414 protein-coding genes, 24 tRNA genes, 4 rRNA genes, 2 other RNA genes, 12 pseudogenes, 5 riboswitches and 3 other annotated features (1 of these 464 only partly in view) are annotated in these 461373 nt (G+C 47.8%); of the genes and pseudogenes, 366 read left to right on the top strand and 90 right to left on the bottom strand.

Going from position 1 to position 461373, the window contains the following annotated elements:
* From BN7444_RS02255 to BN7444_RS09035, 35 genes and pseudogenes are all read left to right on the top strand, one after another.
* Positions 1–130: the 3' portion of a hypothetical protein gene (locus BN7444_RS02255; RefSeq protein WP_068455189.1), read on the top strand. Its footprint begins 119 nt before the window's first position; 130 of the gene's 249 nt are visible here — the last part of the coding sequence; its start codon lies beyond the left edge, outside the window; its stop codon occupies positions 128–130.
* Positions 114–1019: a hypothetical protein gene (locus tag BN7444_RS09315; protein WP_068455186.1), complete on the top strand. Its 906-nt coding sequence runs from the start codon at positions 114–116 to the stop codon at positions 1017–1019. The genes BN7444_RS02255 and BN7444_RS09315 overlap by 17 nt, the downstream gene beginning before the upstream one ends.
* Positions 1009–1740 carry a DUF4366 domain-containing protein gene (locus BN7444_RS02245; RefSeq protein WP_068455176.1) on the top strand — a complete coding sequence of 244 codons (732 nt, stop codon included), beginning with the start codon at positions 1009–1011 and terminating at the stop codon, positions 1738–1740. Before BN7444_RS09315 ends, BN7444_RS02245 begins: the two co-directional genes overlap by 11 nt.
* 11 nt (positions 1741–1751) lie before the next feature.
* The gene (locus tag BN7444_RS02240) at positions 1752–3770 is read left to right on the top strand and encodes a type IA DNA topoisomerase (protein WP_068455173.1); all 2019 of its coding nucleotides are present in this window, start codon (positions 1752–1754) and stop codon (positions 3768–3770) included.
* Positions 3771–3786: 16 nt separating this feature from the next.
* Entirely contained in the window at positions 3787–4473 is a 687-nt protein-coding gene (locus tag BN7444_RS02235; protein WP_068455170.1) for a single-stranded DNA-binding protein, read from the top strand.
* A gap of 9 nt (positions 4474–4482) precedes the next feature.
* A complete protein-coding gene (locus tag BN7444_RS02230; RefSeq protein ID WP_068455166.1) occupies positions 4483–4863 on the top strand; it encodes a hypothetical protein in 381 nt (126 codons plus the stop codon).
* 109 nt (positions 4864–4972) lie between these two features.
* Positions 4973–13525 carry an SNF2-related protein gene (locus tag BN7444_RS02225; protein ID WP_068455158.1) on the top strand — a complete coding sequence of 2851 codons (8553 nt, stop codon included), beginning with the start codon at positions 4973–4975 and terminating at the stop codon, positions 13523–13525.
* On the top strand, positions 13494–14459 hold the full coding sequence (locus tag BN7444_RS02220; protein ID WP_068455155.1) for a hypothetical protein: 966 nt from the start codon (positions 13494–13496) through the stop codon (positions 14457–14459). Before BN7444_RS02225 ends, BN7444_RS02220 begins: the two co-directional genes overlap by 32 nt.
* A gap of 402 nt (positions 14460–14861) precedes the next feature.
* A complete protein-coding gene (locus BN7444_RS02215) occupies positions 14862–15653 on the top strand; it encodes a copper amine oxidase N-terminal domain-containing protein (protein WP_068367206.1) in 792 nt (263 codons plus the stop codon).
* A 421-nt stretch (positions 15654–16074) separates the two neighbouring features.
* A complete protein-coding gene (locus BN7444_RS02210) occupies positions 16075–17649 on the top strand; it encodes a CAP domain-containing protein (RefSeq protein WP_068455153.1) in 1575 nt (524 codons plus the stop codon).
* Between the two features lie 118 nt (positions 17650–17767).
* Complete coding sequence (locus tag BN7444_RS02205; RefSeq protein WP_068455151.1) at positions 17768–18736, top strand: ParB/RepB/Spo0J family partition protein; 969 nt, start codon at positions 17768–17770, stop codon at positions 18734–18736.
* Between the two features lies 1 nt (position 18737).
* Positions 18738–18941, top strand: coding sequence for a hypothetical protein (locus BN7444_RS02200; RefSeq protein WP_068367200.1), 204 nt, complete (start codon positions 18738–18740; stop codon positions 18939–18941).
* A 295-nt stretch (positions 18942–19236) separates the two neighbouring features.
* Positions 19237–19296 (top strand): annotated as a pseudogene (locus BN7444_RS09545) (hypothetical protein); the annotation flags it as partial.
* Positions 19297–19311: 15 nt separating this feature from the next.
* Positions 19312–19542, top strand: a complete 231-nt coding sequence (locus BN7444_RS02195; protein WP_068455150.1) for a hypothetical protein — start codon at positions 19312–19314, stop codon at positions 19540–19542.
* A gap of 41 nt (positions 19543–19583) precedes the next feature.
* Positions 19584–19835 (top strand): IS3 family transposase, encoded by a 252-nt coding sequence (locus BN7444_RS02190; protein WP_068455148.1) that lies wholly within the window; start codon positions 19584–19586, stop codon positions 19833–19835.
* A gap of 647 nt (positions 19836–20482) precedes the next feature.
* Positions 20483–21436 (top strand): copper amine oxidase N-terminal domain-containing protein, encoded by a 954-nt coding sequence (locus BN7444_RS02185; protein ID WP_068455145.1) that lies wholly within the window; start codon positions 20483–20485, stop codon positions 21434–21436.
* A gap of 484 nt (positions 21437–21920) precedes the next feature.
* Positions 21921–22691, top strand: a pseudogene (locus tag BN7444_RS02180) (VirD4-like conjugal transfer protein, CD1115 family); the annotation flags it as partial.
* A 103-nt stretch (positions 22692–22794) separates the two neighbouring features.
* Positions 22795–23760, top strand: a complete 966-nt coding sequence (locus BN7444_RS02175) for an AAA family ATPase (RefSeq protein ID WP_068455143.1) — start codon at positions 22795–22797, stop codon at positions 23758–23760.
* Positions 23757–26306, top strand: a complete 2550-nt coding sequence (locus BN7444_RS02170; RefSeq protein ID WP_068455140.1) for a S8 family peptidase — start codon at positions 23757–23759, stop codon at positions 26304–26306. Before BN7444_RS02175 ends, BN7444_RS02170 begins: the two co-directional genes overlap by 4 nt.
* A 167-nt stretch (positions 26307–26473) precedes the next feature.
* Entirely contained in the window at positions 26474–27124 is a 651-nt protein-coding gene (locus BN7444_RS02165) for a response regulator transcription factor (RefSeq protein WP_068455135.1), read from the top strand.
* Entirely contained in the window at positions 27125–27985 is an 861-nt protein-coding gene (locus BN7444_RS02160; RefSeq protein WP_068455132.1) for a sensor histidine kinase, read from the top strand.
* 52 nt (positions 27986–28037) lie between these two features.
* Positions 28038–28301, top strand: a pseudogene (locus BN7444_RS02155) (ATP-binding cassette domain-containing protein); the annotation flags it as partial.
* Positions 28302–28352: 51 nt separating this feature from the next.
* On the top strand, positions 28353–29213 hold the full coding sequence (locus BN7444_RS02150; protein WP_068455132.1) for a sensor histidine kinase: 861 nt from the start codon (positions 28353–28355) through the stop codon (positions 29211–29213).
* A 52-nt stretch (positions 29214–29265) separates the two neighbouring features.
* Positions 29266–29946 (top strand): ABC transporter ATP-binding protein, encoded by a 681-nt coding sequence (locus tag BN7444_RS02145; RefSeq protein ID WP_068455128.1) that lies wholly within the window; start codon positions 29266–29268, stop codon positions 29944–29946.
* Positions 29939–32374 (top strand): FtsX-like permease family protein, encoded by a 2436-nt coding sequence (locus tag BN7444_RS02140; RefSeq protein ID WP_068455125.1) that lies wholly within the window; start codon positions 29939–29941, stop codon positions 32372–32374. The genes BN7444_RS02145 and BN7444_RS02140 overlap by 8 nt, the downstream gene beginning before the upstream one ends.
* A 20-nt stretch (positions 32375–32394) precedes the next feature.
* Positions 32395–32652, top strand: coding sequence for a hypothetical protein (locus BN7444_RS02135; protein ID WP_068455122.1), 258 nt, complete (start codon positions 32395–32397; stop codon positions 32650–32652).
* A gap of 211 nt (positions 32653–32863) precedes the next feature.
* Positions 32864–33136: a GNAT family N-acetyltransferase gene (locus BN7444_RS09415; protein WP_218016002.1), complete on the top strand. Its 273-nt coding sequence runs from the start codon at positions 32864–32866 to the stop codon at positions 33134–33136.
* A 114-nt stretch (positions 33137–33250) separates the two neighbouring features.
* Positions 33251–33379 carry a hypothetical protein gene (locus tag BN7444_RS09540; RefSeq protein ID WP_281189418.1) on the top strand — a complete coding sequence of 43 codons (129 nt, stop codon included), beginning with the start codon at positions 33251–33253 and terminating at the stop codon, positions 33377–33379.
* Positions 33376–33993 carry a DNA alkylation repair protein gene (locus tag BN7444_RS02125; protein ID WP_068455119.1) on the top strand — a complete coding sequence of 206 codons (618 nt, stop codon included), beginning with the start codon at positions 33376–33378 and terminating at the stop codon, positions 33991–33993. The genes BN7444_RS09540 and BN7444_RS02125 overlap by 4 nt, the downstream gene beginning before the upstream one ends.
* A gap of 174 nt (positions 33994–34167) precedes the next feature.
* Positions 34168–34374 carry a helix-turn-helix domain-containing protein gene (locus BN7444_RS09595; RefSeq protein ID WP_082941215.1) on the top strand — a complete coding sequence of 69 codons (207 nt, stop codon included), beginning with the start codon at positions 34168–34170 and terminating at the stop codon, positions 34372–34374.
* A 45-nt stretch (positions 34375–34419) separates the two neighbouring features.
* Positions 34420–34914, top strand: coding sequence for a GNAT family N-acetyltransferase (locus tag BN7444_RS02120; protein WP_068455116.1), 495 nt, complete (start codon positions 34420–34422; stop codon positions 34912–34914).
* Between the two features lie 275 nt (positions 34915–35189).
* Positions 35190–35609: a nuclear transport factor 2 family protein gene (locus tag BN7444_RS02115; RefSeq protein WP_019133561.1), complete on the top strand. Its 420-nt coding sequence runs from the start codon at positions 35190–35192 to the stop codon at positions 35607–35609.
* Positions 35610–36037: 428 nt separating this feature from the next.
* Positions 36038–36229, top strand: coding sequence for a hypothetical protein (locus BN7444_RS02110; RefSeq protein WP_068455113.1), 192 nt, complete (start codon positions 36038–36040; stop codon positions 36227–36229).
* A gap of 231 nt (positions 36230–36460) precedes the next feature.
* Positions 36461–37327, top strand: a complete 867-nt coding sequence (locus BN7444_RS02105; protein ID WP_068455108.1) for an AraC family transcriptional regulator — start codon at positions 36461–36463, stop codon at positions 37325–37327.
* 94 nt (positions 37328–37421) lie between these two features.
* The gene (locus BN7444_RS09035; protein WP_167627189.1) at positions 37422–37664 is read left to right on the top strand and encodes an IS3 family transposase; all 243 of its coding nucleotides are present in this window, start codon (positions 37422–37424) and stop codon (positions 37662–37664) included.
* Between the two features lie 148 nt (positions 37665–37812).
* Here the strand turns inward: BN7444_RS09035 and BN7444_RS09625 are convergent.
* The 6 genes and pseudogenes from BN7444_RS09625 to BN7444_RS02080 form a co-directional block, all read right to left on the bottom strand.
* Positions 37813–38025: pseudogene (locus tag BN7444_RS09625) on the bottom strand (transposase); the annotation flags it as partial.
* Between the two features lie 131 nt (positions 38026–38156).
* On the bottom strand, positions 38157–39860 hold the full coding sequence (locus tag BN7444_RS02100) for a relaxase/mobilization nuclease domain-containing protein (protein ID WP_068455106.1): 1704 nt from the start codon (positions 39858–39860) through the stop codon (positions 38157–38159).
* 3 nt (positions 39861–39863) lie between these two features.
* Positions 39864–40223 carry a plasmid mobilization relaxosome protein MobC gene (gene mobC, locus BN7444_RS02095; RefSeq protein WP_068455103.1) on the bottom strand — a complete coding sequence of 120 codons (360 nt, stop codon included), beginning with the start codon at positions 40221–40223 and terminating at the stop codon, positions 39864–39866.
* Positions 40224–40487: 264 nt separating this feature from the next.
* A complete protein-coding gene (locus BN7444_RS02090; RefSeq protein WP_068455095.1) occupies positions 40488–40682 on the bottom strand; it encodes a hypothetical protein in 195 nt (64 codons plus the stop codon).
* Between the two features lie 5 nt (positions 40683–40687).
* Positions 40688–41725: pseudogene (locus BN7444_RS02085) on the bottom strand (relaxase/mobilization nuclease domain-containing protein); the annotation flags it as partial.
* A 2-nt stretch (positions 41726–41727) separates the two neighbouring features.
* The gene (locus BN7444_RS02080) at positions 41728–42084 is read right to left on the bottom strand and encodes a plasmid mobilization protein (protein ID WP_068455092.1); all 357 of its coding nucleotides are present in this window, start codon (positions 42082–42084) and stop codon (positions 41728–41730) included.
* Positions 42085–42378: 294 nt separating this feature from the next.
* Here BN7444_RS02080 and BN7444_RS02075 point away from each other — a divergent pair, with 294 nt between their 5' ends.
* From BN7444_RS02075 to BN7444_RS02040, 8 genes are all read left to right on the top strand, one after another.
* Positions 42379–42990 carry a TetR/AcrR family transcriptional regulator gene (locus tag BN7444_RS02075; RefSeq protein WP_174532087.1) on the top strand — a complete coding sequence of 204 codons (612 nt, stop codon included), beginning with the start codon at positions 42379–42381 and terminating at the stop codon, positions 42988–42990.
* A 123-nt stretch (positions 42991–43113) separates the two neighbouring features.
* Positions 43114–43707: an MptD family putative ECF transporter S component gene (locus BN7444_RS02070; RefSeq protein WP_001005732.1), complete on the top strand. Its 594-nt coding sequence runs from the start codon at positions 43114–43116 to the stop codon at positions 43705–43707.
* On the top strand, positions 43708–44394 hold the full coding sequence (locus BN7444_RS02065) for an energy-coupling factor transporter transmembrane component T family protein (RefSeq protein ID WP_068455090.1): 687 nt from the start codon (positions 43708–43710) through the stop codon (positions 44392–44394). It abuts the gene before it with no gap.
* Between the two features lie 12 nt (positions 44395–44406).
* Positions 44407–45822 carry an ABC transporter ATP-binding protein gene (locus BN7444_RS02060; protein ID WP_068455087.1) on the top strand — a complete coding sequence of 472 codons (1416 nt, stop codon included), beginning with the start codon at positions 44407–44409 and terminating at the stop codon, positions 45820–45822.
* Between the two features lie 3 nt (positions 45823–45825).
* A complete protein-coding gene (locus tag BN7444_RS02055; protein WP_050198508.1) occupies positions 45826–47538 on the top strand; it encodes an ABC transporter ATP-binding protein in 1713 nt (570 codons plus the stop codon).
* Position 47539: 1 nt separating this feature from the next.
* A complete protein-coding gene (locus BN7444_RS02050; protein ID WP_068455085.1) occupies positions 47540–49282 on the top strand; it encodes an ABC transporter ATP-binding protein in 1743 nt (580 codons plus the stop codon).
* The gene (locus BN7444_RS02045; RefSeq protein WP_082941213.1) at positions 49270–49539 is read left to right on the top strand and encodes an AAA family ATPase; all 270 of its coding nucleotides are present in this window, start codon (positions 49270–49272) and stop codon (positions 49537–49539) included. The genes BN7444_RS02050 and BN7444_RS02045 overlap by 13 nt, the downstream gene beginning before the upstream one ends.
* Before the next feature lie 41 nt (positions 49540–49580).
* Entirely contained in the window at positions 49581–50933 is a 1353-nt protein-coding gene (locus BN7444_RS02040; RefSeq protein WP_068455079.1) for an MATE family efflux transporter, read from the top strand.
* A 493-nt stretch (positions 50934–51426) separates the two neighbouring features.
* Here the strand turns inward: BN7444_RS02040 and BN7444_RS02035 are convergent, their stop codons facing one another.
* The 3 genes from BN7444_RS02035 to BN7444_RS02025 all read right to left on the bottom strand — a co-directional run bounded on the left by BN7444_RS02035 (position 51427) and on the right by BN7444_RS02025 (position 54315).
* The gene (locus tag BN7444_RS02035) at positions 51427–52152 is read right to left on the bottom strand and encodes a Fic family protein (protein ID WP_068455078.1); all 726 of its coding nucleotides are present in this window, start codon (positions 52150–52152) and stop codon (positions 51427–51429) included.
* Between the two features lie 59 nt (positions 52153–52211).
* The gene (locus tag BN7444_RS02030; protein WP_068455076.1) at positions 52212–52976 is read right to left on the bottom strand and encodes a Fic family protein; all 765 of its coding nucleotides are present in this window, start codon (positions 52974–52976) and stop codon (positions 52212–52214) included.
* 481 nt (positions 52977–53457) lie between these two features.
* A complete protein-coding gene (locus BN7444_RS02025) occupies positions 53458–54315 on the bottom strand; it encodes a LysR family transcriptional regulator (protein ID WP_068455071.1) in 858 nt (285 codons plus the stop codon).
* Between the two features lie 275 nt (positions 54316–54590).
* On the opposite strand from BN7444_RS02025, the gene ilvD reads away from it, so the two are divergent.
* The 4 genes from ilvD to BN7444_RS02005 all read left to right on the top strand — a co-directional run bounded on the left by ilvD (position 54591) and on the right by BN7444_RS02005 (position 59536).
* Positions 54591–56270: a dihydroxy-acid dehydratase gene (gene ilvD, locus BN7444_RS02020; protein ID WP_068455069.1), complete on the top strand. Its 1680-nt coding sequence runs from the start codon at positions 54591–54593 to the stop codon at positions 56268–56270.
* A gap of 60 nt (positions 56271–56330) precedes the next feature.
* Positions 56331–56558, top strand: a complete 228-nt coding sequence (locus BN7444_RS02015) for a tautomerase family protein (protein ID WP_068455066.1) — start codon at positions 56331–56333, stop codon at positions 56556–56558.
* Positions 56559–56677: 119 nt separating this feature from the next.
* Positions 56678–57658 (top strand): ornithine cyclodeaminase family protein, encoded by a 981-nt coding sequence (locus BN7444_RS02010; protein WP_068455064.1) that lies wholly within the window; start codon positions 56678–56680, stop codon positions 57656–57658.
* A gap of 654 nt (positions 57659–58312) precedes the next feature.
* Positions 58313–59536 (top strand): Fic family protein, encoded by a 1224-nt coding sequence (locus BN7444_RS02005; RefSeq protein ID WP_068455053.1) that lies wholly within the window; start codon positions 58313–58315, stop codon positions 59534–59536.
* A gap of 101 nt (positions 59537–59637) precedes the next feature.
* Here the strand turns inward: BN7444_RS02005 and BN7444_RS02000 are convergent, their stop codons facing one another.
* Positions 59638–63819 (bottom strand): S-layer homology domain-containing protein, encoded by a 4182-nt coding sequence (locus BN7444_RS02000; RefSeq protein WP_068455050.1) that lies wholly within the window; start codon positions 63817–63819, stop codon positions 59638–59640.
* Positions 63820–64098: 279 nt separating this feature from the next.
* Between BN7444_RS02000 and serC the strand changes: the two genes are divergently transcribed.
* Genes serC through BN7444_RS01985 form a run of 3 tightly spaced genes read left to right on the top strand, consistent with a single transcriptional unit; the run spans position 64099 to position 67594 of the window.
* Positions 64099–65184 carry a 3-phosphoserine/phosphohydroxythreonine transaminase gene (gene serC / locus BN7444_RS01995; protein ID WP_068455048.1) on the top strand — a complete coding sequence of 362 codons (1086 nt, stop codon included), beginning with the start codon at positions 64099–64101 and terminating at the stop codon, positions 65182–65184.
* Positions 65177–66355: a phosphoglycerate dehydrogenase gene (locus tag BN7444_RS01990; RefSeq protein WP_068455045.1), complete on the top strand. Its 1179-nt coding sequence runs from the start codon at positions 65177–65179 to the stop codon at positions 66353–66355. The genes serC and BN7444_RS01990 overlap by 8 nt, the downstream gene beginning before the upstream one ends.
* Positions 66356–66364: 9 nt before the next feature.
* On the top strand, positions 66365–67594 hold the full coding sequence (locus tag BN7444_RS01985) for a DUF1015 domain-containing protein (RefSeq protein ID WP_068455041.1): 1230 nt from the start codon (positions 66365–66367) through the stop codon (positions 67592–67594).
* Between the two features lie 77 nt (positions 67595–67671).
* Here the strand turns inward: BN7444_RS01985 and BN7444_RS01980 are convergent, their stop codons facing one another.
* From BN7444_RS01980 to BN7444_RS01950, 7 genes are all read right to left on the bottom strand, one after another.
* Complete coding sequence (locus BN7444_RS01980; protein ID WP_068455039.1) at positions 67672–68424, bottom strand: SH3 domain-containing protein; 753 nt, start codon at positions 68422–68424, stop codon at positions 67672–67674.
* A 15-nt stretch (positions 68425–68439) separates the two neighbouring features.
* Positions 68440–69528, bottom strand: coding sequence for an AI-2E family transporter (locus BN7444_RS01975; RefSeq protein ID WP_068455037.1), 1089 nt, complete (start codon positions 69526–69528; stop codon positions 68440–68442).
* Positions 69515–70357 (bottom strand): hydrolase, encoded by an 843-nt coding sequence (locus BN7444_RS01970; protein WP_068455034.1) that lies wholly within the window; start codon positions 70355–70357, stop codon positions 69515–69517. Before BN7444_RS01970 ends, BN7444_RS01975 begins: the two co-directional genes overlap by 14 nt.
* 121 nt (positions 70358–70478) lie before the next feature.
* Positions 70479–71357, bottom strand: coding sequence for a MetQ/NlpA family ABC transporter substrate-binding protein (locus BN7444_RS01965; RefSeq protein WP_068455029.1), 879 nt, complete (start codon positions 71355–71357; stop codon positions 70479–70481).
* A 161-nt stretch (positions 71358–71518) separates the two neighbouring features.
* Entirely contained in the window at positions 71519–72439 is a 921-nt protein-coding gene (locus BN7444_RS01960) for a MetQ/NlpA family ABC transporter substrate-binding protein (RefSeq protein WP_068455026.1), read from the bottom strand.
* A gap of 28 nt (positions 72440–72467) precedes the next feature.
* Positions 72468–73133: a methionine ABC transporter permease gene (locus BN7444_RS01955; RefSeq protein WP_068455023.1), complete on the bottom strand. Its 666-nt coding sequence runs from the start codon at positions 73131–73133 to the stop codon at positions 72468–72470.
* Positions 73130–74173: a methionine ABC transporter ATP-binding protein gene (locus tag BN7444_RS01950; RefSeq protein WP_068455017.1), complete on the bottom strand. Its 1044-nt coding sequence runs from the start codon at positions 74171–74173 to the stop codon at positions 73130–73132. Before BN7444_RS01950 ends, BN7444_RS01955 begins: the two co-directional genes overlap by 4 nt.
* 54 nt (positions 74174–74227) lie before the next feature.
* Positions 74228–74459: a binding site (T-box leader), on the bottom strand.
* A 110-nt stretch (positions 74460–74569) separates the two neighbouring features.
* Here BN7444_RS01950 and murB point away from each other — a divergent pair.
* The 14 genes from murB (at position 74570) to BN7444_RS01880 (ending at position 90778) form a co-directional block, all read left to right on the top strand.
* A complete protein-coding gene (gene murB / locus BN7444_RS01945) occupies positions 74570–75457 on the top strand; it encodes a UDP-N-acetylmuramate dehydrogenase (RefSeq protein WP_068455015.1) in 888 nt (295 codons plus the stop codon).
* Complete coding sequence (gene rapZ, locus BN7444_RS01940) at positions 75454–76290, top strand: RNase adapter RapZ (protein WP_068455012.1); 837 nt, start codon at positions 75454–75456, stop codon at positions 76288–76290. Before murB ends, rapZ begins: the two co-directional genes overlap by 4 nt.
* 1 nt (position 76291) lies before the next feature.
* Positions 76292–77287, top strand: coding sequence for a gluconeogenesis factor YvcK family protein (locus tag BN7444_RS01935; protein WP_068455008.1), 996 nt, complete (start codon positions 76292–76294; stop codon positions 77285–77287).
* A 42-nt stretch (positions 77288–77329) separates the two neighbouring features.
* Positions 77330–78274: a DNA-binding protein WhiA gene (gene whiA, locus BN7444_RS01930; RefSeq protein WP_068455005.1), complete on the top strand. Its 945-nt coding sequence runs from the start codon at positions 77330–77332 to the stop codon at positions 78272–78274.
* A gap of 1 nt (position 78275) precedes the next feature.
* Complete coding sequence (locus BN7444_RS01925; protein ID WP_082941211.1) at positions 78276–78548, top strand: HPr family phosphocarrier protein; 273 nt, start codon at positions 78276–78278, stop codon at positions 78546–78548.
* A 34-nt stretch (positions 78549–78582) separates the two neighbouring features.
* Positions 78583–82017: a DNA polymerase III subunit alpha gene (locus BN7444_RS01920; protein ID WP_068455002.1), complete on the top strand. Its 3435-nt coding sequence runs from the start codon at positions 78583–78585 to the stop codon at positions 82015–82017.
* A 3-nt stretch (positions 82018–82020) separates the two neighbouring features.
* Entirely contained in the window at positions 82021–82980 is a 960-nt protein-coding gene (locus tag BN7444_RS01915) for an ATP-dependent 6-phosphofructokinase (protein WP_135122002.1), read from the top strand.
* Between the two features lie 8 nt (positions 82981–82988).
* Positions 82989–84734, top strand: coding sequence for a pyruvate kinase (pyk, locus tag BN7444_RS01910; RefSeq protein ID WP_068454996.1), 1746 nt, complete (start codon positions 82989–82991; stop codon positions 84732–84734).
* Between the two features lie 45 nt (positions 84735–84779).
* Positions 84780–84875: riboswitch (THF riboswitch) on the top strand.
* Between the two features lie 28 nt (positions 84876–84903).
* A complete protein-coding gene (locus tag BN7444_RS01905) occupies positions 84904–85416 on the top strand; it encodes a folate family ECF transporter S component (RefSeq protein WP_068454993.1) in 513 nt (170 codons plus the stop codon).
* Positions 85417–85533: 117 nt separating this feature from the next.
* Positions 85534–86328: a zinc transporter ZupT gene (gene zupT, locus BN7444_RS01900; protein ID WP_068454990.1), complete on the top strand. Its 795-nt coding sequence runs from the start codon at positions 85534–85536 to the stop codon at positions 86326–86328.
* A 64-nt stretch (positions 86329–86392) separates the two neighbouring features.
* Positions 86393–86564, top strand: a riboswitch (Lysine riboswitch).
* A gap of 90 nt (positions 86565–86654) precedes the next feature.
* Positions 86655–88268, top strand: a complete 1614-nt coding sequence (locus BN7444_RS01895) for a Na+/H+ antiporter NhaC family protein (RefSeq protein WP_068454987.1) — start codon at positions 86655–86657, stop codon at positions 88266–88268.
* A gap of 131 nt (positions 88269–88399) precedes the next feature.
* Positions 88400–88765 carry a metallopeptidase family protein gene (locus BN7444_RS01890; RefSeq protein WP_068454985.1) on the top strand — a complete coding sequence of 122 codons (366 nt, stop codon included), beginning with the start codon at positions 88400–88402 and terminating at the stop codon, positions 88763–88765.
* The gene (locus BN7444_RS01885; protein WP_068454980.1) at positions 88758–89546 is read left to right on the top strand and encodes a J domain-containing protein; all 789 of its coding nucleotides are present in this window, start codon (positions 88758–88760) and stop codon (positions 89544–89546) included. The genes BN7444_RS01890 and BN7444_RS01885 overlap by 8 nt, the downstream gene beginning before the upstream one ends.
* An 8-nt stretch (positions 89547–89554) precedes the next feature.
* Positions 89555–90778, top strand: a complete 1224-nt coding sequence (locus tag BN7444_RS01880) for a glycosyltransferase family 4 protein (protein WP_068454977.1) — start codon at positions 89555–89557, stop codon at positions 90776–90778.
* Positions 90779–90832: 54 nt separating this feature from the next.
* On the opposite strand, the gene BN7444_RS01875 is transcribed toward BN7444_RS01880, so the two are convergent.
* Positions 90833–91633 carry an NAD(+)/NADH kinase gene (locus BN7444_RS01875; protein WP_068454975.1) on the bottom strand — a complete coding sequence of 267 codons (801 nt, stop codon included), beginning with the start codon at positions 91631–91633 and terminating at the stop codon, positions 90833–90835.
* 57 nt (positions 91634–91690) lie between these two features.
* Here BN7444_RS01875 and BN7444_RS01870 point away from each other — a divergent pair, with 57 nt between their 5' ends.
* The 7 genes from BN7444_RS01870 (at position 91691) to ssrS (ending at position 98266) form a co-directional block, all read left to right on the top strand.
* Positions 91691–92548, top strand: a complete 858-nt coding sequence (locus BN7444_RS01870) for an RluA family pseudouridine synthase (protein WP_068454972.1) — start codon at positions 91691–91693, stop codon at positions 92546–92548.
* A 255-nt stretch (positions 92549–92803) separates the two neighbouring features.
* Positions 92804–93931 carry an acyl-CoA dehydrogenase family protein gene (locus BN7444_RS01865; RefSeq protein WP_068454969.1) on the top strand — a complete coding sequence of 376 codons (1128 nt, stop codon included), beginning with the start codon at positions 92804–92806 and terminating at the stop codon, positions 93929–93931.
* Between the two features lie 325 nt (positions 93932–94256).
* Positions 94257–95384 carry an acyl-CoA dehydrogenase family protein gene (locus BN7444_RS01860; protein ID WP_068454966.1) on the top strand — a complete coding sequence of 376 codons (1128 nt, stop codon included), beginning with the start codon at positions 94257–94259 and terminating at the stop codon, positions 95382–95384.
* 66 nt (positions 95385–95450) lie between these two features.
* Complete coding sequence (locus BN7444_RS01855) at positions 95451–96269, top strand: phosphate/phosphite/phosphonate ABC transporter substrate-binding protein (protein WP_068454963.1); 819 nt, start codon at positions 95451–95453, stop codon at positions 96267–96269.
* A 92-nt stretch (positions 96270–96361) separates the two neighbouring features.
* Positions 96362–97525: a cobalamin-independent methionine synthase II family protein gene (locus tag BN7444_RS01850; RefSeq protein WP_068454960.1), complete on the top strand. Its 1164-nt coding sequence runs from the start codon at positions 96362–96364 to the stop codon at positions 97523–97525.
* Positions 97518–98030, top strand: coding sequence for an OsmC family protein (locus BN7444_RS01845; protein ID WP_068454953.1), 513 nt, complete (start codon positions 97518–97520; stop codon positions 98028–98030). The genes BN7444_RS01850 and BN7444_RS01845 overlap by 8 nt, the downstream gene beginning before the upstream one ends.
* Before the next feature lie 56 nt (positions 98031–98086).
* Positions 98087–98266: non-coding RNA, 6S RNA (ssrS, locus tag BN7444_RS01840), on the top strand.
* A 155-nt stretch (positions 98267–98421) separates the two neighbouring features.
* On the opposite strand, the gene BN7444_RS01835 is transcribed toward ssrS, so the two are convergent.
* The 7 genes from BN7444_RS01835 to BN7444_RS01805 form a co-directional block, all read right to left on the bottom strand.
* Positions 98422–99819: an ABC transporter ATP-binding protein gene (locus BN7444_RS01835; protein ID WP_068454950.1), complete on the bottom strand. Its 1398-nt coding sequence runs from the start codon at positions 99817–99819 to the stop codon at positions 98422–98424.
* Positions 99807–100496: an energy-coupling factor transporter transmembrane component T gene (locus BN7444_RS01830; protein WP_068454947.1), complete on the bottom strand. Its 690-nt coding sequence runs from the start codon at positions 100494–100496 to the stop codon at positions 99807–99809. Before BN7444_RS01830 ends, BN7444_RS01835 begins: the two co-directional genes overlap by 13 nt.
* Complete coding sequence (locus BN7444_RS01825; RefSeq protein ID WP_068454944.1) at positions 100496–101077, bottom strand: MptD family putative ECF transporter S component; 582 nt, start codon at positions 101075–101077, stop codon at positions 100496–100498. Before BN7444_RS01825 ends, BN7444_RS01830 begins: the two co-directional genes overlap by 1 nt.
* Positions 101078–101085: 8 nt before the next feature.
* Positions 101086–102804, bottom strand: a complete 1719-nt coding sequence (locus tag BN7444_RS01820; RefSeq protein WP_068454941.1) for an ABC transporter ATP-binding protein — start codon at positions 102802–102804, stop codon at positions 101086–101088.
* On the bottom strand, positions 102788–104545 hold the full coding sequence (locus BN7444_RS01815; protein WP_068454938.1) for an ABC transporter ATP-binding protein: 1758 nt from the start codon (positions 104543–104545) through the stop codon (positions 102788–102790). The genes BN7444_RS01820 and BN7444_RS01815 overlap by 17 nt, the downstream gene beginning before the upstream one ends.
* A 60-nt stretch (positions 104546–104605) precedes the next feature.
* Positions 104606–105190 (bottom strand): TetR/AcrR family transcriptional regulator, encoded by a 585-nt coding sequence (locus tag BN7444_RS01810; protein WP_068454935.1) that lies wholly within the window; start codon positions 105188–105190, stop codon positions 104606–104608.
* 235 nt (positions 105191–105425) lie between these two features.
* Positions 105426–106454 carry an endonuclease/exonuclease/phosphatase family protein gene (locus tag BN7444_RS01805; protein ID WP_068454931.1) on the bottom strand — a complete coding sequence of 343 codons (1029 nt, stop codon included), beginning with the start codon at positions 106452–106454 and terminating at the stop codon, positions 105426–105428.
* A gap of 270 nt (positions 106455–106724) precedes the next feature.
* Between BN7444_RS01805 and BN7444_RS01800 the strand changes: the two genes are divergently transcribed.
* The 18 genes from BN7444_RS01800 to BN7444_RS01715 all read left to right on the top strand — a co-directional run bounded on the left by BN7444_RS01800 (position 106725) and on the right by BN7444_RS01715 (position 123845).
* Positions 106725–107384, top strand: coding sequence for a hypothetical protein (locus BN7444_RS01800; RefSeq protein ID WP_068454928.1), 660 nt, complete (start codon positions 106725–106727; stop codon positions 107382–107384).
* Positions 107385–107605: 221 nt separating this feature from the next.
* Positions 107606–108526 carry an aspartate carbamoyltransferase gene (gene pyrB / locus BN7444_RS01795; RefSeq protein ID WP_068454925.1) on the top strand — a complete coding sequence of 307 codons (921 nt, stop codon included), beginning with the start codon at positions 107606–107608 and terminating at the stop codon, positions 108524–108526.
* Positions 108510–109187, top strand: a complete 678-nt coding sequence (locus BN7444_RS01790) for an iron-sulfur cluster-binding protein (protein ID WP_068454922.1) — start codon at positions 108510–108512, stop codon at positions 109185–109187. The genes pyrB and BN7444_RS01790 overlap by 17 nt, the downstream gene beginning before the upstream one ends.
* Positions 109180–110076 (top strand): dihydroorotate dehydrogenase, encoded by an 897-nt coding sequence (locus BN7444_RS01785; RefSeq protein ID WP_068454919.1) that lies wholly within the window; start codon positions 109180–109182, stop codon positions 110074–110076. The genes BN7444_RS01790 and BN7444_RS01785 overlap by 8 nt, the downstream gene beginning before the upstream one ends.
* A 10-nt stretch (positions 110077–110086) precedes the next feature.
* On the top strand, positions 110087–111127 hold the full coding sequence (locus tag BN7444_RS01780) for a carbamoyl phosphate synthase small subunit (protein WP_068454916.1): 1041 nt from the start codon (positions 110087–110089) through the stop codon (positions 111125–111127).
* Between the two features lie 8 nt (positions 111128–111135).
* A complete protein-coding gene (gene carB, locus BN7444_RS01775; protein ID WP_068454913.1) occupies positions 111136–114357 on the top strand; it encodes a carbamoyl-phosphate synthase large subunit in 3222 nt (1073 codons plus the stop codon).
* A 43-nt stretch (positions 114358–114400) separates the two neighbouring features.
* Positions 114401–115738 (top strand): D-alanine--D-alanine ligase family protein, encoded by a 1338-nt coding sequence (locus BN7444_RS01770; RefSeq protein ID WP_068454910.1) that lies wholly within the window; start codon positions 114401–114403, stop codon positions 115736–115738.
* A 54-nt stretch (positions 115739–115792) separates the two neighbouring features.
* Positions 115793–116029 (top strand): glutaredoxin domain-containing protein, encoded by a 237-nt coding sequence (locus BN7444_RS01765; protein WP_068454906.1) that lies wholly within the window; start codon positions 115793–115795, stop codon positions 116027–116029.
* Positions 116030–116104: 75 nt separating this feature from the next.
* Positions 116105–116333: a binding site (T-box leader), on the top strand.
* Between the two features lie 40 nt (positions 116334–116373).
* Positions 116374–116880 (top strand): tryptophan transporter, encoded by a 507-nt coding sequence (locus BN7444_RS01760; protein WP_068454903.1) that lies wholly within the window; start codon positions 116374–116376, stop codon positions 116878–116880.
* A gap of 100 nt (positions 116881–116980) precedes the next feature.
* Positions 116981–117814: an energy-coupling factor transporter ATPase gene (locus BN7444_RS01755; RefSeq protein WP_068454901.1), complete on the top strand. Its 834-nt coding sequence runs from the start codon at positions 116981–116983 to the stop codon at positions 117812–117814.
* A complete protein-coding gene (locus BN7444_RS01750; protein WP_068454898.1) occupies positions 117787–118647 on the top strand; it encodes an energy-coupling factor transporter ATPase in 861 nt (286 codons plus the stop codon). The genes BN7444_RS01755 and BN7444_RS01750 overlap by 28 nt, the downstream gene beginning before the upstream one ends.
* On the top strand, positions 118640–119452 hold the full coding sequence (locus tag BN7444_RS01745) for an energy-coupling factor transporter transmembrane component T family protein (protein ID WP_068454895.1): 813 nt from the start codon (positions 118640–118642) through the stop codon (positions 119450–119452). Before BN7444_RS01750 ends, BN7444_RS01745 begins: the two co-directional genes overlap by 8 nt.
* A complete protein-coding gene (gene truA, locus BN7444_RS01740; RefSeq protein ID WP_068454892.1) occupies positions 119449–120192 on the top strand; it encodes a tRNA pseudouridine(38-40) synthase TruA in 744 nt (247 codons plus the stop codon). Before BN7444_RS01745 ends, truA begins: the two co-directional genes overlap by 4 nt.
* Before the next feature lie 80 nt (positions 120193–120272).
* A complete protein-coding gene (rarD, locus tag BN7444_RS01735; protein ID WP_068454889.1) occupies positions 120273–121148 on the top strand; it encodes an EamA family transporter RarD in 876 nt (291 codons plus the stop codon).
* 314 nt (positions 121149–121462) lie between these two features.
* The gene (locus BN7444_RS01730; protein WP_068454886.1) at positions 121463–121855 is read left to right on the top strand and encodes a hypothetical protein; all 393 of its coding nucleotides are present in this window, start codon (positions 121463–121465) and stop codon (positions 121853–121855) included.
* Between the two features lie 106 nt (positions 121856–121961).
* The gene (locus tag BN7444_RS01725) at positions 121962–122336 is read left to right on the top strand and encodes a GntR family transcriptional regulator (RefSeq protein ID WP_068454882.1); all 375 of its coding nucleotides are present in this window, start codon (positions 121962–121964) and stop codon (positions 122334–122336) included.
* Positions 122336–123190 (top strand): ABC transporter ATP-binding protein, encoded by an 855-nt coding sequence (locus BN7444_RS01720; RefSeq protein ID WP_082941209.1) that lies wholly within the window; start codon positions 122336–122338, stop codon positions 123188–123190. The genes BN7444_RS01725 and BN7444_RS01720 overlap by 1 nt, the downstream gene beginning before the upstream one ends.
* Positions 123183–123845 carry an ABC-2 transporter permease gene (locus BN7444_RS01715; RefSeq protein ID WP_068454877.1) on the top strand — a complete coding sequence of 221 codons (663 nt, stop codon included), beginning with the start codon at positions 123183–123185 and terminating at the stop codon, positions 123843–123845. The genes BN7444_RS01720 and BN7444_RS01715 overlap by 8 nt, the downstream gene beginning before the upstream one ends.
* Before the next feature lie 45 nt (positions 123846–123890).
* Here BN7444_RS01715 and BN7444_RS01710 read toward each other — a convergent pair.
* Positions 123891–123966 (bottom strand) — tRNA-Thr (locus tag BN7444_RS01710).
* 167 nt (positions 123967–124133) lie between these two features.
* Between BN7444_RS01710 and BN7444_RS01705 the strand changes: the two genes are divergently transcribed.
* From BN7444_RS01705 to BN7444_RS01620, 19 genes and pseudogenes are all read left to right on the top strand, one after another.
* Positions 124134–124952 carry a tRNA 2-thiocytidine biosynthesis TtcA family protein gene (locus tag BN7444_RS01705; protein ID WP_068458376.1) on the top strand — a complete coding sequence of 273 codons (819 nt, stop codon included), beginning with the start codon at positions 124134–124136 and terminating at the stop codon, positions 124950–124952.
* 1 nt (position 124953) lies between these two features.
* Positions 124954–125709 (top strand): exodeoxyribonuclease III, encoded by a 756-nt coding sequence (locus BN7444_RS01700; RefSeq protein ID WP_068454874.1) that lies wholly within the window; start codon positions 124954–124956, stop codon positions 125707–125709.
* Positions 125710–125789: 80 nt separating this feature from the next.
* A complete protein-coding gene (locus BN7444_RS01695) occupies positions 125790–126998 on the top strand; it encodes an FprA family A-type flavoprotein (RefSeq protein ID WP_068454871.1) in 1209 nt (402 codons plus the stop codon).
* Positions 126999–127247: 249 nt separating this feature from the next.
* Entirely contained in the window at positions 127248–128030 is a 783-nt protein-coding gene (locus tag BN7444_RS01690) for a copper amine oxidase N-terminal domain-containing protein (protein WP_068454868.1), read from the top strand.
* A 211-nt stretch (positions 128031–128241) separates the two neighbouring features.
* A complete protein-coding gene (locus BN7444_RS01685) occupies positions 128242–129132 on the top strand; it encodes a zinc-ribbon domain-containing protein (protein ID WP_068454866.1) in 891 nt (296 codons plus the stop codon).
* 15 nt (positions 129133–129147) lie between these two features.
* On the top strand, positions 129148–129429 hold the full coding sequence (locus BN7444_RS01680; RefSeq protein WP_068454862.1) for a hypothetical protein: 282 nt from the start codon (positions 129148–129150) through the stop codon (positions 129427–129429).
* Positions 129380–129859 (top strand): annotated as a pseudogene (gene metG / locus BN7444_RS01675) (methionine--tRNA ligase subunit beta); the annotation flags it as partial. The gene BN7444_RS01680 and the pseudogene metG (BN7444_RS01675), both read left to right, overlap by 50 nt.
* A 63-nt stretch (positions 129860–129922) precedes the next feature.
* On the top strand, positions 129923–130204 hold the full coding sequence (locus tag BN7444_RS09030) for a CD1845 family protein (RefSeq protein WP_082941207.1): 282 nt from the start codon (positions 129923–129925) through the stop codon (positions 130202–130204).
* An 82-nt stretch (positions 130205–130286) separates the two neighbouring features.
* Positions 130287–130391 (top strand): annotated as a pseudogene (locus BN7444_RS01670) (replication initiator protein A); the annotation flags it as partial.
* A 295-nt stretch (positions 130392–130686) separates the two neighbouring features.
* Entirely contained in the window at positions 130687–131082 is a 396-nt protein-coding gene (locus BN7444_RS01665; RefSeq protein WP_068454853.1) for a DUF4418 family protein, read from the top strand.
* Positions 131082–131759, top strand: coding sequence for an ABC transporter ATP-binding protein (locus BN7444_RS01660; protein WP_068454850.1), 678 nt, complete (start codon positions 131082–131084; stop codon positions 131757–131759). Before BN7444_RS01665 ends, BN7444_RS01660 begins: the two co-directional genes overlap by 1 nt.
* Positions 131760–131761: 2 nt before the next feature.
* Positions 131762–133099 carry an FTR1 family iron permease gene (locus tag BN7444_RS01655; protein WP_068454847.1) on the top strand — a complete coding sequence of 446 codons (1338 nt, stop codon included), beginning with the start codon at positions 131762–131764 and terminating at the stop codon, positions 133097–133099.
* 142 nt (positions 133100–133241) lie between these two features.
* A complete protein-coding gene (locus BN7444_RS01650; RefSeq protein WP_068454844.1) occupies positions 133242–133907 on the top strand; it encodes an iron transporter in 666 nt (221 codons plus the stop codon).
* A gap of 97 nt (positions 133908–134004) precedes the next feature.
* On the top strand, positions 134005–135228 hold the full coding sequence (locus BN7444_RS01645) for a Fe-S-containing protein (protein WP_068458374.1): 1224 nt from the start codon (positions 134005–134007) through the stop codon (positions 135226–135228).
* Positions 135229–135236: 8 nt separating this feature from the next.
* Positions 135237–136520: an ABC transporter permease gene (locus BN7444_RS01640; RefSeq protein ID WP_068454842.1), complete on the top strand. Its 1284-nt coding sequence runs from the start codon at positions 135237–135239 to the stop codon at positions 136518–136520.
* On the top strand, positions 136510–137658 hold the full coding sequence (locus tag BN7444_RS01635) for an ABC transporter permease (RefSeq protein WP_068454839.1): 1149 nt from the start codon (positions 136510–136512) through the stop codon (positions 137656–137658). Before BN7444_RS01640 ends, BN7444_RS01635 begins: the two co-directional genes overlap by 11 nt.
* 11 nt (positions 137659–137669) lie before the next feature.
* Positions 137670–138389 (top strand): ABC transporter ATP-binding protein, encoded by a 720-nt coding sequence (locus BN7444_RS01630; protein WP_002840489.1) that lies wholly within the window; start codon positions 137670–137672, stop codon positions 138387–138389.
* Positions 138386–138811 carry an FMN-binding protein gene (locus tag BN7444_RS01625; RefSeq protein WP_068454837.1) on the top strand — a complete coding sequence of 142 codons (426 nt, stop codon included), beginning with the start codon at positions 138386–138388 and terminating at the stop codon, positions 138809–138811. Before BN7444_RS01630 ends, BN7444_RS01625 begins: the two co-directional genes overlap by 4 nt.
* Positions 138811–140013, top strand: a complete 1203-nt coding sequence (locus BN7444_RS01620) for an ABC transporter permease (protein WP_068454834.1) — start codon at positions 138811–138813, stop codon at positions 140011–140013. The genes BN7444_RS01625 and BN7444_RS01620 overlap by 1 nt, the downstream gene beginning before the upstream one ends.
* Before the next feature lie 181 nt (positions 140014–140194).
* On the opposite strand, the gene BN7444_RS09025 is transcribed toward BN7444_RS01620, so the two are convergent.
* Positions 140195–140686: a lantibiotic immunity ABC transporter MutE/EpiE family permease subunit gene (locus tag BN7444_RS09025; protein ID WP_245654218.1), complete on the bottom strand. Its 492-nt coding sequence runs from the start codon at positions 140684–140686 to the stop codon at positions 140195–140197.
* Between BN7444_RS09025 and BN7444_RS09225 the strand changes: the two genes are divergently transcribed.
* A complete protein-coding gene (locus BN7444_RS09225; RefSeq protein WP_068454832.1) occupies positions 140622–140819 on the top strand; it encodes a zinc-ribbon domain-containing protein in 198 nt (65 codons plus the stop codon). The genes BN7444_RS09025 and BN7444_RS09225 overlap by 65 nt on opposite strands.
* Before the next feature lie 62 nt (positions 140820–140881).
* On the opposite strand, the gene BN7444_RS09620 is transcribed toward BN7444_RS09225, so the two are convergent.
* A complete protein-coding gene (locus BN7444_RS09620; RefSeq protein ID WP_417875227.1) occupies positions 140882–140968 on the bottom strand; it encodes a hypothetical protein in 87 nt (28 codons plus the stop codon).
* Between the two features lie 236 nt (positions 140969–141204).
* Between BN7444_RS09620 and BN7444_RS01610 the strand changes: the two genes are divergently transcribed.
* Positions 141205–142095, top strand: coding sequence for a zinc-ribbon domain-containing protein (locus tag BN7444_RS01610; RefSeq protein ID WP_068454830.1), 891 nt, complete (start codon positions 141205–141207; stop codon positions 142093–142095).
* A gap of 15 nt (positions 142096–142110) precedes the next feature.
* A complete protein-coding gene (locus BN7444_RS01605) occupies positions 142111–145245 on the top strand; it encodes a zinc ribbon domain-containing protein (protein WP_068454828.1) in 3135 nt (1044 codons plus the stop codon).
* Positions 145246–145309: 64 nt separating this feature from the next.
* On the opposite strand, the pseudogene BN7444_RS09615 reads toward BN7444_RS01605, so the two are convergent.
* A pseudogene (locus tag BN7444_RS09615) lies at positions 145310–145396 on the bottom strand (hypothetical protein); the annotation flags it as partial.
* 116 nt (positions 145397–145512) lie between these two features.
* Here BN7444_RS09615 and BN7444_RS01600 point away from each other — a divergent pair.
* From BN7444_RS01600 to BN7444_RS01580, 5 genes are read left to right on the top strand one after another with little or no spacing between them, the layout of a single operon-like run.
* The gene (locus tag BN7444_RS01600; protein WP_068454826.1) at positions 145513–146085 is read left to right on the top strand and encodes a hypothetical protein; all 573 of its coding nucleotides are present in this window, start codon (positions 145513–145515) and stop codon (positions 146083–146085) included.
* Positions 146086–146143: 58 nt separating this feature from the next.
* Complete coding sequence (locus tag BN7444_RS01595; protein WP_068454823.1) at positions 146144–146920, top strand: hypothetical protein; 777 nt, start codon at positions 146144–146146, stop codon at positions 146918–146920.
* Complete coding sequence (locus BN7444_RS01590; protein ID WP_068454820.1) at positions 146904–147617, top strand: hypothetical protein; 714 nt, start codon at positions 146904–146906, stop codon at positions 147615–147617. Before BN7444_RS01595 ends, BN7444_RS01590 begins: the two co-directional genes overlap by 17 nt.
* Before the next feature lie 9 nt (positions 147618–147626).
* Entirely contained in the window at positions 147627–148265 is a 639-nt protein-coding gene (locus tag BN7444_RS01585; RefSeq protein WP_068454817.1) for an ATP-binding cassette domain-containing protein, read from the top strand.
* Positions 148249–148794, top strand: a complete 546-nt coding sequence (locus BN7444_RS01580; protein ID WP_068454814.1) for a hypothetical protein — start codon at positions 148249–148251, stop codon at positions 148792–148794. Before BN7444_RS01585 ends, BN7444_RS01580 begins: the two co-directional genes overlap by 17 nt.
* 49 nt (positions 148795–148843) lie before the next feature.
* Here the strand turns inward: BN7444_RS01580 and gorA are convergent, their stop codons facing one another.
* Both gorA and BN7444_RS01570 read right to left on the bottom strand, forming a co-directional pair.
* Positions 148844–150193 (bottom strand): glutathione-disulfide reductase, encoded by a 1350-nt coding sequence (gorA, locus tag BN7444_RS01575; protein WP_068454811.1) that lies wholly within the window; start codon positions 150191–150193, stop codon positions 148844–148846.
* A 74-nt stretch (positions 150194–150267) separates the two neighbouring features.
* Positions 150268–151281, bottom strand: a complete 1014-nt coding sequence (locus BN7444_RS01570; protein WP_082941206.1) for a YeiH family protein — start codon at positions 151279–151281, stop codon at positions 150268–150270.
* Positions 151282–151381: 100 nt separating this feature from the next.
* Between BN7444_RS01570 and BN7444_RS01565 the strand changes: the two genes are divergently transcribed.
* On the top strand, positions 151382–152242 hold the full coding sequence (locus BN7444_RS01565) for a LysR family transcriptional regulator (RefSeq protein WP_068454808.1): 861 nt from the start codon (positions 151382–151384) through the stop codon (positions 152240–152242).
* 130 nt (positions 152243–152372) lie between these two features.
* Here the strand turns inward: BN7444_RS01565 and BN7444_RS01560 are convergent, their stop codons facing one another.
* A complete protein-coding gene (locus tag BN7444_RS01560) occupies positions 152373–153755 on the bottom strand; it encodes an alanine/glycine:cation symporter family protein (protein WP_068454805.1) in 1383 nt (460 codons plus the stop codon).
* 489 nt (positions 153756–154244) lie between these two features.
* Between BN7444_RS01560 and thiS the strand changes: the two genes are divergently transcribed.
* From thiS to BN7444_RS01500, 12 genes are all read left to right on the top strand, one after another.
* Complete coding sequence (gene thiS, locus BN7444_RS09310) at positions 154245–154439, top strand: sulfur carrier protein ThiS (protein WP_068454802.1); 195 nt, start codon at positions 154245–154247, stop codon at positions 154437–154439.
* Positions 154429–155028: a sulfur carrier protein ThiS adenylyltransferase ThiF gene (gene thiF / locus BN7444_RS01550; RefSeq protein WP_167627188.1), complete on the top strand. Its 600-nt coding sequence runs from the start codon at positions 154429–154431 to the stop codon at positions 155026–155028. Before thiS ends, thiF begins: the two co-directional genes overlap by 11 nt.
* Entirely contained in the window at positions 155019–155789 is a 771-nt protein-coding gene (locus BN7444_RS01545; RefSeq protein ID WP_082941343.1) for a thiazole synthase, read from the top strand. Before thiF ends, BN7444_RS01545 begins: the two co-directional genes overlap by 10 nt.
* Positions 155790–155799: 10 nt before the next feature.
* The gene (gene thiH, locus BN7444_RS01540) at positions 155800–156957 is read left to right on the top strand and encodes a 2-iminoacetate synthase ThiH (RefSeq protein ID WP_068454793.1); all 1158 of its coding nucleotides are present in this window, start codon (positions 155800–155802) and stop codon (positions 156955–156957) included.
* Positions 156954–157568: a thiamine phosphate synthase gene (thiE, locus tag BN7444_RS01535; RefSeq protein WP_068454790.1), complete on the top strand. Its 615-nt coding sequence runs from the start codon at positions 156954–156956 to the stop codon at positions 157566–157568. Before thiH ends, thiE begins: the two co-directional genes overlap by 4 nt.
* 30 nt (positions 157569–157598) lie before the next feature.
* Entirely contained in the window at positions 157599–158357 is a 759-nt protein-coding gene (locus BN7444_RS01530) for an EFR1 family ferrodoxin (RefSeq protein ID WP_068454788.1), read from the top strand.
* A complete protein-coding gene (locus BN7444_RS01525) occupies positions 158341–158820 on the top strand; it encodes a pyridoxamine 5'-phosphate oxidase family protein (protein WP_068454785.1) in 480 nt (159 codons plus the stop codon). Before BN7444_RS01530 ends, BN7444_RS01525 begins: the two co-directional genes overlap by 17 nt.
* Before the next feature lie 144 nt (positions 158821–158964).
* Positions 158965–159060, top strand: a riboswitch (TPP riboswitch).
* A 64-nt stretch (positions 159061–159124) separates the two neighbouring features.
* The gene (gene thiM, locus BN7444_RS01520; protein WP_068454783.1) at positions 159125–159940 is read left to right on the top strand and encodes a hydroxyethylthiazole kinase; all 816 of its coding nucleotides are present in this window, start codon (positions 159125–159127) and stop codon (positions 159938–159940) included.
* Positions 159941–160627 (top strand): thiamine phosphate synthase, encoded by a 687-nt coding sequence (locus tag BN7444_RS01515; RefSeq protein WP_068454780.1) that lies wholly within the window; start codon positions 159941–159943, stop codon positions 160625–160627.
* Positions 160624–161403, top strand: a complete 780-nt coding sequence (thiD, locus tag BN7444_RS01510; RefSeq protein ID WP_068454777.1) for a bifunctional hydroxymethylpyrimidine kinase/phosphomethylpyrimidine kinase — start codon at positions 160624–160626, stop codon at positions 161401–161403. Before BN7444_RS01515 ends, thiD begins: the two co-directional genes overlap by 4 nt.
* On the top strand, positions 161403–162704 hold the full coding sequence (gene thiC, locus BN7444_RS01505; protein ID WP_068454774.1) for a phosphomethylpyrimidine synthase ThiC: 1302 nt from the start codon (positions 161403–161405) through the stop codon (positions 162702–162704). The genes thiD and thiC overlap by 1 nt, the downstream gene beginning before the upstream one ends.
* Positions 162705–162766: 62 nt before the next feature.
* The gene (locus tag BN7444_RS01500) at positions 162767–163501 is read left to right on the top strand and encodes a cyclase family protein (RefSeq protein WP_068454771.1); all 735 of its coding nucleotides are present in this window, start codon (positions 162767–162769) and stop codon (positions 163499–163501) included.
* A 61-nt stretch (positions 163502–163562) separates the two neighbouring features.
* Here BN7444_RS01500 and BN7444_RS01495 read toward each other — a convergent pair whose 3' ends face one another.
* On the bottom strand, positions 163563–165959 hold the full coding sequence (locus tag BN7444_RS01495; protein WP_068454768.1) for a transglycosylase domain-containing protein: 2397 nt from the start codon (positions 165957–165959) through the stop codon (positions 163563–163565).
* Positions 165960–166127: 168 nt separating this feature from the next.
* Between BN7444_RS01495 and BN7444_RS01490 the strand changes: the two genes are divergently transcribed.
* From BN7444_RS01490 to BN7444_RS01435, 12 genes are all read left to right on the top strand, one after another.
* Entirely contained in the window at positions 166128–167045 is a 918-nt protein-coding gene (locus BN7444_RS01490) for a P1 family peptidase (RefSeq protein ID WP_068454765.1), read from the top strand.
* 52 nt (positions 167046–167097) lie between these two features.
* Positions 167098–167859, top strand: a complete 762-nt coding sequence (locus BN7444_RS01485) for an ECF transporter S component (RefSeq protein ID WP_068454763.1) — start codon at positions 167098–167100, stop codon at positions 167857–167859.
* Between the two features lie 17 nt (positions 167860–167876).
* Positions 167877–168650 carry a type III pantothenate kinase gene (locus BN7444_RS01480; RefSeq protein ID WP_068454759.1) on the top strand — a complete coding sequence of 258 codons (774 nt, stop codon included), beginning with the start codon at positions 167877–167879 and terminating at the stop codon, positions 168648–168650.
* Positions 168650–169594 (top strand): tRNA dihydrouridine synthase DusB, encoded by a 945-nt coding sequence (gene dusB / locus BN7444_RS01475; RefSeq protein WP_068454756.1) that lies wholly within the window; start codon positions 168650–168652, stop codon positions 169592–169594. The genes BN7444_RS01480 and dusB overlap by 1 nt, the downstream gene beginning before the upstream one ends.
* Positions 169595–169699: 105 nt before the next feature.
* The gene (greA, locus tag BN7444_RS01470; protein ID WP_068454753.1) at positions 169700–170179 is read left to right on the top strand and encodes a transcription elongation factor GreA; all 480 of its coding nucleotides are present in this window, start codon (positions 169700–169702) and stop codon (positions 170177–170179) included.
* Positions 170180–170191: 12 nt separating this feature from the next.
* On the top strand, positions 170192–171697 hold the full coding sequence (gene lysS / locus BN7444_RS01465; RefSeq protein ID WP_068454750.1) for a lysine--tRNA ligase: 1506 nt from the start codon (positions 170192–170194) through the stop codon (positions 171695–171697).
* Between the two features lie 253 nt (positions 171698–171950).
* Entirely contained in the window at positions 171951–174293 is a 2343-nt protein-coding gene (locus tag BN7444_RS01460; protein WP_068454747.1) for an S-layer homology domain-containing protein, read from the top strand.
* 169 nt (positions 174294–174462) lie between these two features.
* Positions 174463–175803, top strand: a complete 1341-nt coding sequence (locus BN7444_RS01455; protein ID WP_068454744.1) for a butyryl-CoA:acetate CoA-transferase — start codon at positions 174463–174465, stop codon at positions 175801–175803.
* Between the two features lie 42 nt (positions 175804–175845).
* On the top strand, positions 175846–177159 hold the full coding sequence (locus tag BN7444_RS01450) for an acetyl-CoA hydrolase/transferase family protein (protein WP_068454741.1): 1314 nt from the start codon (positions 175846–175848) through the stop codon (positions 177157–177159).
* 49 nt (positions 177160–177208) lie between these two features.
* Positions 177209–177306: riboswitch (SAM riboswitch) on the top strand.
* A 51-nt stretch (positions 177307–177357) separates the two neighbouring features.
* Complete coding sequence (gene metK / locus BN7444_RS01445) at positions 177358–178542, top strand: methionine adenosyltransferase (protein ID WP_068454738.1); 1185 nt, start codon at positions 177358–177360, stop codon at positions 178540–178542.
* Between the two features lie 7 nt (positions 178543–178549).
* A complete protein-coding gene (recD2, locus tag BN7444_RS01440; protein ID WP_068454735.1) occupies positions 178550–180736 on the top strand; it encodes an SF1B family DNA helicase RecD2 in 2187 nt (728 codons plus the stop codon).
* A complete protein-coding gene (locus BN7444_RS01435) occupies positions 180730–181359 on the top strand; it encodes a ComF family protein (protein ID WP_068454730.1) in 630 nt (209 codons plus the stop codon). The genes recD2 and BN7444_RS01435 overlap by 7 nt, the downstream gene beginning before the upstream one ends.
* A 162-nt stretch (positions 181360–181521) precedes the next feature.
* Here BN7444_RS01435 and tnpA (BN7444_RS01430) read toward each other — a convergent pair.
* From tnpA (BN7444_RS01430) to BN7444_RS01420, 3 genes and pseudogenes are all read right to left on the bottom strand, one after another.
* Positions 181522–181983 (bottom strand): annotated as a pseudogene (gene tnpA / locus BN7444_RS01430) (IS200/IS605 family transposase).
* Between the two features lie 178 nt (positions 181984–182161).
* The gene (locus BN7444_RS01425) at positions 182162–182938 is read right to left on the bottom strand and encodes a PhzF family phenazine biosynthesis protein (RefSeq protein ID WP_068454727.1); all 777 of its coding nucleotides are present in this window, start codon (positions 182936–182938) and stop codon (positions 182162–182164) included.
* A gap of 20 nt (positions 182939–182958) precedes the next feature.
* Positions 182959–183891, bottom strand: coding sequence for a YihY/virulence factor BrkB family protein (locus BN7444_RS01420; RefSeq protein ID WP_068454724.1), 933 nt, complete (start codon positions 183889–183891; stop codon positions 182959–182961).
* 72 nt (positions 183892–183963) lie between these two features.
* On the opposite strand from BN7444_RS01420, the gene BN7444_RS01415 reads away from it, so the two are divergent.
* Positions 183964–184659, top strand: coding sequence for a response regulator transcription factor (locus BN7444_RS01415; protein ID WP_068454721.1), 696 nt, complete (start codon positions 183964–183966; stop codon positions 184657–184659).
* Complete coding sequence (locus BN7444_RS01410; RefSeq protein ID WP_068454719.1) at positions 184659–185930, top strand: sensor histidine kinase; 1272 nt, start codon at positions 184659–184661, stop codon at positions 185928–185930. Before BN7444_RS01415 ends, BN7444_RS01410 begins: the two co-directional genes overlap by 1 nt.
* A gap of 90 nt (positions 185931–186020) precedes the next feature.
* Here BN7444_RS01410 and BN7444_RS09005 read toward each other — a convergent pair.
* Both BN7444_RS09005 and hpf read right to left on the bottom strand, forming a co-directional pair.
* Positions 186021–187447, bottom strand: a protein-coding gene (locus tag BN7444_RS09005; RefSeq protein ID WP_417875312.1) for an IS3 family transposase whose coding sequence is annotated in 2 segments (ribosomal slippage) — positions 186021–186877 and positions 186877–187447 — 1428 coding nt in all. Because the reading frame shifts where the segments join, the coding sequence is not laid out codon by codon here.
* 84 nt (positions 187448–187531) lie between these two features.
* Positions 187532–188071, bottom strand: a complete 540-nt coding sequence (gene hpf, locus BN7444_RS01395) for a ribosome hibernation-promoting factor, HPF/YfiA family (RefSeq protein ID WP_068454710.1) — start codon at positions 188069–188071, stop codon at positions 187532–187534.
* 128 nt (positions 188072–188199) lie between these two features.
* Here hpf and BN7444_RS01390 point away from each other — a divergent pair, with 128 nt between their 5' ends.
* The 8 genes from BN7444_RS01390 (at position 188200) to serS (ending at position 199051) form a co-directional block, all read left to right on the top strand.
* Entirely contained in the window at positions 188200–189120 is a 921-nt protein-coding gene (locus BN7444_RS01390) for an FUSC family protein (protein ID WP_068454707.1), read from the top strand.
* A complete protein-coding gene (locus BN7444_RS01385) occupies positions 189113–190783 on the top strand; it encodes a hypothetical protein (RefSeq protein ID WP_068454705.1) in 1671 nt (556 codons plus the stop codon). The genes BN7444_RS01390 and BN7444_RS01385 overlap by 8 nt, the downstream gene beginning before the upstream one ends.
* Before the next feature lie 71 nt (positions 190784–190854).
* Positions 190855–192249: a hypothetical protein gene (locus BN7444_RS01380; protein ID WP_068454701.1), complete on the top strand. Its 1395-nt coding sequence runs from the start codon at positions 190855–190857 to the stop codon at positions 192247–192249.
* A 9-nt stretch (positions 192250–192258) separates the two neighbouring features.
* Positions 192259–193275 carry a polysaccharide deacetylase family protein gene (locus BN7444_RS01375; RefSeq protein WP_068454698.1) on the top strand — a complete coding sequence of 339 codons (1017 nt, stop codon included), beginning with the start codon at positions 192259–192261 and terminating at the stop codon, positions 193273–193275.
* A 6-nt stretch (positions 193276–193281) separates the two neighbouring features.
* Positions 193282–194799: a murein biosynthesis integral membrane protein MurJ gene (gene murJ / locus BN7444_RS01370; RefSeq protein WP_068454696.1), complete on the top strand. Its 1518-nt coding sequence runs from the start codon at positions 193282–193284 to the stop codon at positions 194797–194799.
* A gap of 63 nt (positions 194800–194862) precedes the next feature.
* Positions 194863–195771 carry an AAA family ATPase gene (locus BN7444_RS01365; protein ID WP_068458370.1) on the top strand — a complete coding sequence of 303 codons (909 nt, stop codon included), beginning with the start codon at positions 194863–194865 and terminating at the stop codon, positions 195769–195771.
* Positions 195768–197498 (top strand): vWA domain-containing protein, encoded by a 1731-nt coding sequence (locus BN7444_RS01360; RefSeq protein WP_068454694.1) that lies wholly within the window; start codon positions 195768–195770, stop codon positions 197496–197498. The genes BN7444_RS01365 and BN7444_RS01360 overlap by 4 nt, the downstream gene beginning before the upstream one ends.
* 263 nt (positions 197499–197761) lie before the next feature.
* On the top strand, positions 197762–199051 hold the full coding sequence (serS, locus tag BN7444_RS01355; RefSeq protein ID WP_068454691.1) for a serine--tRNA ligase: 1290 nt from the start codon (positions 197762–197764) through the stop codon (positions 199049–199051).
* 158 nt (positions 199052–199209) lie between these two features.
* Here serS and BN7444_RS01350 read toward each other — a convergent pair whose 3' ends face one another.
* Positions 199210–200343 (bottom strand): stalk domain-containing protein, encoded by a 1134-nt coding sequence (locus tag BN7444_RS01350; RefSeq protein WP_068454689.1) that lies wholly within the window; start codon positions 200341–200343, stop codon positions 199210–199212.
* A gap of 332 nt (positions 200344–200675) precedes the next feature.
* Here BN7444_RS01350 and BN7444_RS01345 point away from each other — a divergent pair, with 332 nt between their 5' ends.
* The 8 genes from BN7444_RS01345 to BN7444_RS09460 all read left to right on the top strand — a co-directional run bounded on the left by BN7444_RS01345 (position 200676) and on the right by BN7444_RS09460 (position 210067).
* Positions 200676–203396 carry a cation-translocating P-type ATPase gene (locus BN7444_RS01345; RefSeq protein WP_068454686.1) on the top strand — a complete coding sequence of 907 codons (2721 nt, stop codon included), beginning with the start codon at positions 200676–200678 and terminating at the stop codon, positions 203394–203396.
* Between the two features lie 363 nt (positions 203397–203759).
* Positions 203760–204095, top strand: a complete 336-nt coding sequence (locus BN7444_RS09410; protein ID WP_218016018.1) for a type I restriction-modification system subunit M N-terminal domain-containing protein — start codon at positions 203760–203762, stop codon at positions 204093–204095.
* A gap of 27 nt (positions 204096–204122) precedes the next feature.
* A complete protein-coding gene (locus BN7444_RS09405; protein ID WP_068454683.1) occupies positions 204123–204413 on the top strand; it encodes an N-6 DNA methylase in 291 nt (96 codons plus the stop codon).
* 269 nt (positions 204414–204682) lie between these two features.
* A complete protein-coding gene (locus tag BN7444_RS01335) occupies positions 204683–205276 on the top strand; it encodes a TetR/AcrR family transcriptional regulator (RefSeq protein ID WP_019133556.1) in 594 nt (197 codons plus the stop codon).
* 73 nt (positions 205277–205349) lie between these two features.
* Entirely contained in the window at positions 205350–207068 is a 1719-nt protein-coding gene (locus BN7444_RS01330) for an ABC transporter ATP-binding protein (RefSeq protein ID WP_068454679.1), read from the top strand.
* Positions 207061–208797, top strand: a complete 1737-nt coding sequence (locus tag BN7444_RS01325) for an ABC transporter ATP-binding protein (RefSeq protein WP_068454676.1) — start codon at positions 207061–207063, stop codon at positions 208795–208797. Before BN7444_RS01330 ends, BN7444_RS01325 begins: the two co-directional genes overlap by 8 nt.
* A 65-nt stretch (positions 208798–208862) precedes the next feature.
* Positions 208863–209471: an MptD family putative ECF transporter S component gene (locus BN7444_RS01320; protein ID WP_068454673.1), complete on the top strand. Its 609-nt coding sequence runs from the start codon at positions 208863–208865 to the stop codon at positions 209469–209471.
* 413 nt (positions 209472–209884) lie between these two features.
* Entirely contained in the window at positions 209885–210067 is a 183-nt protein-coding gene (locus BN7444_RS09460) for a hypothetical protein (protein ID WP_245654175.1), read from the top strand.
* A 74-nt stretch (positions 210068–210141) separates the two neighbouring features.
* Here the strand turns inward: BN7444_RS09460 and BN7444_RS01310 are convergent, their stop codons facing one another.
* Positions 210142–210408 carry a type II toxin-antitoxin system RelE/ParE family toxin gene (locus BN7444_RS01310; RefSeq protein ID WP_068454671.1) on the bottom strand — a complete coding sequence of 89 codons (267 nt, stop codon included), beginning with the start codon at positions 210406–210408 and terminating at the stop codon, positions 210142–210144.
* Positions 210408–210665, bottom strand: a complete 258-nt coding sequence (locus tag BN7444_RS01305) for an AbrB/MazE/SpoVT family DNA-binding domain-containing protein (protein ID WP_068454668.1) — start codon at positions 210663–210665, stop codon at positions 210408–210410. Before BN7444_RS01305 ends, BN7444_RS01310 begins: the two co-directional genes overlap by 1 nt.
* A 323-nt stretch (positions 210666–210988) precedes the next feature.
* Here BN7444_RS01305 and BN7444_RS01300 point away from each other — a divergent pair, with 323 nt between their 5' ends.
* From BN7444_RS01300 to trxB, 4 genes are all read left to right on the top strand, one after another.
* Positions 210989–211306 carry a DUF6442 family protein gene (locus BN7444_RS01300; protein WP_068454665.1) on the top strand — a complete coding sequence of 106 codons (318 nt, stop codon included), beginning with the start codon at positions 210989–210991 and terminating at the stop codon, positions 211304–211306.
* 9 nt (positions 211307–211315) lie between these two features.
* Complete coding sequence (locus tag BN7444_RS01295) at positions 211316–211522, top strand: helix-turn-helix transcriptional regulator (RefSeq protein ID WP_068454662.1); 207 nt, start codon at positions 211316–211318, stop codon at positions 211520–211522.
* A 184-nt stretch (positions 211523–211706) separates the two neighbouring features.
* Entirely contained in the window at positions 211707–212723 is a 1017-nt protein-coding gene (gene fni, locus BN7444_RS01290) for a type 2 isopentenyl-diphosphate Delta-isomerase (RefSeq protein WP_068454659.1), read from the top strand.
* 9 nt (positions 212724–212732) lie between these two features.
* Positions 212733–213656 carry a thioredoxin-disulfide reductase gene (trxB, locus tag BN7444_RS01285; protein WP_068454656.1) on the top strand — a complete coding sequence of 308 codons (924 nt, stop codon included), beginning with the start codon at positions 212733–212735 and terminating at the stop codon, positions 213654–213656.
* A gap of 57 nt (positions 213657–213713) precedes the next feature.
* Here the strand turns inward: trxB and BN7444_RS01280 are convergent, their stop codons facing one another.
* Complete coding sequence (locus tag BN7444_RS01280; protein WP_068454653.1) at positions 213714–214409, bottom strand: endolytic transglycosylase MltG; 696 nt, start codon at positions 214407–214409, stop codon at positions 213714–213716.
* An 83-nt stretch (positions 214410–214492) separates the two neighbouring features.
* Here BN7444_RS01280 and BN7444_RS01275 point away from each other — a divergent pair, with 83 nt between their 5' ends.
* The 12 genes from BN7444_RS01275 to yihA all read left to right on the top strand — a co-directional run bounded on the left by BN7444_RS01275 (position 214493) and on the right by yihA (position 231201).
* Entirely contained in the window at positions 214493–215428 is a 936-nt protein-coding gene (locus BN7444_RS01275; RefSeq protein ID WP_082941202.1) for an RluA family pseudouridine synthase, read from the top strand.
* Between the two features lie 40 nt (positions 215429–215468).
* Positions 215469–217910 (top strand): PD-(D/E)XK nuclease family protein, encoded by a 2442-nt coding sequence (locus BN7444_RS01270; RefSeq protein WP_068454650.1) that lies wholly within the window; start codon positions 215469–215471, stop codon positions 217908–217910.
* Complete coding sequence (locus tag BN7444_RS01265) at positions 217897–220713, top strand: UvrD-helicase domain-containing protein (protein ID WP_068454647.1); 2817 nt, start codon at positions 217897–217899, stop codon at positions 220711–220713. Before BN7444_RS01270 ends, BN7444_RS01265 begins: the two co-directional genes overlap by 14 nt.
* Before the next feature lie 65 nt (positions 220714–220778).
* Entirely contained in the window at positions 220779–223349 is a 2571-nt protein-coding gene (locus tag BN7444_RS01260) for a heavy metal translocating P-type ATPase (protein WP_068454645.1), read from the top strand.
* A 40-nt stretch (positions 223350–223389) separates the two neighbouring features.
* The gene (locus BN7444_RS01255) at positions 223390–223599 is read left to right on the top strand and encodes a YdbC family protein (RefSeq protein ID WP_068454642.1); all 210 of its coding nucleotides are present in this window, start codon (positions 223390–223392) and stop codon (positions 223597–223599) included.
* 11 nt (positions 223600–223610) lie between these two features.
* On the top strand, positions 223611–224525 hold the full coding sequence (locus tag BN7444_RS01250; RefSeq protein WP_068454639.1) for a lactate/malate family dehydrogenase: 915 nt from the start codon (positions 223611–223613) through the stop codon (positions 224523–224525).
* Entirely contained in the window at positions 224522–224914 is a 393-nt protein-coding gene (locus BN7444_RS01245; RefSeq protein WP_068454638.1) for a hypothetical protein, read from the top strand. Before BN7444_RS01250 ends, BN7444_RS01245 begins: the two co-directional genes overlap by 4 nt.
* 110 nt (positions 224915–225024) lie before the next feature.
* On the top strand, positions 225025–226356 hold the full coding sequence (tig, locus tag BN7444_RS01240) for a trigger factor (protein ID WP_068454634.1): 1332 nt from the start codon (positions 225025–225027) through the stop codon (positions 226354–226356).
* A 34-nt stretch (positions 226357–226390) separates the two neighbouring features.
* On the top strand, positions 226391–226975 hold the full coding sequence (gene clpP / locus BN7444_RS01235) for an ATP-dependent Clp endopeptidase proteolytic subunit ClpP (protein WP_068454631.1): 585 nt from the start codon (positions 226391–226393) through the stop codon (positions 226973–226975).
* Between the two features lie 11 nt (positions 226976–226986).
* The gene (gene clpX / locus BN7444_RS01230) at positions 226987–228243 is read left to right on the top strand and encodes an ATP-dependent Clp protease ATP-binding subunit ClpX (RefSeq protein ID WP_068454628.1); all 1257 of its coding nucleotides are present in this window, start codon (positions 226987–226989) and stop codon (positions 228241–228243) included.
* 44 nt (positions 228244–228287) lie between these two features.
* Positions 228288–230618, top strand: coding sequence for an endopeptidase La (gene lon / locus BN7444_RS01225; protein WP_068454625.1), 2331 nt, complete (start codon positions 228288–228290; stop codon positions 230616–230618).
* Positions 230599–231201, top strand: coding sequence for a ribosome biogenesis GTP-binding protein YihA/YsxC (gene yihA, locus BN7444_RS01220; protein WP_068454622.1), 603 nt, complete (start codon positions 230599–230601; stop codon positions 231199–231201). The genes lon and yihA overlap by 20 nt, the downstream gene beginning before the upstream one ends.
* A gap of 91 nt (positions 231202–231292) precedes the next feature.
* Here the strand turns inward: yihA and rd are convergent, their stop codons facing one another.
* Positions 231293–231457 (bottom strand): rubredoxin, encoded by a 165-nt coding sequence (gene rd / locus BN7444_RS01215; protein WP_068454619.1) that lies wholly within the window; start codon positions 231455–231457, stop codon positions 231293–231295.
* A 198-nt stretch (positions 231458–231655) separates the two neighbouring features.
* Here rd and BN7444_RS01210 point away from each other — a divergent pair, with 198 nt between their 5' ends.
* The 18 genes and pseudogenes from BN7444_RS01210 to BN7444_RS01130 form a co-directional block, all read left to right on the top strand.
* Positions 231656–232054, top strand: a complete 399-nt coding sequence (locus BN7444_RS01210; protein ID WP_068454616.1) for an ATP-binding protein — start codon at positions 231656–231658, stop codon at positions 232052–232054.
* 106 nt (positions 232055–232160) lie between these two features.
* A complete protein-coding gene (typA, locus tag BN7444_RS01205) occupies positions 232161–233981 on the top strand; it encodes a translational GTPase TypA (RefSeq protein ID WP_068454613.1) in 1821 nt (606 codons plus the stop codon).
* 13 nt (positions 233982–233994) lie between these two features.
* The gene (locus BN7444_RS01200) at positions 233995–234459 is read left to right on the top strand and encodes a YbaK/EbsC family protein (protein WP_068454610.1); all 465 of its coding nucleotides are present in this window, start codon (positions 233995–233997) and stop codon (positions 234457–234459) included.
* 70 nt (positions 234460–234529) lie between these two features.
* Positions 234530–234811, top strand: coding sequence for a hypothetical protein (locus BN7444_RS01195; RefSeq protein WP_068454607.1), 282 nt, complete (start codon positions 234530–234532; stop codon positions 234809–234811).
* Positions 234812–234892: 81 nt separating this feature from the next.
* Positions 234893–235465 (top strand): hypothetical protein, encoded by a 573-nt coding sequence (locus BN7444_RS01190; protein WP_068454604.1) that lies wholly within the window; start codon positions 234893–234895, stop codon positions 235463–235465.
* Positions 235462–236268 (top strand): CvfB family protein, encoded by an 807-nt coding sequence (locus tag BN7444_RS01185; RefSeq protein WP_068454601.1) that lies wholly within the window; start codon positions 235462–235464, stop codon positions 236266–236268. Before BN7444_RS01190 ends, BN7444_RS01185 begins: the two co-directional genes overlap by 4 nt.
* Positions 236268–237818, top strand: coding sequence for a 23S rRNA (uracil(1939)-C(5))-methyltransferase RlmD (gene rlmD / locus BN7444_RS01180; RefSeq protein ID WP_068454598.1), 1551 nt, complete (start codon positions 236268–236270; stop codon positions 237816–237818). The genes BN7444_RS01185 and rlmD overlap by 1 nt, the downstream gene beginning before the upstream one ends.
* 357 nt (positions 237819–238175) lie before the next feature.
* Positions 238176–239123, top strand: a pseudogene (locus BN7444_RS09455) (IS3 family transposase); the annotation flags it as partial.
* Positions 239124–239521: 398 nt separating this feature from the next.
* Entirely contained in the window at positions 239522–240001 is a 480-nt protein-coding gene (locus tag BN7444_RS01175) for a Csac_0668 family 2Fe-2S cluster-binding (seleno)protein (protein ID WP_000700631.1), read from the top strand.
* Between the two features lie 63 nt (positions 240002–240064).
* Positions 240065–240259, top strand: a pseudogene (locus tag BN7444_RS09590) (23S rRNA (uracil(1939)-C(5))-methyltransferase RlmD); the annotation flags it as partial.
* Positions 240260–240538: 279 nt separating this feature from the next.
* Complete coding sequence (locus BN7444_RS01165) at positions 240539–240766, top strand: helix-turn-helix transcriptional regulator (protein WP_068454591.1); 228 nt, start codon at positions 240539–240541, stop codon at positions 240764–240766.
* Positions 240767–240771: 5 nt separating this feature from the next.
* Entirely contained in the window at positions 240772–241749 is a 978-nt protein-coding gene (locus BN7444_RS01160; protein ID WP_068454588.1) for a helix-turn-helix domain-containing protein, read from the top strand.
* 66 nt (positions 241750–241815) lie between these two features.
* Positions 241816–242409, top strand: coding sequence for an MptD family putative ECF transporter S component (locus BN7444_RS01155; RefSeq protein ID WP_068454585.1), 594 nt, complete (start codon positions 241816–241818; stop codon positions 242407–242409).
* Positions 242409–243083 (top strand): energy-coupling factor transporter transmembrane component T, encoded by a 675-nt coding sequence (locus BN7444_RS01150; protein ID WP_068454582.1) that lies wholly within the window; start codon positions 242409–242411, stop codon positions 243081–243083. Before BN7444_RS01155 ends, BN7444_RS01150 begins: the two co-directional genes overlap by 1 nt.
* Positions 243080–244534, top strand: coding sequence for an ABC transporter ATP-binding protein (locus tag BN7444_RS01145; protein WP_068454579.1), 1455 nt, complete (start codon positions 243080–243082; stop codon positions 244532–244534). Before BN7444_RS01150 ends, BN7444_RS01145 begins: the two co-directional genes overlap by 4 nt.
* Entirely contained in the window at positions 244527–246266 is a 1740-nt protein-coding gene (locus tag BN7444_RS01140; RefSeq protein ID WP_068454576.1) for an ABC transporter ATP-binding protein, read from the top strand. Before BN7444_RS01145 ends, BN7444_RS01140 begins: the two co-directional genes overlap by 8 nt.
* Before the next feature lies 1 nt (position 246267).
* Positions 246268–247989 carry an ABC transporter ATP-binding protein gene (locus tag BN7444_RS01135; protein ID WP_068454573.1) on the top strand — a complete coding sequence of 574 codons (1722 nt, stop codon included), beginning with the start codon at positions 246268–246270 and terminating at the stop codon, positions 247987–247989.
* A 79-nt stretch (positions 247990–248068) separates the two neighbouring features.
* Positions 248069–249328, top strand: a pseudogene (locus BN7444_RS01130) (recombinase family protein); the annotation flags it as partial.
* A gap of 148 nt (positions 249329–249476) precedes the next feature.
* Here the strand turns inward: BN7444_RS01130 and BN7444_RS01125 are convergent.
* From BN7444_RS01125 to nadA, 6 genes are all read right to left on the bottom strand, one after another.
* The gene (locus tag BN7444_RS01125; RefSeq protein WP_068454570.1) at positions 249477–251084 is read right to left on the bottom strand and encodes a BspA family leucine-rich repeat surface protein; all 1608 of its coding nucleotides are present in this window, start codon (positions 251082–251084) and stop codon (positions 249477–249479) included.
* Between the two features lie 230 nt (positions 251085–251314).
* A complete protein-coding gene (gene ymfI, locus BN7444_RS01120; protein ID WP_068454567.1) occupies positions 251315–252043 on the bottom strand; it encodes an elongation factor P 5-aminopentanone reductase in 729 nt (242 codons plus the stop codon).
* A gap of 66 nt (positions 252044–252109) precedes the next feature.
* Positions 252110–252913 carry an aspartate dehydrogenase domain-containing protein gene (locus BN7444_RS01115; protein WP_068454564.1) on the bottom strand — a complete coding sequence of 268 codons (804 nt, stop codon included), beginning with the start codon at positions 252911–252913 and terminating at the stop codon, positions 252110–252112.
* Positions 252910–253446: a transcription repressor NadR gene (locus tag BN7444_RS01110; RefSeq protein ID WP_068454561.1), complete on the bottom strand. Its 537-nt coding sequence runs from the start codon at positions 253444–253446 to the stop codon at positions 252910–252912. The genes BN7444_RS01115 and BN7444_RS01110 overlap by 4 nt, the downstream gene beginning before the upstream one ends.
* The gene (gene nadC, locus BN7444_RS01105) at positions 253433–254296 is read right to left on the bottom strand and encodes a carboxylating nicotinate-nucleotide diphosphorylase (protein ID WP_068454558.1); all 864 of its coding nucleotides are present in this window, start codon (positions 254294–254296) and stop codon (positions 253433–253435) included. Before nadC ends, BN7444_RS01110 begins: the two co-directional genes overlap by 14 nt.
* A gap of 13 nt (positions 254297–254309) precedes the next feature.
* Positions 254310–255209 carry a quinolinate synthase NadA gene (gene nadA / locus BN7444_RS01100; protein WP_245654172.1) on the bottom strand — a complete coding sequence of 300 codons (900 nt, stop codon included), beginning with the start codon at positions 255207–255209 and terminating at the stop codon, positions 254310–254312.
* Positions 255210–255361: 152 nt separating this feature from the next.
* On the opposite strand from nadA, the gene BN7444_RS01095 reads away from it, so the two are divergent.
* From BN7444_RS01095 to BN7444_RS01070, 6 genes are all read left to right on the top strand, one after another.
* Positions 255362–255682 carry a rhodanese-like domain-containing protein gene (locus tag BN7444_RS01095; protein WP_068454539.1) on the top strand — a complete coding sequence of 107 codons (321 nt, stop codon included), beginning with the start codon at positions 255362–255364 and terminating at the stop codon, positions 255680–255682.
* A 15-nt stretch (positions 255683–255697) separates the two neighbouring features.
* A complete protein-coding gene (locus tag BN7444_RS01090) occupies positions 255698–256657 on the top strand; it encodes an NADH:flavin oxidoreductase (RefSeq protein ID WP_068454536.1) in 960 nt (319 codons plus the stop codon).
* A 109-nt stretch (positions 256658–256766) separates the two neighbouring features.
* Positions 256767–257036: an ACT domain-containing protein gene (locus BN7444_RS01085; RefSeq protein ID WP_068454534.1), complete on the top strand. Its 270-nt coding sequence runs from the start codon at positions 256767–256769 to the stop codon at positions 257034–257036.
* Between the two features lie 14 nt (positions 257037–257050).
* Entirely contained in the window at positions 257051–258406 is a 1356-nt protein-coding gene (locus BN7444_RS01080) for a PFL family protein (protein ID WP_068454531.1), read from the top strand.
* A 14-nt stretch (positions 258407–258420) separates the two neighbouring features.
* Positions 258421–259473 carry an inorganic phosphate transporter gene (locus tag BN7444_RS01075; RefSeq protein ID WP_068454528.1) on the top strand — a complete coding sequence of 351 codons (1053 nt, stop codon included), beginning with the start codon at positions 258421–258423 and terminating at the stop codon, positions 259471–259473.
* A gap of 8 nt (positions 259474–259481) precedes the next feature.
* Positions 259482–260108 carry a DUF47 domain-containing protein gene (locus tag BN7444_RS01070; protein WP_068454525.1) on the top strand — a complete coding sequence of 209 codons (627 nt, stop codon included), beginning with the start codon at positions 259482–259484 and terminating at the stop codon, positions 260106–260108.
* A gap of 457 nt (positions 260109–260565) precedes the next feature.
* Here the strand turns inward: BN7444_RS01070 and BN7444_RS01060 are convergent, their stop codons facing one another.
* Entirely contained in the window at positions 260566–262428 is a 1863-nt protein-coding gene (locus BN7444_RS01060) for an ATP-dependent helicase (RefSeq protein ID WP_068454518.1), read from the bottom strand.
* Between the two features lie 104 nt (positions 262429–262532).
* Here BN7444_RS01060 and BN7444_RS01055 point away from each other — a divergent pair, with 104 nt between their 5' ends.
* From BN7444_RS01055 to BN7444_RS00915, 29 genes are all read left to right on the top strand, one after another.
* Positions 262533–263072, top strand: a complete 540-nt coding sequence (locus BN7444_RS01055) for a phosphatase PAP2 family protein (protein ID WP_068454515.1) — start codon at positions 262533–262535, stop codon at positions 263070–263072.
* An 18-nt stretch (positions 263073–263090) separates the two neighbouring features.
* The gene (locus BN7444_RS01050) at positions 263091–263894 is read left to right on the top strand and encodes a nitroreductase family protein (protein ID WP_068454512.1); all 804 of its coding nucleotides are present in this window, start codon (positions 263091–263093) and stop codon (positions 263892–263894) included.
* A 115-nt stretch (positions 263895–264009) separates the two neighbouring features.
* The gene (locus BN7444_RS01045) at positions 264010–266070 is read left to right on the top strand and encodes a heavy metal translocating P-type ATPase (RefSeq protein ID WP_068454509.1); all 2061 of its coding nucleotides are present in this window, start codon (positions 264010–264012) and stop codon (positions 266068–266070) included.
* Positions 266071–266099: 29 nt separating this feature from the next.
* Positions 266100–266993 carry a tetratricopeptide repeat protein gene (locus BN7444_RS01040; protein WP_068454506.1) on the top strand — a complete coding sequence of 298 codons (894 nt, stop codon included), beginning with the start codon at positions 266100–266102 and terminating at the stop codon, positions 266991–266993.
* On the top strand, positions 266990–267742 hold the full coding sequence (map, locus tag BN7444_RS01035) for a type I methionyl aminopeptidase (protein ID WP_068454503.1): 753 nt from the start codon (positions 266990–266992) through the stop codon (positions 267740–267742). Before BN7444_RS01040 ends, map begins: the two co-directional genes overlap by 4 nt.
* Before the next feature lies 1 nt (position 267743).
* On the top strand, positions 267744–268346 hold the full coding sequence (locus tag BN7444_RS01030; RefSeq protein ID WP_068454501.1) for a peptidylprolyl isomerase: 603 nt from the start codon (positions 267744–267746) through the stop codon (positions 268344–268346).
* Positions 268347–268553: 207 nt separating this feature from the next.
* On the top strand, positions 268554–269594 hold the full coding sequence (locus BN7444_RS01025) for an LCP family protein (protein ID WP_068454498.1): 1041 nt from the start codon (positions 268554–268556) through the stop codon (positions 269592–269594).
* Positions 269595–269679: 85 nt separating this feature from the next.
* On the top strand, positions 269680–269949 hold the full coding sequence (locus tag BN7444_RS01020) for a GNAT family N-acetyltransferase (protein WP_068454495.1): 270 nt from the start codon (positions 269680–269682) through the stop codon (positions 269947–269949).
* A gap of 376 nt (positions 269950–270325) precedes the next feature.
* Positions 270326–271853 (top strand): 16S ribosomal RNA (locus BN7444_RS01015).
* A 72-nt stretch (positions 271854–271925) separates the two neighbouring features.
* Positions 271926–272002, top strand: a tRNA-Ile gene (locus BN7444_RS01010).
* Between the two features lie 124 nt (positions 272003–272126).
* Positions 272127–274985, top strand: a 23S ribosomal RNA gene (locus BN7444_RS01005).
* A gap of 27 nt (positions 274986–275012) precedes the next feature.
* A 5S ribosomal RNA gene (rrf, locus tag BN7444_RS01000) occupies positions 275013–275129 on the top strand.
* Together the 16S, 23S and 5S rRNA genes with 18 tRNA genes alongside form the textbook arrangement of a ribosomal RNA operon.
* A gap of 81 nt (positions 275130–275210) precedes the next feature.
* Positions 275211–275285: transfer RNA gene (locus BN7444_RS00995), tRNA-Asn, on the top strand.
* Positions 275286–275288: 3 nt separating this feature from the next.
* Positions 275289–275376 (top strand) — tRNA-Leu (locus BN7444_RS00990).
* A gap of 32 nt (positions 275377–275408) precedes the next feature.
* A tRNA-Met gene (locus BN7444_RS00985) sits at positions 275409–275485 on the top strand.
* 3 nt (positions 275486–275488) lie between these two features.
* Positions 275489–275563: transfer RNA gene (locus BN7444_RS00980), tRNA-Glu, on the top strand.
* Between the two features lie 5 nt (positions 275564–275568).
* Positions 275569–275644: transfer RNA gene (locus BN7444_RS00975), tRNA-Val, on the top strand.
* A gap of 4 nt (positions 275645–275648) precedes the next feature.
* Positions 275649–275725: transfer RNA gene (locus tag BN7444_RS00970), tRNA-Asp, on the top strand.
* Between the two features lie 58 nt (positions 275726–275783).
* Positions 275784–275859 (top strand) — tRNA-Thr (locus BN7444_RS00965).
* A 17-nt stretch (positions 275860–275876) separates the two neighbouring features.
* Positions 275877–275962, top strand: a tRNA-Tyr gene (locus BN7444_RS00960).
* Between the two features lie 87 nt (positions 275963–276049).
* Positions 276050–276123, top strand: a tRNA-Gly gene (locus BN7444_RS00955).
* Positions 276124–276126: 3 nt separating this feature from the next.
* Positions 276127–276203, top strand: a tRNA-Arg gene (locus BN7444_RS00950).
* A 12-nt stretch (positions 276204–276215) separates the two neighbouring features.
* Positions 276216–276292: transfer RNA gene (locus BN7444_RS00945), tRNA-Gln, on the top strand.
* Between the two features lie 4 nt (positions 276293–276296).
* Positions 276297–276372 (top strand) — tRNA-Lys (locus BN7444_RS00940).
* Positions 276373–276379: 7 nt separating this feature from the next.
* Positions 276380–276468: transfer RNA gene (locus BN7444_RS00935), tRNA-Ser, on the top strand.
* A 4-nt stretch (positions 276469–276472) separates the two neighbouring features.
* Positions 276473–276563: transfer RNA gene (locus tag BN7444_RS00930), tRNA-Ser, on the top strand.
* Positions 276564–276571: 8 nt separating this feature from the next.
* Positions 276572–276648: transfer RNA gene (locus BN7444_RS00925), tRNA-Ile, on the top strand.
* A gap of 4 nt (positions 276649–276652) precedes the next feature.
* Positions 276653–276728, top strand: a tRNA-Phe gene (locus BN7444_RS00920).
* Between the two features lie 125 nt (positions 276729–276853).
* Positions 276854–276928: transfer RNA gene (locus tag BN7444_RS00915), tRNA-Trp, on the top strand.
* 77 nt (positions 276929–277005) lie between these two features.
* Here the strand turns inward: BN7444_RS00915 and BN7444_RS00910 are convergent.
* Positions 277006–277809 carry a hypothetical protein gene (locus BN7444_RS00910; RefSeq protein ID WP_068454492.1) on the bottom strand — a complete coding sequence of 268 codons (804 nt, stop codon included), beginning with the start codon at positions 277807–277809 and terminating at the stop codon, positions 277006–277008.
* Positions 277810–277853: 44 nt separating this feature from the next.
* Between BN7444_RS00910 and BN7444_RS00905 the strand changes: the two genes are divergently transcribed.
* The 13 genes from BN7444_RS00905 (at position 277854) to BN7444_RS00845 (ending at position 291358) form a co-directional block, all read left to right on the top strand.
* Positions 277854–278975, top strand: coding sequence for a cysteine desulfurase family protein (locus BN7444_RS00905; protein ID WP_068454489.1), 1122 nt, complete (start codon positions 277854–277856; stop codon positions 278973–278975).
* A gap of 1 nt (position 278976) precedes the next feature.
* Positions 278977–280164, top strand: a complete 1188-nt coding sequence (gene thiI, locus BN7444_RS00900; RefSeq protein WP_068454486.1) for a tRNA uracil 4-sulfurtransferase ThiI — start codon at positions 278977–278979, stop codon at positions 280162–280164.
* A complete protein-coding gene (locus BN7444_RS00895) occupies positions 280161–280712 on the top strand; it encodes a LemA family protein (RefSeq protein WP_068454483.1) in 552 nt (183 codons plus the stop codon). Before thiI ends, BN7444_RS00895 begins: the two co-directional genes overlap by 4 nt.
* A 9-nt stretch (positions 280713–280721) precedes the next feature.
* Complete coding sequence (locus BN7444_RS00890; protein WP_068454480.1) at positions 280722–281501, top strand: TPM domain-containing protein; 780 nt, start codon at positions 280722–280724, stop codon at positions 281499–281501.
* A 279-nt stretch (positions 281502–281780) separates the two neighbouring features.
* Positions 281781–282950, top strand: coding sequence for an FAD:protein FMN transferase (locus BN7444_RS00885; RefSeq protein WP_068458365.1), 1170 nt, complete (start codon positions 281781–281783; stop codon positions 282948–282950).
* Positions 282940–283431 (top strand): hypothetical protein, encoded by a 492-nt coding sequence (locus BN7444_RS00880; protein ID WP_068454477.1) that lies wholly within the window; start codon positions 282940–282942, stop codon positions 283429–283431. Before BN7444_RS00885 ends, BN7444_RS00880 begins: the two co-directional genes overlap by 11 nt.
* 19 nt (positions 283432–283450) lie before the next feature.
* Positions 283451–283966: a phosphatidylglycerophosphatase A family protein gene (locus BN7444_RS00875; RefSeq protein ID WP_068454474.1), complete on the top strand. Its 516-nt coding sequence runs from the start codon at positions 283451–283453 to the stop codon at positions 283964–283966.
* Positions 283956–284453, top strand: coding sequence for a QueT transporter family protein (locus BN7444_RS00870; RefSeq protein ID WP_068454471.1), 498 nt, complete (start codon positions 283956–283958; stop codon positions 284451–284453). The genes BN7444_RS00875 and BN7444_RS00870 overlap by 11 nt, the downstream gene beginning before the upstream one ends.
* A gap of 19 nt (positions 284454–284472) precedes the next feature.
* Complete coding sequence (locus BN7444_RS00865; RefSeq protein ID WP_068454468.1) at positions 284473–284736, top strand: (2Fe-2S) ferredoxin domain-containing protein; 264 nt, start codon at positions 284473–284475, stop codon at positions 284734–284736.
* 11 nt (positions 284737–284747) lie between these two features.
* Positions 284748–286259: a 4Fe-4S dicluster domain-containing protein gene (locus BN7444_RS00860; protein ID WP_068454465.1), complete on the top strand. Its 1512-nt coding sequence runs from the start codon at positions 284748–284750 to the stop codon at positions 286257–286259.
* 148 nt (positions 286260–286407) lie between these two features.
* Complete coding sequence (locus BN7444_RS00855; RefSeq protein WP_068454462.1) at positions 286408–287127, top strand: alpha/beta fold hydrolase; 720 nt, start codon at positions 286408–286410, stop codon at positions 287125–287127.
* Positions 287124–289652 carry a bifunctional lysylphosphatidylglycerol flippase/synthetase MprF gene (mprF, locus tag BN7444_RS00850; protein ID WP_068454459.1) on the top strand — a complete coding sequence of 843 codons (2529 nt, stop codon included), beginning with the start codon at positions 287124–287126 and terminating at the stop codon, positions 289650–289652. The genes BN7444_RS00855 and mprF overlap by 4 nt, the downstream gene beginning before the upstream one ends.
* 140 nt (positions 289653–289792) lie before the next feature.
* Positions 289793–291358, top strand: a complete 1566-nt coding sequence (locus tag BN7444_RS00845) for an AlbA family DNA-binding domain-containing protein (protein ID WP_068454457.1) — start codon at positions 289793–289795, stop codon at positions 291356–291358.
* Between the two features lie 108 nt (positions 291359–291466).
* On the opposite strand, the gene BN7444_RS00840 is transcribed toward BN7444_RS00845, so the two are convergent.
* Together BN7444_RS00840 and BN7444_RS00835 are read right to left on the bottom strand one after the other, a co-directional pair.
* Positions 291467–291724, bottom strand: a complete 258-nt coding sequence (locus BN7444_RS00840) for a DUF4177 domain-containing protein (protein ID WP_068454454.1) — start codon at positions 291722–291724, stop codon at positions 291467–291469.
* A 107-nt stretch (positions 291725–291831) separates the two neighbouring features.
* Complete coding sequence (locus tag BN7444_RS00835; protein ID WP_068454451.1) at positions 291832–292761, bottom strand: hypothetical protein; 930 nt, start codon at positions 292759–292761, stop codon at positions 291832–291834.
* A 183-nt stretch (positions 292762–292944) separates the two neighbouring features.
* Here BN7444_RS00835 and rplM point away from each other — a divergent pair, with 183 nt between their 5' ends.
* Both rplM and rpsI read left to right on the top strand, forming a co-directional pair.
* On the top strand, positions 292945–293373 hold the full coding sequence (gene rplM, locus BN7444_RS00830; RefSeq protein ID WP_068454448.1) for a 50S ribosomal protein L13: 429 nt from the start codon (positions 292945–292947) through the stop codon (positions 293371–293373).
* A gap of 15 nt (positions 293374–293388) precedes the next feature.
* Positions 293389–293778, top strand: a complete 390-nt coding sequence (gene rpsI, locus BN7444_RS00825) for a 30S ribosomal protein S9 (RefSeq protein WP_068454444.1) — start codon at positions 293389–293391, stop codon at positions 293776–293778.
* Positions 293779–293860: 82 nt separating this feature from the next.
* On the opposite strand, the gene BN7444_RS00820 is transcribed toward rpsI, so the two are convergent.
* Together BN7444_RS00820 and BN7444_RS00815 are read right to left on the bottom strand one after the other, a co-directional pair.
* Positions 293861–294697 (bottom strand): hypothetical protein, encoded by an 837-nt coding sequence (locus BN7444_RS00820; RefSeq protein ID WP_068454441.1) that lies wholly within the window; start codon positions 294695–294697, stop codon positions 293861–293863.
* Positions 294690–295229: an RNA polymerase sigma factor gene (locus BN7444_RS00815; RefSeq protein WP_068454438.1), complete on the bottom strand. Its 540-nt coding sequence runs from the start codon at positions 295227–295229 to the stop codon at positions 294690–294692. The genes BN7444_RS00820 and BN7444_RS00815 overlap by 8 nt, the downstream gene beginning before the upstream one ends.
* A 186-nt stretch (positions 295230–295415) precedes the next feature.
* Positions 295416–295529, top strand: a riboswitch (FMN riboswitch).
* 73 nt (positions 295530–295602) lie between these two features.
* Between BN7444_RS00815 and ribD the strand changes: the two genes are divergently transcribed.
* The 6 genes from ribD to BN7444_RS00785 all read left to right on the top strand — a co-directional run bounded on the left by ribD (position 295603) and on the right by BN7444_RS00785 (position 302836).
* Entirely contained in the window at positions 295603–296688 is a 1086-nt protein-coding gene (gene ribD, locus BN7444_RS00810) for a bifunctional diaminohydroxyphosphoribosylaminopyrimidine deaminase/5-amino-6-(5-phosphoribosylamino)uracil reductase RibD (protein ID WP_082941196.1), read from the top strand.
* On the top strand, positions 296670–297308 hold the full coding sequence (locus tag BN7444_RS00805; RefSeq protein WP_068454435.1) for a riboflavin synthase: 639 nt from the start codon (positions 296670–296672) through the stop codon (positions 297306–297308). Before ribD ends, BN7444_RS00805 begins: the two co-directional genes overlap by 19 nt.
* A 9-nt stretch (positions 297309–297317) precedes the next feature.
* Positions 297318–298565 carry a bifunctional 3,4-dihydroxy-2-butanone-4-phosphate synthase/GTP cyclohydrolase II gene (locus tag BN7444_RS00800; protein ID WP_068454432.1) on the top strand — a complete coding sequence of 416 codons (1248 nt, stop codon included), beginning with the start codon at positions 297318–297320 and terminating at the stop codon, positions 298563–298565.
* Positions 298562–299023 carry a 6,7-dimethyl-8-ribityllumazine synthase gene (gene ribH, locus BN7444_RS00795; protein ID WP_068454429.1) on the top strand — a complete coding sequence of 154 codons (462 nt, stop codon included), beginning with the start codon at positions 298562–298564 and terminating at the stop codon, positions 299021–299023. The genes BN7444_RS00800 and ribH overlap by 4 nt, the downstream gene beginning before the upstream one ends.
* 173 nt (positions 299024–299196) lie before the next feature.
* Positions 299197–299622 (top strand): hypothetical protein, encoded by a 426-nt coding sequence (locus BN7444_RS00790; protein ID WP_245654171.1) that lies wholly within the window; start codon positions 299197–299199, stop codon positions 299620–299622.
* Between the two features lie 154 nt (positions 299623–299776).
* Positions 299777–302836, top strand: coding sequence for an S-layer homology domain-containing protein (locus BN7444_RS00785; RefSeq protein ID WP_068454427.1), 3060 nt, complete (start codon positions 299777–299779; stop codon positions 302834–302836).
* A gap of 139 nt (positions 302837–302975) precedes the next feature.
* Here the strand turns inward: BN7444_RS00785 and nifJ are convergent, their stop codons facing one another.
* On the bottom strand, positions 302976–306497 hold the full coding sequence (gene nifJ / locus BN7444_RS00780; protein WP_068454424.1) for a pyruvate:ferredoxin (flavodoxin) oxidoreductase: 3522 nt from the start codon (positions 306495–306497) through the stop codon (positions 302976–302978).
* A 972-nt stretch (positions 306498–307469) separates the two neighbouring features.
* On the opposite strand from nifJ, the gene BN7444_RS00775 reads away from it, so the two are divergent.
* The 15 genes from BN7444_RS00775 (at position 307470) to BN7444_RS00705 (ending at position 326261) form a co-directional block, all read left to right on the top strand.
* Complete coding sequence (locus BN7444_RS00775) at positions 307470–308636, top strand: CD0519/CD1768 family membrane protein (RefSeq protein WP_068454421.1); 1167 nt, start codon at positions 307470–307472, stop codon at positions 308634–308636.
* 236 nt (positions 308637–308872) lie between these two features.
* Positions 308873–311419 carry a YhgE/Pip domain-containing protein gene (locus tag BN7444_RS00770; protein ID WP_068454419.1) on the top strand — a complete coding sequence of 849 codons (2547 nt, stop codon included), beginning with the start codon at positions 308873–308875 and terminating at the stop codon, positions 311417–311419.
* Complete coding sequence (locus BN7444_RS00765) at positions 311394–313574, top strand: YhgE/Pip domain-containing protein (protein WP_068454416.1); 2181 nt, start codon at positions 311394–311396, stop codon at positions 313572–313574. The genes BN7444_RS00770 and BN7444_RS00765 overlap by 26 nt, the downstream gene beginning before the upstream one ends.
* Before the next feature lie 183 nt (positions 313575–313757).
* Complete coding sequence (locus BN7444_RS00760) at positions 313758–315104, top strand: DUF3798 domain-containing protein (protein WP_068454414.1); 1347 nt, start codon at positions 313758–313760, stop codon at positions 315102–315104.
* Positions 315105–315175: 71 nt separating this feature from the next.
* Positions 315176–316771 (top strand): sugar ABC transporter ATP-binding protein, encoded by a 1596-nt coding sequence (locus tag BN7444_RS00755; protein ID WP_218016001.1) that lies wholly within the window; start codon positions 315176–315178, stop codon positions 316769–316771.
* Positions 316764–317834 (top strand): ABC transporter permease subunit, encoded by a 1071-nt coding sequence (locus BN7444_RS00750; RefSeq protein ID WP_068454412.1) that lies wholly within the window; start codon positions 316764–316766, stop codon positions 317832–317834. Before BN7444_RS00755 ends, BN7444_RS00750 begins: the two co-directional genes overlap by 8 nt.
* Positions 317827–318978: an ABC transporter permease subunit gene (locus BN7444_RS00745; protein WP_068454409.1), complete on the top strand. Its 1152-nt coding sequence runs from the start codon at positions 317827–317829 to the stop codon at positions 318976–318978. The genes BN7444_RS00750 and BN7444_RS00745 overlap by 8 nt, the downstream gene beginning before the upstream one ends.
* Positions 318979–319104: 126 nt before the next feature.
* Positions 319105–319860, top strand: coding sequence for a formate/nitrite transporter family protein (locus tag BN7444_RS00740; RefSeq protein WP_068454406.1), 756 nt, complete (start codon positions 319105–319107; stop codon positions 319858–319860).
* A 174-nt stretch (positions 319861–320034) separates the two neighbouring features.
* Entirely contained in the window at positions 320035–320688 is a 654-nt protein-coding gene (locus tag BN7444_RS00735; protein ID WP_068454403.1) for a response regulator transcription factor, read from the top strand.
* Positions 320676–321281, top strand: coding sequence for a sensor histidine kinase (locus BN7444_RS00730; protein ID WP_245654170.1), 606 nt, complete (start codon positions 320676–320678; stop codon positions 321279–321281). Before BN7444_RS00735 ends, BN7444_RS00730 begins: the two co-directional genes overlap by 13 nt.
* Before the next feature lie 249 nt (positions 321282–321530).
* Positions 321531–322430 (top strand): ABC transporter ATP-binding protein, encoded by a 900-nt coding sequence (locus BN7444_RS00725; protein ID WP_068454401.1) that lies wholly within the window; start codon positions 321531–321533, stop codon positions 322428–322430.
* A 98-nt stretch (positions 322431–322528) separates the two neighbouring features.
* On the top strand, positions 322529–323269 hold the full coding sequence (locus tag BN7444_RS00720) for an ABC transporter permease (RefSeq protein ID WP_245654169.1): 741 nt from the start codon (positions 322529–322531) through the stop codon (positions 323267–323269).
* A gap of 137 nt (positions 323270–323406) precedes the next feature.
* The gene (locus BN7444_RS09585; RefSeq protein WP_068454395.1) at positions 323407–323826 is read left to right on the top strand and encodes an FtsX-like permease family protein; all 420 of its coding nucleotides are present in this window, start codon (positions 323407–323409) and stop codon (positions 323824–323826) included.
* Between the two features lie 204 nt (positions 323827–324030).
* Complete coding sequence (locus BN7444_RS00710; RefSeq protein ID WP_068454392.1) at positions 324031–324909, top strand: radical SAM protein; 879 nt, start codon at positions 324031–324033, stop codon at positions 324907–324909.
* Positions 324909–326261, top strand: a complete 1353-nt coding sequence (locus tag BN7444_RS00705; RefSeq protein WP_068454390.1) for an aminotransferase class I/II-fold pyridoxal phosphate-dependent enzyme — start codon at positions 324909–324911, stop codon at positions 326259–326261. Before BN7444_RS00710 ends, BN7444_RS00705 begins: the two co-directional genes overlap by 1 nt.
* A gap of 172 nt (positions 326262–326433) precedes the next feature.
* Here the strand turns inward: BN7444_RS00705 and BN7444_RS00700 are convergent, their stop codons facing one another.
* From BN7444_RS00700 to murI, 6 genes are all read right to left on the bottom strand, one after another.
* Positions 326434–327480, bottom strand: a complete 1047-nt coding sequence (locus tag BN7444_RS00700) for a DUF4179 domain-containing protein (protein WP_068454387.1) — start codon at positions 327478–327480, stop codon at positions 326434–326436.
* The gene (locus BN7444_RS00695; RefSeq protein ID WP_068454385.1) at positions 327477–327992 is read right to left on the bottom strand and encodes a sigma-70 family RNA polymerase sigma factor; all 516 of its coding nucleotides are present in this window, start codon (positions 327990–327992) and stop codon (positions 327477–327479) included. Before BN7444_RS00695 ends, BN7444_RS00700 begins: the two co-directional genes overlap by 4 nt.
* A 291-nt stretch (positions 327993–328283) precedes the next feature.
* Positions 328284–330653, bottom strand: coding sequence for a homocysteine S-methyltransferase family protein (locus tag BN7444_RS00690; protein ID WP_068454383.1), 2370 nt, complete (start codon positions 330651–330653; stop codon positions 328284–328286).
* Entirely contained in the window at positions 330637–331338 is a 702-nt protein-coding gene (locus tag BN7444_RS00685) for a hypothetical protein (RefSeq protein ID WP_135121990.1), read from the bottom strand. The genes BN7444_RS00690 and BN7444_RS00685 overlap by 17 nt, the downstream gene beginning before the upstream one ends.
* A 70-nt stretch (positions 331339–331408) precedes the next feature.
* Positions 331409–332494 (bottom strand): bifunctional glycosyltransferase family 2/GtrA family protein, encoded by a 1086-nt coding sequence (locus BN7444_RS00680; protein WP_068454377.1) that lies wholly within the window; start codon positions 332492–332494, stop codon positions 331409–331411.
* Entirely contained in the window at positions 332487–333281 is a 795-nt protein-coding gene (gene murI, locus BN7444_RS00675; protein ID WP_068454374.1) for a glutamate racemase, read from the bottom strand. Before murI ends, BN7444_RS00680 begins: the two co-directional genes overlap by 8 nt.
* 261 nt (positions 333282–333542) lie before the next feature.
* Here murI and BN7444_RS00670 point away from each other — a divergent pair, with 261 nt between their 5' ends.
* The 7 genes from BN7444_RS00670 to BN7444_RS00640 all read left to right on the top strand — a co-directional run bounded on the left by BN7444_RS00670 (position 333543) and on the right by BN7444_RS00640 (position 341524).
* Positions 333543–333875, top strand: a complete 333-nt coding sequence (locus BN7444_RS00670) for a hypothetical protein (RefSeq protein WP_068454371.1) — start codon at positions 333543–333545, stop codon at positions 333873–333875.
* Positions 333876–334125: 250 nt separating this feature from the next.
* On the top strand, positions 334126–334716 hold the full coding sequence (locus BN7444_RS00665) for an MptD family putative ECF transporter S component (RefSeq protein ID WP_068454368.1): 591 nt from the start codon (positions 334126–334128) through the stop codon (positions 334714–334716).
* A gap of 6 nt (positions 334717–334722) precedes the next feature.
* Positions 334723–335451 (top strand): energy-coupling factor transporter transmembrane component T, encoded by a 729-nt coding sequence (locus BN7444_RS00660; RefSeq protein WP_068454365.1) that lies wholly within the window; start codon positions 334723–334725, stop codon positions 335449–335451.
* Positions 335448–336917, top strand: coding sequence for an ABC transporter ATP-binding protein (locus BN7444_RS00655; RefSeq protein ID WP_068454362.1), 1470 nt, complete (start codon positions 335448–335450; stop codon positions 336915–336917). The genes BN7444_RS00660 and BN7444_RS00655 overlap by 4 nt, the downstream gene beginning before the upstream one ends.
* Positions 336914–337876, top strand: a complete 963-nt coding sequence (locus BN7444_RS00650; RefSeq protein WP_068454360.1) for a helix-turn-helix domain-containing protein — start codon at positions 336914–336916, stop codon at positions 337874–337876. The genes BN7444_RS00655 and BN7444_RS00650 overlap by 4 nt, the downstream gene beginning before the upstream one ends.
* Before the next feature lie 111 nt (positions 337877–337987).
* Complete coding sequence (locus BN7444_RS00645) at positions 337988–339775, top strand: ABC transporter ATP-binding protein (protein WP_068454358.1); 1788 nt, start codon at positions 337988–337990, stop codon at positions 339773–339775.
* Entirely contained in the window at positions 339776–341524 is a 1749-nt protein-coding gene (locus BN7444_RS00640; RefSeq protein ID WP_068454356.1) for an ABC transporter ATP-binding protein, read from the top strand.
* A gap of 254 nt (positions 341525–341778) precedes the next feature.
* Here BN7444_RS00640 and BN7444_RS00635 read toward each other — a convergent pair.
* Positions 341779–341854, bottom strand: a tRNA-Ala gene (locus BN7444_RS00635).
* A gap of 54 nt (positions 341855–341908) precedes the next feature.
* Positions 341909–342634, bottom strand: coding sequence for a purine nucleoside phosphorylase YfiH/LACC1 family protein (locus BN7444_RS00630; protein ID WP_068454354.1), 726 nt, complete (start codon positions 342632–342634; stop codon positions 341909–341911).
* 57 nt (positions 342635–342691) lie between these two features.
* On the opposite strand from BN7444_RS00630, the gene BN7444_RS00625 reads away from it, so the two are divergent.
* The 9 genes from BN7444_RS00625 to BN7444_RS00585 all read left to right on the top strand — a co-directional run bounded on the left by BN7444_RS00625 (position 342692) and on the right by BN7444_RS00585 (position 353319).
* A complete protein-coding gene (locus BN7444_RS00625; protein ID WP_068454353.1) occupies positions 342692–343762 on the top strand; it encodes a hypothetical protein in 1071 nt (356 codons plus the stop codon).
* Between the two features lie 16 nt (positions 343763–343778).
* Entirely contained in the window at positions 343779–344618 is an 840-nt protein-coding gene (locus tag BN7444_RS00620; RefSeq protein WP_068454350.1) for a mechanosensitive ion channel family protein, read from the top strand.
* Positions 344615–344866, top strand: coding sequence for a DUF951 domain-containing protein (locus BN7444_RS00615; RefSeq protein ID WP_068454347.1), 252 nt, complete (start codon positions 344615–344617; stop codon positions 344864–344866). Before BN7444_RS00620 ends, BN7444_RS00615 begins: the two co-directional genes overlap by 4 nt.
* 79 nt (positions 344867–344945) lie before the next feature.
* Positions 344946–347684 carry a preprotein translocase subunit SecA gene (gene secA, locus BN7444_RS00610; protein WP_068454344.1) on the top strand — a complete coding sequence of 913 codons (2739 nt, stop codon included), beginning with the start codon at positions 344946–344948 and terminating at the stop codon, positions 347682–347684.
* A gap of 17 nt (positions 347685–347701) precedes the next feature.
* Positions 347702–348811 (top strand): peptide chain release factor 2, encoded by a 1110-nt coding sequence (gene prfB / locus BN7444_RS00605; RefSeq protein ID WP_068454341.1) that lies wholly within the window; start codon positions 347702–347704, stop codon positions 348809–348811.
* Between the two features lie 61 nt (positions 348812–348872).
* Complete coding sequence (locus BN7444_RS00600) at positions 348873–350936, top strand: helix-hairpin-helix domain-containing protein (RefSeq protein WP_068454338.1); 2064 nt, start codon at positions 348873–348875, stop codon at positions 350934–350936.
* A 90-nt stretch (positions 350937–351026) separates the two neighbouring features.
* Positions 351027–351275 (top strand): putative Se/S carrier-like protein, encoded by a 249-nt coding sequence (locus BN7444_RS00595; protein ID WP_068454335.1) that lies wholly within the window; start codon positions 351027–351029, stop codon positions 351273–351275.
* Positions 351272–352378, top strand: a complete 1107-nt coding sequence (locus tag BN7444_RS00590; RefSeq protein WP_068454332.1) for an aminotransferase class V-fold PLP-dependent enzyme — start codon at positions 351272–351274, stop codon at positions 352376–352378. Before BN7444_RS00595 ends, BN7444_RS00590 begins: the two co-directional genes overlap by 4 nt.
* Before the next feature lie 284 nt (positions 352379–352662).
* Complete coding sequence (locus tag BN7444_RS00585; protein ID WP_068454329.1) at positions 352663–353319, top strand: YitT family protein; 657 nt, start codon at positions 352663–352665, stop codon at positions 353317–353319.
* 55 nt (positions 353320–353374) lie between these two features.
* Here BN7444_RS00585 and BN7444_RS00580 read toward each other — a convergent pair whose 3' ends face one another.
* Positions 353375–353983 carry a pentapeptide repeat-containing protein gene (locus BN7444_RS00580; RefSeq protein WP_218016000.1) on the bottom strand — a complete coding sequence of 203 codons (609 nt, stop codon included), beginning with the start codon at positions 353981–353983 and terminating at the stop codon, positions 353375–353377.
* 498 nt (positions 353984–354481) lie between these two features.
* Between BN7444_RS00580 and BN7444_RS00575 the strand changes: the two genes are divergently transcribed.
* The 8 genes from BN7444_RS00575 (at position 354482) to BN7444_RS00540 (ending at position 361030) form a co-directional block, all read left to right on the top strand.
* Positions 354482–354913: a hypothetical protein gene (locus BN7444_RS00575; RefSeq protein ID WP_068454323.1), complete on the top strand. Its 432-nt coding sequence runs from the start codon at positions 354482–354484 to the stop codon at positions 354911–354913.
* A gap of 325 nt (positions 354914–355238) precedes the next feature.
* On the top strand, positions 355239–357209 hold the full coding sequence (gene metG, locus BN7444_RS00570; protein WP_068454320.1) for a methionine--tRNA ligase: 1971 nt from the start codon (positions 355239–355241) through the stop codon (positions 357207–357209).
* Positions 357210–357217: 8 nt separating this feature from the next.
* A complete protein-coding gene (locus BN7444_RS00565; RefSeq protein ID WP_068454317.1) occupies positions 357218–357991 on the top strand; it encodes a TatD family hydrolase in 774 nt (257 codons plus the stop codon).
* Positions 357979–358527: a ribonuclease M5 gene (rnmV, locus tag BN7444_RS00560; RefSeq protein WP_245654168.1), complete on the top strand. Its 549-nt coding sequence runs from the start codon at positions 357979–357981 to the stop codon at positions 358525–358527. Before BN7444_RS00565 ends, rnmV begins: the two co-directional genes overlap by 13 nt.
* The gene (rsmA, locus tag BN7444_RS00555) at positions 358520–359392 is read left to right on the top strand and encodes a 16S rRNA (adenine(1518)-N(6)/adenine(1519)-N(6))-dimethyltransferase RsmA (RefSeq protein WP_068454314.1); all 873 of its coding nucleotides are present in this window, start codon (positions 358520–358522) and stop codon (positions 359390–359392) included. The genes rnmV and rsmA overlap by 8 nt, the downstream gene beginning before the upstream one ends.
* 1 nt (position 359393) lies before the next feature.
* Entirely contained in the window at positions 359394–359720 is a 327-nt protein-coding gene (locus tag BN7444_RS00550; RefSeq protein WP_068454311.1) for an ArsR/SmtB family transcription factor, read from the top strand.
* 62 nt (positions 359721–359782) lie between these two features.
* Positions 359783–360013, top strand: coding sequence for a glutaredoxin family protein (locus tag BN7444_RS00545; RefSeq protein ID WP_068454308.1), 231 nt, complete (start codon positions 359783–359785; stop codon positions 360011–360013).
* Between the two features lie 144 nt (positions 360014–360157).
* Complete coding sequence (locus tag BN7444_RS00540) at positions 360158–361030, top strand: DUF1002 domain-containing protein (protein WP_068454305.1); 873 nt, start codon at positions 360158–360160, stop codon at positions 361028–361030.
* Between the two features lie 60 nt (positions 361031–361090).
* Here the strand turns inward: BN7444_RS00540 and BN7444_RS00535 are convergent, their stop codons facing one another.
* The gene (locus BN7444_RS00535; protein ID WP_068454301.1) at positions 361091–361285 is read right to left on the bottom strand and encodes a DUF1858 domain-containing protein; all 195 of its coding nucleotides are present in this window, start codon (positions 361283–361285) and stop codon (positions 361091–361093) included.
* A 62-nt stretch (positions 361286–361347) separates the two neighbouring features.
* Positions 361348–361584, bottom strand: a complete 237-nt coding sequence (locus BN7444_RS00530; RefSeq protein ID WP_068454298.1) for a glutaredoxin family protein — start codon at positions 361582–361584, stop codon at positions 361348–361350.
* Between the two features lie 144 nt (positions 361585–361728).
* Here BN7444_RS00530 and BN7444_RS00525 point away from each other — a divergent pair, with 144 nt between their 5' ends.
* The 12 genes from BN7444_RS00525 to BN7444_RS00470 all read left to right on the top strand — a co-directional run bounded on the left by BN7444_RS00525 (position 361729) and on the right by BN7444_RS00470 (position 374404).
* The gene (locus tag BN7444_RS00525; RefSeq protein WP_068454295.1) at positions 361729–362235 is read left to right on the top strand and encodes a zinc ribbon domain-containing protein; all 507 of its coding nucleotides are present in this window, start codon (positions 361729–361731) and stop codon (positions 362233–362235) included.
* A 9-nt stretch (positions 362236–362244) separates the two neighbouring features.
* Positions 362245–362679, top strand: a complete 435-nt coding sequence (gene msrB / locus BN7444_RS00520; protein WP_218015999.1) for a peptide-methionine (R)-S-oxide reductase MsrB — start codon at positions 362245–362247, stop codon at positions 362677–362679.
* A gap of 70 nt (positions 362680–362749) precedes the next feature.
* On the top strand, positions 362750–364984 hold the full coding sequence (locus tag BN7444_RS00515) for a 5'-nucleotidase C-terminal domain-containing protein (protein WP_068454293.1): 2235 nt from the start codon (positions 362750–362752) through the stop codon (positions 364982–364984).
* A 216-nt stretch (positions 364985–365200) separates the two neighbouring features.
* Entirely contained in the window at positions 365201–365467 is a 267-nt protein-coding gene (locus BN7444_RS00510; RefSeq protein WP_068454290.1) for a Veg family protein, read from the top strand.
* A 40-nt stretch (positions 365468–365507) separates the two neighbouring features.
* Positions 365508–366356, top strand: a complete 849-nt coding sequence (ispE, locus tag BN7444_RS00505; RefSeq protein ID WP_068454287.1) for a 4-(cytidine 5'-diphospho)-2-C-methyl-D-erythritol kinase — start codon at positions 365508–365510, stop codon at positions 366354–366356.
* Positions 366325–366972 carry a hypothetical protein gene (locus tag BN7444_RS00500; RefSeq protein WP_068454284.1) on the top strand — a complete coding sequence of 216 codons (648 nt, stop codon included), beginning with the start codon at positions 366325–366327 and terminating at the stop codon, positions 366970–366972. The genes ispE and BN7444_RS00500 overlap by 32 nt, the downstream gene beginning before the upstream one ends.
* A gap of 496 nt (positions 366973–367468) precedes the next feature.
* A complete protein-coding gene (locus BN7444_RS00495; protein ID WP_068454281.1) occupies positions 367469–368083 on the top strand; it encodes a TetR/AcrR family transcriptional regulator in 615 nt (204 codons plus the stop codon).
* Between the two features lie 107 nt (positions 368084–368190).
* Positions 368191–369960 carry an ABC transporter ATP-binding protein gene (locus BN7444_RS00490; protein ID WP_068454278.1) on the top strand — a complete coding sequence of 590 codons (1770 nt, stop codon included), beginning with the start codon at positions 368191–368193 and terminating at the stop codon, positions 369958–369960.
* A complete protein-coding gene (locus BN7444_RS00485) occupies positions 369957–371681 on the top strand; it encodes an ABC transporter ATP-binding protein (RefSeq protein WP_068454275.1) in 1725 nt (574 codons plus the stop codon). The genes BN7444_RS00490 and BN7444_RS00485 overlap by 4 nt, the downstream gene beginning before the upstream one ends.
* A 25-nt stretch (positions 371682–371706) precedes the next feature.
* Positions 371707–372297 carry an MptD family putative ECF transporter S component gene (locus BN7444_RS00480; RefSeq protein ID WP_068454272.1) on the top strand — a complete coding sequence of 197 codons (591 nt, stop codon included), beginning with the start codon at positions 371707–371709 and terminating at the stop codon, positions 372295–372297.
* Complete coding sequence (locus BN7444_RS00475; protein WP_068454269.1) at positions 372297–373025, top strand: energy-coupling factor transporter transmembrane component T; 729 nt, start codon at positions 372297–372299, stop codon at positions 373023–373025. Before BN7444_RS00480 ends, BN7444_RS00475 begins: the two co-directional genes overlap by 1 nt.
* Complete coding sequence (locus BN7444_RS00470; protein ID WP_068454266.1) at positions 373022–374404, top strand: ABC transporter ATP-binding protein; 1383 nt, start codon at positions 373022–373024, stop codon at positions 374402–374404. Before BN7444_RS00475 ends, BN7444_RS00470 begins: the two co-directional genes overlap by 4 nt.
* Here the strand turns inward: BN7444_RS00470 and BN7444_RS09610 are convergent.
* The 6 genes from BN7444_RS09610 to BN7444_RS00445 form a co-directional block, all read right to left on the bottom strand.
* The gene (locus BN7444_RS09610; RefSeq protein WP_167627187.1) at positions 374301–374636 is read right to left on the bottom strand and encodes a transposase family protein; all 336 of its coding nucleotides are present in this window, start codon (positions 374634–374636) and stop codon (positions 374301–374303) included. The genes BN7444_RS00470 and BN7444_RS09610 overlap by 104 nt on opposite strands.
* 183 nt (positions 374637–374819) lie before the next feature.
* Positions 374820–375084: signal recognition particle sRNA large type (ffs, locus tag BN7444_RS00465), an RNA gene on the bottom strand.
* Between the two features lie 11 nt (positions 375085–375095).
* Positions 375096–375187: transfer RNA gene (locus BN7444_RS00460), tRNA-Ser, on the bottom strand.
* Between the two features lie 70 nt (positions 375188–375257).
* Entirely contained in the window at positions 375258–376208 is a 951-nt protein-coding gene (locus tag BN7444_RS00455) for a biotin--[acetyl-CoA-carboxylase] ligase (protein ID WP_068454263.1), read from the bottom strand.
* Positions 376208–376675 carry a tRNA (cytidine(34)-2'-O)-methyltransferase gene (locus BN7444_RS00450; protein ID WP_068454260.1) on the bottom strand — a complete coding sequence of 156 codons (468 nt, stop codon included), beginning with the start codon at positions 376673–376675 and terminating at the stop codon, positions 376208–376210. Before BN7444_RS00450 ends, BN7444_RS00455 begins: the two co-directional genes overlap by 1 nt.
* A gap of 2 nt (positions 376676–376677) precedes the next feature.
* Positions 376678–378960, bottom strand: a complete 2283-nt coding sequence (locus BN7444_RS00445; RefSeq protein WP_068454256.1) for a helicase C-terminal domain-containing protein — start codon at positions 378958–378960, stop codon at positions 376678–376680.
* 78 nt (positions 378961–379038) lie between these two features.
* Between BN7444_RS00445 and BN7444_RS00440 the strand changes: the two genes are divergently transcribed.
* From BN7444_RS00440 to BN7444_RS00405, 8 genes are all read left to right on the top strand, one after another.
* On the top strand, positions 379039–379692 hold the full coding sequence (locus tag BN7444_RS00440; protein WP_068454253.1) for a class II aldolase/adducin family protein: 654 nt from the start codon (positions 379039–379041) through the stop codon (positions 379690–379692).
* A 165-nt stretch (positions 379693–379857) separates the two neighbouring features.
* Positions 379858–380319 carry an IS200/IS605 family transposase gene (tnpA, locus tag BN7444_RS00435; protein ID WP_068454118.1) on the top strand — a complete coding sequence of 154 codons (462 nt, stop codon included), beginning with the start codon at positions 379858–379860 and terminating at the stop codon, positions 380317–380319.
* 551 nt (positions 380320–380870) lie between these two features.
* Positions 380871–381170 carry a DUF6110 family protein gene (locus BN7444_RS00430; RefSeq protein WP_068454250.1) on the top strand — a complete coding sequence of 100 codons (300 nt, stop codon included), beginning with the start codon at positions 380871–380873 and terminating at the stop codon, positions 381168–381170.
* A gap of 1 nt (position 381171) precedes the next feature.
* Complete coding sequence (locus tag BN7444_RS00425) at positions 381172–383250, top strand: heavy metal translocating P-type ATPase (protein WP_068454247.1); 2079 nt, start codon at positions 381172–381174, stop codon at positions 383248–383250.
* Positions 383251–383413: 163 nt separating this feature from the next.
* Complete coding sequence (locus BN7444_RS00420; RefSeq protein WP_068454244.1) at positions 383414–384538, top strand: ABC transporter ATP-binding protein; 1125 nt, start codon at positions 383414–383416, stop codon at positions 384536–384538.
* Positions 384531–385160 (top strand): ABC transporter permease, encoded by a 630-nt coding sequence (locus BN7444_RS00415; RefSeq protein ID WP_068454241.1) that lies wholly within the window; start codon positions 384531–384533, stop codon positions 385158–385160. The genes BN7444_RS00420 and BN7444_RS00415 overlap by 8 nt, the downstream gene beginning before the upstream one ends.
* A complete protein-coding gene (locus BN7444_RS00410; RefSeq protein WP_218015998.1) occupies positions 385153–386124 on the top strand; it encodes an osmoprotectant ABC transporter substrate-binding protein in 972 nt (323 codons plus the stop codon). Before BN7444_RS00415 ends, BN7444_RS00410 begins: the two co-directional genes overlap by 8 nt.
* Positions 386114–386761, top strand: a complete 648-nt coding sequence (locus BN7444_RS00405; protein ID WP_068454235.1) for an ABC transporter permease — start codon at positions 386114–386116, stop codon at positions 386759–386761. Before BN7444_RS00410 ends, BN7444_RS00405 begins: the two co-directional genes overlap by 11 nt.
* A 158-nt stretch (positions 386762–386919) precedes the next feature.
* On the opposite strand, the gene BN7444_RS00400 is transcribed toward BN7444_RS00405, so the two are convergent.
* Positions 386920–387276: a desulfoferrodoxin family protein gene (locus BN7444_RS00400; RefSeq protein WP_068454232.1), complete on the bottom strand. Its 357-nt coding sequence runs from the start codon at positions 387274–387276 to the stop codon at positions 386920–386922.
* Between the two features lie 158 nt (positions 387277–387434).
* On the opposite strand from BN7444_RS00400, the gene BN7444_RS00395 reads away from it, so the two are divergent.
* From BN7444_RS00395 to BN7444_RS00380, 4 genes are all read left to right on the top strand, one after another.
* Positions 387435–388553 (top strand): THUMP domain-containing class I SAM-dependent RNA methyltransferase, encoded by a 1119-nt coding sequence (locus BN7444_RS00395; RefSeq protein WP_068454230.1) that lies wholly within the window; start codon positions 387435–387437, stop codon positions 388551–388553.
* A 19-nt stretch (positions 388554–388572) separates the two neighbouring features.
* Complete coding sequence (locus tag BN7444_RS00390; RefSeq protein WP_068454227.1) at positions 388573–389664, top strand: SpoIIE family protein phosphatase; 1092 nt, start codon at positions 388573–388575, stop codon at positions 389662–389664.
* Positions 389665–389837: 173 nt separating this feature from the next.
* Positions 389838–390350, top strand: coding sequence for a CarD family transcriptional regulator (locus BN7444_RS00385; protein ID WP_068454223.1), 513 nt, complete (start codon positions 389838–389840; stop codon positions 390348–390350).
* 8 nt (positions 390351–390358) lie between these two features.
* Entirely contained in the window at positions 390359–391465 is a 1107-nt protein-coding gene (locus BN7444_RS00380) for a PIN/TRAM domain-containing protein (RefSeq protein ID WP_082941190.1), read from the top strand.
* A gap of 57 nt (positions 391466–391522) precedes the next feature.
* On the opposite strand, the gene tyrS is transcribed toward BN7444_RS00380, so the two are convergent.
* A complete protein-coding gene (gene tyrS, locus BN7444_RS00375) occupies positions 391523–392749 on the bottom strand; it encodes a tyrosine--tRNA ligase (protein WP_068454220.1) in 1227 nt (408 codons plus the stop codon).
* 241 nt (positions 392750–392990) lie between these two features.
* Between tyrS and BN7444_RS00370 the strand changes: the two genes are divergently transcribed.
* The 11 genes from BN7444_RS00370 (at position 392991) to BN7444_RS00320 (ending at position 402828) form a co-directional block, all read left to right on the top strand.
* Positions 392991–394154 (top strand): NAD(P)H-hydrate dehydratase, encoded by a 1164-nt coding sequence (locus BN7444_RS00370; RefSeq protein WP_068454218.1) that lies wholly within the window; start codon positions 392991–392993, stop codon positions 394152–394154.
* Between the two features lie 14 nt (positions 394155–394168).
* Entirely contained in the window at positions 394169–394510 is a 342-nt protein-coding gene (locus BN7444_RS00365) for a type II toxin-antitoxin system PemK/MazF family toxin (RefSeq protein WP_068454215.1), read from the top strand.
* Between the two features lie 111 nt (positions 394511–394621).
* Positions 394622–395086 (top strand): hypothetical protein, encoded by a 465-nt coding sequence (locus tag BN7444_RS00360; RefSeq protein ID WP_135121983.1) that lies wholly within the window; start codon positions 394622–394624, stop codon positions 395084–395086.
* A gap of 12 nt (positions 395087–395098) precedes the next feature.
* Complete coding sequence (locus tag BN7444_RS00355; RefSeq protein ID WP_068454209.1) at positions 395099–396226, top strand: glycosyltransferase; 1128 nt, start codon at positions 395099–395101, stop codon at positions 396224–396226.
* Positions 396216–396698 carry a DUF4330 domain-containing protein gene (locus BN7444_RS00350; protein WP_167627186.1) on the top strand — a complete coding sequence of 161 codons (483 nt, stop codon included), beginning with the start codon at positions 396216–396218 and terminating at the stop codon, positions 396696–396698. Before BN7444_RS00355 ends, BN7444_RS00350 begins: the two co-directional genes overlap by 11 nt.
* A 3-nt stretch (positions 396699–396701) precedes the next feature.
* On the top strand, positions 396702–397262 hold the full coding sequence (locus BN7444_RS00345) for a hypothetical protein (protein ID WP_068454203.1): 561 nt from the start codon (positions 396702–396704) through the stop codon (positions 397260–397262).
* Positions 397247–398617, top strand: a complete 1371-nt coding sequence (locus tag BN7444_RS00340; protein WP_068454200.1) for an O-antigen ligase family protein — start codon at positions 397247–397249, stop codon at positions 398615–398617. The genes BN7444_RS00345 and BN7444_RS00340 overlap by 16 nt, the downstream gene beginning before the upstream one ends.
* Positions 398595–399695, top strand: a complete 1101-nt coding sequence (gene csaB, locus BN7444_RS00335; RefSeq protein ID WP_068454197.1) for a polysaccharide pyruvyl transferase CsaB — start codon at positions 398595–398597, stop codon at positions 399693–399695. The genes BN7444_RS00340 and csaB overlap by 23 nt, the downstream gene beginning before the upstream one ends.
* Positions 399670–400485: a WecB/TagA/CpsF family glycosyltransferase gene (locus BN7444_RS00330; protein WP_068454195.1), complete on the top strand. Its 816-nt coding sequence runs from the start codon at positions 399670–399672 to the stop codon at positions 400483–400485. Before csaB ends, BN7444_RS00330 begins: the two co-directional genes overlap by 26 nt.
* Positions 400475–402466: a transketolase gene (gene tkt, locus BN7444_RS00325; protein WP_068454192.1), complete on the top strand. Its 1992-nt coding sequence runs from the start codon at positions 400475–400477 to the stop codon at positions 402464–402466. Before BN7444_RS00330 ends, tkt begins: the two co-directional genes overlap by 11 nt.
* A complete protein-coding gene (locus BN7444_RS00320; RefSeq protein WP_068454189.1) occupies positions 402466–402828 on the top strand; it encodes an FMN-binding protein in 363 nt (120 codons plus the stop codon). The genes tkt and BN7444_RS00320 overlap by 1 nt, the downstream gene beginning before the upstream one ends.
* A 47-nt stretch (positions 402829–402875) precedes the next feature.
* Here the strand turns inward: BN7444_RS00320 and BN7444_RS00315 are convergent, their stop codons facing one another.
* The 10 genes from BN7444_RS00315 to BN7444_RS00270 form a co-directional block, all read right to left on the bottom strand.
* Positions 402876–403265, bottom strand: coding sequence for a C-GCAxxG-C-C family protein (locus tag BN7444_RS00315; protein WP_068454187.1), 390 nt, complete (start codon positions 403263–403265; stop codon positions 402876–402878).
* On the bottom strand, positions 403255–404199 hold the full coding sequence (locus BN7444_RS00310; protein WP_068454185.1) for a 4Fe-4S binding protein: 945 nt from the start codon (positions 404197–404199) through the stop codon (positions 403255–403257). Before BN7444_RS00310 ends, BN7444_RS00315 begins: the two co-directional genes overlap by 11 nt.
* Before the next feature lie 11 nt (positions 404200–404210).
* Positions 404211–404858: a TIGR04283 family arsenosugar biosynthesis glycosyltransferase gene (locus tag BN7444_RS00305; RefSeq protein WP_068454182.1), complete on the bottom strand. Its 648-nt coding sequence runs from the start codon at positions 404856–404858 to the stop codon at positions 404211–404213.
* Positions 404851–405531: a TVP38/TMEM64 family protein gene (locus BN7444_RS00300; RefSeq protein ID WP_082941187.1), complete on the bottom strand. Its 681-nt coding sequence runs from the start codon at positions 405529–405531 to the stop codon at positions 404851–404853. The genes BN7444_RS00305 and BN7444_RS00300 overlap by 8 nt, the downstream gene beginning before the upstream one ends.
* Positions 405500–406192: a TVP38/TMEM64 family protein gene (locus BN7444_RS00295; RefSeq protein WP_068454177.1), complete on the bottom strand. Its 693-nt coding sequence runs from the start codon at positions 406190–406192 to the stop codon at positions 405500–405502. The genes BN7444_RS00300 and BN7444_RS00295 overlap by 32 nt, the downstream gene beginning before the upstream one ends.
* Positions 406189–406920 carry a TIGR04282 family arsenosugar biosynthesis glycosyltransferase gene (locus tag BN7444_RS00290; RefSeq protein WP_068454175.1) on the bottom strand — a complete coding sequence of 244 codons (732 nt, stop codon included), beginning with the start codon at positions 406918–406920 and terminating at the stop codon, positions 406189–406191. The genes BN7444_RS00295 and BN7444_RS00290 overlap by 4 nt, the downstream gene beginning before the upstream one ends.
* 53 nt (positions 406921–406973) lie before the next feature.
* A complete protein-coding gene (locus BN7444_RS00285; RefSeq protein WP_068454173.1) occupies positions 406974–407756 on the bottom strand; it encodes a rhodanese-like domain-containing protein in 783 nt (260 codons plus the stop codon).
* Between the two features lie 164 nt (positions 407757–407920).
* Positions 407921–409213: an ABC transporter permease gene (locus tag BN7444_RS00280; protein ID WP_068454171.1), complete on the bottom strand. Its 1293-nt coding sequence runs from the start codon at positions 409211–409213 to the stop codon at positions 407921–407923.
* Positions 409213–410757 (bottom strand): COG1361 S-layer family protein, encoded by a 1545-nt coding sequence (locus BN7444_RS00275; protein WP_068454169.1) that lies wholly within the window; start codon positions 410755–410757, stop codon positions 409213–409215. The genes BN7444_RS00280 and BN7444_RS00275 overlap by 1 nt, the downstream gene beginning before the upstream one ends.
* On the bottom strand, positions 410754–411461 hold the full coding sequence (locus BN7444_RS00270; protein ID WP_068458350.1) for an ABC transporter ATP-binding protein: 708 nt from the start codon (positions 411459–411461) through the stop codon (positions 410754–410756). The genes BN7444_RS00275 and BN7444_RS00270 overlap by 4 nt, the downstream gene beginning before the upstream one ends.
* Positions 411462–411604: 143 nt before the next feature.
* Here BN7444_RS00270 and larB point away from each other — a divergent pair, with 143 nt between their 5' ends.
* On the top strand, positions 411605–412276 hold the full coding sequence (larB, locus tag BN7444_RS00265; RefSeq protein WP_135121980.1) for a nickel pincer cofactor biosynthesis protein LarB: 672 nt from the start codon (positions 411605–411607) through the stop codon (positions 412274–412276).
* Here the strand turns inward: larB and BN7444_RS00260 are convergent.
* Positions 412261–412818 (bottom strand): 5-formyltetrahydrofolate cyclo-ligase, encoded by a 558-nt coding sequence (locus BN7444_RS00260; protein WP_068454166.1) that lies wholly within the window; start codon positions 412816–412818, stop codon positions 412261–412263. The genes larB and BN7444_RS00260 overlap by 16 nt on opposite strands.
* An 81-nt stretch (positions 412819–412899) precedes the next feature.
* Between BN7444_RS00260 and ftsE the strand changes: the two genes are divergently transcribed.
* The 10 genes from ftsE (at position 412900) to srtB (ending at position 425438) form a co-directional block, all read left to right on the top strand.
* Positions 412900–413586 carry a cell division ATP-binding protein FtsE gene (ftsE, locus tag BN7444_RS00255; protein ID WP_068458348.1) on the top strand — a complete coding sequence of 229 codons (687 nt, stop codon included), beginning with the start codon at positions 412900–412902 and terminating at the stop codon, positions 413584–413586.
* Positions 413573–414478 carry a permease-like cell division protein FtsX gene (gene ftsX, locus BN7444_RS00250; RefSeq protein WP_068454163.1) on the top strand — a complete coding sequence of 302 codons (906 nt, stop codon included), beginning with the start codon at positions 413573–413575 and terminating at the stop codon, positions 414476–414478. The genes ftsE and ftsX overlap by 14 nt, the downstream gene beginning before the upstream one ends.
* A 22-nt stretch (positions 414479–414500) precedes the next feature.
* The gene (locus tag BN7444_RS00245) at positions 414501–415823 is read left to right on the top strand and encodes a murein hydrolase activator EnvC family protein (protein ID WP_068454160.1); all 1323 of its coding nucleotides are present in this window, start codon (positions 414501–414503) and stop codon (positions 415821–415823) included.
* A 62-nt stretch (positions 415824–415885) separates the two neighbouring features.
* The gene (locus BN7444_RS00240; protein WP_068454158.1) at positions 415886–417049 is read left to right on the top strand and encodes a S41 family peptidase; all 1164 of its coding nucleotides are present in this window, start codon (positions 415886–415888) and stop codon (positions 417047–417049) included.
* 24 nt (positions 417050–417073) lie between these two features.
* Positions 417074–419044 (top strand): excinuclease ABC subunit UvrB, encoded by a 1971-nt coding sequence (gene uvrB, locus BN7444_RS00235; protein ID WP_068454155.1) that lies wholly within the window; start codon positions 417074–417076, stop codon positions 419042–419044.
* Between the two features lie 19 nt (positions 419045–419063).
* The gene (gene uvrA, locus BN7444_RS00230) at positions 419064–421892 is read left to right on the top strand and encodes an excinuclease ABC subunit UvrA (protein WP_218015997.1); all 2829 of its coding nucleotides are present in this window, start codon (positions 419064–419066) and stop codon (positions 421890–421892) included.
* 253 nt (positions 421893–422145) lie between these two features.
* Positions 422146–423099, top strand: a complete 954-nt coding sequence (locus tag BN7444_RS00225) for a transporter substrate-binding domain-containing protein (protein WP_068454152.1) — start codon at positions 422146–422148, stop codon at positions 423097–423099.
* Between the two features lie 66 nt (positions 423100–423165).
* Positions 423166–423855 (top strand): amino acid ABC transporter permease, encoded by a 690-nt coding sequence (locus tag BN7444_RS00220; protein ID WP_068454149.1) that lies wholly within the window; start codon positions 423166–423168, stop codon positions 423853–423855.
* Complete coding sequence (locus BN7444_RS00215) at positions 423839–424561, top strand: amino acid ABC transporter ATP-binding protein (protein ID WP_068454146.1); 723 nt, start codon at positions 423839–423841, stop codon at positions 424559–424561. Before BN7444_RS00220 ends, BN7444_RS00215 begins: the two co-directional genes overlap by 17 nt.
* A gap of 145 nt (positions 424562–424706) precedes the next feature.
* Positions 424707–425438, top strand: coding sequence for a class B sortase (gene srtB, locus BN7444_RS00210; protein WP_068454143.1), 732 nt, complete (start codon positions 424707–424709; stop codon positions 425436–425438).
* A gap of 44 nt (positions 425439–425482) precedes the next feature.
* Here the strand turns inward: srtB and murC are convergent, their stop codons facing one another.
* Positions 425483–426880: a UDP-N-acetylmuramate--L-alanine ligase gene (gene murC, locus BN7444_RS00205; protein ID WP_068454140.1), complete on the bottom strand. Its 1398-nt coding sequence runs from the start codon at positions 426878–426880 to the stop codon at positions 425483–425485.
* 68 nt (positions 426881–426948) lie between these two features.
* On the bottom strand, positions 426949–427542 hold the full coding sequence (rpsD, locus tag BN7444_RS00200) for a 30S ribosomal protein S4 (protein WP_068454137.1): 594 nt from the start codon (positions 427540–427542) through the stop codon (positions 426949–426951).
* Between the two features lie 149 nt (positions 427543–427691).
* On the opposite strand from rpsD, the gene BN7444_RS00195 reads away from it, so the two are divergent.
* The 11 genes from BN7444_RS00195 (at position 427692) to BN7444_RS00145 (ending at position 437477) form a co-directional block, all read left to right on the top strand.
* Positions 427692–429008 (top strand): amidohydrolase, encoded by a 1317-nt coding sequence (locus tag BN7444_RS00195; RefSeq protein ID WP_068454134.1) that lies wholly within the window; start codon positions 427692–427694, stop codon positions 429006–429008.
* 21 nt (positions 429009–429029) lie between these two features.
* Positions 429030–430019 carry a tryptophan--tRNA ligase gene (gene trpS, locus BN7444_RS00190; RefSeq protein WP_068454131.1) on the top strand — a complete coding sequence of 330 codons (990 nt, stop codon included), beginning with the start codon at positions 429030–429032 and terminating at the stop codon, positions 430017–430019.
* A 48-nt stretch (positions 430020–430067) separates the two neighbouring features.
* Positions 430068–430255, top strand: a binding site (T-box leader).
* A 31-nt stretch (positions 430256–430286) separates the two neighbouring features.
* Entirely contained in the window at positions 430287–432950 is a 2664-nt protein-coding gene (locus tag BN7444_RS00185; RefSeq protein ID WP_068454128.1) for a valine--tRNA ligase, read from the top strand.
* Positions 432951–433064: 114 nt separating this feature from the next.
* Positions 433065–433625 (top strand): alkaline shock response membrane anchor protein AmaP, encoded by a 561-nt coding sequence (gene amaP, locus BN7444_RS00180; RefSeq protein ID WP_068454125.1) that lies wholly within the window; start codon positions 433065–433067, stop codon positions 433623–433625.
* A 4-nt stretch (positions 433626–433629) separates the two neighbouring features.
* On the top strand, positions 433630–433950 hold the full coding sequence (locus tag BN7444_RS00175) for a DUF2273 domain-containing protein (protein ID WP_068454121.1): 321 nt from the start codon (positions 433630–433632) through the stop codon (positions 433948–433950).
* A gap of 16 nt (positions 433951–433966) precedes the next feature.
* Positions 433967–434476 carry an Asp23/Gls24 family envelope stress response protein gene (locus BN7444_RS00170; RefSeq protein ID WP_082941184.1) on the top strand — a complete coding sequence of 170 codons (510 nt, stop codon included), beginning with the start codon at positions 433967–433969 and terminating at the stop codon, positions 434474–434476.
* 192 nt (positions 434477–434668) lie between these two features.
* Positions 434669–435130, top strand: coding sequence for an IS200/IS605 family transposase (gene tnpA / locus BN7444_RS00165; RefSeq protein ID WP_068454118.1), 462 nt, complete (start codon positions 434669–434671; stop codon positions 435128–435130).
* Between the two features lie 253 nt (positions 435131–435383).
* On the top strand, positions 435384–435842 hold the full coding sequence (gene tnpA / locus BN7444_RS00160) for an IS200/IS605 family transposase (RefSeq protein WP_068454115.1): 459 nt from the start codon (positions 435384–435386) through the stop codon (positions 435840–435842).
* A 408-nt stretch (positions 435843–436250) separates the two neighbouring features.
* Positions 436251–436541 (top strand): methyltransferase family protein, encoded by a 291-nt coding sequence (locus BN7444_RS09440; RefSeq protein ID WP_245654167.1) that lies wholly within the window; start codon positions 436251–436253, stop codon positions 436539–436541.
* 307 nt (positions 436542–436848) lie between these two features.
* The gene (locus tag BN7444_RS00150; RefSeq protein WP_068454112.1) at positions 436849–437052 is read left to right on the top strand and encodes a helix-turn-helix transcriptional regulator; all 204 of its coding nucleotides are present in this window, start codon (positions 436849–436851) and stop codon (positions 437050–437052) included.
* 8 nt (positions 437053–437060) lie between these two features.
* Positions 437061–437477: a hypothetical protein gene (locus BN7444_RS00145; RefSeq protein ID WP_068454109.1), complete on the top strand. Its 417-nt coding sequence runs from the start codon at positions 437061–437063 to the stop codon at positions 437475–437477.
* A gap of 135 nt (positions 437478–437612) precedes the next feature.
* On the opposite strand, the gene BN7444_RS00140 is transcribed toward BN7444_RS00145, so the two are convergent.
* Positions 437613–438065 carry a DUF4364 family protein gene (locus BN7444_RS00140; RefSeq protein WP_068454106.1) on the bottom strand — a complete coding sequence of 151 codons (453 nt, stop codon included), beginning with the start codon at positions 438063–438065 and terminating at the stop codon, positions 437613–437615.
* Positions 438066–438152: 87 nt separating this feature from the next.
* Here BN7444_RS00140 and hpt point away from each other — a divergent pair, with 87 nt between their 5' ends.
* The 12 genes from hpt (at position 438153) to BN7444_RS00080 (ending at position 445961) form a co-directional block, all read left to right on the top strand.
* The gene (hpt, locus tag BN7444_RS00135; RefSeq protein ID WP_068454103.1) at positions 438153–438674 is read left to right on the top strand and encodes a hypoxanthine phosphoribosyltransferase; all 522 of its coding nucleotides are present in this window, start codon (positions 438153–438155) and stop codon (positions 438672–438674) included.
* The gene (locus tag BN7444_RS00130) at positions 438625–439500 is read left to right on the top strand and encodes a CPBP family intramembrane glutamic endopeptidase (protein WP_082941183.1); all 876 of its coding nucleotides are present in this window, start codon (positions 438625–438627) and stop codon (positions 439498–439500) included. The genes hpt and BN7444_RS00130 overlap by 50 nt, the downstream gene beginning before the upstream one ends.
* Positions 439501–439510: 10 nt before the next feature.
* Positions 439511–440242, top strand: coding sequence for an SIR2 family NAD-dependent protein deacylase (locus tag BN7444_RS00125; protein WP_068454097.1), 732 nt, complete (start codon positions 439511–439513; stop codon positions 440240–440242).
* Positions 440235–440963 (top strand): class I SAM-dependent DNA methyltransferase, encoded by a 729-nt coding sequence (locus BN7444_RS00120; protein WP_068454094.1) that lies wholly within the window; start codon positions 440235–440237, stop codon positions 440961–440963. Before BN7444_RS00125 ends, BN7444_RS00120 begins: the two co-directional genes overlap by 8 nt.
* Before the next feature lie 9 nt (positions 440964–440972).
* Positions 440973–441863, top strand: coding sequence for an Hsp33 family molecular chaperone HslO (hslO, locus tag BN7444_RS00115; RefSeq protein WP_068454091.1), 891 nt, complete (start codon positions 440973–440975; stop codon positions 441861–441863).
* An 87-nt stretch (positions 441864–441950) separates the two neighbouring features.
* Positions 441951–442026: transfer RNA gene (locus BN7444_RS00110), tRNA-Phe, on the top strand.
* A gap of 3 nt (positions 442027–442029) precedes the next feature.
* Positions 442030–442104 (top strand) — tRNA-Gly (locus BN7444_RS00105).
* Positions 442105–442160: 56 nt separating this feature from the next.
* Entirely contained in the window at positions 442161–442424 is a 264-nt protein-coding gene (locus BN7444_RS00100; protein WP_068454088.1) for a glycine zipper domain-containing protein, read from the top strand.
* Between the two features lie 151 nt (positions 442425–442575).
* Positions 442576–443655, top strand: coding sequence for a glycosyltransferase (locus BN7444_RS00095; RefSeq protein WP_068454085.1), 1080 nt, complete (start codon positions 442576–442578; stop codon positions 443653–443655).
* On the top strand, positions 443636–444109 hold the full coding sequence (locus tag BN7444_RS00090) for a DUF4330 family protein (protein WP_068454082.1): 474 nt from the start codon (positions 443636–443638) through the stop codon (positions 444107–444109). Before BN7444_RS00095 ends, BN7444_RS00090 begins: the two co-directional genes overlap by 20 nt.
* Positions 444099–444575: a DUF4330 family protein gene (locus BN7444_RS00085; protein ID WP_068454079.1), complete on the top strand. Its 477-nt coding sequence runs from the start codon at positions 444099–444101 to the stop codon at positions 444573–444575. Before BN7444_RS00090 ends, BN7444_RS00085 begins: the two co-directional genes overlap by 11 nt.
* A gap of 60 nt (positions 444576–444635) precedes the next feature.
* Entirely contained in the window at positions 444636–445961 is a 1326-nt protein-coding gene (locus BN7444_RS00080; protein ID WP_068454076.1) for an O-antigen ligase family protein, read from the top strand.
* 126 nt (positions 445962–446087) lie between these two features.
* Here BN7444_RS00080 and BN7444_RS00075 read toward each other — a convergent pair.
* Positions 446088–446161 (bottom strand) — tRNA-Cys (locus BN7444_RS00075).
* Between the two features lie 150 nt (positions 446162–446311).
* Between BN7444_RS00075 and pheS the strand changes: the two genes are divergently transcribed.
* The 9 genes from pheS (at position 446312) to BN7444_RS00030 (ending at position 461341) form a co-directional block, all read left to right on the top strand.
* The gene (pheS, locus tag BN7444_RS00070; RefSeq protein ID WP_068454073.1) at positions 446312–447334 is read left to right on the top strand and encodes a phenylalanine--tRNA ligase subunit alpha; all 1023 of its coding nucleotides are present in this window, start codon (positions 446312–446314) and stop codon (positions 447332–447334) included.
* Positions 447335–447347: 13 nt separating this feature from the next.
* Complete coding sequence (gene pheT / locus BN7444_RS00065; RefSeq protein ID WP_068454070.1) at positions 447348–449741, top strand: phenylalanine--tRNA ligase subunit beta; 2394 nt, start codon at positions 447348–447350, stop codon at positions 449739–449741.
* A gap of 13 nt (positions 449742–449754) precedes the next feature.
* Positions 449755–450312, top strand: coding sequence for a hypothetical protein (locus BN7444_RS00060; RefSeq protein WP_068454067.1), 558 nt, complete (start codon positions 449755–449757; stop codon positions 450310–450312).
* Positions 450299–452569 carry a peptidase U32 family protein gene (locus BN7444_RS00055; RefSeq protein ID WP_082941179.1) on the top strand — a complete coding sequence of 757 codons (2271 nt, stop codon included), beginning with the start codon at positions 450299–450301 and terminating at the stop codon, positions 452567–452569. The genes BN7444_RS00060 and BN7444_RS00055 overlap by 14 nt, the downstream gene beginning before the upstream one ends.
* A gap of 13 nt (positions 452570–452582) precedes the next feature.
* Positions 452583–454958, top strand: coding sequence for an endonuclease MutS2 (locus tag BN7444_RS00050; protein ID WP_068454061.1), 2376 nt, complete (start codon positions 452583–452585; stop codon positions 454956–454958).
* A gap of 8 nt (positions 454959–454966) precedes the next feature.
* Positions 454967–456676: an arginine--tRNA ligase gene (gene argS / locus BN7444_RS00045; RefSeq protein ID WP_068454058.1), complete on the top strand. Its 1710-nt coding sequence runs from the start codon at positions 454967–454969 to the stop codon at positions 456674–456676.
* Between the two features lie 36 nt (positions 456677–456712).
* The gene (locus BN7444_RS00040; RefSeq protein ID WP_068454055.1) at positions 456713–458368 is read left to right on the top strand and encodes a B12-binding domain-containing radical SAM protein; all 1656 of its coding nucleotides are present in this window, start codon (positions 456713–456715) and stop codon (positions 458366–458368) included.
* The gene (locus BN7444_RS00035) at positions 458358–459452 is read left to right on the top strand and encodes a tetratricopeptide repeat protein (RefSeq protein ID WP_068454052.1); all 1095 of its coding nucleotides are present in this window, start codon (positions 458358–458360) and stop codon (positions 459450–459452) included. Before BN7444_RS00040 ends, BN7444_RS00035 begins: the two co-directional genes overlap by 11 nt.
* Before the next feature lie 361 nt (positions 459453–459813).
* Positions 459814–461341, top strand: a 16S ribosomal RNA gene (locus BN7444_RS00030).
* Positions 461342–461373 lie beyond the last annotated feature (32 nt).

The raw sequence follows: 461373 nt of genomic DNA, 5'->3' as shown, positions 1-461373 counted from the left end.
AGAAGTAGAAGAAATATTTGTTGAAAAGGAACTAGATCTTAAAGATTTAGTTCCTTTATTAAATATGATGGAATCTTCCGAGGAAGTTCCTGACAAAGAAGAAGGAGGAGAAGATGAAATCGCACATTAAAAAAGGGCTTATCCTTTGTTTAGGTATGTTACTAATTGCACAGCCTATTTATGCGAGCAATCAGGAGATAGCCAACAAATTAAAGTTATACAACAATCCGTCACAGAATCGATATATAGAAAGTAAGTTAAAGCCAGAGTCTAAAAAACAGCCGTCTCAGCCGAAAAAAACACAGGCAGCAAAACCGGCAGTAAGACGAAATCCAATTCCTAAAAAAGCAGTTACACCAACGTCACCGGCACAAAAGTCAACGGTACAAACTGCTCCGTCTGCTCCAAAAGCTGTAGTTGAGCCTAAACAAAAAACGGAATCGGAAACAGTGCCTGAAAAAGCTACTACGCCGACAATGGCAAAGCCGGAAGAAAAGAAGCCTGATGTACAGCAATTTATAAAATTCCGAGCTGAAAATGGGAAGCTATACTATCTCGTGACAACTAGAAATCCTGACACAGGAGAGATTATTGACTCGGAACTATTCAGTGAACTTTCCGAAGACCGCTTGAAGGTAATGAGTGGTGAAGATTTAGATCAACAGGAAAAAGAACGTGAAGAAGAAGAAAAACGTCGGCAAGAAGAACTTGAACGACAACGTCTTGAAGATCAAAAACAAAACAAAGAAGAAGTGCCTGAGAAAAAAGGAAATGGTGGAACAATCTTCTTGATGATTTTAGTCGTTGTCGGTGTTATCGTCGCAAAACGATTTAAAGATCAAAAGAAAACACATGAAGAGTTTGACGACGATGAACTTGACGATGATGATGACGATGAATTTTACGAGGACTACGAGGCAGATTATGACGAAAATGGTGATACAGAGTTATATGAAATCGATCAGAGCCTCTTTGATGAAGATGATGAAGACGAAAGAGAGGATCAAGATGAAGAATAAGCTAAAAATAGTGGCAATGGCTTTGTGTTTTTTAAGCATTTCTTCACAAGCCTTTGCTACAGGAAAATCAAATATAAATGAATATGGGACTGACGTAAAAGAAGAAACAATCGTTAGCTCAGATACGCCTCAGTATCAAGATAGTCAGGAACAGAATAAAAAGATTGTACCTTTTGATCCTTCGAAGAAAAATGATATTCATGAGTCGAGAGGTCGAATCATCATGAATGTCGATCAGAAAGGGAACGACTTTAACTCCAGAGGTAATAAGTTTGATTTAATTCCCTTTACGACGGCGAATGGTACGACTTTAAAGCTATTAGTAAATTACGACGAATACAGTGAAGATGTAGTATTACTGGGTACGACAGACGAACAAGAACTCGCAAGTATGACCAAGAACTTGACGGAAGAAACTCGTGAGAGAGAAAAAGAAAGAGAAGAGTTCCAGCAAGAAAGTAGGAAGCTTCGAGAAGAAAATAGAGAAAAGCTCCAGGAAGAAAAGAGGCTTGAAAAAGAGAAGAAAAAACAAATTCAGCGAATGCTAATGTTACCCATTATTCTAGGCGGAGTTGCAGTAGCTTTAGTCTTAAAGTATTTAAAGAAAAAGAAAGAAGCAAATGAAGAAGGCTTAGAAGATGAAGGCGATGTACTTGCGGAGGACATGGAAGACGAGTTTATAGAAGCAGAAGACGAATTTGACGATGACGACGAAGAATAAGGAGGGAGCTTGTGAAATTAATTGTTGCAGAAAAACCCTCTGTCGCAAAAACAATTGCAAAAGTGATTGGCAATAGTCATAGCCGTAATGGCTATTTTGAGTGTGGAAACTATATTGTTACTTGGTGTGTCGGGCATTTAGTGTCATTGGCAGTACCGGAAGATTATACCGATTCATGGGCAAACTGGGATTTGCAAGTTTTGCCCATGATCCCGGTTCAATGGAAATTCAATGTAGTGCAATCTACACAGAATCAGTTTAAAGTAGTAAAAGCACTCATGAATCAAAAAGAAGTAAGTGAAATCATCTGTGCAGCAGATGCCGGTCGAGAAGGCGAGCTTATTTTCAGACTTGTTTATGCTAAGACAAACTGCTCTAAGCCCATAAAAAGGCTATGGGTATCTTCACTTGAAGATAAAGCGATAAGAGAGGGTTTAGATAAGTTAAGAGATGGAAGTGAGTTCGACTCGCTTTATCAATCGGCACTGGCAAGAGCAAAAGCCGATTGGTTGGTAGGAATGAATTATACACGCCTATACACTGTAGGTTATTCTGAAAAACTAACAATTGGTAGAGTACAAACACCTACGGTCGCCATGGTAGTTGAACGAGATAATGCTATTAAAAACTTTGTGAAATCCAAATACTATGAACTAGAAGTACAGGCGATCAAGGACAATCAAAAGATCCTCTTTAGATCTATTAATCAATGGGAAAAGAAAGAAGATGTTCCCGGTGATCTGGGAAGACATATTATAATTACTAGCTATGTTGAAGATCAAAAGAAAACTTCCGCTCCTCGTCTTTACGATTTAACGAGTTTACAAAAAACAGCCAATCAAGTGTATGGTTTCACAGCCCAGCAGACTTTAGATTATGCACAGAGTCTATACGAAAAGAAGCTTATAACCTATCCAAGAACGGATTCACGTTATCTCACTGAAGGTATGAAAAGTACAACGGAAGAACTAATTCATCATTGTCCGTTATACGAAATGAACGACAAAAAGAGCAATCACGATCGATTGTTTGATGATAGTAAAGTTTCTGATCACCATGCACTGTTGCCGACACTAGAATCTTTAGATGAAGATCTTCATAATGTGCCAAGTTCAGAAATTAAAATTTATGAACTCATTTACTATAGGCTATTAGAATCGGTTTCGGGAGATCACATCATCAGGCAACAAAAAGCAGAGGCTATCTTTAAAGAGCGTCCTGAAGTTAAACTTCAAGCAGTTGGCAAAATTATTGAAGAAGAAGGCTTTAAGTCGGTCGAGAAGTTATACAGAGAAATCAGCCTTGAGAACATTCCAATTTTCAGAATTGAAGAAAATGAGCTTCTGTCAATTGAAAATATCTCTATCGTTGAAAAAACGAAAAGTCCGCCAAAACCCTATAATGAGTCAACACTTTTAGGAGCTATGGAAACGGCGGGAACTGAAGATCTAGATACGAGTTTAGAGATAGAGCGAAAAGGCTTAGGTACTGCTGCTACAAGGGCTTCTATTATTGAAAAGTTGATCCAGTCCGAATATCTAGTGAGAGATAAAAAGAATCTCAGGTCTACAGAGAAGGCACAAAGACTCATCACCGTAGTTGATAGTCGAATTAAAGATCCTAAGACAACAGCTCAGTGGGAAAATTTACTATCTTTAATTTCCACCGGCGACTATCAAGCTGAGAATTTTTTAAAGAAGATTATTAAGGAAATTACAGAGCATTGTTCAGATTTTGAACCTGATTCAAGTTTAATTCGCAGCAATCAAATTGGATCTTGTCCTATTTGTGGTAATGCAATAATTAAGACGAAGAAGGTTTATTTTTGTACGAATAAGGAATGTAATTTTCATATTTTCACGGAAATGTGTAGAAAATCCATTAATGAATCAGAAGTTGCAGAACTTCTGGAAAATGGAGAGACAAAACTTATAAAAGGCTTTGTTTCCAAGAAAGGCAATAAGTTTAATGCAAAATTAAAATTGAATTCAGATCATGAAGTGATTTTTGATTTTGAAAACAAGAAATAGTTTAGGAGAGAGAACAATGACTCAAAATAAAGACAAAAAAAGAATTGTACAAGAAGGATATATTGCAGAAGATATCAAGATTGAAGCTGCAATATCTAAAGAAGGTAAGCCCTTTTCCGTTGCCAATTTTTCAATCGTATTTGAAAATGAGGGTGGAGAAAGAGAATACCGCCCTGTAAGTGCCTATAAACATAATATAGATAAAGTCATGGATCTCAAAAAAGGAGATCTAATACGAGTGTATGGAACAGAGCAAGAATACTCTAAAAAGTCCGGAGAGAAGGCTGTCTCAATCAATTTAAATGATTGTGATCTTCTTGAAGGTGTAAAGAGGCAAGACATTGTTTCTTTAAGAGGTAATCTGACACAAGATGTAAGCCTTACCGATATAACGACTCGTGAAGGTGAAAAAATTCAAGTAGCTAACTTCTTTATTGTTTATAAAGATGAAAATGGAGAAAAAGCCTCTCGATCGATCAGTGCTTATGGAAAGAATGCGTTAAAGGTCGCCGACTTGAAACAAGGAGATTTTGTCCATGTTCAAGGTGCGGAAAAGCACTATAAAAATAAAGAAGGAAAAGATCGGACGTCCGTTCATCTTTATAGTTTTAAGATGCTAAAAGCTAAAGAAGATAGACAAAAAAATAAGGAAGTCGATCGGGAAGATAAGAAAATGAAAAATCAAGATGAAAGAGAAATCTAGGAGGATATTATGAATCATTGCATGTTTTCAGGAAAAGTAGTTTCAAAGGAAGCTGTTGAACAATTTACGGGCAAAGATGGCAGAACCTTTGATTCGATGAATTTTCAATTAGAAGTAGAAAATCAGAAAGAAAAAATGTTAGTACCCTGTCGCTATATTTCGTCTGCTGATACAGACAATAATTTAATGACGACGCTAGGAAATCTCGAAGACGGTCAAGACGTTATTCTCATGGGCAAGCTCAATATTCGTTCTATTAATTTTGGATTGACCACTATAACTGAGTCGTCTATTTATGTTCGATCGATTGAGATTCTGAAAAGCAAATACAACATTGTAGATGAAGACGACAATTATATGATCATAGATAAAATGGAAACACCGTTTTAGAATTCAGGTCTATAAACATTAAGAAGGAAAGGGGTAGCAAAATTTTGTTACCTCTTTTTTTATTTATCATTGACATATATTCCATGGAATAGTAATGTGGAGGTAGAAGATGAACGCTAATAAACATGATGAAATTTACGATAATATTTATAATATGATTGGGGGGTTGCTTGAAGCTGAACAATGGAAAGGATTTATGCAATCTGCTGCCTATAACTATAAATATGATTTTATGAGACAGGTTGCTATATACAGCCAAAGACCTGACGCAAAAGCTTGCGCGCCTTATGATTTTTGGACACGAGTAGGACGATATGTCAAACGTGGAAGTGCCGGAATTGCAGTACCTGACGAAACCACGCAAAAGATGAACTATCTTTTCGATATCTCTGATACAGGAACCAAGGTAAATTACAATGACCAGGTCTTTATCTGGCAAATAAATAGGGAGGCGTTTAGTGAAAAATATGGCGCCAATTGGTATCAGGCTCTTAGCGATGAGATAAAACAAACCGTAACATCACGGAATATAATTAATGAATTATCAGATGACCAGAAGGATATATTATTTCACTCCGTTCTGTATCAAACACTCTATCGTATAGGTGTACCTGAAGAACAATTGAGAGAAATGGACTTTACTAATTTGCAAAACTTGTCATTTAGCGAGTTTTTAGTCGTTGCCAGACTTGCAAATGAACAAACGAAAGAAAGCATTAATCAACTACGCTACGAATTTAAGGATTATATAGAAAGAGAGGCTCAAAATGACAGTCAAAGTTATGGACAACAAACAGTATCAAAAGATCAACGGATATTGGATTCCGGAGACAAAAATCGAGAGCGAGCAAAGACCGATCAGGAAATACGGACACATGAGATGGAAGTATCTCAGAGAGAGCGAGAAGCTCTCGGACATGGAACTGTTGAGCGAACTCGAGATAACAGGACAACTAATGAACTATCTGGCGGATATAGAAGAGGAGGCGGAGAAGATCAAAGACTCTCGTTCAGCGATGATGAAAGAACGGAAGATCGACTCCAGTCTCCAGAAGAGCAATTATCAAGCCTATCTGCAAGGGGTTCTACAGATCGAGATGGAATTAGAAGAAGTCATTCTAAACACCATAGTTTACGCATAGAAGATATAACTCAAGAGATATCGAATAGATTCGCCATGTTTCCACCTGAGGAAGCGATACAAAAAGAAGCCATTCAGCAAGATATGGCTTCTTTTTTAAATGAGCAAAACAATAAAACCGCTCTGGATATGGATATGGACAACGATGGCGTTATCGATCGATATGACGCTGATTTTCGAGATTCTACAGTACAGAGTATTGGGCAGCTTGATGAAAGGGAAGAGGATCGAAACAAGCAAGATCATAATGAAGATTATGAACTAGGCTATTTTAGCCTGGGGAATGGATATGTAGTTTCAGATCAAAATATAGACGACTCAGAAACAAATGATTTTTTGTACCTAGCTCATATAAACACTGATCGAACGATCGATTTTTATAATGAGACATTAAGCAGCCATTATTCTCCAGAAATAGTGGATAAGATTATAGGCGAGGTTTGCTTGCAAGCGATGATCTTAGATGGGAATATCTCTTTTACTCAAAATCTAAAAATTTTAAACGAGCTGTCTCCATTACTTAAAATAGAGGAGTTATCTAATGGAGAGATAGAAAACTTAAAGACTCTACTCACAAAAATAGATTTTAACAGTTACATCGAAGCGGAAAAACTTAATCCTCAAGTTTTATCAACTGAGGAAAGAGTTAGAGAGATTAGTCAATTAGCACTCGATGTAAACAAAAATAAGGCAAAAGATCAAGTAGAACAGTCATTACCCGAATCCAACGCTTTAAGTCAACAATTGAAATTTAACTTTCCGCCCACTCCTATTACTCAGGAAGTTATAGATACTATATTAGTTCATGGTGGGAATGTTGATGGAGGAAGACTTGCTATTGTTGCAGAGTTTTCAAAAGATAAAAGCATAGAAGAATTAGGCGATTTTTTAAAGCAGTCATTTAAAGGTGGCAACGGTTTTTATATCGATGACAATCAAATCGCAGCATATTATACAGACGAAGGTCTTCAAATAGCACATGGTACATCTGCTAAGGAAAGCTATACAACGATTTCGTGGGAAGAAGTAGCGAAAAGAACTGACGAACTCCTCCAAACCGGCGATTTCGCTACGAAGGAAGAATTAGAAAATGCACTCACTTTCGAGAGGGAGAAAATTGCAGAATCGCTATGGTATTTAATACACGATCTAAATGCGGAAAGCACAGGAAGCTATTTCAAAACACTAAAGAACGAACGAAGAGGCTTCTCAGAAGATACCAAGGATATTGCGGCATTGCTATCAAATCCCGTTTCTCTCCAAGGCATCAAAGAGGAATATAGCGACTTCTTAGAAGCATATAAAGATGACAAAGATCTTCTGCGATTTAACTTTCATAAGGTAGATGATCTTTATCAAAAATTAAGTGAACTCGAATTAAAACGTCGTGCATACAAGACAAACCTAACAGAAAACAAAGGAGTGAAGTCATTTATTACAGAAGATGAAATATATGACTTCTTTCATAGCGGAAGTGGAATGTCAGGAGGAAAAGAACGAATTTATCGTTTTTTCACGGAAGATCACGGTTTAACGGAAAAGGCAGAATTTTTAAGAGATGAGTACGGCACGGGTGGTCGTATGCCGGTCTTTCCGGGTTCCAGTAGCAGTCAAGAAGAACATGATTCAAGAGGAGTTAAATTAGAAAAGGAAAACTGTTCTGAAGTTTTTCTTACCTGGTCAAATGCGGCTAAGTATGTTGATGACTTAATTCTTCAAGGTCTATACCTCGATAAGCAAGAAACGAACCTAGAAAAAGACTCAGAAGACAAGAGCAATAACTATTGGATTGTTGAATTTAATGAAAATGATCCTCTAATTCCTGATTATTCGGGCCAATTAGTAACACAGGAACTAATCAACGATATCAAAGAAAAAGATCAGTTGGTATTCAATCACAACAGAAACGTTGGAATCGACGCAAATAATGAAATGACAGACGATTATATGGGCTATTTCAAGTTTTATTTTGACCATTATGTCGATGGCGAAAGAATCGAGCATCGTCGAATTGATATTGGAGATGGAGAAGAAGCTAATGCACAAGAGTTTGCATATCTCGAAGATCAATTACTCAGAATTAAAGAAGAGCCGATTAAGCAGCAAGTCGTTTCCACGCTAGAGAAAGAGAATTTTGAAAAAATTGAGGGAATTGAAGGGAACTTCTATTTACTCAATCGAAAACAAATACCGAAAGGTGTATTGAAAGAGCCGAGCCTTATTAAAGATAGTGTAAATGGTCGTTTGGGATATGAGGCAGATCTTCTCCTAGACTTAAATGAACAAAAACTAAAATCGGTTTTTTTGTATAATGGTTATTGGATTAATAATAACGATTTTGATTATGAAAGTTATGCTGATATTGAAGCTGCCCTCGTAGATTTAACCGATCGAAGCTATACAGGAAATATCCTAGATGAGTTTACTGAAGCCAGTGCTGAAAAATATGAACTCAATGTACGTGAAGTACAAAATGTTTCTGTAAAAGATGAGAAACAAAGCTTCGATTTAGTTAAGGATTTTGATCCGCCTTCTGTCCGACTGGAAAATAATATTAAAGCGTTAGAAGTCCTCAAACGTTGTGAGAACGAAAATCGATATGCTACAAGTGACGAGCGAAGAATTTTAGGAAGCTATGTCGGTTGGGGCGGTCTTGCAGACGTTTTTAATGAAACAAAAGGTGGACAATGGGAGCGTTCAAGAGAAATAATTAAACAATATTTATCGGAAGAGGAATATGAATCCGCTAAAGAGTCCACGTTAACATCGTTTTATACGTCGAATGGGATTATCGATGGAATCTACAGTGCTTTAGAGAACATGGGATTTAAAGGCGGGAATATTTTAGAGCCAAGTGCAGGTATAGGAAACTTTATAGGCAATTTACCAAAGAGCTTAGAACCGTCGTCCTTTCATGCAGTAGAGCAAGATACGCTAAGCGGTCGCATAGCAAAACAGCTTTATCCGGAAGCTACTATTGAAGTTTCGGGATTTGAAGATGTGAAACTAGAAGATGACCACTATGATATTGCAATTGGCAATGTTCCATTCGGAAATTACAAGCTGTACGATGAAGCTTATAGTAAGCAGAATTTTTTGATTCATGATTACTTTTTTGCGAAGTCTTTGGATAAAGTCCATGATGGTGGCATTGTTGCTTTTATAACATCAAAAGGAACAATGGATAAGACAAATAGTGAGTTCTTAAACTACATGGCAGATCGAGCAAAACTGGTAGGGGCTATAAGATTACCAGAAGAAGCTTTTAAGCAGACAGGAACGTCTGTCACTTCCGATATTTTATTTTTCCAAAAGGGAGAAAACAGTGATCGCTCATGGACTGAATTGGCAAGAGATGAAAATGGAATATCTCTAAACCGATATTTCGTGGAACATCCTGAAATGATAATGGGAACAATGGTAGAGCGTTCTGGACCTTTTGGAAAGGTGGCTACTTGCCAACTAGACGATAAAGATTTTTCAGCACTCTTTGAAGAGGCAATAAAAACACTCCCTAAAGATATATACCAAGAGCCAATTGAACGATCGATCGAACCTAAAAAAGAAGAAAATCAGATTGCGGCGGAACTGCCTGATCTATCTGATATAGAGGACTACACCTACTGTAAAGTAGGAGATAAAATATACTACAAGAATGAAAATATCGTCGAAGAGGTATCGCAAGGGGTCGAGTTGCTTAGCGGTATGATCGAACTACGTGATACAGTCAAACAACTTTATTACTATGAATATAATAATTTCGATGGTCAAACAATCGATAAGCAAATGGGAAAGCTCAATAGTGTATATGATGAATTTGTCGAAAAGCACGGTCGCATTAATGAACCTTCGAAGATTAAAGCTTTCAGAGGAGACGACTCCATTGCCATTCTTCTAGCATTAGAAGAATTAGATAATGACGGTAAGTTTGAACAGAAGGCTGATGTCTTCAGAGAACGTGTTATCAAGGGAGTAGAACTTCCTGAGCATACAGAAGACTTAGTAGACGCTGTCATTCTTTCTGTGAATCACAAAGGTAGAATTGATCTAAATTTCATAGCTGAAATCATGGGAAGAGATTCCATAGAAATTAAAAACGATCTTTTAGAAAAAAAGCTGGCATTTAAAAGTGAAAAAGGTACAGGTGAATTAGTATACCGTGAAGACTTTTTATCCGGTGATATTCGCAAAAAAATAGAAACGTTCCAAGCAAATATCGACTCTTTTACAGTAGAGGAAAGAAAATCGATGATAGAAGCCCTCGAATCAGCAATACCTGAAGCCATTAAGGCAAAAGACATAAGCTTTAGGCTAGGCTCTACATGGATTCCTGAGAGGTATATTTCTGATTTCTGTAGAGAAGTGTTGGGTGGAAGTAAGCGGATTGAATTTTCGGAAGCCACGTCGAAGTGGTATGTTCCCGATAAAGGGAATGACTGGAGCGTTTATAGTACGACAAAATTTGGCACTAGTCGCATGAACTCGTGGCATATTCTGGAAAAAACGCTAAACCAGAATGAACGATTAAAAGTTGAGGACACCATGTATGTCGATGGCAAGGAACAAAAGGTGCTAAATAAAAAAGAAACGATTTTGGTACAACAAAAGCAAGAATACATGAAGCAAGAATTTGCGAATTGGCTTTTCAGTGATCCTCAAAGGACAAGTGAATTAGAAAAGATCTATAATGAGCGATTTAACAATATAGTTATTCGAAAGTATACAGGAGAAAATCTTCCGTTTAGCGGCATGAATCCGCTTATTAGCTTGCGTCCACATCAAAAAGACGTAGTAGCAAAATCAATATTCAATGGAAATACATTGGCTGCTCATACAGTAGGAGCAGGCAAAACTTTTTCTGCAATTGCAGCCATAATGGAATCGAAACGCTTAGGTCTATCATCTAAGGCTATGATCGCCGTACCCAATCACTTAACGGAGCAGTGGGGTAGAGACTTCTTAAAATTATATCCAGACGCAAAGGTCCTTGTGGCGACAAAAAAGGATTTTGAAAAAAAGAATAGGCATAAATTAATGGCGAAAATCGCCAGTGGAAATTATGATGCCGTTATTGTAGGACACAGTCAGTTCGGTATGATTCCCGTGTCGCAAGAATATGAAAAAAGATTCCTACAAGAACAATTGAAAGAACTCGATCTAAAACTAAATTCTTGCAATAAATACACACAAGGGTTTTCCGTCAAGCAATTACAGCAAAAGAAGAAAAAACTAGAGTCGAAAATAAAGGCGTTAATGAAAGAAAAACGCCGTGATGATATTGTCAACTTTGAGGAAATGGGAATTGACAAGCTAGTTGTGGACGAAGCTCACGAATTCAAGAATTTACAAATTCCCACGAGTTTAACAGGAGTAAGTGGAATTAGCAATAGTGCGTCTCAAAAGGCATATGACCTCTATATGAAAACTAAATATTTAGATGAGAAGACCGGTCGTAAAGGTCTTCTTTTTTTAACCGGGACACCTGTTTCAAATTCTATGTGCGAACTTTTTGTTATGCAAAAGTATTTGAACAATGAAGATCTCGCTCGAACCAGATTATTGGATTTTGACGCTTGGGCTTCCACCTTTGGAGAGATTAAAAATGTGCTTGAACTATCGGTCGATGGCACAAATTATAAAATGAAAACAAAATTTAATCGATTCAATAATATGCCTGAATTGAAAAAACAGTTTTTGAATTTTGCGGATATAAAAATGCCAGAAAGCTTAAATTTGCCGGTTCCTGATCTAAAGTCTGAAGTAGTAAAGGTAAAGCCTAGCGAATTACAAAAAGAGATTATCGAAGATCTCTCTTCCAGAGCTGACAAGGTAAAATCCGGGATTGATCCTAGAATTGACAATATGCTAAAGATCACGAACGACGGGCGTAAACTGGCACTTGATCAAAGGGTATTTGACCCGATGCTGCCAGATGAAGACAACAGTAAAGTGAATGCTTGCGTCGATAAGATTGTAGAAATCTATAATCAAACTATGGATAGTAAATCCACACAAATTGTATTTTCTGATTTATCTGTTCCGAATAAAGATGAATTTAATGTTCATCATGATCTTAAGGAAAAACTCATTAAAAAAGGTCTCAAAAGCCAAGAAATTGCCTTTATACATGATGCCAATACTCCTGCAGAAAAAGAAAAGCTATTTGCGAAGGTTCGTTCAGGCGATGTTAGAGTCATCATCGGTACTACTCAAAAAATGGGAACCGGTACGAATATGCAAGACAGGGCTATCGCCTTACACCATTTAGATTGCCCGTGGAGACCGGCAGATAGAGAACAACGGCTTGGTCGCATGGTAAGACAAGGAAATGAAAATAAGGAAGTATTCGAATACACTTATATTACCGAAGGAACATTCGATGCCTATATGTATCAAATTCTAGAGAACAAGCAACGATTTATCAGTCAATTAATGACAGAAGAATCGGCTCTTCGATCCATTGAAGACGTAGATGAAATCACCTTAAACTATGCGGAGATAAAAGCTTTATGTGCTAACAATCCTTTGATTAAAGAAAAGATGGAACTAGAAAATGATGTTAATCGATTGAGCATTGAAAAAGCTGGTTATTTGCAGAATATAAATCAACTTAAAAATCAAATAGCAAATGTATATCCTGAAACCATGAAAAAACTTGAAAATAACATGAATGTTATAAATAAGGATTTAGAAAGAGCTCGTAGAAGCGAGAATAAGCCTTTTGAAATTAAAATTAATGGAAATGTATATAAAGATGAAAAAGAGGCTGCAAAAGCCTTTATAGAGTCTTATCAGGGAAGTATTAAGAAAACAACACCATTTGCAGAGTATGAAGGATTTAAAATCTTCATAGATTACAGTTCTATCGACAAGCAATATATTTTAAATATCGCAGGAGAGGAACGTAACTATAAAGAACTCGCTTCGAAGGCGGGGCACTGGAATATCACAAGGATAAAAAATATGACATCTCCGGAATATTTCGAGGAATTGATTACGAGTACTGACGAACGATTAAAAGAACAACAAAGAAACTTGGAGACTGCCAAAGAAGAAGTGTTAAAACCATTTATAAATGAGGAGGAATATGTAGAGAAAATGAATAGGCTTACGGAAATTAATCTGAAATTCAATGATGGAGATATTTCATTCGATCAGTCTCTGGAAGAAGCTAAAGAGAAATTATCAGATTTTTGTATTGCCTCTCAGGGTTATTCAGATATTGATTTTACCGACCTAGGAGATGTACATCTCATGACCAAAAAGATTGATGGTCAACGGAAAATAGATATATCTTGTAATTTACTCGATCAACCCGAGCTAATTACAAAGTTAAATGGTGAGATCATAGATATAAGAAGAGAACAGTCATTAGAAGACTTTATAAAACTTAATATCACTTCACTAGATCTTTCTCAACACATCCACAAACTTAAAGAAACAGGGAAGCTTGAACTTTCTGAGAAAACAAATAAAGAGGTGACCAAGCATGACAGATTCGAAGATAGAGATGATCGCTAGAGAGATAGGTGAAGATACCGAGTCCTATTTAAAGGCTTTTTTTCAATATTTTCTATTTATAGAAGATGAAACGATTTTAAACGATCTATATTCAGCCTTCATGGAGTCAAGCTATTCACTTTTTAGCGATGAGATTGTCAATTTTGAAGAAGAAATTAATGCCATAAGATATGAAGCAATAAATGACTTTATTTCTAGGGTGAATGATGTAATAGGTCAAAAGATAGATCTAAAAGCTTTTGAGACAGAATTAGAACAAAAAGATATCATCGATGCCTATGAAATAAATCTCATGGGGAAACTAACGAGAATTATAATAGTCTTTAAAAATGAAGAAGGAATAGTTCTAGGTATAAGCGAAAAAATGATATTAGAGCTAGTAACGCCCCTAGAGTTGGTCTATGAAACAAAGATTCAGCGATCACTTACAGAAACTGAAAGCAGATCTAATATAATTCAAATTTATTTTCAAGCTCAAAAGTTAGGAACATTATATTGGCATAGACCAATAAACTTGAAAATTAAATATGGGCTTATTTCAGATTATCTGGACGAAGAGTTCTATACTCTGAAAGAAGAAAAAGAAAAGATGGAGAAAGAGTTTAGAGACTTTTATCTAGATACGATTAATAGTTTGACGTACTTTAAAATTCCTAAATCAATTAATTTAGAAGAAATTTTCCATTTTGAAAATATCGATAGAGACTATAAAGTTATTCTCTATATGAAGAAGCTATATAAGGAGATCCTACAAGGAAAAAAGTCTAGAATGCCTGATTTTAAAAATATTATTGAGATGGAAAGCTTCATTGGGCAAGCTAACGTTTATCAGCCTTTGTTTTTGGAAAAGCTAAGTAAAGTAGACAAGACAAAACTTAGCTATGAGCAGGCAAAGAAAATAGCATTAAAGAAAATTGAAAATCAAAAGATATAAGAAGAGCTGTTAAGATAAAGAGCGTTTTGTGAATTGGTAAGTCATTAATATGACAGAAAGTAGATGAAAAGGTCTATTTCTAGAGATTTCCTATAGCATTGACAGGAAAAAGACATTGCGGGGCGTGGTAAAAGATTGTATAATCAAACAAGAGGAAAACCTTTTAGTGCTTTAGCATTAAGAATTTTAATAGGGGGTGATTTTAATCTGTATTGTTGGAGTAGTGTGTAATTCTGTTGTTTTGTAAAATTTTTCTATTAGAATCGAGTATCCCATACAGTACGTTCAAAATCGGAAGTAGAGAGTCAGTATAAAGCTATTCGGTATAATGGCATATGATCCATAGATAGCTTAACGTATAGATAGATGAATGCATAGATGAATGAGTGTAGGAGGCCTTTAATGAAAAAGATGGCAGTATTGTTATCATGTTTATTGCTTCTCCCTTCAGTAGCCTTGGCGAAGGGACCTTCTCCTGTTGGACGTTACGTTGGAGTTTACGTTAATGGGCGGGAACCCTTAGAAGAAGATGTGATGCCCGTTATCCGTCACAATCGAACGTTTCTTCCTTTGCGTGCGGTCACTGAAGAATTAGGCTATGTCGTGTCGTGGAATCAAGATAAAAAGGAAGCAACTTTAACGAAAGGTAAAGAAAAAGTCGTGATGACGATCGGAATAAAATCTTATCGTCAAAACGGAAAAGATGTGGCGATGGATGTCGCGCCATATCTAGAAAAAAATCGCACATTTATTCCGGCGCGTTACTTAGGGGAGGCGACGGGGCTTTCAGTCCAATGGATGCCAAACGAGCGCATCGTCACCGTCGGAAGCTATCCTCAAAAGGATATTCCTGGAGCGAAACGGATCTACATCAAGGAAATAGATATGTCCTTTATTTTACCGAAAGATGCAAATATTGATTACAAGCTCGAAAACGACGAGCTTTGTTTCTATGAAAAGTCGAATGAACAAATAGGTGGCGATGGTTTTCTCTTTCGCCTTTCAAAAGTCAAAAATCCGAGGACTGATTGGTGTAATGGTCCTGTGATCCTTGCTCATAAAGATGGCATCTACTACGGTGCAGATTTCCGAGGAGATCCAGCGGAAATTCAAGATAAGGCACTAAGGGAAAACTTCGAAAAAGCTTACGACTATATTGATGATATTCTGATGACAGTTCGAGTAGGAAAGTAAGAGGAAATTCTATATTAAATAGTGTTAATAGTGTTGGTGGAAACACCGGCACTATTTTTTTATTATAATTCTGGTCAGACTCAATTTAAAATAAACTTCGAAAAGTTTATCAAACCATAAGTAACGGATATCAAAGAATTGTTTGATTTTAATTTATAGACCAATTCATGTAGGTTCAAGATAGAACCTAAATATTTAGTAATTTACTCCCTTTTAGTGTAATAAAGAAAATGATTAATGACTCTTTTATCCATTCACTTTTGAAGAGATAGCTTTACGAACGAAGCTTGAATCGTTTTTATTACACTAAGATTAAAAACATAATCTGAAGAATTTACAAAATCTTAGTTGATATGTGCAATCGCACATGATATCATCTAACCAAGATATAACTCAATCACATTTCGTATGGAGGTTTAAAATGAAAAAGAAAATGTTAGTCAAAAGTGTATTGTCCGTAACATTAGCTACAACTATGCTCTCTTCAGCAGGGGTAGCGTATGCCAACCATGCTCCTGTGAATGCGAATGACAAGAAGATTCAAATTAATGGAATTAAGTATTTGAAAATTGCAGACTTAGAAAAAATGGGATTTAAAGTAATTGTTAAAGATGGCGTCCTAATTCTTGAAAAGGATGGAAAAATTATTCACTTAAAGTTAAATCAGAAGACTGCTTTAGTTAATGGCTTAGAAATTTCTTTATCTAACGTAATTTACTCTAACGAAGGAGTAAATGAACAAGCTCTAAAGAATCTATTAGAAGCATATGACTCCGGCAGAACCTATTATGTTCGTAATATCTTAACGAAAGACGAAGACACAGTTAAAGATTCGAAAGCTGTAGAAGAACCTGGAACAAGACCTGAAGAACCCAAGAAAAAAGAAGAAGGCACTTTAGATCTCCTGGACATTCTGAAAGATGAAGAATCGAATAAGAAGATTTATGATGATCTAAGCAAAGATAACGAAGTATTTGATAAACTGTTTGATTTCAGTGTAGAAACCCCTGGAACAGAAGAACCTGGAACAAGACCTGAAGAACCCAAGGAAAAAGAAGAAGGCACTTTAGATCTCCTGGACATTCTGAAAGATGAAGAATCTAACAAAAAGATCTATGACGATCTAAGCAAAGACAACGAAGCTTTTGATAAGCTCTTCAATTCAAAAGGTGAGAACTCTGATAAAAAAGAACAAGATGAAAGCCCAGAACAAACGCCTGAAATCGTATATGAAGAGATAACCGTCAAATTAAAAGATGGAAAAACCGCTACTGTTAAAGTTCGATATGATGAGGCTATGGCTCAAAAACATCTCGATCTTTTGAATAACTACAGAAAAGAAAACGGGCTTCCTAAAGTCAAAGACAATAAAGAACTAGTCAAAATTGCAAAAGAACGTGTTGCTGAAATTGTATATGAAAAAATGACGACCGGAACCATTAGCCATACTCGAACGAATGGCGATGCAATTAAGAAAATGAACGACTTTGCCGGTGAAAATATTCAGAATATACGTGGGACTTTATCTGAATCAGAAATGAAACGTGCTTTGGATAACTTTATTAATTCTCCTGTACACAATGAGGTTATGAAGCATAATGAGTATGACAGGAACGTAGGCGTAGGAGTAGGCAACTACGAAGATAGCGGTGTATCTCGAGTCGTTGTTGTACAACTATACGGAAAAGATTTAAAAGGTAAGGAAAAATATACTTTTGACGAAACAGAAAAACAAAAAATAGCTGAGGAACGAAAGGATGAAGAAGAAAAGAAACTGATTGACGATGTAAAAGGTCAAATCACCGATGAAATCAATGGAGAATCTGAATCCGTAGTACAATCTGAAGCCAAGGAAACTTCCTTCACTAAGGAAGAGAAGGCTTTAGTTGCAGAAGTTAAAACAAAGATCGAAGAAGAAATAAACAAAGACGGAAACACAAACGAAATCGTCGCTTCTCCTGAAGAAGCAGCACCGACTGATAGTAGTGAACAATAAAACAAGAGCCTTGCGTTAAGCGAGGCTCATATAACTATAAGTTCTCTCTCATAGATAGGTGTCATTGCACATTTATCTGATATAATTACAGTAATAATAAACGGAGAAGGAACTTAACATGAATGAAACAAATAATATTATTCTTTTAGATCCCGAGGATCTTCTAATCGATCCAGAGAATCTAATTTATGAAAGGGATCCGGAGGATGATGAAAAACTTAGAGAAAGTATAGATCAATATGGAATCCAAAAACCTTTATTAGTATATGAGAATCCTAGTGGCAAATATACAATTATTGATGGACATCGCAGAGCAAAAATAGCAATACATGGTGACGCAATGGTACCTTGTATTCTGTTCCTGATTGAAAATTCCCTAGATCTCATAAAAGCTAAAATAGCCGTTGTGCAATCAAACCATGATGAAAATAATCGATCTGTACAAGATAAATACCGTGAAATAGTTTTTCTAGAAAAGTATATTAAGGAATTAAAAAAGCTAGACCCATCGGTAAAGGGACTTACTAGAAAGCTTATTGCTGAAAATATAGGATTAAAAGAACGTCAAGTAGCTGACTATACAAAAATAAAAAACAATTTAAGAGAAGACGATATGAAGTCTTTTTTATCAGGAAAAATTAATGTTAAAGAAGCTCTTAGTATAATAGATAATTACAAAGAGTTTATACCTGACGCAGTAAGCGAGTTATTTATTAATGATGAAAATAATCCTAAAAAAAACAATCGTTTTTCCGGGAAAAGTATAGACGAAATAGAAACCGTTATTTTCGATATGGTACACAATGAATCGACTTTAAACGGTTATAAAATTGAGCCACAATCGAAGAAAAAAATAAGGCTAACTGATTTAAATACAAATCAAAGTCAAATATTCAAGATTAGAAATATTGCAATAAATATACACGACTACAACGAAAGATATAACGAGCGAGCAGGAGAGGAAGCAAATCCGAAAGTTCAATCTATCTATGATCTAACAATGAACTTAAATAAAGAAAATTTGAATCCTATTGATCGTAGAATCCTATCAGACGTAATAGAAAAATTGCACGGCAAGGGAGTTTAGGATGGAAAAGAAAACATCTAAAAGCCAAATGCGTGCAACGAAAAAATGGAAGCAAAAAAATAAAGAAAGAAACCGTTTTTTATCCTATCGATCGACTGCCTTTCTTTTTGCTAAATCTTATGCAACAAAGGAAGACATAGAGGAGTTAATAAACGTCTTTCAATCCGAGAATCCCAATGCGAGAGAAGAAGAGGTGGAGAAATGAAACTGTTAATCAATGTTATCTCTATTTTAGGAAAAATCTTGTTTAAATTAATTGCGATAGCCTGTCATCTATTAATTGCATTCGTTCTGCTTGCATTCTCGGTGTTATCTCTTGTGATAGGCTGTCAATTTTCCAGACGATAAAATATTTCTTTTATACTAGCATAGTCTGGAAGGGTCGGAGCTTTGCGCTTCGATCCTTTTTTATTCATGTTAAAGCGCACAAAACAAAATCGAGCAAGCATTTCGCTTGCTCGATTAAGTCCAACTTTATGGGGTCACTCTAGAATCCATCCATGATCGCCAACTGGCGAAAGCAGTACCGAGAGAAGGGTCTTGAGGGGCTGCGACCACATAAGCGAGGAAGACCTGTGACAAAGAAAAACGACCGCTATCAAACACCAAAGACGTCAAAGAAAAACGAGCTCCTTGATGCTTCCACACGTGAGGCATTGGAAAACCGCATCAAAGAATTAGAAACGGAGAATGAAAAGCTCACCATTCAAAAGATGTTCTGGGAACAGTTAAGGAGTTTGGAGAGGGAAGAAGCAATGAACAAAAGGCGAGGATCGTCGCCAAGCTCCGAGAACAATTCCAACTAACCAAGATACTCGCTGCTATCAACTTTCCCAAATCCACCTTTATGTACTGGCAGAAAAAGTGGACCGAAGAAGACAAAGACCAAGCCTTGAAAGATGAAATTCTCTTCATTCGGCACGAATACAAAGACTACGGCTACCGCAGAATCCATCTGGAGCTGAAGAACCGGGGAGGGGTGGTGAGCAAAAAGAAAATTCAACGACTGGTTCAGGTCATGGACCTGTATAATCTTGAAATCATCAGCTACGTCCTCTCCAACCATTGTGAGTGTGTGTCGTTGTTGACAAGGGACTAAAAGGGGAATAGTTGAAAAAATGCGATAAAAATTAGGAGAGATTAAAAATATAATATTAAGGAATAAGTCCATAGGTAGTTAGTGAATATAATTTTATTGAGGTGATTTCTATTAAGTATGTAGTCAATAATATTGTATCTTTCGTCAATAGAGGCTTCGCCTTTTGTATTAAATCTGTTCTCAATTTAACAACCCTGGTTTAGCTTACCGAGAAAAGGTACGTTTAAATTATTTAAGGAAACCACCTAAAAAGTGAAATGAGGAACATTGAATAGATACATTTCGATTCTCTAACAAGTCTCTAACAAGCGTCCTCTAAATGCGTGCTGTTGATGTAAAAAAACGATAGGTTATAAAAGTATAACAAAGGTAAGATTTTAATTTTTTAAGTAAATTTAAGTAAATTAAGGAAGACATATTTTATATTAAAAGATATATTAGAAATATTTCAACACAATAAATTAGAATTCTACTACCACAAAGATTAGAAAATATGAAAAAGAGGAAGTTATCAAAAAGAAAAGAGAACTTTAATACAGTGCAGAAATACTTGACAAAACAACATGTGGATGTTATCCTGGCTTTAGGAAGCCTTATGCAAACTACGATTCAACAGTGCCATCAAAGATCTAAGAAAGGATGAGAAAATGATGAAAAAAACTCGTATTATATTTCTTTTATTAATAGTGTTATTCGTTTTGCCATTCAGCTTAGGAATGAAGACTGCAAATAATCTAAAAAAGGATACCAAGAAAGAGCAACAAACGGATGATAATGTTATAAATACTATGCTATCAAGTAAACCAGGAGCAGATCCCTTAACTCTTGTCGCTGGTTCGGATGATTATTTGATCCTAGAACACTATTGTGGTTTATTGATTTTAGATCGCAATTTTTTGGAACCTTTTGCTGAAATTCCAGCAAAAGATATCGAATTAAAGACACAAGGAGATGAAGCTTTTTCTTATAGCTTAGATGGAAATACACTATATTTAAAGAGAATGGGAAGTGGAAAATCTTTTACCTTTAACATCGCAGATAAAGTTCTACAAGTGGAGCAAAACAAGGACCAAATGAATAGAATGGATTCATTTAAGTCTCTCTCTAAGGATAGATTGGAAGAGGTTTTAGGAAGAAAGTGTAATGCTCAGGGGATTCAAGGGGATAACTGGATATTTATCCTTATACCTGACCCAAATAAATTAGGAAATAGTCAGTTAATGATTGTTGATCAAGATACGGGTAGTAAACGCACAAAAAATCTCCGTGATTTAGTCGAAACAAAACACAACGTATCTATATTCTTAGATGAAAAAACTTTGAACTCAAAAGGTTTTGTGGAAAAAGGAAGAGCTTACCTTCCTTTGCGATCGATCTTAGAGGGGCAAGATTATGAGGTAAATTGGAACCAAAAGGACTCTAGTATTGTAATTAAAAATAAGAATCAAAAGATTCTCATGGTTCCAGATGGTCAACGTTATTGCTTAATTAAAGAGGGGAAGAAGCGGAGTTATGATTTTTATGTAAGAGAAAATCGAACTTATTTAAGTCAGAAATTTTTTAAAGAGATAGCGGGGTTGAACCTTTCGGTTAATAAATAAAAAGATAAATCTTAATTTTTTATCAAAATGATAAGGTTCTAAGTTCAATGTTTATTAGGGAGATTTGTTTTTGCAAATCTCCCTTTTTATGCAATGCTTTCATAAAGTTATAAAGAGAATAAAGACTTTGAAAAAAAGATTATGTGTTATACAATAGAAAATAATTGACCTATTCCCACATACGAGGCTTTTGAGTAATATTAAATTTTATCCATACTGACCACTCAAGCCATGTGGAGACCATAGCGTTGATACAAAAGATGTAAATTTAAAAATCCTGCATTTTAAGCAGTTTTATAAACATTTTGTATTTAAAAAAAGACGAAGAAGGATATGTCAAAAAGACTCAAAAAAACTACATAGACGTAAGAGTAGTTTTGCAACTGGTATGAGGAAACACAAAAAATATAATTAACTCATTCTGTACTTTCTACAAGAGTAGCTTAAAAGGCTGCTCTTTTTTGAAAGGAGTAAGGATTCGTGGCTGGCTCCATTTGATATTCAAGAGCTACGGGATTTAATGAAAGAGGATGAACTGGAACTTAATCCACTATGAAGATAGAAAGACAGCGCTCTTTGTTATTATTTCAGACACAGATGATACTTTTAAGTCTGTTGTTTCGATTATATATTCTCAATTATTTAACCTGCTTTGCGATAAGGAGGATGATGTGTATGGAGGTAGACTTCCTATTCAGGTAAGATTTCTACTTTATGAATTTGCAAATATTGGTTAATACTAAAATTTGAAAAGCTCATAGCCACCATCAGAAGTAGGGAAATCTCAGCTTGTATTGTACTTCAAGCCCAATCTCAGCTTAAAGCGAATTATAGAGACCACGCGGATACCATATCAGGTAATTGCGATTCCACCTTATTTCTTGGAGGAAAAGAAAAGACTACCTTAAAGGAACTCTCCGAAACCCTAGGAAAAGAAACCATAGACCTATATAACACATCAGAAACAAGATCTAATCAAAACTCCTATGGTTTAAACTATCAAAAGACAGGCAAAGACTTGATGAGCCAAGATGAGATAACCGTAATGGATGGCGGGAAATGTATCTTACAATTAAGGGGAGTAAGGCCTTTTTTATCAGATAAGTATGACATTACAAAACATAAAAATTATAAGCTTCTTGAAGACCATGACAAAAGAAATGCCTTTGACGTAGAAAAGTATCTTAAAAGAAAGGATGACGTAAAACTTAAAAGCGATATGGTAGTTCAGACTTATAAAATGCAGATAAATTGACAAGAGCTAATACAAGAAAATTATCAATTGTCAAAACATATTTCATCTTTTGCTTATGGGTGTTATAATAAATAAAAATATACGGATTAAAAGGAGGGAGAGAATGGCAACAATAAATCAAGTAAAAGAGCTGCTTAAAGCTCATTTTGGTGGAGATAGCGATAAATTTAAAGTGATAGCTTTACAAATAGCAGCTCATGAAGCGAAAGTAGGCCATACAAATAGTGCTAGAGAAATAAAGGCATTAGTAGAAAACTCTCCATCAACGAAAAACAATGTAATAAAATTTAATAATAGTAATAAATCTTTGGAATTAAAATATTCCGATACAGGAATTGAACAGCTTGTAGTTAGCAATTCACTAAAAAGCAAGATTGATAGAATAATTTCAGAATATAAGAAAAGAGATGTTTTGCTAAAAAACGGTTTAAAAAATAGGTCTAAATTATTGTTAGAAGGAAATCCTGGGACAGGAAAGACAATGACAGCATCAGTAATTGCATATGAATTAGGATTACCTTTATATTCCATACAAATTCACCACCTAATTTCTAAGTATATGGGAGAAACAAGTGTGAAGCTAAAAAAGATTTTTGAACAGATAAGAGAATATAGAGGGGTATATTTATTTGATGAATTCGATGCTATTGGTTCTGATAGAAGTTTTGATAATGACGTTGGGGAAATGAGAAGAATACTAAACTCATTTCTTCAATATATAGAAGAAGATGATTCAGCTAGTATAATAATTTGCGCAACTAACAATCCAAATATGTTAGACAAAGCATTATTCAGAAGATTTGATGATGTTTTTGAATATAAACTTCCAGATAAAGAACAAATAGTAAGATTAATACAAATTAATCTGTATAGACTTGATTTAAAAAATATTATTACAGAAAAAGTAATTAAAAACTCACTTGGACTTAGTCATGCAGATATAGTTACTGCGTGTAAAGAGGCTAAAAAATATGTATTATTAAACGATAAAAAGATAGATGAAGCTATTTTATTGGATTTTATAAAAGAAAGAAAACAGTTTTTGCAATACAAAGAGGTTAGGCAATGACCAAAGAATTAAAAAAACATATCAAAATAGTAGAAGGGAAAGAGTCAATTCCATTTTCACCAATCAACCGTAGAGGAGAGACAAATATTCCAAAAAGAAATAGAAAAAGTCATGCTGACTTCCTTGAAAGTCAGTTTAACAAGATATGGGACAAAGAAGTGTCAGATAGTCAAAGAGTAAGCTCCATTTCAAGAAGAGATGGGGTTTATTTGCAATTTAAAGGGAAAGAAAACTATAAATTGATTTCTAAAAGCTTAGAAGATGCTCGTCAACAAGTTAGGCTATGTAATGTTAAAGAAGAAGACGGGATACAATATGCTACAGTATTCCTTCCATTTAAAAAGAAAGACTTTTTCTTAAAGAAAATAAATAAATTTAAAGATAATGATAAAGGCATGGATGTTGTTGCATCTATTGAGTCGATTAATGAAGCCATGGTAAATGAGTTATGGACAGATAATAGAGAGATTCCGATTAAGAATAAAGAAGCTTGTGAGGTTTGGCTTTCTGTTTATAGTAATACTACAATAGAAAAAGTGGTTGAAGATTTTTTTGACTTATGCAATAAACTTGAAGTTAAATATTACAAAAATTTTGTAGAATTTCCTGAACGTGTTGTAGTATCTATAATGGCAGATATTGAAATTTTAAAAACTATCTTAATGCATAGTAATCATATTGCGGAATTTAGAAAAAATACTACTCCTGCGAGTTTTTTTATAAAAGAAAATACTATACAAGAACAAAAAGAATGGGCAGAAGAACTTCTAGAGAGGACCAGTTTCAATGACTCTGACTTGTCTATCTGCATATTAGATAAAGGAGTTAATAATGGACATCCTTTAATAAGCCCAGTTTTAGATGATGAGGATATGCACACAACTTTTGAGGATCGTATCGTACAAGATAATAGCTCAAATGGTCATGGTACAGGAATGGCTGGAATAGCAACATATTTTAATTTAGAAGGAGCTTTAGAAAGTAATAATAGTATAGAAATAAATCATAAATTAGAATCAGTTAGGTTTGTAGATGAACAAATAGAAAATGATGTCGATTTATATGCAGATGTAACATCTAGAGCTATTTCTCTGGCTGAAATAAATAGACCTAATAATAAAAGAGTATTTGCTATGCCTGTTACTGCGGGTTTTGATTTTAATACTGATAAGAAAGACAAAAGATATTTTAGAGGAGATGGAAAACCTACTTCTTGGTCAGCAGGAATAGATAACTTAGCATTGGGAAATTATGGTGCTGAAGATACTGATTCAAGATTAATTATTATCTCAGCTGGAAATACAAAGTGTTATGAAATTGAAAAAGTTGATGATTACAAAGTAGCTGTAGCAACACATCCTGTAGAAGATCCTGCCCAATCATGGAATGCTTTAACTGTAGGTGCATTTACAGACAAATATAGAATGAGTGAGGATCCTTCGTATAAATCTTTTTTACCTTTAGTTGAAAAAGGAAGCTATTCTCCTGTTACCACCTCTTCATTGATGTGGGAACACAAATGGCCAATTAAGCCTGAGATTGTATTAGAAGGTGGAAATGTAGGTTATAATAAAGACTCTAAAGACATCAAATATGATAATTTCGAACATTTAGAACTTCTTACAACTAACAAAAATTATTATTATGGCAAGTTGTTTACAACTATGAATGGAACGAGCTCAGCCACAGCTCAAGCAGCTAACTTAGCAATAAGAATAATGGATGAATACCCTAATATTTGGCCACAAACTGTAAAAGCAATTATGGTGCATTCATCTAGCTGGACAGATGCAATGATAAGACAATCCTATGGAGACAAAGAAATTAATAAACTTACAAAGACAGAATTAAGACAGTTGCTTCGAATTGTAGGATATGGTAAGCCGGATTTAAATAAAGCTTTATTTAGCTTTAACAATTCAGTTAACTTAATCGTAGAAGACGAAATTCAGCCCTTTAAAAAAGAGAAAGGTAGAGTAAAAATAAATGAAATGAGTTTACATGAAATTCCTTGGCCTAGTGAAGTTTTAATAGCTTTAGGGGAAACTCCTATTAAAATGAAAGTCACTTTATCATATTTTGTAGATCCATCTCCAGGAGAGATTGGCTGGGAAGACAAATATAGATATCCAGGGTGTAGATTATCTTTTGATGTTAATAATACAAATGAGGATAAAGAACGTTTTTTATATAGAATCAATAAAAACATCCAAAATGAAGAAAAAAGCAAAGGGACAACATATGATAGTTTAAATGATAGTAATAGATGGTTACTAGGGACTAATAATAGGAATGTTGGATCAATACATTCAGATATTTGGGAAGATACCGCAGCAAATCTTGCTGAAAACAGATATATAGCTGTATATCCAGGAGGAGGATGGTGGAAAGAAAGAAGGTATTTAAATAAATATGATTCAAAAATTAGATATTCACTAGTTGTAAGTATTTCTACGCCTGAAGAAACTATAGACCTATATTCATCTATAGAAAATAAAATAAATATCTCCAATAAACTTAAAGTAGAAACACCTATTAATTTTTAAAAACATATCTTTAACTAGCAGATCCGTAAAGGGTCTGTTTTTAATTTAAGTGATAATGGTATACTATAAGTGTAATTATTGGTTAGTAGCATTAAATTGCTTATAGACAAATGATACAGAACAGAATAACTTAATAGATTTCAAAGTTGATACATGAGAGGGTTAAAATGAAGAGCATTTTGATTATAGAGGATAATAAAGAAATTGCTTTACAAATGGAAAAGTATTTAGTTAATAAGGGTTATGAGGTAAAGCTTGCATCATCTTTTTACGAAGCAAACTATAAGATGAATCTAGACATGGATGTGGCACTACTTGATATAAATCTACCAGATAAAGATGGCCAACATTTGATAGAAAAATTAAAAGATAAGGACATAAGAGTTATTGTAACAACAGTAAAAAATGATGAAGATTTTATAATTGATGCCCTAGATCAAGGCGCAGACGACTATTTAACTAAACCATTTTCCCTTGCAATATTAAGGGCAAGGATTGATGCGGTTTTAAGGACAATACCTCTAAGTCAAGACAAAAAAATTACTTACAAGGATATCAAAATAGATTTAAATGATTCAAAAGTTTATTTTAAGGCTAATCAAATAGACCTAACTCCTCTTGAATATGAAATCCTAGTCTTATTTATTAAAAATCCTCACCGAGTTTATACTAGAGGCCAGCTGTTAGAAATGTTTTGGGAAGATAGGGATAAGTTTGTAAATGACAATACTCTCACATCAACTATTAAGAGAATCAGAGAAAAACTTGATAAGGAAGTAATTTCTACTGTTAGAGGAATTGGATATAGGATGGATTAAATGATATATGTATTTTGGATAATAAGTCTTTTACTTCTGTATTATTTTTTAGAAAAAAGAAAGAAAAATAGAATAAATGAACTTATAGATCTGATAGAAAATATGAAAAATCAAAATTACAAAATCCCTATGAAGCAAGATGATTTTTCAATTTTGGAAGATAAATTTTACAAGCTTTTTATAGAAATAGTCGAAGCAAAAGAGACAAGTACTAAAAATAGCGAAAAACAAATTGAATACCTAGAAGACATCGCCCATCAAATCAAAACTCCTATTACATCTATGCTTTTTTCCATAGAAAATTTGGAGATAAACTATCCGGATAATGAAGAGATAGAGATTTTAAAAAGGCAAACTATCAGATTAAACTCTCTATCAGATATTTTGCTCAAACTATCAAGCCTTGATGCCAACAAAGATCTTATGAAAAAAGAAGAAATTCGTTTAGATGAATTAGTGGCTTATGCTTTAGATAGTTTAGATTTAAGGAGATCTGCTAATGTAGAAGTAGCAGAAAGTTTAAAGAAAAATAGTATTTATGGTGATTTTTATTGGCTAGCAGAAGCTCTCATTAATATTATAAAGAATGCTGATAATAGACCGTCTTGTGATAAAATCGTGGTTTCATCATACAAAAATCCCCTCTATACAAGCTTAATCATTGAAGACAATGGCGGAGGAATTGCAAAAGATAATATCAAAAAAATCTTTAAACGCTTTTATAAAACGCCTGACTCAAATGGTTTTGGCATAGGACTTGCTATGGCAAAGACAATTGTCGAAAAAAACAACGGGGAAATCTCTGTTTCAAATATTGATGGTGGAGCAAGATTTGAAATTAAATTTTACAATGTCACCTAAAAGTCACTTTACTTTCATATGCTTACCTTGACACAAGAAAAAGGAGGCAAGTATGGAAATATTAAAAGTAGAAAACCTAAGAAAAGAATATGGCGAGGGTAATTCTAAGGTCATTGCCTTAGACGGTGTTAACCTTGAAATTGAAAGAGGTGAATTTGTTGCTATTGTTGGACCAAGTGGATCTGGTAAATCAACCCTCCTACATATCATAGGAGGAGTAGATAGCCCAGATGATGGTAAGGTTTATATAGATGGTAACGACATCTCAAAGTATTCTACAAAAGAATTGGCATACTTTAGAAGAAGAAAAGTTGGACTNAAGGAAGTAATTTCTACTGTTAGAGGAATTGGATATAGGATGGATTAAATGATATATGTATTTTGGATAATAAGTCTTTTACTTCTGTATTATTTTTTAGAAAAAAGAAAGAAAAATAGAATAAATGAACTTATAGATCTGATAGAAAATATGAAAAATCAAAATTACAAAATCCCTATGAAGCAAGATGATTTTTCAATTTTGGAAGATAAATTTTACAAGCTTTTTATAGAAATAGTCGAAGCAAAAGAGACAAGTACTAAAAATAGCGAAAAACAAATTGAATACCTAGAAGACATCGCCCATCAAATCAAAACTCCTATTACATCTATGCTTTTTTCCATAGAAAATTTGGAGATAAACTATCCGGATAATGAAGAGATAGAGATTTTAAAAAGGCAAACTATCAGATTAAACTCTCTATCAGATATTTTGCTCAAACTATCAAGCCTTGATGCCAACAAAGATCTTATGAAAAAAGAAGAAATTCGTTTAGATGAATTAGTGGCTTATGCTTTAGATAGTTTAGATTTAAGGAGATCTGCTAATGTAGAAGTAGCAGAAAGTTTAAAGAAAAATAGTATTTATGGTGATTTTTATTGGCTAGCAGAAGCTCTCATTAATATTATAAAGAATGCTGATAATAGACCGTCTTGTGATAAAATCGTGGTTTCATCATACAAAAATCCCCTCTATACAAGCTTAATCATTGAAGACAATGGCGGAGGAATTGCAAAAGATAATATCAAAAAAATCTTTAAACGCTTTTATAAAACGCCTGACTCAAATGGTTTTGGCATAGGACTTGCTATGGCAAAGACAATTGTCGAAAAAAACAACGGGGAAATCTCTGTTTCAAATATTGATGGTGGAGCAAGATTTGAAATTAAATTTTACAATGTCACCTAAAAGTCACTTTACTTTCATATGCTTACCTTGACACAAGAAAAAGGAGGCAAGTATGGAAATATTAAAAGTAGAAAACCTAAGAAAAGAATATGGCGAGGGTAATTCTAAGGTCATTGCCTTAGACGGTGTTAACCTTGAAATTGAAAGAGGTGAATTTGTTGCTATTGTTGGACCAAGTGGATCTGGTAAATCAACCCTCCTACATATCATAGGAGGAGTAGATAGCCCAGATGATGGTAAGGTTTATATAGATGGTAACGACATCTCAAAGTATTCTACAAAAGAATTGGCATACTTTAGAAGAAGAAAAGTTGGATTAATTTATCAATTTTATAATTTAATCCCCAACTTAACAGTTAGGCATAACATTGAGTTGCCCCTAAAGCTTGATAAGAGAAAAATAAATAAAGATGAATTTTCAGATATAGTAAAAAAACTTGGTATAGAAAGTAAACTTGACTCTTTTCCAAGTGAACTTTCAGGAGGCCAGCAACAAAGAGTTGCCATAGCCAGAAGTCTTATCTACAATCCATCTATCATACTAGCAGATGAACCAACAGGTAATTTAGACAGAAAAAATTCTAAGGAAATTATAGAAATCTTTAAATATTTCAATAGAACCTTAAAACAGACGATTATCCTAATCACCCATGATGAAGAAATAGCCTTACAAACAAATCGTATTATTACAATAGTCGATGGAAAAATTGTAGGAGATGAAAGAAATGAATAAGAAGAATTTTCCTATTTTTATCTCCTTATTTATTGTAAGTTTGTTTTTTACTGTGGTTTTTTATTATGGTTATACAATTGTTAAATATAATAATGAAAGTTTCATGACCGTAAATTTTTATGATGCAGAACTTGAAGGGAACTTAACAAGTAATGATATTGAAAAAATAAAAGATATTAATAATATAGAATTTGTAGGTGAAATGTCCATAAACCCTGAATCGGCAAAGTACAAGAATGATTTGATTGCCGTAAATTATCAAGATAATGATATAAATAAAATGAGAGAGCATTCAGATTTACTTGAAGGACGATTTGCTAGAAATGATGGAGAAATAGTTTTATCTAAAAGTCTAGTCGAAAAAAATAAGCTAAAATTAGGAGATAAAATACAGCTTGATTTTGGGCATAGACTAATAGAGGGTAAAGAGATAGATGCCATAAGTACTTTTACTGATAAGGAGTTTTATAATCTTAGTTTTAGTAAAGACTTTGAGGTAGTTGGAATTTATGAAGATGTCTATAATAAATACAGTAGAGTTAATTATGCTTTAGCACTGAAAAATGAAGATGATTCAGGCAAAGTAGTATTAAAGTTTAATTCGTTTGAAAAGGCTTATGATAACAAAGTAAATCTACAAAATGAAATCAATAAAAAATTAGGTGGAGATGTTCCCTTAACTTTCAATTCTAATTTAATAGATTACTACGGTGTTGAGTATGACTTTCCCCATAATATTTTAACTGAATTAGGAACCATTCTTTCTGTAATAGGGGCTATATTACTATTTGTATTTTTTGTAAAAAATATATTCAAGGTGTGGGCTTTTAGGAAAATCAAGGAACTTTCTGTATATAAGTCTATAGGCACTACGGATTTTCAGATATACTTGTTACTATTAAAAGAAGGTATTTTCCTATCTGTTCTACCTATATTAATTGGTCATATCTTTGGATACTGTCTTATCTTAAAATTGTTTAGGCATCTTGAGATTGATCAAGGGGTCGAAAACTTGGTATCTAGTTATTTCAGTCCTTTACTTAGCCTAGCGATTGTTACAGTAGCTCTTTTAGTAGTAGTATTTTCTATTATTCAACCAGCAAAGAAAGTTTCAAAAATATCTATTATTGAAGGTATAAAGGGAAATTTAGACTTTGATAGCTTTAAGAAAAAAAGATCTAGGAATTTATGGAAAGAATTAAAATCAAATAACCTTGATAGTATTAAATCACAGCGTTATGTTTCTGCTATCGGTGTCATTATAATTTCTGTTTTAGTTATTATTGTGGCAGTAACTAAATATAACAGAGATTTTTCTTACTATGATGCAGGCTACAATGTAATAGCTAGTTATTATAGTGAAAATAAGAAAGTTCCTAAAGTCTTTAAAGAAATTCAGCGAGAAATTCCAAATAATAAGTCCTATGTTTCAAAAGAAAGTTATATTCAGGTAGATAATGATTTAGATTTGTCCAAAGAATCTATTAGTAAGTCTTTGGATCAAAAGTTAGAGTATGATTTGAAAAAGAGTCATTCAAGCCAGTTGAATGGGATGCTTATAGCTTTAGAAGATGAAGACTTTAGTAAATTGGGAGCAAGTAAGGGTGATTTTATTCTTTATAATATGGTACAAGAAGACCCAAACACTCCAGTAGCTAAAGCAAATAAAATACCATATTTTAATAATCCGAAAGATATAAACTTACAGATAGGGGAAAATTTTCGAAAAAGTATAAAAATTTCTAAAACTATAGATGATTTAGGAAACTATGATTCAATAACTTTACCATTTTATGTAAAAATCTACACAGATTTCGATACCTTCTTCCAACTTATGGATGAGTCAAAAGATGAAGAATTTATTAATGCTCCGTATGTATTAAATATGAATGTAAAAGACTCGGATATGAGAAATGTAAAGGATTATTTGGATAATAAGATAAGAGAATCGATAATGCCAAATGAAAAGTACGATATAAACACAAAAGCAGATATTGAAATGAATCGAAAAAGTGATCTAGAATCTTTAAAGAAAGTCGCATTTGCGATGGCTTTCATTATTTTTATTCTTAATGTGACAAATGGTTATTCATCCATTAATTTAAGTCTCATGAGTAGAAAGAAGGAAATTGGCAGCCTTTATTCATGCGGTATGGACGTAGAAGAGTTAAAGAATATTTATCGAAAAGAGTTTATAGAAGAGCAAATAAAATCATTTATTGTTGCCGGAATAACCACATTAGTAGTCATGTTTGTAATATCTCGTATAGCTCCTAATTTAAGTCTTAATTTATTAATAAGATATTATGACTATAAATTGTTTCTTGGATTTTCTATTGTGGTATACGCAATCAACTTACTAATCTATAATTTTTCTTTAAAGAGAATTTTAGACAGACCAACGATAGATTTAATTCGAACAATATAATTTCAAAGGAAGAGAATAGTATGAAGAAAAATATCAGTAAAAAATTTTTTTTACTTGGACTCGTAATATTTCTGATTTCCTACCTACTGCCAATAGACATCTTTGAAAGCTATACCAGTCTAAGACCAACTGGACTCACATCAATGTTTGTCTGCCCAATTATTGGACTAATAGGTTTAATATTTGGGGTAAAGGAAAAGGATAAGTTGTTTATGGCGTTAAATGTCCTTTTAATCTTATTACTGCCTATAGCAATGTTTGTAGGTCATCTAATATAAGTAATGCGATTAAAACAAGAAAATAATAATCTAAACAGCTCTTTTGAGGGCTGTTTTTTCTTTGCTCCAGAATGATATAATGTATTATAAGATACGTATTGATTAATATATTCCCACATACAAGGCTTTTTAAAAAAATTTAATTTTATCCATACTGACCACTCAAGCCATTTGGAAAGCGTTGTGCGTCTTGAAAAGATGCAGGGACCGCATGATTACCGAACGATTAAAGATAAGAAAATTTACTAATAATGATCTAACGGAATTATATAATCTACTTTCAGATGAAGCTGTCATGGAATTTATAGAACCGCCTTTTTCATGGGAAAAAATAGCGAATTTTCTAAATAGTGTCGCACTGATTGACCCTCCTTTGATTTATGCGGTGGAAGATTTTAGTCAGAAGTTTATCGGATATGCAATATTTCATGAGTATGACAATGACTCCTTCGAACTGGGTTGGATACTCAATAAGAGATACTGAGGGAAAGGATATGCCAATGAATTAACAAAAGCCTTTATAAACCGTAGTTCAGAGATAGGGAAAAACTTGATTATTGAGTGTGCCCCGAACCAGGAAAATTCCAAACGAATTGCGATGAAAAATGATTTTGAATTTATTGGAGAAAGTGATGGCTGCAGTGTATTCAAAAGAAAGCCGATTAATAAGATTGGAAAAGGTGGCAAAGCGAGAAATTGGAAGTTAGGAGGAGATGAAGCTGCATGAAAGAATATATCGTGAGTTTAGAAAAAGAATTTTCGTTGATAGAAAATGGCTTCAAAGAGGAGGAAAAAAGAGCCTTTGCAGATTACAAATCTAATGATAATGAATATATAAGAAAATTAGCATTTTTAGCATATAAATCTGATGCCTATCAAGTTAGAATGTATGGTGTATTTCTTTTTGGATACTTATCAGAGCAAGATGATATTTTAGCATTTATGAGGGATGAAGTTTCCAAAGATGATAATTGGAGAGTTCAGGAAGTATTGGCGAAGGCATTTGATGAATTTTGCAAAAAAATAGGATATGAAAAAGCACTTCCAATAATTGATGAATGGTTAAAAAACAATAATCCTAATACAAGGAGAGCAGTTACAGAGGGACTTAGAATATGGACAAGTAGACCATATTTCAAAGATAATCCGAATGAAGCTATTAGACGAATTGCCAACTTAAAAGAAGATACGAGTGAATATGTTAGAAAATCGGTAGGGAATGCTTTAAGAGATATTAGTAAAAAATTTCCAGAGTTAATTAAAGCTGAACTCAATAATTGGAAGTTAGAAAGCAAAGAAATAAATCAAGTGTACAAGTTGGCGAGTAAATTTATTAGCTGACAATTCCCGGCTTGCGGTGGACTTAGACACGCACCCTCCCACAAGATTACCTTTGTTAACTTCCATCCTGCAACGAGCGTGCAGACCTATTTCTTAATGTAGGGTTATCATCAGGGTAGTCTTGATGTCAAGAGTGAAGGACTAAAAGCGCATAAAATACCTTGAAATCAAGGGATTCCGAAGAAAAGCCCGGACATAAAAATAAAATGTATTGAAGCCGGAATCACCCAGGCAAGGCTGGCAAAGGAAATCGAAACATCCGCTCCCAATGTAAACCGGGTGATCCGCAGCAAGGAAACCATCGTCAACAACACGCTTGTCAAGTTGATGGAAGCTCTGGGGTACGATATCGAGTTAAGGTATGTGAAGCGAGAAGAATGATTTTTATGGAAATTGTATTAGTGAGCTGTAGGGAGAGTGTAACAAATGGAAATCAGATATATAACACATTCAGATGATAGATTGGCTATCAGCAAAATTTACGAAGATAGTTGGAAACATGCCTACAAAGGGATAATTCCACAAGAATATCTTAATTCAATTCCTGAGGGAAGATGGTCAAAAAACTTTGATATACCTGGATGGAAGACACTTGTTTGTATTGACGATGGAAAGTATATCGGCACAAGCAGCTTTTGCAGGTCCCGTTTTGAGAAGTTTTCTGAGTGTGGTGAAATCATTTCAATATATTTTCTTCCAGAATATATGGGAAAGGGCTACGGGAAAAAGCTTCTTGAAGCAACTATTTTAGAACTTAACAAGCTTGGTTTTGATGAACTGTTCCTATGGGTGCTTGATGACAATATTGCGGCTAAAAATTTCTATGAGCATTTTGGGTTTCTCCAAACAGAGGATTATCTGGTTGATACTATTGGGGGCAAAGAGCTTCGTGAAGTAAGATTTATTTATAGAAATAAATAACAAATTTACATTGGAATGTTTGAACGGAGGAACTCGGTCGAAATCAACTTAATTCTTGGACTTTAGTTGGAAAGGAAATAAAGCAGGTAAGTTAATTGAACAATAGATTATTACTGCGGCGGTAGCAGTTTATGCCACAAATGAATATAGGCGGTAAATTCAGTTTTGGGAAATCTCTTATAAGTGAAAATAGACGGTTGCTGGAAGAATCCATGAAGCACGAGTTTGAGATTTATGTATTTTAATGAAAAGAACATTTAACTTATGAGGTTTTTATGAGAGAAAAAGAAGAAATAATACGTTTGTGGTTTGAGATGTGGATAATTCAACGAGATTTAGGTATGGATCATATTTTTTCAGAAAATGTGGTTTACACAGAAAGCTGGGGACCACAATATTATGATCTGCAAACAGTAAAACACTGGTTTAAAGAGTGGAATACGAGAGGGAAAGTTTTGGTATGGGAAATTAAGCAATTTTTTCATAAAGAAAATCAGACGATCGTTGAATGGTATTTCAAAAATGAAATGCATACAGGTAAAACAGAAGAATTTGACGGAATTTCTTTGATTGAATGGACGGCTGATAATAAGATAAAATTTTTAAAAGAATATGGGTGCAATCGAAGTAACTACAACCCTTATCAGCAAAGCAGCGATCCTGAATTTAGAGATGAAAGAGTAAATTGGTTTTGATGTCGTCAACGAGCAAATCCTAAGTGATATGAATAATTATGCTAATTAATCAGCCTTCGATTCGCACCCTTCAACGACATTCCTTTTGCCAGCTTCCCTCATGCAACGAGCGTTAAGAGTCACTTCTTGATGTATGGTTATCATCAGGGAAGTCTTGATACATGTGGAAGCTATGGCGTTGATGACAAGAGAAATGGACTAATAAGAATCTGATAGGCTTGAAATCAATAGTTTTATAAATTTTGAACTAGATAAATATATGATTAGGTTTCAGAATCAGTATTTAATAATATATTTCAAATACTCACTTGTAGCAACACTATAAATATAAGGAAAAGGTCGTAGCAACACTTTAGATATTTTGATAGTTTGTGTCAACGGCATAGATGGGGAAAAATTAGATAAATTAAAATTTGTGGAGATAATAAATGGACACAGCTTATGTATTGAGAGGTGCTTTATTTTTAGATTTTGTAGTAGGAGTGTTAAATTCTTCAAGGGACAAAGAACAGATAAATAAGATGCAAACTCAAATAAATGAACTGTGTAGAGCAATAGGACATGAAGAGTTGGTGTCAACTTATATTTCGGAGGAAGAAAAAGAACTAGTTTTGCATTAAAAAACACTGGAAAAGAAATTGAAGCAATAAAGAAGAGTAGTGATATCACTTGTTTAGATATAAAAGAAGCTAAGAAATATTTTGACAGCATTTAAATAAACCACGGTTTATTGAGCTTGCAAACTATAAGCTTCTAAGAGATAAAACCTATAAAACTTGTACGGATATTGTAGAGTAGGAAAAGAAATCTTCCTCTATACTAAAATAAACCGAAAGAAAGGGGGAATCGAAATGAATATTATCAAGTCGTTTAATAATACGATTGATTATCTTGAAACAGTTCTTGATGATGAAATCAGCAAAGAGAAAGTAACTCAATTATCCGGATACTCTTATTCTATGTTCAGTCGCTTGTTTTCTATATTAACTGAAACAACACTTTCAGAGTATTTAAGAAGTAGAAGATTAACTGAAGCGGCCATTATATTAAGAGATACAGATGAAAAAATTATTGATGTTGCCTTAAGATTTGGATATGAGTCACCGGATTCATTCGGGACAGCTTTTAAGAATTTTCATGGATTCACTCCTTCTGAGGTAAGAAATGGGAAACCATTCAAATTAGTTTCTAGGGTGCAATTAACACTAAGTATTAAGGGAGGAAGAAGTATGAATATTACAATTCAAAAGAAGAAAGCATTTACGGTTGCAGGTGTAAATGAACAAAACATCAATTCATCATTATGTTCAAGTATATGGGGAAAATTATTTTCTAAGGTTAGCCATGAAGAGATGTCAAAATTAGGGACAGGAGAATCTGTTGGGGTTTGCCACGATATATTAAACTTTGATAACCAGGATGCTTTAGAAGTTAATACAATTAACTATATGGCCGGCTATATTGTTAATGATGTAGACGAAGCAAAAAGTATGGGCTTAGAAATTTTGGAAGTGGAAGAAGCGGAATATGCTGTTGTAGAATTAATAGGATCTGTTCCGGATTGTATTCATAACGGATGGAAATATGCGATGGAAGTTTTCTTCCCTGAGCATGGTTATGTCCATTCAGGAAAACCTGACTTTGAATATTATTATGAAGGTGATATGAATAGCAAAGACTATAAAATGGAACTTTGGATTCCGATAACTAAAGCTTAAAAACACCAGTTAATCTGTCTGAAACCTTTTAACGATAGTTTCTACCTATCGTTAAAAGGTTTATGGATATGTTTCTACAAACAGATAGGTTGACTTGATAGACTTAGTGTTCACTCGCTTCATGTCGAGAAAAGGCAACTGCTACGACAACGCACCCATGGAAAACTTCTTTAGCGTACTGAAAAGAGAAATCTTTGCAGGCTACGTTTACCGAAGTAGGAAAGATCTTGTCCGGGCTATTAAAAACTTTATCCACTACTACAACAACGATCGAATCAAAGAAAAGCTAGGAGGCTTGAGTCCAAAGCAATACCGTGAACGAATGAACGCAGCATAGAACGAATATTATGTAAAACAAAATCGAGCAAGCGAAATGCTTACTCGATTAAGTCCAACTTTATGGGGTGACTCTATAGTGCTCCGACCTTTTTTCTACAGGTAATTAAAGCTGCTGGTAATCTCGCTGAACTAGTTTTTCTAAGCGCTTAAGCAGTATCGCCACTTTTTTTGACCGCTTTTTTAGCTTCTTCCATCCACTGTGTTAGAGTTGTCATAGCAGAGATTTTTTGATGAGATAGAACTGTAAAGCCTTCTTTTAAAATATAAGCGGTACGAATAGCATCGTTCGTTTTAAACAAGATGGCGACAACGAACTTTTCGTCTTCTGTTAAGTTCTTTGTCGGTTTCTTTAAAAGACTGTGGCTCTTGTTAAACTACTTTCTCTCCGTTACCGTCATTAGTTTTTGCTGCGGGTTCGTCACATTTTCAAACACCCAATGGATACTTTATAACCCATAATGCTCCGACATTTTATATCTTAGAGAATCATTTAACGGCTAGGCGTACCTATATCTAGTCTTTCTTTTGATCGATCATTAAGTTCCAAATATCGTGAGTAGTTATCATGAATTTTATGAAGATTTGCCACAGAAGCCTTTAAACGACGATTATCGTTATAGAGGTCCGTTAGTTCAGACTTTAATTTTGAATCCGTTAAATAGCCTCCTGTAAGCTCTTTTATCTCTTTAATTCGATCGTTGTTTTTCTTCTGAATGTTGTTGTAGAAATTAATTACTTCTGTAATTTCTGAGAAGCTATTGATTCCATGTTTTTTCAAGAGCAGATAGTTCTCGTTCATCATCGTCATATTTCTCGTTAAGATCTCATTCTGATTAAGACCTTTTTCAAAACGGATTATTCGTACATCTTCTTGACCGATCGTTTTATGCATAATGTTAAAACTGATCATTTCTTTGATATAGTCCGTTCCAAAAGTGGTGGGGTGTACAAGCGTAAATTCTTCATCACTTGAATATTTCAAGTAAAGTTCTCCACGGTACTCCTTAAAATCATATTGTTTCTTTCTCATCTCGTTTAAAAATTCGTCGTAAGATGAAGCATATTTTATAGCTGACTCCATAGCATATTTTGTTCGATTGATGACTTTATAATTGATAAATTGCTGCTTATAAATATCGATGTCGGCTTCACGATATGCAGCTTGTATTTGCTCCATATGATATTTTTTACTGAGTCTAGCTTCCGGACAAGTAACAGAGCGACGATTATCTTCAAACATATAGACTTTTCCATCAGGATCATAACTGTAACCTAGAGAGGAAAAATGCTCCATAAAATCACGGAAGGTCTTTTCTTCGCCGAGAATAGTATGAAGATCGTTCTGAATTTTTTGCTTTGTTTGTTTTATAAAATTGGGATCTTGCATATACATCTTCGGCTTGTTTTCAATTTGATTTTTAATTTCTATTTCTTGTTCGATTCGATTTTGAATAGCTCCACGTGTATAGTCTTTCCCAAGTGTTTGTTCTTTACACCTTGTAAACTTTTGTTGTTCCGGGAATTTAATTTTTAGATACTTTCCGTTGTCATCATAAATAAGCCCAATGTCTTCGACCAATAAAAGAAAATCCTCATAGCTTGTTGCTTGCTCAATACATAAGTCGATCCCGGATTGAATTTTTGCTTTCCAGGACAGCCCTTTTTTCAAACACATATCCTCATAATATGACCTCGTGTTTCGATAATGGTCGTTTAAAAATTCTTTTTCCATGTTGGGATCAATAATGGATAGTCCGTGTTCTTTACAAATGTCATCATTAATTTGCCTAATAACAGGAATATCTTTTGTAATTTTATAGGCTTTAAAATCCGTCATTCGTATGTTATTAAAAAGAATGTGATTATGAATACAGTTTGTATCAACGTGTGTTCCCACCACGTATTGATACTCACCTTTTAAAAAACGCTCACAAAATTCCAAGGCAATTTCGTGTGCTTCTTCAGGAGATACTTCTCCTGGAGCGAAAGACTGTTTAAGGTGTCTTGCTAATACTTTCTTTTGTTGATTTGTATTAGTATTCCAAACCTCAAAAAAATCTCTCTCTCCATAATCAATGCTTGTGCCATGCGTTGAAACTAATATTTTGTTTTCTGTTTTATAAGCGTCTGCAACATAATTAATTGCCTTCTGCAACGTGGACTTAATTGGCTTACCTTTTACAATAACAGCCATAACTTATGCCCTCTGAACACTAAAAGTCTTGCATAGCATGTGAAGATTAGTACGAATATCTTCCAGTTGGTTTTTAATTTCTAAAATATCATTAATGTCTTCTTGGTAAATTGAATTGGTAGAATTTATTCTTCGAGCAATTTGATTTATATTATTTCCAATCTGGGAGAGAGAAACGTGCATAGCATTTAGCTGACCGTCATTTAGTCGGACGTTAATTATTTTACGATGGCGGAGTAGGTGGATAATAAAATCATTGCGATTAGTAAATCGACTTTTTTCAAAAAGGGTTTCGAAGAATTCTTTTTCTTCAGAAGTAAATCTTAAAAGCATCTGCTGATCTCGGTATCTTTTTTCACTCATAGCTTAAATTCCTTTCATAAAAATAGTTTAATAAGGGTTTGGGATTATCCCGTAAATTTTGAAAATCCAAAATTTATTTCGAGGGTTTGGGGAACTCCTCAACAAGCCTTGGAGATTTATTTTTTCAAAATGGATATCCAAGGTACTCGCTTGCTATGACAGAAAAAAGGTGAATTTAGATACTTCTATTATATCAAATGAAAAATAATAGTCATTGCCTTAACGAAAACATATCGCTGACAATGACTATTATTAGTCTAAGAATTAAAGATTTAAAATATCCGGGCATATAACTTTTGTTAATTCTTTAGGTTCTATTTTCCTTAATCCTCCTCCATAAATTCGTCCTTCATCTTCAATATTAGTACCGTCAATATTTTTTAAGATATCCCAAATTTTAAATGTGATCTCGTTATCTTTTTCTATTTGTTTTTGTAGTTCTTCTTTAGGATATAGCATTAAATATGAACTTGCTCCATAGTGGTGGAAAGCTTCTGCATTTCCTTATCAATAGTTTTGATTTTCTCTTGTATATTTTGCCTTTCATCGGCTGCTTTTTGAATATACTCGTCAAGCTGTTTAACGGATTTAATGCCATGTTCTCTGATATAAATAACAGAGTCAGCCATTGTATGAAGGTTATGTTTGGTTGCCCAATATTCGTAGCCTTTGCTTTCCTTTACCTTTGCATTGGTGTTCATGTCAATAACATTGCCGATGCGTTTTTTGACGGCAGGAGTCTTGATAAACTCTCTTTCTGCAATTCGTTCTTTTAATCTTTCTTCGGTATAATCTTCTCCGATTGTTTTAGCCCTTGTAAATCTCGACTTATCTTTTGGCTTAAAAGCAATGTGCTTACCGTATTTGATTTCATAGCCAAGATCCGCCATCTTCTTTAAAAATTCGTCCCAGTCCTTTGACTGTTTTATTATTCTATCAATGTCAAATTGAAGTCTACTTTTCCAAGAAGTACCACGCTTTGCCTGTTCATTCTCATACCAAGATTTACCGTTAATCTTATATTTTTTCTTATAGCTTTCGTAAAACTCGTCAATGACAGATAGGCTATTTTCTTTGCTGAGTTTATCACTCTGATAACGGATTTGGTGGTAGCTTTTCTTGTTAGACTGGTAGCACCTACCTGTTACCATATTTACATTATTGAAGATGATGTGATTGTGGATATGCCCCTTATCTACGTGAGTAGATAAGACAAATTCGTGCTCATCTTTGAGTATCTTTTTACACAGCTCCATACCAATCTGGTGAGCCAATTCAGGGCTTGTTTCTCCCGGTAAAAATGATTGAATGAGATGTCTTGCAAGAACGGTTCCTTTTGTTCCTGCGTCATTTCGTGTCCTTAAAAACTGAGTGTGAGCAGTTGCTTCGTGGCATTTATGAGTGCTTACTAAAAGCTGCTCGTCTGTTTTATCTCCATTTACAAAGTAGTCAATAGCAAGATTAAGAGTCGATTTAATTGGGTGTATTTTTGTAATAGCCATTATTATTCACCTTCCGTTTCAGATGTTCTTGTCAGAAGTAGTGAATGAATTTGCCACAGCTCTTTTGAGAAATGTTCAATCTCTTTTTTTATATCATCGATGTCCTCTTTGTAGATTACACCTGTCGAATTTACTCGCTTTGCAATCTGATTGATGTTGTTTGTTGCATTAGAAAGTAAGCCTTGTAAATCTCTGAAAGGCTCTAAATCCACTTGATAAATTTCCTTTTCCAAAATGCATTTGCGGATGAAATGGCTCATGCTTCTACACTTCGCAAGTCTTTTTTTCTCTTTAAAAAGAGCCTTTTCTTCTTCAGTTAGTTTAATTTCAAGCCTTTCGTTTCTTATTCTATTTGCCATAGTTAGTTCCTCCTTTGAGTGTATTTCGGGGTCTTAGGGTTCTCCCTAACAAGCTAAAAATTGATAAAAAAAAGAAGCAGATCCCAAGGGGCTGCTTCGTCAATTTTCCGTAAGTGTCCGTACACTTACTGTGCTTGCTACAAAAGAATGATTAGGGCAGCAAGCATTAAGCAAATTTTAAATTTATAATTAGATTGTACCATACTTGATGGGACAAGTCACTTAAACTTGACTTTTCGGTTAGAGTATGCTAACTTATAGTAAACGGTGTTATCTTAAATGGAGCGTGTATTTGTGAGAAATAAAGAAGTTACAATTAAAAGAATATTGCAAAGTGCGAGTAACGAATTTAAAGAGCATGGCTTTGAGCGGGCTTCTGTGCGAGTTATTGCTAAAAATGCAGGAGTTACTCCTGGTGCAATATATAAACATTTTAAATCTAAAGAGGATATTTTTAGGGCTATTGTGATTCCCACATTAGATCACCTGTACAAAAGAAATAAAGAGTTAACCAATCAAGCTATAGAGGAAATAAAGTTAAATGGAAGAGAATGCTTTGAAAAGAAATCTGATAATAGCAATGAAGAATTGTTAAGGTTTATTTACAAAAATGGTTCTGTGTTTAATCTTCTATTTAATTGCTCTCAAGGCACAGAATTTGAATCAATTCGTCATGATTTAGTGAATCTTGAAGTTCAAGGCGCAAAGAAATTGATAGTAGCTCTTAAAGAGAAAAAGATTCCAGTAAATGATTTAGGCGATAATGAACTACATATACTTTATACAATGGCTTGTACTCCGTTATTTGAGATAATCACGCACCAGTATTCTTATCATAATGCTTTGAATCTTATTGATATGATGGAAGCTGCAATGAATTTTGGATGGGAGAGGATTATGAGATGAAAACATAAAAAGAAAATAATTAAATATAAATTATGAAAATCGGGTTAATCCCGATTTTCTGTGTTTTTAAGGAAAGTAAACAAAGTTAAAAAATTTTCACTAAAGAAAAATGGAGGTATTCAAATGAATGAAAGAAAATTAAAAACAAAAGATTTAGTTAACATCGGTATTTTTTCGGTGATATACATGGCGTTATCAATGGCGGTAATGTTTATTCCTGTGTTTTCTCCGATACTTTGGTTATTATGGCCAGCAATGACAGGCATAATATGTAATTTTATTTACATGTTATTGGTCTCTAAGGTGCCAAAACCAGGAACGGCTTTACTTTTGATAGCAATTACAGGGATTATATATTTTGCTATAGGAGAATGCACTTTTACAATTGTCATAACTTGCGTTATTGCAGGAGTTTTAGCAGAAATTACTAGAAAAATTTTGGGATATAAAAGTCAAAAAAGCGTAATAGTATCTTCAGGATTGATTTGCATTGGGTTGATTGGCTCACCATTGCCTATGTGGTTGTTCCAAGAATCTTATATGAAATCTATTATTAAAATGGGAATGAGTCCAGAATATGTAAATAAATTACAAACTTTAATTTCAATTCCAACACTTATCGGGATGATCATTACTGCATTTATTGGAGGAGTCATTGGTGCATATATAGGTAAAGCAATGTTCAAAAAACGTTTTGAGAAAGCTGGAATTATGTAAATGGAGGGTATTGTAAGAGGCATTATAAAGCTAAATCCACTAACTGAAATCATTTTTTTGATTTCAGTTAGTATTATTAGCTTTGCAAATAATAGCTTAAAATTAGATGTTTTTATTCTTTTAATGGTTGCTATTATAGCGTTATTTATGGGACTTGTTAAAATATCTTTAAAGGCATTATCTATATTTGTATTATTACAGGGATTGAAATATTTTGTTTTGCCGATTCTACCAGATGTCATCTCAGCACATTTTGGATTATTGGTGATTCATGCTCCTAAGTTAATACCGATTTTTTTAGTTGGTCAAATTCTTATAAAAACTAATCCTATACGAAATATTATGTATGCCCTAAAAATGATGCATTTTCCAAAAAGCCTGATTATTTCTTTGGCAATAAGCATCAGATATTTTCCATCTTTAAGAGAAGAAAAAATATTAATCTCAGATGCAATAAAAATAAGAGGTGTGACTGGATTTAAAAAGATACAATTAGGACTAATATCATTAATAGTTACAGCTTCTAATACCGCAGATGAATTAGCTCAGGCTATTACAGTAAGAGGGATAGAAAATCCTGCAAGAAAGACTTTTATGGATGATGCAGGATTTAATATTTGGGATATAGTAATTATTCTATTATGCATTCTGATGTTCTTTAATGTAAAGTTCAAGTTATTTTTATAAGAGGTACAAAACATGATTAGTATAAATGAAGCTTCATATTCCTATAAGAGGAGCTTAGAAGATCAGTTAAAGAAAATTTCAATAAAGATTAATCAAGGAGAAGTTATCTTATTATGCGGGAAATCTGGTTCTGGGAAAACAACTATAACAAAATTAATCAATGGATTGATTCCTCATTTTTTAGAGGGAAATTTATTAGGAAATATTTTTATAAATGGGATAAACACAAAACAAATGAAGATATATGAAATTTCTGAAAAAGTGGGAACAATTTTTCAAAACCCCAAAACACAGTTTTTTAATTTAGATTCAGATAGTGAACTAACATTTGGATTAGAAAATTTAGGTGAAAACCCTGATAAAATAAAAAGACAAGTTTTTAAAGTGGTACGTGATTTGGGAATTGAAAGATTAAAAAACAGAAATGTTTTTATGATGTCAGGTGGAGAAAAGCAATTACTTGCTATTGCATCTATTTATGCTACCAATCCAGATGTATATGTGTTTGATGAACCCTCTGCAAACATTGATGAGTATGGCATTGAAAGAATAAGAGAGATGCTTATAAATCTTAAAGCTCAGGGTAAGACAATTATTATTTCTGAACATAGACTCTATTATTTAATGGATTTAATTGATAGAGCTATTTATTTACAAGACGGAAAAATAAAATATGTTTTTTCAAATGTGGAATTTTCTTCGATTAGTAACGAATCACGAAAGAAACTAGGGCTTAGAACTTTTGTAAGAAAGAAAAATGATGATTTTGCAAATCCTGTCACATTTTGTGAATCTGATGACTTTGTAGTTTCAAATTTAGAATATGAAAATAAGAAACAAAAAATTTTAGATAAGATAAATATTTCTGGAAACAAGGGAGATATTATTGCAATAACAGGTAAAAATGGTCAAGGGAAAACAACATTAATGAGAATTTTATGTGGACTGTTGAAAGAAAACGAAGGGGAAATAAGCTATAAAGGAAGTCCCATAAAATATAAAAAACGAAGAAAACTTTGTTATATGGTTATGCAAGATGTAATTCATCAGTTTTTTTCTGAATCTGTAAGAGATGAATTTAGTTTATTTGATTCTAAAATAGATGAAAAGCAAATAGATAATATTCTAGAAAAATTAGATCTTAAAAAATTAGATAATCGTCATCCTATGTGCTTATCAGGAGGTCAAATGCAGAGACTTTCTGTAGCATTGGGGATGTTAATGGATAGAGAAATTATTATTTTGGACGAACCAACGAGTGGACTTGATTATACAAATATGCTCGAAATAAGCAAAGTCATTAAAGAATTTTCAAATAATAAAATTATATTTATTGTTACGCATGATAATGAATTGATTGATAGTACATGTAATAAATTATTGGAGATTTGCGATGGCAGAATAAAAAGATTTTATGAAAGAAGGTAAAAGATGGATATCTTAAAGGGACATAAAAGCAAGATTTTCGCAGCTGTATTCATTGCGATAATAGGAGTAGGATTTGGTGTAATACCTTATTTTTCTGTAGCAGCCATTATTAATAACTTGGTTGCAAAAAATACAAATTTAAATAATTATTATCCATATATTTTTGCTGTATTTTTGGGATTTTTGGCAAGTATATTATTTCATGAAATATCTACTATTATTTCTCATAATCTTGCCTACAGGATTATTGAAGATAAAAGAAAGTTATTAGCTGACAAATTAAGTAAAATTTCTATGGGAGAAGTTGAAAGAAAAAGCAGCGGACAGTGGTCTCAATTTATGGTGGAAACACTTGATAAAATGGAAAAACCGATTGCTCATGTGATTCCAGAAGTTATTGCTAATATATTCATTCCTATAGTATTGATCATAACAATTTTTATAATGGACTGGAGAATAGGAATTGCAAATTTACTTACAATTCCATTGGGATTATTGTTCTCAATGTTAATGATGCGAGGTTATGAAGAAAAATCTAAAAGATACCAAGAAGCAGCTAAAGCTATGAATACGACAATGGTTGAATATGTAAATGGTATTAAAGTTATAAAAGCATTTAATAAATCAGCATCATCATTTGGGAAATTTAGAAAGACTGTTGAAGAGAATAAGAACGCAATGCTTGATTGGTATTTGAGTGTTTGTTTTTCAATGACAGCAACTATGGAAACTATCCCGTCAACTATGGTATTCGTTTTACCAGCTTCCTTGTATTTCTTTATGAAGGGTAGTGTTGAAGTAGGGACTCTTATCACGTGTATATTGCTATCATATGCTTCATATAAACCATTAATAAAAGCTATGAGTCATATGGAAACAATAGCAAATATAAAAGTTGTATTTGAAGAAATAAAAAAAATAATGGAAATTCCTAACTTAAAAAGAGGAGAAGAAGTAAGAGATATAAAATCTTATGATGTAGAGTTTAAAGATGTTACATTTGCATATGAAGAGTCAAAGAATGTATTAAATAATATTTCGTTTAAAGCAAATGAAAATGAGTTAACTGCAATCGTTGGAAATTCAGGTAGTGGAAAGTCTACTATTACAAAACTAATCGCAGGATTTTGGAATGTTTCTAATGGAGAAATTTTAATTGGAAAAACAAATTTGAACGAATTGCCTTTAAAACAGAATATGGAGCTTGTTAGCTATGTGTCGCAAGAAAACTTTCTTTTTAATAAAACAATATTAGAAAATTTAAAGATGGCGAAGGAAGATGCGAGTATGGATGAAATTAAAGAGGCTTGTGAAAAAGCGAGTTGCTATAATTTTATAAAGAGCCTACCAAATGGATATGAAACTATTGTAGGAAAGGGAGGAGCAAATCTTTCTGGAGGAGAAAAGCAAAGAATTGCAATAGCTAGGTGTTTTTTAAAGAATAGTCCTATTGTACTACTTGATGAAGCAACAGCATATTCTGATCCTGACAATGAATCAGTTATTCAACAGTCTATTGATAAGTTAATTAAAGATAAAACAGTGATTATGGTAGCTCACAGGTTATCTACAATTGTAAATGCAAATAAAATAATTGTGGTGGATAATGGAGAAGTAATTGAAGAAGGCACTCATAAACAATTACTAGAGTTAAATGGGAGATACAAAAAAATGTGGGATGTATATACAGAATCTAAAGAAATCGAGGTGATATAAAGTGAGAGAATTGATAAAAACTTTATATGAGGTGTCAGGGTCATATTCAAATAAAATAACAAAAATGCTTATTTTTGATGTATTTAAGGGAGTATTTGAAGGAGTTTCTTTAGGTGCAATTCTATTATGTTTGACCAAAATTTGTGAAAATATATTCACGAACCAAAGCATTTTAATGAAAGATGTGTATATTGTTTTTATTATTGCAGCTATAAGTGTGGTGGGAAAAATTATATTTGGATATCTGGCTGATAAAAACAAATATATTGCTTCGTACAATTTAGGAGCAGAAAATAGATTATATATTGGTGATCGTTTAAAAAATGTAAACATGGGATATTTCAGCACAAATTCTTTAGGGAATATAGCAGGAGCATTGTCAACTGTTATAGGTGAACTTGAAACAATAGGAGTTTTTATTATTGAGCAAATGCTTGTAGGTACAATACAGACACTAATTATGGTTATTTTCATACTACCTTATGATTTTGCAACAGCTATAATTATATTGTTGACTTTGATTGTTGGAACCTTAGTAAACTTATTCACACAAAAAAGCACAGATCAACTAACAGAGAGATTGTTAGGACTTAAATTGGATTTAAGTGAAAAAATGCTTGAGTATGTAAATGGGATAGGAATAACTAAAGCATTTGGAAAAGATAAAAATACAGTTAAGGAACTAAACGAAAGTATTACAAAAAGTCGCAAAGGCTTCCTTGCTGTAGAAAAAATTTTAGTTCCAACACAGTTTTTATTCTTGTTAGTATTTAAACTTGGTATTTGTGTGATAATTTTTAGTTCTATCATAAGATATTTATCAGGGGATATTGAAGTTACTAAAGCTATTATATTAATTGTTATGAGTTTTGTTGTTTTTTCTGGATTTGAATTAGCAGGAAGTATGCAGAGTATTAAGGGTGTTGCTGTACGAAATCTTAATACTGTTATAAATTTAAGAAATTTACCTGTAATTGAAGAAGGTGAAATGACAGAAGTAGATAAAGCAGAAATATCAATGAACAATATTTCATTTTCTTATGGAAAAGAACATCTTTTTAATAATCTAAGTATGCTTGTTCCAGATGGAAAAACAACTGCTCTTGTTGGATTTTCAGGAAGTGGTAAAACAACACTTTGCAATTTAATGGCGAGGTTTTGGGATGTAAATTCTGGCGAAGTAAAAGTTGGAAATCTAAATATTAAACAGTACAAGTATGATGAATTGCTTTCAAATTTTAGCTTTGTTTTTCAAGACGTGTATCTTTTTGATGATACCATAAAAAACAATATTAAGTTTGGTAATCCAAATGCAACAGATGAAGAAATGATAGATATTGCCAAAAAAGCTCAGTGCCATGATTTTATTATGAAATTGCCACAAGCTTATGATACTGTTTTGCAAGAAGGGGGTTCAAACCTATCTGGAGGTGAACGCCAGAGAATATCTATTGCGAGAGCTATGTTAAAGCCAAGTAAATTTGTAATTCTTGATGAGGCAACTTCAAGCGTAGATCCAGAAAATGAAAAACAATTATTAATTGCTTTGAAAAACTTATTAAAAGGCAAAACTGTTATTGTAATTGCACACAAGCTTTCTACTGTAAAAAATGCTGATCAGATAGTTGTTTTAAAAGATGGTGTTATAAAACAAGTAGGAACACATAGTGAACTTGCATCTAAACATGGAATATATAAGGATTTTATTGAAATCAGAAAACAATCTGAAAAGTGGAAGATTTAAATTTGAGTAATCGATCAATCTTAATTTTGGACGAGCCTACAAGTGGTTTGGATTTTAGAAATATGAAAGAAGTCTCTAATGAAATGATGAGGCTTAAAGAGGACGGAAAAACTATTTTTATTATTACACATGATCCGGAATTAGTAGAATGCTGTTGTAATTATTTTATGTTTATGGAGAATGGAAAAGTCAAATGGCATGGTATTAAAGATGAAAAGAATATGGAAAAAATTAGGGAATTCTTCGATCAAACTTAAAATTTGGCTGAAAAATATGGATGAAAAAAGGAGGTAATTTTATGAAACAAGATATGAAAGAACAATTATTAACAAAAAGACCCATAGATTTACTTTTTCAATTATCTATTCCTGCTGTAATAGGAATGATAGTAATAGGTCTTTATCCACTAATGGATGGAATTTTTGCAGGAAATATTATAGGACAAACTGCAATGACAGCTTGTGGTGTAGCTATGCCACTTACCTTTTTCAATAGTGGAGTATCTACACTCATAGGTGTAGGTTCTGCATCTGTTTTATCACGAGCGATTGGTAAAGGAGATCAGAAAACCGTAGATAAAATCATGGGCAACCTGATTTTCTGGGTGATTTTGTTTTCGACGATCATAACAGTTGGTGGAATACTACTTGCACCACATTTTTTAGATATGGTCGGAGCAACAGGTGAGATTAAAGCTTATGGTATCAGATACCTAAGAGTAATCTTTATCGGTTCCATCTTTGTAAATTTTACACAGTCCGCAAACATGGTTATGCGTGGCGAAGGTCTAATGAAAAAAGCCATGATGATAATGGGACTTGGAGCTTTACTGAATATCATTCTTGATCCGATTTTAATGACAGTTATGGGTGAATACGCCATTGAAGGTGCTGCCCTTGCAACGATTACAGCACAGTTTGTTCAGGCGGTTGTAACGCTGCACTACTTCCTGAAAAAGAGTAAAGTCGTTAAAATTCATAAGATTAAGTCCGATGAAGAAATAAAAAAAGAAATGTTTGGAGTAGGCTCATCAGCTATGATGATGCAGCTTCTGTTCATGATTCAACAGACTATGCTTTATAAAATGGCATTTAAGTATGGCGGAGATCCAAACGGAATTTTGATGGCAGCATCGCTTCGTGTATATGCCTTTTCGTTCATTCCACTTTGGGGAATGAGTCAAGGATTGCAGCCTGTTGTCGGAACAAACTTCGGAGCAAAGCAATATGACAGAGTAAGGCAAGCAATGAAGATATTTTCTATCGGAGGACTTATTCTTGCAGCAGTCTTTTGGATTCCATCATTGCTGTTATCAAGTCAGATACTTTCCTTATTTGGAGTAGAAACAAGTATCATAACACAGGGAGTTGGGAATTTCAGACTGTTCTATTCCGTATTTATTTTATATGGAGTAATGGTCATGAGCATTACATTTTTCCAATCTATTGGAAACGGAAAGAAAGCGGGGATTATTGTTATGCTTAGACAGCTGTTCCTGTTTGTCCCTGCAATGATTCTTTTGCCAATGGTATTTGGAGTAAAAGCTGTTTGGTTCACACAGCCCCTTGTTGATTTCATTATGATTGTTGTTGGAATCTTCATGATGCTTGGAGAACTAAATAAGATGAGCAAAGAAAAAGTACAAGCATGAAAATTCTTATTATGTGCGTGGACACCTGAAATAGTAGAAGGGCTTAATTTATGAGGAATAGTTAGTTGTAAAATGGAGCTGCACCCATACCCATTGAATTGCACCTACGCACCCTCATTTGCACCCATAGGTATCGATTTGCACCCATAGGCTGAAATTCTATCAATATATGATTTCCTTTCCATTCCATTTCAAAGGGTTTCAAATAATCTTGAAACCGCTTATTTAAGCCATTTGTTATTTTTGAAATAGCAAATGGCTTTCACTTTGTCTCCAATAATCTCGAACGGTTGCACACTTCGTCGCACGCTGAAGGCATAATCTTTGTGTAAAATGAGAATAATGATTCATCATCCCCCCCGGTTGATTGGTTTTCGTCGACATAATTTTACCGGAAAACGGTGAATCATTTTTCGTCGCACTTAGATTGTAAATTCAAGACCAAAAAAGCCACCATACTCGATGGAACATCGATAAGACAGTGGCTTTAAAGCTATCTTTCTAAATCACTATGTTTCAATGACGAGTCGGGCTTAGAAAGATTCATTCTCTTAGTTGCTTGATCTTTTAACTCGACACCGGAAATTCCTTTTTTGTAAATCATTTTTACTAGATCGGTTTTTTCATCTGTAGAGTAATAATGGCTGAGCAAGGTATTGAACTCTAGAATATCTTTTTCCCTGATTGTTAGAATACCCTTACCGTGGCTTATAAGATCTTTATTAGCAATAAGTGAAGCAGTTCGTTTATTTCCGTCCCAAAAAAGTTGAGCTTTCATCATCCACAGCATTCGTTCAATCGCTCTTTCCGTTGCATTATTTATTTTTTCGAATGCTAAAAGTTTTGTTTTTACTTCGCCTTCTTCAGGTATTGGTGGTATATAATCTGTTCCACCAATACCAACACGACCCGTCCTCAACTCTCCCCAGGCAAGCGCTTCATCTTTCGCAATTTCATAATGCAGGTTTTTTATGAAATCAAGAGTAATGGGTTCTTCGATGTTCTTTAAAAGAAATTGCCAAGCATGCTTTAAATTTAAAATCGTACTGACGGCAGAAATATCTACATTCTGCATCTTCGCTTTTTCAAGAATAGTATAAGTTTCAGGGAAGGTAACATTTAATCCTTCCAACTTGGCACTATTATAAATGCTGTCTACTAAATTACGTTTTGCGTAAGCAATATTTTGTGAAAGCGTCATATTATACTTATTGTTCATTCATAACCTCCGAAACAAACAGAGAAAAGCTTATATAGTCTAAAGTAATTTCAGTACAATCATCTTTCAAAGGAACGAGATTTTTCTACCTGTAATTCAATCTCATAATCCTTAATTGCTTTTTCTTCTTCTTCACAAATCAAAAATAAAAACTTTTCAAGGTTCTGATCTTTAGCGTACTGATCGAGGCTTTCGTAATATTCAGCCCGATTCTCTGTAGAAATGTTAATTGGCAAGAAATCATCGGCCATTAAGATATAATTCATAAGCAATCGTGCTGTCCTACCATTGCCATCGGCAAAAGGATGAATTTTGACAAACTCTGCATGCACCCATGCAGCTAGTTCTAATGTTGATGAATCCTTCTTTCGGATTGTATATTGTTCTATGAAATATGACATCTCATTTCTAACCTCTGTCCAATCGATAGGAATAAAGGAAGCACCCGAGATCCGTACATTAGTTTGACGATAGACACCTCCGGGAAAAATATTTTCCGTGATAATCTGGTGGAGGTCTTTGATTAAGTCTTCTGTGAATTCTCTGTTTTCTAAAATCGCTTTTTTTACATACTCAAAGGCTTTCTGATGATTAATCACTTCATAGAGTTCTCTTAATTTTTTTCCTCCTACTGTAATTCGATCCACTAGAAGAGTTTTTACTTCAAAAATTGAAAGAGTGTTTCCTTCCATCTTTGTAGATTCATGAGCGAATCGAATAGCGAAATCTTCCTCGTAACTGGTTAAAAAATGTTGTGAAATGGTTTGTATCTTTTGATTCAAATGTCTTTTTCTAGTTTCTAATTCTTGAAGTTTATTCTTCATTTACTCTCACTCCTGACATTTTATGCTCTTTATATTCTGCTATAATATCATTCTAAATTCTATCACAAACATTGAATATCTGAATGAAATTGAGTAGCAATCAATTGAAAAAATCCAGAAAGCCTTTCGTTTCTAATTTAAAGTTTTCTTTAGTTTGAAAACAGAACACTACACTGACTATTTATCGTTACACACTGGTTGCACACTATTTATTCCAAACGGGTTTATCATGCGATTTATAAGCCTATATCCTAGACCCCCGCCGTCTCCACCATAAAAGCCGGACTTATAATGCAGTCCGGCTATTTTTATGCCCTTTAATTAAAAAAGATTCTATGTCAATCATTGGGGAATCCGGTGTAAACCTGGCTTCTTTTATTCATGCTAAAGCGCACAAAAATATCCATTGAGGAGAATGCTCCCCAATGGATGTGATAGAGCCTAAATCCTTGCTATATCAATCGAAAATTGCTTCTGCTTCTTAATGCTGAGTCGAAATGAAAGTTATAAACCGTTCTAAAGCAGGAGAAGCTTCAACTGTCGAAGAACGTGCCACTACAAGCTTACGTTTATAATGTTCCGTAAATGAGCGTACGCACACGTCAAACGGGATATTGTAGAGCAACAAATTAGGAAGAATGGCTATTCCAAATCCCTGCTCCACCATTTTAATGACAGTGTAGTCTTCATTGATGTAAAACTGAACATTTGGTTCCATTCTATACATACGGAAAAGTTCCCCGGTTTCATAGTCAGTATCATCTGCAGACATAATAAAATCCTGTCCCATCACATCCGAAAAGGAAATCATAAGTTTCTTAGATAACGGGTGATGCTTGGGCATGACAAGCATCAATTCATCTTCACCAAGTGTTGTGTTGGGTAGGTCTTGTGCAGCGTATTCTGAAGTAAAGATGCAGTCTAATTCTCCTTCTTGAAGTTTATAATTTAATTCTTGGAAACTACTAACGTAGAGCTGAAAGGTAATTTTAGGATATAGAGCCGTGAATTTTTTCAAAATTCCAGGTAGCCAGTGGTAAGCAATACTCTGAATCGTGCCAATTCGTATAAGCCCTACTTCCAACCCACTAATCTTAGCAGCAAATTGCTCGATGTGTGCCCGAGACGATTGTATGTTTTTTAACTCCTCAAAAATTTTCTCCGTTCCGGGGAGAGGTGTCATACCTGCTTTTGAGCGCTTAAAGAGTGCGATACCAATTTCTTTTTCATAGTTGCTAATGGCTTGACTGACAGCAGATTGAGTATAATTTAATCTAGTAGCTGTCTTAGAAATACTATGTGTCTCGTAGACATCCAAGATGAAATCGATTTTTGACATGTATAATAACCTCCGATTGAGTTAATAAACACCTCTCGTTTGTTGTATTTTAGTAGAAAAAACAAATTTCTGCAATGCAGATGAAATTTAACGTCGTTAATTATACTAATAATACCGTTCACTAAATGTGAATTTACAACCGATAATCAGACAAAAAACCGTCCTTAAGAAAATGTTAAGTTTGACATTAATCTTTCACTCTTCAATTTGATATAAAAATCGCATATGATGAAGTTGTTCAAAAGAACATGAAATAGCAGAAAGGAGATTATAGGATGGGTTGTAGTTATTGGAACGGAGCTGAGGCGGCACATAGACGTGTCATGATGAAAGCTGCCGGTTATTCGGATGAAGATATTCGCAAGAAACCACATATCGGCATACCAAATTCCTACATGGCAGGTTCCCCCGGAACGGCACACCTTCGTCAAGTGACAGAAGCGGTGAAAGAAGGAATCTGGGCCGCAGGCGGAATCCCTGTAGAATTCGGAATTCCAGCAACTTGTGGTAATGTGGCAAATGGCGCCGATGAAATGAAATACGAGCAAGTAGGGCGAGATATTGTCGCCATGTCCATTGAATTTGTATCCAGAGTACATAACTTTGATGCAATCTGTTGTGTAGCCACTTGCGATCTGATTATTGCAGGATGCTATCTGGCGGCTTGTCGGCTGGATATCCCGGCCATGGTTGTAACCGGCGGATCTATGCAAGCAGGCAACTATCGTGGGGAGACAGTAGTAGAAGCCGACTTGGATACGGCGAGATTTTCAGGCGCATCAGAGGCAGAATTATTCGATATGGAAGAGTGCGTGTGTCCTTCCTTTGGTGCCTGTCCATCGATGGGAACAGCGAACACGATGCAAATGTTAGGCGAGGTATTAAATCTTGTCATGCCCGGAACATCAACAATTCCTGCCTCTGATAATGCACGTATTAGAGCTGCAAGAACAGCGGGCAAATATATGGTTGAACTTGCGAAGTCGGGGCGTACTCCAAAAGATTTAATCACAAGGGACGTTTTGGAAAACGCCATTATGTTTGACATGGCAGTAGCGGGATCCACGAATGCTGTGCTCCATATTTTGGCATATGCTTATGAACTGGGAATCAAACTTACTTTAGATGATTTTGAAAAATATGCAAACGAAATCTATTGCATCAATGCGGTTATACCAAGTGGTCCCTATACCGTAGTTGACTTTCACTATGCAGGCGGCGTGAAGAGCGTCATGAAGCAATTGGAAAGTAAATTGCACACCGATGCCCCCACAATCTATGGAAATACTTGGGCAGATATTCTAGAAACTGTAAAAGATGTGCCCAATGAAGTAATTCATTCACTTGAAAATCCGGTTTCAAAAGAACCCGGACTTAAAGTACTTCGTGGAAACATTTCGCCGGTAGGGTCCATTGTGCGACCTACAGCTGTATATGAAGAAGTGCGCTATATCAAGGGTAAAGCAAAAGTTTATGACTGCGATCAAGATGCCTATCAAGCAATCATGAATGGAGATATTGTTGCAGGTGATATTCTGGTTATTCGCTATGAGGGATGCAAGGGTGCCCCGGGAATGAAAGAGTTAATGCTAAGCATCGATGCTTTGATCGGCTTGGGACTTGACAAAAAAGTTGGATTGATTACGGATGCACGTTTTTCCGGCTTTAACTATGGAGCCATTGTCGGCCACGTTTCACCGGAGGCATATGATGGTGGTGTCATCGCGTTAATTGAAAATGGTGATGAAATAGAAATGGATATTGCCGGCGGATCAGTCAATCTTTTGATTTCAGATGAAGTGCTAGAGGAAAGAAGAAAATCTTGGGTTCGTCCGGCATTGAAACAAGAAAAGGGCGTACTGAACATCTATGCGCAAAATTGCAGACCTGCTGAAGAAGGAGGCGCAATGCAACCTTGGCCATTAGATGCTGATTACAACTACCATCACGAATAAAGTTAAATAGACTGATCAGAAAATTATATTATTCTGCCATTGCAGGAAAGGAGAAGAAACATGCCGCATATCAATATTAAGTTATATCCCGGAAAAGAAGATGATATGAAGAAAAAGCTTGCTGAATCCGTTAGGACGGCACTTGCAGAAACTTCCGGAACTTGGAAGGAAGGTGATATCTCCGTATCGGTAGAAGAGATTGCTCCTGAAGCTTTTGAGGCAAAAACAAAATCAAGTTTTTCTAAAGAAGAATTGTTACTTGATTCCGATTATATCAATTTTAAATAGAACACATTGAAAGCTATGATCAGGCTCATTACTAGAGGCTCTGAATTTTGATGCGCCTACATTGTGATTGGTCAACATAGCATTCGAAAAATATAGTTTACCTGATTTGGAGGAAAGATATGCTATTACTTTCAAGAGAAGATATTAAAAGCGTTGTAACAATGAGAGACATGATTGAAGCAAATAAAAAAGCTTTCAAAATGACAGTCGATCAAACAATTGACGCACCACTGCGCACAGTCATAAACGGAAAAGATAACGATACCTTCATATTTATGCCTTCCTACGCACCTGATTTAGATGTAGCAGGTATAAAGGTTATCGACATTTTCCCCAATAATATTGATCAAGGACTTATGACCTCCCCGGCTCAAGTTCTCCTGATTGACGGAACCAATGGATATGTCATTGCGTTAATGGACGGAACCTATGTTACGCAACTTCGCACGGGAGCATCTTCAGGTGCCGCATTCGATCTACTTGCTAAGCAAGAATGTAAAAAAGGCGCCATGATAGGAACCGGCGGTCAAGCAGCGACACAACTCGAAGCGATGCTTACAGCGAGAAAATTGGAAACGGTCAAAATTTTTGACTTAAATGAAGAACGGTGCAAAGCATTTGCAAAAGAAATGCAAGAGGAATTAGCAGATTATGGTGCAGAAATTGTACCGGCAAAAAGTTCGGACGATTGCATTGAAGATGCTGATTTAATCATCACGGTCACTCCTTCGTCGAAACCGGTATTTGATGGCACAAAAGTAAAAGCCGGCGCAACCCTTAGCTGTGTAGGCACATATGAACCTCATAAGCACGAGATGGATCCGGAAATCTTAAAGAGAGCTTCAAAGATAATATGCGATTCTAAAGAGGCAGCTCTTGCAGAGACGGGTGATCTTTTGATTCCGATCAGTGATGGAATTATTACTGAAAATGACATACAAGGAAGTCTTGGCGATGTTATTAATGGAACCATCAAAGGAAGAGAAAATGACGATGAAATTATAGTCTATGAAACGGTTGGTGTTGCAGCTCAAGATTTAGTAGCGTCTAAAATAATCTATGATAAAGCAAAAAAAGCCGGAATAGGGATGAACTGGTAAAATAGGGGCTGTTGTAGAATAGGATGGCTTATTTTGCAACTGCCCTTTAAAATTGGGATAAAACGCTATAAAGGAAAAATTCACAATGGTTTTTCGATCATTATTTAAATAGTTTAGCAGAGTTCTTCATTCACAACCACATGAAGTTATAATCTAATGGCACGACGATGGTAGGGCATTCAGTACAAGAGAACCGATGATGTTTGTAACTGTAACCATGCTTTGTATTTATATTAAATTAAGGCACCCGTTCGAAATTAATGATCGATAGATTGAATTATTTTTTGCCTGATTTATCTATTTTTCATGATCCATAGCACACTGGTTGCACAATATGATAGAAAAAGAACTATTTCATGCGATTTACAAACCTATATGCTTGATCCCTGCTGGCTCCACTAAAAAGTCGGATTGTAAATGTAGTCCGGCTTTTTCTATGCCCTGAAAAAATATGGCGGTCCTTAAATTAAAAAAGCGGGATAATCGAAAAATAGGAACGAGATTTCGAATCGTAATTTGCGAAAAGGGCCGTTTTCGAAAATAAGAGATGCAGAACGCGACTCCTTTTTTCAAAAAAGCGGCGTTTTTTGATTTTACGGTGGTATAATAAAAGGGATTCGTAAGAAAATTTCAGTTGCGTCCGGGGGTGATTTCATGATGTATCTGCATAAGGTTTTTTACGCCGACAAAAAGAACTTTGAATCGACTTATAAGAGTCGTCTGAATTTCGAAGAGACATTGAGAACCAAGCTATATATCACGCCCTATGGTCACGACGAATCTTATGAGCTTTATTACGTCTATAATCGCGACACCGCAAGGCACATCGATCGCATCCGACAAAACGACACTGTATTAAACGACTTGCAAAGTCAACTGCCCGTCGTCGCGCAAAGGGCATTTTTGATCGAGCTTATTTCCGGCGAACTCCAAAGCACAAACGAGCTCGAAGGCGTGCAGTCCGTCAAAGACGAGATCGCGGAAACCACGCGAAAGATCGTCACATCGGGCCGTGGAGGAAATGACCGCTTCTCGAGCATGATCAACTCCTATCTTTTGTTGAAGGACTCTTTGAAAACGCCGAAAGATCTCGACGATATTCGAAAGATTTACGATGAAGTCACGTCGGGAGAAATAGAAGACTCGGACAGGCCGGACGGAAAATACTTTAGAAAAGAAGTGGTCTATGTCCAAAAATTCAACGCCGTGGACGGCGAGATTATTCACCGGGGCATCCTCGGTGAAAGGGAGATCGAAAGGGAAGTGCACCATCTTCTCGATTTCATGTCCGACGATACCGTGGATCTGCTTCTGAGAATCGCCGTCGGTCACTATTACTTCGGCTACATTCACCCCTTTTATGACGGAAACGGCCGTCTCAGTCGCTTTATCGGCAGCCTCTATTTAGTCGAAAAGTATAATTATTTTACCGCCATGTCCCTGGCTCGTGGATCGTGGATTAAAAAGACGGATTACTACAAAGCGTTCAGCAAGACGAATCTGCCTCAAAGCCGAGGAGAAATGAATTTCTTCATCGATGCCTTTTTCAAACTGCTCATTGCGGGACAGGAAGATATCATCGACTACCTGAACAGAAATCTGGAAAAATTAAACCGCGCGGAAAGGTGCATCGAAGAAGATGCCGAGCTGGACACGCAATTTAAGAGGAGCACGATGTTTTTCCTGGCTCAAAATTACCACTTCGATTACAATTCCGGCATGGAACGAAGAGAGCTCTTGGATTTTTTCAATGAAGACATCAGCAAGTACAAGGCGTCCCGGGAATTTGAGGAACTGGAAAAAAGCGGCTATATAAAGAGGACAAAGGACCGGCCCATCACCTATGTTTTAAACGAGTCCTTTATTCGTAAACTGTAAATAACTTTTTAACCACCTTCGGGTGGTTTTTTGTTAATTGAATGGACTGTTTCATTGCAAGAAAAAAGGGAGTACATGATGTACTCCCTAAAAAACAGTTTTTATTTGTTGCTTACAGCCGTGAGGATGTCGTTGTATGCCCAGTGATCGGAGGTAATGTCCGTAAAGGGATTTTCGACGACGGTTTTTTGTAAGCGGAAGGTACGGTTTGCCATGGCGACAGCTTCGGCGCGGCTGACAAGTGCGTCGGGGCGGAAGGTGTTGTCGCCGTAACCTTTAATAATGCCTTGTGCGTAGGCTTTGTCGATGGCATCCTTTGCCCAGTGGCCGGCCGTGTCTTTAAAGGGGCTGGGGGTGGTTTCGTCTTTTAAGACGTGGGAGAGGATGACGGCAAATTCCGCGCGGGTAATGGGTTGATCGGGCTTAAAGGATCCGTCGGGATAGCCTTTCATATAACCGGCCTTGACCACGTCGTTGATAGCGGCGTTGTACCAGCCGTCGGCGTCCTTAAAGTCGGGCTTGGTGCTGTCTCCACCGGTGAGCTTGCAAAGTCTTGCCAAGATGGCGGCGGCTTCGGCACGGTTCATGGACTTGGCCGGGCGGAAGGTGTGATCCGGGTAACCGGCGATGTAGCCCTTTGTGGGAGCCGGTTTTTCTTCCGGTTTCGCTACTTCTTTCGTCGGTGTCGAGGGAAGAATGAAATAGCCGCTGCCGGATCCCGTGTTCGAAGGAGAATCGGGCTTGCTCGGCGTCGAGGGGTTCGACGGGTTCGAGGGGTTGGAAGGATCGGAGGGGGTGGAAGGATCCACCGGCTTTTCTGCCTTTCCGTAAACCAATACGATTTCGCCCTTCTTGTTTTTCAGTTGTTCAACGGTTTTGCCGTCGTAGTAGGCGGGGCCGTAGTGGTTGGGTCCGGTCTTGCCTTTGACGATTTCATCGGTGTCGGGAACCTTGTAGCCTTCGAAATCTTTTCTAAAGCCGTCCTTGTCTCTTAAGGGCAAGAGCTTTTGAAGGTCACAGGGATGCAGATGATTGTAGGCTTTAACCGTTTCAGGTTTGATGATGTTATTGCCGTCTTTGTCCACGTGGCGGACGATAACCTCGGTGAGTTCCTTATCGATATTTTTCTTGGAGTCTTCGTGGTCGAAGCGAACGGTGGCGGTGACGGTGACTTCGCTGTCGAAGTTCACGCCGTCGGGGGCGACTTCGTATTTAAAGGTGGTGCCTTCTTCATAGCCCGGCCATTTGTCCGGTTGATAGCCCCGGGGCAAGATAACTTCCATAAGCATATTGTTGCCCTTGCCCGTCATGCCCGGGGTACCGCCGTGGATGCCGTCCAGCATGGTCATGAGGATGCGGGTGCCGCTGTCTTGAGTGGCGTCGTAAATCGGGGACCAGTAGACGCCGTTTTTGTCGATGAGGCGCAGGCGGGTGTGGTCGGCATTTAAATTGGCGCCGTAGATCCAGACCAAGGTCTTCTTGGATTCTTGTCCCGTGGGCAAATTGGTGTGGGTAATATCGCCGTCGTCCGCATTGCCGTAGGATTGAATTTGCATAAAGTCGATTTGCGGCGCGTCGGCTTCTGCGTCTTTCGGCAGAACCGAAACCACCATGCGGCGGAAGCGGTTTTGCATGTTGGAAACTTCCGACGAGTATTGTACGCCGTCGGTGGAAACGAGGACGCTGTAGCTTTGTACGCGATCCGTCGTGTTGGCCGGGGCGGTAAAGGTAATGGTTCTTTCGTTGGGGCTGCCTGTAATTTCGGGGGTCACCTTGAGGTCTGTCTTTTCCTTGTTGTTTTCAAGAATCTTTACCTTCAAATCCTCGGGGAGATTGTAGCCTTTCAGCTTCAGGACGACTTTTCCGCCTTCGGATTCAAGCTTGTAACCTTGTTCAAATTCGGCGTCTTCGATATAAGGTGTATCTCTTGTGATGGTTTGTTCGAAGGCTTTGTTTTCCGTATCACTTTTCAGTTTAAAGGCACGGGCGTCGACGACCAGCTTATAGGTTTTCTTATCCTTAAAGATCGGATCCTTAAAGTCGATGCGCAAGGTGTTGCCGTCAAAGGTGACCTTGTCGTCTGCGCTTAAATTGATGGTGTCGCTTCCCGCGAGGATATGCACATTCTTTATAATGGCATTGGCGCGGGCTTCTTCCACCGGTTCGTGGAAATCGACGACGAGAGAATGGTCGCTAATGGTAAAGACTTTTTTAGGGACGAGAGATTCCGTTTCGCGATTGGATCCTTCCGATGTTTGATAAATGGCTTTTTCGACGAAGTTGGTGCCGTCCACGGAAGCTTTAAAGACGAATTTCGTGTCCTTGTTCACTTCCGGGAAGGTGAAGGAAGCGGATTTTACTGTGTCGCGTCCAATGAAGCTGCCCTTCATGTAGTTGCCGAGCGTCACTTCCGTTTCTGTGCCGTTTTCTACTTTAAAAAGCTTCGTCACGAGCTCTGCCTTGTCCAGATCCGTGCCTTTAATCGTAACGGTGGTATCTCCGCCTGCCAGGGGCAGCTGGTCATTGGTGGCGGAAATGCTGCTGATGCTTGCATTAACGGCTTCTCCGGCGGCTTGGGTAAAGGTGGCTACCGGATCATCTTGGAAGACGGTGTCATTTCCCGTGGCGTTAAAGGTAACTTTGTAAACGACGGGGGAAGTTTTTTTGTTTTCGGGGAAGTTGATGGTGACGGATTTTCTCGCCTTATCTCCCGTGACCGTATAGGGAAGGGTTACATCCTTTCCGTTTGCCGTGATGTGCAGTTTCACATTATTGGCATCGGTGGGTGGTGTGGCGATCACATTGAATGTCTTTTCAGAAGCGGCGGCGTCAATTTGTTCATTGACTTCGGCCATCATAATAATCTCTGAAGTTGGAGTAACCGGGGGTGTCGCTTCTTTCTTTGCCACGGTGATGGTGGCCTTTTGCGCTTGAGTATCCTTTTCCGCCTTGGCTTCCACGGTGTAGGTGATGTCATTGTCCATGTCGTTTTTCGGCAGGGCGAGGGTGAAGTTACGGTCGTCTTTTGCGACGGGCGTAAGGTCAGGTACAGGTGTACCGTCTTTTTTCACCGTCCATTGAATATCGCCTGCCTTGGCATTTTCCGCTATGACGTTTAAGGCGACATTTCCGCCCGCTGTCGGTAGGCTTGTGGGATCTGCAATTAAGCCTTTGACTGTCGGTACGGCAGGTGCGACCGGTCCTTCTTTTGTCGTAACGACGATGTTTTCTTTAACAGGCTTACTCGTGCCATTATTCAAAATAAATTTTATCAAGTACTTTTGTTCGACACCCGAAGTATTTTTTGGAATTGTCAAAGTGCCTTTCAAGCCACCTGAAACTTCAGTCCATGTAATGGGGAACTCTTTTGGACCTTCGCCTATGAGATAGATGGAAGGCGTAATATCCGTCGGCTCTAAGTTCTCGCCTTGTAGCGTTATTTCCACATCACCGCCGGTTTTAGGAAGACTTTTAGGGTCGATGGTGATGCCCGTCAAGGTCTTTTCGGTGGATGCTGCGCCAGATTTTGCCTTGACCGTAATTTTCACGGTTCGACTCGAGCCGTTTGCCGTAGAGAAAGTGGTGGTGTAGACGATGTCCTTATCTTCCGGCGCGGCCGGCATCTCCGCCGACGCCATCAATCCCTTGAATGGAATAAAGTTCCAGTTAATTTCATCGGTGTCTACGCCGTCTTTCTTGGTGACAGCTTTAACGCTATCTTTCGACAGATTGTCCCCGGTAAGGGTTACGGAGACATAACGGGAATCAGCATCCGGCGCCACAACAAACTCGGAGGCCTTGATTCCCGTAATCTTAGGTTCAGCCGTATTCTTCGCCTTTACCGTAATGGTAATGACGTTCTTTTCGTCATATTTTGTGTCTGCTTTTTCCTTAATATAGAATTTGTAGACCACATCCTTGGGCGTTTTGTTTTCCGGCAGGTGACCGGAATATTCCACCCCGTTCATGTTTTGACCGTCATGGGCGACGATTAAGTCAAATTTAAAATCAGTTAACGGCTTGTCATCTTTTACGACAGCGCATTCCATGGCATCAGGTTTTACATTTACCGAGTCGTAGCGGAATTTAATGGCGCCGCCATTTGCAGGCAACGTGCCTTCTTTGCCGCCGGTAATATCCGGGTTCGGTGTTTCCAAAATAGTTTTAAATCTTGCCTTTCCACCCGTTTCCGGCATTTCGCCTTGGGCAAAGACTTTTGCCGTAGGCGCGGTGCTCGTCAGAAAGAGCAGTAGGGCCATCAATAGGGCCAGTGTTCGTTTCATATATCCTCCTTTTCATTGGCCGAAGTGTCGGCGAGTTATTTTTCCCAGAATCTATTATACGGATTGCAAAGCATTGTTTTATCGTATTTCCACTCTATAGAAAAATATTTTTCGTTCGGGGGGGTGTATCGAAAAATTCGATTGTTGAAGGGCCGTCGCCGTCCATATACTTTATTATTTCTCGCCGCCATATTGTTTCTTTCTCTCTAAAGGCGTATAATAAGGCAATATTCAAAAAGCTTTAGTGCTTTACAGTGATTACTGAGTAGGAGGTATCTTATGGAAAGAGTATTTAATTTTTCCGCCGGCCCCGCCACTTTACCGGTGGAGGTTTTGGAGCAGGCGTCGAAGGATATGCTGAACTACAAGGGCTGCGGCATGTCGGTGATGGAAATGAGTCACCGCTCAAGCGAGTACGGCGCCATTCATGCAGCAGCCAAGGAATCTCTTCGATCTCTCCTCTCTCTGGACGATGATCACGAGGTGCTCTTTTTGCAAGGGGGCGCGTCCCTGCAATTTACCATGATCCCCATGAATCTTTTGTCCGAAGACGAAACGGCTTCCTACGTGATCTCCGGCTCTTGGGCGAAGAAGGCTTATAAGGAAGCGGCCATGCTTTATCCCGTGAAGGCCATCGCCTCTTCCGAGGAAGATAATTTTTCCTACTATCCCGCCGTCGATCAATCCGTGGCGGATGCGGGCAGCGTCTATACTTACGTCTGTGTCAACAATACGATTTACGGCACCCGCCTCGCCCCGGATCGCCTGGCGGCCTTAGAGGGCACGGTGGTGGCGGATATGTCGTCCAATATTTTAAGCGAGGTCTACGACGTGAATCGCTGCGGCCTGGTTTTTGCCGGTGCGCAAAAGAATCTGGGGCCCAGCGGCGTCACCGTGGTCATCGTGAAGAAGGATCTCTTGAAAAAGGAAAAGGGCGCGCTGCCCACCATGTTGGATTACAAGACTCATTTGGACAAAGATTCCATGTTCAACACCCCGCCTTGCTACAGCATTTATATTTGCGGACTGGTGTTGGATTGGGTGAAGAAAATGGGCGGCGTAAAGGCCATGGAAGCCCGGAACAGGGAAAAGGCGGCGCTTTTATATGACACCATCGACAACAGCGCTCTCTTTAAAAATAATATTCCCGCCAAGGATCGCTCCCTGACCAATGCGGTCTTCGTGACCGGGGACAAGGATCTGGATGCCGATTTCGTCGCCGGGGCCAAGGCCAAGGGCCTGTTTAATGTCAAGGGCCACCGCAGCGTCGGCGGCATGCGGGCGAGCCTGTATAACGCCATGGAAATCGACGGCGTGAAGGCTCTGGTTGATTACATGAAAGAATTTGAGGTGCAACGTGGCTAATGACGAACGACGGGTCTATAAGATTAAGACTTTAAACAATATTTCCAAGGAAGGGCTGAAACTTTTGCCGGCAAATTTTATCGCCTCGCCGGATGTGGAAGATCCCGACGCCATTTTGGTGCGCAGTGCCGATCTTCACGATTACGAATTCGGCCCCAATGTGCGCTTTATCGGCCGTGCCGGCGCCGGCGTGAACAATATTCCCATCGACCGCTGCTCGGAAAAGGGCATCGTGGTCACCAAGGCGCCGGGGGCCAATGCCAACGGCGTGAAGGAGCTGGTGCTTTTGGCTCTGCTCTTGTCGTCCCGTGACGTTCTCGGCGGCATCGACTGGGTGAGAAATTACAAGGGCGATGCCATCGGCAAGGATGTGGAATCGGCAAAGAAGCGCTTCGCCGGGCCCGAGCTTATGGGCAAGACCCTGGGCGTCATCGGCCTGGGAGCCACGGGCCGCCGTGTGGCGAAAATGGGCATCGACATGGGCATGAATGTCGTGGGCTACGACCCCTTCCTCTCCATCGGCAACGCCTTGAACTTAGACACTCGCGTGGACGTGGTGGAAGATCCGAAAATTCTCTTTAACAAGGCGGATTACGTCACCCTCCACATTCCCTACACGGCGGATACGAAAAATTTCGTCGGCGAAGAGCTGCTCTCCATTGCCAAGCCGGGGATGCGCCTCATCAATATCGCCCGGGGCGGCTTGGTGGATGTAAAGGCCCTGAAGAAATTTATGGACGCCGGCGTCGTGGTGAACTACGTCGTGGACTTCCCCGATCCGGAAACCGTGAAGCTTCCCCACACCATTAACATTCCCCACTTAGGCGCCTCCACGCCGGAAAGCGAAGAAAATTCCGCCATGATGGTGGTGCGCCAATTGGTGGATTATTTGGATCACGGCAACATTCGCCACTCGGTGAACTTCCCCGATTCCAATATGGGGGTCTGCAACAGCATGGGCAGGCTCACGGTAAATCACCGCAACATTCCCAATATGCTGGGGCAAATCACCAAGGTCTTGGCCGACGAGGAAATTAACATCGCCAATCTCTTGAACCGCCACCGGGTGGACTGGGCCTATACCATGATCGACATCGACTCGCCCGTTCACGAAGGCCTGCGTGAAAAGATTTTAAACATCGACGGCGTGGTTCGCGTGCGGTTTTTCTAGGAGCTTCCCATGGTTACCATTAAAGACTTTAAGGCCCTGCGCCCGAAAAAAGACCTGGCCCACGAGGTAGCGGCCCTGCCTTACGACGTGTACTCCGTAAAGGAAGCGGCGGAGGAGATCAAAAAGCATCCCTGCTCCTTTTTGCAGGTGGATCTGCCTGCGGCCACGGTGGATACCTACGACGGGCCCATTAACGAGGTGGCGGTGAAAAATTTCGAAGCCATGAAGGCCGAGGGGATTTTTGAGCGGGACGATGAGCGGAATATGTACGTCTACGAGCTGGACGACGGCAAGGTGCGCCAGCGGGGGCTTATGTGCCTCGCATCCGTGGACGACTACGTGGAAGACCGCATTAAGAAGCACGAAAAGACCCGCCGGGAAAAGGAAGAAGACCGGGTGGATCACATCGACCGCCTGAATGCGCAAACGGGCCCCATCTTTCTGACGTATCGCAATAAACCCGCCATCGCCGATCTCATCGCAAAGGGCACGGCGAATGCGCCGGAGATTGAATTTACCACCGACGACGGCATTACCCACCGGGTGTGGACCCTGGCGGATCGAGCCGTGGTGGATGGGCTGATGGCCGCCTTTAAAGAGCAGGAGGCCCTCTACATCGCCGACGGCCATCACCGCTCCGCATCGGCGGTGCGCGTGGCGAAGAAGCGCCGGGAACAATTCGGCCCGGGGGACGAGGCCACGGAGTACAATTACTTTATGGCCATTCTCTATCCCGCCGATCAGCTCCACGTCTACGACTACAATCGGGTGGTAGCGGATTTAAATGGATTGAGCGAGGCGGAATTTCTCGAAAAGCTCGAGGAAAAATTTGCCGTCGAAGAAAAGAATGAGGCCGTGCGTCCCGACGAGAAGGGCGTCTTCGGCATGTATCTGAAGGACCGCTGGTACCGACTGGAATTTAAGGGCCACGTGCCCGACGATGTCATCGAGGCGCTGGACGTATCCATCTTACAGAACAATCTCCTCGCCCCCGTCTTGGGCATCGAGGATCCCAGGAGCGATGAGCGCATCGACTTCGTCGGCGGCGTCCGCGGCTTAAAGGAATTGGAGCGGCGGGTGCACGAAGACATGGCCGTGGCCTTTTCCATGTATCCCACGGCCCTCGACGAGCTCATGGCCGTGGCCGATGCGGGAAAAGTCATGCCGCCGAAATCCACTTGGTTTGAGCCAAAGCCGAGAAGCGGACTCTTTATCCACGAGCTGGACGAAATAGAATAAAAGGAATCGGGTAAGCACCGCGCTTGCCCGATTTTTTTGCGCAAGAAAAAAGCCCTCGTCGTAGCGAGGGCGAAGGATCAATATTTCAGATCGCCGTTAAAGTTTTTGTGTGAGGTCCAGCCGTCGCCGGTGTCGAGCCAAATAATATTGCCTTCGATGACTGTGTCGTAGACGTGGATGGTGGAGCCTTTTTCCAAGGCGTAGGCGATGGGGGCGTTGATGGAGGGATCCGTGCGCACATTGGCGTGGAGGGCCGTGGAGATTATGTCTTTGCCCTTAAGATTGGCCGCCACCTTGCTCAAGGAGCTGCCGTTGGAGGAAGCCTGCTTCGGCGGGGTCTCTTCTTTTTTCGGCTCGGGCTTTTTCTCCGGCTTCGGCGCGGGCTTTGCCGCTTTTTCTTTCGGCGGCTCTTTCTGCGTTGCCGGCTGTTGGGGTGCGGAATCTTCGCCTTCACCCGCCGCAAACAGTCGCGCCTCGTCCCGAAGCTGGGTGGAGCGTTCCAAATACTGCCTGTCGCCGGTTAAATTGTAGAGCTCTCTTGCGACGAAGAGGGCTCGGTCGTAGTCGCCTTCGAAGGCGGCATCGTTCATGTCCTGAGTCATTCGGCTGACCTGCAGCGTCTTTTTTACCATGGAGCCGAGAAAGACGGCGAGGATGAGCAGCAGGGTGCAGGTCACGACGATGACCGCCGTCTTCTTGCCGGATCGAGGCGGCTTATAGGGCGGGACGGCCGCCGGCCTTTCGTAGCGGATCGGCGTCATGGGCGCGCCGCAAGCGTTGCAAAAGGAAGCGCCGGGTTTTTGCTTTGCGCCGCAACGGGGACAGTTCATCAAATCACCTTCCTTTTACGATTCGGGCTCTTCTTCCGGGATGGCGCATTGGTTTTTATTGTCGTAGCGTTCGTTGCGAATGCCTTTGATGATGATTTTCAAACACATATACAGGGGCGATGCGATGAGGGCGCCTAAGACGCCGAAGAGATTGGCACAGATCATGACGGCCACGATGACCACGAAGGGGTGGATGTCCAATTTGTTGCCCATAATGTTGGGGGTGATGACATTGCCTTCCAGCTGTTGCACCAGAATGCTCACCACGATGACTTTTATCACCATGCCGCCGCCCATGGTGAGCCCCACGAGAACCGCCGGGGCGGCGCCGAGGAAGGGGCCGATGAAGGGAATGAAGTTAAAGACCAGGGCGATGGCGGCGAGGGAGAGCTTGTACTTCAAGCCGATAATGGTGTAGCCGATAAACATGAGCACGCCCAAGATGCAGGCGACGAGGATTTGTCCGGAAATATAGGTTTCCAAGGTCTTGTGAATTTGACCCAAGACGTCCATAATGCGGTCGTAATACTTGCCCCGGGCCAAATAGTGAATGGCCTTGACGGCGTCGTCTTCGTCTTTTAAGAGATAGAAGAGGCCCAGGATCATCAAGAGGAGCAAACTGCCTACGGCGCCGATATTGGACAGGCCGCTGGCTAAGAGTCGGGGCACGTCGCCGGCAAAGCCCTGGAGCCAGCCTTCGAATTTTTCCACGTAATTGTCCAAGGGCACGTACTCGTTGATCTGCTTGTACATATCCGTATGGGTGTAGTGTACCAGAGCGTTTAAATCGAAATCCTTAAAGAAACTCGTGGCCTGTTCGTAAATCATGGTGAAGGTGATGTAGAACAGCCCCACGGTAATGGCGATAAACAGGATAAAAGTGAGCACGGCGGAAAGGCCGGGCTTTTTCGTCCATTGGGTGAGCTTGTCGCGAATGGGCCTGAAGGCGTAGAAAATATAAATCGCCAGAATCAGGGGCACGATCAGAGACATGATCACGCTGTAAAGAGGGTTTAAAAATTCTCGCGTCACGCTGAAAAGCAGAATGATGAGAAAAATTAATGCGATGGTGATAAGGGATTCGATGAGTTTACTTCTTTTCATCGTTATACTCCGGTTTGATCAATTCGATGGAATCGGCGGGGAAGACCAAGTCGCGTTGGAATTCTTCCACGTGGAGCGTCGTCGGGTCGTTCTTCCCGGTCTTGGAAGCTACGCTCTTTTCCCTGTAATCTTCCATCATGGATTTAAACAGCTGCGAGGAAGAGGGCGGCGTGTAGGTAATGGCGTTGGCTCCCGCATCGGTGGTGGCGCGAATACTGTCTTCGCTTGCACCGCCGGTGGCGATAATGGGAAATTCGTTGCCGATAATGCTGCGCACATAGGCCACGAGCTCCGACGTTTTCTTTCCGCCGGAAATATTTAAAATCCGGGCGCCGGCGTTGATCTTGCCGACGAAGTCGTCGTGCTTGGAAACCACCGTGGCGATAATGGGAATGTCCAAGACCTCATACATGTCCCGAATCACCTCGTTTTTCATCGGCGAGTTGACCACCACGCCATAGGCACCTAAAAGCTCACATTCCAAAGCGATGGACACGCTGCGGGCACCGGATGTGGTGCCGCCGCCGACGCCGGCGAAGACGGGAATGGACGAGCCCTGAATAATGGACTGGACGATGGCCAGCTGCGGCGTAAAGGGATAGACGGCAAAGACCGCCTGAGCGTTTGAATTGCGAATCACGGCGATGTCCGTGGAAAAGATCAACGATTTGATCCGCGTCCCCTGAATGCGAATGCCGCTGGCATTGTAAATGGCATTGGGCATGAGCACCGGCTTCTTGCGAAGGGAGGATTCGATTTCGGGAATGTATTTGTCTTTAATAATGCGAAACTCTCCCTTGGGGAGTTTGGATTTTTTAGAAATACTCAATAGGCACCTCTTTCTAAATTTCAGTGCGGTGTACTGAAGCCATTATATCATCGAGGGGGGCTCTTCACCATGATGGGCGCAAAAAAAGCCCCGAAGGGCTTTTTCAAGGAGGATGTGAAATTTATTTGCCCGGGCGATAGTTGGGATCGGCGGTGTTGCCCGCATCGGGGATGTCCAAATCCCATGCCATGACTTGGGTCTTTTCGTACAATTCGTCGTTTAATGCCTTCACTTCCGGGGTGCGGTAGTAGGCGGCGACTTTCTTGTAAAGCTCGTTGTCTTTATCTTCCGCCCGCGCCACCACGTAGTTAATATAGGGGGCGGAGTTGTCGTTCAGCGGTTCCATAAAGATGGCATCGTCTTTCGGCGAAAGGCCGGCGTCGATGGCGAGATTGGTGTTGATCACCGCGGCATCCACATCGGGAAGGGTGCGGGCCACTTGGGCGGCGTCCAATTCGTCGATGGTGATGTTCTTCGGATTTTCGACGATGTCGTCCTTGGTGGGGCTCACGCCGACGTCGTCTTTCAGCTTAATGAGTCCCGCCGCTTCCAAGAGGAAGAGGGAGCGCCCGCCGTTGGTGGTGTCGTTGGGAATGGAGACCTTGCCGTTTTGAGGCACGTCTTTTAAATCCTTGATCTTATCGGAATAGGCGCCGATAGGGGAGATAAAGGTGCGCCCGATGGGCACGAGATCGGTGTTTTTCGACGCGTTGTAGGCGTCTAAGAAGGCCTTGTGTTGGAAGGCGTTGAGGTCGATGTCGCCGTTTAGGAGGGCGTCGTTGGGGGTGTTGTAGTCGGAGAAGTGGACGAGCTCGATTTTAATGCCGTCTTTTGCGGCGAGTTCCGCGGCCTTTTCCCAGAGCCTTTGATCGTCGCCGACCACGCCCAGTTTGACTGTTTCTTTAATATTGGCGTCCTCTTTCTTTCCGCAGGCGGTGGCGGTTAAAAGTAAACCGGCACATAAGAGGACGACGGTAAGGGATTTTAAAATGTGTTTCATGTTTTTGTTTCCTTTTCTAATGATGTCTCGATTGATTCCGGGTTTTCAAAGTTTTTCCGTCCACGCCCGGGATCCCTCGTTAGAGGCGATCCCCTCGTAAGCGGCTGGACGGATAGAGCATTCGTGCCTTCCGTTTCATATTCGGCCCTTCTTTCTTTAACTTATTTCGCTTCTTCGGTTTGACCTAAGTTGTCCAGATCCAATTTCCAGGCGGCGTATTGGCTGCCCTTGTAGAGTTCTTGCAGCAGTTCGTCGACATTGTCTTGTTGGTAGTAGCCCACGACTTTTTTGTAGAGTTCGTTGTCTTTGTCTTCTTCACGAGCCACGACGTAGTTAATATAGGGTGCGATGCTTTCGCCCATTTCTTCGACGAAGATCGGGTCTTCTCTCGGATCCAAACCGGCGTCGACAGCCATGTTGCCGTTGATGACGGCGGCGTCCACATCGCGGAGGGAGCGTGCCACTTGGGCGGCATCTAATTCGTCGATTTGTACGTTCTTCGGATTGTCTTTAATGTCTTTCACCGTGGGGGTGAGGCCGGCATCGTCCTTTAAGGTGATGACGCCTGCTTGTTCCAGCACGATGAGGGCACGTCCGCCGTTGGTGGCGTCGTTGGGGATGGCGATCTTTGCGCCGTCGGTGAGTTCCTTTAAGTCTTTCACTTTATTGGAATAGACGCCGATGGGGGAGAGGTAGGTCATGCCGATGGGCACGAGGTTTTGATTTTTCGCTTCGTTGTAATCGTCCAGGAAGGCCTTGTGTTGGAAGGCGTTCAGGTCGATGTCGCCGTTGGCCAGGGCGTCGTTGGGGGTGTTGTAGTCGTTAAAGACCACGATGTCCAAGGTGACGCCGTCTTTTTCGGCGTTTTCTTTTGCCTTTTCCCAGAGGCGTTGGTCGTCGCCGACGACGCCGATTTTAACGACTTGGCCGTCGGTTTTTTCGTCGGCCTTAGCCGCTTGGGCGTTGTTGTTTTTCGCCGCGTCGTTGTTATTTTTTGCTGCGTTGTTTGCGCCGCCGCAACCGGTGAGGACCAGTGCCGACAGGAGGGCGATAGAGGTGACTTTCTTCAATACTTGCTTCATGATAAGCTCCTTTCGTTTTGCTATGTGCTTAGTGTTGTACTTTCTTTACCCACAGGTTAAAGAGGCCTTGGGTAATAAATACCAAAATTAAAATGAGGACGGTGGATACGATGATCACGTCATTTTGATAGCGGTTGTAGCCGCGGGTAATGGCGAGGTTGCCCAGGCCGCCGGCGCCCACGGCACCTGCCATGGCGGTGAGGCCGATGAGGCTGATAATGGTCATGGCGCTTGCCCGCAGGATGGCGGGAAGGCCTTCTTTTAGATAGACGCCGAAGACGATGTTCGACGGGGAATCCCCCATGGACTTCGCCGCTTCGATGATGCCGCCGTCCACTTCGGCCAGGGCGTTTTCAATTTGCCGCGCGTAAAAGGGGGCGCTCCCCACGACCAAGGGGACGATGGCTGCGGTGTTGCCGATGGTGGTCTTGACGATGGCGCGGGTCACCGGGGAGATCAGGGCCAGTAAGATAATGAAGGGAATGGAGCGGAAGATGTTGACCACTTTATCCAAAACCCAGTAGACCTTTTGATTTTCCCACAGGCCGCCTTCCTGCGTCAGGGTCAGGGCCAGGCCGCCCAGCATGCCGAGGATGCCGGCGATAATGGAGGTGACCACCACCATGTAAATCGTGGCACCGGTCTCCGTTATAAAATCTTGCTTTGATGCGATGACATTGGCAAAAAAGTTCATCCGATCACCTCCTTATCCACGACGCTGAGATCCACGTCGCGGTCGATCATGTATTGCTTCGCCTGTTCGATGGACTCCGGCGTGCCTTCAAAGAGCACCACCAGATTGCCGAAGGGCACGTCTTCCAAAAATTCGATGGAGCCGGATAAAATATTGGTCTTCACACCGAATTTCGTGAACACGTCGTTTAAGACGGGGTTGGTAGCCGATGCGCCGATGTAGCGCAGGTGGATGAGCTCGCTTGTGGGATCTTCGGCGTCGAAGTAGCCGTGGTCCTTGAGCTTGTCGATGGTTTCGTCCCAGTGGCTCGCCGTGTTCACAAATTGTTGTGTAATTTCCTCTTGGGGATTGGCGAAAATGTCGATGAGGGAACCGGCTTCCACCACGCGGCCCGATTCCATGACGGCCACCTTGTTGCAGATTTCTTTCACCGCCTGCATTTCATGGGTGATGAGGACGATGGTCAGGTTCATTTCTTTATTGAGCCGTTTTAAGAGATGCAGGATGGAGGTGGTGGTCCTTGGGTCCAGCGCCGATGTGGCCTCGTCGCAGAGGAGGATCTTCGGATCGTTGGCCAAAGCTCTTGCGATGGCCACCCGCTGCTTCTGTCCGCCGGAGAGCTCCCGGGGGTAGCTGTCCGCCTTATCTTCGATGCCCACCAGATGCAGAAGGTCCATGGCCTTTTTCTTTTTCTCCTCGTCGGAAAGGGGGCTGTCCTTTAATGGATAGAGCACATTGCCCAAAATGGTGCGGGCATTCATGAGATTGAAGTGCTGAAAAATCATGCCGATTTTTTTGCGCCGCGCCCGCAGCTCCTTGACGGGAAGCTTGGTTAAGTCTTCGCCGTTTACGATGACTTCCCCCGCCGTCGGGGGCTGCAACAGATTAATGGTGCGGACCAGGGTGGATTTTCCCGCCCCGGAGTAGCCGACGATGCCGAAGACGTCGCCGGGGTTCACTTGGATGGATACGTCGTCCACCGCCGTAAACCGATGGTGATCTTTTTCAAAGACCACGGAGATATTCTTTAAGTCGATCACAATGAACCTCCTCGTTCAAAATGAAATAAAAAAACGTCCTTCTTCCCAATAGGGAAAAAGGACGATTGAAATCGTGTTACCACCTTAATTTATGTAAACCTCACGATTTACACCTCAGCGAGTACCATCATACTCCGGCGCTGTAACAGGCGCACCTGTAAGAATCTAGTATCGACCCTTAAAGTCAGAGGCCATGTTCTCCCGAAAACCAAAACGCTTCTCTCACCAAATGAAGCTTCTCTGTAGTTCGATCCCTTCGAGATACTCTCCTCGTCAAACTCGATGAAGCAATTCTAACAGGGAGCTGTGAGAAATGTCAAGCCCTTTTTTTGAACTTTCTTTGAATTTCTTTGGTACAATAGATTCAACGATATGAAAATAAAGGAGATTAGATATATGGACGGATGGATTAAGGACCACGTGATCGAAGATCACCCGATGAAAGAGGTGACCAGCTTTCAAATCGGCGGGCCGGTGGATTACTTTATCGAGCCGCGGAGCGAAGAGGAACTCAGAGACGTCATCGTATCCGTGGAGAGGGACGAGATGCCCTGGATGATTATGGGCAAGGGCACCAATATGGTAGTGTCGGACAAAGGCATTCGCGGCGCGGTGATTCGCCTGGAAAATTATTTTTCCGACGTTCGCGTCGATGGCATGCGCGTCATCGCCCAAAGCGGCGCTTCCATGAAGAAGGTGGCCGAGGCGGCTTGCGAGGCTTCCCTTACGGGCCTGGAATTTGCCCACGGCATTCCCGGCGCCGTGGGAGGTGCCATGACCATGAACGCCGGTGCCTATGGCGGCGAGATGAAGGACGTGGTGGAATCGGTGAAGGTCATGTACCACGACGGCACCACGGAGGTAATCCCCGGGGATCAAATGGATTTTCGCTACAGAAACAGCCGGGTCTACGATGAAAAGCTTGTGGTCTTGGAAGCCACCTTCCTCCTTCAACGGGGAGAGCAGACCGAGATTCAAAACCAAATGGACGAGCTGTGGAATCGCCGCGTGTCCAAACAGCCCTTGGAATATCCTTCCGCCGGCAGCACCTTTAAGCGACCGGTGGGCTATTATGCGGGCCAGCTTATCGATCAGGCGGGGCTGAGAGGGCTGAAACACGGCGGCGCCCAAGTGTCTCAAAAGCACTGCGGCTTCGTCATCAACTGCGGCGATGCCACTTGCAAAGACGTGGTGGAACTGATCCGCACCGTACAGGAAGCGGTGTACGAAAAACACGGCGTGGAACTGGAGACGGAAGTCAAGGTATTGGGAGAGACGGAATGAAGCTTTTAGTTTTAACGGGGCTTTCTGGCGCCGGCAAGAGCCAGGCGCTGAAGGCGGCGGAAGATTTGGGCTACTACTGCGTGGACAATTTGCCGCCGGCCCTGTTCCCGAAATTTATCGATATGGTGGAAGAGGCGAACATGCCCTTAGTGGCACTGGTCTTGGACATTCGAAGCGGCCTGTTTTTTAAGGAACTGGATGTGGCCATTCACACCCTGGACGAGCGGGTGGACGATGTGACGGTGATCTATTTGGAAGCGGATCCCCACGTGCTCATCCAGCGCTTTAAGGCCCTGCGCCGGCCCCATCCCCTGAGCTCCTCCATCGCCCGAGGCATCGAGGAAGAAAAGCGGCGCATGGAGCCCTTGCGAGAGCGGGCGGATCATATTATCGACACGTCGAAAATGACCAATTACAATTTGCGAATCCGCCTGAAAAGCATTTTGATTGAGGAGCGGGGCAAACTCGGTGTCTCCGTTATCTCATTCGGCTACAAGAACGGTATTTTGGAAGAGGCGGATCTGGTTTTCGACATGCGCTTTCTTCCCAATCCCTATTACGTCAGCGAGCTGAAAAGGAAAAACGGATTGAATCCCGAGACTCGGGACTACGTCTTCGGAAACGAGAAGGCGGAGGCCTTCGTCAATTACTTGGTGAATTACCTAAAGACCTTCGGCGAGGACTACGTGGCCGAGGGGAAGGAGCATCTGACCATCGGCATCGGCTGCACCGGCGGCTTTCATCGTTCCGTGGCCATGGCGGAGCGGCTGAACGAGGCATTAAAGGAAGCGGGCTATTCCGTTATTCTCGGGCACAGGGATTTAGGCGAGTAATATGAGCGATCCGAAATTTGTCGTCATCGGCGGCGGCACGGGAATATCCGCCCTCCTGCGGGGCTTAAAGCGCTTCAGCGAAGACATTACCGCCATCGTCACCATGGCCGACGACGGCGGCAACAGCGGCATGCTCAGAAGAGAATACGGCATGCTCCCTCCGGGGGATGTGCGCAACTGCTTGGTGGCTCTCGCCAATGCGGAGCCTTCTCTGAAAAATCTCCTCCAGTATCGATTTAAAGAAGGGGAGCTCAAGGGCCAGAACATGGGCAATTTAATTATCACCGCCCTAACCGACGTCTACGGCGGCTTTGCCGAAGGGGTGCGGGAAGCGGCGGAGGTGTTGAAGATTACGGGGCGCGTGCTTCCCGTGACGGAAGAATCCATCGCCCTCATCGCCCACTACGCCGACGGAAGCAGCATCCGCGGCGAGTCGGCCATCCCCGAGTATGCCTACGAAAATGACGTGGCCATTACCTCCATGGAGCTGGATCCCCGGGCGCCGAAAGCTAACGGTGACTGCATCGACGAAATTTTGGCGGCGGATCTTTTGGTCATCGGCCCGGGAAGTTTATATACATCTCTGATCCCCAATCTCCTCGTACCGGAAGTGGCCCGGGCATTAAACGAATCCCGCGCCCCCTTGGTCTATGTGGCCAATATTATGGAGCAGCGAGGGGAGACCGAGGGCATGAGCCTCACCGATCATCTCGAGGCCATGAGAGCCCACGGCCTGAAGCGGCCCGTGCGCTCCATTATCGTCAACGACGGGCAAATGGACGAGGCCCTCTTGGAAAGATACGCCGAGGAAGAAGGAGTGCGGCCCATTTATTTGCGCGCAGATGAAGAGGCGGCACTGAAAGCCAAAGGCATCGATCTGGAGACCGGGGCCTTTATGGCGGAGAAAGACGGACTCATTCGCCACGACGGCCTGAGCGTGGCTCAACGGCTTTTAAGCTTGTGCGATCGTTATCGGGAAATCCATTGCAAGGGATGAAGAACTGCTCTATAATAGAGAGGGAGTAGAATCGAGGACGCTGTGAGTTTTTCAAAAGATGTAAAAAATGAATTGGCCCGCGTGCCCATGGAGGACGTGGCGATTCTTCACGCGGAGCTGGCGGCGTACGTGCGCACTTGCGGCGTGATTCGCCTGAGGGAAGGGCTTAAAATAGACCTTTCATTCCACACGGAGAATGCCTCCGTGGCCCGGCGGATTCTGTCGGCCATTAAGCGCCTCATCGGCAGCGATGTGGAAGTGGCGGCGACGCAGAACATGTATCTGAAGAAGAACAAGCAGTACCGAATCCGCATGACCGACGAAGGAGCGGTGCGCTCTCTCTTATTGGACAGCGATTTCCTTCGTCCCGACAATGTCTTTCAAATGCACTACGCCGTGGACCCGTCCCTCTTGCGGGATCCGGAGTCCATTCGCGCCTACATCCGCGCCTCCTTTTTAGGGGCGGGATCCGTGACCAGTCCGTCGAAGAGATACCATCTGGAGATGATCTCCCACGACAAGACCCACGGCGAGGACATCATTAAGTGGCTGAAGCGCGCGGGCTTTTCGGCCAAGGGCGTTTACAGAAAAGACGATTACATTATTTATTTAAAAGAGGCGGAAAAAATTTCCGATCTCTTGGCATTTATGGGAGCGAATCGCTCCGTCTTGGAATTTGAATCCACCCGCGTGGTGAAAGATGTTCGAAACAATGTGAACCGTCTGGTGAATTGCGAGACGGCGAATCTGTCCAAGACCGTGAACGCGGCGGCGAGGCAGCTCCGGGATTTGGAGCTCATCGAAAAGACCGTGGGTTTTTCGGCATTGGACGAGGAACTGCTGCCCGTGGCCCGTGCCCGCATGAACCACCCCGAGGCGAGTTTGGCGGAAATCGGCGAGATGATGGAGCCGAAAATGTCCCGAAGCGGCGTCAATCATCGGCTGAAGAAAATACACGAGCTGGCGGAAAAGCTGAGAGGAGTTTGAATTGAAAGAGTCCAAGGTAATTATTAATAACGAGGAAGGTCTGCACGCCAGACCGGCGGCTATGTTTGTCAGAGCGGCCAATCAGTACTTATCGGACATCACCATCCTTCGCGACGGCGAAGAAGTCAACGGCAAGAGCATTATCGGCATTATGAGCCTGGGCATTTTCTCCGGTCAAGAGATTACCTTACAGGCCGAAGGCAGCGACGAGGAAAAAGCCATCGAAGGCTTGGTGGAATTTATCGAAAACGAATTAAGTAAAGAGCCGGCCTAATCGACGGCTCTTTTTTTATTTAGAGAGGACGACTATGGGATCTTTCGTACATTTGCATTTACACTCGGAGTATTCCCTTCTCGACGGCTTTACGAAAGTCGCCGACCTCCCCGAGCGGGTGAAGGCCATGGGGATGGACGCCGTGGCCTTGACGGATCACGGAAATATGTACGGCATGGTGGCTTTTTACAAGGCGGCGACGGCGGCGGGCGTGAAGCCCATTTTAGGCTGCGAGGTTTACGTCACGAAACAGGATAAATCGGTGACGGACAAGAGCAACCGGCGCTACCACTTGATTCTCCTCGCGGAAAATCAGGCGGGCTGGGAAAATTTAATGTCCATCGTCTCCATCGGCTACGTGGACGGCTTTTACTACAAGCCGCGGGTGGACATGGAGGACTTGAGAAAGCACAGCCAGGGCATTATCGCCACCTCCGCCTGTTTAGGCGGCGAGGTGCAGCAGGAGCTCTTGCAGGGCAACGACGAGGGGGCGAAGGAAGCGGCCCTGCGCTACCGGGAAATTTTCGGCAAAGACAATTTCTTTTTGGAGCTTCAGGACCACGGCATGCGGGAGCAGAAGGAAGTGAATCGAAAGCTTCTGCGCCTGTCGGAGGAGACGGGGATCGAGCTTATCGCCACCAACGACTGCCACTACTTAAATAAAGAGGACGCCGACGCCCACGACGCCCTTCTGTGCATTCAAACGGGATCGATTTTGGAAGAGGAGAGCCGCATGCGCTTCCCCTCCGACGAATTTTACGTCAAGAGCCCGGAGGAAATGGCGGAACTTTTCCCCTACGCCCCCGAGGCCTTGGAGAACACGGCGAAAATCGCCGCCCGCTGTCATGTGGAGCTGGAGTTTCACCACCTTCACCTGCCCCATTTCGAACTGCCCGAAGGCTATACCAACGAAGCCTATCTCCGGGAGCTGGTGGAGAAGGGTCTCGTGAAGCGCTACGGCGAGGTGAGTGACGCCGTGCGCAGCCGCGTGGAATTTGAGCTGAACACGATTTTTTCCATGGGCTATACGGATTACTTTCTCATCGTTTGGGACTTCATTCGCTTCGCCCGCTCCGCCGGCATCGAAGTGGGCCCGGGGCGGGGCTCGGCGGCGGGGAGCGTGGTCTCCTACGCTCTCGAGATCATCGACGTGGATCCCTTAAAGTTTGGTTTGCTCTTCGAGCGTTTTTTAAATCCCGAGCGGGTGAGCATGCCGGATATCGACGTGGATTTTTGCTACGAGCGTAGAGAAGAAGTCATCGGCTACGTCATCGACAAGTACGGGGAAGATCACGTGGCGCAAATCGTCACCTTCGGAACCCTGGGCGCCCGTGCCGCGATTCGGGACGTGGGCCGTGTCATGGATCTGCCCTACGGACGGGTGGATTTCGTGGCGAAACAGGTGCCCAATGAATTAAACATCACCCTGAATCGGGCCCTGGAGATTTCTCCTACCTTAAAAAAATCTTACGAGGAAGAAGAGGACGTGCACCGGCTCTTGGATTTGGCCCGCCGCTTGGAAGGGGTGCCGCGGCATACCTCCACCCACGCCGCCGGCGTGGTCATCAGCCAAAATCCCATGACGGACTACGTGCCTCTCACGCGAAACGGCGAGATCATCTCCACCCAATTTAATATGATCGAGCTGGAAGAGCTGGGCCTGTTGAAAATGGACTTTTTGGGCCTCAGGACCCTCACGGTGATTCGCGACGCCCTGCGCTTCATCGAGCGGGATTATGGCAAGACCATCGACTTCGACAGCATGGACTACGAGGATCCCGAGGTGCTGGAAATGTTTCAGCGTGCGGAAACCTTAGGCGTGTTTCAATTTGAAAGCGGCGGCATGCGGGCCTTCTTAAAGGACCTAAAGCCCACGAAATTTGCGGACCTCGCCGCCGCAAACGCCCTCTTCCGACCGGGGCCCATGAATCAAATTCCGAAATTCGTGGAATCGAAGCACGATCCCTCGAAGATCAGCTATCCCCACGAGGCATTGAAGGATATTTTGGAAGAGACCTACGGCTGCATCGTGTATCAGGAACAGGTCATGGAAATCGTGCGCCGGGTCGGGGGCTACTCCCTGGGCCGTGCGGACTTGGTGCGCCGCGCCATGAGCAAAAAGAAAATGGCCGTCATGGAACAGGAGCGGCAAAACTTTATCTACGGCAGCTTGAAAGACGACGGAGAAGTAGACGTGGCGGGGGCCCTGCGCAACGGCGTGGACGAGGCAAGCGCCAACAATATTTACGATCTTATGATCGACTTCGCCAACTACGCCTTCAACAAATCCCACTCCGTGGCCTATGCCGTGGTGGCTTACCGCACGGCGTGGCTGAAACATTACTACCCCGCCCAATTTATGGCAGCGCAGATCACCTCCTTTATGTCCAATGCCGATCACATGCGCATGTATATCGAAGAAGTGAAGCGGCTGAATATTCCCCTCCTGCCTCCCGATGTAAACAGGAGCTATTTGAAATTTAATGTGGAAGAGGGCGCCATTCGCTTCGGCCTAAAGGGCATAAAAAATGTCGGCGCCAACTTCGTCCGCGCCATTGAAAAGGCGCGGGAAGACGGACCCTTTACATCCATGACGGAATTTATCCGCCGAGTGGATAAGGTGGCCCCCGGCGCCATGAACAAGCGGAGCATGGAATCTTTGATCAAGGCAGGCGCCTTCGACACACTGGGCGGCAACAGGCCTCAGTACCTGGCGGTCTACGACAAATTAATGGATCAGATCCAGGGCGAAAACAAGCGCAACATCCCTGGGCAGGTGAGTCTGTTTCAACAGGCACAGGCCACCATGGAGGAGGCCCTGCCCAGGCTGAAGGACTACGATCAAAAGCAGAAGCTGGAGTACGAGCGGGAGGTGCTGGGCATTTACGTCTCCGGCCATCCCCTGGAATCCTACACCGAAAGCCTAAAGCGGCAAACGGATTCGGACACGGCTTCCGTAAAAGAAGCCCTGGAAAGCACCGATGTCTTGTTTAATCGCACCTTGGGCGGAATGTTGAGAGAGACCCGCACCCTGGTAACCAAGAAGAATCAAATGATGGCCTTCGGCGTCTTGGAAGATCTCTACGGCACCATCGAACTCGTGGTCTTTCCCAAGGTCTACGCCTCTCTGCCCCCGGGGCTATTTGAAGAGGGCAAGCTCATTACGGTGACCGGCCGTATCGAAGGCAGCGAAGTGGAAGAGGGGAAGATCCTGGTGGAATCCATTCGGGCCCTGGATGACGAGGATGATTGGGGAACGCTATTTATCCGCCTACCCAATCGGAGCCTTCAAGAGGATATCGAAGCCATTTTGAAACTGCACCGGGGATCCGTTCCCGTGGTATTATATTTTACCGACGAAGAAAAAGCCCTGGGCATGCCCAAGACCATGGCCGTGGCCTGCGACGACGGGCTGCTTCAGGACTTAAGCAGATACATCGACCCCGACGAAGACGTCATTAGAAAGTGAGGCATTATGGCCATAGGATTATTGACCAGCGGCGGCGACGCCCCGGGCATGAACGCCGCCATACGGGCGGTGGTACGCTCGGCCGTTTATGAAAACAAAGAAGTGGTGGGCATACGCAACGGCTTTGCCGGCATTTTCGACGAAGACGCCTACGCCATGGACCTTTCTTCCGTGGCGGACATCGTCCACAAAGGCGGCACCGTTTTGGGCACCTCCCGCTCGGAAAAGATGCGGGAAGCCGACGGACCGGCGGAGGCGAAAAAGCATTTGGACGCCATGAACATCGAACACTTGGTGGTCATCGGCGGCGACGGCTCCATGCGCGGGGCCCTGGCTCTGTCCGAGGCGGGGCAATCGGTGATCACCATTCCCGCCACCATCGACAACGACCTGGGCTACCAACACGGGAGTATCGGCTTTTACACCGCCATAGAAACCATATTGGATGCCATCGGCAAGATTCGCGACACCTCAAGCGCCCATAAGCGGGCCAATATCGTGGAGGTCATGGGCCGCCACTGCGGCGACCTGGCCCTCTATGCGGCCATCGCCGGCGGGGCGGAGAGCGTGATTCTTCCCGAGGTGGATTTCGATTTCGACGAGGTGAAGAAGAAAATGCTGGCGGGCAAGCTTCGCGGCAAGCGCCACCACATTATCCTTCTCACAGAAGATAAGCTTTCCGCTTACGCCCTGGCCCGGGATTTGGAAGAGGCCACGGCCATCGAAACCCGGGTCACCATATTGGGCTATGTGCAGCGAGGCGGCATCCCCACGGGCACCGATCGCATCAACGCATCCCGCCTGGGAGCCGAGGCGGTGAATTACTGCTTCGGCGACAAGAAATCCCTGGCTCTGGGCCTCAAGGGCGGAAGGATGCTTGCCATGGACCTGAAGGAAGCCTTGGCCGTGGAAAAAACTTTCGACCGGGATCTCTACCACTTGGTGGATAAAATTTCCATATAGGAGCAATGATGAAAAAGACAAAAATCGTGGCCACCATCGGGCCGGCCTCCTGGGACGAGGCCACGCTGCGGGAACTTTTTGCCGCCGGCGTCAATGTGTGCCGCTTAAATTTTTCCCACGGCGATTACGACAGCCACAGAGAGACCATGGACCGGATCAAAAAAGTGCGGGAAGAAATGAATCTGCCCATCGCCATTATGTTGGATACCAAGGGGCCGGAGATTCGCACCGTGACCTTTAAAGGCGGCGAGGCCACCTTGCGGGAAGGGGCGTCCTTCGCCCTCTACGCCCATGAGCGGGAAGGGGACGAGGCCGGCGTCGCCATTACCTACGGCGAGCTTTACAAAGACGTGGCGCCGGGACAAATGATTTTAATGGACGACGGTCTCCTGGCCCTTGAGGTGGAAGCCATTGAAGGCACCACCATTCACACCAAGGTCTTAAACGGCGGCGTGATCAAGGATCACAAGGGCATTAACGTGCCCGGAGCCTCCATTCAGCTGCCGGCCCTTACGGAAAAAGACGTGGCGGACATTCGCTTCGGCATCGAAGAAGGGGTGGACTTTATCGCGGCCTCCTTTATTCGCAAGAAGGACGACCTTCTCGCCATTCGGGACGTGCTGGAAACCTACGACGGCGAAGGCATAAAGGTCATCGCGAAAATCGAAAACAAAGAAGGCATCGACAATATGGATGCCATCGCCTCTTTCGCCGACGGGATCATGGTGGCGCGGGGCGACATGGGCGTGGAAATCGAAACGGAGCGGGTGCCTCTGGTGCAAAAGCAGCTCATCGAGCGGGCCATCGACGAGGGCATTCCCGTCATTACCGCCACGCAAATGCTGGACTCCATGATACGCAATCCCCGCCCCACCCGGGCGGAAGTGGGGGATGTGGCCAATGCAATTATCGACGGCACCAGCGCCGTCATGCTTTCAGGAGAAACCGCCGGTGGGAAGTATCCCGTGGAGGCGGTAAAGACCATGGCCAAGGTCTGCGCCGTGACCGAGGCGGCGTTGGACTACGAGCATATTTTGAGCAGGAGCGCAAAGTTTAAGCACAACACCACCAATGTCATCGTGCGCCACGCCGTGGAAATGGCGGAGGAACTTTCCGCCGACGCCATCGTCATCGCCACGTCCACGGGCTTCAGCTCGAGAAATCTGGCGAAGTTTCGACCGGAGATGGACACCTTCGCCGTCACCGACGACGACCGCGTCTTGAGGCAAATGAGTTTGCAATGGGGCGTCACCGGCGTCAAGGGCAAGACCCGCGGCAGGGAAATTTTCGAACACACGGCGAAGGTGGTGAAGCGGGCCGGCTACATTAAGGATGGCGATCTCATCGTCATGGTGGCGGGAGTTCCCCAAGGCGTGGCGGGCAGCACCAATGTGGTGAAGGTCCATCAGGTGGCATCCACCCTGCACAAAGGCGTGGGCATCGTCGGCGGCCACAAGACGGCGCGGGTGCGAATCGCCACAGGCGACGCATCTTTCGTGCGTGACTTTACCGACGGGGATATTATTGTGGCGAAGAGCTACGATAAATTCCTCGCGCCCTATTTGGCCCGCTGCGGCGGATTTATTTCCGAGGAAGAAGGGCTTACCTCGCCCTCGGCCATCGCAGGCCTTTCCGTATCCAAGCCCACCATCGTCGGCTGCGCCGGCATTACCGGCGGCCTCATGCAAGGGGATGTGATCACCATGAATGCCGACACCGGGGAAATCTTTTTGGGCAATGTGCGCACGAAGTAAATCCGCCTTGCGTGAGAAATAAATTATGCTTATAATTGTTTCGTAAGTAGAGTAGGCAGAAGGCGTTAAGTGTTGAGAGATGGGAAGTTGCTCTCAAACGAAGAGTGAAGAGGCTCGCTATCTTCTGCCGCATCCGCTGCTGTCCTCTTAAGCAGCTTAAGGAGGAAAAATGAAACAATTAAATACGAAGAAACTGGCCTTTTTGGCGGTGATGGTGGCGCTGCAAATCGTCTTTACGCGCACCTTGGGCATCGATCTGGGCAATGTGCAACGGATCAGCTTTTCCTTTATTCCCGTCACCTTGGCATCGGCGGTGGCAGGGCCCATCCCCTCGGGGATCGCGGCGGCCGTAGCCGACCTCATCGGGTTTTTTACCAAGCCTACGGGCCCCTATTTCCCGGGATTTACTTTTAATGCCTTTTTAGGCGCCGTCATCTACGGCTATTTCTTCTACAAGAAAGAGCTGACGCTAAAGCGCATTATCCTGGCCAATGTGGTGGCCACGGTGGTGGTCAATATTTGCCTGGGTACCGTGTGGGTACACATGCTGACGGGCAGCCCCTACGGCGCCTTGTTCACGGCAAAGCTCCCCTTCCAAGGGCTGATGCTGGTCATTAAAATCATCGTACAGTCCCTGATTTTAAAACGGCTTACCGACGAAGCCGCCCGACTCTTTCGTTAAATAAAAGCGCCTCTCCGAGCTTCCCTTCGGAGGGGCGTTTTTTGCGTGAAAATATGATACAATAAAACACTGTTAAGTCGTTTGTGCCGCTATCGGCAAAGAAACAGAGGAGTAACCATGTCTAATGTCGCCATTGCATTTATAAGTACCGCCCTTGCCGGTCTCGCCACCATGCTCGGGGCGTTCATCGTATTTTTGTCCAAGTCCGACAACAAGAGATTTCTCTCGGCTGCCCTGGGCTTTTCCGCCGGCGTCATGATCTTTATTTCCTTTATGGAAATGATGCCCATGGCTCAGGAAAATTTCATGACCACCATGTCCGACGCCAAGGCCCAATGGATGGTGCTGGTTTCTTTCTTCGGCTCCATGGCCGTCTTCGGACTGATCTCCCACTTGGTGCCCGAAGCCGACGAGCCCCACGAAATTAAAACGGAAGAGGAGATGGAAGAGAGGAGCCACGAGCTGGCCCTGGAGCAAGTGGGATTAAAGAGCGCCTTGGCCATCGGGATCCACAACTTCCCCGAAGGCATGGTCACCTTTATGACCAGCCTTCTCGACCCGGCCATGGGCGTCTCCATCGCCATCGCCATCGCCATGCACAATATTCCCGAGGGTATCGGCGTGGCGGCGCCTATTTACTTCGCCACGAAAGACAAGAAGCGGGCCCTGTGGCTCACCTTCTTAAGCGGCGTGTCCGAGCCCATCGGCGCCATCCTGGCCTATCTTTTGCTGCGGCCCTTCCTGACGCCCACCTTGTTCGGCGTGGTCTTCGGCGCCATTTCCGGGATCATGGTGCTGATCTCCTTCGACGAGCTTTTGCCCGCCTCCCGTGCCTACGGCGAGACCCACCTGTCCCTCTTGGGCCTTATATTCGGCATGATGGTCATGGGAGCGAGCTTGGTCGTTTTATAAAAAAGCTTAAATCTTTCCTTGACATTTTATATCTGTCTGCTATACTCATATTCAACAATCGAATCCACATGATAGAGGCGCACTTCACATCAGTAACGGAAATCCCCGGTCAATGGATGTCCGCGAAAGGGTGCGGTGCCGAGGGTCGGATGCTTGTGTCCACAGGTATCCTTCACCGGGACGTCGGAGAATATCCTGCGTACTGTCGTTCTACGGAACGGAGAGCTATCGTGCCTTTTGAGTTTTTATTTTCGTATGTAAAAAAGCAAGAGTCATGATAGTATCATGGCTCTTTTTTCGATTGAAAAACAAGAAAGGAAGATTCTATGAACAATCAACGCAATCTTATCATCGCATTAATCCTCGGCATCGTCGCCATCGGCGGCAGTTTTGCCGTGGCGGCCTCCGGCGTGGACACCCATGCCACGGCCTGGTCCCTGCTTCCGCCCATCGTGGCCATTACCCTGGCCCTGATTACCAAGGAAGTGTTCCCCTCCCTCTTTACGGGGATCTTCGTCGGCGCGGTCTTAGCCGGCGGCGGCTCCTTTACCACCACCATGGACCACGTCATTAACGACGGCCTCATTAACGCCGTCTCGGGCACGGCGGGGATTTTCCTCTTCCTCGTGCTCTTAGGCATGCTCGTCGCCCTCATCAATCGCAGCGGCGGCACCAAGGCCTTCGGCGAGTGGGCGTCCCAACACATTACATCGAGACGGGGCGCGCAAACGGCGGCCTTCTTCCTCGGCATTTTAATTTTCATCGACGACTACTTTAACTGCCTAACCGTGGGCAGCGTCATGCGACCGGTCACCGACCGCTTCAAGATCTCCCACGCCAAGCTGGCCTACATCATCGACGCCACGGCGGCGCCGATCTGTATGATCGCCCCCATTTCCTCTTGGGCGGCGGCCGTGTCGGGCTATGCGGAAGGCACGGGCATGAGCGGCATCACCATGTTTGTCCGTGCCATTCCCTATAACTTTTACTCCCTGCTGACCCTGGTCTTCGTCATCGTCTTAATCTGGAGACGGGACGATTACGGCCCCATGCTTCGCTACGAAGAATCGGTTCTCGAGGGAGAAGACATTTCCGCATTGGAACAAGAAGTGCACACCGTGGAAACGTCGGATCGCGCCAGCCTCTTTGACCTGGTAATCCCCATTATCTTCCTCATCGTCACCTCGGTCATGGCCTTGATTTACGTCGGCGGCTTCTTCGATCCCGAATCGGGCTTTGCCGGCGACTTCGTCGGCGCCTTCGGCAACACCGACGCCACCGTGGCTCTTCCCTGGGGCGCCACCATTACTTTGTTCTTTACCATTACCTATTTGATCATCCGCCGCGTCATCAGCTTCAACACATCCATGAACTGCTTGACGGAAGGCTTTAACTCCATGGTGGCCGCCATTATGATTCTTACCATGGCCACGGCTCTGAAGAATATTTCCAACGACCTTTTAGGTAGCGCGGAATTCGTCGGCAATGCCATGGGCAATGTGGCGGGCGGTCTGCAACTCTTCCTCCCCGTGGTTATCTTTATCGTGGCATCCCTCTTGGCCTTTGCCACCGGCACCAGCTGGGGCACCTTCGGGATTCTGATTCCTATCGTGGTCAGCATGTTCAGCGTGGAAGAACACCTCTTCTTTATCGGCCTCAGTGCCTGCCTGGCAGGTGCCGTCTGCGGCGACCACTGCTCGCCCATTAGCGACACCACCATTATGTCCTCGGCGGGGGCTCAATGCAATCACGTTATCCACGTATCCACCCAACTGCCCTACGCCCTAACCGTGGCGGCGGTGAGCTCCGTCTGCTACATCTTGGCGGGCTTTATTCAAGATCCCTACATTCCCCTCATCGTCGGCGTGCTTTTAATCGTCGGTATCCTGAGCTTTGTGGGACGCCACAACAAACACCCGGAACTGAGAAATCAACTGTAAACAAATGGCGAGGCTTCGGCTTCGCCTTTTTTAATGGAAAAACTTCGAAAAGCGAAGAGAAGTCGAAGATTTTCTCCTGTGCTTTATAATTTGCCTTCAATCTCATATAATGAAAGATCAGGAGGTGGGGTATGGACGATCGATTTGACGAAATGGCGTCGATTTTAGACGACCTGGTGGACGAGCTGCCACAAGAATATTTCCGCGGCCTCAATGGCGGCGTGATTTTTTCCAGAGAAGAAATGCGCGACGAGACCTATTCGGACCTTTACGTCATGGGCCATTACAAATCCGAGCCCATGGGCAAGAGTATCGTCTTGTATTACGGTTCCTTTATGGCGCTGTACAGCTATTACTCCCACGAGGAAATCGCGGAAAAATTAAAAGAGACCCTTTACCACGAACTGACCCACCATTTGGAAACCTTGGCCGGCGAAAACGACCTGGTCCTGGAGGATCTGGCCTTTATGGAACGGCACAGGAGGGAACATGAATAAATTTTACGGAAACTTTTTTAAATACGTGGGCACGGCCATCGACTACGTGCTGGAATTTTTTATCGGGCTGTTCAGTCTTTTGACGGAGCTGACCCGTTCGTTTCGCAGCCTGCTTCTGTCGGTATTATTTTTCGGCGGTTGCCTTTTCTTCTTTATCTTTTTAATTCCCATGAGCTTTTCTTCTCGAGGGGGGATGCCCTGGGGGAGCATCGTGCTTTTGATTTTAATCTTCCCCGTCATCGGCTCCTTTGCCGTAAGCCGGCTCAAGTACCTGCAGTACATGGCGACGGAATATTTTTACGAGCGGGCGGACTACTACCTTCTGGGCAAAGACGTGACCTACGAAACCATGGGGGACTACGGCAGACGCTACGAACGGAAAATCGAAGCGGAGCGCCGCCGTCAACAGGAAGAGCGGGCCCGCATGGAAGAAGAAATGTTTCGCCGCCAGTTCGAAGCCTTCTTTAATCAGGGTAATTTCGGCGGCTATCAGGGAAGCTACGGCGATTTCGGCGGCGGCTATAATCAGGAAAGCTACGGCGCATACGACGGGGGCTTTAAGGAGAAATACGAGGCCGCCGTGCACCGCTTAGGCGTCGATGTGAATGCCGACAAGTATGAAATTCGCCTGGCCTATAAAAAGCTCGCCAAAAAATATCACCCGGACCTGAATCCCGAGGAAGACACGACGAAGATTTTTCAGGAAATCAACGCGGCCAACGACTTTTTAAACGACGAAAACATCGCCCGTTACAAATCCATGTACGGCAAGAAACAGTAGGAGGGGACATGAGAGTATTACACACCTTGGCGCAGTTGCCCACACGCACGGGAAGCGGCGTCTATTATTCGAATCTGGTCAACGGACTGGAAAAGAAGGGCGTGGAAAACGCCCTGGTCTACGGCATTCAATCGCCCTACCATTTCGATTTTCACCAAAAGCAATACCCGGTGGCCTTTAACACCGACGACGTGCCCTTTCCCATCGCCGGCATGAGCGACGAAATGCCCTACGACAACACGGTCTATTCCCAAATGGATGCGAAGAAAGTGGAAATCTGGCGGAGGGCCTTTCGCAAGCGGCTGGAGGCGGCGAAGGAGGAGTTTAAGCCCGATCTCATCATCGCCCACCATCTGTGGTATCTGACGGATATGGTGCTTGAGATTTTCGACGGCGTGCCCGTCATCGGCGTCTGCCACGGCACGGATCTGCGCCAGGGAGAAAAGCACGAAGACTTAATGGAAGCTTACACCGCCAATATGAACAAGCTGCGCCACGTCTTCGCCCTGTCGAAGAAAGACAAGGCCGCCATCGCCCGCATGTTCGCCATCGACGAATCCAAGATCACGGTCATGGGCGGCGGCTACAACGAAGCCGTCTTTAACGATCAGGGCATTTGGCGCCACGACGACCGCATCAAAATTATTTACGCCGGCAAGCTTTCCCGGGCCAAAGGGGTTTACGAGCTGGCCAAGGCCTATCCCAATCTGAAGCGGAAGTATCCCGAAGTGGATATGGAGCTGATCGGTGAAGAGAGCCTGGACCGAAAAGACCGCATCTTCGAATGCGCTCACTACAAAGAGGGCTTTAAGATCCACAATGTCATCGATCAAAAGGCCCTGGGCGCCCACATGAAGACCTGCGATATCTTCGTGCTGCCCAGCTATTACGAAGGCCTGGGGCTCATCGCCATCGAAGCCTTGGCCTGTCGCATGCGCCTGGTCACATCGGAGCTCGACGGCCTTATGGAACTCTTAGGCGACGAGGTCTTGGCCAGCGATGTGGTGGAAGTGGTGAAGCTGCCCCAACTTTACAACACGGATCAGCCCCACAAACTGGAAATCGACGATTACGTTCAAGGCCTGGAAGCGGCGCTGGAAAAACAAGTGCTGGCGGTGAAAGAAGACAGAGCTTTCCCCGACGCTGTTTACGAACAAATCAAGCGCTTCGCCTGGAGCGAAATCATCGAATCGGAATACCGCGTCATGTTGGATGTGATGGAGGAAAAATAAAGAGCCGCCGGGCTCTTTTTTCGTGGCAATAAAAAAAGCCCCGCGGGGCTTCCTTTAAAGGAATTTACTCTTAATATTATCCCAGTAATTGTTTTCGATGACCAGTTTCTGAATCCGCTTTTCGGAAAAGCGAATATTGATCCGCTTCAGCTGGCTGTAGCTGTGCTCCCTGCCGTCGACGAGAATGAGATTGCTGTTGGTGTAGCGCCGCTCGGGCACGAGAGAGATCACGTGCTCGCCGGGAATGACCAGGGAGGTCTTTAAGGAGCGGTAGCTTTGGGAAGAGATTCCCGCCATAGGCGTCAGGACCATGGCCTCCACTTGGGGATGGATCATGCTGCCGCCGAGGGAAAGATTGTAACCGCTGGAGCCCGAAGGCGTGGCCACGAGCATGCCGTCGCCGGAAAATTTTTCCAAATGGTTTCGATCGACGAAGACATTCATGTGAATCACCTTGGAATTTTGCGCCTTTAAGACCACCTCGTTAATGGCCTGCACGTAATACTTCTTTTGATTGGTATAGACTTCCCCGTTTAAAATGGGCAGGGCCTCGATGTGGTAATTTTTATTTTTATAATCGTCGATAAAAGCGTCCAACTGCTCCGGGCTGATTTCCTGATAAAAACCCAAGTGGCCCGTGTTAATGCCCACGATGGGCGTGGAAGAAAAATTCGTGCGATTCACCGCCTTAATAAAGGCGCCGTCGCCGCCGACGGTAATGGTCAGCTCCGCCTTGGGAGACAGATTGGTGGTCGGCATAAATTGGTGCTGTTTCAATTTTTGAATGAGCCACTTGGTGGTTTTTCGACTTTCAAAATTAGAATTCGAAATAATATTTATGATGGGGTTGGTCATCAGATCACCTCCTTTAGAAAAAGTCCTTCACTTATATGGTAAAGCAAAAGGAGAAAAATGAAAAGTACAGAGGCCATGAAATTTATTACGCAGGCGCCGGTGAAGCGGGCGGATACATTTTTAAGAAGCGTCGGCTTCTCAAACGGTCACCTGCGCCGTGCCTTTCTCGCGGGCCTGGTGCGGCGGCGGGGCGAGGTGATTTTTAAATCCACGCCCCTGGATGCGGGAGATGCGATCGCCGTGTCCTTTAAAGATGAGGCCACGGATCTGGTGCCCGCACCTTTCAGGCAAAAGATCATTTACGAAGACGAAGACCTCCTCGTCATAGACAAGGGCGTGATCCCCTCTATGCCTTGCCGCATGTATCCCGACCACACCCTGGCCAACGAAATCGCCGGCTACTTTACATCCATCGACCTGAAGCGAAAGGTGCGTATGTTGGGGCGGCTGGACAGGGAGACCACGGGACTCGTCCTCGTGGCGAAAAATCCCTACGCCTACGGGCGGCTGGCGAAGGATCACACGAAAAACAAGCGCTACCTGGCACTGGTGAAGGGGGAAGTGCGGGAAGCCGGCACCATCGATGCACCCATAGGCGTAGGCGAGGCTTCCCTGGTGCGGATCGTCCGCCCCGACGGGCCAGAGGCCTTGACCCGCTACCGGCCTCTGGTAGCAGGAAAGGTAAGTCTCTTGGAGCTTCAGCTGGAAACGGGGCGCACCCATCAAATTCGCTGCCACATGGCCCATATCGGTCATCCCGTCTTAGGCGACGAGCTTTACGGCGGCGGCGAAGGGCAGGTGCATCTCCACGTGTGCGAACTGTCTTTCATCCATCCGCGAACAAAAAAATTTATGAGCCTCACCTCGCCCATGCCCGAGGCATGGAAGAAAATTTTAGAGGAATCCGCGGAATAAAGGGAAGGGGAGAGAGGGAAAAGAGAAAGATTTTTTAATCTATAGAAAAAGAGAATAGTTCATTTTTTTCATTGAAAATTACAATTTGACCGTGTAAGCGACCCGTGATAGAAATAGAGTATACGGGGTGCGTATGCATTTGAGTTTTCGTCAAGCCGAAAATATTTTTTCGGAGGCGTATCCGCCCCACGGCGGTGTCGTGCAATGCCCCTGATCGTCGGATGTGAACATAAGCTTAAAAAAGGAGAGGTTAAAATGGACTATTACTTAAAAGCCAGCGAGTTTGCGGAAAAATACGTGGCTCCCGTTGGAAGAAAAATCGACGAAACCAAAGAGTTCCCGAAAGACATCTTCGAAAAATTATATGCCGAAGATTTCCTGAAACTGATCATTCCCGAATCCGAAGGCGGCCTCGGCGGCGACATTTACGATCACGCTGAAATCATTCGCGCTCTGGCAAAAGAATCGGCTACCGTCGGTCTCTGCTACATGATGCACAATGTGGCATTAAACGTCATCTTAAACGCAGCCAAAGACGAATTAAAGAAACAAATCATCGACGAAGTCATTAACGAAGGCAAGGTCCTGGCTTTGGCTTATTCCGAATCCGGCTCCGGCGTTAACTTCTACTATCCCGAAACTACCGCCAAGAGAGACGGCGAAGGCTGGGTACTGAACGGCTCCAAGAGCATGGTTACATCCGCCGAATACGCATCCTATTACATGGTCATCGCAAAGACAGGCGAAGGCCGCGCCGACACCGACAACTTCTGTGTCCCCGTGGACTCCAAGAACCTTACCTTCCGCATGGATCGTTGGAACGGCATCGGCTTAAAGGGCAATGTATCCTGCCCCATGTACATGGACGACATGCCTATCGATGAACTGCACCGCGTCGGCACCGAAGGCAGCGGCATGGAACAAATCCTGACCTTGGTTGCACCTCTCTTCGTACAAGGCCTTGCAGCCGTCTACAGCGGCTTAAACGAAGCCATCGCAAGAGAAGCCATTATGCACGCCATGGACAGAAAATTCCCCGACGGCTCCACCTTGGCCAATGTGGACACCATTAAGCTTCACATCTCCAAGATCTACAACTACGCCAACGCCGGCGTATCCGCTTGCCGCGCATCGGCACTGGCAGCACGTAACGGCGACGAAGACGCTTTGGCAAAAATTCTTTCCGCCCGCGTCATCGCCATCGAAAACGTCGTGGAAGCCGGTCGCTTAGGTATGTTAATCGGCGGTGGCCGTGCATACAGCCAATACAGAAACTTCGCTCGCTACCTGGCAGACGGCCTCGCAGGTCAAGTCATGGCACCGAGTGTCGACATTCTCCATCAATGGATCGGCTCCGTCTTAACGGGCCAAATGATTCCGTAAAAAATGAGTATAATAACGGGCGAAGGCATTTGCATCGCCCGTTTTTTTTAATTAAATCTGCGAAATATTGGGAGCGGGAAAGGGGACAAAGAGGAAGATTTTTTAATCTATAGAAAAAACAAATAGTTCATTTTTTCCATTGAAAATTAAAATTTGACCGGGTTCCCGGGGCGTGATAGAAATAGAGTATACGGGGTGCGTATGCATTTGAGTTTTCGTCAAGCCGAAAATATTTTTTCGGAGGCGTATCCGCCCCACGGCGGTGTCGTGCAATGCCCCTGATCGTCGGATGTGAACATAAGCTTAAAAAAGGAGAAAGGTTAAAATGGACTATTACTTAAAAGCCAGCGAGTTTGCGGAAAAATACGTGGCTCCCGTTGGAAGAAAAATCGACGAAACCAAAGAGTTCCCGAAAGACATCTTCGAAAAATTATATGCCGAAGGATTCTTAAAGCTGATCATTCCCGAATCCGAAGGCGGCCTCGGCGGCGACATTTATGATCACGCTGAAGTCGTTCGCGCCCTCGCCAAAGAATCGGCTACCGTCGGTCTCTGCTACATGATGCACAATGTGGGATTAAACGTCATCTTAAGCGTAGCCAAAGACGAATTAAAGAAACAAATCATCGACGAAGTCATTAACGAAGGCAAGATCCTGGCTTTGGCTTATTCCGAATCCGGTTCCGGCGTCTACTTCCACTATCCTGATACCACCGCCAAGAGAGACGGGGAAGGCTGGGTAATCAACGGTTCCAAGAGCATGGTCACCTCCGCTGAATATGCGTCCTACTACATTCTTATTGCCAAGACCGGCGAAGGTCGCGCCGACACGGACCACTTCTGCATACCTCTGGACTCCAAGGGCCTTTCCTTCCGCATGGATCGCTGGAACGGCATCGGCTTAAAGGGCAATGTATCCTGCCCTATGTACATGGAAGACATGTATATCGATGAGTTATACCGCGTTGGCGATAACGGCGCCGGCATGGAACAAATGTTTGCTTTTGCCGCTCCTCCTTTCGTTCAAGGCCTTGCAGCCGTCTACTGCGGCTTAAACGAAGCCATTGCAAGAGAAGCCATTATGCACGCCATGGACAGACAATTCCCCGACGGCTCCACTTTGGCCAATGTGGATACCATTAAGCTTCACATTTCCAAGATCTACAACAACGCCAACGCCGGCGTATCCGCTTGCCGTGCATCGGCATTGGCAGCACGTAACGGCGACGAAGACGCCTTGATAAAAATTCTTTCAGCCCGCGTCATCGCCATCGAAAACGTCGTGGAATCCGGTCGCTTAGGTATGTTAATCGGCGGCGGCCGCGCATACAGCCAATACAGAAACTTTGCTCGCTACCTGGCAGACGGCCTTGCAGGTCAAGTCATGGCACCGAGTGTAGATGTTCTCCATCAATGGATCGGCTCCGTCTTAACGGACCAAATGATTCCGTAAGAATTGGGTATAAATACGGGCGAAGTCTTATGCATCGCCCGTTTTGTTTTGAGAAAGGATGAGACAATGACGAAAACATTAAAAGTAGGCGCAGTTATTTACGATCCCAAGGTCACGGTTATCTGGGACATGATTCGCCAATTCATCGAAGACCAAGGCCACGACATTTCAATCGAGCCAGTCTTTTTCGACGACTACAGAAACCAAGTGAAGGCTTTGATGAACAAGGAAATCGACATCGCTTGGAACTCCCCCTTGGCCAATCGGGAAGCGGAGCTGCGCATGGAAGGCAAGGTAAAATACGGCCTCATGCGTGACACGGACAGAGATCTGCACACGGTGCTCGTGGCAAAAAAAGACAGCGGCATTAAATCCGTGGAAGATCTTCGCGGCAAGAAAGTGGCATTCGGCGCCATCGACTCGCCTCAAGCCCGTTTGATTCCCATTCAATACCTCCGGGAAAACGGCATGGAATTCGGTAAGGACTACGAAGAAGTGCGCTACGACATCGGCGTCGGCTTAGACGGCGACCACACCGGCGGCGAATTGGACGCCATTAAATCCGTGGAAGCCGGCGAAAACGTGGCGGGCTTTGCCATCGAAGGCAATTACAAAGCATGGACCGCCGACGGCACCGTAGACGGCAATCAATTGGAAGTCATCGGCAAGACCAACGGCTTCGACCACTGCATCTTCACCGCCCATGAAGGCGTGGCAGACGAAGACATTGAAGCTTTCAACGCCGTGTTAAAGACCATGGACTACAGCAAGAAACGGGACAAGGAAATCCTGGATCTGGAAGGCTTAAAGGAATGGGTAGACGGCCGCACCACGAATTTCACCGAAATCAGAAAAGCCGTCGACTACATGAACTTCTTTGAATAAGAAGGGCATCAAGGTATAAAATAAAGACAGACGGGAGGCGAAGAGGATCAAATCTCCGCCTCCTGAGTCTGTCTTTTTTTAAAGGAGGATTTATGTTTGAAGTATCCTTAATGGGCTCCATGCCCAGAGGCAACGCCCTCTTAAAGGCCGCTCGGGACGTGTCCAAGGGGCGACTGGACAGGGAAAGCTACGAAGCCATGGTGGCGGCGGGCACGGAAAAAGTCGTGCGCCTGCAAGAGGCCTACGACGTGGACTACATTACCTCGGGGGAACAGGGCCGAGACAATTACGTCTCCTTTATCGCCGGCGCATTGGACGGCGTGGAGATGATGAGCATGAGCGACATGCTTCCCTATATCGAAGACAAAAAAGCCTACGAAGACATGCTGAGCATTTTGGACGTGCCGGCCAACAGCATTAAAAACGCCATCTGCCAAGGCAAGATCAAGCGCAGCCGCTCCCTGGTCGGCGGCGAGCTGGAGGCCATGAAAAAACTCACGGACCGCAAGATCAAAATCACCCTGCCCGGGCCCTATCTGGTCACTCGCTCCATGTGGCTCAAAGGCCTTTCCGACGACTTCTACGATTCCAAGGAAGCCCTGGGAGAAGACGTGATCCGCGTCTTTAAAGAAGAGATTGAAGAGTTGCAGGCCATGGGCGTGGACATCATTCAATTCGACGAGCCCGTGCTCACGGAAGTGGTCTTTTCTCCCGCCCACACCCGCACCTTTATGTGCGCGTCCCTGTCGGAAAAGAAAGATCCCACGGAAGAGCTGGCCTTCGCCACCCACTTGATTCAATCGGTCTTTAAGACCATCGACCGGAGCAAATCCAAAGTGGGCCTCCACGTCTGCCGGGGCAATTGGAGCAAGGACGAAACCATTCTTCTGACGGGCCCTTACACGCCCCTCTTGGATCTCTTCGAAGCCGTGAAGGCGGACATCTACTTCCTGGAATTTTCCACGGACCGCGCCGGGAGCATCGGATCCCTCTTCGAAGGCCACGACATCTTTAAAGACGCCACTCTTGGCCTCGGCGTCATGAATCCCCGCAGCGACGAAGCCGAGCCGGCGGAGGCGATCATCGCCCGGGTGGAAGAGGTCATGGAATATCTGCCCAAGGAGCGGATCATGCTCAATCCCGACTGCGGCTTTGCCACATTCGCGAAAAAGCCCGTTAACGAGCTGGAACACATCGAAGAAAAACTCGCCGTGCTGGAATCGGTGAAAGAAAACTTGAGGGCACGCTATGCGTAACTCCTCCGGCGAAATAAAATCCTCTGCGGCGAAGCAGGTAGACAAACCCGACGAAGCCCACGTCTTCGAAATGAGCATGCGGGGCACCTGTCAGGACCTAAAGGAAGTGCGCCTCTACACGGACCGAAAAGAGCTCACCGTGGGCTGCACCATGAGCTTCGACAACGAATACGACGGCGTCACCGCCATGAGCTACTTTCTGGGAAGCCTCCTCTCATCCATGATCCACACCGCCATTAAAGAATTTAAACAGGCGGGGATTGTCATGGACGAAATCGAAGGCATCCTTCACGCTCGCTTGAAAAATCCCCTGCGCATGATTCCCGTGCGGGGCTACGACGATCCGCCGGACATCGAGTCCATTCACGTGAAGCTCTTTTACTACGCCGACGGCGACGAAGAGGAGCTGAACGCCCTCCTGATTAAAGCCCAAGATGTGAATCCCATCTACCGGCTGGTGAGCCGCTCCGTTGACGTGAAGATCGACGCGGAATGGGTGCTTTAGGCTCCCGCCATTCTTGAATAAGAAAGGGCATCGTAGTATAATATAGATAAATCAAATAACCCCTGCGCGGTTCGATACCTTCTATTAATTCAACCGACAAATCAGACACGGGAAATTGTGTCTAGTTACCTATAACAAGCCTCCACTGAGTGGAAGTTAGACGTAGTTAGCAAATTACCCACCTTTACTATAAGGGCGGGTCTGAATTAAACGAAGCCCGGCCCTGTGGGGGATCCAAAGATCCGGCCCCGCCGGGTCTTTTTTATTGCCTTGAATAATTAATTGAAGTGCAACAAAAAAAGCAGCTCCGAAGTGCACTGACTCCCAAAGGCTGGATTTCCGGGTCCAACTTTATGGAGTCACTCTACTAAGGTTAACCTGCTTTTTTAGTTTAATTCTTTTGAATTCCGAAAGAACCCATGTCGATGATCTCATCTGCCGTACGATTTAAAAATTCCGTATCGTGGGAAACGACGAGTAAAATCCTTCCATCTTTTGCCAACGACCGCGTAAGTCCCGAAATGCTGACCATATTTTCGTAATCCATTCCACTTGTCGGCTCGTCAAAGCCGATAATTTCCCGATCGCTCAATAAAACCGAAGCAATGGCGACCCGTTGCTTTTCGCCGCCGGACAAACTCATGGGATGGCGCTCTTTCTTATCCAAAAGGTTTAAGCGATCCAATATTTGTTCACGCTTTTCCTCGTCGATCGTCTTTTGCCCGAGCACGACTTCCCCCGCCACGGTATCGCTGAAAAGTTGATGGTTCACATCCTGCATAACCAATGCGGATTGTGCCAGTCGTTTACGCTTTGGTATCTTTGCTCCTTTAAATTCGACATCGTCTTTCACGCTCTTTTCGATGCCGAGAAGACTTCTGAGGAATGTGGATTTTCCACAACCGTTGGTTCCGACGATGCCGTAAACCTTTCCTTTTGCAAGGCCAATATCTTCTACGGAAAATCCCTTCGCCGATCCCTCAAAAAAGTGCTGTAAACAATGAATGTTGAGATCGGATCCGTTATGATTTCCTGATTTTTCCTTTAATTCTATAGGGCGTGTCGAACGTAACCCTTGGGCATACAACGCTTTTTCGGAAAGATCCAAAAACGCACTTTTGTTAAAAGTTGTTTTCAGTTTTCCCTTCTCCATAAGATAAATTCTATCTACGAGATCCATAAGGTAATAAAGCCGATGTTCGGCAATCACTAATGTAATGCCTTCTCTTTTTAGCAAATAAAGCATATCGTGTAAGATTCGAGTCGTCTTTTCATCTAAATTTGATGACGGTTCGTCGAGGAGAATAATGGGTGCACCACTTATATAGGCCGCGGCGATGCTCAACACTTGTTTTTCACCGCCGGATAATTTGAAAATATCACGATCCATTAAATGCCGGATATGGAAAAGAGCGAGCATTTTCTCCAATCGCTCCTTCATTTTTTCGCGACAAAGGCCTATGTTCTCCAAATAAAAAACGAGTTCCAAGGTCGTATCCACATTGAAAAAATGGGTCTTGGGATTTTGAAACACGCTGGCTATCATTTGGGACAGATCGGCCATGCTCATTTTTTCAACTGCACGACCGTCGATCAGTATCTCCCCTTCGAGAAATGCTCCGTCGTAAGAAGAGGCGATGCCGTTGATGGCGCGTAAAATGGAAGATTTGCCGGATCCGCTCTTTCCTGCGAGCAAGACGCATTCGCCGTCCGCCACAGAAAAGGTAATGTCATGTAAGCTTTTTTCGGCATCGCCATACGTTAGGGATAAATGTTTTATCTCAAGCATAACCAGCCTCCCAATACAAAACCGAACACGCCGAGAAAATACACGAGGTCGACGCCGCCGCGTTTCACTTCCCGATAGCGCGTTTTCTCTCCCTCGATGCCGATTCCCCGCGTTTCCGCCGCCATGGCAATATCATCGGCAATAGTCGACGATAAAATAAGCAACGGAACGCTTACATATTCCCCGTAGCGCAAAGGATTTTTCCACGTAATCCCTCGTATCTTCATCGCCTGCTTAATGTGATAATGCTCTTCCTTAAAAGAAGGAAAAAAGCGAAACATGACGGCGACGGGGATGGTAATGACCCTGGGCACATGAACGGTATCCATAGAGGTTATAATATCGCCTACGTCAGATGTTTGAATTAGATATTTCCCTGCCATAAAGGGCAAGTAAAACATTTTAACCACGACTAAAAGGGCGACAAACATTTTTAAAAATCCGGGAAGGGCCATGGCGCCTTCAAAATTCGGCAGGAAATAAAGAAGAGTGAAAACCAAAAAACCTTGCAATGCTTCTTTTTTTAATCCTCTTAACCAAAAGAACAAACTGATCCACACCATCACACCCCAAGCAAAAAGTCCAATGGGGTGTAATACGGTAAAGCTTACGAGCATGGTAACAATGAATTTCGTAATGGGGTTTGGATCAAATGAAACACTTGGCGTTTCATTCATTATGCAATGCCCGCCTTAATGAAGTGTTTTTTAAGCATGGCGCGGCCGATCCATGCGCCGACGATGCCGCCGATAAAAGCCCCTGCATAGACGATGGCCATATGGGGGTAGGTGATAAGTTTTTCAAGCGCTTGAACATAATCCGATCCCATCATGGCACACATTTCCATATATTTTTCCTTTACTAAGAGCATTTGCATAAGGGATCCGCAAATCCACATATTAAAAATACCAAAGGCGATGGCGTTATTTTTAAAGGAACGGTAATTTCCGCCTCGGCGAATAAATTCCGCGATCAACATCACCACTAATGCGTGTACAGGCACCACGTAAGTATGTCCCATGACAAACATTCCCAGGGGCGTCAACATTCCGAAGATAAAAAGCGCCCAGGGTTTTTGCTCTTTCGCCATAAACAACATGACGATGACGCCGCTAACGATGCCGAGAATGGTCGGATAGATTAAAAATAAAATAGGGATCATGCCCATCATTCCGACGCCGAACATTACAATACAATAGATAACGGCAAAGATCCCGATGGTAACGAGATCTTTGACCTTTAATTTTTCATTTTTCATACTTCCTCCTAATACACAAAGGCTTCCGCCATTTCAGATTTTTCCATAAGGTTTCGGTAGGTCGGCGAGGTTTTCAGCAGTTCGTCGTGCCTGCCTTCTCCTTCGACTTTTCCTTTGTTTAAGACGACGATTTTATCCGCTTTTTCCACGCTCTTTAAGCGGTGGGAAATGATGACCACCGTCTTATTTTGAATTAAATGGTTCAGGGATTGTTGAATGATCCGTTCATTTTCTACATCCAAGCTGGATGTGATTTCGTCGAGAATTAAAATAGGCGCATCTTTCAAGAACGCCCGGGCGATGGAAAGCCGTTGCCGTTGACCGCCGGAAAGTTCCTGTCCGTTTTCCCCGATGGCCGTATGGAATCCTTCGGGCATTTCGTCAATAAAATCCATGCAATTGGCCATACGCGCCGCTTCTTTTACTTCCTCGTCGGTGGCATCCAAACGTCCGATGCGAATGTTTTCCATGACGCTCGTATTAAAGAGCATCACGTCTTGGAAGACGATGGATGTCTTTTTAAAGAGGGAGTCGGTGGAAACATTTTGAATATCGTAGTCGTCGATGCGAATGGCGCCGGAATCGTAATCGTAAAGGCGGCTCATGAGTTTTAAGAGGGTACTCTTACCGCAGCCGCTGGGCCCGACGAGGGCGGTAACGTCCCCTTGGCGAGCGGTGAAGTTCACGCCGTCCAGCACGTTCTTTTCGCCGTAGCCGAAGTGAACATTTTCTACATCAATGCTTACGCGTCGAAGATCCACGTCTTTTCCCTTTTGGAGGGGCGCATCTTGAATCGAGGCGATATTTTCGACGCGAGGGGTAATGTGGCGAATTTCCAGAGCCGCTTCGCTGGAAAGATCAATTAAATCTTTAAGTTTCATGGCGGCGAGGACATAGCCTACGACATAGAGTAAACTCACTTCTCCTTTGGCGAGGAGCCCGACGCCGACGTAAAGGACGATCCCGAGACTGATAAAGGAAAATAAATTCGACAGGGCCATAATGCCCACAGCTAAGCCTTCGGTCTTCATCTGGATCTTTTCGCTTTCGTCCATTTTGGTGTAAAGATCCTTTTGAACGTCATCCGTTAAATGGTAGCTCCGGATTTCCTGATGCAGCTCGATGGCCTCTTGAAAATCTTCCGCATTGGCCCGCAGCTGATCGAAGAATTTTTTATTCCTCTTAATGCCCTCTCCTTTAAAAGCGACGAGGATTAAGAGGCGTAGCGTCATGGGAAGGATGACCGCAAGGCCCAGCTTAACATTCCCTACCAACAGCATGACGCCGAGAATGGGAATGAAGAGGTAGAGCCCGTAAATTTTCGGAATCGCGTGGCTCATGGCGTGTTCGATGGCTTCTACATCGGACATAATGGATTGCGCCAAATCGCTTAAATTGCGTTTTGAGAAAAAGGCCAGGGGCAATTTCGCCAAAGTCTTCCCCAAATTTTCTCGCAAGTTCGCCGATTCTTTGTAGGTGGCGTTATACATGCGCTCGTACTCCACGAGGAGAGCGACAAACAATATGACGCAAATGCCGAGAGATAGCGCGAAATAAAGTGTTTGCGAATAGAATGTGCCTTCTAAAATCTGCTGACCCAGCAACATAAGAATCATGACGGGAAACATGGCGATGACGTTGACGATAAAGCTCGCCCACACGGCACGCACCAATCCCTGTGCACCTTCTTCGGTTACATGGAATTTCTTTTTAAAGTGCTCTTTCATCGTTGATCCTCCAATCATTGGCCATGTTATAGCGCAAAAGTTCCCGCTTGTAGTAGCTGTCTTTTGCCATCAGCACGTCGTGGCTTCCTCGCTCCACAACCTTCCCCTTTTCCATGACGAGGATTTCATCTACGTTTCGCACGCTCGTCAAGCGGTGGGCGATCATAATAACGGTTTTGCCCTCCATGAGCTTTTTAAAGGATGCCTGCAATTTGTACTCATTGTCGGCGTCGATGGCGGCGCTGGCTTCGTCCATTACCACGATTTTTGCGTCTTTCAGCATGGCGCGGGCAATGGCGATCCGTTGTTTTTCTCCACCGGAAAGGTACACGCCCTTGGCGCCGATTAAGGTGTGGATGCCCTCGGGCAGGTTTTCGATAATGTCCATGGAGGCGGCGTCTTTCAGCGCCTTCAACACCTCGTCTTCCGTGGCGCCGCCTTTGGCGACGGCGATGTTGTCGAATATGGAGCCGTTAAAGAGTTTCGGATCTTGGAAAATAAAGGCGATGTTTTTCGCCACGGCTTTTTCCGAATAATCGGACAAAGGCGTTCCGCCGATGAAGATGTCGCCGCCGTCGATTTTATAAAATCCGGAAAGGAGTTTGGCGAGGGTAGATTTCCCCGATCCCGACGCGCCGATGAGGGCGTAGGTTTTGCCACCGTCCAGGTTCAGGTTGAAATCCTTAAAGACGGGCTTATCTCCGTAGCCGAAGTCCACGTGGGAAAAGACGATATCCTCTCCGTCAAAAGTTTCCTTCGTTCCGAAGGCAATTTTATCTTTCAGCATGTCGTCGTACATTTTTTCTAAATTGGAGAGGGCGTAGTTGGCGTTAAAAATATACATGCTGGAATACATGATTCGCATGAGAGATGAAAAGGTGACCCCCGAAATAAAGAGGAGCATGATCATTTCCACGTAGAAAGAACGCATATCGCCTACGCGGTGTAAGTATAATGACAGGGGAATCATGACGATGGCAGTGACGCCGATTAGGAGCCATTGAATCGCCGTGTAAGGCAATTTGCAGGATTTGGAATAAGCATAGGCGTATTTTGCGTAATCGTGAATGGCGTCGTGAAGTGCTTTAAAGGATTGAACGTCGGCGCCGAAAATTTTGACAACTTGAATGCCCCGAATGTATTCCACCGTTTCGGCACTCATACGCTTTAAGGCGTCTTGGTAAATTTGCATAAATTTCGTTTCCCCGCCCATCATGGATTTAAAGAGCAAACCGCCGATGACGATAAGGACGACGAGGACGATGCCCAAACGAATGCTCACGTAAAAACCTAAGATCAAACTTAGAATGGGTACGACGAAGGCTTGCCCTAAATCGGGAATCATGTGCGCCACCGATTGGTGCGTTAACCCGGCGTTGTCGTCGATGGTTTTGCGAACGACGCCGCTGGGATTGAGATCGAAAAAACGGAAACTGGCTTTTGTCACGCCGTCGATGCCTTTTTTGCGAAGATTGGTTTCCACGTGAAATCCTAATTTATGGGATGCGATGCCCGATGCAAAATAAAGCAAACTGCCCGCTGTCAAGGTCATCATGGTGCGAATAGAGAGCGCCATGGCGTGGGCGACGTTGCCTTCTTGAATCAACGCCACCATGACGCAGTAGACGAAATAATAGCCCGCCACGAGACCTGCGGCGCTTGCAACGGATAAAAGCAGAGATAAGTAACCGTAACCTTTCGCCTCGGGTACATATGCGAATATTTTTTTGTAAATGGCCATAAGACCTCCTTCCTCGTGATAATAATTATCACGGCATCTTGTAAAAAAACTTAAACCGACTTAGACTGTCGATTTAAGTATGTTTTGGGTGGCGGCGAGAAGAAGTTGGCGATGCTTTTTAAAATTTTCCCGTGCATCTAAAAGTTCGCTGCCGAGGATCATCGTGTTGATGAAATCCGTGAGCAAATCAAGCATGTCCTCATTCATCTTCACGCCCCCTTCGGAAAATAAAAATGCGTTTGATTCTTCCAGGGTTTGCTCCTTTAATTTTAAAAACAGCTTTTCCAATTTTTCATTGCGACGCTTGGCGAGTAAAAACTGCACGTACACCGGCATATAGGGGTTGTCATCAAGCATTTTCTCTACGATGCTCTCCGCCACAAATTCCGGATCGATCGGGCCGTCATAGCTTGCCGTGGCATCCTTGATAATGTCGTTCCGGTAGCGCATGCCCTCCACCATTAAATCGTAGAGAATGTCGTCGACGCTTTTGTAGTAATGGTACAGGCCGCCTTTGGAAAGCCCCGTCGCCTCTACAACATCTTCCATGGTGACGTGGCTGTAGCCTTTTTCCGTTATGAGTTTTGCCGCCGCAGCTAAAATTTCTTTCTTTCGCGCCTCCGGACGTAAACGCTTTTTGACCATAACCTCTCCTCCCTGTTTCTGCTACCGACGGTTCCGTCGGCAATAATAATGTACAACGGTTTTCGTTTTTCGTCAATCTTTTTTCGCCCACAAAAAAAGCAGCTCCTTCGAGCCGCTTTTTTGCATTAGAAAACCCCCGGTTAGACCGGGGGTTCCGTTGCACTTCGATTGCAATTTGAACAATAAAAAAGCGACGAAGATATCATTCTAAGTCGCTTGCTTCATAACGTAAATTTTAATTGGTTAACTCCTGTATTTCTGTAAACACACACAAATGGTCTGAGTTGCTATGGGCTTTAAGCTCTATGTTTTTCACACCATACTTATTATTTGGTATTAAAATATGATCTATTCTTGTCCTAAAAGGCGATGGAATATCTATGTTCCATGTTCCCGAATTAAATTTCGGTGCATGCTCCAAAGCATCGACATGTGTTTTTATAGTATTAAGACGACCATGCTTCATTGTGGCATTGAAATCTCCAATTATAATCGAATCTTTATTATGCTTAGAAAGGTCTGAAATTAAATCTAAATCATTTTTCCAAATGCCCATTAACCCCGGAAGCGGAGGTGCCGTGTGCAATCCTATAATGGACGGTTTTCCCTTTGTAGTTGGAGATAAATAGACTGTTCCAAATCTCGTCATAGGTGTTTTCTTGTAAAAATTGTAGCGACCGAATGCCCTCTTTATCACGATTGTAACGGGAGCTATACTGCCCTCCGTCGGTTCCGAAACATAGACTTCATACTTTTCGAAATCAATACCGGCTTTTTTGAACAAATTAATGAGCCTACTATTCGAATGATCCCCTTTTTCATATCCTCCAAGTTCCGGGAACACAGCGATATCAGCGTCAAATTCGCCGAAAATATCTCGGATGTTTGCCTCGTTTATATTGTCAGCTACATTCCATTCAACGAGTCTAATTGTCTGACCATCACGGCTTGTCTCGACTAGTTTATCTGTGCCGGTTCCTCCGAAAATAAAAAGCATTGAAAAAACCATTGATGAAATTAAAATTGAATTTGGCGTATCAAATTTCAATTTAAATCCATTCTTTAACAAGGTAATTGCCACTGCTAATAATGAAAAAAGGAGCATTACAACGCATATCATGGTAAAAAAAGAATATAAATGGGCAAATCCGAATGTTGTTGTGAGCATTCTATTTAATTTGTACTCCGAGAAAAAAGCATAGCTACATCCAAAAATGGCATAGATCAGAAGAAATAGGCAAAATAAAATGTCTCTTTTTTTCATAGTAAAATCCATTCTCCTTCACTGTATAAAATTGTTGCTCATCCTGTGGCGAGTAGCCTTTCTTTAACGTATTTTCCCTTTATTTTCGTTTTTAAAATTTCGGCTCTTTTTCTTTGACAAAACATCAATTTTTACTCATCTTTTTGTAACCGCGGGAGAGGAGACAAGGCGTATATTAAAATCAGATAGCGGTAGCCAAAGAGATGTCGAATGCCTTTATAAAGCAGACGTCGTAACCGTACATAGAAAAAGCACAGAAGGAGGATAAAGATGAAGAAGTTACTTCTACTCGGCGGCGGCCTGGCTCTCGTGGCCCTTGCGGCGACCTTTTGCATCGGGCCTTACAGCTCCTTTGCAAAAAGCGATGATAGCGAATGGAAGGAGCCCTGCTTAAAGACGGCGCGAAATTTTATTTTAAACGACTTTTGCGATTTCGCTCAGGACGAGAAATTCAGCACGGACAATTTAAGCAAGGACGCACAGAAGCTTCAGCAGTTTATAAAAGATAAGCGAGCCATGAATGCCTATCGTTGTGAGGTGGTGGGGCGAAAATACGTCCTTGAAAAGGCGATCTTCGAGGATGAAGAATTTATCGACAACGGCGACGGCACCTACGACGTCACCATGTTCGTGGATTTTTCCTTCTACGACGGCAAGGAACACGCCTCCGTGTGCAACCCCTACAAAGTCCATTTCGTCATCGAAGAGGGCGTGCCCAAGGTTCTGGCGGCCATGGCCGACGACTCGGGGGCCACTTGGTTAATCGACGGAGCCTATGGAAACACGACCTACAAATTGAACTACGGCTGGCAGCTTCCGGGAAAGAAGAATAAGAAGGCCGATGCGCCCTACGATTTGGAAAAGGCGAAACAAGAATTGAAAGCCGATCACGATGCGACGCCGTGGCCGGGAGGAAAAGAGGAAGTTTGAAACATCGCTCGAAGGACATGAAGCGTCCTTCGGGCTTTTTTATTTCTCTCGTCATTTTTCCTTGACGAACGGCCGCCGGGGGCGTAGACTATTTGTAGCGAAGATACTTTAATTTAGTGCGAGACACTAAAAAGGTCGCAAAACAGAATACACCTGTCCCCAGGGACGGGTCTCTCTTTGTGCCTTTTACCTGTGTAAAAGCTTTTTTTATAGGAGGCCATATGCTGAAACATTTCATAGAACCGGATGATATGACAGAAAGAGAGTACGACGATTTATTTAGACTGGCGCAAGCAATTGCATCGGATCCCGGACGTTTCGCCCACGCGTGCGACGGCAAGATCCTGGCCAGTCTTTTTTTTGAGCCTTCCACGAGAACCCGCATGTCCTTCGACGCCGCCATGTACCGCTTAGGCGGTCAGGTGCTTCACTTAGGCGACGCCAAGGGATCCAGTCTGGCCAAGGGGGAAAGCGAGCGGGACACTCTGCACATCGTGGATCAGTACGCGGACATTTGCGTCATGCGCCATCCCTGTGCCTACACCCAGCACAAGGCCGTGGACGTCCTCGAGAACATGCCCCTCATTAATGCCGGCGACGGCGACCACGCCCACCCGACGCAGACCCTGGCGGATATTTTTACCATTCGCAAGCACAAGGAGGCATGGTCGGGCTTAAAGATCGGCTTTTGCGGCGACCTGCGCTTCGGCCGCGCCGTTCACTCCCTGTTTCAGTTTTTAAATCACTACGACAATGAATTCGTCTTTATTTCCCCCGAAGGCCTGAACATGCCCGAGGAATATTTAAAAACCGCCCGCTGCCCCTATGTGGAAGTGGACGATTTAAAGGCCGCCATCGGAGACTTGGACGTGCTCTACATGACCCGAGTGCAAAAGGAACGCTTCATCAGCGAAGAAGAGGCGAAGCGCTACGAGGGCTCTTACTTATTGAACGCCGAGGTGCTGGAAGCGGCGGCCGAGGATTTAATCGTGCTCCATCCCCTGCCTCGCGTAGACGAAATCGATCCTGAAATCGACAGCGATCCCCGGGCCCTTTACTTCGAGCAGGCGCAAAACGGCATGTACATGCGCATGGCCCTGATCCTGACCTTACTGGAGGCAAAAAATGATGGTAATCGGTAATGTGGACTTGGGCGGCGGCCTCTTCGTCCTCACCCTGGCTTACGACGGGGACGCCTCGCCGGGACAATTTTTCATGGTGAAGCCTCGGAACCGGGCGAAGCTTTTGGGGAGGCCCATATCCGTCTTCTCTTTAAAAGACGGCGCCCTGTCTTTCCTTATAAAAAAAGTCGGCGGCGGCACCGACGATCTGGCGCGTCTGCTTCCCGGGGAAGAGATCGTGGCGGAAGGGCCCTTCGGCCGCGGCTTTCCCGAAATAAAAGAGAAGACCCTCTTTATCGGCGGCGGCACCGGCATCGCCCCCTCCCTCCATTTGCTGGAAGGGGACAGAAACAATCAGCTCTCCGTGGCCATCGGCCTGCGGGAGCCCAACGAGGGCCTTCAGGCCATCTACGCCCCCTACGGTGATCGGGTGAAATTTTACCTCGGCGCCAATATTTTCGACGAGCTTGAAATCGCAGACGAGGTCATCTACACCTGCGGTCCCGATCCCATGATGCGGGAAGCGGTGAAGCGGGCGAAAAATAAAATCTACGTCTCCATGGAAAAACACATGGGTTGCGGCTTCGGCGCCTGCTTGGCATGTACCTGCGAAAAAGAGGGCCGGCGGGTGCGGGTCTGCAAGGACGGCCCGGTCTTTGAAGGGAGGTCCATCTATGCTTAAGACGGAGCTTTTAGGCAACACCATGAAGAACCCGTTGATCGGCGCCTCGGGCACCTACGGCTTCGGCGAGGAATACGCCCCCTTTTACGATCCGGCCATCATCGGCGGTATTTCATCCAAGGGGCTGACCCTCAATCCTCGGCCGGGCAACACGGGGCGGCGGGTTTACGAAACGCCTTCGGGGATGATGAACTCCATCGGTCTCGAGAACCCCGGCGTGGAGCATTTCATTAAGGAAATCTTGCCCGAGATGCGAAAGATCGACACGGTGATCCTCGCCAATCTCGGCGGCCACAGCGTGGAGGATTACTTAATCGCCGCGGAAATGTTAAACGAGGCGGACATCGATATGATCGAGCTGAACATTTCCTGTCCCAATGTGGCATCGGGGGGCATGGCCTTCGGCCTGCACTGTCAGGATGCGGCGGCCATTACGGCCAAGGTCAAGGAAGTGAGCCGCCACAAAATCGTGGTGAAGCTTTCTCCCAACGGCGATAATCCGGCGGAGCTGGCCAAGGCCTGCGAAGCGTCGGGAGCCGACGGCATCAGTCTGGTAAACACCTTCCAGGCCATGGCCGTGGATGTAAAAAATCGCCGCGCCGTTTTCGACAATGTCTACGCCGGCCTTTCCGGGCCCGGGATCTTTCCCATCGCCCTGAGAATGGTGCGGGACACCGCCCGGGCGGTGAAGATTCCCGTCGTGGGCATGGGCGGCATTCAATCGGCGGAAGATGTCATCGCCATGATTATGGTGGGGGCCCGTGCCGTGGAAATCGGCACCATGAATTTAGTGGAGCCCCACATCGTGCCCCGGCTCATCGCCGATTTAGAAACATATATGGAAGAAGAGAACATCGGATCCCTGGACGAGATTCGCGGGATGATTTAAAGGAGCGACTATGTATATTCAATTAGAAGACGGCACCGTCTTTACGGGCAAACAGTTCAGCGGCAAGCGGCGCAGAGTGGGCGGCCGCTTTACCGTACACGGTACCATGATCGGCCACGAAGAAGTCATGACCGACCCCGCCAATTTAGATCGCATTTTACTCTTTACCTATCCCTTGGTCGGGGGCTACGGCATGAATTTCGAAGACAATCAGTCCGACGGACCGACGATCGCCGCCTTTATCTGCCGCCGCGCCATGGAAAACGCCACGAACTTCCGCAGCGAAATGGATCTGAAGGCTTACTTAAACTACTACGACGTGGCGGGCATCGAAGATGTGGACACCCGCGGGCTCATTCGCCACTTAAAGGAAACGGGCATGCAAAAAGGCGTCATCACCGATCGCCTCATGACGCCTTCCGAAATGGACGAATACTTCGCCGAACAAAATCCCAACACCATCGAAGAGGTGAGCACCATCGAGGTCACGGAAATCGAAGGGGAAGGCCCCACCGTCGCCCTTTGGGACTTCGGCGTCAAGGACGGTATCTTGGAAGCATTAAACGACGCGGGCTACCGCCTCATCGTCTACCCCGCCATGACCAATTACGAAGCGATTTTAGACGACGAGCCGGATCTCTTATTCCTTAGCTCCGGCCCCGGCGTCGCCGCCAACTATCTGGACCTGGTACACGACATCGGACAGATGATCGGCAAGCTTCCCATTTACGGCATGGGCCTCGGGGCACAGTTCTTGGGTCTGGCCTTAGGCGGCGATCTGGAAAAGCTCGCCTCGCCTCACGCCGGCGCATCCATTCCCGTGAAGGGAGAAGGGGAGCGGGTCTATATGACGAGCCAAAACAGAGAATACGGCATCGATCACCTGCCCGAGTCCGTGAAGATCGACTACAGAAACGTCGCCGACGATACGGTGGAAGGCTTCACAGACGAAAAGAACAAAGCCGTCGGCGTGCTCTTCGATCCCTTCGGCCTGCCCGGCGCTCGGGATCTGTTAAGCGCACAACTGTCCGTCATCAGCGAATTAGCCTAGGAGGAATTATGTCCCGCAACAAAGATATTAAAAAAGTACTCGTCATCGGCAGCGGCCCCATCGTCATCGGTCAGGCGGCGGAATTCGACTACTCCGGCACCCAAGCCTGCGAATCCCTTCGTGAAGAAGGGGTGGAAGTCGTCCTCGTCAACTCCAACCCGGCCACCATTATGACCGACAGGGAAGTGGCGGACAAGGTCTATATCGAACCCTTGAACGCGGAAGTCATCGAAAAGATTATCGCGAGAGAACGCCCCGACGCCCTTATCGCCGGCATGGGCGGGCAAACGGGCCTGAACCTTTCCATCGAGCTCTACGACTCCGGCGTCTTGGAAAAATACGGCGTGGAAATTATCGGCACCTCCATTCCCTCCATTAAGAAAGGCGAAGACCGGGAAGAATTCCGTCAACTCATGGAAGAAATCGGCGAGCCCATTATCGAATCGAAAACCGTGGAAAGCGTGGACGACGCCGTGGCCTATGCAAAGATCATCGGCTATCCCGTGGTGGTGCGCCCGGCCTTTACCTTAGGCGGCACCGGCGGCGGCATCTGCGAAACGGAAGCGGAGCTCAAGACCATCGCCCACGCCGGGATCCATCTCTCCCGCGTCGGCCAAGTCTTAATCGAAAAATGCATCACCGGCTGGAAAGAAATCGAATACGAAGTGATCCGCGACTCCAAGGGCAGTTGCATCTGCGTCTGCAATATGGAAAACATCGACCCGGTAGGCGTTCACACCGGCGACTCCATGGTGGTGGCACCGACCCAAACCCTGACGGATTTGGAACACGGCATGCTTCGTGAAGCGGCCTTCCGCATTATCGAAGGCGTGGGCATCGAAGGGGGCTGCAATGTGCAGTTCGCCGTGGAACCCAACAGCCTGCAATACGCCGTCATCGAAATCAATCCCCGGGTCAGCCGCTCATCGGCCCTGGCATCGAAAGCCACGGGCTATCCCATCGCTAGGGTGGCGGCAAAGATCGCCCTGGGCTTGGGCTTAGATGAAATCGAAAACAAAATCACCGGCACCCGCTCCATGGCCTTCGAGCCCTCCATCGACTACGTGGTAGTGAAGATTCCCAAGTGGCCCTTCGACAAATTCTTTAACGCCGATCGCAATCTGGGCACGAAGATGATGGCCACCGGCGAAGTCATGGCCATCGGCCCCACCTTCGAAGTGGCCCTGTTAAAAGGCCTGCGCTCTTTGGAAATCGGCGCCTTCAGCCTGCTCCACCCCCGCTTTAAAACCATGGACATCGCCACACTAAAGGAAAATGTGAAGCGGCCCAACGACGAGCGCCTCTTCTACCTGGCGGCCCTTTTAAACACGGGCTACGACATCAGCCGCCTATCCAGAGAAACGGGGATGGACGCTTATTTCCTCCGCATCATTAAGCGCATCGTCGGCGTGGAAGCGGAACTGGAAGCCATGAAGAAGGAAGATCTGACGGAAGACAAGCTCCGCGAAATGAAGCGACTGGGCTTCAGCGACGAAATCATCGCCAATCGCTTAAACGTCAGCGAAAAATTCATCCGCGAGCTGAGAAAGCTCTTCGGCATCGAAGCCAAGTACAGAAAGGTGGACACCCAAGGGGGCCTGGCAGATGCCAAGGCCAATTACCTCTATTCCCTCTACGAAGGGGAAGACGAGTCCCCGGTCCACGAGGACAAGCGCCGCATTATCGTCATCGGCAGCGGCCCCATTCGCATCGGCCAAGGGGTGGAATTCGACTACGCCTCCGTTCACTGCGTCAAAACCCTGCGCAAGGAAGGCTACGAAACCATTATCATTAACAACAATCCCGAAACCGTCTCCACGGACTTCGACATCTCCGACAAACTTTACTTCGAGCCCCTGACGGCGGAAGATACATTAAACATTATCGAGAAGGAAAAACCGGAAGGGGTCATCCTCCAGTTCGGCGGCCAAACCGCCATTAAGCTGGCAGGCGTCTTTAAGGAAGAAGGCATCCCCATCTTAGGCACGGATCCCACGGCCATCGACCGGGCGGAAGACCGGGAAAAATTCGACGCCATGTTGGAAGAGCTGAACCTCGTGCGCCCGAAAGGCGTGGGCGTTCACGGCGTGGAAGAAGGCATGGAAAAGGCGGAAAGCTTAGGCTATCCCGTTCTCGTTCGTCCCTCCTACGTCCTCGGCGGCCAAGGCATGGAAATTTGTACCGCCGACGAGGATCTGCGCTACTACCTGGAAGAATCCTTCGCCATGGATCCCAAGCGCACGGTGTTAATCGACCAATACATTCAAGGCATGGAATGTGAAGTGGACGCCATCTGCGACGGCACCGACGTCTTCCTGCCGGGGATTATGGAACACTTGGAGCGGGCAGGGGTCCACAGCGGCGACTCCATCAGCATCTATCCCAGCCGCAACATTTCCGAGAAAATGGACGAGGCCATTTTAGATGCCACGAAGAAAGTGGCCCTGGAGCTGGGCGTCAACGGCATGATCAATATTCAGTTCATCATTAAAGACGACACCCTCTACATGATCGAAGTGAACCCGAGAAGCTCCCGCACCGTGCCCTACCTCTCCAAGGTCACTGGCATGAACATTACGGAAATCGCCACGAAGGTCATGCTCGGCGAAAGCTTAAAATCCATGGGCTACGGCACGGGCATCGGCCCCGTCTCTCCCACCACCTGCGTGAAGATCCCCGTCTTCAGTACGGAAAAACTCCACCGGGTAGAAGCGTCCCTCGGGCCCGAAATGCGCTCCACCGGCGAAGTCTTAGGCGTGGGCCGCACGGAAGAAGAGGCCATGGCCAAGGGCTTTTTGGCCGCCGGCACGGACATCGCGCCCAAGAGCCGCCGCGCCCTCTGCACCATTCGCGACCGCGACAAAGAGGAATTCTTGCCCATCGCCAAATCTCTGGCGGAAGACGGCGTCACCTTCTACGCCACCAAGGGCACCAAGGCCTTCTTAAATAAAAACGGCATCGACGCCGAGGAAGTGCGCCGCATCGGCGAAGAAGCGCCTACGATGATCGACCTGATCCAAGAAGGGGAGATCGACCTCGTCTTCAACACCCCCACCAAGGGCAACGACTCCAAGCGGGACGGCTTCTTGATTCGTCGAAACGCCATCGAATGCGACGTGGAACTCTTCACCAATTTGGACAAGGCCAAGGTCTACGCCCAAACCCTGAAGAACAATCCTCTGAAAGACGCGGTGACCATTTACGAAATCGGCGACTACAACAACGATTGATTAAGAGGCGATTCGGGTAAAACTCCATAAAGGAGTGTGACGTATGGGAATCGGAATTACTATCGATCTGTTAAACAATCAGGAAAAAAACAAGGCGGACCGCAGGGAAGCGGTGCTCGCCCGGCGAAAAGAAGCCGACGATTTGACGGCGGTCTTAAATAAAAAAGCCGACGTGGCACAATACGTGATCCACGAATCCCTAATCGCGAAATTAAAATGGGACAAGATCGACTTGGTCTTTCCTCTGGTGAAAGATAGAGACGAAAGGAAGTCCCTGGCATCCCTGTTGACCGGCGAAGGCATTCCTTTCGTCGGCGCCGGGGTTATGGGCCTGGGCATCGGCGAAGACCCCATCTTGGCCGCGGGTATTTTGAAGCAACAGGGCCTGCCTTATCGGCGGGTCTATATGGCATCCAGCGTGGTGGATCTGGCGAAGATCGACGCCGAGTATCCCTTGATCCTGGCGGCGGCCGATGAAGCGGTCTTCGTGGAAGACGAAGAGGCCCTCTACGAAAAAGCCAGGGCTCTGTTGGAAGCGGCACCGGTTATCTACGTGCGTGAGCCTCTGACGGGTAAGAAAGTCCACGTGGCCGTCATAGGAAACGGCGACGATATGAAAATCCTGCCGGCTTGTGACGAGGATCTCACAGGGGAAGAAGCGGCGGCAGTCATTTCTCTGACGAAAAAAGTGTTTACGCTCTTTCAATTCAGAGATATGGCTTATTTCGATATGGAAGTGGCAGATAACACCGCCTATGTGGTGGACGCGTGGGCCTTCCCCGATCTTTCAGCAGAAGGCGCCTTTATGGCCGCCGCAAAGATGCGGGGCATGTCGCGGGACGAAGTGCTCTTTTCCGTCGTCGACGCCGCCCTGGCGCGGACCGGCGTGGAATTAAAAGACCGAAGCGACGGCTTCCTCGCCACGGCCAAGACGCGGCTGAAAGATATCGACGTCTTGCTGAAAGAAGAGGAAGATCGCCTCTCGGAATTTTACAGTCAAGAGGCCAAGGAGCGCATCGACCGTTTCCAAGAAGAAGCCAAGGAAATGCGCCACAACCTAGAAGAGAGCATGGAAGGGGCGGATGAAGACGCGAGAGAAGCGCAGATCGCCGCCAACATGGCCATGGATCAGGCGAAAGAAGCCGCCAGAGAGCGTCTGCAACGAGTGGGCGAGGGAGCCCGGGAGACGCTGTCCAAGGCCAAGCGCTATGCCAAGGAGCGCATGGACGAAGCCCAAGCGGAAGCCAGGGCGGAAACGGCGCCGGCCGCGGAAGCCTACGACGAAGAGGCGGACATCCGCGAGCTGAAAAGGCGCTACGCCGCCTTGGAACAACGGGTATACGCCCTGGAAGAGCGGATCCGCTTTTTGGAAAATCGTTGATAAGAGAATAAAAACAAAGCCGGCAGTCGATGCCGGTTTTTTGTAGGAGGAGTTATGAAAATTTACGGAACGGATCTGTGCCCCGATTGCGTGGAAGCAAAAAAGAAATTGGACGAGAAAAACATTCCCTACGACTACGTGGATATTACGGCGAGCATCGGCAATTTAAAGGCCTTTATGAAAATGCGTGACGAAGAGCCCGCCTTCGACGAGGCGAAGAAAGCGGGAGCCGTGGGCGTGCCCGCCTTTGTCCTTGACGACGGCGAGATTCGCTTGGAGATCGAGATCTAAAAAATTTTCGCCTGCTGCGAAAAAACAATTGCTTTTTCGCTTTTTTCTGCTATACTGTTAGTAATCCTAATAAATATGAAAACGTCGAGCAGAAGCAAGTAGCTTCAGGTGCCCTTCTCAGAGAGTCGGTGGTTGGTGCGAACCGATGAAGTTCCCTGTGGTGAATGGGTCTGTGAGTGCGAGGTGAAATAAAGTAGCCGAGCCGGTTCTCCCGTTACAGAGATAGGATATGTTAGTATCTAAATGAGATGCGTCCTTTGGGCGCAACTAGGATGGCACCGCGAATTCACCATTTGCTCCTACACGAGCAAGTGGTTTTTTTTGTGCCGAGAAAAGGAGTTATTATGAACACGAAAACTTTAGTACAGGGAGCTATTTTCATCGCATTGGGCACCATTTTACACGCCGTGGTCCCGGGATTTTTTAACGGCATGAAGCCCGATTTTATGCTTTTCTGTTTAATCGCTTACATTATTATAAATCCGAAGCCTCTGCCCACCTTGGCCATGGGCGTGGCCACCGGCGTCATGGCGGCATCGACCACCCAATTCCCCGGCGGACAGCTTCCCAGTATGTTCGATAAAATCATCGCAGCCTTCTCCGTTCTTTTGATGGTGCGCACTTTCCCCGGCAAGGGCAGCGTGCAAAAGGCCGTGATTTACTTCCTCGCCACCATTATCAGCGGCGCCGTCTTTTTGGGAACGGCCATGCTCCTCGTGGGCCTGCCCGGCGATGCGGCCTTTACGGCCATGTTCGTCGCCGTGGTTCTGCCGACGGCGGCCATGACGGCGGCATTGGGCGTGATTTTCGAGCGGTTTATCGCCGCCAACTATAAACGCAATCGAGCCTAGGGATGAGAGCGAGTGCACTCGCTCTTTTTCCATGTCCCTTTCAATGAGGCCTATGGTATAATACACAGGTTAAGGCAGTATTTGGAGCAAAGGAGCACTTATGATCGAAATAAAAAATCTGGTATACGAATACGAAGAGGCCGATCATCCGGCGGTGGGCGGCGTGGACCTCACCATCGAAAAGGGCGAATTCGTCGCCGTCTTGGGCCACAACGGCAGCGGCAAGTCCACCATGGCCAAGTGCTTAAACGGTTTGTTCCAACCGACACGGGGCGATGTCGTCGTCGACGGCATGAACACCAAGGAAGAAGAGGACATTTGGAAGATTCGCGCCCGTGCCGGCATGGTGTTTCAAAATCCCGACAATCAAATCGTCGCCACCGTCGTGGAAGAAGACGTGGCCTTCGGCGCGGAAAACCTGGCCGTGGAGCAAGGTGAGCTGCGCCGCCGCGTGGACGAGGCCTTGGCGGCGGTGGAAATGACCGAATACAAGGACGATCAGCCCCACAAACTTTCCGGCGGTCAGAAACAGCGGGTGGCCATTGCGGGCATTTTGGCCATGAATCCCGACTACATTATTTTAGACGAGCCCACGGCCATGCTGGACCCCAGAGGACGGGAGGAAGTCATGAAGACGATCCTGCGCCTGAACAAGGAAGAGGGCAAGACCATTATCCTCATCACCCACTTTATGTCGGAAGCCGTTCAGGCGGATCGGGTGGCGGTCATGGAAGAGGGCAAGCTCGTGTTGGAGGGCCCGCCCCGGGAAGTCTTTAATCAGGTGGACACCATGAAGTCCTTGGGCTTGGACGTGCCCCAGGTTACGGAGCTCGCCGCCCGTTTAAAGGCCGCAGGCGTGCCTCTGCCCGACGGAATTTTAGATAGAGAGGAGTTTGTCGACGCCTTATGCCGAGCATCAGCATCCGAAATGTAAGCTATATTTATAATCAAGGCCTGCCCTTTGAAAAGCGGGCGCTGAATCAAGTGAATCTGGACATTCACGCCGGCGAATTTATCGCCCTGGTGGGCCACACGGGCAGCGGCAAATCCACCCTGGTTCAACATTTAAACGGCCTCATGGAGCCTACGGAAGGGGAGATCCTCTACGAGGGCACCAATTTCCGCGACAGGGGAAACATCGCCACTCTGCGCCAAAAGGTGGGCCTGGTGTTTCAATACCCGGAGTACCAGCTCTTTGAAGAGACCATCGCCAAAGACATCGCCTACGGGCCGAAGAATCTGGGCCTCACCGACGACGAGGTGGAGGACCGCGTGCGCCGCGCCATGGCTCGAGTGGGCCTGGACTACGACGAGAAGGGAGAGAAGAGCCCCTTCGCCCTTTCCGGCGGGCAAAAGCGGCGGGTAGCCATCGCCGGCATCCTGGCCATGGAGCCCGAGGTGCTGGTCTTGGACGAGCCTACAGCGGGGCTGGATCCCCGAGGCAGCCGCGAAATCCTGGAAGAGATCCACGAGATTTATAAGTCCACGGGTACCACCATCGTCTTGGTGTCCCACAGCATGGAAGAAGTGGCCCGCCTCGCCACCCGCATGATCGTCATGGATCGGGGCGAGGTGCGCATGGACGGCACACCCCGGGAAATTTTTTCTAGGGAAGAAGAGCTCCGCGCCATCGGTCTCGACGTGCCTCAAGTGCGCCACACCATGACCGATCTAAAGAGCGCGGGCATTCCCATAAAGGAAGACTGCATTACCGTCGACGAAGCCTTCGACGAATTAAAGACATGGTGGGAGGGAAGACATGCTTAAAGACATAACCATCGGTCAGTATTTCCCTGCCAAGTCCCCGGTCCACTCATTGGACCCTCGATACAAAATCCTCATTATGACGATTTTTATCGTGAGCTTATTTTTCATCAAATCCTTTTGGCCCTATATCTTCGTCTTCGCATGGCTCTTTTTAACCATTGTGGCGGCGAAAATTCCCGTGAACATGGTGTTGAAGGGACTGAAGCCCCTGCGGCTGATCTTGATCTTTACCTTTATCATGAATCTGTTTTTCATTCCCGGGGAAGAAATTTTCCGCATGGGCTTTCTCTCCATCTCCCGTGAAGGGCTGGTGCAGGCAATCTTTATGGCCATACGCCTGGTGCTTTTAGTCGTGGGGACCAGCCTCCTCACCTTGACCACCTCGCCCCTCGCCCTCACGGAAGGCATTGAAAAGCTCATGAGCCCTCTGAAGCGGGTGGGCTTTCCCGCCCACGCCATCGCCATGATGATTACCATCGCCCTGCGCTTCATTCCCACCTTAATCGATGAGGCGGATAAAATTATGAAGGCGCAAATGGCCCGCGGCGCCGATTTCGAATCGGGGAATGTGCTCAATCGGGCGAAGAATCTGGTGCCCCTTTTGGTGCCCTTGATCTTAAACGCCCTTCGCCGAGCGGAAGAGCTGGCCACTGCCATGGAAAGCCGATGCTACCGCGGCGACGAACACCGCACAAAATTAAATCCCCTGCGCATTACGGGGAAGGATCACCTGCATTTCGCCCTGAACATGATCTTCTTCATCGCCGTCTGCGCTTCCCGCTGGATGCCCGTGCCCTTGCCATGAGAAATATATTGATTACCGTGGCCTACGACGGCACGAACTTTCACGGCTATCAGGATCAGGGGCCGAAGAAGCTCCGCACCGTGGAGACCCTGCTGCGGAGCGCTCTTGAAAAAACCGTGCATCATCCCGTGGCGCTGCAGTCCGCGGGCCGCACGGACAAAGGCGTTCACGCCCTGGGGCAAAAGGCTAACTTCCTCTCGGACACCGCCATCGACCTGGGCAATTTCCCCCGGGTGGTGAACTACCACTTGCCCCGGGATCTGAGCATCACCGAGGCCGTGGAAGTGCCCGAGGATTTTCACGCCCGCTACGGCGCCAAGAGAAAGCACTACAAGTACCGCATCTATAATACCAAGCACCGAAGCGGCATGTTGGATCGCTACGCCGTCCACGCCCCATTCCCCCTGGATGTGGAGCGCATGGAAAGGGCCCTGAAAAAAATCGAGGGCTTTCACGATTTTTCCGCCTTTATCGGCCGCTACGCATCCCCGGCCAATCCCAAGCGGGCCATCGACGAAATCACCGTGACCCGGGCGGGAGAGCTCATCGAAGTGGATTTTTACGGCAAAAGCTTTTTAAAAAACCAAATCCGCATCATTATGGGCTGTGCCATGGAAATCGGCCGCGGACTAAAGCCGGAAGATCAACTGCTCAAGGCCACGAAGACATTGAACCGCAAAGATCTGGGCCCCACGGCCCCCGCCAACGGACTGATCCTTATGTCCATCGATTACGAATAGCACGCGCCGCGTGCTGTTTTTTTGCTTAAAAACAAATTCGATATGTTAGAATAGAGACAATATTTAGAAAGAGGTGTTCTATGCGCGGTAGCTTTAAAGTATTGGCCTGTTACCTTATGTGGGCTTTTCTCGTCTTATATTGGCCCATCTTCGGTGCCATGGATCCTTTGGCGGTCCTGTCCTTTCGCATCGTCTTCTCCATGATCTTTTGTCTGATCATCATGCTCGTCAAGGGAAAGGGGAGGGACATCCTCGCTTTGATGAAAGACAAGAAGCAAATGCTTTTTCTGTTTTTTGCCGGCGTCACCATTACCATTAATTGGGGCGGCTACATCATCGCCGTGATGACCGGTCGCGTTCTGGACGCCTCATTGGCCTATTATATGTATCCCATCTTTTCCATCGTTCTCGGCTTTGTTATTTACAAAGAAAAGCTGCGGCCCATGCAATGGGTGGCCTTCGTCCTGGCCATTATGGGCGTTACCGTCCCCATCGTCGCCTACGGTCAAGTGCCGATCTTTGCCATTATGATCGGCGTCAGCTTTTCCATTTACGGTGCCTTTAAAAAGCAAGTGACCGCCACGGCAATGGAAAGCATTTTTATGGAAACTCTGCTGGTGACGCCACTGGCCATGATTTATCTGTTGGCCTTCAGTCACTTGGACGGACTTTCTGCAAGAGACATCATCCTGCTCCCCACCATGGGTATCGCCACCACCGTGCCCCTGATCTTCTTTGCATCGGGGATGAAAGACACGGATCTTTCCGTGGCAGGCGTCTTAATGTACATTAATCCCACCATTCAACTCCTCCTCGGCGTCTTCTGCATGGGTGAGGAATTCACCACTATCCACGCCTGGATGTTCGCCTTCGTGTGGGCGGGCGTGGCATTGTTTCTGACGGACAGCTTTCGGGAGAGAAAAAGAAGCGGCAGGGAAAAAGAAAAGGCGGAATAAAATAGAAAAAAACTGCGCTCGGCTTCGGTCGAGCGCTTTTTTGGAAATGAAAAGCTTATCTCAAAGAAGCATTGACGCAGTAAAAAAAGGTGCTAAAATTAAAAATAAGAAAAGTTTTCTTTTCGGAAGGGTGATCATGGTTTAATTAAACCTTAGCAGGTATAAGAATGGCGATGGAATGAATTGAAGAAGAAGGATAATAACAGCTGAGACTGTGTGGCGGCGAGGTTTGAAAGCAGATCCAAACTTTGGGAACTGAAATTACCGGTCGTTGTTTCTCGTGGTCTTGTTTCATGAATCGGTGGTGATGGAGATTGAAAGGTATCAGACGCATCGGCATAGTTATTTTACTCTTGAGCCTGCCCTACATTATGCTGGCACTACAGCCTGATTGGGAGCAGATAGCGTGGGGTAATTTTGCAGCAGTCGTCGCCAATAGTTGGCTCTTTAAACTGGCCGCACTATTTGTCGCAGGTCTAATGAGTTATCTCATGATGTACGATATGACGCATAGGGAAAAGCTTTATTGGAGCATTGGTTTACTTGTTGTAGTTGCGTGCTGTTATTTCCTCGCTAGTGTAGGCAATGATTATGCCTTTCGCTATATAGCAAATTCGCCGAATGTTACGACGACGATCACATTTCTTGCCGCGTTCCTCTTAGCGGATTGGTTTAGGACTCGGCCCGGAGAAAAGAGAAAACAATGACGGAATAAAACAGAATGAAAATCACGCGCTCGATTTCGGTCGGGCGCTTTTTTTATTGACAAGTGTTCACTGCTGTTATACACTGTTATAGAAATGAGGGATAGCCATGGACATCATCATTGACAACTCCGCCTCTCTGCCCATCTATGAGCAGTTGCGGAATCAAATTCGCGATCAAATTATAAACGACGTACTGGCATACGACGAGCAGCTTCCTTCCATTCGCGTCCTCGCCAAGGATCTTTCCATCAGCATTATGACGGTCAAAAAAGCCTACGATACGCTGGAAGAGGAAGGCTTTATCGTGACGCGCCAGGGGAAGGGATCTTTTGTCGCCGAGAAAAACGAGAATGTGGCGCGGGAAATCCTGCAAAAAGAAATCGAAGCACATATGGAAGCCGTCGTCGCCATTGCACAGGATCACGGCATCGACAAGAAAGAGATTGTCGCCATGCTGGATATTTTCTTCGGAGGTGAATAATGGATCGGGTCGCTTTAAAAAATATTCGGAAGGAATACAGCGCCTTTACCCTGGACGGGGTCAGTTTTCCCGTGAAAGAGGGATTTATTACGGGCTTTATCGGTCCCAACGGCTCGGGCAAGACGACCACCATTCGCGCTATTTTAAATCTCAATCATTTAAACGGAGGCGAGGTGCTCTACCGAGGCACGCCGCCGGAAGATAACGACTATCTACAGGATGTGGGAATCGTCCTCGACGAATCTTATTTTCCGAAAGACTGGTCCGTGGAAGACGTGAACAATGTCTTATCCGTGGGCTATAAAAATTGGAAGGTTACGGAATTTTCGAAGCGGGTGGCGGGTTACGGCATCGACGAAAAATTAAATGTGAAGAGCCTTTCCCGGGGCATGACGACGAAGCTTATGCTCGCCGCCGCCTTGTCTCACGGGGCCAAGACCTTGGTCTTGGACGAGCCCACCAGCGGGCTGGATCCCCGCTCCCGCGATGAATTTCGCGATACCATTCAACGCTACATGGCGGAGAATGAAGAGCACACCGTGCTCTTTTCCACTCACATTACGGAGGATCTGGAGGCCATCGCCGATTACATCGCCTTTATAATGGATGGCGCGATGATTTTTTACGGCACGAAAGACGATTTTTTGGAGGCTTACCGCATCGTAAAATGCAGTGAGACCAATTTGAGCGGTGTGGATCCGAAGAAAATTCTCGGCAAGAAAAAAACCGGTACCCACGTGGAAGTGTTAGTGGCGGCGGATGGGACTCATGCTTTCGGCGAAAACGCCGTGGTGGAGAAGCCATCCATCGACCGCATTATGACGTTTTACCATCGAGGTGATGAAGATGCTTAAAACCTGCAAAATGGATTTTTTGGGCATTCGCCCCTATATAACTTGGAAGCCCATGGCGTTTTTCATCCTGTTTTCCATAGGCTTTACTTACTTTATGGACCTTTCCTTTTTCCCCATGGTCTTCGCCATGACTATGTCCTTAATGATTATGACCTATCCCTTCGTCACGGGAGAAGATTCCGGGACGGAGCGGCTCTACCGCATGATCGGCATGGAAGATGAGGATACGGTGCGGGGACGCTACCTTTATTCTATCGTGGTATTTTTCATCGCCACCCTCGCCGCCCTCATCATGATGAACGGCGTAAGTTTCGCGAAAAACGGTGAGCTCCTTATAAGGGAAAGTTTGATCGGCGGAGGGATCTATCTCACCATGTTCATCCTCTATATGGCTATCGCCTTGCCGATTTTCTTTTCCATGGGTTATAAAAAAGCCAAGGCGGTGGCATGGTTGACCCTCGTCGCCGCAACATTAATTGTGATCGGCATAACCGACTTTGCCACCTCGGCCTTTCCCGAGGAAGTCAAGGGCCTGTACCTGTGGGCGATGAACCACGTGGTGCTCATCGTTCTTTTCGGCATCGTATTCTTGGTGCTCATGACCATGCTATCTTATGGCATAGCCCTGAAAAAATTCAAGAGGAGAGATTTATAACACTTTCCGAAAAAAGGCATAAAAAAGACGCCCGTAGGCGTCATTTGGAGCTAACGAGGGGACTTGAACCCCTGACCTGCTGATTACGAATCAGCTGCTCTACCAACTGAGCCACGTTAGCGAATACTCCTATTATTTTAGGTCATACGGCCGGAAAAAGCAAGGGCCATGTAAAAATTATTTCATGAAGGCGGGCGGCGATTGAAACGGCCCGCCTTTTATAGTACCATAGAAGCGGTATGGTATGTCCCGGGGAGCCGGGATTTTTTAAATAGAGAGGACGAGCACGTGTCCATAGCGGAAATTGAACGAAGCATTATAAAAAAATATCGGAAGACCATTTGGCGCCGCTTCATTAAGGGCATCAATGACTACGACTTAATCGAAGACGGGGATGTGATCGCCGTGGCCATTAGCGGCGGCAAGGATTCCCTGCTTCTGGCGAAGCTCTTGCAGGAATTGAAGCGCCACGGCAAGAAGCAGTTTGAGCTTTTGTTTTTAACCATGGATCCCGGCTATCTGCCCGCCATTCGCAAGCAGGTGGAGGAGACGGCGGAGGCCATGGGGATTCCCCTGCAGATCTACGACAGCAATGTCTTTGAGGTGGCGGAGGACATGGGCGGGGAGAAGCCCTGCTATATGTGCGCCCGCATGCGCCGGGGGAGCCTTTACGACAAGGCCAAGTCCCTGGGGGCGAACAAGCTGGCTCTGGGCCATCACTTCGACGATGTCATCGAGACGGTGATGATGAATGTGCTCTTCGGCGGAAGCTACAAGACCATGATGCCGAAGCTCCACTCCACGAATTTCGAGGGCATGGAGCTGATTCGCCCCATGATTTTTATTCGGGAGTCGGACATTCGCCAGTGGGTGAAGTATAACGACCTCACCCCCATCGACTGCGCCTGTACGGTGACGGCCAAGGAAAATTTCGGCGCCCGTGCCTATGTGAAGAACCTCATCGAGACCATCGCGGAGGAAAATCCAAACGTGGCCATGTCCATTTATCGCTCGGCGGAAAATGTGGAGCTCGGGGCGATTTTAGGCTATAAAGACAGCGAGGGAGAGAAGCACAGCTTTTTGGAACATTACGAGAAGGGAGAATAGTATGCGACTGATTTCATGGAATGTCAACGGCATTCGCGCCGCCTTAAAAAAAGGCTTCATGGATTTTTTCGAGGATGTGGACGCGGACATTTTCTGTCTGCAGGAGACCAAGCTTTCCGCCGGCCAATTGGATCTGGAGCTTGAAGGCTACCACCAATACTGGAACTATGCCGAGAAAAAAGGCTACAGCGGCACGGCGGTCTTTACGAAGGAAGAACCCATTCACGTCTCCTACGGCATCGACGTGGAAGCGCACGACAAGGAAGGCCGGGTCATTACCTGCGAGTACGAGAATTTCTTCCTGGTGACCTGCTACACCCCCAATTCCCAGCGTGGCCTGGCGCGCTTGGACTATCGCATGGAATGGGAAGAGGATTTTCGCAAGTACCTGAATATGTTGGATCAGGTGAAGCCCGTGGTGCTTTGCGGGGATTTGAACGTAGCCCACAAGGAAATCGACCTGAAAAACCCCGCGGCCAATCGTAAAAACGCCGGTTTCTCCGACGAAGAGCGCAGCCAATTTCAAAATCTGCTGGACGCCGGCTACACGGACACCTTCCGCTACCTCTATCCCGATGCGGAGGATCGCTACAGCTGGTGGAGCTACATTACCAAGGCGAGAGAAAGAAATGCCGGTTGGCGCATCGACTACTTCGTCGTCAGTGAACGGCTGGCGGATGACATCGTCGAAGCCGACATTCGCGACGACATTATGGGCAGCGACCATTGCCCCGTCTATTTGGAACTGGAAGTTTAGGGAATGGATTGAAAACTTGAAGAAAAGTCGGTAAAATTTAATGAGGCATAAGAATTAAATTTTAAAAGAAAGGTGAGACAATGGCAGCAACGAGATTTATCAGAATCAACGATCACTTACACTACATCGGCGTAAACGATCGCTATACCCATCTCTTCGAAGGCATGTGGCCCTTGCCCGACGGCATCAGCTACAACTCCTATCTGTTCGACGGTGGATCTAAAACCTGTCTTTTGGACTGTGTGCGCATCGATTCCGTGTCGGAATTTTTTGAAAAGCTGGAAGATTCCCTCGACGGCAGAGGACTGGACTACATCGTAGTCAACCACATGGAGCCGGACCACACATCCTCTTTAAAGAGCGTCATGGAGCGCTACCCGGACTGCAAGGTCATTACCAATAAAAAAGCCGTTACCATGATGAACAACTTCTACGACATCGGCGACGAGCGGGCAATTGTCGTAGCCGACGGCGAAACCGTGGACATCGGCGAGCGGAAGCTGACCTTCTACACCACCCCCATGGTTCACTGGCCCGAATCCATGGTCTGCTTCGAAGAAGAAACGGGGATCCTCTTCAGCCAAGACGCCTTCGGCGGCTTCGGCACATTAGACGGCGCCATCTTCGACGACCAAGTGGATTGGGAAAAATACCGGGAAGAAACCATTCGCTACTACACCAACATTGTTGGCAAATACAGCGTGCAAGTCATTCGCGCCCTGAAAAAATTAGAAGGCCTGGACATTCAAATGATCTGTCCCGACCACGGCCCCATTTGGCGCGACAATATCGACCGCATCGTGGGCCTCTACAGCGATTTAAGCGAACAAAAAACCGAAGACGGCGTGCTCATCGTCTACGGTTCCATGTACGGCAATACGGAGCAAGTGGCGGAAGCCATCGCCCGTTCCGTCTCCGCCGAAGGGATACACAACATTCGCATTCGCGACGTGTCCAAGACCCACCTGAGCTATTTGATCAGCGAAACCTGGAACTACAAGGGCATCATCCTCGGCTGCCCCACCTACAATGTAGGCCTGTTCCCGCCCATGGCCACCTTGGTCGACGTGCTGAAGAAACAAAAGATGAAGAACCACATCTTAGGCACCTTTACCAACGCCAGCTGGGGCGGCGGCGCGGAAAAAGTATTCGCCGCCTTCGCCGAAGAAAGCAAATGGGAAGTGCTCCCCACCACCGTGGATGTTATGGGCGCTCCCGAGCAGGAAGATTTAGACAAATGTGCTCAAATGGCCAAGGAAATGGCCGAAGCCTTAAAGGCGAGCAAGTAAAGAAAAGCGTCGGGAAGCCGGCGCTTTTTTTGTATGGAAGGAAAAAATTTCATCAGCCGACAGTCGTTCATGGTCTATAAAAGCATTGAAAAATCGTTGGGGGGGGTATAATAAAAGTAGGAAAGCACAAACTCTTCTGCTGTGATTTATTGCTAAAGATGATTTTATGTAAATCCGCAGCGGAAGAAAAAGATGATGTGAAGTGTAAGATAAAATGCAATCATCTACGGATGATCGAAGGAGGTATTTATGAAAAAGCTGGCCACATTATTAATCTGCTTGCTGCTCCTTCCCTCGGCGGTGCTGGCGAAGGGAGCCGATCCCATCGCGGTTTACGTCAACGGCCGTGAGCTTCGTCGGGACGAAGAGACGACGCCCGTCATTCGCCACGATCGCACCTTCCTGCCCCTGCGTGCGGTGACCGAAGAGTTGGGCTACACCGTGGCATGGAACGGAGATAAAAGGGAAGTGACCCTGACGAAGGGTGATTCTTCCGTGATCATGACCATCGGAAAGAAAGCTTACCGCCTGGGCGGCAAGGAATTGGCCATGGACGTGGCACCTTATCTGGAAAAAAATCGCACCTTTATTCCCGCTCGCTACTTAGGCGAGGCCACGGGCCTTCCCGTCAAGTGGATGCCGAAGGTGCGCGTCGTCACCGTGGGAAGCTATCCCCAAAAGGATGCGCCGGCCGGTGAGCGCATCTATGTGAAAGACGTGGACATGTCCTTTGTACTGCCCAAGGATGTGGAGATCTCCTACAAGCTCGAAGGCAAATGCCTCCACTTCTACGAAAAGTCCAATGACGATGCGGGCAGCGACGGCTTCCTCTTCTCTCTGAGCCGGGTGCATAATCCGAAGACGGATTGGTACAATTGGCCCGTCATCCTCGCCTATAAAGACGGCGTCTACTACGGCGCGGATTTCCGAGGCGACCCGGCGATGATTCAAGACAAGGCCCTGAAGGCAAAATTTGAAAAGGCCCACGACCGCATCGACGACATTCTGATGACGGTCCGCGTAGGAAAATAATATAGAGATAGAAAGAGAAGCGTCGGGATGCCGGCGCTTTTTTGTATGCGCAATGCACTTTTTTTGCCAAAGCTGAGAATCATTGGAAATTTCGATATAATGAAATCGTACATAAAAGAGAGTGAGGGTTTCTCGTTGAGAAAAGATTTGTAGTCGTCATGAAAACGTATCTGCAAAAATTAAAAACACGGATTTGATAAAGGAGGAGAGTATGTTATGTCCCAAGTGTCACTACGATAATTTGGCAGAGAATTCATTCTGCACCCGGTGCGGCACGCCCCTTCCCGAGGCGAAGAAAGAGCCGGAGCCGGCGGCACCGAAGGCGAATGTTCCGAAAGGGGAAGTCAGGTATTATCAGGATCCGAAAAAGAAAGATAAGGAATCCCGGGGATGCGGCTGCATTATTCTCGTCGGTGTGATTATTCTGGTATTGAGCGTGTTATATTACATAGCCGATGAGTCCGGTGAAGAATTTGACGCCAATGCCAATACGAATCAAGTGACGGCTTCGGAAACCGCCGACGCCTCGGCGCAGGGAGAGGGCAGAGTGTCCGACACCGTTCGCATTGTCGTCGACGGCAATGTGCTTTTGGAAGATTACCGGCCGAAGAAGCGAGGAGACATCCTCTTGTTTCCCGCCATGGCCATTACCCGGGCAGGAAATGGGGCCGTCATGGCAGAATTCGACGACGACGTTCCGAGCCGCGGTTATACTCGTGTGAGCAATGATTTTGGCACTCCGTGTTACACCATGAACCGCCTGGATTACTTTTCCGAATACGGCATTATGGAAGAAAATCACGAGCAGTTCAATCCCTGTTATCGTCTGAAGACTCAGCCTATTGTGGAAGATGGGGAGGTCTATGTGGATTTGGAGACGATTCGTGTGATTACCGCCATGGACTGCAATTACGACGAGGCGGCCGGCGTCTTGAATCTGACTTTCAATCCTGCAAACGTAGATAAAATTTACGGCGATGTCTTCAGCGGAGGAAATTCGGATCTCTGGATTTACATTCCCTATCCCGACGGGGACGATGCCATGGATTTATCCATGGATCCGGCGAGCTATTTCGGCTACATCAAGCAGTATGTCAATTAAGAAAAGGGGGATGTTGTGAAGAAAGTTTCGATTTTTCTTTTAAGCTTCGTCATGGCACTGGCGCTGGCCCGTCCCGCCTTTGCCTTGGTGGACGGGGCAGATTTGGACTTTAACGCCTATTATGGCTACGCCATCGTCACCGTGGACTATGTCACCTACAATCGCTTCTTCGGCACGGATATCGCCGCGGGCAATTACTGTCGCCGCAATGTGCTGGTAAAGAAGGAGCGGGGAGAGGACGGCATCCGTTTTATTCCCCAGGATGAAGCCAATAGGCTTAGAAAAGGCAGAAAATAAGGATTCGTCAAAAGAAACTTACGAAACTTACGACAAACTTACGATAGAAAAAATCGACTTTTCAAAAGTAAAAGTAGAGCCATTATTTGAAGATATGGTTGATTTTGATACATTCTCAAAATCTGATTTTAGAGTTGTAAAAGTTTTAAACTGCGAAGAAGTTCCAAAATCAAAAAAACTTTTGAAATTTACATTAGATGATGGTTCTGAAAAAGAAAGAATTATTTTATCTGGTATTAAGGAATATTACAGCGCAGAGTCTTTAATTGGAAAGACACTGCTTGCGATTTGTAATCTTCCTCCACGTAAGATGATGGGAATCGACTCAGAAGGTATGATAATATCTGCAATTTGCGAGTACGACGGAGAAGAAAAACTTAACTTAATAATGTTGGATGATAATATTCCAGCAGGATCAAAATTATATTAAAGAACACGCTAATTATGAAACTGGGGTTTGTTATGAATCCCAGTTTAATTTTTAGGGGTATGTATGAGATGGATAATTAGAATAATTTTATTACCGATAAGATTAGTGTTGAGTTTGCTCATAGCTATTTTAACCTTCATATTAAGTTTGAGTACTGCGTTGTTAAACGTAGTTTCTACTTTAATTTTTATAATTGGATTAGCTAGCATATTTCAAGGAGATAATCAAATTGTAATTGAAGCACTAATCTTAGCATTTTTATTTAGCCCATTTGGATTACCTAAATTAGGTATATATGTTATTGGATTATTAGAATTATTAAACTATACAATAAAATCTATTTAAAGAAAAATAAATATTAGACAATCGTAGACGATAGAAATCAATAATTCTGTCGTCTTTTTTATTTCAAAGAAAGGAGGTAGGGATGAATTTTGATTATTTTTATAATAGGCAATCTGAAATGTATAACTTCATTAGGTTACCTATGGTATTGCTGGAAGATGGGATTTTTGAGAGCATTTCTATTAAATAAATTATTTTGAGAATAAGTTTTACTTATAAAATTACTAAAAATTACTATCTAACAAAAAATAAACGAGCCTTTTCTATTAAAGTTCTTCCATTATATAGGCCAATAAAAAAAGAGAATTATAATATACAAGGCAACATAAGAAAGATAAATTAAAAATATTCTCAATTTTAAAAATATGCCCTTAAAAAAACTGGAAAATTGATTTGAATTTTCAATTTTCCATGTTATAATAATTATGGAAGTGATAATCAAATTCAAATATTAATAAAGATAAGTAGAAAGGATGATTAAAATGGGTAGAAAGAAGATTTTAGGATATATTTCTGCTATTATAGGTCTCTTGTTAGCGCTTGCACCAAAATTTATAACACCCGTTTGTCCTCCTATGGAAAATGGGATGTTCATGAAATGCCATTGGATGGGAAATATGACCATAGGTATGGGCGCAGTCATTTTAGTATTAGCAATCATTTTTATTGTAGTTAAAGATTCAAAAATATCTTTAGGATTATCTATTTCAAATATAGCAATTGGTATTTTAGAGATACTTAACACTCATGTGCTTATTGGTGGATGCATGAAAGCCGATATGGCTTGCAGAGCAAAAACCATTCCGTTTTGCACATTGTTGGCAGGCATATTGGTTTTAGTTAATATTTATTATTGTATGAAAGAAAGACATTCATAATGGAATCAATAATTGAAACTGAAAATTTAAGCAAGAGTTTCAAAAGAGGTTCTAATACACTTTTTGCTGTTAAAAATGTAAACTTTACCCTGAAGGAGGGAGATTTTGTCAATATAATTGGCAGAAGTGGTTCTGGAAAGTCAACTTTTTTAAATCTTTTGTCTGGTTTATTAAAACCGACTGAAGGTAAAATCTTTGCTAAGGGCAAAAATATAAGTGATTTTTCTGATAGAGAAATTAGCAAATATAGGAATGAAATCATAGGTTTTGTGCCACAAAGTCTAGGAACACTTCCAAACTTAAATGTTTTAGAGAATGTGTCTCTTCCTTATTATCTATTTAAAAGAGATGAATCTGCTTATGAAAAAGCAGCTATGCTCCTTGATTTGATGGGAATTTTGCATTTGAAAGATGATTTTCCTAAAAATTTATCTGGAGGAGAGCTAAAAAGAGTGCTGATAGCCAGATCTATGATTAATTCGCCGGAGCTTTTGATTTTAGATGAGCCTACAAGTGATTTGGATAAAAATACTACTATGGAGATAATGGATTTATTAAAAAAAATAAATTCTAAAGGTACTGCGCTTATTTTAGTTACTCATGAGCTTGATATTTTAAAATACGGCAATACACTTTACCAAATGGAAGATGGAAGTTTAATAAAGAAGGGGGGATAGAGATGAATTTATTAAAGAAAATGACTAGCATTTTCGCAATGATGGTAATCATGATTAGCCTAACTTTAACGCCTGTTTTTGCAGCAGAAACAAATTACGGTAACTGGGTTGAAGTCGCTGATGCTATGTCAGAACATTTACAAAAAGCTGTGGAAGTTTACAAGCCTGGAGATAAGGATGCTAAAAAAGCAGCCACAGATGCAGTTAATGTAGCTTACTTTAAATTCTATGAAAAAATTGGATTTGAAAAAACAACTATGACTGCAATTTCAGGCGAAAGAGGTTCAATGGTTGAACATCAATTTTACAGAGCAAAAAATTCCATCAAAGAAGATGCAGACCCACAAGAAGTTAAAGATGAAATTGATGCACTTATAACTTATCTTCATGAAGATGCCCATACTCTGGATGGAACCTCTGGAGATTCTAAGTCCAGTGGTCAAAGTCAAGAAGATGTAAATAGCCTTTCAACAGGTCAATTGTTGGGAGAGGTGCTAAAAAGATTTGGTACATTTTTTGCAGTTCTTGGACTTACACTTCGTGAAGGGCTTGAAGCCATTTTAGTTGTAGCTGCCATTGCTGCATATTTATCAAAGACTAATAATAGAATTTACTTAAAAGGTGTATATATTGGAGCCTTGCTAGGCATTGTTTTTTCAGCAGTCCTAGCTGGAGTATTTAATATCATCGCCAATACAGTGGGAGAAGTTGAGTCTGGAATGGGACAAGAAATATTCGAAGGAATTGCGATGTTTCTTGCTGTTATCGTACTATTTTATGTATCCAATTGGATGCTTTCTAAATCTGAAGTTGAAGTTTGGAATAGATACATTAAAAACAAGGTTGAACAATCTGTTTCCAAGGGTAGTTATTTTGCCTTAACTTTCACTGCATTCTTAGCAGTAGCAAGAGAGGGTGCAGAACTCATTTTGTTTTTCCAAGGTATGAGAACAGGCATTTCTGATAATCCAATGCATATGTGGATTGGACTTTTAGTTGCCGCCATAATACTTGCAATTGTATATTACTTAATTGCTAAAGTTTCTGTAAGGCTACCATTAAAACCATTCTTTACATTTACTTCTTGGCTAATGTTTATACTTTGCTTGTCTTTCTTAGGAAAGGGCATAGGAGAATTACAAGAAGCAGATGTAATTGGCAGAACTATAGTTCCTTGGATGAATGGATGGTCTGCTGAAGTTATAGGAATATACGATAGGTATGAAAATCTCATTCCACAAATTATTCTATTAGTAGTAACCATTGCTTCTGTTATTTATCAAAATAATAGAAACAAAAAAATTAGAGCTGAGCTTGAAGCCAGCCAAGAAAAAGAATAGGAGGATACGATAGGTATGAAAATCTCATTCCACAAATTATTCTATTAGTAGTAACCATTGCTTCTGTTATCTATCAAAATAATAGAAACAAAAAAATCAGAGCTGAGCTTGAAGTCAGCCAAGAAAAAAATAGGAGGATATTATGTTAAAAAAGAAAAGTTTATTTCTTGTTGTTATGACGCTTGTGTGTGCATTAATGTTTACAGCTTGTGGTAAAAAAGAAGATACAAAAGCTAATAATACAGCTAAAACTTCTACAGAAGAAAAAACACCAGCTGAAGGAAACAAGAACGAAGCAGGAGATGCAAAAGCTGCAGCTCCAGGAGAAGATGCAGGATTTGAAGAATTTCCAATTGGCGATGACCAAACTAAAGGACCTTTAGTAATCTCTGGTGTATATTTCCAACCGGTTGATATGGAACCAGCAGGAAACTCAATTCCTAAAGAAGAAGCTGACTGCCATATTGAAGCTGACATTACAGCATCACAAGAAGGTTCAACATTAGGTTATGGTGTTGGTGATTTTGTTCCATGGTTAAAAGTAAAAGCTTATTTACAAAAGAAAGGTTCAGACCATGTTCAAGAAGTTTCTTTCATGCCAATGAACGCATCTGATGGTCCACACTATGGTGCAAATGTTAAATTTGACGAAGGTGTTGGCGTTTATGATGTAAAATTTGAAGTTACTGCACCAGGCAATGACTACTTACTACACGTAGATAAAGAAACTGGTGTAACAGGTAGATTCTGGACAGAACCACTTGTTGCAGAATGGACTGACTTCGAATGGAACGGACCACAATGGTAAAGTTTTAAAAATTCATAATATTTATAAGGGGAATTCACGTTCCCCTTATATGTATTTATGGGGGGGTGAAATTATGTTAAAAATTTTTATTCAAGTTATGGAGGCGGGAATAGCCTTTTCTCTAATGATTTCTTTAATACTTGCCTATTATACAACTAAAGAGAGCAAAAATAAAAAGTATGTCATTATAATTTCTTTAGTTTTAGGGGTAATTGCAGCAATTGTTTCAATAATTATAAGAAATATACCTAATTTTATTAATAGAACAGAATTGAATTTCTGGTCTATGGTACCCATAGTTATCTCAGTATTTTTAATATTAATTTTTATGATATTTGAAGATAAGATAAATGCTAAAATTTATGATAATTTCATTTCAGCATCGGTTGTTGTTTATCTTGTAGGAATTTGTTTTTATTATTTACCGTATGTATTTAACCAATCAAACAAATTTGTATATTATGGCGAAAGTGCTGTTTCAACTATTGTACTTTTTAGGATTTTAGGCTTTGTTTTTGGGATAATCATGATGATTTTATCAGGGCTTGCCATATACAAGTCCTCAGTTAAACTTGAAGGTAAAAACTTAAAGATTGTAGTTTTTTTTAGCTTGATATGCTCGGGTATCAGCCAATTTAATATCATAATTCAAAGGTTTTATTCTAAAGGGATTATTCCTAGAAATGTTAACTTTTTTAGAGTTATTGCATTTATAGCTAATCACGAAAATGTGTTTTTATATGCAACAATGTTAATTATGATAGCTATTCCAGTAATTTTATATAAGCAAAATATTAAAGTTAATGAAGATTATAGCAATAGGGCTCAGTTAAGAAAAATAAAGTATAGTATGAAGAATAAAAGACATTGGGCAATTTTTTTCCTTGTCGTTCTATTTATTAATACTTTTTCATTAACGGTTGGAAAGGCATATGCTAATAAGGAACAGGCCCTTTCACCACCTGAAGATTATCAAACTGAAAATGGAATGATTGTTATTCCTTTAAGTAGCTTAGAGGATATGCATTTGCACAGATATTTGTATAAGGCAGAGGATGGTGTACAAATGAGATTTTTCTGCATTAAAAAATCAGAAGGTTCCTATGGAGTTGTACTTGATGCCTGCGAGATATGTGGTCCATCTGGATATTTTGAAAGAGGCGATGATGTTATTTGTAAGTTGTGCGACGTTGTAATGAATAGGGGTACAATAGGTTTTAAGGGTGGATGTAACCCGATACCTTTCCCATACATTGTCCATGATGAAAAGATAAAGATTGCGCCAAAAGATCTTGAGGCATTGTCTTATGTATTTAAGTAGGAGGGCTTATGTTTTGGAGAATAGTTAAAGGAGCGCTTTTTAGACAAAAGGGAAAGATGGCTCTTATTGCATTTACAGTTGCCCTCGGAGCTTCTCTTGCCACTTCAATGTTAAATACCATGCTCGGTGTTGGGGATAAAGTTAATCAAGAATTAAAGACCTATGGAGCAAATATTAATGTATTGCCTAAGGAAGCTTCCCTTCTTGATGATTTGTATGGCATGCAAGAAAAAGAGGGGCAGGTTCAAAAATATTTAAAGGAGTCAGAACTTCCTAACATTAAAACTATTTTTTGGGCTTACAATATTGTAGACTATACGCCATATCTTAACACTTGGGTTTCTTGTAATAATGATTCTAAACATACTAAGATGGTAGGAACATGGTTTAATAATCATATGGATTTGCCTACTGGAGAATCAGTTGATACTGGTATGATTAGACTTAAAAACTGGTGGGAAGTTCAAGGCGAGTGGTTATCAGAAAATGATAGCGATTCAGTTATGCTTGGAAAGATTTTTGCAGACAGAAATGGATTTAAAGTTGGTGATGAAATCCAACTAAAAAGCAATAATTTAGACAAAAAATTAAAAGTTAAGGGTATTTTCTCATCAGGTTCTGATGAAGATGCGTTTATATATTCTACTTTAAAAACAGCACAAGAATTTGCTGGAGTTACTGGAGTTGTAAATAAAGTTGAAGTATCAGCTCTTACTACACCAGACAATGACTTAGCAAGAAAGGCTGCCAAAAACCCACTATCTTTAACTATTAAGGAACGGGAAGTATGGTATTGTACAGCTTATGTTTCTGCTATTTGTTATCAAATAACAGAAGTAATGACTGATTCTGTAGCTAAGCCAATTCGCCAAGTTGCAGAAAGTGAAGGAGATATTTTAAATAAGACTACTCTTCTTATGGTTTTAATTACAGTATTGACTTTGATTGGTTCAGGCTTTGGTATTTCTAATCTTATTACAGCATCTGTAATGGAAAGATCTAATGAAATTGGACTTCAAAAAGCTATAGGGGCGTCAAATGGAAGGATAATTGGCATAATTCTTGTGGAAATAATTTTGACAGCGATATTTGGAACAGTTATAGGTTACGGTGTTGGTCTGCTACTTACTCAGATTATTGGTCTAACAGTTTTTGGCTCAGCAATAGCTCCAACAGCTATGGTAGTTCCTATTGTAGCAATACTTATTATTCTTGTTACAATATTGGGTTCAATACCAGCTATAAGATACCTTTTGAATTTAAATCCAACGGAGGTACTACATGGCAGATAAACAAAGTAAAAATAAATTTCACTTAAAAATGATAATAACTTCCTTGGCAAGGAGACGTGCAAGAATGTTAACAGCACTACTTGCTATAGCTATGGGAGCAACAATTATTTCAGGACTTGTTACTATTTACTATGATATTCCTAGACAAATGGGTAAGGAGTTTAGGTCTTATGGTGCAAATATGTTGGTAATTCCCACTAACCCTGATAAAAAAATCACCAATGAACAGTTAGATGAAGTTAAATCGTTAATTCCTTCAGGAAAGCTTGTCGGTCAGGCACCCTATATTTATACAAATGCAAAAATTAATGAACAACCTTATATGCTTGCAGGTACAGATTTAAAGGGAGCGAAAGAAAATTCTCCATACTGGCTTATTGACGGTTCATGGCCTGAAAAATCGAGAGAAGTTTTAATAGGTAATGAAGTTTCAAAGGCTTTGGAATTAAAAGAGGGAGATAAAATTATTATAAATACTCCCAAAGTTAATGGAGAAGGTTCTATAGATACTAATTTTGTTGTTTCAGGAGTTGTAACAACAGGTGGTAAAGAAGAAGAACTTATTTTTATGAGTATTGATGATATTTCACAGCTTGTTAAAGACAAAAATTTTGATGTCATAGAATATTCAATAGAAGCTGAACAAAATGAACTTTCAAAAATAGTATCAAATATTTCACAAAAGGATGGATCTCTAACTCCACAAATGGTAAAAAGAGTTACCGCCTCACAAGATATAGTTTTGAATAAATTACAAGCTCTTGTCTTCATTGTAACGATAATAGTATTATTCATAATGATGATATGTGTATCCACAACAATGATGGCAGTTGTAACTGAAAGACGTAAAGAAATAGGTCTTAAGAAAGCTTTGGGCGCCACAAATTCGTCAGTAATCGTTGACTTTTTAGGTGAAGGAGCATTTTTGGGGGTTTTTGGTGGACTTCTAGGTGTTGTATTAGGATATATATTTGCCAATAGAGTAAGTATTTCGGTATTTGCTAGAAAGGTAAGTTTCTTGCCTCTTTTAGTACCTATGACAATTATTGTCTGTATAGTAATAACTATAGTTGCATCTTTAATACCAGTATCTAAAACTGTTGATATTGATCCAGCTTTAGTGCTTCGTGGAGAATAGAAAGGAATTTTATGGATATATTAAAACTCGTTGATGTTTCAAAAATTTATGGTGAACTTAAAGCCCTTGACAAAATCAATTTAAGTGTAGAAAAGGGCGAATGGATTTCTATAATGGGTCCATCAGGTTCTGGTAAAACAACAATGATGAATATTATTGGTGCCATGGATAAACCTTCACTTGGCGAAGTTATTTTGGATGGTGAAGATATAGCAAAAAAATCACCTAAGGAACTAACAGTTATTAGAAGGGATAAGATAGGACTTATTTTCCAACAATTTCATTTAGTTAATTATTTAAGTGCTTTGGAAAATGTAATGATGTCACAATATTATCATTCTATGCCAGATGCACAAGAAGCAATGGAAGCTTTGGCTGCAGTAGGTCTTGCTGATAGAGCCAAGCACTTACCCAACCAATTATCAGGTGGGGAACAACAAAGAGTATGCATTGCCAGAGCTCTTATTAATCATCCTACAATACTTTTAGCCGATGAACCCACAGGAAATTTGGATGAAAAGAATGAATATATAGTTCTTGACATATTTGAAAAACTTCACAATGCAGGATCAACAATTATTGTTGTAACTCACGACCCTGAAGTCGGTGAAGAATCTGAAAGAATGATAACTCTTGAACATGGTAAAATTTCAAAAGAAGAAAAAATGAAAAGAAAAAGACCAGTTCTTGATTCTGTAAAAAAAGATGAAAAACTTAAGGAGTTTATATGAGAAAATTTTTGAATGTATTAATAATTTTTTCTTTGGGGCTTGTCCTAGTTGCTTGTGGAGGAGATAAAAAAGAAGAAGCTCCAAGCGTAAGCTATAAAGACGGCACATATCATGGAGAATCTGCCAAAGATGAAAGAGGCGGACTTGTAAAGGTGGATATAAGTGTTAAAGACAATAAGATTGAATCTTGTACAATGCAAAACATTGATGGAGATGGAAAAGAAAAGGATGAATCTTATTGTCAAAACCAAAATGAAGGACTATATAAGATAGCCCAACAAGCTATAAATCTTGCAAAGTCATACCCAGATAGATTAGTGGAAAAAGGAAATCCTGAAGGAGTGGACGTTATTTCGGGGGCAACAGAAACTTACAAGCAATTTATAGAAGCTTGCAATAATGCACTTGATGGTGCAAAATAATGAAAGATTTATACACAATTAATTTAGCAAAAAAGAATATAGAAAATAAAAAGGCAAGGTCAATTACCTTGATTTTACTTGTAGGAATTTTAACTTTTATTTTATTCATGTCATCATTTATAATTTTTTCTCTTAAAAACGGCATGAAATCTCTATCAGATAGGATGGGAGCAGACATTATAGTAGTCCCAGAAGGTTATGATTCCAAAATTACAGGTGCAATATTAAGGGGAGAACCTAATACATTCTTTTTTGACAAGGATATATTAAATAGAGTAAAAAAAGTACCAGGAGTTGAAAAAGCCTGTGGTCAAGTTTATCTAGCTACACTTTCTGCTGGATGCTGTTCTTTTCCCATTCAAGTTATAGGAATTGACTTTTCTGATGACTTTAGCGTTAAACCTTGGCTTGAAAAGCAGATTAAAACTCCAATTAAAGCTGGGCAAGTTGTTGTAGGTGCTAACATTGTGGGGACTATTAATCATAAGGTTAAATTTTTTAATCAAGAATTTGAGATAAGAGGTAGGCTTGCAAAAACTGGCATGGGTTTTGATAATTCAGTTTTTATGACAATAGAAGAAACTCATAGATTAGCCAAGGAATATGAAAAGATAATTAATCATCCGGTGGCAAAAAAAGATGATATATCTTCTATTTTAGTAAAAGTTGAAAAAAACAAAGATCCAAAAACAATTCAAAAACTTATTAAAGAAGAATTTAAAAAAGAAAAAGTGTATCCTTTATTACCAAGAAAAATAATGACAGAAGTTTCAGATTCAGCAAAAAACATGCTTGTATATGTGTATATATTGATAGCTTTGATTTGGATACTAGCTTTCTTTATTTTAAGTCTTGTAAATACCTTATCAGTTAAGGAAAGGAAAAGAGAATTTGCAACCATAAGGATATTAGGAGCAACAAAGAAAAAACTCAGTGAAGTAGTTCTTGTTGAATCTATGCTAATTAATGGAACAGGTGCAGTCATAGGTTCTGTGCTTTCCTTTGTTTTAAGTATAACTTTCAATAATATATTTTCATCAGTTTTGAATATGCCTTTTTTAAGACCGAATATATTCCTTATGATTTTAATGTTAATGATAGTAATAATTTTGGGAACCTTGTTAGGTCCAATATCTTCAATTATTGCTATTAATAAAATAAACAAAGTAGAATTATTATTGATGCAAAGAGATAATGATTAAAATAGGTTATTTGTCAAATTTTGGGGAGACTTGTTAACTCGAGTCTCTCTTTTTATTTAAAAATCAATACTTAAACGCTAATAAAAGATCAAAACTAAAATAACTAAAAACCATTAAAAATAAACATAGCAAACAAGACTCCTAGGGGTTTTGCGAAATTTTCCCATTTTCTTATCCCTACTTACAAGCAATATGGTTTTAGTGCTAAAAATACACCTGAAAAAGAAATAGCTAAATTGACCAATACCGAAAAGATCACCCCTAATTTTTTTGAAATTATAAAACTAAAAGGGATTTGCCACATGGTTGTAACAAACACGACTAAAATCCCTAAAAATATTGAAGCAATACTTAATTGCTTAATTTGATTAATTCCAAACAAACTAAAAATAAATGGTATACAAACCACAGCAACACTTAATAGAAAACAGGAAAGAAGAGCATATCCTAATACAACCAAAAGTTTAGAGCTCCATATTTTTCCTTGAGAAACTGATAGACAACAGATTGCACGAAGTCCGTGCTTTCCGTTATCTATATTAACAGCTGTTGCACTGATTAATGCGAATGTGGCAGGTAAAAAAACTACATAGTACCAGTTGAATAAAATGAAAGAGGAGGCAAAGAAAGCGGAAGAAAAAGCTCGCAAAGAGGCGGAGGAAGCCGCCCTCATCGAAGAAGGGAAAGGCGAAGAGCGGGGCGAATCGGATGCTGCCGTCGAAGCGGATAAATTCTGTCCCCGCTGCGGCAGCAAGCGGGAAGCGGGCGCCCTGTTCTGCGGAAAATGCGGCCGCCGCTTCAACTAAAGGCAATACAAATTCATAGGATAAAGAAAAATCCTCTACCTATGTGGGTAGAGGAATTATTTTTATCTCATAGTGACCATTTCCTCGGCGCTGGTGGGGTGGATGGCCACGGTGGCGTCGAAGTCGGCTTTGGTGGCGCCCATTTTCACGGCGACGCCGAAGCCTTAAAGGCAAGCAAGTAAAGAGAAGAGTCGGGATGCCGGCGCTTTTTTGTATGCGCAATGCACTTTTATTATTTGCCAAAGCTGAAAATCATTAGAAATTTCGATATAATGAAATCGTACATAAAAGAGAGTGAGAGTTTTCCGCTTGGGGGAGTGTCTGAAATGGTCATGAAGACGAATCCGCGGAAAGAAAAGGCATGGATTTCATGAAGGAGGAGAGTATGTTATGTCCCAAGTGTCACTACGATAATTTAGCGGAGAATTCATTCTGCACCCGATGTGGCACGCCCCTTCCCGAAGCGAAGAAAGCGCCGGAGCCGGCGGCGCCGAAGGCGAATGTTCCGAAAGGGGAAGTCAGGTATTATCAGGATCCGAAAAAGAAAGATAAGGAATCCCGGGGATGCGGCTGCATTATTCTCGTCGGTGTGATTATTCTGGTATTGAGCGTGTTATATTACATAGCCGATGAGTCCGATGAAGAATTTGACGCCAATGCCAATACGAATCAAGTGACGGCTTCGGAAACCGCCGACGCCTCGGCGCAGGGAGAGGGCAGAGTGTCCGACACCGTTCGCATCGTCGTCGACGGCAATGTGCTTTTGGAAGATTACCGGCCGAAGAAGCGAGGAGACACCCTCTTGTTTCCCGCCATGGCCATTACCCGGGCGGGAAATGGGGCCGTCATGGCAGAATTCGACGACGACGTTCCGAGCCGCGGGTATACTCGTGTGAGTAATAATTTCGGCACTCCGTGCTACACCATGAACCGCCTGGATTACTTTCCCGAATACGGCATTATGGAAGAAAATCACGAGCAGTTCAATCCCTGTTATCGTCTGAAGACTCAGCCTATTGTGGAAGATGGGGAGGTCTATGTGGATCTGGAGACGATTCGAGTGATTACCGCCATGGACTGCAATTACGACGAGGCGGCCGGCGTCTTGAATCTGACTTTCAATCCTACAAACGTAGATAAAATTTACGGCGATGTCTTCAGCGGAGGAAATACGGATCTCTGGATTTACATTCCCTATCCCGACGGGGACGATGCCATGGATTTATCCATGGATCCGGCGAGCTATTTCGGCTACATCAAGCAGTATGTCAATTAAGAAAAGGGGGATGTTGTGAAGAGAGTTTCGATTTTTCTTTTAAGCCTCGTCATGGCACTGGCGCTGGCCCGTCCCGCCTTTGCCTTGGTGGACGGGGCAGATTTGGACTTTAACGCCTATAACAAAAAGGTAAACGCCGGTCCCGGCGCCTTCTATCCTTTGATCAAAAATACCTTTTACGACGGAAGCGGCAATTTGCGGCAGACCTATGGCGGCGACTATTCCGGTGACGACGTATCGGAAGAGCTGCCGGGAAAGACGCCGGTGGAATTTATTTCTGCCTACGATATGGAAAACGACAGGGAATTTTTGGGCTATTGCTATCGTGAAAACGGCAGCGAATACTACGACATCTACGCTCGCATCGGCGGCAAGGCTAAGCGCATTTTGCATTACGAGCACGCCGATTACGTGAATCCCTTCCGCTCCTCCCTGGAATGCGTCATCACCCAAAGCGGAAGCAAAAACTACATCGCCTTTACCTCCCGGAACAATTTTCCCGCCGACGAGTTTGACGACGCATACGACGCTGATGACGACGCCTCCGAAATGACGGAAGCTTACGTCTTCGACGGCAATTGGAATCTGTCGAAAACCGGCGACATCAAAGGGGAGCAGATCAGCGAAAATGAATTGCCCTTCTACGAAGACAAGCAGATGGTGGCCAATTGCTACGATCTTTTGGTGGGCTACGAGCGCATGCAGGCGAAGCCCGCGGAAGGCTACGAGCATTTCTTCGGCGACGCGAGCCCGGAGGCCGTAAAGGAATTCGAGCTGGCCCTGGCGCCCCTAATCGCCGGGGGCAAGAAAGAGGGCAAGGTAGACGCACAGTTTCTGCCCGGCTTAATCGCCGTCGCCACTTATTACGGCAATAGCGAGGAAGGCTTCGCAGGCGATGCCGACGCCAAGAAAGTTTACGGCGATGTGGCGGAGACGGTGAAGGGCATCGAAAAAGGGGATCCCAACTCGGCGAATTTGGAGCTCGAGCCTTATGCGGATTTCTATAAAAAATATTACGATGCTGGAATCAGCCACGGTTCCGAGGGAGCGAAAGATATATTCAACGGTCCGGCGAAGATGAGCTTCGAAGGTGACAAGCTTCACTACCAAGTCGAGGGCTTTTCCGACGCCGAGCCCGTGGCGGTTCATATCGGCGAAGTGAGCGCCTATTACGATTACGCCATCGTCACCGTGGACTACGTCACCTACAACCGCTTTTTAGGCACCGACGCCGCTGCCGGCAATTACTGCCGCCGCAACGTGCTGGTAAAGAAGGAGCGGGGAGAAGACGGCATCCGTTTTATTCCCCTGTATATAAACAGAGAAGGCTATACCATGGAGCAGGCCCAGGAGATTATGGGCTATGACTTTAAGCCTGTCTACACCTCGGGCATCGATTTTCAAATTTTAAAAGAAATGGGGCCCGACAGTTGGTTGGATCTTCTGAAAATAAAGCTGGAAGAGGCGGGTTACACTTCGGGGCAGCTGGTGGATGTGGACCAATGGCGCATCGCTAACTTCGTCGCCGAATGCAAGGCCATGCCCAAGAAACAGATGCTGAAAAAGCGCAGCTTCGTCATCGACGGCAAGGCCGTGGCCGCCATGGAAGACGATCGTGAATTGCCGGAGGATTTTAAAGCCTATTTGCAGGAGCTGGGCATTCAGATGAAAGACAGCTACGGCAAAGCAGCTCTTTATATCGACTGCTCCAAGAGCCGGGGTAGGGGCGTGGAATTTTACATTAAAAATTTGGACCCGAACACCTTCCCCGATTATTTGGTCATCAAAAAGGGCAAAAAATTTACCTGGGTCATTCCCAAGGCAAGCCTGTTTAACGACGCCTACTACTATTTGAATCGGGAAGGGGATGAGCTGGAGCTGGAGGTGGCCATCGGCGGCAAGAAGTCGGAATACGTGCCCTTAAGCTTTCTCTTCCTCGGCGATAAGGTGAAGGCCATGACCAAGGGCGGCACCCATTTGAAGCCCGGCAGGAGCATCGACGGTGATATGGCCTTCGTGCCGGCAAAGGCAGGGCTCTACACTCTGTCGAAAGAGGAAGTCGACGACGCCCGATCGGGCTACGCCCTAATGATGAACCGCGCCCTGGAGAGCTACTCCCTGGGCGAAAACGGATTGAATCGCCTGGCCCTGGCCAAGGTGCTTTCCTACACGCCCCTCTCCGCACCCCTTGTGGACGTAGGCGAAATAAAAGACGGGGGCAATCAGGCGAATCTGCTGAAGGGACTCGTGGCCCGCGGCGTCTACGGTTTGGATCAGGGTAATGTCTATCCCAATGCCGTGGTCGGCGGGGAAGATGCCAAGCGCATCGCCGAGCCCGCAGCACTGAAGTTCGGTGCAGAGGAGGCGGATTTCCTCGAGCAGTTCAGGCAAGAGGGTGGCCGCACGAATTTCTTAAACGAGTTTGAGTCTATGGCTGTGGAATGTGCCGCCATGGCGGCGAAGGATGTGGAAAAGGGCGATCAGGCCGTGTTCCTGGACAGCACCACGCCCGACGACGAGGCATTGGACTCCTACCACAGCATCGTCGGCGTGACGGGCTTCTCCCTACTGGCGGACATGATGCACTTCCCGGGCATTTTGTGGCTCATCCTCATTCTGCTGATCCTGTGCTATATCCTTTTGGCTCATTTCGGCAAGCTCCCTGTGCGGTACAATCTCTTCCTGTCGGAAACGCGGCTTCGGCTGAAAGAAAAGCTTCGCAGCGTCTTTGAGGCAAAAAAAGAAGAGATGCATCGCTCTGCGGAAATGCGGCGAGAGTCGAAGGAGGCAAAGCGAAAAGAGAAGGACGCTTCCGAGAACGAGGCCGCTTTCGACGAGTCGACCGCCGAAGAAGAAGCGGCTAATGAAGCCTACATCGATGCCCTGATCGCAGAGGCGGAAATGAAAGAGGCGGCAAAGAAAGCGGAAGAAGAGAAGGCCCGTAAAGATGCGGAAGAAAAAGCTCGCAAAGAGGCTGAAGAAAAGGCCCGTAAAGAGGCGGAAGAAGCCGCTCTCGCCGAAAAAGTGAAAGGCGAAGAGCAAAGCGAACCGGATGATTCCGTCGAAGCGGATAAATTCTGTCCCCGCTGCGGCAGCAAGCGGGAAGCGGGCGCCCTGTTCTGCGGAAAATGCGGCCGCAGCTTCAACTAAAAGTGAAAATAAATTCATTCGGACAAAGAAAAATCCTCTACCTATGCGGGTAGAGGATTTGTTTTTATCTCATAGTGACCATTTCCTCGGCGCTGGTGGGGTGGATGGCCACGGTGGCGTCGAAGTTGGCTTTGGTGGCGCCCATTTTTAAGGCGACGCCGAAGCCTTAAAGGCGAGCAAGTAAAGAAAAGCGTCGGGATGCCGGCGCTTTTTTGTATGCGCATGAAGTTTAGTATCATCTTCCCGTTCATGAGAAAGAGATCTGTTATGGGAAGAATTAAAGAATCGATATCAATTATATTGACGGATAAAAAGTCCGGAGATACAATGAATACTGTAGAGGTGGGGTGGTGGCGAGTTGGTGTAAAAAGGGAAAGAAAACCAGGTAGAAAATTAGGTTATGTCGCCTTGCTTAGTGTAATGATGATGCCTCATATGGCACAAGCGGCAGTGTTTAGCGAAGCATTTGTTTCAAATAATTTTGTAAAAGCGGAGACGCCGGTTTATGATACGCGTGCGGCCGGTGGGAATACCAAAGATACAGCATGGAGTTTTACATTACGATCCGGCAGCACGAACTCCTATACGACGGCACGAAAAAAGACCAATAAAACGGCAGCTTATGTACGCGTGAAAAGCTGTGGCAGACTTTCCGTGGTAATCAGGATTTGGATTCCTAATACCAATTGTAGAAAATACAGAGTATCTAACGGCGATATTAAATATTTGAGTAATGATGCGCCGGTTGGCAGTATAATTAAATTAGCCGTTGAAAGCGGTAATGGGGGTCAAATGTCCGCCACCGGCGTTTGGAGTCCAAATAACACCTCTGGATATTAGTAAGGTTAAATACATTTAATTAGGGCAAAGGATTTGGCAATTTTTTTCGGAGGATTTTATGAATAAATCGTACATACACAATCAACTCTCTCGCTGTTTAAAAGATAAGCGTATTATCATTGTCTTTTTATATACTGCCGTCTTATTCGCAATTCAAATTATAGCAAAGAGTGATGAGGGTCTATACGACGACAATCTGTCCAACAATCTTATGCTTCTAAATTATTTCGGCGTGGGGGCAAGCATATACTATACATTTTTGATTTTTTTCGCTCCCTTTACGGCATCTGCCATCTACAGCGATGATCGGAGAAAAAACATGGACAGCATATTGATCAGTCGCATGGGCAGAAAATCATACATAAAAAATACTGTTGCGGTCACCGTCATTTTGGGTGTTCTGACCGGGCTCTTCCCCCTCGTTTTTCACGACCTGCTAATGGCTCTCGTCTATCCCTTTCGTTATGCTCAGGATATTTATTTTCACGCCATAAGCTATCGTAGTGGGTTTCTCTATACGTCCAATCCCTATGTGATTAATCTGCTGTTTTATTTCTTGTATGCGCTCTGGTGTACTTTCTTTTCTCTCCTGACCCTCGCCGTAAGCATGGTCAGTCGCAGGCGTTATTTTGAAAACATTCTTCCTTTTGCTGCTTTTTTCTTGCTCTGGACTGTAAATATGCGATTTGCAGATAAAATTTACAGTATCTCTATGTTTTTTCCTACAGTCTATATGACGGAACAAACTTTTATTTTCAGCTTGATTTTTCTGTGTCTCTCCATACCTGTTTGCCTACTTTTCATAAGGAGTCGGAATCGTGAAGACAGCATTTAATGAATTGCGGCGAAACGGTAGAGGGAATAAGATCTTCTTAATGGCTATCTACCTGATCTTCGTGGCTTTTTTAGGGCGGCAGTTTTTTACCGATTTTGAAGGTGGCGGTCTCTACGCATTGGAAGACTATAAGAAAGTAGCAGGAGAGATAGGGACTTTCTTTTTGGTAAGTAGCCTTTTTCTCGCTTATGAATACAACATTTTGACAGCGGTTCGCTACAAGAGTCGGTGCGTGATTTTGCAGTATCATCTTTTGAAAATTTTCTTGCCGGCGTTTCTTGTGAGCGTCACATCCGTCCTTCTTTTTATGGTAGCGGGCTATGTGCAGGGCTTTTTTAACGGACATTATGTTTCCGCTGCTCTCTTCGGGTTGATGCTGGCGGTGCAATTGATTTTGAGTCTTTCGGCTATCGGCTTGTTGGGCTGTTTGTTTAACGTATGGGTGAGAAACGAATTTTTAGGCACGATTTTCGTCTTGACTTTCTTTACCTTTAACAGCTATCGTACCTCGGTATTAACCCGCGTTGTCGGGCTGTTTACTTACAATTATCATCAATTTTATTTATTGAAATTTTTACTTATACCGGGTGGGGCGATGACCTACACAACGATAAAAAGCTGCGGATTGTTATTTGCCATTGGGATGCTTTCTTTTCTTGTGAGTCTGCGGGTGAAGAAGATAGATTTTTTGGATTAGGAGAGACCTATGATCGTATCGTTACAAAATGTCAGTAAAAGAATCAAAGGGAAGATTATTTTAGAGAATATTTCTCTGGAGCTGGAGCGGGGAAAAATCTACGGAATTTACGGTGTAAACGGGTCAGGAAAAACCATGCTCTTGCGTGCTATCGCCGGACTGATGGACGTGGATTCGGGTGTCATTTTCGTGAATGGGGAGAAGCGCGTCTACGGCAAAGCACCGGGTATCAACATTGGTGTCGTTATCGAAAAAGTAGACTTTTACGGAAATTTGGCGGGTTGGGAGAACCTCCGTCTATTAGGAGAGGTTCGTGGCCCTTTTGATGACAGCGAGACAAAAAGGCTAATTGATTACTTCGACATGGATCATTACATAGACAACGAAGTAAACACCTATTCCTTGGGGATGAACCAAAAACTTGCCATCGTTCAAGCCCTTATGGAGAAGCAGCCGCTTGTTTTGCTGGACGAGCCGACCAATGCTTTGGATGAAGATTCCGTGGAACGCCTTTACGCCCTTTTAAGTGAATTAAAGAGGGCGGGGCGAACGGTGGTCGTGGTATCCCACAAGAAGGAAGACTTGCGTCAACTGTGTGACATGCGTTTTAAAATGAGCGAAGGGAGATTGTATGGGGAAGAAGAATAGTGCCAAAGGAATAAAAATTGCCCTGCTCCTGCTTGCACTTTCGGCTGTAGTACGGATCGTCTACATCAATTTACCCGTCAATGTGCCAAAAGAGAATTCCATTTACACCATGCACAAAATTGGCGAATCCGTAGATTTAGGGGAAGGAAAGTTTTTCACTTTACTAAACTGCGAGCCAACGCAGGACGCCAAGTATTTAGAAGATAGCGGGCTGGATCCAAATGAAAACGTGCTGATTAAGATGACAGTACAAACCAACGTAAGCGATTTGGCAACGGCCTATCGTTTTAAGCTTTACGATCAGTACATCGGCATGTGTTATTTTTCTGATCCCTACGATATAAAGGGAGATACCGCCACATTCGATCTTGTTTTACACATAGAAAAAGATATGATTCAATTTCTTCGTGAGCACAATCGCCCGAGGGACCTATACGTCTTCGTTAGTCCCGGTCTTGATATTCATAAAAAAGAAACCATTAGTTGTATAAAAATGGATTTAGATGATATTTTAAAAAACAATAAATAAAAAACATGGAGAGAGGAAGCGTCCTTTCTCCATGTTTTTGTTTGACGAGTTAGCGCATCGTGACCATTTCCTCGGCGCTGGTGGGGTGAATGGCCACGGTGGCGTCGAAGTCGGCCTTGGTGGCGCCCATTTTTACGGCGACGCCGAAGCCTTGCATCATTTCGTCTACGCCGTAGCCCATGGCATGGGCGCCGACGATTTTTTCCTCATCGCCTGCGCAGACGAGAAGCATTTTACATTGTTGGGGGTGACCCGATACGGAGGAGCGCATGTCGGTGAAAGACGAGGTGTAGGTCTTAATGGCGTCCTCGCCGTATTTTTCCTTCGCGGCCTTTGCCGTGAGGCCCACGGTGCCCAAAGGCGGGTGGCTGAAGACCACGGTGGGTACATTAGCGTAATCCATGTGGGCGTCTTTCTTTCCTCCGAAGAGGCGATCGGAGAGGCGGCGGCCGGCGGCGATGGCCACGGGGGTCAGATCCAATTTGCCCGTCACATCGCCGATGGCGTAAATTCCCTCTTCCGCCGTGCATTCATAGGCGTCGCTTACGATGCGGCCTTTCTCGTCCACTTCCACCTTGGTGTTTTCCAGGCCCAGGCCTTCGATGTTCGGCGTGACGCCGGCCACCCAAAGGACTTTTTCAAAGACGGCGGTGCTGTCGTCTTGGAAGGTGATTTCGATGCCGCCCTCCACTTTTTTAAAGCTTTTCGACGAGGTTTCGAAGTGGATGTTCACGCCGCCCTTTTCCAGCTCTTCCGTGACGGCGTCGGTAATAAAAGGATCGAATTTTCTGAGGATTCGATTTTTTCTTACGAGAAGATGGGTTTCCACGCCCATGCCGGCCAAAAATCCGGAAAGCTCCGTGCCGATGTAGCCGCCGCCGATAATGGCGATGGTTTTGGGCAGCTCGTCCCATGTAAAGAAATCGTCGGAATAGTCCACCAGCTCCGCCCCGGGAAGCTTGCAGGGGTTCGGGTGGGCGCCGGTGGCGATGGTTATGTGATCGGCGGTATATTCTTCGCCGCCCACGACGACGGTGTGAGCGTCTTTAAACCGGGCCTTGCCGAAGAGCTTGGCGACGCCGTTGTTTTCCAGGCCCGATTCGAAACTGTTTCGTGCACGGCTTACATAGCCCATTTGAGATTCCCGCAATTTTTTAAAATCAAAATCCCAGTCGCCGACCTTGTAGCCGTAATTGCCCGATTCCTTTTCCAGGGTACGGCGAATGCCCGAGGCGTACCAGAGGATTTTTTTCGGCACGCAGCCCCGGTTCACGCAGGTGCCGCCGTAATCTTTTTCTTCCACAATGGCGACCTTGGCGCCGTATTGCGCCGCCCGATTGGCCGTGGCGCTGCCGCCGCTGCCGCCGCCGATGACGATATAATCAAATTTATTGGACAAGATAAACTCCTTTCACAGATAAAATAGTGTATGAAAAAAAGAGGATACGATGATCCTCTTTCACTATACCCATTTTATACGAGGCCCATGAAATATTCAACGCCGATGGCCACGATGACTACCAGGGCGGAAATCACAAAGCCGTGGAGCATGGGGCCGGTGCCGGAATTTTTCATGTCCTTTAAGGACGTCTTCAGGCCGATGCCGGCGAGAGCCATGACCATAAGGAATTTGCTGATGAGCTTAAAGCTTTGACCTACGGCTTCGGGAATAAAGCCGGCGGTATTAATAATCGTAAGAGCCAAGAAGCCCAGGATAAACCAGGGAATGACGTGAGTCAGGGAGAACTTCGCCTTTTCGTGTTTGTGTTCCTCTTTGGATTTCAAATGGGCACTGATCAAAGCGAAGGTAATGACCGTGGGAATGATGACCAAGGTACGGGTGAGCTTTACCATGGTGGCGAAGTCCCCGGCGCCGTCGGAGAAGGCGTAGCCCGCCGCTACCACCGACGAGGTATCGTTGACTGCCGTGCCCGCCCACAGGCCATAGGCCATGTCGGAAAGGCCGAGCGCGTGTCCCATAAGGGGGAAGGCGACGATCATGACCATGTCGAAAATAAAGGTGGCGCTCATGGCATAGGCGATGTCCAAATCGTCGGCTTCAATGACCGGGGCGATGGATGCGATGGCGCTGCCGCCGCAAATCCCCGTGCCGGCGGAGATGAGATTGGACATCTTCCAGTTCAGTCCGAAAAACTTGCCGGAGAAGTGGCCCAAACCGAAGCAGGTCAGCAGGGTAAAGACCATGACGGAAAGGGACAGGCGGCCCACTTGAAAGACCGTGGCCATGTTCAGAGAGGCCCCCAGTAAAATAATGCCCAGCTTCAATAATTTCTTCGAAGCGAAGGTAGCGCCCTTGGTCACGGGATTGTCCGATTGCAGGAAATGATTGATGATCATGCCGATAAACAGGGCGATGACCGACGCACTGATCAAAGGCATAGGTAGTTGACTTTCGATAAATTTCGAGGCGGCGGCGATGGCCGCAGTTAAAAGCACCCCGGGAATAATTGCTTGGATGGTTTTCAAATGATTGCTCCTTTCTTCGTGTATTGATCATCTCATAAATCTAAGATAAAATAAAATTATAATTAATTATAGAGCAATAACGAAACGATATGGAGGAGCCGTGGATATTCGATTGACTACCTTTTTGGAAGTTTTGCAAACGGAAAACTATACGAAGGCGGCGGAAAATTTGCACATCACCCAACCGGCGGTGACCAAACACATTCGCTCATTGGAAGAGGAATTCGGCGGCGTGTTTTTTCGCTACGACGGCAAGAAAATGATCCCCACCGACGACGCCCGCCTCTTGGAGCACTACGCCCGCAGCCAACAGAAGAGCTACCGAGACACTAGGGACGCCCTGCAGAAAGAAAAGGCCCGCACCGTGCGCATCGGCCTCACGAAGACCTTGGGAGAATACGCCTATGCACAAAAGCTGGTGGGCTTTCTTCGGGGCAGAGCCAACGACTTCGTTCTCACCGTGGACAATACGGAGGCCCTCTTAGACCTGCTACGCAACGCCCGCTTAGATTTTCTCATGGTGGAGGGACAGTTTGCGAAAAACGAATTCGACTTCGCCGTCTTGAAGGAAGAAACCTTTACGGGGATCTGCAGCGCCCATCATCCCTATGCGGGCTGTAGCCTTTCCGTGGAGGATGTGGCGGAGGGTTGCTTGGTGGTGCGGGAGAGGGGGAGCGGCTCCCGGGAAATTTTAGAAGACAAGCTGCGCTACAAGGGCTATGAGGTGCGGGACTTTAAGCGGCTCATCACCTCGTCGAGCCTGACTTTGATCTCCAATTTCGTGGCGGCGGGGGTGGGCATCTCCTTCGGCTACGAGAGCATCGCGAAAGACGATCCCCGCCTGGCGACCTTTCACGTGGAGGGAATTACGGACCGCCACGAATTTTCCCTGGTGGCGTTAAAGGGTACCGGCGGCATGGAACTCTACCGGCGCCTGAAGGAAGGGGCAGTGGAACTGTAAATCGACGAGATGAAGATAAAACGAATCGAGAGAGCGGAGGCTTTCTCGATTTTTTTTTATGTCCTTCCTTAAAAAGGCAAAAAGAAAACCCCCGGCCGCGCCGAGGGTATCTTTAGCAGTTCGAAATGAGTTATTTCAATTTCAATAAGTGTTCGTATTCTTCAGGACCCGTCCGTTTGCGGTCGTCGGCAAAGAAGTCTTTGCCCAATGCGACGACGACGCTGGAAAGTCCGATGAGGCCGATCAAGTTCGGGATGGCCATTAATGCGTTTAGGATATTGGCAACGGTCCATACCAAGTCTAAGTTAATAACACAACCGACGAAGATCATGATGATATAGACGAGTTTGTAGGGTTTGCCGATGCCTGCGCCCAAGAGGTAGCGGGCGGAAGTTTCGCCGTAGTATTCCCAACCGAGGATGGTGGAGAATGCGAAGAGCAACAAGCCTAAGGATACGATGTATTTACCTAAGCTCAAGTGCATGGAGAATGCCGTAGCGACGAGAGCCGATGCGTCGGTAACGCCATCATCCAAAACGCCGGATGTAATAATAACCAAAGCGGTAATGGTACATACGACGAAGGTATCCAAGAAGACTTCCGTGACGCCCCACATCCCTTGACGGGTGGGGTGGTCGGTGGATGCCGATGCGTGGGCGATAGGCGAAGAACCTAAACCGGCTTCGTTGGTGAAGACGCCGCGGCTGACGCCGTTGCGCATAGCCAACATAATGGTGTAACCGATGACGCCGCCGCCCACTGCCGACGGATTAAATGCGCCGACGAAGATAGCACGGATGGCGAAGGGAAGCATACTGGCGTTGGAAATAATAACGATTAAACCGCCTACGATGTAGAAAGCTGCCATAAAGGGAACGAGCTTTTCGGTTACCTTGGAAATGGATTGGATCCCGCCGATAATAACGATGGTGGCGAGAACGGTAATGACCACTGCGGTGATCATCGGGGGAATGTTAAAGGACGATTTCAATGTACCGGCGATGGCGTTGGATTGAACGGAGCAGCCGATACCGAAGCAGGCGACGCCTGCTAAGAAAGCGAAGCATTTACCGAGCCAGGGTTTCTTCAAACCGCGGTCCAAGTAGTACATGGGGCCGCCGGCGTAGCCGTCCGGGGTCTTTACACGATAAGCCACGGACAAGTTAACTTCCGAATACTTGGTACACATACCGAAGAATGCGGCAACCCACATCCAGAATACGGCGCCGGGACCACCGCCTAAAATAGCGACCGATACGCCGACGATATTACCGGTACCGACTGTTGCGGCCAGTGCCGTGGACAGTGCTTGGAAAGGAGTAATAGCCCCTTCTTCAAGGTCGTGCTTTTCAAACATTCTACCCATGGTATTTTTCAGGATATACCCGAAATGTCTTGCTTGCACAAAACCTGTACGTACAGATAAGATGATGCCTGCTCCGACGAGCAATACCATAAGGGGAACGCCCCATAAAAACGCATCAATCTTACCTAATACATCTGCAAAACTCATAAGTCACCTCCGAAAATAAGTAAGAATAACTGCTTGTAAATACATTATACACGGTTTTTTAAAAAATTAAAGTCTCTTTTTATAAAAAGTCGCCTTTTTCGTAAAACATTTTTTTGTCAAGAAAGGACGGTTGTAAAAATCTGGCACGCAAGCCGTTATTTTGATATAAAATTTTAATTGAGAAGGATTTCATGGCCGTCGCCTTGATTCGAGGAAGGAGACAAGGAGCCCGCGTCAAAAAGGGCGTATAAGCACGGTGTTATGCCGACCGTGTCAACATAATGAAAGAGCTCTCGGTTAATTCCCCGAAAATTTCGTCTGTTTGCCCGCGGGTTTTTCTGTTTTTTAAAAGAGAGAAGGTATATTTTTCCGCGCACATCCCTTGCCGCGAAAGTTCGTCCATGTTATACTTTAATCAGAGTGCAAGGCACGAAGGGGCACACCACCGCGGGTGTGGTTTCTTCGTGCCTTTTTTCATGGGAGGTGACTGTGAAGATTAACGGCAAGGTCGTGAAATTAAACGGCCCGGAACCTTTAGTGGACGTCTTGATTTCCGCAGGTTACGACGCTGACCGCGTGGCGCTTGAAATAAACGGCGCCCTGGTGAAGCGGGCGGACATGGCGAAGACGATGGTCTACGACGAGGATGTGTTGGAGGTGTTTTCTTTTACCGGTGGAGGTTAAACGATCGGATGCCCTGGCCCGGCAGCTGCCGGAGATTAACGAAGCTGTAGGGGATACTACCGTCGCCGTCTTAGGCTGCGGTGGTTTGGGATCCCAGGTGGCGTGGATCTTGGCACGGCTGGGCGTGGGGAAATTAATTTTGTATGATTTCGACGTGGTGGAGGCGTCCAATTTAAACCGCCAAAACTACGGCGTTTCGGATATAGGAAAAAAGAAGGCGAAGGCCACGGCGGAGCGGATCGCGGATTGGCTCCCCTACGCCCGGGTAGAGGCGCTAGATGCATTCGTGGACGCCTCTATGCTCGAAGCCATTGCGGCGGAGGCCGACATCGTGGTGGAGGCATATGACGGCGTAGCATCGAAAATAGAGGCCTTCGATTTCTTTCAGGACCATGACACGCCCTATGTATGTACGACGGGCGTGGCGGGGCCTGTGGGCGCCCTGGGGCGTAAAGATTTCGGCCATATCCACATGGTAGGTGACTTTCAGGGCGAGGACCGCAAGGATTGTTACCTGCCCAAGGTCATGACCATCGCCGCCATGGAGTGCCAAGTTGTTTTAGAACTGATTTTAGGAGGATTGAAGTGAAAGATACGTGGACATTAGGGGACAAGACCTTTGAATCCCGCTTTATTTTAGGATCCGGCAAGTACGCGCCGGAATTAATCGACGCCGCCATTACCCACGCCGGCGCCGAAATGATTACCGTGGCTCTTCGCCGGGCGAACACGGCGGATGTGACGAATATTTTGGAATTCATTCCGAAAAACATCACTCTGATCCCCAATACCAGCGGCGCCCGCAATGCCGACGAGGCCGTTCGAATCGCCCGCCTGGCAAAGGAAATGGGCTGCGGCAATTTCGTCAAGATCGAAATTATGCGGGACTCGAAATACTTACTGCCGGACAACGAACAGACTTTGGTGGCCACGAAAATTTTGGCCGACGAAGGCTTTGTCGTCATGCCCTATATGTATCCCGACTTAAACTACGCCCGGGACATGGCAAGTGCCGGTGCCGCTGCCATTATGCCTTTGGCCTCGCCTATCGGAAGCAATAAGGGATTGGCTACGAAGGCCTTCATTCAAATTTTAATCGACGAAATCGATTTGCCCATTATCGTCGATGCCGGCATCGGTCGTCCTTCTCAAGCCGCCGAAGCCATGGAAATGGGCGCCGCCGCCATTATGGCCAACACGGGTATCGCCACGGCGGGAGACATTCCAATGATGGCGAGGGCCTTTAAGCTGGCCATCGAAGGGGGCCGCATGGGTTATTTGGCAAAACCGGGCCGCATTTTGGACAAGGGCGCCGATCCTTCCTCTCCCTTGAGAGACTTCTTCGATTGAGGTGGGCGCCATGATTAAAACGGTTTTCGATTACGCCCCGGGAATGGATCAAATCTCCGAAGCCATTCCCGAAGAAATCGCGGCGACCTACGAACGCGAAAAAGAACGGACCGTCACCGGTGCCGAGGTGGCAGAGGTCTTGCGGAAGGATCGGCTGACGCCGGATGATTATTACACCCTGCTTTCTCCCGCGGCGGAGCCTTACTTGGAACTGATGATGGAAAAGGCCCGCGGCCTGCGCCGCCAATATTTCGGCGACAATGTCTATTCCTTCTCGCCCCTCTACATCGCCAATTACTGCGAAAACGGCTGTCGCTACTGCGGCTTTAACGCCAAGAGCGACATAAAGCGGGCGGCGCTGAATCCCGATGAAATCGAAGTGGAAATGCGGGCTTTGGCCAAGGAAGGCATCGAAGACGTGCTGATCTTAACCGGGGAAAGCACCCATTACTCCCCGGTGGAATACATCGAAGAAGCGGTGAAGCTGGCGAGAAAGTATTTCCGCGTCGTGAGCCTTGAAATCTATCCCGCCAATGTGGCGGACTACGAACGCCTGCAAAAGGCCGGCGCCGATTTCGTCACCGTCTTTCAGGAAAGCTACGATCCCGAGACCTACGACTACTACCATCCCCGGGGCAACAAGCGCAGCATGATCTACCGCATGGGCACCCAGGAACGGGCGGCCATGGGCGGCATGCGGGGCGTAGGTTTCGGCGTGCTCTTCGGCCTGGCCGATCCCGTAGCCGACGCCTTCCGACTGGGCCTTCACGCCTATTTGGTTCAACGGAAATACCCCCATGTGGAAATTGCCATCTCCTTCCCGCGGATTCGTCCCACTCACGGGGCGGAAGATGTGGACAATACCAATCGCATCGGCGAGCGGAAGCTCATGCAATTTATTACGGCCATGCGGATCTTTATGCCCTTTGCATCCATCACCATTTCCACTCGGGAGCGGAAGGAATTCAGAGACCAGGCCATGCTCTACGGGGCGACGAAAATTTCCGCCTCCGTGGACACGGGCATCGGCCGCCGGGGCGAAGAGCCGGAAGAAGACGAAGGGGAAGAACAATTCGTCATCGCCGACACCCGCACCTTGGACGAAATCGAAAAGGATCTGAAAAAAGAAGGCCTTTACGTCCTGAGAAACGACTACATTCGCCTATGAAAAAGCTTTATTTTATTACGGACTCCACGAAGTACGACGACGAGGAAGAATTTCTTGCAGACGTCTTCGCCGCATTAAGAGGCGGCGTGGACATGATTCAGCTGCGGGAAAAGGACCTTTCCGACGAAGAGGTTTACGAACGGGCCCTTAAGATAAAAAAAGAAGCGGACAAATACGCCACGCCTCTGATTATCGACGACCGCATTGACGTGGCCAAGGAGCTTGGCGTCGGCGTCCATCTGGGAGATGAGGACATGGCGGTGAAGGATGCCCGCGCCATTTTAGGCGAGGAGACCATCATCGGCGCATCGGTAAAGACCGTGGACCGCGCCTACGAAGCGGAGGCGGAAGGGGCGAGCTACTTCGGTACCGGCGCCCTCTTTCCCACGCAAACCAAGGTCATTACCCGCCACACCTCTTTAGAAACCTTCCGCGCCGTGAAAAAAAGCGTGTCCCTGCCGGTCTATGCCATCGGCGGCATTAACGAAAGGACCCTCCCCGAACTGGCGGGCGAAGATTTCGACGGCATCTGCGTGGTCTCCGCCATTCAATACGCCGAAGATCCCGAGGCGGCGGTGAAAAAGCTTCGCGCCATTTTGAACCGCCTGTAATATGCTATACTGCTCCTATAGGAGGGGTTTATGATTTATTTTTACAGCGGCACGGGCAACAGCGCCTATGTGGCGCGGAAGTTGGCGGAAAAATTACAGACCAAGGCCGTGGATCTCGGCGAGAGAATAAAAAACGGGGTCATGGATGCCATCGAAGACGATACCGTGGTTCTGGTGACGCCCACCTACTGCTGGCGGGTGCCTCGAGTGGTCGAAAACTATTGGGAGCAGCTGGAAGTGAAGGCGGAGAAGCTCTATCTGGTCATGACCTGCGGCTCCGGCATCGGCGGTGCGCCCGCCTACGAAGAGAGACTGGCGAAGGACAAAGGCATGGCCTACGGCGGCACCTTCCACGTGATCATGCCGGAAAACTACATCGCCATGTTCGACGTGCCCGGCGCCGATGCGTGCAGGCGCATTGTGGCCAAGGCCGATAAGGCGATCTCGAGAATTGCCGCCGCCATCGCATCGAAGGGTGCGGGGGAAAAGAAGGCGGGGCTCTTGGGCCGCCTGCTCACTTCCGTTAACGGCGGCTACTACGCTCTCTTCATCAAGGCCCGGCCCTTTTACGCCAAGGACAACTGCATCTCCTGCGGCCAATGCGAAAAGCGCTGTGCCCTGGGCAATGTGAAGATGGAAGAGGGGCGGCCCGTGTGGTACGACCGCTGCACCCACTGCATGGCATGCATCAATTACTGCCCCGTGGAGGCCATCGAGTACGGAAAGAAGACGGCGGGAAAATTCCGCTACACATTGGAAAAGGTGGTGGATGATGTTTCGTCCCGTTAAGCGTGAAAAGCAAAGCTTGAGCCCGGAAGAAATCAAGGCCCTGCTCAAAAGAAATACTTGGGGCGTCCTGTCCCTTTACGGCAAGGAAGGCTATCCCTACGGCGTGCCCGTAAACTACACCTATGTAGACGGCGCCATCGTCTTTCACAGCGCGAAAAGCGGCCACAAATGGGAAGCCATAGAGGCCAATGAAAAGGCATCCTTCACCGTGGTGGACGCATCGGACATCGTGGAAGAAGAGTACACCACGGCCTACGGATCCGTTATCGCCTTCGGTTCCGTGGAGCGCTTGGAAGGGGAGGCTCGGCTTTGTGCCTTTCAACAGATGACCGACGCCCTGGCGCCTCATGTGAGCCGGGAAGTAAATGAAAAAACGGTGAATCATTGCGACGGCGCAGACGTGTTTCGCCTCGTCGTTCATCATCTTTCGGGGAAAGCGGGGCGACTCACCCCTCGCCCGTAAGAATTGACAAAGAAAATATGAAAATCATGGGCGCCTTCGGGCGTGAAATAAGCCGCCTGTCGACTTTCGAGGAGAAAGGGACGGCTTATTCGTCGTGGCTTTTATTTGACAAAGACCTTGCCTAGTGGTAAGGTCTTTTTAAATGAATAACGCAAGGGGAACTTTGTAGTTGAGAAGGTAAAACCTGACCCTTTGAACCTGTGAGCTAATACTCGCGTAGGAATGCACGACGCCTTATATAGGCGGCCTTTAAAGGTATCTTCTCGCGGGAAGATACCTTTTTTTATCCGGAAAGGAAAATGAAATGAAGGATTTACAAAGCGCCTTGAAGCGCGCCCAGGAAGACGTCCGCAAGATCTGTCCCATGGCGCCTTCCATTACCAATTTCGTCACCATCGATTTCGTCGCCAACGCGCAAATCGCCGTGGGCGGCTCGGCGGCCATGGTCTTTATGCCCGACGAAGGGCGCACCATGGGGGAAATCGCCAAATGCCTCTACATCAATGTGGGCACCTTGATTCCCGTACAAGCCGAAACCATTCCCGCTGCGGCGAAGGCGGCGTATGAAAAAAGCGCCTATGTCTTGGATCCCGTGGCGGCGGGCTTGGGGGAATTGAGGACGACGCTTTTGACGGATATGAAAGATTATCCCCCGGCCATCGTCCGGGCCAACGCCTCGGAAGTGATTACCCTGGCGAAGATGTGGGGCTTAATCGACACCGACGAAGGCAAGGTCCGGGGCGTGGATTCCACGGAGAGCGTGGAATCGGCGCGGGAAGCGGCGGAGGCCCTGGCACGCTTCATTAAAGGCGCCGTCTGCGTATCCGGCAAAGAGGATTTGATCACCGACGGTGAGCGCACCGTCCTGTCCTATGGCGGCAGCGAATACTTCGCCCGTATTACGGGAAGCGGCTGCTCCTTAGGCGGCGTCTGTGCCGTCTATCATTCGGTCGCCGATCCCTTTACGGCGGCGGTGGCGGCCACCAATGCCTACAATGTGGCGGGGGCCATGGCCGAAAAGAAAGCCGAGGGCACGGCGAGCTTTAAGGTGGCTTTCTTGGACGCCCTGTCCAATTTAACGGGAGACGATTTGGCCGCCTGCCCCATGAAGGAGCTTTAAATGAAATTCAGCATAGAAAAATACTTCGTCGTCGGTCCGGAAAACACATGGAACCGACCGGTGGCGCCCATCGTGAAAGACGCCATCGAAGCGGGCTTCACCTGCATTCAGCTGCGCTCGAAGACCGCCTCGGCGAGAGAAATCATCGCCCTGGCTCGGGAGGTGAGCGATCTCATCGCCTCCATGAAGAAAGAAAATGAGGTCACCCTTCTCATCAACGACCGCCTCGACGTGGCTTTGGCGGCGAGGGAAGCGGGGGCGAAGGTGGACGGCATCCACGTGGGCCAAACGGATATCCCCGTGTCCGTCTGCCGAAAATACTTAGGGCCCGATGCGGTCATCGGCCTCTCCGCGCCCACGGGGGATTTGACCCGCTACGTGCAGGAGGGAAATTTTAAGGACGTGGATTACTTCGGCGCCGGCCCCTTTCACGAAACGGAGACGAAGAGAGACTGCGGCTTGGACGAGGAAGGCAATATTATCTACCGCACTTTGGACGAAATCAAAAAGCTGGTGGCCATTTCGCCTCTGCCCATTACCATCGGCGGCGGCGTCAAGGCCGAGGACATGAAGGCCTTGGCCGAAACCGGCGTAGACGGTTTTTTCGTCGTCTCCGCCATCGCCTCGGCGGAAGATCCCAAGGCGGCGGCGAAAGAATTAGTAGAGAAATGGGAGGCGGCCAAATGAAGACTATGATGACCGTCGCGGGCAGCGACTCTTCCGGCGGCGCGGGGATTCAGGCGGATATAAAAACCGCCACGGCTCTGGGGGTCTTCGCCACCTCGGCCATTACATCCATTACGGCGCAAAACACCACCGGCGTTGAGGCCATTTTCGATTTGGACGCTGAAGTCGTCAGGGAAGAGCTCCGCTCCATTCTGTCGGACATTCCCCCGGATGCCGTGAAGATCGGTATGGTGTCGGCGCCGGAGATTATAAAGACCATCGCCGAAGAACTAAAAGGCTACGAGGGGCCCGTGGTGCTGGATCCCGTCATGGTGTCCACCTCGGGATCGCCTCTCTTAAAGGAAGAGGCCATGGACAGCCTAAAGTCCCTCCTCTTTCCCTGTGCCACCCTGCTTACGCCCAATATTCCCGAAGCGGAACTCTTGACGGGCATGAACATTCCATCGGTGGAAGCTCAGGAAGAGGCGGCCAAAGCCCTGTATGATGCTTACGGCGCATCGGTTTTGGTGAAAGGGGGCCACGGCACGGGACGGGCGGTGGACGTCTTTTACGACGGAAAGATCCATCACTACGAAAAGCCCATGCTCGACAATCCCAACACCCACGGCACGGGCTGCACCCTGTCTTCCGCCATCGCATCCTTTTTGGCGCTGGGGCTCGGGGAAGCGAAGGCCGTGGAAGAAGCAAAAAATTACGTGTACGACGCAATCGCTGACGGACTCGACCTGGGAAGGGGACGGGGTCCGATCAACCACATGGTTAGGAGAAATAAATAATGGCATACGCAACACAAATGGACGCTGCACGTCAAGGTATTATTACGAAGGAAATGAAGATCGTCGCCGAAAAGGAACACCGCTCGGAAGAAGAGATCCGGAAATGGGTGGCGGAAGGCAAGGTGGCCATTCCCGCCAATATTAATCACAAGAGTTTGGATCCCACGGGTATCGGCTCCATGTTGCGGACCAAGATCAATGTGAACCTGGGCGTATCCAAGGACGTGGAAAATTTAGACGAGGAGCTTGAAAAAGTCAATCACGCCGTCAAGCTCGGCGGCGACGCCATAATGGATTTGTCCACCCACGGCGACACGAAAATTTTCAGACGGAAGCTCACCTCGGAATGCCCTGCCATGATCGGCACCGTGCCCATTTACGACTCGGTGATCTATCACCAAAAGGATCTGGGTCAATTGACGGCGGAAGATTTCCTGGAAGTCATTCGCGCCCACGGGGAAGACGGCGTGGACTTCGTCACCCTGCACTGCGGCCTGACCCGCCGCACCGTGGAACAGCTGAAGCGCTTCGGCCGCACCACCAATATCGTCAGCCGCGGCGGCTCCCTGGTCTTCGCCTGGATGAGCATGACCGGCAATGAAAACCCCTTCTACGAATACTACGACGAAATCTTGGACATCTGCCGCGAATACGACATGACCATTTCCCTCGGCGACGGCGCTCGCCCGGGCTGCTTGGCCGATGCAGGCGACTTGCTTCAAATCGAAGAGCTGGTTCGCTTGGGCGAGCTGACCCAACGGGCCTGGGACAAGGACGTACAGGTCATGGTGGAAGGACCGGGTCACGTGCCCTTGAATCAAGTGAAGGCCAATATGGAAATTCAACAAAGCCTCTGTAAGGGGGCGCCCTTCTACGTCCTCGGGCCCCTCGTCACCGACATCGCCCCGGGCTACGACCACATTACCGCCGCCATAGGAGGTGCCGTAGCCGCCATGAGCGGCGCCGCCTTCCTCTGCTACGTCACCCCGGCGGAACACTTGGCCCTGCCCAATGCCGACGACGTGAAGGAGGGGATTATGGCATCGAAAATCGCCGCTCACGCTGCCGACATCGCCAAAGGCATTCCCGGTGCCAGAGACGCCGATGACCGCATGGGCAAGGCCCGTCGTGAACTAGATTGGGACGCCATGTTTAAAGAAGCCATGGACCCCGAACACGCCAAGGCCGTTCGCGACGACCGCTCCCCGGAAGTGGAAGAGACCTGCTCCATGTGCGGTAAATTCTGCGCCGTACGGAGCATGAACAAAGCCCTGGCCGGCGAAGAAGTGGACATCCTGTAAGAAACAAAAAACACCTTTCTTTCACTCTGTGCTACAATGGAGAAAAAGAGAGGTGTTTTATTATGGGAAATTTATGGGAAGACTTAAAGGCATTTAAATCTCGCGTAGAAATGGTGGAACTGTCCCACCCGGTGAGTGCAAAGACGCCCCACTGGGCAGGCTTTTCCGCTCTGGAATCGGAAGAGATCTATAACTTTAAAGAACACAATTTCACCTCCAGACGCTACCACATCGTGAGCCAATACGGCACCCACATCGACGCGCCGGGCCACTTCACCGAAGGGGGCCGCATGCTGGATAAGCTGGATCCGAAAGACACGATCCTGCCCCTGGTCGTCGTGGACGTGGTGGACAAGGTGAAAGAAAATGCCGATTACGTGGTGACGGAAAAAGATATTCTCGCCCACGAAGAAATCCACGGCACCATTCCCGAAGGCTGCTTTGTGGCACTGAGAACCGATTGGTCCAAGCGCACGGAAAATTTCGACAACATCGATGAAAGCGGCGTGAGCCACTACCCGGGCTGGTCCATTCCCGCCTGCGAGTTTTTGATTAAAGAGCGGAAGGTGAAGGCTATCGGCCACGAAACCTCGGACACCGACGCCTCGATTATTTCCAACGAAGCCGGTGCCCTTCCCGTGGAAACCTATGTCCTGGCACAGGACATTTACCAAGTGGAACTCATGCGGAATCTGGACAAAATGCCCGCCACCGGCGGCGTCATTTCCGTGGGCTATCCCAATTTGGTGGACGGCCCCGGATTTTCCGCCCGCTGCTTCGGCTTTTACGAAAAATAAATCGCGACGAGCATATAAAAAGAGCAAGACCCTTTGCAGAGTCTTGCTCTTTTTGCTTGCTTTAGTTTCCGCCGTTTCCGCCTTGCTGCCCTTGGCCGCCTTGGCCTTTGCCGCTTTGGGAAGATTTGGAATTGCCGGAATTGCCGTTTTGGTCCTTGTCCTTATCTTTATCCTCGTCTTCTTCGGTCTTCTTCGGTTTCGGAGGAATGTTGCGATAAAGATTCTTCAGACCCTTAGGCGATGTGCCTTCGGCAAAGATTTCCGTGTAGCCCGAAACGGGGATGTACTTCTTGTACAGGCCGTCTTCCGGTTCTTCGAAATCCTTGTTATCTAAATCCTTGTGGACGTCGCGCATAATGGAGCGCCACAAATTGGCCGCCATACGGGAGTAGTCCCACAGAGGCGTGTTGTCGTCGTTGCCGATCCAAACGGCGCCGGTGTAATAGGGCGTAAAGCCGACGAACCAGCTGTCCCGCTTGCGGTTGGTGGTCCCGGTCTTGCCCGCGATGTGCATGCCGCTGAAATTGGCGTAGGTACCGGTACCGCTCTTGACCACGGTTTCCAACATAGAGGTCATAATATAGGCGTTTTGCGGGGAAGTGATTTCCACTTCTTCCTTGGGATTTTCGTAAATCACCTTGCCGCTTTTGTCCGTAATCTTGTCGATAAAGGTAGGCTCGATAAACTTGCCTTGGTTGGGGAAGGTGCTGAATGCCCCCGCCATTTCCAGAGGGCTGATGCCTCGTGTCATGCCGCCTAAGGTGAGGGCAGCCAAGTTCACGTCGTTGTATTTCGCCGTATCGATATTGGGATACTTTTCCTGATCGCCGGGAAGGACGAGACTCGAAATCTTCATCTTTTCCAGATTGTCGATCATTTTTTGTGCCGCCTCATCTTCGCCGGGGGCCAGGCCCTTGCCGACTAAATAGGCGCCCACATTGGAAGAATTGCGAATCAGATTGCGAACCGTGGCCCAACCTTGGTAGCCCGTGGAGTTTTTCGGCCAGCCCCCCGGTTGGGGAAGGTCGCGGTAAACGTCGCCGGCGGTGCCGCCTTCGTTTAACAGGGCCAGATAGGGGCCGATGGGCTTAATGGACGAGCCCGGTTGACGGGGGTTTTTCGCCCGGTTCAAAATATTGTTGCCGCCGATGCCGCGGCCGCCGACGATGGCCACCACTTCGCCGGTGTGGTGATCCATAATGGTAATGCCCACTTGCGGCTGAATAATGCCCTTTTCATCGGTGTGACGACCGGGGAAGAAGCTGTTTTGTGCCACTTTTTCTTCCAAAATCTTTTGGATGTCGAGGTCGAGAGGCGTTTCGATGACGAGGCCGCCGTTGTAGAGAATCTCTTGGGCTTCGTCTTTCTTGTAGCCCTTTTCCTTTAAGATATCCAGGACTTCGTCTTTCACCGCGTCCACGTAGTAGGACGAAATGCCCTTGGTGGTGTGGGAGCCCAAGTCCAGATGGATCTCTTCGTTAATGGCGTCTTTCATGGTGGATTCGTCGATCATGCCCAGCTCGTGCATCTTGTGAAGAATGAGCTCTTGGCGCTTCTTGCTGGCGGGATTGGCCACGGCCTTTCTCGCCACGAGAACACCCGATTCGATTTGGCTGTGTTCGAAGGGGTCGATCAATTCTTTTTCCGCCAAGGCGTCGCCCAATTCCTTGTCTTCATCGGTGACTTCCGCGCCGATGGATTCGGCGGGAATCAGGCTGAACTCGATATTGTCTAAATCGTCGTCCGCTTCGATGGGAACGGCGTTAAAGGGCGTGTATTCCGACGGGCGATTGGTAATGCCCACGATCATGGCGGCTTCCGCCAAGGTGAGATCCTCTACGTCCTTGTCGAAAAATGTTTTGGATGCGGCCTCTACACCTTTCGTCCCTTTAGAGAAGGCGGCGGAGTTTAGATAGGCTTCCAAAATCTGTTTCTTGCTTAAATTGCTTTCCAATTGGAAGGCGTAGTAAATATCCTGGAACTTTCTCGCGTAGCTCTTTACCGGCGAGGTGTACAGGTTCTTTGCCACCTGCATGGTAATGGTGGAGCCCCCTTGGCTGAAGTCCATGCTTTGCAGATTGCGCAAAGTGGCGGAGACCAGGCGGCGGAAATCCACGCCGTGGTGCTCGTAAAACCGTTGGTCTTCAATGGCCACGGCGGCATCGAGCAAGTAATCGGGCATGCGCTTAATGGGCACCCACTCGCTGAATTCATTTTGTACCAATTGCTCGACGGTGTCGCCGTTTTTGTCCTTTACCACCGACGTTTCCGAAATAGCCGAGCGAATGTTTTTCGGATCGATGGCGGGGGACTGGCTGATGGCCGTCACGGCATAAGCCACGGCGATGCCCGCCAAGGTAATGCCGGCGATGACGATTAATAAGAATAGGATTTTAAAGGCGGAGCTCCAACGCAGGGAATTTCCCTCTCGTCGGTCCCGGCCGGATCTGTTACCCATAGAAACCTCCTTCATATTTGTCTATTATATCAAATGCTCCCGCCTAAGGAACAGCAATTCCGTGAATTTCACCATCTTAACAAAAAGCTTGATATTCGCCCGTAGAAAAGCCGCTCAAGAGAAGGGGGAAAGTTGTGGTATAATCGTTTCATTAAAAAAGGAGGGACTATGTATTCGGGTCATTTAAATGATGTTGCGGGCATGGCCGTCGGCCATCAAGAGGATGAGGCGAAGGGTACCGGCGTGACGGTGATCCTGCCGCCCGAGGGAAGCACCGCCGGCGCAGACGTCAGAGGCGGCGCGCCCGGCACACGGGAGTGCATCCTGCTTCAGCCCACCTATGCCGTGGATCAGGTACACGCCATCGTCTTAAGCGGGGGATCCGCCTTCGGCTTGGAAAGCGCCACGGGCGTCATGGAAGGCTTAAGAGACGACGGCATAGGCTTTGACGTAGGCGTCGGCGTGGTGCCCATCGTGCCCGCCGCCGTGTTGTTTGATTTAGCTTATAAGGCGAGCGACGCCCGGCCGGACAAGGCCATGGGACGGGCCGCCTATGAAGCCGCAAGTGCATCGGATCGGCGTCAGGGATCTGTGGGAGCTGGCTGCGGCGCCACCGTGGCAAAGACCATGGGCTTTACCTACGCGAAAAAATCCGGCATCGGAAGCGCATCCATCGCCGTGGGGGACGTGGTTTTTTCCGCCCTCGTCGCCGTCAATGCCTTCGGCCACATTTGTGATGCGGAAACGGGCGACGTGTTGGCGGCACCGGAAGTGGAGGGCCGCAGGCTTTCCGTGGAAGAAGCCCTGTTAAAAGGCGCCGTGGATTTTGAAAAGGGCAAGCATCAAAACACGACTTTAGGCGTCGTGGCGACCAACGGCCGCTTCACGAAGACCGAGCTTTGCAAGCTGGCCTCTGTGGCCCACAACGGCTATGCAAAAAGCATTACGCCGGTGCACACGGGATTGGACGGGGACACGGTTTTTTCCCTGGCGACCAATCAGGTGGACTGCTCCATGCAGCTTGCCGAATATTACTTCCCGAAAGTCGTGGCCCGGGCCGTGGCCAACAGCATCTACAGTTTATAGTTTCCTAATGTAAAAACAGACCGGCATCCTCGCGAGCCGGATCGGAGGTTTTATGAAAAAAGAAAATAAAAAGCCCTTGCTCACCACGCGGCAGATCGTCATCGTGGGCATTTTGGGCGCCATTACCGCGGTCCTGGCATTGACGCCATTGGGTTTTGTGCCCATCGGGCCCTTAAACGCCACCACCATGCACATCCCCGTTCTCATCGCCGCCTTTATCGAAGGGCCGGTGGTCGGGGGCTTCGTGGGGCTGATTTTCGGGCTGAGTTCGCTATTTAACGCCGTCACCCGCCCCACGCCCATCTCCTTCGTCTTTTACAATCCCCTCATCTCTATATTGCCGAGGGTGCTTTTAGGCGTCATCTCTGCCTATATCTTCCGCTTTTTTAAAACCGTGGACGGAAAGAAACTGAGGGCATTGGGTCTCGTGGCATGGATCGGCGTCGTGGGCTTTTTGGCCTACGGGCTTTATAAAAATATCGCCGCGAAAACCTATGGAGCATCCGCCCTCTTAAACGGCGTCTTTTTAATCGGCTCTGTGGTCCTTCTCCTATGGATTCGCAAGAAGCAGGTACAGGGAAGTGCCGTGGCCCTTTCCGCTTTCCTCTCCACGATTTTACACTCCGCCATGGTTATGGGCGGCATTTATATTTTCTTCGCCGAAGACTTCGTCCGCGCCATGGGGGCGCCGCAAACTTTGGTGAACACGGTTATATTCGGTACGATTATTACATCGGGCGTGCCCGAGGGGATCCTCGCCGGCATCGTCGCGACCGGTGTCGTCACGGCTTGGACGGCGAGCAAGAATAAATAGAATCGAGCAGGTGCATTATGTTATTAGCAATCGATGTAGGCAATACAAATATCGTCTTCGGGGCATTTAAAGGAAAAGAACTGATCCACGACTGGCGGATTTCCTCGGACAAAGAGAAGACCAGCGATGAATTCGGCATGCTGGTCACGGAAATGTTGAGCAATGTGCAGCTGAAGCCGGTGAATTTTGAAGCGGTGATTCTTTCCTCCGTGGTGCCCAATATTATGCACACCATGCAGAACATGATCGTGAAATACTTTCATCAATACCCCCTCGTCGTCGGCGCGGGCATGAAGACGGGGATCAACATTCGCTACGACAATCCCAAAGAGGTGGGAGCCGACCGCATCGTCAACGCCGTGGCCGCCGTGGAAAAATACGGCGGGCCCTGCGTCATCATCGACCTGGGCACGGCCATTACCTTTTGCGTCGTGGATGCCAAGAAAAATTACATGGGCGGTTTGATCCTGCCGGGCATTTCCATTTCCGCCGACGCCTTGGTCTCCCGCACGTCGAAGCTGCCGAAGATCGAAATCATTAAGCCCGAAAAAGTCATCGGCAAGAGCACGGTGACCAGCATGCAAAACGGCTTGTACTATGGCTTTTCCTCCATGATCGACGGCATCGTCAAACACATTTGCGACGAGCTGGGGATGGATGCCCGTGAGCTGAACATCATCGCCACCGGGGGCTTTTCCAATTTGCTGGTTTCCGACAGCGCGTACGATATTATGATCGATCGGGATCTGACCATGGACGGGCTCCGGATTCTGTACGAGTTGAACAACTAATGGCCTTTACCATTGCACTGGCCCCCATGGCGGGCTACACGGATCAGAGCTTTCGCCGCATCTGCACGGCATACGGCATGGATTACGCCACCACGGAAATGGTGAGCACCAAGGCCCTCTATTATAAGGATAAAAAAACACGGCGGCTTATGGCCGTGGCCGAGGACGAGGCGCCGGTGAGCCTGCAGCTTTTCGGCGACGATGCCGACATCTTTCGGCGGGTCGTGGAAGACTTGGGCGAGGAGCTTGCGCCCTTTCGCGCCCTGGACATTAACATGGGCTGCCCGGCACCGAAGATCGTAAAGACCGGGGCGGGGAGCGCCCTGTTGAAGACGCCGGAAAAAGCCGAGGCCATTATTAAAGCCTGCGTGGAAGCTTCGCCCATTCCGGTCACCGTCAAGATCCGCAAGGGCTTTGCCGAAGGCGGGGAAGAGGGCATGGAAATCGCAAAAATCGCCGAAGCCGCCGGCGCAAGTGAAATCACCGTCCACGGAAGAACCCGGGAAGCCTACTACAGCGGTAAGGCGGATTGGGATTTTATTTTGCGCGTGGCAGGTGCCGTGTCCGTGCCGGTCATGGGAAACGGCGACATATTACAGGCAGAAGACGTGCTCAAGCACAGAGCCGATGCCCTGGCCGGCGTGGCCCTGGGCCGAGGCGCCGTGGGCCATCCCTTTATCTTCAGAGAAATTCAGCAGGTCCTCCGCGGCGAAGAGGTGCAGCTGCCGTCGAAGGACGAAATCATCGCCACGGCGAAAAAGCATTTGGCCCTGAGCGTTGCCGAAAAGGGCGAGCACCTGGGCGTCATCGAAATGCGCAAGCACTTTATCGGCTATCTGAAAGGCTTCGAGCAGGCGAAGAAGCACCGCAACGAAATCCTCACCCTGAAGCGGGAAGAGGACATCCTTCGCTACCTGGATCACTTGACGAAAGAAAGCCTATAATTGACAGACGGACAAATTTTTATTATAATAGGGCGACTTGATTACATGGACCCGGCGTCGGGTCCTTTCTTCATAAACGACGATTAATATAACAGGAGTGATACCATGGTAGATAATGAAGTATTAATAACAGAAGAAGGCTTGGAGAAAATCGAAGAAGAGATCGATTACTTAAAAACCGTCCGCAGAAAAGAAGTGGCCGAGCGTATTAAAGTCGCTCTGGGCTACGGCGACCTGTCGGAAAACTCCGAGTACGACGAGGCGAAAAACGAACAGGGTCAAGTGGAAGAGCGCATTGCCAAATTGGAATACATGGCGCGAAACGCGAAAGTGGTCAAGGGCAACGACCTCAGCGACCGCATCGTCAATGTAGGAAGCGCCGTCACCGTCGTGGACGAAGACACGGAGGAAGAAGACGTCTATCGCATCGTGGGCAGCGCCGAAGCCGATCCTCTGGAAGGCAAGATTTCCAACGAAAGCCCCATCGGTGCCGGCCTCATGGGCATGGGCATCGGCGACGTCGCGGAAATCGACGTGCCCCAAGGCAAAGTCAGACTCAAGATATTAAAGATATCCATAGCATAAGGGAGGTAGACCATGGCGAAGGCACAAAAGAGCAGTGAAGTAAGAGATCAAAAGCTGAAGAAGGTTCAAAATTTAATCGACGAAGGTAACAGCCCCTATCTCGTCGAAAAATACGACGTGGACACTTACACCAAAGACATTGTGGAAAATTTCGACGCCATGGAAGGCAAGACCGTCTCCGTGGCGGGCCGCATCGTCAGCAAGCGTCGTCACGGCAAAATCGCCTTCTTAGACGTGCAGGACACCTACGGCCAAATCCAAATTTTCGCCAAGAAAAACATTTTGGAAGACGCCTACGAAATAGTGAAGGCCGCCGATGTGGGCGACTTCTTTGGCGTCAAGGGCGTGGTCATTAAAACCGAAGCCGGCGCCATTTCCGTGGAAGCCCGGGAAGTGGCCCTCCTCTCCAAGAGCATCCAAGTCCTGCCGGAAAAATACCACGGCTTAAAGGACATGGACCTGAGATACCGCCAACGCTATGTAGACCTCATCGTCAATCCCGACGTGAAAGAGGTGTTCTTTAAACGCTCCGCCATCATTAAAGCCATTCGGGAATTTTTAGACGACAAAGGCTTTTTGGAAGTGGAAACGCCCATCTTGGGCAATGTGGCCGGCGGTGCCAACGCCCGTCCCTTCCTCACCCACCACAACGCCCTGGACATCGATCTGCAAATGCGTATCGCCAACGAGCTTTTCCTGAAGCGCCTCATCGTCGGCGGCTTCGACAAAGTTTACGAAATGGGCAAAATGTTCAGAAACGAAGGCATGGACACCCGTCACAATCCGGAATTTACCAATATCGAGCTGTACCAAGCCTATGTGGACATGGACGAAATGATGCGCATTACCGAGCACATGTTTGCCTACGCGGCTGAAAAAGTGCTGGGCTCCGCCGTCATCAACTACCAAGGCACGGAAATCGACCTGACGCCGCCGTGGAACCGCGTGGTTATGGAAGATGCCGTAAAAGAACATGCCGGCGTGGACTTTTCCACCATTACCACCGACGAAGAAGCCCTGGCCGTCGCAAAAGAAAAGGGCCTGGACGTCCAACCCTTCTGGACCCGCGGCCACGTCATCAGCGAGCTCTTTGAAGAATTCTGCGAAGAAAAATTAGTACAGCCCACCTTCGTCACCGGCCATCCGGTGGAAGTGAGCCCCTTGGCCAAGCGGGACCCCAAAGATCCCCGCATTACCCGCCGTTTCGAAGCCTTCATCAACACCTGGGAATTTGCCAACGCCTTCAGCGAGTTAAACGACCCCATCGACCAACGGGCCCGTTTCGAAGAGCAAGTGGCGGATCAGGAAAAAGGCGACGACGAAGCTCACCCCATGGACTATGACTTCATTAACGCCATCGAAGTGGGGCTGCCCCCCACCGGCGGCTTGGGCATCGGCGTGGACCGCATGATCATGCTCCTAACCGACCAATCCAGCATTCGCGACGTACTCTTCTTCCCCACCATGAAACCCCTGGGAGAAGGCGAAACCGAATCCTGGGACGAAGACGAAGAATAAAGACCTTGCAGGAGCAAGGCACATATAAACGAAAGAGGATCAGCTATAAAGGCCGGTCCTCTTTTTTGTTGGAATGATTGTTCCAATCCAAATTTCATAACGGAGCAAGCTTATTTATAATAAGAAGAACTGTGATTGAATATAGAAAAATCCTATGAAAATATGTCAATTCCTATTGGATTTTTTAAATAGGGAGCATGTAGAATATATCGAACGTCTTTATATAAAGATTCAATCAATATTAGGAGGAAAGATGAAAAAAATCATAGCACTTATGCTGGCAGTAGTGATGCTGCTCGGCAATGTACCCGTGGCCTTGGCGCAATCGGGTGGACAGATGAAAGCACCGTTGATGGTGATGCTTTCCAAAGACGGTGACGTACTTCAAGAGAATGTAACTTTTGAAATTTTAGACGGAAACAGCGTCGTCGAAGAAGTAAGTTTAGAAAACGGCATGGGTTTCGTCAACAACTGCGAAATTGGCAAGACCTATACCGTACGCGTGTCCAGCCCCGCTAAGTATGAAGCGGAAACGAAATTTTTTAAGGTCATTGACTTTGAAGGGATGGCGGCTCCTTGTTTTACACAGACAGAGGATGAGGCTATCTCTGAAGCGCAACCCCTTTTAAAAATAAAAGAGAAAACGACCCTAGTGCAACCGAAAACTCCGTTGCCTACCTTTCTTTCTCAAGACAATCAACTTGCGACCGCTCCTTTATCAGTCGAGGTCTTAGACAATGGTCAAGTCATCGACACCATCCACTATGATAACGGTGTGGGATCCGCGACAAAGTACGAAATCGGTAAGGTTTATGCCCTACACATCAAAGTCAATAGCAATTACGAACTCGTAACCAAGTATATGACCATTGTTTCCGGCGGCGACAGCGCCGGCACCCACTTCTTGAAGACGGCCGATGAAACACCCTCTAAGGCCAATGCAATCAATCTTTGCATTAAAGCGAAGTCCGCCGACACGCCTCAAGTATCGGAAGGCCTGGATCAACTGGACATTAAAGTAAAAATTGACGGCGAGCTTAAAGAAGGCATCGGCCTCAGAATCAACTACTGGGACAGAATCATTCCCACGATCATCGCCCAGCCCAAGACGGATGCCAACGGCAGCTATGTATTAAAAGATTTGAAGCCCAATGCCAAGTACACGGTAGTCATGTATAATTCCGTTTACAACTTCAGTCAAGACACCTTTGAGGTGCTCACCGACAAGAACGGTAAAATCGTATCCGTCGCCGGCCACCCCGCATCGGAATATAAAGACGGCTTGGTTATCGAAGGGGTCGATCGTTCCAGTTCGGCTATGGATAATGTAGAAGTCGAATTAAAGGTAGTAGACAAGAAGACGGGCAAACCGCAAGAAGGCGTGGAAGTAACGGCCAACATCATTACGCCGAGACTTCGTTCTTACAAGGACGTCAAATCCGATAAAAATGGTGTCCTTCGTTTTAAACTGTCCGGCAACGATGAAGGCAAAGTTTATGCCATGACCGTTTCGAAGAACCATCAATTCTTCTGGGACTTCGAGCCCGAATTAATCGAAGTAAAGGTATTTAAGGATGGTTACGATATTTTAGAGACCAAAGACAATCTCAATGCTGAAAATATCATGCGCGTCACATCCAACGACCGCAGCTATTTGAGAGAGGACCTGAAAGTTCTGGTCGATAAGGCCCAAGGAATGTTGGACAGCGGCAAGTACACCGATGCTTCTATGAAGGACTTAAAGGTCGCGGCACAAGGCGGCGTCGCCGAATTGGCAAAGGCCGAAACGATTCCTTATTATGTACAAGGTCATATGGACAATATTAAGAAAGCCATGGAAAAATTGGTTTTGAAAGAAGAAAGCAAACCCAATCCTTCCAAACCGGATCCGAAGCCGAATCCCAATCCTTCCACGCCGAAGGCAAAGGATGAAGGTCGCCACTATTTCGTTCCTTCCGCATCCGCTGCAACGGAAAAGAAAGAGGATAAGAAGGCAAGTGTTGAGGCCAAGAACAAAATTGCCGTACCCTATCGCAATCTCCCCGTGACCTTGACGGACATTCCCGCCAATGAAAAGGGCGATGCCATTCGCACCATGGTCGAAAGAGGCATTTTAGTCGGCATGGGCAACGACAAGTTTGAGCCGAAAACGACGATCTCCAGAGCCATGGTAACGGCAGTGTTTATGCGCATCTCCATGGATCAAACGATTAAAAGCCCCGCCGCTTTTACCGACGTGAAGGACAAGGCGTGGTACGAACGCTCCGTGAAATGGGCATCCACCAACGGCTTGATCAAAGGTTATGAAGACGGCTCCTTCAAGCCCAATAAAAAAGTTTCCTACGAAGAGTTCGCCGTGATGTTGGACAATCTGTTGAAGGAATACAAATTGGATTTGCCCAAGGTAAAGACCGTGAACAAGGCGGACTTCGACTATGTCAACGACTGGAGCCGCGACAGCGTCGTGCACATGATCGAGCTCGGTTTGATGAAGACCGACGGCAACGGAAAGGTTCAACCGAAAGGGGAATATTCCAGAGCCGATCTCGCCGAAACATTAAATCAACTGATTCAATGGTCGGACAAGAATAAGTAAAGATGAAAAGCCTTCCTGCCCTTTGGCAAGGAGGCTTTTTCTTTTGTCTGCCGAAAAATTTTTAAAAAATAAATGGCCGAAACCAATTGGAAATTGAAAACAAATAGTATATCGTGTATATTATAAATCAGGTAAGCAGTTTTAATATGAATAGACGTGGAGGATTCTCATGGACTTTTCGAAGAAATACAGTGAAAAATTAGTGTCCGCAAAAGAAGCAGCCGCAGTGATTAAATCCGGCGACCGCGTGGAAATGGGATGGGCGGCAGGCGTCAGCAAGGCCGTGGACAAGGAACTGGCCAAGCGCGTAGACGAGCTGGACGATGTAATATTTTACGGAGGCTTGGCCTTCGAAACGCCGGAGGTTATGAAGGCGGATCCGGAAGGTAAGCACTTTACTTGGAACACCTGGCATGCCGGGGGACCGGAAAGAAAGGCAGTCAATGCCGGTGCCGGCGCCTTCTATATTCCTCTTCGCTATTCGGAACTGCCGAAGTATTACAGAGACGAAGTGGACATCGACGTGGCCATCGTCATGACTACGCCCATGGACAAACACGGCTACTTTAATTTCGGTTTAAATACATCTCACCAAATGGCGATTTTGGAAAAGGCCAAGACGGTCATCGTGGAAGTCAACGACGCCTTCCCCTATTGCTACGGCAAATGTGAATCGGAAATTCACATCGACAATGTGGACTACATTGTGGAAGCGGGCTCCATTCATCCCTTCGAAATTCCCGTGTCGGGCTTCGGCGACGTGGATAAGAAGGTAGCTGAATTTATCGTAGATGAAATTCCCAACGGCGCCACCTTGCAATTAGGGATCGGCGGCATGCCCAATGCCGTCGGCGCATTGATCGCAGACAGCGACTTAAAGGATCTGGGGATTCACTCGGAAATGTATGTGGATGCCTTCGTCGAAATGAGCAAGAAGGGCAAGGTCAACGGCTCGAAAAAGACCATCGACAAGTATCGCCAAGTTTACGCCTTTGCCGCAGGCAGCAAGGAATTGTATGAATTCCTGGATCAAAACCCGGAATGTATGGCGGCACCGGTCGACTACACCAACAGTGCCGATGTGGTCAAGGAAATCGACAATTTCATTTCCATTAACAACGCGCTGAACGTGGACCTGTGGGGCCAAGTGTCCTCCGAATCCACGGGCCTTCGCCATATTTCCGGCGCCGGCGGGCAATTGGACTTCGCCTTGGGCGCATACCTGGCTAAGGGCGGTAAGAGCATTATCTGCCTCAGCTCCACCTTTACCAATAAAAAAGGCGAAACCGTGTCTCGGATTCTCCCGAATTTCAAGACGGGCTCGGCCATTACCGTGGCACGCCCTAACACCCATATGATTTGCACGGAATACGGCCTCTTTAACGCCAAGGGTCGCAGCACTTGGGAAAGAGCCGAAGGCATTATCAATCTGGCTCATCCCGACTTCAGAGACGAGCTCATTAACAATGCCGAAGAAATGGGCATTTGGCGCAGAAGCAACAAACGATAAGAAAGAGCCGACATCGGTCGGCTTTTTTCGTGAGGAATTTTTATGTACGAGACGATTTACAGAGAAAAATTAATGACGAAGGAAGAAGCGGCGGCGTTGGTGAAAGACGGCGACGAAATCGAAATCGGCTTCGGCGCGGATTTTCCCGTGGCTTTCGACGAGGCATTGGCCGCCCGTGCTCATGAGCTCACCCACGTGGCCGTGCGAAACGGCGTGCTCTTCGACCGCTCCAAGATTTTGGCGCAGGGCGCGCCCTTCGAGTGGCAGAGCTGGCACGCCACGGGGGATGTGCGCCGCGCCATGGATGAGGGCAAGGCCATTCACATTCCCGTGCGCTATTCGGAGCTCATTCGCTACGTCACGGAAAACAGGGACACGGATATACTGGTCTTTTCCACGGCGCCTATGGACGCTCACGGCTATTTTAATTTCGGCATCGAGGGCAGCCACTTTCTGCGTCTCGCGAAAAAGGCAAAGACGGTGATCGTGGAGGTCAATGAAAAGCAGCCCAAGGTTTACGGCAGGGGCGAAAGCGAAATCCACATCGACGAGGTGGACGGCATCATCGAGGCCGAGCCCCACGCCATGGCCGTGCTTCCCAATCGTCCCTACGACGACTTGGACCGCAGGATCGCCGAGACCGTGGTTGAGCGCATGGAAGACGGCGCCACGGTGCAGCTGGGGATCGGCGCCTTGCCCAATGCCGTGGGCGATGTCATCGCTCAGAGCAGCTTAAAGGACTTGGGCGTGCACACGGAAATGTATGTGGACAGCTTTATGAAGATGACTTTGGCGGGAAAGATCACCGGGGCGAAGAAGACCTTGGACCGGGGCCGTCAGGTCACCGTGTTTTTGGCGGGAACGGAAGCCCTTTACGACTTCGTCGACGACAATCCGGCCATCATGGTGGGGCCCGTGGATTACGTCAACGCCGCATCCACCATTGCCGCTCAACACAAAATGACGAGTATCAACACGGCGATTCAGGTGAACCTCAGGGGAGAAGTGAGCTCGGAAAGTGTGGGGATGCGTCAGATTTCCGGCGCCGGCGGTCAATTCGATTTCGCCGTGGGAAGCTATTTGGCCCCGGAGGGCAAGGGCTTTATCTGCCTGCGCTCTTCTCGGGTCGACAAAAACGGCATTCGTCATTCCAATATCGTCCCCGATTTTTCCGCGGGCACCATCGTCACCTTGCCCGCCCCGGTGACCCATTACGTGGTGACGGAATACGGCATCTGCAATTTAAAGGGCAAGAGCCTGTACGAGCGGGCTAAGGCTTTAATCAGTATCGCTCATCCGGATTTTCGCGACGAACTGATCAAAGCCGCCATGGCGAAGGGCTTTTGGAAGGACTAGGTCTTGCATTTTTGTTCTTCTTCGACTATACTATAAACACTGTTAAACATTCTTATTAAGAGCGGTGGAGTGACTAGGCACTGTGAAACCCGGCAACCTTTAAAAGGTGCTAAATCCTACAGACGCGACAGGTCTGAAAGATAAGAATGATGCCTGCCGCGTGCAGGCTTTTTTTATGATTTTATTTAGGAGGTTACAATGGATAGATGGTTATTCTCTTCGGAATCGGTTACCGAAGGCCACCCGGACAAGGTGTGCGACCAAATTTCCGACGGCATTTTAGATGCGATTTTAGCAAAAGACAAGAACGCCCGCGTGGCTTGTGAAAGCTTGGTTTCCACGGGCATGGTAGTTATCACCGGTGAAATTTCCACCGACGCATACGTGGACTTTACCCAAGTGGTACGAGAAACGCTGAAGGACATCGGCTATGTGCAAGGCGTGCAAGTAGGTTTTGAAGCGGACTCCGTAGCGGTTATTTCCGCCATTAAGGAACAAAGCCCGGACATCGCCATGGGCGTGGACCGCTTTAAGGAAGCGGGCACCGAGGAATTGGACGCATTCGGCGCCGGGGACCAAGGGATTATGTTCGGCTATGCCTGCAACGAAACCAAGGAGCTCATGCCCTTGCCTATTTCCTTGGCTCACAGATTATCGAAAAAGCTTTCCGACGTGCGCAAAGATGGCACCTTGACCTATCTTCGCCCCGACGGCAAGACCCAAGTTACGGTGGAATACCAAGACGGCGCGCCGGTGCGTTTGGAAAACATCGTGGTAAGCACTCAGCACGACGCCAACGCGGATCTGGACACCATTCGTAAAGACATCGAAAAATACGTCATCGATCCCGTGGTGGCCGACAAGTGGATGGATGAAAACACGAAGATCTACATCAATCCCACGGGACGATTCGTGGAAGGCGGTCCCGTGGCCGATGCGGGCCTCACCGGCCGCAAGATCATCGTGGATACCTACGGCGGATACGCCCGTCACGGCGGCGGCTGCTTCAGCGGCAAAGACCCGACAAAGGTGGACCGCTCCGCCGCTTACGCCGCACGCTACGTGGCAAAGAACTTGGTGGCGGCCGGCGTCTGCGACAAATGCGAAATCGGCTTGAGCTACGCCATCGGCATCGCCAAGCCCCTGTCCGTCTATGTGGAAAGCTACGGCACATCGGATCTATCCGATAACGAAATCGAAGATTTGGTCCACGAGGTATTCGACCTGCGTCCCGCCGCCATTATTCGCGATTTGGATCTCCTCCGTCCCATTTACAAAGACGTGGCCGCCTACGGTCACTTCGGACGGGAAGACGTGAAGGCGCCTTGGGAAGAAACGAATAAGGTGGATGAAATTCGCGAGGCATTAAAAAACAGAAAGTAGGGACTTTGTGATCATCGAAGGCGTTTTGGATCATATTATCTTTCGAAACGAAAGCAATGGCTATACCGTGGCCCAATTTATTACGGCGGATTCGGACATCGTCATTGTGGGGACCTCCATCGCCTTCCATGAAAAAGAACATTTGCGCCTGGAAGGGGAACTGATCTACCATCCCAAGTATGGAGAGCAGTTCGCCTTCGAGCGGGTGGAAAAAATAAGGCCGCGGGGAAAGGAAGCGATGACGGCTTACCTTTCCGGCGGCCTTATTCCCCATGTGGGGAAAGTGACGGCGAAAAGAATCGTGGACACTTTCGGCGAGGACACGATACAAGTCATCGAGGAGACGCCGGAGCGTTTGAGGGAAGTGGAAGGCATCGGCAAGAAGAAGCTCGCCGTGATTCTCGACGCCTTAAACGAGCAGAAGGACATGCGGGAATTTCTCCTGGACGCGGCGTCCTTTGATCTCACCAACAAACAGGCCATGGCCGTCTACAAGGTCTTCGGCAAGGACGCCCCGGCCATGATCGAAAAGGATCCCTACGCCCTGGCGGGGAAGGTGCGTGGCTTCGGCTTTTTAAAGGCCGATGCCATTGCGAGAAAAGTAGGTATCGAAGAAGACGATCCGAAGCGCGTCGTCGCCGCCATGAAATATGTATTGACCAACGGGGTCCTGGACGGCAACTGCTATCTGCCCAAGGATCTGTTAATGGAAGAAGCGGCCCGGGTCTTGAATCTGGACGTGGATTTCGTCGGGGAATTTCTGCAGACCTTGGCCGTGGATCCGGAGATCTATCTGGCGCAGCGGGAAGGCATGCTGAAGATTTACTTCCTCAATTATTTCCGCGCCGAGCAATTGGTGGCGCGGGAGATTAAAAAGCGGGGCAAGGTGGATCTCGCCGAGCACATGGCCGAGGACATGGTGGCCGCCGTCTGCGAAAAGCTTGAAATGACCTTGGCCGAGAAGCAAAAAGAAGCCCTCATGCGGGCGGTGGATTCCCATCTCCTCGTCATTACCGGCGGCCCCGGCACGGGGAAGACTACCACTCTTCGGGCCATCGTGGAAGCCATGGAGCGGCTCAATCTGTCCATCGCCTTGGCGGCGCCTACGGGCCGTGCGGCGAAGCGCATGGAAGAGGCCACGGGCAGAAGCGCCTCCACCATTCACCGCCTCTTAAAATACGACTACATCGACGAAGACGGCACGGGTTCCATCGTCTCCGGCGACGACATCGACGCCGACGTCTTGATTATCGACGAGGCCAGCATGATCGATCTGCTCTTGATGCGAGACGTGCTCACCTCTTTAAAGGACAAGACGCGCCTCATCCTCGTCGGCGATGTGGATCAGTTGCCCCCCGTGGGGGCGGGGAATGTCTTGAAGGACATTTTGGATTCCGGGGAAGTGCCCTCGGTGCAACTGGACGAAGTGTTTCGCCAGGCGGAAACGTCTTATATCGTAAAAAATGCCCACCGCATCAATCACGGCGAGTTGCCTCGGGTGAACGAAAAGGGCACGGACTTCTTTTTTATGGAAGAGAGCGATCCCAACAAGGCCATGGAGCTCATTTGTGATCTGGTGAAAAATCGTCTTCCCGATTACTACGGCGTGGACGCCATGGAAGATATACAAGTCTTGGCGCCGATGAAGAAGGGCATTTGCGGCATCGAGCATTTAAACGAGGCCCTGCAAAAGACCTTGAACCCGGGGAAGAAGGGCCTGAACAGCCGCGGCTTCACCTATTGTGTCGGGGACAAGGTGATGCAGACAAAAAACAATTACCAAATGCCATGGAAGTCGCAAAACAAAGTCTTCGACAACGAGGGCGAGGGCGTTTTTAACGGGGACCTGGGCCGGGTCACGGCAGTGGATCCCGCCGGGGAGTGGATCAAGGTCCTTTACGACGACAAGCTCTGCACCTACACGAGCGAATACTTGCCGGAGCTGATGCCCGCCTACGCCAGCACCGTGCACAAGTCCCAGGGCTCGGAATTTCCCGTGGTAGTCATGCCCATTCTAAGCGGCCCGCCCATGCTCTATACGCGGAATCTCCTCTACACCGGCGTGACCCGGGCGCGGAAGCTGGTGGTCATCGTCGGGAGCTTTCAGGCCCTGGAGCGCATGGTGCAAAACAATCGTATTCGCTGGCGCTATTCTGATCTGGATAAGATTTTAAAGGAGAAGAGAGAATGGTAAGGGGCTTTTTTTCCGCGGGCGGCTGCCCCCTTTGCAAGAAGGAACCGGCGGAGAGGTTCGGGCTATGCGAAAGCTGTGTAGACAATCTCTCCTTTTCCGGAGAAGAGATCTTTACCGAAAAGGCCTTTCCCATTTACGCTTTGCTCCGTGAAAACAAGCTGTCCTCCTACATGATTCAGGGATTAAAATTTCGCGAAGAGCGCTTCTGGGCTCATGTCTTCGGCGAGATGGCGGCGGATTTTTATCGCCACATGGACCTCAGCCCCTTCGATGCCGTCATCTGCGTGCCCACTTCGGCAAAGAAGCGGCGCATCCGCGGCTACAATCCCCCGGAGCTAATCGCGCAGGAGCTGGCAGAGGCCATCGGCGTGCCCTATGAAGACGTGTTGGTCTTCAAGCGAAAGGTGCGGGATCAAATCGGCCTCGGTGCACGGGAGCGGGCGCGGAATGTGCACGACGCCTTTATCGCCCACAAAGTCATTGGGAAGCACCTTCTCTTAATCGACGACACCTACACCACCGGCGCCACCATGAAGGCCTGCGAGAAAGCTCTCAGGGAGGCAGGCGCGGCATCGGTGACGGGGCTCGTCTGTATTAAGGCCCGGGACGTGAATATCGACTAAAAAAATAAACGTGAATAACGATTAGCAAAATCAGAACCACCGGCTTAGCCGGTGGTTTGTTATTCCCCTATAAGGGGCTGTTACCGGCAGCACTCTCGTGCTCTGAATTTCTTCCTCTTGCAACAATTCCCCAGTTGGCGCTAAAGCGCCTGTTCTCATACTTTATTTGACCTGCTGACCAGTAAACGGATCGATGAATTCCTTCATGCTTATCTGATCCGCCATATAATCTTCTTCCAATTGGTTTTTGATGTATTCTTGAATTTTTTTCGCATTTTTTCCCGCAGTATCGACGTAGTATCCTCTACACCAGAAATGCCTATTTCCATATTTGTACTTCAGATTTGCGTGTCTATCAAAAATGATTAAGCTACTTTTCCCTTTTAAGTATCCCATGATTTGAGACACACTATATTTCGGTGGAATTTCCACCAGCATATGTATATGATCCGGACAACATTCCGCTTCGATTATATTTATTCCTTTTCTCTCGCATAGGTCTCTTAATGTTTTTCCTATGTCTTGTTTCAATTTCCCGTATATAACCTACCGCCTATATTTTGGCGCAAACACGATATGATACTTACAATTCCAACTTGTATGTGCTAAGCTGTTCTTATCCATATGGATACCTCCTTGATATTTTATTGCCGATAACACAATAATTTTATCATAGGAGGTTCTTTTTTTACTTGAAGCTAAAGCTTTTTATGCCTACCACCAGCATAGCTGGTGGTTTATTCATGCTAAAGCGCACAAAAATAAGCGGCCACTCCATTAGAGTGACCGCTTTTTTTGCGGATTAAATATGAATGTCCCCTCGGTAAAAGAGCACGGCGTGGCCCGATAAGTTCACGTGGCCCGGGGTGACGCGGGTTTCTAAAATGCCGCCGCGGCGACTGGCTTGATAGGCGAGAATGTCTGGCTTGTTTAATTTCTCCGCCCAATAGACGCAGATGTGGCAGTGGCCAGAGCCGCTGACCGGGTCTTCCACCACGCCCAGCTTCGGCGCAAAGGTGCGAGAGATGCAGTCGTATTCGCCTTCGCCGGCCTTGGTCACGTGAAGCATGGTTCCATCCAGGGCCTTGATCTTCAAGACGTCGGGCTCGTAATTCCTTATGTCGAAGTCGTCCTCCATAACCAGGAGCAGGTCCCTGCCCATATAAGCTTCCTTGGGGCGGGCGCCCACGGCTTGAGCCATGGCCTCGGTCACGGGCACTTCCTTCAGCTCGAAAGAGGGGAGGTCCATGGTAAAGAGCTCGCCCTTCCGCGAAACGGTGAGGGTGCCGACTTTCGTGTCGAAATGAACCGTGTCCTTCACCCGTTCTAAAATGTGAAAGACGATGTAGGCGGCGGCAAAGGTGGCGTGGCCGCAAAATTCCACTTCACCCGCCGGCGTAAAGGAGCGCAGATTGTAATTGTCACCGTCTTTTACGACGAAGACCGTTTCCGAAAGATTATTTTCATCGGCAATGGCGAGCATAAGCTCGTCGGTGAGAATGCGATCGGGAAGACAAACCGCCGCGGGATTGCCTTTAAAAACTTTTTGCGTAAAGGTATCGACGATAAATTGTTTCATAAATGACTCCTGAGTAATACTTATGATATTCGCGTGTGGGACGAGACGAAGGTGCCGAAGAGAGTTTCCTTTCTAGGCCATTGAACGCCTTTATTGTGCAGAAGATAAAGGCTCGCCTGAACGGAGCTGCCGAAGAGCAGGATCAAGCCGAAGAGATAGAGCCAGACCAGGAAGATAATCATCCCCGCCAAAGAACCGTAGGTGTTCGAGTAGTTTGAAAAGTTTGCCACGTAGTAACTGAATACCGCATTGGAAAGCAGAATGCCCACCGTGGAAAAAAGGGCGCTGGCCAAATTAATGGAAGCCGGCGGCTTGGTGCCTTCGGGCCACTTGGGCGAGAAGCGGTAGAGGCCGTAGAAACTTAAAAACATATAGATCAGGGGGATAAAGGTGCCGGCCCGTCGAATAAAAATGTAGGCCTCTTTGGGTAGCTGCAGATAATGAGCAATAAAGTGCAACAGATTGTTGCCGATGACCTGGGTCACGAAAAGCAAAATCACCAGGGCGAAGAGGGCCACGGTAATGATGAGGGAAAGCACCGTTAAAGAAAAAAAGCTCCGCTCCTCGGCGATGTAGAGGCCGTCGTTAATGCTTTTGATCAACTGTTTGATCCCCTTGCTCGCCACGTAGATCGACCCGATCAACGAAATAGACAAAAGGGCCGAGGACGAGTTCAGCTGCAAGTCTCTGAAAAAGCCCGTGGCGATGGTTTGAACTTCCGGCGGCAAGTTTTCTAAAATCTTTGCCATGCGCGGCAGATAGCTTCGGTTTACCACATTTAAAATATTCAACAGTGCGATAAAAAAGGGGAAGATGGCCAAGACGAAAAAGTAAGACAGGCTCGCCGCTTTTTGTATCAGATCGTTTTTTAATATGTGGTACAAAAAGATGTCGATAAAAGCAAAAGGCTTTTTTGTAACGAATCCTTTGAGTTTCCTTTTCCACTTATTCATAGATTCCTTCTTCCCTCCTACAGCGATTATATCATAGATATGATAGAATAGACTCAAGATGGAGGAGGATTTATGCAATACAACATTTTGGTTTGCGACGACGAAAAGGACATCGTCTCCGCAATAAAAATTTACTTAGAAGCGGAAGGCTACCGGGTCTTTCCCGCTTACGACGGTTTGGAAGCTTTAGAGATTATGAAGACCGAGGACATTCATTTGGTCCTGATGGATTTAATGATGCCCAATATGGACGGCATGTCCGCCATTTTAAAAATACGCGAGACCAGCAATATCCCCATCATTATCCTCAGTGCAAAGAGCGAAATCACCGACAAGATCATCGGCCTGAACATGGGCGCCGACGATTACATCATCAAGCCCTTTAACGCCGTGGAACTCATCGCCCGGGTCAACTCCGGCATTCGCCGCTACACCTCTCTGGGTGCGGCGGAAATCGACGACGGCAATTACACCGTGGGACGCATCAGCTTGGACGACAATGCCAAGGAAGTGCGGGTGGACGGAGAGGTGGCGAATCTGACGCCTCACGAGTACAAAATTTTGCGCCTTCTTATGAAAAACAAGGGACGGGTTTTTTCCAGCGACGAAATCTACGAAATCGTCTGGGAAGAAGCGGCTCACGACGTGAAAAAAGTAATCTCCGTTCACATTTCCCATTTACGGGACAAGGTGGAAATCAATCCGAGAAAGCCCGACTACATTAAGTCCGTCTACGGCATGGGCTATAAATTCGAGGACGTGGACTAATGTCCGATAAGGGACGACGGTTTTTCGAAGGGCTCAAGGTGCGGGCCTACAAATACTGCCGGGGCAATTACCTGGAGATTATATGGGTGGATCTGTGGTTCGTCATGGGATGTTTGAATCTTTTGTCCTCCCTTTTCGGCGGCACGGCCTACGATCCGTCCCTCTCCCTGCTCTATGCCCTCATGTCGGTGGCCCTGCTCATCGTCTTTTGGTGCATTAAACTTTTTATGCGGGCAAAGACCAGGACCTGGCTCACGGTGAATCTGGCCAAGGAAATAAAAAAAGAAGCCATCTACGGCTTTTTTTGTGTCGTCAACAGCTTTCTGATCATTCACTTCCTTATGGTGCTCACGGGCTTTCCCGTCCTCTACGGCATGATCATCATGCCGGTTCTGCGGCTCATGCTCATGGGAGAAGACGAGGTGGTTCAAAACCGCATCCTCCGCGCCGCCATTTCGGAAACCCAAAGCTATGTGGACATTACGACTTTCTCTCCCATGATGAAAGAGTCCACCTACGAATCCTTAATGGATCTGACGCGTATCAAAGACAGTATGTATCAGGCGGCACAGGCTCAGGTGAAGTCGCAGAAGATGAAGACCGAGCTCATCACCAATATCAGTCACGACCTGAAGACGCCCTTGACCAGCATCATCAACTACGCCGATATTTTAAGCAAGAAAGACGTCATGGACGAAGAGGCGAAAAATTACGTCCATATTTTGGGCCGCAATTCCGAGCGGCTCAAGAGCATGATCATTAATTTAATCGAAGCCTCCAAGACGGGGAGCGGCAATATTACATTGGAGCCTGCGATCATCGACTTCAACGAATTGATCGGCCAAATTTACGGCGATGCCGCCGCCGATTACGAATCGAGAGATTTAAATTTCGCCTATGAATCCGACGTGGAGGACATTCCCATTTACACCGACGGCAATGTCTTGAGCCGCGTCATTCAAAACCTCTTCAGCAACTGCTACAAGTATGCGAAAGAGGGCACCACCGTCACCGCCCACACCTCGGTGGTGGGTGACAAGGTCTTTTTCAATATGAAAAACCAATCGAAGAACAAGATCAGCCAGTCCACGGTGGAGCTTTCCAATCAATTTATTCGCGGCGACAAGAGCCGCACCACGGAAGGCAGCGGATTGGGTCTTTACATCGCAAAGAACCTGGTGGAAATTTTAGGCGGCGAATTTCGTATGGTCATCGACGGTGACTATTTCCAAGTCTTTATCGAGCTGCCGAAAGAAATTGAATCGAAATAAAAAACCGGACACAGTAGAGTGACCCCATAAAGTTGGACTTAATCGAGTAAGCATTTCGCTTGCTCGATTTTGTTTTACATAACTTATTTTCTAAGCGGTTTTCATTCGTTCACGGTATTGCTTTGGACTTAGCCCTCCTAATTTTTCTTTGATTCGGTCGTTGTTATAGTAGTGGATAAAGTCTTCGATCGCCCGCACAAGTTTCTGCCGGCTTCGGTAGACGTAACCGTCGTAGATTTCTCTTTTCAGTACACTGAAGAAGTTTTCCATGGGTGCGTTGTCGTAGCAGTTACCTTTTCTCGACATGCTTTGAAAGATGTGGTGTTCTTCTAACATGGCTTGATAGGCGGTCATTTGGTAGCCCCAACCGCGATCGGAGTGGAAGGTGCGGCGATAGGGACAGGTGTTGGTTCGTTCGATGGCTTTTTCTAAGCCTCGTAGCATGGTGACGCCGTTGGGCTGATCGGATAGGACGTAGCTAATGATTTCCAGATTGTACATGTCCATGTATGGATCGAGGTAGAGTTTCTTTGTTTGAAGTTTCCCCGCTTTATCTTCGACGTAGTATTTGAATTCTGTAGTGTCGGTGGTAATTTTTTGGTAGGGGATACAGGTGTTGAAGCGTCGATTGATTCGATTCTTCTTGTTCTTACCGACGACGCCTTTGTAAGAGTTGTACTTCTTGTATTTCCTGCCATAGGCACGGACTTGAAGGCCCATGTCTTGAACCAGTCGTTGAACTTTCTTTTTGTTTACCGCCCAACCCCGGTTCTTCAGCTCCAGATGGATCCGGCGGTAGCCGTAGTCTTTGTGTTCGCGCCGAATGGCGAGGATCTCGTCTTTTAACGCTTGGTCTTTGTCTTCTTCGCTCCACTTTTTCTGCCAATACATAAAGGTGGATTTGGGAAAGTTGATGGCAGCGAGTATCTCTGTTAGTTGGAATTGTTCTCGGAGTTTGGCGACGATCCTCGCCTTTTTCTCATTTTTTCTTCCCTCACCAAACTCCTTAGCTCCTCCAGGTATAGCTTTTGAATGGTGAGTTTCCGGTTCTCCGCCTCTGATTCTTTGATGCGGTTTTCCAATGCCTCACGCGAGGATGCATCAAGAGGCTCCTTCTTAGTTGCAGACTTCGGTGGTTGATTGCAGGCGTCTTTCTTCGTCACAGGTCTCCCTCGCTTATGTGTTCGCAGCCCCTCCATGCCCTCCTTTCGATACTGACTGTGCCATTTGGCGATCATGGACGGATTCGTCAAACCAAGTTCAAGGGCCAATTGTTGGTAACTGCATTCGCTCGTTTCGTAACGTGTAATGGCTTCTAACTTAAACTCTACACTGTACTCACGTTTATTTCTAGAGCGCATTAACCCTTCATCGCCAAATTGTTTGTAATTATTGACCCAACGTCTGATCAGTGATTCATCAATTTGATATTTATCTTCTAAGATGGGATAGCTTGACTCTCCGAACAGGCATTCTTCGACGATTTTCCTTTTTAATTCATAACTGTATTTTGCCATTAAAAGACCCCCAAAGGTTGGATTTCTTGGTCCAACTTTTGGGGGTCAGTGCACAGGGTCCGGTTTCTTTATGCAAGGGAATCATTAAATTTCGAAGTCGATACGGCCGAAGTTGCCGTCGCGCCGTTTGTAGAGAAGGGCGGGTTCGTTGTCTTCGCCGTCCAGGAAGACGAAGAAATTGTGGTTCAACAATTCCATTTGAAGCATGGCTTCTTCTTCGTGCATGGGCAGAAGCTTAAATTGCTTTCTCTTGGAAATGATCTTGCCCTGCTCGTCTTCTTCCTTTTCAGGCATGGCTTGTTCGAAATTTTCGAAGCGAATGGTGTCGGAGTTTTGGTGGCGCTTTTTCAGGCGGGTCTTGTACTTGCGGACCTGTCTTTCCAGTGCGTCCACAGCTAAATCGATTGAGGCGTACATGTCCTGTGTCGTTTCTTCCGCGCGGATGATGCTGCCCGGCAAGAACACCGTGACCTCTGTGGTGTGATTGCCCTTGGTGGAAGAAAAGTTGGCCTTTGCTTTAACCTCTTCGGTAAAGTACTTGTCCAGTTTCGACAGTTTCTTTTCCGCTTGATTTTTCAAAGCCGACGTCAGTTCAATGTTTTTTCCGTAAAATTCAATACGCATAGTCATATCTCCTCTCACTAACTTTTTATAATCATACCCCGAATCGCGGAATTGAAACGGCATCCGCCCTTGCAGTTTTTTTTCAGTTTGCTATACTTTTGCTATAAGTGCAAGAAGGAGAGGAAAATTTGGATATTCCGCCACTGAAAAATTATTTGCCTCACGTAGGCATGCGCACATTTAAGACGGCCCTCGCCGTCGTCATCGGTTTATTTTTATCGAATATACTAGGTCTTCATACGCCTTTGTTCGTGGCCATCGCCGCCATGACCACCATGCAACCGACGGTTCACGAAACCCATAAGGCCATCCGGCTCAGAATGTTTACCTGCGTCATGGGCGTGGTTCTGGGTTATGTTTTGGCGCTCATTACCGACAATATCTACCTCAGGCCTTTGATCGCCGGCGTGGGCATTGTGATTATTATTTTAACCCTGCTGAAATTTAAAATGAACCGCTTCATCAATCTCACGAACATTATTTTCGTGGCGAGCTTTTCTTCCCATCAATCCCAATTGGTCTACGGCGTCAACCGCCTTATCGGGACCTTTCTGGGCATTTTCGTCTCCGTGGCCATCAACTACCTTATCGCGCGGCCCACGCCGAAACTCAGCTTCGAGTCCCTTTTGGAACGCACCTACGAAGACATCTTCCGCTTGTCCGAGGCGATTATCCTCGCCGACGAAAAGCCGAAGCTGGACGCCTTGCAAAAGGAATTGACGCAAACCCAGGATTCCTTCGAGCTGATCAAAAAAGAAATTTCCGAGCCCTTCGCCCGTGAACTGGACCTTAAAGGGGTGGACCGGCTCTTGGATTTGTTTACCGAGACCTTTATTTCCCTGCGGGTCCTGTCCCAAATGGACATTATGGGAAGCAAATTAACCATGGAAAATAAATTAATTATTCAGGAACTGTTTCACTACACGGAACTGTTCGAAGGAATGGACGAAGTGATCCCCGATCCCATCGTGAACTTTCACGTCCACGTGGTTCTGGAAAAGCTTCAGGCCATTCAAATTCTCTATGACGAAGGAGTAACCCATGTCTAACAGACAGCTTTGGCAGAAAGCCCTCGACGACATCGTCTACATTGTGGATTCGGCGCGGCAAAGCATTCCCATGGACGAACTGTTCAAAGACGAGGAAATGTACGAGCCCATGCGCCTGTCCATACCCCATTTCGATCTGGCCTCCTGGCTCATGTTCGATACGGAAGAAAATCGCGCCACCACCGGCCAGTTGGTGAGCCAGCTTTGGCACCACATCCACAAAATGCGCGGCGTGGCGCCTTTTTTGGAGCGCATTTTCGATTCCTACCTGGCCATGTACCGGGTCAATCACATTTCCGACGAAGGAATCTATGTACAGAGCATCCTGTTTCCCGAGCCCGCCGTGATTCTCTGTCCCAACGAGGGCACAAAGAAATTAAAGGAAGGGGATCTGTTCCTCGGCCGCATTCTTTGTACCAATGCGGGCTATTTTCTCTTTCACGAGCCCAATGTGGTGCCCGAGCATTTGCGGGAGGACTTTTATGCCAATGTCTCGGACCTGGGCAAGCGCCAGCCCATGATGCGGGAGAACACGAAGGTCTATCAGACCACGTTAAAAAACGGAAATCCCGAAGTCCTCTTTCTCTTCGCCATCGCCTACACCCAGGCGGAGGAAGACGCACGGGATGACGAGCCCTTTTCCTTTGAAGATGAAGAGGCGGCCTTTGATTTGGATATAGGGGAAGACGGCATACTGGCCCTGGCGCCCCGATTCGCCGAAAATGACGACGACGTGGTCTCCGATATGTATATTTTGGAGCAAATGGAGACCATGGTCCTTATGGTGGACGGCGTGAATTTGGACGACAACCGCTTCACTCACTACGACGAGCTCATGGAAGCGGCGGCGGAAGAAGGCGACTTCGGCACCGACGAGCAAATGGCCCGTATCTACGAGATCCTGCATCGCTGGTGTATCATTCAGAAAAACGACGCCGGCCGCGCCTCCTTGGAGCCCGCCGACGAAAAAATCCTGGACTACAAGCGCCGTTTGAATGAGTCGGTGACCGGGCTCTTTCGGATCAAAAGCTTGGACGATGCCCGGGACGAGCTCACCCGGCCCTCTCAATGGATCGATCAATTCGACCGCTATCTGGAAATGTTGCTGGACGAAAATTTGGCGGTGACCCAAAGCGGCGCCTTAAACCAAAAGAGTCTGGCCGCGGTGCGGGAACATGTGCCGACCCTCATACAGACCGGCACGGCTAATCGGGAAGGCAGCTATCCGGAGCTGGTGTTTTTCAGAAAGTTCGCCCTTTTGAAGAGCATGGTCCACGTGGAAGGAGGCATGCTGCTTCCCACCATTCGCATGGAGCAGTACCTACAGCTGGACGACGAGGAAAAAGTGGTGCTCTGGGTCAGCACCTTGCTCAATAAAAAATTCGCCGCGTCGGATCCCTACTTCCGTCAGTGGCCCGTGCAGGACATCTTGCGGCAGGTGGCGACACCCGGTGCCTTGGACGATCTCTTGTCGAAAGAGAATTTGGAGAAGAAGGAAGAGAAGATTCGTTGGCGCATCGTGGAAATGGGCAGGGAATTGGATCTCTACGACATCGCCTTGGAAGCGGGGCAAAAGTACCGCTTTATTCCTACGGCCTTCGGCGAAGCGGCCTTCGCCTACATGGGTCTGTTGGAGAAGGACAATGTGATCTCTCCTTTTTGATGATAGGGATTGTCTAAATTTAGAATTTCGAGGCGGTAAGCTGTGGTAAAATAAAAGATGGAGGCGAGGAGATGAAGAGACGAAGAGCCCTTTGGGCATTAGGCGTTTTTCTCGCCCTTTTCCTTGTGGCGGCGAAGCCCCTTCCGCCGGAAACCCAATTTTTTAGCGAAATGAAAAAGGCGAAGCCAGAGGTGACCTCGCCTGAAACCGTTCCTGAAATTTTACGTTTTGAACCGGCGAGCGATCAAGTGCTGCCGGTCTATTATACCCATCCCTTAAAAATGGTGAACGGGCAGTGGGCCATGGCCTACAGAGACCTGGTTCATCTTGTTGGGGAAAAGCGCATCAGCTATTTGCCCGATGAAGGGATCATGACCATGAATCAAATCGATCGCATCTACATGGCCGTGGACAAAGCGGCGGTCATCGGCGGGTCCGGCCCGACGGAGGTCCGCACCTATCCCACCTATGTAGACGACGAGCTTTACGTGCCTTTGTTTTTTTGTTTAGAGCACATGGGCTATACCGCGAATTTAACCGACGACGGATCCGCTCTTTTGATCGTGCCGCCGCCGGAGAAGGTAAAGGTCGTGCCCGAGCGGGCCGTGAAGGTGAGGAGTATCCATCCCTATCGAGACGGCACCATGGATACCACCGTCCTCGATATGAACGGCACGGAGCTGTGGGCCTGGGGCGAAAAGGTGCCTCGGGGCATGGGAAGCTTGTTTCATCTGAACGAAAAACAGACCGTGGACTTTGTCGGCGATTTGGCCTTGGAAAGCCCGGAGGATTACGACGAGAACAGCAAGTCGGCTCTTGCGGCGGATGGCTATAGAATTTATATCTATCCCCTGGATAAGGGGCGTCGGCAGATCTATGCCATGCCCTATGCCATGAGAGAGGCGAAAAGATTTCGCTACGACGAAGGCGGCATCTACTTCCAAAAAGATGACGGCATTTACGTCTTCTATCCCAAGACGAAGACATTGAAGCGCGTCGTTGACCGGGCCGTGGAAGATTTCGACGTGCAGGGGAATCGGGTGCTCTTTAAAGCCGAGGGGCAATTGTTTCTGCAGGATGCAGACGACCTTCCCCGAAGCATCGATACGAGAAGCGGCGTCAGCTTTAAGCTCAGCGACTCTTACATCGTCCTGGACGACGAGGAGCTGGGTCTGGTGAGCATTCTATCGGCGGAGGATTTAAAGGTCGTGTATTCTTTGACCTACGACGCCGGTAAGAACCACAGCGTCAAGCTGATGAACGATCGCTACCTGGCTCTGGGTCAGGGCAATTTATTAAAATTAAAAGATTTGGATTCCGATACCCACTACGTCTTGGACCTGGTGAATATCGACGATACATTAAAGGGACGCCGCGTCCTGTGGCTGTACAACGGAAACATCGTGAAGGGCTATGTCTACGGCGACGGCGTGAAAATCGCCCAATGTGTGACGATACGTCCTTAAGGAGGAATTATGGATAAACACGAAATGGAAAGACAAAGGCGGCGAAGGATCGCCCGTATAAAGAAGAGAAAGCGCAGAGCTCGGATTAGAGGCCTCGTGCTTCTCGTGGCCATATTCGTCGTATTCGGCGGCGTCTTTCATAAATTAAAATCCATGGCGTCGAGAGGCGACTCAGGCGGCGGCAATCAGGTGGAATGGTTTGTCCTGAAAAATATGGGCGCCCTAAATTCCGCCCGGGCCTATACCCCTGAGGAAGTAGGCAATTTAACCAACAACATCATCAACGACCGCATCGACATCCATCTGGCCAAGGGCCAAAACCACATTACTCGGGCGTCGAGCTACGCCTACGATGCCGGCGAAATTTCCGACATTATCGAAGGCAAGCGGGAGTACAAGGGCAATAAAAAAATCGCCTTCTTAACCTTCGACGACGGCCCCAATCAAAAGATCTCCCCGCAGATTTTAGACATACTGAAGGAAAAAGACGCCCACGGCACCTTCTTTGTCGTGGGGAAAAGCGTGCAAGAGAAAAATCGCGACGTGCTGCTTCGTGAACTCAACGAAGGCCACGCCATCGCCCTACACTCCTTTAGTCACGACTACCACACGCTTTATCCCGGTCGCGTCGCCAATGCGGCGGCTATCGAAGGCGAAGCTGCCAAGACGCAAAAAGCCCTGCAGGATATTTTGGGCAAAAACTTCCATTCCGGCGCGTGGCGCTACCCCGGCGGCCACATGAGTTGGAAGGGCCTGGATACGGCGGATCAAAAATTAAAGGACATGGGCATTTCCTGGATCGACTGGAACGCTCTCACCGGGGATGCGGAGCCGGCGAGCCGCCGCCCCACTACATCTGAAGGTCTGGTTGAATTTTTAAAGAAATCCATGCCGAAAAACGACGATGCGTCGGTGATCGTCATCCTAATGCACGATGCGGAAACGAAACAACTTTCCGCCGACGCTTTGCCTCACGTCATCGACGCCCTGCGCGCCGACGGCTACAGCTTCGGTATTTTAAAGTAGGTGGCCATGCAACACACATCCCTACTTTTAATGCTCATCACCATAGGGACCAAATTTTTTGGATTGGCTAGGGAAAAAGCCCTAGCCCATTTTTTTGGTACATCGGATGTGGCGAATATTTTTCTTATCGCCTTCACCCTGCCTATGGTCCTGTCCAATTTGTTTTCGGGTTTTATTGCCGGGGGCTTTATTCCCGTCTACACGGAGCTCGCCCATCGAGAGGGAAGAGAAAAGGCCGACGGCTTCACCACCACCCTGTCTGTGGTCGTGGCGGCAGCGGCATTGATATTAAGCCTCCTCGCCATTCTGTTTGCCCCGCAACTGGTGCATCTCATGGCGCCGGGCTTTCACGGCGCGGTTTTCGAAAAAACCGTCTACATGAGCCGCATTACGGCGCTGAGCATGACGGTGACCGCCGTCTTTTCCATATTCAAAGCCTATTTGCAAATTTACGAACACTTTATCGTGTCCATGTTCCACTCCGTGGTCATGAACTCCGTCTTAATCGCCGCCATGTTTTTCGGCCGGGCAGGCAACATGGGCCTCTTGGCACTGGGCATCCTCTTTGCCTTTTGCGTTCAATACGTGATCTTTTTGCCCTATTTGAAAAAAAGTGGCCTTCACTTGCATCGCGGCTACGCCGTGAAGAGCGAGGCCATGAAAAAAATGTGGCTTCTGGTTCTGCCCATTTTGATTTCCACCTCGGTGCTGGAATTAAACAATATCGTCAGCAAGGCTCTGGCATCCACCATCGCCCCCACCGGCGTGGCGGTAATCAACTACGCCACGAAGATTCAAGGCTTCGTCACGGGCATCGTGGTGACCAGCATCGTCACCGTCACCTACCCTCGGATGGCGAAGCTGGTGGAAAGTGAAAGCAGCGATGAGCTCTCCGAGGTCCTGCGTGAAAGCCTGTCTTTGATGGCGGCCTTCGTCTTGCCCGCCACCGTCGGCGTCATGTGTTTCCACGGAGAAATCGTGCGGCTTTTGTTTTTAAGCGGCGCCTTTTCCGCGGAAGACGTGCGTGCCACCGGGGAAGTGCTTCTCTTTTACGCCCTGGGCCTCTTTGCCATCGGCATTCGCGAAATCGGCGTCAGGATTTTCTACAGCCGCAAAGACGCCCGGGTGCCCCTCTTAAACGCCGCCTACATGGCCGTGGTCAATGTGGCTCTGAGCTTTCTCTTCGGCAAATACTTCGGCCTGCCCGGCCTGGCCCTGGGGACCTCCGTCTCTTTGTGGGTGGGGGCTATTGGCATGTTGATCCACTTAAAGCGTGCGGACATGGGGCTGAAACTCGGCCGCGGCATGAAGAACATGGCGAAGATCGCCCTGGCATCTGCTCTCATGGGAATCGTCGCCAAAGGGGCGGAGAAGATCCTCCTCGGCCTTCTTTCGCCGAACTTGGCTCTACTGGTTGCCATGGCCGTGGCGGGAGCGAGCTATTTGCTCCTAGCCGTTATGATGAAATTCGACGAGATCGAGCAAATAAAAAAATTGCTTTACGAAAAGAAAAATAAGGTATAAATCAATTCGAGACTAAAAACAAAACCATTGATATAGAGAAGGGAAGACATGAAGAGAGAAGAACTGGTCGATTTTTTACACAAGCAAACCATCAATAAAATGCTGCTGAAGGAAGTGGAAGACTTCGTCCGCGAACACCCGGTGGATCCCCAGGTGGCGGACCGGGTGCCGGAATCCATTTACCGCTACTACGGCAAGGACATTTGGGAGAAGGCCATTTACGCCATCCTCTCCGGCTACCACATTTTGCTTTCGGGCCCCAAGGCCACGGGGAAAAACGTCTTTTCCGAAAACCTGGCCCAGCTGTTTAACCGCCCCATGTGGAATATGTCCTTAAACGTCAATGTGGACAGCGCCTCCTTAATCGGCGTGGACACTTTCCGAAACGGGGAAGTGGTTCTGAAGAAGGGTCCCGTCACCTTGGCGGCGGAAAAGGGCGGCTTCGCCATCTTCGACGAAATCAATATGGCGAAAAACGAATCCCTTTCCGTGGTGCACTCGGCACTGGACTTTCGCCGCATGATCGACGTGGCGGGCTACGACCGCATTCCTCTTGACGACGCCACCCGCTTTATCGGCACCATGAACTACGGCTACATGGGCACCCGCGAATTAAACGAAGCCCTCATCAGCCGCTTTATGGTTATCGACATGCCCATACTGGAAGGGGAAGGGCTGAAGCAGATTTTGCGTGAAGAAACTAATTTAAACGAAGAGGGCATGCTCCTCTTCGCCCGCCTCTTTACGGATCTGCAAAACAAGAGCCTGGAAGGAGAAATTTCCTCCAAGGCCGTGGACATGCGCGGTCTTTTCGGCGCCCTAAGCATGATCGAGCGGGGCCTGGCCGTGAAAGACGCTCTGAACATGGGCATCGTGAATAAATCCTTCGACCGCTTCGAAAAAGAAGTGGTGGACGATGTCATCGACACCCTATTTGCAAAAGACGTGACGAAAGGTGAACTGTTCCGATGAATTGGACGGACAAGCGTCGGCAAAATGTGTACTGGACCGTCGGCGGCAATTACCAGCGACGCTACAGCGGCGAAGGCGACGGCTTTGACGCGGCGGAAGCGGGGATGATCGATCGGGCCTTTCCGAAAAATCGTCTGGCTAATTTCGTGGCGAAGAATACGGCCCACGTATCCAACGGCAGAGACATGGCCGCCGTGGCGCGAATCCTTGCCCTGCAATACACGAGGGACACCCTCTACAGGGAGCGACCCGGCATTAAAGCCATGGCAAAGGGCACCTATGCCGAACGCTTCCGCGCCCTGGACTTTTTAAACAAGCGGGACCTGGCACAGGAAATGGAGATGCAATACGCCGCCTATCGCATGGGCAAGCCCATGAGTGCCGGCACCTTCTTGGAACCACTCATGCGCAAACTTATCGCCGGGGAAAAAATAAAAAACGAAGGGGAATTTTACGACTTCCTGGCCCGCTTGTGGCGGGAGCATTTCCACGTGAACCCCACCTTGACCTTCGAGGTGGAAAAAAAGATCGAAGACAAAGACGCGCCGCCTCCGCCGACGGATCAGCCGGAGCCGAAAAAGAAGCGCCGCCAAATCGTGGAGAAAGAAGCGGTGCTCATCGAAGACAGCGAAACGGAAATCATCGAGTCGGCGGAATTTTCCGGCGTCATTCGGGACACCTCCAAGGTAGTGGAATCCGACGCCACCATCTCCAAGGGCAGGGCCGACAACGAAGCCCGTACCTTGAGCCGGGTGCGCAAACACTACGGCAAGGAAGCCCTGTCCCCGGCCAAGGCGAAAAAAATCGAAGCCGCCATCGCCACGGGCATGCACCACGGCATGCGGCTCCACGTCACCAAAGGCCGCTTCGAAAACGACATCGGGGCGAAATTTTTCGAAGACCAAATCCTCGCCCAAAGGCAAGAAACGGAAGCCGTCTACGAAAAAGACCGCCACATCTACGAGCGGTCCATCTTCGAGCTTCGGGAGATCATTCGAAAAAATCTGCTGGACGACTCCTCTCAGGAATCGGTTCACGCCGCCAACGGCGCCATCGACACGGGGCTCTTGTGGCGCCATGTGGTCCTCGGCGACGACCGCATCTTTAAGAAAAATTCCTTCGAGCAGGAAAATTCTTTTGCCGTGGATATTCTCCTGGACATGAGCGGCTCTCAGCAAGATCGCCAGGCGGAAGTGGCCATCCAAGGCTTTCTCATCGCCGAAGCCCTCACCCAACTTCGCATCCCCACGAGGGTCATGGGCTTTTGCAATCTCTTTCACTACCAAATCATTCGCATCTTCCGCGACTACAAAGACGAGCCTAAGGAAAATCGCGAGATCTTTTCCTACAAGGCCGGCGGCTCCAATCGCGACGGCTTCGCCCTGCGCTACGTCTTTGAAACCATGGACGAGATCGAATCGGACACGAAGGTGCTCATCGTCCTTTCCGACGGCATGCCCAACGACCTGCTCTCCATCGGCCTCGACGCCAATAAAGGTGCCGTCCCCGACTACGAAGGGGAAGCGGCGGTGTACGACACGGCGGCGGAAGTGCTGCAAGGCAAGCTGAAGCAGCGGGCCGTCCTCGGCGTCTTTACCGGGGAAGACAAGGAGCTGGATCAGGAAAAACTCATCTTCGGCACGGACTTCGTGCGGATCAAAGATTTGGAACGTTTCTCCGTGGTGGTGGGAAAATATTTAAAGAGCGTGGTGGAACGCCTGCAATAAAATCAGAGCCTGCGGGCTCTTTTTTATTTGCCCTTTATTCGACAGCTGTGATATACTACCAACAATAGCATAGGGCGACGATAAGAAGCAGTAAAAAATGTAACCCCACAGAGAGCCGGCGGGCGGTGCGAGCCGGCGGGAGCAGTTTTTGAATCCGTCTTTGAGCCCGACAATGAAGTGAACCGGCAACGGTTAATTTGGGTGGCAACGCGGGTCCGTCTCGTCCCATAGGGGATGTGGCGGCTTTTTTTATGGAGGTAAATATGTTAGACATTCGCATGATTCGTGAAAACCCCGAACTGGTGAAGGAAAATATTAAAAAGAAATTCCAGGACGACAAGCTCGCTCTCGTGGACGAGGTCTTGGAACTGGACGTGGCCAATCGCGCGGCAAAGACCGAAGGCGACGACCTTCGTGCCAAGCGCAATGCTCTGTCGAAATCCATCGGCGGCCTGATGAAAGAAGGCAAGAAGGACGAAGCGGAAGAAGTGAAGGCCGAGGTGAAGGCCATTAACGACCGCATCGAAGAATTGGAAGAAGAAGAGGGCAAGAAGTCCGATCGCATTCGCGAAATCATGTTGGTGATTCCGCAAATTATGGACGACACCGTGCCCATCGGCAAGGACGACACGGAAAACGTGGAACTGGAACGCTTCGGCGAGCCCGTGGTTCCCGATTACGAAGTGCCTTACCACGTGGACATAATGGAAGCCGTGGCGGGCATCGATTTGGAAAGCTCGAGAAAAACCTCGGGCAGCGGCTTTTATTACCTGCGCGGCGACATCGCTCGTCTGCACTCCGCCATTCTTTCCTATGCACGGGATTTCATGATCGACAAGGGCTATATCTATCACATCCCGCCCTTTATGATTCGCAGCGACGTGGTCAGCGGCGTCATGAGTTTTGCCGAAATGGAAAACATGATGTATAAAATCGAAGGAGAAGACCTGTACCTGATCGGCACCAGCGAACACTCCATGATCGGCAAGTACATTGACTCCATTACCGACGAAGCCACCCTGCCCCACAAGCTTACCAGCTATTCCCCCTGCTTCAGAAAAGAAGTGGGCGCCCACGGTATCGAAGAGCGCGGCGTCTATCGGATTCACCAATTCGAAAAGCAAGAGATGATCATCATCTGCAAGCCCGAAGACAGCAAAGACTTTTACAACGAGCTCTGGCAAAACACCGTGGAATTTTTCCGCACCATGGACATTCCCGTGCGCACCTTGGAATGCTGCTCCGGCGATCTGGCCGATCTGAAGGTCAAGAGCTGCGATGTGGAAGCTTGGTCTCCCCGTCAACAAAAATACTTCGAAGTGGGCAGCTGCTCCAATTTAGGCGACGCCCAAGCCCGCCGCTTAAACATCCGCGTCCGCGGCGAAGACGGCAAGCTCTACTTGGCTCACACCCTGAACAACACCGTGGTGGCACCGCCTCGTATGCTCATCGCCTTTTTGGAAAACCACTACCGAGAAGACGGAAGCATCTTCATCCCCGAAGTGCTGCGCCCCTACATGGGCTTTAAGGAAAAAATCGAAAAGGCCGACTAAAGGCAAAAGAGAAACCGCCGTGGATCGCCATGGCGGTTTTTTATATGATCCTTTGAAAATTTGAAGGGAAGGGAATAGGCGCATCTCTCTAAAACACACTGACCCTCAATGGATTCTTTAGAGCCTTTTTTTGCGGGAACGAGTGGATGGAAATAACCTTACTCTCCTATGAATAAGAGAACCGAATGAGTTTTAGGATGTAGCTGGAAAAGGTTCATATGGAAAAGGGTGGTTTCGTCTTCGGGACTATTATAAAACGCATCGTCCTTCCGGAGGTCAAATTCTGCAGGCGTTTTATTCATGGGCATGATCCGATAATGGTAGTTAATGTACTCAAGCCTGTTAACAGTAGACGTTCTTGTAACATAAATGGGTTCTTGATCGGGATCGTAGGACTCAGTGTCGAACCGGTAGACAATGTCATATCGCGTATTGACTCGATCTTCATTAAAATAGACGTCGCTATCTTCGTCCTTAAAATCACCGGCCCAGTGAAGACCGATCGCCAGCTCACGTAGAGGGATGTAATAATCGCCGTCAACGGTAAGGTAGCTGTTAACATATTCCATACTCGTGTCTTGATCCAGATAGATGCCGTCACATTGGATGCCGCGGCCGTGAAAGATAACTTCACGTTTCGTCGTGGGTTCCGTTACAAGAACGCCGATTTCGGGTGGATTATTTCCGGCCCATACGTAATTGTTACGATCGATGCTGTAGATCCATCCCATTGCTTTCGTAAAATCCTTCACTGATATCATGCGGCGATCGCCGATTTGAAAAGAGTGAACCTTAAACTCTTTTCCCTCGTAGTGAATCGACAGAAGCTTATGGTCACGAGGAGGATAGTAGGTCTTGCCGATAACTACCGTAGAATTGGCATCGTCCCAGCTGACAATTTCGCCGAAAGCTTCGGATATAAAACGAATGGGGACAAAGGTACGACCATTCATAATCTTTGCGGGCACATCCAATGTAATGTGCCTGGTCATGCCATTTTCTTTTACAGTGGCTTGCCGTCGATTGATTTGCAATTCAATAATCGCATCGGTTCCTTTTTGAGTGTATCTTTTGAGAATGACTTTTTGTGTTGTGGGAATCCACTTAACATTTGAGTCTAAGCTTTCCCCAATAAGGCGCAACGGAACGAGGACGCGGTCGTTTTCGATTGTCGGTGCCACGTCACCGTAAATATAATCGCCTAATGTAAAGATCTTTACATTCCGTTGAGCGAAGCTTTTCGAGGGAATGAAAAGTATAAAAACCAGAAGCAAAAGAGACCATCGTTTCATTTCATCATATCCTTTCTAAATATTAGCGAACGGCTTTTTTATCCTGTCCTAATGCGCTATCTTGTATTCATTATATTATGTTTCGGAAGGAAATGCCACGGCTAAAGCCCATGGCCTATAGAGGTCGTTCGTCATTCTTTGAATCCTCGTTAAATTCTCCTATATCCGTTGACCTCACCTGTTTTTATTTGTTATACTACTTGTCGAAACAAAGGGGAGTAACTATTATTCTTTGGTCGTCAATTCGGCTAACGCCCGGCCAAGGATCCTAAACAGGCTGTGAGACTTTTGTCCGTGGGACAGGAGTCTTTTTTTACAATGAGGAGGTATTTATGGATTGGTACAAAATGAGTGCCCGGGAAGTGTTGGAGGAGCTATCCGCCAACGACACCACGGGGCTCGCCCCGGAAGATGCGGAAAAACGTCTGGAAAAGTACGGGGGCAATGAACTGCAGGAAGAGAAAGGAAAGCCCTTCGCCAAGAAGCTGGCGGAACAATTCCTCGACCCCATGATCATTATTCTGTTGATCGCCGCAGTGATTTCCGGCGTCGTCGGCGAGATGGTGGATTCCATCATCATACTCGCCATCGTCATCGTGAACGCCGTGTTGAGTATCGTGCAGGAAGGCAAGGCGGAAGAAGCCATTGCCGCCTTAAAGAAAATGAGTTCCCCCACGGTGAAGGTGATTCGCGGGGGCCGTCCCGTGGAAATCGACTCCGTCTACGTAGTGCCCGGGGACCTGGTGGTTTTAGAAACCGGCGACATCGTGCCGGCGGACATGCGCCTTATCGAAAGCACCAATTTAAAGATCGACGAGTCGTCTTTAACCGGGGAATCCGTCTCCGTTGAAAAGGACGCTCGCGTCACTTTGGAAGAAGATGCGGGCATCGGCGACAGAGAAAACTACGCCTACTCCGCCTCCATAGTTACCTACGGTCGGGGCAAGGGCATCGTCACCGCCACGGGAGAAGAGACGGAAATCGGCAAAATCGCCACCACCCTCTCCACCATGGAAGAAGAGCAGACGCCGCTGCAAAAGAAGTTGGCGGGCCTGTCCAAGACCTTGGGCATTCTCGTCGTCGCCGTCTGCGCCGTGGTCTTTATCGTCGGCAAGCTCTACGGCCACGACACCCTGCGCATGTTTATGACCTCGGTGTCCCTCGCCGTGGCCGCCATTCCCGAAGGCCTGCCCGCCATCGTCACCATCGTCCTTTCCATGGGCATGGGCAATATGGCGAAGCGCCACGCCATCGTGAAGCGGCTCTTGGCCGTGGAAACCTTGGGGACCACCACCTATATCTGCTCCGATAAGACGGGCACCTTGACCCAAAACGAAATGACCGTCACCAAAGTCTATCTTGACGGCAAGATTATGGACGTCTCCGGCACGGGCTATGCGCCGGAAGGGGAGCTGTCCCTGGACGGCAAGCCCATTACCCTCGACGACGTCAACGGGCTGAAGACCCTGTCTTCCATCGCCACCTTGACCAACGATGCCGACCTTATCGAGGAGAACGGCAGCCACAGCATTTTAGGCGATCCCACGGAAGGCGCCCTCATTACTCTGGCGGGCAAGCTGGGCATCAAGGAAGAAGAGCTGGAAGGGGAGTTCCCCCGCATCGGCGAAATTCCCTTCGATTCCGATCGCAAGATGATGTCCACTTTCCACGAAAATTTCTTCGAAAACAAGGTGTCCTCCTTTACCAAGGGCGCGCCGGACGTGGTTTTGAAAAACTGCAAGTACCTGTTTAAAGACGGGGACATTGTGGAGCTTACCGAAGCCGACAGAAAGGCCATACTGGAACAAAACAACGCCTTTGCTCAAGAGGCGCTGCGCGTGTTGGCCTTTGCCTTTAGAAATTACGACGCCATGCCCGAGGATCCTTCCACGGAAGAAAACGAACGGGACATGGTCTTCGTCGGCCTCACCGGCATGATCGACCCGGCCCGTCCGGAAGTAAAGGCCGCCATTAAAGAATGCCGAAACGCCGGCATCGTCCCCGTCATGATTACCGGGGACTACCTTCTCACCGCCAAGGCCATCGCCGAAGAGCTGGGCATTTTGCGGGAAGGCGATGCGGCCATGATGGGGGAAGAGCTAAACGACAAGACCCCGGAAGAAATTCGGGAAATCGTCAAGACCACCCGGGTCTTCGCCCGCGTGTCCCCTGAAAATAAAGTACAGATCGTCACGGCCCTGAAAGAAAACGGCGAGATCGCCGCCATGACCGGCGACGGCGTCAACGACGCTCCGGCCATTAAAAAGGCGGACATCGGCATCGCCATGGGTATTACCGGCACCGACGTAGCGAAAAACACGGCGGATGTCATCTTAACCGACGACAACTTCGCCACCATCGTCAATGCCGTGGAAGAAGGGCGAATTATCTACGCCAATATTAAAAAATTCGTCACCTTCCTCTTAAGCTGTAACATCGGGGAAGTGCTGGTGGTCTTCCTCTCCATCATCATGAACCTGCCCACGCCCTTTTTGCCCATTCAGCTCCTGTGGCTCAACTTAGTCACGGACTCCTTCCCGGCATTGGCTCTCGGCGTGGAAAAAGGCGAAGAGGAAACCATGTTTGAACCGCCGCGGGATCCCAAGGAACCGATTTTGGACAAGAACGTCACCATCACCTTGATCATTCAATCCCTTGCCATTACGGCGGCCACCCTGGGCGTGTACTACTACGCCCTCACCACCCACGGCATGGACGGCGACGGCCTCGTCTACTCCCGCACCATGGCCTTCTCCACCTTGGTCTTCAGCGAACTGTTCCGCTCCTTCTCCTCGAGAAGCATCGACGACACCCTCTTTAAAATGGGTTTCTTCACCAACAAGCGCCTGAACCAAGCCGTGCTCCTGTCATTGGCCATGGTCCTCGTGGTTCTCTACATTCCCTTCCTGGAAGAGCTGTTCCACATGACGGACCTGAACGTGATCGACTGGGCCATCGTCCTCGTCTCCGCCCTGATCCCCTTGGTCATCGGCGAAATTCAAAAAATGATTCGCTTCAAACAAACCCACGTGGGGGATTTAAAGAACAAATAAGAAAAGCCGCCTTCGGGCGGTTTTTTTAATGCTTATCTCCCGAACTTAAAAACCTTCTTTCATGCTACAAAGATAGAGTTATAAAATTTGGTATAATACTGTCGAAGGACTGTACATAGTAGATGCATTACTTGAGATGGATGAAGTCTTTCCAATGATAGATTATGGAAAAAATAAAAGATGAAGAAAGAATAAACCGGGCCTACAAAATGCCATAAATATAACTCTACATGTCATGACAAAGTAGGATGGGATGAGAGTATAGGCATAGAAGTACCGGGCAAAATTTGTAGGTAGTTTAAATCTGATGTACTGGAGATTTAGGAATATCAGTGCTGGATAATTAATTAAAGGAGATGTGAAATAGCAAAAAATAAAGATAAAACTAAGGAATTATCCTTAGAATCAGTTCTATGGAATTGCAGAGTATCATTAAGAGAATATGGAAGTACTGAAAAAAATAGAGACGCTGTAATAGGATTAGTTTTCTTAAAGTTTGCAGGAGATAAGTTTGAAACAAGAAGAAAACAAATTGAAGAAGAACATCCTGATTTATTCATGCTAAGAGAGATGCCGGCCACTTATCATGCTGACAGTGTTTATTATCTAAATGAAACATCCAGATGGAGTTACATAGTTAAAAATGCATCGGCAGATGATATAGCAATAAAAATAGATACAGCAATGAAAGACATATAGGAGGACAATCCTTCCCTAAAAGGAACTTTGCCTCAAAATTTGTACGCTACTTTAGGAGCTCCGGCAAGTAAAATTAAAAGTCTAATCGATGAGATAAATAAGATAAACGGAGATAGATTCCATGAAGAAGATTTGATCGGAAGAGTCTACGAATATTTTTTACAAATATATGCAGCATCAGGAACAAAGGAAGATGGTGAATTTTATACACCTTCAAGCGTTGTAAGACTATTGACTGAGCTAATCGAACCATATGACGGAGTTGTATATGAGAACAAAACACCATATTTGATACATTTTAACGGCATCGCCGCTTAGGGTACGAACCTAATACTAAGGGGTACGAAAATTGAGTATGTGGTACGAAAATCAATAAGCTCACAGCGATGTTCATCCTAAAATTAAACTAAGAAGCATTACGCGTTAAAAGAATCTTGTTCTATCTGGCAGGGTTCTTTTTTTATGCAACATTAGGTGAATTGCCATTACCGCATAAAATTCTTGACAAATAAGTTAGTCTATGGTAATTTCTCATTACCGAGATTAATCTCGGTAATGAGAGGAAGATAATGGTCAAGGAGAGGAAAATGATGGTCAGAGAACGATTAGATCCGGAAATGCGTAAAGAAGACATTCAAAAGGCTGCTATGGCACTCTTTTCTTCTAAGGGCTTTAACAATACGACGATGGATGATGTTCGTGAAAAATCCGGTTTATCAGCCGGCGGATTATACTACTACTACAAAAATACGGCAGAAATCCTCTACGACATTATGGACAGAGGAAGCAGGATGCGTGAAGCGACGGTAACAAACACGGTTCAACATATGGGGAACAAGCTTACACCACATATCTTGGCTGAAGTTGTCGTCGATAAAATGTTGGCGAATAATCCTTTTACGCCTATCTATGTCATGTTTCTTGGTGAGATTAAGAAAAATGAACAGCTTAACGCATTATATGAAAAACTCAAGAGGGATTCGATTACTTACTTTAAGCATTTTATGAATGGGTACGACTGCGGATTGCTTACTGATGATGACTATGAATTTGTAACGAATCTCATCAATGCAAGCTTGTTATCCTGTGAAATTTTAGATACGCGTGAAAATTTTCTAAAGAACAGACAGCACTTGGTATCCATGCTTGAAGGTTATTTTACTCGTTCGACTTCTCAGTAAGCGGAAGTTTCCGGACTCTAAAATCTTCCATCAATTTCCGCATTTCATTCATTTACTAAGGAGGTTTTTTGATATGAACTTATTGAAAAAGTACATCGCCAAAAATAAGACCGGCTACTTTTTCTCGGTTCTTTTTGCCGTTTTGGGTGTACTGGCAGGACTTTTTACCTATGTGCTCTTGAGCAAAATGATCATTGCCCTCATTGCAGGGAATACAGATTTTGCTTTTTATACTAAAGGAGTCCTCAGTATTCTCGCGCTGCTGTGCGCAAAAGAAGTTTTTATGGGTATTTCCACCACGATTTCTCATACGGCGACCTATGGTGCTTTGTGTGAAATCAGGCGAGATATCATGGACAAACTTTTCAAAATGCCGTTAGGAAACATTTTGAATTTAAGCACAGGAAAGCTAAAAGATGTCATCGTGAATCAAGTTGACAGCATGGAGACAACCCTGGCTCACCTGATTCCTGAAATGACCGCTAATATTGTTGGCCCGGTTTTACTTCTTGTTTACATGTTTGTACTCGATTGGCGCGTTTCGCTCTTGGCACTGGTTCCTCTTGTGATCGGCATGTTTTTTATGGCCGGCCCGATGAAGCGCATGCCTAAAATGTTTCCCAAAGCAGTCAAAATTGGTCAAGACATGAACAACTCAATTGTGGAATATATCAACGGCATCGAAGTCATTAAGTCTTTTAATCAAGGCGATACATCCTATAAAAAATACAGCGATAATGTTTATGCCAAAGCAGATTATTACTGCAAGTGGATGGGCTTGAACAACAACGATTATGCGGTGAGCATGTCGCTTGCACCGATGGGTATTTTAACCATCATTCCGTTTGGCCTTTTCTTCTGTATGCAAGGTAGCCTAAGCGGCGCTCATCTTTTGATGTTGATTATTTTATCGTTTGGCACAATCTCAAATATCATGCAGGTGATGTCTTATGAGGACGATATGGGTCGCATCAAAACCATTGCCGGTGAAATTGAAAAAGTTCTCAACTCAAAAGAGTTATCCCACGCAACCGGTACACAAAACATTTCACGCTGTGACATCACTTTCGATCACGTGAATTTCTCTTACGATGACAACAAACAGGTTATCAAGGATGTCAATCTGCACATCAATGAAGGTAGTGTCAATGCACTCGTCGGGTATTCTGGCTCAGGGAAATCGACCGTTGCAAAGCTCCTCGCCGGATTTTGGGATACCGATAGTGGCACCATAACAATTGGTGGCATAGCTCTCAAGGATATGCCTTTAGAACAGCTTTCGGATGCTATTTCTTATGTATCTCAAGACAATTATTTGTTTGATATTTCCATCAAAGATAATATTCGCATCGGCAAAAAAAATGCAACGGATGAGGAAATTATAGAAATCGCTAAAAAATCGGGCTGCCACGATTTCATTATGAAGCTCTCACAAGGCTATGAAACGGTTGCCGGAGAAGGTGGCGGGCATCTCTCCGGCGGTGAGCGCCAACGCATCTCTATTGCACGCGCCATGCTCAAAGATGCACCGATTGTCATTTTGGATGAAGCCACTTCCTATATCGATCCAGAAAATGAAGCTATTTTGCAAGATGCCATCGCCACATTGGTAAAAGGCAAAACGCTCATTATTATCGCCCATCGACTGAAAACCATTGCAGATGTGGATCAAATATTTGTAATCCATGATGGATATGTTGAAAATCACGGAACACACGATGAACTATTAAAAGATTCTCCGGTTTACCAAGAATTGTGGAGTGCGGCCATGCGAGGTGAAGAAAATGATTAATACATTTAAGAAGTTATGGAAATTTGCAGAGCGTGAGCAAGGAATGATTCGCTCCTCGGTGATCTGGAGTTTTTTGGGCGCGATTTTTAACGTTTTTCAATTTATGGCCATCTATTTGGTCATTGCGGCGATTATAAAGCAGGAAATTACGTGGCAGACGATTGGTATGTGCAGCGCATTCTTATTGCTTTCCTTACTGGGCATCATTATTTCTAAGAAAAATTCCATGCTTAAGCAAACGCATGCCGGCTATTTTACAGCCGCAAATAAACGTATCGCTATGGGAGAAAAAATCAAAAAAGTGCCAATGGGCTTTTTCAATGATTTTAGCTTAGGAAATTTAACGGCCATTGCGACGACAAAGTTGGACAGTCTCGAAACTTGGGTGCCCACACTTTTTATTATGGTATTCGGCGGTCTGCTTGTAACCGTGGTATTTATCCTGTCCCTTTTTATGCTGCATTGGAAAATTGCACTCATTGCTATCGCTGGGTCTTTGATTTTCTTGGCGGCGGCCGCTTTAATGCAGCAAAGATCTAAAAAGAGTTCGGATCGAGTTTCTGTTGTACAAAATGATCTCACGAAAGAAGTGCTGGCAACCTTGCAAGGTATGCAGATCATCAAGTCCTATAACTTGGGCGGACAAAATAACAACAAGTTGGATCAAAGTTTTGAAGAAACAAAAAAATCGACGTTGAGCCTTGAAAAGGCCGTTACACCTTACACGGTACTGCTGAAAATCATCATTGCGATCACGATTTCGGTTATGATTGCCACAGCACTTTCATGCTACTTTTCGGGAGAGCTTGCTTTGGACTATACCATCATGACGCTGGTTGCCAGTTTTGTGATTTTTAACAGTTTATTGGCTTCTGGTAGTGCTATGGCCATGCTTAGAACCATTGACAATGCGATGGATTCTTATGATTACGTCAATCAAATGCAAGATATGCCGGAAGGTCATATCAATGATGCACTTCAGCAACACGATATTGAATTTAAAAATGTTTCCTTTGCCTATGGCGAAAAGCCAATCTTAAATAATGTGTCTTGCTATATCCCCGAAAGATCAATGACGGCTATCGTAGGGCCGTCTGGTTCAGGGAAAACAACTTTTTGCAATTTGATCTCTCGCTTTTGGGATGTCAATTCAGGAGAGATTCGTCTTGGAGGAAAGAACATAAAAGATTACTCCCTCGAAAATCTCATGAATCATATTTCGATGGTCTTCCAAGATGTCTATCTTTTTGCCGATACGATTGAAAACAACATTAAATTCGGATGCCCAAATGCTACCCGCAATGATGTGATTGCGGCGGCAAAAAAGGCTCAGTGCCATGACTTTATTTCCGCCTTGCCCGATGGCTATCAGAGCATGATCGGAGAAGGTGGAATAAGTCTTTCCGGCGGAGAAAAACAGCGCATTTCCATTGCCAGGGCAATGCTGAAAGATGCACCGATTATCATCTTTGATGAAGCTACTGCAAATGTTGATCCGGAAAACGAAGACAAGCTGAAAGCAGCTATTGAAGCCCTTACTCAAAACAAAACCGTCATCATGATCGCGCACCGCTTGAAGACGATCCGTAATGCAAACCGGATTTTGGTACTGAACAAAGCAGGGATTGAGCAGTGCGGTACACATGATGAATTGATGCTGCAAGGAGGTCTTTATCGAGATCTTATCGAATCGAGAAGCAAGGCGGAAAGCTGGAGATTCGCAAATTAGAGTTTGGAACTAACAACAACATCTTCGACAAAAAAATGATTGTACCTGATGTTGTCGAAAATTAAATGTTCAGAAAGAAATTTTATGATGAAAAACTAAAAAATATTGTACAGATCGCCGTATTGGCAGTAATTGGCTGTGTTGTTTCCTTTGGAATCAGTATGCTGACGGGACTTTTAGGCATGGCTGCCCTCTACATTTCAGCCGGGTTTGCCGCTTTTATGATCGGACCGACCTTTGTGATTGCGGCTCGAAAAGTACAAAAGCGTGGCACAGCGCTTCTCTTTTGGGCTGTGCTTGGGTTGGTATATGCAATTTTAGGTTATGGGATCATGATTCCGATTACTCTGATTGCAGGGATTGTCTACGAGCTGATTATCGGAAAGTACGATAATAGCAGACGCATCGCCATTGCTTTTAGCGCTGCCATGTTTACCGATTCGATGCACAGCATTCTTTTAACAAAAATTTTAGGCGTCGAAGGTTTAGTAAAATATATGTCATCTACCTTTTCTCCAGAACAAGCAGCACAAATGGTTGCCGCCTATACAAATGAAGTGATTTTGATAGCTGCTGCCGTTAATGTTGTGCTGTGCTTGTTAGCCGGATTTTACGGAGTATTCATCAACAATAAGTTCTTTGAGAAAAGCACTCAGCAGAGCAAGCTCAAATAAGATGAGCCGATCATTTTCCCGCTTTATAAAAACGGATATCCTCCTCAATGGAGCGAAGAAATTTTTGATATGGTTTTAGAACAGACAGAAAATTATAAAAATTAAATAAAAGGCCATGAGCACTCAAACTCATAGCCTTTTTCATTGTCTAAAGATTTTCTGAATCAGTTTTTCTAAACCGCCAATCCAAAGCCGCCTTCGGGCGGTTTTTTTGCCTTGAATTGACAAGTCAAGAGATAAAACAATTAACAGTACATTGGCGTAAGTTAAATCACTCAATTCGCTCGCAACAAAAGCGACATCGACCTTATCAGATATGCCTAAGAGTCCTAGTAGAGATCATATAAACTTGAGGATACTATGATTAAGATTGTAGACGATCAAGGAGAAATCAATAAGAATACAGAAAGTTGGTGGATTTAAAGAAAGAGATCGTAAGAACAATAAAAAAGATTGAAGATAAAGAACTTCAAGCAGTATTAGAAAAAAGATATCTTTGTTTTGAATCTTGGGAGAAGATTGTCGTTGAGATGAATTACTCAATTCAGCCTATCTTTAGACTTCATAGTAGGGCTTTAAAAAATATAGAGATATAAAAAACGGGTGACGCATACATGCATCACCCGCAAAACTTTCGTTTTCAATTCGCGTTTTTAGTATAGTAATATTTTTAAAACTTGTCTAGGATATCATGGTGTCCAATATCTAAAAGAAACACTATTTCATTATTTTCATAGAACCAAATAATGCGAATATCCATATTCATGGAAGATTCCCATATGCCATCTGTACCTTGTATTTTCTTAGTTCTTAAAGATGGATGGGTGGGATTTTCTACGAAAAATTTAAGTTTCTTTTTCGTTTGCTTCTTTTCAGTATCGGATAGTTTTTTGTAATGTTTTTTAAAGGCTTTCGAATAAGTAATTTTATAGGACATTATTTATCTAACTCCTCGAATAGAGAGTCAATGGAATCAAAGATTGGCCTTTCTCCATTTTTTATAGATTTTTTAATTTCTTTTACTTCAGCTTTTAAATTTTTTATGACGTGTTCCGGATAGATTGCAACCGGAACAAGTACAATCCTACCGTTATCTTCTATGACTTCAAATTGATCGCCTTGATTTAATTCCATGGAATTTACGATGTCTTTTGGGATAGTAACTTGTGATTTAGCTTTTAGTTCAACTAACACAACAACACCTCCTTAGTTAGAAAATCATACTTTCTAACTAAATTATATTTTTTCTAAGAAAAAAGTCAAGTGGAGATTAAAGTTGATAGAATGAGCGTAAGCAGTTTTAGTACAATAAATTTTTAAGGGGAGTTTTAATCTCTACGACTGATTTCCCCACCAACGGTGCTGCCCTCTCACGGATAAAAAACGGGTTCAAGGGGGGTATCATTGACAATCTTTAAAAAGCTGAAATATTTATTCTAATGTATTGACAATAAAACTTGGCACGATATAATACAAATATCAAGTAAACTTGGCAAAAAGAATAAAGGAGAATGAATATGAAGAGAGAGGAAGTTTTAGAAAGAAGCCGCGAGGAGTATAAACATCACGATGAGATGATGGTTGATATTTTTAACAAAGCAGGTGAGGTTTCCAGCCAAATGGGATTGGCAGTTGCTGCAACCTTATTTGGAATTGAAGCTTTTTTCTTCAATTCTTTTAATTATGGAATACTAAGTATTTATTTTAGTATTGAAGCAACAAAAGAACTTGTAAAATATGCAAAATTAAAAGAAAGAAAGCAATTGTTAATGGGGACGCTTATGGCAATTATAGGAATCGCCTTATTTGTAGCTAACCTTATAACATTAAAGTAGTGATGGACAATGGATGATAAACTAATTCTCAAAAATCATTTAAAAGAAGTCAGGAAAGAAAAAGGTTATTCACAACAACAGTTAGCGGACGAGGTCGGTGTTTCAAGAAATACAATCAGCTCAATTGAAACTGGTCAATTTAACCCAACCGCGAAGTTAGCTTTGATACTTTGCATTGCTTTGGAAAAGAAATTTGAGGATCTTTTCTATTTTTAGACAAACATAGTTAAACTAAGAATCTCCCTACGGTAAACAATATAGTTTATTGAAGGGAGATTTTACATTTAAGTAATAGGAGGTTAGGGGAGAATTTCAGCTGATAAATACTATAAACTTCTTTAGGCGGAGGCCGTTTGATGGTATGATAGATCTATCATAGTAAGTAAAGGCTGGGATGCACATGAGAAAATATAGAAAAAGAGAGCATGTAGAAAATTATTTAAAGACGGATTACCGCGGCGATCCGCTGTTTAACGATATGTATCTGCCCCATATTTCTCTGCCGGAGCTTTCGGTAGATGAAATCGACACCTCCACCACCTATTTGGGCAGGGAGGTTCACTTCCCCCTGATGATCAACGCCATTACCGGGGGCACGGAGTTTGCGGAAAATATTAATTCCGACTTGGCGGAGCTGGCCAAGCGCTTCGATCTGCCCATGGCCGTGGGGAGCGAAACCATCGCCATGGAAGACGACGAGGCCATGGAAAGTTTTGAGGTGGTGCGGGAGATCGTCGGCGAGAATGGCATCGTCCTCGGGAATATGAACGGTAATTTAACCGTGGACGAGGCGAAGAAGGCCGTGGATATTATTCGTGCCGACGCCTTGCAGATTCATTTGAATCCGGCACAGGAGCTGGCCATGGAAGAGGGGGACCGTGATTTTCGCGGCACGGCGGAGCGGATCCGCGCCGTGAACGAGGCCCTGGACGTGCCCGTTTTGGTCAAGGAAGTGGGCTTCGGCATGGATGCTTCCGTGGTGGAAAAGCTTTACGACCTGGGCATTCGCCACGTGGACATTTCCGGCTACGGCGGCACGAATTTCTTCGAGGTGGAAAATCTTCGCTACTTTAATTCGGATATGACGGAGCTTTACGGCTGGGGGATTCCCACGGCCTACGCCCTTCACGAAGCCGTGGCATTGGGCAAGAAGGACCTGCACATTACGGCATCCGGCGGCATTCGCAGCGGCCTGGATCTGGTGAAGTGTTTGATCCTCGGTGCCGACATGTGTGCCATCAGCGGCGAAATTTTAAAATACATCGTTCACGGCGGCGTGGATTACGCCTCGGTCTATTTAAACGACCTGATGGAAAAGACGAGGATCGTCATGGTCCTCGTGGGAGCGAAAAATTTAGAGGAACTGAGACAGGTGAAGTGGAAGGCCACGGGCCGTCTCTTGGAATTATTGAAATAAGAGGGAATTATGTACGATCTGATGATTATCGGCGGCGGCCCGGCGGGGCTTACCGCCGCTATTTACGCGAGCCGCGCCCATTTAAGCACGGTGATCTTCGAGCCGGAGCTGGAAGGCGGGCAAATGGCCCTCACCATGTCTTTGGAAAATTTTCCCGGGGCACTTACTGAGGACACGGGCATGGCTATCGCCATGCGCATGGCGAAGCAGGCGGCATCATTCGGTGCGGTCACCATTCGGGAGCGTGTGCTTTCCGTGGAAGATATGGGCGACAAGAAAATCGTGAAGACGGAAGGCGGAAGCTACGAGGGCAAGTACGTCATCGCCGCCACGGGCTCCAAGCCCAATCGCCTGGGCGTGCCCGGTGAAGAGGAGTTCGTCTCTCGAGGCATCAGCTACTGCGCCACCTGCGACGGCGCCTTTTACCAAAACGGCGACGTCTATGTCATCGGCGGCGGCAATTCCGCCGTGGAAGAGGCCCTCTACCTTGCCAATTTAGGGGCGAAGGTGACCATCGTTCACCGCAGAGACAGCTTCCGCGCCGAAAGCTTCCTGGCGAAGAAAGCCTTGGCCCACGAAAATATTTCCGTGCTTTGGAACACGGAGCTGAAGGAAGTGGTGGGAGATGCCATGGCCGACGGCCTGGTCCTTTACAATAACAAGACCGGCGAAACCTTTACGGTGAAAAAAGGCGACCGGCCTCTGGGTATTTTTATCTACGTCGGCGTAAAGCCTCAGACGGAATTTTTGGAAGGCCTTTTGGAATTGGACAGGGGCTATGTGAAGGTGGACGAAAACCAAATGTCCGCCGTAGACGGCGTCTATGCCGCCGGGGACATTGTGGCGAAAAATTTCCGCCAGGTCATTAATGCCTGCGGGGAAGGTTGCGTCGCCGCCATGGACGTGGCGAAGCGCATCGTCCAATACGATTAAGTTTACGGCATAAAAAGAGCCGCTCTTTGCAAGTGCAAGGGGCGGCTTTTTTGTGTGCTATTGTTGTTCTTGAGGCGCCGGGGGATTTTGATTTGCCTGATCGCCATATTTCGTTAAGGTGTTCAAAAGCTCCGTGGCCGTAATGGGGGCGTGGATGACGTAGCCGCCCGGTTTAATGCTAGGCACGGCGCCGGCGTCGCGAATCATTTGAAGGAAGGTGGCGCGATCGGCGATTAAATCTTCTTTCAGAACGATGTCGCAGATGATTTCGTCGGTGGCACCTTGGGGGATTTCGATTTTCACGGTGCGGGTGGCCTTTTGCAGCCCATTTTCCGTGAGCATTTTCAAAATCGTTTCGGCGGTGGCGCCTTCGGGAATTTCGTAGCTGCCCGCCGTAATATAGCGTGCCATGCCCGAGCGCCTGGTCATATTGCTGAAGGCCGTGGTGTCGTTAATAAGGCCCGCTTCCTTTAAGTGCTTGGCTACGGAATCGGGATCCGTGGTTTCGATTTTAAGTAAGGTGGTTTTTTCCGAGGCGTCCTTGGCGGCGTCGGAAATTTTTCCGATTTGTTCTTTGGAAGTCTGAATTTCCTCTGTAATGGTGGTGTCTTTGCTCTCTTCCGGCGTCATCATGGAAAATAGATGGTTCATCCGCCACTTGATGACGAAAAGCAGGACGAGGACCACCAGTGTGACGACGACAAAGCGCAAAAAGTTGACGAAAACTTTCGAAGCTCTTCCGTTAAATTTCATTGTTTTCCCTTTCCTGTAGATTTCGATATAATCATTATAATGACATATTATATCACAGCCGAAGGAAAGAAAGAGGGGCTCTCGTGATCTCTAACAAAATTGACACAAACGACGCCGGCATGCGCCTGGATCGCTATTTAAAAAAACTGCTTCCCAATGCCAAGGCGTCTCTGCTTTATAAATCCATTCGAAAGAAAAACATTACGGTGAACGGAAAAAAGGCCAAGGAAGAAGATGTCCTGGCTCTCGGGGACACGGTGGAGATTTATTTTTCCGACGAGACCTTGGCGAAGTTTTCCAAGGAGCCGAAGTCGGCCAAGGGAAAGTTCCCCGCCATCGTCTTTGAATCGGCGGATTTCATCATTATGGACAAGCCCGTGGGTATATTGAGCCACGGCACGGGGAAGGCCTACGAGCGAAACATGGTGGACGATATGTTGGCCTATTTGATCCACACGAAGAGCTACAATCCTCGGGGCGAAAAGACTTTCGTGCCATCCATCTGCAATCGCCTGGACAGAAACACCAGCGGTTTGATCTTGGGGGCGAAGACCGCCGCCGGCCTGCGTGCGGCCAACGAGTGGATTCGCAATCGGGAAGTGGAAAAATATTACATGACCATTGTGGAAGGGGTCTTAGAGGGCGAGCGGAAGGTGGAGAATCGCCTGAAGAAAGAGGGAGACAAGAACCGTGTCGTGGAAGGCGACGAGGGCAAGGACGCCCTGGGGATCTACCGGCCCCTGAAGTCGGCGGGGAATTACACCTTGGTGGAGGCGGAGCTGATTACGGGCCGCACCCATCAGATTCGCCAGCAGCTGGCATCCATCGGCCATCCCGTCGTCGGCGACAGAAAGTACGGCCGTCCTTCCCGGGCCTTCGAAGATCTGCATCACCAACTACTTCACGCATACAAGCTGGTCTTTCCCGAAACAGACGAATTCCCCGACGTGTCGGGACAGGTATTTATTTCCGAGCCCAAGGGAAAGTTTCAGCGGATCAGGGAGCGCCTGCATCTGTGATTCAAAACGGATTGAGATAACAGGGAAGAAAGGAGGGACCGTGAAAATTATTTATAAACCTATGGGAAGCGGCGTGGAAGCTTTAAGAGATGATGTGGATTTAAACGCCGCCACCTTGATTATGCCCAATCGAAAGTGGATTGCAAGAAGCAAAGAGGCCCTTGCTGCCGGTGTGGGCTTTTTAGGCGTGAACTTTTTTACCTTCGACGACCTCATGGCGGAGCTTGCCATGGAGCGTCCCCGCAATCAGCGGCGGGCGGCCTACACCTTTCGCAAGGCATTGGGGGAAGGGGACACGGCCTTTGCCCCGGTGCGGGACATGGAAAAAATTCGCCGCCTCTTTCAGTGGTGTGATGAGGTGAATTATTTGGGCATCGAGGAAGAGGAGCTGCCCTATTCCTGGCGCAAGGACAAGGAAGCCCTTTTAACCGCCTATAAAGACGCCGTAAGGGATGCGGACTGCGTAACGAATGCCGCCGTCTTTGCCGAGGCCATGGCGGCGGAGGTGAGCCCGGAGCGGACGTACATCGTCGTGGGCTTTTCCCATTACAAGGAGCGGCACCGCCTGCTCCTGAAAAAATTAGATGTTGCCGCCCATGTGGTGGCGGTCATTCCCTTCGATGAAAAAGAGGAAGCGAACGATATTTCCCTCTTTCAAACCGTGGACGGGGAGCGTGCCCTGCGCCATATGGCCGATAAAATTGCCGCGGCTCTCGCCGAGAATCCCCTCTTGAAGATCGGCGTGGTTATGAATGAGGAAGGGGACCGGACGGCGATGAAGGCCCACCTGGCCTCAGCCGGCATTCCCGCGGCGGGCTACAGCTATGCCATGGGGGACGAAGCCCTATGTCATCTGCGGCTCATGTGGCGGCGGGGAGAAGATGTGGCGTCGGCCAGCGCCTTTTTGCGTGGCCCCTTGGCAAATATGGAGGACGGCAAGGCTTTGGCAGCGGCCCTGGAATTGCTGCCCGCAATGGATCTTTCGGAAATTTTCGAAAAGCCCCTGCCCTATTACTTAAGCGACGAGAAAAAGGCCTTGCTTTTGAAATATAAAGAGCTGCTCCGCGGATGGCGGCGGGAAAAGGAAGGCGGTTGGGATGATTTTGCCCGCCTGAGCACGGAGGCGGCGGAATTTTTCGGCGAAGAGGCGCAAAAATATTTAGCCGACGCACTTGCCGAGGCTGCCGGGGACTATGGCAGGATTTCCGGCAGGGAGTTTGAGTCCATTCTCTGCGCCCATTTGGAAAAGGAAGGGACCTACGGCGTGGATATTCTGTCCTTAGATGAGGCCTATGGCGGCGATTACGACCGCCTCTTCGTCTCATCCCTGGACGGGAATTTTATGCCGACGAAGATAGAGGACAGTTTGATGAATCGCTCCGTCGCAAGGGCCGCCATGGACGCGGGCCTCTATCCCGATTTCTTTCAGGGGGAAGAGGTGACGGATCGGCTCTCATACTTATTGGCTTCGTCGAAGAAATCTTATCTCTATAAAGTGGGAGACGGGGAAGAGGCAACTATCTTTTCCGCGTTGAATAAAGATTTTTCTGTAGAGGACTTGGATAAGACCGGGGAAGTCTACGAAGAGATGTGGGAGCTTTCCACGGAAGAGGACGATTTTTCCGCCGAAGCGGCGATGGTGCTCGCCGACAGACTCAGGGAAAAAGGCCTGTCCCCCTCGGCGGTGGACGCTTATTTGCGCTGCCCCTTCCGCTACTACGCCGAGCGAGTGCTGAAGACCGCACCGGAAGAAGAGGACGGCCGCCCGGTTATGGCCAAGGGCACCATTTATCACGAAGCCCTGGCCCGCTACTTCTCAGGCGGCCTGGAGGATCTGCCCGGCTTCGTCGCCGCAGCCTACGACGAGAAGATGAGCTATCTGCGGCCCGAGTACCTTTGGGCGTGGGAAAAGAAGGACATGGCCCGGGCCCTCCTCGCCGCCATTCAAGCGGAGGAAGAGCGGCTGGCCGATGAAAAGAGAAACGCAGGCTTTCGCCCCACGGCCTTCGAGACCGCCTTCACCTATCCCTTTAAGGACGTGGCCATTCACGGCGTCATCGATCGCATCGATCGAAACGAATCCGGCGATGAAATTTTAATCGACTACAAATCCGGCGGCGTGCCGAAATACGACAAGGTGGCTGCCTATGAAGTCATGCAGCTGAGCCTGTATGCCCTGGCACGAAGATCCATGGGCAATCGCCCGGCGTCTCTGGAGTACGTCTCCGTGGAAGGCGCCAAGGCCTCGGTCATGGTGCGGGATACGATACGGGCCGGCAATTACAGCCGCCTGGGCAAGGAGAAAAAGTACGACGGCGAGGCCTTCGACATCTTTTTAAACGAGGCGGAAAATGCCTTGGATCGCGTCATCGCGTCCATAAAGAAAGGGGCCTTCCCCGCGGAGCCTGCGGAGGAGGACGCGTGCAAATACTGTCCCTACGGCGACTTGTGCAGAAAGGAGGCGGCGGATGTTATTGGATAAACAACAACAGCGGGCAGTGGATTCCTACGACCGCTCCGTCTTTCTCACCGCCGGCGCCGGCGCGGGGAAGACCAAGGTGTTGACCGAGCGGGTAAAGGCGATTTTGTCCGAAACCGAGGGCAGTGTCCTTGCCATTACCTTTACCAATCGGGCCGCCGAGGAAATGGCCGCCCGCATGGCGGCGAGCTTGACGGAAGAGGAGACGGACCGGCTGGTGGTCAAGACCATCGACGGCTTTTGCCGCTACCTGCTCTCCATTTATGCCGTGGAGGGAGACACCCTCGGCGGCATGGAGCAGCTGGACGAAGGCGAGGCCCGGGCTCTTTTGGAAAAGAGCTACGAGAAAGTGGCGGGGGATATTTTTTCCGACGAGGATTTTATTTCCTTCCTTGAAACCGCCGGCACCACGGCCAATTACTTTAAGGACGAGCTCTTAACAAGTTACGAGGCCCTGCGCACACGAGGCGCCCTTGAAGACTTTCGCCCGCGAGAGGCATCGGAGGATGACGTATTAAGGGAGTACCTGGATTTTCTGCCTACGCTGAGGGGCACCATGAAGAGCAAGGCGTCGAAGCTGGCCAAGTATTTAGACGAGGCGGATCTCGAGAAGATAAAGATCGCGCCGGAAGAGGCGCAGCGGGCCTTTCTCTTGGACATGCCCGACGGGTCGTCGCTTAAAATAGACGAAGACATAAAAAAACAAAACGAAGCTTTGCGTTACCGCCTCTTTTTGCAGGAAGAGGAAAAGAACCGCCCCTTTATCGAGGCCGTCGGCCGCGCCTTTCATCTCCTCGACGAGGCCTACAGGCGTGAGAAGCGCGCCATAGGCGTCCTGGACTTCAGCGATCTCTTAGAGCGGGCCACGGCGCTTTTGGAATCGGGGAAGATCTCCTGCAGCTACGACCACATTCTCGTGGACGAATTTCAGGACACGAACCCCCTGCAGATTCGCATGCTGAAGGCCTTGAGGGGCGAGGGGAAACTTTTCGTCGTCGGCGACAGAAAGCAATCCATCTACGCCTTCCGCGGCGCCGACGTGGCCGTTGGCGACGCTTTTCGCGGCCACATGCTCACGGAGGGCACGGAGCCCATGGCTCTCGTGAACAATTACCGCTCCCACAAGGATTTGGTGGCGGCCATCGGCCATATGTTTTCGGAAAAAATTCCCGACTACGAGCCTATTACCGGCCACGGGGAAGGGGACTGGGCGTTGAAGGGCGTGGACCTTACCGGTGAGGCCGAGGCGGAGGCGGCCGTAAAAAAAGAAGCCCTCTGGATCGTGGAGGACATTCAAAAGCATCCCGCCGAATCCCGGGCCCTTTTGCTCTGGCGGAAGCAGTACATGAAAATTTACGAAGAGGTCTTTCGCGACTACGGCATCAGCTATGTGAACCGCAGTGCCGATGGTTTCTTCGCGGCGAGGGAAGTGCGGGATTTGATCCTTGCCATGGAGGCGAAGGCCACGGGCGAGCTGTCCCCGGCCTTTCTGCGCACGCCCTTTGTCGGGGCGAATCAGGAAGACGTCCTTCACATCGTGAAGGGGGAAGCCTGCAGAAAAGAAATCGTCGAGCGAATGGACGCTATGGAGAAATTTTTTGCCGAAAGGGCGGAACAATTCTCCGCCTACGAATTTCTGCTGGACCTCGTGGAGAAAAGCGGCTTTCGCGCCTACGCCTACAGGCAGGGCGGTGAGCAGGCCGCGGCCAATGTGGATCAGCTTCTCGCCATGGCCAAGGACTACGACTGCCGCGGCGCCCACATGGAGGGCTTTCTCTCTCGCCTTCGGGAGCTGGAGGAGCGGTCGGATCCGGGGGCGGCAACCCTGGGCGGCGATCACGCCGTGGAGATCCTCACCATGCACAAGGCCAAGGGTCTGGAGTACGAGCGGGTGTATCTTGGCCATCTCTTCGCCAAGGAGCGCGCAGAGCGGGGCCTGTGGAACTACAGTCCCGAGCGTGGCGTGGGCATAAAAAATCCCGAAGCCCCGGCGATTTTCGAAATGAACCGGAGTGCCGCGGCGGAAAAGGCGAAGGAAGAGAATCTGCGCCTGCTCTACGTGGCCATGACCCGGGCGAAGCGCTACGTTTATGTGTTGAAATCAAAAGAGGGCGAGGCGGGGCTTCAAGCCTACCTGCAAGAGATGGCCTTTGAAGAAGCCGTGCCCCGACCGGTGGAACCTTCTGCGGAAGAAAAGACCTTGCCGCAGAAAAAAGCTGTCGCAGAAATTATCCCGGCGCGTCCCAAGCCCGTGGTATCCGCGAGCCGCCTCTTAAAGGGGAGAGCCATTTTCGACGAGGGCAAAGAGGGTCCCAAGGGCGAGAAGGATTACCTGCAGCTGGGAATTTTATTTCATCACTACGCCCAGCGGGCGCGGAAGCCCGAGGCGGGCCTTCGCGAAAAACTTTTGGCGAGAGCAGAATCTTACGGCGTAGCCGATGAACTCTCCCGCGCCATCGAAAATTACGACATGACCTTTACCGGCGGAGAGGTCCTCGCAACGGAAGTGCCCTTCCGCGCGGAATTCGACGACGTCGTCCTGGAAGGTTTTTACGATCAGCTGCGGCAATTACCGGATGGCGTGGCCATTGTGGATTACAAGACCGGGGCGCGAGGCGTGCGCACCGGCACCATGGCCACCTATCGATTGCAGCTGGGCCTTTACGGCATGGCCTACGAAAAAATCACCGGCACCTTCCCGAAGCTCTATCTCTTTACGACGGCGGACGGAATTTGGACGGTGGTAAAGCTCACGGCGGAGGAAGAAAAAAACATCGACGAGCTTCTCCGATCCGTCACGAGTTGACATAGTCCGAGTATATTAGTAAGATATGAAGAGACGAACATGTTTTGACTTAGAAAAGAGGCTCTATGGAACGAAAATATCGCGTAGAAGGCATGACCTGCTCCGCCTGTTCCGCCGCAGTGGAACGAGAGGTGGCGAAGGTCGACGGCGTGACAAATGTCGCCGTGAACCTTCTCACCAACTCCATGAAAGTGACGGGGGAGGCGGGGGTCGAACCCGCGGTCCTTCACGCCGTTGAAGCGGCGGGCTACAAAGGCTTTTTGGAAGGCGAGGAGAAGAAGAGCGCGCCGAAAGAGGCGGATCCTTTTTCCGACGAATTGGAAATGAAGCGTAAGCGCCTCGTGGTCTCGGCGATCTTTCTCATCCCTCTCTTTTATATTTCCATGGGCGGCATGATGGGTGCGCCGGTGCCTTCTATTTTGGAAGGCCACGAAAATCTCCTCATCTTTGCCCTGGTACAGTTTATGCTCACCACGGTGATTCTGTTTTTGAATCGCCACTACTATATTAACGGCGGAAAATCCCTGTGGCGCAGACATCCCAATATGGACGCCCTCATCGCCATGGGATCCGGCGCCGCCTATGTCTACGGCATCTATGTCATCTTCCAATTGGCCTACGGCTTCGGCCATGGGGACATGGCGCGCATCGCCGCTTACGGCCACGAGCTCTATTTCGAGTCGGCGGCCACCATCGTCGTCTTAATCGACCTGGGGAAATTTTTGGAAGCCAAGGCCAAGCACAAGACCTCCGGCGCCATTCGATCCCTCATGGATCTCACGCCGGAAGTGGCCACGGTGATCAAAGACGGCGAAGAGAAAGAGATTCCCGTGGAAGCCATCGAAATCGGCGACAGAATTTTGCTGAAGCCCGGGGAAAATGTGCCCGTGGACGGCGTCGTCGTGGAAGGCATTTCTTCCGTGGACGAATCCGCCCTTAGCGGCGAGCCCATTCCCGTGGAAAAAACGGCGGGAAGCGAAGTCATGGCCGCCACGACCAACGGCCAGGGCCGGTTGATTATGGAAGCGAAGCGGGTGGGAGAAGACACCACCATTGCAAAGATCATCGCCCTGGTGGACGATGCCAACGCCACCAAGGCGCCTATATCGAAAATCGCCGACAAGGTGGCGGGCGTCTTCGTCCCCGTGGTGATTCTTATCGCCCTGGTGACGGGAGCGACGTGGCTCGCCCTCGGTGCGGAGCCCGCCTTCGCACTGAAGCTCGCCATATCCGTTCTGGTCATCAGCTGCCCCTGCGCCCTGGGTCTCGCGACCCCTGTGGCCATTATGGTGGGCACGGGGAAGGGCGCCAAGGCAGGCGTGCTCTATAAGAGCGCCGAAAGCCTGGAGGTCCTGCACCATGTGGAGACGGTGATCTTCGACAAGACCGGCACCATTACCCGGGGCAAGCCCTATGTCACCGACGTGATGGCGGCGGGGATGAAACCGGAGGAACTTTTCGCCACGGCCTACGCCCTTGAAAAATCGTCGGAACATCCTTTGGCGGAAGGCGTCATTCGCGCCTACGAAGAAAAATACGGTACGGAGAATAAATTTGACCTGGAGCACTTCGAAGCCATTCCCGGTCGCGGGATCAAGGCCACATTAAACGGCGAAATCTATTACGGCGGCAACGAAGCCCTTATGGAAAGCGTCGGCGCCGATCTGTCGGCTATAAGAGAGCCCTTGGACATGCTTCTCGCACAGGGCAAGACGCCATTGTTTTTCGCGCGGGAAAATGAGTTTATCGGCCTTATCGCCGCCAAGGATTTGGTGAAGGCCAATTCCGCGGCCGCCCTGAAGAGATTGCGCGCCGCCGGAATAAAACTGGTTATGCTTACCGGGGACAACGAAAAGACGGCGAAGGTCATCGCCGAGGACTTGGCCATCGACCGCGTCCACGCCGGCGTGCTTCCCGATGAAAAGGAAGCCTATGTGCGGCAGTATCAGGAATCGGGGAAAGTGGCCATGGTGGGCGACGGCATTAACGACGCTCCGGCCCTCGCACGAAGCGACGTGGGTATCGCCATCGGCGCCGGCACGGACATCGCCATGGAAAGCGCCGACGTGGTCTTAATGCACAGCGATCTGATGGACGTGGTCAGCGCCATGGATCTGTCCAAGGCCACGATCCGAAACATTAAGGAAAATTTATTCTGGGCCTTTTTCTACAATGTCATCTGTATTCCCGTGGCCGCCGGTCTCTTCTACAAGTCCTTCGGCCTGACCTTAAGCCCCATGATCGCGGCCCTGGCCATGAGCTTCAGCTCCGTCTTCGTGGTGACCAATGCCCTGCGCTTAAACTTCCTTAAGTTGGAGGGAGTGACGAGAGATGATGACGAGGCGATAGAAGAGTCCATTCAATTTGCGGAAATCCCTGCTGTTAAAACGAGCTCGCAGGGGTATAATAAAAAAGAGGAGGCACAAGATATGGATAAGATTATTTTGAAAATCGACGGCATGAGCTGCAACCATTGCGTCGGACGTGTCGACAAAGCGTTAAACGAACTGGACGGCGTGAAGGCGTCGGTGACCCTGGAACCCCAGGAAGCTGTCGTCGAAGGCAAAGACCTGGACGCCGATCTGTTAAAGAAGACAGTGGAAGATGCAGGCTATACAGTCACAGCGGTTGAGTAGATGAAAGCGCCTACGGCGCTTTTTTCTGTTAGGAGGTTTTATGGCCGAGTTTAAATTTGAAATCGTGGAGCACTTAGGCGTGCTGTCCACGTCCCCCAACGGTTGGACGAAGGAATTAAATCGCGTCTCCTATAACGGCGCCGAGCCGAAATTCGACTTGCGCTCCTGGAGCGAAGACCACGAAAAAAAGTCCAAGGGCATTACGCTGTCCGTGGACGAATTTGAAGCATTGCGAGAATTGATTAAATAAAGGAGATACTCATGGCAAAATTAGGTATTATCGGCGCAGGTCACGTAGGCGAAATCGTCGCCTACACGGCGGCACTGCGCGGCGGATTTTCACAAATTACTCTTTACGACATTAACGAAAAAAGATTAGACGGCGTAGTCAGCGACCTGGAAGACGCCACCCGCTTCTATCCCCACAACACCCGCTTCGTCGCCGGCGATGTGAAGGACGTGGCGGCAAGCGACATGATCGTCGTCTGCTCGGGACGTATTCCCGAGGACTGCCAACGTCGCAAGGAATACGACAACAACCAAGCCGACGTCAGCGACTACATTCCCAAAGTTATGGCGGCGGGCTTTAAAGGCATTTTCGTCGTGGTCACCAATCCCTGCGACGCCATCGCCTACCGCGTGTGGAAGCTTTCCGGCATGGACGCGTCCCGCACCATCGGCAGCGGCACGGCGCTGGATACGGAACGTAGCCGCACCATTATCGCCCGCATGCTGGACGTGAGCCCGGAAAATGTGGAAAGTATGATGCTGGGCGAACACGGGGACAGTCAGTTCCTGCCCTACTCCCAAGTGCGCATCAACCACATCCCCCTGGATCGCTATTTGAAGGATCACGACCTGACCATTGACGAAGCGGAAGTGGAAAAATCCGTGGTCTATCGCGGTCACCGCGCCTTCTTCGGCAAAGGCTCCACCCAATACGGCATCGCCAACACGGTGAACGCCATTTTGGACGCGGTCCTTTACGACGAAAAGAAGACCCTGCAAGTCTCCGCTCTGCATAAAGGGGAATACGGCGTGGACGATGTCTACGTCTCCACCCCCTGCGTCATCGGCAAGGACGGCATCGAAGAAGTGATCGAGCTGGACTTAACCGACGATGAGCGGAAGAAATACAAAGACAGCGCGGAAATTATTCGCAGCTACCAAAAATGAATGAAATAAAAAAAGCATTTGCGCGCTTCATGGCCAATCGCTACGGTTGGGACGAGCTGAACACCTTTCTCTTCGTCGCCTCCCTTCTCCTTCGCATGGCGGGACGCCATTACGGCAACAGCTATTGGTCCGGGGGAGCGCTTCTGCTTCTCTTTATGGTTATTTTTCGCGCCTACTCCCGGGAGCGAGGCAAGCGCCGCAAGGAAAACGGCAGCTTTTTAAACGCCATTCGCCCGGCGAAGCGAGGACTCAGGCGGCTGAAGGACGTGCGGCACTACCGTTACGTCCATTGCCCTTCCTGCAATCAAACCGCCCGCCTGCCCCGAGGCGCGGGAAAAGTAAAAGTCACATGTCCCACCTGCCATTTTGTCTATGAACGCAGAGTTTAGGGGGCAAAGGGCGGGAAATTCGGCGGATCACCCCGATTTTTTGCCCGTAACTGTAGATTTTAATGCCCTTATGGTATAATGCTTTAGATATAAATTATGGAGGGATAAGGATGACAGAGATTAAAAAGCAAGAAAAGAATAAAGTGTTTTTCGACTTAACGGTTCCCCACGAGGAAATCAAGGAAGCGGAGCTGAAGGTATATAAACGCAACAAAAGCTACTTCAACGTGCCCGGCTTCCGCAAGGGTCATGCGCCGAAGAAGATCGTCGAACAATTCTACGGCGACGGCATTTTCTTTGAGGACGCTTTAAACGACGTACTTCCCAAGATTTACCAAGACGCCCTGAAAGAATTGGAGCTGGACGTTATCGACCAACCGGAAATCGACATTGACGAAGAAAACTTCGACCGCAGCAAGGACTTGGTCGTCGCAGTCAGTGTAGAAGTCAAGCCGGAGGTTGTTTTAGGCGAATACAAGGGCCTGGAAATCGAAGCCGTCCCCACGGAAGTTTCCGACGAAATGATCGACAACGAAATCGACAAGCAACGCCACTTAAACGCCCGTCGAATTAATATCGACGACCGCGCCGCTAAAGAAGGCGACAAGGTCAACATCGACTTCGAAGGAAAAGTCGACGGCGTAGCATTTGACGGCGGCACCGCCGAAGATCAAGAGCTGGAGCTGGGAAGCGGCAGCTTCATCCCCGGCTTTGAAGAAGGCATCGTCGGTCACGAAGTGGGCGAAGCATTCGACATCGAAGTCAGCTTCCCGGAAGACTACCACAGCGAAGAATTAAAGGGCAAAGATGCCGTCTTCAGCATCACCTTAAATTCCATTGCCGTGGAAGAGCTGCCGGAAGTGGACGACGAATTCATTAAAGACATTTCCGAATTCGACACCGTAGACGAATACAAGGAAGACCTGAAGAAGCAAAAGACTGAAGAAGTGGAAGCCAATGCGAAAAACATTCGCATGGACCGCGTTCTCGAAGCCGCAGCTGCCAATGCCAAGGTGGACGTGCCGGATGTCATGGTTAGAAACGCCATCGACGAACAAATCCGCAACATGGACAACAATATGCGCAGCCAAGGCATCCAATTGGAACAATACCTGCAAATGCTGGGCCAAAGCCTGGACGACTTTAAAGACTCCATGCGTCCCGATGCTGAACGTGAAGTATTGAAATCTTTAGTCCTCGAAGCCATTGTGGCAGAGGAAAAATTCGAAGTCACCGACGACGAATTGGAAGCTTACGCCAGAGAAATGTCCGAACGCTACTTTAAAGGCGACGAAGACAAGCTGGAAGAAATGATCAAGACCATGATGGAAACCAACAAAGAAATCATGACCTCTGATCTGGAACGCAAAAAAGCCGTCGAGCTTCTCGTAGACAGTGCGAAAGAAGTGGAAGGCTTAAATAAAGAAGAGGAAGAAGCATAAGAGGCTGTCGAAGCCTCGAGAAGGAGGCATAAGTATGGCACTGATACCCATGGTCGTGGAACAAACCAATCGCGGCGAGAGAAGCTACGATATTTATTCCCGACTGTTAAAAGACCGGATTATCTTTTTAACCGGCGAGATCAACGATCAGGTGGCAGATTTAGTCGTCGCCCAACTGCTGTTTTTGGAATCGGAAGATCCGGACAAGGACATTCAAATCTATATTAATTCCCCCGGCGGATCGGTGAGCGCGGGCTTTGCAATTTACGACACCATGCAATACATCAAGCCCCACGTCTCCACCATTTGCGTGGGCCTCGCCGCATCCATGGGAGCCTTCCTGCTCCTGGCCGGCGAAAAGGGCAAGCGCTACGCCCTGCCCAATGCGGACATTATGATCCACCAACCTTTGGGCGGCGCCCAAGGTCAGGCATCGGATATTCAAATTCATGCGGAAAAAATTATCAAGACGCGCAAGCAATTAAACGCCATTATCGCCGAGCGAACGGGCCAAACCTTGAAGAAGATTCAAAAAGACACGGACCGTGACTTCTTTATGTCGGCGGAAGAGGCGAAAGCTTACGGCATCATCGACGATGTCATCGTCAAACGTAAATAGTTAGGAGCATCATGACAGACGAAAGAAAAGATCAGCGCTGCTCGTTTTGCGGCAAGTCCAAGGATCAGGTACAAAAACTGATCAAGGGGCCCGACGCCTATATTTGCGACGAATGCATTCACTTGTGCGAGGATATTTTACGCCAGGAAATGGCGCCGAAGGGTGCCCCCGCCATGGATCATCTGCCGACGCCGGCGGAGATCAAGGCATCTTTGGACGACTACGTCATTCGCCAGGAAGACGCCAAGCGCGCTCTGGCCGTAGCCGTTTACAATCACTACAAGCGCATTCGCACCCAGGAAGCCGGCGGGCGCGACGACAGTGTTGAAATTCAAAAGAGCAATATTTTAATGGTGGGTCCCACGGGAAGCGGCAAAACCCTTTTGGCGCAAACCATGGCCCGCATTTTAGACGTGCCCTTTGCCATCGCCGATGCCACCTCCTTAACCGAGGCGGGCTATGTGGGCGAAGACGTGGAAAATATTATTCTGAAGCTGATTCAGGCGGCGGATTACGATATTGAAGCGGCGGAAAAAGGCATTATCTACGTGGACGAAATCGACAAGATCGCCCGCAAATCGGAAAATGTCTCCATCACTCGGGACGTGAGCGGCGAAGGGGTGCAACAGGCCCTTCTGAAGCTCATCGAAGGCACGGAAGCCAATGTGCCGCCCCAAGGAGGCAGAAAGCATCCGAATCAGGAATTCATTCAAGTGGACACGTCCAACATCCTCTTTATCTTAGGCGGCGCCTTCGACTCTTTGGATAAGATTATCGAAGCCCGCCTGGGACAAGGGGGCATCGGCTTCGGCACGGAGATCAAACGGAGCAAGCACGAAAAGGTCAATCTTCTGGAAGAACTGGAAGGGGAAGACCTGCTGAAGTACGGCTTGATTCCGGAATTTATCGGCCGTTTGCCCGTCACCGTCACCTTGGAAGAGTTGGACAAGGACGCCCTGGTTCACATTTTGACGGAACCGAAAAACGCCATTGTGAAACAGTACAAAGCCCTCTTTGCCATGGACGGCGTGGAACTGGATTTCGAAGACGAGGCCTTGGACGCCATTGCGGAAAAGGCCATTAAGAAGAAATCCGGCGCCCGCGGTCTGCGCGGCACCATCGAAGAAATTATGATGGACACCATGTTTGAAATTCCTTCCATGGACGATGTGAAACGCGTCGTCGTGACCAAGGCCAGCGTCGAAGGCGACGAGGACCCGATCATGGAAAGAGACGAGCCCTTGAAAAAGATCTCGTCGGATCAATAAGCGAAAGGCTCACCCAGGTGGGCCTTTTTATATAAGGAGAAACTATGGCAATAAAAACGGAAAACGGAACTTTTCCCCTATTGGCCCTAAGGGATCTGGTGATCCTGCCCCACGTCATCACTCATTTCGACGCGGCGCGGAAGCAGTCCGTGGCGGCCATCGAGCGGGCGGACGGCGCAGACGGCTATCTCTTTGTGGTAACGCAGAGAGATCCCGAGCTGGAAGAGCCCGGTGCCGAGGATCTTTACGAGACCGGCACCATCTGCAAGATTAATCAGATCCTGCGCCTGCCCGGCGGCTTGGTGCGGGTCTTGGTCAAAGGCGTGGCCCGGGGCGTGATTCAATCCGTGGATACATCCGGCAAGTGGATGGAAGCGGAAGTGGAGCGCTACGAAGACGAGGAAGAGGACATCGAGGCGGAAATGGAAGCCCTCTTGCGCCTCACGGAAGACGATCTGGACGAGTACATCGAAAAGAACAACAAGATCTATCCCGGCCTCTTGGATTCCGTCATTAATTACGACACGCCGGCGGCCTTCGCCGACACCGTGGCGGGCTATGTGAATATGAAGGCGGAAGACGCCCAAAGCATTTTAGACGCCTTGGATTTAAAAGAGCGGCTCATGCGCCTGCACAGTATTTTGATGCGGGAGAACGAGCTCTTAAGCATATCCAACGCCATCGACGACAAGGTGAAGCACACCATTAACGAAAACCAAAAGGAATTTTTCCTTAAAGAGCAGATGAAGGCCATTCAAAGGGAGCTCACCGGCGAGGAAGAGGAAGAAGCGGCGGAGTATCGCCGCCGTTTGGAAGAAAAGGCCCTGCCCGAGCACGTGCGGGACAAGGCGGAAAAGGAGCTGCAAAAGCTGGAGCGCATGAACGTCGCGTCGCCGGAGTATGCGGGGCTGACCAATTATCTGGATTGGATTTTGGACCTGCCCTGGTGCGACGAGGCCGAGGAGGAGCACAGCTTAAAGGAAGCCCGCAAGATTTTAGATGAGGGCCACTACGGCTTAAAGGATATTAAAGAGCGAATTTTGGAATTTATCGCCCTGAGGAAAAAATCTCCCGACGCCAAGTCCCCCATCCTTTGCCTCGTGGGCCCGCCGGGAGTGGGCAAGACCAGCATCGCCGCCTCCGTGGCGGAAGCGCTGAACAAGCCCTATGTGCGCATGAGCTTAGGCGGCATGACTGACGAAAACGAAATTCGCGGCCACCGCAGAACCTATGTAGGCGCCATGCCCGGGCGAGTGATCACATTGATGAAAGAGGCGAAGAAGAACAATCCCCTCTTCCTCTTAGACGAGATCGACAAAGTGGGCAACGACTACCGCGGCGACCCGGCCTCCGGGCTCTTGGAAGTTTTGGATCCGGCGCAAAACAATACCTTTACCGACCGCTATATGGAAGTCCCCTTCGATCTGTCGAAGGTGTTCTTCATTACCACGGCCAACACCACCAAGACCATTCCCGCGCCTCTATTGGACCGCATGGAGATTATCACCATCGGCGGCTACACCCCCGAGGAGAAAAAAGAAATCGCCAAACGCCACTTGTGGCCCAAGCATTTAAAGGATGTGGGCTATAAGGCGGATGACATGACGATTTCAGATAATGCCATCGACACCATTATCGAAAACTACACCCAAGAGGCCGGCGTGCGCATGCTGGACAAGGAACTGGCGAAAATCGTGCGCAAGGTGAATCTGGAATTTTTGGAGACGAAAAAGGCCAAGGCCCACATTACCAATCGCAATCTGAATAAATATTTAGGCGAGAAAAAGGCATTGGGTCAGGTCGTGGAAGAGGAAGACCTCATCGGCTACGTCAACGGCCTGGCTTGGACGGCGGTAGGCGGCGTGATCTTGGGCATCGAGGTGAATATCGTGCCCGGGAAAGGCAAGATTCAACTCACCGGCCAACTGGGCAATGTGATGAAGGAATCGGCCCAGGCGGCTCTCACCTATATTTGGAGTATGGAAGAAGAGCTGGGCCTTCCCGAAGATTTCAAGGACAAACACGATATTCACATCCACGTCCCCGACGGCGCTACGCCGAAAGACGGCCCCTCGGCGGGCATCGCCATGACCACGGCCCTCTACTCCGCCATGGCGAAGGTGCCGGTCAGTCGCTTCGTCGCCATGACCGGCGAGGTGACCTTGAGGGGCAGGGTGCTTCCCATCGGCGGGCTCAAGGAAAAACTTTTGGCGGCTCAGCGGGGCGGCGTGAAGACCGTCCTCGTGCCCAAGGCCAATCTCAGAGATCTGAAGGACATGGACTCTCCCTCCATTAAAAAACTCCGCGTCGTCGGCGTGGAGCATATGGACGAAGTATTGAAAGAGGCGATGGTACGTGAAGATACGTCAGTGTGAATTAGAAAAAGTCGCCGTGAAAAAGGATCAGTATCCGGCGGCGGACTTGCCGGAGTTCGCCTTTTGCGGCCGCTCCAATGTGGGCAAGAGCAGCTTTACCAACGCCATGTTGGGAAGAAAAAATCTGGCCCGCACCAGCGGCAAGCCGGGGAAGACTCGCACCATTAACTTTTACCGCATCAACGACGATCTGCGCCTGGTGGATCTGCCGGGCTACGGCTATGCCGTGGCGTCAAAAAAAGATCAGGACGCCTGGGCGAAGACCATTAACGAATACTTGGAGAGCCGGGACAATTTGGCGGAGCTCATCCTTCTCGTGGATATGCGCCACGAGCCTTCGGCCAAGGACAAGGAAATGTACGCCTGGATTTTGGACAACGGCTTCGCCGGCCTCGTCGTCGCTACCAAGGCGGACAAGCTGTCGAAGAACCAAAGGCAGAAGGCTTTTTCTGTTATAAAAAAAGCCCTCCACGTCCCCTACGACGATCTCATCGTCCCCTACAGCGCCGTGACGAAAGAAAACGTGGACGAGCTGTGGGACATTATCGAGGACATGGCGGACTACTACAAGAAAAAAGCGTAAGAGAATCCATTGGGTGCGTCCAATGGATTTTTCTATGTAAAAATTCAAGCAATAAAAAAGGCGCGGCACAGGCCGCGTCTTTTGTGTTTAATTATTCTTCGACTTTTTCGAAGTCGTCCTTGCTTGCGCCGCAGAGGGGGCATTCCCAATCGGCGGGAAGGTCGTTAAAAGCGGTGCCGGGTTCTACACCGTTGTCCGGGTCGCCTTCGGCGGGATCATAGATATAACCACAAAGCGTGCATTCGTATTTGTCCATTATTTGAACTCCTTTCAAAAGTTAACTTGTCAACTTATATGTATTATACCCGGGACGAGGGAAAAGTAACAGATGAAAATGAAAATTTCACCTGTAAGAAAAAAGTGCCTCGGGAAGGGAGGACGGGCGGGAGAAAATTGCGGCCCCTTGTTTTTTCGCTCCGTTCTTGGGTAAAAAGAAGATACAGGGGTGAAAGAAATGAAGAACGTGCGCACCTTTCAGGGGTCTGTGGCAAGCGATATGGAATCCCTTCGCGGATTTATCGCCGAAGCCATGGGAGAGATCGCATCCTACATTCCCGATCGGGATTTACAATATGATATTCGCCTGATCATCGACGAGCTCATGGTCAACGGCGCCGATCACGGCAACGCTTGGGACGGAAACAAGCGGGTTCATTTGCGCGTCGACATGGAGCCGACGGTCATGCACATTTCCGTGCGGGACGAAGGCGAAGGCTTTTACTATTCGTCGAAAGATTTTTCATGTACCTCCGACAGTTGCTGCGGGCGGGGGTTATTTATCGTGGAATCCATTTGCCGTTCCGTGGAGTACAAGGGCAATGTGATCCGCTGTTTAATGGATCTTGCAAAATAACGACAAGACGCTTTCTTGAACGGAAGAAATGCTGTATAATAGATGAGTTGAAGGATTGGGCAACCGATCCTATTTTTGTGGCGGCTTTTGCCGAGAAAGGAAGTTTATGGAACAAAGAGATATTCGAAATATAGCCATTATTGCCCACGTCGACCACGGGAAGACCACCTTGGTCGATGTTATGCTCAGGCAATCCGGCGTGTTCCGTGACAATCAAGTGGTAGCGGATCGGATCATGGACTCCGGCGACATCGAAAAGGAACGGGGCATTACGATCCTTTCGAAAAATACCGCGATTCAATACGGGGACACGAAGATCAATATTATCGACACGCCGGGCCACGCCGATTTCGGCGGCGAAGTGGAACGGGTGCTGAAAATGGTCTCCGGCGTCGTCCTCTTGGTGGACGCCTTCGAAGGCCCCATGCCCCAAACGAAATTCGTCTTAAAGAAAGCCTTCGAGCTGGGTCTGGAGGTCATCGTCTGCATTAACAAGGTGGACCGCCCCGGCGCCCGCCCGGAAGAAGTGGAAAACGAAGTGTTGGATCTGTTTATCGAATTGGGCGCCGACGAAGACGTGTTGGATTCTCCCTTTATCTACGCCTCGGCCAAGGAAGGCTGGGCGTCGGAATCCGCCGACGTGAAGGGCGACAACATGAAGCCTCTCTTCGAAGCGATCTTAAAACACATCGATCCGCCGACGGGTGATGCGAATAAGCCCGCCCAACTCTTGATCTCCACCATCGACTACAACGAATACGTGGGCCGTATCGGCATCGGCCGCATCGAAAACGGCACCATTAAAAAGGGCGACAGCATGGTGCTTTTAAACGCCAACGACCCCGACAAGCGGGAGTCGGTGAAGATCAACAAAATGTTTGAATTCGAAGGCCTGGATCGGGAGGAAAAAGATATTTCCTACGCCGGCAATATCGTCGCCGTCACCGGCATCGAAGACATTAATATCGGCGACACCATCGCCGATCCCGACAAGGGCGAAGCCTTGGAATTTGTAAAAATCTCCGAGCCCACCTTGGCCATGACCTTCTCCGTCAACGACTCGCCCTTTGCGGGCAGAGAAGGGGACTACGTCACCTCCCGTCAACTGAGAACCCGCCTGTATCGGGAGCTTGAAACCGACGTGAGCTTAAAGGTGGAAGATACGGAAAGCACCGACGCCTTTAAGGTCAGCGGCCGCGGCGAGCTGCACCTTTCCGTCCTCATCGAAAATCTGCGCCGGGAAGGCTATGAATTCCAAGTCTCAAAGCCGGAAGTCCTCTACAAAACCGTGGACGGCAAGCGCTACGAGCCCATGGAAAAAGTCACCATCGACGTGAATCAGGAATTTATCGGCTCCATTATCGAAAAGCTGGGCCGCCGCAAGGGCGAGCTCTTAACCATGCAAGAGCCGGACGGCGGCTACTCCCGCCTGGTCTTCCGCATTCCCGCCCGGGGCCTCATCGGCTACCGCCAGGAATTTATTACGGACACCAAGGGCAACGGCATTATGAACTCCCAATTCGAAAACTACGCCCCCTATAAGGGCGACATTCCCCGCCGCAAAACCGGCTCCATTATTTCCTTCGACACGGGCACCGCATCGGCTTACGGCCTACACAACGCCCAAGACCGCGGGGATCTCTTCGTGGAACCGGGGGAAGAAGTCTACGCCGGCATGGTGGTGGGCTCCTCGCCCAAGGGCTTGGATCTGGAAGTCAGCGTCACCAAGACGAAAAAGCAAACCAATGTCCGCGCTTCCGGCAGCGACGACGCCCTGCGCCTGTCGCCGATTCGGGATTTAAGTTTGGAAGAAGCCATCGAATTTATCGAAGAAGACGAGCTTATCGAAATTACGCCTCAATCCTTCAGAATCAGAAAGACCATTTTAGATTCCAACAAGCGCTACAAAGCCAACAAGAACAAGTAAGAGGAGGGAAGCCATGTCCAAGGAAAAAGCCTACGCCTATTTAGAAAAAAAGGGCCTGACGGATCACTTTATCGAAACGGAAGAATCCACGGCCACGGTGCCTATGGCCGCCGCCGTCTTAGGCGTGACGGAAGGGGAGATCGCCAAGTCCCTTACCTTCCGCAATGCTGAGAAGGAACCGATTCTAATCGTCATGGCCGGGGACAAGCGGGTGGACAATAAAAAGTTTAAAGCCGCCTTCCACACCAAGGCCAAAATGCTTTCCGCCGAGGAAGTCGCCGAGGAAATCGGCCACGAAGTCGGCGGCGTCACCCCCTTCGGCGTGAATGCGGGAGTGAAGGTTTACTTGGACGAAAGCTTAAAGGCCTACGACGTGGTCTATCCCGCCTGCGGATCCGAATACGCCGTGGCGAAATTTGCCGTAGACGAATTAATCGACGCCGTAGACGGCGAAGGCTTCGTGGACGTGTGGAAATAGCCGAGGCTTACCCGCCTCTTTGCCATGCCTTGGATATTATCTGATATACTGGTGAAAAAGGAGGGAGTCTATGGAAATGACAAGTGTGGTTCAAGACGCCGTGGATCGAAAAAAAGAAAAGAAGCGCAGAAAACGCCGCCGTCGCCGGGTGCGCCGCTTGATTTTTCTCGTCATTCTCTTGGCCGTGCTCGCCAAGTTCGGCTTTCTCGACGGCTTTATCAACGACCCCCAAGGGCAGGGACAGGAGCTGGTGCGCCGCCTTTCGATTATGGGCACAACGATTGTAGAACACCTTCCCGACATTCGCCTGTGGATCGCAGATAAATTAAATTACATCGCTCAGTTTCTGTAAGGCTTCGGCTTCGGCCGGAGCTTTTTCCATGTCCGTTTGCTTTTGCGAAGAGGCTGTGGGAAAATAATTTTAGGAGGCGCTATGTTTGGATTAAAGAAAAAACCCAAGACCTTATACGAAAAAATCATCGCCGATCCCCGGGCGGACATCGGCGACGACGGCAGCTACGAATGGGCCGTACTCAATAAAGAAATCACGCCGACATCTGTCAACACCGAGGCGCTGGACGTGGGCATTATGGAATACTTCGGCAGAGAGGCCTTTGCCATGGAGCATATCGACCGCTTTTTTGAAACCCACCGGGCGCTTGAAGCCGTGGGTCATTTCGAGCAGTGGCTCTTCGCCTTGGATCAAATGGATCGGCCCTTTTTAGGCCTCGCCATTTTGCTTATGCGGGACAGCGAAGTCATCGAGGCGAAAAAATTCGGCATCTATCTCACCCGCTACACGGATCTCTCCCACAAGACTCAGGCGCGGGTCATGGTGGAAAATTTGGGACGCCACGACGCGTTCAGCTACTACGCCCTGAACGCCCTCTTAAAGAGCGAGGGAGGTAGCTACGCCTTTTACGAGCTGGGCTCCACCTTAGAGGGGCGGGGACACGACATTTACGATCACATGGCCAGAGGGCTATTGAAGAAAGGGAAAAAATGAAATTAGGAAAAGTACAAGAGTTAAAACTGGTTGAAAAGGGCAAATACCTTTGGGCCACCGACGGCGAAGAGGAAGTGCCCATTCACGGCGAGATGCGGGGCAAGGACGGCGAGATGCGTGACGTGTTTCTGTATCGTGAAAACAACGGACAGATCGTCGGCATGTTGGAGGCGCCCTTCATTCAAGTGGGGGAAGTGGCGAAGCTGAAAGTGGTGGCTAAGTCGAAAATCGGCTACTTCGTCGGCATTAACGCGCCGAAAGATATTTTGCTGCCCTTCTCCGAAGCTACGGAGCGCATCGCCGAAGGGGAAAGCTATCTCTTTACCATGTACGTGGACAAGTCCGAACGCCTGGCCGTGTCCATGGAAATTAAAGAAGCCCTGAAATCCGACAGCCCCTACAAGAAAGGGGATCGGGTCACGGGCACGGTCTACCACGTGGGCAAGAGCGGCATTCTCGTCGCCGTGGACGACATCTACGACGGTCGCATTCCCAAGCAGGAGATGAAGGGCATCTACCGCGCCGGGGACACGGTGGAAGTGCGGGTGGCCAATGTACTTGACGACGGCAAACTCACCCTCTCTCTGCGTGACTTCGCCCACGTGCAAATGCTCCAAGACTCCGACGTGCTTTTGGGCCTCATGGACGAAATGGGGGGCAAACTTCCCGTCGGCGATAAATCCGATCCCGAGGCGATCAAGCGGCTCACGGGCATGACGAAAAAAGCCTTTAAGCGAGCCGTGGGCAAGCTCTATAAAGAAGGGAAAGCCGTTCCCGGGCCCACGGAAACGAGACGAAAGTAATGGAAGTCTTCGACAAGGTGCGCCTCGCCGTCACGGACTACGACTATCGAGGTCGTGGCATGGGCAAGGCCGACGGCGCCGTGGTCTTTTTAGACGGCGGGGAAATCGGCGATGTGGTGGATGTGACCATCGTGAAAAAGAAGAAGCGCTTTTTCGAAGGAGAAATTACATCCTACGAGAAAAAATCGCCCTACCGCGTAAAAAATCCCTGCCCCTATACGAACTGCAACGGCTGCGCCTTTTTGTCTTTGGATCGCAAAGAGGAGCTGAATTGGAAACGGCGGCGAGTGGCCGATGCCGTCGCCCGTATCGGCGACGTAGATGTCACCGTGGATCCCGTCACTACCCGTGGGGAAAGTACGGGCTACCGGAACCACATGCAGTTTCACGTGAGAGACAGAAAGCTCACCCTCTACGGCAAAGGCGGCGAAGCCATTACCGTGAAGCGCTGTTTAATGCAGACGGATCGGGCCAATGAGATCCTCGCGGCCATGCAGGGGGAAAAGTGGCTGGATGAGGTGGCCCTCGTGGGCATACGCACCACCCGCCGGGGCGAGAGCATGGTGATCCTATCGGGACCCAAGGACATGAACGACAGCCTTCTTCACGGCGCCGTGGCCTTTGCCGTGGAAGCCGGTGTGGACAGCTTGTACTACACGAAAAACACCAATCCCCGCTTCCACTACGGCAAAAAGATGGAACACCTCTACGGAAAGAAAGAGATCATCGAGACCCTGGCCGGCTACGACTACGGCATCTTCGGCGCCAATTTCTTTCAGGTGAATCCCATGGGCGCCGAGGCCATTATCGAAAAAGTGGTGAGCGCTGCGGCGCCGGGGAAAAACGTGGTGGAACTTTACGCCGGCATCGGCACCATCACCCTGCCCTTAAGCGAAAAAGCCGAGGCCGTCGTGGCCAACGAATACGCCCAAGCCTCCGTGGATTACGCCAGAAAGACGGCGGAGGATAACGGTGTGACGAACGTGCGCTACATTGCCGGTGCGGCGGAAAAAATCATGCCCCGCATCGCAGAAGAAGAGAAGGTGGATGTCCTCGTCGTGGATCCACCCCGGGCAGGGCTCGATCCCGCCGTCATCGAAAGCGCCATTGAAGCGGAACCTGAAACCATGATCTACGTCAGCTGCAACCCATCCACCTTGGCGCGAGATTTGGCCCTGCTAAAAGAACAATTCCATATCCAATCCCTCATCCCCATCGACATGTTTCCCCATACGGCGGCGGTGGAGACGGTAGCTCTGTTGTCCAAACTAAATACAGAACATCATTTAGATATAGAAATAGGGGAAGATGAATTATCTGAAATTGACTTTTCAAAAGACGCAACTTATGGAGAAATTAAAAAGTATGTGTTAGATAAATACGGACTAAAAGTTTCAAGCCTATATATTGCACAAATAAAAAGGAAACATGGTCTAATAGAGAGAGAAAATTATAATTTTAGTAAGAAAGAAAATCAAAGAGTGCCAAATTGCCCAGAAGAAAAAGAAAAAGCAATCGAAGATGCTTTAGAGCATTTTGGAATGATTTAAATAATATCTAAGATTGAAAATTTTAAAATTAAGACTTAAAAACTTTAAGATTAAAAAGATATGTACTTCTTATATAACCTAAGAAGATTAATTGAAAATCAGGGGAACGATGATGGTAAAATAAAAAATTTTAACAACTAAAGAAGAATTAGGCATTATTGCCAAAGAGGTTTTTATGAAGTTAAAAATACTGAAAAAGACTTGTTAGAATTGAAAATTTTAGATCATTGTGCAGGGTTTCGTGTCATAATAGTGATAGAGGCAAATAGTTATGTAAATATAAAGAGTTCAAGACTTCTACCAAAGTTTAAAACTCAAAAAATAAATAGTTGGTGTGCTGCTTAGAGTAACCATTTTGATAATGTGGATGCGAAACAAAAAGAGATAATCAGACTTCGTAAAAAATTGAAACAGGTTGAAATGGAGAATGATATTTTAAAGCAAGCTGCACTACTGTTAGGCAAAAAATAGACCTCATTATCTCGAACCGAGATAAAGATAGCATTAGTGCAATGTGTAGACTACTTGGGGTCACAAGAAGTTTAGTCTATTATCATTTGAACAAAGAAAAAGATGTGAAATTAGATGAAGATGAAAAACTAATAGAAGAAATAAAAGAAATATTCAGAAGAAGTAGAAACAACTATGGAACACGCAAAATAAAAAAAACTAGGGAAAATTGGATATAAAATATCGAGAAGAAAAATAGGCCGAATAATGAAGAAAAATGGCCTAGTCTCAAACTATACAGTAGCACAATATAAAGTAATAAGATCCAAATGCAACGAAGAAGACATCCCTAACCTTTTAAATAGATAATTTGACAATAGAGACTATTTAGAAGCAATAGTAAGCGACCTAACATATGTAAGAGTAGGAAAAACATGGAATTATATATGTTTAATAATAGACTTAAACAGCCGTGAAATAATAGGATACTCATCAGGTAAAAACAAAGATGCAAATCTAGTAGCAGAAGCATTTTACTCAATAAGGCAGCCACTAAATCGTATAAAAATATTTCACACAGACAGAGGAAGAGAATTTAAAAATATAAAAATAGAAGAAATATTAAAGGTATTTGGGATAAAAAGATCGCTAAGTAAAAAAGGAAGCCCATATGATAACGCAGTAAGCGAAGCAGTCAATAAAGTAATGAAGACAGAATTCATATATCAGGAGAACTTTACTAATTTCCAAGAACTTAATCTAAAATTAGCAGAATACGTATATTGGTATAATATCCTAAGAATTCATGGATCTTTAGGATATAAAACACCAGTAGAATATAGAAAAGCAGAATAAAAAGCTCTGGAAGTTTCATAAATTAAATAAAATATATGAACAGACTGTCAAGGGCAAATTTCAACGAAATTTGGGCGAAGCCTTTACCCTTGATTGTCTGAGAATATATTTTATAATCTAAAGAAACTTTCAAGCTTGATAATGTTCGGTTATAAATTGTCTAAAAAAGTGTTGCCATTCCATGTATTTGGGTTCATTAGAAGAATGCCGAGCAATGGGTAACATGACGCTGATGTGTTTATACACAAAAAAGCTACACGTGCGTTGGCTGACAACAGGGAGCTAAGTAAATTAACACCAGCTAAAATGTTTGACGCTATTAATAAATGACAAGTATATGAAATTGGTTTTACCTAGTTTAAAAAAGAAATTATAATGAAAATATGGAGGCTAAGAATATGAAGATTAATAATGAATGTTGTTGTGGATGCAAAACAGAAAAGCCGGATCAAATTAAAGACAATTGTCCTGTATGTAATAATGAAGGGATTTCCGTTAGTAAAGTAACTGTTGAACATCTAGTGGTAGATGATTATCGTAATGCTGTTAACGGAGATCAATATAAGATTTGCATGAACGAGGACTGCGACGTTGTTTACTATAACTTAGATAATGAAATAAAATTCTTGAAAGACCAAGTTAGAGTTCCTATCTGGTTTAAGAAAGATGCAGATCCTAAGTATGCTTGTTATTGTAGCGAAGTCACAGAAAATCAGGTAATTGAAGCAGTTGTAAAGCATGGCGCGAAATCCGTAAAAGAAGTAAATGCCATCACTGGGGCAATGAAAAATTCTAATTGTAAAGAAAACAATCCGTTGGGAGTTTGTTGTCATAAGATTATTCAGGAAGCTATCGATAAAGGCTTGAAAATGAAATAATTACAGTCGATATGTTCCTACAAACGAGAGCCAATCTTTGATATGTTTTCATCTACGAGCGTGGATATGTTCCCCATAACCATAGGGGTGGAGACGGTAGCGCTTTTGTCCAAACTCGATGTCGATAAGCATATAAATATTGAAATTGGGCTGGATGAGCTTGATTTGACAAGTGCTGAAAGTGAGGCAACATATGCTCAAATCAAAGAATATGTTTGGAATAAATTTAAATTAAAAGTTCCGACATTATATATTGCACTTGACTTGACAATTCAAGATAAAAAAAGAAGCAGATCCCCAAGGGCTGCTTCGTCAATTTTCCGTAAGTGTCCGTACGCTTACTGTGCTTGTTATAAAAGAATAATTAGAGTAACAAGCGTTAAGCTTATATTTGATTGATTGAGAATATTATATCATAAATACATAAATAGTAAAAAAATCATATTTTGATTAAGTAGTCAGACATTTACTTTTTTCTAAAAGTGAAGTATACTTCGCACATGAAGCGTACTTCACTTTTTTATGATGAGGGAGTTTATGAAAAATATACTTAAACAATTAAGAGAAAATAAGCAGTGGACCCAAAAGGAATTGTCAACTAAATTAGGAGTTTCTACGAGAACAATAATTTCTTTAGAAAATGGGCATTTTAATCCATCAATAAAAGTTGCATATAAGTGCAGTTTAATATTTGGGTGTCCAATAGAAAAAATATTTTGTCTTGAAGAAAATTACGATGATGATAGGAAAGAGATTTTAAGGTAAATAATATGGATTATATGAACCATCTTTATGGAAGAAATAAGAAAAAAATAATAGAAAATTCAGGAAGCAGGATTTACGAGTGTTGTGATTTGGAAAATGGTAAATATGTGATTACAGAATATGAGATTTATAAGGGAGTGAAAGTATTTTATAACGATATACACACATCAAAAATTACAAGTAGTATTCCTAAGAATTCTCTTAATGAGAGACGATATGAAATCAATCATTGCAGAGAAGGAAGATTTGAATGCGTATTAAGAGATGGAACTGTAACATACATGGAAGCTGGAGACTTTGCGATTAACTTAATAAGCAACAGCTCTAAAGAATCATTTTTCCCCATTAGTCATTATCACGGCGTTACTTTTTGTATAACGCCATCTGAATTTGATGAAGAATTACATCTTTTGGAAAAAATGTTTGAAATTGATTATGAGGTTGTTTTAAATGAACTCTGCTATGAAAATAAACTTTTTATACAGAGAGCAACATCAGAGATTGAGCATATTTTTTTTGAAATGTATAAAGTCCCTGATGATATTGTAATCGGATATTTAAAGGTAAAATTCCAAGAATTATTCTTATATCTCACAGCAGTTAAAAATAATATGTCTTATAGCGATAGACAATATTTTGCCAAAAATAATATTGAAATTGCGAAAAAGATAAATGAATATGTATTGCAGAATTTCACTGAAACAATAACATATGAAAAACTGTCTGAAACATTCAATATAAAAATTACTACAATGAAAAACTGTTATAAGAGTATATATGGTGAAACGATCAATGACACGATAATAAAAAAGAGATTAGAAGAGGCAGCACTTTTGTTGAAAAACTCGGCGTTGTCTATAACAGGGATTGCAATTCAAGTTGGATATACGGATCATTCTAAATTTTCCAATGCGTTCAAAAAAAGGTATAATCTGACTCCTTCGGAATATAAAAAAATATCTAAAACAGCACATCTGGTCTGATTCAGCAAGCGATTTGAGTTAGATAGTGCTAACATAAATATTGCTTATAGAAAAGGAGGAATGTTTATGGAAAGCACAAAAAAATTATCCATAAAAGATTTAGCAACTATAGGAATCTTTTCTGCAATTATGATTGTGGTCTTTATAGCTTTTTCGATGATCACAGGAGCATCTCTATTTTTTAACATGATTTTTAATGCGGTGTTTACAGCGTTGATTTTGGGGCCTTTTTTCGTTTATATGGCGATGAAAGTCGGGAAACCCGGAGTTGCTCTAATTTATAATATCTTACAAGCGGTTTTGGCAACTGTATTTATGGGACCGTTTATGATTCCTTGGTTCGTAGGTGGCGGTATCATCGCAGAATTATCTATGATAGGCACTGATAGTTATAGGAATATAAAAAGAATTACGATTGCTTGGATTATTACATCTCTTACAAGAGCTGCGCATGGAATGAGTGAAATATGGTTTTTCAAAGATGCATTTCTTAAAACAGGAGTGTCTCCTGAACAAGTTCAAGTTCAAACACAATATTACACAGATACAAAGTGGGTTATTATTTCTTTAGCATTAACTGTGGTGGCGGCTGCAATTGGATGCTATTTAGGAAATAAAATGACAGAAAAGCACTTTAAAAAGACAGGTATAATAAAGTAATGCATTTGGACTTACGCTCCAAAGTTGCGGTATTTTTTAGTACAGTATTTTTGGCTTCGGTATTGTCCAAAGATACTGTATTTTTTTTGCTGACCGCCATCCTATTACTATATGTTGCCGTATTAGGGTATAGCAAATCTACCGTAAAAATTGTGTTTGCGATAGCAATCATTAGCATCATGAGATTGGTTTCAAAAGGAAACGGATTTGGAATTATGCTTCCTGAAATGTTTCTTTTTATAATTATCAGGACATTAGTTATTATTTTGTCTGTCATACCGATTATAAAAACACCTCCTGGAGAACTGATGGCTGTAATGAAAAAAATGAAAATCCATAGGAATATAGCATTGCCACTTATTTTTATGATGAGGTTTTTTCCGGTAGTAAGAAGTGAATTTTCGGAGATTATTGATTCATTAAAATTAAGAGGCTTAATTTCTTTTAGAAAGCCGTTTGTTACAATGGAATATTTGTTTGTACCTATGATGTTCTCTTCTTCTAAAATTGCCGAGGAATTGGCTGCGGCATCTGAAGTAAGAGGGATCTCTGCCAATGGAAAACATACATCAAGAAGAGAAATAAAATTTAGAAAAATTGATTCTATTGTAGTTATATTGACTGTTCTGCTTACGGTAGGTTTGTACTTTATGGAAGGAGTGATGATGAGATGATCAAACTTAAAAATGTAAGTTTTTCATATAATCAGGACTCCCGAAATATTATTGAAAATATCAATTTAGAAATTAAAAAGGGAGAAGTTGTAGCCTTCATTGGAGCCAGTGGATGTGGAAAGACAACGCTGACAAGGATTATCAATGGACTTGCGTATAAGTTTTATGGCGGGAAGCTAAATGGAAACATTACAATAGATGGCATGAATCCATGTGAAAAAGAATTGTACGAAATAGGAAGAAGAGTGGGTTCAATTTTTCAAAATCCTAAAAGTCAATTTTTTGCAGAAAATGTAGAAGATGAAATTGCATTTGGATTGGAAAATTATGGCGTAGACCGAGAAAAAATTTCGAGAAGAATTAGAGAAGCACTTTCCTCAATCAATGGAGAAAATTTAATTGATAAGAGCTTATTTCATCTTTCAAGTGGAGAAAGGCAAAAAATCGCAATTGCTTCTATAAATGCTCTTGATCCACCAATTTATGTTTTTGATGAGCCGTCAGCCAATCTTGATATGAAAAGTGTAGAAGCTTTAAGAAAATTGATGCTTTCATTGAAAACACAAGGAAAAACGATGGTGATTTCCGAACATAGAATTTACTATCTGAAAGATCTTGTTGATAAATATTACTACCTTGAAGATGGTGAGATTAGATATTCTTTTTCGGAAAATAAACTTCTGTCAAGCAGTAATGACTTTTTTAGAACAGCAGGGCTAAGGGCATATTCTTTAGAATGTGTTGTCCCAAAAGCAAAGAAAATAAAAGAAGCAAATTCTATGGAATTAGATAGAATAAGCTTTTCATACAAGAATGAGAAGATCATAAGTGAGCTAAGTTATTCTTTTAATAGTGGAAATGTTTATGGAATCATAGGAGATAACGGCATTGGTAAAAGCACTTTATTCAAAATTATGAGTGGTTTGCTTAAAGAACAGAAAGGCAATTTGTCTATAAATGGTGAAATAATTAAGAAGGCAAAAAGAAAGAGAAGAATATATTATCTGTCAAACAATCCTGACAGTAATTTATTTGAGGCTTCTCTTGAAGATGAGTTGAGACTAAATGATTCAAAGGCAGATATAGATTTAATCTTGCATCAATTTCATTTGGAAGAGGCTAAAGATTTGCATCCTCAAATTTTGTCAGGAGGTCAAAAGCAGAGATTGACTATCGCAGCAGCAGAACTTTTAGAAAGGGATGTATATTTGTTTGATGAGCCAACAAGTGGTTTAGATGGACATAATATGCAAATTATTTCAGAAAGAATGAAAGGGCTTCAAGAAAAACAGAAAATCATACTTATCATTTCTCATGATTATGAGTTTCTTATGACCTCTTGCAATAAAATTTTATATTTAGACGGACAATCTTTTAAAGAGTTTTCTGCGGAAAATGATAAAGAAAAAATATTGGAAATATTAAAAGGTGAGGTGAAGAACTATGTTTAATAGCGGATTATTAAAGTATTCCGGTAAATACAAATATCTGACTGTTTTGTCGTGTGTACTATCCATTTTGAGTGCTGCAATGTCAATCATTCCATTAGTTTGTATTTATCAAATTATAAGATTATATGTCGAAAATTCAAGCACGAAAAGCATAATGTATTATGGCGAAATCGCTGTAATTTCATCTGTTTTGGGTATTGCTTTGTATTTTGTGGCATTATCTTTAGCCCATATATCTGCTTTTAGAGTTGCTAAAAATTTAAAATCACAAGCAATCAATAAAGTGATAGATATGCCATTAGGATTTTTTGAAATGAAGTCTACAGGCGAGATTAGAAAAATTATTGATGAAAACACCATTTTAACAGAAGATTTTTTAGCACATAAATTACCTGATTTTGCGGCGACTGCAATTATGCCACTTATCTTTGTAATTAGTTTTTTCTTTTTTGATTGGAGATTAGGTGCTGCTTGCTTTATCCCGTTAATCATTTCTGTGATATGTATAAAGATGATGATGGGCGGAGAAAATAAATTTATGATGGGTAAAATCATGACATTGCAAGAGCAGATGAACAAAGAAGCTGTTGAGTATGTTCGTGGTATACCGATTATCAAAGTATTTCAGCAAACTGTATTTAGTTTCAAAAAATTTCATAATACGATTATGAGTTATAGAGATTTGGTGGCAGGCTACGCAAAAGCTTGTCGTATGCCTAAAACTATTTTCGGGGTTATGTTAAACAGTTTTTTTGTGTTTTTGATAGCTGTAGCTGTAGTTTTATTTAATTCAGCAAGCGATCCTATCGCAGTATTTTTGGATTTGATTTTTTTCATATTACTTAGCCCTTTAATTTCTACAACAATGATGAGGCTAATGATGACTGGAGAGAACTTAATTCAAGCAAAGGAAGCTTTAAATAGAATTGAAACAATTATCTGTGATGATTCATATATAGAAAATGGTAGTGATGGATTCCCTGAAAATACAGAAATTGTTTTTTCGGATGTTTGTTTTTCATACCCTGAGCAAGAAAAAAATGTTATAGAGCATGTATCGTTTGAAATTTCAAAAAATCAAAAGGTCGCTTTTGTTGGCTTATCAGGCTCCGGGAAAAGTACCATTCTTTCTTTGATAGGGAAATTTTTTAAGGTTAACTCAGGAACGATAACGATTGGTAGCAAGAATATAAATGAAATAAGAAATAGTGAACTTATGAAAAATATTTCCTTTGTTTTCCAAGACAGCAAACTATTTAACGGAACCTTACTTGAAAATATAAGAGTAGGAAATCCTAATGCATCTTTAGAAGAAGTAGATAAAGCTATTACAGTTGCGCAGTGTCAAAGTATTATTGATAAACTTCCGAACGGAATAAATAGTATTTATGGCAGTAAAGGGATTTTCCTTTCCGGTGGAGAAAGACAGAGAATTGCACTGGCAAGAGCTTTTGTTAAAGATTCTCCAATTATTGTTTTTGATGAAGCAACATCAGGGTGTGATGCTGAAAATGAGTTTTATATCAATAAAGCAATTACAGAAATTTCAAAGAATAAAACTGTAATTTTGGTGGCTCATAGATTAAATACTGTAATTGATGCAGACAAAATAATTGTCATGGATAAAGGAAAAATCGTTGAGCAAGGTACTCATAATGATTTAGTTGAAAGTAATGGAGCATACGCAAATATGTGGAAACAATATCAAGGTGCTTCAGATTGGAGGCTATAAGATGTTTAATAAAATAAAAGAAAAATATCATTTGTCGGATGCTGAAGCAATACTGATTAAAAAAGGAATATTATTTAACACATTATCCAATATTTCTAAAATGTTACCTGTTGGAATATGTGCTTATGTATTATCGCAGATGTATTCAATCATCACAAATAAAAATTATAGTGTAGAATTGCCCATTTTAATGTATTTAGGTGTATCTACGACAGCTATTTTACTTATGATTTTGTTATCGTACATAGAATACACAAAAACATTCATTGATATTTACCAAGAGAGTGCAAATAGAAGAATTAGTATTTCGGAATTTTTAAGAAAACTTCCGTTGTCGTTTTTTGCGAAAAGAGATATTTCGGATCTTACTACCGTAGTAATGACAGATACATCAGGAATTGAACATGCGTTAGCTCATGTTATTCCTCAGTGTTATGGGACGGTTTTGTCCACTGTAGTAATCTTTTTGTCTATGTTAATATTTAACTTTAAAATGGCAATGTCATTATTTTGGGTGATTCCAATTGCTTTTGCGGTAGTTTTATTATCCCGAAAACTTCAAAAGAGTTACAGTGAAAAATTTAAAAATGAGAAGTTGGCATCATCTGATCAAATACAAACAACACTAGAAATGATTAAAGAGATAAAGTCATTTTCTTTGGAAGAAAAACAAAAAAAGTCTATAAAAGTTCAGTTGGATGCTTTTGAAAAGAAACAAAGAGAATCTGAATTGTTTTCTGCAACTATTTTAGCGTCAGCACAGATGATTCTCAAATTAGGTATAGCAACCGTAATTTTGGTAGGAGCTTATTTACTGTTGTATGGAGAAATTGATTTATTCACATATATTATTTTCTTGTTTTCTGCTGGTTTAATATATGATCCTATTCATGCGTTGATGAATTCTTTGACAGAGATTTTCTCCACAGATGTATTGGTTAAAAGAATGGATGATATAAAAAAAGAACATATCAATGTTGAGCCATTTTCTGCGAAAACTGATGATATGAGTATTAAGTTTGATAATGTAACATTCGGATATGATGATGAAGATGTTCTCAAAAATGTTACATTTACAGTAAAATCTGGATCTAAAACGGCATTAGTAGGTTCTTCTGGTTCGGGTAAATCGACTGTATTGAAGTTAGCTGCCGGATTTTATAAAGCAAGTTCAGGCAATATATTTTTAGGTGGAACCGATATTTCAAATGTGGATGATGAATCCTTGCTAAAATATTATTCTGTAGTTTTTCAGGATGTATTGCTTTTTGATGGAACAATTATGGATAACATTCGACTGGGAAATAAAAATGCAACGGATGATGAAGTAATAAAAGCGGCAAAATTAGCAAATTGCGATAGCTTTGTGTCAAATTTACCTAATGGATATATGACTACAATAGGTGAAAACGGCAAGCTGTTATCAGGGGGCGAAAAACAGAGAATATCAATAGCGAGAGCAATCATTAAAGATGCACCAATTGTTTTGCTTGATGAAGTTACCTCGGCGTTAGACATCCAAAATGAAAATCTAATACAGAAAGCGGTTAGCCATATAACAAAAAACAAAACTGTTATTGTGATTGCTCATAAGTTAAATACAATTAAAGATTGTGATAATATTTTGGTTTTTGACAAGGGGAAAATTGTTGAGCAAGGAACACATGAAGAATTATTAAAGAAAAATGGATATTACAAAAAATTATATGATATGAGTGCATGAATATTTTGAAATGGAAAAGAGAGGGAAATTTATGTAATTGTAAGCATAGATGGAGGAAGAACATGGAAAAGTTTATGTATCTATCCGTATTCAAACAATGGAAGGTCGCATTCAAAAAGCAAGGGAAGGAAAATGGAATGGTGGCTTTGCTCCGTATGGATATAAACTTGAAGATGGCAAGCTGTTTATAAATGAGGAAGAGGCAATTGCCATAAGAACGATTTTCGACCAGTAAGTAAATACTACGATAGGAGCCAATGGGCTATCTAAATACTTAGAGAATCATGGAATTAGAAAAATCCCAAGACAGAATGGTAAGAATCCTTTGTTTGATGCAGGTCTTATAAGAAAGATATTAAAGAATCCTGTATATAATGGGAAAATAGCATTTGGAAGAAGAACTTTAGAAAAAATTCATGGTACAAGAAATGAATATAAGCAGGTTGAACAAGATGAATATCTAATATCTGAAGGGATACATGAAGCTATAGTTTCCGATGAAGTTTGGCAAGCTGCTCAGGTTAAGCTAAAATCTCAAGCAAAGAAATATGAGCATGTGAATAAAGGAAAAGATTCACGCACGCACTTGCTTTCTGGAATTGTAAAATGCCTGATATGTGGAGTGGGAATGTTTGGAAACAAGTGTATCAAGAAAAAGAAAGATGGCACAAAATATAAAGATTTTTATTACTATGGTTGTAAACATAGGCAGATGATAAGAGGTCATAAGTGTACATTCAGTAAGCAAATTAGAGAAGAATTGTTAGATGATGCTGTTGCAGAGGTGATTGTCAAGATTGTAAGTAATCCGAAATTTGTTTCTATGATGCAAGAAAAAATCAACATGAAGGTGGATACCTCTGAAATAGAAAAAGAAATAGATAATTACCAAAAGGAATTGAGGAAGGGTCATTCTACAAAGTTTAAGCTAATTGAGGAAATAGATAATTTAGATATTGAAGATAAGCACTATAAGAGAAGGAAACAGGATTTAGACGACAGACTTTATCGCATGTATGACAAAATAGATGAATTAGAATCATCATTAATTGATACGAAAGCAAAGAAACAGACTATTGAAGCTGAAAAACTTACAGGAGATAACATATATAAGGTGCTGATCTATTTTGATAAACTCTATAAAGTCATGAATGATGTAGAGCGTAGGCGGTTAATTACAGCTTTGATTTCTGAAATTCAAGTTTATCAAGAAAAACAACCTAACGGACAATGGCTAAAATCAATTACTTTCAAGCTCCCAATTATAGACGATGACTTGAATATAAGTTTGGACAACGATGAACAAGTTGAGTACGTGGCGGTGTTGAGGAGAAAATAGAGGACACGAAGGCATCGGCTTTTGTGTCTTTTTTGTTGTCAATGATTAATGAATAGGGAAATCCAAATTCACAGATCAAAGAAAAAACGCCTCCGAAGAGGCGTTCAGACTGTACACAAATCCGAAAAATTTCGGGGCTGTCTCTTGTTTATTTTAAATTGATGGTCCGCGAGATTTCCACTTCCTGTGTCTCGGCGTTCCAGATAATTTCCTTACCGTCGACCAGGCCCAGGGCCCGTGCCACATTGGCGATGGGAAGATAGGTGCGGCCGTTTCGAATCATGGCCTTGGTGTCGCTTACATAGGTCTTGCCGTTGACGATGATTTTGTTCGTATCCACGGGGATTTCCACGCGATTGTTTTTATCCGACAAGATGACGGTGCGTGTCTTCTCGATCCACTGTACCTCCAGGCCCAGGCTTTCCGCCACGTGGCGAATGGGGAGCATGGTGCGGTTGTTGTGAATAAAGGGGGCGACGTCGACTTTGGAATTTGTCTTTGCGCCTCGTACACTTCGCTGAACATCTTTCGAACCGATTTTTAATTTAACGACGAATTGCACGGTATCGGCCGGTGTAGTTTTTTTCTCGGGGGTTTTTGCCTGTGCATGCCACCGCGCTTGAGGCGTGGAGGGAGCGGAAGGTTTGCTTGGATTGGGTTTCCCGGGATTGGGCTTTTCGGTCGTCGTCTTTTCCCATTTGGCGTAGAGGGTCATGTCCCCGACGACGGCGTCGGCGAAGTCGTAGGCCTTGGTGAGTTCAGCGTCCGTATACCATCCGGCGAATTTGTGATCCGCCTTGGCGGGGTCTTGGGGCCTTGTTAAGAGAAAGCCTTCATTGACCGTGGCCGGATCGATTTTGCTGCCGCCATTGGTTTCGTAGGTAATGGTGTAGGACTTATTGCTCTTCATGCGGAAGTAGCCGGGCTGATCCGCGCCTCTGTCGATTCGCGCGTACTCTTTGTTGACGTGGGCTTCGTTATATACGGTGCCTTTCCCGCCGACGAGGGAGGTGCAGCCGGCAAACATATTGCTCGCATTGGCCGAATCAGTAATTTTATCGGTGCGGAAGCCGTCGGTGGCGAAGATCGTGCGCAAGTTTCCGCAATGGTAGAACATAAGGGCTGTGTGCTCTAAATTGGGGGTGTTAAAGCTGGTGAGATCCAGGGTGCGGAGGGAGGAGCAGCCGTTAAACATGCCGATCATGCTGGTGACCGAGGTGACGTCGAAGCCATAGAGGTCGACGGCTTTCAGTGCGCTGCAGCCGTAGAATAGGTAGTCCGCGTTTTTCAGTCCGGTCGTGTCGAAGGAAGCGAGGCTGACGCTCTCCAGTTGGGTGCAGTCTTCGAAGAGATTGTTCAGATCTTTAACTTGGGAGGTATCCACGGCATCTGCAAAGTCGACATCCTTCAATTGCTCATAGTTTTGAAACAAGTAGCTGGATTTTGTCGGGAAGGCGATCTTGGTGTTGTCTTCGCTTAAGACGTAATAGCGTCCGTTTTTTTCATAGACTTTGATCTTGTCGCTGCCGTTAGCGCCTACGGGGGTGCCGTTCAGGCCTTGGATGTGGACTTCATTACCTACTTTCGTGCCGAAGATAATTTCTGTTGCTTTTTCTTTCGGTACGACGCGATGGAAGGCCTCTATATCCAGGGTCGTGTTTCCCTGAGCGAAGACCGCTCGGGGGCTGAAGATGGCGACGGCCAGGCTGAGGCACATTAAAAGGCCCAAGCCCTTGGCGAAAATATTTTTAATCATAAGTAGTTCTCCTGTTCTTTTGTGATTCTGAAAAATTTTATCATGCACAAAAAACCGCAAGCAAGAACAAAGGGCGCCGAATTTCGTCACATTTTCTAAGATCGATGTCGGATTACTTTACAAAACGGGGATATTTGAAGAAAATTAAATATTTTCGGCAATAAAAAAGCCGCCTTCGCGGCAGCTTGCTCTTTTCTTTTTGTATGCCTGCGGCGAATCCGCCCGTGACCCTAACGAAAGTGTCCGTCGATGGGGATGATGTCTCCCGTAATGTAGGCGGCTTCGTCGGAGATCAGGTATTTCACCAGGCTCGCAATTTCTTCGGGCTTGGCAAAGCGGCTGACGCCCACTTCTTTGCGAAGGGCGGCTAATTCTTCGTCGGAAAAATCTTTGCGCATCATGTCCGTGTCCACGATGCCGGGAGCCACGGCATTGACGCGAATGCCGCTGGGCGCCAGCTCTTTGGCCAGGGCCTTGGTCAGGGAATTGATGGCGCCTTTTGATGCGGAGTAGCAGGTTTCCATGGCGGCGCCGGCTTCGCCCCATATGGAGCTGATGTTTATGATGACGCCGCCCTTTTTGTGAAGCATATGGGGAAGGGCACGCTTGGAATTGAGGAAGACGGAGTTTAAATTGGTGCCTAGGATGTTCTGCCAGGTCTCAAAGGCCGTATCCTGCAGAAGCTCGTAGTGGGAGATGCCGGCGTTGTTAATGAGTATGTCCACGTGGCCGAGGTTTTTTTCCGCCGTGTTAAAGAGATAGTCCACGTCTTTTTCTTTGCTTACATCGGCTTTTACGGCGATGGTATAGGGATTGGTTTTGCGAAGTTCTTCGAGGAGTGCATGGGCAGATTTTTCACTGCGGAAGTAGTTGATGACGAGTTTGTACTCCGGATTTAATTTTCTCGCGATGGCCGCCCCGATGCCTCGAGACGCGCCGGTAATCAAAACTGTTTTCATAAGACTATTTTACACATGGGGCGCTGTTTCGCCAAATAAAAAAGCCGCCTGCGCGGCAGCTTTTGTTTAGAAGTATTGGACGGGATCGGCCAGGTTTTTCAACAGGGCCGCCACGCTCCATGCGGCGGTGACGCTGGATTTCGGATTTTTCGGATCGGGCTTGGAGGTGATTTCCACTACGGCTTTGGCTTTTTCGTTTTCCACGGTGACCCGGTGGGTGTTGCCGGGGCTGTTCGGGTCGCTTACGATGCGCACCCCGGTGGCATCGGCGCCGGCGGTGGTGAGACCCGTGGCCACGGCGACATTGGTGTTTTTCGGAAAGCCCTTAATGGCTTCCGTGGCGCTGCCTTCGAAGGCGACGACTTTTTCGTTTTCGGGCAACTCTTCGCCCTTCAGGTAGGGGGCGCCGTTTAAGCTTTTCGGCGCTTTCGTGCTTTGAATTTCCGATTGCACCCCGCCCATAAGAGTGAAGGTGCGCATCAAATCGAAGCCGCCGATGGCACCGGAGGTAATGTGAACTTTGCGTCCCGCCTTTCTTGCCGCCGATTCGATACTGTCGTATAAAGCGGTATCGGCCAAGGCGCCCACGGAGGTAATGACCACGTCTTTGCCCGCATCCAGCAGGGGCACCACGTATTCCTTTACGGCGCCGACGCCTGCGATTTCAACGACGATGTCCGTGTCATCTGTCAGAAGGGCGTCGAAGTTCTCGTAAAGGGGAATGGTCTCGCCCTTTGCTTCGATGCTCTTGCCCTCGAGGACTTGATCGAAAATCCCCTTGAGGCGATAGTCTTCCTTTAATTTTTCTAAAATAGCGTCCACGAGAATGTGGCCCAGGGCGCCGTAGCCGATGACGGCGATATTTTTCATGCTTCCTCCTTGATGGGTTCGTCGGGCACTAAAAAGCCCGCTTCGGCCAAAGCCGCCTCCACTTCGTCCAAGGTCTCTTCATCTCGGGCGAAAATCGTGTGGAAGTGGTAGCCGTCGGTAATGTTTTTTAAAGGCGTGCTCACGCTGTGGTAAATGTCGTCCATAAAGTGCTTCACGTCTTTTCGCGATTGGACATTAAGCGTGGCGGCGATTTTTCCGTAGTAGCGATGCTCCACAAAGACGTCCTCCACCGTGGCGCCCAGATCCACGATGAGGTTCAGCTCTTCGGTGATTTCGTCGTCCCGGTGCCGACACTTAAGGGTGCGGCGAAAGCCCGAGGGCGCATCCATGTAGTAGCCGCGATTGGTGGATTGAATGGGCACGTTTTTCGCTCGCAAAAGGCTGATGTCCTGGACGATGACCTGGCGGGAGACGGAAAAGCTTTTAGCCAGTGCGTCGCCGGAAACGGGCTCGGCGGATTTGCGCAGAGCCTGTTCGATTTCGTAGAGCCGCGTTTCTTTATCGAGGATCATCGGGCCTCAGTCCTTTCATGGAAAAATCCAACACCGGCGCCGAGTGGGTGAGGGCGCCGGAGGAGATAATGTCGGCGCCTAGGTCTTTGTAATTGGAAATGTTGTTTAAATCGACGTTGCCGGAAAGCTCTACCAGGGCGCGGCCGTCGATAAATTCCACGGCCTTTTTTATTTCCTCGGCATCCATATTGTCCAGCATAATAATATCCGCGCCGGCCTCCACGGCCTCTTTCACCATGGCCATGGTCTCCACCTCCACCTCGATCTTTCGCACGAAAGAGGCGTAGGCTTTGGCCCGCTTCACGGCCTCTGCGACGGAGCCCGCGGCGCCGATATGATTGTCCTTGAGCATGACGCCGTCGGTGAGATTGAAGCGGTGGTTTTCGCCGCCGCCGCAGCGGACGGCGTATTTGGCGAAGATACGAAAATTCGGCGTGGTCTTTCGCGTGTCCACGATTTTCGTCTTGCTCCCCGCCAGGGCGTCTACCATTTTTTTCGTGTAGGTGGCGATGCCGCTCATGCGCTGCAGAAAATTCAGCGCCACTCGCTCCGCCGTCAAGAGGGCGCGAATGGGGCCGGTGATGGTGGCGACTAAATCGCCCTTCGATACAGCGTCCCCGTCTTCGAAATACCATTGAACGGAGGTGTTTTCGTCGAAGAGGGCGAAGGTGCGCTCAAAAACCGGTGCGCCGGAAAGGATGCCGTCGGCCTTGGCGAAAAGCTTTACCGAGCCTCTTTGCTCAGCATCCACCACGGCGTTGGTTGAAATGTCTTCCTCGTTTACGTCCTCTTTTAAGGCGGCCAAAATGGCGTCGTCCATTAAAAAAGGCGCCATAGTTAATTTGCCCATAAAACTCCCTTCTTTACTTGCTTGCGATGGCCAACATGCGGTCCAAAGGCACCTTGGCCTTTTCGATTAATTCCGGATCCAGGATCACTTCGTTGTCGCCGGTTTCCAAGACGTGGATGATTTTGTCCACGGTGACCATTTTCATGCCGGCGCAGATCATGTCCGGGAAAATAAATTCCTTGTCGGGATAGAGCTTATTTAATTCCCAGCCGATGCCTTCTTCCGTGAGAATAATGTTTTCGTCCTTATTTAAATCTCCGACGGCACTCAAAATGCCCTTGGTGCTTCCCTTGTAATCGGCCAGTGCCAAAACCTCCGGCTTACATTCCGGGTGGCAGAACACGGCTGCATTGGGATGTTCCTTCTTCAGAGTATTTACGATATCCGCATTCAAGCTGTCGTGGACCGGGCAGCAGCCGGCGTTGTTAATGAAGTGCTTGTCGGGGAAGGCGCCTTCCGTATTTTGCCCCAGGTTTCCGTCGGGGATAAAGAAAATATTTTTGGCGTCGATGGCGCCCACCACCTTTGCCGCATTGGAGGAGGTGAGGCAGTAGTCGGAGTGGGCCTTCACTTCGGCGGTGGAGTTCACGTAAGAGACCACGGCGAGATCGTCGTACTTCGCTCTCATCTCTTTAATGGCATCCACGTCCACCATGTGGGCCATGGGGCAGTCGGCGGCGGGGGCGGGAAGGTAGACGGTTTTTTCGGGATTTAAAATCTTTACCGTCTCTCCCATAAATTCCACGCCGGCCATGACGATGACCTTGGCGTCGATGCCCGTGGCGATTTTCGCCAGGGTAAAGGAGTCGCCAACGTAATCGGCCGCGTCCTGTACGGCGCCGTCTACGTAGTAGTGGGCGAGGATCACGGCGTCTCTTTCTTTCTTTAAGCGTGCAAGGGTTTCATTTTTCAAAACAGATTTCCTTTCTTTCGGGTGCGTTAATAAATCTTTCATAGAATACCACAAGTAAAAGCATATGACAACACGACTGTCTTGTCAGTAAAGAAAATTGAGACTATTTTCGATTCAAGCTATAATGAAATTAGCATAAAGAGGAGGCGACCATGGTTTTACAAAAATTATTCAGAGACAAGGATCGGGTGCCGTCGGTGCCGGCCAAGGAATTGAAGGACACGGAATCGAAATTTATTTTAGACGTGCGGGAGCCCGATGAGATTGCGACGGGAAAAATCCCCGGTGCCCACACCATCCCCTTGGGCGAACTGAGTTCCCGAGAAGATGAGCTTCCCAAGGACGAGGCGATTTACGTCATCTGCCGATCGGGGAATCGCAGCAGAAAAGCCTGTAATTATTTAAGCGGCCGCGGCTTTCAGTGCGTCAATGTAGCCGGCGGCATGTTGGCCTACGAGGGCCCGACGGAATAACGGTAAGGAGGAGCTATGAAAAAACTTCACGAGACCCTTCGCGCGGGCGTGGACCTTCGCAGCAGATTAGTCATGCCGCCGATGGCATCGGAAGCGTCGGTAGGCGGCGAGATCGGGGAAAAATCCCTTGCCTATTACAAAAAAATGGCGGCGAATGAGCACTTCGGTCTCTTTATTTTGGAGCACAACTACGTCTCCGAAGACGGCAGGGCCAGCGAAAAGCAAATGAGCCTGTCGGATGACAGCAAAATCGAGGGCCACAAAAAATTGGTAGAGGCCATCAAAAGCGTGGGGCCGGATCTTGCCCTCTTTCTGCAATTAAACCACGCCGGCATGAAGACCCGAGGCGATTTGATCGGCGCAGACCCCATGGGCCCGTCGGTGCGGCCCTGGGATAAAATGTGCCGCGCCATGACTGCTGAGGATATGGAACGGGTCAAGGACAATTTTGTGCGGGCGGCTCTGCGGGCGAAGGAAGCGGGCTACGACGGCGTGGAACTTCACGCCGCCCACGGCTATCTGCTCAATCAATTCTTGTCTCCTCTGACCAATTTCCGCGACGACGAATACGGAGCCGATCGAATCAAGTATCCCTTGGAGGTTTTCCTGGCTATGAAAGAAGCCTTGGGCGATTATCCTCTCGCCGTGCGAATCGGCGGCGTGGAAACTATAGCGGGGGGCACTACCGTCGATAAAGGTGCATCCATTGCCAAAGCCTTCGACGATGCCGGAGCCTGCCTCCTGGACATGACCGGCGGCATGACCGGCTACAGTCGGCCGGGACATAAAGAAGCGGGCTGGTTTAAAGACCTGAGCCTGGCCGTGAAAAAAGAAACCGAAGCCCCGGTGCTCTTGACCGGCGGCATCAACACCCTGGCCGAGGCGGAAAAACTACTGGACGAAGGCGCCGCAGACCTTTTCGGCATCGGCCGCGCCTTTTTAAAAGACCCGAACTGGGAAACGGATAAGCTGTAAGAAGAGTCGCGGCAGAAGCTGCGGCTTTTTTTCGGTGACGGGACAGCGGAATTCCTCTAAGCTCCACGTGATTCTCTGTGATATAATAATCCCATTAAGGAGGGATAGGATGAAAGCTGTGGTCAGTGTCCTGGGGAAGGACCAGGTGGGGATCGTCTGTCGCGTCACGACGCTTTTGGCGCAACACGGTTTTAATATTTTAGACATCAGTCAAACCATTGTCAGTTCTTACTTCACCATGATCGTGGTGGTGGAACACGAGGATGAAGATTTCGCCTTGGAAAGTGTGGTCAAGGACTACGAAGCCTTGGGCGAATCCATGGGTTTGGACATTCGTATGCAGCATGAGGCGCTTTTCAGCCGCATGCACCGTATTTAGAAAGGACGAAGCTCTTGGATAATTCTTCGATTCTCGAAACGATTCACATGCTGGAGCATGAGAATTTGGATATACGGACGGCGACCATGGGGATTTCTCTCATGGATTGCATCTCAGACGACGTGGACGTGGTTTGCGAGCGGGTTTACGAAAAGATTACGACCTTGGGCAGGGATTTGGTGAAAGAGGCCGATGCCGTCGCCGCGAAGTACGGGGTGAGCGTGGTAAACAAGCGGATCTCCGTGACGCCGGCGTCTTTAGTTTTGCCTCGAGGCAGGAAAGATGATTTCGTGAAGCTCGCCAAGGCCTTGGACAAGGCGGCCATCGAAATCGGCGTGGACTTTATCGGCGGCTTTTCCGCATTGGTTCACAAGGGCATGACGGATAGTGAAAAGGCGTTGATCGACGCCATTCCCGAGGCCCTGGCTTCCACGGAAAAGGTCTGTTCCTCGGTGAATGTGGGCTCGTCGAAATCGGGCCTCAATATGGATGCCGTCACCACCATGGGCAAGGTGATTAAAGAGGCGGCTTACTTAAGTCGCGAGGCGGATTCCATCGGCTGTGCGAAGCTTGTGGTCTTTGCCAATGCCGTGGAGGACAATCCCTTTATGGCCGGCGCCTTTCACGGCACGGGGCTCGGGGATCACGTGCTCCACGTGGGCATTTCCGGGCCCGGCGTGGTGAAGACGGCCTTGGAAAAATTCCGCGGCGCGCCTTTCGACGAAGTGGCTCAGTGCATCAGCGAAATGACCTTTAAGATTACTCGCATGGGCGAGCTGGTGGGCAAAGAAATCGCCAAGCGATTGGACACGCCCTTCGGCTCCATCGACTTGTCTCTGGCACCGACCCCCGCCGTCGGCGACAGTGTGGCGCGGATTTTGGAAGAAATCGGCGTGGGCACCGTCGGCGGCCACGGCACCACGGCGGCCTTGGCCATGTTAAACGATGCGGTGAAAAAGGGCGGCATTAACGCCTCGGCCCATGTCGGCGGCTTGAGCGGCGCCTTTATTCCCGTCTCGGAAGACGAAGGCATGATTTCCGCTGCCGCATCGGGGGCTTTGTGTCTGGATAAATTGGAAGCCATGACCTGCGTCTGTTCCGTGGGTCTGGACATGATCGCCATTCCCGGGGACACCACGGCGGAAGCTTTGTCGGCTATGATCGCCGATGAGGCCATGATCGGTATCATCAACCACAAGACCACGGCGGTGCGCCTGATTCCCGTGTGGGGCAAGGGCGTGGGCGAAAACGCCACCTTCGGCGGCCTACTGGGAGAGGCGCCGATTCTGCCCGTTCACGGCAACGACTGCGCGGCCTTTGCGGCACGGGGCGGTTTTATTCCCGCGCCCATTCACAGTTTTAAAAATTAAAACGAAGGGATGCCATGACTGTTACCATACAAGAGTTCATCTCCATGATATCGACGAATCCCGCTATTTTTATTACGACCTTTCTGGTCTTGGCGGTAGTTTTCGTCAACGGCTGGACCGATGCGCCCAATGCCATTGCCACCGCCGTATCGACGCGGAGCATCGAACCGCAAAAAGCCATTTACATGGCGACGCTTTTTAATTTTCTCGGCGTCTTTATTATGACCGCCATTAACGCCAATGTGGCGGAGACCATTTACAATATGGTGGATTTTAACGGCAATACCCACGAAGCCATGATCGCCCTGGCGGCGGCCTTGGTGAGTATCGTCATATGGGCTACGGCGGCGTGGTACTTCGGCATTCCCACGTCGGAATCCCACGCATTGATCGCCGGCCTCTCGGGCTCGGCCATCGCCCTTCACGGGGGCCTGGCCGGGATCAACGGGGCGGAGTGGATGAAGAATATTTACGGCCTCCTCCTCTCCACGATTCTGGGCTTTGTCATGGGCTACGCCGTAGTGGAAGTAATTAAGCGCCTTTTTGCCGGGTCGGACCGACGGCAGTCCAAAAAATTTTTTAAGAACGGCCAGATTATTTCGGCGGCTGCCATGGCCTTTATGCACGGCGCCCAAGACGGGCAGAAGTTTATGGGGGTCTTTATGCTGGCCTTCAGCCTGGCTGCCGGCACCGGCGGTGGAGGCCATTTCGTGATCCCGGCCTGGCTCATGATTTTAGTTTCTTTGGTCATCGGCTTCGGCACCAGCTTAGGCGGCCTGCGCATTATTAAATCCGTGGGCATGAACATGGTGAAGCTGGAAACCTACGAGGGCTTTGCCGCCGACATCGGCGCCGTCGTCAGCTTGCTCGTGGCATCGGTGGCGGGGATTCCCGTCTCCACCACCCACACGAAGACCACGGCCATTATGGGCGTGGGGGCGTCGAAACATTTGAAAAACGTGAACTGGTCCGTGGTAAGCGACATGGGCCTGGCGTGGATATTGACCTTTCCCGGCTGCGGCATCATCGGCTTTGTCGTAACCTATTTGCTAATTAATGTACTTTAGGAGAAGGCATGAAAGACAAAAAGTTCGATTATTTTAAAAAATTCAGCGACATGGCGCAAAAAGCCTCCCAAGCGGCGGATCTTTTGCAGACCACTTTAGGCGCCTACGACGCATCCACTTTGAGGGAAAAGACCGACGCCATGAAGCGCATCGAAAACAGTTGCGACCAAATCATGCACGACATTATGAATCGTCTGGCCATCGAGTTTTTGCCGCCTATCGAGCGGGAAGACATTATCGAGATTACGGACAAGCTGGACACGGTGGTGGATTCCATCGAAGAGATTTTGCTGGGCCTGTATATGTATCGGGTCCACGAGCTCATTCCCGAGACCTTGGAATTTGTGGATCTCATCGTTCAAAGCACGAGTATGTTGGAGGAAGTGGTTCTGGAATTCAGCAACTTTAAGCGCTCCAACGACGTGAAGGAAAAAATTATCCGCATCAATTCTTTGGAAGGTCAGGGCGACACCTTGTACTTAAATTCCACCCGGGCCCTCTTCGACTACACCGGCGAATTCGATGCCCGCAAGACCATTATCTGGAAGGAAATGCTTCAGGTCATGGAAAATTGTTTGGACAGCATCGAAGAATGTGCCAATGAATTTGAATCGGCTATGCTGAAAAACGGTTAAATAAAAAAGGCCCTCTCTATTTTTTGAATACCTTTTTTAAATATAGAGATGCTAGAACCCCTATAAAAAAGAAAATTATGCTTATATAACTGGAAGGTTTACCATCGAAAAAATAATAAATAAAAAATAGATTCCATGCTAATGGAAATAATAGAACATACCACCAATATAATTTCTTATTATTATAAACCCATGGCATTAAAATTAGTGTGGGAAAGCAGAATGGACTAAGTATATAATAATTTAATTCCGCTAAAAATCCATATAATTGAGATGTGCCTACAAAAAGGATTGGGATACAAGCTATTATTGTTAATATAAGTGAAATCGTAAATATTTTATTTCTCATTTGGAATACCCTCCTGCTTTAACAATTTTTTTCATTCTTACAAGCGAAATGTTTACTCGATTAAGTCCAACTTTATGGGGTCACTCTACGTTTGCTAGAGGGCCTTTTTTAATGCTTTTTTCGCGCGCTTACGATGGCCTCTTTCGCCCATGTGAAAAACTCCGAGGGCGCGACGGCTTCCCGGTCCACGTGGCGGGGCCTGAGGAGATAGAGCCGCTCCTTGGCCCGGGTCATGCCCACGTAAAAGAGGCGCCGCTCTTCTTCCAAGAGGCGGGCTTCTTCGGCTGCGTCGGCGTTGGCGCCGGGTAGGGAGGGGATAGAGTCCGCGTTTAGGTCGATAAGAAAGACGGCGTCGAATTCCAAGCCCTTGGCGCCGTGTAAGGTGGAAAGGACCAGACCCTTTTCCCCGGCGCGGGATCCCTGCATAAGGCGGTCCAGCGTCTCGAGCCTGCCGATAAAGCGTTGGTAGTCGTCGGTTTTTTTGGCGATGTACTTGGCGTAGTAGAGGATGCGCATGGAGGTGGTCTTGGAGGAGCCGAAGGTGGCGGCGTGTCCCGCAATGTATTCCTCGTATTCCAAATCCTTTTGAATAAAGCGAAAGGCCTCGGCGGGAGCCAGGGTTTTTAAGTGCTGAAAATCCCGCTTCAGGGCTTTTACATTTCGCGCGGCGTAATCGGGAAGCTTTAGATCCAAGAGGGCGTCGAAGACCGATGCGCCCACGCCTTTTTTCTGCAATTCTTCGATCATTTTCTTCGACAGATAGCCGCGAATTTTGTAATAGAAGGTGGAGAAGGCCGCCAAGTCTCCGGGATTTCGGCTGAATTCGTAAATGGTCATTAAATCCTGCAGGACCCAGTGGTTGAAGAAGCGGCTCTTTCGTTCCTTCGAGGCGAAGGGCATGTTGTTGCGCTCCAAAAATTCCACGAGGCCGATGGAAGAGACGTGGTTTCGGTAGAGGACGGCCACGTCCTTTAGTTCGTGTTTTTCGATTTCCGATGCGATAAAGGCGTACTGCTTGTCCAAATCGTTGAGCTCCACCGCCCGCACCTCAGGCCCCGCACCTTTCACCGCCACCGGCGTCTTTTTGTAGCGGGCCTTGTTTTGCTCGATGAATTTTGCCGAGAGGGAAATAATACGTTCTTGAGAACGGAAATTTTTCGACAGGTAGTAGAACTGCAAATCGCCGTAGGAATCCTTCAGGTGAAGGAGCTCGCGAAAATCTGCGCCGCGAAAGCCGTAAATGGACTGGTCGTCGTCGGCGACGATAAAGAGATTGTTCTTCGGCTTTGCAATGGCTTCGATTATGGCCAGCTGGCCCTTGGATGTGTCCTGGCCCTCGTCCACCTGAATGTAATCGTAGGTGGCCCGCACGGCCCGGAGCAGCCCCGGATCCTGTTTAAAAATCTCCGGCACCAGAGTGATCATATCGTCGAAGTCGATCCACTGCCTTTCCCGCTTTAAATTTTCGTAGCGATTATAAAACTTCAAAAACAGGGGCGTCGTCGCCTCTTTATTGTACTCCGCCGGATCCAAGACCTTGTTCTTCACGTAGCTGATCTCCCGAAGGAGGGTCTCCACCTGCTCCTCATTGGGAGAGCGGTGCATAATTTCCCGCCACAGATCGGCGGCGATGCGCCACTTGCTCAAAGCGCGATTGGATTCGATTAAGGTGTAGCTCACGCCCCGGCGCCGCTCGTCGTTTTTAAGCACCGAGTAGCAGAAGCTGTGAATGGTGGAAAAAGCCGGGGGCGGACTGTTCGGGAAAAGTGTTTTGTAGCGCAGGGCCAAGTCTCGGGCCGAGGCCTTGGAAAAGGTAATGGTTAGTATCTTTTTTCTGTCCACGCCTTCGTCGATGAGCCGCTTCGTGCGGCTTAATAGCATGGTGGTCTTGCCGCTTCCCGGAACGGCGAGGACCAAGGCCGGCCCCTTGTCGTGGGCCACGGCTTGTTGTTGTTCGTCGGTTAATTTCATAGTCACCTCCGGTTGAGTATATCACGAGGCGGGGGGAATTGTCCTTTTCAAGACGAGGTGCTTGGTATATAATGAGGAAAGTAGGTATGTACAGGATGGTGAAGATGAAAAATCCGTTTAAAGCGTTTGACGATTATTTTCTGGATCGTATAAACAAGAAATTGAAAAACAAGTATTGCGATTTCTTTTTTTACAACTATACGAATATAGCGGGACCCGGATTTCTCGTAGCTCTGTCGGTCTTTATGCTGATATTCGGAAAACGTTGGATCGGAAGCGCCGCCACGGAAATGGTTGTGGCCCTGGTGATCTCCACAGGGGCCGCACAAATTTTAAAGCGCCTCATCAGCCGAAGTCGGCCCTATTGGGTGAGTAAGAATTTAAACACCTACGGTATCGACTTGAGGGATTATTCCTTTCCCTCGGGGCATACGACGGCGGCCTTTACGGTGGCGACGACATTTTCTCTGTATTTTCCGAAATTGGCTCCGCTTTTTGTTGTCATGGCGCTTTTGGTGGCTGTATCCAGAACCTATTTGGCCGTCCACTATCCCACCGATGTCTTGGCGGGAATGTTGATCGGTATCATCGTCGGTTACGTGGTACATATGTATGTTTACGACAACCTGGCAAACTGGTTGTAATATGAGGAGGAAGATAATATGGTAATGACAAATTTCCTGCAAAAGAGAAGAACGGTGCGCGAATTCCAAACGACAAAGCTGTCGGCGGAAGGTCTGGCATGGGTGAAAGATACCATCGCTAAACTGGAAAAACAAGCGGCGGACAGCCAAGTCAGCTTCGCCCTTTACGAAAACGGCAGCGAAATTGCCAAAGCGCTGCAAGGCAAAGCCGGCTACGGCGGCACCATGATCGAAGCGCCCCATTACATCGCCCTGCGCGCCAAAAGCCACGACAAGGCCGAATTGATTCGCACGGGTTACTATTTGGAAATGATGAATACGGAACTCATCGAAAAGAATTTCGGCACCTGCTGGATTACCACCATGCAAGTCAACAAAGAGTTAAAGCAATCCCTTTTCGGTGAAGGCGGCGAATTTGTCGACTACATTATCGGCTTCGGCAAGGCATTGAACCAAGACGTCTTCGACGAAGAGAGAGTCAGCCCCCGCCTCAGCGTAGACAAAATCGTCTTCAAAGATCATTTGGATACGCCGGCGCCCTTGACGGAACTGGAAAACTACGGCCTCTTCGACGTATTTTCCTCCATTCGCTTTGCACCCAGCCACATCAACGCCCAACCCTGGCGCTTCCTCTTAAAGGACGACGGCACCATTACCCTTTACATGGACAAGAGCAAGGGTCAAAAGAGCTATGTAGACATCGGCGTCGTCATGTATTACTACGAAGCCATGCTGAAAAACACGGGCACGGAAAAAACCTGGTCCTTAATCGAAGGCGCTGACGTAGCTGGCATGGAACCGGTGGCCACCATTTCCCTGTAAAAGTTTCAGAATAAGGAAGGAGCGTCGCAGGACGCTTCTTTTTTTTTGTTGACATCGTCTGCGCGAGGGCATACAATAAGTATGAGCAAACAATCATATGAGTGGAGGAAAATATATGCGTGTTTATGAGTTGAAAAATTTAAACTGTGCTAACTGCGCGGCGAAAATCGAAGCCCGCGTCGGCGAATTGCCCCAAGTCTCCGAGGCGAAACTGGATTTTATTTCCAAGCGCCTGGTGGTAGAAGGGGACGTATCTGCCGAAGAGATTCAGCAGGTGGCCGACAGCATCGAAGACGGCGTGGTGGTCGTGGAAAAAAATGCCGGCGAGAAAAAGGGTGAGGCGGAAGAAGAGGAAGGCTCCTTAAAAAACGAGCTCATTTCCATTGCCTGCGGCATTATGGCCGCCCTCTTGGTGCAGTTCGTCTATACCGGTCCCTATCAAACTCTGTTGTGGGCCGTGATTCTCGTCGTCGCCGGATTCGATATTTTCAAAAACGCCTTGAAGGGCATAAAAAACGGCGAAGTCTTCGACGAAAATCTTTTAATGAGCGTGGCATCCGTCGCCGCCTTTTACATCGGCGAACACGGGGAAGCCCTGGCCGTGCTCTTGTTCTACCGTCTCGGCGAAGCCTTGCAGGATTACGCCTTGGACCGCGCCACGGATTCCGTGGAAAGCCTGCTGGCGCGCGATGAAGACACGGCCCATGTAGAAAAAGACGGCGCCGTCATCGAAGTGGCGGCAGAAGACGTGGCGGTGGGCGACATCGTCCTCCTTCGCGCCGGAGACACCTTGGTCGCCGACGGTGAAATCATCGAAGGGGAAGGCCACATCTCCAATCAACACATGACCGGCGAATCCGTGCCCATTATGGCGAATGCGGGGGCGGATATGATGGCCGGGGCCATGGCTTTGGACGGCGCCTTTAAAGTGCGCGTCACGAAAGTGGCAGGAGAATCTACCATGGCGAAGATTCAGGGACTGGTTGCCGACGCCCGGTTGAACAAGGGCAAGACCGAAGCCTGGATCACCCGCTTCGCCGCCGTATATACCCCGGTGGTCGTAGGGCTTGCGGCTCTCGTGGCCGTCGTGCCGCCCCTGGCATTTTCCGGCGACTGGAACACGTGGATCTACAAAGCCTGTGCCTTTTTAATTATTTCCTGTCCCTGCGCCTTGGTGCTTTCCGTGCCCCTTTCCATGTTTGCCGGCGTGGGCCGCGCATCGAAAGACGGCATGTTTATTAAAGGCTCCACTTCATTGGAAGCCTTGGCCGAAGCCGACGCCATCGCCTTCGACAAAACAGGCACCCTTACCGACGGCAAATTCACCTTGGCAAAGGTGGATGTGTTAAAGGGAACGGAAGAGAATCTCCTTTCCCTGGCCGCCACGGCGGAACAATACTCCAATCACCCCATCGCACGCTCCATTTTGGAAAAAGCCGCGCCTCAGGGAACGCCGGAGAATTATAGGGAACTTTCCGGTAAAGGCATTACCTGTACCATCGATGGCAAGACCGTCGCCGCAGGTAACGACGCCATGCTGCAAACCATGGGCGTGGAAAACTCCCTCCAAAGTATTCCCATGACCTCCGTCTATGTCGTGGAAGAGGGCGAGCTCTTGGGCCGCATCGCCTTTGCCGACTCCGTTAAGCCCGGCGTGAAAGACGCGCTGAAAAAATTAAAGGGCTTCTTAAAGACCTATCTCTTCTCCGGTGACAAAAAGGAACTGGTAGAGGCCGTAGGCAAGGAGCTGGGCGTCGACGAAAGCGTCGGCGGCCTGCTTCCCGGCGAAAAAGTAGAGGCATTAAACCGCGCATTGGCACGAAATGAAAAAGTGGTTTACGTCGGCGACGGCATCAACGACGCCCCGGTTCTGGCGAAAAGCAATGTGGGCATCGCCATGGGCACCGGCGGATCGGACATGGCCATCGAAACCGCCGACGTGGTCATCTTAGGCGACGACATCGGCCGCATTCCCTTCCTATTCGATCTATCCAAGCAGACGCGAAAAATTTGCTACGGCAACATCGCCTTTGCTCTCCTTGTAAAAATCCTCGTCGTGGTTTTAAACATGTTCAATATAGTCGGTTTGTGGCTCGCCGTCTTTGCCGATGTAGGCGTGTCCTTAATCTGCGTCGTCATCGCCATGAGCCTTTTAAAATACAAGGGGCGCAGCTAACTGTGGTATAATACCATCGGGAGGCGACGATGACTGCAAAATGGAACAATTATCGGACTCTGGCGGAGGATTTCCTCAGCCGAGGCGAAAATACGGAGGCGCTGAAGGCCTATTTGAAGGCGGCGGATTTTGCCCCGGATAAGGAGAGCCTTGCCGACAGCTATTTTGCCATTGCCGATTTATACTGGCAGGAAGGCAAAGAAAAGACGGCGGCGACCTACTACCGGAAAATTCTGTCCCTGGGCAGATACGCCGGCGCCGAGTACGCCTTAGGCGTCTTGGCCCAAGACGGTGGAGACGATGTGGCGGCTGTCGAGTATTTCGAAGAAGCCATTAAAATCGATCCCGATTACGAAAGCGCCTGCTACGAACTGGCCCTGTTAAGCGACCGCATGGGCTACAAGGATCGCGCCCTGGAACTTTTCGAACGCTGCGCGCAATTGGTTCCCGATAACGGCGTGGTCTATTCCGACATCGCTTCCATTTACGAAGAGCGCAAGGAGTACAAAAAAGCCCTGGCCCTGGCGAAAAAAGCCGTGGCCCTGTCTCCGGCCTACAGCATCGGCTATTACAATCTGGGGGTCATTTACCAAAAGACCTTTAAAAATCAAGAGGCCCTGGCCGCCTACGAAGAGGCCCTGGCCCTGGACGAAAATTATGCGCCGACTTATTTAAATATGTCGGCCATTTACTTGCGCATGAAAGAGCCGGAAAAAGCCATCGCCATCTTATCCCGAGGAATCGACAAGCACCTGAACAGTGTGAATCTATACTACAATCGCTCCTGCAGCCACGTGCGCTTAGGGGAAAAAGACGAGGCCCTGAAGGATTTGAAGCGGGCCATCGCCATGAATCCCCACGCGAAATTGTGGGCATCGAGGGATGTGGATTTAAAAGAAATCGTCCGGGAGGTAGAGGATTGATTATTATAAAGACGGAAAAAGAAATTGAAAAAATGCAAACGGCGGCGGATCTTTTGATTCAAGTGCACCGGGCCCTCAGAAATGAAGTGAAGCCCGGGGTGAGCACCTTGGAACTGGATCGCTTCGTGGAAAAATTTATTACCGACCGGGGCGGTTACCCGGAACAAAAAGGCTATCAGGGCTTTCCCTACAGCATCTGCGCGTCGGTGAACGACGAAATTTGCCACGGCTTTCCTAGCGAGCGCAAGCTGGAAGACGGGGACCTTTTGACCATCGACATGGTGGTAAATGTGGACGGCTACCTGGCCGACTCCGCCTGGAGCTACGCCGTGGGCGAGTTATCTCCCGAAGCGCAAAAGCTCATGGACGTTACGAGAGAATGCCTGTACAAGGCCATCGATATCGTGAAGCCCGGCACGCGCCTGGGCGACATCGGACACGTGATTCAAACCCACGCCGAAGCCAACGGCTTTTCCGTGGTGCGGGATTTCGTGGGCCATGGCATCGGTACCAATATGCACGAAGATCCCCAAGTCCTTCACTACGGCCGGCCCAATCGGGGCGTGCGCCTGGAAGAGGGCATGGTCTTTACCATCGAGCCCATGATCAATGCCGGCGACTGGCCCATTGCCATGGATAAAAACGGCTGGACCGCCCGCACCCGCGACGGCTCTTTGTCCTGCCAATACGAACACACCTTGGCGGTGACCAAAGACGGCGTCATCGTCCTGACGGAACAAGGAGAATAACATGTTAAAACAATTGGAAGCGCCGAAGGTCGGCGACACCATGGTGAAACTCGCCACCACCCTCGGCGACATTCATTTGCGCCTCTTTCCCGAAGCGGCGCCGAAAGCCGTGGAAAATTTCACCACCCTCGTGGACCGAGGCTACTACGACGGCATTATTTTTCACCGCGTCATCGAAGACTTTATGATTCAAGGCGGCGATCCCACGGGCACCGGCCGCGGCGGCGAAAGCATTTGGGGCAAAGGCTTCGAAGACGAATGCACCCCCGAATACAGAAACCTCGTCGGCGCCCTCTCCATGGCCAACGCCGGTCCCCATACCAACGGCAGCCAATTCTTCATCGTGCAAGGAGCCCCGGTGGGCGACGACATCCTTCGCCAAATGGAAGATGCGGGAGAACAATACGGCTACACGGAAGACGTCATCGACGGTTACAAAAACTGCGGCGGCGCCTTTTGGCTCGACGGAAAGCACACGGTCTTCGGCCAAGTGGCGGAAGGCATGGACGTGGTTCACGCCATCGCCAAGGTGGAAAAAAACGCCATGGACAAGCCCCTGGAAGACGTGGTGATCCAACGGGCGAACACCTATACCTACGAATAAAGGGGCATGACCCTGAGAAGCAAACGGCTAAAGCTGTTTGCTTTTTTTATGACTTTTAAAAGGCATCGAAAAAAATTGCCGCCCATATGCGGTAAATAAGCCCGCCACGGGCGGAAGCAATCGTCTATAGAATTAAATGAATCGAATCTTTTATTGCCAATGGCCCTTCGATTCGGTAAGATAGTACGAGATAAAAAGAGGTGTTACATGAGAGTACTTAAAATCATCTTGGCGGCACTGATCATTGCCGTCCTGTCGGGGGCCTTGGTTTTGGGCTACCAAATAGCGGATCATCCGCTGTCCAAAAAAAGCAAGGAACCGACGCTGGAAGAAGCGAACAATAGCCTGGAAAAATTAAATACGACCAATCCCTTTACCGGAGACGACCCCCTGCACATACTGCTGTTCGGCATCGACAAGACGGCCACTACGGACATGAGCGAGGAGGGCAATCCTACAAGGAGCGACGTCATTATGCTCGTCACCATCGATCCCGTGACCAAGCGGGCGCAACTCTTGTCCCTGCCCCGAGATACCTATGTGGACATTGAAGGCCACCAAGGCAAGACCAAGCTGGGCCACGCCTATGCCTACGGAGGCGAAAAACTGGCGGAAGAAACCGTGGAAAATTTCCTCGACGTAAAAATCGACTACTACGCTACGGTAGACTACAACGCAGTGGAACGATTGGTGGATGCCGTCGGCGGCATCGACGTGGACATCCCCTTCGACTACAGCTACGAAGACACCTACGTCGTGCCCAATCTGCACATCGACTTTAAAAAAGGCAAGCAAAAGCTGGACGGTGCCGACGCCGTGCGCTACCTGCGCATACGAAAGATCTACGAAGATCAGGACATCGACCGGATCCAAGTCCAACAGCGCTTCCTTATGCAGTTGTTTGAAAAAGTCAAACGGCCCATGATGATACTGAAGATCCCCGAGCTCATCGACATTGCCCTGGACAATATAGAAACCAATCTGTCCTATGGGCAAATCGCCTACCTGGCAAAGATGGGCCTGGATATGGAACGGGACGACATCCAAACCGACACCTTGGTCGGCGACAATCAACGCATCGGAAACATCGAGTACTACGTCGTGGATCAGGCCTCGGCGAGAGAACAGGTACGCCGCTTCGCTCAAGGCAAGAAAGGCTACTACGAAGAGCTCAAAGAACAAAAGAAAGCAAATGAAAATGAGTCGAACGCCGCCGACGACGGCGACAATGAAACGACAGAGGAATAAAAGAAAGTTCTCGCTTTGGCGGGAACTTTTTTTCGTGGGCGGGTATAGAGTAAGTAGAACGTAAACAATAAGAAAGGAATGAATGATGGAAATTAAACACACAGACGGACGTTTTTATATCGGCGATTCGGAAAATCCCCAAGGCGTATTGGACTATCGTTTTATAGACGATGAGACGGTTGAAGCCTACCACACGGAAACATCGGAAGCAGTCCGCGGCCAAGGCGTCGCCGGCAAACTCTTTAACGAATTCATCGCCTATGTGGAAGAGCACGACCTGAAGGTGAAGGCTGACTGTTCCTATGTGGAAAAGAAAATGAAGGAAGACGAAGGCTACAGCCGCCGCCTGGCATAAGGAAGCCTGCTGACTTTACATGGTAGTAAAATAACGCAAATATCCCCTTGACAGAAAACGGAAAGAGTTAGTATAATAGCCTAGTCATCGAATCGAAAAGTCAATCGCCTTTTGAAATTTAAAAAAAGCGATTGACAAGAATCGGTCCTCGATGGTAAACTGAACAAGTTATCGCGCGAGGCGTGCGGAAAGAATTTTTACAAAATGTTAAAAAGTTCTTGACAAAGCATTCCCTGCGAGATATACTAAATAAGCTGTTTCGAAAGAAGCGGCACTGAACCAAGTTAATTAAATGGTATAAGAGATTAAACCATAACAATCTAAAAGCTTAAAGCGGAACACAGTCAGTGAATCCGAGCTAAGCAAACTCAAAGTTTTTATTGAGAGTTTGATCCTGGCTCAGGACGAACGCTGGCGGCGCGCCTAACACATGCAAGTCGAGCGATGAAAGTCGTTCTGATCCTTCGGGTGACGAACTTCTGGATTAGCGGCGAACGGGTGAGTAACGCGTGAGGAACCTGCCTCTTACAACGGGATAGCCTCGGGAAACCGGGATTAATACCGTATAAGACTCCGACACCTCCTGGTGATGAAGTCAAAGTGCTAGCGGTAAGAGATGGCCTCGCGTCTGATTAGTTAGTTGGTGGGGTAACGGCCTACCAAGACGACGATCAGTAACCGGCCTGAGAGGGTGAACGGTCACATTGGAACTGAGACACGGTCCAAACTCCTACGGGAGGCAGCAGTGGGGAATCTTGCACAATGGGGGAAACCCTGATGCAGCGACGCCGCGTGAGCGATGAAGGTTTTCGAATCGTAAAGCTCTGTCCTATGGGAAGATAATGACGGTACCATAGGAGGAAGCCCCGGCTAACTACGTGCCAGCAGCCGCGGTAATACGTAGGGGGCGAGCGTTGTCCGGAATTACTGGGCGTAAAGGGTTCGCAGGCGGCATGGCAAGTCCGATGTAAAAGGCGAAGGCTCAACCTTCGTAAGCATCGGAAACTGTCAAGCTTGAGTGAAGGAGAGGCAAGTGGAATTCCTAGTGTAGCGGTGGAATGCGTAGATATTAGGAGGAATACCGGTGGCGAAGGCGACTTGCTGGACTTCAACTGACGCTGAGGAACGAAAGCGTGGGTAGCAAACAGGATTAGATACCCTGGTAGTCCACGCCGTAAACGATGAGTGCTAGGTGTCGGGGGTCAAACCTCGGTGCCGCCGTTAACACAATAAGCACTCCGCCTGGGGAGTACGTGCGCAAGCATGAAACTCAAAGGAATTGACGGGGACCCGCACAAGCAGCGGAGCATGTGGTTTAATTCGAAGCAACGCGAAGAACCTTACCAGGACTTGAAATACTAGCGGCCGCTTTAGAGATAAAGCCTTTTCTTCGGAAACGCTAATACAGGTGGTGCATGGTTGTCGTCAGCTCGTGTCGTGAGATGTTGGGTTAAGTCCCGCAACGAGCGCAACCCTTACTTTTAGTTGCCAGCACGTAATGGTGGGAACTCTAAAGGGACTGCCGATGATAAATCGGAGGAAGGTGGGGATGACGTCAAATCATCATGCCCTTTATGTCCTGGGCTACACACGTGCTACAATGGTCGGTACAGAGGGCAGCGACAGAGCGATCTCAAGCGAATCTCAAAAAGCCGATCCCAGTTCGGATTGCAGGCTGCAACTCGCCTGCATGAAGTCGGAGTTGCTAGTAATCGCAGATCAGCATGCTGCGGTGAATGCGTTCCCGGGTCTTGTACACACCGCCCGTCACACCATGGGAGTTGGCAATACCCGAAGCCAGCGAGCTAACCGCAAGGAGGCAGCTGTCGAAGGTAGGGTTAATGACTGGGGTGAAGTCGTAACAAGGTAGCCGTATCGGAAGGTGCGGCTGGATCACCTCCTTTCTAAGGAAGAACGTCCTTCCCTGCGGGGAAGGGCGACAGATGGACAAATCTCTTATACCTTTAATTATATATGGGCCTGTAGCTCAGCTGGTTAGAGCGCACGCCTGATAAGCGTGAGGTCGGTGGTTCGAGTCCACCCAGGTCCACCATGCATCTTCGGATGCAAAACAATTTGAACCAAGAAAACTGCATATACAATCAAAAACGAGAACATCGTAAATCAAATCTTCAAATTTAAATTTAAGATTACAATTTCAACGAAATAGATCGTAAGGTCAAGTTAGAAAGAGCATCCGGTGGATGCCTTGGCACCAAGAGCCGATGAAGGACGCGATAAGCTGCGAAAAGCTGTGGGGAGTGGCAAATACACATCGATCCACAGATTTCCGAATGGGGAAACCCGCTGAGAGAACCTCTCAGCATTCATGCGTGAATCCATAGCGTATGAAAGGAATACCGGGGGAACTGAAACATCTAAGTACCCCGAGGAAAAGAAAGAAACCTCGATACCCTCAGTAGCGGCGAGCGAACGGGGTTCAGCCCAACTTGAGATACGGCGAGCGGATGTGAGCAGAATGATTTGGAAAGATCAACCATAGCGGGTAACAGTCCCGTATGCGAAGCAAAAGCGAGCCACTCTAAACGAGTACCACAGGGCACGTGAAACCCGGTGGGAATACAGGGGGACCACCCCCTAAGGCTAAATACTCCTTGGTGACCGATAGCGCATAAGTACCGTGAGGGAAAGGTGAAAAGAACCCCGGGAGGGGAGTGAAATAGAATCTGAAACCGGATGTTTACAAGCAGCGAAAGTGGTCTCGAACCACGATCGTGTACTTTTTGTAGAACGGGCCAGCGAGTTATGATTTCCGGCGAGGTTAAAATGTTTTGCATTGAAGCCGTAGCGAAAGCGAGTCTGAACAGGGCGAAGAGTCGGAGGTCATAGACCCGAAACCGCGTGATCTATCCATGGGCAGAGTGAAGTTGAAGTAAAATTCAATGGAGGCTCGAACCGGGTAACGTTTAAAAGTTATCGGATGACCTGTGGATAGGGGTGAAAAGCCAAACGAACGCGGAGATAGCTGGTTCTCCTCGAAATAGCTTTAGGGCTAGCCTGGAAGGGCGTGTCTCGGGGGTAGAGCACTGAATGGTCAAGGGACTTTACCAAGTTACCGCGACCTATCAAACTCCGAATACCGAAGACATGAGCCTCCGGAGTCAGACTATGTGGGATGAGCTTCATAGTCGAGAGGGAAACAACCCAGACCACCGGCTAAGGTCCCAAAATTCGTGTTAAGTGGAAAAGGATGTGGAGTTACTGAGACAACTAGGATGTTGGCTTAGAAGCAGCCATACATTGAAAGAGTGCGTAATAGCTCACTAGTCAAGTGACTCTGCGCCGAAGATAACCGGGGCTAAACACGATACCGAAGCCGTGGAATCCAACGGATTGGTAGAGGAGCATTGTGTAGGCGATGAAGCAGAAGCCGTAAGGCACTGTGGAGCATACAGAAGAGAGAATGCTGGCATGAGTAGCGAGAGGTGAGTGAGAATCTCACCCGTCGAAAACCCAAGGTTTCCTGAGGAAGGCTCGTCCACTCAGGGTAAGTCGGGACCTAAGGCAAGGCCGAAAGGCGTAGTCGATGGACAACAGGTGGAAATTCCTGTACCGGCAACCGCAATGAAGATGTGGGGACGCAGGAGGATACGCGTAGCGCCCGGTTGGTGAGGCGTGCAAGCACCAAGGATGAGAAGTAGGCAAATCCGCTTCTTATAAGTCTGACGTGTGATGCGGATCGAAAACAAGTAGAGAAGGAGCCGACTCCATACTGCCAAGAAAAGCCACTATTCGCGGACTGTCGCCCGTACCGTAAACCGACACAGGTAGGTGAGGAGAGAATCCTAAGACGAGCGGAAAAACCTTTGTTAAGGAACTCGGCAAAATGACCCCGTAACTTCGGGAGAAGGGGAGCCATGGAAACATGGCCGCAGTGAAAAGGCCCAAGCGACTGTTTACCAAAAACACAAGTCTCTGCGAAGTCGAAAGACGAAGTATAGGGGCTGACACCTGCCCGGTGCTGGAAGGTTAAGGGAAAAAGTTAGCGCAAGCGAAGCTTAGAACTGAAGCCCCAGTAAACGGCGGCCGTAACTATAACGGTCCTAAGGTAGCGAAATTCCTTGTCGGGTAAGTTCCGACCCGCACGAAAGGTGTAACGATTTGGGCACTGTCTCAACAAAGGATCCGGTGAAATTGTAGTAGCGGTAAAGATGCCGCTTACCCACGACAGGACGGAAAGACCCCATGGAGCTTTACTGCAGGCTGATATTGGATTTCGGAATGGACTGTACAGGATAGGTGGGAGACGAAGAACGAAGCACGCCAGTGTTTCGGGAGTCGCCCTTGGGATACCACTCTATTCATTCTGGAATTCTAACCTACTTCCGTGAATCCGGAAGAGGGACACTGTCAGTTGGGCAGTTTGACTGGGGCGGTCGCCTCCTAAAGAGTAACGGAGGCGTTCAAAGGTTTCCTCAGCACGGACGGAAATCGTGCGCAGAGTGCAAAGGCAAAAGGAAGCTTAACTGCGACACCGACAAGTGGAGCAGATGCGAAAGCAGGACTTAGTGATCCGGTGGTACCGAGTGGAAGGGCCATCGCTCAACGGATAAAAGCTACCCTGGGGATAACAGGCTTATCTCCCCCAAGAGTCCACATCGACGGGGAGGTTTGGCACCTCGATGTCGGCTCGTCTCATCCTGGGGCTGAAGCATGTCCCAAGGGTTGGGCTGTTCGCCCATTAAAGAGGCACGCGAGCTGGGTTCAGAACGTCGTGAGACAGTTCGGTCCCTATCCGTCGTGGGCGTAGGAAATTTGAGAGGATCTGTCCTTAGTACGAGAGGACCGGGATGGACAAACCGCTGGTGTATCAGTTGTCATGCCAATGGCATAGCTGAGTAGCTAAGTTTGGAAGGGATAAGCGCTGAAAGCATCTAAGCACGAAGCCCCCCTCGAGATGAGATTTCCCTCAGTAATGATAAGACCCCTTGTAGCCTACGAGGTAGATAGGTCTCAGGTGGAAGTGCAGCAATGTATGTAGCTAAGAGATACTAATCGGTCGAAGACTTGACCAAAAGAGATTGTATATGCAGCTTGGTTCGTCCGGTGACGATAGCAAGAGGGACACACCTGTACCCATACCGAACACAGAAGTTAAGCCTCTTAACGCCGATGGTACTTGGTTGGTAACGACCCGGGAGAGTAGGAAATTGCCGGACAGAAGATTTTCTTCTGCTTAATATTCATAGGATCCGCTTATCGGCCTTTGTCGGTAAGCTGTTCTCTATTCACTTGTGTATTCTTAGGTAGCTCAATGGTGGAGCAACCGGCTGTTAACCGGTAGGTTGTGGGTTCGAGTCCCACCCTGAGAGCCATAAGCCGGGGTGGCGGAACTGGCAGACGCACAGGACTTAAAATCCTGCGGTCGTTGAGATCGTACCGGTTCGATTCCGGTCCTCGGCACCATCATGGATGATGTATCCATCAGCAATGAATAGCGCGGGATGGAGCAGTCTGGTAGCTCGTCGGGCTCATAACCCGAAGGTCGTAGGTTCAAATCCTGCTCCCGCTACCACAAGGCCCCGTGGTCAAGCGGTTAAGACACCGCCCTTTCACGGCGGTTACCCGGGTTCGAATCCCGGCGGGGTCACCATATAAGGGCGCATAGCTCAGTTGGGAGAGCATCTGCCTTACAAGCAGGGGGTCATAGGTTCGAGCCCTATTGCGCCCACCAACCTGGCCTGGTAGTTCAGTTGGTTAGAATGCCAGCCTGTCACGCTGGAGGTCGTCGGTTCGAGTCCGATCCAGGTCGCCATTACATAAGTTACCTCTTATGTGTTTTTGAAAGCGAGCTCTTAATTTTGTCAATCTGTGCTGGTGTAGCTCAATTGGTAGAGCAACTGATTTGTAATCAGTAGGTTAGGGGTTCAAGTCCTCCCATCAGCTCCAGTGCGAAAGCACTTTTCGGAGGAGTTCCCGAGTTGGCCAAAGGGGACGGACTGTAAATCCGTTAGCTCAGCTTTCAGTGGTTCGAATCCACTCTCCTCCACCATTTAAATTTCCATTTAAGGAATAGAGGCGGTAGTTGGTTCTCCGTTTCGGCCATCTCTTGTACCGGGAGTTTTTTCGATATTCGCCTGCGGGTGTAGCTCAGTGGTAGAGCCCCAGCCTTCCAAGCTGGTTGCGAGGGTTCGATTCCCTTCACCCGCTCCACGAGCACCTATAGCTCAGTAGGATAGAGCAACGGACTTCTAATCCGTGTGTCGGGGGTTCGAATCCTCCTAGGTGCGCCATTAATTTTTTGTTGGGGCGTAGCCAAGTCGGTAAGGCACCAGACTTTGACTCTGGCATTCCACAGGTTCGAGTCCTGTCGCCCCAGCCATTACGATCCATTAGCTCAGTTGGCAGAGCACCTGACTTTTAATCAGGGTGTCCCGCGTTCGAGTCGCGGATGGATCACCATAAAATAGGAGAGGTATCGAAGCGGTCATAACGAGGCGGTCTTGAAAACCGTTAGGGTTCACGCCCACGTGGGTTCGAATCCCACCCTCTCCGCCAATAAGGAGAAGTACTCAAGTGGCTGAAGAGGCTCCCCTGCTAAGGGAGTAGGTCCTTCACGGGGCGCGAGGGTTCAAATCCCTCCTTCTCCGCCAATTTGTGAGGGCCTTTAGCTCAGTTGGTTAGAGCTCCCGGCTCATAACCGGTAGGTCCAGGGTTCGAGTCCCTGAGGGCCCACCAATAAGCCCAGATAGCTCAGTCGGTAGAGCAGCAGACTGAAAATCTGCGTGTCGCTGGTTCGATTCCGGCTCTGGGCACCAGTTGAGTAAAGACTCGAGGGCTGTAGCTGCGGGCTACAGTTTTTTTATACCGTGGTCCCTTTTGCTCCGCCGCACGGGGGATTGAAAAGGCCCGTCATATCTGTTACGATAGTAGCGTCACTTATAGGAGTATAGTTCAGTGGTAGAACGTTGGTCTCCAAAACCAAATGTCGTGGGTTCAAATCCTACTACTCCTGCCAAATTAGCCGAGTTCTGCTCGGCTTTTTTTGTGCCGAAAATAAAAAATGCCCGTCACGCGGGCATCGTATTATATGGATTACTGTCCTTTGTCTCGCAGCCATTGGATGAGAGAAAAGATGGTGTCGTAGTAGACGGTGTCTTCCAGGGCAAAAATCAAAAAGCCTTCCGGCGCCTCGACGATTTGCTCGATGGGCGCATCGGTTTCGAGAACCAGGGCCTTGCGCTTGTCGTCATAGGGGAGAAGGGTTGCCGGGCCGTCGAAGGTAAAGCGGCCCCTCTCTTCCGTGTAAAGGAGATCGTCGTATTGCACGTAGCGATCGACGGTCCCTTCGCTTTTTCCCACGATTTGAAAGGGGCGGAGGGTAAAGCCTTGGATCTCCAACTCTCCTCGGCGCAGATGCCGCCTCAGGCCCTCGTAATAGGCATGAACGGCGGCCATGGCACGGAGATTGCTTTCGATTTGTACGGCCACGTCTTCAGAACATGCGCCCCTGAAAAATTCCGAAAAGCCGTCGCCGACGATGACGTCCTTCAGGTAGCCGGTGTCCTTTGCCATGCTCGCCATTTTGTAGGACGAGAGGGGGGCGAGGGCGGTTCGCTTTTTGATCTCGTCGTAAAGATCCACCGCCTCTTCCAGTCGCGCCCGGGCTTTTTTTGTTAAAAAAGGCCAAAGGATGCGCGTTTCAAATTGCCCGTGAAAGAGATATAGGGTATTCTGTATAGGTAAAGATTCCAGTGCGCGGTTTAAGGAAAGGAACCAATCGACGAGGGGATCGGCCGATTCCGTGCCGATGACGATATCCTCTCCCAGAAGCCCGTAGGCCACGGGTCGCGCCTTGGGGCCGTAATGTGAACAATAAATTTGCAAGAAATAAGCCATGATTTCCTCCTGGGGCAAGTATACCACAGGACGAGGAGGTTCAAATGATTTACTTAGATAACTGCGCTACGACGCGGCCGAGGCAATCGGTGATCGACGCCATGACCGTGGCGTTAAGGGAAGATTTTTCCAATCCGTCCAGCCTGCATCAATTCGGCTACGACGTGAGCAAGAAAAAAGAAGCCATCCGCGAAAGCATTAAGGACTATTTTAATTGCCGAAGCGGCGAGCTGTACTTCACCTCCGGCGGTACGGAGTCCAATAACACGGCTTTGCGCTCCGCCGTTCAAAACAAGAGCGGGAAGAATGTGGTGACCACCAATATCGAACACCCGTCTATTTTAAATGTCTTAAAGGCGGCGGACATTGAGCTGCGCCAAGTGGCCATCGATGAGACGGGCCACATTCCCTTTGACGCACTCATGGATGCCGTGGACGAAGACACGGTGTTGGTGAGCCTCTTTCACGTGAACAACGAGCTGGGGAGCATCAATCCGGTGGAAGAGTGGGTGCCGAAGATAAAGGCCGCCTACCCGACGGCGAAGATCCACGTGGACGGCGTGCAGGCCGTGGGGAAACTTCCCGTGGACTTCGACACCATGGGCTGCGATTTTTATTCCTTCAGCGGTCACAAATTTCACGGCCCGAAGGGCATCGGCGGCCTGCTGGTGAAAAAATCCGTGAAGCCTTTTATTTACGGCGGCGGACAAGAAATGGGTATGCGCAGCGGCACGGAAAACATTCCGGGGATTTACGGCTTAGGCGCCGCCTTCGACGCCCTGAAGGAAGAAGGCATCGCTCTCGAGAATGCCGAGGCCCGCATGGCTCATTTACGGGCGGGGATCGAAACCATGGACGCCATTTCCATTAACAGCCACGCACCGGCGAGCCCTTATATATTAAACGTGAGTATTGCTGACACGCGGGGTGAGGTGCTTCTCCACATGTTGGAGGAAAAAGAGATCTATATTTCCACATCCAGTGCCTGCTCCAGTCATCGCACGGGAAAAAACCCCATTTTAACGGCACTGGGCTTATCGGACAATTTAGCCGAGGGGACCATACGCATCTGTCTCAGTCGCGAGACGACGACGGAAGAGATCGATATTTTTATTCGCGAGCTGAAGGACGCGGTGGACACGGTCCGCGCCATTATAAGGAGGTAGAATGAAGCGTATATTAAGTTTAAGTTTGGGAGAGGTGGTGCTGAAAGGCGCCAATCGCCGCTACTTTATTCGCAGAATCATCCAAAACATCGAGAGTAGCTTATCCGATGTCGGGTATATAGCCATTGAGTCGGAAATGGGGAAAATCCAGGTGGAAATCGATCCGGCAGTGGAAGAGACGGCCATTAACCGTCTGCGCTTCGTCTTCGGCATCGTGTATATTTCCCCGAGCTGGTGCTTTGAAAAGGACTGGGACCGACTGAAAGAAGAGACGGTAAATTACATCGACCGGCTCCTCGAAGAGCAGCCGGAGCTTAAAACATTTAAAGTCGTCGCCAAGCGGAGCGACAAGGCCTTTTTCAAAAACTCCCAAGAGATCAATATGGACCTCGGGGGCGTCATTCTGGATCACTTCGATAATCGCCTTAAGGTGGATGTCCACGAGCCGGATTTTTATCTCTATGTAGATGTCAAAAACGAAATGTATCTGTACCACGAAAAGATTCCCACTTACGGCGGCTTGCCCCTGGGAACCAATGGCAAGGGCCTGCTCCTTTTAAGCGGAGGCATCGATTCGCCGGTAGCGGGCTTTTTAATGGCGAAGCGGGGCGTGCAGGTGGACGCGCTGCATTTCCATTCCTATCCATTCACCTCGCCTCAAGCAGAGGAAAAGGTGATGAATCTGGCGAAGATTCTCGCCCGCTACGTAGTGAAGATGAATGTCTACAGCGTCAATCTCTTGCCCATTCAAAAGGAACTGAACAAGCACTGCCCGCCGGAGGAAATGACCGTGCTTTCTCGCCGCTTTATGATGCGCATCGCCAATCGCTTGGCGGACAAATACGGCTACAAGAGCGTCATCACCGGGGAAAACCTGGGTCAGGTGGCGAGCCAGACCATCGACGGCCTCACGGTCATGAACGACGTGGCGGAACGCATCGTCTTTCGGCCCCTCATCGGCATGGACAAGGTGGACATTATTCGCTGGGCGGAAAAAATCGAAACCTACGAAACATCGATCCAGCCCTATGAAGACTGCTGCACCGTCTTTTTGCCGAAGCACCCGAGCCTTCGCCCCACGGTGGAAGATATGGAAGCCTCGGAGGCGAACTTGGATATTGAAGCCATGGTGGATGCCTCCATGGAAACGTTGAAGATTACGACCATTCGAGCAAAGGAGAACCGATGAAAAAATTAATTCCCGTACTGGCCATTGTGCTGATTATTGCCGGCATTTTCGGATCCACGTACAACAAATTGCAAGTAAAAGATGAAGACGTGAACCAAGCTTGGGCCCAAGTGGAAAACACCATGCAGCGCCGGGCGGATCTCATTCCTAACTTAGTGGAAACGGTGAAGGGATACGCGAAACACGAAGAAGAAGTCTTTACGAAAGTTACCGAAGCGCGTAGCGCCGTCAAGGCCGCTTCCACGCCGAAGGAATACGCCGCGGCCAACGAGCAATTGGATCAAGCGGTGAAAAACATCAATGTGGTGGCCGAAGCCTATCCGGAGCTGCATGCTAACAGCAACTTCGCCAATTTGCAAGCGGAACTGGCAGGCACGGAAAACCGCATCGCCGTGGAACGCAAGCGCTACAACGAAGCTGTGGCGGACTTCAACAAATCCGTGAAGCGCTTCCCCACCAATCTCGTGGCAAAAATGCTGGGCTTCAGTCAAAGAGAGTACTTCCAAGCGGCCGCCGGCGCCGAGAAGGCCCCCGAGGTTAAATTTTAGGTCGGAGCCATGAAAAAGCGCCTGTTTCTACTGGCTCTGGCCCTGTGCTTTTTGTCCCTACCCGTCTTTGCCGCAGGCCTGCCCGAGGCGACGAAGGATTTTTACGTCTACGACGAGGCGGGGGTATTGAGCGATGAGGCGAAAAGCGACATCATCAGGACCAACGAGTCCCTCTTCGAGCAAACGGGAGCCCAGGTGGTGGTCTGTGTCCTGGATCACTTGCCCGAGGACGAAACCGTCGAAGAGGCGGCGGTGGATATTTTTGACAAATGGGACATCGGCACCAAGGGAAAGGACAACGGCGTCCTGCTCCTCATCGCCATGGAAGACAAGAAGTTTCGAATCGAAGTGGGCTACGGTTTGGAAGGCGCCATTCCCGATATGGTGGCGAAGAATATTTTAGACGACATGGTGCCCTATTTTAAAGACGGCAATTACGAGGCGGGCATCCGCGTGGCCTTCGGGGAAATTCTTTCGAAAGTGGAAGAAGAATACCAAATCGCCATCGAGGGTAAAGACGCCGTCACCGAAGGCGTAGCCTCTGAAAGCGAGGCAGCCGAACTGGCGGATGTGATTCGCCTGGCGATTATCATCATCCTCATCGTGCTGATTTTCGGTCGGCGAAATAATCGCCGCGGAGGTGGAGGAAGAGGCGGCTATCGCGGCCCGATCTTTATCCCCTTCGGGGGCGGATTCGGAGGCGGTTTCGGCGGCGGAGGCGGCTTCGGCGGAGGCAACTTCGGCGGCGGCGGATCATCCGGCGGCGGCGGCGCCAGCGGCGGATGGTAAAAACCAGAACAATCCAATAAGGGGGAGCCTGGGGGTTCCCTCTTTTTTTTATGGGATATAGGCAATTCTACTATATAATTCCCATGAAAAACTTGCCAAGAAGAGCCCTGTCCGATAGAATAAAAGAAGCAAAGTCCCCGCAAAAATTCCCGTTCGTGCAACAGATTTTTTTGAAAAGAATGGTCGGGGGCGGACACAATGAAAGTCAGCAAACAGGAACGGCAAACCCGTTCTTTTTCTATGTTTCGCCGGATTTTAAGCGGCGAGGGAGAAGGATACATGAAAAAATTACTGGCCCTATGGATGGCGGCCCTGGTTCTTTTATCGGGCTGCGGGCAAAATAAAGGCAACGATACCGCCGAGAGCGCGGACGACAATCAAGTGCAGGAGGCGGCGCAGGAGCGCTTCCAAACCACCTTTTACGACACCTTCGACACGGTGGTGAGTGCCATTGTCTACGCTCCCGATGAAGAGAGCGCCAATAAAACCTTTGAACAAATCCACAAGCGCTATCAGGAATTGGACCGCCTCTACAGCGGCTTTAAAAATTACGACGGCCTGGTCAATGTCAAGGCCGTGAACGATCAGGCGGGCAAGGGCAAGGTCGTCGTAGACGAAGAATTGTACGATCTGCTCCGCTTTTCCAAGGATCTTTACAAAAAATACGGCGAAACAAATATCGCCTTCGGCGCCGTCACTTCCATTTGGCAAGACTATCGGGACGCCTATGAAGTGGTGCCGGAAGTGGATCGCAGCCCCGACGATACGGTCTTGCAAAAAGGCCTTCCCGATGCGAAGCTTCCCCCCATGGAAGAGCTCAAGGAAGCCAATAAGCACACGAATATCGACGACATCGTCTTAAACGACGAAGATCATTCCGTAGAAATCAAAGATCCCAAACTGAAAATCGACGTGGGCGCCGTGGCCAAAGGCTATGCCACGGAGCTTATCGGCGAAGAGCTTCGCGCATCGGGCGTGAAGACGACCCTTATCAGCGCAGGCGGCAATGTGAAAATCATCGGCTCCGCGCCGGAAGCGGACCGGGATGCCTTCGGCATCGGCCTGCAAGATCCCGAAGCCATTACCGGCGACGGCACGGCGGACGACAACATGAAAGACATCATCTATATTAACGATATGTCCGTGGTGACCAGCGGCGACTATCAACGCTATTACATCGTCGACGGCAAGCACTATCACCACCTTATCGATCCCGACACCCTTATGCCGGCGGATTATGCCCGCTCCGTTACCATCGTGACCAAAGACAGCGGCTATGCGGATTTTCTTTCCACCACCGTCTTCTGTATGCCCTATGAAAAGGGGCGCGCCCTGGTGGACAGCCTGGACGGCGTAGAGGCCTATTGGATCTTCGAAGACGGCACCACCGCCTTTACCGACGGATTGAAAGGCATTCTGGACAGTCAGGGGGCGACCAATGCGCAATAATCTGCTCATTTTTACCCTGGGTCAGTTTTTGCTCATCCTGATTTTTTCCGTCTTTTTGATTTATCTGCACCTGTCATCCGCCGTGGAAGGCGTGGTGTACGACCACTTCGTCCTGCGGCTGATCCCCGTCATCTTTACGATTGCGGCCTATCTCTTCATAGGGAAATTCATGAATGTGCGGGGCTTTACCGACGGCCTTTTGACCCTGCTTTTGCCGGCTTTGATTTGGGGCGTCTTCCTCGCCATCGCCTATTTTGGCGGCGGCAACGAAGGCTTTGTGCGGGGGGCCTTTCGCTCCCTGTGGCGGTTTCCCGCCGACGTCACCATGTTGCCCCAAATGGCGGCAGTGAGTCTTATGCGTCTGAAGCAGACTCCGGCGGTCTATGGCGTCTGCGCCCTATTGCCTCAGGCGCTGGCCACCCTCGTGGCGGCTCTGGGCCCGGCGAAGTATCGCCGCAGACGGGACAACAGACGAAAATAGAAATTAGAAAGAGGTTAGAATGTATAATTACGATATGGAGCGCCTTCATGAAATTACCATCGAGGCGTTAAAGAAAAAAGGCGTAGAGATTTCCGACATTTCAGAAATCGTCTACCAATTACAGAGCGAGTATTCCCCTATTACCATGGAGATGTGTGAAGAAAACGTCCTGGCGGTGCTCAAAAAGAGAGAAACCATCCACGCCGTCTTGACGGCCCTGGCCATCGACAAGGCTGTGGATCAGGAGCTTTTCGAAGAGCCCATTCAATCCATTATCGCAAATGACGAAGGCCTTTACGGCATCGACGAGGTGTTGAGCCTTTCCATCGTCAATCTTTACGGATCCATCGGCCTGACGAGTTTCGGCTTTTTGGACAAGAAGAAAATCGGCATTATCGACAAACTGGACAAGATGAAGGGCAAAGAGGTCACCACCTTCAGCGACGACATTGTGGCAGCCATTGCCGCGGCGGCGGCATCCCGCCTTGCTCACAGCAATCGGATGATAGAAGAAGGAAAGAACTATGAAGAATAAATTAAGCACCCATTGGATCGCCACGACGGCGGTGTTGGCGGCGGTTTACTACGCCCTTACCGTGGTCTTCGCACCTATTTCATACGGCCCCGTTCAATTCCGCGTGTCGGAAATTATGAACCTCCTGGCCTTTTACAATCCCGCCTTTGCGCCGGGCATCGTCCTCGGCGTCTTCCTGTCGAATATAAGCTCGCCTTTGGGTCTGTACGATCTGTTTTTCGGCACATTCCACACGGCGATCAGCTTGTATTTTATGTGTAAGCTCCAGAAGAAGTGGGTGGCAAGTCTCATGCCTGCCCTATTCTCGTGGATCATCGGTTTTGAGTTAGTTCTCGCTTTCGGCGGCGGTTTCGTCGGATTTTTGACCATGAGCCTGTCCGTAGCGGCCAGCGAAGTGATCATCTGCACCCTGATCAGCTTGCCCGTCTACGAAGCCTTGGACAGAAATGCGGCCTTCCGCTCCATCGTTAACAAGAGCCCTCAGTAGGAATTCAGAAGGAGAGTCTATGATAGTCAAAGTCTGTGTCGGTTCCCGCTGTACCATGATGGGCTCGAGCGCCGTGCTCGACGCCTTGGAAAGTCTTCAAAAACGCTATTTTAAAGAGGGCGGCTTGGAGATCGTGCACATGAACTGTTCAAACGTCTGCAAGGAAAAGGGCCTGGATCACGTGCCCGTCGTGGAAATCGACGGCGAATTAATTACATCCGCCAAGCCCCAAGTCATTTCGGAAATGATTCTGTCCCGCGCAGGGAAATTGTCGGAAAAGTAGGAGGGGAAAAAGTGAAAGAAAGTTACGCCAGTATAATGAGTCTTCGCCGCAGAGTGTTTGCCGAAGTGGCGAAGATGGCTTATGCGGATACACCGCTGCATGAATTGGAAACCGTGGGCTACCGCCTCTATCCCGGTACGTCCCCGGAAGATCGGGAAGATTTATTCAGAAAGCGCGCCATCGTCGAGGAAATGATTCGTCTGGCCATGGGGATGAACTTGCGTGACTACGACGAGTACATAAAAGTGACGGAGGGCTTCGACGATGTGGACGTGGCCACCAGCATTTTTGAAACGCCCTTGGTGGATGTCATTAAATTCGCATGTGAATCCTGCCCCACCCGCGCCCTTTTCGTAACGAACAACTGCCGCAAGTGCATGGCCCATCCCTGCACCAATGTTTGCCCCGTCAACGCCGTGTCCATCGGCAAAAACGGCGCCGTCATCGATAACGATAAGTGCGTGAAGTGCGGCCGCTGCAAAAGGACCTGCCCCTACCACGCCATTGTGGAATACGACCGACCCTGCGCCTCGGTCTGCGGCGTCGATGCCATCGGCAGTGACGAAAGAGACCGGGCCATTATCGATCACGACAAATGCGTGGGTTGCGGCCGCTGCGTCGTGCAATGCCCCTGGGGCGCCATCGGGGACAAGACCATGATCTATCAGCTGGTCAAGGCCCTGAAGCAAAAGAACAAGCGCATCTACGCCATTCCTGCTCCCAGCTATATCGGCCAGTTTGGCGCCGGCACCACGCCGGAGCAAATCCGCGCCGCCATTAAAGAACTGGGCTTTGCCGATATGGTGGAGGTGGGACTCGGTGCCGACTACACCACCCTGCACGAAGCCAAGGAATACTTGGACCGCGTGCCGGCAGAAATTCCCTTTATGGGCACGAGCTGCTGCCACTCTTGGACCCTCTTGATTCAATACCGCTTCCCGGAACTGAAAGACTATGTATCCGACTCGGGCAGCCCCATGCGCTATACGGCGGAGCACATTAAGCGCAAGGATCCCGACGCCCTGGTTTGCTTCGTCGGCCCCTGCACGTCGAAAAAAGTGGAAGCCATTACCGGGGACGTGAAGGAGTATGTGGACTTTGTCATCACCTTTGAAGAGCTCATGGGCATGTTTGTCGCCAAAGACATCGAGCCTTCCGAAATCGAAGAGGTAAAAGAAGAGGAAGAGTCCTCCTCCTCGGCAAGAGGCTATGCCATGGCAGGCGGCGTCGCCGCGGCGGTAAAGGAAGTGGCCGAGCGCATCGAGCCCGAGCGCGATATTCAAATCGAAGGAGCCAACTCCCTGAAGGAATGTATTCGCATGCTGCAAATGGCTAAGGCCGGTAAAAAAGAGGGCTACCTTCTGGAAGGCATGGCCTGCGAAGGCGGCTGCATCGCCGGCATGGGCACCATCGCCTCCACCACCCGGGTGCGAAAAGCCTTGGGCAAGTACATGAGCGATTCCGAATACAAGACCCCCTTGGAAAATGTCCTGGTGGACGATTCCCTAAAGGACTTCAGCTAAGAGCAAGGTAGGCAAGAGAATAGAGAAATCAAAGAAAAGGTATTTTTCTTCTATGGAAAGATGCCTTTTCTTTTTTTGCGCAAAGACTATAATAGAAACCGAGACGAGAGTCTTTTTCACTAAATGAATTGAGCAATCGAGGCGCAGTATGAAGACGAGCGGATATCTTACAATGGCCGATGGGACGAAAATTTTCTACACCATTTTCGGCGAGGGCGAACCGGTTTTGTTTTTACACGGTAACGGTGGCAACAGCCGTTTCTTTCACTATCAGGTGGCGCCATTTAAAAAACATTTTCAACTGATCTTTCTCGACAGCCGCGCCCACGGCAAGAGCAACAATCGGGGCGAGCATTTAAGTTTCAGACTCATGGCCCGGGATACGAAAGAGGCATTGGACGCATTGAGCGTTTCAAGAGCCTCCATCGTCGGCTTTTCCGACGGTGCCAATTTGGCCATGACCTTCGCCGCCCTTTATCCGAGCTATGTGGACAAGCTGGTTTTAAATTCCGGCAATCTATCCTTTCGCGGGACGAAATTTTTCAGTCGGATCCTGTCTTATTTGCAATACGGGGCGGGTGCGATCTTAAGCATTCTTTCCGGACGATTCCAAGATGTAAAACTGAGGGCGAAGCTTTTGGTAAGAGACGTGGATCTTTCGGAAGAGGAGCTGATGCAGTTAAATTGCCCGGCCATGGTCATCGTCGGCGCCAAGGACGTTATAGAGACCTCTCACTCAAAACACATCGCCTCTCTGATCCCCGGCTGCCGCTACGTGGAAGTGGCGGATCAGGGGCACAAGCTGGCGAGAACCGATGCCGAATCCTTTAACGACATCGTCATCAACTTTTTAAAAGGAGCATCATGAAAAAACTCTTTGAAAAATTAAAAAAATACCTGGAACCCCTGTTTATACTAAGCGTCTTTATTCTCGTGGTGGTGGAATTTAAAAGCCTGTCCAAGGAAATTTCCTACGACCGAGTGGTAGATGCCCTGGGGAGCATTCCCTTTTATAATATTTTGCTCATGCTCATCGTGGGCATCCTAGCCGTAGTGCCCATGATCAATTACGACGTGGTCTTTAATCGCCTCATCGACAACAAAGAAAAGAAGCGCACCATTTACGAGACCAGCTACACCGTCAACACCATGAACAATCTCATCGGCTTCGGCGGCCTGATCAATATGGGGCTGAGAAATTACTTTTACGGAAGAAAAAAAGATAAAGTGGAAATGGTGAAGGTAATTTTGGAAACGTACCTCTATTACCTCATCGGCATATCCGTCTTGAGCCTGTTGGGCCTCGCTTATCTGTATTTTCATCGGGACTCCGCCGCCATGGTCTACATGCCCTGGCTCATCGGCGGCGTGGTCTATTCTCCTGCGGTGATTCTGTTTTCCAATCGAAAAAAAGACGAGAAAAAAAGAGTGCCCCATTGGGCACAGCGGCAGCTGCTGTTGACCTCTCTTTTCGAATGGATCGGCGCCATCGGCACCTTTTTAATCATCGGTCGGTGCATGGGACAGACCTTCCATGTGGGAGAAGTGTTTACCGTCGTCGTCGCCACCAATCTCATCGGCATGGTCTCCCTTATGCCCGGGGGTCTGGGCTCCTTCGACCTGATGACCCTCGTGGGGCTCGGAAATTTAGGCATCGGCTACGAAAACGTCCTGGCATGGCTCTTGCTGTACCGCCTCTTTTACTATGTGGTGCCCTTTTTCATCGGCCTGTACTTTTTCATCAAGCACTTCGGCCGCAGCTTTAATGAAGAAAACGACGGCTTGCCGGCGGAATTTGCCAAATCCATTGGCCACGACATCTGCTCCTTTATGATGTATCTCTTCGGCATCTTTATGATCCTATCGGCGACGATTCCCGACAAAGTCAACCACATCAAACTTTTGGCGAAGCTGAATCCCATTCACGCCAATATCTTGTATCAATCGCCGAGCATTCTTTTGGGGCTGGTCTTTATCTTCCTCGGGCGGATCCACGTGGAGCGGCAGAAAAAAGCCATGGCGCCCACCCTGCTCTTTCTGGCCCTCACCTTTGTCTATGCCATTATGACGGGCTTCGGCTTAATCACCTATATCTACTTGATTCTGCTCACGATCCTTACCGTGGCAAGCCGCAGAGATTTGTACCGCAAGCAATTTATCTACCGAAAAGAAAGCCTGTTTACTGACTTGGGCATCGCCCTGGTCTTTATCACCATGTACATCCTTTCCATCGCCAACAAGGCCAAGGGTATGCGGCTGTTGCTAAAGGCGCGGGAATTTATCGTCCTGCCCTTTGAGGCGAACTGGCTGCGCATCAGCGTAATGCTTCTCGTCATGGGCGGCATTCTCTATGCCATCTTCCGATACGTCCGCGGCGAAAGCGAAACCGTGGGGGAAGAGGCGGACTTGGACCGCGTAGAAGCCCTTTTGGAGGCCTACGGCGGCGATATGGACGCGGGACTGATCTTTTTAAGGGACAAGGACCTGTATTGGTATCAAGTGGAGGGAGAGGACATGTGCGCCCTTCAACTGAGGACCGCCGGCGACAAAGTCATCGTCATGGGCGGGCCCATGGGCAATGTTGAGTACATGGACGACTGCGTCAGCGCCTTTATTCGAGAAGCCGACGAGTTGGGCTACGACGTGGTCTTTTACGAAGTGTCCCGGGAGCTTATTATGAAGCTTCACGACTACGGCTTCCACTTTATGAAATTCGGCGAAAACGCCGTGGTGGATTTGGCCGATTTCAATCTGGAAGGAAAGAGCAAAAAAGTCTTTCGCCATCTGCTGAACAAATTCGAAAAAGAAAACATGGCCTTCGACGTCCTGCGTCCGCCCTACGACGAAAAGACAATGGCCGCATTCAAGGCCATTTCCGACAGATGGCTGGACAACCGCGGGGAGCGGGGCTTTTCCCTGGGATTTTTCGACGAAGACTATTTAAACCGCGGGCCTATGGCCGTGGTGAAAGACGAGGGCGGCGACATCCTCGCCTTCGCCAATCTCATGCCCGTGTACAAAGAGGGCTGGGCCACCATCGATCTTATGCGATACGATCCGGAAGAAGCCCCGGCCGGTACCATGGACTTTATGTTTTTAAATCTCTTCCTGCACAATAAGGAAGAAGGGAAGAAGTTTTTCGACCTGGGCATGGCGCCCTTGGCCAATGTAGGCATTAATGAACAAAGCTTTTTGCAGGAAAAGCTCGCCTACTTCGTTTACAAATTCGGAAGCTCCGTCTATTCCTTTGAAGGCCTGCGCAGCTACAAGAGCAAATTTACCGACGACTGGGAGCCGAAATACACCGGCTACAGCCATCGAAGCAGCCTGCTCTTTACGGTGCTGAGCTTGGTAAGGATCGATAAGAGGGGACCGAAGAAAGAAGCAGCGTAAGAAAAAAGGCTCCGACTGCCGAGTTTGTTCTCGGTGAGTCGAAGCCTTTTGTTTTTTCAGGCACTTCGTTGCACATTTGGAAGGTGGTAATTTTCTAAAAATGATATAATATGACAACAAAGTGTGAAAGGAGAGGTATTATGCAGATTTCAGATATAAAGAGAATGGCTCACAGCATTCTTGAAAATCAAAACATAGAAAATAGCTTTGTCGAATATAAAAAGTCGGCTAATTTTAAAAACAAGATCCTGAAAACTGCTTGTGCCTTTGCCAATAACTATTTGAATAATGAAATCGGCTTGTTGTTTATCGGGATTGAAGAAGTTGACGATAAAGAAACGGGAGAAAAGGCAATTCCGAAACGACCTATAGAGGGAGTGAAAGAGTCGAAGATTGAAGGAGTGGAAAATGAATTAAAATCGCTTCTGTCCAATATCCATCCTAAAATAAATTACCACATTCTTACGGATATGATTGACGATGAGTACTATATTGTCGTTGCGGTAGAATGCGGTAGTAAAGGACCGTTTCAGACCAGTGAAAAGGCGGAAAAAGACAAAAGCATCGGATTAAAAGCGGGAAGATATATAAGGATCGGTAGGGATTCGAAGCTCCCGAATCCAACTGAAGAATTTGAGCTTTTGAAAAAATTTGCAAACTTTTCGTTTAGCTCTAATTTAAACGAGGTTGCCACCATAGATGACCTAAGCTATGAGTACATGAAAGAATACTTACTCCAAACAGGAGCAAAAAAAGATATTAGAGAAATGTCCAAGCTTGATATGGCGAAAAGTATGGGGCTTATTAGTGAAAGCGAATATGGAGGTTACAGGGCGAAAAACTTTGCGGTACTCATGTTTGCGGAAACACCGAATAAATTTATTTCCAATGCCCATGTGGAAATCATACGAGAAATTGACGGAACGGATAAAATGGAATCGAAAAGATTTGACGGTCCGGTTTGGATGCAGGCAAAACAGGTCAGCAAATACTTTGAAGATTATATTATGGCTTCCTATACCATAAGAGAAGCTGATAAAATCGAGCACAAGATTATTTATAACTACCCGCTCACGGCATTTGAGGAGCTTGCGACCAATGCCATCCTTCACAAAGAGTATGATACGCCGGAGTATGTAGGGATCTATATTTACAGGGATAGAATCTCTTTTGTCAATCACAATAGGCCTCTGCCGCCAGTCACCATCGAAGCTCTCAATCGAGATAGAAGTTTTGACAGAAGACAGTATCTTAATAAAGAGCTTAAAGATATGTTCTTTTCATTGAATTTGATAGAGTCTTACGGATCGGGCATAAGGCGTGCAAAAGATGCACTTTCGGAAAACGAATCTCCCGAGCTGAAGTTCTATCCTGACAATGAAGAAGATAACTACACCAATGCTGTGATGGAGATAAATGCAGAGTTTTTAAAAGAGCTCGATGGTAAAACTACCCAAGAAACTACTCAAGAAACTACCCAAGAAACTACCCAAGAAACTACTCAAGAAATAGAAATTGAGAAGCCAATTCAGCATCAGATTGTTGAACTGATGGAAATAGAGCCGAGAATTACAGCAAGGCAAATTGCGAAACATTTAGGTATTTCCTTTGACGGCGTGCGTTATCATATAAAAAAATTAAAAGCGCAAAGTGTTATTAAAAGAGAAGGCTCCACGAAGTCGGGAAAGTGGATCGTACTGAAATAGGTAGACCGAAGAAAGAAGCTGCGTAAGAAAAAAGGCTCCGACTGCCGAGTGTGTTCTCGGTGAGTCGAAGCCTTTTGTTTTTTGCGAAAATTTTTCTGAAGGTCGATTTTAGTCGATGCGTTCAAAGACCATGGTGGCCTGAATTTTATCGCCGCCGAGGAAATCTTTGGATCCCGACGAGGCGGTGGTAATGGTGTGGAGCCGGTAGCCCAGGGCCGCTTGCTTGTTAATGGCCGCCTGCAGATTGGTCAGGCTGGCAGTTCCCGATCCGGTGCCTAAAAACTTTTCCGTCAGCACCACTTGCAAGACCACGTACTTATCTTTTTCGCCGCCGTCGGCGACGCCCGTTGCATCGTCAAATGCCATGATTCATTCCTCCTTGTAAACATGTTTTATTTGTCGGAATCATACCACGTTTTTTTACGGAAGAAAAGCAGACGGCTTGTGATTTGAATGAAGCGGTAAAAGATCCCTCATCGCATTTTTCTCTCGATGCGGCCTAAAATATCGTCGCCGGACATGAGGGATTTTAAATTGTCCCGGTCCAGTAGCAGGATTTTATTTTCCTGCAGGGATTTCTTCGCATCGGAATCCAAGACGGCGGAATCCATCAGCAGCACCTTCCGTTCCCGCACATTCTTCGGGAAGTGGGCGAGGATGCTGTCCAAGTGCTCTTTGTGGGCCACGCCTTCGATGGCGATGCGCTTGATTTCCACGGCATAGATTTTGCCGTCTTTTTCCATTTTAAAATCGTAAGGCAGCTCGGGATTGACGTAGTCGTTGTCCAAAATCTCGTAGCCGCAGCGGGAAAAGGCCACGGCCGCCAAGCGCTCGTGGGTCATCTCCTCTTCCAAAAGCTTCAGCGCCCGCACCAGGTGCAGGGGGTTCAGCTTTAAGACGGCGGTGCAGCCGTAGGAATCGTCTTTTTTCGGGAAGTGCTTCACGTCAAAGGCGATGATGCGTTCGTCCACCACGGTGAAATAGCCGTGGGCGATGGCATTGCGCATGTGGCGCACCAAGGCGGAAATTTTCGTCTCGTGCTCGCCGGTGGTGATGATGATCTTTTGGCAATGAGTGCAAATGGCGTCCATGTAGTAATCCACGATGTCGTCGTCGATGTAATCCAAAAACAAAATATCCTCGTCATCGAGGCGAAGGGCCTCGGAAATCAAACCGAAGCTGAAGTCCTCATACAAAGGCTCGGTGATCAGCACATTGGAGGGGGACTGAAAGGAATTAATATTGGGAACGTACCACAAAAGGTATTCCAGGGCCTGCATCAAATCATCCGAAAGGGGCAGAGGCCTGGGATCGTGGACGATGGAGTAATTTTTTCTCACGTGATTGTCGCAGTCGTAGGAGAAGTATTTAAAGCGGGGAAGGTGTCCGTTGTGATTGGCCATAAGTCACGTCCTTTCTGCCTCTATTATAGCCCGTAAGAAAAACTTCGCCAATAGAGAAAAACCCGCAGAAATCGGGCTTAACCCCTTGACATCGGGCCTTTCTTGCTCTATACTAATTGCTAGTGTTTTAAAGCCCCGGAAACTTTTGAACATTATTCCTTTCGATACAGCAGGAGGTTATCCATGAAGACAACCATGGCGAAAGCCAATGAAGTAGATAGAAAATGGTACGTCATCGATGCCGAAGATAAGGTCCTCGGCCGCTTGGCTACCGAAGTCGCAAATATTTTGCGCGGCAAGAACAAACCCATTTACACGCCCCACGTGGACACCGGCGATTTCGTTATCGTCATCAATGCCGAAAAGGTCAAGATGACCGGCACCAAATGGGACGACAAGATCCACGCTTCCCACACCGGTTATCCGGGCGGACGTCGCGAAGTCGTTTACAAAGAAATTCGCGAAAAGCATCCGGAACGCGTCATCGAATATGCGGTCAAGGGCATGCTTCCCAAGAGCCGTTTAGGTCGGTCCATGTTCGGTAAATTAAAAGTTTACGCAGGTCCGAACCATCCCCACGAAGCGCAAAAACCGGAAGTCTACGAAGTGTAAGGAAGGGTGAATCAGATGGCAGATCAAATTAGAGCAACAGGTAGAAGAAAAACGTCCGTAGCCCAAGTCAGACTCCTCTCCGGCAGCGGAAAATTCCTCGTCAACGGCAGAGAACTGGAAGACTTCTTCGGTTACGAAACTTTACGTACCGTGGCAAAAGAACCCTTAACCGTAACGGAAACCGAAGGCCAATACGACGTCCTCGTCAAGGTCAACGGCGGCGGCTACACCGGTCAAGCCGGTGCCATTCGCATGGGTCTTGCACGTGCATTGCAAGAAGCCAATCCCGATTTCCGTGCCGTTCTTAAAAAGGCAGGTTTCTTGACCCGCGACCCGAGAATGAAGGAAAGAAAGAAATACGGCTTGAAGAAAGCGCGTAAATCTCCCCAATTCTCCAAACGTTAAGCACATACAGACAAACACCGCAACCTGCGGTGTTTTTTTGTTGCGCAAAAAAACCGCCGGGGCGAACCGGCGGCGTATCAATTTATTTTAAGAGATGCAAGTCTTTCACCATGGCGATGAGATCGTCTTTGTCCGCGCCTTCGGCGGAGATGGAGACGAGGAGGCCGTCTCGTTCGAAGTCGGCATCACGGCCTTGAATGATGACTTTCACGCCGTTTACATTGACTTCGTAGATTTTGCCTTCGCCGCCTGTTTCATAAGCGTTTTCGGGGGAGGAGACCCGCTCGTCAATATAGATGGTCTTGCCGTCTTTTTCGTAGATGAAGGCGACGCAATCGGAAAGTGTCCCCGGCTCGGCGAAGATTTCCGATTCCACGTACTTGTATTTGTTCGAAAAGACCAGGGGATTAAAGTTTAATTTTTTGGCGATTTCTTCCACCGGGGCCTTGTCGCCCGTATCTTTTTTCACTTCGTCGGCGTATTCGAAGGTAACTTCGCCGGTGCGGGTGGCATCGTCGTAATTGCTTCCCACGATTTCCCGGCCGTCTTTGGAGTAGACGTGCTCTGCCTTTTTCAGGACTTCGAGGTCGGTGATTTCATTTCCCTCTTTGTCGAAGACCTTTCCCTTTAATTCCTCGGGGAAGGGGATGGCCACGGCCGGCTCGTCTTCGTTGACGACGATGCGGCCCGAGGGGCTGACGGCTTGTCTCACCGTATTCACGATGCCGCCGCCAAAGCTCGTAAAGGGGAGGGTAGCGATTAAAAGGGCGCATGCCGCGGCAATGGCGGGTTTTTTGTATTGCTTTCGTTGTTTCTTTTTCATTTTTACATAGACCTCCTGCTTGTCTTTTTCATCGGTAGCGTAGAGATTATTTAAATCTCGGCTTACGTTGTCGTGGGCATTTTTATTTTCATTCATAATAGGCCTCCATTTCTTTTCGCAATTGATTCAGCAAACGGTGGATCATGACGCCCACGTGATTGGGATTCGTGTCCATAAGCTCGGCGATGGTTTGATTGGAAAGCTCCGCGCCGAATTTGCAGCTGATCAACAGTCGGTCTCTCGGCTTCATCTTTTGCACCGCACGCCGTAGGGTGGCGATTTCTTCTTTGTTCTCCATAAGCTCTTCGGCACCGGGATCGTCTTCGACCACGTCTTTCGCCGCGGTGATGGGCAACCACTGAAAGCGGCTCTTTCGTCGGTAGTAATCCTTCACCTGATTGCTCGCTATTGTATAGAGCCACACCTCGAAGCTGCCTTTTTTTGAATCGTAGGCGGAAAATTTTTTGTAGACCTTGAAGAAAATATCCGCCGTCAGATCTTTGGCCACCTCACGATTGCCGGTGCGGTAGATGACGAACCGAAATACGGAATCGAAGTAGCGATCGTAGACGGCTTCAAATGTAACGGCATCGTCTATGACGGTCGGTACATGGGTCGTTTCATCCATTGGCTTCACCTCCTTGTTCCTTCACTTGTATATACGCGGGAGGGCTCCCTTTATTACAAAATGTTTCTCGTTTTATTTATTGTACATAGGATGGGCGCAAATTTTAAAGAGGGGGCCGGTATATTTTCTTTACAGGCTAGGATATAAGTGGTATCATAATTAAAGGAAAACATTTCCTGAACTTCATACATTCTTCGGGGCGAGGTGCAACTCCTCACCGGTGGTAAAGTCCACGAGTCACATGATTGAATCGGTGCAATTCCGATACCGACGGTATAGTCCGGATGAAAGAAGAGCTAAGGGCATTGATTGTCCTTCATTTGATTGTCACTCCGAAGCGTTGCGCTTCGGTTTTTTTAATGCAGGAGGCTTTATGGATGAGCAGTATATGAACCGGGCATTGACTCTTGCGAAAAAGGGCTTGGGCAAGACCAAGACCAATCCCATGGTAGGCGCCGTCTTGGTAAAGGACGGGCGAGTCATCGCCGAGGGCTACCATCACGGCTTCGGCCTGGACCACGCAGAGGTGGATTGCCTGAAGCAGGTGGAGGAATCGCCGAGGGGCGGCACCATGTATGTGACCTTGGAGCCTTGCTTCCACTACGGAAAGACGCCGCCCTGTGTCGTGGCCATCGAGCGGGCGGGGATCGCCCGGGTAGTGGTAGGCACCTTGGATCCCAATCCAAAGGTCGCCGGCCGCGGCGTGGGCGCGCTGAGAGCGGCGGGGATTCAGGTGGATGTAGGCGTCCTTGAGGAGGCCTGCCGGTCCCTGAACCGGGCCTTTTTCACGAGTATTTTGACGCAGACGCCCTATGTGATTTGTAAATTCGCCACTACATTGGACGGCAAGATTGCCACGGATACAGGCGAAAGCCAATGGATCACATCGGAGGCGGCGCGCAAGGACGGCCACAAGCTTCGCGGCGCAGTGGACGGAATTCTAGTTGGCACCAACACGGTGATCAAGGACAATCCCCGCCTCTCGAATCGCAGCGGCGAAGGAGAGGATCCCACGCGGATTATTTTGGACCGCCGCGGCGCCGTGGATTTGGATTTTCACGTATACGACGGCACTCTTCCTACCATCGTCTACACGACGCATATGGACGAGGCGAAGATCAAGACCCTGAGAGAGCGGGGCGTCGTCGTGGAGGTCATAAAGGAGAAGAAGGGCAAGCTGGATCTCCGTGCCGTTTTGAAGGACCTGTATGCCAAGGACATGGGCCGCATTCTCGTGGAAGGCGGCGGACGCCTGCACGGCAGCCTCATCGACGAGGATTTGGTGGATGAATTCGCCCTCTATCTCGCGCCTACCCTCTTCGGCGGCGGCAAAGATGCCGTCGCGGGACGTGCCATCGCTGCATTAAGCGAACGGCGGGATTTCATCTTTGACGAGGTGAAGATGCTGGGGCCGGATCTGTTTATAGGAGGCATCAGAGCATGTTTACGGGAATCGTAGAAGAAGTGGGCACCGTGGCTACGCTGGAAAAGCGGGGCGAGAAGATCGTCCTGCGGGTGATGGCGCAAACGGTGCTTGAAGACACGAAGATCGGCGATTCCATCGCCACAAACGGCGTCTGCCTCACGGTGACTTCCATGGCGGAGGGCACCTTTACGGCGGATATGATGACGGTGACGGCGAAAAAATCCGCTCTGGACCGCTTGCGGCCGGGAAGTGCCGTGAATTTGGAGCGGGCTCTTCTTCCCGCGAGCCGCATGGGCGGACACATCGTCCAGGGCCACGTGGACACGGTGGGGGAGGTGAAGAGCATCGAGCCACACGAAGGGGGCTATCTCCTTCACATCGCCGTGGAGCCGGACTGGGCGCCTTATTTCGTGGCCCAGGGCTCGGTGACCTTAAACGGCGTGAGCCTAACCATTGCCCGGGCGGGGCGGAATGATTTCTCCGTCTCCCTGATTCCGGAGACCTTGCGCTCCACCAATTTAGGTGAGCTGAAGCCCTCAGATCCCGTTACCGTGGAATTCGACATCGTGGGCAAGTATTTATTGAGACAAAATGAAGTGGCGGAAGAGCATTCCCCACTGGATATGAATTTTTTCAGAAATCATGGATTTTAGGAGGAAATTATGTGGAACACCATTGAAGAGGCCATTGAAGCGCTGAAAGCCGGCAAGATGATCATTGCCATGGATTCGGAAGATCGGGAAAACGAAGGGGACATGATCGTCGCCGCCGAAACCTGCTCCACAGAGCAGTTAAACGCCATGGCATGCTACGCTAAGGGTCTGATCTGTATGCCCATGAGCAAAAAAGAAGCGGATCGCCTGCGCTTAAAGCCCATGGTATCCGACAACACGGACAATCACGAAACAGCCTTTACCGTGTCCATCGACCACGTGGATACGAGCACGGGGATCAGTGCCGTGGAACGGGCTCTTACCGCCCGCATGACCACGGATCCTGACGCCAAGGCCGACGACTTCCGCCGCCCGGGCCACATGTTTCCTCTCATCGCCAAACCCGGCGGCGTCTTGGAGCGGGACGGCCACACGGAAGCCACGGTGGACTTGATGCGCCTCGCCGGTTTGACGGAAGTGGGCCTGTGCTGCGAAATCATGGAAGATAACGGGGAAATGATGCAGCGTGACCGCATTTACGAATTGGCCAAGGAATTGGATATTCCCTTCATCAATATCGAGCAATTAAAAGAGTATCGCAAGACCCACGACCGCTTAATCGAGCGGGTGGCGGAAGCGGACATGCCCACGAAGTACGGCCATTTTAAAGCCGTAGGCTATCGCAATACCTTAAACGGCGAACACCACGTGGCCCTGGTGAAAGGGGACATCGCAGACGGCGAAGACGTTCTGACCCGCGTCCACTCCGAATGCTTGACAGGCGACGCTTTCGGCTCCTTGCGCTGCGACTGCGGCGATCAGCTGGCACGGGCCATGATGCAAATCGAAAAAGAAGGTCGCGGCATCGTCCTCTACATGCGCCAGGAAGGTCGAGGCATCGGCCTCTTGAATAAATTAAAGGCCTACGCCCTGCAAGATCAGGGCATGGACACGGTGGAAGCCAATCTGGCCCTGGGCTTTCCGGAAGACGCCCGGGAATACTACATCGGCGCGCAAATCCTGCGGGATCTCGGCGTCAAAACCATGCGCCTGTTGACCAACAATCCCGATAAGGTGTACCATCTGGAACAATACGGCATGGAAATCGTCAAACGGGTGCCCATCGAAATTCAATCCCACGAAAACGACCACTTCTATTTGGAAACGAAAGCCAAAAAAATGAACCACTATTTGCACGAATTTGACTGCGATTGCCACGGACATAAGGAAAAACAAAACAAGGAGGCCAACCGATGAAAATTATGGAGGGAATGTTAAGAGGCGAGGGAAAATCTTTCGCCATTGTCGTCAGCCGTTTCAATGATTTTATTACGTCGAAACTTTTAGACGGCGCCCTGGACTGCTTGTACCGCCACGGCGTGAAGGACGAGGATTTAAGTTTGGTGCGTGTACCCGGAGCTTTTGAAATTCCCCTGGCGGCACAAAAGCTGGCTCAATCCGGCAAGTACGACGGCGTCATTTGCCTCGGCGCCGTGATCCGCGGAGCCACCACCCACTACGATTACGTCTGCAACGAAGTGTCCAAGGGTATCGCCAAAGTGTCTCTGGATACGAATATTCCCGTGGGCTTCGGCATTGTCACCACGGAAAACATCGAGCAAGCCGTAGAACGTGCCGGCACCAAGAGCGGCAACAAAGGCTACGACACCGCCATGAGCGTGTTGGAAATGGCGGATCTTTTCGACGCCATGTAATTTTAAAGAAGGAACGCTTCCGATTTGTCGGAGGCGTTTTTTTGTGCGGTTAAAAATAAATATGGGATTCACAGCAAAAAGCGGGTATAATAGGGAGTGACAATGTGTCACTTTTGCTGATCGAGCATTTTAAAATAAAAAGCGATTGAACCACGATGATGGGAGATGAAAATGTGGTAAAGAAGAGAACCTTATTGCTGTTGGCGGGACTGGTCTGGTCTCTTGCCGGAATCAATGTATTAAAAATCGGCGTTGAAGCCTATGCCCGCGCCTTGAGCCCTCTCCATGTCGCTCTGTCCGCCCTGGTTTTTTTCCTCTTTTGGACGAAGGTCTTTCACCCCTTGGTGGACAAACACGTGATTCGCATTCACGGCTACGAAGAGGAGTACAAGCGGCCGTGGCATTTCTTCGATAAGAAATCTTTTTTGATCATGGCGTTGATGATGACCTTCGGCATCACCATTCGCGCCTTGAATCTATTGCCCGAGCGCTTCATCGCCTTTTTCTATACGGGCCTGGGGACGGCACTGGCCATGGCGGGGATCTTGTTCTTAATCAATTACGCAAGCTATGAAAGAAAAGTCGTCGGCGAAGAGTAAGCATCTGCACGTGCAGGTGCTTTTTTTGCGGAAGAAAAATGAAAGGTAGTCGCAGAAATGCAGAAACAGTTAAATCTGCGAATCCATTGAACCCACGAAGGCCCCTGTGATACGATCTAAACAAGAATGCGCTTGCCATAAAAAGGAGGTTATGATGTTAAAAAAATACGGGAAGATGGCACACATCTTATTATTCCTCGCCTTATTTCTTGCGGTGCCCTTTCGGGCATATGCAGAAACATATGACGGCGTACACGTGTACATGATCGTCGACTGCATGAGTGCGCCGGGTTTCGGCGAGAGGGGAGAACCCGAGGCCCTTACGCGTTTTGCGCGGCAAATCAAGAGCGCCAATCCCAATAACAAAGTGTCCGCCATTCTTTACTATGATTACTTATACGACGACGGCATGGGATTTTTCGGCAATTTCGGCGGCTTCGACAAGGAGATTACCCTGAAGGCGGGTCCGACCATTGGCGTGGACGATGCCTTAAAGGTTTACGGCAATCTTAAGAGCAAAGAAGGTTGGCAGCCGAAGCGACTGAAAGACGTCTTGTTATTCGTCAATTCGGAATTGGTCCTTTCGGGACCTCACGAAAAATACGCCACGGGCACAGACCGCTTTCAGCGTATGCGCACTGGCTTACAAAACGGCTACGAGCAAATTTTAAATCAGTATGACAATCTGCCGGGGAAACGGGACAGCTACGTGATTATGTTTCCTGCCTACAACGGCGACGGCGGACCGGGGCCGGGCACGGAAGAAACGCGGTTTATTATGGAGTCCATGGATAAATCGGTACGCTTCGGCACGCTTTTGATGCATAAAATTCAAAACGGCGGCTACAGAAAATGTGCCGACTCCGAGGATTTGCCGGCGATCCTTTCGCAATTGCGGCCTAAAATTTTATCGAGGGGCGATTACATCAGCGATGTGGACGGGATTAAAAATCCGTACACCGTTGAAGCGAAGGCCATCAAAGATCCAAAGAGGGAAGGACGTTTTACCGTTCAGGCGACGGTGGTGAAAAATTCCCGCATCAAAGAATTAAAGGATGTCAGTTTTCGTTTGAAAGCACCGCAGGATTGGAAGATTCGCGGTCCCAAGGGCGAAGAAGACGGGCGCCGCATCGACGTCGGCACAATGAAGGGCGATCGCTTAAGCCTTCAGTGGGAATTGACGACGGAGAATAAGAGCAAAAAGTTTTCCGAGACCATTGAGCTGGAAATGACCAATACTTCCCGTGCGCCCTATAAGAAGACCATGGTCTTCAATGTGGACTTAAATCCCAACAATCAACAACATGTGAAAGAAGATTGCTACTGGTCCTTTAAAAACTTTGAAACGGGCAGCTACGACGTGTCCCATCCCTATATGGTGGAAAAATTAAAGAAGATGAAGCCCGTGGATCGCGCCTTCACCAGACTGTATTTAAAAGGGAATATTAGGGGCCACTGTTTCGGCATGTCGGCGACGAGTATTTTAGACAATATCAATCGATTGAACAAAGAAGAATGGGGACTGCAAGACAGTAGCGGCAGACCGCTGAGCAATGATCGGGGGATTCGTTTCGCCACAAAAGAAAGTTCCGCACCTCTTCTGGCTTTCTATCAAATGAGTCAAGTTTCCACCGTTCGAGGATTTGTGAACACGGGCACGGCCGGCGTATCGGGCATTGGAAAAAGTGCGATGGGCTGGATCAAGTCCTCCAAGGGAGATACGGGCGTTCCGAAATTACTGCAAGCCATCAAAAACAACAACGGCGTACCCGTTTTGGTTTCGTATTCCTATGTGGACGGCAACGGGAAGAGATATTATCATGCCATTGTCGCTCACAGCATCATGTATCGTCCGGGAGAAACTTACGACTATCGCATCGGAATTTACGATTCCAATCGCCCCAATCGCTTGTATGACGATGCTATTTACGTCAATTCGAAGACCAACGAATGGTATGATCCCGACGATCCGGATGTGAACGTAAAGAAGAAAGCCTCCATTAACTATATTTGCACCGACGTCAGACGATTGGATCCATTCGCTCAACGCAGCGATTCCCATCCGTGGACGGTGTTCGGCCTGTTCGCATCGGGCGGAGAGCGCGCCTATCGCATCGAGGCCTTGGACGGCAGCGGCAAAGCGTGGACCGTCGACACGAGGGACATGGAAAACTCTCCCCTGCCCTTTATCCCCGTGACCGGGGATTCAGGCGGCGAGGCTCAGGCATTTTACGTCTTCGCGCCGAAAAACGACATTCCTTACAAGGTTTCATCGGCCAAAGGCGGTGAGGGGAAACTGAATGTGCAAATGGCCTACAGCGATCAGCTCGTGGCAGCACAGGTTGAGAGAGGCGCAAGCCTTATCTTCGAACCGAAAGGGCAATTAAAAGTAGAAAACGCCAGGGGCAAGCTCCATGCGACCCTCGTTCGGAATCGAACCATAGGTGACGAGTTCAACGAGTACGAATTGTCGGCAACGGCGTCGGGAGATGTGGTCTTGTCGCAAAACGGCATGGGACTCGAAGCCAAGGGCCGGCTGCGGTCATTGGCTCTTCAGGCGAGAGATGAATCCGACGCATTGACGAAATTCCCTCGGGGGGATGTAAGCGGCACGAAGCTCTTTGGGGGAAAGGCGGGCAGAGGAAGTTCCGATCTGCCTTTTACCGACGTTTCATCCGGCGATTGGTTCTATCCGGCGGTAAGCTATGTTTATCAACACAGCTTCATGAAAGGCATGGGCGAGAATCGCTTCAGCCCCTCTACGACCATTACCCGGGCGCAAATGGCACAGATTGTTTACAATATGGAAATGAAAAACAGCGGCGTCAAATCGGCAAAATTTTCCGCTCCCTTTACCGATGTAGAAGCGGGCAAGTGGTATGCCGAGGCGATCAATTGGGCGGCGGAAAATAAAATTGTCGCAGGCTACGGCAAGGGACGTTTCGGTCCGAACGATCCGGTCAAGCGAGAAGACGCCATTGTGATCCTGTATCGCTACAAGACGCAATCGAAAGGCGAAAAGCCCTCCCGGGCGAAGCTTTCGGCATTTAAGGATGAAAAGACGATCAGCCCTTATGCCTATGATGCCATGGCCTGGGCGACGGATCGCGGCTATGTCCAAGGGGACAACGAAAAGCGGTTAAATTCAAAGGCCCATACCAGAAGAAGTGAAATGGCACAGATGTTGATGAAAATAAACGCAGACTCAAAGTAGGATTTTTTTTAACAAGAGAGAATCAGAAAGATCGAGCAGGCGACGGCTTGCTCGATTTTTTAATTTGTCCGGAAGCAAATCTATTTGCACAAAAAAAGACCCCCGCTTTAGCGAGGGTCTTTTGATTTCGCCTTAAAGATTAATTGTCTTCAGACAGTTCTTTGTAGCGTTTGTAGGTTTGCCGTGCATCTTCTTCCGAAGCGTCGAGAAGTTCTTCGCCTTCTTCGGGGGAGCGACGGAGCAGGGATGCGTAGCGGTTTTCGCTCATAATGAATTCGCGATAGGACTTGGTCGGTTCCTTGGAATCCATCTTGAAGGGATTTTCGCCCTTGGCGATGAGCTCGGGATTGTAGTGGTAGAGTTGCCAGTAGTTGCTTTCCACCGCTTCTTTTTGTTGTTTCGTTGCATAAGCCATGCCCTTGGTAATCCCGTGGTTGATGCAGGGGGAGTAGGCGACGATTAAGGACGGGCCGTTGTAGGCTTCCGCTTCTTTAATGACCTTGATCAGGTGGTTCATATTGGCGCCCAGGGCAACCTTGGCGACGTAAATGTCGCGGTAGCTCATGGCCAAAAGACCCAAGTCTTTCTTTGCGGTCTTCTTACCTGCGGCGGCAAATTGTACCACTGCACCCTTCGGGGTGGCCTTCGAGGATTGTCCGCCGGTGTTGGCGTAAAGCTCGTTGTCGACGACGAGGACGTTTAGGTCGGCGCCGGTTGCCAGAACGTGATCCAGTCCGCCGTAGCCGATGTCGTATGCCCAGCCGTCGCCGCCGTACATCCAGAAGGATTTCTTGGTCAGCTGTTCTTTGTGGGCGAGGACGTAGTCTCTGGCCTTGAGGGCTTCACCGTCGAGATCCAGACGTTTCAATGCTTCGATGACGGCGTCGCTGCGTTGGCGGGTGCCTTCGCCTTCGTTATAATTGTCCAGCCAATCCTTAATAGCGGCTTTCGCTTCCTTATCGTCGATGGCCTCGTCGACCTTTTCCAGTTCCATGGTCACCTTTTCACGTTGTTGACCGTTGGCCAGGTACATACCTAAGCAGAATTCCGCATTGTTTTCAAACAACAGATTGGACCATGCGGGACCGAAGCCTTGGTGATTGGTGGTGTAAGGTGCGATGGGGAATGCGCAGCCCCAGGCTTGGGAACAGCCCGTGGCGTTGGCAATATACATTCTGTCGCCGAAAAGCTGGGTGAGCAGTTTCGCATAGGGGGATTCGGAACAGCCGGCACATGCCCCCGAGAATTCGAGTAGGGGTTGTTCGAATTGGCTGCCCTTGACGGTAAATTTGTTCATGGGATTTTCCTTGTGAGACAAGGTCATGGCGTAATCCCAATTTTCCTGTTCGGGAAGTTGCGTTTCGAAATCTTCAAAGACGAGGGCCTTTTCCTTTGCCGGGCAGGTTTGAACACAGTTGCCGCAGCCTGTGCAGTCCAGAGGATCCACTTGGATGGCAAATTCGTATTCCTTCAAGCCCTTGGCGGAAATGCTGCGGAAGCTTTCAGGTTTATTCTTCGCTTCGTCTTCATCTAAAAGGAAGGGGCGAATGGCTGCGTGAGGGCAGACGAAAGAACATTGATTACATTGAATGCAGTTGTCCGGTTGCCAACGGGGAACGTGTACGGCGATGCCGCGTTTTTCAAACTTCGATGTTCCCAAGGGAATGAAGCCGGATTCGTAGCCCTTAAATGCCGATACGGGAAGGTCGTCGCCGTGAAGCTCCGTAATGGGAAGCATCATGTTGCGGACGTAGTCGGACAGAGTGGGATCGACTTCGGGCTCTTCCACGGGAAGGTTCTTCCATTCGGCGGGAACGTCGAATTTGTGGAGGTTTTGATAGCCCACTTCGATGGCTTTGTAGTTCATGTTGACGACTTTGTCGCCTTTTTTGCCGTAAGATTTCTTGGCGAATTCTTTCATTAGGCGTTCCGCTTCATCCATGGGGATGATTTCGGCGAGCTTGAAGAATGCGGATTGCAAAATCGTATTGGTACGACGGCCCAAGCCGATTTCTTCCGCCAATTCCACGGCGTCGATGGTGTAGAATTGAATGTCGTTTTCAGCCAAATACTTTTTAACCTTGTTGGGCAAGTGTTCGGCGAGGGTTTCGTCGTCCCAAGTGGTGTTCATAAGGAACACGCCGCCCGGGCGGATTTCATTGACGATGTCGTAGCGGGTAATGTAGCTTTGGTTATGGCAGGCAATAAAGTCCCCGTAGGTAACGGCATTGCTGTTTCTGATCGGTTCGTGGCCGAAGCGCAGATTGGACTTGGTGATCCCGCCGGTCTTCTTGGCGTCGTATTCGAAGTAGGCTTGAACATACATATCCGTATTGTCGCCGATGATCTTAATGGAGTTTTTATTGGCACCGACGGTACCGTCGCCGCCGAGACCCCAGAACTTGCAGTTGATGATCTTGGGATTGCGAATGACGAAGCTCCGGTCCACAGGCAGGGAACGATAGGTGACATCGTCTACGATGCCCACGGTGAAATCGTCCTTCGGTTCGCTTTGCTTTAAGTTTTCGAAGATGGCGTTGATTTGTGCGTGGTCCACGTCCTTCGAAGACAGACCGTAGCGGCCGCCGTAAATTTCGGGAGCATCTTTCATATTGTTGTAGACGGCGGAGACGTCCAGGAACAGGGGTTCACGTCCGCCGGGTTCCTTGGTACGATCGATGACGGCGATCCGTTTTACCGTCTTGGGCATTTCAGCCAAGAAATGTTTCTTGGAGAAGGGACGGAACAGATGCACTTGCATATAGCCGGTCTTGCGACCTTCGGCGTTCAGGCGGTCTACCGTGTCTTTTACCAAGCCGCTGACCGAGCCCATGCCGACGATGACATCTTCCGCATCTTCCGCACCGTAGAAATTAAACAGGCGATAGTCCGTGCCCTTTAAGGCGTTGACTTTATTCATATAGCTTTCCACGATGCCGGGAAGGCGGTCGTAGAAGGTGTTAATGGATTCTCTGGATTGGAAATAGGTATCCGGGTTTTGAACGATCCCTCTTTGTTTCGGGCGTTCCGGATTCATGGCATTTTGTTTGTAATGCTCTACGGCCTCCCAATTCAAAAGCTTGCCGAGATCTTCGTAATCGAAGACTTCCACCTTTTGGATTTCGTGGGAGGTTCTGAAACCGTCAAAGAAGTGCATAAAGGGCAGGGTGCCTTCAATGGCGGAGAGGTGTGCCACGGCGGCCAGGTTCATGGTTTCCTGAACATCCCCCGATGCGATCATGGCCCAACCCGTTTGGCGGCAAGCCATGACGTCGGAGTGGTCCCCGTAAATGGATAAGACGTGGGAGCCCAGTGTACGGGCGGCGACGTGCATAACGCCGGGATAGAGAGAGCCCGCCGTACGGAACATACTGGGGATCATCAGGGCCAGACCTTGAGATGCGGTGTAGGTCGTGGTCAATGCGCCCGCTTCCAAAGAGCCGTGCAAAGCGGCTGCGGCACCGGCTTCGGCTTGCATTTCAACTAAACGTACTTCTTGTCCGAAAAGATTCTTCTTGCCGTCGGCGGCCCAAGCGTCAACTGTGGCTGCCATGGGAGAAGAAGGTGTAATCGGGAAAATGGCTGCTACTTCGGTAAAAGCGTACGAGACGTAAGCCGCCGCTTCGTTACCGTCCATAGACTTAAAAACTTTTTCGCTCATGAACACACTCCTTATACTCTTTCGAAGCAATAGCTATTGTCGGGAGGACCGACGATGTGCGTCTTGCAACCCTATGCGAAAACGTTATCAGGTCGATTCCCCTTGCTTACAAAATACATTATATCTAAGGCATCTTGAAAATGGTAGATGCTGAACGCAATCAGATAAAATCTAAAGAATTTTGTCGACAAACAACAATATTAGAGAAAGAGAACACAAAAAACGAAAAAATTAGCACGAACACGAGAACAAGTTAAATGAATAACGACAAGAAAATAAAAAATTACGGCGACGGGGATTTTCTCGAGAATCGAGAATCGGCGAGCAAATCAATGAAGAGATCTTTTTTAAATCGGCGGAACAAGAAAAACCGCTTCCACTTTATATGAAAAGAATCGGGGGAGCGGAATGCTTTTCATCGAAAGGTCAGACACCGGAAGGGCGATATCAAACATGGCGGTTCGGGAAAAAACTCGAAAAAGAAATAAAAAAGCAAAAAAAGAATCGGAGGCGAACAGAAAAATTTGCAGTTTGCCCTTTGAACTTATTTGACAGGGAGCAATTATTTTTCACGGAAAAATAGTATAATTTTTCAATAAAATACATAGATCGACCTATAAATAATTTCAATAGGTCGAGAGAGAACTCTATGCCAAGATGGGATAAACGCACTTATAGGAGATTTTTGTCGAAAAGGAAATGATTTCCGAGCAAAATAAATTTAATATAATGAAATAAATGTGAGCAAATTGTGAATATTAAATTTGTAACAAAAGGGCCCCGGAATCAAAAAATTTAGCGAATGGCTTAGGCGTGCCGTTATTTTTTGAAAGTTCAAAAATAAACGATCTACTGTTGAACTTATAGAGAATTTCGATTATAATATATTTAAAGATTGATCGTCTAAGCAAAAGGACAGTATCAAAATTTAGAAAAATAGAAGCACGACAAAACAGTGCATGGAGGTTTTTTATGGATGACACAAACGGTAGGAAAAAAGTAAAAGCGGTAGGGCTGGAGACTTTTGTATTCCTCGTTGTTTTCATCGGAGGATTTAGCCTGATCGGCAGAAAGATGGGCGCCGGCATGATGTTTAAGACCATGATGGCGACGGCACACGACTTATTACTGTCGACGGTATTTTTGATTATGGCTATGGCCGTTCTCGCAGGCGCCATCAGCGGCGTCTTATCTGAATTCGGTGCCATCGCTTTGATCAACAAAATCTTTGCTCCGTTGATGAAACCAATCTGGGGACTACCCGGTGCCAGTATTACCGGCGCAGTAGCCACTTACTTATCGGACAACCCGGCGATCATATCTTTTGCAAAGGACAAGACATTTACTCAGTATTTCAAGAAGTACCAAGTGCCCGCCCTGTGTAACTTAGGGACGGCATTCGGCATGGGCTTGATCGTAACCACCTTTATGATTGCCCAAGGGAAGGAATTTCTCGTTCCCGCCGTCGTAGGAAACTTGGGTGCCGTTATCGGCTCCATCGTCAGCGTGCGTTTAATGCTTATGCAAACGAAAAAGTATTACGGCGCCGATGCCGAAAAGCCTTACGACGAGACCATGGATGTTGACGATCTGGAATCCCAAGGCGAATTCCGCTACGTCCGCGAAGGCAACCTCTTCCAACGTACCCTTGACGCTCTTTTGGAAGGCGGCAAGAACGGCGTTGAAATGGGTATGTCTATTATCCCCGGCGTATTAATCGTCTGTACATTCGTTATGATGATTACCTTCGGTCCCGGCGAAAGCGGCCAATACACCGGTGCAGCCTATGAAGGCGTGGAATTTTTGCCCGTCGTCGGTCAAAAGCTTCAATTTATCTTTGAACCGATCTTCGGTTTCCAATCGCCGGAAGCCATCGCATTCCCCATTACGGCCTTAGGCGCCGTAGGTGCGGCAATTTCTTTGGTACCGAACTTTATCGAAACGGGCGTGGCCCTTCCCAACGACATCGCCGTCTTTACGGCCATGGGTATGTGCTGGTCCGGCTACCTGAGTACTCACATCGGTATGATGGACGCATTAAAGTCCAGAGAATTGGCAGGCAAGGCTATTTTAGCTCACACCATCGGCGGCATCCTCGCCGGTGTATCGGCTCACTTCATCTTTATGTTGGTGGGTTAGTTCCTGTAAAAAAAGCGCAGAGCGATCTGCGCTTTTTTTCTGCTATTGTCTTGAAAAACGGACGTGAATCCGTGAGAGAGCCCATGAACGGGCTCTCTTTTTTTGTCCGAAAAATGGAAATAAAAGAAGGGTGAGAAATAGCCGGGCTCTGTGTAGTACAATAACTGCAGGGTAAAAATAAAAGACATACAGCCTAAAAGGTATGAAGACAAATTCTTTACATAGAAAGATTCCTTATGAAACAAGCAAGAAAAATTTTACGGCGCGATTTTAAACGTATAGCAGGCAATGGGGCGGCTCTGGTGGTGCTTTTGGGCATTGCACTCCTTCCGTCTTTTTACGCATGGTTTAATATCGCTGCCAACAAAGACCCCTACGGGAATTTGAATCAGGTAAAAATCGCCGTCTCCAACGAAGACACTTCCGTGCCCTTTCAGGGAGAGGATTTAAACGCCGGCGATAAGATTATAGAGCAGCTGAGGAAAAACGATCAGTTGGGATGGACCTTTGTGGATAAAGAGGAGGCCATCGACGGAGTTAAGGCGGGCAGGTATTACGCCACCATCGTCATTCCCTCCGACTTTTCCGCGTCCTTTTTGTCTATTTTGGACGAAGGCGAACTCCGATTTCCGACTTTGGATTACTATGTCAATGAAAAACTCAACGCCATCGCCCCGAAAATCACCTCTACGGGCTTGGGGACTTTGGAATCGGAAATCGACAGTCGCTTCGTCGCCATGAGCTCGGAAATTTTAGGGGAAAAAATCGCCGAAGGCAGAGCGGATTTCAGCACGCAGGCGGAAGAAAACAGAGATAGAGCCATGGACAGTTTGGAAAATGTGGGTCGAAATCTTGAAGACTACGAAGCCGTTCTGCGAAATATGGATGAAGAGATGGGGCATTTGGGCTCCTTGAGCCGCAAGGCGAGGGGGGATGTGAAAAGCTTGAATGAGGCCGTGAAAAAAGGCGAGCTCACGCTGGATGAAGCGGCAGAGTTGCTGGCAGAGACCCGCAAAGAGAGCGAAGCCATTGCCAACGCCTACGAAGGCCTTATGGACGATATGAACCATGTGGCCCGCTTGGCCGAAAGTTATTCGGAAAAGAAATACCTGTCCCTGAACCGGGATTTGGCCTTCGAAAGACAGGGCATGGACAGAGGCCTTGCGGATCTCGAAGTGATTAACGACCTGAACGGCGCCGTGTTAGCCGATCTCGAAGGACTGTCGCCTATACCGAAGGAGATGAAGCCTTTGGATGTCCTCGGACGTTGGCGGGAAATCAATAAGAGAAACGGCGATCTTCTCGCGTCTGTACAGGAACAGCGGGAAGCCGTTATCGCGGCGGAAAAGGCCTTGGAAAAAAGCCATGAAACCATCGAAAATCGATTAAAGGAATCCGCAGGCAGCAAAAAAGCCCTGGGCGACGAATACCGAAGCACCGTCGTGCCCATGATGAACCAAAGTTTCGACCTGCTGAATCAGGTGGAAGGCCATTTGTCCGGAACCCTGAACTCCATTCCCTATGTGCTCGACGAATTGGACCGCCTGCTCGTGGACATGGAAGCCATGACCGTGCAGTCGTCGGAAACCATCAATACGAGTCTGAAGAGCATTGCCCGGGCACAAGACAGCATTCGCGGACTTAAAACAGATTTGGGGCAGCTGGCGCGAGGGCCCCTCTACGAAAAAATTCGCGACGCCACTTCCGTGGACGAGGACAGCTTTGCCACATTTATGGAAAATCCCGTGCGGGTCAACGAGCATGTGATTTACAAAAGCGACAATTACGGCAGCGCCATGACGCCCTTTTTTACCAATCTGGCCCTATGGGTCGGCGGCATGATCCTTATTTCCATTTTGAAAATCGATGTGGACTTAGACGAAACCTTGGGCCATGTGACCTTCTCCCAAGCCTATTGCGGGCGATGGATGCTCTTTGCCTCGGTGGGTCTGTTGCAGGCCCTCATCGTCTCTTTGGGGGACTTGTGGCTCTTAAAGGTGCAGTGCGCCCGACCGGTCCTCTTTGTCTTGACGGCGCTCTTGGCGTCGCTGGCCTATGTGTCCATTATTTTTTCGCTGGCATCCACCTTTAGGAACATCGGAAAGGCCATTGCCGTCATCGTGCTGATCCTGCAAATTCCCGGCGCATCGGGGACCTATCCCATCGAAATGATGGCGCCTTTTTTCCAATCCATTTATCCCGTGTTGCCCTTCCACTACGGCATCGACGCCATGCGGGAGGCCATGTTGGGACCCTATGAATACCACCTGCTAAAAGACTGGATCATACTCGCATCATTCCTGCCTATCTCGCTTTTGATCGGCCTGGTAGGCCCGCGGATTTTTGGCGGTCTGAACCATATTTTCGATTTGGAACTGGCTCAAAGCGAATTGATTCACGGCGATTTGCCGGGGAAAAAGGCGCTGATCGGCGGCAATCTGATTCCTTTGATTTTAAGCGGAGACAGAGACGCCCTGGCTCGCCTTCAACAAAAGCACGACGATTTCTTCAAAAGCTACGAAAAGAGAAAAGCTCGGGCCTTTATCGCCCTGGCCGTGGTGCCCGGCCTGTTCCTCTTTTTACTCCTTCGTATGGACAGTAAAATTCGCTATTTGGTCGTATTCGTAGTCTCCGTTATCGCTTTTGCCACCTACTTAATATGGCTCGAATTTTACCGCCATCGCTACGAAGAGGAAGAAGAGTGGATGAAGCTGACGGAAGAGGAAGTATTGAAACGGTTGAAAGGGAACGACGGCTATGAAGATGATTTTCAAGCATATTAAGGAGGACTTTTCCAGGATCAAAGGCAACAGCATCGTCCTGGTGGTCCTTTTAGGCATTTGTTTGGTCCCATGTCTTTACGCCTGGTTTAATATCGCCGCTTCGTGGGATCCCTACAAACACACGGAAGAATTACCCATGGCCGTGGTCAATGAAGACGAGGGCTACCATCCCACGCTGATCCCCAAAACATTTAATGTCGGCGAAAAAGTAAAGATGAACCTGGCCGTGGAGGCAAAGGTCGATTGGATTTTTACGGACAGGGAAGATGCCGTGGACGGCGTCAAAAGCGGAAAATACTACGCCGCCGTGGTCATCCCCAAAGATTTCAGCGAAAAGATGTTTTCCTTTCTTTCCCCCGACGGCCAAGCGCCGGCGATTGAGTATTACGTCAACGAAAAGAAAAACGCCATTGCGCCGAAAGTCGTGGGAAAGGAGGCGGGAAGCCTGACCGATTGGGTAAAAGAGACCTTTACGCGAACCCTTTATACCACGGCCTTCGACAGCCTCCTGACTTTTACCGAAGACGGACAGGAGCCTCATACCGATGCCCTTTGGCAAAGGCTTCAGGGTCAATTGACGGAAAGCGGCGATACCTTGCGCACACAGGCGTCGAGCCTGCGTTCCTTTCAACAGCTGGCTGAATCCTCCCGGGCAGTAATGAAGAACTCGGACCGCCTCATGGACGCATCCCTGCACACGGTGGACGAAGGCATGGCCCGCATGAAGGAGGACAAGAAGGATCTGGACGAATTAAAAACCACTCTGAAAGCCTTTCGGCAAAGCGTGGAAACGACCTTGGATAAAAACATCGCCTATATGGAAAAAATCGGAAGCGATGTGGACGATCTCTTTGCCGACGGCGAAAAGAATCGCGATCGCTTCGTCGCATCCAGGGCGGCGGCCATCGCCACTTTGGAGCAAGACATTGCCGATAAGGGGGCCATGGAGGAAAAGCTCGTCGGCTTTAATAGCGATCTGCCCATCCCTCTGACGGGCTTGGATCGGGCGGCGGAAAAAATCCACCGGAGCAAAGGCTATGAAGAGGCCATGGTGCGCAGCTTGAAAAGCGTGGCCGATGCCGAAGCCCGGGGCCACGACGATGTCAAGGCCCTGCGCCTGGAATTTATCGAGAACAAAAAGAAGAACGAAGACAATCTAAAGTCCCTGCGCCAAGATTTTCAAAACACCATGTTTACGAGACTGGGCGCCATTGAAAAGCAATTAGACGGCGTCGGCGGAGACACGGAAAAACTTTGGGCCGAAGGAAAGCAATCGGCGGAAGAGATGGCCCGCCTGTCGGGACGCGTGGAAGAAAATCTGGCGGATTTAAGCGATCACATGGACACTTCCATTCAGCTGATGGAGGGCGCGGCTTCGACCATGGACGAACTCTACGATCGAACGGTGGTTTTGGAAAACTCCGAAAGCACGAACCGGATCAAACAATTTCTTTCGGAAGACACGGACGAGCTGAGTCAGTTCCTGTCCAGACCGGTACAGACGCGCACCCACCATATCTATGCCGTGGAAAATTACGGATCGGCCATGGCGTCCTTTTATACGACCCTGGCCCTTTGGGTTGGCGCCGTCATTCAAGTGGCCCTCATCGACGTGGGGACGCCGAGCTCCTATGAAGAAAAGCACGGCGAGTTTAAACCCCATGAACAGTACTTCGGAAGGCTGGGCCTGTTTCTTATTATCGCCACGATCCAAAGCCTGCTCATCGCTCTGGGCGATCTGTATTTTTTGAGGATCCAATGCCTTCATCTCGCGGGCTTTCTCTTTGCTACCTGGGTGGCGAGCATGGTCTTTACCGTCCTCATCTACACACTGACCGTCTCCTTCGGCGACATCGGAAAAGCCGTTTGCGTCGTTCTCATGGTCATTCAAGTGGCCGGGAGCGGGGGCACCTTTCCCATCGACGTGGCGCCCGGCGTGTTTCGAGCCATGTATCCCTTCCTGCCCTTTGTGCACAGCATGAACGCCATGAAAGAAACCATCGGAGGCTTTTACGGCCATGTTTACGGAAAAGAACTGCTTCTTCTGCAGATCTACGTCCTAGCCTCCCTGGTCTTGGGCCTCGTCCTGCGCCGGCCGGTGATCAGGCTCAATGAACGCTTTGAGGAAAAGCTGGAAGAAACCAACCTAATGTAGCATTTATAAAACCTCTCTATGGATGGAGAGGTTTTTTCTATAGGGAAATAAAGATATCTTAGACAAAAAATAGAAGAAAACAATACATGGCTTGACTTTTTTGCTTTAGTGAACTAGAATGTTAGCAACTTAAGAAATCGCTTAAGGGAAGCCAAATTACATAGGAATATAGGAGAGATGACTATGAAACTAGGAAAAAGACGTTTTTTGTCCATGGCTCTCGTAGCCATGATGCTGTTGGTCTTCACCGCGGCTTGTACTAAAGTCGACACGGCCAACAACTCCGGAAACAGCGGCAATGCCGATGCACCGAAAGAACCGACCAAGGCAAAATTCGAAACCTTGAAAGACGACGACACGATCCATATTGGTATCGTCACCGGTACCGTTTCTCAAGCGGAAGACGAATTCCGTGCGGCTCAAGACGCCGTTAAGAAATACGGAAACGCCGACGAAGGCGGCATGATTCGCCACGACACCTATCCCGACCGTTTCGAAGCGGAACAAGAAACCACCATTTCCAAAATCGTCGCCATGGCAGACGACCCGGATATGCGTGCAGTTATCGTCAACCAATCGGTTCCCGGCACCTCGGCTGCATTCCAACAAATTCGCGCCAAACGTCCGGACATTATCTTAGTTAACCTGGTTGCACAAGAAGATACGGTTATGGCTGAAAACTCTGCAGACTTAGTTCTGGATGCCGACAACGTCAGCCGCGGCTACCGCATCATTAAAGCAGCAAAAGACATGGGCGCAACGAAGTTTGCTCACATCACCTTCCCTCGCCACATGTCCATCGAGCTCTTAGCTCTGCGTCGCGCCATTATGGAAGAAGCTTGCAAGGACTTAGGACTTGAATTTATTTCCTTAAACGCTCCCGACCCGACCACCGACATCGGAGTTCCCGGCGCACAACAATACGTTGCAGAAAACATTCAACCTTGGATCGACAAATACGGCAAGGACACAGCGTTCTTCTGTACCAATGACGCTCACACCGAACCCTTGTTAAGAGGGGTTGCAGCAGGCGGCGCCATCTTCGTCGAACAAGACTTACCTTCCCCCATCATGGGCTATCCGAAAGCATTCTCCGTCGATATCCAAGACAAGGCAGGGGACTGGAAGGCCATCAACGAAGAAGTTGAAAAAGCCGTCGTTGCAGCAGGCGGATCCGGCCGCATGGGTACCTGGGCTTACTCTTTAGGTTACTCCCTCACCTTAGGTGCCGTTGACTTAGTACAAGAAGTATTACACGGCAAGATGGAATTAACCAATATCGATAACGTCATCGACTGCATTGACAACTACACAGAAGGTGCAAAGTGGATGGGTACGAACTACATCGACCGCGCTTCCGGCGAAAAGAAAGAAAACCACATTCTTCTCGCACAAGACACCTACGTCTACGGTAAGGGCTACCTGGGCATGGACAAGGTCGAAGTACCTGAAAAATACATGACCATGAACATCGACTTAGACGCCATCAAGCAAGATCAAGAACAAGCTGAAGGCGAAACCGGCGAATAATCTTAACAACCAAATGCATCGGAAATAAACCAGCGATTTTCGTTGGTTTATTTCCTATTAGGAGGTAAATTTTGACAGAGAACATGATGGAGGTTCGACATGTCGAAAAGCGCTTCGGCGAAAACGTCGTTTTAAAAGACGTCAGCTTTGAGCTGAAGCCCGGGGAAATCCTCGGGCTCGTCGGCGAAAACGGCGCAGGCAAATCGACCCTAATGAATATTATCTTCGGCATGGAAGTCATCCGGGACACCGGCGGCTTCGACGGAGAAATTTTATTGAACGGCGAGCCCATCGATTTCAAATCACCCATCGACGCCCTGGATGCGGGCATCGGCATGGTGCACCAGGAATTTAACTTGATTCCGGGCTTTACGGCGGCGGAAAACACCACCTTTAATATGGAACGCACCAAGAAATCGGTCCTCTCTACTATTTTCGGAAAGAAATACAACACCATCGACACGGATGCGAATATCGCCCTGTCCGGCAACTCCCTGGATACCTTGGGCATCGCCATCGATCCGACGGGCATGGTTTCAGAAATGCCCGTAGGCCATAAACAATTTATCGAAATCGCCCGGGAAATCACCCGTGAGGATGTGAAGCTCATTATAATGGACGAGCCCACCGCCGTATTGACGGAAACCGAAGCGGATCAACTGATGAAAGCACTGAAGCGTCTGTCGGATATGGGGATCGCCATTATCTTTATCACTCACCGCTTGAGAGAAATTCTGGCTATTTGCGATTCCATCGTGGTACTGCGTGACGGCGAAATCGTCGAGCGCAGAAAGAACGAAGGCTTGAGCATCGATCAAATCGCCGCTTGGATGGTGGGCCGCGAAAACGGCATTCGCCCCGAAGCGAAAGACCCGAACCGCAAAATTTCCGACGAAGTGGCGTTAAGCATTCGCAATCTGGCCGTGGATATGCCCGGTGAACAGGTTTACGATGTGAATCTTGACGTCTACGAAGGGGAAATTTTAGGTATTGCCGGCCTTGCCGGTCAAGGCAAGCTGGGCATCGCCAACGGCATCTTGGGCACTTATCCGGCGACGGGCTCTGTGGAGTTTCAAGGAAAGCCCCTGCCCTTGGGCAATACCAAAAAAATATTGGGAAGCAAAATTGCTTTCGTGTCCGAAGACCGCCGCGGCGTGGGCCTTTTACTGGAAGAGCCTATTTACTGGAATATCTCCTTTAACGCCATGCAGGTTCAAGACAAATTTATTAAGCGAGTCCTCGGCATGCGCTTCCGCGACGAAGCGGAAATGAAACGTGTATCCGACGAGTACATCGAATCCTTGGCTATTCGCACCACGGGCAGCCACCAAAAGGCAGGCAACCTTTCCGGCGGCAACCAACAAAAAGTATGCTTAGCCAAGGCCCTGTGTATGGATCCCGAGCTTTTATTCGTTTCCGAACCGACTCGAGGCATCGACATCGGCGCCAAAGAATTGGTTTTGAACTCCCTTGAAAAAATCAACAGGGAAGAAGAAACGACCATCGTCATGATTTCATCGGAACTGGAAGAGTTGCGCAGCATTTGCGACCGCATCGCCGTTATTTGCGAAGGACGCATTGCGGGCATTCTGCCTGCCACGACGGATGCCAGCCAATTCGGCTTGTTAATGAGTGGTGAGAAAGTAGAGGTGGATACCCATGAATAAATCTTTTATTGAACGAATCGGGCTGCCTCGGCTGATTATCGCCCTCTTCCTTTTCGCATTATTTGCAGCGGCACCGGCCGCAGGCGTTTCCCTGGGCGACTCCATCGAAAACGTCTTAGCACGCTTCGGCATGTTTTCAATCTTGGTTCTCAGCCTGATTCCCATGGTACAATCGGGCTGCGGTTTGAACTTCGGCTTGCCCATCGGCGTCGTCGCCGGGATTTTAGGCGGCGTCACCAGTATCGAATTCGGCCTCACCGGATTCACCGGCATTTTTGTCGGTATGCTCCTGGGCGCCCTCGTGGCCGTCGTCTTCGGATGGGGCTACGGCGCACTCCTAAACAAAATTAAAGGCGACGAAATGTTAATCGCCACCTATGTCGGCTACTCCTTTACGGCTTTTATGTGCATGGCCTATTTGGTCTTGCCCTATAAAAACCCCGTATCCGTATTAAGCTACGGCGGCCACGGTTTGTCGCAACAAATCCCCGTCGCCGCATACTGGATGCGCAACACCGTCGACGCTACCGGGACCAAAATGTCTACCGGTATTTTGACGGACTTCTTAAGCTTCCGTATCGCCGGCGTTCGCATTCCCGTGGGCATGTATTTGATCTTCGCCATCCTGGCAGTGGCCGTGTGGGCATTCTTCCGCACGAAGACCGGTACCGCCATGACCGCCGTGGGATCCAATCCCGAATACGCCAAGGCGGGCGGCATTCACATTAATCGTATGCGCTTGCTCTCGGTTATTTTATCCACCGTCATCGCCGCCGTAGGGATTATCGTCTATCAACAATCCTACGGATTTATTCAGCTCTATCAATCGCCTTTGGCCTTTACCTTCCAAACGGTAGCTGCCCTCTTAATCGGCGGTGCCAGTATCAACAAGGCGACCATTCCCAACGTCATCATCGGAACCTTCTTGTTCCAAGGCATCATTACCTTGACCCCGACGGTCATTAACGGCGCCATTAACATTGACGTATCGGAAGTTCTCAGATTGATCGTCACCAACGGTATGATCGTCTACGCATTGACCAGGAGGAATCACAATGAATAAATCCTTGAAATCAAAGCTGTCGCGATCCGCAGTACCGATTCTGTTCATCATCATCATCGCTATCGGCTTATGGATCGCCAAACCGCCCTTGGGCTATGTTACGTCGGAAATCGGCAAGCGTATGGTGCGAAACACCTTCCTCGTCCTTTCCCTGATCATCCCCATTATTGCCGGCATGGGCATTAACTTCGGGATCCCCCTGGGCGCCATGAGTGGCCAAATCGGTTTGATCTTCGCCCAAGACTGGGGCATTACGGGACCGGCGGGCATTCTTGTCGCCGTCTTAATCGGCACGCCCATCGCCATTTTGCTCGGTAAATTTTCCGGTCACGTTCTGAATCGTGCTCGTGGCCGCGAAATGATTACATCCATGATGCTCGCCTTCTTTATGCTGGGTGTGTACATGCTGTTCTTGCTCTATCTGTGCGGGTCCGTGGTACCCATGCACAATGCGTCTATGATTCTGTCGAAGGGCTACGGCATTAAAAACTCCATCACCTTGGACACGGCCCACGCCATCGACAACATCCTGCTCTATAGAATCAACTTGCCCATTACGTCGAAGCACGCCATTAACTTCGACATTCCCGTGGTCACCATTATTATCATCGCCCTGCTCTGCGTCTTTATCGTCTGGTTCAAAAAGACCAAGCTGGGCCACGATATGAAGGCCGTCGGGATGGACCAAGTGATTTCCGGCAATGCCGGCATTTACTCCGACAAAGTGCGGGTAAAATCCATTGTCATCTCCACCGTTCTCGCATGCTACGGTCAGATTATCTATCTGCAAAACATCGGCACCCTGGCCACTTATGCCGGCCAAGACCAAGCGGCCCTTTACGCGGCGGCTTCTATTCTCGTCGGCGGCGCCAGCGTCATGCGGGCCACGATTCCCAACGCCATCCTCGGGACCATGTTGTTCCACTTAATGTTTATTATCCTGCCTCAAGCGGGCCGGATCTTAACGGGCGATGCCATGATGGGCGAATACTTCCGTACCTTCATCTCCTACGGCGTCGTCACCTTGGCATTGATTATGCACGCTTACAACCGCATTAAACAAGCGGAAGAAGCGCGTCACGAAACCAGGCGAGATCTCCCCACGCAGGGCGATAAGCCTGCCGGCGAATCGGCTCCATCGTAAAAAAAATTAATACTCGCTTCGGCGAGAGAAAAGGGCGCTATGTGCGCTCTTTTTTTACACAGAATGGGCGAATCTTGGTACAATAAGAGGAGTTTAAAGCGGATTACGAAAGGGCGGGAGGTGCCTATGTTTCATAAAGAAGTAGAGCAGGTGGCGCAAGCGGCAGCGGGGAAGGTGCGATTTTTAAAGACAAATCCCGGGGGCTATTTCATCGCCTCCATGATGGCGGGGGTATTTATCGGCTTTGGCGTTTTGTTTGCCTTTACCATCGCTTCCTTCAGCGATCTCTCCCTGACCAAGCTCGTGATGGGGATGTCCTTCGCCTGCGCGTTGAGCTTCGTGGTCATGGCGGGGGCGGAGCTTTTCACCGGGAATAATTTCGTCATGGCCATGGGCGTGATGAAAAAGACCGTATCGGCAGAGGAGATGCTGAAGCTTTGGCTCATTTGCTTCTTAGGCAATTGGGCGGGCGGCATTTTTCTCGCCTGGGTCTTTTCTCACACCGGCCTCGCAAACGACGCTTTTCTTCAGGCCATTGCCGCCGCGGCGGCTGCCAAGGTGAGCGTGCCCTTCGTCCCTTTGCTTTTGCGTGGCGCCCTGTGTAATATGCTGGTCTGCCTCGCCGTGTGGTGCTCCATGAAAATGAAGTCCGAGACGGGCAAGCTGATCATGATCTTCTGGGCCCTGTCTCTGTTCTTTACCGTAGGCTTCGAACACTCCGTCGCCAATATGACTTTGCTCACCTTGGATGCTCTCGCCCCGCACACGACCATGACCGCAGGGGCTTATATGTATAATCTCGCCACCGTCACCTTGGGAAATATGTTAGGCGGCGTGTTTCTCGTGGCACTGCCTTACGCTCTCATGGGCAAAAAAGAATAACATGTCTTCTTCAGATGAAAGATGACAGGAAAACAAAGCGGTTTTAGATCCTTTTAATGAAAGATTTAATCCTATAATATTTAATCGGCATGAAGGTGTTTATCTTCGTGTCGATTTTTTAAGAGTTCGATATAAAATTTATAATAATGGACGTGGAATACGGTGGTAAAAGGTATGAAAAAGATACTAATAATCGAGGATGATAAAAATTTAAATAAAGGTCTCTCAATCGCGTTGAATAAAGACTATGAGGTTTTCTCTGTAAGCACAATGAGTGAAGCCAAAACTTTTATTGATGATGCCGATTTGGTTTTACTTGATATGAATTTGCCGGATGGAGATGGACTTGAAATAATAAAATATACGAGACAAGGTTCATCAATTCCTATAATAGTTTTATCAGCCATAGATCTGGAAGCATATATAATTTCAGCCATAAATTTAGGGGCAGACGACTATCTAACAAAACCTTTTTCTTTAGGAATATTAGAAGCAAAGATAAAAAGAGCTTTTGAAAAAATAGTGTCTTGTGATTTAAATCTTTATAAGAACAAGGGTCTAGATTTTAATTTCAATGAAAATATTTTCTATGTAGATAATAAAAACATAGATTTTACAAGGACAGAGACAAAACTGTTGTACCATCTAATAAAAAATAAGTCTCAAGTTATAACTAAGGAATTGTTATTTGATTTTGTTTGGGGAATAGATGATGAATTTATTGATCAAAATACATTGAGTGTCAATATTTCCAGAATCAGAAATAAATTAAAACCCTATGATCCTATAGATACAGTCTTTGGAGTTGGATATAAATGGCAGTTTTAGTAGGTATTCTAGTAATTATAATTGGAATTCTTGTATTTAAATACATCGTCTTGAGAAATGAAATGCGTGAATTTTCAGCTTATATTGATAAGGCTTTAGATGGAGATTTAGAAATTACTGAATTTGATGAAAAGGAATTATCTAAAATAAAATCAAAGCTCATTAAGTTTTTGTATGCCAGCCAAGTAAAAGAAGCGAAAATAAATACAGAAAAAAGTAAAACAAGAGATTTAATAGCAGATATATCACACCAAACCAAGACACCCATTACCAACCTTTCTTTATACATTAGTCTTTTAGAAGATGATCCGAAAGATGAGTATCTTGAAATTATAAAGTATGAACTTAATAAACTAGAATTTTTAATTCAAAACCTAGTAAAATCTTCTAGGCTAGAATCCGATATTATTTCCTTACAAAAACATCAAGCAAATTTAAAAGAAATAGTAGAAGATGTTTTGGGAGAATTTAAAGTAATATTAGATGAAAAATGTATAAGCATAAATTTAAAAAACGAAGACTTAATTTTTAATTTGGACGAAAGATGGCTCAAATCCCCTAGGGGAAAGGTGTTTTACACAGAATTGAAGTAAAGAGCAATTTCTGAAGTAAAAGGGAAAAGTTAAAATAGGATTATAGTATTAATTTTTCTTGAACAAGGGATTCAAAGAATAAGTGATGTAGTATTTTCAATGACTAAAAATTATATAGCAAAGATAATAAAGAATATTCACAAAAGTTAGCTGAAACATCTTAGAAAAGCTCTTATAATTATATTGAAAGTAGGAGATATAATATCATTATATAGGATTCCTCATGAAATTATAGAAAGGAATGATCAAATGAGCGAATATATATTAGAAACTAAAAATTTAGTAAAAAATTTCGGAAATTTTACAGCGATAGATAATGTTAATTTAAAAGTAAAAAAACAATCTATTTATGGTTTAATAGGAGATAATGGAGCCGGAAAATCAACTATTATGAGGATGATATCTGGATTATCTAATAAGAGTAGTGGGAATATAGAGCTATTTGGTAACAATGTTAAAAAAAATTCTAGTTATTTTAGTAAAGTAGGCAACTTAATAGAAACGCCAGCATTATATATGCAGCTAACAGCTTATGACAATTTGAAATTAAAATGCTTATCTTATGATATAGAAAATGAAGTGTATATAAAAGAAATACTTAAAATAGTTGGGCTGGAAAATTGTTATGATAAACAAGTTAAGAGCTTCTCTTTAGGAATGAAACAAAGACTTGGTATTGCAATGGCACTTATAGGATCTCCTGAAATTATTATTTTAGACGAGCCAATTAATGGACTTGATCCCCAAGGAATAGTCGATATTAGAAATATGTTAAAAGAAATTAATAAAAAATATGGCATTACCATAATTATATCAAGCCATATATTAGAAGAGTTATCTAAAATCGCAACAGATTTTGGAGTAATTTCAAAAGGGAAGTTATTAGCTGAGTTTACAATAGAAGACTTGCATAAAAAATGTAGATCAAGGATAGAGATAATAACCAACAATACAAATGAAGTATCAAAAATTTTAAATAAACATGGATATGAAAACGAGATTATAAATAGTAGAAAAGTTATATTAAATGATTACTTTGATAAAATAAGTCTAATAAACTCTTTGTTAGTAAATTGTGGTATAGAAATAAGTTCAATTTCTGTAAAAGAAATGAGTTTTGAAGATTATTATATGGAGATATTAAGATGAGTAGAGCAATAAAATTAGAGTTATATAGACTACGAAAAAACAAATATCCATGGATAATTTTAATTCTTAGTAGTCTTATGATAATTGGATCTGTGTATATGACAAAAGTTGATTATCATTACTATATTAATGATAAAGCAGCACTAGAAAACTTGAAAATAAATTTCACACAGATAAATTGGGGGATTTATGTTGGAAGTGTGATTCCAGATTGGTTAGATTTAGGCTATATACCTATAACTGAATTATTTATGAGAAATATTCAAAGTAAAATTTTATTGATGTTTCAAACAGTTTTTATTGTGATGTATATAGGAGATGAACTTAAATCTAGTTTTCTAAAAAATATTAATCAAGTTTTTCCAAAAAAAATAGAGCTAACTTTAGGAAAAGTAGCAATAATATGTGTATACACATTAGCTATATTTATTACTAGTTTTATTATTATGTCATTATCATTTTACTTTATGGAAGGATATTTGAAATTCACAGAAATAGGAATATTCATAAAATATATACTCACAGAATACCTATTATATATAACCTATAGTATTATAATAATGTTTTTAGCGTATTTGATAAGAAATTCTGCCGTTACACTTATTATTGGTCTCCTTGAGTCAGCTGGAATATTACAAATAATTGATACAATATTTCATCAAATATCTGGAAATTTATCATTTTCAATTATGAATTATCTTATATCAGGAAACATAGTATTACTATCAATTGATAGCAGTGATTCTATTTATTTAAGAGTGACATTATTATCGATTATTTATTTGATTATTATGATAATATTGAATACCATGATTCTTAGCAAAAGAGATATTTATTAAAATGATTACTATTTTGGAAAATAAATTAGCTTATTAAACTAGGTATACTTGATAGATAGGATTCTAAGTTATTAAAATCTTTTGAAAATGAACCAGGATTTTCCTACGATTCAAGAGACCTTCAGATTAAATCTACAATGGAATTCAAAAACCTAATAGAATTTTCTGGCTACAGTTTATCTATAGTATTATTCTTAATATCTGTACTGAATTTTATTAACGTTATTGCTACTGAAATACTACGAAACATGGTGAACTTATCAATCCTTGAAGCAATTGGAATGACTAAGAAAAACATCAAAAAATATTTGGTGAAAAAGAATTTGATTTATTCTTTTTGTGGCTTATTATTTTCTTTCATCATTATGCTTCTTGTCGATCAATATATCTTGATAGATTTTATGGAACAGACGAAGTGGACATCCTTTAGATTCGTGATTAGACCTCTTATTCTTGTGAACTTTGCGAATATAATCATTGGAATAATATTTACTTGTAAGTTTTATGAAAAGCATAGTCAAAACACTCTTGTAAGTAGAATTAAAAGTTTAGAATAGAAACATTCATGTTGTGTTAGCAAGAAAAAAGGCTATGAGCATTCAAGTTCACAGCCTTTTCTCTTGCCATCTAAGGATTCTCTACACTGGTTCTTATAAGACTTGCATTTAGTGAGCCGCTCGGCCGCTTTTTTCAATCCTGCGGTGCTTTTCATGGTATAGTGAATGGAAGCACAGAATAGTTGAAACGGAAAGGAAAGTATCATGCACTATACGGGACAAACATTTCGTCCGCCCAGCGAGGCTTACAACCCTTTGCTGGAGGTGACGGTAGGATGTTCTCATAATCAATGCACCTATTGCGCCATGTACAAGGACGTGTCCTTCAGAAAGTCGCCGAAGGAACAAATTTTGGCGGATCTGCGGGAGCTTTCCGCCTATGCCGACCGCATCGACCGAATTTTTCTAGTAAACGGCGATCCCTTTGTTTTGGACGCGGGGTATCTGCTGGAAATCGCCGGCTGGATCCACGAGTATCTGCCTCATGTGGATACCATTACCTGTTACGCCTCTATCTATAATTTGAAAAACAAGTCCCTAGAGGACTTAAAGCGCTTGAGAGCGGCCGGCTACAATCAGCTTTACATCGGCATCGAAACCGCCCACGATCCCACCTTGAAGCGCATAAAAAAAGGCTGCACTCAAGAAGACGAGTATCGGGAGTTGGCCAAGCTGGAAGAGGCGGGGATGGACTGGATCTGCATGGTGATGGCGGGCATCGCCGGCAAGGAAGACAGCTTCACCCACGCCGAGGAGACGGCGGCTCTTTTAAACAAGCACCGGCCTCGAAGCGTGGCGCCGCTGACGACGACGGTCCACCCCAACACGGAGCTGGCCGAGGAAGTGCGGCGAGGGGAGTTCGTGCCCTTGACGGAGGGGGATATTTTGCTCGAGGAGATTCACCTTCTGGAGCATTTGGATTTACACCCTAAGGCTCTTTTCTTCGGCATTCACGCCTACAATGCGGCGCCGGTTATCGGTCGTTTTTCCGAAAAGGAAGAGATACTCGCAAAGCTTAGGGCGGCATACGAGGGAATGAGCGACGAGGAAAGGAATATGCGCCGTCAGCGCTACGGTTATTGATGATGCGTTATTTATACGAACGACTGAAGACTTTTCGCGGCGGCGCCAATTTCGCCATGCCGGGACACAAGGGGCGGGTGGCCTTCGATTTCGATTTGTCCGACGATTGGACGGAAGTCACCGGGGCGGACAATCTTTTAAATCCGGAAGATGTCATCGCCTCGACCCAAGAGGAAATCGCCGCAGCCTACGGCGTGGATAAAAGCGTCCTGATTCCCGCGGGCTCCACCACCGGCGTGAAGCTCGCCCTCTATCTCGCCGCCGAGCCCGGCGACAAAATTTTAATTCAGCGCAACTCCCATCTCTCCCTCTTCCACGCCGCCGTGGAATTGGGCCTGGAGTTGGTTTATCTGCCCGCGCCCGTGGACGAGGCGACGGGTCTGTTCGCAGGCGTGGATCCGGCTGATGTGGAAGATGCCTTGGCGGCGGATCCCGCCATCGCCGCCGTGTTTTTGACGAGCCCCGATTATTTCGGCGGCGGGCTGAAGCTGAAAGAAATCGCAGACATCGTCCACGAAAGAAAAAAGGCGCTGATCGTCGACGAAGCCCACGGCGCCCATTGGGCCTTTACGCCCCTCGCCCCTTACAGCGCCGTGACTTGTGCCGAATACACGGTGCAGTCTCTGCACAAGACCATGGCGGCACTGACGGGAGCGGCCCTCTTGCATATCAACGGCGATGTGGATGAGCGGAAGCTGTTAAAGGGCATGGGGCTTTTTCTCTCCACCTCGCCTTCCTATCTTCTCATGCTGTCGTCGGAATACGCCGTGGCGGCGGGGAAGGCCTTCGATTGGGAGAAGCTTCTTTCCTACAGAAAGCATTTGGAGGAAAGCTTGCCGAAGATCGACGTGGTGAAGGAGCGGGGGGATCTCATCTGCTGTGCCGATCCCATGAAGTTTCTCTTTCACCTGCCCGGCTACCGAGGCGACGAAGTGGTAACTCTTTTGGCCGAGAAGGGCATTTATTTGGAAATGGGCGACGCCTATTACGCCCTGGCCATACTCTCGCCCTACAATAGTGAAGAAGACGTGGAGCGCTTGATCCACACACTGAACGCTCTTCCGGTTAGAGAAGAAGACATGGCTCCCCCGAATGGCGCCTATCCGAAGACGGAGGCGGTCTTGAGCCTTCGAGAGGCCTTTTTTAAGGAGACGGAGCGGCTGCCCCTTCGTGATGCGAAGGATCGTGTGGCGGCGGAAAATTTAACGCCCTATCCGCCGGGAATTCCCATCGTCACCTACGGCGAAAGGATTACGGAAGAAGTGATTCGGGCCGTGGAAGAAAGCAAGAACGCCATGGGCTCGGATAAGGGCATGGTCTCGGTAATTAAAGAGAGCGACGTCCGAAGGTAGAATGCGCGATTAAAAAAGCATAAAAAGAAAGCGAGCAGAACGCTCGCTTCAGATTGCAGACAAATGCCGAAGTCCAAAGGGGCTTCGGCATTTTCATATAAAAAGGCTCATGTTCGTTGATGTGATTTATTTTTATACCTTCAAAGACGTTTATTTTACGAAAAGGCACGATTCATTTACTTGCAGTCAATTCAAAGGTAAATTCGTCGCCTATCGCCCGTTCCTCATCGGATTCTTTCCCGCTACGGTTTGGAAGTTCCGCTTTGTATAATTGACATTTCAATGATGTGATGTCGTTTAACAATTCATCGGCAGTGACTTCGCTGATAACCGGCGAGAAGTAGAGGGTCGACGTGTTTTCATTTGCTTCGATCGTTTCAAAATAAACCAAGCGACCTTTTGAATCTCTCGCCTTCACCGAAAAAATAGTGTCCTTCGCCGATGGCGGATAGGTGAGTATCATTTTTTGTGAAGCCGGGCTCATGGCGAATTCCTTAATCATAATCCCATTTGAATTCGGTACGGCAAAATCTTTTGCGATGATCCTTTTCTCCATTTTCATCTTCGCCATATCCACATGGGTGGTAATAGAAATTTTTTTGCTGTTGCCTAAAAGCGTGTCAAAGATAAACTCCAGCTGTGCCGTGCCTTCCTTCGGTAGGGGACTTTCCAAGGAATACATTAAAGAGGTGGCGGTTACATTGGGCTTGCCCGGCAAATTTCCTTCCTGGCCGCTTGAGCCGAGGACGCTGACTTTTTTTCCGTTTACTTTAAGCTCCGCTAAGTTGGCACCCTCCGACAGCTTTTCACCCGGACCATTGAAGCTCAAAAGCACGGCGTAGAGATTATTGTCCTCTGTCGTGATGGTATCCAAAACATATTTTTTGCCGTCGATTTCAAAGGGTTCATGTAATTTGACGCTATACTTGTCTACATCGGCTGAAAGACCCATTGCACTCGACAAACTCAGTGTGATGTTGTCCGTGATCTCTCTCGTCTTTGCCAAAACATAGCCGCCGGATGCATGGTTCGTAACGCCAAAGGCCAATAGCAATATGGCCGCGATCGCTCCTGTTTTTCTGACGAAAAGTTGCCTCTTGTTGTTGCGTTTCAATTTCTTCACCACCTTTTTGAGATTTTCTCTTTCAAAATCTTTGAGAGGAACCTCTTCGTATTCAATTTTCATATCGTTTAATCGATCATAAAGATTGTCTTTCATATATTTTCACCTCTCCATCTTCTTAAAAACTTCCTCGCCCGACTGACTTTTTGATAGGCGTTTTCCTTAGAAATATGTTGCTCCGATGCCGCCTCATCATAGGAAAGCCCGCGAATAAAAATATTTTCAAAGAGCTTTTTATCCTCATCGTCCAAGGCGGATAGAGCTTCTTCTATTTCTAAATTGGAATGGAAGTCGGGATCTTTTGTCGCGGAATTTTCGTCGAGAAGAATAGCTTTATATCTACTTTCTCTTCGGAGCAAATCGATGGCTTTATATTTTGAAACCGCAGCACACCAATTTTTAAAAGAAGACCGCTTCGGATCAAAATAGTCGATATTTTGCCAGATACTTAGAAGAGAATCATTCATCGCCTCATCCCAAAGGCTCGGGTATTTCCAAAGTGTTTTTGAAATAACGCCTTTTAACACTTTGCCATAGACTTCGATCACGACGTATAAAGCGTCTTCATCTCTGTTCTTCAGCCTTTGTATCAAATCTTTATTCTCCATATTTCCTCCTTTCACTAGTATATTCGTGTCGAGAGTCGTCGTTCTGACATTATTTTTGTAGGAGCTCCTTATCAAAAGTGACGAGGCCACTTATCCCGGGTTGCAGATAAATCCCAATCTTTCTTTTTTATTTTGGAGCGGAGCCGACAGACCGTTTTTAATATTTTACTACTTAGGGCTTAAAGAGGTTTGAAGACATAAAAAAGGAAGGGTGAATTCGGTGATTCTCCCTTCCATAGTCATTACTCTAAAGCGAGCGCGCCGGCTCGCTTTTTCTATGTCGAAATTTACTTATTTTTCAAAAAAGGATTCGGCAAAGCGCACGGAGGCCATGGCGTCTTTGCAATAGACGTGGGCGCCGATCTCTTCGGCGTAGTCTTTCGTCAAAACGGCGCCGCCCACCATGACTTTCGTCTCGGGGGCATCTTTTTTCAAGAGGCGAATAGTCTCTTCCATAAAGGGCACCGTGGTGGTCATCAGTGTCGACAGACCTACGATGGGTATGTTCTCTTCTCTTGCCGTCTCCGCGATTTTTTCCGGGGAGACGTCTTTTCCTAAATCCAAAATATCGAAGCCGTAGTTTTCTAACAGGGCCTTCACGATATTTTTTCCGATGTCGTGAATGTCGCCTTTCACCGTGGCCACGAGAATGCGTCCCTTGTTCTCCCCGGCGTGGCCGCTTTCGTCCATGCGGGCGCGGATCACCGTAAAGGCCGCGGCGGCGGCATCGGCGGCGCGAAGGAGCTGGGGCAAGAACAGTGTCTTTGCTTCGAAGCCTCGGCCCACCTTGTCCAAAGAGGGCACCAGGTACTCGTTAATAATGTCCAGAGGACTGTGGTCGGCGAGAAGGGCGACGGTCATGTCCTTCGCGTCCTTGCTCAGGCCTTTTTCAATGGCGTAGGAAAGATCCCGAGTGCCCCCTTGGGGAAGTTGCGACTCTTCTTCCGTAAAGGCGTCGATGAAGTCGGTAAAATCCGGGTCGAAGCCTAAAAGGGCCATGGAGGATTTATAGGCCTTTTGCATCAGGGCCGAGGAGGGATTGACGATTCCCGCGCTGAGTCCCGCGGCGAGGCACATGGCGTAAAAGTTGCTGTTAATGAGCTCCCGATTGGGCAGGCCGAAGGAAATATTGGACACCCCCAAGGTGGACCGGAGCCCGCGATCCTTTAATCGGCGCAAGGTCTCCAGGACGACGACGGCACCGTCTTTTTGGCTGGAGATGGTCATGGCCAAAGGATCGAAGAGAAAATCTTTATCGGTGAGGCCGTAGCGGGCCCCTTCTTTGAGGATGCTATCCACGATTTCCATGCGCTTTTCCACGGTTTTCGGAATGCCCTCGTCGTCCAGCAAGAGGGCGATGCACATGCCGCCGTATTTTTTTGCAATGGGAAAGACCTCGTCCATGACGGACTGTTTGCCACTGACGGAATTCAACAGAGGCCGGCCGTTGTAGATGCGGGCGCTGGCTTCCATGGCGCGGGCGTTGCTCGTGTCGATGGTAAGAGGCAGCTCGCACACCCCTTGCAGGGCGCGAATGATTTCGGGGAGCACCGCCACCTCGTCCAAGCCGGGCACGCCGACGTTGACATCGAGAATGTGGGCGCCGTCTTCCTCTTCATCCAAGGCGATGGCCAGCACCGCCGAGGTGTGGCCGTCTTTCAAAGCCTGTTGCAGGTATTTCTTCCCCGTGGGATTGAGTCGCTCGCCGATCATGTGGGGCTTGTCGTCGAGATCCACCAGCCGGGTGTAAGAGGTAATGGCCGAGCGCGGGCTGCCCTTCGGCGAAACTACGGGGATGGCCCGCGTTTTTGCCACGGTTTTTTCGATGTAGTTGGGAAGGGTGCCGCAACAGCCGCCGAGAATTTGCACGCCCATGTCGGCAAACTCAATCATGTAATCGGAAAAGACCTCGGCGTCGATGTCGTAGGCGGTCTTTCCGTCTGAGATGTGGGGCAGACCGGCGTTGGGGTTCACGATTAAAGGAAGAGTGGTTAGGGCGGCCATGTCCTTCATCAGGGGCAGAGTCTGCACCGGGCCGAAGCTGCAGTTCATGCCGATGGCATCGGCGCCCAGGGCCGTGGTGATTTCCACGAAAGTTTCCATATCGCAGCCGGTAAGCAAGCGGCCGTCTTCTTGAAAGGCGGCGGTGACGAAGACGGGCAGCTCGGAATTTTCCTTGGCGGCGAGAAGGGCGGCCTTGATTTCGTAGGTGTCGGACATGGTCTCGATGGTGATGAGATCCACGCCCGCCTCCACGCCCGCCTCCACGATTTCTTTAAAGGCGTCGTAGGCGTCTTCGAATGCCACATCCCCCAGAGGCGCCAAGATTTTTCCCAGAGGGCCGATGTCAAGAGACACATAGCCGTGGCCTTCTGCGCGAACGGCGGCCTTGGCATGGGCGACGGCGGCGGAGACCACCTCTTCTACGGAAGCGTCGGTGCCTGAAAATTTAAAGCGATTGGCGCCAAATGTATTGGTGAGGACGATGTCCGCGCCGCTTTTTAAATAGGCCCGGTGCATGTCCACGACCACATCCGGTGCGCTGATGTTCAGCATTTCGGGCAGGGCGCCGGCCTCCAAGCCCGTTGCCTGCAAAAAGGTGCCGCAGGCGCCGTCGTAGTAGAGGCGGTCGCTTTTTAATCGTTTAAGTAATGAGGTCATGATTCCTCCGATCCAATCCCATAAGGGCGGTCATGGTTTTTGTCGGGACGAGCATATTGCCTTCGGTGAGGGCGATGTGCATTTTTTTATCCGCGTGGAGACTGCGAATCAAGGGCCACTGAAATTCCAAACCGAAATCGGCGAAGCCCGGGGAAAAACGGGGATGGGCGCAGAAACCGTACTCCGCCGCCTCGTCCCGCACTTGGGCGCAGTAGTGATTGGCGCAGCTTTCCAAATACTCGGTGCAGCAGGCATCGGTAATAAAGGCGTCGGCCTTCGATGTCACGAGGAGGCGGTTGATGAGCCGGTCCACGGCGTCACCCAGGGTCATGGCAAAGATGACGGCGTATTCGCTGGTCTTCATGTTCTTCTGCAGCATAACACTCTCCGTGGAAAAATCGCCGAAGACGATGGCATCCCCCATCTTCGTCACCGGACGAAGAGATACGACGGCACGCACGTCCACCATGTCGTGAAGGCGCTTTAAATTGCGCTCCACATCGGCGGATGTGGCCTCGTCGGGGGCGTGGCCTTCCAGGCGCAGGTAGCGGTAAATTTCCCTGCGCCGCAATTCATTCGGATTGACGGAAGGCTTTTTGTAGATCGAATCCAGTTGCAACAGGGAAGGTGACGTTTCCTCAGTGACAGTGGAGTCGCATTTATTTCCTCGGTTATTTCTTTTCATAAGCACACCTCGCTACATTCCTGATTCAATCATAGCAAAAAAGCACGCGTCGGGCGTGCTTTTCTTTGAATCATTTTTTATTGGCGAAAATATAAAAGTGTTGAACCAGATAACTGATGATGAAGACCGTAATCTCCACGCAGAGCTTGGCGACGGTAGCCTGAAGACCAACGACATTGCCGTAAAAACTTAAAAACAAACTGTTGACCGCGAGAAGGACCAGTACCAGAGCGAAATACTGAACCACATCTTTAAATACGGAATCCTTGGATTCAAAGACGAAATTGCGATTTAAGTAGAAATTTAAATTGGCACTGATCAATCGCGCCGCTACATTGGGAATTGCCAAAGCATAACTGAGATGAAGCGGTTTTGTGAAATAGTAAAGTAAATTAAAAAGTAAAAAGTCCAGAGTGAAGCTGACGATGCCGCTCACTGTAAAGAGCAGGGCTTCGCCATTGTCCAACAGGCATTTGAAAATCCTTGCAGAATCTTTAACGGCGCTGTAGTGGGAGGTAGAATTTTCTGCGTCCCGATAAATGGTTTGGATGGGAACTTGCACAATGGAAAGGGAATGTTTCGTCCAATCCATAAGCTGGCGCATTTCGTATTCGTAACGCTCGCCTTCAATGCTTAAAAGCAAATCCAAGTGCTCGGTACTAAAGGCCCTTAGCCCGGTTTGGGTGTCTTCCAAATCCTTAATGCCTGTCAAGCGGCCGAAGACCTTTGCTGTCAGTCGATTGCCGATGCGGGAACGCAAAGGTGTGTTTTCGGGAAAGTCGCGCACGCCCAGTACCAAGGCGTCGGGATTGTCGTGGACCGCCTGTAATATTTTCAACGTATCTTCCGGGCTGTGCTGGCCGTCGGCATCGGCGGTGACGATAAATTTCACCTGAGGCATGGTCTCGGCCACGGCTTTCATGGCGTACTTCATGGCATAGCCCTTGCCTCGATTGCTTTCATAGGAAAGAAAAGTAACGGCCTCGGGAAGACGGGCAAACAGAGGCGCAAAGTCGCTGCCGCTGCCGTCGTCTACGACGAGGACGTTCAGTTCCCTCGCTAGAAGATCTTCGATGAAAGACAGCAGGCTCTCATCGGGCTCGAAGGCGGGGATGAGGACCAAGTCGTTTTCGCGTTTAGAAATGTGATTATTCATGGCGAGACTCGAGGGAAAGAAACTCGAAATCCCGCGCCAGGGTGCGGCGCAAAAAGGAAGCCGTGTCGTCTTTAACCTCGCCGGTAAATATTATTCGAAGGGACCCTTCGCCTTCCGCTTTAATCTTGCCGTCTAATTTCCGCATGAGCTGGCGAACTGTGGCGGCGTTTCCGTCTAAAATTTCCATATGGCTCGGCAAAAGCTCTTTGAACAGATCTCTGTACCAAATAAAATGGGTGCAGCCCAAAACCAGGGAGCCGTACTCTTCCAGAGGATAGGAGGCGAGGATGGTTTCCAAATCGTACCTGACGGCGTCGCTGTCGAATTCCAAACGCTCGGCGAAATCCACCAGATTGGGCAGGGGAAGAATGTCCACCAGGCGGTCGTCGTCGAACTTTTCCACCAGGCGGCGCAGGCGGGCGCTCTTGCCCGTGCCCTCCGTAGACAGGACCAAAATCCGCTTGCGGTCCACATCGTGTTCAATGGCGGGCTTAACGGCGGGCTCCATGCCCACGATGGGAATGGAATATTTTTTTCGCAGGTAGTCGGCGGATGTCACCGTAGCCGTATTGCAGGCGAGGAGCACGGCCTTGGGCGAAAAGATTTCCACCTCGTGCATCATCTCATCTAAATAGCCCCGTATGTCCTCGGCATCTTTCGGGCCGTAGGGCACGTGGGCCGTGTCGCCGTAGTAAATAAAATTTTCCGCCGGCATGGCCTTCATGGCTTCTTTCAGAGCCGTAATGCCGCCGAGGCCGGAGTCGAAAATCACAATCGAATCTGACATAGGTCACAACCTTTCTCGACCTATTATAACAGAAGAAAGGCGCCACTTCCTAATGCGACATCTATTCCGACACTGTAGATGGAACGGCGCAAAAACGAAAAAGGAAGACACAGTGGCGTGAGACTTTTCTCCGGCAAGATCTACTGCGGAGAATGCGGAACAAGGCTCGGTTCAAAAGTCTGGCATTCCAACGACAAATACAAGCAGGTTATCTAGCAATGCAACAGGCGCTGCAAGAAAAACTCCCTCTGCAAAAACGGCGTGCATCTTACCAATGAGGAGCTAAAAGCCGCCGTCCTTTCTGCGACCAACAATCTCATAGAGAATAAAGATGAGATTCTTAATAGCTTTCAAGAGATTGTCGGAGGCGTTTATGATACTCATACCTTGGAAGGCGAAAAAGCCAAGCTGGAAAGCGAGATGGAAGTCTGTGCCAAGATGATCGAAGACCTTATCCGCCAAAATGCTGCTATCCCGCAAGACCAGAGCGAGTATCAGAGAAAGTATGAAGATCTGAAACGCTTCTACGATGAAAAACAGGCGGCCTTAGCGAAGATCGAAGGAAAGCTTAAAAAGATGCAGGCGACCAACTGAAGCAGTTACAAAAACAAGACAGGCTTCTGCAAGCATTCGACGAACAGAACTTCTGTGCTCTTGTGGATCACATCACGGTGTATGGAAAAGACGATATCCGCGTGATATTTAGAAACGGCTCAGAAATCAAGGCTCTATAAAATGTCCGAATGGAGCTTTTTATTTTAATCAGGGTTGAATGAAATGCCCTTAAAGAGGTTTAATCAAATGTGCTAAGTCAGCTTATTCTAACTCAAAGGAGGTTAATCGTATGAAAAAATCATCTGGAATTAAAGCAAAAGATTTGATCACCACAGGTGTTTTTACTGCCATTATGTTTGCTCTTTGCATGGCAGTAGCAATGCTGGGTTACATGCCAATATTTATTCCGCTTTTAGGCATCATCGTGCCGCTTATTGACGGTATTCCGTATGTGTTGTTTGTGAGCAAAACGAAAAAGTTTGGGCTTATAACCATTATGGGATTTTTGCTTGGACTACTAATCGGGGTCATGGGAATGGGCGTATATGCACCCTTCACCGGACTTATCGCGGGCTTTTTAGCGGATTTGTTATTAAAATCCTCGGATTATTCCAGTGCAAAAAAAGTAATTCTCAGCAAAGGTATTTTTTCAATATGGCTGATCGGCAACTATATTCCTATTGTTATTAGCCGTGATGCTTATTATCAAAATTTAGCACAAGGCGGTTACGGAAAGGCCTATGCGGATGCACTTATGAAGCTTATTCCGGACTGGAGTTTGATCCCATTACTTGTAGGCATGTTTATCGCGGGCATCCTTGGTGCTTTGATTGGACGTTCCCTTCTAAAAAAGCAGTTCGAACGTGCCGGGATTGTCTAATTCATCATGCAACCTATTCAAACGCGATCAAAAAAAGAATTTCTTGATCCTCGAACAAAAATACTTCTTGTCTTTACCATCGCTGCTGTCGTTGTGGGAGGAGGACATGGATATTGGCTGGCTCCGATTCGAATACTCCTTATATCTGTTCCCTTTATACTGTTTCTTATTGAAAGCAAGAGGAAATATGCCGCCATATATGCCATTTTATTCATAGCGGCCTATGTAGGGCAGATATATCTTTTGCCGCTCGTTACAGGATTTTTAGGTTTTCTGTTGGTGGCTTTTTGCGGTATTTTTGTTCGCATGATGCCGGGGCTTGCCATGGGTACCTATTTGCTCAGCTCAACGAAAATCAGCGAGTTTATGGCAGCAATGGAACGCATGCGTGTTCCTGCCCAGATTACGATTCCACTTTCCGTTGTTTTTCGCTTTTTTCCTACCATCTTGGAAGAGTATCACGCTATAGCCGATGCAATGAAAATGAGAGGCATCTCTTTAGGTGGTTCAAAACCTTGGAAAACTCTGGAATATCGTCTGGTTCCGCTGATGGTGTCCTGCGTAAAAATCGGTGATGAACTTTCCGCATCTGCTTTAACACGTGGCTTAGGCGCGCCGATTAGGCGCACCAATGTCTGTAAAATTGGATTCCATTTGCAGGATATACTCTTTCTGATGCTTTGCCTGGTTAGCTTGTGTGTACTTATCTTTTATAAGATCGGAGGTTCGTCATGATAGAAATAAGAAATTTTTCTTTTTCCTATACATCCTCTGACCAAAGTACACTTAAAAATATCAATCTGAGAATCCCTGACGGTCAATGCGTTCTTTTGACGGGAATGTCCGGATGTGGTAAGACGACCATAATACGAGCTTTAAATGGACTTATTCCTCATTACTATGAAGGGAAAAGTTTGGGAAGTGTATCTGTTTTTGGTAAAAGTCCACATACGCTTGCTCTGTATGAACTCGCGCCGATTGTTGGCTGCGTATTTCAAAATCCCCGCAGCCAGTTTTTTAATGTAGATACGGATAGTGAACTGGTTTTTGCCTGTGAAAATTTAGGTATGTCAAAAGAAGATATTCGATTGCGTTTTAACAAAATCGTATCCTCTTTACATATTGAGAGATTGATGGGAAAGAGTTTGTTTCATCTTTCTTCCGGAGAAAAACAAAAAATTGCTTGTGCCTCTGTGGCTGTGCTTTCTCCCAATCTTGTTCTTATGGATGAGCCAAGTGCTAATCTTGATTTTTCCGCTATCGCAAATTTGCAAGGGATGATACAATTTTGGAAAGATGAGGGAAAAACAATCGTTATTGCCGAGCATCGCATCCATTATTTAAAAAATTTAGTGGATCGTGTGATATTGCTTGATGCCGGCGAGATGATCGGTGACTATCAAGGCGTTAACTTTTTCGAGTTACCGAGTTCGTTTTATGAAACGCATGGGATACGTATTCCGGACATAAAACAGCTTTCATTTGGAGCTTCTGATCCATTATCGCCGACGAAAGATTTTTTAGAGCTTTACGATGTGAATTTTTCCTACCACAATACGCAAAGCGTATTGAATATTCCGAAGTTTCAACTTCCTCTGGGAAGGGCAACAGCTCTCATAGGTTCAAACGGTGCCGGCAAGTCCACTTTTGCCAAACTTCTTTGCGGACTGGTGAAAAAAGATAAAAGCAAACTGATCTATAAAAACAAGACTTTTCCACCTAAAAAAAGACGTGATCTGACCTATCTTGTGCAACAGGAAGTGAATCATCAGTTGTTTACAGAAACGGTTATGGAAGAGCTTTTGATTTCTCAGGAAGAAGAAAATCATTCTGCAGCCGAGGCAATACTCCAAGAACTCCATCTGGATGGCTTTAAAGATGAACATCCCATGTCTCTTTCAGGAGGGCAAAAGCAGCGTGTTGCAGTAGCCTCCGCTCTGATGAGTAATCGAGATGTTTTAATCTTTGATGAGCCGACCAGTGGTCTTGATTTGGAAAACATGCAGCGTTTTGCACAAATTATAAAGAGGATAATTCTTTTAGGAAAAACATGCTTAATTATTACTCATGATCCGGAGTTTATCGCTCTTGCCTGTCAGCATATTGTTGAAATGAAAGATGGGCGAATTAAGGAGCAATATGATTTGAACCAGACGACAGTGCAGAAATTGCAGAATTTTTTTAGAGAGGAGGAGTCATGACAATGAACGCCCTAGGCAATATGGGAGATAATATCAAAATGCAGAAACGAGAAGATGGCAGTTCGATCTTTTTTTTGCATGATGAAACCGGCTCGGGGACGATGACTTGCTACTCCCTTTTCGAAGGCGTCTTTGTACTTTTTAATGACTTTCATCTCAAAACTTGTTACTCAGCTTTCAAGCCACATCAATCGATGTTCACCATTGATTACTGTAAAGAAGGAAGAATAGAAAATAGCATTCATCCGGAAAAGTACACTTATATTAGTGCTGGTGATTTGCAGATGGAAGTACGCACCCAGCATCGCGGAGAGTTTTACTTTCCACTTAAACACTATCACGGAATCACAATCAGCATTCTCTTTCCGCAGGGTTCTGAAACGATAAGGACATTATTAAACGGATTTCCGGTTGATGTGGAAAATTTGAAAAACAAATTCTGTAGAACATCAAAAGGCTATGAAACCTTTATTATGCGTTCCAATCCACAAACGAACCATATCTTAGCCGAAATTTATCAAATTCCTGAAAAAGATAGAGTTCCTTATCTGAAAATTAAGGTGTTAGAACTTCTTCTTAATTTGGATGGTATGGATATTTCTTTGGCAAAACAACAAAACGACTTTTTAAATTTCGCCCAAGTAACTAAGATCAAATCTTTGGAAAAAAGGTTGACTTCACATCTTGACCGATTTTATACGTTAACCGAATGCTCGAGTTTCATTGATATGCCACTCACGTCTATGAAAAAAGCGTTCAAAATTATTTATGGAAAATCGATTTATGCCTATATGAAAGAGTATCGCGTTAATGCAGCGGCTCTGCTCTTACAAGATTCATCGAAGAGCATACTTGAAATTGCGAATGATTTAGGCTACCAAAACCCATCCAAGTTTTCAGCTGCCTTCAAGTCCCTTCGTGGATTAACGCCACGAGATTATAGAAAAACTCTTGTCTGAACGGGGCTGTTTTCCCATTAGAGGGTGGAACGGACCACACCTTATTTCATAAACTATTTTAGAGAATACGTTGAATTCTCTAAAATAGTTTAGAAATGAGGTTTTTTTATTTTGAAAAGCAAAAAAAGAATATTTCCGATTGTTCTGTCTTTTGCAGACAGTGCGAAACCACAGTTTATACTATCTATTCTATTTGCCGTGCTAAGCGTTTTCTGTGGTTTTTTGCCTTATTTTGGGATCTATCAAGTCCTTCTCGTATTTTTTTCAAAAGTACAAGATAGCAGTCAAATTTCTGTGCATTTACTTGTCCCTTGGTTCCTTTTGTGCGTCGCAGGATATGGCCTTAAAGTCTTGTTTCACACAATCTCAACGAATCGGTCTCATCATGCCGCCTACCATATTCTTAAAAATATACGAAGCCGATTGACCGATAAATTAATGCGATTGCCGCTTGGAACTGTAACAGGAAAAACCGCCGGTGAACTCAAGAGCATTATTGTTGACCGTGTAGAAACGATTGAATTACCTTTGGCACACTTGATACCGGAAGGCTTATCGAATCTGATTTTTCCTGTTATCGTATTTATTTTCATGCTGGTATGGAATTGGAAAGTCGCATTGGCATCTGTTGCCTGCATTCCTTTTGGCGTGCTCGCCTATGCGATCGTCATGAAGACATTTAACAGCAAATATGACAGCTATATGAAAGCTTCTAAAAACGTGGACAGTGTGATTGTGGAATATGTGGAAGGCATTGAGGTTGTCAAGGCTTTTAATCAATCCAGTAAATCCTATAAAAAATATACGAATGCGATCACGTCCTTTAAAGATTTTACTTTAGATTGGTTTCGCTCCACTTGGCCGCTGATGAATTTTGCAGCGGCGATACTGCCGAGCACACTGTTAGGCATTCTTCCGGCAGGTATCTTGCTTTATGCTACAGGAAATCTAACACCTGCTGAACTAACGCTTACCATCATCCTTTCCTTAAGTCTGGTAGGCCCCGTTTCATACTTTACGACAGCTGTCAACAGCTATAAATCCATTGAATACGCTCTGCTGGATGTTCAGAAAATCTTAGACTTGCAAGAGCTTCCGGAAGAAAAAGAGTCGAAAGAACTGTCCGGTTATGACATTTCATATAAGGATGTCACATTTTCTTATGAAGAGGCTCAAGCACCTGTCATTAAAGATTTTTCCTTACAAATACCCGAGGAATCTTTCGTAGCTTTGGTAGGTCCTTCCGGCGGAGGAAAATCTACCTTATCTCGATTGCTTTTGCGTTTTTGGGATGTGAATCAGGGATGTATTTGTATCGGAGGAAAGGATATACGCTCTTTGCCACTTGAACAGCTCTCAGGACTCATCAGCTATGTTTCTCAGGATAATTTTCTTTTCAACATGTCCCTTTTTGAAAATATCCGCGTAGGCAATCCGGCCGCAACAAAAGAAGAGGTGTTTCAGGCTGCTCATATGGCACAATGCGAAGAGTTTATTTCACGTTTAGAACAAGGTTGGGACACGCCGGCTGGAGAAGCGGGGGATAAACTGTCGGGCGGTGAAAAACAGCGTATAGCGATTGCCAGGGCAATACTAAAAGATGCCCCTATCGTTGTTTTGGATGAAGCAACCGCATTTACTGATCCGGAAAATGAACTTCAACTCCAAAAATCGATTAATGAACTAACGCGTGGCAAGACGCTGTTAGTGATTGCCCATAGGCTTTCTACGATAAAAAATGCCGACAAAATCGTTGTTTTGCAGGAAGGCACAAAAGTGGCGGAAGGAACGCAGAATGAACTTCTGAAGGCTTGCTCCCTTTACCGCTCCATGTGGGAAGCACATGTTGGTGCCAAAGCATGGGCGACATCCAATCAAGAGAAAGGAGCGGATAAATAAATGTTTACCATGATCAAACGTATCGTTGATTGGACAGGTTCTTATAAAAAAAGATTTTACTGGGGCATCGTCTGGTCGTTATTAGAGAATTTCTTTATTGCTTTTCCCTTGATGGGAGCGGCTTATGTTCTGAACCTTATGTTGCAGGATACGGCAGGACTCAGGAGTTTGCACACAAAGGAAGCTTTATGGGCGCTTTTGTTTATGGTTTTCTGTGTTTTAGGTCGTTTCTTCTTCTCCTATCTGCGGGCTGTTTTTCAAGAAAGCATTGCTTATGAAAAAACAGCCGAGGAGCGCATCGAGATAGGCGATATATTAAAGCGAGTTTCCCTTGGCTTTTTTGATCGTCACAAGACCGGTGAAATTGCGGGAACAGTTACAACCGACTTATCTGTTTTGGAATTGTATGCCATGAAGATGACGGATACGGTTATCGGAGCTTATTTGCAGACTCTTGCCATGATTCTATGCATCCTTTTTTTCTCATGGAAAGTGGCAACTGTTGCTTTAGTGGGTGTATTATGCTCTGCATTTTTCCAGCGCCGACTGGTGAAAGATAGTCGGGCAAACACAGCGGTGCGCCAGAAAGCCAATGATAGCATGATTAACGCAACACTCCAATTTATCCGTGGAATAACGGTTATTAAATCGTATGGGAGAACAGGAAGCGCCGTTGCGGAACTACAAAAATCTTTTTCCGATCAACGTGACATCAACATCAAAATAGAAAATGATTACATGTGGACGAACGGTCTTTATCAGTTAAGCCTAAAATTGACCTCCGTAGCAATCGCTTTTATGGTATGCCTTCAAACCATTCACGGTGAAATTTCTCTGCCTATCATGCTCATGATAGTGATCTTTTCATTTGTTATGTTTGCTCGTTTGGAAACGGTAACCGATGCTTCTCACACCTTGGAAATGATGCGAGCAGCGCTGGACAAACTTCAAACAATTAAGACGGCAAACTATATCGACGAAGATTCAAAAGACATTGTTTTAAACAATTTTGACATTTCTTATCAGAACGTATCTTTCGCTTACGATCACAAAAATGTTATCGAGAATGTGAGCTTTTCTCTTCCCGAAAATTCAACTTTAGCCATCGTGGGACCCTCCGGTTCCGGTAAAACAACGCTCTGTAATTTGCTTGCCAGATTCTATGATGTCAATCATGGGTCTATTTCTATCGATGGACATGATATCAGGGAAATGACTTGTGATACTCTGCTGCGATATATTTCGATCGTTTTTCAGCATGTCTATCTGTTTCATGACACGATATTGAACAACATTCGTTTCGGCAGACCGGAAGCCAGCATCGAGGAGATTAAAGAAGCTGCCAAAAAGGCGGCATGTCATGAATTTATTGAGAATTTACCAAACGGCTATAACACGATGCTTGGCGAAGGCGGATCGACACTTTCAGGAGGAGAAAAACAACGCTTATCCATTGCTCGTGCCATACTAAAAGATGCGCCTATCGTTATATTAGATGAAGCAACTGCCAGTGTTGATCCTGAAAACGAGCATTTCATTCAACAAGCCATATCCGCCTTGGTCAAAGGAAAAACATTGATCGTTATTGCCCACAGGCTAAACACAATACAGTTCGCTGACAATATTTTAGTTATAGACCAAGGAAAGCTGGTACAGCAGGGAACGCATGAACAATTAATAGAAGAAGAAGGGATATATAAAGATTTCCAGAAAATACTCAATAAGACAAGTAACTGGCAACTCAGTTGAACAAGTTTATTTTAATTTAGCAACTCCAATTATTATGAAAAGGGGACTCCTGCATGCTTATGTTTGCAGTCAGTCCCTTTTGTTGTAGGGTTAGCGCATTAGTTTTCGTACCCTTTGCTCATTTTTGTACCCCTGAGTATGAGTTTCGTACCTTAAGCGGCTGTTCCGTTAAAATGTATCAAATATAGCGTTTTGTTCTCATAAATTTAACTATTTGTAAAAAGGCAATAAAAAAAGCCGCCCTAAGGCGACTTTGGTGGAGATGAGGAGGATCGAACTCCTTACCTCTTGAATGCCATTCAAGCGCTCTCCCAAGTGAGCTACACCCCCGCAATTGAGTTCTTGATTAGTATACGGGGATAGAAGAAAAATGTCAAGTCTTTTTTACACGAGAATGGCAAACAAAGCATTGCTCCCGTATTCCGGTGCGCTCAGGCGATAGGAATGGTAGCGGGGATCGGTGAAGGTGTCCGCGGGATCCACGGTAATATTTTCCGCGCGGACCCCGGCCTCTTCAAGCATTCCTGCGTTGGTTCTTTTCATGTCGATCAAGTCGTGGTCATCGTCGTCGGGGCGAATGACGTTCTCTGCGAAAGAGAAGGCCTCCCGCCACAGGGCGCTCACTTCCTTGCCCACCTGAAAGCTGTCGGGGCCGATGCAGGGGCCGATAAAGGCCAGCACGTCCTCGGGATCCGTGCCGTAATGTGCCTCCATGGCGGCCAGGGCCTTTGCGGGCAGCTTTTTCACCGTGGAGCGCCAGCCTGAGTGGATGCACGCCATGGCTTCTTTCGCGGGGTCGTAAAGAAGCACCGGCGTGCAGTCGGAGATGCGACTGACGAGGGCCACGTGCTTTTCATTCGTCACCATGGCGTCGGTGTCGGTCACGATGCGGTAGCCGAAGTAGTCGTCGCCTGATTGCTCGCCGTCGATGAAAGCCACGTGATCGGAATGGGTTTGATTCATAAAGTAAACGGCGCGAGCATGAACTTGCAATTCATTTAAGAAGCCTTCGGTGTCTTTTCGCAGGTGATCGCCGCCGAGGGAGGCGCGAAAATCATAGGGCTTTTGGGACACGGCGAAGCGTATCCCGCGGGAATCTCTTAATAACACGGTTTATCCGCCTTTCCAACTCTCTTTCCATTGGTTATAATGGTTCTGGAGGAATTTATGAGAAAATTTAAAAAGAGGATGCTCCTCTTTCTTATTATTATAAGCGTCGCCCTCTTGGGAATCAAAGGCAAGACGCTCCTTCCCTACAAGGCCGAAACTTTATTTCAAACGAAGACCAATCAGGAAATCACCGCCATGGGCATTTTAAAAGGCGGCGTCCTCGCCACCTTCGACGGCGACCGTTTGATTTTTTACGACAAGCAACAGCGAAAGAAAGTAGTGGACCGTTTAGGGGAAGGGCAGAAGGCGTTTTTCGGCGAGTCCGATGCCATGCTCTACGACAAAGACGTGGACAAGGTGGCGGTCTTCGGCGAAGACGGCAAGGAAAAGCAGTCCTACCATTTGGACGGCGATCTGTTTAACGCCTGTGTCCAAAACGGCACGCGCATATTCCATTGCCGCTACGACGACGGCGAAAAACTTTACGTGGCTTCCGACGGGGGCAGTTTGTCCGAAGTCTTTCAAACGAAAAATTACATTTTGGATTACAGATTCGATTCGCGGAAATCTTTCGTGGTCACGGAACTTTCCAATGCGGCCAACGGCTACAAGACCACGGTCTACAGGCAGTCGGGTAAAGCCGATCCCGGCGCCATGGAGAGCGCGGAGTTTCCCATGGAAGTGGCCATGCGCATCGTCATGGGCAAGTATCCCGTGGTGCTGACGGAAAAGCATTTGTATGGTCTGGACAAGGAAATGATAACGGAAAAGACGCCGATCCTTTCCGACGTGGCCATGTACAACAATCGCCTCTATTCCCTTCACAGCGGTCTGCTCAGCGTCTACGACTCCAAGCTCAGGGAAAAGAAGCACTATCTTATGGAAGCCAATGTGGATCGTTTGGCGGTGATGAAAGAGGGGCTCTTTGCCTACGGCAATCGGGAAATTTTATCCCGGCCCACTTCCGCCGCGCCCTATCACATTCGCTTCGACGACAATCAGGAAAAGCTCATTTTAAAAGACGGCTATGTGGCGGCTTACGAGCACAAGCACTTGGCTTTTTATCGCTTAAAGCCCCATCTGTCTTTGAGCAAAAACAAAATTCAGGAATTAAAACACACGGAGTAATTAGACTGGAGTTTCTATGGCTGAAGTGAAAGCCTTTTTATTTTCATCGCCGGGGAAATTAAGCATACCCGGCATTATTATCGCGGGGATTCTGCTCTTTTTTGCCGCGCGCATCGCGGTGAGCCTCATCGGCAGGGCCCTCGCGAAATACATCGCTAATCGCGAGAAAAAAGCGGTGCGAAACAAGCGCCGTATCATTACCTTGACCCGCCTGGCGGGCAATGCATCGAAATACGCCATCTACGGCGTGTGCCTGGTGATCTTTTTAAATCTGTGCCGCATCAACACATCGGCCCTCCTTGCCACGGCGGGGATCGGTTCCCTGGCTCTGGCCATGGGGGCGCAGGAAATTATTAAAGATTTCCTCAATGGCTTCTTTATTATTTTCGACGATCAATTCGCCGTGGGGGAATACGTGGAGTGTGCCGACACGAAGGGCTATGTGGAATCCCTGGGCTTTCGCGCCACGGTGATTCGCGATTTCGGCGGCGCCCTGCACACCATTCCCAATTCCGCCATTCGCATCGTCACCAACGAGGGGCGGGGGCGCAAGCGAGCCAAGGTCGTGGTGCCCATCGACCGGTCGGAAGATCCCGACCGCGCCATCACCGTGATCGACGGGGCGGCAAAGAGCCTGCGTGAAAAATACCCCAAGTCCGAATCCGATGTGTGGGGCGTGACGAATTTTATTCCCAACGGCTACGAAATTACCGTCGTCGCTTGGGACGATGCCCACAATCAATTTGAACTGGAGTACGATCTAAGGAAGGCCATCGCCAAGGCCATGAACGAGGCGGATGTAAATATTCCCATCGCCCGTTACGAGGGAGTCCCCTCTAAAGGAGAGTTGCAATGAACCGACTGTATTACGAAGAAGGCGACGTGGTGACCCTGAAGAAGGGCCATCCCTGCGGCGAAAATCTGTGGAAGATTTTGCGGACCGGGGTGGATATTAAACTGGCCTGCATGGGATGCGACCGCACCATATGGATGGCCCGCATGGATTTCGAAAAGCGGGTCAGGAAAATAAAAGAAGGCGAAAAAATGGTGGCCATCGTCCATCACCAACCGACGGAAGAGATCGGGGAGGATGAAAGTGTATAAACGATGAAATATCTCCCATTTATTGCGAGAATGAGCCGAATTTGTTAAAATAAAAAGTTAGTGAAAGGAACGTGTATAAATGTCTCTACTAGATAAAGTTTTCGGCACCTACTCCGATCGGGAGATTAAAAAAATCCGCCCGATCATGGAAAAAGTCCTCTCCCTGGACAGTGCCATGCAAAAATTAACCGACGAAGAATTAAGAGCGAAGACCGACGAATTTAAAGGCCGCGTCGCAGGCGGCGAATCCCTGGACGACATCCTGCCCGAGGCCTTTGCCGTGGTGCGGGAAGCCGCCGATCGCGTCTTGGGGATGAAACACTTCCCCGTGCAAATCCTCGGTGGGATTGTTCTCCACCAAGGCCGTATCGCCGAAATGAAGACCGGTGAAGGGAAGACCTTGGTCGCCACCCTGCCCGCTTATTTAAACGCCTTGGCAGGCAAGGGCACCCACGTGGTCACGGTCAACGACTACCTGGCGGAACGTGACAAGCAATGGATGGGCAAGGTCTATACCTTCTTAGGCATGACCGTAGGCTGTATTCTCCACGACATGACCCCCGAAGAACGTCAAGTGGCCTATGGCGCGGACATTACTTACGGGACCAACAACGAATTCGGTTTCGACTACCTTCGTGACAACATGGTGGTCTATCAGGAAAATCAAGTTCAACGGGAACTGTTCTACTGTATCGTCGACGAAGTGGACTCCATCTTAATCGACGAAGCCCGTACTCCGTTAATCATCTCCGGTCAAGGGGACGAATCCACGGAGCTTTACACCCAAGCCAAGAATTTCGTCGACACCTTAAGTTTCAGAATCAAGGACCAAGCGGAAGAAGCGGAAGATCGCTTTAACCGCGAATTCCGCGAAGAAACCGTGGATTACGTCATCGACGAAAAACAAAAGACCGCGACCCTCACTGAAATCGGTCAAGGCAAGGCGGAAAAATATTTCGGTATCGACAATTTAACCGATCCCGACAATACGGAGCTGCTCCACCACATTCACCAAGCCTTAAAGGCCAAGGGCACCATGCACCGCGACATCGACTACGTGGTGGACGAAGGCGAAATCATTATCGTCGACGAATTCACCGGCCGTCTCATGTACGGTCGTCGCTACTCTGAAGGCTTACACCAAGCCATTGAAGCCAAGGAAGGCATCGAAGTCCGTGCCGAATCGAAAACCCTGGCCACGGTTACCTTCCAAAACTTCTTCCGTATGTATAAAAAGCTCGCCGGTATGACCGGGACGGCCATGACGGAAGAATCGGAGTTCAGAGAAATCTACAACATCGACGTAGTGGAAATCCCCACCAATAAAGAAGTCATCCGTGACGACCAGGACGACGCCATTTACCGCTCGGAAGATGCAAAATTCCGCGCCGTCGCCGACGAAATCGCCCGCCGTCACGCCACGGGTCAACCGATTCTGGTCGGTACCGTGTCCATTGAAAAATCGGAAAAACTTTCTTCTTATCTGAAAAAGCGTGGCATTCCCCACAAGGTATTGAATGCGAAGCGCCATAAACAGGAATCGGAAATCGTCGCCCAAGCCGGTCGCTACGGCGCCGTCACCATCGCCACCAACATGGCCGGCCGTGGTACCGACATCGTCCTCGGGGGCAATCCCGAGTACATGGCCAAGGAAAAAATGGCCAGAGAAGGCTACGAACCGGAAATGATCGAAGCGGCGGACAGCTATTTCGAAACCGACGACAAAGAAATCCTGGAAGCCAGAAAGCGCTTCAACGATCTGCGCAACGAGATCAAAGTGGAAACCGACGCCGAAAAAGAAAAGGTCATCGCCGACGGCGGCCTGCACATTATCGGTACGGAACGCCACGAATCCCGTCGTATCGACAATCAATTGCGGGGCCGTTCCGGTCGTCAAGGGGACAAGGGTAGCACGAAGTTCTACATTTCCGCCGAAGACGATTTGATCCGCCTCTTTGCCGGCGACCGCTTCAAGAAGGTCATGGACGGCATCGATGCGCCTGAAGACGAGCCCATCGAAGCGAAAATCTTGACTCGCCTCATTGAATCGGCGCAACGAAAAGTCGAAGGCAACAACTTCAGTATTCGTAAAAACGTCTTGCAATACGACGACGTCATGAACAAGCAACGGGAAGTTATTTATTCCGAACGTGAAAAAGTATTGAAGGGCGACGACCTTTCCGGCGACATCGCCTCCATGACGGAAGATTTAATCGACGATACCGTGGACTTCAATGTGAAAGTCAACGACAAACACGAAAAATACATCGACTACGAAGGCATTTACCGCTTCGGCCGCGCCGCTTTCGACTTCGACGAACATTTCCTCGACGGCCACAAAGATGCGAGTGCCGATGAAGTCAAGCGCTTCATGAAGGAAGAAGCCAAGGAAGCCTATGCCGACAAGGTAAAGGAATTCGGCGAAGAAGCCTTCCGCGAAGTGGAACGGGTCGTTCTTCTCCGCGTCGTGGACCAACGCTGGATGGACCACATCGACGCCATGGATCAATTGCGTCAAGGGATCGGCCTCAGAGCCGTGGGCCAAATCGATCCGGTCCGCGCCTATGCGGAAGAAGGCTTCGATATGTTTGAAGCCATGAACGAAAGCATTCGGGAAGAAACCGTGCGCATTATGTACCACGTTCAAAACCCGGAAAAGATGGAACGGAAGCAAGTGGCCAAGGAAGTGAAGACCGTGAACCCCGACAGCGGCGTACAAGAACCCATTCGCCGCACGGAGAAAAAAATCGGCCGCAACGATCCCTGTCCCTGTGGCAGCGGCAAGAAGTACAAACACTGCTGCGGCAAAAACGCCTAAGACCGGAAAGGATCTCTATGGAGCAAAATTTATTTTTGGATCGGGATCGCCTGGAATCCGTAGAGGAGCTGGTCGAGCGACTGGCCAACAGCATCGACATCGAAGGTTTGAAACAACAGAACCGTGAGCTGACGGAAAAAACCATGGAGCCGGGCTTTTGGGACGACACGGAGGCGGCGCAAAGAATTATCCGCCAACAAAACGCCATTAAGTCCCGCACCGACGTTTACGACGAATTGGAAGAAGCCATGGAAGAAGCGGCGGTCACCTTGGAACTCATGGAAGAGGAAGAGGATTACAGCCTTTACGATCAGCTGAAAAAAAGTCTGGACGCTATCGAAAAACAGGCCCACGAATTTAAAATTCAAACCCTTTTAAACGGCGAATACGACATGAACAACGCCATTCTCTCCATTCACGCCGGTGCCGGCGGCACCGAAGCCCAAGACTGGGCGGGCATGCTTTTGAGAATGTACATGCGATATGCCGAAGACAAGGGCTATTCCGTGGAAGTGCTGGATATGTTGGAAGAGGACACGGCGGGGATTAAATCGGCGACGCTCTTGATCTCCGGGCCCCACGCCTACGGTTATTTAAAATCGGAAAAAGGCGTGCATCGTTTGGTGCGCATTTCGCCCTTCGACGCGGCGAAAAAACGCCACACATCCTTTACGTCCATCGACGTCTATCCGGAACTGGACGACAACATCGTCGTGGAGATCAATCAGGAAGACATTAAAGTGGACACCTACCGAGCTTCCGGTGCCGGCGGCCAACACGTCAACACCACGGATTCCGCCGTGCGTATCACCCACATTCCCACGGGGATCGTGGTGCAGTGCCAAAACGAACGGAGTCAAATACAAAACCGCGAACAGGCCATGAAAATGTTGCAGGCCAAGTTGGTGGCGCTGAAAGAGGAAGAGCAGAAGGAAAAAATCGAGGACCTGGCGGGGAACTACTCCCAAATCGCCTGGGGCTCGCAGATTCGTTCCTACGTCTTCCATCCCTACACCATGGTGAAGGACCATCGCACCGGCGCCGAGGTGGGGGATGTGAGTCGCGTCATGGACGGCGACTTGGAACCCTTCATCAACGCCTACTTGGAAGACAAGGCGGAAGCCTGATTGGAATAAAGATATAAGAATAGAAAGAGAGGCTCGCCCTCTCTTTTTAAATGGAGGAAGCATGACCATTGGAATGATTCTTGCCGGGGAATTCGACATCGCCCCCGCGTTTATGGACGCCACATTAAAACTTTTAGACGAAGGCAACACCGTGCCCTTTATCGCCCGCTACCGAAAAGAAGTCACCGGCGGCATCGAAGACGAAGCCCTACGCAAAATCGAAAGCCGAAAGCAGGAGCTGGAAAAGGTGGCGGACCGTCGGGAGACGGTGCTGAACACCATCGAGGGCCTGGGAAAGCTCACCGATGAATTAAAAAAGACCATCGACAACACCTGGGATATGCAGACCTTAGAAGATCTGTACCGCCCCTACAAACCCAAGCGCAGAACCCGTGCTACGGCGGCGGAAGAAAAGGGCTTGGGGCCCTTGGCGGAAAATTTCATGTCCGATGAAAGCATGGAGGCCTTTAATGCCATGGTAGACGGTTTCGAAGGCCTTGAAAGAGAAGAGATATTGGCCGGCGTCAGCGACATCGTGGCGGAATCAATTTCCAACGACCCGGCGGTGCGCCGCCTCTTGAAAAGTTATCTGTGGCGGCGGGGCGAAATCGTCACGGAAAGCGGCAAGGAAGCCGACGCCGCCTACGCCATGTACGAGGATTTCCACGCGCCCTTAAAAGAGGTGAAGAATCACAATATCCTCGCCATGAATCGGGGCGAAGGGGAAGGAGCGGTGAAGGTCAAAATTCTTTGCAGCGAAGACACTCTGATTTCCATGATTACCCAAATCAGACGGCCCGCCGAAGACAAGCTCGACGCCTTCGCCCCCATGGCGGAAGATGCCTTTAAGCGTCTGCTCTTTCCGTCCCTGGAGCGGGAAATCCGCCGGGATTTAAAGGAGCGTGCGGAGGCCGATGCCATCGAGGTCTTTGCGCAAAATCTAAAGCCCCTGCTCCTCAGTCCGCCCTTGGGCCACTACGTGGTTCTGGGACTGGACCCGGGTTATCGCACGGGCTGCAAGGTGGCGGTGGTGGATGAAAACGGAAAATTTTTAGACAATGCCGTCATCTATCCCGCGCCGCCGGTGCAAAAGCCGGCGGAGGCGAAGCGAATCATCGAGGGCTTGGTGAAAAAATACGACGTGAAATTTATCGCCATCGGCAGCGGCACGGCCAGTTATGAAACGGAGCAATTCGTCTCGGGCCTTATCGAAGAGAAAAATTTAGACGTAGCCTATGCCGTGGTCAGCGAAGACGGCGCCAGCGTCTATTCCGCATCGGAGCTGGGCATCGAAGAATTTCCCGATTTGGACGTCACCGTGCGGGGCGCCATCTCCATCGCGAGACGCCTCCAGGATCCTTTGGCGGAGCTGGTGAAGATCGAGCCGCGTCACATCGGCGTGGGCCAATACCAACACGACCTGGACAAAAAGGCTCTGGACGATCGCCTGCAGGGCGTGGTGGAAGGAGCGGTCAACGAAGTGGGCGTGGACATTAACTCCGCCTCCGCCTCTCTCTTGTCTTTTGTGGCGGGCATCGGCCCGAATCTGGCGAAAAACATCGTCGCCTATCGGGAGAATGACGGCGCCTTTCGAAATCGCCGGGACTTTAAAAAGGTCAAGGGCCTGGGGGAAAAGGCCTTTAAACAATCGGCGGGCTTTTTGCGCATTCAGGACGCGGAAAATATTTTGGACCGCACCGGCGTTCACCCGGAATCCTACGCCTTGGCGGAGTTGATTTTGCGGGAAGGAGATCTCACTGAAAGCGAGGAGAAAATCCTTCGGGAAGCCGGCGCCTTTACCGTGGAAGACATTCGCAAGGAGCTTGAAAAGCCGGGGCGCGACCCCCGGGGCGATACGGAAGACGTGGGTCTTCGCCGATCGGCCCTCACTATGGAAGAATTGATCCCCGGCCTGGAGCTGGAAGGGGTCGTAAAAAATGTGGTGGACTTCGGCGCCTTTATCGACATTGGCGTCAAAAAAGAAGGCCTGCTCCACATTTCCAAAATGAAAGGCAAGGGGAATAAGGCCATTTATAATCTGCTGAAAGTCGGCGACCGCCTAAATGTGGTCATTGAAAAAGTAGACAAAGAACGGGGACGCATTTCTCTGGACATAAAAAATTAATCGAAGCGGGGTTTGCCCCGCTTTATTTTTTTTGCCGCCGAAATGGCGAAGCTGTGCTATAGTAGACTTAAGAGGCAGAAGGAGGACGAGATGAAAAAATTTGTCATCGCATTCGACAATCAAGACGAAGTTTACGACGCACTGGATGTCACGGAAGATTTGGGCACGCGGGTGATTCCTCTCTTGCCGGAAATAAGAGAGTCCTGCGGTCTGTCCCTTATGGGGGACATCGAAAAGGTGGACACCGTGGTGGGAATACTAAAGGAAAAGCAACTGCCCTACAACGGCGTCTATTCCTATGAAAGAGAACACGGCGAGCGAAAGGTGGAGGAACTATGATTTACTTAGACAACGGCGCCACGACGGCGATCAAGCCCGAAGCCGTAGCAAAGGCCATCTATGCGGGCCTCACGGAAGGCTACGGAAATCCGGGCAGAGGCAGCCACGAATGGGCGCAACGCTCCTACCACGCCCTGAGAAAGGCGCGGAAAAATATGGCGGCCCTTCTGCATTCGGAGCCGACCATCGCTCTGAACAGCGGCGTGACGGAAAGTTTGAACATCGCCATTCACGGCCTCATCGACAAAGGAGATCACGTGATCACCTCGGTGATGGAACACAATTCCGTCTTAAGACCCCTTTACGCCACGGGTTGCGATTTGGATTTTCTTCCCTTAAACGATGATTACGCTCCGGATTTAAATTACCTGGATGAATTTTTAAAACCCAACACCAAGGCCATCGTCATCTCCCACGCCTCCAATGTGGTGGGCAGCGTCACGGATTTCGACGGCGTCTTGGACTTCGCCAAGGCCCACGATCTCTTCGTGGTCATCGACGGGGCACAGGCACTGGGACAGATTAAGGTGGATCTGTCGGACAAGTGGACGGACAAATTAGTCTACTGTTTCGCCGGCCATAAATCCCTTTACGGGCCCATGGGCACCGGCGGCTTCTTCTACGGCAAGGACATCGACATGCCGCCTTTGAGCCAAGGGGGCAGCGGCATCGAAAGCTTTAATCACGAAATGCCCCACGAAAAGCCCGTCTGTTGGGAAGCGGGCACGGCCAATGTCCACGGCTTTTGCGGCCTGGCGGAAGGCGCCGCCTTCGTGTCCGAGGACAGCTATTACGAAAAGAAAAATAAAATCTTCAAGCGCCTCTTAGACGGCCTCTATGAGTTGGAGGGCTACAGGATCTTCTATCCCTCGCACTTGGGCACCGCCTGCGTGAGCATTTTAAAAGACGGTATGAGCAGTCAAGAGCTGGCCATGCTCCTTCAGGAAGAAGACATCGCCACGCGGCCGGGCTACCACTGCGCGCCCTTGCTCCACGAATACCTTCACACGAAGGAATCGGGGCTGTGTCGTCTGTCGCCTTCCTACTTCAATACAGAGGAAGAGATCGATCGGGTACTCGAGGTGTTAAAAGTGATTGAATAGTCGATTGAACTGTGGTATAATCTTTTCGATAGTACTGTTTGATTACGGTGGTTACCGATTTTAGTCGGTAGTTTTTATCTGATGCAGGGTGTGCGATGGGTGTTCGAGGAGTGCCTGATGTGGGACATTTCGAGCCGTTAAGCACACCCCCGCTCAGAGTTTTTATAAGAAAAAATCAGCAAAACAAAAAGCATCGACACCATCCGAAGATTGCGAATTTAGGAGAACCTAAGACGGCAGTCTTTTTTTGGTTCTCTTAATCGCTGAATTAGGAGTGACAATTTATGCTCAGTCATTTGCTGAGACCCCTCGAATTAAAGAAAAAAGATTTTTTCAAAATCCTGCTAGGTTGTGCCATTATGGCTTTCGGCGTGGTCAATGTCCACGAGCCCTCCCAAATCACCGAAGGCGGTGTCTTGGGTATGGGTCTGTTTTTAAAGAAAGTCGTCGGCTTAAACCTGGCCTATGTATCTCCGGTGTTAGACGGAATTTGCTACGCCTTGGGCTTTTCTATGTTGGGATCCCGTTTCCTGAAGAAATCCGGCGTGGCCACCGTGGCCTTTTCCATATTTTATTGGATCTTTAACTTTATCGGCCCGGTGCTTCCCAGTCTGTATCACCTGCCCTTTCTCGCAGCCATTGCCGGCGGGATCTTTATCGGCTGCGGCTGCGGCATTGCCGTCACGGCCGGGGGCTGTGCCGGCGGCGACGACGCCCTGGCCATGGTGATCTCGAAAAAAATGAAGTGGCCCATTTCCCGTGCCTACTTCCTCACCGACGCCGTGGTTCTGGCTCTGTCCTTGAGCTACATCGCACCGAGCCGACTGATTTTCTCTTTTATGACGACCCTCGTATCGTCGTACTTAATCGGTCAATTCGAATTAAAGATGAAAGCTCCTGCATGGCAAGTGAGCCAGGGAACGGTAGAAAAGAATGCATAAGAAAGAAACGACGGAACCGAAAGGTCCGTCGTTTTTTCGTGGAAAAATTTAATTGTCAGTAGGCAAAGGCCTCTTCTTTCGTCAACCAGAAATGGATGCCGCCGGTGGATTCCCGCCAGCGGTCGGGATTGAAATTGCCGGCATACATCATGGTGCGGGGTTTATAAATAAAATCATCGTCGATTAAACTGACGGCGTCGCTGAAATGTTCCTTGCCGGCGAAATCCGTAACGGACACCACATAGGCCTTGTCGCAGCGGCACGAGTTCATGGTGGCGGAGGTGCGGGCCGCGTCGGCGGGGATGTAGAGCGTGACGAGTCGATGGTTATAGCATCTCTTGTAGCCGATAAAGGCACCCTCTTCCGGGCAGTGGAGGCGGAAAAACTGCGTGTTCTCGTCGGTAATCACATCGTCCAAGAGGGCATCTTCCAAAACGGATCCGAAGAGATAGGCACCGCTCAGGTTCGCACCCCTCAGATCGGCGTTTCTGAAATTCACTTCCTGTAATTTGCAGTGGGAGAAATCGGCGCCCTTTAAGATGGCGTGGTCGAACCAGGCGTGGGATAAATCGCTTCCGGAAAAGTCCGTGCCGGACAAATCCTGATTGCTGAAATCTTTTCCCGTGAGGTTTTGATTTTTATAGTTCGTATTCTTTTCTTCCATAGCCATCCCTCCTGTCAAAAGTATAGCACGAATGGGGCTACATTGCGAAGAACTTGCCTTGATAGTATAATCAGAACCACCGGCTTAGCCGGCAGCACTCTCATGCTCTGAATTTCTTCCTCTTGCAACAATTCCCCGGTTTGTGCTAAAGCGCCAATTCTCATATTTTATTTGACATGCTGATTGCATTTGGTTTTTTAGATTCAACCTATCCGTTTAGTAATATAAAAAAAGAGAAGGCGGAAAGTGATGAACTTTTAATAAGAGAAAAACGTGCCTTCTTCGTGAATAAAAAATTGAAGATGAAAAAACGCCTGAAGAACAAATGCCGAAGATATGTGAAGAAATTGCGGAGTATGAGAGCGAGAATCAGCATACGACGTATGGAGTAACATATGGTGGATTCGGTATTTAGATGGGAATATATTAATTACCGATAAAAAGACATCGACATATTATACCGGGCATGCCGGGATTGTTGTTGGGGGGTAAGGTTCCATGTTGCTTATGAGAAAACTAGGTAATCCATTTGTATTTCGAATTCTTCCTTGGGCATTGTTTCCAAATGCTGTCGCATTTCTTTTCGACTTTATGTTCGGGGATGATATTGTGGTCTGTCGAGTGGGTCAGATTCTTACTTTCTTTCTGTGGCTTTTGCTCTTGCGCGGACTCAGAAAAAGATCGCAAATTACGGAGCGGGATTTTTTAAAGTCGCAGATTGTATCCCTTGTTATCGCATTGCTCGTTAATGAACTATTGGTTTATATGCCATTAGAAATCATCAGTGCCGGACGGAGCGTTTCGTGGGATTTTCCTTTTGCTAAGCTTGCACCAATTGCGGGGTCGAAGCTCCCTCTCATTGTCGTATGGTTTGCCACGTTCATCGTTGATCTGTTTTCTATTGATTCTCATGTGAAGTCATTGCAATAGGTAGGCGTATAGGTAGTGGTGCGGCGTTAAAAGGTAAGATTAAATTCAGAAAAAGTCATCATCATGAAACGACAAAGAAGGGGCATAAGCCGGTCATCGGCGAAGGCCCCTTCTTTTTTAATTGTAAGCGGATGCCGCCGTTAAATCGCCGCAGACAAGCGGAAGGTTTTATTGATTTTCCACTTTTCTTTGCCATAGCCATCAAAGTATAGCACTTTCTGGGCTACATTGCGAAGAACTTGCCTTGATAGTATAATTAAAACAAGAAATTTTTATCGACCATCCTCTATGGTCGAGCATATCATCTATATGCGAGGAGGCATACATGTCAAAGAACTTTTACGTAACAACACCCATTTATTACCCCAGCGACAACTTGCACATCGGCCACACCTACTGTACCGTAGCGGCCGATGCCATTAAGCGCTATAAAACCCTTCAAGGCTACAATGTCTTGTTTACCACCGGCACCGACGAACACGGTCAAAAGATCGAGGAGAAGGCCAAGGAAGCCGGCAAGGAACCCTTGGAATACATCGACGCCATTGTAGCCGATACGAAAAAGCTGTGGAAGACCATGGACATCGACTACGATTCCTTTGTCCGCTCCACGGATCCCGAGCACGAAAAAAACGTGCAAATGTTGTTTCAAAAGCTCTATGACAAAGGCGAAATCTATAAGGGCGAATACGAAGGCTATTACTGCACGCCCTGCGAATCCTTCTGGGCGGAATCCCAATTAGGAGAAGACCATCTTTGCCCGGACTGCGGACGGCCCACCCATCTACAACACGAAGAAAGCTACTTCTTCCGCCTGTCCGCCTATCGCGACAAGCTGATCCAATACTACGAAGACCATCCCGAATTCATTCAACCGGGCTATCGCAAGAGCGAAATGGTGAACTCTTTCTTAAAAGACGGCCTGGACGACCTTTCCGTCACCCGCTCCACCTTTAATTGGGGCGTGCCCGTTCCCTTCGACGACAAACACGTCATCTACGTCTGGATCGACGCCCTGTCCTGCTACTTAACGGGTTGCGGCCTGGGCACCGACGAAGAACAGTTCAAAAACTTTTGGCCGGCGGATGTGCACTTGGTAGGCAAGGAAATTATGCGTTTCCACACCATTATTTGGCCCGCCATGCTTATGGCATTGGATCTGCCCCTGCCGAAACAAGTCTTCGGTCACGGCTGGATCCTCTTTGACGACGACAAGATGAGCAAGTCCAAGGGCAATATTATCTATCCCGAGCCCATTATCGACCTCTACGGTGTGGATGCGCTGAAATACTTCCTCTTGCGGGAATTTTCCTTCGGCCACGACGGCAGCTTTAATGTACAAAGTTTTATGAAGCGCCTCAATTCCGACTTGGCCAACGACTTGGGGAACTTGGTGTCTCGCACCGTCTCCATGATCGAAAAATACAACGACGGCATCGTCCCTACGCCTCACGACGAAACGGCACTGGATAAAGAATTAAAAGAACTGGCCGTCGGCGTATGGGCTGAACTTGAAAAAGAAATGGAAACCTACCAATTCTCCACGGCTCTGGAAGCCGTTTGGAAATTGGTTCGCCGCAGCAATAAATACGTTGACGAAAACGAACCCTGGATCCTGGCCAAGGGCGGCGACGACGAAAAGAAACGTCTCGACACCGTACTATACAATCTGGCGGAATCTTTGCGTATCGTCTCCATCCTTCTGTCCTTCTTTATGAACAACACGGCCAATTCCATCGCCGAACAAATTACGGCGACCAAGGAATTTAAGGCGGAAGACGCCACTCGCTGGGGCATGCTCGAGCCGGGCAAACACGTAGGCGAAAAGAAGATTATCTTCCCGCGCCTGGACATCGAAGAAGAAACGAAGCGCCTTTGGGCCGCCAATCACGAGCTTATCGAAAGAAGAAAGGCTGAAAAGATCGCCAAGGGCGAAGCGGCGGAAGAAGATGAAGAATTGGATCTGAAGCCGGAGATCACTATCGACGATTTTGCGAAGCTTGACATTCGCGTGGCCACCGTGGACTCCGTGGAAGATCACCCCAATGCCGATCGCCTCTACGTATTAAACCTTACCGTGGGCGGCGAAAAGCGCGTGATCTGCTCCAGCATCAAAGACTTTTACACGAAAGAAGAGCTGACGGGCAAGCAAATTTTGCTTCTGGCCAATTTAAAGCCCACGAAGCTTCGCGGCGTCCTGTCCCAAGGCATGCTCCTTGCGGCGGAAGATAAGGACGGTAAACTGTCCCTGGCAACCACCATGGAAGAGTTAAAGTCCGGCGCTAAGCTTGGTTAGGAGGAAGTATGATAGACGCCCATTCCCATTTGGAAAATGAGGCATTTGACGACGATCGAGAAGAAATCATCGCCCGCATGGACGCAGACGGCCTTGACGCCGTGGTCAATGTGGGCAGCGATATAGAAACATCCCGCGCCGTGGTGGACTTGGCGCGAAAACACGACAAGCTTTACGCCGTGGTGGGGATCCATCCCCAGGAAGCGGACGGATACAATCCCGAGGTGCGGAAGGAGCTCATGGAGCTCGCAAAAGAGGAAAAGGTCCTCGCCATCGGCGAATGCGGCCTGGATTACTATTACGAAAATTCGCCCCGGGAAGTGCAGCGGGAAGTCTTTCGCGCCATGTGCGACTTGGCGGCGGAAGTGGATCTGCCCCTGGTGATCCACTCCAGAGATGCGGCGGAAGAGACCTACGACATCGTCCGCGAATTTCTGGAGGTCCATCCCGGCCACCACGTGCTCATTCATTGCTACAGCTATTCCGTGGAAATGATGGAGCGCTTTATGGCCCTGGGCTGCTACCTGTCTCTCGGCGGCGTCACCACTTTTAAAAACGCCAAGGTGCCGAAGAAAGTGGCGGCGGCGGTTCCAATCGACCGCCTGCTTCTTGAAACGGACTGCCCCTACATGACCCCCGAGCCCAATCGGGGCAAGCGCAACGAGCCGAAATACGTGGCGGATGTGGCGAAAAACATCGCCGCCCTCAGGGGCATGGACGTGGCGGAATTGGTGGCCCGCACCGACGAAAATACGAAACGGTTTTACCAATGGAAGAAATAATTCAGGAAATCATCGTCGTCGAAGGAAAAGACGACATCGCCCGGGTAAAGAGCGCCTTAAATTGCGACGTTATGGCCACGGGGGGCTACGCCTTCGGCGAAAAATTCCTTCGTGAGCTGAGGAAGGTCGAAGACCGGCGGGGCATCATCATCCTGACAGACCCGGACTACATGGGCAAGCAGATCCGTAAGCGGCTCACCGAGGCATTGTCTTCGCCGAAGCAGGCCTATCTGCCACAGGACAAGGCCCTGTGTAAGGACGACATCGGCATCGAGAACGCCAAGCCCGAAGACATTCGCGAGGCGATTTTCCGCGCCAAGCCCATGAAAAAATCCTTCGAGGAGACCTTTACCAAGGCCGATATGATTCGCTACGGCATGACGGGCGCATCGGATGCCACGGAGCGGCGAAACAAAATGGCCGAAGCCCTGGGCATCGGTCACGGCAACGGCAAGCAATTTTTGCGCAGACTCAACAGCTTCGGCATTACCGTGGAAGAATTTGAACGCATTTACGAGGAGGTGTTCCGTGGATAAACGACTATACAGCCCGGCGCGGATTCGCGAGATCCAAGAGAAATGGGGCTTTCGCTTTCAAAAATCCCTGGGACAAAACTTTCTCATCGACGGAAACATCGTCCGCGCCATCGCCGACAGCGCCCATGTAAAAGAAGGGGACGTGATTCTGGAAATCGGCGCCGGCATCGGCACCTTGACGGAAGAGCTGGCCCTAAGAGGCGCCAAGGTCTTTTGCGTGGAAATCGACGAACACTTAAAGCCGATTTTAGACGGGACCTTGGGCGACTATAGCGGCGTGGAAATCTTTTACCGAGACGTCTTAAAGACGGATCTGAAAAAAGAAATCGAAGCCCGCTTCGGCGATCACAAGATCAAAGTGGTGGCGAATCTGCCCTACTACGTCACGACACCGATACTGGTTCATCTCTTTGATTCGGGCCTCAATTTGGAATCGGTGCATGTCATGGTACAAAAAGAAATGGCGAACCGCATGGCGGCGTCCTCGGGGACGAAGGCCTATGGCTCCATCTCCGTCTTTTTGCAAATGCGTACGGATGTGGCCGTAGCCCTTACCGTGCCCAGAACCTGTTTCATGCCCCAGCCCAATGTGGACAGCGCCGTCTTGAGCCTGACGAATTTTAAAACCGATCACGGCGAAAATCTAAAGCGGGCGGAGGCCGTGGTGCGGGCGGCGTTTTCCAAGCGGCGTAAGACCGTGTTAAACGCCCTGTCCACCTACGGATTCGACGTGGAGAAGGAACAGATTCTGCAGGCTCTGGAGGACACGGGCATCAAGCCCACGCGGCGGGCCGAAGCCATTACCGTGGAAGAGTATCGCATCCTTGCGAAGAATTTTCCGAAAGTAGAAAAGGAGAGGGATTGACATGGACGAAAAATTTCGCACCTTTGCCGAAAACGATGAATTAATCGACAGCTTAAGCGGCATTTTCAAAGTCATGGCCGATCCCACGCGTTTAAAAATTTTATACGCCCTCATGCTGGGCACCTGCAATGTGTCGAAACTGGTGGAGCTTTTAGGCATGAGCCAGTCGTCCATTTCCCATCAGCTCATCCTATTGAAGCAAGAAGGGTTGATCCGATCGAAAAAAGAAGGGCGCAAGGTATTCTATTCCCTGGACGACGATCACGTGGAGACCCTCTTTTCCATGGGCTACACCCACGCCATGCATAAAATCGGAGAAAATGATTAAGACCATACCTCGCGGGTATAAATGACGGCAGTGAATTGAATTTATTTTTTGGGAGGAACAAAATGTCTAAAGTAGTAGTTTATACGAGCAACACCTGTCCTTACTGCACCATGGCAAAGGATTATTTAAACGAAAAAGGCGTCGAATTTGAAGAAAAGAACGTGCAAAACGACGCAGCCGCAAGAGATGAATTGATCTCCATGGGCTACACCGGCGTTCCCGTTCTCGTCATCGGCGAAGAAGAAATCGTCGGCTTCGACCGCGCACGTATCGACGGCGCATTGGACAAGTAATCGGAAGGGAAAAGAGGCTTCGGCCTCTTTTTTTGTGTTAGAAATGCAAAAGTTTTCTAAAATCCGTCGAAGACTTTCGCGGAAGCCCTTTCCGAAAATGTCCCTATGATATAATGGCAACAAGTAAAAGAAGTGGAGGAGATTATGAAATTTTTTAAAAGATTCACGGCCATGGCCTTGGCTCTGGTCATGCTCGCATCGATCCAGGCGCCGGTATTCGCCGATTCCCTGGAAGGGGATGTGATTTTATCTTTCGGACAGGACTTGACACCTGCCCAACGAGACGAGCTGATGAAGCGATTCAATGGCTCGGAAGACGATCAAATCATCGAAGTCACCAATGCGGAAGAACATAAATACCTGGGGGATTTCGTTCCCGAATCGAAGATCGGTCGCAAGGCCATTTCCAGCGCCAAGGTGGAATACACGGCGGAAGGCAGCGGCATCGAAGTGGAAACCTCGCCGAGGATTCGCTACATTACCCACGATATGTATCGCCAAGCTTTGGAAACGGCAGGGGTAAAGGATGCGAAGATCACTGTGGACGCCCCGGTCAATGTCAGCGGTACGGCGGCCCTCACCGGCATTATGAAGGCCTACGAAACGTCCACGGGCAAAAAAATCAGCGACAAGGTAAAAAAGGCTGCCAATGAAGAAATGGTGGTCACATCGAATTTGGCCCAAGACGTGGGCGCGGACAATGCCACGGGCTTGGTCAAAGACATTAAGGAAAAGATCGCTACGGAAGCGCCTAAGAGCCGGGAAGAAGTGCAAGCCATCGTCGTCAATATTATCAACGAGTACAATATCAACATCACGCCGGAACAAACGGAGCAGCTGACGGACTTTTTCGATCATCTGAGAAAGACCGACATCGACTGGAGCGGCTTGGCAGACAAGGCCAAGGGCGCCGCCGATCAGGCGAAGGATTATCTTAACAGTGAAGAAGGCCAAAGCCTGATTCAAAAGATCAAAGCCTTTTTCGCCGATCTCTTCGGTTCCATTTTCGACAAATAAAAGAACCCGGCATGCCGGGTTCTTCAAACAAAAAGGCCTCCCACATGGGGAGGCTCTTTTTTACGCTTCGACGACTTTGTTTAAAGCCTTCATTAATTCATCTACATCGAAACCGTGTACGTAAGCGGCTTCTTCCAAAGATTCCATTTGACTGGAAGGGCAACCGACGCAGCCCATGCCGAATTGCATGAGAATGCGAATGGCTTCCGGGTATTGGCGAACCAAATCGCCGATCAACATATCTTTTGTAATCATCCTAGCCTCCTTCAAGCTTCGTTACTTCATTCATTCTATCCTATGAGAAAAAAATTGGCAAGTTAAAGGAAATTTTCCTTCATGTAGTCGATAATGTCGTTGCTTTCCAGCATCCATGTATCGCCGAAGTGCAAACAAGGCACTTGCTTGCCGCCGCTGCCTTCGATTAAGGCTTCCTTGGCCGCTTCATCTTCGTCGATGTAGAGAACTTCCACATTGTCGATATTATTCTTCTTCATAAAACCCTGCACCTTTTGGCAGAAGGGACAGTAGGTCATGGCGTATAATTTGTAATCCATAGTCATCCTCCTTTAGTTTCGATTCATCTATACCCAAGTGCCGCAGTTTCACACATGGCGGGAAACACCTGAAAAAAGTCTAATCCTTTTCTAATTCGGTTTTTTAATGACAGGCATGTGATATGCTTAATTCGAGGTGAAAGTATGGATATTTTTAACAGCATCGGCAAAGGCTTTGAAGATTTGTCCAATCAGGTCAAGGACTTGGGCTTGAAAGGCTTTTATAACGCAAAGGAAGCGTCCAATGTGGCGAAACTGCGCATGCAGATCCGCGAATTGGAAAGTAAGATTTTAGATGAATACACCCATTTAGGGGAAGTTTATTATATGGAAATGCGGGAGCAGTCCCACATGGCGGATACGACCAGCTCCGAGCTTTTGTTTGCCATCGACGAATTGCAGAAGGAGAAGGCGAGCCTGCAAAATCGCATGGAGGCCAAGGAGCTGGAGGGGGACGTCTTTCGCTACGAATGTCCCGATTGCCACACGGAAATTTCCGAGTCGACGAATTTCTGTCCCCACTGCGGCAGAAAGATCGAGAAGGTGGAGCTTATCGCCGAAGATCCGGAGTTCATCGAATGTAGAAATTGCCACTTTCAGGCGGAAGCCGGGGCCACCTATTGCCCCCGCTGCGGCACGCCTTTGGTCTAGGAGGTTGTTATGGACAAGAAACATATGGACGAAGAAGAGCTGCGCGCGTCTTTAGGCGACGGAGCCTATCACGTGGCGCGGGAAAAGGGCACGGAGCCGCCCTTTTCTCATCCCTACGATAAATTATTCGATGAAGGCATTTACGTGGATGTGATTACGAAAGAGGTCTTGTTTTTATCGAAGGATAAATTCGATTCCGGCTGCGGCTGGCCCGCCTTTTCCAAGGCGGCGCCGGACGCGCCGATTAAAGAGACCACGGACACGCGCTACGGCATGATTCGCACGGAAGTGGCGACGGACACCACTCACCTGGGCCACGTCTTTAACGACGGGCCGAAAGAGGCGGGCGGCATGCGCTACTGCATCAACGGTGCCAGCATCGAATTCATTCCCAAGGCGGATATGGAAAAAAGAGGGTACGGTTCTTGGCTAAATTGTTTCTAAATTGAAAAGAATACTCCCGCGCCGTAGGGGTATAATATAAACAGACTTTAGGAAAATAAAGGAGGCATGTATGAAAAGAAAATTCTTATCCTTGGCACTGGCAACGGCAATGGTTCTCGGCATCGTCGCCGGACCGGCAAGCGTCTTTGCAGCGCCTGAAGACACGCAAACGAAGACCATCACTTTGCTACATACCAACGACGTTCACGGTCATGTAGCAGCGGAATACGGTAAGGACAACAAACTCACCAATATCGGTTATGCGAGAGTAAAGACCTATGCGGATAGCATTAAAAATTCGGTCCTTCTCGACGCAGGGGACACGACCCACGGAACCGCCATCGCCGGCATTGAAAACGGCAAGGGCGTCATCGACTTGATGAAGGCCATGGGCTACAAGGCCATGGTGCCCGGAAACCACGACTTCAACTACGGCTACAAGGCATTGGTTGACTTTAAAAATCAAGCGGCTCCCGCCAATGGCTCCGCCGAAGGTTTCGACATCTTGGCTGCCAATATCATTAAAAACACGGGCACCAACGACTTTAAAGGCCAAACCATTATCGATGTGGACGGCGTGAAAGTCGGCGTCTTCGGCATCGCCACGGAAGAAACGAAAGTTAAATCCAATCCGAAAAACACCGAAGGCATTACCTTCTTAAATCCGGTGGAAGTGGCCCGTGCCCAAGTGAAATCCTTAAAAGATCAAGGCGTTGACGTGGTCGTCATGTTGGCTCACGTGGGCATCGACGATGCTACCGTGGTCAAGACCTCGGACATCGCCAAGGCCGTGGACGGCATCGACGTCATTATCGACGGTCACTCCCACACGACTCTGAAAGAAGGCCAATTGGTCAACAACACCTTGATCGTTCAAACGGGCAATTACCTGAAGAACTTAGGCGAAGTAAACATTACTTTGCGCGGCAAGACCATTATTTCCAAAACCGCCGTGCTTCGCGACGCCGCTTTCTTTGAAAAGATCGAAGAAAACAAAGACATCGCCAAGAAAATCGCCGACATTTACACAGCCAATAAGGACAAATTGGAACGCGTCGTCGGCACCACGGCAGTGGACTTAGACGGCAAGAGAGAACACGTACGTGCTCAGGAAACCAATTTCGGTAACCTGGTCGCAGACGCTATGCGCCATGCGGCGAAATCCGACATCGCCATTACCAACGGCGGCGGCATTCGAGAATCCATTCCCACGGGGAAAATCGCCATGACCCAAATTTGGACCAGCTTCCCCTTCGGCAACACCATTATGAAGATCGAAGTAAAGGGCGCCGATTTACTGGCCGCATTGGAATACGGCGTGGCCGATGCACCGGCACCCCAAGGGAAGTTCCCCCAAATCTCCGGATTTACCTTTAAATACGATCCGAAGCAAGAAGCCGGCAAGCGCGTCTTTGACGTGAAGGTTGCAGGCAAGGATTTGGATCTCGAAAAAACCTACACCTTAGCTACCAACGACTTTATGGCCGGCGGCGGCGACGGTTACACCATGTTTGCCAAGGGCAAGAAGCTCGGCGACTTCGGTATGTATACGGAAGTTCTGGAAAAATACCTGACTGAACACAAAGACGTGAACCCGAAAGTGGAAGGCCGCATCGTGGCTCAAGCCAAGGCTGGCGAAGCACCGGCAACGGGAGGCTTTACCGACATTAAGGGCCACTGGGCAGAAAAATACATTCTTTCCGCTACTCAAAAAGGCCTTTTCGCCGGCGTCACCAAAGACAAATTTGCTCCGAACGATTCCATTACGAGAGGCATGCTCGTCTCCGTCTTGGCCCGCTTAGAAGGACAAGATAAGAAACAAACCGCCGCCAATCCCTTTACCGACGTAAAGGAAGGCGAATGGTATGCCAATGCCGTCGTTTGGGCAGCAAAGAACAAGATCGTTATGGGCTATGAAGACAATACCTTCAAACCCAATCAAAAGGTCACCCGCGAAGAAATGGCAGCCATTTTAGGCCGCTACATCGAAGGTAAGAAAGTTCCCTACACCTTGGATCTGAAAGAGCCCTTCGCCGATCAAAAAATGATCTCCAAATGGGCCCTCGAACCCATCGACATCGTTCGCCACGCCAACTTAATGCAAGGCCGCGAAAACAACAATTTCGCTCCCAAGGCATCGGCTACCCGTGCCGAACTGGCCAAGGTGATGGACGATTTGGAAGAAATCGTCAGCAGCATGAAGAAAGTTGACGACAAGGGCAAAGCAGCTGACAAGGACAAAAAAGCGGCAGATAAGAAAGCCGTGGAAACGAAGAAATCCGAAACGGAAAAGAAAGCTGCATAAACAAAAGAGAGCCGGCAACGGCTCTTTTTTGTGGGAGGAAACGGGTTGGGTAAATAGAAAGTAAAAAGGCCGTGAAAATCATTTTAGATTCACGAAGATTTCACTTGACCCCGATGATTTTATGAGATATCATATACCGTTATTTAGCTTGACATTAGCCCTGAAATTTTGTATAATGTTAACACTTAGGATTGTGTGGATAGAAGGGCGGTCCCAATGACACAAATGGATATGATTAAAAACGAATTGTCGGAACATATTGGCAAAGAAGTAATCGTGAAGGCAAATCGGGGACGCAAGCGCATCGTCACGCGAAAGGGCGTGCTTACGGCGGTTTACCCGTCCCTGTTCGTTATCTCCATCGCTTCCGACGATCGCACGGATCGAAACATTTCCTTTACCTACGCCGACGTCCTGACGTCGACGGTAAAGATTATGATTTTGGAAGAAGATGTGAACTCGGCCGATTTAAAAATATCGTAAGAAAAAGCTCCTCGGGGAGCTTTTTTTATGGGAGGATACTTTGCGCGCTTACGGAAAAATCAATGTGGGCCTTTGGGTTTTAGGGAAACGAGCCGACGGCTACCACGAAATCAAAACACTGTTTCTGCCCATCGGGCTATACGACGACATTGCCGTTTCCAAGGCGACGGCCTTTTCTATGGAAGGTCCCCATTACGGCGACAAGGATTTAATGGCCGTGGCTCACCGCTTTTTGGAAGAGAAGTTCGGTCCCTTGCCCGTACATATTCGCATAGATAAAAACATTCCGGCGGGAGCGGGCCTCGCCGGGGGCACGGCAGACGGCGCCACGGTGCTAAAGGCCGTGAGAGACCTTTACAGCCTGCCCGTAAGCGACGGGGAACTGATCCCTCAGTCGGCGGTTTTAGGGGCGGATTTTCCCTACTGCCTTTACGGAAAGGCCGCCGTGGGGGAAGGGATCGGCGATGTGCTTCGCCCCGTGTCCGTTCCCTCGTACCCGGTGCTTTTATTAAATCCGGGTTTCGCCGTGTCCACAAAGGATGCCTACGAAGCCGTGGCCATGAATCAATCCGCCGGCTCCCCGGAAGAGGCTGTGGATTGCCTTGTAAGCGGTCGCTTGGAAGAGCTCAAGGATGTGGTGGCCAATGATCTCTATCACGGCGTGGCGAAAAAACATCCCATCATCGACGAGATGATTGCCGATCTATACGATGCCGGCTGCGCCTTTTCCCATATGTCCGGCTCGGGGCCCACGGTTTACGGTTTATTTAAAAAAGTTGAGGATCGGGACGCCGCCTATGCTATACTAAGAGAAAAGTATGCCGTCGTCATAAAAACGAAGATTTTGGGAGAGGATCATGGAAAGATTAGGGATTGCCATAAGGGATAAAGCCGGCGTCTATGCTGCAGCCGCTTTGATTCGGCGCAGGCCGGACCTTTCTTTTACCGTGCTCTATGATCCCGAGGGTGAGGCCTGTGATTTTTACGAAAGCAATCGGGCCCGCTTTCAGTCCATGAACTTGGGCCCCTGTATCTATCTCGGCGAAGATTACAGGGGAGATGAGAGCTTTTACGCCTTGCTTCACGAAGGAAGCGGCGAGGGCTTTACTGTCGGCCTAAAGGATTCGGATTTCAACACGGAATTTTTATACCATACTCTGGGCGACGGTCTCTTTCACCACAGCTACGTCTTGCACATGATGGACGACTACGCCGCTCGGCTTTCCAAGGAGGGCACGGCGGTCCTCGCCCTTCTCGGCTACAGTTATAGGGCCTGCGACTTTGCCCGCGCCTTTCAGGTGAAGGGCGTCAAGGTCGTGGATCCTCTGGATTCATGGCATAGGACGATTCCCGAAAGGGAGGAAAAGGGCGAGCTGCGCCTGTATTGGACGGTGCGGGATTATGACCTGGAGCGGCTTGTGTGTGAGCTCTTGGGCAAGGCCGTTCGCTTCAGAAAATATTATTCCCACCCCTGGCTTCGAGGCGAGGTCTCGAAAAGACAATAATACGAAATGGTGCCTTCTGCATGATGCACTGACCCCCAAAAGTTGGACCGAGACATCCACTCGAGGGGGTCTTTTATAGAAAAAACAATGACGAATAGAAGAAAGAGAAGATTAAATCATTTACAGCAGATAGAGAAAAGGTAACTGCCGCGATAACACGCTCATTAAAAATTCTTCAGTTCATTGAAAAGAGAAGTGACGTCTATCGAAGCTGGCAAGGATGCATGGGACAATCAAACACTTAAATGCGTCAACTCTAACGATCGATTCAAAAAAAGTAAAAAGGCGAGATTCCGAAGTAAAATCGTGAACAAATGAATACAACCTAGATCAAATGCAATATAAACAAAATGCTGCAAGCGAAACGTTGAGAATTATGACCAAATTAACAGGAGTACTCTATATGTAGTTTGTCTAGGCTTCGCTCTTGACAAAAACAAATGAGAATGATAGCCTATATTAAGAGAACGAGTGTCGGTCGATTGGCGGTGAGGTTTTGACAAAAAGAAATATAAAGGATCCGGAAGAAAGAAAACAGGAGCTTATAAACATAGCATCCAGACTTTTTGAAAAGTATGGGTATGAGAAAGTTTCTGTTAGAGACATTCTTGCAGAAGTTAATGGTGCACCTGGAATGTTTTATTACTACTTCAAATCAAAAGAAGATATTTTCTTGGCGTGTATGGAAACATACTTTGATGAAAAATTAAAAAATAAGTTAGGTATCCTCCAAAACAAGGAAATAGATTACGAAGAAAGAATAAAAACTTTAAGGGAACTTATAGTAAAAGATATCGGTCAGTTTACGACAAGATATAATTTTTCAAAAGAGAATTCAATTACAGATAACTCGTACAGGCTATGGGAATTGATTCATTACATTGGAAAATTTATAGATGTCTATTCAGAGTTTATAATTGAAGGAATTGAAAATAAAAAAATAGAAAATAATATGGGAATAAACAGAGAAAATGTGAGAAGTTTTGCAGCTTTTATTTTATACGGAGCTGTTGGGACCATATATAACGACTATATTATTAAGGGAGAAAACAAAACAAATTCAAGTGAAGCCTTTGGAATAATAAGCGAACTATTTCAAAGACCTCATTAGAGAAAAATAAAATATAAGTATTTTACAAGGGAAACATCAATGGTGTTTTCCTTGTATTAGTTTTAAGGCAAATGAACGAACTCGTTCGGTAAGGAGGCATGTTTTAGATGAAAAAGAAGAAATCAATCAAAGATATTATTTCCTATAGTGAAATAAAAAAAGGACAACTTGTAGGAGGGATATTATTTGTTAGTCTTGGTATGCTATTAAGTATTTGTCCAATTTTGGTAATATTCAAAGTCATAAAATCTCTATTTTTATATGGAAAATTAGAACAGAGTACAATGCAGTTCTGTATGTATGGACTTGCAGCAGTGGTATTGGCATATTGCTTAACTTACATTGGCGGTATTTTATGCCATAAGTTTTCATATGTTTTAATAGCTAACTTAAAAAAGAAGATATTATTTCATATTGGGAATCTTCCTTTAGGGTTTTTTACCGGAGACAACAAGTCAAAAATAAGGCAAGTATTAGGATCGGACATGAATCAAATTGAGGGATATTTTTCTCATCAATTACCAAATTTAATTTCAACTTTAGCACTAATTTTAGCAATGATAATTGTTATGTTGAAGATAAATTTAATATTAGGTCTTACGACTTTGTTAATTATATTTGTTGGTTTACGAATTCAGATTGCAATCATGGCAAAGATTATAAAGTCGGGTGGACTTGAGAAGAACTTTGCTATTTTGGATCAAATTAATTCAGCAACTACTGAATATGTTAAAGGTATGCCGGAAGTTAAAATATTTGGAACAGGCGCAAAATCATTTAAAACCTTTTCAAAGGCAGTAGGAGAATATAGAGATTTTACAAGCTCGATGACATCAATGATAAGACCGGGATTTGTCTCATTTAGAATGTTTATTTTATCTGTTGCTACATTCATAGTTCCAGTAGGAATACTTTTAATGACACGAAATAATAATTTGGACTTTGCAACAGTCTTTATTTTCTATTTAATTCTTGCACCTGCCATTAGCGTACCTGCGTTAAAGCTTAGAGATTTTGCAGAAGGAATGAATTTACTAAATGAAGTTATTTTGAGAGTCTATGAAATTATAGATCAAAAAGAATTGGCAATTGAAAATACTGAGGAAGCGATAAAAGGTCATGATCTTGAATTTAATAATGTAAGCTTTTCTTATGGAAATGAAGAGGTTTTAAAGAATATAAGCTTCTGTGCTAAACAAGGAGAAGTTACAGCATTAGTTGGTTATTCGGGAGCAGGTAAATCTACCATTGGAACGCTAATACCGAGATTTTACGATCCTTCAGAAGGCTCTATTAAAATTGGTGGGGTTAATATAAAAAGTATTCCGATAAACGCCTTAATGGACAAGATAGCATTTGTTTTTCAAGACAGTGATCTTATCACAGATACAGTCTTCAATAATGTTGCTATGGCAAAGACCGGTTCTATAAAAGAAGATGTCATAAAAGCTTGTAAAAAAGCAAGATGTCATGATTTTATTGAAAAACTTCCTAATGGATACAATACTGTTTTGGGTAAAGGAACTTACTTATCTGGAGGAGAGAAACAACGTATTGCAGTAGCAAGAGCGATTTTGAAGGATGCACCAATATTAGTGTTAGACGAGGCAACAAGTTTTGCAGACTCTGAAAATGAATATCTTATGCAGGAAGCTTTATCTGAATTGGTTAAAGATAAGACAGTTATTATGATTGCTCATAGGTTAAATACCATAGAATATGCAAATCAAATCTTAGTAATATCTGATGGAAAAATTGCAGAAAGAGGTAAGCATGAAGATTTAATCCTTGCAAATGGAATATATAAGAGACTCTTTGATATTTACAAGAAGACAAATATTTGGCAAATGGATATAGAAGGGAGTGAGAATGAATGATAAGAAATATTACTTTAGGAAAGATGAATAATATAAGAAAATCAATTATTTTAAATGTTTTGGCATCTATTTCCAACCTTATACCATTTATTGCTTTGGCGAAAATTGTAGAAACACTATTTTTAAACAGTGGTGCAGATAATATAGATACGAGCCTTTTATGGAAGTATTTTGGGATAATGGCAATATTTTTCTTAATAACATTCTTATTGGAAAACTTAGCCACAAAATATACCTATGAACTTGGATACAAGACAAGTGCAGATGGAAGAATAGAGCTTGCAGACCACATAAGAAAACTGCCGATAGGTTATATTTCAGGGAAAAGTTCAGCAGAGATCCTAGATACATTAATGAATGATTTTTTCAAAGTTGAAACGGCAGTAACGCATCAATTACCTCAATTTTTCAGTGGTATATGTGTAGCGGTTCTTTGCTCGATATTATTTTTGATAATCAATGTAAAAATGGGAATAGCAACACTTATTGGACTACCTATTTCTGTTCTACTTCTTACACTCATGCAAAACTTTCAGAAAAAAATTTATTTAAAAACAAAGGAAATGAGGATAAAAGAGGAAGAAGATATAAATGAATATTTGGATGCCATTAAGACTCTAAAAGCTTATAACAGCTTAGATGATACATTAACAAAACTCGAAGAAGATATAGACAACTCAAGAGATGCAAATATTAAGAGTGAGAAAGGAGTTGGTTCATTAACTACTATAGCAAGTATAATTTTAAGAATAGGACTTCCTTTGATGAGTTTAGCCGGTTCCTATTTATTTATAAATGGATCTTTGGAAATTGATACATTTTTAATGTTCTTATTTGTAGGCACAAGGATTTTTGATCCCTTGGAGCTTGCTCTTGTAAATTATACAGGTCTACAAATGGCATCCGTTTCAGGAGAGAGAATCATTAAATTACTTAAGGCTAAACCTATGTCAGGAAATTTCGATGTAAATGAAAGCAACAAAATTGAAATATCTGATGTTTCATTTTCTTACAAGGAGTCCAAGGTTATCGATAATGTTTCATTAGACATTAATGAAAACGAATTAACTGCTTTTGTTGGTTACTCCGGCTCTGGAAAATCTACACTAATTAAATTAATTTCCAGATTTTATGATCCTAATGAAGGGACAATTAAAATTGGTGGAGTAGATTTGCTAACAGCCGATCCTGATAAATTAATGGATAAATATGCTGTTGTTTTTCAAGATGTGTATCTTTTTAAAGACACGATTTATAACAACATAAAATTTGGAAATGAAGATGCAAGTAAAGATGAAATCATGAATGCGGCAAAAATGGCAGGAGCTTATGACTTTATAGTCAAAAAAGATGATGGATTTGACACTATGATTGGACAAGGAGGAGCGACTCTTTCTGGAGGTGAGAAACAAAGAATATCAATAGCAAGAGCAATATTAAAAAATGCCCCAATAATATTACTTGATGAAGCAACATCTTCGCTTGATCCTGAAAATGAACTTATTATACAAGAAGCAATATCAAATTTAATTAAAAATAAAACAGTTGTGGTTGTAGCCCATAAATTAAGAAACGTAATGGGAGCCGATAAAATTGTTGTTTTAAACAAAGGGAAGGTAGAAGAAGTTGGGAAGCATGAAGAACTTATTAAAAATGAAGGACTATATAAAGACTTATGGAATTATCAAGAAAAGTCTAAAGAATGGAAGATTGTACAGTAACAATCAATTTTAAAGGAGGAAATTTATGAAAGCACAAAAGAAATCATCAAAAAATGCAGTTACAGCTGGTGTTTTAATTGCACTTTACTTTGTAACATATTTAGTAGTTGGGGCAATATCTATGCCTGTCCCTGTTTTATTTTTACTAATGCCCATGCTTGTAGCACTACTTGCTGCACCAACCTATCATATGCTTCTTGCAAAAACAAAGTCAGCCACCGCTATTGTAATCGCAGCTATCTTACCAAGTATTTTATTAGTTGCAACTGGACATATTCCAATTGCACCATTAGTGGCAGTGCCTGCCGGAATAATTGCTATGTTCATAGCAAGAGGTGGAAATTATACAGACTTTAAGAAAAATACAATTAGTCATATGTTTTTTTCTCTAAACTTATTTGGAGGATTCTTACCAATTTGGCTTATGAGAGAAGCATTTTTTGAAAGTGTTATAAAAGGTGGCTTAGATCAAAACTTTTGTAATACAGTAAGAGCATGGACACCAATATGGATGCTACCAGTTATGATTATTGGAACATTTATATTCTCTTTGATTGGTTCTTATTTTACAAAGAAAATACTAAATAAAAAGTTGGAATCAGCAGGAGTTTTATAATGGAAAATTCAAAGTTTGTTCTGGGGTCAAAATATGACCTCAGAACAAAACTTATCTTGCTTATAGGTGCAAATATTTTAATTTTTTTAGGTTATGGTTTGATATATCAAAGCCTTATTAGCTTATTTTTTCTTGCCATCATTATTAGTGATGGTTATAAGAAATCCGCTATAAGGTACATTCTATTCTTTGTAACAAGTGTTGTATTAGAAAAAACTTTAGCCTATTTCAATATAAACTTCCTTTTGAATTTAATTTTATTCCTCTTGGCAATTGGGAGAAAATTTTTGCCATGTATTATTGTGGGTAAATGGATTTTAAATTCCACATCTGTTTCCAGTGCAGTAGCAACTTTACAAAAATTAAAACTTTCAAAAGACTCGCTCATAATGATTTCTGTAATATTTCGATGTTTGCCTACGATTAAAGATGAATGGAGTCATATAAATATGGCGATGAAAACAAGAGGGATTAATTTTAACTTAATCAATTTAACAAGAAAACCAACATTAATTATGGAATATTTTTTTGTACCATTATTCGTAAGTGTCATAGAAATTGGAGATGAGCTATCCCAATCAGCCATTATAAGGGGGCTTGATGCTCCTGTTCAAAAAACAAGTAGATACCTGATTAAGTTTAGAAAAAATGACATTGGTGTTCTAATTCTTGTGATTTTAATTTCATCAATAGTAATATTTATGAAAGTGTCAGGGTGGGATTTATGATTGAAATTAGAGAATTAAGTTTTAAGTACAAGGGAGGATCTGATTACTCATTAAAAGATATAAACTTGAAAATAAAAAAAGGGGAATGCATTCTTCTATGTGGCAGGAGCGGTTGTGGAAAGTCGACCCTATTAAAGCTTATGAACGGTATAATACCTGAGTTTTATGATGGGGACATTTCTGGCAGGGTTCTTATCAATGGTATGAATACATTTACTACACCAATTTATAAATTATCTAAGGATGTAGGTTCAGTTTTTCAAAATCCTAAAACACAATTTTATACAACAAACACTACAGATGAGATTGCTTTTGGTTTAGAAAATTACGGAATAGAAAGAGAAGTAATTAACAAAAGGATTAAAGAGGTCGAAAAAGAGCTTCATCTTGAAAACTTGATGAATAAAAATATATTCAATCTTTCCGGTGGAGAAAAGCAGAAGATTGCTATAGCAAGTATTTACGCATTAAACCCTGAGATATTTATTCTTGATGAACCGTCTTCAAGCTTAGACATAAAGTCAATGATAGATCTATCACTTACAATGAAAAAGCTTAAATCTTTAGGAAAAACTATTATTATTGCAGAACATAGGCTGTGGTATTTAAAAGACATTGTTGATAGAGCACTATATTTAGAGGGTGGGAAAATCATCAGAGAATATAGTATGGATGAAATTGAAAATCTAAGTGAGGATGAACGAATGAGAACTGGACTTAGACATTCTGATTATAAAGCTATTGAAGGATTTGAAGATTTTGAAGCTTCAAATAAAGGGGCTTTATTAGAGTTAAAAAATCTGATGTTTAAAAGAAAGACCAGAACAATTTTGTCCATCAAGGATTTCAAATTTTGCTATGGAAATATTATTGGAATAGTTGGCGAAAATGGAATTGGGAAGTCTACATTAGCAAAAATTATGTGTGGTTTATACAAAGAAAATAAAGGGAAAATTTTAAAAGAGGATGAGAATTTCAAAACAAAAAGCAGGTTAAATGAGAGTTTGCTTATTATGCAGGAAGTGAACTGTCAGTTATTCACAGATAGTGTTAAAGATGAAATAGTGTTAACATCAAATATTAAAGATGATAATGCTTTAGATCCTTGGCTAAAAGATATGGAGTTAAAAAATATCAGTGATAGAAATCCTCACACCTTGTCAGGAGGACAAAAGCAGAGAGTAATTATCTTATCCGCCTTACTGTCCGACAAGAAAATTCTATTTTTCGATGAGCCAACCAGTGGATTGGACTATAGAAATATGAAAATAGTAGCTAAAAACATAAAGAAAGTAAAGGAAGAAGATAAGTTGATTTTAATAATATCCCATGATGTTGAGTTTTTAGAGTCAGTTTGCGATAGACTTGTAAAGCTTTAGAAGCATAACGTGTCTTCTCGATGAGAAGAAGCACATGCTTGCGCCGCATCGGTGCGCCCCGAAGCACTTGCTCCCGGTGATCATGGACCCAGGCATGGGTCGAGCCACAATGAGGACAAATCCGATCATGAACGGGCTTACAATCAATGCTAATCAGGCGCCTTTCTTCTGAAGCTCCGGTGACCTCGACATCTTGGATTCCTAAAAGTAATGTGGTAATATTGGTTTGCACTTGTTTGCCCCCTTTATTATTTTGTGGTGATTTAATTTTAGGTGATAGGGAAAACAAGTGCTATCTTTTTGTACAAAAATATTCATTAAGGAGGTTACTCCCCAACGGATATTATAGAGTCTTTTTTGTGTGGGGTTTTTCGCAATGAAAAAGCGGCTCCGAAGAGCCGCTCTTTATATGTAGCCATGCACCCGACTTTGCACAATTTTTCCACGCGTTACCGAAAGAGTTAACTCAGAGTAGGCGAGTCTACGTCACATAAGCGGACTTGCTTAGTGCTGCTTCCGTCAAGATCTGACACGGTTCACAAGGGCTTATTGCGTAGGACCCACTCATCAACATCACTTTTTCCGGGCAGGCCGCAAAAAAAATGCGCTGGATCGGGGATTCAATCTTGTTGTAGCGGATGACAAGTTACAGGGTGCCGCTAACTCCCCATCTAGCATGGCAAACTTTTCCTGGCGGAGAGAGGGGGATTCGAACCCCCGATACGCTATAAACGTATACCCGCTTTCCAGGCGAGCGCCTTAAACCAACTCAACCATCTCTCCATTGGATTACAGTATATAATTATACGGCCGAATCCGATTTTTGTCAAGAGAAAGTATGAACTTTGTAAGATCACCACTCGCCTTCGATGGAAATGGCGCCAGCGGAGAGGGCCACGGTATCGCCACCTACCTCCACGATGAGGGAACCATCGTCGCCGATGGCCGTGGCCCGGCCGGTGTACTCGATATCGCCCTTGGCGAAGCGAACGGTCTTTCCTATGGTGAGATTATATTTTCGGTAAGCGTCCACGATGGCGTGGGCGGGGCCGTGGAGCAGGGCGTAGAGGCGGTTCATAATGTCCGCCGCCAGTTGATTTCTTGAAACGGTTTCGTGCAGGGAGCCTGCGGCGGGAAGAGCCTGCTTCTTAAAGGCGTCATCCGCCGTGGCGATATTGATGCCCATACCGATGACGTAGCGGGCGTATCCCCGGGAAAAGTCCGCTTCCGTCAATATGCCGGCGATTTTTTTGTGATCCAAATACAAATCGTTGACCCATTTAATCTTCACGTCCTCGTCGGTCTGCATCAAAAGGGCTTCTTTGCACGCCACGGCGGCGGCCATGGTGAGGACGGCGGGATCGGCTACGTCTTCGCCGTGAAGGATGGTGGAAAAGTAAAGGCCCGTGCCGAAGGGGGAGTGGAAGGACTTGCCCACCCGCCCCTTGCCGGCGGTCTGTTCTTCCGCCGCCATAAAGGAGAAAGAGGGCAGGGCAGCTCTTGCGTCTTCGCGGAAAATGGAATCGTTGGTGGAATCGACGCTGTCTTTAATTAAAACGGGTACTCGATTTAATTCGTCATTGAGGCGATTTTTAATGGCCTCTTCGTCCAATGCCTCGTAGCCTTCGTTTAATCGGTAGCCGCGATTGGTAATTGCGTCGATGTGGTGGCCTTCTTTTCTCAAAGCCTTTATGGCCTGCCACACGGCGGCGCGGGAAATGTTTAATTCTCCCGCCAGCTCTTCGCCGGAAAGGTAGTCATCGGCTTCTTTCAGCGCGTTTAAAATATAGTCTTTGGTTTTCATTATGCCATCCCCGGATAATCCAGCTGCCGCAAGGCTTCGAAGAGAATGATGTTGACGGAGACGGAAAGATTTAAGCTGCGGCCGAAATCTTTCAGCATGGGAATGCGAATGGCCGTATCGTCGTGGGCTTCCAGTAGCGGCTCCGGCAGCCCCTTGGTTTCCTTGCCGAAGACCAAGAAGTCTCCGTCTTGAAATTCAATGTCGCTGTAGCGCTTGTGGGCCTTGGTCGAGGCAAAGAAGAAGCGATGGTCTTTGTATTCTTCCATGACTTCCTCGATACTATCGTGGTAGCGAATGTCCACCAGGTGCCAATAATCGAGACCGCAGCGCTTCAAATGCTTGTCGTCTACGGAAAAGCCCAGGGGACGCACCAGGTGAAGGACGCTTTTCGTCAAACCGCAGCTGCGGGCGACGGCGCCGGTGTTGTGGGGAATTTCAGGTTCTACTAAACAGATGTGCAAGGTCATTTTTACCTCCAAAATGATTTTATTTTTTCTTTCATGTCTTCAATCGAGATCACGGTTTCCACGCGCCATTGGGCGGGAAGCAAGGCGCGAATATCGGGGCGCAGGTAGCGGTCGTCTAAGAGAAGGAGCTGGCCCCGATCCTCATGGGAACGAATGATGCGCCCGGCGGCCTGTACCACTTTCGTGAGCCCCGGATAGGTGTAGGCATAGGCGTAGCCGTCTTTACCCAATCGATTAAAACGGTCCTTGATCAGCTCCCGCTCCCGGGAAAGGCCGGGGAGGGAGAGAGTCAGAATGCTGACCCCCATGAGGGCGTCGCCGGAAAGATCCACGCCCTCGGAAAAGGCGCCGCCCATGACTGCGTAGCCGTGAACGGGTTTTTCTTTGCGGAAGCGTTCGATGTAGGCGGCCCGGTCCCTTTCCGTCATAAAGCGAATTTGGTCGTGGCCCTCGACTTCCCAATCCTCGCAGGCATCGTATACCTGCTCCTTGTAGGCGTAGGAGGGGAAGAAGTGGATGAAATTGCCTTCTTTCGTCGTAGAAAAAGCCTGTAAGTAGCGGCTGATCTCATTCAGGGTGCGGGCTCGGTCCTTATACCGGGTGGACAGGCCGGGCGGGTGAAGGACCAAGAGATGAGCGGGATCGAAGGGGCTTTCCAGCGCCATGGTCTTTTTCTCCTCGCCGGCGCCCAGGCAGTAGGCGTGGTAGTCCATGGGAGACAGGGTGGCGGAAAAATACACCGCCGACTGAAATAAGCCCCGCCGCGCGGCAAGCACCTTGGAAGGATCCAGACACATGATGGTCAAGGTGTTTTCCTCGGGAACGAAAAAGGTAAAGCGCTCTTCGTCGTAATAGAGATTTAAGTTCTGCCAATCCAAAAGTCGGAAGTAAAGCTCGAGAAAGTCCTCCTCGGGCTCCACGTGAAGCCGGCCCAGGTAGTTGGCCATGGCATCGATTAAATCCTCTACGGCATCCGTTAAGGCGTCGGGCAGGGCGTCATAGGTTTGATTTTCCACCGCCGTGAGCTCGCGAATCTTTTCCGCCAAGTCCCGGGCCAAGGCCTCCGTTTTTTTCGAAGGATAGTCCGCAGATTCTAAAGCCTGAACGGAAAGGCTGCCCGAATACATATCCCGACCCCGGTCGATGAGATTGTGGGCCTCGTCCATGAGAAGACAGGTGCGCTTCAAGCGGTCCCGATCCTCCATGAGCCGCTCCAAATAACTTTTCGGATGAAAGACGTAATTGTAATCGCCGATTAAAACCGAGGACAGATTACTCAGATCCAGGGCAAATTCAAAGGGACAGAGCTTGTGCTTCTCGGCGTAGCGAGCCACGGTAGGCCCGTCGAACAAATCCTCTGCGTCGTAAATGGCCACGATGCCGTCGATGAGGCGGTCGTAGTGGCCCTTGGCATAGGGGCAGCTCTCGGGGGTGCAAGCCACCTCGTCGTTGAGGCAGGCCTTCTCCTTGGCCACGAGCTCCGTGCTCTTTATCCGAAGCCCCTTCTCCCTTAAGAGAGCAAGGGTTTCTACGGCCACGGTCTTCTGCGTGGAGCGGCCTGTAGCGTAAAAGACACCGTCGATCAATCCTTCGCCAATGGCTTTAATGGATGAAAACAAAGTGGCGATGGTCTTGCCGATCCCCGTCGGCGCCTGCACGAGGAGGGTACCTTCGCTCTGAATCATATTATAAACCGCCACCGCCATGTCCCGCTGGCCTTTACGAAAATCCTCGTAGGGAAATTTTAAATCCCGAGCCGATTGAAGGGAGAGGGCTTCGAAATCCTTCAGCCGCTTCTGTATGCGCTGAAACCGCGCCATGACCCCTTTCATAAAGGCGTCCAGTTCGGCGAAGGACATGGTTTTGTCGTAGCGAAAGACCTCTTCGTCTTCGATGCGAATGTAGGTGAGGCGCAGATGCACCTCATCCAACTCATTGGCTTTGGCATAGAGATAGCCGTAGCATTTGAGCTGAGCCCAGTGGAGCTCGTCGGGGCGCGCGTCGATGGCTTCCTTGGAGTAGACCGTGGATTTTATTTCATCGAGAAGGCGAGCGTCTCTATCCAGTCCATCGATGCGGCCCTGTAAATAAATCTCGCCGCCCTCGTAGGCCACGGGGCCTTCGATTTCCACTTCGGTCTCGAAAGTGGGCGGATAGTTTTTCTGTAGTTTTTGATGAAGGCGAATGCCTTCCTGTGCCCGCTTATGGGACAGAAAGCCGGAATCGATGTCGCCGCTACGCAAGGTAAAGGCCACCAGCTTTCGTACGGACCAATGGTTTTTCATACTATCACCAATAGTATTATACACGCTTTTATCCCTTGCAAGGCAATCTCTCGTCAGAGTATAATGTGCCAAGGAGGAATGGAAATTATGGAAACGAAGGATAGAAACGATCTGATTCAATACGGCTTGGCCCTGGTGAATGAAGGGCTGACGTCGGGCAGCGGCGGAAATTTATCCGTCAGGAGCGACGACAGCAAAAGCTTCTTCATCACGCCGTCCGGCATGGCCTATGACGTCCTGAAAAAGAGTGACCTGGTGCATATGGACCCGGAGGGCAATGTCTTGGGCGGGACGCGGAAGCCTTCGTCGGAATGGCACATGCACGCCGCCATCTATCGGGCACGTCCCGACATTCGCGCCTTGATCCATTGCCACAGCCCCTACATCAGCGCCTTCTCCGTTTTAGGGGAAGACTTGGGGCCCGTCAGCTATTTAATCGCATCTTCAGGCGCCGGCTCCGTGCCTCTCGCACCCTACGAAACTTTCGGCACCGAAGCGCTGGCTGAGTCCGCGGTAAAGGCCTTGGGGAAGGATGTCAAGGCGGTGATCCTCGCCAATCACGGCCTTATCGCCGGAGGAAAAAATTTAAAGGAAGCCCTGAGCTTGACGCGGGATTTGGAATTTTGTGCCTTTATGTACATGACCGCCCTTGCCACGAACAAGCCCATTCAATTGATTCCGGAAGAGAAAATAAAAGAAGTCATCGAACAGATGAAGACCTACGGGCAATAAAACAATCGACGAGCAATCGTCGATTTTTAATTGTGCGCTTTAGCATGAATAAACCACCAGCTATGCTGGTGGTAGGCATAAAAAGCTTTAGCTTCAAGTAAAAAAAGAACCTCCTATGATAAAATTATTGTGTTATCGGCAATAAAATATCAAGGAGGTATCCATATGGATAAGAACAGCTTAGCACATACAAGTTGGAATTGTAAGTATCATATTGTGTTTGCGCCAAAATATAGGCGGCAGGTTATATACGGGAAATTGAAACAAGACATAGGAAAAACATTAAGAGACCTATGCGAGAGAAAAGGAATAAATATAATCGAAGCGGAATGTTGTCCGGATCATATACATATGCTGCTGGAAATTCCACCGAAATATAGTGTATCTCAAATCATGGGATACTTAAAAGGGAAAAGTAGCTTAATCATTTTTGATAGACACGCAAATCTGAAGTACAAATATGGAAATAGGCATTTCTGGTGTAGAGGGTACTACGTCGATACTGCGGGAAAAAATGCGAAAAAAATTCAAGAATACATCAAAAACCAATTGGAAGAAGATTATATGGCGGATCAGATAAGCATGAAGGAATTCATCGATCCGTTTACGGGTCAGCAGGTCAAATAAAGTATGAGAACAGGCGCTTTAGCGCCAACTGAGGAATTGTTGCAAGAGGAAGAAATTCAGAGCACGAGAGTGCTGCCGGTAACAGCCCCTTATAGGGGCATGACAAACCACCGGCTAAGCCGGTGGTTCTGATTGGTAGAATGATTTCGTTTATCATTTGTAAAATTCAAAATAAAGAAAAAGGGGCGACGGCGAAATAAAAGGCGCCGACGATAAAAAAGAAAAGCCTCACGAAAAGGGATAAATGATGGGGATTATCCTTTACGCTCGGGTTTCGAAAAGAAGCATATAAAGTAAACTGAAGAATAGTGAGGAGAAAAGAAGTAATTAAACGGAAAGCACACAGGAATATGTTTATCAATATCAATTAAATATTCGTAAGTAGCAACCATTCATAAATAAGCGGAGAAAAAAGGCGTATAAAGACCTGAATATAAGGGAATTACATGTATATATCTCTAAAAAGTAAAAAATAAAAGAAGAGAACGTAAATTATGTATTGATAAATGATAATGAAGATGGTATGATGTCAATCAAAGAGGTGATTATTTATGAACAAAAAATTATTAAGCGTTGGCGCCGGTGTTTTACTCGGCGTCGTAGGAGACAAAATCGTGAAGTCCAACGCAGTCAAGAATCTGGCGGTAAACACCGTCAGCGAAAGCATGAAGGTGAAAGAGTGCATCGATAAGACCATCGAAAAAGCGAAAGAAAACACCGAAGACATCGTAGCTGAAGCGAAGATTAAAAAGGCAGAAGACGAAAGAGCGAAGAAAGAAGCCGAAGAAGCCAAGGAAACGGCGGAAGATTTAGCCGAAGCTTGTGAAGAATTAGCGGAAGCCGCTGAATAAAATGAAAGTTTCCATTGCCCATCGCGTACCCGGGCGGACACGTTTTTCCACCGAGTACCCATTAAGCTATTCCCGGGCCAATAAGGTGAAATACCTTTTGGAAGAATTGCCCGGTGTTTCCTGTGCAAAGGTCTCTACCGTATCCGGCAGCATTATCGTGAACCACGACGAAGCCGGATTAAAAAGAGCCTGTCGCATGTTGTTGGATTTAGACGTGACGAGTTTAGATGATTTCGAAATCGACGACACGTCTTATATTCCCCTGGAAGAAAAAGAGCTCTTCCACATCGTTCGCGACGCCTTTGAAGTGCGCTTCGTGATGAAAAACTTTTTGCCCATGCCCATTCGGACCGTGGTCACTTTGGTGCGGGCATCTCGGTTTATGAAACGCGGCGTCATCGCCCTGTATAACCGGAAATTAAATGTAGAAGTGTTGGATGCGACCGCCATCGGCGTTTCGTTGGCCACCAACGACTTTGCCGCGGCCTCTTCCATTATGTTCCTGTTGAATCTGGGCGAAAAATTGGAAGAGTGGACCTTTAAGAAATCTCAAAGCGATTTGGTTCGCACCCTGGAATTAAAAGTCGACAAAGTTTTCGTCGTGGAAGGCGAAGAAAAATACGTCAAAAATCTGCGTGATGTCGCCGTCGGAGATGTGGTGGAAGTGACCATGGGTACCGTCGTTCCCGTGGACGGCACCGTCATCAAAGGCGTCGGCATGGTGAATCAATCGTCCTTTACCGGCGAAAGCGTGCCCGTGAAAAAAGAAGAGGGCAAAAGCGTCTTCGCAGGCACCGTTTTGGAAGAAGGCATGCTCCACGTCAAGACGGAGAAACTTTACAACGAAAGCCGCATGAACAATATTATTAAGTTGATCGGCGAAAGTGAAAAGAACAAGTCCATGGCGCAGAAAAAAGCGGAAAGCATGGCGGATTCTCTGGTGAAGTATTCCTTCTTGGGAGCCGTTGGCTCTTATGCGCTGACACGTTCCGTCAACAAGGCCAAGGCCTTTTTAATGGTGGACTATTCCTGTGCATTGAAGCTCACCATTCCCATTGCCGTCATGAAGGCCATGAGCCAATCCGGCCAAATGGATGTATTGGTAAAAGGCGGCAAGTATTTGGAAAGCTTGGCTCAAGCGGATACCATCGTCTTCGACAAGACGGGCACCTTGACGAAATCCACGCCTACCGTGGAAAAAGTCATCGCCTTCGACGGGCATACGGAAGACGGCTGCTTGCGTATCGCAGCTTGCCTGGAAGAACACTTCCCCCATTCCATTGCCAATGCCGTCGTGAATGCGGCCATTAAACGAAATCTGCATCACGATGAAATGCATTCGGAGACGGAATACATCGTCGCTCACGGAATTTCATCCAAGATCGACGGCAAGGCGGCCTTAATCGGCTCGGCCCATTTTATTTTCGACGACGAAAAGGTGCGCCTGACGCCGGAAAAAGAAGCCACGATCGAAGAACTCAAAGAAAATTACTCTCTCCTTTACTTGGCTTACGACGGCGAGCTCATCGCCGTATTGTGTATCGCCGATCCCATTCGGGAAGATGCGAAAGAAACCGTAGATACCCTAAGGGAATTGGGCTTTACCAATATTGCCATGCTCACCGGCGATGCGGAAAACTCCGCCCGCTATGTGGCGGAAAGCTTGGGCCTGGATTACTACCGTTCCCAAGTGCTCCCGGAAGCCAAGGCGGAGTATATCCACAGGCAAAAAGAAATGGGAAGAAAAGTCGTCATGATCGGCGATGGAATCAACGATTCCGTGGCCCTTTCCGGCGCCGATGTGGGCATCGCCATGCACAAGGGCGCAGACATTGCCCGGGAAATTGCGGATATCGCCATCGGCAGCGACGACCTGGCTTCCATTGTGGAAGTGGTAAAGATCGCCAAGGAACTGGAAGCTCGCATTCATAGGGATTACAACAAGATTATCTCTTTCAATACCCTCTTGATTGCCTTGGGTTACTTCGGCGTCCTTTCCAACACGGCGTCGTCCTTCCTGCACAACTCATCTACCGTGGCCATTGCCATGGAAAACATGAGGGACTATACCGTAGCTTAAAAACGAACGATTACAACAAAAAAACAATGAACAAGAATCCTCGAGGGACGCTACGCCTCTCGAGGATTTTTTTATGGAGCAAACGAAAAAATACAATAATTAATTATTCTTTTAAAGAGAAGTATCCCCGGGTATTCATAGATTAACCGGAAGGGGGAAAGCTATGATTGAATTTATTGACGTAGCGAAAATTTACAAAACTCAAACGGCTGTGGAAGACATTAGTTTCAAAATAGACGACGGCGAGTTCGTCTGCCTCATCGGCACCTCGGGATCGGGGAAGACGACGATTATGCGGATGATCAATCGGATGACGGAACCGTCTAAAGGAAAGATCCTCATCGACGGCGAAGACATTATGACGAAAAACCCGGTGCAATTGCGCCGAGAAATCGGCTATGTCATCCAGCAGATCGGCCTCTTGCCCCATATGACCATTTACGAAAACATCACCTTGGTTCCGGCCCTTCTTAAGTGGGAGGAAGAGAGAAAGAGAAAAATTGCGGAAGAGCTCATTAAAAAGGTCGATCTTCCCGTAGAGTACTTAGAAAAATATCCGAGCCAGCTAAGCGGCGGTCAACAACAGCGGATCGGCGTGATTCGGGCGTTGGCGGCGGAGCAGAATATTATTTTAATGGACGAGCCTTTCGGTGCCCTGGACCCGATTACAAGGGAATCGCTTCAAAGTTTAATTAAGAACATACAAAAAGAACTGGGGAAGACAGTGGTCTTTGTTACCCACGACATGAATGAGGCCATCGGCCTGGCCGACAAGATCCTCATTATGGACATGGGTCACATGGTGCAGTACGACACGCCGGAAAATATTTTAAAGAATCCGGCCAATGATTACGTATGCGGCCTCTTGGGCGAAGACAATTTAAACAAGGCCAAGACGTCTTATAACTCGGTGGAAACCATTATGATTAAAAACCCCGTCTTCATTAACGAAGGGAAGACCACGAGAGACGCCATTAAATTAATGCGGAAAAAAAGAGTCGACACTCTCTTTGTCACGGACGCAAAAAACAATTTGAAGGGCGTCGTGGGCATTTTCGAGTTGGGAAAATTGGGCAGATTGGATACCTACGTTTCGGAAATCATGAACGAGCCCGCTTCCATTACCAACTCGACGAAAATCATCGAAGCCATCCACCTGATCGTGGAACTGGGCTATCGAAATCTTCCCGTCGTAGACGAAAAGGGGAAGCTGGTGGGCATCGTAACGAGAGCGTCCATCGTGGACAGCATCTACAACAATATTATTGGCGGTGAGGCGGATGATTGATTTTTTCGCGGAAAATTATTCTCTTATCGGCGAAAAGCTGCTGGAGCACCTCTTTATTGCCCTCGTGTCCCTGGGACTGGGGATTCTCGTGGCGCTGCCTCTGGGCATTTTGCTGTCGAAGCATGAAAAGATTTCAAACGGCGTTATGCGCGTCGCCTCCGTGCTTCAGACCGTGCCGTCCTTTGCTCTTCTCGCCCTCATGATTCCCGTCTTCGGCGTAGGGAAGCTGACGGCCATTTCCGCCCTGTTCATCTATTCCTTGCTGCCCATATTGCGAAACACATTTTTGGGCCTGACCTCCGTCACGCCTTCCATCGTCGATGCGGCTAAGGGCATGGGAATGGAAGAGCGGCAGATTCTTTTGAAAGTCAAGATTCCCCTGGCCCTTCCGGTGATTATGGCGGGGATTCGCCTGTCGGCGGTCTACGTCCTGGCCTGGACGACCTTAGCGGCCTATGTCGGGGCGGGGGGATTAGGCGACTTTATTTTTAACGGGCTGAATAATTACGTCCCGCCGATGATTATTTGGGGCACCATCCCCATTACCCTGTTGGCTCTGGCCACGGATCATCTGCTCAGAAAATTGGAAGAACGCCTCTCTCCCTATAAGGTAGGTGAGTAAATTGAAAAAATTAAAAGGCGCGGTGCCGCTACTGTTGGCATTCGTCCTCGTCTCCTGTTCCTTTCCCGGCGTGTCTTCGTCTGTGGAAAATGACATTATCGTCGCATCGGGGACCTACACGGAAAGGCAAATTTTAGCGGAAATCGTCGCGCAAATGGTGGAACACGACACAGATCTGTCCGTGACTCAGATAAAAAATTTAGGATCCACCACCATGACTCACATCGCCATGGAGAAAAAATCCCTGAATGTGGTGGGCGGTATGTACACCGGCACGTCCCTCACCGGGGAATTGGCCATGGCGCCCGAAACGGATCCGGAAAAAGCCATGGAGCTGGTGCGGACAAACTACTTAAAAAAATTCCATCGCATATGGTTCCCTTCCTACGGATTTGACAACACCTACGCCTTTATGGTGCGAAAGGACTTTGCGCAGAAGCATGGTCTGAGCAAAGTGTCTCAGCTGGAAGCCTTGAAAGACACGGCCAAGGTAGGCGTGGATTCGTCCTGGGTGGAACGGCCCGGCGACGGTTACGAAGCCTTTAAGGCGAAGTACGGATTTGAATTTTCAAATTTCTATTCCATGGACATCGGCCTCGTCTATTCGGCCTTGGCAAGCGGCAATATGGACGTGGTCCTCGGCTACTCCACCGACGGGCGCATCAATTCCTACGATTTGGTGCTGCTGGAAGACGATCTGAAGCTCTTTCCCGCCTACGACTGCTCGCCTGTGGCCACGGTGGAAATACTGAAGAAGTATCCGGAGCTCATCGAAATTTTATTGAAGCTGGAAGGCTCCATCTCCTCGGAAAAGATGCAGGAGCTTAACAAACAGGCCTCGGAAGATCGAATCGAGCCGCAAATCGTGGCGAAGGAATTTTTGGAAGAGAACCATTACTTCGATGACGTTCAGGTGAACGAGAAAGAGCTGGAGAGAATAAGGGGTGAGGTCAATGTTCAATGAGCTGATCAATTACTACGCCACGAACTTTAGCTATATTGCGGAACAATTCACCAGACACTTTCTTATCGCCGTCTACGGCGTGCTCTTTGCCTGTATCGTGGGAATCCCCGTAGGATTTTTCGTCTACGAAAGGGAAAAGGCGCGAAACGCGGTGATCGGTTTGGTCAATATTATTCAGACGATTCCCGGCCTCGCCATGCTCGCCATACTCATGATGCTTTTGGGGATCGGCGCAAACACCGTGGTTCTGTCCGTCTTTTTATACGCCCTCTTGCCTATTATTAAAAACACGATCACCGGCATCGACTCCATCCATCCCGGGATTATCGATGCGGCGAAGGGAATGGGCATGACCCGCTTTCAACAGGTGGTAAAAGTGGAATTTCCCCTAAGCGTGTCGGTGATTATGGGCGGCATCAGAAACGCCCTGGTGGTCGGCATCGGCGTGGCTGCTATCGGCACTTTTATCGGCGCCGGCGGCCTGGGAGACATTATCACCCGGGGAACCACCGTGGCCAACGGATCCGCCATAATTTTGGCCGGTGCCATTCCCACGGCGCTCATGGCCGTGGTGTCGGATCTGATCCTAGAGTTCATCGAGAAAAAGCTAAAGAAAGAAACCGTCGACCTCAATTAACGGCGGAGAAAGCAATAAGACGAGTCGAAAATATTTAACGTGACAAATCCCCGAGGGATGTATGCGAACATCCTCGGGGATTTTTTGCGGCATGAAAGGGAGGACATAAAAAAGCCCCCGTACAAACGAGGGCTTGGGATCAAATAATTGATCTTCGATTAGAGTTCCACGACATTTTCCCAAAGGCCGTGAATATTGCACATGCTCAATGCGTAAACAGTGCCTTTCTTTTCGCTCTTGAAGCAAGTATCGACACAGGGAACGGTGAAGACGTCGCTTTCGCCGTGGCTATTGAATTCATAGCTTCCGACTTCCACAGGTGCTGCAGCGCCTTCGGCCTTGAAGAAGACCTTGATCCAAGAGATGTGGTGTTCTAAAGTGTTGGGGTGTTCAATTTCCTTGCCGACCGCTACGGAAACCTTAACTAAGCCGCCTTCGAAGGATGCTTCGATTTCGGGTACGTGCTTTTCGTTTTTAAAGTCGCCGCTCTTGACGGTTTCGGTTAATTTTGTCATGAATAAATACCTCCCAGTAATTCCAAACTTTTGCTTTACGCTATCTATATACCCACTGCGAAAGAAAAACCACAGGGATTTCATTTTTCTATGGCGAAGTCGCGGGACGGTCATGTTCATTCCGTGGTTAATTTAGTATAATAAAGAAGAGGTGGACTATGATTTATTTGGAAGCGACAGCGAATGTGGGCATGGAAGCCGTCTTAAAGCGGGAAGCACAGGCCCTGGGCATGGAAAATATTCAGGTGCAGGACGGCCTCGTGTCCATGAAAGGAAACATGGCGGACATTAGCCGCTTGAATTTACATTTGAGAACGGCGGAGCGGGTGCACTGGGTGCTGGCCCGCTTCGAAGCGCGAAGCTTTACGGAACTTTTCGACGGCGTCTACGATTTGCCCTGGCCGGACATCATGCCGAAGACCGCGAATTTCGTCACGGAAGCCAAGAGCAAAAAGTCCCAACTTTTTTCCCTTTCCGATATTCAGCGGATCACGGAAAAGGCCGTGGTCAATAAAATGCAGACTCGATACAAAACAGAATGGTTTGAAAAAAACGGGGCCCGCTTTCGTATCGGCGTGCGCATCGTAAACGACTTGGCCACGGTTTATCTGGACACTTCCGGCGACGGCCTCCACGACCGTGGTTACCGAAAGCGCTCGGTGAAGGCGCCTTTAACGGAGACCCTGGCCTCGGGCCTGGTGCAACTCAGTTACTGGAACAAAAATCGCATGCTCGTGGATCCCTTTTGCGGCAGCGGCACGATTTTAATCGAAGCCATTTTGCTGGGCCGAAACATCGCCCCCGGCTTGAACCGGCGTTTCGATTTCGAATATTGGAATCTGAAGGGCGTCGATGACAAGGCCATGCGAAAAGAAGCCTTTGAAATGATCGACTACGACAGCAAGCTGGAGCTTTACGGTTTCGACGTGGACCCCAAGGCCCTGGAGGCGGCGCGAATCAATTTGGATTCCCTGGGCTTTTTAGACGATGTGACCTTGCGGGAAAAGGACATCGCCCAGCTGGACCTGGCCGGGGAGTACGGCGTCATCATCACCAATCCGCCCTACGGCAAGCGAATCGAAGACCGGGAGTCGGTCATGGCGCTGAACCGGGAGCTGGGGGATTTGGCAAAGACTCTCCCCACCTGGAGCCACTACATTATTACGGCGGACGAAGGCTTTGAAAAGGGCTTCGGCAAGCGGGCGGACAGAAAGCGAAAGCTTTACAACGGCACGATAAAGACGGACTACTATCAATACTACGGTCCCAGACCCTGAGTTTTCGAAAGAGGCGGGCATGAAAGATAGAGAGATTTTAAACAGAGAAATCGAGATCAGGCTTTTGGACACCATGACCGATTTAATTCGCGTCGTGGACAAGGACAATCGCGTGGTCTACTATAATCATGCCATGGAACAGGCATTGGATAAACTTGAAGGAGCGGAGGAAGGCGGGGAGCAGGGCGACGGCCACGCCGATTTTCGCATGACCGCCCGCGCTCTGGGCAGCGGAGAAAATATTCAGCGGGAGACCTATATCGGCGAAACCTATTACTCCGTCAAGACCAATCCCATCCGTTCGAATACCGGGGAAGTGATCGGGGCCATCGAAGTTTTTCGGGACAAAAGTTTGGAGAAGCGGCTGCAAATCGAATTGATCGAAAAAAACCGCGCCCTCATGGACGAGCAGATGAATGCCGCCTCCATTCAACGGGCCCTCTTGCCTCAAAGAGGCTACGACCGTTTCTTCTTTATGGATTATTTCTATATTCCGGCGGAACTTTTAAGCGGCGATTTCTTCGATATCATCGAAATCGACGAGGACCGCACCGCCATCTACATTGCCGATGCCGTGGGCCACGGCTTCGCATCCTCCATGGCCACACTGTTTATCTCTCAGACGATGCGGAACATGGATCCCGATATTTTGGCGGACCCCACGGTGGCCATGATGGAGCTGGTGCATCGCTTTCGGGATTTGAACCTGCCGGCGGAGATGTACTTCACCATGTTTTTAGGCGTGTTTTCGAAAAAACAGCGGAAATTTACCTACGCCAATGCGGGCCACGACTGCCCGCCTCTGCTGAAGCGGAAGAACCATGTGCGTCTTTTGATGAATTCGGGCTTTCCCGTCACCCCCTTGGTGGAGGCGAGCTTCTACGAATGCCGCACCGCCTATTTGCAAAAAGGGGACGAGCTGCTCTTTTACACCGACGGCATAACGGAGTGCCGCAACAAACGCGGGGAGCAGTACGGGGTAGGCGCCCTGCGCGCCCTGTTCAGCGAGATTGGCGAAGAGCCCCTGGCGGAGATTCGTGGGGCCCTTCGGGACTTCATGTACGAAGACCCTGCCGACGACATGACCTGCGTCTACGTCAAGATGGTTTGAAAGGCGACAAAAGCATCCTATGGAAAACGAAGGGGCTCCGGCTCCTTTTTTTGTTTTGGCATAGGGAAGACTTTTTATACAAATACCTTGCAACCCTTTCTTGAATGTGATACTATAATTCATTTTGTAATTATGCTATAATTAAATAGAGATTGTATGGACAGGAGGGAGCTATGTTTAAAATAGGAGATAAAATTGTTTATCCCGTACACGGTGCCGGCGTCATCGTCGACATCGAGTCCAAGGTTATTTTGGGCGAAAAGAAAGAATATTACGTCATGAAGATTCCCGTCAACGAAATGAAAGTGCTCGTCCCTTTGGGAAGCATGGCCGATGTGGGCATTCGCGACATTAAGTCGCCGGAGGAAATGGACAAGGTCCTGGATGTGTTAAAGGATCCCGCCAAGGAAAAAATGCCCGCCAACTGGAATCGCCGCTATCGCTTCCACCAAGACAAGATCAAGACCGGAGATTTGGAAGAAATCGCCAAGGTCATTAAGAATCTGGAAAGCTTGGACAGAGAAAAAGCCCTTTCCACCGGGGAACGAAAGATTTTAAACACGGCCCGGCAAATCATCTTGTCTGAAATGGTCTTGGTCTATGATAAAAGCTTCGACGAAGTGGTAGAACTCGTGGACAAAACCATGGCGGAAGGTTGCCTGAAGGACGTGGAGGAAAGAAGGTAGGAAGGATTATGGGAATTCGATCGAACCGCATCTTCCATATGGTGTTCCGGCTGCTGTTTACCCTGTTGGGCCTAGCGGTGGGACGCCTGGTTTTGGGACTGTTGCGCGATTTAAATGCCATGAAAGCCATCGGTCGTCTCATTCCCCAAGGAGCTATTCCCGTCGTCGTATATTTTTTATTTGCCATTTTATTTTTTATTCTCGGGAAATATGCTTACTGGGCTTTGTGGCGATTCGTGGATCGCGTGGAATCGGAAATGAAAGATCTTCCCGCCGGGGACATCCTATGGGGCGTCCTGGGCTTGATTATCGGCATTTTAATCGCCTTTCTCGTGTCCCTGCCCATTTACCGGCTGAACATTGATTACGTCAGCAGTTTTATATCGTTGATTATTTACGTCGTCCTCGGCGTCTTGGGCATACGAATCATGCTCTATAAGCGCGAGGAATTGGCCGCATCCATGCGGGGGCTTTTTGCTCAGGGCTCCGCCGTTCGCTTAAAAGGCGGCGACAAGCGGCAGGCGGCGCCGAAGCTTTTGGATACCTCGGTCATTATCGACGGCCGCATCGTGGACATTATCGAGCTGGGCTTTATCGAAGGGCCCATTATCGTGCCGAGCTTCGTCTTAAGTGAGCTGCAAGGCATCGCCGATTCGTCTAACGGCATGAGCCGGGCCAAGGGAAGAAAAGGCCTGGACGCTCTGAAAGAGCTTCAGGAAGACAGCCGCTACAAAATTAAAATCGTGGAAAAAACCTACGGCGACTTAACCGAGGTGGACACCATGCTTTTGCGCATGGCAAAAGAAGTGAAGGGCGTGGTCGTAACCAACGACTACAATTTAAACAAGGTGGCCGAAGTGCAGGGCATGACCGTTCTGAATATTAACGCCTTGGCCAATGCCATGAAACCCGTCTTCGTGACCGGGGAGGTCATCGACGTCTTCGTCGTCAAGCCGGGCAGCCAGGAGAAACAGGGCTTGGGCTATTTAGACGACGGCACCATGATCGTCGTGGAAAACGGCATCGACTACTTAGGCAAAAGCGTCCATTGCATCGTGACCAGCATGTTGCAAACGGCGGCGGGGAAAATGATCTTCGCCAAACCGGTGGATTAAAAATAAAAGCGACCGATGGGTTCTCTCGAACCGCCGGTCGCTTTTTTGTGTGGGAAATTATTTTAATTTAAACAGGTGGTGTACCTTCTTGCCCTTTCTGACGTGGACGCCCTCTTTTAAGTCTTCCTTCGTGATCATTTGATCGTGGGAAGCGACTTTTTCGTCGTTCATGGAGACGCCGCCTTGCTTAATCAGTCGGCGGCCTTCGCTGGTGGAGGCGATGAGCTCGCCTTTTTGCATGAGTTCGACGATGGTGATGCCGTCATTCACTTCATCTTCGGAAAGCTCCGTGGTGGGCATGTCTTCCGTATTGCCGCTGCCGCCGAAGAGGACGCGGGATGCCTGAAGGGCCTTGTCCGCTTCTTCCTTGCCGTGAACTTCATTGGTGATTTCCCAAGCCAAACGTTCTTTGGCCGCGTTCAGTTCCTGGCCTTCCAGCTTTTCGTAATCGGCGATTTCTTCGTCGCTGACGTCGGTTAACAGCTTTAAGAACTTAATGACGTCGCGGTCGTCGCAGTTGCGCAGGTATTGGAACATTTCGTGGGGCGGCGTCTTGTTCGGATCCAAGAATATGGCGCCCTTCATGGACTTGCCCATCTTTTGGCCGTCGGCGGTGGAGAGGAGCTTGAAGGTCATGGAGTAGACTTTGCCGTCGTCCAGCTTGCGAACCAAATCGTAGCCGCCGAGCATATTGCTCCATTGGTCCGATCCGCCTAATTGCAATTGGCAATTGTATTTTCTGTAGAGAACCAAAAAGTCGTAGGACTGCATGAGCATGTAGCCCATTTCAAAGAAGGTGAGGCCTTGTTCCAGACGGTTGGCATAGGCGTCCAGCTTCAGCATGTGGTTTACGGAGAAATGCACGCCGATGTTGCGCATAAAATCCAGATAGCCCAGATCCAAGAGCCAATCGGCATTGTTGGCTGCGATGGCCTTGCCGTCGTCGTAGTCGATAAAGTGAGACAGTTGCCGCTTAAAGCAGTCGATATTGTGGTCGATGTCTTCCCGCGTGAGCATCTTGCGCATATCGGTTCGACCGGAAGGGTCGCCGATGAGGGTGGTGCCGCCGCCAAAGAGGGTAATGGGCACGTGACCGGCTCGTTGGAAATGTTGAATAACTTTCACTTGAAGGTAGTGACCTAAGGTAAGGGAATCCGCCGTGGCGTCGAAGCCGATATAAAAAGTAACGGGTCCTTCGCCTAAGCGTTCCCGTAATTCCTCGGGGAATGTGGCTTGGTCGATGTAACCTCTGCGTTCAAGTAAATCAAATACGTTCTCAGTCATAATGCCTCCTTTTAAGCACAAAAAAAGCTCTTGCCGAAAGGGCGTCTTCCAACGCGGTACCACCTTTCTTCGCAAAAAGCCTCGAAATAATATCATACTCCGGCGTTGTAATTTTGGGGACGCCATCGTCGTATCTATTGAATTTGGTCACCATTATACGAGGGCCGAGAATTTTTGTCAAGAGCAAAAACAGTGATATATTTTCAGGGAAATTGTGCTATGATACACAAAGAGGTGGCATATGATCGGCATAGATTTGGTTTACATACCGCGGGTACAAAATATATTGGAGCGGCGGGGCGAGGCTTTTTTGGAAAAAGTTTTTTCCCGAGAGGAACGCCGCGCTCTTCGAATGGACGCCGCCCACATCGCCGGGCGCTTCGCCGCAAAAGAAGCCATGGCGAAGGCCTTGGGCGACGGCGTTTTTAAGGCGGGGTTTAAGAACTTAATCGTGGAGGTCGACGACAGGGGAAGGCCCTACGGTCGCTACAACGACCGCATCTTCCGACTGTCTGTTTCCCATGAAAAAGATTATGCCGTGGCTGTGGCTCGCCTCGAAGATCCCCGGGTCTTTCGCCTGTCGAAAGAGGTAGCGAATCTGCTTCCCGTGATTCAAAAGGCGGATCACAAGGGCAGCAGGGGACGGGCGGCCCTCGTCGGCGGAAGCGAGGGCATGTACGGTTCCGTGGATCTTTCCTCCTCGGCGGCGCTGAGGGCCGGTTGCGGTCTGAGCTACGCCTTCGTGCCCGATGAAATCTTCAGAGACTTTTCTCTGCGCATGCGTGAAGTCATCGTAAAGAAACAGAGCGATCTCTCGGAGCTTTATGCCATGGACGCCATCGGCCTGGGCCCGGGCATGGGGCGAGGGGACGAGGTGCGAGATGTTTTTTTACATGTCTATGGTCTCACCACGCCCATGGTGGTGGATGCCGACGGCCTGTACCATTTGGCACAGGAAAAACCGACCGCAGGCGGCGAAAAAATTTACACGCCCCACGAAGGGGAAATGGCCCGGCTATTGGGTCGTGACATCTCTTGGGTACGTGATCACCGAGACGAAGCCGTGGACGAATTTCTCGCCCGCTACGGCGGCGTGGTGGTGTTGAAGGGTCACGAGAGCATTGTGGCGTCCAAAGAGCAGAGGGCGATCAACGAAACGGGCAATGCCGGCATGGCTACGGCGGGCTCCGGCGACGTGCTTACGGGCATAATCACCGCTTGTTTAGCTCAGGGCATGAATTGTTTTCAAGCGGCCCGCCTCGGGGTATATATCCACGGACTGGCAGGGGATCTCGGCGCCTTACATAAGAGCGAGCGGGGGCTGATCGCTTCGGATTTAATCACTTACTTACCCGAAGCATTCCTTCGCTTAGAGGCGGAAAGGGACTCCGTGCCGGAGAAATAGAAAGGTTGTGATTCATGGTTATTAAGAGAGGCGATGTGTTTTACGCCGATCTGAGCCCGGTCATCGGCTCGGAACAGGGGGGCGTCAGACCCGTGGTCATTATTCAAAATGACGTGGGTAACAAGTATTCGCCTACGACGATCGTGGCGGCGATCACATCGCAAATGAACAAGACGAAGCTGCCCACCCACGTGAAGGTCAAGGCGGCGAACAACGATTTGCCGAAAAATTCCGTCATCCTTTTGGAACAGGTACGCACCATCGACAAGAAGCGGCTGCGGGAAAAGATCGGGAAATTCGGCTCGAAGGTCATGGACGATGTAGACGAAGCATTAAGAATCAGTGTCGGTCTGTAATACATAATAGAAAGCGCGGGGTGATTCCCGCGCTTTTGTCGTTTTCATTGGTCTGGAAGGGGGATTGTTGTATAATAGAAAGGATGAATGAATCACAGAAAGGATGAGATTGTGAAACGCAATTGGAAAAAAATCGTCGCCGCCTGTGGGCTCAGCTTGATGCTTATCGGTGCGGCCATACCCGCCTTTGCTAACGATGACGATCCCTTGGTATCTTTAAGTTATTTAAACCAACGACTCGAAGCCATAGAAAAGAAAATATCTCAAAGTCCGGCACCGGGCGGTGCGCCCGCCCAAGCTTCCGCCACATTGGAAGTGGTGAACTTAAATAAGGGCGACCGCTTGATCGTGGCTCAGGGAACGGAAATGATCCCGAGAAGCGGCCGGGTTGACACCATCGCGCAGGATTTAGGCGGATTAAGTGACGTCACCGGCGGTTCGGATTTGAAACAGGGCCAACGGGCTCCGATGAACCACCTGTTAATTGCGCCGAGAAGCGACGGCAGAGGCCTGTCCGCCGCCACCGACGCCATCGTTTTGGTGCGGGGAAGTTACCACGTGGTACAGAATAATTAGTGGGAGATGACGATGAAAGTTCTTCATCTTATCAGCGGGGGCGACACGGGGGGAGCCAAGACCCATATTTACACCTTGTTGAAAGGCCTCGAAGCCTATCACGATGTAAGTATGGTTTGTTTCTGCCCGGGACCCTTCTTAGACGGCGCCTTAGCCTTGGGCATCGACGCCCGTCTGGTGGAACAGAAAAACCGCTTCGACATGGGAACTTTGAAAAAAGTAGTTCACATGATCGAAGTGGAAGGTTTCGATCTGGTGCATTGCCACGGCGCGCGGGCCAATTTTAACGCCCTGTATTTAAGAAAGCGCGTGGACGTGCCCATGGTCACCACTTTGCACAGCGACTATCTGCTGGATTTTAAAGACAATTTCATTAAGGATAAAGTGTTTACGGCACTGAACCAATACGCCCTGAAGCGATTCAATAATTACATCGCCATTACGGAGCGGTTCAAGGCCATGCTAGTGGAGCGGGGCTTTTCGGAAGACGATATCTTTGTCACCTACAATGGGATCGATATGAAAAAGCCCGAACCCGCCGTGGACAAAGAGGCCTTCCTGGCGCGCTACGGTCTGGAAAAATATTCGGACCGCATGCTCTTTGTCATCGCCGCCCGCTTGGATCTGGTGAAAGATCACATGAGCCTCTTGAAGGCCCTGGCATTAAACAAAGATGCTCTGTCCCGGGCCCACGTTTTAATCGCCGGCCGGGGACCGGAGCGCGAAAAGCTCATGGCCTATGTGGAGGAAGAGGGCATGGAGGACCTGGTGAGCTTTTTAGGTCAGGTCTCCGATCCCTTCAGCCTCTACGAAGCGGGGGATGTGAATATGCTCACGTCCATTTCCGAATCTTTCCCCTACGCCCTTTTAGAAGGGGCCAAGGCAAAGCTCCCCTTTATCGCCACGGACGTCGGCGGCATTCGGGAGATGGCCGGGCCTTACGGCATGGTCTTTCAAGCGAAAGACGCCGAGGGCTTAGGCGAGAAAATGGTCTATGCCCTCAATCATCCGGAAGAGATGAAGGAGCGGGGCGAAGGCCTTTACGATTACGTCAACGAGCACTTCAGCCAAGAAGCCATGGCCGAGAGCCATGTGGAAATATACGAAAAAATACTTCAAAGGAGCCAAAATGATCGATAAAGAAGGAAAACTCTTCGGCAAGATCAATATCATCGACTTGCTGTTCTTGATTATTCTCGTCGTCGCCGTCGTAGGTGGCGCATCCCGTTTTAAGGAATCCCCTATAACCGCGGAGAGCACGTCGAAAGGAAAAATGACGCTTCTAGTAGACAACGTGCGCATGGCCTCGGCAGAGAGTATCACCGAGGGCCAAGAACTCTACAGTAACGACAAGGGAACCTATTTAGGTAAAATCGTGGCCAAGACCGTGAAGCCCTATGAAGATGTGGTGGAATACAAAGGCCAATGGGTGAATGCGCCGGTGCCGGATAGGTATTCCATCTACCTGGATGTGGATGTGGACATTAAGGATTCGGACACGTCCTATGTGGTGGGCAGCGAAGAAATTCGCATCGGCACCGAATACCGCGTCAAGACGAAAACCTCTAATTTTACGAGTGTTTGTATAGGCATCAAAAAAGACGGGGAGTAATTTATGATTCAATCCAGTGTACTGATTCAAATTTTACTTTCCATCATAAGGGCATTGGAGAATTGGTATAAACAGAGTTTGCTTCACGGTTTTTTCGCTGCCGTAGGCGGCGCCGTGAGCAGGCAGTGGAAGGCATCGGCATTACGCAGAGCCCTCGACGGGGCGGAGGGCGTCTTCGCCCAAAGCGTGTTCTTTCGCATCCTCCGTTTTTTCTATCGGCTGATCAACACGATTTGCCATTGGGTGCGTATTAGAATCACAGGCGCCGTGGAAGGCTCCGTGGGTTTCGACATTGCGGACAGCTACGCTTCCTTGGATTCCGCCCTGAAAGTAACGGGCATGGCCTCCATGGGCTTCGGCCTGAGCATTATTATTCTGGGCCTGTTTCATCGCAGCATATACGGCATTTTAGGCGTCGTCTTTCTTTTCGGTGGCCTTCTCGCCAACTTTCTGGGGACGGGAACGGAAGAGAAGCTTAACAGCTCCCTTGTGGTGTGCGCGGTGAAAAGCCTGTGGCGTCTCTTTCTACACGATAAGGAGGCCGAGTCATGGAAACGCGCGTAAAGATCAATCCCCTTCTTTTGTTCGCCCTGGGCTTTTTCATCGGCGGCGTGGGACTGAGCGCGAAGATCCCTCTTGCCATCTTGCTTTTTCTGGGACTCATCGGGCTTATGGTCTTTTTCGAAAATCCCATGATCAGCCTCATCGCCACCACTTTCGGCTATATTTTCCTGCCGGATGTCCTGGTGCTCGTGCTCCTGTACGGCACCTTCGGATTGTTTCTCATTAGAAAATTGATCAAAAAAGACGATCCCCTTATCGTGGCCGGCCACGAGATCGTGCCCTATATCTATTTTCTCCTGATGATGATTCAAACGGCTACGTCGATCATTCCCATGGGCTCGATACGGGATTTAGCCATCCACACCGGCGGCTTTATGTATTTAATCTTTATGATTAACGAGGTCAAGACCGAAGAGCAGCTCCACGGCGTGATCGTCGCCGTCAGCGTCGCCGCCACCATTGTCGCCGTCTACGGCATTTACCAATACTTCGGAGCGGTGGACGTGAAGGAGGGGTGGGTGGATTCTTATTCCAACAGCCCCATTCGCGCCAGGGCCTATTCGCTTTTCGGCAATCCCAATATTTTCGCCGAGTATTTGGTCATGGCCATCCCTCTCACCGTGGGCATCTTTTGGTCCACGAAGCGGGACGGTGTGCGCCTCTTGTTTTTGGCCATGTTCCTTTTTCAAATGGCGGCCCTCGTTATGACCATGTCCCGCGGCGGCTGGCTGGGCATCGCCGTAGCGGCCTTCGTCTTTATCTGTCTCGTCAGAAAAGAGCTCCTGCTCTTGGCCATTCCCCTTATGGGAGCTTCCGTGTTTGTCGTGCCCACGAGCATCGTCAATCGCTTTATGACGATTTTCAACTTCGCCGACTCGTCCACCTCCTATCGATTTAAGATTTGGGAGATTACGGAAACCATCATCCGCAACAACTTTCTCGTGGGACTGGGTCTCGGGTATCGGCCCTTTAAGATTGTTTACGAACAGTATATGCGCGGCATGGGTGTGTTCCACGCCCACAACGCATTTTTGCAAATCTTTGCGGAAATGGGCCTGATCGGCTTCGTGCTCTTTGTGATTTTTATGGTCAGCATCTTCGTCAATCTGGCGCGCTATCCTCTGAAGAGCAAAAACCGCTATATCAAAATTATGGGCGCGGCGGTGGCATCGTCGGTTGCCGGCATGCTTTTTCACGGCATATTCGAAAATATCTTCTACATGACCAAGATCACCACTACCTTCTGGCTGCTTTTGGCCGTGACCTTTGCCCTCGTACGAATTTGTAAAAAAGATCTCGCAAGCCCCCTTGCGGAGAAAAGGATGGATTGTTATGGGAAAGAAAGTTTTATTTAGCGGCTATTACGGCTTCGACAATAGCGGCGACGATGCGATCTTACACGCCATCGTCAACGATATTCGCGCCTGTGATCCCACCGTACAATTAAATGTCCTCTCCTACGATCCGCCGAGAACCCGCAGGCTCTACGGCGTGAACGCCACCCAGCGCTTCCACTATAAATCCGTGAAGAAGGCGCTGTCGAACACGGATCTGTTGATTAGCGGCGGGGGCTCCCTTTTACAAGACGAAACCTCGTCGAGAAGCCTGTACTACTACTTGGGCGTCATGGCTCTGGCCAAGCGTATGGGCAAAAAAATCTACGTCTATGCCAACGGCGTCGGCCCCATTCACAAGGCACTGAACCGCAGGTTGACGGCGCGGATTTTAAACAAGGCGGATTACATTACCTTGCGGGATGAGGACAGCGCGCAGGTGCTGAAAGACATCGGCGTCAGCGGACCGCCCATGGAGGTGACCGCCGATCCCGTTTACGGCATCGACGGCATCAGTCCCGAGGCGGCGAAGGCCCTTCTTCGGGAAGAAGGGATCGACAGCGATAAGCACTTCCTGGGTATCGCCGTGCGCCAGTGGAAGAAGGCGCCGGCTCTGGCGTCGAAAATCGCCTACGTCGCTGACCGAGTCTATGAAGAATTGGGCATCGATATTTTATTTACGCCTCTCCACTATCCCGAGGACAAACATTTCGCCGAGAGCATTAAGGCGAAGATGGTACACAGGGACCATTGCCACGTCCTAAGCGGTAATTACGCCGTGGAGGAAATGGAAGGCATCATCGGCCTCTGCGACCTCATTATCGGCATGCGTCTTCACGCGTTGATTTACGCCGTCACGTCGAAGACGCCGGCGGTGGGCATCGTCTACGATCCCAAGGTCAAGGCCCAGTTGGATTCCTTGGCCATCCCATCGGATATTTGCGCCGAGGGCATGGACGAGAAAAAGCTTTTAAACGCCGTGGTGGCCATGTACCGCAAAAAGGACGAGGAGCGCCTGCGTTTGCGGACCCGGCACGGGGAGCTTTTGGAAAAAAGTAGGAGGAATGTGCAACATGTCTTCGAACTTTTGCAATCCTAAGGACAAGATCAAAATCTTTAACACCGCCGTGGACGACGTCAGCGAAGAGGAGAGCCGGAAGATTCTTTCCGACTTCATAGACGAGGGCGGCTTCCACTGGGTCTTTACTCCCAATACGGAAATCGTCATGGCATTAAAAGGCGATAGGGAGAAAGCACGCATCATGAACGGGGCGGATCTCGTGGTGCCCGACGGCATCGGCCTGGTCATCGGCTCGAAAATGGGAGGCCATCCCCTGGAGGAGCGGGTCACCGGCTACGATTTGTCCCTGTACCTTTTGGAACTGGCGAAAGAAAAAGGCGAGAAGATTTTCTTTTTAGGCGGCGAGCCCGGCATCGCCCGGGAAGCGAAGCGGCGGGTGGAAGAGACATACGGCCCCATTGTGGCCGGGGAGCATCACGGCTACTTTAAAGGCGCCCACCGCGGCTTCGAAAATTCCGAAGAAGAGGCGGCGGTGATCAGGGCCGTTAACGAAAGCGGCGCATCCATTCTCTTCGTGGGTCTGGGCTTTCCCAAGCAGGAAGACTTTATTTTAAACAACAGAGACAAACTGGAGCATATCACTTTGGCCATCGGCAACGGCGGCGTACTGGATGTGCTGGCGGGAAAGGCCAAGCGGGCGCCGGACATTTTCATTCGTCTGCACCTGGAATGGTTTTACCGCTTGCTCAAAAATCCGTCCCGCATCGGGAGGCAGGTGGCCATTCCGAAATTTTTGTGGGCCATTGCACGAAATAAAAAGGCGGTCACCGTCGTGAAAGAAAACAGAGGAGGATCTCATGAATCATAACGAACAGTTCGCGGTCAACACCTTGCGGGCTCTGTCCATCGATCAGATCGATTCGGCCAATTCCGGTCACCCGGGGCTTCCCCTGGGCGCGGCGCCCATGGCCTGGGCATTGTGGGCCAATACATTAAACTTCGATCCCGAGGATCATCTGTGGCCCAACCGCGATCGATTTATTTTAAGCGCCGGTCACGGCAGCGCTCTCTTGTATTCCCTGTTCCATCTCTTTGGCATGGGACTCACGGCGGAGGATTTAAAAGATTTCCGTCAATTGGATTCCAAGACGCCGGGCCATCCGGAATACGGCCACACCCCCGGCGTGGAAACCACCACGGGCCCCTTAGGCGCCGGGATTTCCACGGCCGTGGGCTTCGCCATGGTGGAAACACGCCTGGCGGCCAAGTACAACGAGCCGGGCTATGATTTCGTCGACCACTATACTTACGTCCTTTGCGGCGATGGCGACCTAATGGAAGGCATCAGCAACGAAGCCTCATCCATCGCCGGCACTTTGGAGCTGGGCAAACTCATCGTCCTTTACGACTCCAACAACATTACCATCGAAGGCAATACGGAGCTGTCCTTTAAAGAAGACATCGCCGCACGCTACCGCGCCCTGGGCTGGCAAGTCCTCATCGTGGAAGACGGTACGGATATCGAAGCTATTACCCGTGCGGTGGAAGCGGGGAAACAGGAAAAGGTCAAGCCCACCCTCATCGAAATTAAAACCGCCATCGGCTACGGCTCGCCCTTGGAAGGCTCCGCCGGCGTTCACGGCTCGCCCCTGGGCGAAGAAAAGAATAAAGCAACCAGGGAAAAATTAGGCTACGACGTGGCGCCCTTTGAAGTGGCCGGTGAAGTCAAGGCATTGGTTGCCGAAAAGATGGAAGAAAAGCGCAAGGTCTACGAAGCTTGGAAGGCCATGGAAGCAGAGTATAAGGAAGCCTTCCCGCAAAAGTATGAAGACTTCCTCGCCACCTACGACACGAAGAAGCAGGACCTTTCCTTTATGGACGAGGACGCCTATTGGGCGCCGGTGGAAAAAGACATGGCTACTCGGGCCAGCTCCCACGAAATGCTGCAGCGCGTCGCCGCCGGTATGGGCAATCTCTTCGGCGGAAGCGCCGACCTGGGCCCCTCCAACAAGAGCGATATGAAGGGCGAAGGCCAATACAGCGTGGACAATCGTCCCGGAGGCAATATTAATTTCGGCGTTAGAGAACACGCCATGGGCGCCATCGTCAACGGCATCTACCTCCACGGCGGCTTCCGCTCCTACGGCGCCACCTTCCTGGTCTTCAGCGACTACATGAAACCGCAGCTACGTCTGGCGGCCCTTATGGGCATACCCACGTCCTACATCTTCACCCACGACAGCATCGGCGTCGGCGAAGACGGGCCCACCCACCAGCCCATCGAGCATCTGCCCATGTTGCGCTCCATTCCGAATATGATCACCTTCCGCCCGGCGGATTCCACGGAAGTGGCCGCCGCCTGGTACGTGGCCATGCACAGCGAAGATAAACCCGTGAGCATGATCTTTACGCGGCAAACCTTGCCGGAGCTTGAGGGCTCCTCCAAGGATGCCTTAAAGGGCGGCTATATCATAAAGAAAGAATCAGGAAATTTGGATCTGATCTTTATCGCCACGGGCAGCGAGGTACATCTGGCCCTTGAAAGCGCCGAAGCTTTAGAAAAAGACGGCTACGGCGTGCGTGTTGTCAGTATGCCCTCGCAGGAACTCTTCGAAGAACAATCGGCGGAATACAAAGAAGAAGTACTTCCCGCCGATGTCCGCAACAGAATTTCTGTGGAAGCCGCATCCACCATGGGCTGGCACAAGTACGTGGGTCTGGACGGCTTGGCCCTGGGCATGGAATCCTTCGGCGCATCGGGCAATGCCAACCACGTCTTTAAGCGCTTCGGCTTAACGACGGAGGGCGTCTACGAACATGCCGCGGCCTATTTAAAGAGTCGCAAGTAATGAAATCTGTGAGGAAGAATCTCCTCGTCCTTTGCCTGCTCGTCGCCCTCTTCCTCAGCGGCTGTGGGAAGGACCGACCGTACAAAGACGGCACCTACGAAGGCAGGGGAGAGGGGTACAATCAATCCGAGCCCATTGTGGTGAGCGTCACCGTTCAAGACGGGCGGATCGCCGAGATCGTCGTGAAGAGCCACGGCGAATCGCCGCAGCAAGTGCCTCAGGTAGAGAGCGCGCTGGAAAAAATTCCCGGCGCAATGACGAAGAAAAATTCCACGGCGGTAGACGGCATTGCCGGCGCCACGGAAACTTCCGAGGGTCTGAAGGCGGCGGTGGAAGACGCCATGGAAAAATCACAGGATTAGCACGAAAAAAGGACCTCTTTCGCGAGGTCCTTTTCTAATGGGAAAAATTATTCTTCTTCCAAGAGCTTTTTCAAAATAGAGATGGAAGATTCGATGCAGCGAGGGCAGTGGCTTTGGACACTTCCGTCGGCATAAGCCGCTTCCAATTCGCCGGGACGAGAAAAGTCGTGGCCCAAAATATCTTTGCAGACGATGTGGCCGTTTGCTTCGGCAAAGGCCTCGTCGAAGGCCTTGACCTTTTGAAAAAGGTCGGCGCCGTCGTAGGCCAGGCCCAGGACCATGGTGGCGGCGGTGACACAGCCGCAGGTCTCGCCGGCGTAGCGACCGCCGCCGAAGGGGGCGGCCAAGGCTTCCGCCTTTTCCTTGTCTAAGCCGAATCTTTCGCTGAAACTTCCCAGCACCACTTGGGCGCAATTTTTTTCTTCGTTACTTTGCATGGGGATATCCTTTAAAAGAAATGACATTTTTCATGTAAGAGGTGGAGGGCGCTTCGTAAATGCCTAAAAAGGCGGAGAGGAAGTTAACGGCGTGATCCAATCCGTATTCGTTGAATCGAATGGAGCAGCTGGCGCAGTAGGTCCAAATGCTCTTTTCCTTCTCGTAGATTTCCTTGAAGCGATCTTTAATCGTCCCGTCCACGTCGGCATTGTGCTTTCCGCCGCCGCCCAGACCGCAGCAGTGAATGGATTCGTAGGGCATGCGGTAGCTCTTTAAATAGGGCTCGATGGCGCGGAAGAAATCCAAATTTTCACGATCGCCGCAGGGTATGTAGACGGGAATGTCTTCTTCGGGCAAGGTGTGTAAAAGCCCTTCTTCCTCTAAATAATCGTAGACGGAAATGACCTCCATGTCCCCGCGATTTTTCATGGTGCGGTAACAATTGGGGCAGCAGCAAACTAGGCGTTCGATGCCCCGATCTTTCACCGAATCGAAAATCTTGTCGGCGGAGAGGGGGATGCCCTTTTGCTCGATGGGCTTCTTGCAGCAATCCACGGAAAAATCCACGCCCCGCTCGGCGCAGAGGGCGATTAAGGCCTTGCAGGTTTCCGGATATTGGCCCGGATAATTGCAGCCCAGGAAGAGGAGGGTCTTCGTGTTTTTTTTCTGCAAATTGCGAAGCAGATAGGGATCTTTTTGAAAGCGCACCTTTCGCGCAGGCAAGGGATCGTCGATCCGCATTTCCATGGCGATCTCGCGGCCGGAAATAGTCTTCGGGCAGACTCGCTTGCAGTTATCGCAAAGGTAGCACTCGCTGCGCAGATCCGGACGATGGGAAAAGCCCTCCAGATCCATGGCGTAGTGCTCCAGAAAGGGACAGATGCGGGTGCAGCGGCCGCAGTGGATGCAGTTGTCCCTGGCGTAAGAAATCATAATGGCTCCTTTCAGTAGCGCTTGGCGAGTTCCGCCGGGTCCACACCGCGGCGAAAAGCTCGTTGTAGGCGCTGCATATGCAGAATCGTCTTCCAAATGCCGTTTTCTTCGAAGCGGCAGGCGTCGGTGGTGAGCTTTAAAGGCAGCAGCTCGGGCACGTAGCCGGCGCTTTTCAGGCGAATGGACAGATCGTAATCTTCCATCAGGGGAATGGGTTGAAAGCCGCCGATTTTTTCGTAAAGTTCCCGGTTTAAAAACATGCCCTGATCGCCGAAGACGATGCGACGAAAGCGAATGCGGTTGTTGGAATTAAAGGCCACTACCTTCATCATAGGCGACTTCGACGAAAAGCGAAGCTTGAAGGCGCCCCAGGGGGCTTTGCAGGCTTCCACGGCATCCAGGGCTTCTTTCGGAAAAAAGGTGTCGGCGTGTAGAAACCAGAGCACGTCCCCCGTGGCTTTTGCGGCACCGGCCGCAAGTTGCGCGCCGCGGCCCTTCGCTTCTCGAATCTTCGGATAGCGAATGGCATCATAGGTGCCGTCGGTGCTGCCGCCGTCGGAAAACAAAATTTCCGCCCGGCCGTCGAAAGCGTCCAGGGCCTCTTGAAAGGCGTGGATGTGCTCTATTTCGTTATAAGTGGGAATGACGATACTAATCACGGTTCTGCCTTTTATTGTAGATTTTCAAGAGGATGAGAGAGACCACGGTCAAAAGGACGAGAAAGAGAATGGCCAGCTTAAATTCCGGGGACGAGGGATCGTGGATCTGCTCGCCAAGATAAATAAAGGCGAAGATCCCCGGGGTAATGCCGATTAAGCTTAGAATAAAATAGGGAAGGAAGCGAATGCGCAAAACTCCCGCCATGTAGTTGATCAGATTGTAAGAGATCAAAGGGATTAGGCGAAAGATAAAAAACACGCCCTGACTCGTGCCCGTGGGACTCAGGAAGACTTTTTTGATCTTGTCGTTGCTCTTTTCTTCCACTAAATGCAAAATCTTGTCCCGAGCCACGGAGGCGGCGAGAAAATACATGATGGTAATATTCACGGCACAGCCCGCCAGGGTATAGACGACGCCCAGGGCCGAGCCGAAAATGTATCCGCTTGGCACCACCAAAAGGGGGACGGGGAAGAAAAAGATGGGCAGCACCGCCCACAGGCCGATGTAGATCACCGGCGCCCAAAATCCCGCCGTCTCCAACATGGAGCGGATGCGCGTTTCCGTAAAGTAGTCCTTGGTTTCTCGAAAAATAAGGATGAATAGGGCTGCCGCCAAGATGATCTTGACGTAGCCCCACCATTTAGTCGTTTGATTTGGATTTTTGTTTGTCATTGTATAATTTTTTGCCAACAAAGATCGCGATGGATACGGCGAACAAAATCAAGAGGCCGGTCATTAACTTTTGTGCGCCGCCGGTTAAGGTGCCGCCTACATAGGAGTAGACGATGGTGGCGGGAAGTTGGCCGATGCCCGTGGCGATGAAGAAGGCCCAAAAGCTCATGCCCGTAAGGCCGGCAGCGTAACTGACCAAGTCGAAGGACATAAAGGGCAAGAGACGGGCGATTAAGATGGCGTACTTTCCGTAATCGTGGAAAAAATTATCCACGGTTTCCAACATGCCCTTGCCCGTGAACTTTTCAGCCACGTCGCGGCCCAGGACCCTGGAAATATAAAAGCAGAGAGCGGCTCCCGCCATGGCCGACGACCAGGAGAGGATGGCGCCGTTGACCCAGCCGAAAATGGCGGAGTTGGCGAGGGTAATAAAGAATGCCGGGATCGGCGAAATCAGCGATTGCAAAATCATCAGCGCAAAGGACACGATGACGGCATAGACGCCGAAGCTGCGGATGTAAGCGGCAATGCCTTCGATGCCTTCCGTGGTTAAAATGCGAACGGCTCGGTTAATGCCTTGATTGACCGAGGGGACAAACAGATATACGAGGACGCAGGCCGCGATAACGGCCAGCATCACGATTTTTTTATTGACTTTCATTTGACCTCCTTCGTTTGTATGGAATGGTAAAAGGGGAGCATAATTTGCGGCTCGCAGAAGAGAGAATGTTCGGGAACACGGTTTCTATCCTTTAAAATCCAAAGGCGGCTACCCGTTTCGGAGAGGTAGACCGTGCCGTAAGCATCCTCTCCTTTTGATACGACGGGGCTGTTCAAGGCCTCGCGCACCAAATCCTCGAAGTAGTCGATGTCGCGAATCGTGGGAAGAAGAGCCACCGTGGCGCCGGCGGTCTCCGCCTTTTTTACGGTCTTTTCCAATACGTCGGGTCGGCTATAGGTGATGGAGGAAAACAGGTCTACAAATCGCCTCATGCCCACGATGCCGTAGCCGCCGTCTTCCGCCGGAGCGAGAACCACGTCCCGTTCTTTTAAAAGGCGAAAGCCTTCCTCGATTAAATCGCAGTCCACGCCTAAAAGATCGCAGCCCAAGAGAATCACCGGGCCATTTTGGATTTCGGAGCGGATGGACGATGCCATCCTCTCGCCGAGATCGGCTTCCTTTTGAGGGATGCAGGGTAGGGACAGGGAAGGTTCCTTGCCGTCGTAATAGACCACGACGCGGTGGCCGGTAGCCGTCAGCGTCTCTAAAAGATCGTCGTAGAGCTTTCGAGTAATATGAAAAATCTGTTCCTCGCTGAGGGTGGTCCTGAGGCGAGTCTTCCCGTGACCGACCTCCGGCGTGCGAGCAAAAAATAAAATGGTTTCCATAAACAACTACATAAGAAAAAAGGCCCTGTCTTTCGACAAGGCACTTTTTTGATTTACTTCAATCCGAAGCCGTCAAATTCTTTCGTACCGTCGTTGGAGTTAATTGCTTTGTGGCCTTTTTCAGCTAATTTGTTAGCAATTTCCCAGGAACGGTTGCCGGAATAGCAGTGAACCAAGAAGGGCTTGTCGGTGGGGAGTTCGGGATATTTTGCATCGAATTCGTCGACAAGAACGTTGATGGCGCCGTCTAAGTGACCTGCTTCGAAGTCTTTAGCGTCGCGTGCGTCGATAATGGTGTAGTCGCCGCTCTTAGCGAGTTCCAAAAATTCGGGACCGCGAACGTTGGCAGCCTTGGTCATGGTGGTGTATTCGAAGTCTTTTACACCTTGAGCGTTTTTAACATTGGTGAAGCCGTTTTTAACGAGAATGTCGGCAGCTTCGCCGCTCTTCTTGCCGGTGTTGCAAATGGTGATAACTTCGGCATCTTTCAAGTCTTCGATCTTGCTGAGATTTTCTTCGAAGGTATCGATAGGCATGTTGATGGCATATTTAACGTGGCCTGCGTCGTAATCTTCAGCGGGACGAACGTCGATAACCGTAACTTTTTCCTTCGCGTCCTTATCTTCCATGATCTTGTCTAATTCTTCGCCGGAAATTTCACCGACTTCGGCTACATCAGCCGCTTTGTCTTCGGCTTGGTTGTTTTCGGCAGCAGCCGTGTTGTTAGCGGCGGCATTGTTTGCAGCAGCGTTGTTGCCGCTGTTATCGCCGGAACCGCAAGCGGTCAGTCCGAATGCCAGAACGGCAGCCAGAGCCAATACATTCAATTTTTTCATCGTTTTCTTCCTCCTCTAGATATGCAATAACTATGTATATATCTTACCAAATAAAAAGGGTGGAAAGGATGACAATTCGGAAAATCTCCATTGTGATTTTCTATAAAAAAACAGAAGCCCATAGATAAAAACAATGGACTTCCGTTTTGCTGAATAGAATCATTTTAATCGCTGCGAATGGCATCCAGTGCCGAAAGATTCATGGCGCGCTTGGCGGGGAAGTAGCCGGCGGCGACGCCCACCAAGGTGGAAAAGATGAGGGCCACGAAGATGAGCCACAGGGGAATATGGGAGATCTTCACTGCCTCTTCGGCTCCCTGGGCCATGGCAAAGCGATTGCCGATAAGATTAAAGCCCGCGCTGAGAAGAAGGCTCAAGAGGACGCCGATGATCCCGCCGATGAGGCCGATAAGGGCGGCTTCCGTGAGAAAGAGCTTCTGTATGTCTTGAATCGATGCGCCGATAACTTTCATCACGCCGATTTCCCGGGTGCGCTCGTAAATGGACATGATCATGGTGTTGGCGATGCCGATGGCGGCGACGATAAAGGAAATGGAGCCGATGCCTGCGAAGATGGCATTGACGATGGTCATGGCCTTGTTCATGCTCTTGATCATCTCCAGCATGCCCATGGCTTCGTAGTCCAGGGCTTTAATGCCGTCGCTGACCTCTTCGGCATTTTTCATATCGTCCACCCGCACCTGAATCCGTTCGTAATTGTGGGTGTTGGGCCGCTCCATTTTCAAACGGTCCATTAAATCCATAAAGCCGTCCACGGTCATAAAGACATTGTTGTCGTAATCCATTTTTTTCGTCTTGGCGATAAGCCCCGTGACTTTCATTTCCGTGGAAAGCCCGGTGCCGGACCCGGTTTCTCCCATCATCGGGCCGTCGGAAGAGGTGATGGTCATGGTCTTACCCATCGCGTCAAACATGGGAGGCGGATCTTCGCCATCGTCCATGGCGGGCATGGTCGTGGAGCCAGTGGGATCGTAAAACATATCCACGACGCCGCTACCGAAAAGCATTTGGCCCTTGCCGTCGCCGTGAAAGAAGCTGCCCTTGTCCATTTCCCAACCTAAAGAATCGTAGGTGTGCTTTTCCATGGCGGTGATGCCCACGAAATCCGCTTGGTACTTGCGAAGCTTCATGCCGACGCTGGCACTGTAAACCGGCGTCACGTCCACCACGTGGGGAAGTTCCTTTAATTCCGAAATGGTTTTTCGCGTCAGGGCCTTGCCCTTGCCGCCTTCTTCCTTTTGTGTCACATTGATATTTTTTACGTCGCCGAAGTCTTCGATCATGCGCCGATTGTTTTCCGTCATGCCGTAGCCGAAGCTGAGCATGATAATAATGGAGACGCAGCCGATGACCACGCCGAGGAGGGTGAGGCCCGTGCGGAGTTTTCTGGCGAGGAGATTTTTCTTCGCCATATCGAATAGATCGCGGTAACTCATCAGATCGTCAAATCCTCGTCGTCTACGCCGCCGTCTTTTTTGCGCTTCTTATAGACGTAGAAGCCGATGCCGCCGGAAATGGCCGCGATAAGGAAAATGCCCAGGGGAACGGCCCATGCGGGGCGGGTATTTTCTTCGCCATCATCCTCCGCGGGCATGTCGTCTTCCACATTGATGACGAATGGCTTCACCAGCTCCTGTTTTCGTCCCGTGGAGTCGTCGTAAGTGATGACGACCTCACCCTTCTGTTCGCCCTTTTTCGTCGGCGTAATATTCACGTCGTAGGTTTGGGAGCTGCCCGGCGCCACATTGCCGGCGAAGTAGGTATTGGTATCCGCATCGAAATTGCCCCGCAGCTTCACCATAACATTGGAGAGCACGGATTTGCCCGTGTTAAAAAATTCCAGGGAGAGGGGCATTTCGCCGCCGACAAAGCCTTCCTTATCGACTTTTAAATCGCCCAGTTCGATTTCCGAACTTTGGATCACGGGAATGCCGATGACTTCCGATGAGGTGTAGGGATTGCCTTCGGCGTCTTCGTATTCGAAAGTGGCCGTAATGGTATAGGTGCGCGGTGCCGTGTCGGGGGCCGTGGTCAAGGTGATTTCCTTCTCCGCGTGGTTTTTCGGTTTGATCTTATCCACGAAAAAGGTATTGCTGCTGCCGATGGGAATAAAGGCGCTGCCGCCACCGCCGCCGGAAGGTGCGGCCGCCGCCGACGGATCCGCTCCTTGGCCGCCTGAGGTGGGTACGTCCACCGCCTCCGCCGCATCGGCGGAAAGGGCGACGCGCAGATTTTGCACGGTCTTTTTGCTATTGGTATTTAAAATGCGGAAGTAGAGCGTGAAGGGTACACCGGCCTTTACGTCCACGGGATCGTAGGAGTAGTGGTCGATGACCAGCTTCGGCGTATTGTTGCCCGTAGGCGCCTGTCCGGAAGGAGCCCCTTCGGAGCCGGTGACGGGGAGAGGCGATCCCATGTCGCCGCCGGAGAAGCCGCCCATATCGCCGCCGGAAAAGCCGCCGCCTGCCGAGGCATCGCCGCCGCCTTGGGGTGCGGAGGCGCTGCCGCCTGCGGAGCGCACGGTGACGATCTGCCTGCTCTCGAGGACTTCGTTGGTGTCTGCGTCCACATAGGCTACCGTTAATTTCACCGGGTAGTTTTTCTTTTCGGCACCCGGCGTCATTTGAAAGACGAAGGTATAGCTTTCCTTTTGATTCGGCGCAAAGTACTTGGCGTTTACGGTGGTCACGGATTTCGGCACCAGGCCGTTTAAATCCTGGGACTCCGCCTCAATGCGTATGTTTTTTGCGCCGCCCTTGCCGTTGTTTTTAATGGAAAAGCGAATGGGAATGTCGGCTCCCTTGCCGTTGTCTTGGGGCCAGGTGATATCGGTAAATTCCAATATGGACATAGGTGCCTGACTGGACGATTCCACCTTGGACGGGGGAATGGTGCCCGCACCGTTTGTAGCCGCGGCGTGAAAGGGCGCGACGCTTGTAAGAACCAGACAACCGGCTAAAAGCCATGCTTGTTTTTTCATAGTGACTCCTCGTTGTTTTCTTGGGGGAGAAGTTCCAGCTCCCGTGCTTTTTCCTTCACCTGCTGCGTTTCGTCCCGCACGATTTTTCCGTCTCGCAATTCGACGATGCGATTGGCATAGACGGCGGTTTCCAAATCGTGGGTGACGATGATCAGGGTTTGTTTATGTTCCCTGGCGAGATCGCACATCATCTCCATAATCTCCACCGAGGTATTCGTATCCAAATTGCCCGTGGGCTCGTCGGCGAAGAGTATGGGCGGTGCGTCTACAAAGGCCCTCGCGATGGACACCCGCTGTTGCTGGCCGCCGCTCATCTCGCTGGGCTTGTGATCCAGGCGATTGCCCAGGCCCACTCGCTCTAAGATGGCGCGGGCTTTTTCTTCCCGCTCCTTCTTCTTGACGCCCTTAAAAATAAGTCCCAGACTGACATTTTCCGTCGCCGTCAATGTGGGAATTAAATTATAGGACTGAAAGACGAAGCCCACGTTTAATTGGCGAAACTTCGTGAGCTTTTCCTCGGAAAGTTTCTCCATATGGATTTTGTCGTTAATAATAATTTCGCCTTTGCTCGGACGGTCCAGGCCGGCCATCATGTTTAGCAGGGTCGATTTGCCGCTGCCCGACGTGCCCAGAAGACAAAGGATTTCTTCTTTCTGTATATCTAAATTCACACCGCGCAGGGCGTAGACTTTTTCTTCGCCCATGTGGTAGACTCGGTACAAATTCCGTATGCGAATCAATGGAACCAAAGCATCACATCCTTCAATTCATTATAACATCGGGAAAAGTTGATTGCACATTTCAATCGAGTGACGTAATTAAAGACTTGTCAAAGGTGGATAAGGGCATGGAGAGAGACGACAGACAATTTTATCATTTAGACGCAAATCGAAAGGCCCGGCGGCTCTTCGGCGAAGTGGTTTTCGCAGAAGGAAAGGCGACGGACCACTTACAAGCTTGCATCCGAGGGCTGCTGGAAGCGAACGGGGAAGTCCTCGTTACGCGGCTGGCGCCCGAGGCTTACGAAGGCTTGGATGATTTGAAGGAGCAGCTGGACTACGACCCCCTTTCGAAAACCGCTACGGCGGGCACAAAAAAAGAGCCCGTAGGCTCTGTGGCCGTGGTGACGGCGGGCACCTCCGATGTAGCGGTGGCGGAGGAGTGCGTGCGAAGTCTTTCTTATTTCGGCGTAAAGGCGACGCGCTTTTACGACGTGGGCGTGGCGGGGATCCACCGCCTCTTTGAACACATGGACGCCATCGCCGCCTGTGACGTCATCGTCGTCATCGCCGGCATGGACGGCGCATTGCCCTCCGTGGTGGCGGGGCTCGTCACATCGCCGGTCATCGCCGTGCCCACCTCCGTGGGCTACGGCGCATCCTTCGAGGGCGTGGCGGCTCTTTTAAGTATGCTCAACGCCTGTGCCGAGGGCGTGGCCGTGGTGAATATCGACAACGGCTACGGCGCCGCTTACATGGCGGCGGAAATCGTCTACGCCATTCGTCAAAAGACGAGATAATCCGCGTCGGATACGAAGGCGTGAACGGGCAGATCGTATTCGTTGCGGGGAAGATTATCCACCAGTTGTTCGTGAAAGCCCACGCCTAATCGAAAGCCCTCGTGGCTCGAGAAGAAGCGGTCGTAAAAGCCGCCGCCGTAGCCAAGCCGGTAGCCCTGCCGGTCGAAGGCGAGACCCGGGGTAATGATCAAGTCGCAGGCATTTTCTTCCCGCTCCGGCACCAAGTCTTCCGGCAATTCCAAAATCCCCCAATAGTTTTCAACGAGCTCGTCTTTCGAAAGAAGGCGGGCCATTTTCATTTCCGGATCGCCTTTTTTCGTGGCAGGGATCAAGACCTCTTTGTTCTCGAGCAGCTCATCGAGCCAGCCAATGGTTTCTACTTCGCTGCCCATAGAGACGAAAATAAAAACTCGCCGCGCTTTTTTGTACTCATCCAGGGATTTGAGACGAGAAAAAATAGCCCGGGACTTTTCTTTTCGCGCCGATTCGGGCATTTCGTCTCGACGGGCGATGTAATTATTACGTAAACATTTCTTTTTCATGGCAAATGACCTGCCGCCTTTCATATTTTTGTAACTTATACTATAATAAATGAGATAAATTGTATGGAATGAGGTGCATTGTTGATTACGTTTCAAAATGTCTATAAAGAGTACAAAAACGGCGTACAGGCTTTAATGGACATTAATCTGGAAATCCCATACGGTCAATTTGCTTTTATCGTCGGCGCATCGGGCGCGGGGAAAAGCTCTTTGATTAAACTGTTGATCTGTGAAGAAAAAGTTTCCCGCGGGAACATTTACGTGAACAACACGGACATTACCGAATTGTCTCCCTGGTATATACCCAAGTTGCGGCGCCAAGTCAGCGTCGTCTTTCAAGACTTTCGACTGCTTCAAAAAAAGACCGCCTACGAAAACGTGGCATACGCCCTTGAGATCATCGGCGAAAGCGGCCGCACCATTAAAAAGCGGGTGCCGGAAGTTTTGGAACTGGTCGGTCTCAGTGATAAACTAAACAGCTATCCCGGCGAATTGTCCGGCGGGGAAGGGCAGCGGCTCGCCATTGCCCGCGCCATTGTGAACAAGCCGCCGGTATTGGTTTGCGACGAGCCCACGGGCAACTTGGACTTTGAAACAGCCATGACCGTCATGCAAACCTTAAAGCGCATTAACGACGACGGCGCCACGGTGATTATGGCGACCCACGCCAGAAACATCGTCAACCACATGCAGCGCCGGGTCATTACCCTCGACAACGGTCGAATCATCAGCGATGTGAACGTGGGAGGTTACGATGCGTTGGTTTAGACAATTTGCAAATAACATAAAAGAAGCCTTTCAAGGTATTGCGAGAAATAAAGGCATGAGCCTCTTGTCCGTCATTTCCATTATGGCCGTGTTGGTCCTTTTCGGCGTGGTGGTGCTATTGGTCTTAAACATGACCGGCATCGTCAACGAAACGGAAAAGAAAGTGGACAAAGTGGTCGTTTACTTAACGGACGACGCGAGCGAAGAGGCGATTCAGGATATTATTTCCAAGGCGGAAAGCACGGGCTACGTCAAGGACGTAAGCTTCACCTCCAAGGACCAGGCGTGGGAAGATTTCTCCAAAAACATGGAACTTTCCAACGACGCGTACTTCCTCGAAGGCATGGAAGAAAATCCCCTGCCCGCCTCACTGACCCTGCAGCTCTCCAATATTAAGCAGGCGAAAGCCGTGGCCAATACATTGCAGAACATGCCCGGGGTCTATCAGGTGGATTATTTAAACGAGCTCATCGGAAAGATTGTTCAGGTGAACGATTGGGTGCGCATACTGGGCGTGGTCATCGTGGCGATTCTTCTTATTATCGCCATCGTCCTGATTCACAACACCATTAAATCCACCATCGCCAATCGCAGTCAGGAAATTCAAATCATGAAATACATCGGCGCCAGCAACGGCTACATTCGCAGGCCCTTGCTTATCGAAGGATTGGTCTTCGGCGTCGTCGCCGGAGCATTGGCACTGGTACTCGTGTATTTAGGTTATAAAGGCATGTTCGGCATGTTCGACGAAAGGCTTAATGTGCTCATGGGGCTGAAGCTCATTCGTCCCGAAGATATGCTGCAAGACATGGCCATTATGTTTCTATGTATCGGCGTCGGCGTCGGCTTAATCGGAAGCTCATTGTCGCTGAAGCGATTCTTAAATGTGTAAGTTAAACTGAAGGAGGTTCACTTTGGACGCGAATAACAGAAAGAAACTTTCCGCGGCACTGGCGCTTTTAATGTTAAGCTCCCAACCGGTTTTGGCTTCCGGTTTAGAAGCCGAGCGGTCGAAAGCGGTGCAAAAGAAGAATTCAATCGAATCCAATATGGCCGGGACCCAATCCATGATCAATCAGACGAAAGGTCAGGTGGCCACGGTTCAAGCGGAAATTCGCGCCTTGGATGCGCAAATCACTCAGGTGAATTTAAAGCTCGATCAATTAAACGGCGAGATGCAAAAGCTTCAAGCAGAAATCGCTCAAACCAAGGCGGAACTTGAAGCCGCCAAGGAGGAGCTATTAGAGAAAAAAGATCTCTATGCCAAGCGCCTCCGCGCCATGTATATCGCCAATGATCGCGGTTACCTAGATATTCTCCTCGATTCCGCCGATGCGGCGTCCTTAATCGGCAACGCCCGCATGATTCGCTCCATCGCCACCAGCGATCGGAAGCTTATCGATGAAATCAATGCCAAGGTGAAGGAAATCGAAGAGAAGCAAGCCCTCCTGGCCGAGCAGGAAAAACAACTGGCTAAAAAGCAGGAACAAGCGCGCATCGAAAAGAGCAATCTCGAAGCGGCCAACGCACAAAAGACGAGCTTCATGAACAATTTAGTCAACGACTTAAGCTGTTACGAAGCTCAATACGACGCAATGCTCCGCGAATCCGATGCCATTCAATCGCAAATCGCGAACTTGGATATCTCCATTCAAAAAGCGAAGGATGAAGAAGCGGCTCGCCTGGCCAAGCAAAGAGCGGCTGAAGCCGAAGCCCGTCGACAAAAACAAGCGGCGGCAGGTCGGGCAAACAGCGCATCGAAGCGCTCCGGCAATGCCTCTTATAGCGGGAGCAAGAGCACGTCTTCGGATGTGGTGCAATACGGCGTTCAAGCTCAGCCTGAAGCGAGAACCGGCGAGCTCTACTGGCCCGTACCCGGCCATCACCGGATCACCTCGCCCTTCGGCTATCGTATTCACCCGATTTTAAAATACCGCAAGCTCCACACCGGCGTGGACATCGGTGCGCCTAACGGCACGCCTGTCGTAAGCGCGGCGGCGGGGACGGTCATCGCCTCTCGCTTTATGGGCGGTTACGGTAACTGCATCATGATCGACCACGGCGGCAAGGTCACGGTATACGGTCACTTGTCTTCCAGAGCGGTGAGTGCGGGACAGTCGGTCTCCGCGGGACAAACCATCGGTTACGTGGGCAGCACCGGCATGAGTACCGGCGCACACTTGCACTTTGAAGTGCGCGTAAACGGTGCCGTGCAAAACCCTCTTAACTATTTATAATTCAAAGACAAAGAACCTTTCTTCGGGAAGGTTCTTTCTTCCATTTAAAAACAGGAGTTCCAATGAAAAAGAAACACATTGCGGGCATTCTCGCTCTGTTGCTCGTCACCAATATCATCACCGCCTTCGCCTCCGTGCAATTCGCCACGGGCAGCGTAAAGGAAGTGGCACAGACCAAAGTCCTGGAGCGATTTTTAAAGAAATACTATTTGCGCAGCGACGAAATCACGGAAAAAGACTTTATCGAAGGCAGAAAGAAAGGTACGGTGGCGGCATTAAACGACCCCTACAGCCAGTACTTCGACGAAGAAGAGTACGAGAAGTTTATGGAGTCCACTACCGGCGAATTTTTCGGAATCGGCGTTCAAATCGGCCCCGTGGAGGGCTCCAAGCTGATCACCGTCATTGCGCCCATTAAGGGCTCGCCGGCGGAAGCGGCGGGCTTGAAGTCCGGGGACAAGATCGTCTCCGTGGACGGCGTGGAATACACCGTGGACGAAATGGACGAAGCGGTGAAACACATAAAAGGGGACAAAGGCACCACCGTCACCTTGGGCATTATGTCCGAAGGGGAGGGCAGTGTGCGGGACGTGAAGGTGACCCGGGACGAGATCCATATGGAATCGGTAATCACGGGATCCATCGGCGACATCGCCTACATCGGCCTCACCCAATTTGAAGACGACACCGTGGAAGAATTTACACAAGCCATGAAGGCCGCGGCGGGGAAGAAGGGTTTGATCCTGGATCTTCGCGGCAATCCCGGCGGCATTTTGGAAGCGGCGGTCGGCGTCAGCGACCAATTGCTTCCCGAGGCGGACATCGTCAGCGCCAAGGACAATCGGGGCAAGGAAGTCTTTCACTACAAATCCGACGAAGCCGCCTGGGGCAAGCCCATTGTGGTTTTGGTCAACGGAGGCAGCGCATCGGCATCGGAAATCGTGGCGGGGGCTTTAAAGGACAACAAGGCCGCAACATTGGTAGGGGAAAAGACCTACGGCAAAGGCGTGGTACAAACTTTGGTTCCTCTGCCCGGCGGAGGCGGCATTAAGCTTACCACCAGTGAATACTTCACGCCTTCCGGGGTAAATATCCAAGACAAGGGCATCGAGCCCGACGTCGAGGTCAGCTTGCCGGAAGACGTCAAAGCCATCGGACTCGAGCATCGAGATCAAGATACACAATTGCAAAAGGCAATTTCCATTATAGAAAAGAGCGGTCGTTAGATCGCTTTTTTTTCAGGAGGAATCATGGATTTTAAAATTCATTCGAAATTTAAGCCCACCGGCGATCAGCCTCAGGCCATCGACCGATTGGCCGAGGGCATCGAAGGGGGCATGAAGCACCAAACCCTTTTGGGGGTCACGGGAAGCGGCAAGACCTTTACCATGGCCAATTTAATCGAGCGGGTGCAAAAGCCCACTTTGGTCATCGCTCACAACAAGACCTTGGCCTACCAATTGGCCTCGGAGTTTCGCGAATTTTTTCCGGAAAACGCCGTGGAATACTTCGTCAGCTACTACGACTACTATCAGCCCGAAGCCTACGTTCCCGGGACGGATACCTTTATCGCAAAAGACGCCAGCATTAACGACGAAATCGACAAGCTGCGCCATTCCGCCACCATGGCCCTCTTCGAGCGGCGGGACGTGATTATCGTGGCGTCGGTGAGCTGCATCTACGGCTTGGGCGACCCCATCGACTACAAGAATTTGGTAGTAAGCCTGCGCCCGGGCATGGAATGGGACAGAAATGCCCTCATGAGCAAGCTGGTAGACATTCAATACGTGAGAAACGACGTGGATTTTTCCCGAGGCACCTTCCGCGTTCGCGGCGACGTGCTGGAAATTTTTCCCGCCGGCAATTCCGAAAAGACCATTCGCGTGGAATTCTTCGGCGACGAAATCGACGAGATCGCCGAAGTGGACGCGGTTACCGGACGCATCGAAAGCTATCGCAACCACGTGTCCATCTTCCCGGCCTCTCACTTTGCCACGCGTCCGGAAAAAATTGAGCGGGGCGTCAAAACCATTCGCAAGGAATTGGAAGAGCGGCTCTTCACTTTGCGTGATCAAGAAAAACTTTTAGAAGCCCAGCGGTTGGAGCAGCGCACCAATTACGATGTGGAAATGTTGGAGGAAATGGGTTTTTGTTCCGGCATCGAAAACTACACCCGCCACTTAAGCGGCAGGGAAGCGGGGAGCCGACCCTACACCCTTATCGACTACTTTCCGAAGGATTTTATGACCATTATCGACGAGTCCCATGCCACGGTGCCGCAAATTCGCGGCATGTTTAACGGCGACCGGGCGAGAAAAGAGACCCTGGTGGAATACGGCTTTCGTCTGCCCTCGGCCTTGGATAACCGTCCCTTGCGCTTCGAGGAATTCGAATCCATGCAAAACCAAGTGGTCTTTGTCTCCGCCACGCCGGGCCCCTACGAAACGGAGCACGAAGAGCAGCGAGTGGAACAGATCATTCGTCCCACGGGCCTGGTGGATCCGAAAATCGACGTGGTGCCGACGAAAAATCAAATCGATCACTTGACGGAACAGATCAACGACATGACGTCAAAAAATATGCGGACCTTCGTCACCACCCTGACCAAGCGCATGGCGGAAGATTTGAGCAAGTATTTCAAAGACATGGGCATGAAGGTGGCCTATCTCCACTCCGATGTCAAGACTATCGAGCGCATGGAGATCATTCGGGATCTGCGCCTCGGCGTCTACGACGTCCTCGTGGGCATCAACCTCTTGCGGGAGGGCCTGGACATTCCCGAGGTGGGCCTCGTGGCCATTCTCGATGCGGACAAAGAGGGCTTTTTGCGCTCGGAGACCTCTCTCATCCAAACGGCGGGCCGTGCCGCGAGAAATGTGGACGGCCGGGTCATTATGTATGCCGACACCATCACCGGCTCCATGGCCCGCACCATCGAGGAGACGGAGCGGCGCCGCGCCATTCAAATGGACTATAATAAGAAACATGGCATCGTGCCGAAATCCATCGTCAAAGGCATTCGCGACACCATCGAAAACACCATTGCGGCGGAAGAAGAGGAAGAATTCGGCGAAGAATTTGCCAAAGAAGACATCGTGGCCATGCTGAAAAATCTCGAAACGGAAATGTTTAAAGCCGCCGAGCAATTGGACTTCGAGCGGGCGGCGAGTATTCGGGATCAAATAAGAGAAATAAAAGAACGTTACGGATTAAATGAATAATCGATCAGAAAGGAAATAGATGAATCCATCCATTGAACAGGCGATCCACATTCACGGGGCGCGCCAGCACAATTTAAAAAATCTCGACGTCTATATTCCGAGAAATAAAATGACCGTCATCACGGGCCTTTCCGGCTCCGGCAAGAGCTCCCTGGCCTTCGACACCATCTATGCCGAAGGGCAGCGGCGCTACGTGGAAAGCCTGTCTTCCTACGCGCGGCAATTTTTGGGCCAAATGGACAAGCCCGAGGTGGACTACATCGAGGGCATGAGCCCGGCCATCGCCATCGACCAGAAGACCACGTCGAAAAATCCCCGCTCCACCGTGGGGACGGTGACGGAAATTTACGATTACATTCGTCTGCTCTACGCCCGGGTGGCAAAGCCCTATTGCCCGGTGTGCGGCAAGCCCATCGAGGCCTTTGCGGAAGATCAGATCGTGGATAAGATTATGGAGATGGAAGAGGGCACCCGCTTCCAACTCTTGGCGCCGGTGGTGCGCCAGAAAAAAGGGCAGCACAAGAAAGTCTTAAACCGCATTCGCAAGGAAGGCTTTTTGCGCATGATCATCGACGGGGAAATGCACCGCACGGAAGAGGACATCGAGCTGGACAAAAACAAGATCCACGATATTCTCATCGTGGTGGACCGAATCATCATTCGCGAGGGCATCGAGACCCGTCTCACGGACAGCATCGAGACGGCCCTTGAGATCTCCGGCTCCACGGTGATCGTGGACACCTTGGACGGCAACGAAAAGCTTTACTCCACCAGCTACTCCTGCCCGGAACACGACATCGCCATCGAGCCCGCCACGCCCCGATCCTTTTCCTTTAACACGCCCATGGGGGCATGCCCCACCTGCAAGGGCTTGGGGAGCAGTCGCCGGGCGGATCCGGAGCTGATCATTCCCAATAAGGAGCTCTCCATCGACGAGGGAGCCATCGCCTGCTACGGCACCACGGAAGGCACCTATTACAAGGAAATCATCGACCAAATCGCGGCACGCTACGATTTTTCCACGAAGGCGCTCATTAAAGACGCACCGAAAGCCATGATCGACGAATTAATGTACGGTACGAAGAAGCCACTGCATTTCGTCTTTAACTCTTACTTTAGCGGTGACAAGGAATACCGCGGCCAATTCGAGGGGATCTTGAAAAATCTGGATCGCCGCTACAGGGAAACCGCCAGCGACCGAGCCATCGAAAAAATCGAGCCCTTCCTCTCCGACATCCCTTGTCCCGATTGCCACGGGGCGCGGCTGAAGATGGAGTCTTTGGTCTTTAAGCTGGGTGGAAAAAACATTTACGAGTCCACCTTGCTTTCCGTCGTCGACGCCATGGATTTCTTCGATTCTTTGGATCTCAGCGACATGGACCGCAACATCGCCGATCAGATTTTAAAGGAAATTCACGAGCGGCTTTCCTTCTTAAAGGAAGTGGGCCTGGGCTATCTCACCTTGGCGCGCATGGCCGGCACCCTTTCCGGTGGCGAAGCCCAGCGGATTCGCCTGGCCACGCAAATCGGCTCGGCCCTCGTGGGGGTCACCTACGTTCTCGACGAGCCTTCCATCGGCCTTCATCAAAAAGACAATGCCATGCTCTTAAAATCCCTTCGGAATTTGACGGACATCGGCAACACCCTCATCGTCGTGGAACACGACGAGGATACCATGCGGGAGGCCGACGAGATCTTGGACATCGGCCCCGGCGCCGGCGTCCACGGCGGCCACATCGTGGCCCAGGGCACTTTTGAAGAGATCGTCAAAGTGGAAGAGTCCCTTACGGGGCAATACCTTTCCGGCAAGAAAAAAATCGCCGTGCCCGAGGAGCGCCGTCCCTACACGGGAGATGAGATCGTGGTCTACGGCGCGGCGCAAAACAATCTAAAGGACATCGACGTTCACTTCCCCTTGGGGCAATTTATCTGCGTCACCGGCGTCTCCGGTTCGGGGAAGAGCTCCCTCATTAACGAAATTTTGAAAAAAGCCGTGGCGCAGAAGGTCAACAAAAACAAAGTGCGCCCGGGCAAGTACAAAAAGATCGAAGGTTTGGAGCACGTGGACAAAATCGTCTCCATCGACCAGAGCCCCATCGGCCGCACACCCCGTTCCAATCCCGCCACCTACACCGGCGTCTTCGATTCCATTCGCGACGTCTTCGCCCAAACCAACGAGGCGAAGATCCGAGGCTATGCCAAGGGCCGTTTCTCCTTTAACGTGAAGGGCGGCCGCTGCGAAGCCTGTAAGGGCGACGGGATTTTGAAAGTGGAAATGCACTTTCTACCCGACGTCTACGTGCCCTGCGAGGTCTGCGGCGGTAAGCGCTACAATCGGGAGACATTGCAGGTTAAGTTTAAGGGCAAAAACATCGCCGACGTCTTGGACATGACCGTGGATCAGGCGGCGGAATTTTTCGAAAACCATCCGCGTATCTTGCGAAAGATCAACACCCTGCAGGAAGTGGGCCTGGGCTATATTAAGCTGGGTCAACCATCCACTCAACTTTCCGGCGGCGAAGCCCAGCGGATCAAGCTGGCCACGGAGCTTTCCAAGCGGGGGACGGGCAACACCCTCTATATTTTAGATGAGCCCACCACCGGCCTTCATGCGGAAGACATTCGAAAGCTTTTAAGCGTGCTGTCGAAGCTGGTGGACATGGGCAACACCGTGGTGGTCATCGAGCACAATCTGGATGTCATTAAGGTGGCGGATCACATTATCGACCTGGGCCCGGATGGCGGCGACGGCGGCGGGGAAGTAGTGGCCACGGGACGGCCCGAGGACGTGGCGAAAAACGATACGTCCTACACCGGCATTTATTTAAAACCCCTGCTGAAAAAATAAGGAAGACAAAGAGAGAATGAGAAACGCCGTTTCTCGTTTTCTTTTTGATTATCTTGTAGATTTTAGTACACTATAGTATAATCTCAAAAAAGAAAAACACAGAAGGAGGCCTTAATCTTGAATACAGCAAAATATTTCGAGAGCCGTCGGATTTGTTGCAAGCACGACGCAAAGATCACTTGCACATCCGGCTCCATGAGACATCGTGTATAATAGAGAACGCCTGTGTATTTAAGATTGAAGGGAGAACATCATGAAAAAATTCGGTTTACTTAGTATTTTAGCCATGGTCATGGCATTTGCATTGGTCGGCTGCGGATCCGGCGCAAACAACGCAAACAACGCAGCCAACAACGAAGGCAACAAGGAAGCGGCTCAAGTGAGTCAGGAAGATATGGATGCCGCCGTCAAGGCCATCAAGGACAAGGGCAAATTGGTCCTGGCTACCAGCGCCGATTACCCGCCCTACGAATGGCATCTTTTAAAAGACGGTAAAGACGAAATCGTCGGTTTCGATATTGAAATCGCCAAAGCCATTGCCGATGAAATGGGCGTGGAACTTGAAGTCAAAGACTTGGATTTCGACGGCATTATCCCCAGCATCGCCTCCGGTCAAGCGGACATCGGCATTGCCGGTCTCTCCGCTACTCCCGAGCGTGAAGAAGCCGTGAACTTCTCGGCACCCTACTTCACCAACGAACAAGTGGTCCTCGTTCGCAAGGAAGATGCGGATAAATACAAGAAGATGGAAGACTTTGCCGGCAAAGTCGTCGGCGCACAAACGGGATCCATTCAAGAAGAAACCGTACGCGAAAACTTCCCGAAGGATGTAGAATTAAAGAGCCTCGCTAAATTAAACAATTTGGCATTGGAAGTAAAGAATAAAACCGCCGACGCCCTGGTTATTTCCAAGAGCTCCGGCGAACAATACGCCAAGCAATTCCCCGAACTCGTCGTCATCGACGCCGGCGTTCCCGAAGAACCGGGCGTATGCGTCGCATCGAAAAAAGGCAACGATGCACTGACCGCATACATTAACCAAGTGGTTCAAAAATTAATCGACGAAGGCAAGATCGAAAGCTGGATCGCGGAATACGAAAAATTAGCCGACGAATCCACAGGCGATGAAGGCGCTGAAGAAGCGGCAGCCGGTAACGCGGAAAACAACATGGCGAACAACGCGGCCAACGAAAACAACGGCAAATAAAATTGCCCGAACCATAGAGTTAAAACTGTTTCTTCGTGAAACAGTTTTTTCTATCGAGGAGGAAAAATGGAATTAATGAAATCTTGGATGGCCTTTTTGAATAAATACGGCTCATCCTATTTAGATGGAACCTTGATGACCCTAAAGCTTTCCTTTTTAGGGGTGTTCTTCGGTTTTATCCTGGGCATTTTAATCGTGCTGCTTCGTCGGTCGAAGTTAAAGCCACTGCAAACTATCGCAAAAATTTACGTGCAAATGTTTCGGGGCACGCCACTATTGGTTCAAGTTGTGATATTCTACTACGGTTTTTCCAGCGTTCTCCCCGATCAATACGCGTCCTTAAAAAATCCCTTTGCTCTTTCATTGGCCGCAGTGTGTATGAACTCCTCGGCCTATGTGTCCGAGATTATCCGCGGCGGGATCAATGCCGTGGATCGCGGCCAAGGGGAAGCGGCGGCGTCCTTGGGTATGAAGAAGGGCCAAATTATGCGCTACATTATCTTGCCCCAAGCCATTAAAACCGTGCTTCCGGCTCTGTGCAATGAGTTCGTTACATTGATTAAAGAAACCGCCATCGTCTCCATTGTCGGCGTAAGCGACTTAATGTATCAGGCAAAAGTTGCCCAAGGGGCGAGCTACAAGCCATTTATGCCCAATGTAACGGCGGCACTTATCTACTTGATTCTCGTAACCGGCCTTTCCAAGGTCATCGGTGTATTTGAAAAGAGGTTGGCTAACAGTGATTCGCATTCATAATCTGACAAAAAGTTTCGGCGACAACCAAGTCCTGAAAGGCATTTCCACGGAAATCGCAGACGGGGAAGTGGTGGTCGTCATCGGGCCCTCAGGCTCCGGCAAATCCACCTTCCTTCGCTGTTTAAATCGGCTGGAGGAAGCCGACGGCGGCGAAATTATCTTCGAAGGCGTGGACATCAACGACAAGAAGACGGAAATCGAAAAAGTGCGCGAGGACATGGGCATGGTTTTTCAGTCCTTTAATCTCTTTCCCCACAAGACCGTCATGGAGAACATCACCATGGCGCCGGTGCTGGTCAAGGGCATGGATCAAAAGGCGGCTCAGGCCAAGGCGGAAAAGCTCCTGGACCGCGTCGGTCTCTTGGACAAAAAAGACAGCTACCCCAATCAACTCTCCGGGGGACAAAAGCAGCGGATCGCCATTGTGCGCGCCCTGGCTATGGAGCCCCAGGTCATGCTCTTCGACGAGCCTACCTCGGCTCTGGACCCGGAAATGGTGGGCGAAGTTCTTGACGTTATGCAACAGCTCGCCAAAGAAGGCATGACCATGGTCGTGGTCACCCACGAAATGGGCTTTGCCAGAGAAGTGGGGGACCGCATCCTCTTCCTGGACGAAGGCTATTTGCTGGAAGAGGGTACGCCGGAAGAAGTTTTCGGCCATCCGAAGGAAGCCCGGACGAAAGAATTTTTAGATAAAGTGCTGTAATTGCAGTACCGTATTATTTTAATTATGTAACCAGTCAAGATCGAGTAGGCTATGAGCTTACTCGATTTTTTAAAGGTTCGCTATGAAAAGGTCGTTTTAGGTTTCAAACCTCGTATGGGTATAAATCAAAGACGAAAGGAGTCTTATGAACAAAAAAGTTTTCATGGCCTTGCGCCTTGTTTTAATCGCCATTTTGATTTTTTCCCTCGGAAAGATCGGACTCTATTACAAAGATCAATACGCCTACGATCACAAGAAAAAAGAAGTGGAGGCCGTATACGAACAAAGCGAGAAAATAAATTCGGGCGGGGAAGATGCCGATGCCGCGGCGAGGAATCGAATCCGCTCCATGCAAGAGACCTATCCCAATCTCGTGGCGTGGATCGAAATCCCCGGGACGCCCCTTTCCCTGCCGGTGGTGCAGGGCAAGGACAACGACTATTATCTGAATCACGACATTGAGGGCAGCTACAATGCCTTGGGCGTGCCCTTTATGGACTACAGAAACAAGAAGGATTTTTCCGACGGCAACACCATCATCTATGGCCACCGGGTGAAAAACGGGAAGGTCTTTCATCCCTTGACCGCTTACGAAGACCCGGCCTTTGTAGAAAAGGCGCCGCAGATTATATTGGACACGGCCGAGGGGCGAAAGGTGTATCAAATTTTCGCCGCCTACGAGGCGAGCCCCTACGAAGATTTCCGCTCTCCCAATTACGAGGGAGAAAAGCTGGCGGCTTTCCGCACCCGAGTGGAAGCAAAAAACATTATAAAGGGGCCTATGGACTGGCAGGGAGAAAAAATCATCACCTTGCAGACCTGCACGGAGAAAGATCGACGAATGGTCGTCCACGGCAAGCTTGTCGAGGAAAAGTAAGCACAAAAAAAGCGTCTCATCGAGAATGATGAGGCGCTATTTGTTTACGCTTGTTTTGCATCTTCCAAGAAGCGTTCGCCGACGCGATAGATATCGCCGGCGCCCATGGTAAGGATGACGTCGCCGGGGCGGGACTTTTCCTTAATGTAGTCCAGGATTTCGTCCTGCTCGCCGATGTAAATGGCCTGATCGTGATTGGCCTTGACCGCTTCCACTAAAGTCTTGGAATGGATGTCGCCGTAATCTTTTTCTCTCGCCGCGTAAATGTCGGCGATAATGGTTATATCCGATTCCTTGAAGCTGTGGCTGAAGCTGTCCAAGAGAAGCTTCGTGCGCGTGTAGGTGTGGGGCTGGAAGATACAGATCAGCCGATTTTGCACCGTGGGCTTCAAGGCGTGAAGGGTCGATGCGATTTCCGTCGGGTGGTGGGCATAGTCGTCGATGACGCGAATGCCGTCCACTTCGCCTTTATATTCCAAGCGGCGACCGACGCCGTGGTAGCTTAAGACGCCTTTAATGGCATCTTCCACGGGGATGTTGTTTTCCACACAGGCGCTGATGGCGGCCAGAGAATTGGACACATTGTGCAGGCCCATGACTTGCAGTTGAATGGGGGCGATTTTTTCGCCGCGAATGTACAGGTCGTAATGGGGGCGCCCGGTGTGGGGGTCGATGACCAGATTCCGCGCTTCGTAATCGGCCTCACCCTTGTGGCTGAAGGTGACGATGCGGCCCTTGGTGGCTTCTTTCATGCTATAGGCGTAGTCGTCGTCTTTGTTTAAAATCAAGAGGTCGTCTTCGCCCAAATTGCCGGCGTAGGCGCGGAAGGTTTCGAGGATGTGGTCGATATTATCGAAGAAGTCCAGATGGTCTTCGTCGATGTTTAAAATAATCGCCGTGGAGGGGAAGTATTTCAGCACATTGGCCCGATACTCGCAGGCTTCCGTGAGGAAAAAATCCCCGGTGCCGATGCGCACATTGCCGCTGATTTCGCCGAGATTGCCGCCCACCATAATGGTAGGGGAGATGGGCTCGTCTTTAATGGCCGTGGCGATCATGGAGGTGGTGGTCGTCTTGCCGTGGGTGCCGGAGACGGCGATGGAGACGTGGAAATTTCTCATGACGGCACCCAAGAAGGTGGCACGGTCGATGACGTCGATTTTTTTCGCCACCGCCGCCCGATACTCGGGATTGTCCATTTGAATGGCGTCGGTATAGACGACGAGATCCGCATCTTCGATTTGCGCGGGGTCGTGATCTTCGTAGACGGTGATGCCCAATTCTTCCAGGTGCTTCGTAATGGGCGATGCCTTTCGATCGCTGCCGGAGATGGTGTAACCTTTTGAAAGCATTAATGCCGCGAGGCCGGACATACTGATGCCGCCGATGCCGATAAAGTGGATATGGTGATAATCCTTTGTTCCAAATTGGAATTGAAACATGCTTACCTCACTTCCTGGTAGTTATTTATGAAACGACAATAAAAAAATTGCGGAAGAACCGCAATTTCTTATTTTCCGGAATAGAATTCGACGATCAATTGGTCTTCGATTTCAATCGGGATATCTTCACGAGCGGGTTCGGAGCTTAAGGTAGCCCGATTGTTTTTTTCCTTCGTGATGTAGGGATAAGAGTTGACGAAATTGGTTTCAAAGTTTTCTTTGAACATGTCAACTTTGCGGCCGCGGTCACTTAAGGAAATCACGTCGCCGACTTGGACTTGGTAAGAAGGAATGTTGATCTTCTTGCCGTTGACGTGAATGTGACCGTGGGTAACCATTTGTCTTGCTTGACGAATGGAGGATGCAAAACCCATACGATACGTTAAATTATCTAAGCGGACTTCTAAGCGCTTAACCAATGCAGGACCGGTTTCTTCGCCTGCTTTTTGGGCGTCGAGGACGTAGCGATAGAATTGTTTTTCCATCACGCCGTAGTACGCTCTCAGTCTTTGTTTTTCCAACAATTGCTTCCCGTATTCGGTTAACTTCTTGTCGGAACGAGCCGTGCCTCTGCCGGCGCGGTTCATCGCCTTCGGATGTCCACATACGTTAAGACCTAATCTTCTGGATTGTTTAAATCTAGGTCCCATCATTTTTGCCATTGTCTTCACTCCTAAATTATAATTTGCCGCGATAATTTAGAACCTCTAGCATTATACAAGATAATAGGCGCCTTGTAAAGGAAAAAAAGGGCATATACCGCTTTTTTATCCCTTGTGCTATACTGAAACAAGACTGAAGAGGAGGGCTTATGCATTTCATTTTTCAAGACACGCAATATATCGACGTGGTGGCCGGAAAGGTCATGGAACACAAAGATATTGAAATTAAAGACGGAAAGATCGCGACCATCGCCGAAAGCGGCAGCCTAACAAGCGGGGAGATCATCGACGGCCGGGATCTGTTGCTCGTGCCGGGCTTTATTAACGCCCACACCCACTTGGGCATGAGCTATTTCAGAAATTATGCCGACGACATGGACCTAAACACCTGGCTCACCACGGCTATTTGGCCTCTGGAGGCTCATTTGACCCGCGACGATATTTACTGGGCCAGCATGCTTTCCATGGCGGAAGGCATTATGTCCGGAACCACGACGTTCTGCGACATGTATTACGAGCTGGATCGGGTGGCCGATGCGGCGGTGGCCATCGGCATGCGCGGCCTTTTGACCCGCGGCCTCACGGACATCGACGGCGGCGGGGATGAGAAGTTGGAAGAAGCCCGCATGCTTTATGTCAGCAGCCACGGCAAGGGCGACGGCCTTATGGAAGTAGCGCCGGCACCCCACGCGATTTATACCTGCAGCGGCGATTACATTAAGCAGATTATCGAACTGGCCGGCGAAATGGACGGCGTGCTCCACACCCACCTGTCCGAATCGAAAAAGGAAATGGAAGATGCCGAGGCCCTCTACGGCACCACGCCCATTCAATACATGTGGGGCCTGGGTCTGGACAAGGTCCACACCATCGCCGCCCACTGCGTCCACATGACGGAAGAGGATATGGATTTGGTGGATCCCGAGAAATTTTTCCCGGTACACAATCCCTCCAGCAATTTAAAATTGGCAAGCGGCATCGCCCCCATACAAAAAATGATGGACAAGGGCCTTACCGTGGCCTTGGGCACCGACGGGGACAGCTCCAACAACAATCAAAACATGTTGGAAGAAATGCACATAGCCAGCCTCTTAGCCAAGGGCGTCAGCTACGATCCCGAGGTATTAAAGGCGGAAGACGTGCTGCGCATGGCCACCATTAACGGGGCGAAGGCATTGGCGAAGGAAGATGAGATCGGCTCCATCGAAGAAGGAAAGCTCGCAGACATTACCTGCTTTAATTTAAATTCTCCGAGCTTTACGCCGAAAAATAATTTAATCAGCGCCCTGTGCTATTCGGCTCAGGCGGAAGATGTGAAACACGTCTTAATCGGCGGCGAATTTGTCTTAAAAGACCGTCGATTGACGAAAGTGGATCTGGACGAGATTCGCGAGACCGTCGAGAAGAAATTTAAAGAGCTCTTGGACCGAAAAGCCCTGAGCGACGAAATGAAAGGCGACCGTTAGGCCGCGGAAAGTGAGGAAATTTTGGATAAAAAAGTCGTTTACTCCGCCATACAACCTTCCGGTAGTTTAACCATCGGCAATTACCTGGGTGCCCTCAGCAATTTTTCCGATTTGCAGGAAGAGTACCAATGCATCTATTGCGTCGCCAATATGCACGCCATTACCGTGCCTCAAAAGCCCGCCGATTTAAGAAAGCGCACCTTGGACTTAATCGCCCTCTACGTGGCTTGCGGCGTGGATCCCGATGAATCCATTTTATATATTCAATCCCAAGTGCCCGAGCACACGGAGCTGGCTTGGGTATTAAACACCATTACTTCCATCGGCCAGTTAAACCGCATGACGCAGTTTAAGGACAAGTCCCAAAAACAAAAGGAAGTCTATGCCGGCCTCTTAAACTATCCCGTGCTTATGGTGGCGGATATCCTTCTCTATCAATCGGCATTCGTGCCAGTGGGGGAAGACCAAAGGCAACACATCGAGCTCACTCGTGACATCGCCGAGCGGTTCAACACCCGTTACTCGCCGACCTTCACCATTCCCGATATTATGGCGCCGAAGGTGGGTGCGCGGATCATGAGCTTGCAGGACCCCACGTCAAAGATGAGCAAGTCCGATCCCGATGAAAACGCCTTTATTTTAATTCTCGACGAGCCCGATGTGATTCGCAGAAAAATCAAGCGGGCGGTCACCGACTCCAAGGCCACCATCGCCTACACCGACGAGCAGCCGGGGGTCAAGAACCTGTTGGACATTTACTCGTCCTTTAAACACATCAGCCCCGAAGATGCGGAGCGGGAATTTAAATCCGCAGGCTACGGCGAATTGAAAGAGTGCGTAGCGGAAGCGGTAGTGGAAGGTTTGGCACCGGTGCAAGAGCGCTTCCACGCCATTCGCGGCGACAAGGATGAGCTGGAGGCCATTTGCAGAGAGGGAGCGGAAAAAGCATCCTACTTGGCACAGAAGACCCTGAGAAAAGTCTATCGGAAAGTGGGATTGGTTCAGTTTTAAACAAGACTTGACTTATGACAGAAAACTTTCTATAATTAAGCCAACTTTATCGAGTGAAGGAAGAGTAGATTGTCCCTGGTCTTTAGAGAGGTCGCGTGTGGTGGAAGCGATCGGCGAAGCAATCGAAGGTCGCCTTCATTTTCTTTCGCGAGAGCGAAACGGCGTCCCGTCGTTATGGGGAAGAAGTGCCGTAGCAATACGGAATAAAGGTGGTACCGCGGAATCTCGTCCTTTTCAGGACGAGATTTTTTTGTTTCAGGAGGAATTATGAACAGTATGCAGAAGACTTATGATCCCAAGGATTTTGAATCGCGCATCTATGCCGATTGGATGGACAAAGGCGAATTTACGCCGGATCGCGACAAAGACAAGGCGCAGGGCAAGAAACCTTTCACCATCGTTATGCCGCCGCCGAATGTCACGGGGAATTTACACATGGGTCACGCCATGAACAATACCTTGCAGGATATTTTGATTCGTTTTAAACGCATGAGGGGCTACAGTGCCCTGTGGATTCCCGGCACGGACCACGCCTCCATTTCCACGGAAGTGAAGGTCGTGGAGAAGCTTCGCAACGAAGGCAAGTCCAAAGACAGCCTGGGCCGCGAAAAATTCCTGGAAGCCGCTTGGGCATGGACGGAAGAATATGGCGGCAATATTAACAATCAATTAAAGAAGCTGGGCGTCTCCTGCGACTGGTCCAGAGAGCGCTTTACATTAGATGAAGGCCTTTCCCATGCCGTGGAAGAAATGTTTATCCGCCTCTATAACAAAGGCCTGGTCTATCAAGGAGACCGCATCATCAACTGGTGCCCCCACGACAAGACCGCCCTTTCCGATGCGGAAGTGGAACACAAGGAGCAGGAAGGCCATATGTGGACTTTCCGCTATCCCATCGACGGTGAAGACGACGCCATTATGATTTCCACGACCCGTCCGGAAACCATTCCCGGCGACTTGGCCATTGCCGTCAATCCGGAAGATGAACGATACAAAGACTACATCGGCAAGCACGCCGTGATCCCCGTCATCGAACGGAAGATCCCCATTCTCGCCGACAGCTATGTGGATTCGGAATTCGGTACCGGCGCCGTAAAGATCACGCCCTCCCACGACCCTAACGACTTTGAAGTAGGGGCACGCCATGATCTTGGCCAACTTTTAATTATGGACGAAGAAGCCCGCCTCAACGAAAACGCAGGTAAGTATGCTGGATTAATGCGCGAAGAAGCGCGCAAAGCCATCGTCAAGGACTTCGACGAAGGCGGCTATTTGGTGCAGATCGACGATCACCACAATGCCGTAGGCCACTGCGAGCGATGCAAGACCGTTATCGAGCCCATGCTGTCCAAGCAATGGTTCGTCGCCATGGAAGAGCTTGCCAAGCCCGCCTTGGAAGCTTATGAAAAGGGCGATCTGCACTTCGTGCCGGAACGCTTCGGCAAGATCTACACTCACTGGCTCGAAAACATTCGCGACTGGTGCATCTCCAGACAATTGTGGTGGGGCCATCGCCTGCCCGTTTACTACTGCGACGATTGCGGCGAAGTCATGGTTTCCAAGGAAGCCGTTCATACCTGCAGCGCCTGCGGAGGCAAAAACATCCGTCAAGACGAAGACACCCTGGACACCTGGTTCAGCTCCGCCCTGTGGCCCTTCTCCACCATGGGCTGGCCGGATTCTACGCCGGATTTGGATTACTACTATCCCACCGATGTCCTGATCACGGGCTATGATATTATTTTCTTCTGGGTCATCCGCATGGTCTTTTCCGCTTTGGAAATTACCGAGGAACTGCCCTTTACCGACGTCTACCTCACCGGCCTCATTCGCGACGAGCAGGGACGGAAAATGTCCAAGAGCTTGGGCAATGGCATCGATCCCTTGGAAGTCATCGACCAATACGGCGCCGACGCCCTGCGCCTCACCTTGGTCACGGGCAACAGCCCCGGCAACGACATGCGCTTCAGCTACAAGCGGGTGGAAAGCAATCGCAACTTCTGCAATAAATTGTGGAACGCATCCCGCTTCGTGCTCATGAACCTGCCGGAGGATTTCTACGGCGCCAAGGTCATGGAAGATAAATTGCACACGGAAGATCGCTGGATCTTGACCCGCGTGGATGAAACCATTGCCGAGGTTCAGGAAAAAATCGAAAAATACGATATCGGCATGGCGGCGGAAGTGGTACACGACTTTATTTGGGACGAGTACTGCGACTGGTACATCGAAATGGTCAAACCCCGCCTCTATGGCGACGACGTGGAAGACAGAGAAGTGGTTTACGGCGTGCTCCTCGACGTGCTGGAAAAGATTTTGAAGATGCTTCATCCCTTTATGCCCTTTATCACGGAAGAAATTTATGCCTTCCTGCCCTCTACGGAAGGGGATCTTATCGTCAGCGACTGGCCGGAATGCGGCGTCTATAAATATCATGATGATGTGGAAAAAATTTCCGTCCTTCGGGAAGCTATTCGCGGCATTCGCAACGCCAAGGCGGAAATGGACATCGAGCCCTTCAGAAAGAGCAAGCTCTATCTCTTAACCGAGGACGACGCCCGTGCGGACGTCTACGACGAATTAAAAGATCACTTCGCCAATTTGGCCAACTGCACATCCATCGAGCGAATTGGCAATCGCGACGCTGTATCCGACGACGTCATCTCCGTGGTCGTAGAAAAAGCGGAACTCTTCCTGCCCATGAAAGATTTGGTGGATTACGACAAGGAAGCCCAACGGTTGAAAAAAGACATGGAAAAGACGCAGTCTGAAATCGAACGGGCGGAAAAGAAGCTCGCCAACGAAAGCTTCGTCAGTAAGGCCAAGCCCGAAGTCGTAGAAAAAGAACGGGAAAAACTGGCCATGTACAAGGAAAATCTGAAGAACCTAAAAGAACGTGCCGCCTTCGTGGAAAAACAATTAGGCGAATAAGTTTTTCAGAAGGACAATTTAGAGAGAGTTTGTGCATAATCAGCATCCCTTTCGGGTAGAAATGTAAGGAAAGATGAATCATGGGATTCAACAGCGTGTAAGGGAGGCGTATTTGTGAGAAAAAGCAAAAAGGCCATGGATATTGTCGTGGCCCTGGTACTTCTCGTCTTTTCCTGCGTCTGCTTCTTTTCTTTCTACGGAAACACCGTGGGGCTCCGCACCTGGCAAGAGGCCTTGCTGCCGATTTTAAATCAGGAATGGGGATTTTATGTCTTTGCCGTTTTGGCGGCACTGACCGCCGTTTACGGCTTGTTCCTTTTCCTGCGCTCTTTAATCGTCAAGACCCGGGAAAGAAGTATTCGCTTGAAGCGTGACGACGGCGAGGTCTATTTGACGGAATCTTCCGTGCGATCCGTTGTGGACTGCACGGTGAGAGGCTTTCATCAATTGTCTCGTCCGGAAGTCGCCGTGTACATTCGCGGCGGCAAGGAGCCGACGATTAAATCGAAAATTGCCTGCGGCGTCAAGGACTTGGAGGATTTACAGGTCCTGGCCGATGCCATTCAAAAGAATGTGCGGGACAATTTAGAAAACTACGTGGGCTTCCCCGTGGGGGATGTAGAAGTCACCTTCACCGAACCCGGTGAGGCAAAGGCAGAACAGATAGCGGGGTGAGGCTATGCAACTATTTACACAGGATGAACAGCAACAATTTCATTACCTGGGCGAATACGACATTGTCCCGAAACAGGTGCCTCAAGTGACCGGCGGGCCTTCCGTGGACCGGCCGAGAAGAAATATTTTTGCATCGCCTCTTTTGAAGCGTTACAAAAAAACCGCCATAGGCATGGCGGCGGGTTTGATTCTCGGAGTGTTGTTTATTACCCTGGGTTTTTTCAAAACCCTGCTTCTCGCTATTTTAATCGCCGCGGGTTTCGTGGTCGGAGGCTTCTTCGACGGCAATCCCGTGGTGCTTAAGTTTTTAGATTCCATCGGCTAAGAGAAAGGATCGGATTATGACAAACGAAAATATGAACGCAAAAGAAATGAACGAAGCTTTAAAGTCTACGCCGGAAATTCCCGGTGAAGAAGCCAAAGAAGTAGAACACAAGGACTCCTTGATCTTTAACAATTCCGTCGTAGAAAAAATCGTCTCCCTGGCCGCCCGTGAAATTAAGGGCGTCTTGGATTTAAAGGGCGGGATTATATCGGGCATTACGGAAAGCTTCGGCGCATCCAACGATACTAAAGGTGTGGACGCCACCATCAACGGAAAAGAAGTGGTGCTGGACGTCAAAATGCTTTTGGAATTCGGTCAATCGGCTCCCCGTATCTTTGAAGAATTAAAAGAGTACACGGAAAAACAACTGAAGCTCATGACCGGCTTGGATGTCGTCGAATTAAATGTAGAAATCGTCGACGTCATGACGCGAAAAGATTTCGAAGAAAAGAAACAAAAGAGCCTGACCAATCAAGTCGCCGGTCAAGTCACCGGAAACAAACAAGATTACAATCGCCAATGGTAATGACCGATTTGGTTGAAGATAATTTTTAATGGATGCCGAGTTTTTCGGCATCTATTTTTGTGCGCTTTAGCATGAATAAACCACCAGCTATGCTGGTGGTAGGCATAAAAAGCTTTAGCTTCAAGTAAAAAAAGAACCTCCTATGATAAAATTATTGTGTTATCGGCAATAAAATATCAAGGAGGTATCCATATGGATAAGAACAGCTTAGCACATACAAGTTGGAATTGTAAGTATCATATTGTGTTTGCGCCAAAATATAGGCGGCAGGTTATATACGGGAAATTGAAACAAGACATAGGAAAAACATTAAGAGACCTATGCGAGAGAAAAGGAATAAATATAATCGAAGCGGAATGTTGTCCGGATCATATACATATGCTGCTGGAAATTCCACCGAAATATAGTGTATCTCAAATCATGGGATACTTAAAAGGGAAAAGTAGCTTAATCATTTTTGATAGACACGCAAATCTGAAGTACAAATATGGAAATAGGCATTTCTGGTGTAGAGGGTACTACGTCGATACTGCGGGAAAAAATGCGAAAAAAATTCAAGAATACATCAAAAACCAATTGGAAGAAGATTATATGGCGGATCAGATAAGCATGAAGGAATTCATCGATCCGTTTACGGGTCAGCAGGTCAAATAAAGTATGAGAACAGGCGCTTTAGCGCCAACTGAGGAATTGTTGCAAGAGGAAGAAATTCAGAGCACGAGAGTGCTGCCGGTAACAGCCCCTTATAGGGGCATGACAAACCACCGGCTAAGCCGGTGGTTCTGATTGCATTAGAAAACCCCCGGTTAGACCGGGGGTTCCGTTTAGCTTTAGCGATAATTACCCGTTATTTCCAGCGTGATATGATGAGAGAGGTCTGCCAACCAATCACAATCAGGAGGAAATAATGACATCACTAAATCACACCCATAGTTTATCACACACAAAATGGAATTGTAAGTATCATGTAGTGTTTGCTCCGAAATATAGGCGAAAAGTATTTTATGGATCGAAGCGCTTAGAAATAGGCGCGATTTTACGCGAGTTATGTAGTTGGAAAGGTGTAAACATAATCGAGGCGGAAGTATGTCCGGATCACGTTCATATGTTACTAGAGATCCCACCCAAACTATCTGTATCTTCATTCATGGGCTTTCTAAAAGGGAAGAGCAGTATCATGATCTATGAACGATGGGGAGATATGAAATTTAAATATAGGGGAAGGCAGTTTTGGTGCCGAGGCTATTACGTTGATACAGCGGGGAAAAACGCTAAAAAGATTCAAGAGTATATACAAAACCAGTTGAAAGAGGATCAAATAAGCGAACAACTAACCTTCGACACGACGAACCCCTTCAAGGGGTAGCCGAGTAACGTCAGCACGGGCAGACCACCGACGCCCTTCAGGCGCAGCTAGTAATGCAGGCCCTTTGGGCCGAAAAAGTAAAACCCCCGGCTACGCCGGGGGATGTTTATTTTATGCTTCTTCGGAAATTTTCATATATAATGGTTCTGATAAAAAGTATCATAAAAGCATATGCCATTTGCGCAAGTTTTCGGAGGAGATAATGAGAGAAAAGGATTTTAAAATGCCTACCTTCGGCGTCGGTCCGATTTATGTTTTCATCTGTTTCTGCCTTACCGTGGCGGGAATATTATTAAATCATCATGGGTTTTTAAGCGTGGGACTCTGCACGCGGGGAAAAGTTTTTTCAAAGTCGCCGGAATCCTCTCTGTCCTTTTCGGTGCGAGGCTGTGGATCGCGGCGGTGCTCGTGGAGAAAATCAATCTTAAAGTGCGGGAGACGAAGCTAATTACCACCGGCATCTACGGGGTGGTGCGAAATCCCGTCTACTCCGCTTTTCTTTTTGTATTCACCGGCGCCTTGCTCTTTGAAGCCAATTTTCTCTTGCTCCTTTTGCCAATCGTCTATTGGGGCTTTTTAACGCTGCTGATGAAAAAAACGGAAGAGAAATGGTTGCTGCGCGAGTTCGGCGAGGAGTATGCCGTCTACTGCAGGGAAGTGAATCGGGTGATTCCGTGGTTTCCGAAAAGAAAGTCATGATATTGAAAAAATAATCCCCGGTCGAACCGGAGGCTTAACAATGGAAAGAAAAAACATTTAATGAATCGTTTATTCGCGTAAGCAAATGTCATGGTAAGGCCCAGTAAAGATAGAGTAATACGGATGAGCAGAGTAAGAAAAACGGAGGTTGAAAAATTCGGCATCCGTTTTTTCTAAGTCCATCAATTCGACGAAGTTTGCTTTAAGTGGGGATAGTATTTACAGGAAAGGAAGTTTGTGGTACTATTTATAGTACAAACATTGTACTATAAATAGTACAGCGACACCGATTCGAAGAGGATGAGGTATGGAAGTAGAAATAGAAAACAGAATACGCGAATTTAGGAAAGAAAAGCATCTTTCGCAGCAGAAATTGGCCCAAGCTGTGGGGTTAAAGCGTCGCTCTATTATGGCCTATGAAAATAACACCATCAGCCCCACCCTGGAGACCGCCTATAAAATCGCGAAAGTACTGGAGAAAGAGCTCACTGATGTATTCATTTTTAAATAGGAGGGACGATGGGCTTATTATTTAATGACAATGAGGCAATAAAAAAAGAAGTCGAAGAAAAATTCGGCGCTCAGGCGAAGTATCTTTTTGCAATGAAACATAATGGGCCGGTGAAATCGACACTAAAGCTTTTTTTACTCGATGGACTTTATGCGTACGAAGCAAATAGAACCTTTGTCCTCGTCTTCGATAAAAAGGGCATTTTTGAAAAGGAAATTTCGAACTCAGACAAAACGGAATTTTACCTTTACCCGGAAAGTGAAATAGAAAAATTCGAGGTCCATCGCGAGGCGAAAAAAGCTACGATTGATTTTCTTCATATCGGAAAGTCGATTGCTTATGAAATACCATTTCGTGGACGCTTTTTTTCGGAGAACGAAGATCGATTCAATGGACTGGAGAAGGCAAACTGGCAGCAAATTTAAAAGGCAGGAATTTATTAATTGAAAATAATAAAAAAGACGAGAGGAGCATTAGAGTGCCCAAACGATGGATCATGAAATCCAACTTTATGGGATCACTCAAATATCCCTTCGTCTTTTTAAATGAACACAAAGGCATTAACTATTTAAACGTCGAATTAATTCCTCCACCAGCTCGCCGTCATCTTCATTTTCAAAGCTTATTTTGAAGGCATCCTTCGACAGAGCCAAAGAGAAAACCAGCTCGTCGTCTAACCGTTTTTGGTAGACGGTAAAATTCCCTTCGTTGTAGACGGCATAGGTGGCCAAGCCCTCTTTCTCTTCGTGAGGAACGGAAGGGACCTCGTCGCCGAACATGGCGAGGACATCTTTTCCTTCGTCGGTTAATGTAAGCGTGTCTTCTGATTCGTCGATGAGAGCGGCATCGGCCAGTTCGCTCATGTATTGGCACAGAAAGAAGTAATTCATGCGCCCTTCTTGTAACACGGCGTCGTAAAAATCTTTTCGCGCCACTGCGCCGCCCATGGCCTTCATGGAAGAGAGCAGGTAAAGTTTATCCGCCGCCAATGTGTGTAATGTTTCTTTTTTCATCCTATCACCTATAAGAATTATAACACCGAAGGAGAAAAGATGGGTCGTATAATGATATAATGGTGAGACAATATAAAGGAGGATCCCATGGAAAAGAAAGAATTGGTTTTGTATTCGAGAGAGGCCATCGCCCGTCGCGTAGAAGAATTGGCGAAAGAAGTGGATGCCGCATACGGCGGGAAAGAGATCGTGGTCATCGGTTTGTTGCGGGGAAGCTTTGTCTTTTGCTCGGACCTGGTTCGCGAGATGAAAAGCAAAATGGAAATCGACTTTATGACCACGTCCAGTTACGAAAACAACGAATCCTCTTCCGGGGACGTGAAGGTCTTCGGCGATCTGCGCTGTGACGTCAAGGGGAGAGACGTGTTGATCGTCGACGATATTATCGACACGGGCCACACCTTGCAGACGGTGACGGAGGCGATTAAGAAAATGGAACCGGCGTCGGTGAAATCCGTGGTCATGTTGGACAAGCCGTCCCGCAGAGAAGTGGATTTTTCCGCGGACTTTACGGGCTTTACCATCGACGACGTCTTTATTGTGGGCTATGGATTGAATTATGGGCCGTACTACAGAAACAAACCCTATATCTACACCTACGAAGATTAATTCCATCGGCCTGCTCTGGTGGTGTGTCCTGGCGGGCATTCTGTTTCTTTTGCTGGGGCCGATTTTTTCCCGCTCCGATCCGTTGCTCGGCATCGTGTTGACGGAGGCCGTGGCGATTTTCGCGCCTGCTCTTTTCTTCAGAAGAAATTTTCCGTCGAAAACGAATAAGGGAATGGGGTTAGGCGAGGCGGCGCTCTTAACCGTGGCCGTTTTTCCCATTATCCTCGTGATCAACGGTATTTTTTTAGATGCCCTGAGCCGCATTACCCTTTTGGAAAATCAGAATTTGGATCTCCTCCGTGGCGACGTGGGGCTCTTTAAACAGATTCTCACCATGGCATTGGCACCGGCGATTATGGAAGAATTCTTTTTTCGCGGCGTGTTGTGCGAGCGATTTTCCCGTCGCAGTCCGCGAGGCGCCGTGGTTTTGTCGGCGGCACTTTTCGCCCTCTTCCACTTCGAGGCGCAAAACAGCCTGGCGCCTTTTCTCTTCGGATTGGTTCTGGGATACATCTACCTTTACGGCGGCTTAAAGGCCTGTATTTTTTCCCACTTTCTCTATAATTTTTCGTCCATTCTGTTTATTCACTTCTTTAACGAACGATGGATCGCTTCCTTTTCAAAGACCGGGTTCGTGTTGGGATTGGGGGGCATCAAAAACGCCACCACTGTACTCCTTCTTTTGGTTAGTGCCTTGGGTGTGGCGTTGATTTTGCGCGCCTCCATGAAGCGACCCCTGCCTCGGGGCAGAAACGTGTTGCGACGAAAAGAATGGATTCCCGTGGCCGTGCTGGCAATTATTTACGTGATTCAATTAATGGTATAGGAGGTCGATGATGGATAAATTAACAAAAGCCACAGAGATATTAAAAAAAGCAAATTACGCCGTCTGTTTGACCGGCGCCGGTATTTCGACGGAGTCGGGAATTCCCGATTTCAGAAGCGACCGGGGCTACTACACCAATTTTGTCCCGGAAGACGCCCTGTCCGTCGGCGTGCTGGAAAGCGATCCGGAACGCTTCTACAAAGAAGGCTACACGATTTTAAAGGACCTGGAGGGCAAAAAGCCCAATCCCGGTCACGTGGCTCTGGCGAAAATGCAGGAAAAAGGCTTCATTCGCGAAATCATTACGCAAAACATCGACGATCTTCATCAGGCGGCGGGGGCGAAGCGTGTGCTTCAAGTTCACGGCGACGCGTCTACGGCACAGTGCGTGCGTTGCAGCTATATGGAAGACTTCAAGGCCTTCGACGAGCGGGTGCAATCGGGAGAAATTCCGCCCATTTGCCCGAGATGCGGCGGCGTCTTGCGAACCAATGTGGTGCTTTTCGGCGATGCCATGCCCCAAGCCTTTGACGATGCCATAAAGGCCACGGAAAAAGCCGACACCATGATCGTCGTGGGCAGCTCCCTCAAGGTCATGCCCGTGGCTCATCTGCCCCGAATGGTGGAGCATCTCATCATCATCAACAAGGGATCCACGCCCTACGATCACATGGCGGATGTGGTCTTCGACGGGGAAGCTTCCTCGATTTTAACGGAACTGGAGAAGCGGCTCAGTGAATGAATACGAAGCCTTCAGCCTGATCTATGACGCCGTCATGGCCAATTACGACTATGACGAGGCCTTTCGCTGGGTAAAAGAAATTGTAGGCGAAGGGGACCGCTTTGAAATTTTGGAAATGGCCATGGGCACGGGAAAGCTCGCCGAAAAACTGACGGCGCTGGGTAATGTCACCGGCTTCGACCGCTCCGAAGAGATGTTGATGCAGGCCTATCAGCGGCTTTACAAGAATCCCCGGGCCAAGTGGACGAAGATGGACCTGAGAGATTTTTCCTTCAGCAAGCCCTTCGACCTGATCCTCTGCCTTTGCGACGGGCTCAATTATCTGCCGTGCGAGGCGGATCTTTTAGCATGCTTTAAACGGGTGCGTGCCCATTTAAAAGACGGGGGACGGTTTCTCTTTGACTTAAACACCGCCGCCCGCTTTCGGGAATATGGCGATCTGAAGGAAATTCGCGACGAAGAGGGCTACTTCTTAACTTGGGAAAATCACTTCGACGGCCGGGTGAATCGCTACGCCATTACCGCCTTTTTGGAAGAAGAGGACGGGGCATACGAGCGCTTCGACGAGGTCCACGAAGAATATGTCTACGAGGAAGAAACCGTGAGACGATGTTTAAAAGAAGCGGGCATGAAGGTGCTCGCCATCTACGACGGCTATAGTTTTTCTCCCGCCACGCCGCAATCGAAGCGGATCAGTTATGTGGCGGGAATCGATGAATAAAGGAGTGTTATGACCGATACATGTATCCGTGCAATCAATGAAAAGGGAACGATCAAAGTAAGCGTGGCCACGGCTACGGCCCTGGTGGAAACCGCACGCATTACCCATCAAACCTCGGCCACGGCTACGGCGGCTTTGGGCAGAAGCTTAATCGCCGGGCTCTTGATCCGGAACAAATTAAAGGGCGAAGACGAGTCCATGACCATGATCGTGGACGGCTCTGGCCCCTTGGGACGAATCGTCGTTACCGGACAAAACAATGGCCACATTAAAGGCTATGTGGATCACCCTCGTGCGGATCTTCCCACCAGGGAAAGCGACGGCAAGCTGGACGTCGGCGCCGCCGTGGGCCTGCCCGGCACCTTGACCGTCACCATGGACCTGGGGATGCGCGAGCCCTATACGGGAAAAGTCGCCCTCGTTAGCGGCGAAATCGGCGAAGACGTGGCGCAGTATTTGTATCAATCCGAGCAGATTCCCTCGGCGGTAGGCCTGGGCGTCTCCGTGGATACGGATTTAAGCGTCAAGCACGCCGGCGGTTTTATCATCGAAGTCATGCCCGGCGCCGACAGCGACGAGATCGATCACCTGGAAAAAACATTGAGAGGCGTCAAGTCCGTGACGGAGCTTTTGGAACAGGGGCTGGATACGGAAGGGCTTTTACACGCCCTCTTGCCTGGTTACGAATTGAAAATTTTAAGGGAGACGCCCATCGCCTATGTTTGCGAATGCTCCAAGGAGAAAGTGGCGGATTCCATCGCTGCCCTGCCTGATTTCGAGATTCGCGAAATGATCGAAGAAGATCACGGCTGCGAAGCCAGCTGCCATTTCTGCAATCGCCGGTATCACTTCGACGAGGCGGAACTGGAGGCCATGCTTTCGGCTCACGAGGCGGAATAGGGAATGAATTTTTGATTCACGCGTAAAAATTCTTGACAGAACCGTAAAGTTTCTGTAAGATAGAAAAAGGTTGTCGCTGACGACCTTGCCCAGATAGCTCAGTCGGTAGAGCAGCAGACTGAAAATCTGCGTGTCGCTGGTTCGATTCCGGCTCTGGGCACCACTTGCGGAAGTGGCTCAGTGGTAGAGCATCGCCTTGCCAAGGCGAGGGTCGCGAGTTCGAATCTCGTCTTCCGCTCCAAGCTCGGTTTATACCGGGCTTTTTTCTTGCTCAAATTTGTGATAAGGAGGCCCTCAATGAAAATCATCAGAATCCTTTTGCCGCTCATACTAATCGGCATAACGGTTATTTACACGATTCAAAGAAGTAAGAAGTTGCAGGATTCGGAGGATAAAAGTGAAGAGGAGAGAGCCGAGGATCATATGGCCGAGGGCATGGCCATCGGCATGGGCCTGGGTACGGCGGTGGGAGTCGCCTTGGGCGCGGAAAACCTGGCCATCGGAACGTCCATCGGCATGTTGTTAGGCATGATCGTCGGGATGAATGTGAAAGGTGAATAGCTCCGGGCCGTAAAATTACTCCAGATTCAACACCTGCCGGAAACGGATCCTCGAAGCTTGAGAAAATTGACTTTTGTTTTCTCGATTGCTAAAATCATTTTTGAAACATTGGATAAAAACGAGTGCGTAACGAAGGATGAAAGATGATCATATGAAAGTTTTACATATTTTAAACTATGTCGGCAGAGGCGGCAGTGAAAGTTACATCAAGAACCTCGTTAATACAAAGAATCCTTCCATTACCCATGAACTCGTCTATAATATCGACGGAAACGGCCTGAGCGAGTTTAAGGAAATCGGAATGAAAGCCACTCAGATTTCCATGAACTCCTCTTTAGATTTAAGGGCCGCCATTAAAATTAAACATTATGTAAAAGAAAATCATGTCGATCTCGTGCATACGCACTTTATGCGTGAAAACGGCATTGCTTTTTTAAGTTCACTTTTAGGTATGAAGGCTCCGATCATCAATACGCGGCATATGGTGTCGGTGATTAATAAAAATGCGGCTGTACTCAACCGTTTGTTTTTTACGAGAAACCATTCTATTTTTGCCGTCAGCTCCATCGTCAGAGAAAAGCTTATTGAAGAAGGCGTTCATCCTGAAAAGATCATTACGCTTCCCCCGCCTTTTCCCCTCATAGAATCCGACGAAGCCGTCGAAAAGCCCGAAGGGGAAAAGTGGATTCTTTCTGTGGGAAGATTATCGGAAGAAAAGGGACCTCTATTTTTTATCGATGCATTAGAGGTTCTTTTTCACGAAGTGGACAATGTCAAGGCGCTTATTATAGGTAACGGCCGCCTGGAAGAAGAAACTCGAAAGAGAATCGAAAAATACCACTTGGAAGATAAAATCGTGATGCTGGGTTACAATCCCAAACCCTATCATTATTTGAAATCTGCGGATCTTTACGTCAATCATTCTCGAGAAGAGGCATTCGGCCTTTCCGTCGTCGAGGCGGCTCAATGTAAGGCGCCTTTATTAATTACGCAAAATTGCGGGGCGTCGGATTATTTTAATGAGGAGAACGAAAGCGCTCTAACCTATCCTTTTGGCGACAAGAGAGCCTTAGCGAAAAAAGCATCGGCAATTTTGGAAGATCCCGATTTGCGGGAGACGCTCGTCAACAATGCGGAGCACATCGTCACCGATGTCATCAATCGAGAGGCGATTATAGCAAAGATCGAAAAAACATATGAAGGAGCAATTCATGGCAACAAAAAAGCTTAAACTGTTAGATATTTTATTTATTCTTCTCCTTGTCGCCTTCCTCGTCATTATCGTGCGTCATAAAACCATGGTCCAAGGCGGTGCAACCGGGAGCAACGGCATCATAACTATCGAATCTGATGAAATTGAAACCGCAAGTACGGAAGCCATTAAAGAAGGCGATGTATGTATCGACAAACGGCGCAACAACACCATTGGTACCGTGGCGTCTTATTCCGTAGGCAAACCCATCGATAATCCCTCATCGGAATACAAAGGAACGGAAGATGGGCGAGGGGAAGGAAATAATTTCAGATCCCTTCGAATAAACGTAGCTACGCGGGCGAAGGTCGGTAACGACGGAATCTATATCAACGGCACAAAGTGCCTTCTCGGCGAAGAACTGACTTTTACCGTGGGAGACTTGCAAGTTCACGGAAAAATAAAAAACATTGAGGTAGAAAATGAAGAATAAGATAAGACTATTTGATATTCTCATCGTCGTCGCGTGCATCGCTTCGGTCGTTCTCTTTGCAAACAAGATAAACATCGCGGAAGGGCGTACTTCGGCAAAAGGAGGCGAAAAGGAGGCGGATCTTACGATTGTCGTGCCTTTTTTGGAAAAAGAAATAGCTGATAAGATAGAAGTCGGCACCCCCTTTAATGATGTTCAACAGTCCATAACTCTGGGCACGATCGAATCGGTAGATAGAGCGCCCTTAGACGACGAGGACTTCACCTTTAACGGCAAGACCCTTTCCGTGGATAAGGATCTTTATGACAAAGTGACCATTCATGTAAAAGCGAAAGGCACGCCGACAGAAAAAGGTATCCTCATCGGCGAGACGAATTACTTTGTAGGTCAGTCCAATGCATACAGCGCCGGCATCGTTATGCTGGATCAAATCAGAATCTCTAAAATCCAATACTCGGGTGATTAAATGGAGCATATCATTCAACGGTTTAGGAGTAATTTAGGATACAATCCATGGGAAGACTCGATGATTCGAAAGGGACTCGCGACTCTTTACGGACAATTAGAGGGCAAAATTCAAAAGCTTTTGCAGTGGCTTGCAAACCATAGTTTACTTTTCAGTCTGCTGGCCCTGCTTTCAAAACACATCCCTATTGTCATGGGCGTGGGCCTTGTCTTATGTAGCGTGATCCCCGATAATTTGTGGTCCAATCTATACCTTATTCCCATGGCCTTCGGCCTTTGGATTCTCGGACTGATGAACGGAGAGGGGAAGGCGAAGCGATCTTTCGAAGATTTCTTCGTCTTATTTATGATCACCATCGCCCTGGCGACGGTATTTTCAATTCACCCCGCCCTGAGCTTGCCTTATGGGTTATTGTACGGCGCAGTTTTCGTAATTTTTTCCGTATTCATCAATCGGATCAGATCCGGGGAGGATCTTTTAAAAGTGGTGATCGCCTTAGCTTTTGCAGCGCTAATGGTGAGCATTTACGGAATTTTACAAAAACACGTCATCGGCGTATCGGTTAATTTATCCCAGACGGATATCAGCATTAGTCAGGAATTAAGCGGCAGAGTTTACAGCACCCTCGGAAATCCCAATATATTAGGCGAGTTCTATCTTCTCGTCCTTCCCTTAGTCGTGGGACTTTTCCTGGTTCACGATAAAAAAGGCGTCAAGGCGTTGGCGGCCATGACGCTTTTGCTCTCATTGTATGTCTTATTGGCCACGGGTTCCCGCTCGGCTTGGGGCTCCTTTGCCTTCGGCATGGCGGTGTTTATCGCGCTGTATAAACCGCGATGGCTGCCGATCTTTTTGATGATGGGGCTGATTTCGTTTTTCTTTATGCCCCAAACGATTCAAGTGCGTGTCATGTCGATTTTTAACAAAAACGACTCTTCCCTCGGATACCGCCGCATGATTTACGAGGCGGCGTCGTTGATGAAAGGGGACTACCAATGGGTAGGCGGCGTGGGACTTGGCGGCGACATTTTTCAGAAGGTCTTCGAAAGCTACAAAGTAGAAGAACTGACGACTGTCGCTCATAGCCATAATCTATATCTGCAGCTGGCCATCGAGGCGGGCATGTTTTCCGTTATCTTTTTATTATCGTATATGGCAAAAACCGTTTTAAAGGCAATTTCGAGCTTTGCCCAAATCAAAAGCGGGGAAGAGGGCAAGATAAAGATTCTTCAGATCGCCTGCATCTCTTCTTTCGCCGGTTTCTTTTTAATGAGTTTTGTAGATTATACTTGGTTCTACTTCAGGATTATCGTCTTGTTTTTTGCCGTCGTGGGAATCTTATCGAATCTCAATGATATCATCGCGCAAACAGATAAAGCTGAATAACAAACAGCCCCGGCATCGCTGCGGGCTGTTATTTATTTTAAAGGGAAAAATCTCTTTCGCCAAAAAAGAAGAAGGGATTTTCTTAAAACCGGCAATAAAAAAACCGCCGAGCTTTCTCGACGGTTTTGGAGGCGACACCCGGACTTGAACCGGGGATAAGGGTGTTGCAGACCCGCGCCTTACCACTTGGCTATGTCGCCTTACGTATTGACTATGTCAGTATAACATAGACTTTAATGAATGGCAAGGCGGATATTTTCGCCATAGAAATTGCCTCGGAAAGCCTTATAGATCAATATTCTATGGTATAATGAACCATTAGATCAGAGCACATACCGAAGGGGGTACTTATGAAAGAGCTGCTTGAAAAATTACAATCCGACGCCATGTCGGCCATCGACGACTCGGCGGTCATCGACGATTTGGAAAAAATTCGTCTGCAATATTTAGGTAAAAAAGGCGAGTTGACGCAAATCTTAAAAGGCCTGGGTAAATTGCCTAAAGAAGAACGCCCCGTCGTGGGAAGTTATGCCAACGAGGTCAGGGAAATTCTGCAGGCAAAGCTCGATGAAAAAATCGTCAGCTTAAAAGAAAGCGTCTACGAAGCGCGCATGGAAGATGAATACTTAGACGTGACCTTGGATGCGGGAAAACTGCGCGTCGGTCACCGCCATCCTCTCTTAAAGACCAAGGAGGAATTGGAAGATCTCTTTGTGGAAATGGGCTTTACCGTCGTGGACGGTCCGGAAATCGAAAGTGTCGAAAACAATTTCGACGCATTGAATTCGCCGAAGAACCACCCGTCTCGCGATAAGAGCGACACTTTCTACATCGACGACAAGACCTTGCTGCGCACCCATACATCGCCTATGCAAATCCGCGCCATGAAAGAGTACGGCGCGCCCCTTCGCATCGTCAGCAGCGGTCGAGTCTTCCGCTTCGACGACGTGGACGACACCCACTCGCCCATGTTCCATCAATTTGAAGGTTTGGTCGTGGACAAGGGCGTGAGCTTGGCCAATTTAATCGACACATTGAATGTCTTCGTCAAGGAAATGTTCGGCGACGATATGCAAATCAGATACCGTCCCCATAACTTCCCCTTTACGGAACCTTCCACGGAAGTCGACGTCACCTGCCTCGTTTGCCACGGGGAAGGCTGCCCCGCCTGCAATCACACGGGTTGGAGCATGGAATTGTTGGGCGCCGGCGTCGTTCACCCCAACGTCCTCAGAAACTGCGGCATCGATCCGGACGTTTACAGCGGCTTCGCATTCGGCATGGGCATCGACCGTATCGCCATGGTGAAATACGGCATTACGGACATTCGCCTCATGTTTGAAAACGACGACCGTTTCTTGTCTCAATTCTAGGAGGTGCTGAAGGATGTTTTTACCTAAATCATGGCTTGAAAAATACGTAGAGCTCCCCGGCGACACGCGGAGCATGTGCGACGAAATTACCGCCACGGGCAATCACGTGGAATCCATTATCGATCGCAGTGCAGGTCTCGAAGGCGTGGTCGTGGGAAAAATTTTAAAAATCGAACCCCATCCCGATGCGGATAAATTAGTGGTCTGCCAAATCGACGTAGGCGGCGAAGTGAAACAAATTTTAACCGCCGCTAAGAATGTCTTTGAAGGGGCCGTGGTCCCCGTAGCCTTGGACGGCGCAAAGTTGGCAGGCGGTTTGGAAATTAAAAAGACGAAGATGCGCGGCCTTCCCAGTGAGGGCATGATGTGCTCTTTGGAAGAAGTGGGCTTGGACACCTCCGTCATTCCCAAGGACGCTCGCGACGGCATTCATATTTTGCCGGAAGACACCCCTTTGGGCAGCGACTACACCAAGGTGCTGGAGCTGGACAAGGAAGTCATCGAGCTTGAAATCACGCCGAATCGCCCGGACTGCTTAAGCGTTCGCGGCATGGCTATCGAAACGGCGGCTTCCACGGGCAGTGCCCTGAAACAACAGAGTGTCACCGTCACGGAAGACAGCGACGTGTCCATGAAAGACGCCTTTAACGGCCTCAATGTGGAAACGGAACATGCGCCGCGCTTTTATCTGCGCATGCTCACGGATGTAGAGGTTAAACCTTCGCCTCAATGGATGCAAAACGACTTAATGGCCGCCGGCGTGCGCCCCATTAACAATATCGTCGACTTAACCAACTACGTCATGTTGGAATTCGGTCAACCCCTTCACGCCTACGACCTGGAGCACTTGAACGGCAAGGAAATCCACGTGCGCATGGCGAAGGACAATGAAAAGATGCACACCTTGGACGGCAACGAACATATTTTGTGCGAAGACGACATCGTCATCGCAGACAGAGACGGCATTATCGGTCTCGCCGGCGTCATGGGCGGCGACATTTCAGGCGTGAGCGAAAAGACTACGACGGTTATCTTGGAAGGCGCCAATTTTGAAGCCGATCACATTCGCAAGACCTCCAAGCGCCAAAGCTTGCGCTCGGAAGCGTCCAGCCGCTTTGAAAAAGGCTTGGATCCCAACACGGCGAAAGAAGCCGTGGACCGCGTCTGCGAGCTGGCCGTGGAAATCGGCGCGGCAAAAGTGGCCAAGGGCTGCTTCGATCACTACCCGAAGGAAGTCACGCCCTGGACTGTCGATGCCAAAGTGAGCCGCATTAACGCCCTCCTGGGCACGGATATTTCCGGCGAAGGCATGGTTAAGATTTTGGAATCTCTTTTGATTCCCACCACCATCGACGGCGACGATCTGCGCGCCACGATCCCCACCTTCAGAGGCGACCTGCATATTTGGGAAGACTTGGCGGAAGAAGTGGGACGGATTTACGGCTTCGGCAACATTACGCCTCAACCCTTAAAGGGCACTTTGACCCGCGGGGGCAAGAGCTTGTTCCGCCGGGTACAAAAGAGCGCAGAACAAGTGCTTCTTGCCGCCGGCTTCGACGAATTTATGACCTATTCCTTCATGGGTCCCTCCGCTTTCGACCGGATTCAATTGGCGGCAGACGATCCTTTGAGAGAAGCGGTAAAAATTTCCAATCCCCTGGGCGAAGAGTACTCCATTATGCGGACCACCCTTCTTCCCAATATGTTGGATATTTTCGTGAAGAACATGAGCTACAAAAACCCTTCGGCTTACGGCTTTGAATTCGGCAATGTGTTCTCCGTGGACAAAGACGCCGACGGCCTACCTAAGGAATACATGAAGCTCGCCGTCGGTTTCTACGGCGAAGAAGATTTCTACTACCTGAAGAAGACCGTGGCTACCGTTTTGAAACGCTTAGGTATCGAAGGGGTGCGCTTCGTGCAAGTACAAGACTTCCCTCTGTTCCACAAGGGACGCCAAGCGGAAGTTTATATCGAAGAGGAATGCATCGGTCGATTCGGCTGCATTCACCCGAAGGCTCAAGCAGACCTGGGCATGAAACAGCCCGTCTACATGGCCGAGCTGGACTTCTCGAAAATCGTGCCCATGGCGAAGGACATCATTACCTACAAGCCCATCGCCCGCTTCCCCTCCATCGAACGGGATCTGGCCTTTATCGTGGACAAGAAGCTTCCGGCACAGGATTTGCTGGACTATGTGGAAAGAGAAGGAGGCGAACTTTTGGAATCCGTAGCTGTCTTTGATGTCTACTTCGGCAAGGGCATCGAAGATGGAAAGAAGAGTATTGCGCTGAAGCTGGCTTTCCGCCACGCCGAGCGCACGCTTAAGGAATCGGAAATCGCCCATATTGTGGACGGCATTATCGAAGGAATCGAAGAGAAGTTTGACGCCAAATTACGATCTTAATAAGAGGTGTGAAATGACAAAGAAGCGCGTACAGGTTGAAATTGCAGGCATGACCTTTCATGTTATCGGAGAAGACGACGACGCTTACGTCAAGTCCTTGGCCGATGAGGCCAATGAGCGCATTCGGGATGTGGAAAGCCACAACTATCGCTTAAACGACGTACAGGTTTATATTTTAAGTCTTTTAAATGCTCTGGATGAAAAGAACAAGGAAGCTCGAGCCCAAGAAGCGGCCGATGCTTTGGCGGGAGATGCCCAAGGCGTGAAGGAAAAGCTTGAAGAAATCGACGCGCTGAACAAACGGCTGAAGGAAGCGAACGATGCCTTGACGGCGAAGGATAATCGCCTCGAGGAATTGGAATCTCGCCTGAAAGAGCTGGACGACGAAAAGAAAAAGCTGGAGCGGGAAAACGCCGCCTTGGCCGAAGAAAAAGCCGGCTCCGAAGATCGCCTGAAAGAAAAGGATGACAAGCTTCGCGAACTGGAGGAGAAGAATTACGAAACGCAAATGCGTCTCGTGGACTTGAATAAAGAAATTTACGTCCTGCGCGGTGACCATGAACAGGAATAATGTAGAGCTGTTGGCACCGGCGGGAGGCATGGCGTCTTTTTACGCGGCCATTAACAGCGGCGCCGACGCCGTTTATCTGGGCGGGAAGGAATTTTCCGCCAGAGCAAGTGCACAGAATTTCACGGCAGAGGAGATGGCGAAAGCTGTCTCCTATGCCCATGTCAGGGGCAAGCGCGTCTTCGTTACCTTAAACATTTTGCTTTCCGACGAAGAGTGCGAGCGGGCCTTGGATTACGCGGCGGATCTCTACGAAATCGGCGTGGACGCCTTGATCGTGCAGGACATCGGCTTTGCGGAACTGGTGGCGAAGTATTTGCCCGATTTCGAACTCCACGCCTCCACTCAAATGAGCGTCATGGATCTGGAAGGCGCTCGCTATCTGGAAAAGATGGGCTTCAGTCGCGTAGTAATGGGAAGAGAAATCTCTCTCGACGAAATTCGCCGCATTAAAGAAGGCACGGATCTCGACATCGAAGCCTTTTGTCACGGCGCCCTCTGCGTTTCCATCAGCGGCCAATGCGAAATGAGCTCATACATCGGCGGTCGAAGCGGCAATCGCGGCAACTGCGCCCAGCCCTGCAGAAAGCAGTACACCATCGAGGACGAGGCGGGACATGCCGTTTACGACAAAGGATACGTCATCAGCCCCAGGGATTTAAACACCATCGAATTCGTGGACCGCTTGGCGGAAGCCGGCGTCTATTCCTTTAAGCTGGAAGGGCGCATGAAAAGCCCGGAATACGTGGCGGTGGTGACGTCCAATTACAACAAGGCCTTGGGCGGCGAAGATTTTCGCGTGGAAGACATGGCCCAAATGTTTAACCGCTCCTACACCAAGGGCGTGGGCTTCGGCGATTTCGGCGATGCCTTTATTACCGAGACGCGGCCCAATCACCGCGGCGTAAAAATCGGCGTGGTGGCGGCCAACGACCCCGCCCGAGGTACTCACGTGGATTGGAAGACAGAGCCCGATGAAGGAGACCTCTTAGAATTTACCGTGGGCGGCGAAAAGAAGCGGCACACTTTTGCCGGCAAAGCGGAACATATTATTAAGCTCCCCTTTGAACCGGACGTGGGAACGACGATTCTGCGCCTCTCTTCCGTGAAACTTAACGAAGAGGCGGGGAGAGAAGCGGAAGAGATTGCGGGTACGCAGAACGTGGACGGCCATTTTTATGCCCACATCGGAGAAGTGCCTCGCTTCACCTTAACCGGCGACCACCGAGTCGAAGTTTCCGGGGAGGGTCCTTTGGAGCGGGCGAAAAAGGCGAAGGCGAACGAGGACCGTATTCGCGAAAATCTCGGAAAGTTCGACGGCTCGGTCTATGCTTTGAACCACGTGACCCTGGACATGGACGAGGACGTCTTTCTTCCCATCTCCACGGTCAACGATCTGCGCCGGCGGGCCCTGGCAAGCTACGAAAAAAATGAGGGGCGAAAGCGGCCGACATATACTTTCGCCGAAAGTTTCAGAAAGAAAAGACCGGATAAGACCCTGCTTACTGTCGAAGTTGCAGAGGAAGAAGCCATTTACGACTTGCCCTACGAGCTTATCGATCGGCTGGAATTATATTTTCTGCCGTCACCGGAAGCCATGGCCTTTTTAAAGGGCGTGGACGTGCCGGTTTACTACAGCTTCCCCTACGAAACGCCTGCGGGCTACGAGAAAGTAAAGGACTTTTTCCACGGCGGCATCGTTCAAAGCTTAGGCCAATTCGAAAAAGTCCCCGGTCACATTGTGGCGGGGGAAGGGCTCAATATCTTTAACGCCTACAGCTTCCGCCACTTCAAAGAGGCCGAGAGCATCATTCCCTCTTTCGAGTGCAAGAAGCAGCAGTTGGAAGCCCTCTACCGACGCTTCGGCACCTGCGGCGAAATCCTTTACTACGGCTATCCCCGCTCCATGACCATGCGCCATTGCCCCATGAGTTTGGTGAAGGGCTGCGGTGTGGAGCGGAAATGTGCGAGCTGCGCCTTCAGAAAAAATTATCACCTGAGGGACGAGCGCAACGCCACTTTCCCCTTCCGCCGCGTCGGGGACATGACGGAGATCTACAACAGCGTCCCCATTTACCTGGGAGACAGGGCCAAGGCCATTATGGCCATGAAGCCCGCGGCCTTAAAAATTCGCGGACGCATCGGTGAGGACTTAAATAAAATTATTGCAGAGGCCCATCGGGTCATCGAAGGGAAAGCCATTAAGAAGCCTGCGGTGACCAATTTCACGCGGGGCCATTACAATCGAGGCATTATTTAGAACAGGAGGAGACATGGCGCCTAAAATCGAAGCCATTCTTGAATTTCACGACATCGTGGAGCAATTAAAGAATTTGACGACGTCGAGTATCGGCAAAGCGCGCTGTGAATCCATGGCCTTTTCCGCCGACCCCGACGTCATCGAACAATGGCAGCAGGAGACCCAAGAGGCCTTTCGCCTGTTGGTGGAAAGGTCGGCGCCGCCCTTATCCGGCGCCCGCCCCGTGGCGAAAAGCGCCCACTATGCTTCTCGCGGCGGCGTGCTTCACATCAGCGAGCTTTTGGAAATCGGCGACTCCTTGCGCGGCGTCTCCCGCATGCGCAAATACATGACCGATGTAGACGAATCTGCGGAAGACCCCTATCCTTCCATTCGCGCCATGGTTTCCGCCCTATGGACTCAGGGAGATTTGCGTGAGCGCATCGAAGCCACCATCGAATCGGAAGATTCCATTTACGACGACGCCTCGCCGAAGCTGAAAAGCATACGGCGAAACCTGGCGCGAAAAAAAGATCAGGTACGAGACAAGCTGCAGTCCATTTTAAATGCAAAGGATCTGCAGGAATCTCTGCAGGATTCCATCGTCACCATGCGGGAAGGCCGCTACGTGGTGCCCGTGCGCCACGACGCCAGAAACAAAGTCAAGGGCCTGGTACACGACATGAGCGCTTCGGGCCAAACGGTTTATATCGAGCCCATGGCCATTGTGGAAGCCAACAACGACATTCGTCAGCTGGAGTTGGAAGAGCGGGAAGAGATTCAGCGAATCTTGGAGGAGCTTTCCGAGGAAGTGGGGCAGTACCCCGAGGCTTTTGCTGAAAATGAGCGGCTCTTCGGCCGGTTGGATTTTATTTTCGCCAAGGCGAAACTGGCGTCGGATCAAAACGCCGTTCGCCCCAAGCTTTCCAAGGCGCGTGAGACGAAACTGATCAACGCCCGTCATCCCCTTATCGATCGCCACAAGGTGGTGCCCTTAAGCTTGGAGCTGGGTGGCGAGAATCGGGGCCTTATCATCACCGGGCCCAATACCGGGGGCAAGACTGTGAGCCTGAAGACCTTGGGGCTCATGGTGCTTATGACCCAGTGCGGTCTGCACATCCCGGCGGATCTCGGCACGGTCATCGGCGTCTACGACGGCGTCTATGCCGATATCGGCGACGAGCAGAGCATCGAGCAGTCCCTGTCCACCTTCAGCGGCCACATGGTTCACATCGTGGACATTCTAAAAGTCGTAAACGAAAACAGTCTGGTGCTCTTCGACGAGCTGGGTGCCGGCACCGACCCGACGGAAGGGGCGGCCTTGGCCGTGAGCATCATCGAGCACCTTATGGCCAAGGGCGTGAGCTTTATGGCTACCACCCACTACACCCAGCTTAAGCTCTACGCCTTAACGCGGGAGGGCGTGCAAAACGCCTCCATGGAATTTGACGTGGAAACTCTGACGCCCACCTATCGCCTTCACGTCGGCGTGCCCGGCAAGAGCAACGCCTTTGAAATTTCATCCCGCCTCGGCTTGCCACAGGAAATTTTAGACGGCGCAGAAGAATTTTTAGAAAGCGAAGACATCGCCTTTGAAGACGTGCTTACCACATTGGAAGCGGAGCGAAGTCGACTGGAAAAGCGGGAAGCGGAACTGGTCCAATTGACCGGCGAGTACCGCAGGGAAATGGCCGAGGCAAAAAAATCGGCGGACCGCTTAAATTCCGAGAAGGATCAGATTTTACAAAAGGCGAGGGACGAGGCGCGGCGCATTGTAAAATCCGCCAAGGAAGATGCGGATCTGGCCGTGTCTGAAATTCGCGACATTCGCGAGCAGCTGCGTAAAGAAGACGCCCAAACCCTGCAACAGGCTCAGGACCTTTTGCGGGAAGGGCGAGACAAATATCGTGACAAGGATGAAGGCATCGTACTGAAGCGGGCGGCAAAACCCGCCAAGGCGTTGAAGCCGGGAGACGAAGTCTTTGCGGAATCCTTGGGCGTATCCGCCACGGTGCTGGAAGGCCCCGATTCGAAAGGCGAGGTGCTGGTACAGGCGGGGCTCATGAAAATGGCTTTGCCCGCCGATTCCTTGATTCGTAGCGAGCCGGCGGCCACGACGGAGAAAAAAGTCAACGCGTCGAAGGTGCGCCAAAAGAAACAGAAGCACGCCAAAACGGAAATCGACATTCGTGGCAAGACCTTCGAAGAGGCGGAACCCGTTTTGGAAAAAGCCTTGGACGACGGCTACCTGGCGTCCTTGGACCGCATACGAATTATTCACGGAAAAGGCACGGGGATGCTGCGCAAGAAAGTAAAAGAATACCTGCGCCATCACCCGTCGGTTAAAAAGCAGGAAGATGCCGAGCCGGCAGAAGGCGGCAGTGGCGTGACCATTGCATACTTAAGATAGGAGAGACTATGATCGATTTTAAAGAACAAATAGCAGAGGGCCTGGCTCGGGAAACGGGGCTGGATAAAAAAGATTTACTTTTCAAAATTGAAACGCCGCCGGACAGAAAAATGGGGGACTACGCCTTCCCCACCTTTACTCTGGCAAAGACCATGCGGAAAAACCCCGCCCTTATCGCCCAAGAGCTGAAAGAAAAACTGGAAGGCATGGAAGGCATTGCCGACATCGTCGTCGCCGGCCCTTATCTGAACTTTTTCATCGACACGAAGACCCTGGCCGATCACGTGCTGAAGGCCGTGGTGGAAGAGGGCGACCGCTTTGGGACGTCGAATTTAGGCGAAGGCAAGACCGTCATCGTGGAATATTCCTCGCCCAACATCGCCAAGCCCTTTCACATCGGCCACATTCGCACCACAATTATCGGCGACTCCATTAAGCGCATTTACAAACACTTGGGCTACAAGGTAGAGGCCATTAACCATTTAGGCGACTACGGCACCCAATTCGGTATGATGATCGAAGCCTACAAGCGCTGGGGCGACGACGAAGTCATCGAGAAAAATCCCATTCCCGAGTTGGTGAAACTCTACGTGCGCATCAACAAGGAAGCGGAAGAAGACAAGGAGCTTTTGGACAATTCCAGAGAGTGGTTCAGAAAGCTGGAAAGCGGCGACGAAGAGGCCGTTTCCCTTTGGCAATGGTTCCGCGATTTAAGCTTGGAAGAATTTAAGCGGGTCTACGACATGCTGGACGTGGACTTCGATTCCTTCCGCGGCGAATCCTATTATTCCGATTTAATGGTCAAAGCCGTGGATGAAATCAAGGCGAAGGGCCTTCTGGTTGAAGACCAAGGGGCGCAGATCATTAATCTGGACAAATACAATTTGCCGCCCTCTATTATTATTAAGAGCGACGGCTCCACCATCTACCTGACTCGCGACATCGCCACGGCTATTTTCAGAAAAGATCATTACGATTTTTACAAAAACATCTACGTGGTCGGCAGTCAGCAAAATCTCCACTTCCAACAATTAAAAGCCATTTTAAAAGAAATGGGCTACGATTGGGCCGACGACTGCATCCACGTGCCCTTCGGCATGGTTTCTCTGCCTGAAGGCACTCTGTCCACGCGTAAGGGCAAGGTCGTCTATCTGGAAGACGTATTGAACCGCGCCGTGGACAAAGTGGAAGACATTTTGAAGGAGCGCGAAGAAGAAAGCGGACATAAAATGGAAAATCGCGACGAGCTGGCTCATCAAGTGGGCATCGGCGCCGTGAAATTCCAAGAGCTCTTTAACCAACGAATCAAGGACTACGTCTTCGATTGGGACCGCACCTTAAGCTTCGACGGCGAAACCGGGCCTTACGTGCAATACACCCACGCCCGCATGAATTCTCTGTTGGAAAAAGGCGGCTTCGATCCGAAGAATGAAGTTGACGCATCTCTGCTTTCCTCGGAAGAAGAAAAAGAGCTGTTGCAAAAGCTTTACGGCTTCAATCAAGTGATCGTCGACAGCCACGAAAAGTACGAACCCTATTTCGTGACCCGCTACATCACCGACTGCGCGAAGACATTTAACAAGTACTACACCAATACGCCCATTCTCGTCGACGACGAAGCACTGAAACAGGCTCGCCTGCTTTTGGTTTACGGCGTCAAAAATATGATCCGCATCGGCTTAGATCTTTTGGGTATCGAAGCCCCGGACAAAATGTAAGAGAGAGGCGAAAGCCTCTTTTTTTATGGAGGAAGTATGAAAGTTTTACTGGTGGCCATGAACGCCAGCTACGTCCATACGAATTTGGCCGTGCGCCTGCTCCGCGCATCGACGAAACGGCCCGTGGCTCTTCTCGAAATGACCATTAACGAATCGAGAGACGTCATGCTGCAAAAAATCCTGCGGGAAAAGCCCGACGCCATTCTCTACTCCGCCTATATCTGGAACTGGTCTCAGATACAAGTGCTGGGCCGCTATATACGCAAGGCCTTCCCTCGTGTAAAGCAATACGTCGGCGGTCCGGAGGTCACTTACGACAGCGCCGAACGCATGAAGACGGAAGCCTGGATAGACGGCATTTTGCGAGGCGAAGGGGAGAGAAGCTTCGACGACTTTCTCGACTGCTTGGAAGGAGAGGCGGATTGGAACGAGGTGCCGGGCTTGGTCTATCGAAAGGACGGGGAGATTTTTTCCGTGCCTTTAAAAGATACCTTTGCCATCAGCGAGCTGCCAGCCGGCTACGAGGAGGAAGCCTTAGACCACCGCATCGTCTATTACGAATCCATGCGGGGCTGCCCCTACCATTGCAGCTATTGTTTGTCTTCCGAAGACGACGACGTGCGCCACCGCAGCGTGGACGAGATTAAAGAGCATATGAGACGGATTTTTCAGACGGGCTCGAAACTGGTGAAATTTGTAGACCGCAGCTTCCACATTCGCCCCGAGCGCACCAAAGAAATCCTGCGCTTTTTTATCGCCGAAGCGCCACGGGACATGTGCATTCACTTCGAAATGAATCTGGAGCACATGACCCCCGATGTGGCGGAGGTCATAAACGAGGCGCCGGCGGGACTCTTTCAGATCGAGGCGGGAATCCAATCGGTGAACCCCGAGGTGAACCGCAGCATTCATCGAAGCACGAATCTGGAGAAGATGAAAAAAGCCATGGATCTCATCGATCGGGACAAGGTGCACATCCACGTGGATTTAATCGTGGGCCTTCCCGGGGAAGACATGGAAAGCTTTTTAAACGGCTTCGACCGGGTGGTGCCCCTTCGCGCGAAAAAAATTCAAATCGGCTTTCTAAAGCTGCTGCGAGGTACGGAGCTGCGCCGCAGGGCCGAAGAATTTCACATCATCTACGACGACGAGCCGCCCTACGAAGTCATTCGCACCGACGTCCTTCGTGGTGAAGAGGTGCTGTTGTTAAAAAACTTCGCCGCAGTCGTGGAAAATTACTACGACGAAGACGCCTTTCTCGCCGTAAGAAGCGAGCTGAAGGAGCGAGGCGTAAAGCCGTCGGATTTCTACATGGGCATGGCCCGTTACCTCATGGAAAACATTCATGAGCAGCCATTAAAAAATCGGCAGGGAAAGTACCTCTTCCTCTACAGCTTCTTAAATGAGAAGCATTGGATGGATGATGCCATGTACCTTGCCCTGAAAGAAGACTTCTACTTCGCGGAAAATAAATACATCGGCGGAACTTTGCCGGTGGATGATCCCGAGCTGGGCCGCCAAGCCGTGGTGGACTTTTTAAAAAGCCATCCGGACTTTGTGCCCGTAGACGATCCCCTGAAAGCATCGAAACAGGTGCGGGGAATCATCTTAGGCGACACCGTCCGCTACATCTATTACGAAAAAGGAAAATACAAAAAACACTTAGACGAAAGGAAGGACCATGGACAGTAAAAAGTATTTGAGCGATTGGTACGACGCCATCGGTTTTCTGGAACAAATTCCCGGACGAAAACATATTTTAAGCGGCGTCCCCCTTCCCATTCTGCAAAAGGATTTGATCGAAGAGATTAAGATGCAGGATGACACCATGGACTACCGCCATATCTTCACCGCCATGTGCATCGTCGTGGCTTTGGACGAGCAATTTCCCTTTGCCGACGCCTATTTGAAATTTCTGAAAGAAAACGCCGACGACGCATTAAAGGCCATCGACGGGCAGATAGCCGCGGCTTGGCAGAAAGAGGGCTCGGAAGAAATCTATCTCATGAGCATGGCCAAGGAAAGAATACGGGGAAGCGTAGAAGATCGCCTGGAAACCACCGCCGCCATGGAAGGCATCTATAATCAAAACTGGAGCGAAGGGGCGGACCTTGCCGATCTCTTAAAGGAAATAACCGATCGCTACGAGGCTATAATAGAAGAAGATGAAAATTGTGCGGTCGCTTATGCCGCACTGAGTCGCATATACGAAGCCCAGGCCATGTATATTAAGGCGAAATTTTACGGCGAGAAGGCGCTGAACTTGGCGGAAGACGAACTGTTAAAGGATCAAATGCGCCGCGCATTGGAGCGGGTGCAAGAGCCGGCCGCCATCGACGGGGCCAGAACCTATCTCCACTACGGAAAGTATGAAGAAGCCATCGCCGCCATTCAGTCCATCGACTCCCGCTACTCGGAGCCCGCTGCCTGTGCCCATATTCTCGGCATGGCCCACTACGGCCTGCAGGATATGGGAACCGCCATTCATTATTTGGAAGAAGCGGCCTCCTGCGGTGAAGATGGAGAGATCGAAAACGACCTGGCCATCGCCCTCGCCGCAGCCGGTCGAGAGAAAGACGCGGTGGAAACTCTCACGAGAGTCATCAAAAGAGAAGAGGACAATCGCACGGCCCATATGAATCGCGGCATACTCAATTACCGGGCGGGGAGATTTTCCGAAGCGCTGAAGGATTTTGAACAGGCCTACCGTCTGGCATCGGATCCCGATCTGTGGAGCCTGATCGAACGGACGAAAGAACTCGCCGATAAGGCGTAAAGGAGAAAACAAAAGGACGTAAAATTCGTGTTGACAAGAAATAAGTCAGTGCGTATAATAATACTTGCCCACTAAATCGGGCCCTATTTTTTAGGAAACAGTCCTTAAAAATAGGTTGACAAAAGTTTGCCTCCAATGGTAAACTAAACAAGTTATCGCGCGAGGCGTGCGGAAAGAATTTTTACAAAGTGTTAAAAAGTTCTTGACAAAGCATTCCCTGCGAGATATACTAAATAAGCTGTTTCGAAAGAAGCGGCACTGAACCAAGTTAATTAAATGGTATAAGAGATTAAACCATAACAAATCTAAAAGCTTAAAGCGGAACACAGTCAGTGAATCCGAGCTAAGCAAACTCAAAGTTTTTATTGAGAGTTTGATCCTGGCTCAGGACGAACGCTGGCGGCGCGCCTAACACATGCAAGTCGAGCGATGAACATTCATTGATCCCTTCGGGGTGATTTGATTGGGATTAGCGGCGAACGGGTGAGTAACGCGTGAGGAACCTGCCTCTTACAACGGGATAGCCTCGGGAAACCGGGATTAATACCGTATAAGACTCCGACACCTCCTGGTGATGAAGTCAAAGTGCTAGCGGTAAGAGATGGCCTCGCGTCTGATTAGTTAGTTGGTGGGGTAACGGCCTACCAAGACGACGATCAGTAACCGGCCTGAGAGGGTGAACGGTCACATTGGAACTGAGACACGGTCCAAACTCCTACGGGAGGCAGCAGTGGGGAATCTTGCACAATGGGGGAAACCCTGATGCAGCGACGCCGCGTGAGCGATGAAGGTTTTCGAATCGTAAAGCTCTGTCCTATGGGAAGATAATGACGGTACCATAGGAGGAAGCCCCGGCTAACTACGTGCCAGCAGCCGCGGTAATACGTAGGGGGCGAGCGTTGTCCGGAATTACTGGGCGTAAAGGGTTCGCAGGCGGCATGGCAAGTCCGATGTAAAAGGCGAAGGCTCAACCTTCGTAAGCATCGGAAACTGTCAAGCTTGAGTGAAGGAGAGGCAAGTGGAATTCCTAGTGTAGCGGTGGAATGCGTAGATATTAGGAGGAATACCGGTGGCGAAGGCGACTTGCTGGACTTCAACTGACGCTGAGGAACGAAAGCGTGGGTAGCAAACAGGATTAGATACCCTGGTAGTCCACGCCGTAAACGATGAGTGCTAGGTGTCGGGGGTCAAACCTCGGTGCCGCCGTTAACACAATAAGCACTCCGCCTGGGGAGTACGTGCGCAAGCATGAAACTCAAAGGAATTGACGGGGACCCGCACAAGCAGCGGAGCATGTGGTTTAATTCGAAGCAACGCGAAGAACCTTACCAGGACTTGAAATACTAGCGCCCGCTTTAGAGATAAAGCCTTTTCTTCGGAAACGCTAATACAGGTGGTGCATGGTTGTCGTCAGCTCGTGTCGTGAGATGTTGGGTTAAGTCCCGCAACGAGCGCAACCCTTACTTTTAGTTGCCAGCACGTAATGGTGGGAACTCTAAAGGGACTGCCGATGATAAATCGGAGGAAGGTGGGGATGACGTCAAATCATCATGCCCTTTATGTCCTGGGCTACACACGTGCTACAATGGTCGGTACAGAGGGCAGCGACAGAGCGATCTCAAGCGAATCTCAAAAAGCCGATCCCAGTTCGGATTGCAGGCTGCAACTCGCCTGCATGAAGTCGGAGTTGCTAGTAATCGCAGATCAGCATGCTGCGGTGAATGCGTTCCCGGGTCTTGTACACACCGCCCGTCACACCATGGGAGTTGGCAATACCCGAAGCCAGCGAGCTAACCGCAAGGAGGCAGCTGTCGAAGGTAGGGTTAATGACTGGGGTGAAGTCGTAACAAGGTAGCCGTATCGGAAGGTGCGGCTGGATCACCTCCTTTCTAAGGAAGAACGTCCTTCCCTGCGGGGAAGG

It is taken from the genome of Peptoniphilus pacaensis (assembly GCF_900088125.1).
GTDB lineage: Bacteria > Bacillota > Clostridia > Tissierellales > Peptoniphilaceae > Aedoeadaptatus > Aedoeadaptatus pacaensis.
This window is presented reverse-complemented; position numbering and strand designations above follow the sequence as displayed.

Bases quoted from the DNA above. Each gene is read 5' to 3' on its own strand.
- BN7444_RS09315 (WP_068455186.1), top strand. From the start codon at position 114: ATGAAATCGCACATTAAAAAAGGGCTTATCCTTTGTTTAGGTATGTTA.
- BN7444_RS02245 (WP_068455176.1), top strand. From the start codon at position 1,009: ATGAAGAATAAGCTAAAAATAGTGGCAATGGCTTTGTGTTTTTTAAGC.
- BN7444_RS02235 (WP_068455170.1), top strand. From the start codon at position 3,787: ATGACTCAAAATAAAGACAAAAAAAGAATTGTACAAGAAGGATATATT.
- BN7444_RS02230 (WP_068455166.1), top strand. From the start codon at position 4,483: ATGAATCATTGCATGTTTTCAGGAAAAGTAGTTTCAAAGGAAGCTGTT.
- BN7444_RS02225 (WP_068455158.1), top strand. From the start codon at position 4,973: ATGAACGCTAATAAACATGATGAAATTTACGATAATATTTATAATATG.
- BN7444_RS02220 (WP_068455155.1), top strand. From the start codon at position 13,494: ATGACAGATTCGAAGATAGAGATGATCGCTAGAGAGATAGGTGAAGAT.
- BN7444_RS02215 (WP_068367206.1), top strand. From the start codon at position 14,862: ATGAAAAAGATGGCAGTATTGTTATCATGTTTATTGCTTCTCCCTTCA.
- BN7444_RS02210 (WP_068455153.1), top strand. From the start codon at position 16,075: ATGAAAAAGAAAATGTTAGTCAAAAGTGTATTGTCCGTAACATTAGCT.
- BN7444_RS02205 (WP_068455151.1), top strand. From the start codon at position 17,768: ATGAATGAAACAAATAATATTATTCTTTTAGATCCCGAGGATCTTCTA.
- BN7444_RS02200 (WP_068367200.1), top strand. From the start codon at position 18,738: ATGGAAAAGAAAACATCTAAAAGCCAAATGCGTGCAACGAAAAAATGG.
- BN7444_RS02190 (WP_068455148.1), top strand. From the start codon at position 19,584: ATGTACTGGCAGAAAAAGTGGACCGAAGAAGACAAAGACCAAGCCTTG.
- BN7444_RS02185 (WP_068455145.1), top strand. From the start codon at position 20,483: ATGATGAAAAAAACTCGTATTATATTTCTTTTATTAATAGTGTTATTC.
- BN7444_RS02175 (WP_068455143.1), top strand. From the start codon at position 22,795: ATGGCAACAATAAATCAAGTAAAAGAGCTGCTTAAAGCTCATTTTGGT.
- BN7444_RS02170 (WP_068455140.1), top strand. From the start codon at position 23,757: ATGACCAAAGAATTAAAAAAACATATCAAAATAGTAGAAGGGAAAGAG.
- BN7444_RS02165 (WP_068455135.1), top strand. From the start codon at position 26,474: ATGAAGAGCATTTTGATTATAGAGGATAATAAAGAAATTGCTTTACAA.
- BN7444_RS02160 (WP_068455132.1), top strand. From the start codon at position 27,125: ATGATATATGTATTTTGGATAATAAGTCTTTTACTTCTGTATTATTTT.
- BN7444_RS02150 (WP_068455132.1), top strand. From the start codon at position 28,353: ATGATATATGTATTTTGGATAATAAGTCTTTTACTTCTGTATTATTTT.
- BN7444_RS02145 (WP_068455128.1), top strand. From the start codon at position 29,266: ATGGAAATATTAAAAGTAGAAAACCTAAGAAAAGAATATGGCGAGGGT.
- BN7444_RS02140 (WP_068455125.1), top strand. From the start codon at position 29,939: ATGAATAAGAAGAATTTTCCTATTTTTATCTCCTTATTTATTGTAAGT.
- BN7444_RS02135 (WP_068455122.1), top strand. From the start codon at position 32,395: ATGAAGAAAAATATCAGTAAAAAATTTTTTTTACTTGGACTCGTAATA.
- BN7444_RS09415 (WP_218016002.1), top strand. From the start codon at position 32,864: ATGATTACCGAACGATTAAAGATAAGAAAATTTACTAATAATGATCTA.
- BN7444_RS09540 (WP_281189418.1), top strand. From the start codon at position 33,251: ATGAAAAATGATTTTGAATTTATTGGAGAAAGTGATGGCTGCAGTGTA.
- BN7444_RS02125 (WP_068455119.1), top strand. From the start codon at position 33,376: ATGAAAGAATATATCGTGAGTTTAGAAAAAGAATTTTCGTTGATAGAA.
- BN7444_RS02120 (WP_068455116.1), top strand. From the start codon at position 34,420: ATGGAAATCAGATATATAACACATTCAGATGATAGATTGGCTATCAGC.
- BN7444_RS02115 (WP_019133561.1), top strand. From the start codon at position 35,190: ATGAGAGAAAAAGAAGAAATAATACGTTTGTGGTTTGAGATGTGGATA.
- BN7444_RS02110 (WP_068455113.1), top strand. From the start codon at position 36,038: ATGGACACAGCTTATGTATTGAGAGGTGCTTTATTTTTAGATTTTGTA.
- BN7444_RS02105 (WP_068455108.1), top strand. From the start codon at position 36,461: ATGAATATTATCAAGTCGTTTAATAATACGATTGATTATCTTGAAACA.
- BN7444_RS02100 (WP_068455106.1), bottom strand. From the start codon at position 39,860: ATGGCTGTTATTGTAAAAGGTAAGCCAATTAAGTCCACGTTGCAGAAG.
- mobC (WP_068455103.1), bottom strand. From the start codon at position 40,223: ATGAGTGAAAAAAGATACCGAGATCAGCAGATGCTTTTAAGATTTACT.
- BN7444_RS02090 (WP_068455095.1), bottom strand. From the start codon at position 40,682: ATGCTATATCCTAAAGAAGAACTACAAAAACAAATAGAAAAAGATAAC.
- BN7444_RS02080 (WP_068455092.1), bottom strand. From the start codon at position 42,084: ATGGCAAATAGAATAAGAAACGAAAGGCTTGAAATTAAACTAACTGAA.
- BN7444_RS02070 (WP_001005732.1), top strand. From the start codon at position 43,114: ATGAATGAAAGAAAATTAAAAACAAAAGATTTAGTTAACATCGGTATT.
- BN7444_RS02065 (WP_068455090.1), top strand. From the start codon at position 43,708: ATGGAGGGTATTGTAAGAGGCATTATAAAGCTAAATCCACTAACTGAA.
- BN7444_RS02060 (WP_068455087.1), top strand. From the start codon at position 44,407: ATGATTAGTATAAATGAAGCTTCATATTCCTATAAGAGGAGCTTAGAA.
- BN7444_RS02055 (WP_050198508.1), top strand. From the start codon at position 45,826: ATGGATATCTTAAAGGGACATAAAAGCAAGATTTTCGCAGCTGTATTC.
- BN7444_RS02040 (WP_068455079.1), top strand. From the start codon at position 49,581: ATGAAACAAGATATGAAAGAACAATTATTAACAAAAAGACCCATAGAT.
- BN7444_RS02035 (WP_068455078.1), bottom strand. From the start codon at position 52,152: ATGAACAATAAGTATAATATGACGCTTTCACAAAATATTGCTTACGCA.
- BN7444_RS02030 (WP_068455076.1), bottom strand. From the start codon at position 52,976: ATGAAGAATAAACTTCAAGAATTAGAAACTAGAAAAAGACATTTGAAT.
- BN7444_RS02025 (WP_068455071.1), bottom strand. From the start codon at position 54,315: ATGTCAAAAATCGATTTCATCTTGGATGTCTACGAGACACATAGTATT.
- ilvD (WP_068455069.1), top strand. From the start codon at position 54,591: ATGGGTTGTAGTTATTGGAACGGAGCTGAGGCGGCACATAGACGTGTC.
- BN7444_RS02015 (WP_068455066.1), top strand. From the start codon at position 56,331: ATGCCGCATATCAATATTAAGTTATATCCCGGAAAAGAAGATGATATG.
- BN7444_RS02010 (WP_068455064.1), top strand. From the start codon at position 56,678: ATGCTATTACTTTCAAGAGAAGATATTAAAAGCGTTGTAACAATGAGA.
- BN7444_RS02005 (WP_068455053.1), top strand. From the start codon at position 58,313: ATGATGTATCTGCATAAGGTTTTTTACGCCGACAAAAAGAACTTTGAA.
- BN7444_RS02000 (WP_068455050.1), bottom strand. From the start codon at position 63,819: ATGAAACGAACACTGGCCCTATTGATGGCCCTACTGCTCTTTCTGACG.
- serC (WP_068455048.1), top strand. From the start codon at position 64,099: ATGGAAAGAGTATTTAATTTTTCCGCCGGCCCCGCCACTTTACCGGTG.
- BN7444_RS01985 (WP_068455041.1), top strand. From the start codon at position 66,365: ATGGTTACCATTAAAGACTTTAAGGCCCTGCGCCCGAAAAAAGACCTG.
- BN7444_RS01980 (WP_068455039.1), bottom strand. From the start codon at position 68,424: ATGAACTGTCCCCGTTGCGGCGCAAAGCAAAAACCCGGCGCTTCCTTT.
- BN7444_RS01975 (WP_068455037.1), bottom strand. From the start codon at position 69,528: ATGAAAAGAAGTAAACTCATCGAATCCCTTATCACCATCGCATTAATT.
- BN7444_RS01965 (WP_068455029.1), bottom strand. From the start codon at position 71,357: ATGAAACACATTTTAAAATCCCTTACCGTCGTCCTCTTATGTGCCGGT.
- BN7444_RS01960 (WP_068455026.1), bottom strand. From the start codon at position 72,439: ATGAAGCAAGTATTGAAGAAAGTCACCTCTATCGCCCTCCTGTCGGCA.
- BN7444_RS01955 (WP_068455023.1), bottom strand. From the start codon at position 73,133: ATGAACTTTTTTGCCAATGTCATCGCATCAAAGCAAGATTTTATAACG.
- murB (WP_068455015.1), top strand. From the start codon at position 74,570: ATGGACGGATGGATTAAGGACCACGTGATCGAAGATCACCCGATGAAA.
- rapZ (WP_068455012.1), top strand. From the start codon at position 75,454: ATGAAGCTTTTAGTTTTAACGGGGCTTTCTGGCGCCGGCAAGAGCCAG.
- BN7444_RS01935 (WP_068455008.1), top strand. From the start codon at position 76,292: ATGAGCGATCCGAAATTTGTCGTCATCGGCGGCGGCACGGGAATATCC.
- BN7444_RS01920 (WP_068455002.1), top strand. From the start codon at position 78,583: ATGGGATCTTTCGTACATTTGCATTTACACTCGGAGTATTCCCTTCTC.
- pyk (WP_068454996.1), top strand. From the start codon at position 82,989: ATGAAAAAGACAAAAATCGTGGCCACCATCGGGCCGGCCTCCTGGGAC.
- BN7444_RS01905 (WP_068454993.1), top strand. From the start codon at position 84,904: ATGAAACAATTAAATACGAAGAAACTGGCCTTTTTGGCGGTGATGGTG.
- zupT (WP_068454990.1), top strand. From the start codon at position 85,534: ATGTCTAATGTCGCCATTGCATTTATAAGTACCGCCCTTGCCGGTCTC.
- BN7444_RS01895 (WP_068454987.1), top strand. From the start codon at position 86,655: ATGAACAATCAACGCAATCTTATCATCGCATTAATCCTCGGCATCGTC.
- BN7444_RS01890 (WP_068454985.1), top strand. From the start codon at position 88,400: ATGGACGATCGATTTGACGAAATGGCGTCGATTTTAGACGACCTGGTG.
- BN7444_RS01885 (WP_068454980.1), top strand. From the start codon at position 88,758: ATGAATAAATTTTACGGAAACTTTTTTAAATACGTGGGCACGGCCATC.
- BN7444_RS01880 (WP_068454977.1), top strand. From the start codon at position 89,555: ATGAGAGTATTACACACCTTGGCGCAGTTGCCCACACGCACGGGAAGC.
- BN7444_RS01875 (WP_068454975.1), bottom strand. From the start codon at position 91,633: ATGACCAACCCCATCATAAATATTATTTCGAATTCTAATTTTGAAAGT.
- BN7444_RS01870 (WP_068454972.1), top strand. From the start codon at position 91,691: ATGAAAAGTACAGAGGCCATGAAATTTATTACGCAGGCGCCGGTGAAG.
- BN7444_RS01865 (WP_068454969.1), top strand. From the start codon at position 92,804: ATGGACTATTACTTAAAAGCCAGCGAGTTTGCGGAAAAATACGTGGCT.
- BN7444_RS01860 (WP_068454966.1), top strand. From the start codon at position 94,257: ATGGACTATTACTTAAAAGCCAGCGAGTTTGCGGAAAAATACGTGGCT.
- BN7444_RS01855 (WP_068454963.1), top strand. From the start codon at position 95,451: ATGACGAAAACATTAAAAGTAGGCGCAGTTATTTACGATCCCAAGGTC.
- BN7444_RS01850 (WP_068454960.1), top strand. From the start codon at position 96,362: ATGTTTGAAGTATCCTTAATGGGCTCCATGCCCAGAGGCAACGCCCTC.
- BN7444_RS01845 (WP_068454953.1), top strand. From the start codon at position 97,518: ATGCGTAACTCCTCCGGCGAAATAAAATCCTCTGCGGCGAAGCAGGTA.
- BN7444_RS01835 (WP_068454950.1), bottom strand. From the start codon at position 99,819: ATGCTTGAGATAAAACATTTATCCCTAACGTATGGCGATGCCGAAAAA.
- BN7444_RS01830 (WP_068454947.1), bottom strand. From the start codon at position 100,496: ATGAATGAAACGCCAAGTGTTTCATTTGATCCAAACCCCATTACGAAA.
- BN7444_RS01825 (WP_068454944.1), bottom strand. From the start codon at position 101,077: ATGAAAAATGAAAAATTAAAGGTCAAAGATCTCGTTACCATCGGGATC.
- BN7444_RS01820 (WP_068454941.1), bottom strand. From the start codon at position 102,804: ATGAAAGAGCACTTTAAAAAGAAATTCCATGTAACCGAAGAAGGTGCA.
- BN7444_RS01815 (WP_068454938.1), bottom strand. From the start codon at position 104,545: ATGGCCATTTACAAAAAAATATTCGCATATGTACCCGAGGCGAAAGGT.
- BN7444_RS01810 (WP_068454935.1), bottom strand. From the start codon at position 105,190: ATGGTCAAAAAGCGTTTACGTCCGGAGGCGCGAAAGAAAGAAATTTTA.
- BN7444_RS01805 (WP_068454931.1), bottom strand. From the start codon at position 106,454: ATGAAAAAAAGAGACATTTTATTTTGCCTATTTCTTCTGATCTATGCC.
- BN7444_RS01800 (WP_068454928.1), top strand. From the start codon at position 106,725: ATGAAGAAGTTACTTCTACTCGGCGGCGGCCTGGCTCTCGTGGCCCTT.
- pyrB (WP_068454925.1), top strand. From the start codon at position 107,606: ATGCTGAAACATTTCATAGAACCGGATGATATGACAGAAAGAGAGTAC.
- BN7444_RS01790 (WP_068454922.1), top strand. From the start codon at position 108,510: ATGATGGTAATCGGTAATGTGGACTTGGGCGGCGGCCTCTTCGTCCTC.
- BN7444_RS01785 (WP_068454919.1), top strand. From the start codon at position 109,180: ATGCTTAAGACGGAGCTTTTAGGCAACACCATGAAGAACCCGTTGATC.
- BN7444_RS01780 (WP_068454916.1), top strand. From the start codon at position 110,087: ATGTATATTCAATTAGAAGACGGCACCGTCTTTACGGGCAAACAGTTC.
- carB (WP_068454913.1), top strand. From the start codon at position 111,136: ATGTCCCGCAACAAAGATATTAAAAAAGTACTCGTCATCGGCAGCGGC.
- BN7444_RS01770 (WP_068454910.1), top strand. From the start codon at position 114,401: ATGGGAATCGGAATTACTATCGATCTGTTAAACAATCAGGAAAAAAAC.
- BN7444_RS01765 (WP_068454906.1), top strand. From the start codon at position 115,793: ATGAAAATTTACGGAACGGATCTGTGCCCCGATTGCGTGGAAGCAAAA.
- BN7444_RS01760 (WP_068454903.1), top strand. From the start codon at position 116,374: ATGAACACGAAAACTTTAGTACAGGGAGCTATTTTCATCGCATTGGGC.
- BN7444_RS01755 (WP_068454901.1), top strand. From the start codon at position 116,981: ATGATCGAAATAAAAAATCTGGTATACGAATACGAAGAGGCCGATCAT.
- BN7444_RS01750 (WP_068454898.1), top strand. From the start codon at position 117,787: ATGCCGAGCATCAGCATCCGAAATGTAAGCTATATTTATAATCAAGGC.
- BN7444_RS01745 (WP_068454895.1), top strand. From the start codon at position 118,640: ATGCTTAAAGACATAACCATCGGTCAGTATTTCCCTGCCAAGTCCCCG.
- truA (WP_068454892.1), top strand. From the start codon at position 119,449: ATGAGAAATATATTGATTACCGTGGCCTACGACGGCACGAACTTTCAC.
- rarD (WP_068454889.1), top strand. From the start codon at position 120,273: ATGCGCGGTAGCTTTAAAGTATTGGCCTGTTACCTTATGTGGGCTTTT.
- BN7444_RS01725 (WP_068454882.1), top strand. From the start codon at position 121,962: ATGGACATCATCATTGACAACTCCGCCTCTCTGCCCATCTATGAGCAG.
- BN7444_RS01720 (WP_082941209.1), top strand. From the start codon at position 122,336: ATGGATCGGGTCGCTTTAAAAAATATTCGGAAGGAATACAGCGCCTTT.
- BN7444_RS01715 (WP_068454877.1), top strand. From the start codon at position 123,183: ATGCTTAAAACCTGCAAAATGGATTTTTTGGGCATTCGCCCCTATATA.
- BN7444_RS01700 (WP_068454874.1), top strand. From the start codon at position 124,954: ATGCGACTGATTTCATGGAATGTCAACGGCATTCGCGCCGCCTTAAAA.
- BN7444_RS01695 (WP_068454871.1), top strand. From the start codon at position 125,790: ATGGCAGCAACGAGATTTATCAGAATCAACGATCACTTACACTACATC.
- BN7444_RS01690 (WP_068454868.1), top strand. From the start codon at position 127,248: ATGAAAAAGCTGGCCACATTATTAATCTGCTTGCTGCTCCTTCCCTCG.
- BN7444_RS01685 (WP_068454866.1), top strand. From the start codon at position 128,242: ATGTTATGTCCCAAGTGTCACTACGATAATTTGGCAGAGAATTCATTC.
- BN7444_RS09030 (WP_082941207.1), top strand. From the start codon at position 129,923: ATGAGATGGATAATTAGAATAATTTTATTACCGATAAGATTAGTGTTG.
- BN7444_RS01665 (WP_068454853.1), top strand. From the start codon at position 130,687: ATGGGTAGAAAGAAGATTTTAGGATATATTTCTGCTATTATAGGTCTC.
- BN7444_RS01660 (WP_068454850.1), top strand. From the start codon at position 131,082: ATGGAATCAATAATTGAAACTGAAAATTTAAGCAAGAGTTTCAAAAGA.
- BN7444_RS01655 (WP_068454847.1), top strand. From the start codon at position 131,762: ATGAATTTATTAAAGAAAATGACTAGCATTTTCGCAATGATGGTAATC.
- BN7444_RS01650 (WP_068454844.1), top strand. From the start codon at position 133,242: ATGTTAAAAAAGAAAAGTTTATTTCTTGTTGTTATGACGCTTGTGTGT.
- BN7444_RS01645 (WP_068458374.1), top strand. From the start codon at position 134,005: ATGGAGGCGGGAATAGCCTTTTCTCTAATGATTTCTTTAATACTTGCC.
- BN7444_RS01640 (WP_068454842.1), top strand. From the start codon at position 135,237: ATGTTTTGGAGAATAGTTAAAGGAGCGCTTTTTAGACAAAAGGGAAAG.
- BN7444_RS01635 (WP_068454839.1), top strand. From the start codon at position 136,510: ATGGCAGATAAACAAAGTAAAAATAAATTTCACTTAAAAATGATAATA.
- BN7444_RS01630 (WP_002840489.1), top strand. From the start codon at position 137,670: ATGGATATATTAAAACTCGTTGATGTTTCAAAAATTTATGGTGAACTT.
- BN7444_RS01625 (WP_068454837.1), top strand. From the start codon at position 138,386: ATGAGAAAATTTTTGAATGTATTAATAATTTTTTCTTTGGGGCTTGTC.
- BN7444_RS01620 (WP_068454834.1), top strand. From the start codon at position 138,811: ATGAAAGATTTATACACAATTAATTTAGCAAAAAAGAATATAGAAAAT.
- BN7444_RS09225 (WP_068454832.1), top strand. From the start codon at position 140,622: ATGAAAGAGGAGGCAAAGAAAGCGGAAGAAAAAGCTCGCAAAGAGGCG.
- BN7444_RS09025 (WP_245654218.1), bottom strand. From the start codon at position 140,686: ATGAGGGCGGCTTCCTCCGCCTCTTTGCGAGCTTTTTCTTCCGCTTTC.
- BN7444_RS01610 (WP_068454830.1), top strand. From the start codon at position 141,205: ATGTTATGTCCCAAGTGTCACTACGATAATTTAGCGGAGAATTCATTC.
- BN7444_RS01600 (WP_068454826.1), top strand. From the start codon at position 145,513: ATGGGAAGAATTAAAGAATCGATATCAATTATATTGACGGATAAAAAG.
- BN7444_RS01595 (WP_068454823.1), top strand. From the start codon at position 146,144: ATGAATAAATCGTACATACACAATCAACTCTCTCGCTGTTTAAAAGAT.
- BN7444_RS01585 (WP_068454817.1), top strand. From the start codon at position 147,627: ATGATCGTATCGTTACAAAATGTCAGTAAAAGAATCAAAGGGAAGATT.
- BN7444_RS01580 (WP_068454814.1), top strand. From the start codon at position 148,249: ATGGGGAAGAAGAATAGTGCCAAAGGAATAAAAATTGCCCTGCTCCTG.
- BN7444_RS01560 (WP_068454805.1), bottom strand. From the start codon at position 153,755: ATGAGTTTTGCAGATGTATTAGGTAAGATTGATGCGTTTTTATGGGGC.
- thiH (WP_068454793.1), top strand. From the start codon at position 155,800: ATGATTAAAACGGTTTTCGATTACGCCCCGGGAATGGATCAAATCTCC.
- thiE (WP_068454790.1), top strand. From the start codon at position 156,954: ATGAAAAAGCTTTATTTTATTACGGACTCCACGAAGTACGACGACGAG.
- BN7444_RS01530 (WP_068454788.1), top strand. From the start codon at position 157,599: ATGATTTATTTTTACAGCGGCACGGGCAACAGCGCCTATGTGGCGCGG.
- BN7444_RS01525 (WP_068454785.1), top strand. From the start codon at position 158,341: ATGTTTCGTCCCGTTAAGCGTGAAAAGCAAAGCTTGAGCCCGGAAGAA.
- thiM (WP_068454783.1), top strand. From the start codon at position 159,125: ATGAAGGATTTACAAAGCGCCTTGAAGCGCGCCCAGGAAGACGTCCGC.
- BN7444_RS01515 (WP_068454780.1), top strand. From the start codon at position 159,941: ATGAAATTCAGCATAGAAAAATACTTCGTCGTCGGTCCGGAAAACACA.
- thiD (WP_068454777.1), top strand. From the start codon at position 160,624: ATGAAGACTATGATGACCGTCGCGGGCAGCGACTCTTCCGGCGGCGCG.
- thiC (WP_068454774.1), top strand. From the start codon at position 161,403: ATGGCATACGCAACACAAATGGACGCTGCACGTCAAGGTATTATTACG.
- BN7444_RS01500 (WP_068454771.1), top strand. From the start codon at position 162,767: ATGGGAAATTTATGGGAAGACTTAAAGGCATTTAAATCTCGCGTAGAA.
- BN7444_RS01495 (WP_068454768.1), bottom strand. From the start codon at position 165,959: ATGGGTAACAGATCCGGCCGGGACCGACGAGAGGGAAATTCCCTGCGT.
- BN7444_RS01490 (WP_068454765.1), top strand. From the start codon at position 166,128: ATGTATTCGGGTCATTTAAATGATGTTGCGGGCATGGCCGTCGGCCAT.
- BN7444_RS01485 (WP_068454763.1), top strand. From the start codon at position 167,098: ATGAAAAAAGAAAATAAAAAGCCCTTGCTCACCACGCGGCAGATCGTC.
- BN7444_RS01480 (WP_068454759.1), top strand. From the start codon at position 167,877: ATGTTATTAGCAATCGATGTAGGCAATACAAATATCGTCTTCGGGGCA.
- dusB (WP_068454756.1), top strand. From the start codon at position 168,650: ATGGCCTTTACCATTGCACTGGCCCCCATGGCGGGCTACACGGATCAG.
- greA (WP_068454753.1), top strand. From the start codon at position 169,700: ATGGTAGATAATGAAGTATTAATAACAGAAGAAGGCTTGGAGAAAATC.
- lysS (WP_068454750.1), top strand. From the start codon at position 170,192: ATGGCGAAGGCACAAAAGAGCAGTGAAGTAAGAGATCAAAAGCTGAAG.
- BN7444_RS01460 (WP_068454747.1), top strand. From the start codon at position 171,951: ATGAAAAAAATCATAGCACTTATGCTGGCAGTAGTGATGCTGCTCGGC.
- BN7444_RS01455 (WP_068454744.1), top strand. From the start codon at position 174,463: ATGGACTTTTCGAAGAAATACAGTGAAAAATTAGTGTCCGCAAAAGAA.
- BN7444_RS01450 (WP_068454741.1), top strand. From the start codon at position 175,846: ATGTACGAGACGATTTACAGAGAAAAATTAATGACGAAGGAAGAAGCG.
- metK (WP_068454738.1), top strand. From the start codon at position 177,358: ATGGATAGATGGTTATTCTCTTCGGAATCGGTTACCGAAGGCCACCCG.
- BN7444_RS01435 (WP_068454730.1), top strand. From the start codon at position 180,730: ATGGTAAGGGGCTTTTTTTCCGCGGGCGGCTGCCCCCTTTGCAAGAAG.
- BN7444_RS01425 (WP_068454727.1), bottom strand. From the start codon at position 182,938: ATGAAACAATTTATCGTCGATACCTTTACGCAAAAAGTTTTTAAAGGC.
- BN7444_RS01420 (WP_068454724.1), bottom strand. From the start codon at position 183,891: ATGAATAAGTGGAAAAGGAAACTCAAAGGATTCGTTACAAAAAAGCCT.
- BN7444_RS01415 (WP_068454721.1), top strand. From the start codon at position 183,964: ATGCAATACAACATTTTGGTTTGCGACGACGAAAAGGACATCGTCTCC.
- BN7444_RS01410 (WP_068454719.1), top strand. From the start codon at position 184,659: ATGTCCGATAAGGGACGACGGTTTTTCGAAGGGCTCAAGGTGCGGGCC.
- hpf (WP_068454710.1), bottom strand. From the start codon at position 188,071: ATGCGTATTGAATTTTACGGAAAAAACATTGAACTGACGTCGGCTTTG.
- BN7444_RS01385 (WP_068454705.1), top strand. From the start codon at position 189,113: ATGTCTAACAGACAGCTTTGGCAGAAAGCCCTCGACGACATCGTCTAC.
- BN7444_RS01380 (WP_068454701.1), top strand. From the start codon at position 190,855: ATGAAGAGACGAAGAGCCCTTTGGGCATTAGGCGTTTTTCTCGCCCTT.
- BN7444_RS01375 (WP_068454698.1), top strand. From the start codon at position 192,259: ATGGATAAACACGAAATGGAAAGACAAAGGCGGCGAAGGATCGCCCGT.
- murJ (WP_068454696.1), top strand. From the start codon at position 193,282: ATGCAACACACATCCCTACTTTTAATGCTCATCACCATAGGGACCAAA.
- BN7444_RS01360 (WP_068454694.1), top strand. From the start codon at position 195,768: ATGAATTGGACGGACAAGCGTCGGCAAAATGTGTACTGGACCGTCGGC.
- serS (WP_068454691.1), top strand. From the start codon at position 197,762: ATGTTAGACATTCGCATGATTCGTGAAAACCCCGAACTGGTGAAGGAA.
- BN7444_RS01350 (WP_068454689.1), bottom strand. From the start codon at position 200,343: ATGAAACGATGGTCTCTTTTGCTTCTGGTTTTTATACTTTTCATTCCC.
- BN7444_RS01345 (WP_068454686.1), top strand. From the start codon at position 200,676: ATGGATTGGTACAAAATGAGTGCCCGGGAAGTGTTGGAGGAGCTATCC.
- BN7444_RS01335 (WP_019133556.1), top strand. From the start codon at position 204,683: ATGATGGTCAGAGAACGATTAGATCCGGAAATGCGTAAAGAAGACATT.
- BN7444_RS01330 (WP_068454679.1), top strand. From the start codon at position 205,350: ATGAACTTATTGAAAAAGTACATCGCCAAAAATAAGACCGGCTACTTT.
- BN7444_RS01325 (WP_068454676.1), top strand. From the start codon at position 207,061: ATGATTAATACATTTAAGAAGTTATGGAAATTTGCAGAGCGTGAGCAA.
- BN7444_RS01320 (WP_068454673.1), top strand. From the start codon at position 208,863: ATGTTCAGAAAGAAATTTTATGATGAAAAACTAAAAAATATTGTACAG.
- BN7444_RS01310 (WP_068454671.1), bottom strand. From the start codon at position 210,408: ATGTCCTATAAAATTACTTATTCGAAAGCCTTTAAAAAACATTACAAA.
- BN7444_RS01300 (WP_068454665.1), top strand. From the start codon at position 210,989: ATGAAGAGAGAGGAAGTTTTAGAAAGAAGCCGCGAGGAGTATAAACAT.
- BN7444_RS01295 (WP_068454662.1), top strand. From the start codon at position 211,316: ATGGATGATAAACTAATTCTCAAAAATCATTTAAAAGAAGTCAGGAAA.
- fni (WP_068454659.1), top strand. From the start codon at position 211,707: ATGAGAAAATATAGAAAAAGAGAGCATGTAGAAAATTATTTAAAGACG.
- trxB (WP_068454656.1), top strand. From the start codon at position 212,733: ATGTACGATCTGATGATTATCGGCGGCGGCCCGGCGGGGCTTACCGCC.
- BN7444_RS01280 (WP_068454653.1), bottom strand. From the start codon at position 214,409: ATGAAATTTAACGGAAGAGCTTCGAAAGTTTTCGTCAACTTTTTGCGC.
- BN7444_RS01265 (WP_068454647.1), top strand. From the start codon at position 217,897: ATGTTATTGGATAAACAACAACAGCGGGCAGTGGATTCCTACGACCGC.
- BN7444_RS01260 (WP_068454645.1), top strand. From the start codon at position 220,779: ATGGAACGAAAATATCGCGTAGAAGGCATGACCTGCTCCGCCTGTTCC.
- BN7444_RS01255 (WP_068454642.1), top strand. From the start codon at position 223,390: ATGGCCGAGTTTAAATTTGAAATCGTGGAGCACTTAGGCGTGCTGTCC.
- BN7444_RS01250 (WP_068454639.1), top strand. From the start codon at position 223,611: ATGGCAAAATTAGGTATTATCGGCGCAGGTCACGTAGGCGAAATCGTC.
- BN7444_RS01245 (WP_068454638.1), top strand. From the start codon at position 224,522: ATGAATGAAATAAAAAAAGCATTTGCGCGCTTCATGGCCAATCGCTAC.
- tig (WP_068454634.1), top strand. From the start codon at position 225,025: ATGACAGAGATTAAAAAGCAAGAAAAGAATAAAGTGTTTTTCGACTTA.
- clpP (WP_068454631.1), top strand. From the start codon at position 226,391: ATGGCACTGATACCCATGGTCGTGGAACAAACCAATCGCGGCGAGAGA.
- clpX (WP_068454628.1), top strand. From the start codon at position 226,987: ATGACAGACGAAAGAAAAGATCAGCGCTGCTCGTTTTGCGGCAAGTCC.
- lon (WP_068454625.1), top strand. From the start codon at position 228,288: ATGGCAATAAAAACGGAAAACGGAACTTTTCCCCTATTGGCCCTAAGG.
- rd (WP_068454619.1), bottom strand. From the start codon at position 231,457: ATGGACAAATACGAATGCACGCTTTGTGGTTATATCTATGATCCCGCC.
- BN7444_RS01210 (WP_068454616.1), top strand. From the start codon at position 231,656: ATGAAGAACGTGCGCACCTTTCAGGGGTCTGTGGCAAGCGATATGGAA.
- typA (WP_068454613.1), top strand. From the start codon at position 232,161: ATGGAACAAAGAGATATTCGAAATATAGCCATTATTGCCCACGTCGAC.
- BN7444_RS01200 (WP_068454610.1), top strand. From the start codon at position 233,995: ATGTCCAAGGAAAAAGCCTACGCCTATTTAGAAAAAAAGGGCCTGACG.
- BN7444_RS01195 (WP_068454607.1), top strand. From the start codon at position 234,530: ATGGAAATGACAAGTGTGGTTCAAGACGCCGTGGATCGAAAAAAAGAA.
- BN7444_RS01190 (WP_068454604.1), top strand. From the start codon at position 234,893: ATGTTTGGATTAAAGAAAAAACCCAAGACCTTATACGAAAAAATCATC.
- BN7444_RS01185 (WP_068454601.1), top strand. From the start codon at position 235,462: ATGAAATTAGGAAAAGTACAAGAGTTAAAACTGGTTGAAAAGGGCAAA.
- rlmD (WP_068454598.1), top strand. From the start codon at position 236,268: ATGGAAGTCTTCGACAAGGTGCGCCTCGCCGTCACGGACTACGACTAT.
- BN7444_RS01175 (WP_000700631.1), top strand. From the start codon at position 239,522: ATGAAGATTAATAATGAATGTTGTTGTGGATGCAAAACAGAAAAGCCG.
- BN7444_RS01165 (WP_068454591.1), top strand. From the start codon at position 240,539: ATGAAAAATATACTTAAACAATTAAGAGAAAATAAGCAGTGGACCCAA.
- BN7444_RS01160 (WP_068454588.1), top strand. From the start codon at position 240,772: ATGGATTATATGAACCATCTTTATGGAAGAAATAAGAAAAAAATAATA.
- BN7444_RS01155 (WP_068454585.1), top strand. From the start codon at position 241,816: ATGGAAAGCACAAAAAAATTATCCATAAAAGATTTAGCAACTATAGGA.
- BN7444_RS01150 (WP_068454582.1), top strand. From the start codon at position 242,409: ATGCATTTGGACTTACGCTCCAAAGTTGCGGTATTTTTTAGTACAGTA.
- BN7444_RS01145 (WP_068454579.1), top strand. From the start codon at position 243,080: ATGATCAAACTTAAAAATGTAAGTTTTTCATATAATCAGGACTCCCGA.
- BN7444_RS01140 (WP_068454576.1), top strand. From the start codon at position 244,527: ATGTTTAATAGCGGATTATTAAAGTATTCCGGTAAATACAAATATCTG.
- BN7444_RS01135 (WP_068454573.1), top strand. From the start codon at position 246,268: ATGTTTAATAAAATAAAAGAAAAATATCATTTGTCGGATGCTGAAGCA.
- BN7444_RS01125 (WP_068454570.1), bottom strand. From the start codon at position 251,084: ATGATTAAAAATATTTTCGCCAAGGGCTTGGGCCTTTTAATGTGCCTC.
- ymfI (WP_068454567.1), bottom strand. From the start codon at position 252,043: ATGAAAACAGTTTTGATTACCGGCGCGTCTCGAGGCATCGGGGCGGCC.
- BN7444_RS01115 (WP_068454564.1), bottom strand. From the start codon at position 252,913: ATGAAAAATATCGCCGTCATCGGCTACGGCGCCCTGGGCCACATTCTC.
- BN7444_RS01110 (WP_068454561.1), bottom strand. From the start codon at position 253,446: ATGATCCTCGATAAAGAAACGCGGCTCTACGAAATCGAACAGGCTCTG.
- nadC (WP_068454558.1), bottom strand. From the start codon at position 254,296: ATGGGCAAATTAACTATGGCGCCTTTTTTAATGGACGACGCCATTTTG.
- BN7444_RS01095 (WP_068454539.1), top strand. From the start codon at position 255,362: ATGGTTTTACAAAAATTATTCAGAGACAAGGATCGGGTGCCGTCGGTG.
- BN7444_RS01090 (WP_068454536.1), top strand. From the start codon at position 255,698: ATGAAAAAACTTCACGAGACCCTTCGCGCGGGCGTGGACCTTCGCAGC.
- BN7444_RS01085 (WP_068454534.1), top strand. From the start codon at position 256,767: ATGAAAGCTGTGGTCAGTGTCCTGGGGAAGGACCAGGTGGGGATCGTC.
- BN7444_RS01075 (WP_068454528.1), top strand. From the start codon at position 258,421: ATGACTGTTACCATACAAGAGTTCATCTCCATGATATCGACGAATCCC.
- BN7444_RS01070 (WP_068454525.1), top strand. From the start codon at position 259,482: ATGAAAGACAAAAAGTTCGATTATTTTAAAAAATTCAGCGACATGGCG.
- BN7444_RS01060 (WP_068454518.1), bottom strand. From the start codon at position 262,428: ATGAAATTAACCGACGAACAACAACAAGCCGTGGCCCACGACAAGGGG.
- BN7444_RS01055 (WP_068454515.1), top strand. From the start codon at position 262,533: ATGAAAAATCCGTTTAAAGCGTTTGACGATTATTTTCTGGATCGTATA.
- BN7444_RS01050 (WP_068454512.1), top strand. From the start codon at position 263,091: ATGGTAATGACAAATTTCCTGCAAAAGAGAAGAACGGTGCGCGAATTC.
- BN7444_RS01045 (WP_068454509.1), top strand. From the start codon at position 264,010: ATGCGTGTTTATGAGTTGAAAAATTTAAACTGTGCTAACTGCGCGGCG.
- BN7444_RS01040 (WP_068454506.1), top strand. From the start codon at position 266,100: ATGACTGCAAAATGGAACAATTATCGGACTCTGGCGGAGGATTTCCTC.
- BN7444_RS01030 (WP_068454501.1), top strand. From the start codon at position 267,744: ATGTTAAAACAATTGGAAGCGCCGAAGGTCGGCGACACCATGGTGAAA.
- BN7444_RS01025 (WP_068454498.1), top strand. From the start codon at position 268,554: ATGAGAGTACTTAAAATCATCTTGGCGGCACTGATCATTGCCGTCCTG.
- BN7444_RS01020 (WP_068454495.1), top strand. From the start codon at position 269,680: ATGGAAATTAAACACACAGACGGACGTTTTTATATCGGCGATTCGGAA.
- BN7444_RS00910 (WP_068454492.1), bottom strand. From the start codon at position 277,809: ATGGCTTATTTCTTGCAAATTTATTGTTCACATTACGGCCCCAAGGCG.
- BN7444_RS00905 (WP_068454489.1), top strand. From the start codon at position 277,854: ATGATTTACTTAGATAACTGCGCTACGACGCGGCCGAGGCAATCGGTG.
- thiI (WP_068454486.1), top strand. From the start codon at position 278,977: ATGAAGCGTATATTAAGTTTAAGTTTGGGAGAGGTGGTGCTGAAAGGC.
- BN7444_RS00895 (WP_068454483.1), top strand. From the start codon at position 280,161: ATGAAAAAATTAATTCCCGTACTGGCCATTGTGCTGATTATTGCCGGC.
- BN7444_RS00890 (WP_068454480.1), top strand. From the start codon at position 280,722: ATGAAAAAGCGCCTGTTTCTACTGGCTCTGGCCCTGTGCTTTTTGTCC.
- BN7444_RS00885 (WP_068458365.1), top strand. From the start codon at position 281,781: ATGAAAAAATTACTGGCCCTATGGATGGCGGCCCTGGTTCTTTTATCG.
- BN7444_RS00880 (WP_068454477.1), top strand. From the start codon at position 282,940: ATGCGCAATAATCTGCTCATTTTTACCCTGGGTCAGTTTTTGCTCATC.
- BN7444_RS00875 (WP_068454474.1), top strand. From the start codon at position 283,451: ATGTATAATTACGATATGGAGCGCCTTCATGAAATTACCATCGAGGCG.
- BN7444_RS00870 (WP_068454471.1), top strand. From the start codon at position 283,956: ATGAAGAATAAATTAAGCACCCATTGGATCGCCACGACGGCGGTGTTG.
- BN7444_RS00865 (WP_068454468.1), top strand. From the start codon at position 284,473: ATGATAGTCAAAGTCTGTGTCGGTTCCCGCTGTACCATGATGGGCTCG.
- BN7444_RS00855 (WP_068454462.1), top strand. From the start codon at position 286,408: ATGAAGACGAGCGGATATCTTACAATGGCCGATGGGACGAAAATTTTC.
- mprF (WP_068454459.1), top strand. From the start codon at position 287,124: ATGAAAAAACTCTTTGAAAAATTAAAAAAATACCTGGAACCCCTGTTT.
- BN7444_RS00845 (WP_068454457.1), top strand. From the start codon at position 289,793: ATGCAGATTTCAGATATAAAGAGAATGGCTCACAGCATTCTTGAAAAT.
- BN7444_RS00840 (WP_068454454.1), bottom strand. From the start codon at position 291,724: ATGGCATTTGACGATGCAACGGGCGTCGCCGACGGCGGCGAAAAAGAT.
- BN7444_RS00835 (WP_068454451.1), bottom strand. From the start codon at position 292,761: ATGGCCAATCACAACGGACACCTTCCCCGCTTTAAATACTTCTCCTAC.
- rplM (WP_068454448.1), top strand. From the start codon at position 292,945: ATGAAGACAACCATGGCGAAAGCCAATGAAGTAGATAGAAAATGGTAC.
- rpsI (WP_068454444.1), top strand. From the start codon at position 293,389: ATGGCAGATCAAATTAGAGCAACAGGTAGAAGAAAAACGTCCGTAGCC.
- BN7444_RS00820 (WP_068454441.1), bottom strand. From the start codon at position 294,697: ATGAATGAAAATAAAAATGCCCACGACAACGTAAGCCGAGATTTAAAT.
- BN7444_RS00815 (WP_068454438.1), bottom strand. From the start codon at position 295,229: ATGGATGAAACGACCCATGTACCGACCGTCATAGACGATGCCGTTACA.
- ribD (WP_082941196.1), top strand. From the start codon at position 295,603: ATGGATGAGCAGTATATGAACCGGGCATTGACTCTTGCGAAAAAGGGC.
- BN7444_RS00805 (WP_068454435.1), top strand. From the start codon at position 296,670: ATGTTTACGGGAATCGTAGAAGAAGTGGGCACCGTGGCTACGCTGGAA.
- BN7444_RS00800 (WP_068454432.1), top strand. From the start codon at position 297,318: ATGTGGAACACCATTGAAGAGGCCATTGAAGCGCTGAAAGCCGGCAAG.
- ribH (WP_068454429.1), top strand. From the start codon at position 298,562: ATGAAAATTATGGAGGGAATGTTAAGAGGCGAGGGAAAATCTTTCGCC.
- BN7444_RS00785 (WP_068454427.1), top strand. From the start codon at position 299,777: ATGTTAAAAAAATACGGGAAGATGGCACACATCTTATTATTCCTCGCC.
- nifJ (WP_068454424.1), bottom strand. From the start codon at position 306,497: ATGAGCGAAAAAGTTTTTAAGTCTATGGACGGTAACGAAGCGGCGGCT.
- BN7444_RS00775 (WP_068454421.1), top strand. From the start codon at position 307,470: ATGGATGACACAAACGGTAGGAAAAAAGTAAAAGCGGTAGGGCTGGAG.
- BN7444_RS00770 (WP_068454419.1), top strand. From the start codon at position 308,873: ATGAAACAAGCAAGAAAAATTTTACGGCGCGATTTTAAACGTATAGCA.
- BN7444_RS00765 (WP_068454416.1), top strand. From the start codon at position 311,394: ATGAAGATGATTTTCAAGCATATTAAGGAGGACTTTTCCAGGATCAAA.
- BN7444_RS00760 (WP_068454414.1), top strand. From the start codon at position 313,758: ATGAAACTAGGAAAAAGACGTTTTTTGTCCATGGCTCTCGTAGCCATG.
- BN7444_RS00750 (WP_068454412.1), top strand. From the start codon at position 316,764: ATGAATAAATCTTTTATTGAACGAATCGGGCTGCCTCGGCTGATTATC.
- BN7444_RS00745 (WP_068454409.1), top strand. From the start codon at position 317,827: ATGAATAAATCCTTGAAATCAAAGCTGTCGCGATCCGCAGTACCGATT.
- BN7444_RS00740 (WP_068454406.1), top strand. From the start codon at position 319,105: ATGTTTCATAAAGAAGTAGAGCAGGTGGCGCAAGCGGCAGCGGGGAAG.
- BN7444_RS00735 (WP_068454403.1), top strand. From the start codon at position 320,035: ATGAAAAAGATACTAATAATCGAGGATGATAAAAATTTAAATAAAGGT.
- BN7444_RS00730 (WP_245654170.1), top strand. From the start codon at position 320,676: ATGGCAGTTTTAGTAGGTATTCTAGTAATTATAATTGGAATTCTTGTA.
- BN7444_RS00725 (WP_068454401.1), top strand. From the start codon at position 321,531: ATGAGCGAATATATATTAGAAACTAAAAATTTAGTAAAAAATTTCGGA.
- BN7444_RS00720 (WP_245654169.1), top strand. From the start codon at position 322,529: ATGACAAAAGTTGATTATCATTACTATATTAATGATAAAGCAGCACTA.
- BN7444_RS09585 (WP_068454395.1), top strand. From the start codon at position 323,407: ATGGAATTCAAAAACCTAATAGAATTTTCTGGCTACAGTTTATCTATA.
- BN7444_RS00710 (WP_068454392.1), top strand. From the start codon at position 324,031: ATGCACTATACGGGACAAACATTTCGTCCGCCCAGCGAGGCTTACAAC.
- BN7444_RS00705 (WP_068454390.1), top strand. From the start codon at position 324,909: ATGATGCGTTATTTATACGAACGACTGAAGACTTTTCGCGGCGGCGCC.
- BN7444_RS00700 (WP_068454387.1), bottom strand. From the start codon at position 327,480: ATGAAAGACAATCTTTATGATCGATTAAACGATATGAAAATTGAATAC.
- BN7444_RS00695 (WP_068454385.1), bottom strand. From the start codon at position 327,992: ATGGAGAATAAAGATTTGATACAAAGGCTGAAGAACAGAGATGAAGAC.
- BN7444_RS00690 (WP_068454383.1), bottom strand. From the start codon at position 330,653: ATGACCTCATTACTTAAACGATTAAAAAGCGACCGCCTCTACTACGAC.
- BN7444_RS00685 (WP_135121990.1), bottom strand. From the start codon at position 331,338: ATGAAAAGAAATAACCGAGGAAATAAATGCGACTCCACTGTCACTGAG.
- BN7444_RS00680 (WP_068454377.1), bottom strand. From the start codon at position 332,494: ATGAATAATCACATTTCTAAACGCGAAAACGACTTGGTCCTCATCCCC.
- murI (WP_068454374.1), bottom strand. From the start codon at position 333,281: ATGTCAGATTCGATTGTGATTTTCGACTCCGGCCTCGGCGGCATTACG.
- BN7444_RS00665 (WP_068454368.1), top strand. From the start codon at position 334,126: ATGAAAAAATCATCTGGAATTAAAGCAAAAGATTTGATCACCACAGGT.
- BN7444_RS00660 (WP_068454365.1), top strand. From the start codon at position 334,723: ATGCAACCTATTCAAACGCGATCAAAAAAAGAATTTCTTGATCCTCGA.
- BN7444_RS00655 (WP_068454362.1), top strand. From the start codon at position 335,448: ATGATAGAAATAAGAAATTTTTCTTTTTCCTATACATCCTCTGACCAA.
- BN7444_RS00650 (WP_068454360.1), top strand. From the start codon at position 336,914: ATGACAATGAACGCCCTAGGCAATATGGGAGATAATATCAAAATGCAG.
- BN7444_RS00640 (WP_068454356.1), top strand. From the start codon at position 339,776: ATGTTTACCATGATCAAACGTATCGTTGATTGGACAGGTTCTTATAAA.
- BN7444_RS00625 (WP_068454353.1), top strand. From the start codon at position 342,692: ATGAGAAAATTTAAAAAGAGGATGCTCCTCTTTCTTATTATTATAAGC.
- BN7444_RS00620 (WP_068454350.1), top strand. From the start codon at position 343,779: ATGGCTGAAGTGAAAGCCTTTTTATTTTCATCGCCGGGGAAATTAAGC.
- BN7444_RS00615 (WP_068454347.1), top strand. From the start codon at position 344,615: ATGAACCGACTGTATTACGAAGAAGGCGACGTGGTGACCCTGAAGAAG.
- secA (WP_068454344.1), top strand. From the start codon at position 344,946: ATGTCTCTACTAGATAAAGTTTTCGGCACCTACTCCGATCGGGAGATT.
- prfB (WP_068454341.1), top strand. From the start codon at position 347,702: ATGGAGCAAAATTTATTTTTGGATCGGGATCGCCTGGAATCCGTAGAG.
- BN7444_RS00600 (WP_068454338.1), top strand. From the start codon at position 348,873: ATGACCATTGGAATGATTCTTGCCGGGGAATTCGACATCGCCCCCGCG.
- BN7444_RS00595 (WP_068454335.1), top strand. From the start codon at position 351,027: ATGAAAAAATTTGTCATCGCATTCGACAATCAAGACGAAGTTTACGAC.
- BN7444_RS00590 (WP_068454332.1), top strand. From the start codon at position 351,272: ATGATTTACTTAGACAACGGCGCCACGACGGCGATCAAGCCCGAAGCC.
- BN7444_RS00585 (WP_068454329.1), top strand. From the start codon at position 352,663: ATGCTCAGTCATTTGCTGAGACCCCTCGAATTAAAGAAAAAAGATTTT.
- BN7444_RS00580 (WP_218016000.1), bottom strand. From the start codon at position 353,983: ATGGAAGAAAAGAATACGAACTATAAAAATCAAAACCTCACGGGAAAA.
- BN7444_RS00575 (WP_068454323.1), top strand. From the start codon at position 354,482: ATGTTGCTTATGAGAAAACTAGGTAATCCATTTGTATTTCGAATTCTT.
- metG (WP_068454320.1), top strand. From the start codon at position 355,239: ATGTCAAAGAACTTTTACGTAACAACACCCATTTATTACCCCAGCGAC.
- BN7444_RS00565 (WP_068454317.1), top strand. From the start codon at position 357,218: ATGATAGACGCCCATTCCCATTTGGAAAATGAGGCATTTGACGACGAT.
- rnmV (WP_245654168.1), top strand. From the start codon at position 357,979: ATGGAAGAAATAATTCAGGAAATCATCGTCGTCGAAGGAAAAGACGAC.
- BN7444_RS00550 (WP_068454311.1), top strand. From the start codon at position 359,394: ATGGACGAAAAATTTCGCACCTTTGCCGAAAACGATGAATTAATCGAC.
- BN7444_RS00545 (WP_068454308.1), top strand. From the start codon at position 359,783: ATGTCTAAAGTAGTAGTTTATACGAGCAACACCTGTCCTTACTGCACC.
- BN7444_RS00540 (WP_068454305.1), top strand. From the start codon at position 360,158: ATGAAATTTTTTAAAAGATTCACGGCCATGGCCTTGGCTCTGGTCATG.
- BN7444_RS00535 (WP_068454301.1), bottom strand. From the start codon at position 361,285: ATGATTACAAAAGATATGTTGATCGGCGATTTGGTTCGCCAATACCCG.
- BN7444_RS00530 (WP_068454298.1), bottom strand. From the start codon at position 361,584: ATGGATTACAAATTATACGCCATGACCTACTGTCCCTTCTGCCAAAAG.
- BN7444_RS00525 (WP_068454295.1), top strand. From the start codon at position 361,729: ATGGATATTTTTAACAGCATCGGCAAAGGCTTTGAAGATTTGTCCAAT.
- msrB (WP_218015999.1), top strand. From the start codon at position 362,245: ATGGACAAGAAACATATGGACGAAGAAGAGCTGCGCGCGTCTTTAGGC.
- BN7444_RS00515 (WP_068454293.1), top strand. From the start codon at position 362,750: ATGAAAAGAAAATTCTTATCCTTGGCACTGGCAACGGCAATGGTTCTC.
- BN7444_RS00510 (WP_068454290.1), top strand. From the start codon at position 365,201: ATGACACAAATGGATATGATTAAAAACGAATTGTCGGAACATATTGGC.
- BN7444_RS00500 (WP_068454284.1), top strand. From the start codon at position 366,325: ATGGAAAGATTAGGGATTGCCATAAGGGATAAAGCCGGCGTCTATGCT.
- BN7444_RS00490 (WP_068454278.1), top strand. From the start codon at position 368,191: ATGAAAAAGAAGAAATCAATCAAAGATATTATTTCCTATAGTGAAATA.
- BN7444_RS00485 (WP_068454275.1), top strand. From the start codon at position 369,957: ATGATAAGAAATATTACTTTAGGAAAGATGAATAATATAAGAAAATCA.
- BN7444_RS00480 (WP_068454272.1), top strand. From the start codon at position 371,707: ATGAAAGCACAAAAGAAATCATCAAAAAATGCAGTTACAGCTGGTGTT.
- BN7444_RS00475 (WP_068454269.1), top strand. From the start codon at position 372,297: ATGGAAAATTCAAAGTTTGTTCTGGGGTCAAAATATGACCTCAGAACA.
- BN7444_RS00470 (WP_068454266.1), top strand. From the start codon at position 373,022: ATGATTGAAATTAGAGAATTAAGTTTTAAGTACAAGGGAGGATCTGAT.
- BN7444_RS00455 (WP_068454263.1), bottom strand. From the start codon at position 376,208: ATGAAAACCAAAGACTATATTTTAAACGCGCTGAAAGAAGCCGATGAC.
- BN7444_RS00450 (WP_068454260.1), bottom strand. From the start codon at position 376,675: ATGACCTTGCACATCTGTTTAGTAGAACCTGAAATTCCCCACAACACC.
- BN7444_RS00445 (WP_068454256.1), bottom strand. From the start codon at position 378,960: ATGAAAAACCATTGGTCCGTACGAAAGCTGGTGGCCTTTACCTTGCGT.
- BN7444_RS00440 (WP_068454253.1), top strand. From the start codon at position 379,039: ATGGAAATTATGGAAACGAAGGATAGAAACGATCTGATTCAATACGGC.
- tnpA (WP_068454118.1), top strand. From the start codon at position 379,858: ATGGATAAGAACAGCTTAGCACATACAAGTTGGAATTGTAAGTATCAT.
- BN7444_RS00430 (WP_068454250.1), top strand. From the start codon at position 380,871: ATGAACAAAAAATTATTAAGCGTTGGCGCCGGTGTTTTACTCGGCGTC.
- BN7444_RS00425 (WP_068454247.1), top strand. From the start codon at position 381,172: ATGAAAGTTTCCATTGCCCATCGCGTACCCGGGCGGACACGTTTTTCC.
- BN7444_RS00420 (WP_068454244.1), top strand. From the start codon at position 383,414: ATGATTGAATTTATTGACGTAGCGAAAATTTACAAAACTCAAACGGCT.
- BN7444_RS00415 (WP_068454241.1), top strand. From the start codon at position 384,531: ATGATTGATTTTTTCGCGGAAAATTATTCTCTTATCGGCGAAAAGCTG.
- BN7444_RS00405 (WP_068454235.1), top strand. From the start codon at position 386,114: ATGTTCAATGAGCTGATCAATTACTACGCCACGAACTTTAGCTATATT.
- BN7444_RS00400 (WP_068454232.1), bottom strand. From the start codon at position 387,276: ATGACAAAATTAACCGAAACCGTCAAGAGCGGCGACTTTAAAAACGAA.
- BN7444_RS00395 (WP_068454230.1), top strand. From the start codon at position 387,435: ATGATTTATTTGGAAGCGACAGCGAATGTGGGCATGGAAGCCGTCTTA.
- BN7444_RS00390 (WP_068454227.1), top strand. From the start codon at position 388,573: ATGAAAGATAGAGAGATTTTAAACAGAGAAATCGAGATCAGGCTTTTG.
- BN7444_RS00385 (WP_068454223.1), top strand. From the start codon at position 389,838: ATGTTTAAAATAGGAGATAAAATTGTTTATCCCGTACACGGTGCCGGC.
- BN7444_RS00380 (WP_082941190.1), top strand. From the start codon at position 390,359: ATGGGAATTCGATCGAACCGCATCTTCCATATGGTGTTCCGGCTGCTG.
- tyrS (WP_068454220.1), bottom strand. From the start codon at position 392,749: ATGACTGAGAACGTATTTGATTTACTTGAACGCAGAGGTTACATCGAC.
- BN7444_RS00370 (WP_068454218.1), top strand. From the start codon at position 392,991: ATGATCGGCATAGATTTGGTTTACATACCGCGGGTACAAAATATATTG.
- BN7444_RS00365 (WP_068454215.1), top strand. From the start codon at position 394,169: ATGGTTATTAAGAGAGGCGATGTGTTTTACGCCGATCTGAGCCCGGTC.
- BN7444_RS00355 (WP_068454209.1), top strand. From the start codon at position 395,099: ATGAAAGTTCTTCATCTTATCAGCGGGGGCGACACGGGGGGAGCCAAG.
- BN7444_RS00350 (WP_167627186.1), top strand. From the start codon at position 396,216: ATGATCGATAAAGAAGGAAAACTCTTCGGCAAGATCAATATCATCGAC.
- BN7444_RS00345 (WP_068454203.1), top strand. From the start codon at position 396,702: ATGATTCAATCCAGTGTACTGATTCAAATTTTACTTTCCATCATAAGG.
- BN7444_RS00340 (WP_068454200.1), top strand. From the start codon at position 397,247: ATGGAAACGCGCGTAAAGATCAATCCCCTTCTTTTGTTCGCCCTGGGC.
- csaB (WP_068454197.1), top strand. From the start codon at position 398,595: ATGGGAAAGAAAGTTTTATTTAGCGGCTATTACGGCTTCGACAATAGC.
- BN7444_RS00330 (WP_068454195.1), top strand. From the start codon at position 399,670: ATGTCTTCGAACTTTTGCAATCCTAAGGACAAGATCAAAATCTTTAAC.
- tkt (WP_068454192.1), top strand. From the start codon at position 400,475: ATGAATCATAACGAACAGTTCGCGGTCAACACCTTGCGGGCTCTGTCC.
- BN7444_RS00320 (WP_068454189.1), top strand. From the start codon at position 402,466: ATGAAATCTGTGAGGAAGAATCTCCTCGTCCTTTGCCTGCTCGTCGCC.
- BN7444_RS00315 (WP_068454187.1), bottom strand. From the start codon at position 403,265: ATGCAAAGTAACGAAGAAAAAAATTGCGCCCAAGTGGTGCTGGGAAGT.
- BN7444_RS00310 (WP_068454185.1), bottom strand. From the start codon at position 404,199: ATGATTTCTTACGCCAGGGACAACTGCATCCACTGCGGCCGCTGCACC.
- BN7444_RS00300 (WP_082941187.1), bottom strand. From the start codon at position 405,531: ATGACAAACAAAAATCCAAATCAAACGACTAAATGGTGGGGCTACGTC.
- BN7444_RS00295 (WP_068454177.1), bottom strand. From the start codon at position 406,192: ATGAAAGTCAATAAAAAAATCGTGATGCTGGCCGTTATCGCGGCCTGC.
- BN7444_RS00290 (WP_068454175.1), bottom strand. From the start codon at position 406,920: ATGGAAACCATTTTATTTTTTGCTCGCACGCCGGAGGTCGGTCACGGG.
- BN7444_RS00285 (WP_068454173.1), bottom strand. From the start codon at position 407,756: ATGAAAAAATTGAATGTATTGGCTCTGGCTGCCGTTCTGGCATTCGGA.
- BN7444_RS00280 (WP_068454171.1), bottom strand. From the start codon at position 409,213: ATGAGTTACCGCGATCTATTCGATATGGCGAAGAAAAATCTCCTCGCC.
- BN7444_RS00275 (WP_068454169.1), bottom strand. From the start codon at position 410,757: ATGAAAAAACAAGCATGGCTTTTAGCCGGTTGTCTGGTTCTTACAAGC.
- BN7444_RS00270 (WP_068458350.1), bottom strand. From the start codon at position 411,461: ATGGGCGAAGAAAAAGTCTACGCCCTGCGCGGTGTGAATTTAGATATA.
- larB (WP_135121980.1), top strand. From the start codon at position 411,605: ATGGAGAGAGACGACAGACAATTTTATCATTTAGACGCAAATCGAAAG.
- BN7444_RS00260 (WP_068454166.1), bottom strand. From the start codon at position 412,818: ATGAAAAAGAAATGTTTACGTAATAATTACATCGCCCGTCGAGACGAA.
- ftsX (WP_068454163.1), top strand. From the start codon at position 413,573: ATGCGTTGGTTTAGACAATTTGCAAATAACATAAAAGAAGCCTTTCAA.
- BN7444_RS00240 (WP_068454158.1), top strand. From the start codon at position 415,886: ATGAAAAAGAAACACATTGCGGGCATTCTCGCTCTGTTGCTCGTCACC.
- uvrB (WP_068454155.1), top strand. From the start codon at position 417,074: ATGGATTTTAAAATTCATTCGAAATTTAAGCCCACCGGCGATCAGCCT.
- uvrA (WP_218015997.1), top strand. From the start codon at position 419,064: ATGAATCCATCCATTGAACAGGCGATCCACATTCACGGGGCGCGCCAG.
- BN7444_RS00225 (WP_068454152.1), top strand. From the start codon at position 422,146: ATGAAAAAATTCGGTTTACTTAGTATTTTAGCCATGGTCATGGCATTT.
- BN7444_RS00220 (WP_068454149.1), top strand. From the start codon at position 423,166: ATGGAATTAATGAAATCTTGGATGGCCTTTTTGAATAAATACGGCTCA.
- srtB (WP_068454143.1), top strand. From the start codon at position 424,707: ATGAACAAAAAAGTTTTCATGGCCTTGCGCCTTGTTTTAATCGCCATT.
- murC (WP_068454140.1), bottom strand. From the start codon at position 426,880: ATGTTTCAATTCCAATTTGGAACAAAGGATTATCACCATATCCACTTT.
- rpsD (WP_068454137.1), bottom strand. From the start codon at position 427,542: ATGGCAAAAATGATGGGACCTAGATTTAAACAATCCAGAAGATTAGGT.
- BN7444_RS00195 (WP_068454134.1), top strand. From the start codon at position 427,692: ATGCATTTCATTTTTCAAGACACGCAATATATCGACGTGGTGGCCGGA.
- BN7444_RS00185 (WP_068454128.1), top strand. From the start codon at position 430,287: ATGAACAGTATGCAGAAGACTTATGATCCCAAGGATTTTGAATCGCGC.
- BN7444_RS00175 (WP_068454121.1), top strand. From the start codon at position 433,630: ATGCAACTATTTACACAGGATGAACAGCAACAATTTCATTACCTGGGC.
- BN7444_RS00170 (WP_082941184.1), top strand. From the start codon at position 433,967: ATGACAAACGAAAATATGAACGCAAAAGAAATGAACGAAGCTTTAAAG.
- tnpA (WP_068454118.1), top strand. From the start codon at position 434,669: ATGGATAAGAACAGCTTAGCACATACAAGTTGGAATTGTAAGTATCAT.
- tnpA (WP_068454115.1), top strand. From the start codon at position 435,384: ATGACATCACTAAATCACACCCATAGTTTATCACACACAAAATGGAAT.
- BN7444_RS00150 (WP_068454112.1), top strand. From the start codon at position 436,849: ATGGAAGTAGAAATAGAAAACAGAATACGCGAATTTAGGAAAGAAAAG.
- BN7444_RS00145 (WP_068454109.1), top strand. From the start codon at position 437,061: ATGGGCTTATTATTTAATGACAATGAGGCAATAAAAAAAGAAGTCGAA.
- BN7444_RS00140 (WP_068454106.1), bottom strand. From the start codon at position 438,065: ATGAAAAAAGAAACATTACACACATTGGCGGCGGATAAACTTTACCTG.
- hpt (WP_068454103.1), top strand. From the start codon at position 438,153: ATGGAAAAGAAAGAATTGGTTTTGTATTCGAGAGAGGCCATCGCCCGT.
- BN7444_RS00130 (WP_082941183.1), top strand. From the start codon at position 438,625: ATGGGCCGTACTACAGAAACAAACCCTATATCTACACCTACGAAGATT.
- BN7444_RS00125 (WP_068454097.1), top strand. From the start codon at position 439,511: ATGGATAAATTAACAAAAGCCACAGAGATATTAAAAAAAGCAAATTAC.
- hslO (WP_068454091.1), top strand. From the start codon at position 440,973: ATGACCGATACATGTATCCGTGCAATCAATGAAAAGGGAACGATCAAA.
- BN7444_RS00100 (WP_068454088.1), top strand. From the start codon at position 442,161: ATGAAAATCATCAGAATCCTTTTGCCGCTCATACTAATCGGCATAACG.
- BN7444_RS00095 (WP_068454085.1), top strand. From the start codon at position 442,576: ATGAAAGTTTTACATATTTTAAACTATGTCGGCAGAGGCGGCAGTGAA.
- BN7444_RS00090 (WP_068454082.1), top strand. From the start codon at position 443,636: ATGGCAACAAAAAAGCTTAAACTGTTAGATATTTTATTTATTCTTCTC.
- BN7444_RS00085 (WP_068454079.1), top strand. From the start codon at position 444,099: ATGAAGAATAAGATAAGACTATTTGATATTCTCATCGTCGTCGCGTGC.
- BN7444_RS00080 (WP_068454076.1), top strand. From the start codon at position 444,636: ATGATTCGAAAGGGACTCGCGACTCTTTACGGACAATTAGAGGGCAAA.
- pheS (WP_068454073.1), top strand. From the start codon at position 446,312: ATGAAAGAGCTGCTTGAAAAATTACAATCCGACGCCATGTCGGCCATC.
- pheT (WP_068454070.1), top strand. From the start codon at position 447,348: ATGTTTTTACCTAAATCATGGCTTGAAAAATACGTAGAGCTCCCCGGC.
- BN7444_RS00060 (WP_068454067.1), top strand. From the start codon at position 449,755: ATGACAAAGAAGCGCGTACAGGTTGAAATTGCAGGCATGACCTTTCAT.
- BN7444_RS00055 (WP_082941179.1), top strand. From the start codon at position 450,299: ATGAACAGGAATAATGTAGAGCTGTTGGCACCGGCGGGAGGCATGGCG.
- BN7444_RS00050 (WP_068454061.1), top strand. From the start codon at position 452,583: ATGGCGCCTAAAATCGAAGCCATTCTTGAATTTCACGACATCGTGGAG.
- argS (WP_068454058.1), top strand. From the start codon at position 454,967: ATGATCGATTTTAAAGAACAAATAGCAGAGGGCCTGGCTCGGGAAACG.
- BN7444_RS00040 (WP_068454055.1), top strand. From the start codon at position 456,713: ATGAAAGTTTTACTGGTGGCCATGAACGCCAGCTACGTCCATACGAAT.
- BN7444_RS00035 (WP_068454052.1), top strand. From the start codon at position 458,358: ATGGACAGTAAAAAGTATTTGAGCGATTGGTACGACGCCATCGGTTTT.